The sequence below is a fragment of the Mesorhizobium sp. KACC 23794 genome, assembly GCF_052180275.1.
Classification (GTDB): domain Bacteria; phylum Pseudomonadota; class Alphaproteobacteria; order Rhizobiales; family Rhizobiaceae; genus Kumtagia.
Genome location: NZ_CP197465.1, coordinates 556,385 through 1,007,632, shown reverse-complemented (window position 1 = coordinate 1,007,632; position 451,248 = coordinate 556,385). Strand labels below are relative to the sequence as shown.

The following is a 451,248-nucleotide window of genomic DNA, read 5'->3' as shown; positions in this document are numbered from 1 at the left end:
CCTGCGGTTTGAATCGGGAGGATTGGATGATCAGACGATACAGGACCAGATCGCTGCCGGCGCTGGTTGCGACATGCGCCCTTGCAATGCTGTTGCCAAACGCCGTGCTGGCGGGCGAAGCGCCGATGCTGGCCGAGCAGGTCGCGGCCGGCAAGCTGCCGCCGCTCGATCAGCGCATTCCCGAGAAACCGCTCGTCGTCAGCCCGGTCGACCGGGTGGGCGACTATGGCGGGCACTGGCGCTCGGCCATGGTCGGCGGTTCGGACGACGGCTGGGTGCTGCGCACGGTCTCCTATGAGAACCTGATGCGCTGGTCGCCTGACTGGAAGGAAGTCATTCCCAACATTGCGGAAAAGGTCGAGGTCAGCCCCGACGCCAAGGAATACACCTTCACGCTGAGGAAAGGCATGAAGTGGTCGGACGGCACGCCGTTCACCGCCGAGGACATCAAGTTCTGGTTCGAGGACCTATTCCTCGACAAGCAATTCACGCCCTCGCCGCAGGAGCCTTTCATCAATTCGGACGGATCGACCTGCGGCTTCGAGATGATCGACGAGACCACCGCCAAATTCACCTTCAAGAACCCCAAGGGCCTGTTCCTGCAGTATCTTGCCACCGCGCGCCCGCTCGACAACGCCGCGGTGCGCTATCCCAGGCACTATCTCCAGAAATTCCACCCCAAATACAATCCGGACGTGCAAGCCGAGATCAAGGCCGCCGGCCAGACCGACTGGGTGGGCCTGATGGTCAACAAGTCGAATTTCTGGGCCAATACCGAAGTGCCGACGATCAACCCGTGGGTGTTCACGCAGGGTTACGGCTCGGGCTCGGCAACCCGCGCCGTGGCCGAGCGCAATCCGTACTACTGGAAAGTCGACACCGAGGGTAACCAGCTTCCCTATATCGACGTGCGCGACTTCGACGTGCTGTCGGACCCGCAGGTGCTGGTCACCAAGACGCTGGCCGGCGAGATCGATTTCCAGGACCGCAGCCTGGCGACCACCGCCAACAAGCCGGTGCTGTTCGAAGGGCAGGCGGCCGGCGGCTACGAGTTCTTCGAGGAGACGCCTGTCAGCCCCAACTACATCGTCATGATGCTCAACCTGAACCACAAGGATCCTGCGACCCGCGCGCTCTTCCAGAACAAGGATTTCCGCATCGGGCTTTCCTACGCCATGGACCGGCAGGAGGTTCTGGACGTGATCTGGCTCGGCCAAGGCGAGGTGGCGCAGACCTCGCCGCTGCCAGGTTCGGTCTATTACAACGAGAAGCTCGCCAGGCAGTACACGGAGTACGATGTCGCCAAGGCGAACGAATATCTCGACAAGGTGCTGCCCAACAAGGACGCGAACGGCGTGCGGCTCAAGCCCGACGGCAGCCGGTTCGTGCTGAGTTACGCCTACAGCGCCGCCAACCCGGTCTTCGGCGATGCGCTGGAGCTGGTCGCGGCGCAGTGGGCCAAGGTCGGCATCAACATGGTGCCCACGCCGCTCGACCGCACCCTGATCCAGACCCGCCAGGATGCGGGTGAACTCGAAGGCGTGGCCTGGGAGCGCGGCGGCGGCGACGGCGCCGAGGTGGTCCTCGACCCGCGCTGGTGGTTTCCCGCCAACAACGACAGCTACTACTGGGCGCCGACCTGGACAGCCTACTATCTCGGCGTCAACCCCGACACCTCTCAGGTAAAGCCGGAGGAGCCGCCGGCGGCCGCGAAGAAGCAGATGGAGCTCTACGGCCAGTTGCAGGCGAGCCCCGACGCCGCGGAGCAGGCGAAGATCATGAACCAGATCCTCGACATCGCCGCCGACGAGTTCTGGACCATGGGGGTCGCATGGCCGGGCAGCGGATATGGCGTGAAGAAGAAGAACTTCCTCAACGTGCCGAAGTCGATGCCCGCTTCATGGATTTATCCCACGCCGGCCCCGACCAATCCCGAGCAATATTTCATCGCGAAGCAATGAGTTCGCCCCGCTTCGCCCGGCCTTGGCCGGCGAAGTTCCTCCCGGGCAGCGGGCGGACCACGGCCATCGCAGGCCGCGCGTCCGCCCGTCCCGCCAACCCTGATATGAACCGGAGGCGAAGATGACCGAGCGCGTCGTGATGGTTGACACCGAAGTGCCGTTCAAGGGGGCGCATTGGGAGCGGCTGGTCGATGCGATCAAGCCCGACCGGCTCGTTGCCGTCTCGTCCAAGGACGGGGCCGCGGTCGCCGCAGGACTTGAAGAGGCCGAGATCGCCATCCTTGCCGGCGACCTCGACGAGCGGCATGTCCAGGCACCCAGGCTCAAATGGGTGCATTGCGACCATGCGGGGCTTACCAAGTCGGCGCGCGCCGATGTTTTCACGCGCAGGTTGGTCGTCACCGGCTCTGCCGGACGCTCCGGGCCAGCCCTGGCCGAGCATGTGCTGATGTTCAGCCTGATGTTGTGCTCCCGCTACCCCGATTTCTACGAAGCCCAGAAGCGGCACGAATGGCGCCGTTCGCCGGAAATGAACGATTTGCGTGCGCTCTACGGTCGCACCATCGGCATCCTTGGCATGGGCCATACCGGCGTCGAGCTTGCGAGCCGCGCCAAGGCTTTCAACATGCGCGTGCTCGGCTACCGCCGCCGCGACCTGCCCAACCCGCCGGGCGTCGACCGCATGTATTCGGCCGACAAGGGCGAGACGATCGATGCGATCCTCGACGAGGCCGACATCCTGGCGCTGGTACTCAACCTTTCGGACGCCACGCACCATCTGATCGATGACCGCGCCATCAGTCGCATGAAGAAGAGCGCCATCATCGTGAACCTCAGCCGCGGCGGGGTGATCGACCAGGCCGCGCTGATCGCCGCGCTCAGGGAGGGCCGGCTCGCCGGTGCTGGTCTCGACGTCACCGATCCCGAGCCGCCGGCAAAGGACGACCCGATCTGGGATGCGCCGAACCTTCTCATCACGCCGCATTTCACCGCGGCGGTGCCCGACAAGATCGACCGTTCGCTCGATGTCATCACGGAGAACTTCCGGCGCTATCGCGCGGGCGAGCCGATGCTCAACCGCATGACCGAGGAAGACCTCTGGACAAAAGGCGCCAGCCGCTAGGCGGGACGGCGAAAATGCTCGGCTATATCCTCAAGCGCATCCTGTTCATGATCCCGACGTTGTTCGCGATCTCGGTGGTGTCGTTTATCCTGATCCAATTGCCGCCCGGCGATTTCGTCACCACGCTCGCCGCCCAGATGTCGCAACAGGGCGACACCATCGATCCGGCGACGCTGGCGCAGTTGCGCGCCGCCTACGGGCTCGATCAGCCGGTCTGGGTGCAATACTGGATATGGATCACCAAGATCCTGTTCGCGGGTGATTTCGGCCGTTCCTTCGACTGGGATGCGCCGGTGTCCGACCTCTTGTGGAACAGGCTCGGGCTGACTTTCGTGCTCTCCTTCACCGCGCTGATCGTCACCTGGATGATCGCGCTGCCGGTCGGCATCTATTCGGCGGTCAAAAAATATACGATCGGCGACTATGCCGCGACCTTCTTCGCCTTCGTCGGGCTCGCCGTGCCGAACTTCCTGCTGGCGCTGATCCTGATGTACCTCGCGCTGCGGTTCTGGGGCGTCAGCGTCGACGGACTGTTCTCGGCGCAATATGTGGATGCGCCGTGGAGTTGGGAGAAGGCAGCCGATCTCGCACAGCATCTCATCGTGCCGGTCTTCGTGCTCGCCGCCTCGCATATCGCGTCGCTGGTCCGCATCATGCGGGCAAATCTGCTTGACGAACTGTTCAAGCCCTTCGTCGTGACGGCACGGGCCAAGGGCCTGTCCGAATGGCGGCTGATCTTCAAATACCCTGTCCGGGCGGCGCTCAACCCGTTCGTCTCGACCATCGGCTGGACGTTGCCCGAACTGGTTTCCGGCGCGACCGTGACCGCGATCGTGCTCAACCTGCCGACCACCGGGCCGCTGCTGCTCAGGGCCCTTGTCTCGCAGGATGTCTATCTCGCCGGCGCGATGATCCTAATGCTCTCGGTGCTGACCGTCATCGGCACGCTCATCTCCGACCTGCTGCTCGCGTGGCTCGACCCGCGCATTCGCTACAGATGAGGGCGGGCCGATGAGCATCAACGACAACGATCTGACGCTGAACACGCCGCCGGCGCCTGAAACCGGCGTGACGGAGGCCGCTCCGGTTGGAACGGCGAAGTTCCAGCGCGCCGGCCAATGGCAGCTCGCCTGGTGGAAGTTCAAGCGGCACAGGCTGGCGGTCGTCGGCGGCCTGGTGGTGATCCTGATCTACCTCGTCGCGATCTTCGCCGAGTTCCTCGCCCCGCAAGACGCCGGCGCCTATTCGGCGCGCTACACCTATGCGCCGCCGCAGCAGTTGCATTTCTGGGACGACAGCGGATTCGGGCTGTTCGTCCACGGCTACAAGGTGCAGGTCAACAAGGAGAGTTTTGCGCGGGAATTCGTCATCGACCCCGAGGCCAGGATACCGGTCGGCCTGTTCGTCAAGGGCGCGCCTTATCGGCTCTGGGGCCTGATCCCCTCCGACATCCGCCTGATCGGGCCGCTCGATCCCAAGCAACCTATGTATCTGTGGGGCGCCGACCGGCTCGGCCGCGACATGCTGAGCCGCGTCATCCACGGCACGCGCATCTCCATGACGATCGGCCTCGTTGGCGTCAGCCTGAGCCTCTTCTTCGGCATCCTGCTCGGCGGATTGTCCGGCTACTACGGCGGGCAGGTCGACAACGTCATCCAGCGCGCCATCGAGTTCCTGCTGGCGATCCCGACCATCCCGCTGTGGATGGGGCTGGCGGCGGCGATCCCGCCCTCGATGTCGCCGCTGCAGGTCTATTTCATCATCACGATCATCCTGTCGCTGGTCGGCTGGACCGGGCTGGCTCGCGTCATCCGTGGCCGCTTCCTTGCGATCAAGAACGAGGATTTTGTCGTCGCTGCGCGGCTCGACGGCACCAGCGAACTCGGCATCATCCTGCGCCACATGGCGCCGAGCTTTGCCAGCCACATCATCGCCTCAGTGACGCTTGCCATTCCCGTCATGGTGCTCTCCGAGACGGCGCTGAGCTTCCTCGGCATCGGGCTGCGTCCTCCCGTCGTCTCCTGGGGCGTCCTGCTCCAGGAGGCGCAGAACATCCGCTCCGTGGCGACCGCGCCCTGGCTGCTTTCGCCCGGCATCGCGGTGATCGTTACCGTGCTTGCCCTCAACTTCTTCGGCGACGGCCTGCGCGACGCAGCCGATCCTTATTCGGAATAGAGGGCGGCTGATGGAAACCGCGGCCCAACCGAACGACGTCGTGCTGACCGTCAACGATTTGTCGCTCGAATTCGACAACCGCAAGACCGTCTTCCACGCCGTGAAGAATGTCAGTTTCCAGATGACGCGCGGCAAGACGCTTTGCCTTGTCGGCGAAAGCGGCTCCGGCAAGTCGGTTACCGCCCGCTCGCTGATGCGCATCGTCGACCGGCCGGGCAAGATCACGTCCGGACGCATCGTGCTTCATGTCGACGGCAGGTCGATCGACGTCACCGCGCTCGATCCGAAGGGCAAGGAGGTGCGGCGGCTGCGCGGCGCGAAGATCGGGCTGATCTTTCAGGAGCCGATGAGCTCGCTCTCGCCGTTCCACACCATCGGCAACCAGATCGACGAGGTGACGGAACTCCATCTCGGGCTCGACAGGAAAGCCGCGCGGGCGCGCACCATCGAGTTGCTCCGGCAGGTCGAGATCGCCAATCCCGAGGCGATGGCCGAGCGTTATTCGTTCGAATATTCGGGCGGCATGCGCCAGCGCGTCTGCATCGCCATGGCGCTGGCCTGCAACCCGGACATCCTGATTGCCGACGAGCCGACGACGGCGCTCGACGTCACCACGCAGGCAGAGATTCTCGACCTGATCAAGCGGCTGCAGATCGAGCGCGGCATGGCGATGCTTTTAATCACGCACGACATGGGCGTCGTCGCCGAGGTCGCGGACGAAGTGGCTGTCATGCGCCAAGGCGAGATCGTCGAGACCGGGCCGGTCGACGACATCTTTCACGCGCCGGGGCACCCCTACACAAGGCAGCTTCTCGCCTCGACGCTGAAGCTCGAACACAAGTCCGAACGCCGGATCGCCATGGAAGCGGCTATGCCGGTGGCGAAAGGGCCGATTCTCTCGGTCCGCGGGCTCACCAAGCGTTATGGCGACGTCAAAGGCTTATTCGGCTACGGCGCCGCCGAGGGCATGAAGGCGGTCGATCGTGTCGACCTCGACCTCTATCCCGGCGAGAATCTCGGCATCGTCGGCGAGAGCGGCTCGGGCAAGACCACCGTCGGCCGGCTGATCCTGCGCATCACCGAGCCGACCGCCGGCACCGTGCTTTACCGCGCCAAGGATGGCACGCAGGTCGATGTCGCGGCGATGACGAAGTCCGAACTCAGGAAATTCCACTCGGAAGTGCGGCTGATCTTTCAGGACCCCTTCGCCTCGCTCAACCCGCGCATGACGGTCAAGCAGATCGTCGGCGACCCGCTCTATGTGAACAGGCTGGCCCGCGGTTCCGAACTCGACGACCGTGTGGCGGAATTGCTGCGGATCGTCGGTCTCGACCCGGCGATGATGGACCGCTATCCGCACGCTTTCTCCGGAGGGCAGCGGCAGCGCATCGGCATCGCCCGCGCGCTGGCGCTCGATCCGCGCATCATCATCGCCGACGAGGCGACGTCCGCGCTCGACGTTTCGATCCGCTCCCAGATCCTCGACCTGTTGCTCGGCATCCAGGCGCGGCTCGGCCTGTCCTTCATCTTCATTTCGCACGACATCTCGGTCGTGCGCTATTTCTGCGACCGCGTCGCGGTGATGCACAAGGGGCGCGTGGTCGAGATCGGCGACGCCGACAAGATCTGCACGGACCCGGACGAGCCCTACACCAGGGCGCTGATTTCCGCGGTCCCCAATCCCGACCCGCGCAACAAGCGCATGCTGCACCGGCACCGTTTCGACGCTACCGCGGCTCAAGCCTGACCATTTTCGGAGATCGAGACCATGAACGAGGCCACGACAAACGGCGCCGACGCGCGGCAATGGTGGCAAAAGCCGTTCCGCATGGTGCAGACCAATCTCAGGATGACCGACGCCGCGCTCGACCCCGAAAGCCTGGCGCAGCAGACCGTCGAACTCGGCTGCGACGTGCTGCTGTTTAACATTGGCGGCATCTTCGCCTTCTATCCGACCGAACTGGAACTGCACGCCCGCAATCCTCTCCTCGATCGCGACCTGCTCGGCGACATGATCGAAGCCGCGCATGCGAAAGGCCTGAAACTCGTCGGTCGCTTCGACATGTCGAAGGCGACGCGCATCGCCTATGAGCGTCATCCCGATTGGTTCGTGCACAACCGCGAGGGCAAGCCGCTCGAATACAACGGCACGTATCAGGCCTGCGTGAACGGCGGCTGGTATCAGGACCATGCGCCGAAAATCATCGCCGAGGCGCTGGGCAGATACCCGGTCGACGGCATCTTCTTCAACATGTTCGGCTACCGCAGCACCGACTATTCGGGGCGCTATTTCGGCATCTGCGTCTGCGGCAATTGCCGGCGCCGGTTCGGGGAGATGTATGGCAAGGATCTGCCGCTCAAGGAGGATTTCTCCGATCCCTCTTACCGCGACTATCTCGAATTCATGGACGTCACCACGCTCGAACTTGGCGACAAGATGTATGCGGCGATCAAGGCCGCACGGCCGCAGACCGCGGTGATGGGGCAGCGGACCCGGAACGACCTGATCCGCATGGAGGTGCAGCGGGCGGTCGACCGGCCCGCCCCGGAATGGCCGCATCAGTCGGGCGAACAGGCGCGCTGGGCCGCGGCCTATGGCAAAGGCAAGATATACGGATCGACATCCGCCAACTTCATCGACTTCGCATGGCGCTTTGTCGCCGAGACGGGCGCCTGCCACACGCTTCGTTTTGCGCAGCAGATCGCCAACGGAGCGGTGCTCGACTATTACCTGCTCGGCGTCATCGATCAGGACGACAAAAAGCCGATGCGGGCGGTCCGCGACCTCTTCCGCTGGTACGGGAACAATTCCGAACACTATGCCGGACTGCGGTCGGTGGCGCGGACGGGCCTCTATCAATCCCGGAAGACCGGCGTCTACGGCCGGGCCGCGGCGTCCGCCAAATATTTGCAGGGTTCGTTTCGCGGCATGTATCGCGCGCTGCTCGATAGCCGCGTCCCATTTGACTACGTGATCGACGAGCAGGCGGGCGAGGCGGGTTTTGCCGAGACCCTGCGCCGCTACGATACGATCTATCTGCCGAGCGTCGCCTGCATCAGCGACGTGGAGGCGGCCGCGCTCGACCGGTTCGTCGAAGAGGGCGGTACGCTGGTCGCGACCGGCGAGACCGGATTTTACGACGAGCAGGGCCGGCCACGCACGGTCAATGCACTGAGGTCGCTGCCGGTCGCCACGATTGCATTGCTGCGGCCCGATATGCGCGGCGGCTATTTCCGCATGGGCGAAGGCGAGAACGGGCATGCACCGGATTCGGACCTCATGTACCTGGACGGCCCATACTTGACGCCGCATCTGAGCGATGGAACGACGACCACGATGACGTTGTTGCCGCCGCAGCGGTTCGGGCCGCCTGAACTCTGCTACCCCGAGGTCGAGTCCGACCTGCCGGGCGTGGTCAGCCGATCCTTCGGCAAGGGCCGCGCGGTCTATCTGCCCTGGCTGCCGGACTGGCTCTACCAGCGCGACAGCATTCCCGATTTCCGCGACCTGCTGGTGTCGCTTGGCCGTGGCCAGGCGCCGGTCAAGCTCGTGGGGAAGGGCCGGGTCGAACTGACGATCAGCCGGGCGGGCGCCGATGGGCACTTCATGGTGCATGTCGTCAACTACTCAGGCCAGAGCAACAACTTCTATGAAGACCCGTCAGACATACACGGGCTGAGACTGGGCATCCGCGGTGCCGGCATGCGCGCGCGGGCGCTGGTCGCGGGAAAGGCCCTGACGGTCTCCGGGCCTGACGCCGACGGCTACGCCTGGGTGGAAATCCCGCCGGTCGGCGCCTTCGAGGCCATCCGGTTCGACGCATAAAGGGCGGTTGCCTGACGCAAGCTGTCGGCGATCGACTGGTTGATGGACCAGCTTGCATCCGCACTCGATGCGTTGGGGAAACAGCCCTCCTAGCGCCGCGGGGTGCTGCACGCCGCCTTTGGCGATGCAAAGAGCTGCGCCGGAGCGGTCCACTCCGCCTTCGCCTCGCCGCGTTCGCCGGTGATCAAGGTCCGCATCTGCGACAGGTAGGTCTCGACGAAGAAGGCGGTCTGGGATTCGAGCGGCGTATAAGGCCCCGGCCGATATGCCCTCGACGCGATGCCGTCTGCATTGTCCTCGGTAATCTTCTTGTCCTGCACGGTGGTGACGTCCCACATCCAGGCGATCTTCTCGGCATCGACGTCGACGTCCGCGTCCTTGTCGACCAGCCACGTCAGGATCACGTCGGTCTCGTTGGCGCTGCGCGGGACCATCTGGAACATCGTCAGATAGTCGTTGGGGGCGCTGAGGAAGGACAGGCGCCCGATCCGGAACCCGCTCTCTCCGCCGTCATAAGCCTTGCGGCCACCCATCAGGGAAGACACCGGCCTGCCGTCGTCGGAAAGCGTCAGGCGGCCGGAGCCGATCGGTTTGCGGTGCATGGCGAACGGCATCGTATCGAGGTCGCCAGCTTCCCAGGCGCCCTTGTTGAATTCCGCGTCGCCGATCACGCTGTGCCACTGGTCGATCTCCTCCTGCCATTCGACCGCCTTGTCGGCGTCACGCATGGCGGTGACCTTCACATGGCCGTTGACCCTGAAATATTCGGGATGCGCCGGCCGGCAGTGGTAGCATTCGAGAAAATTCTCGAGCACCAGCTTCCAGTTGGCTTTGGTCAGATAGTTCTTGCGGGCGACGATGCGGGCACTGGCCACGCCATGTTCGCGCAGGCCCTCGATCAGTCCTTCCGCGGCAGGCTCGATATCCGGCAGGCTCTCGGCGGCCAGCCCGCACAGGACGAGCCCGCCGACGACCTTCATCGGGACCTTGTGCAGCCCGAGCGCCTCGGGGTCGACGCCCTCCGGCAGATCCCGCGTTGTCTGCAATTCGCCGGTCAGCCGGAACGACCAGGCATGATAGGGACAGACCAGCAGCCGTCCACGACCGTCCCGGGTGCAAAGCCGCGACCCGCGATGGGTGCAGACGTTATAGTAGGCTGCGATGTCGTCCTCGCCGTCACCGAACCGCACGACGATGATCTCCTCGTCGAACAGCTGACGGAGGATGTAGCGGCCCTTCTCCGGTATCTCGCTGGCGTGGGCCACGATCACCCATTGCCGCGGAAACCATAGTTCGCGCTCCAGGGCGAAGATGCCCGGATCCAGATAAAAAGCCTGCTGCAACGACCAGTCGGGACGGTGTTCGTCGATCAGGCGGACGACGGCATTGCGGTCTATCGGCGACCTCAGGTCTTTGCTCGCTTGCATGGATGTCTCCGGCGGCTGGCTTGAGAATGACTTTTCGATGGAACGAAATGCGCTATTTCCTGGCGGTGGATCATCTCATCCCGCCCTGGTTCGCGGCTTTGCCGAATCGCGCACGCTCGTTGGCGCGCGCACTCCAGGCGGGCATGGCCGCCTCGACCTCAGCGTCGGTGCCAAAGGCGCCGCGCGCAAAACGCTCCGCCCGAAACCGGGCCGCATCGACGAATTGCGGCGCGTCAAGCAGGAGTTCCGACGCAAGCCTGCCGAGGCCCGGCCCATGGGTGACGCCGGTTTCGTTGTCGCCCCCCACCACTACGACATTGGTACAACCCGGCACATGGTCGACGAACAGGCCGACATCGGGAGTATAACAGGGAATGCCCTGCGCCCAGCTCGCGACCTTCGAGCGGCGCAGCGGAGGGAATACCGTCTGGAGTTCGGCGAGTTCCTGATCGATCATCGCCTGCATCAATCCGGGATTATGCGGCTGACCGGGCTCGACATGTCCATCTTCCAGCCTGTGCAGGGGCGTATAGTGGCGGCCGCTGCCCCACATCACCGCGCCAAAACTTTCGCGAAGCCAGAGCCGCAGTTCCCGGCACTGAACGGTCGGTATGCTGGACGGGAGCCCGCGATCGTCGGTGACGACGCGCGTCGCGAGAACCCGGAGCAGCGGCAGGTGCCAGCCGAGGCCTGCGAGGATTTCGTTGTTCCATGCGCCGGCAGCCACGACGACGCCATCGGCCTCCACATCGCCGCCGGTCGTTTCGATTTTCACCTGGGAGCCGGTATCATGGATCGCGGTGACCCGCGTGCCGCCCCGGACAATCCCGCCGAGTTTCCTGATCTCGTCAACCAGCACACCCAGCGCCATTTTGGTGTCGACCTGGATGCCATGCGGATTATAGGCGCCGGAATGGATGCGGGCCGGATCGACCAGGCCCCTCATTTTTACGCCGATCTGCGCGGCGGTCAGGTCCTGCATTTCCCTGGGCGCATGGGGCGACGTCAGCACTGGCTGGACGAAGTCCTCGCGTCCCTGCTCGGTAAGCGCCATCATCAGGGTCCCGTTCGGCCGGTAGCCGATCTCGGTCCCGAGCTCATGCAGCATCCGGTAAAAGTCGAGCCCGTATTGCTGGAGCTTCAGCCCCTCCTCGCCGAGCGGAACCATGCCTGCCGACCAATGGGAGACGAAACCCGCGCCGGCTCCGGTGGTCGCGGCGCCCGGCTCGTTGGCCTCGACGATCGTCACATTGCGGACCCCTGCTTGCAGGAGGTGGAACGCAGCCGCACAGCCGATGATGCCGCCCCCGACGACAACGACCGTCTTGCCGCCAGTCGCTGCCCCGCCTTGTTCCGCCGTCGAAGCCATTGGCTCTCCCAATCTCGGCGCCCCTGCGAGACACGCCAATACCCATACGTCACTTCTCTCCCGCTGCGGCACGTGGCGGTAAACTCGCTCCTTTGGCGCCGCGCGGCGAGAACCGACAGACGGATACTGTACCGACAGATTGCTGCCTGTCTAGACACATGTGTACATTTCAAGAAATCTCTGCCAGTCTGAGGCTCCGTCCGTGTCGTCGATCCATCCCGTCGACAAGGCCACGGACCGGCAAACGATGGATCAGGGCGCTGGCGATTGCCGGTTTGCTTGACCGTCGTTTGCGGCGAAATGTACACCTTTGTCCAGATATCGATGACAAGCGAGAAAAGCATGAGCGTCAGCACCAAGGCACAGTCCCTTCTCGACAGCGAAGTCATCTGGGACGCGCATTCGGGCTTCATGCCGGACCCCGCCGCGGACCTTCGCAATCTTCAGATATGGCGCGATGCCGGCGTGAACTATCTCTCGGTCGATGTCGGCTTCGATCTGCTGCCCTGGGAAAAAACGGTCGCGACGCTCGCCTATTTCCGCCACTGGATACTCGAACACCCGGCGGAATACGCATTGGTGTCGTCGGTCGATGAAATCCTCGCAGCGAAGGCCGAGGGCAAGCTGGCGATCACCTTCGACATCGAAGGCATGAACGCGCTGAACGGACGCATCGAGATGGTGGAGTTCTATCACCGGCTCGGCGTCCGGCAGATCCTCTTTGCCTACAATCGCAACAATCTTGCCGGCGGCGGCTGCCATGACGCTGATACGGGGCTCACCGCGTTCGGCCGCCAGGTCATCGACGAGATGAACCGCCTGGGACTGTTCGTCGATGTCACCCATACCGGCTACCGCACCAGCATGGAGGCGATGGAGTATACGGACAGGCCGACCATCTTCTCGCATTCGAACCCGAAGGCGCTGTGCGGTCACGGCCGCAACATCACGGACGAGCAGATCAAGGCATGCGCCCGCACCGGCGGCATCATCGCGATCGTCGGGCTCAACCGCTTCCTGGGAGAAGGCCGGACGGATTCCGAAAGGCTCGCCGACCACATCGAATATCTCGTCGACCTGGTCGGTCCGCGTCATGTCGGCATCGGACTGGACTACGCCTTTCCGGTCGATGTCGCGGGCATAGACCGCATCATCACCGACAACCCGCAGTTCTGGCCCAAGAACGAGTATCCGGAGGGAGCGACGACCTATTCGACCCCTGCCCAGATGCCGGAACTGATCGATGTCCTGCTTCGCCGCGGGCAACCGGAGCGCGCGGTGCGCGACATCATGGGCGGCAATTTCATGCGCCTGGCCCGCGAAATATGGAAATAGTGGCCGGCGACGGCGTATGGTGCCGATGCCTTTCGATGGGCCGGGCAAGGCTCCTTGCACGCATGGCCGGTGACGGTTTTTTCACTGGACATGTGTGTCCGGAATGCGCAGGCTAGGTCTATGAAGCGGTTCCGGCCTGGGGCGCACGGCCGCCAAACAAAGTGCGCAAGCACATAAAACAGAGAGGGTGAACATGACCAGATTTGCCAACACGACCGTTTCGCGGCGTACGGTGCTCGCAGGCGCCGGGGCGTTGAGCTTAGCCTCGCTGATCTACCCACAGAGATCGCAGGCACAGGCCTCGATCCTGAAGGTGCGCTCCTACGCCGACATTCAAGTCCTCGATCCGGCGTTCCGGCTGGCCGCGCCCGAAGCCGACATCACGAACATCATCTTCGCCGGTCTCGTCGTGGCGACGTCCGGCGACACCTGGGGATGGAAGCCGATGGCGGTGGAGACCATCGACCAGCTCGACCCGCTGACCATCGCCTTCAAGCTGCGCGACAACATCGGCTTCACCGATGGGTTCGGCCAGATGACGGCGGAAGACGTCAAGTTCTCCATCGAACGCCTCGCCGATCCTGCAATGGCGTCGCCCTATGCCGGCGACTGGGCTACGTTGAAGGAAGTGGAGGTCAAGGACAAGCTCTCCGGCCTGATCCATCTCAGCCAGGCGTTCGCCCCGCTATGGACGTCGACGCTGCCTACGCCTTCGGGAACGATCCTCTCGAAGCGCGCCGTCACCGAAGCCGGCGGCAAGATCGGCGTGAAGCCGGTCGCCCAGTCAGGCCCCTACCTCCTGAAGGAGTGGCTGCCGAAGCAGCGCACGGTGCTCGTGCGCAATCCGGACTGGAAGTACGAGCCGGGCTTCTACGAGGAGGTCCATATCCATCCCATCGAGGACGAGAAGACCGCCGAACTCGGCTACGAGGCCGGCGACCTGGACTACACCTGGACCTCGGTCTCTTCGGTCACGCGGCTGAAGCAGACGCCGCCGGCCAACACGACGGTCGTCGAGAAGCCTTCGCTGGCCTTCGTCTGGTTCGGCATGAACAAGGCCGTCGCGCCCTTCGACAATCCGGACGTGCGCCGCGCCATCCAATATGCGGTCGACCGCAAGGCCGTCGTCGATGCTGCCTATTTTGGTGCCGCGGCACCTTCGACCGGCATCATCGCGCCGGGCTTGCCCGGTCATCGCGACGCGAACCTCTACAACTACGATCCCGAGCGCGCGAAGCAGATGATCGAAGCGGCCGGGCTGAGCGGCGCCACGGTGACGCTCGACATCCTCAACAAGACCGAGCGGCTGAGCGCGGCGCAGGTCATTCAGGCGAACCTCCAGGAGGTCGGCCTGAACGTCGAGATCAAGCAGAACGACAGCGGCACATTCTGGACGCTCGGCTCCAAGGAGAACGAATACTCCAAGAAGCTGCAGATGATCGTCCAGCGCTTCTCGATGCAGCCCGATCCGAGCTGGGCGACGGAGTGGTTCACCCGCAGCCAGATCGGCGTCTGGAACTGGGAGAGCTTCGACAGCGAGGAGTTCGACAAGCTCGTCGTCGAAGGCAAGGTCGAACTCGACCCGGCCAAGCGCGATACGATGTACAAGAAGATGCAGGACCTGATGGAGGAAAGTGGCTGCTACGTCTTCCTCACGCACGAGGTGACCGGCGTCATGCATCGCAACAGCACCGTCGCGGGCTTGCGGCCGAACGGAGAACCCAACTTCGCGGATTTCAAGCCGGCGTGACCTGATGCCCAGCAAGGTCGTCGCTTGCCGGAGCAGCCTGGACAGGGTCTGAAATGCTCCGCTATGCACTCAACCGACTGGGGCTGGGCATCATCATCGTCAGCGTCGCGATGATGATGATCTTTGCCATGGTCTATCTGATCCCCGGAGACCCGGCGTCCGTTGCGCTGGGTCCCCGGGCGACGCCCGAGATGATCGAGGCGCTCAGGGTCCGCATGGGCCTCGACCAGCCTGTCTGGCTGCAGTTCGTGAAGTTCTACCTGTCGATATTCCGCGGCGATCTGGGAACCGAGGTGCTGTCCAACCGGCCGGTGCTGACCGTGGTCCTGGAGCAGTTACCCTTTACGCTGGCGCTGATCGTCGGCGGCATCTCGTGGTCGGTGTTGCTCGGCGTGCCGCTGGGCTGCATAGCGGCGGTGAAGCGCGGCGGGTTCGTCGATCAGGTCATCGGCGTGCTTTCGGTCGCGGTCATCGCGGTCCCCTCCTTCGTCATAGCGATCTATTCCCTGCTGGTGTTCGCCGTGGCCCTCCAGTGGTTGCCGGCCATCGGCGCCGGCGAGCCCGGAAATCCGCTCAGCCAGTTGCGGCATCTGATATTGCCGTCGCTAGCGGTGGGCGTCGGCTGGGTCGGCTACATCGCACGCATGGTGCGCGCCTCGATGCTGGAGACGCTCGAGGCCAGTCATATCCGGACTGCCCGCGCCTTCGGGCTGACCGAGCGGCGCATTACTTACACCTACGCCCTGCGCATCGCGATCCTGCCGACGATCACGCTGCTTGGCGTCGGCATCGGCCACATGCTTTCCTCCTCGGTTTTCGCGGAGATCGTCTTTGCCCGTCCGGGCATCGGCAAGCTCGTCTACGAGGCGATCTCGGTGCGCAATTATCCGATCGTCACCGGCGCGGTGCTGGTGACCACGGTCTTCTTCGTCGTCGTCAACGTAGCGGCCGACATTCTGGTCGGCGCCCTGGATCCCCGTGTCAGATCAAGCTTTGATTGACCGGCCCCGCAGGGACCGGTTGGCGGGGGCGAAGCGCCTCGTCAGGCGCATCCTGCGCGAGCCGCTGGGCGCGATCGGGCTGACCTTGGTCGTGCTGGTCGTGCTTTCGGCGCTGCTGGCAAATGTGCTGACCGGCTACTCTCCAACCAAGCTCGTCCCGGCCGACCGTTTCGCGCCCGCCAGCTTTCAACATCTGCTGGGGACCGATCACCTTGGGCGGGATCTTTTTTCGCGCGTGCTGCACGGCGGACGCATCGCCCTGGCGATCGCACTTGGGGCGACGGGCGTCTCCCTCGTCATCGGCATCGTCCTCGGGCTCATAGCGGGCTATGGTCCGCGCTGGCTCGACAGTCTGCTGCTGCTGATGTTCGATGCGGTGAAGAGCTTTCCGACCGTCATGCTGGCGCTGACGCTGGTCACCATCACCGGTCCTTCGCTGCTTGCGGTCGTGGTGGTCGTCGTACTGGTCAGCATCCCCGGCTACGCCCGCATCATCCGCACGCAAACGCTCGTGCTGAAATCGGCCGAGCATGTGATGGCTGCGCGCTCGATGGGAGCCGGGACGGGGCGCATCCTCTTCGTCCACATCCTTCCCAACGTGGTCGGCCCGATCCTCATCCTGGCCTCGATGGACATCCCCGTGGTGATCGCGATCGAGGCGGGGCTGAGTTTCCTCGGCCTCGGCGTTCGCCCGCCGACGCCGAGCTGGGGCTCGATCCTCAACGACGGCTTTGTCAACATCCGCGATTCCTACTGGATCGTGATCGCCGGCGGCCTGCCGATCGTGCTGACGACCCTGGGATTCACCTTCCTCGGCGAGACGCTGCGCGACGTGTTCGACCCGAGATTGAAGGCGCGCGCATGACGGTTCTCGACATCAAGGACCTCTGCGTCGATTTCCGCACCGAAGGTGGACGGATCGAGGCGCTGAAACAGGTGAGCCTCAGCGTGCCGGCCAACCGCATCGTCGGCGTGGTGGGCGAATCCGGTTGCGGAAAGTCGACGCTGATCAACGCCATCCTGGGCCTGCTGGCAGACAATGGCGAGGTGTCGTCCGGCAGAATCCTCTTCGAGGACGGCCAGGATCTGGCCCAGCTCGACAGGCCGGGGATGCGCGGCCTGCGCGGCCTAAAGATCGCCACCGTGTTCCAGGATCCGATGGGCGCGCTGAACCCGGTCCTGTCGGTCGGCCGGCAAATGCGCGACATCCAGTACCGCTCCGGCCTATCGCGGCGGGAAAAGGATGCCCGCTCCCTCGCCATGCTGCGCAAGGTCCGCATTCCCGACCCGGAACGGCGGCTGGCGCAATTTCCGCACGAATTGTCGGGCGGCATGAAGCAGCGCATCGCGATTGCCATGGCGCTGATGATGGAACCCTCGCTGCTGATCGCCGACGAGCCGACGACCGCCCTCGACGCAACGCTGGAGGTGGTGATCATCGAGCTTCTGAAGGAGTTGCAGGGACAGATCGGCTGCTCCGTCCTCTTCATCTCGCATCACCTGGGCGTGATCGCCGAACTCTGTGACGAGATGATCGTCATGTACGCCGGAGAGGTCGTCGAGAGCGGCTCGACGCGGGACATTTTCCACAATGCCCGTCATCCCTACACGCGCAAGCTGATGGCATGCGATCCAGCGCGATTGTCGCGCCGCGAGCCGCGGCTGCCGACAATTCCAGGCACCCTTCCCGACCTTCGCCGGCGGCCGACCGGCTGTGTGTTCAAGCCGCGCTGCGAACGCGCCGACGCGGTCTGCGACACCACGCCGCCCGATGCCGTCATCGGCGGTGGCCACATCGCCCGATGCTGGCATGCCGATGCGCCGCATTCCATGGAAACCCGGCCGTGACGAAGGACGCCCTGCTCTCGGTCAGCGACCTGCGCGTGCGTTTTCGCATCGGTGGCTTCATGGCGTCGCTGGCGGGGCGCGCCGACGAGATCGAGGCCGTATCCGGCGTCAGCTTCACGCTGGAGCGGGGCCGCACCTTTGCGCTGGTGGGTGAATCCGGCTCGGGCAAGACCACGCTGGCGCGCGCCCTAAACGGCCTTCAGGCAACTGCGGCAGGCTCGATCCATTTCGAAGGCCGCGCGTTGCGCGACCTCTCCAGCTCCGACTGGAAACCCATCCGTCGACGGATGTCGATGATGTTTCAGGATCCGGTCGGATCGCTGTCGCCGAGGTTGAGCGTACGCTCGATGCTTGCCGAGCCGTTCGTGATCCATGGCCTTTCGCAGCGCGACCTGAATGCGGAAGTCGCGCGCTTGCTGGCGCTGGTCGGGCTGCCGCTCGACTTCGCCGACCGCTACCCGCATCAGCTCTCGGGCGGTCAGGCGCGCCGCGTCGGCGTTGCGCGGGCCGTCGCACTCGACCCTGTCCTGATCATCGCCGACGAGCCGACGGCAGGACTGGACGTCTCCGTCCAGGGCGAGGTGCTCAACCTGCTCAACGACCTGCGCGACCGCATGGGCCTGTCGATGCTGATCATCACGCACAATCTGCATGTGGTGCGGCAGATCGCCGACCGCATGGCGGTCATGTATCTCGGCCGCTTCGTCGAGGAAGGCGAGACCGAGGCGATCTTCAACGCGCCGGGGCACCCCTACACGGCCGCGCTTCTGTCGGCCAATCCCGAACCCGATCCCGACAAGGTCCACAACCGGATCGCGCTGCCCGCGGAAGTGCCGTCGCTGCTGGCGCGTCCTTCCGGCTGCGAATTCCATACGCGCTGCCCCTTCGTGCGCGAGCTTTGCGAGACCACTGCGCCGCCGCCTCTCATGGTCGGCGCCAGCAGGCTCACCTGCCACTTCCCGTTGAATGACGGGTTGCCTGCCGCACTCTGAATGCCGCCGAACTGAAGGATTGCATGATGAAGGATATCCGCGTGGTCACCGATTTCCCACGCAAGGTGCGCGAGATCGAGAACCTGTGGATTCCGATGCCGGACGGCATCAGGCTGGCCGCGCGGATATGGCTGCCCGAGGATTCCGAGGCTGATCCAGTACCGGCCATCCTCGAATACCTGCCCTATCGCAAGCGGGACGGAACGGTGGAACGTGATGCGCTGACGCATCCCTACTTCGCCGGCCATGGCTATGCAGGTGTCCGTGTCGACATGCGCGGCACCGGCGACAGCGAGGGCATCTGCAAGGGCGAATATCTGAAGCAGGAACAGGACGACTGCCTGACTGTCATCGAATGGCTGGCCGGGCAATCCTGGTGTTCGGGCACGGTTGGCATGATCGGCATCAGCTGGGGCGGCTTCAACGGACTGCAGGTCGCGGCGCGCCGCCCGCCGGCGCTGAAGGCCGTCGTCTCGCTGTGCTCCACCGACGATCGCTACAATGACGACGTCCATTACCTCGGCGGCGCGCAGATGTGCGACAATCTCATGTGGGGGACCACCGCCTGGGCGATCGCCATGACGCCTCCCGATCCGCAACTCGTCGGCGAGCGCTGGCGCGAGATGTGGGAAGGGCGCCTCAACGGCAATGGCATCTGGATGCAGGACTGGTTCGAGCACCAGCGCCGCGACGATTTCTACAAGCACGGCTCGGTGTGCGAGCATTATTCGGACATCGAGATCCCCGTCTACGCGGTCGGCGGCTGGGCGGACGGTTATCCCAATCCGATTTTCCGCCTGCTCGAGAACCTGCCTGGGCCGCGCAAGGGGCTGATCGGCCCTTGGGGCCACAAATATCCGCATTTCGCGATGCCCGCACCGCGCATGGGTTTCCTGAAGGAATGCCTGCGCTGGTGGGACCAGCATCTGAAAGGCATCGACACCGGCATCGCCGACGAGCCGATGCTGCGCGCCTGGATGCAGGACCCAGCTCCGCCAGCGGCGATCTATGACGAGCGCCCTGGCCGCTGGGTGGCCGAGCCTGCATGGCCGGCGCCTGGCATGGGCTCGCTGGCGCTCAATCTCGCCCCCAATCGCCTCGCCCCTGATATCGGCAGCGACGACGTCCTGACCATATGTTCGCCATCCACGGCGGGTGTCTCCTCCGGTGCCTGGTGTGGCTACGGCGTGTTGCCGACCTTGCCGGTCGACCAGCGCATGGAAGCCGGCAACGCGCTCGTCTTCGAAACCGAGCCGCTCACTGAGCCAATCGAAATCCTCGGTTTTCCCGAGTTCGAGGTGACGCTCGCCTCGGACAAGCCGGTGGCTATCCTTTCGGCAACCCTCTCGCTGGTGTTGGAGGACGGCAGCGCGGCCCGCGTAAGCTACGGCGTACTCAATCTCACACACCGGCATGGCGACCTCGAACTCGCCCCAATGACGCCGGGCAAGCCGGAAGCGATCCGCCTGAAACTCCGCTGCTGCGGCCAGCGCTTCGAGAAGGGCCAGCGCATCCGGCTGGCCGTCGCCACCGCCCACTGGCCGATCGTGTTCCCCGGACCGGAGAAGGCGACGCTGTCGATCCATTGCGGCGGAAGCCGGCTGATCCTTCCCGTGCGCGCGCCGCGGCCCCAGGATGCGCAACTCCCCACCTTCGACGAACCGGAAAGCGCGCAGCCCGTGGCCCAGGAAGTGCTCAAGCCGGCCGAGCCCTTCCGGCGCGACGTGGTGACGAACCAGATCACCGGTCAAACCAGCTACATCGTCGTCAACGATAGCGGCACGGTGCTGCATCCGCATACCGGCATGATCATCGCGGCCAGGCACACCGACACCTTCACCGTGCATCCCGACGATCCCAACTCGGCAGTGGGCACGTGCACATGGCAGAAATCCTACGCGCGGGGCGACTGGAACGCCCGCATCGCGGTGTCGGCAACGGTGCGCGCGCTGCGCCACGTCTGGCGGATGGAGACCCATCTCGTGGCGCATGCCGGCGGCGAACTGGTGCTCGACCGCGAGGAGACCAGGGAGTTTCCGCGCGACCTCAACTGAACCGGCATTTTTCGGCCCTTGAGAACGGAGGAAGCGTCGTGTGGGAAATAGCCGCTGCCCGGCACACGATGAGCCGCTACCGGAGCGCGTTCTACGAACGACTCGTCGCCGACTGGCAGAATTTTGGAAACTGGACCCAGTCGGGAGCTCGAACCGCGACCGAGCGCGCCGTGGATGTCTGGAAGCGGCGGCTGTCGGAATTCCAGGCTCCGGCATCTGCCGCCGCGACCGCGGACATCCTCGACCAAATTGCCCGGCGAACCGCCGAGGGCGGCGGACACCGTCAGGCTGCCTTACCGTTGCCTGAGGTCGTTTGCATGACGAAGTCCGCGAACGCTTCCATTTCGCCCTCGCGGGGTTCCTGGCCGGTGAAACTCCTGAGATAGGCGGGGACAAGCGAGAGCCGGCTGCTCATGGGCTCGACGATCTCCAGCGAGTAGTAGCCGATCTGCATGAAATAGAGCACGCGCGCCCGCACGAACGCATCCTCTTCGGAGTAGTCGTGGCGCCTGAACATGTCGCGTATGCCGTCGATGCGCTCATTGTCGGCTTCGTCGACGACCCTGTGAACGGCAGCGGACTGCCTCGACCAGGCGCGGATGGCGAAGTCCAGCCGGGGGTTGAACAGCGATTCGTCCACCCAGCACTCGAAGACGTTGAGAACCGACTGCGTTATCGACGCGGCGGGGCGCTTTGCGCGTTCGACGATGAAGCGGGTGTTCTTGTTGCGCCAATAGTCCAGCAGTTGATCCAGCAGATCCTGGCGGCTCTTGAAATACCAGTAGAAGCTCGAGCGGGACACATCCAGCCGCTGCCCCAGGGTCAGGATACGGACACCTTCCACCCCGTCGGAGATCAGGGTTTCCAGCGCAAGGTTCAACCAGTCGTCGCGGGTCACCTTGACGTTGCCCGTCGGGCCGGAGCGCTGCGCTCCCTCTTCGAGAATAGGGTCCGACAACATGCTGAAACCTGACCAGGCCAAAGACAAAACAGGAATAAGCCCGAAGTCCAGGCTGTTCCATCGAAGATAGCCGTTCAAGCCACCTCAGGATATCCGAACGCGGTTGCGACGGATATTTCCATCCTCGCGCCAACGCAACGGCTTTACATGCGTCATGATGGTCAGACGCGCAATTTCCTGCCCTCGGGGTCGTATGGCGAGGCGGCGATCACCCGCGCGCTTCGCTCGGCTCCCACGATGTGCGTCTTGAGTTCCGTTCCGGCCAGGGCTGCGTCGCGGTCGACGAGCGCCATGGCGAGGCTTTTGCCGATCGTGTGGCCATAGCCGCCCGACGTGATAAAACCCGACAACTCGCCTTTCCGCCAGACCGGTTCATAGCCGCTGGCGTCGGCATCCCCGGCATCGATCTCCAGCGTCACCAGCGCGCGCGCCGCGCCACCGGTCTCACGTTGCCTGAGCGCCACGTCGCGGCCGATGAAATCCTGCTTGTCGAAAGCGATCCAGCGATCCATGTCGGTTTCCGCCGCCGTATAGTCCTGCTTGAACTCGCGCGACCAGATGCCAAAACTCTTCTCCAGCCGCAGCGCATTGAGCGCGGCAAAACCGAACTCGGCTATCTCCAGGTCGCGCCCGGCGTCCATCAGGACGCGTCGCAGCACCGCATGCTCGTTCGCCCGGCAATGAATTTCGTAGCCGAGTTCGCCGGTGACCGACAGCCGCCCCACCCGCGCACGGACAAGACCAACGTCGAGGCTCTTGCAGGCCAGGAAACCGAACTCCTGATTCGAGACGTCCTGATGCGTCACGCGCTCCAGCAGCTTGCGCGAATTGGGCCCAGCCAGGGCAAAACCGACGATGTCGTCGGAGATGTCGCGCACTGCCACGCCCTCGGACATATGTCCCTCGAACCAGCGCATGTGCCATTGGCGGAGGTAATAGGACCCCATCAGCCACCAGGTGCCGTCGCCCCAGTTGAATACGGTGAGATCGCCCTTGAGCTTGCCGTTTTCGCCCAGCATCGGCGCCAGTCTGGCTCTGCCAGGCTTCGGCAGCGCACAGGCGAGCATCCGGTCAAGCCATTTCGCGGCGCCAGGCCCGGTAATCTCGTAACGCGAGAAGGCGGTGATATCGAGCAGTCCGACGCTCTCGCGTACGCTACGCGCTTCCGCCCCGACGATGTCGAAGGCGTTGGAACGCTTGAGCGTCGGCTTTTCCACAAATCCTTCCGGCGCGAAGTAGAGAGGCACTTCCATGCCCCACGACACGCCCCAGCGGGCGCCGGCCGCATTCATCGCGTCATGGGCGCCGGCCGTCTTCAGCGGACGGCCCGCCGGCAGTTGCTCGTTGGGATAGCTCATGACGAAACGGCGCGAATAGAATTGGCCTGTCGTCTGCTTGATGTATTCGCGATTGGAGGCGAAATCGCCGTAACGGGCAATATCCATCCCGTAGACGTCGGCCGCCGGCTCGCCGTGGATCATCCATTCGGCAAGCGACTTGCCGACGCCGCCGCCTTGCAGGAAACCGGCCATGACACCACAGGCGACCCAATAGTTGGGCACCCCGCGTACCGGCCCCACCAGCGGATTACCGTCCGGCGAGAAGGTAAACGCGCCGTTCACCCATCGCCTGACGCCCACGCGCTCCAGGCATGGATAGCGGCGGAAGCCGAGCGCGAGTTCGTTGGCGATCCGGTCGGTATCCTCCTGGATCAGCTCGATGCCGTAATCCCACGGCGCACCGTCCATGTTCCAGTGCTTGTGGTCGACTTCGTAGATGCCGAGCAGCAGCCTCTTCTGCTCCTGGCGCATGTAGGTGAAGCCCTCGAGATCGACGATCAGCGGCAATTCATGATCGAGCGCCTGGATTTCCGGGATCGTCTCCGTTACCAGATAGTGATGCTCCATCGGCGAGACGGGAAGGTCGATCCCTGCCATGCGCCCGACCTGCTTCGCCCACAGGCCAGCGGCGTTCACCACATGCTCGGCAACGACCGTGCCTTGCTGGGTGACGACGTTCCAGTGCCCGTCCGGTCGGCGCTGGAGTTCGAGCACGCGATTGTGCTCGACGATCTCGGCGCCGCGCACCCGCGCCGCCTTCGCATAGGCGTGGACGACGCCGGACGGGTCGATATGCCCTTCACGCGCGGCATACAGCCCGCCGAGCAGACCGTCGGTATTGAGGATCGGGCAGCGCACCTTGATCTCGTCGGCACCGATCAGGTGTACGTCGTCGATGCCCATGGTCTGGAATATCCGATACGACGCCTGCAGCCATTCCCAGCGCTCGGGCGCGGAGGCGACGGATATGCCGCCGGTCATATGCATGCCGACGCTCTGGCCCGATTCCGTCTCCAGTTCCGACAGGAGATCGATCGTATAGGCCTGCAACGCGGCGATGTTGGGATCGGCGTTGAGCGCGTGGAAGCCGCCCGCCGCATGCCAACTGGAGCCTGCGGTCAGCACCTCGCGCTCGATCAGCACGACGTCTGTCCAGCCGAACTTCGCCAGGTGATAGAGCACCGAGGCGCCGACCACGCCACCGCCGATCACCACCGCCCGATAGTGAGATTTCATCGCTTCCCCCGCTCGAAGGCGTCCAGCGTAGACCCAATGGACACTTGTGTCCATTGGGTCTGAGCCACGAGCGACGCATCACGACGAGTTGGGGTGATTCCTCGTGAAAGGGTGGCCGGGATGGCACGAGGTATAATACTGGCCGTGGAGCCTCCGAAGCAAAGCTTCAAGGCAACGCAAGCAGGAGACCGCTTCTGCCCGAGCGGCATCGACATGGCGAACGACGATGAGGCGCTGTAGTTGGACGCGCCGGTTGCGGTCGCCGGGTCTTTCGTCCGAAAGTCTGGGGAATGCGGCACAGAGGCCGCGTTCAGTCGCGCTTCAAGCGGCGAGCGCGGTTTCGATGGCCCGCACGACCGTCTCGTCCTCGGGCTTGGTGTCCGGCGCGAAACGGGCGACCACCGCGCCGTCACGGCCGACCAGGAACTTCTCAAAATTCCAATGGATGCCACCCGGGTCAGCCGTCCGCGGCGGCTGCTTGAGGAGCCTGCTGTCCGGGTTGAATTCGGCCTCTGGGTGCGCCGCGATCAAAGCCTTGTAGAGCGGATGCTTGTCGGGCCCGGTCACCGCGATCTTGGCGAACATCGGGAATTCGACCCCGTAGACGGAGCGGCAGAATTCGCCGATCTCGGCTTCCGTCCCGGGTTCCTGCCCGCCAAAGTCGTTGGCCGGAAAACCGAGCACGACAAGGCCGCGGTCCTGGTAGGTGCGGTAGAGCGATTCCAGCCCCTCATATTGCGGCGTCAGGCCGCATTTGGAGGCGACATTAACGACCAGCAGCACCTTGCCGGCATGGTCGGCAAGCGATGACGGCGTGCCGTCGAGGCGTGCCAGCGGGATATCGTAGAGGGATACGGTCATTTTGCGGCTCTTCTTTCGAAGCGGATGGCGGAGGCTGATTCTTCAGGCAGACAGCGCATATTCGGGCAGGCCAAGCGAGGACGCAATCCTGTGCAACCGCGCCGGATCGGCATCTTCGCCCGCCTCGATCGCGCTGATCTCGTCGATCGCCAGCCCGCAGGTCACCGCCAGATCCTCGATGCTGTAACCCATCGATTCCCGCAACGCCCTCACGATGTTGGTTCCCGCGGCGACCGACGCCGCCACGGCGTCTGGAAGCGTATAGTCTTTTCCTGCATTCGACATGGGTATCTCCGTCATACTGGTAGTCTCAAGGCGAAATCCGAACGCCAGCCTCCAACGAAATGAACTCCTGCTTCCGTGATCGGCTTCAGGTCAGCCGGCTGCGGCCAGAACCCGCCGTCCTCCGGCTTCGATCCCTGCCGCGGCGGCAATGAGTTCGAACGAACGAAGCCGCAAGGCATGGTCATACACGTCGGACACGACGATCAGTTCATCGGCGCCGGTTTCTTCGACCAGCGCCTCCATGCCGGCGCGGACCGTGTCGGGCGAGCCGATGATCGAACGCTCGAGCATCCGCGTCGCCTGCATCTTCTCCATCGGCGACCAGTAGGTCTCGATGTCATCGATCGGCGGCTGGCTCAAGCCCCGTTCGCCGCGAAAGATGCTGGCGAAGGACATCTGCTGCGTCGTCGCCAGCCGGCGCGCGGCGGCGTCGGTCTCGGCGGCGATGATGTTCACGCCGACCATCGCATAAGGTCGCTCAAGCTGTTCGGACGGCTTGAAGCGGGCGCGGTAGATCTGCAGCGCCGGGAGGAGCAGTTCCGGCGCGAAATGCGAGGCGAAGGCATAGGGCAACCCAAGCTCGCCGGCCAGCATCGCCCCGAAATTGCTCGATCCGAGAATCCACAACGGCACCTCGGTCCCTGCCGCGGGCACCGCCTGGATGCGCTGGTTCGGACCTGCGGGCGCCAGGAAGGCCTGAAGTTCCAGCACGTCCTGCGGGAAATTGTCGGCATTTTCGGGTGCGCGGCGCAAAGCACGCAGCGTCATCTGGTCGGTGCCCGGCGCACGGCCGAGCCCAAGGTCGATCCGGCCCGGGAACAGCCGTGCCAGCGTGCCGAACTGCTCCGCGATCACATAGGGCGCGTGGTTGGGCAGCATGATGCCGCCGGCGCCAACACGGATCGTTTTCGTTCCCGCTGCGATATGGGCAAGCACGATCGATGTCGCGGCGCTGGCGATGCCCGGCATGTTGTGATGCTCCGCCACCCAGATGCGGCGATAACCCAGGCCTTCCGCATGCGCGGCAAGGTCGCGGGCATTGTCGAGCGCACCGCGCGCATCGGTTTCCTCGGTGACGCGGACGAGTTCCAGGATGGACAACGGCGTCATGAAAGTGACTCCCGGATGGGCCGGCAACCTACGGGCTGATGTCGCGCGACGAGGTTTTGGGCCGTTGATCGCCGAGAAACCGGAGGCCATCTCCATTTCTCTTGACGCTATATGGAGGCTGCCTCCATATTGTGTCAATCCAAAGCGGCAGGCAGATCGCCATGACCACCGACGTCCTGAGCGAAGAGCGACCCGAATTGCGGGCGGATGCGCGGCGCAATCGCGAAAAGGTGCTGCATGTCGCGATGCGCCACTTCGCCTCGCACGGCATCTCCGCGTCGCTTGAGGAAATCGCCAGGGAAGCCGGGGTCGGGGCCGGCACGCTCTACCGTCATTTCCCCTCCCGCGAGGCTCTGCTTGCGGCCGCGCTGCGGGACCGGCAGGCTGAACTGCTCAAGCAGGCGCATTCGGCTCGCGCGATCGTGAATTCCGGCGCGGCGCTCGGTGCATGGCTGGAGGCGCTGCAGGACTATCTGCGGACCTTCAACGGATTGCCGGCGCCAGTGCTTGCCGCGGTCAAGGAGCGGGCCTCGCCGCTCGCGCTCTCTTGCCAGACGCTCGTCTCGATAACGGCCGAATTCCTGGAACAGGCCCAGCGTGAAGGCCATGCCCGCAGGCAAGTAACCGCCAACGACCTGTTTCTGGCCGCGATCGGCATAGCCTGGGTGCTCAATCGGGCTGAGGCCTGCGGCACAAGCCCCTCGGCGCTGAACGAGATCTTTGCGCAAGGCTATCTGGAGAAGAATTCGGATCGCCCGCCGCCAAGACACCGCGAGGTGGGCACGATCCCGACAACGGAGGACGCTATCGATGGCTGAACCGCGTTTCCGGGTGGGTATCGTGGGCCTGCAGCCGGGAAGGAGCTGGGCGGCGCGCGCCCATGTTCCGGCACTCCGCGCATTGCCGGACGACTTCGAGATCGCCGGCATTGCCAACACCAGCCGTGCCAGCGCCGAGACCGCCGCCGCGGCGACGGGCATCCCGCGGGCCTTCGACGGCGTGGCCGACCTCGTCGCCTCGCCCGACGTCGACATCGTCGCCGTCACGGTGAAGGTGCCGCATCATCTGAATCTGGTGAAGGCCGCCATCGATGCCGGCAAGCACGTCTATTGCGAATGGCCGCTCGGCAACGGCCTTGCCGAGGCTGAAGAAATGGCTGCCCTAGCGAAGGCGAGAGGCGTCGTCGGGGTGGTGGGAACGCAGGCGCGTGTCGCCCCGGAGATAGGCTATCTCAGCGAACTGATCGCGGAGGGTTTCGTCGGCGAGGTGCTGTCGACGACGCTGACGGCGAGAGGACGCGGCTGGGGCGCGGCGATCGACAGCAAGGCAATCGGCGCCTACCTGCTCGACCGGGCCAACGGCGCCACCATGCTGAGCATCCCGCTCGGCCACACGCTTGCGGCGTTGCGCGAGGTGCTGGGCGACGTCGCGGACCTGTCGGCGGTGCTGGCCACGCGCCGCCGCCGGGTCTTCGCGAGCGACACCGGCGAGACGCTGCCGATGACCGCGCCCGACCAGGTGCTGGTGAGCGGCGTGCTCGCGGGCGGCGCACCGGTCTCGATTCATTATCGCGGCGGGCAGGCACGCGGTGTCGGTCTCGTCTGGGAGATCAACGGCACCGAGGGCGACATCCGCATCACCGGCCCGTCCGGCCACGCACAGATGGTGCCGCTTTCGATCGAGGGCGCCAGGGGCGACGAAAAGGAACTGCGTCCGCTGCAAGTGCCCGCCTCCTACCGCTCCGGCTTGTCGGACGATCCCGTGGTCGGCAACGTGGCCCGCGTCTATGCCAAGATGGCCGCGGACCTGCGCACCGGCACCCGGACGGCGCCAAGCTTCGATGACGCGGTGGAGGTGCATCGTATCATCGCGGCCGTGGAATCGTCGGCCGCCAGCGGACGCCGCACCTCGCCGCAACCCAACGATTGAACAAGGTGACGTTGTCCGTCCGGCCCTGGTAGTGAAAGCGCCGGAATTCCTAAAATTCGATGTAGCAGCCACCTGCTACCATTTGCCTGAATTTCGGTGCTACCTGCTACCAATGGCGGACCGCGCGGAGAGGGTGTAGGGTCCGTGCAACGAAAAGAAGAAAGGGGCTGCGCCGATGGCGGAGCCCAGCGAATCTGGGAGGATTCATGGTCGAGATCATTTCCAAGCGTGATGGTCCGCGCCGCGAGGACGCTCAGGTCAAGCATTTGATCGAGCAGAACCGCCCGACCATCGAGCGTATCGCCGACCAGATCAGCGGCGGCGGCTATTCCGCCATGCGGAAGCCGCGCCAGCAACCGAAGGCCGAGGGATTGATCATCCATGTCGGCGGCGGTTCGCCGGTCGCCGCCGAGGCCGATCCGTCGATCCGCGTCACCATGAACGGCCGGGTGATTTCGGTCGACCGCAACACCAGCCGTCAACTCCATCATATCGGCGACATCCGCCACAGGGACGGCGAGCAGGTGTTCGTGCTCGCCACGAAGCAGAACGGCTTCTTTGCGCCGGTCGCGGATAGCGTGGCCGAGGCGCTCATCGAACTGGACGGTGCGCGCCTCGACGGTGGCCGCACGGAAGAGCAGCTTGCCGCCGAGATCGGCGAAAAACTCGGCATTGCCTGACGGATCTCGCGAGAAGCGTCATTCGAGAGAGATCCGGCTCACGACAGCATACAGCACTGACATGCCTCGAAGGTTGCAGAATGACTGAATGAAACGCGAGATCGGCACACGCCCCATGAAGATCGACAGCCATTCCGTCAGCGCCCCGCTGGCTGCGGCATCTGTTCTTGACCTCATCGACTATGACGAACGCGCCACCATGCGCGCGTGGGAGAGTTTTCTCGCCGACGAACCGAAATGCGCCCGCGATCCGGTCCATGTTCGCTCGCTGATCCACGATTCGTGGTATCGCAGTGCCTCCGGCGGCATCAACGCGCAAGGCATAGAAGCTCCCCTCAACAGCGACCGCGACGAGATCGAATATCTGACGCGCGCCAACGCCGAACTGCTCGCGGCGGCGCGGCGGTCCTTCGCCTCGCTCGGCCAGTTGCTGGATGGCACCGGCGCGATGCTGGTGCTGGCCGACAGCGACGGCGTGCTGATCGACGCCATCGGCGACAAGAAGACCTTGCATGACGGCATGGACATTCACCTCGCCATCGGCGGCAAGTGGAACGAGGATTCGGTCGGAACCAACGGCATCGGCACCGCGCTGTGGACCGGCGAGCCGATCTTCGTGCATGCGGCCGAGCATTTCTGCGCCGGCATCAAGTCGTGGACCTGCGCCGGCGCGCCGATCCGCGACCCGCTGGATGGCAAGATCATCGGCGTCGTCGACCTTTCGGGCTACTCGCCGATCTTCCGGCCGCACAACACGGCGCTCGTTGCCGCCACCGCCCGGCAGATCGAGAAGGCGCTGGCCGAGCAGCAGCAGGAGCGGCGCACCCGCCTGCTTGAGGCTTTCATCGCGTCAGCGCCCAACTACCGCCGCAAGGACGGGCTGGTGATCGTCGACCACCGCGGCCGGGCGATCTTCTGCAACAACGTGCCCGACGGCGAATCGACCGACATGACGGATGGTCCGATAGAACCGGGCCGTGGGCGCTGGCTGCTCAACCTTCCATCGTCAGGCTCAGATGCAGACCTCGCCAAGGCGCTGCCGCCGCATCTTCGGTCCTGCCATATCACGCCGCTCAAGCTCGATGGCAGCCTCGGCGGCGCGGCCCTGGTCTTCCCCTCCGCGCCGATCATCACGGCCACGACCGGCCGCCAGGACGACAAGCCGCTCCGCGACGCCGCGGCGATGATCGTCGGCGAAAGCGAGGCGCTGTTGTCGGCCGTCGATGCCGCCTGCCGCGTCGCCTGCTCCAACGGCGTGACCTCCCTGCTGATCGAGGGCGAGACGGGTGTCGGCAAGGAGCTTTTCGCAAGGCTGGTGCATGCCGGCAGCCGGCGCACGGCCAACGATCCGTTCGTCGCCATGAACTGCGGCGCGATCACCCGGGAATTGTTCGGCAGCGAATTGTTCGGCCATGTGGCGGGCGCCTTCACCGGCGCCTCGCGCGAAGGCAAGCCCGGGGTCTTCGAACAGGCCAGCGGCGGCGTCCTCAGCCTCGACGAGGTCGGCGAGATGCCGTTGGAAATACAGCCTTTTCTGCTGCGGGTGCTGGAAGAGCGCGTCGTCCACCGGATCGGCGACAGCCGGGGCCGGGCGGTCGACGTCCGCCTGGTCGCCTCCACCAATCGCGACCTGAAGCAGGAAGTCGCCGCGGGGCGTTTCCGCAGCGACCTCTACTACAGGATCGGCGCGGTCTCGATCAAAGTCCCGCCGCTGCGCGAGCGCGGCGACGACGTTGCGCTCCTGGCCGAGCACTTCAACCGGCGGATCGCAGCGCTGACCGGCGGTGAGCCGCTGGTCTTTTCCAACGACGCGCTCGATGCGCTGCTTGCCTATCACTGGCCGGGAAATGTCCGCGAATTGAAGAACCTGGTCGAACGGCTGCATGTGCTGGCCCATGGCCGCGACGTCGGACTGCGCGACCTGCCCGCAGAACTGACTGCATCGGGTTCCAGGCAGGAAGCCGCGCCGAACTACTGGGGCGACGTCACCGCCGAAAGGCTCGAAGGCACCCTGGTCGACGCCGAACGCCAGATGATGAAGAACGCGCTCGCAGCGGAGGGCGGCAACCTCAGCAGGGTCGCGCGGCGGCTCGGCATCTCCCGGCCGACGCTCTACCGCAAGCTCGACCAATACGGCATCCGTCGCGGGTTTGTCTGATACCGACGACGTTTAACGTTGACCGCCATTTGAATCGGAACACCAACGCCGCTACCGCCAAGCGCACCAGGCGGATGGCGTTCGAATCCTCAACACGTCAAACCGGGCGTGCCGTCCATCGGTCACGACGTATCGATCCGCCACGCCCTGCCGAAACCCATTGCGCGCCGCGCCCTCATTGCGTGATCCTGCCACGCCATCGCCGATCCGCTTTGCACAAGACGCCGGTTCGGCCCGCCGCGAAACAGCCGCAGCCAGGCGAAAAAACCCTGCAAGCCGCCGAAGACGACGGCCAGCGCGCGGAAGCAGCGGGCGAGCCACAAAGCCTCGGCGCAGCCATCGGCATCGCCGACCGCAGCCGGGGGCAAGGCAAGCGCGCCGCCAGCCCGCTCGATAGCAAACGCCCGCGCAACGGCCTCGGCCGGCCGCAAGAGCGCCAGCACCGGAACGCGAATCCAGAGCGGCAGAACGCAAAGGAACTCGGCCAGAACGGCCAGCTTGAGCAGCACCGCTGCGATGCCCTTCAGCGTCTCCTGCTCATTTTCGCGTTCCGCGCGGTCCATTCCAGCCTCCGTTCGGAAAGCACAATAGCAGAGAGGCGGAAAAGAACAAGGATTATTTTCCTATATCTCGTCGACGCCAGTGGGCATAAGCTTTGACCGCAGAAGCACAACGGCCGGAGATTGGAACCGTTGGTATAACGGTTCCCACAGCAAAAAACCTCGCCGCATCAGGCCACGGGGTGGGGGGAAGCTGGTCGCTTGAAGTCGCTTCGGGCGGAGCCTGTCAGGCATGGTCAGCTCTTTACGACGGCGCCAGTCACTTTCTCGGAGACATAGCCGAGGATGTTGCCGACGATCAGCGAAATCACCACGGCGGCCGCAACCTTGATGATACCGCTGGCACCCTCGCCATAGGTGGCCGCGCCAAGCAGGAAAAGCGCGGCGGTCGTTGCGTAGCCATAGACCCCGGACGGAATGGCGCTCAGCAACGGGAGCTTGGCGGCGAGAATGAGCACTATGATTGAAATGCCGACGCAGATGCCGGCAGCGAGTGCCGTAACGCCGATGGATGTCAGGGCTATCAACGCGACGGCGGCGCAGATCGCGCCCCAGAGGTTCGCAACCGCCGAATTCCTGAGCCCGGCTTCCTTGCCGCCGCAGTGATAAAAACTCCCCCAGCCGACAAATACCGCCCAGATCAGCAGATACGGACTGCCGATGGTAATCGCCGCCCATGTCGCGATGCCGCCCATGATGCCGATGACGATGGCCAAGCCTGTAACAAGATCCATGTTGCCCTCCCGTTTTCCAGACTGCGAAGCAAAGAACTCGTTTTGGGATCGCGCTTCGTCAGACGTCCCGACACGCAACAACCAAGGCTTGGCGGCGACGTGGCACCTCCACCACGCCGCAACCGAGGCAAATGCTTCAGGGAACGATGACCCCACGCCCCGTAAAACGCCGGTTCTTGAAATCGTCGAGCGCGGTGTTGATGCTGGCGAGGTTGTATTCGGTGTAGTGCATCTTCACCTTGCCGTCGGCATTGAGTTCCATCAGTTCGACCAGCTCGGTGAAATTGCCGACCAGGCTGCCGCCTATGTTGATCTCCTCGATGACCAGATGCGCGGTCGGCACGTTGACCTGGCCGCCATAGCCGACGACGAAGAGCTGGCCGCCCTTGCGCACCATCTTCCAGCAGATGTTCTCGACACCCAGTTCGCCGACGAAGTCGATGACCACATGCGCGCCGCCGCCGGTGATCTGCTTGACCTCCTCGATGACGTTCGGCCCGCCGTCGAGCACGAAGTCGGCTCCCAGATCCTTGGCCAGCAATTGTGCAGCCGGTTCGCGATCGACGGCGATGATGCGGCAGCCCGAGATCGCATGCAGCGACTGCAGCGCGATGTGGCCGAGGCCGCCGATCCCAAGCAGGACGCAATAGCTTCCCGGCCTGAGCATCTTGGCGGCGCGTTTGGCGGCGCGGTAGGCGGTGATCCCAGCGTCGGCCAGCGGCGCGACCTCGATCGGCGTGATGTTGGCGTTGAGTTTTATCAGCGAGCGCTCGCTGGTGATGAAATATTCGGCGAAGCCGCCGTCCATGCCGAGGCCGGGGAACATGCCGTTGTCGCAGTACATGTCCTCACCATGACGGCAGTTGAGGCAGATGCCGCAGGAACGGAACGGATGGCAGATCACGGCGTCGCCGCGCTTCACCGATTTCACGCCGCTGCCGACCTCCTCGACCCAGCCGGCGTTCTCGTGGCCCATGATGTAGGGCAGCAGCGTGCCGCCCGGATCCATGGTCGGCTTCCACACGCCCTCGATGATGTGGAGATCGGTGCGGCAGAGGCCGGCTGCCCCCACCCGGACGATAACCTCGTCCGGCGCCGTGATGGTGGGCGCCTTCACCTCCTCGATCCTGAGCTGGACGTTCATCTTCGGGTCGTATTCGTAAAGTCTGGCAGCTTTCATCGTGGCATCCTCTCAATGTCGGAATCGGTCCGGTGGAAATGGCGGCTCAGGCGCGGCCGAGTTTTTCGGAGCCGCCGCCGCGCGCCGGGCCGGCAGTCGGGTCCTCCTCGTCCTCGGCAAGGTCGCCGATCAGCGTCTCGGTGGTGAGGATCAGCGTCGCCACCGAAGCGGCGTTGGCCAGCGCGGTGTAGGTGACGCGCACCGGGTCGACGATGCCGGCCTCGAACATGTTCTGGTAGCTGCCGGTCGACGCATTGTAGCCATAGCCGCCATTGACGCGGGTGACTTCCGCGACGACAGCCTCCGCATCGGCGCCGGCATTGGTTGCGATGCGCCGCAGCGGCCGCGACAGAACCGACCTGACCAGGCGTACGCCTTCCGCCACGTCGCCGTCGACGCCTGCCGCCACCTGGTCGAGCCGCGGCGCGATCTGCGCCAGCGCCGAGCCGCCGCCGGCGACCACGCCCTCTTCGGAAGCGGCGCGCACGGCATTCAGCGAATCCTCGATCAACTGGATGGTGCGCTTCTGCTCGACCGGCGTGACCCCGCCGGCATAGAGGATCGCGGTGCCGCCCGACAGCTTTGCCAGCCGCTCGCGCAGCTTGTCCTGCTCGATGTTGGGCGGGGCGTTCTCGTATTGCCGCTGCACCTGCGCCCGGCGCGACGCGATCGCCGCATGGTCGCCGCCGCCGCGGATGATCGAGGTATGCGACGCACTGGTCTTCACCCGGTCGGCGGAGCCGAGATCGCCTGCGGTAATGTCTTCCAGCCGCCCGCCGAGATCGCGGGCAATGACCCGGCCGCCGGTGATGATCGCAAGATCCTCCATCATCGCCTTGCGCCAGTGGCCATATTCCGGCGGATGGATGACCAGATATCGCCCCGGCCCCTGCTTGCCGAGCAGCGTCACCACGACTTCCGGCGACATCTCCTCCGAGACGATCAGCAGCGGCCGCCCGGCTTCATCGGCGATGCGGCGGGCCGCGTCGAGCGCCTCGGGTTCCCGGATCTTCAGATCGGTCATCAGGATCAGCGGCCGCTCCAGCACGGCCTCCATCTTCTCCTGGTCGGTCACCATGTGGTGGGAAAGATAACCGCGCTCGAACGACATGCCCTCGACCACGTCGAGCGTGGTCTCGGTGGTGACGCTGAAATCGGTGGTGATGACGCCGTCGGCGCCGACCCGTTCATGGGCCTCCGCCACCAGCGCGCCGAGTTTGGCGTTGGTCGCCGCGATGTTGGCGACCGAAGCGAGGATGCCGTTGCCCTTGGCCGGCTTGGCCGATGCCTTGAGCGCTGCGACGACCGCCGCGACGGCCAGATCTATGCCCTTGCACAGATCGACGGATTTCGCGCCGCGCTCGTTGGCCTCTATCCCTGCCTGGATGAGCGCGTTGGCGAGCACGATCGCCGTGGTCGTGCCGTCGCCGGCAACCTCGTTGGTCTGCATCGAGACTTCGCGCACCACCTGCGCGCCCATGTTCTCGAAGCGGTCGTGCAGCTCGATTTCCGAGGCGATGCTGACGCCGTCACGCGTCACCATCGGCGTGCCGATCGGCCGGTCGATCATGGCGTTCATGCCCTTGGGGCCGAGCGTCGGCTCGACCGCGGCGGCCAGCCGGCCAACACCGCGCGCCAGCGCCCGGCGGGCTTCCGAATTGTGGAGCATTATCTTGGGCATGGTTCCTCCTTCCGCCTTACGGGCGGCTTGTTGGTTAGGGGCCTCATGCAAGGGGAGGCCGTTGTATTCAGATCTGCTTCAGGCGCTGGGCGCGGCCTGGGCCGGCACGCGGTCCATGATGAAATCGACGAGCGTCGGCTCGCCGTCGACCATGTCCACTTCCTTGTACCTGGTATGCTTGAGCCCCCGGCAGAGCGCGCCGTTGAACTCCATGTTGATGCGCACGCCGCGCAACTCGGCCAGATAGGCGCCGAGCGCCCCGGGCGGTATCTCTGCGCCGTCCCAGGTGACAAAGACGGGATCGTCGGCGCGGCGGGCCGCAAAACGCTCCAGCAGGGCAGCCCGGTATCTCGGCTTCTGCTTGTCCGCCTCGCCCGCTTCGAACCGTACGACATCCAGTGCAATCAGATCCATGTCGACGATCTCGCGATCCGTAAGCCCCTGCTTGCGCAGGCCGACCAGCACCGCTTCCTGCCGCCGCTTGAAGGCCTTCATCCGGAAAGTCTCGCGCAGCGCGCCGATGTCCTGGTCGGCGGCCAGTCCGGAAAAAATCTCGCCGAACGCCTTGCCCGCCTCGATGCCGCGATTGACCTCTTCGGCGAACATGTGGTCGTGCAGTTTCACCCGATAGGCCGGCTGCCACGACAGCGCGTCGAGCGCCTTGCGCACGCCGTCCAGCATCAGGAAGGCGAAGTTGGGCGAGCACCAGTAGGTCGGCAGGCGGAAATCGACCTCCACGCTGCCGTCGTCCGTCACCTCGGCACGCTCGACGAAACCCATCTCGGTGACAGGCTCGTCAAGCTCCGGATCGTTTACCCCGGCAAGGCGCCGCCAGACTTCTGCCTGGCGGCTGCTGGGGATGGATAGTCCGGCGGCGCCCATCGCGGCTACTCCGCCGCGATGCTGAAAGGCGATCCCGCGAGCGCCTTCTTCTTGGCTGCGATGTCGATGTTGTAGAGGCGCGCGGCATTGAGGCCGAGGATCTTCTCCTTGATCTCGTCGGTCAGCTGCACGCCGCGTTCGGCGGCGATGTCCTCCGGGATCTGGTAGGCCCAGAATTTCTCGACCAGCCAGCGCGGCGTCCAGATCGCGTAGTCCGACCCGAACAGGATCTTCTCCGACCCGATCCAGAACAGCAGTTCGGCGATGACCTCGCCGAAATAGCGTGGACGCGCATGGATGAAGGGCAGCGCCACCGCCAGGCCGCCATAGACGTTGGTCTCCTGCGTGGCGATCCAGCAGAAGTCGTCGAGGCGCGGCAGGCCGCAATGCTCGATGATCCAGTTCAGCCCCTGGAAGTCGGTCGCGGCATGGTCGACGTCATGCACGTCGAACGCATCCTTGCTGAGCGGGATGATCGTCGGGCCCTTGTGGACGTGGATATTTTTGATGCCGAGCTTGTCGCACAGCTCGAAGCACTTGTAGGCATCGGGGTCGGTCAGTTTCCAGCCCTTGGAAGCGCCGTTCCACTCGGCCGTGTACATCTTCACGCCCTTGACGTCGTAGGTCTCCTTGAGGAAGTGGATGTATTCCAGCGCCTTCTCGCCGTCGCGCGGGTCGAAGGCGCCGTTGACGATGAAGCGCTCCGGATAGCGCTTGGCCACCTCGGCGTTGCGCTCGATCGTGTTGAAGCCTTCCTTGTAGAAGTCCTTGAGATAGGTCGACTGGACGATCGCCACGTCGTCAGGCCCGTCGATGAACAGGTCGCTATAGAGGTCGTCGGCGCTGTATTTCTCGAACTTCGACTTCTCCCACAACTGCTCCTTGGGGCTCAGCCCCGTGTGGTAGGCGTAGAAGCACTCGATGAACTGCTTGCCATGGATGTTCTTCTGGTTCTCGGGGCTGCCGTCCCAGAAATGGGTGTGGCCGTCGACCACGAAGATTTCCTTGCCTTCCGGTGTGATGAACATGTTTTCCTCCGTCTAACCGGGTTGCCTTGGTAGTCACAGGTCAGGTGGTGATCGCCACCTTGAGGACGCCGTCGCGCTGGTTTGCGAACAACTCGTAGGCCTCCTCGATCTGATCGAGTTTGAAGCGGTGCGTGACCAGGCCGCCGAGATCGACGCGGCCCGCCGAGATGACCTCCAGCATCCGCCGCATCCGCTCCTTGCCGCCGGGGCAAAGCGAGGTGCGGATGGATTTATCGCCCAGCCCCGCTGCAAATGCGTCGAGCGGAATCCTGAGATCGGACGAATAGACGCCGAGGCTGGACAGCACACCGCCGGGACGCAGGACGCGCAGGGCGGATTCGAAGGTGGCCTGCGTGCCGAGGGCCTCGATGGCCACGTCGACGCCGCGCCCGTCGGTCAGCCGCATGATTGCGTCAACGGGATTCTCCTTCTTGAAATCGACGACGATGTCGGCGCCCATGCGTTTTGCCATCTCCAGCCGCGCCGGCACCGTGTCGACGGCGATGATGGTGGTGGCGCCCATCAGCTTCGCGCCGGCGGTCGCGCACAGCCCGATCGGCCCTTGCGCGAAAACCGCCACCGTGTCGCCGATTCTTATGCCGCCGGTTTCCGCTCCCGCGAATCCCGTCGACATGATGTCGGGGCACATCAGCACCTGCTCGTCCGTGACGCCGTCGTCGACGGGCGCAAGATTGGCCAGCGCGTCCGGCACGCGGACATATTCCGCCTGGCAGCCGTCGATGGTGTTGCCGAATTTCCAGCCGCCGATGGCCTGCCAGCCGTGCTTGGTCCCTGCCCCGTCCTGCGAGCCGCAGCCGCAAAGGCACGCATGGCTCCAGCCGGACGGTGTGATGGCGCCGGCGATGACGCGCTGGCCTTCCTTGAAGCCGCTCACGCCGGAGCCGAGCTTCTCGATGACACCGACCGGTTCGTGGCCGATGGTCAGCCCCTTGGCGACCGGATATTCGCCCTTCAGGATGTGGACGTCGGTTCCGCAGATCGTCGTGGTGGTGACGCGGATGAGCGCATCCTGCGGTCCGATGTTGGGGATCGGCTTGTCCTCGAGGACGATGCGGCCCTTCTCGACAAACACGGCCGCCTTCATTTTCGATGCCATAAGCATTTACTCCGTTTCGGCGATCCTGCGCCGCACAGCCTTGGTGGCGGCGGAAAGGCGGCTGCCTTTCCGCCGTTGGTGGGAAACGGCTCAGATGTATTCGAAGACCTCGTCCATGTTGCCGAACAGGATCACCTCGTTGTCGTCGATGCGGACCATGCGGCCGTAATGGGTGGAGGTGTTGACCTCGAAGGTTTCGGCCGTCATCTCGCGGCCGAGATATTCGCCGATCTCGTCCATCTTGAAGATCAGCTTGCCGCTGCCGTCGATGCGGATCAGCGCCGGTTGGTAGGTGATGGTGACGCCGTCCTTCTTGCCCATGAATTCGGCGATGGCCCGGGCCTCGACCGAGTCGTTCATGGTGACGCCGCACTGGTGCGAGATCGTCTGCTCGAAGGTGATGTCCTTCATCGCCTTGAAGATGTTGTCATGCGAGGAATCGCGTGCTGCCAATGACATGATGATGTCTCCCTGAATTAACGCTTGAGGCCGAGTTCGCCGAGAATCTGCCCGATCCGCTCCTCGGAGCGGGCGCGGACGTCCGCGAACGACACCGGCTTGGAATGCGGCATCGACCAGATCGGCTGAAGGCCGGCGGCCGCCTTGTCGGCAAGCGCGCCGTGCTTCTTGATCCAGCCCTGGAACAGTTTCTTGTTCGCAGCCCCGTGCTGCTCGTCATTGGCGAGCAGCCAGATCAGGTCGATGGTGTTGGCGAGGTTGCGCTCGTAGTCGGCTTCCGCCGCCGAGATGACCGCGGGCGTGATGAAGTCGTGGTTGGCCGCCGCCACCTGCATCAGGAAGCCGGAGCGGAACAGTTCGCCGACCAGCGGCTCGAACACGATGTTGATGGCGAAATACTGCTCCAGATAGTCGGAAGCGCCCATGATCGACTCGACCGCCTCGCGCGTGCCCTGCCAGTTGGGGTCCTCCATCCAGGCCTTCTTGCCGGCCTCGTCGTCCCAGCCGGGAAGGTCCAGGCCGATCTCGGCGAGGTAGAGCGTGATGTCCTGGGCGAGCCGCAGCTTGTAGGACGAGTTGGTCAGCGTCGCGTTGTTGATCATCTGGGTGTAGCCGTAGCGCTGCGCCTGCATCAGCGAGGTGCCCAGCCCGAACTCGGCGTGTTTCCAGGCGCCGAGCTGCGCCTGGAGGATCTTGACCCAGGTCTTGTCGAAGGTTTTCGGCGCGCCGCCCTTGCGGGCATTGTTGATGACGCTCTGCACCATCGTCTCGATCTTCGACTGGCGCTGGTAGTGGGTGCGCTCCCACTCCTGGTCGGGGGCGCGGAACAGGTGCCAGTTGGAACTCTTGGCGGAGGTGTTCTCCTTGACGTACGCGCCCTTGCCGTCGGCAAACGAGATGATCCAGTTCTGGATCAGGTAGCGCTCGGGATCGGGCTGGACGTCGACCGTCATGTCCTCGTAGTGGGTCGCGCGCTGGCCTTTCGGTTCGAAATACCGGTATTTCCGGCTGTCGGAGTCGGCGAAGATCGCCGCGCCGGCGGCTCCCGATCCAACTGAACTCGACGTTGCTGGCATAGTCTTCACTCCCTGTTGCAGTTGTGGTTGCAGTTGCGCGGCCGCCCTCAATGGGCCGGGGTTGCCCCTGCCGATGTGGTGAACTTGTCGAAGAAGATGCGTTCCGTTTCGAAGCCGTTCATGAACAGGACCGGCTGCAAGGCGTCGATCATCGGCGGCGGCCCGCAGGCATGAACGTCGCCCTGCCCGTCGATGCCCAGTTCCTTGAGCTTGGCGTCGACGCTCTGGTGCACGAAGCCGCGCTCGCCCTGCCAGTCGTCATCGCCATCCGCGTGCGACAGCACGGGAATGAAGTTGACGTCCGAATGCCGGCCGACGAGTTCGGCGATGCGGTCGAGATAGAACAGGTCGTTGCGGGTCCTGGCCCCGTAGAAGAAATAGACCGGACGTTTTTCGCCGCTCTTCAGGTGGTCGTGCAGGATCGACCAGATCGGCGACATGCCCGACCCCGCGCCGACCAGGATCAGCGGTCCTTGCCGGTCCTCGCGGCGGAATCCGGTTCCGTAGGGTCCGACGATGGACACTTCGGCTCCGACGGCGATCCCTCCGGCATCGAGTTCGCCGGAGAATTTTCCGTCAGGGTATTTCTTGATGATGAAGGCAAGTTTTTCGGTTTGGTCCGGCGTATTTGCCATGGAGAACGAGCGCGTAATCGTCTCCCCTTTTTGCGTGGTGACCGTGATGTCGACATATTGCCCCGCCCAGAACTTTATCGGGGAGCCGAGTTCGATTTCGATGCTGCGGATGTCGTGGGTCAGCTGCTCGATGCGAGCTATCCGCCCCTTGTACGTCTTCACCGCTATCGACTTCGATAGGATCTCCTCGTCGTAGTTGAGGAGCTCGACTTCCAGGTCGGAGTAGGCAATGCAGCGGCACAACAAAACGTGCCCCGTATCCTTCTCCATGTCGTTCAGGGCAAAGGTCGAATATTTGAGCATGTCGACCTCGCCTTCGAGCAGCACGCTCTTGCAGGCGGAGCATTGCCCTTCCTTGCAGCCATGCGGCAGCGCGATGCCCTGGCGGAACGCGGCGTTGAGCACCGTCTCGCCATTTTCAACCTCGAACTCGACGTTGACCGGGCTGAGCCTGACCATGTGGGTTTCCGACATGCGGACCTCCAGAAAATGCAGCCATGTCGGGGGCGGGCGAACCCGCCCCCTGGGTGGCCTGGTCAGTTGCAGGGGTTGATCGTGAAGCCGGCGCGGTATTCCGCGAGATGCTTCTCGCGGTCGGCCGGCGACATGGCGCGCAGCGCGTTCAGCGGCGAGCCCAGCGTGTTGCCGCGCACGTCGTCGAGCGTCCACATCTCCTTGTCGTCGAAGCGCAGATGCGGCTGCGGCACCAGCGTCTTGCCGTCGGAGCGCACGAAGTTCAGGTCGACGATGGCGTCGGCCAGATCCCAGCCGTCATACAGCGTCTCCCACTCGCGCTTGCCGCTGAAGCGGCCCATGGCGGGCGTCGCACGGCCCTCATACTCGTCGTTGAAGGCGACCATCGTGGTCCAGCGGTCGAGTTCGTGGGCGAAGGTGTAGAGTTCTCCGTTGATCTCGCCGACCACCATGTCCTCGCGGATCAGGCAGGGCACCAGGCACGACCAGCAGCGGTGCGGGTAGACGTAGCCGACGTCGCTGTTGAACAGCAGCACCTTCTCGCCCTTGTGGCTGAGTTTTGCGTACCATTTCCAGAAATCGCCGAACTCGGCATACCAGCCCGGGTACTTGTGCTCGAACCACTCGAAGTCCTTGTCGGTCTGGGCTTCGATGCGCCAGAAATTGACCGGCCAGCCGACCGCGAAGAACTGGCCGACCTTGTGGACGTAGTTCTTCTTGGTGATGCGCTCCCAGGCCGCCTGGACGTCGTCGTGATGGACCTTGATGCCGTATTTCTCGAGCGGCAGCATGTAGGTGCGGTAGTAGTCTTCGTAGATCCAGCGGTGCCACATCTCCGCGTAGGATTCCTTGTTCTTATCGCGGTTGGTGGTGCCGTATTCGATGAAAGTGCCGATTGCCGCATCGACGATGGCGTGGTTCTGCCAGAAGGCGTAGCGCAGGTCGCGCTCGAGCAGCAGGTGGTTCTCCGGCTCCTTCAGCGCCGCCATCAGCAGCGAGTGGCCGTTGCCGATATGGCGGCTTTCATCCGACTGCACCGACAGGAAGACGGTCGGCAGCGCGTAGTCGCCGTTGCGGGCGGCTTCCGACGGCATGGCGACGAACAGCGTGTTGGTGAAAGCGGTCTCGGCTACCACAGTCAGGTACATGCAGGCGGCGGTCATGGTGTCGCCGGTGATGAACCCCTCCGCGAACTGACGGCCGATGGTCGTGGCGTAGCACTTTCCGAAGGCTTCCTCGGTGATGTCGAAGCCGGCCGGGTCGATGTAGTTCTCCATGTACCATTTCTTCAGGTTCATCTGGATCGTCGAGTGCCGGAACTCGTCGATCATCTGCATGGTGAAGCCGGTGCGCAGTTCCTCGCCGGGCGCGATGCGGGCGACCATGGCCATCGAGCGGGCGGCGGAGATTTCAGGGAACGGGATGATCGCCAGGAACAGCTTCATCCACTCGACCCAGCGCGGCTCGACATTGCGGAACATGTCGCCACGAAGCGCTGCGTCGAGCGCGCCGTAGACGCGGTTGTCCTTCTCTTCCTGCATCGGGAAATAGGACCGCAGGACCTGCTTCATCGGGTCGCGCGGTGCCTTGTTGATCTTGTAGTCCGTCGGAAACGTCATCGCTTCCTGGACGTAGGACGGGTTCCAGCCGAGATCGGCAATCTTCTTGGTCGCCTCGCCGACGGAGATTCCGCGCTGCGAGGTAATCTTGTTGAGCGTCAAAGACGTCATAGTCATAAGCCTCCACCAGGTTTGACCGCGGACCCATTGGCCCCGGCAGAAGGCGGCACGACGCCGCCAGTGAGAATGCGAGCGGCACGGCAAAAGGCACGCGCTTCCAGGCGCGACCCGTCGTCCGGCCATTCAAAGTGGATCACGGCAAAGGTGTTCGAGGCGTCTTGGCAGGATGTCCGCGGCACGCCGACCGCTTTCGCGACAGGCGTAACGAAGCGGGCAATGTCCCTGCTTCCTCCGTTCCTTCGTTCTTCTGGCACCGCGCCAAACGCGATGGGCTTCTTGTGCCAACAGCGATGCAAAGGCCGTGCCAATTCGAAAACAGCGTGGCGCCAGCTGTATTGCCGTCGGTTCAGAGCGATTTCGCGTACAGCCAGGCAGCACACTGTAACGTTCTTTTACAACTGTAACTTACGCCTGTAATATTTACACATATCTCGCATCTGCAGCATCTTTATTTTGCATTGCAATATAAATGAAAAAATACCCACTATTCAATCGAACTGCCTTGTGCACTATTTAAGACTAGGCCTGCCAGCGGGCGAAGTGCGAGCGGATCATGACGAACGGGAAAAAGGGCAGGCAGCCACAAGCGCCACTCTCCAGCCAGGCTGACGGGGTGACAGGCGACCTCGTCCGGCTGATGCAGCGCGACCTCGTCTTCGTCATGCGTTTCATGGGCGAGAGCCAGTACCGGCTGCAGAGCCATTTCCAGGATTTCATCCGGGCCGAACTGGCGGCAGGCGGCGTGACCGGCGAGACGCATCCGATGATCCACCTGTTCATCGAGAGCCACGCCATCCTGCTGCGCGACTTCGTGTTCTCCGGCGTGTCGCTGTCGCGCCAGTTCCGCGTCGAGGAGATCGAGCGGCTGACAGGCGACCCGATGATCCGCGTCGATATCTGGGACCAGTTGAAGAGCCACATCGAGACCGCCGAAAAGCAGTTCCAGTCGCAGGCGGGCGGACTGCCGGGACTGCTGACAGCGTTCGAACGCCCGGCGGAACCGCCGGGCAGGAAAGCCGCAGGAGGACCAGATGAAGAATGAAGCCGCCGAACGCGAAACGCTGCTCGTCCGGCGGCTGGCGCTGGTCGCCACCGTCTCGTCGCTGACTGCGGAGATGCAGCGCTTCAACCAGACGCTCGCCGGCATCGAGATGGACGTCCTGCGCCTCGAACTCGAGATCGGCCGCAACGGCTCCAGCGAGCAACTGGTGCGGGACTTGCATGAGGCGGAACAGGCAGCGGAGGCAACGATGTCGCAGCGCGCCGCCTGCGAGCAACGCATCGAGGCCGCCGAGGGCGATATCGAGGAGGTCGATCTCGCGCTGGCTGCGGCGAAAGGCAACTGACGGAGGAACGACCGTGAACCAGCAGGCGATACGCAACCTCACCCTGTTCGACCTTCTGGCGCGAAGCTGGCAGCGCCCGTCGGCGGTCGTCGGCCTGCGCTTCAGCGCCGACGGCTCGTCGGTCGCCTTCGTCGGCGCGGACGGGACTGTCGCGATCGCCGCGGTCGCGGACCAGGAGCCGCCGGAATCGCGGATCAGGGTGAGCGGCGATCTCGGCCAGACCACCATCCGCCCGCGCGACAAGCCGCCGGTGCCGCTGACCGCCACCGCCGCACTGGCGGATACGGCCGTCCCGCTCGCCATCCATCCGGACTCCGGCTTCCTCATAGGGACGGCGGAGGGCGAGGTTCTGCATCTGGCTGCGAGCGGCGAGATAACCGGCACATTGCTGAAACTCGACCGGCCGGTGACCGCCGTCGACCATCACGCCGAGGCGGATACCCTGGCCGTCGGCAGCGAAGATGGCGTCTTCCTGTTGCATGGCGGCGAGCTGGCCAGGTCGGGCCATGGCGGACCGGCAGGCATTTTGGCCTTTTCGCCGGACGGAAGGCGTCTCGCCTCCGTCGCGGGCGACCGGCTGTCGATCCTGGACACGGATGCCCCGCACGAGATCTCGTTTCCGGCACGGGCCGTGTCGGCCGCCTGGAGCGGCGACGGCGCCTGGCTGGCCTGCGGCCTCGAAGCCGGGGGACTTGCGCTGGTCCGCACGGCCGATGGCCGGACCGGTATCGTCCCCGGGTTTCCCTCGCCGGTCCGCACCCTATGCTGGAGCCGGCCGGCCGACGCGCTTCTCGCCTCCGGAGCGTTCCGCATCGCCGGCTGGTCGATGACCGCACCGCCGCTCGACGGCGACACCGTCGGCGCCCTGGAAACCGGGCGCACCGGGCTGGTTCCCGTCGAAGCCGTCGCGGCGCACCCGTCGAAGCCGCTCGTCGCCGCCGGCTACGCCAACGGACGCATCACCGTCGCGCAGATCGGCACACGCGACGAACTTGTCGTCCGGTCGCTGGGCGGCGCGGTCACCACGCTCGCCTGGTCCGGTGACGGACGGCATCTGGCGGTCGGCGTGGCCGACGGGACGGCGGCGATCATCACCTTCCCCGCCCAGATGTTCAAATGATGCAGGCAAGTCCCGCATGAAAAAGGAGGATCAAATGCCAAGCGAACTCACCCCCGAGGACCGGAGCAAGGACGAATTCTTCGTCCGCCTTTCGCAATTGTCGGAGGAAATGGTGGCCAGGCACGGCAAGGAATTCAGCATGGGCGCGCTTGTGCTCGCCGCCCGCTGGATCGCCGAGAACCGGACGGGCCAATTGAAGACCAACTGACGCGTGCCATCCGATCGGCCTCATTGTGCCGGTGACATCAGCCGTGGCGGCGCTCTCGATCATTCGAGCGCTCGCGGGACCAACCTTGCCGCAATCCGGAAACCTGCGTTGACCCAGGTTCCGGGGGCCGGAGGGCAATCGCTTGAAGGAAGAACCCCCACCCCTAACCCCTCCCCACAAGGGGGAGGGGGACTTTGCGGCCGCTTTACAGAGCAAAATCATCGACGATTGGCGTTTGCCGGAGACGCAAGCCGGTTCCCCTCCCACTTGTGGGGAGGGGTATCTTCATATGCGATGCCCTGTCCAGACACTGGACGCACAATTGACTCTTGTGCCGAACCGCGTAAAGAGACGCCCCGGGCGAACAGCCGGCGGTTTTCGATTTGCGGATTCCGCGACCAGGGTGGACCATGCGCGGCCTGTTGATGGCGCTTTTTGCATTCGACTTTCCCGGCCACGGCGCCGGGCGCGAACGCGTGTCTTCACCTTCGACCAAAACCACGGCCAAAACGACCGTTACCAAAACGGTCTGATTTCCCTGGCCATCTCGCCCTCACCCGGGTCCGGCCCGGGAACGAGACCCGCGCCGGCCAGCGGGTTTTTCCAAGCCAAGCGGTGAGGACAGGAGCAGGTAACATGGCATTCAAGGTAGCGATTGCGGGCGCCACGGGAAATGTGGGCCGCGAGATGCTGAACATTCTGGAAGAGCGCGGCTTCCCGGTCGGCGAGGTCGTGGCGCTGGCGTCGCGGCGCAGCCAGGGCACCGAGGTGTCCTACGGCGACCGCACGCTGAAGGTGAAGACGCTCGACCAGTATGATTTTTCCGACACAGACATCTGCCTGATGTCGGCCGGCGGCAACGTCTCCAAGGAATGGTCGCCGAGGATCGGCAAGCAGGGCTGCGTCGTCATCGACAACTCGTCGGCATGGCGCTACGACCAGGACGTGCCGCTGATCGTGCCGGAAGTGAACCCGGACGCCGTCTCGCTGTTTTCCCGCAAGAACATCATCGCCAATCCGAACTGCTCGACGGCGCAGCTCGTCGTCGCGCTGAAGCCGCTGCACGACTTCGCCAAGATCAAGCGTGTCGTGGTCGCCACCTATCAGTCGGTCTCCGGCGCCGGCAAGGAAGGCATGGACGAGCTTTTCACCCAGACCCGCGCCGTCTTCGTCGCCGATACGGTCGAGAACAAGAAGTTCACCAAGCGCATCGCCTTCAACGTCATCCCGCACATCGATGTCTTCCTCGACGACGGCTCGACCAAGGAAGAGTGGAAGATGGTGGCCGAGACCAAGAAGATCCTCGACCCGAAGATCAAGCTGACCGCGACCTGCGTGCGCGTGCCGGTGTTCATCGGCCATTCCGAGGCGGTCAACATCGAGTTCGAGAACCCGATCACCGCCGACGAGGCGCGCGAAATCCTGCGCGAGGCGCCGGGCTGCCAGGTGATCGACAAGCGCGAGAACGGCGGCTACATCACCCCGCTGGAATCGGCCGGCGAAGACGCCACCTTCATCAGCCGCATCCGCGAGGACTCGACCCTGGAGAACGGCCTGAACCTGTGGGTGGTGTCCGACAATCTGCGCAAGGGCGCGGCGCTGAACGCCATCCAGATCGCCGAGCTGCTGGTCGAGCGCGGCCTGATCCAGCCGAAGAAGAAGGCGGCCTGATCGGCGCCGTGCATCATGTCGTCCTGCGCCGGGCAATCCCGGCCGACGCGGCCGGCATAGCGCGCATCATGCGGGTGGCGCTGGCATCCTTCGACTGGATGCCGGTGCTGCACACCCCAGACGAGGACCTTGCCTTCATCGGCACCCATGTCCTTCCCAACCAGATCGTTACCCTGGCGGAAGCCGGCGAAGACATCGTCGGCTTCATTGCCGTCAAGGGCGACTGGGTGGATCAGCTCTATCTCGATCCAACCTTTACCGGCGCGGGTATCGGCAGCCGGCTGCTCATGCAGGCGGTCGAGACCATGCCGGTGGCAAGGCTGCATTGCTTCCAGGCAAATTCCGGAGCCCGCCGCTTCTATGAGCGGCACGGTTTTCAAGCCGAGGCTTTTGGCGACGGCAGCGGCAATGAGGAGGGCCTGCCGGACATCCTTTACGTTCGTCGGCGCTGAGTCCGGCTCTTCGCCATTTCCCGCAGGATCGCCATCGCCTCTTCCGCCCTGTCGGCCGGCACGAACAGGTGATCGTGATGGAAGGCCGACACCGGATTGACCCCCATGCCGGCGGCCGCCAATCGCGCGGTTATCGCCGCCAGGAATCCGACCGCCTCAAGCGAGGAGTGGATTTCCAGCGTGATCATGCGGCAGCGGAACGACGATTCAAGCCCCGCCTGCCGCGCCCCCTCCTCCCGCAGGATCAGCGAGGTCCCTTCGGCCTCGCGAAAGGTCATCACCGGGTCGAGCCCAGCGGGAACGGCGCTGCCCGGTGGCAGCGTGCAGAAGACGTGAACGCCGTCTTGAAGAACCGGCCGCATGCCGGCGATCAGCGCGTCGAGATCGGTTTCCCCTGCCATCCGTCTTCCTCATCCAGCCCAATGCCGATAGGACCTTGCCGCATGGCCCGTCAACGGTCGTGGCACCCCCGCCTAAGCGGATTGTGTCGACAGGAACATCAGCACGGTTGAAGCATTGCCCGTACGGCGTATAATCGAATTGGGGAGACAAAACGATGGCAGGACGGGCGGTCAGCCGGAGGGAGTTGCAGAAGGCTGAGATCCGCGCCGAACTGATCGAGGCCGCGCACACACTGGTCAAGGAGGGTGGCTACGAGGACCTGACCATCCGCAAGCTGGCGGCGCGCGTCGGCTATGCGCCGATGTCGGTCTATTCCTATTTTCCGGACAAGCACGCCATATTGTTCGCCCTGGCGCAGGATGCCTTCGCGGTGCTGGCCCGCCGCATGGAACGCGACGCGCCAGCCGATCCTCTGGAGGCGCTCATCAAGCTGATGCGCGAATACGCCGCTTTCGGCTTCGACAACCCGAACGAATACCGCACCGTGTTCATGACCCGCGATCCGGCAGCGCTGCCGGATATGGAGATGAAGGGCATCGAGAAGGACAATCCGGCGCTGCAGCTTCTGCTGGCGCGGGTGCAAGCCTGCGTGGATGCCGGCGTGCTTTCAGGCGATGTCTTCGCCATCGCAACCCTGATCTGGACCTTCGGCCACGGCACGGTGTCGCTTTTGATCAGCTTTCCAAACTATCCGTTCGGCGACCGCGACGCCTATGTCGAACGCGCGATCGATATCTGCCTAGCCGGCATCCGTAGCGGATCGGTTTCCCCATTGGGCGATCCCCGGCGCTGCTAGAGTCGGCAGTCCATCCCCTCATAGTGCCGGCCTTAACGGATCGATAAGAATTTCGTACGCGTACGAAGTTTCGCTTGTCCGTGTCCTGATTTCCGTATATGTACGCATTGGCATACACGTACGAAACAGGAAAAATCCATGAAACAGTTTGCCCTCGCGCTGGCCGTTCTCCTGGCCGCTTCCAGCCCGCTGATCGCCAAGGAATGCGTAAAGAAGCCCAAGGCCCCACCCGCCGCCACGACGCAAGTGGTCAAGCCGGCGCAGCGGCCCGTGCTCGACCAATTCAAGACCCAGTCGATCGCTCCCGCATCGAACGAGGCTGCCGGCACCGCGTCAGCGCCGCGCAGGGAGCGCTCCGGCATCGAGATCAACCCTTGGGTCGTGCCGAACTTCTTGTAGAGGAGTCTCGCCGCCGCCTTGCGGCGGAGCCTCGGGTGACCCAGCGGATGCCGGCGTCTTGGCTGGCATGGCAAACCGTCCCATCCACTCTGCCAGGTTACGAAACCGCTGGTCCAGGATTGGCGGAGGGTGGTTGCCGCCCTATCTTGTGCGATGCAGCAAGACGGTCTGGAGGGCATCGCATGCGTTACAATCCGCTTGGACGGACGGGCCTGTTCGTCTCCGAAATATGCCTTGGCACCATGACGTTCGGTGCGGCCAACGGCGCGGCCCAGTGGAACAAGATCGCCGGCGTCGAGCAGGAAGCGGCCGACGCGATCATGCAGCGCGCGCTCGCCGGGGGCGTCAACTTCTTCGACACCGCCGACGTCTACTCGCGCGGCGATTCCGAGCGCATTCTCGGCCAGTCGCTGAAGAATCTCGGCGTGAAGCGCAAGGACGTCATCATCGCCACCAAATTCCTGGGGGCCATGGGCGAAGGACCCAACGACCGGGGCGGCTCGCGCGGCCACATCATGGACGCGGTCGAGGCCAGTCTCGAGCGTTTGCAGACCGACCACATCGACCTCTACCAGATCCACGGCACCGATCCCGTCACGCCGATCGACCAGACGCTACGGGCGCTGGACGATCTCGTGTCGCGCGGGCTGGTGCGTTACATCGGTTTATCCAACTGGCAGGCTTGGCGCATCGCCAAGGCGCTCGGCATTTCGGAACATCGCGGTTACGCCCGTTTCGAAACGGTGCAGTCCTATTATTCGATTGCCGGCCGCGACCTCGAGCGTGAGATCGTACCCCTGCTGAAGGAGGAAGGTCTTGGCCTGATGGTGTGGTCGCCGCTGGCCGGCGGCCTGCTTTCGGGCAAATACGGGCCGGGAGCGCCGGGCAACGGCGAAGGACGCCGGGCCGATTTCGACTTCCCGCCGGTCGACAAGGACCGGGCGTGGGAGGTGGTCGCCGTCATGCGCGACATCGCCGCCAAGCATGAGGTGAGCGTCGCCACGGTGGCGCTGGCCTTCGTGCTGTCGCGGCCGTTCGTCATGAGCGTGCTGATCGGCGCGACGCGCCTGGAGCAACTCGAGCAGAATCTGGCGGCGACGACCCTGTCGCTCGATACGGAAGACATAGCGAGGCTGGAAGCGGTCAGCGCGCTGAAGCCGGAATATCCGGGCTGGATGGTCGAGCGCCAGACCGCGGCGCGCTTGCCGCCGCCCTTTGCACCCAAGGGCTGAGCGCCGGGAAGCCTCCGCACCCCCCTGCTGGATAAGAACGCCTGCGAGGCGTATCGTCTGATTCGGCCATGGCGAGGATTCGCTGGCAGGCAGCGACCATGGCCCACGCAGGAGGAACCATGGAAAACGCAGCGGTCGAAGGCTCAAGCCTACTCTCGTCCATCATAATCTGGATCATCGTCGGCGGCATCGCCGGCTGGCTTGCCGGCCTGGTCGTCAAAGGCATGGGTTTTGGCCTCGTCGGCAACATCGTGCTCGGCATCGTCGGCGCGGTCGTCGCCGGGTGGTTGCTTCCGAAGATCGGCATTTCGTTGGGCAGCGGCATGATTGGCTCCATCATCGCTGCGGCGATTGGCGCGATCATCGTCCTGGTCATCGTCGGGTTGATCAAGCGGGCGTGAGCCCGGTGGCCGCAGCGGAGGGGGACCGGAGCGGCGATTTTTCAGCGGGGCGCGACAGCCGCCCCGCTACTTAAGTTTTTTCGACGGCAGAGCCAGTCTTCAGTGCAGCACGATCTCGCCGTCGACCTTTCGCCATTCGTTGGGCGCGATCAGCCGCCGATGCGTGTAGGCGACGGAATGCAGCGGCCCTTCGAGCTTTTCCTGCCAGAAGTCGAGGAACTTGAACAGCACCGGGAATTTCGGCGCGAGGTCGAAATCCTGCCAGACGAAGGTCTGCAAAAGGTGCGGATGATCCGGATAATGATAGAGGATCTTCGCGGTGGTGAGCCCGTAGCCCTGGAGCATCAGTTCCAGTTCGGAAGCGGTTCGCATGGCAGTCCTCGTCTCGAGCGCCGAACAATCCTCCCAAGCAAATTGTGCGACGCAACGGTTACCTGTCGATTAACAAATTTGCTCCCGGCGCGTCGGTTCTGTCAAGAATTTCAGTGACTTGGCAGCGAAGCCGGCTGAGTGCTAACAGGTCTGGCGGCATCTGAATCAGGGCCGATGCGGCATCCCGCCGCGCGCCCCCAACGTCTAATATTGTCGTTTCCGGCGAATTGATAATAATGCCGGCGAAAATCACGGACCGGCTGGCGCCGGGGCCTCGACGCATGGCAGATGGGTCGCGGCGCAAGGGAGGAAAAAGAATGTCGGAAGTGCATGTCCACAAGGTCCAGCCGGCCTGGAAGAAGCGGGCGCTGATCGACAACGACACCTACCTGAAATGGTACGGCGACTCGATCAAGAACCCGGACAAGTTCTGGGCCAAGCACGGCCAGCGCATCGACTGGTTCAAGCCCTATACCAAGGTCAAGAACACCTCCTACAACGGCAAGGTCTCGATCAAATGGTTCGAGGACGGCCAGACCAACGTCTCCTACAACTGCATCGACCGGCATCTGAAGAAGCGCGGCGACCAGGTGGCGATCATCTGGGAAGGCGACAATCCCTATGACGACAAGAAGATCACCTACAAGGAGCTCTACGGCCACGTCTGCCGCCTCGCCAACGTGCTGAAGAAGCACGGCGTCAAGAAGGGCGACCGCGTCACCATCTACATGCCGATGATTCCGGAAGCTGCCTATGCGATGCTGGCCTGCACGCGCATCGGCGCCATCCATTCCATCGTCTTCGGCGGCTTCTCGCCGGATTCGCTGGCCGGCCGCATCGTCGACTGCGAATCGACTTTCGTCATCACCGCCGACGAGGGCCTGCGCGGCGGCAAGACGATCCCGCTCAAGGAAAACACCGACAAGGCGATCGACATCGCGGCGCGCCAGCATGTCATGGTCAAGAACGTGCTGGTGGTTCGCCGCACCGGCGGCAAGGTCGGCTGGGCGCCGGGCCGCGACGTCTGGTATCATGACGAGGTCGCCTCGGTGGAGGCGCAATGCAAAACGGAGAAGATGAAAGCGGAGGACCCGCTGTTCATCCTCTACACCTCCGGCTCCACGGGCAAGCCGAAGGGCGTTCTGCACACGACAGGCGGCTATCTCGTCTGGGTTTCGATGACCCACCAATATGTCTTCGACTACCATGACGGCGACATCTACTGGTGCACCGCCGATGTCGGGTGGGTCACCGGGCACAGCTACATCGTCTACGGGCCGCTGGCCAATGGCGCGACCACGCTGATGTTCGAGGGCGTGCCGAACTATCCGTCGCAGTCGCGCTTCTGGGAGGTGATCGACAAGCACCAGGTCAACATCTTCTACACCGCGCCAACGGCGCTGCGCGCGCTGATGGGCGCCGGCGACGCTTTTGTCACAAAAACCTCGCGCCAGAGCCTGCGGGTGCTGGGCTCGGTCGGCGAGCCGATCAACCCGGAAGCCTGGGAGTGGTATTTCAACATCGTCGGCAACGGAAAAGTGCCGATCGTCGACACATGGTGGCAGACCGAGACCGGCGGCATCCTGATCACGCCGCTGCCCGGCGCCACCGACCTGAAGGCCGGCTCGGCCACCCGCCCGTTCTTCGGCATCAAGCCGGAACTGGTCGACGGCGACGGCAAGCTGCTGGAGGGCGCCGTCAGCGGCAATCTCTGCATCGCCGATAGCTGGCCCGGCCAGATGCGCACCGTCTATGGCGACCACGAACGTTTCGTGCAGACCTATTTCTCGACCTACAAGGGCAAATATTTCACCGGCGACGGCTGCCGCCGCGACGAGGACGGTTATTACTGGATCACCGGCCGCGTTGACGACGTCATCAACGTCTCGGGCCACCGCATGGGCACGGCCGAGGTCGAATCCGCGCTGGTCAGCCACCCGAAAGTGTCGGAGGCGGCGGTCGTCGGGTATCCGCACGACATCAAGGGCCAGGGCATCTACTGCTACGTGACGCTGATGGCCGGCGAGCCGGGCTCGGAGGAATTGCGCAAGGAACTGGTCGCGCATGTGCGCCAGGAGATCGGCGCCATCGCCTCGCCCGACAAGCTGCAATTCGCGCCCGGCCTGCCGAAGACGCGCTCCGGCAAGATCATGCGGCGCATTTTGCGGAAAATCGCCGAGGACGATTTTGGCGCGCTGGGCGATACCTCGACGCTGGCCGATCCGGCGGTGGTGGATGATTTGATTGCCAACCGGCAGAACAAGAAGGGGTAGAGTCGCGGCGGTATTGCGCGGTCGCCGGAACGGCGACCGATCCCTTTCTTTTGTACCGACCCCGGCTCGACAACAACTTGCCCAGAAAGCATCAACGAAGGGACTGTTGGGCCGTGGGGACGTTGGAGGTGGATGAAGTCCTTGGCCGATCGCAGCAAGGTATAACCCGGCCCTTCATTTGCCGTTGCAGCGACGGGCACCTCTATTTCGTAAAGGGAAGGGGCGCCGGCTATATGTCCTTGGCGAAAGAATGGATCGCTGGACGGCTGGCACAACGTTTCGGTCTTCCCATCCCCCGATTTTCGGTTCTGTCCGTTCCTCGTGAACTCATCGAGGGAAGCGTGAATGCGAACCTGAGCGAACTTGGTCATGGCCTCGTCTTCGGTTCACGAGCCGTCGAGAACGTCGACGAGATATCCGTCACCAACGTCCAGAACATGTCCCGAGATATCATGCGAGACATCGTTGCGTTCGACTGGTTTGTCATGAATGGCGACCGCACCTTGTCTGCCGACGGCGGCAATCCGAACATTCTCTGGTCCCTGTCCGAAAACCAGCCATATGTGATCGACCACAACCTCGCTTTCGACGAAAGCGTGACGCTGAACTCTCTCGAGGCCAGCCATATCTTCGGATTCATGTTGCGGGAGATTGCAGACTCCTCCCGCTTGCAACGGGAGTGTGAGGCGCGCTTTGCAGCGTCTCTCGCCGGCTGGGAAGGAATCTGCCTAAGCATGCCCGAGCGATGGAATTATATCGACGACCGACAGACGCTTTCGACGAACTTTTCGGTTGACCATGCAAGGACAATCGTCGGACGGTTTGAAAAGCACGACATATGGATACGGAGATGAAAAGGCAGGCAATCCGTTATGCTATCATCCGATTTCAGCCCCACATCGACACGCAGGAGTTCGCGAATGTCGGCGTGGTGCTCGTCGCGCCAAATTTCTTCGACTTTCGCATCGAGACGAAGCAGCTTGCGCGGATTACCCGTTTTTTTGGCACTATCGATCCAAGCCTGCTGAAACAGGCTCTTGCGAATTGCAATGCCGAACTCGTCAGGCTGAAAAGCCGGGTGGCCAGCGAAGCGAATTCAAACGCGGAGCACTTGTTTGCCGCCCTGACGAAGGATCGCGAAGGAGTGATAAGGTTCAGCGACGTTCGGACCGCGATGCACGACGATCCGGCTCGGAAGCTTGATGAACTCTTCGAACATTATATTCGACGCTCTTCCACCGCTCGCGCCGATAACGGAGGACAGCGGAACGACGCGGCCTGATCCTTTCCGCCCATCGCATTCCTCAAACCGCTGCTGACAAATATGTAGAGTGAGATGAGATTGGATCATTCTGCCGGCGGCGCTTGATGCCACCAGCCTATCGGTAAAGATCCGCTCGCGTCGGCGGCAACACGCTCAGGCCCTTGCCGCGCTTGACCGCTACCGTCTGGAATATCTGCGTCGAGCCGCGCTGGAAGGTGATCGAGCAGCCGGTGAGATAGAGCAGCCACAGCCGCGCCTTGGCTTCGCCGACCTCGGCCACGGCCTCGTCGAAGCGGCTTTGCAGCCTCTCGGCCCACAATCGGCAGGTGCGGGCATAGTGCTCCCGCAAATTCTCCACATCATAGACGAGAAAACCGTGCGCCTCGAGGTTGCCGGTGGTCATGCCGATCGTGTCGAGCTCGCCGCCTGGAAAAATGTACTTGATGATCGCCCGATATTCGGCGCCCTTCTTCAGCGTCCTGCGCATTGTGCCTTTCGAGCGCCTTGTGATCGCATGATGCAGGTAGATGCCGTCCTGTTTCAGCAGGCGCCGCACGCTGGCGAAATAGGTGGCGTGGTTGGCGATGCCGAGATGCTCGAACATGCCGATGGAGCAGATCTTGTCGAAGCTGCCGGTCAGTTCCGTATAGGACTTGATCTCGATCGTGATGCGATCCTCCAGCCCTTCCGCGCGGATGCGCTCGCGCGCAAGCTCGGTCTGCCGCTCCGACAGCGAGACGCCGTGACCGATGACGCCATGGTGCTTGGCCGCATGGATCAGCATCGCGCCCCAGCCGCAACCGATGTCGAGCAGACGCTCGCCCGGCTTCAGCCGCAGTTTTCTGCAGATATGCTCCAGCTTGTCGGCCTGCGCCTGGTCGATGCTGTTGGCGAAATCGGTGAAGTAGCCGCAGCTATAGACCATGCGCTCGTCGAGGAAGAGCTGGTAGAAGGCGTTGGATATGTCGTAGTGGTGGCGGATCGCCTCCGCGTTGGAGCCGCTGACGAACGGGTCGCGCCCCGCGAGTTCAGCGGTCTTGCGCGTCGGGTTTCCCGCAAACAGGATGACCGGCAGGTCGCGCAGCAGGCCGAGCTTCGGCAAGGTCTTGAGTTTGGCCCTGAGCTTGCCGTCCGAGCGGCGCTCGAAAATGTCGAACAGCGTCCCGCCCTCGATGTCGACCGCCTTCGACACCCACATCTCTATGAGCGTATCGAGTTTGGGGTAGCGAAGCAGGCGCCAGACGATGGCCTGGTCGTTGACGACCAAGGTCGGCCCATCGGGCGGACCGAGGCGCTCGCCGGTCCACAATTTCACCGAGAAGCCGGGATTGAGCGTCTCCACAACGGCCCGGATGATGCGGATCGCCCTGTCGCCTGCGTCCATGTGCGCCCCCTATCCGCGCAATCCTGACAGCAGATCGGCCGGCGGACAAGAAGCAGCGGCGCTTCTCCGGTCGGATCTCGTTTCCGCCTCGCCGCGCCGGGTTGCAGCAGCCCTTGCCAAACCGGCGACGAGACCCCATCATATGGACGTGTTCAACCAATCGAAAGGAGGTGATCCGATGTCGAGTGTATTCGTTTCCCAGCGTGTGGTCTCGGCGGATTGCCTTTTCGGGGAGCAGTCTTCCCGCTGAAGCGCGATCACGTGCGGCAGGTGACCTTGGGTCGCCGCTGACGGCCGCGCTGGACGAAAGACACGGAAAGGCCTCTGTCTCGGCAAGAGACAGAGGCCTTTTTCTTTGGCGGGCACCCCGGTGAAGGCGGCTATTTGGTCAGCGTCAAACGCTCGGTGTTTCTTATGATCTCCGAAAAGGCCGCATCGAGTTCCGCGCCGGTCGACGCTTCGAAATAGTGCTTGATCGACGAGATATCGGGTGTCGAGCAGTTCTTGAGGACGGCTTTCGCGTTGGCCTCCGTCAGCTGGAATCCGACCGTGTACACTTCGATGCCGTCCTTCTTCATCGCCGAGCAAATGGATTCGGCATTTGTCCGCGCCCGCGTGCCCTGCTTCATTATCGGCTCGTCGCCCTGCTTCACACCGGCGAACGCCGTGTTGAATTCGCCGTCGGTCATCAGGATGGCCACCTTGGCGTTCTTGTTCTTGTTGATGTCCGCCGGCCCGCTGCCGAGCTTGGCGTCTAGAATGGTCGTCCGCCATTTTGGCGAGAGCATATAGTACGCCCATTGCACACCGATGCCGCCCGCGGTCTCGCCGTCAGCCGCGAAAGCCTCGATCGTCGCCAGCAGTTTTTCCGAATCGGCGGTCAGAGGGACCACTGCCGCCTGCGGGCACTTGGTCATGCGGTCATCCCGGTTGACCTTTGCCCGGTATTTCTTGCCCTGGCTGTTAACCCTTAGCGCCGTGGGTTCATCATCGCTCGTATCCGGCTGTCCGTTTGGCGTCTTGCGTTCTGTGGAGCAATTGTCCGGTCGAGAGCCGTCGCTTCCGGGAGCGGCCACTGACCGTTGTCATTCGGGTCCACTTTCGCCAAAATCACCGCGTCTTCGGCGGGAGGCAGGTTGGACCCGCCCGGCTTTTCGACAAATACCACGTCGTCGGCCAACGCGCCGGCATTCACAGCCTGGGCATAGGGTACGATTGCGACCCGGACGCGCGGATTTTTCGGATCCCTGTTCTGCTTCATCGCGAGGTCGACCGCATTCTTCGCCGCCGTTTGCAGGTCGCCGATCTTGTCGGTCTTTTTCTTGCGATCCGCCTTCATCGATCCGGTGATGTCGAGCATCATGGCGATCTCGACCTTCTTGTCGGAATAGAGCGCGGCGGAGGTAACCGAGACCTTCGGATCTTTGCCGAACAGCGGGAACGCCGAATCCACATAGGCATAAGCGGTACCTTCCAGTGTCTTCGCGGCGTCGTCGGTCACCAGTGTGTCGAGAACGAATTCACCCTTGTCGGCAAACCTGCCGGCGGCGTTGCCCAGAAGGAATTTCTCCACGGCCTTGCGCGCATCCTCCTTCTTGATCGCGCCTGTCGTGATGTTGCGCGCCGTCGAGGTCATCGCGGAATCCAACGCCGCCTGAAGACTGGATTTCACCTGATAGGCCTGGGCGAGGTTTACGCAGAAGCCGACGGCAAGCACGATCGGCAGCATCGAGACGCCGGTGAGCACCGCGAAATTGCCGCTTCGATCCCCTGCGAAACGGCTTGCGGCTTGACTGGCCCTGACCCCGAACAAACCCATCGCAATGCCTCCATGACGACGGTCCGCACACCGTCCGCAAGACGCATTGCAGGATTCCGGCCTGTATCGGCTGACGCCGGCCGCAAGCCGAGATCGAACGATAAGCCATTGAAATGGTTTGGTTCGGCCTGCCGATATGGTTAAGATTTCGTTATTGCCTCAAGCGCCGCCATCCAAATCGTTGACGAGCCTTAACCATAACTTTCTGTGGATCGATGTATTGTGCCAGATCGGGACGGCGAAGCTGTGCCGGGGCGGATCAGCGGCACCAGCTCTTCCTCTTGCCGCCGCCATATGGCCTGACCAGCCCCTCGTCGAGCAGGATGCGCGCAACCTCGTCACCCTCCGGCGTAAAGACGTCGGCGAGCACGCGGCCGTAATATTTTGCGCCGCCGATGTTGGATATGGCGACGAACTCTTCGCCGAGCAGCCGTGAAAGCAGGTCTCGCGCCGCCTCCGCAGCCCGGCGCTCGGCGGGGCAACGGCTCTTCATCTCCGGTGCGTCGACACCCCTGATCCGCACGTTGACGCGCACGAACTGCCCCGGCCAGACATGCGCTTCAGCGACGAACGTATCGCCGTCGAGCACCGATAGCACCCGCGCTTCCACCTGCCCCTTGAAGCGCGCGGCGGCGGAACCCGCATCGCACGCAAGAAGGATCGCGACTGCCGCCGCCAGCAGGGCCGGAATGCGAGTGCAAGGAAAGCGAAAACGATTCATGGGAAAGGAATTTATTCCTTTCCCATGAATCGCACAATAGTCAGTTTAACGGAACAGGTTGCATAAAGGCAAAAAATCATCCTATGAGAGCAAGTGGGTCCCGATCATGCGATCGACGCCCCGCATGGGTGGCTGCGTAGAGGCCGTTTCCTGCTCGTAGGTCCACACCTTGAAGGTCGATAGCGAGTGAGGCCCGAATGTATGCAGCAGCGGCACGTCGGTCGCGTCGCGGCCGCGCGCGATCACCACACGGCCGATGCGCTGTGTGTTGTGGCGAGGGTCGAACGTATACCATCTCCCGTCGAGATAAGCCTCGATCCAGGCGCTGAAATCCATCGGCGCAGGGTCGGCCGGCACGCCGATATCGCCGAGATAGCCGTTCACGTAGCGTGCCGGAATGTTCATGCAGCGGCAGAGCGTGATCGCCAGATGCGCGAAATCGCGGCAGACGCCGACGCGCTCCTCATGCGCCTGCGCGGCGGTCCGGGTCGATCGCGCGTAGCCATAGCCGAAAGACAGCCGTGCGTGGACGTAGTCGACGATCGCCTGCACGCGGGCCCAGCCCGGCGGCAGGTGGCCGAAGAGCTGCCACGCCAACCCCATCAGATGGTCCGTCTCGCAGTAGCGGCTCCCCACCATGAAGCCCATCACGTCGTCCGGCAGATCCTCGACGGGAGCCTCCTGCGCCAGCGTGTTCGCCGCATCCGGCTCGCCACTGTCCTCGACGACCGCGTCATAGAGGAGCCGCACGCCGCCGGCCGGCGCGGTGAACCGGCGGCAGACATTGCCGAACAGGTCGGTGTAGACATGGGTCTGTACCGACGGAGAGGTCAGCACGCGCGTCTGACGTTTTATGTCTGGCTGCCGGCTGTTGTGGATCTCGAGAAGCGAGATCACCGGCGTCGGCTGGGAGCAACTGATCGCGATTTCATAGCCGAGCCGAATGAGCATTGGTGCCTCCCCGCATCTGGAACAGAAGTCGTCCAGAACGCCACGGGAGCCGGATTTGTTCCTGCATGAGCAGTGTTTGCACCGACCTGTGTGTCCATGCAAAAGCGCGAGAAGTGTCAAAAATCGCTGGCGATGCCCTTGATCTCCCAGTCGCCGTAGCGCACCGGTTCCTCGCCGCCGCGGCCGCCGAATTCGCGCGGCATTGCGGCGACGCGCGCCTCGATCGCAGCGCGCCGGGCGGCGGCTTCCTCGAGCGCCCGCCGCGCGGCAGGCGCCAACGACTTCCGCGGCTGCGGGTTCGCGTCATTCATGTCGGCCATGTCGGCGCCGTGCGTCTCGCCGGCCGGTCCGGTCCTTGCGTCTTGGTCGGAAATCATTGAAACAACCTCGTCTCTTCCCCATCATATAGCAGTAAATTCGATGGGATCGACCCGTCAGGAGTGATCGATGAATGTGATGCGGACCGCTATGCTTCTGGCGCTGATGACAGCGCTGTTCATGGGGGTCGGCTATCTGATCGGCGGCTCCGGCGGCATGATGATCGCCTTCCTCATCGCCGCCGGCATGAACCTCTTCAGCTACTGGAACGCCGACAAGATGGTGCTGCGCATGCACCATGCGGTCGAGGTCGACGAGCGCAACGCTCCCGAATATTACGGCATCGTGCGCGACCTCGTGGCGCGTGCCGGCCTGCCGATGCCGAAGATCTATCTGATCGACAACCCGCAACCCAACGCCTTCGCCACCGGGCGAAACCCGCAGAACGCGGCGGTGGCGGCCACCACCGGCCTGCTCAACCGCCTGTCCTACGAGGAAGTCGCCGGCGTGATGGCGCACGAACTGGCGCATGTGCAGCACCGCGACACGCTGACCATGACGATCACCGCAACCCTTGCCGGCGCGATCTCCATGCTCGGCAACTTCGCCTTCTTCTTCGGCGGCAACCGCGAGAACAACAACAATCCGCTGGGCATCGTCGGCGTGCTGGTCGCCATGATCGTCGCCCCGCTCGCCGCCGCGATCGTGCAGATGGCGGTCAGCCGCACCCGTGAATACGCCGCCGACCGGCGCGGCGCCGAGATCTGCGGCCACCCGCTGTGGCTGGCGTCCGCCCTCGGCAAGATCGCCCGCAATGTGGAGCGCATCCACAATGACGACGCCGAGCGCAATCCCGCCACGGCGCATCTGTTCATCATCAATCCGCTGTCTGGCGAACGCATGGACAATCTTTTCTCCACGCACCCGAACACGGAGAACCGCATCGCCGCGCTGGAAGCGATGGCGCAGGAAGCAGGCGGCCGGCCGGTTGGCCAGTCGCGCCCCGCCGGTGAGCCGCGCCCGCAACCGCGCGCCAGCACTTCCGCAGGCCCGCCGCGCGCACAGGCTCCGGCATCGCCGCCGGCCAGCGGCCCGTGGGGAAATGCCCCTGCGACACCGGCCGAGGCTGAGAAGCCGGAACCGCCAAAAGCCAATCCGTGGGGTCGCAATCCGACAGGTCCGAAGAGCGGAAAAGGTCGCTGGTCGTGAGCGGCCCGGCAGCGCCGGCGCGCGGCAAAAGTCGCGGCAAGCCGCCGGCCTCCCAGCGCGAGACGGATGCCCTGCCCCCGACGCCCGGACTGGCGGTCCGCATGGCAGCGGCGCGGCTGCTGGCGGCGGTCGTCGATGCGAAGACGCCGCTCGACGGCCTGACCGACCAGGATCACGGCCACCCTCAATTCAAGGCGCTCGACGCCCGCGACCGCGGGCTGGTCCGCGCCATCCTCGTCACCGCGCTGCGCTATCGCCGCAGCATCGAGGCGCTGATATCGGCGCGGCTGCGCTCGCCGCTGCCGGGCAACGCGACGACCTTGTCCCACATCCTGCATGTCGGAGCCGCGCAGATCCTGTTTCTCGACGTGCCGGACAGCGCCGCCGTCGACCTCGCCGTGACCCATGCGAAGGGCGATCCACGCACCGCGCGCTTTGCCGCGCTGGTCAACGCCGTGCTGCGGGGGATTGCGCGAGACAAGGCAGCCGATCTGCCGCAAATGCTCGCCACGGTGACGGACGCGCCGGACTGGTTCGTCGCCCGCCTGCGTGCCGCATACGGCGCTGAACGCGCGGCCGAAATCCTCGCATCGCATCGGCTGGAATCGCCGACCGATTTCACTGTCAAGTCGGACCCGCAGCGCTGGGCCGAAACCTTCGGCGGCATCGTTCTGCCGACCGGCTCGGTCAGGGTAGGCAGGCTCCCTGCGCCCGTCGCCGACCTTCCGGGTTATGCCGAAGGCGAGTGGTGGGTCCAGGATGCCGCGGCCGCGCTCCCGGCCCGGCTGCTGGGCGATGTGAGCGGGCTGCGTGTCGCCGACCTCTGCGCGGCGCCCGGCGGCAAGACGGCGCAGCTTGCTTCGGCCGGCGCCATCGTCACCGCAGTCGACAGTTCGCGCAGCCGGCTCAATCGCCTGCAGGCCAATCTCGACCGGCTCGGGCTGAAAGCCGAGATCGTTCAGGCCGATGCGATCGACTGGACGCCAGCGGAAAGATTCGACGCGGTGCTGCTCGACGCGCCGTGCTCGTCGACCGGCACCGTGCGCCGCCATCCGGATGTGCCGTGGACGAAATCGCCGGCCGACATCGACAAACTCGCCGGTTTGCAGCGCCGTCTTCTCGACCATGCCGTCCAGATGCTGAAGCCGGGCGCCCGAATCGTCTTCTCCAACTGCTCGCTCGATCCGCGCGAAGGCGAGGACATGGTCCGGCAGTTCCTGTCGCAGAACCCGGCTTTCGCCATCGATCCGATCGCGCAGGGCGAGTTTGCCGGCGTCGACGGCTTCGTCACGCCGGAAGGCTGGCTGCGGACCACGCCGGCCGATATGCGCATGGCGGATGCGGCGCTTTCCGGCATGGACGGGTTTTTCGCCGCGCGCCTGCGCCGCCAGGATTGAACCTGTTCTGGGGAACCCGCGCGTTTCGCCTTCGCAGCATTGGCTGAATCATCTACAAGGCGCGAATTCGCGGATCTCGCAGGGGGAATGATTTTTTGGCGGCTGCCAGCACAAGGCGTCTTTGGACGCTGGTCGCCAGGGAATATTGGCGAAGGGCTCGCCGTCGCCTGCGCACCGGCCCGCTCTACCGTTGGCGCTACAGCGGCCGGACGCCCGAGCGCGTCCTCATCGCCCCGCCCGATCTGCGCCTTGCCGACCCGCAGATCGCGGTGGAGATCTATCACGGCCGGTTTCCGCTCAGCGGCCACATGGTCGAGGCCGGCGGGCAGTCGCCGTTCCTGCTGGATGTAACCGACCGCGGCTGGCTGAAGTCGCTGCACGGCTTTCGCTGGCTGCGCCATATGCGGGCCGCAGGCACCGAGCTTGCAGCGGCCAATGCGCGCGCGCTGGTCGCCGACTGGATCGCGGCGCATGGCTCGCACATCGCAGGCGTCGCATGGGAGCCGGCGACGACGGCCAAGCGGCTGATCGCATGGCTGCAGCATTCCTCGGTCGTGCTGCAAGGCGCGGAGTTCGCCTTCTATCGCTCGTTCCTCAAATCGCTGGCGATGCAGATCCGCTATCTGCGCTCGGTGGTGCGGGAAATGCCGGAGGGCGAGGGAAAGCTGCGCGCCCGCATCGCGCTGGCCTATGCCGCGCTGTCCCTGCCGGCGCCGGCCTCGGCGCTGCGCAATGCGACGCGCAACCTGGCGGACGAACTGGAGCGCCAGATCCTCCCCGATGGCGGCCACATCTCGCGCAATCCGATGGCGATCATGGAACTGCTGGCCGACCTGCTGCCGCTGCGCCAGACCTATGCCAACCAGGCGGAGTCGCCGCCGCAGGCGCTGTTCGGCGCGGTCGAGCGCATGCTGCCGGCCTTGCGTTTCTTCCGACACGCCGACGGCAGCCTGGCGCATTTCAACGGCATGGGCGTCACCATCCACGAGCGCGTGGCGGCCATCCTGCGCCATGACGACACCGCCGGCGCGCCGCTGCTGCACGCGCCGCATTCCGGCTACGAGCGGCTTGCCATGGGCGGGACCGTCGTCGTCGCCGACACCGGCATGCCGCCGCCCCTGGAAGTTTCGGAGGCCGCCCATGCCGGCTGCCTGTCCTTCGAATTGTCGTCCGGCAGGAACCTGTTCATCGTCAATGCCGGGGTCGACACCTATGGCGCGGAAGAATTCCGGCCGCTCGGCCGCGCCACCGCCGCCCACTCGACCGCCTCGCTCAACGACACGTCGCTTGCGCGCTTCAATCATCCGGAACGCATCAGCGGCATCATCGGCTCGCCGCTGGTCGATGGACCGCACGAGGTGCGCTGCGACCGGCTCGACCAGCCGGGCGCGCAAGGGTTCGTCGCCGGCCATGATGGCTATGTCAGGCGTTTCGGCATTTTCCACGAACGCCGGCTGACATTGTCCGCCGAAGGCGACAGCCTTGCGGGCGTCGACCGGTTCATCCCGCAGGGTGGATCGTCGCATGCGGAGGATTCGGTGGTCGTCCGTTTCCACCTGCACCCAGACGTGGAACTCTTCCGGGACAGCAAGGGGCGGCTGGTGCTTGCGCCGCCGCAGGCCGACCGCTGGTTCTTTTCCTGCAACGTGACGCCGCGCGTCGAGGAATCGATCTTCTTCGCAGCACTCGGCGGCCCGCGCCGCAGCCGCCAGATCGTGCTGGCGTTCAGCGCTTCCGAGGTGCCCGAGGCGCAGTGGCAGTTCCAGAAGAAACGCCGCGATCTGGCGATGCCGCAGGTGTGACCGATCCCGGGTGGCGCGGTGATTCCATCAGCGCCACCAACTGGAACGCATCCGAGCTTCAGGCAGATCGATAGCGGGACGCCGGCGTGCCGGTCTGCGTCGATGCGAACAGATTTGTCCGGGCCGCATCATAGGCCTCCCACAGGGCGAGGTTGTGCACCGACGGCATCGTAACGGTCTCGCCCTTGTCGAACCCAGCAAGGGCGGCGTCGACCAGGTCTTCCGCGCTCATGATGATGGCCGGGTCGAACGCCGAGAGCGACACGCCGGAATGGTCGTAGAATTCGGTGGCCGTTCCCGCCGGAAGCACGACCTGCACCCTGACGCCTGTCCCCGCAAGTTCCTGCTGAAGCCCACGGCTGAAGTTGAGCACGAAGGCTTTTGTGCCGCTGTAGAGCGAAGCCATCGGCAAGGCGTGCACAGCCAGGACCGACGCGACATTGATGATGGCGCCCGCGTTGCGCGAAAGCAGCGCCGGCAGAACCGCCTTCGTCAGCCGTGTCAGCGCGGTGACGTTGAGCGCGATCGTCGCTGCTGCATCCTCGGAGGACATGTCCACCGTCGCGCCGATCTTGCCGTTTCCGGCATTGTTCACCAGCAGGGACACCAGCGGGTTCGTTGCCAGGACCTCTTCGATCCGGCCGATATCGTCATCGCTGGTCAGGTCCGCCGGAAGGATGTCGACCTTGGCGCCGAAGTCGCGCGACAGCCTGGCCGCAAGCGCCTTCAGGCGGTCGGCACGCCGGGCGACGAGAACGAGGTCGAAGCCGCGCGACGCAAGCCGTTCGGCATAGACGGCGCCGATGCCGGAGGATGCGCCGGTGACGACGGCGACGGGTTTCGGAAAAATGTCGGACATGATTCTTCTTTAAATAAGTTGAGTACTCAAGCAATAGGAAAAACGATACGGCGTTGTCAATGCTATGGCGCTCAACTATTTTCGACGCATGGGAAAACGCTCTGAATCGGCACCGTCCGGCGAAGCGCCGGACGACGGCATCGGCTCCGACGAGATGCATGCCGGGCTTGCCTGCACGCACACCTCGCTGCGCCGTGCGGCGCGGCGGCTCGGCCAGCTCTACGACGATGCCCTGGCGCCGGTGGGACTGACCTCGCCGCAGGCCCTGCTTCTGTCGCAGATCGAGACGCTGACCGCCGCCGATGGCCTGGGGCCGACCTTGCAGGTCCTTGCCGGCCGCCTGGCGATCCAGATTTCCGCCCTCACCCATGCGTTGCGGCCGCTTGTCCGGGACGGCCTGGTCGAAGTCCGCCCGGACACCCGCGACCGCCGCTCCAAGCACGCGGTGCTGACCGCTTCCGGCACGCTTCGGCTGCAGGAGATGTACGAACGATGGAGCGAGGCCAACCGCCGGTTCGAGGCGATCCTGGGCAGCGAGGCGGCCAGAATGCTCAGGACCTTGTCCGACAGGATCGCGTCGCCGGAGTTTCTGGATGCCTACACCGACAAGGCGCGCGAGACCGGCAAGCCTTCTTGATTTCCCGCCAGCCCGTGTTAGGTCGCACCCAACGCCCCGTAGCGAAAGACCCTCCCATGGCCGTTGCCTCGAAAAACATCCCCGCGCCCGACCTCGTCATGATCCGCCGCGCGCTGCTTTCGGTGTCGGACAAGACCGGCCTGATCGAATTCGCGCGGGCGCTGACCAGCCTCGGCATCGAGTTGGTCTCGACGGGCGGAACGGCCAAGGCGATCGCCGCCGCCGGGCTGGCGGTACGTGACGTGTCGGACCTGACCGGCTTCCCGGAAATCATGGACGGGCGGGTGAAGACACTGCACCCGGCGGTGCATGGCGCGCTGCTCGGCGTGCGCGACGATCCCGAGCACGCCGAGGCGATGCGGCGGAACCGCATCGAGCCGATCGACCTGGTCGTGGTCAATCTCTACCCGTTCGAGGAGGTGCGCTGCTCCGGCGCCGACTATGCCTCGGTCGTGGAAAACGTCGACATCGGCGGGCCGGCGATGGTGCGAGCCTCGGCCAAGAACCATGCCTATGTGGCTGTCGTCACCGAGCAGGAGGACTATGCGTCCGTCCTCAACGCGCTGGACCTCAACACCGGCAGCCTGACGCTGGAGTTCCGCAAGAAGCTGGCGGCCAAGGCCTTTGCCCGGACTGCCGCTTATGACGCCGCCATCTCGCAATGGTTTGCGCAGACCCTCGAGGTCGAGCACCCCGCCTGGCGCGCCTTTGGCGGAAAACTGGAAACGGTCATGCGCTACGGCGAGAACCCACACCAGTCGGCGGGTTTCTACATCACCGGCGACAGCAGGCCGGGTGTCGCCACGGCAAGGCAGCTACAGGGCAAGCAGCTTTCCTACAACAACATCAACGATACCGACGCCGCCTTCGAACTGGTCGGCGAATTCGACCCGGCGCGTTCCGCAGCAGTCGCCATCATCAAGCACGCCAATCCATGCGGCGTCGGCATCGGTGGCACGCTGCGCGAGGCCTACGCCAAGGCGCTGGCCTGCGACCCGGTCTCGGCATTCGGCGGCATTGTCGCGGTCAACCGGCTGCTCGACGCCGAGGCGGCGGAAGAGATCGTGAAAACCTTCACCGAGGTGATCATCGCGCCGGAAGCCAGCGAGGAAGCGCAGGCGATCATCGCGGCGAAGAAGAACCTTCGCCTGCTGGTGGCCGGCGGCCTGCCCGACCCAGCCACGGCGGGCGTCACCGTCAAGTCCGTGTCAGGCGGCTTGCTGGTCCAGTCGCGCGACAACGCCGTGGTCGATGCCCTGGACCTGAAGGTGGTGACCAAACGCGCCCCGAACGAGGCCGAGCTCGCCGATCTGCGTTTCGCCTTCCGCATAGCGAAACACGTGAAATCCAACGCCATCGTCTACGCCAGGGACGGCGCAACGGTCGGCATCGGCGCCGGACAGATGAGCCGCGTCGATTCCTCGCGCATTGCCGCCCGCAAGGCGCTGGATGCGGCCGAGGCCGCCGGCCTTGTGGAGCCGCTGACCAAGGGTTCGGTCGTCGCCTCCGACGCCTTCTTCCCCTTCGCCGACGGGCTGATGGCCGCCGTCGAGGCCGGCGCGACGGCGGTCATCCAGCCGGGCGGCTCGATGCGCGACGACGACGTGATCGCCGCCGCCGACGCCCACGGCATCGCCATGGTGTTCACCGGCGTCCGGCATTTCCGGCATTGATCCCCACGACCGCAAAAGCTTTCACGCCAGGCGAGAATGTCAGCCGCTACGGCCTGACCGGCCGGTCCGCCGGATAGGGCGTGCGGATAAGGATCAGAAGGCCGCCGGCCAGGAACAACAGGATCATCGCCATGCCGAGCCGCGGCGAGCCGGCGAGCGTGGTGACCGTGGCGACGAGGAAGGGTGCCAGGAAGCTCGTGGCGCGCCCGGCAAGGGCATAAATCCCGAAATAGCGCCCCGCTTCCTCCGCCGACACGCTGCGCGCCATATAGGAACGGGAAGAAGCCTGCACGGGGCCGAAGGCGACGCCAATAAAGAGGCCATAGACAATGTAGGCTTTCTCGGCGGCCGTGCCGAACATGCCGCCGCTGTCGGCCGTACCGAGGGGGAGAAGCCCGAACAGCGTAAAGCCCGGACCGGTGGACACGATGCCGACCGTGGCCACAAGAAGAAGGATGAGCGACAGCACCACCACCCATTTCGACCCGAACAGGGTGTCCAGTTTCGCGGCGGCAAAACATCCGAAAATGGCGATGACGTTGAGCACGATGCCGTAGACGCCGAGTTCCGGCACCGACCATTTGAACATTCCGGCGGCGAAGCCGCCACCCAGCCCGATTAGAGCGTTGACGCCATCTTGGTAGATCATGCGCGAAACCAGGAAGCGTGCGATGCCGATCCGCTGGCGCGCCTCTTTCAACGTTTCGCGCAATTCGGCAAGGCCGGTGCGCACGGCGGGGCCGAGGGCCATGCCCTTGGCCGCATCCGGCGTGAACAACATCATCGGCAGGATGAAGACCAGATACCAGACTGCGGAAAACGGTCCGGTAATGCGGGCGTCCTCGCCTTTCGCCGGATCGAGACCGAACAGCGGATCGAGGCCGAAGAGCGTCTTGCCTGTCTCAGGCATAGCCGCAAGCATCGTGATCACGAAGATCAAGGCGATCATGCCGCCGAGATATCCGAGGCCCCAGGCCACGTTGGAAACACTGCCGATCTGCGCCTGCGGTATAAGCCGCGGCATCATGGAATCATTGAAGACGATGGAGAACTCCGCCGCCACGGTCGCGAGGCTGAAGAAGATCAAGGCGATGAACAGGCTCGATCCGGGCACAGCGAACCAGAGCATCGACAGGGATACGATCTGGATGATGGCGAAGAAGCCGATCCACGGTTTCTTGCGGCCGGTCTGGTCGGCGATGGAGCCGAGAACCGGCGACAGGATGGCGATGACGAGGCCAGCGGCGGCGATGCCGTAACCCCATGCCGCCTGGCCGGCGGTGGGATCGCTCGCCATGCGCGAGATGAAATACGGTCCGAAGATAAAAGTTGTGACCAGCGTGAAAAACGGTTGCGCCGCCCAGTCGAACAGCATCCAGCCCCAGATGCCGCGCCGCGGAACGGCGCCGGCGGTGGTTGCGGTCATGAAGGCCCCGTCTGATTCGGTCACTGAATGGCGCGACGTTGAGACGCCATGCTTATACGGTCCGCCAACGGATTTGTAGGGCTAAACCTTAGCGGATACGGACGGTTGTCCGATACCAACAAATAGCATATCTTGGTAAAGGCAGGATGGAGGCTGAATCAATGGCCCGCAACACATCGATTTCGCTTGGCGACCATTTCGCCGACTTCATCGACACGCAAGTTCAGACCGGACGCTATGGCTCCGCCAGCGATGTCGTGCGGGCCGGTTTGCGTCTGCTTGAAGAACACGAAGCGAAGGTGAAAGCCCTGCGGGATGCGCTGATTGCCGGGGAAGAGGCCGGGACCCCTCGGCCTTTCGACAGCGATGCATTCCTGAAGCGGATGCACGCGAAACATGCCCGGTAGTCGGGGCATCTATCGGCTGTCGCCGCTGGCAGAGGCGGACCTTGAGGATATCTGGCTATACACTTTCAAGACGTAGTCGTTGCAGCAGGCGGATCGCTATCACGGCGACATCATGGCCGCAGTCGACGATCTGGCGGCGGGAAGGCGGATCGGGCGGCCCGTGGATGTACGTGAAGGCTATGTCAAATACCCGATCGGATCACATTTCGTATTCTACCGGGAAGCGGATGACGGAATCGACGTTATTCGCATCCTGCACTAGAAGATGGATGTCAGCCGCCACTTGTAGGCAGTAAGGAGACCGGTGGACCGGTCTCCCCTGTGACAAATCTCACAACGCCGTCAGATCGTGCATCAGCCCGGCGGCGACGCTGAGCCGCGACACGGTGATGTCGCCGCCCTCCGTCAGTGCCTGCAGCCGCTCGCGCGTCCGCTGCACCCGCTCGCCGCCGGCCTCCAGCCAGCGCGCCACCGGCTCGCTCTCCTTACCGTGCGCCGTCAGCGCTGCGGCGGCAATACCGCGGCCGGCCGCGCCGATCGTGTCCAGCGCACGTGTCAGCGCCAGCCCCTCATAATAGTCGGAAGGCGATATGGCGCGGGCGGCGTCCTCGATCCGGCCGATGCGAAAAGCCTCGCTGACCGCGAAGAAGGCTTTTGCCGCGTCGACGATGCCGGCGCCGGCATCTCGCGCCACCAGCGCCACGTCCGGCACCATCTGGACCGCGTCGGCGTTGGCGAGTTTTTCCGCCAGCGCCTCCGGCGCGCCGGCGGCGATGAAAGCCAGCCGCCGTTCCTCGAGTTTCGCCCGGGGATAGGTAGGCAACAGGGCCGCAAGCTTCGGCTCCAGCACCTTGCGCGCCTCGCGCAGCTCGGCGATGCGAGCGCCGACCGGCTCGCCTGAATGGTCGTTCTTCAGCATCCAGCCGGTCTCGACGAACAGCAGCCGTCCCAGCCCCTGATAGAGGTCGAGCTGGAACTGGCCGTCGATCTTTGCGTCGAGCGCATCGATCTCGGCATAAAGTGCCGGCAGCGCAAACCCGTCGCGCACCACGACGAAGGCTTTCGCCACGTCGGCGGCGCTGCGGCCGGTCGCGTCCTGCAGACGGCTCAGGAAAGACGGCCCGCCACGGTTGACGAGATCGTTGGCGAGCACGCGCGACACGATCTCGCGGCGCAGCCGGTGCTCGTTGATGTCCCCCTCGTATTTCTTCGCCATCCTATCGGGGAAATAACCGAGCAGGTCGCGTTCGAAATGCGGATCGTCCGGCACGTCGCTGGCCACGAGGTCGGAGAACAGCACGATTTTCGCATAGGCGAGCAGCACGCCGAGTTCGGCCCGCGTCAGCGGCTCACCGCGCGCCTGCCGCTCGGCGAGAGCGGCATCTGACGGCAACGTTTCCACCGCCCGGTCGAGCAGGCCGCGCGATTCCAGTCCGGATATGAAACGCGCCTGATGCGGCAGGTCGGCCAGCCCGCGCTTCCTCTGCAAGGAGAGCGCCAGCGTCTGCTGGTAGTTGTTGGAAAGCACCAGTTCGCCAACTTCCGGCGTCATTTCGGCCAGCAGTTTGTCGCGGGCGGGGCGCGTCAGGGCGCCCTTGCGCATGGCCGAGGCCAGCGCGATCTTGATGTTGACCTCGACGTCCGAGCAGTTGACGCCGGCGGAATTGTCGATGGCGTCGGAATTGCAGGCGCCGCCGTTCAGGCCGAACTCGATGCGGGCGCGCTGGGTGACGCCGAGATTGGCGCCTTCGCCGATGACTTTTGTGCGGACTTCCGAGGCGGTGACGCGGATGGCGTCGTTGGCGCGGTCGCCGACCTCCTGATTGGTCTCGCCCGTGCCCCTGACATACGTGCCGATACCGCCGAACCACAGGAGATCGGCCGGCGCCTGGAGGATGGCCTTCATGATCTCGGCCGGTGAGGCCGTGGTCTTTGCCAGCCCGATCGCAGTGGCCGCCGCCTCCGACAGTGTCACCGATTTCTGGGCGCGCGAGATGATCGCGCCGCCTGCGGAAAGTTTTGTCTTGTCGTAGTCCTGCCAACTCGAACGCGGCAAGTCGAACAGGCGCTGACGCTCGGTAAGCGACGACGCCGCATCGGGCGCGGGGTCGATAAAAATGTCGCGGTGGTCGAAGGCGGCAATCAGCCGGATTTCCGGTGACAGGAGCATGCCGTTGCCGAACACGTCGCCGGACATGTCGCCGACACCGACGACGGTGAACGGCTCCTTCTGGATGTCGCGGTTCATCTCGCGGAAATGCCGCTTCACCGCCTCCCAGGCGCCCTTGGCGGTGATGCCCATCTTCTTGTGGTCGTAGCCGGCCGAGCCGCCCGAGGCGAAGGCGTCGTCCAGCCAGAAATCATGGGCCTGGCTGATGGCGTTGGCGGTGTCGGAAAAAGTCGCCGTGCCCTTGTCGGCGGCGACGACAAAATACGGATCGTCGGCGTCGCGGCGCGTCACGCCTTGCGGCGGCACGATGCCCTTGGCGTCGATATTGTCGGTGACCGAAAGCAGACTGGAGACGAAGTTGATGTAGGCCTGCCGGCCGGCCTCGAACCACAGGTCACGGTTGGACGCCGGCGGCAGGCGTTTCGGATAGAAGCCGCCCTTGGCTCCGACCGGCACGATGACGGCGTTCTTCACCTGCTGCGCCTTGACGAGACCAAGTACCTCGGTACGGTAGTCCTGGGCACGGTCCGACCAGCGCAGGCCGCCGCGCGCCACCGGGCCGAAGCGCAGGTGCACGCCTTCCACTTCGGGACCGTAGACAAAAATCTCGCGCCACGGCCGTGGCTCGGGCAGGCCGACCAGCGACCGCGAATCCAGCTTGATAGCCAGCGAGCGCGGCTTGTCGGTCGCCGGGGCAAAATGGTTGGTGCGCAGCGAGGCTTCGACAAGGTTGAGATAGCGGCGGATGATGGTGTCGTCGTCGAGGTTCGGCACCTCCTCCAGCGCGTCCTTGATCTTGGCCTTTAGATGTTTCGCCGTCACCTCGCCGTCCTTGCCGGCGGGGTCGAACATGGCGACGAACAGCTGGAACAGGCCGCGCGCGATCTCCGGATAGCGGTTCAGCACATTGGCGATGACGTCCTGGCTCTGCGGGATGCCGGCCTGCTGCAGGTAGCGGCCGTAGGCGCGCAGGATGACGATCTCCTTCGACCACAGGCGGGCGGTCTGGGCGAGCGCGTTGTAACCGTCATTGTCGGCGCGGCCGTGCCATACGGAAAGTAGCACGTCCTCCAGCAGCGCTCCGCCATCCGAAAGGTCGATCGGCGCGCCAAAAGCGTTCTTCAGGTCCATGTCGTGGATGAAGACACGCTCGCCATCGGCCCGGTCGATCTCGAAAGTGCGTTCGCTGATAACGCGAAAACCCATGTTTTCCAGCATCGGAACGCGCCGCGACAACGACACAGGCTCGCCGAAATGATGGATTTTCAGCGCCGCATGCCTCTCGGACTGGCCGGCATGGCGGTAATAATCGATGGCGATCGGCTTTTCCGCCGACAGGTTTGAGACGCGCCGTGCATCGGCCAGCGCCTCGGCGGCGCTGAAGCTGCCGCGGTAGCTTTCGGGGAATTTTCCAGCGACCGCCGCCAGTTTCTCGTCCAGCCCGGACGCCGCCGCCTCGTCGCGCAGCGCGTCCTCCCACGTTCGAACGATGTCGCGGATCGCCGCCTCGATCGCCTGCGGCTCGACGTCGGGCGTCTTGCCGCCGGAGCGGCCGATGATGAAATGCACCCGCGCCAGCCCGCCTTCGGGGAAGGCCGGGTAGTAGGCGGAGAGCCGCCCGTCGAAGACGGCCTTCAGATATTGCCCGATCTTCTCACGGACGATGGAATCGTAGCGGTCGCGCGGCACGAAGACGAGGACGGAGACGAAACGGTCGAACTGGTCGACGCGCACCAGCGCGCGGATGCGCGGGCGTTCCACCAGGCCGAGGATCGCTTCGGCGTGTGCCTGGAGGATGTCGTTCGGTATCTGGAAAAGCTCGTCGCGCGGATAGGATTCCAGCACGTTGATGAGCGCCTTGCCCGAATGATCGCCGGGATCGAAGCCGGATTTCTGGATGATGGTTTCGGCCTTGGAACGCAGATAGGGGATCTTCATCACCGAGCGCGTGTAGGCGGTGGAGGTGAACAGGCCGACGATGCGCAACTCGCCCGCAAGCTCGCCCTCCGGCGAATAGGTCTTCACGCCGATATAGTCGAGATAGGCGCGGCGGTGGACGACCGACTTGGCGTTGGCCTTGGTGACGATCAGCGGTTCGGGCCCGTGCAGGAAGGCGCGGATCTCGGGCGTCGTCTGCCCGTCCTCGGTGTTGTCCCGCCGCAGCACGCGCACGTCTGGGTCGGCCAGGATGCCGAGGCCGCGCTTGTCGGAACGCTCCAGCGTGCCAGTCTTCTCGCCGCCCTGATAGTTGAACTCGCGCATGCCGAGGAACGTAAAATTGTCGTCGCGCAGCCATTCGAGGAAGGCGATCGCCTCGGTCAACGCCGCCTTCTCCAGCGGGATCGGCGAATAGCGGAATTCGCTGATGGCGCGGTCGAGACGCGCCAGCATCGGCTTCCAGTCGACGGTTGCCGCGCGGACCTGAACCAGCACCTTGTCCAGCCGCTCCTTGAGCTTGGCCGCATCATCCGCCGGCAGCGGCTTGACGTGGACATGGATGACGCTGAGCCGGTCGGCCGCGACATCGCGCACCGAACCGTCGCCGAGGATTTCCTCGACGCCGCCTTCGCCGTGGCGCACGACAAGCACCGGATGGGTGACAAGCGTCGGCTCCCCAGCCGCTTCCGTTATCTCGCCGAGGACCGAGTCGAACAGGAACGGCATGTTGTCGTTGACGACCGTGATGACGGTCACCGGCAGGCCGTCGCGCAGCACGCCGCCATCGCGCTCGATGGCGACGATGCTTTCGCCCTTGTGGTGGCTGGCAACCGCCTTGCCGGCGAGTTCGGCAGCGCGCGCCAGCATCGCAGGATCGTAGGCGGCGGTATCCTCGGCCGGCGCCCGCGCGAGCAGGTTGTCGGCAAGGCCCCCGATGCGCGCCGCCTTTTCATGCGAGGCCGGCGCCTGCCTGCTGCTTTTCTCGCCGGCTCTGGATTTTGTGTCCGTCACAATGGCGCTCCCATCTTGTTGTTTTGCCGCACCGTATCAGATGGGCGGCGATTTTCGACCCACCGCGCGTCGAACTGCCCAAAAAATGCGCGAACGCCATGACCGGCGCGTGACGGATGGCCAAGCTGAGTACGGGATTGGGCGAAAATTTAGCCGTCTTGCAAAGTTCGCGTGCAGTCCTGGCGTCTCCCGGCGAAGCAAACCCGCGTGTCGTCTGCCGGCGGCTTCTACCGCGCGGCGATCGCCGCCGCCGCGCCTGCCATGGTGGTGGCGCTGATGCGGTTGGCGATGCGCATCGCCCTTGCACTCTTCAGCAAACGGCGTGCCTGCGACGCGGCAATCACCCAGGCAAGGTCGATCGCCACCAGCACCAGCGCCATGGTGACCGTCAGTTCCGCCCAGCCGAGCAGCGTGACCGAGGCGAGGTCGATGATGGTCGGCAGCAGCGCCAGATAGAACATCATGATCTTCGGGTTGCCGAGCGTGACGGCCATGCCGGCGAAGAACAGTTTTTGCGGCGCATCCTCCTTCGGCAGCTCGCCGCCGTCGGTCTTCACCGGAGCCGTCCACATCTTCCAGGCGAGATAGATCAGGTAGGCGACGCCCAGCCATTTCACGACGACGAAGGCGAGATGGAAAGTCTGCGCGACGAAGGCCAGCCCGAACACCGCCAGCGTCAGCCAGATCGCCTCGCCGATCCACATGGCGAGCAGGAACGGGAACACGTCACGAAAGCCCTTGGAGATGACGCGCGCCACCAGCGCCGCAATGCTGGGGCCGGGTGAGCCTGCGGCAACCAGCAGGGCGCCGGCAAAGATCAGCAGGGAAGAGAGTTCCATTTCGAGGCTACTCCGTCAGGAGCCCGCATCATCGGACAGCTCGGGCCGTTTGGCCAGTGCGCAGCTTTTGGCAATGGTTGGCGCAACTGGGCTGCCGGCTCACCGGACCCGAAACGCAACGCTAAACGCCACTCGTCAGCGCCTCACCGCCGCCTCGGCGTGTCCGCGCAAAAGCACCATCAGCCGCTCGGCCTCCGCCGCGGCGCCGGCCTCGTCGCGGTCGAGAATCTTCTGGATCAGCTCGACATGGCGGCCGGCCGATTCCGCCAGTCCGGTCTCGCGCTGGTAGCGGAACCAGAACCGGCGCGAATGCGTCTGCAGCGGCGCGGCGAGCCGCGCGGCGAAGGGATTGTCGGCGGCGAGCGCCATCGCCTCGTCCAGCGCCTTGTCGGCCTCCAGGAAGGCGACCACATCGGACGCCAGCACGGCGCGGTGCATGGCCTGCGCGGCGTCCTGGAAACGCTCCCCGGCGTCGGGCGTGGCGAAGCGGGCGGCGGAGCGCGCCAGCACGATCTCGATGCCGGTGCGGGCGTCCAGCACCCGCAGCCAATCGCCGGCGTGAAGGGGCGCGATGGCCAGGCCGGCGCGCGGCCGGATTTCGAGCAGGCCCTCCCAGGCTAGCCTCTGGATCGCCTCGCGCAGCGGCGTGCGGCCGAAGCCCAGCCGGTCGGTCAGCGCGCCCTCGGTGGTGACGCTTCCCGGGGCCAGATCGAGCGTGACGATCGCCCTCTCGAGCGCCCGGTAGGCGCGGCTGCTGGCTGATTCGGCACTGATATCCAAGCGGTCCAAGCAAAACTCCAGCGTTGATATTTTGTTGATATATCACACTGGAATCACCATTGACACTCCCGCCGCCGATAAGATATATCAGTAATATATCTGAAGGAGAGCAATCATGTGGAGCGGTGTCTTCCCAGCCGTGACGACCAAGTTCACGCAGGACGATAAGTTGGATTTCAAGGAAATGGAGCGCTGTTTCGCCCTCCAGATCGAGGCCGGATGCGACGGCATCATCGTCGCCGGCTCGCTCGGCGAGGGTCCGATGCTGTCGCATGACGAGAAGATCGACGTGCTGAAGACCGCGCAGAAAGTCGCCGCTGGCAGGCCGGTCCTGCTCACCGTCAACGAGGCGTCAACCCGCGACGGCGCGGCAATCGCCAGGCGCGCGGCCGCTGCCGGCGCCGACGGGCTGATGGTGGTGCCGAGCCCGATCTACCACACCAACCCGGAAGAAACCGTCGCCACGCTCAAGGCCGTCGCGTCGGCCGGCGGCCTCCCGGTGATGATCTATTCCAACCGCATCGCCTACCGCGTCGACGTCACCGTCGACGTGATGGAGGAGCTCGCCTCCGATCCGCTCTTCGTCGCCATCAAGGAATCGTCGGACGACATCCGCCGCTCGACCGACATCATCAACCGCTTCGGCGACCGCTTCGACCTGTTCACCGGCGTCGACAATCTTGCCTTCGAGGCGCTGTCGGTCGGCTGCATCGGCTGGGTCGCCGGGCTGGTCACCGCTTTCCCGAACGAGACGGTCGCCATCTACCAGTTGATGAAGCAGGGCCGCCGCGACGAAGCGCTCGAAATCTATCGCTGGTTCCGCCCATTGCTCGACCTCGACGTGTCGAGCTACCTCGTCCAGAACATCAAGCTCGCCGAAGTATTCGCCATCGGCACCAACGATCGCGTGCGCATGCCGCGCCAGCCGCTGTCAGGCGAGCGCCGTGCGGCGGTGGGGAAGATCGTCAAGGATGCGCTGGCGATCAGGCCGGACATCTCGAAGCTGACTTTGGCGAAGGCGGCGTAGCTCTCTTCTCCCCGTTTACGGTGAGAAGATGGCGGCAGCCAGATGAGGAGCGGCACCAGCGTGACAGAAAGTTCCGAACCGGCCAATGAGGGGCACCGCCCCTCATCCGCTCTTCGGGAACCGGCCGGGGACGAGCCACGCGTCTCGTCCCGTCCTTCGGACCCCCGTGAACGGGCAGAAGGAGAAGACATCATCATCGTCGGCGCAGGCATAATCGGCATCTGCGCCGCCGCGTTTCTGGCAGAGGCGGGACGGAACGTCACAGTCATCGACCGCACCGGCATCTGCGAGGAAACCAGTTCCGGCAATGCCGCCGCGCTCGCCTTCTCCGACCCCCTGCCGCTTGCGCACAAGGGCATGCTGAAAAAGCTGCCGCGCTGGCTGATGGATCCACTCGGACCGCTCTCCATCCCTCCGAGCTATTTGACACAGCTCACACCCTGGCTCTGGCGTTTCTTCAAAGCCGGCAACCCGCGCCACTTCGAAGCGAGCCTGAACGCGCAGGCAAGCCTCATGCGGCTGGCGGAAAGCGAATGGGCCGGCCTGGCCGAGCGTGCCGGCGCCTCCAGCATGATCAGCCACAATGGCGCGATCGACCTTTACGAGGGCGAGGGGGAATTCCGCGCCTCAATGCCGGGCTGGGCGGCCCGCGAAAAACTCGGCATCCCCTTCGAGCATGTCACCGGCGCGCGGCTTGCCGAGCTCCAGCCCGGGCTGTCGCCGCGCTTCACCCACGGCACCTTCCAGCCCACCTGGAAGCAGGTGGCCGACCCAAAACTTTTCGGCAAGGCGATCTGGGCCTATGCGGAGCGGAAAGGCGCGCGCTTCGAGCAAGATACAGTGACGGCTATACAGCTTCGGAACGGCAGACCACTTGTCTGGCTGAAAGGAGCCCATCAGCGTTTCCCAAGTCAGGTGGTCGTCGCCGCCGGTGCATGGTCGAACGTCATCACGGCTGCCCGCCTGGAACTGTTCCCCCTCGAAACCGAGCGTGGCTACAACACGACGCTGCCGCCCGGCGCCTTCGACCTGAAGCGTCAACTCACCTTCGTCGGCCATGGCTTCGTCGTCTCGCCGTTGAGCACCGGCGTCCGCATAGGCGGCGCCGTCGAACTTGCCGGCCTGAAGACGCCGCCGAACTACGCCCGCTCGAAAGCCATGCTGGAAAAAGCGAAGCAGTTCCTGCCCGGCCTGAAAGCCGACGGCGGCAGCGAATGGATGGGTTTTCGCCCCTCCCTGCCCGACTCGCTTCCCGTCATCGACAGGGCCAAGTCATCACCGGACATTTTTTACGCCTTCGGTCACGGCCATCTCGGCCTGACACAGGCCGCCGCCACCGGCCGCTTGATCCGCGATCTGGTTATGGGCCAGACTCCGGCCATCGACCTGAAACCTTTCTCCGCACAACGCTTCTGAGGCACCGGCGCCATGGCGCGACATTCCTTCTTCTGCATAGACGGCCATACCTGCGGCAATCCCGTCCGCCTTGTCGCCGGCGGCGGCCCGCTGCTCGACGGCTCGACCATGATGGAGCGCCGCGCCCATTTCCTCGCCGAATACGACTGGATCCGCACCGGGCTGATGTTCGAGCCGCGCGGCCACGACATGATGTCGGGCTCCATCCTCTATCCCCCGACCCGCCCGGATTGCGACATCGCCATCCTGTTCATCGAGACCTCCGGCTGCCTGCCGATGTGCGGCCACGGCACAATCGGCACCGTCACCATGGCGATCGAGCACGGGCTGATCCGGCCGAAGACGCCCGGCGTGCTCAGGCTGGACACACCGGCCGGGCTGGTCATCGCCGAGTACCGGCAGGAGGGCCAGTATGTGGAGGAAGTGCGCATCACCAACGTGCCGTCCTTCCTTTTCGCGGAAGGCCTGACCGTCGAATGCCCCGTTCTCGGCGAGATCGTCGTCGACGTCGCCTATGGCGGCAATTTCTACGCCATCGTCGAGCCGCAGAAGAATTTTCGCGACATGGCCGATTATTCAGCCGGCGAACTGATCGCCTGGAGCCCGGTGGTTCGCCAGCGGCTGAATGAAAAATACGCCTTCGTGCATCCGGAAAATCCCGGCATCGACCGGCTCTCCCACATGCTGTGGACCGGCGCGCCGACAAGGCCCGAATCGCATGCCCGCAACGCCGTGTTCTACGGCGACAAGGCTATCGACCGCTCGCCCTGCGGCACCGGCACCTCGGCGCGCATGGCGCAGCTGCACGCCAAGGGCAAACTCAAGGTCGGCGAGGACTTCGTGCATGAATCGATCATCGGCTCGCTGTTCCATGGCCGCGTCGAGAACGAGGTCGATGTCGCCGGCAAGCCGGCGATCATTCCATCGATCGGCGGCTGGGCCAGGCAGACCGGCCTGAACACCATCAGCATCGACGATCGCGACCCGTTCGCGCATGGATTCGTGGTGAAGTGACGTTTGGGAAACCATCCCAAACAAGATTGGCGGTTGAGGCACAACCCGTTTTCCTGCAATAATTCACGAAAGATTGGAGCACATACGCTGTATTCTTTCGTGGAGGGTGTTGAAATCAGCCGATTCATCAAGGACATTGCGTTATGCCAATGATACGGTCCGCGCTGGTCCAGTTAGCCGACACAAAAATCGGGCAGGCGCGTTGGGGGGTCTGAATTCGATCAGGGCGATGCAAGAATGGCATTGCAATCCGATCTCGAAGACGTAGGACTAGGGGTACAAAGAAAAGGGATGCGTCCGGCCGGACGACGTTCCAGGGGAGCCGCAGACTTATGGAATATTTTATCCAGCAGCTTGTGAACGGGCTGACGCTGGGGTCCATCTATGGGCTGATCGCGATCGGCTACACGATGGTCTACGGCATCATCGGCATGATCAACTTCGCCCATGGCGACATCTTCATGGTCGGGGCCTTCACCGCCCTGATCGTCTACCTCATCCTCGTCGCCTTCTTTGTCTCGGTGCCGGTCGTGGTGGCGCTGCTGATCATGATGATCGTGGCCATGCTGCTCACCAGCCTCTACAACTGGACGATCGAGAAAGTCGCCTACCGTCCGCTGCGCGGCTCCTTCCGGCTGGCCCCGCTGATCACCGCCATCGGCATGTCGATCGTGCTGTCGAACTTCGTGCAGGTCACGCAGGGCCCGCGTAACAAGCCGATCCCCCCGATGGTCAGCCAGGTCTACAACATCGAGGGCATCTCGGTGTCGCTGAAGCAGATCATCATCGTCATCGTCACGGTGCTGCTGCTGGCGTTGTTCTGGTATCTGGTCAACCGCACCTCGCTGGGGCGCGCCCAGCGCGCCTGCGAGCAGGACCGCAAGATGGCCGCGCTCCTCGGCGTCGACGTCGACAAGACGATCTCCATCACCTTCATCATGGGCGCGTCGCTCGCCGCCGTCGCCGGCACGCTGTTCCTGATGTATTACGGCGTCGTCGCTTTCTCGGACGGCTTCGTGCCGGGCGTGAAGGCCTTTACCGCGGCGGTGCTGGGCGGCATCGGCTCGCTGCCGGGCGCGGTGCTGGGCGGGCTGATGATCGGCTTCATCGAGAGCATGTGGTCGGCCTATTTCTCGATCGACTACAAGGACGTCGCGGCCTTCTCCATCCTCGCCATCGTCCTGATCTTCCTGCCCTCCGGCATCCTTGGCCGGCCTGAAGTCGAGAAGGTCTGAGCCATGGCGGTTCTATCCCACACGGGCGCCGCCGTCGGCAATTCCATAGAGCGCGGCATCCGCGAAGCGGTCTATGCCGGCATCATTTCCTTCGGGCTCTTCGTCCTGTTCATCGGGCTGAAGACGGACCAGAACATCAGCAACGAGCTGATCCTGGTGCAACGATGGGGACTGCTGGCCATCATAGTCGCCATGGTGATGGCGGTTCGGTTCGTCTACATCGCCTTCGTCCTGCCGGAACTCGACCGGCGCAAGGCAGCGAAGGCGGCCGCGCCGCCGGTGGTCACCGAGCCCAGCTTCGTCCGCCGGCATTTTTCGATTCTAGCGGTAATCCTTCTGATCCTGTTCCCCGCGATCGCCATCGGGACTAGCGGCCTGCAGGGCTCGCTGAAATGGATCGACAATTTCGGCATCCAGATCCTCATCTACGTCATGCTGGCCTGGGGCCTGAACATCGTCGTCGGCCTCGCCGGCCTGCTCGACCTCGGCTACGTCGCCTTCTACGCCGTCGGCGCCTATGCCTACGCGCTGCTCGGCTCGCATTACGGCCTGTCCTTCTGGATACTCCTGCCCGCCGCCGGCATCATGGCGGCGTTCTGGGGCGTCATCCTCGGCTTTCCGGTGCTGCGCCTGCGCGGCGACTACCTCGCCATCGTCACGCTCGCCTTCGGCGAGATCATCCGCCTCGTTCTGATCAACTGGCGCGAGGTGACCAACGGCTCGGCCGGCATTTCCGGCATTCCCAAGGTCGATTTCTTCGGCTGGTTCACCTTCAACATCGCCGACCCCAACTACATCGGCAAGGTCTTCGATATCCCGAACTCGAGCGTCTACTACAAGATCTTCCTCTACTATCTCATCCTGCTGCTCTGCCTGCTGACGGCCTATGTGACGATGCGCCTGCGCCGCATGCCGGTCGGCCGCGCATGGGAAGCGCTGCGCGAGGACGAGATCGCCTGCCGCTCGCTCGGCATCAACACGACAACCACCAAGCTGACCGCCTTTGCCACAGGCGCGATGTTCGCCGGTTTCGCCGGATCCTTCTTCGCGGCGCGCCAGGGCTTCGTCAGCCCCGAATCTTTCGTCTTCATCGAATCGGCGATCATCCTCGCCATCGTCGTCCTCGGCGGCATGGGCTCGCTGGTCGGCATTGCCTGCGCGGCGCTGGCAATGATCGGCGGCACCGAGATCCTGCGCGAGTTGCAGTTCCTCAAGACCGGACTGACCTGGGGGGATACCACCATCATACCGGGCTTCGGTCCCGACTTCACGCCGGAACTCTACCGCATGCTGCTGTTCGGCATGGCCATGGTCATCGTCATGCTTTGGAAGCCACGCGGCTTCGTCGGCAGCCGGGAGCCGACGGCGTTCCTGAATGAGAGAAAGACGGTCTCGGCCTCCTTCACCAAGGAGGGCCACGGCTGATGAATGCGGCGACCGACATGACCAATCCCATCCTGAAAGTCGAACACCTGTCGATGAAGTTCGGCGGGCTGGTGGCCATCGGCGACTTGAGTTTCGAGGCGAGGCGCGGCGAGATCACCGCGCTGATCGGCCCCAACGGCGCCGGCAAGACCACCGTGTTCAACTGCATCACCGGCTTCTACAAGCCGACCGAAGGCATGATCACGCTGACGCGCCGCGACGGCACCGCCTTCCTGCTCGAGCGCCTGCCGAACCATGAGATCCCGGCGCATGCCAAGGTGGCGCGCACATTCCAGAACATACGCCTGTTCTCCGGCATGACGCTGCTGGAGAACCTGCTCGTCGCCCAGCACAACAAGCTGATGAAGGCGTCGGGTTATACGATCATGGGGCTGCTCGGCATCGGCAGCTATCGCAAGGCGGCCGCGGAATCCGTCGAGCTTGCCAGGCACTGGCTGGAGAAGGCGGATCTCGTCGACCGGGCCGACGACCCGGCGGGCGACCTGCCCTACGGCGCGCAGCGGCGGCTTGAGATCGCCCGCGCCATGTGCACCGGCCCCGAGCTGCTCTGCCTGGATGAGCCGGCCGCCGGGCTCAATCCGCGTGAATCGCTGGCCCTGAACACGCTGCTGAACGACATCAAGGACAACACCGGCACCTCGATCCTGCTCATCGAGCACGACATGTCGGTGGTCATGCAGATTTCCGATCATGTCGTCGTGCTGGAATACGGACGCAAGATCTCTGACGGCGATCCGAGTTCCGTCAAGAACGATCCGCGCGTCATCGCCGCCTATCTCGGCGTCGACGACGAGGAGGTCACCGACGTGCTGGCGGAAGTCGGCGACGAACAGGTCATCGAGCAGCTCGACGCCGAACCGGACCGCGCGCACGGCCCGGGCGATTCATCCTCGATGATGGCGGGTTCGGTGTCCGACACGATCGGCCACAGCGACGAGCAGGGCGAGCGCATCACGGTTTCGCCCGGCGCCTCGAAGGCAAGGCAGGTGGACGAGCGGGAGGCGCGCGCCAAGGCCGCCGCCGAAGCCGGGCAGCCAAAACCGACCGGGGCGAAGCGTGGGGGTAAGAAATAATGGTCGCGCAGCCCTTGCTCGACATAAGGGGTGTCGAGACCTACTACGGCAACATCCGTGCCCTCAACGGCGTCGACGTGTCGGTCAACGAGGGTGAGATCGTTGCCCTGATCGGTGCCAACGGCGCCGGCAAGTCGACGCTGATGATGACGATCTTCGGCAGCCCGCGGGCTCGCGCCGGCAAGATCACCTTTGCCGGGACCGACATAACCAGCATGCCGACGCACGAGATCGCCCGGCTGCGGATCGCCCAGTCGCCCGAAGGGCGGCGCATCTTCCCGCGCATGACGGTGATGGAAAACCTCCAGATGGGGGCGAGCCTCGATAAGCTGAAATATTTCGACGAGGACGTCGAGAAGGTGTTCCAGCTGTTTCCGCGTCTCAAGGAGCGCATCGCCCAGCGCGGCGGCACGCTTTCGGGCGGCGAGCAGCAGATGCTGTCGATCGGCCGGGCGCTGATGGCGCGCCCCAAGCTCCTGTTGCTGGACGAACCGTCGCTCGGCCTGGCGCCACTGATCGTCAAGCAGATTTTCGACGCGATCCGCGAACTGAACCGGTCGCAGGGCCTGACGGTCTTCCTCGTCGAGCAGAACGCTTTCGGCGCCCTGAAGCTGGCGACGCGCGGCTATGTCATGGTCAATGGCAACGTCACTATGAGCGGCACGGGCAAGGAACTTCTTGCCGATCCCGAGGTGCGCGCCGCCTATCTCGAAGGCGGCCGTCATTGAGACTTTGGAGGCTCTAGGCGATGCACGGAATTCTCTACGAAGAACCCTCGATCTGGCAGTTCTTCTTCGTCACCTGCCTTCTCGGCGGCTGGGCGGCCTGGATGACCGGCCGCGCCTGCGCGCAGACATGGCGGCCGATGGCGGCCCTCGTCGTCTACCTGATGCTGCTCGGCATAGCGGTGCGCTTCATCCACCATGCCCTGTTCGACGGCACGATGTTCACGGCCCAGTACTACATCGTCGACACCATCGTCCTGCTGGTCATCGGCATCATCGGCTATCGCTTCACCCGCACCAACCAGATGGTATCCCAATACCACTGGCTTTACGAAAAAACCTCGGCGCTGGGCTGGAAGGCAAAGGGCTGACGTTGACCATCCGCGCCGGAATCGGGACGAAACGGCGTGACAAGTGCCTGAAAATCGGCAAACTGGCCTTTCTGCGAGAAGAGTGGGCATCGCACGAAGGCATCAACCTCACCCACTTTGTAAATGGGAGCGTTTAAATGAAGAAGTCACTTCTGTCCGCTGTTGCACTGACCGCCCTGATGGCGTTCGGCGGCAGCGCATGGGCGGATATTGTCATCGGCGTCGGTGGCCCGATCACGGGACCGAACGCCGCCTTCGGAGCGCAGCTCCAGAAGGGCGCCGAGCAAGCCGCTGCCGACATCAATGCAGCCGGCGGCATCAATGGCGAGCAGGTCAAGATCGTCGTCGGTGACGACGCCTCCGACCCGAAGCAGGGTATCTCCGTCGCCAACAAGTTCTTCTCCGACGGCGTGAAGTTCATCGTCGGCCACTTCAACTCCGGCGTGACCATTCCCGCCATCGAGCAGGTCTATGGCGAGAACGGCATATTCGTCATCACCCCGGCGGCGACGAACCCGAAGGTCACCGAGATGGGCGTGCCCACCGTGTTCCGCACCTGCGGCCGCGATGACCAGCAGGGCTCCGTTGCCGGCGCCTATCTTGCGTCGAAGTTCAAGGACGCCAAGATCGCCGTCGTCCATGACAAGACCCCCTACGGCCAGGGCCTCGCCGACGAGACCAAGAAGGCGATGAATGCCGCCGGCGTGACGGAAGTCATGTATGAAGGCGTCAACATCGGCGACAAGGATTTCTCGGCACTCATCGGCAAGATGAAGGAAGCCGGCGTCTCGATCATCTACTGGGGCGGCCTGCACACCGAGGCCGGCCTGATCATCCGCCAGGCGGCCGACCAGGGCCTCAAGGCGACGCTGGTTTCGGGTGACGGCATCGTCTCCAACGAACTGGCCTCGATCGCCGGCGACGCCGTTGCCGGCACGCTGAACACCTTCGGCCCGGATCCGACGCTGAACCCGGCGAACAAGGAAATCGTCGAGAAGTTCAAGGCTGCCGGCTTCAACCCGGAGGCCTATACGCTCTACTCCTATGCCGCCGTGCAGGTGATCGCCGAGGCCGCCGCCGCCGCCAAGTCGACCGATCCGGTCGAAGTGGCCAAGGCCGCTCATGCCGGAACGTTCAAGACCGTGCTGGGCGAGATGTCCTTCGACGAGAAGGGCGACCCCAAGCTGCCCGGCTACGTCATGTATGAATGGGTCAAGGGCGACGACGGCAAATACACCTACAAGCCGCAGATGTAAGCCTTTCCGTCATAGTCGACTGCAGATGCCCGGCGCTCGCGCGCCGGGCATTTTATTTATATCTCTTGCTTGGCGGCGCTATGTCGAGGACTATCTGGAGGTGATGGCGGCGCATTTGTTGATTGGACTGCCATCGCTACTTCCACTCATGCGTCCGGAGCTCGCCGATGGCACAGGCCTACATGTCCCCCAACGACTTCGTCTATTGGGCCACCGTCGAGGGCTTCGCCACCAAGGGCGGCAATGTCAGGCTGAACAAATACATGTCGGCCAACAACGGCTTCGGCGGCTCCGACACCTCGCAGGGATTGATGGGCCAGCTCAAGGCCGTGATGACGAGGCTGGGCAGCACCCCGCCGTTCAAGAACTATGTCAGAATCTCGATGGGGCAGGGCGACATCGGCGACTTCATGGCCCTCTGGAACTGGATGTACGATCACTTGGACGAGGTGCGCAAGCTCAAGGTCCAGACATACAAGGCCAGCAAGAACGACGACCAGACATACACGAAGATCCCCGGCAAGATCCTCGACCTCGCAACCGTGTTCAGGGAGGGGCGGCTGTTTCCGGAGGCGATGGCCGAGCTCATAGACAATGGCTGCTTCGGCTGGGACTGCATCGGCTTCGTCAGCCAGTATCTGGTCACCATCGGCTATATCGACCAGTACCAGACGTGGGAGCCGGGCCAGTACCTGACGCTGGGCAAGTTCGAGCCGATCAAGTCGCTGGAAGACATCCTGCCGTGCTGTGCCGTGGTCTTCGGCAACTGGCACATCGTGCTGGTGGATGGCGTCGACTGGATCGCCTACGACGACACCACCAAGACGCAGTCGGCCAAGATCTCGATTTCGCAAAGTTATGCGGGCGGCCCGCACACGCGCCGCGACACGATCCTCCGGCAGACCCGCGTCGGCAATGGCTGGGGCGAGATCAACCAGACCGGGATTCTCGACATCGCAGCCAAATGCAAGGTCGGCAGGAATGCCGATATCGAGATCAGGTTTCCCCCTTATTTCACCGAGTAGACTGCGGATCGAGCGGAGCGCCGGTGACGCGCCAGATCACGTCGCCGACATCGTCCGCGACCAGCAGCGAGCCGTCCGGCCCGACGGTTACGCCGACAGGACGCCCGTAGGACGCCTTCTCGTCGGGTGAAAGGAACCCCGTCAGGATGTCGCGCGACGGCCCGGAAGGCCGGCCGTCGACGAACGGCACGAAGATCACCTTGTAGCCGCTCAGCGTGCTGCGGTTCCACGACCCGTGCTGGCCGATGACCATGCCGTCCGGAAAGCCCGGCAGCGTGCCGGCCGGCAGCCAGCACAGGCCGAGCGAGGCCGTATGCCCGCCGAGTGCGAAATCCGGCCGGATCGCCTTCGCCACCATCGCCGGGTCCTGCGGCACGCGGTCGTCGACCGTCTGTCCCCAATAGCAGAAGGGCCAGCCGTAGAAGCCGCCGTCGCGCACCGAGGTCAGGTAGTCCGGCGGCGTCTCGTCGCCCAGCGCGTCACGCTCGTTGACGACGGTCCACAACGCGCCTGTCGTCGGCTCCCACGCCAGGCCGACCGGATTGCGCAGGCCCGACGCGAAGATCCGCGTCGTGGCGCTCGCCACGTCGAACGCGTGGATCGCCGCCCGCCCCTCCTCCGCGGCCATGCCCTCGTCGGCGATGTTGGTGAGCGAGCCGACGCCGACATAGATCGTGCTGCCGTCGGGGCTCGGCAGCAGGCTGCGCGTCCAGTGGCCGGACGGCTTGAAGGAAGCGAGCTTGCTGCCCGGCGCGGTGATGCGCTGCTGTCCGGCCTCATACGGGAACGAGACCAGTGCGTCGGTGTTGCCGACATAAAAACGATCGCCGAGAAGCGCCATGCCGAAGGGCTGGTTGAGGCCATCCATGAACACATGACGGACCTCGGCAACGCCGTCGCCATCGGCGTCCCGCAGCAGGGTGATCCGGTTCGGACTTTCCCCGACGGCGGCGGCGCGCCGCATGGTGCTGACCATCGCATAGTCGAATACCGTCTTGATGCCGCCGGGCACGCTGAGCGCCTCGGCCGCCAGCACGTCTCCGTTCGGCAGGACCTGTATCCAACGAGGATGTTTCAGTCCTGTCGCGAAAGCGTTGACTGCGAGGCCCGGCGCCGCGACCGGCTTCTGGCCGCCACTCCAACCCCTGGCCGTCGGCATCTTGAGCGTCGGGATACCCTGTGCCTTGGCTTTGGGGATGGTAGGTGCGTCGCCGAAGGCCTGATGGACCCGTCCACCGTCCTGGCCGCGCCACAGGATCAGCAACGCCCCGAACCAGGCGATCAACCGAGCGAAAAATGCTGACAAGTCCACTGCCCCCGAACTGTTTCGCACGCACGCTACACGGCTTGGCCCGGCCTTGAAACCGTGTTCGTCGATGGTCGCAAGCCGCTGCGTTCGGTGAATGCCATTTTTGTTTGCAGTGCACAAATTATGCGCTAAGCATTGAAACGTTAGCCTTCCTGTCCTTGGAGCGCCTTCTTGCCGATCACCAAGATCCTCGTCGCCAACCGCTCCGAAATCGCCATCCGCGTCTTCCGCGCGGCCAACGAGCTCGGTCTCAAAACCGTGGCCATCTGGGCGGAGGAGGACAAATATTCGCTGCACCGCTTCAAGGCCGACGAGAGCTACCAGGTTGGGCGCGGCCCGCATCTGGCGCGCGACCTCGGCCCGATCGAAAGCTACCTGTCGATCGAGGAGGTCATCCGCGTTGCAAAGCTGTCGGGCGCCGACGCCATCCATCCCGGCTACGGCCTGCTTTCGGAAAGCCCGGAATTCGTCGATGCCTGCGCCGAGGCCGGCATAATCTTCATCGGCCCCAAGGCCGACACGATGCGCCGGCTGGGCAACAAGGTGGCCGCGCGCAATCTCGCCGTCGAGGTTGGCGTGCCGGTCGTGCCGGCGACCGATCCGCTGCCGGACGATCCGGAGATGATCAAAAAACTTGCCGCCGAAGTCGGCTATCCCGTCATGCTGAAGGCGTCATGGGGCGGCGGCGGGCGCGGCATGCGCGCCATTCGCGGCGAAGCCGACCTGCTGCGCGAGGTCACCGAAGGCAAGCGCGAGGCAAAAGCCGCCTTCGGCAAGGACGAGGTTTATCTCGAAAAGCTGATCGAGCGCGCCCGCCACGTCGAGGTGCAGGTGCTGGGCGACACGCATGGCAACGCGGTGCATCTGTTCGAGCGCGACTGCTCTATCCAGCGCCGCAACCAGAAGGTCGTCGAGCGCGCCCCTGCCCCCTATCTCAGCCAGGAATTGCGCGAGGAACTCTGCGGCTATGCGCTCAAGCTCGCCAGGGACACGGCCTATATCGGCGCCGGCACCGTCGAATTCCTGCAGGACGCAGACACCGGCAAATTCTATTTCATCGAGGTCAATCCGCGCATCCAGGTCGAGCACACTGTCACTGAACAGGTGACCGGCATCGACATCGTCAAGGCCCAGATCCACATCCTCGACGGGTTCGCTATCGGCACGCCGGAATCAGGCGTGCCGGCGCAAAAAGATATCCGCCTCAACGGCCACGCGCTTCAGTGCCGCATCACCACCGAAGACCCGGAGCAGAATTTCATCCCGGACTACGGCCGCATCACCGCCTATCGCGGCGCGACGGGCTTCGGCATCCGCCTCGACGGCGGCACCGCCTATTCCGGTGCCGTCATCACCCGCTATTACGATCCGCTGCTGGAGAAGATCACTGCCTGGTCGCCAAGCGCGCCCGAGACGATCGCCCGCATGAACCGCGCGCTACGTGAGTTCCGCATCCGTGGCGTCGCCACCAACCTGACCTTCCTCGAAGCGATCATCAACCACCCGAGCTTCGCCGACAATTCCTACACGACGAAATTCATCGACACGACGCCGGAACTCTTCGCGCAGGTGAAGCGGCAGGACCGCGCGACGAAACTGCTCAATTATCTCGCCGACGTGACGGTCAACGGCCATCCGGAAACGCGGGGACGGCCGCTGCCCAAGGCCGATGCAGCGGCGCCGAAGGTTCCCTACCTCGAAAAATCGATCGCCGACGGCACCAAGCAGAAACTCGACACGCTTGGTCCGGAAAAGTTCGCGGCCTGGATGCGCGGCCAGAAACAGGTTCTGGTCACCGATACCACCATGCGCGACGGCCACCAGTCGCTGCTCGCCACCCGCATGCGCACGCATGACATAGCGGGCATTGCCGGCACCTATGCCCGCGCCCTGCCGCAGCTTCTCTCGCTGGAATGCTGGGGCGGCGCGACCTTCGACGTCGCCATGCGCTTCCTGACGGAGGACCCGTGGGAGCGCCTGTCGCTGGTGCGCGAAGCGGCTCCCAACCTGTTGCTGCAGATGCTGCTGCGCGGCGCCAACGGTGTCGGCTACACCAACTACCCCGACAATGTCGTGCAGCACTTCGTCAAGCAGGCGGCCGAGGGTGGCATCGACCTCTTCCGCGTCTTCGACTGCCTGAACTGGGTCGAGAACATGCGGGTCGCCATGGACGCCGTCGGCGCGGAGGGGAAACTCTGCGAAGCGGCGATGTGCTACACCGGCGACATCGGCGATCCCGCCCGCGCCAAATACGACCTGAAATATTATGTCGGCCTCGCCAAGGAACTGGAAGCCGCCGGCGCCCATATTCTCGCCGTCAAGGACATGGCCGGCCTGCTGAAACCCGCCGCCGCCCGTGTGCTGTTCAAGGCGTTGCGCGAGGCGACCGACCTGCCCATCCATTTCCACACGCACGACACGTCGGGCCTGTCGGCCGCCACCGTGCTGGCCGCCGTGGACAGCGGCGCGGACGCCATCGACGCGGCGATGGATTCCTTCTCCGGCAATACCTCGCAGCCCTGCCTGGGCTCGATCGTCGAGGCCCTGAAGGGCTCCGACCGCGACCCGGGCCTGGACCCGGAATGGATACGGAAGATCTCCTTCTACTGGGAGGCGGTACGCAACCAGTATTCCGCCTTCGAGAGCGATCTCAAGGGGCCTGCGTCCGAAGTCTACCTGCACGAGATGCCGGGCGGCCAGTTCACCAATTTGAAGGAACAGGCCCGCTCGCTCGGCCTGGAAACCCGCTGGCACGAGGTGGCGCAGGCGTATCACGACGTGAACCTGATGTTCGGCGACATCGTCAAGGTCACGCCGTCGTCCAAGGTCGTTGGCGACATGGCACTGATGATGGTCAGCCAGGATCTGACTGTCGCCGATGTCGAGAATCCTGCCAAGGACATCTCCTTCCCGGATTCGGTGGTCTCCATGCTGCGCGGCGACCTCGGCCAGCCTCCAGGCGGCTGGCCGGAAGCCCTGCAGAAGAAGGCGCTGAAGGGCGAAACGCCGATCACCGCCCGTCCCGGCTCGCTTCTCAAGGCCGCCGACCTGAAGGCCAATCGCAAGGACATCGAGGAAAAGCTCGGCCGCAAGCTTACGGAGCAGGAATTCGCCTCCTGGCTGATGTACCCGAAAGTCTTTTCGGACTTCGCCGCCGCGCAGGACATCTACGGTCCGGTCAGCGTGCTGCCCACGCCGATCTATTTCTACGGCATGAAGGCCGAGGACGAGATCTTCGTCGACATCGAGAAGGGCAAGACGCTGGTGATCCGCTGCCTTGCCATCGGCGAGGTCAACGAGAAGGGCATGGTCACCGTCTTCTTCGAGATCAACGGCCAGCCGCGCCGCGCCAAGGTTCCGGACCGGGCGCACGGCGCCTCCAACGGCAAGGCCCGCCGCAAGGCGGAGCCGGGCAACGACGCCCAGGTCGGCGCCCCGATGCCGGGCGTCATCTCGGCGCTCGCGGTCAATGCCGGGCAGGCCGTGAAGGCGGGCGACGTGCTCCTGTCCATCGAGGCGATGAAGATGGAGACGGCCATGCACGCTGAGCGCGACGGCACCATCGCCGAGGTGCTGGTGAAGACCGGCGACCAGATCGACGCCAAGGACCTGCTCGTCGCCTTCGAGTAGGTTCGGTGATCAAGCGGCCGGCCTGCGGCTCGGCCTGCCGGCCGGGAGGTCGATCGAACGCAAATGCTCGCGACCGACCCGTCGGCATGCGGCGTCTTGGCTGTGAGTAACGGTGGCGGCAATGCGCATCGACGTCAAAGACCCGGCCGACGAGCCCAAACCGGCGAAACGAGATGTCCAGACCGCTCAAAAAGCGCCGTCCGTGAAGCTCAAAAGTCGCACAAACTCCTGACATTTGTGCCAGGCCATTGAAACCGCTGGATTTTCAGGACTTCATCCGTTTTGCTTGGCACCGTCGCAAGCGCTCGCCTGCACGGCTTGGCAACGACGATTGCCCTATCGCCGGGTTCGAATTGTCATGAGCCGCCATTTCCGTTGCGATTCGACCCGACTGCGGCTATATAAATCGTGATTTCCCAAAAAATCGGTGGTTCTGACCACCGCCCGCGCTAGGGACGCGGGCGAACGAGAGGATATTTTCGCGATGGCAAACACCCTGCTCATGCCCAAGGCGACCGCCGTCTGGCTGGTCGACAACACCGCCCTTTCCTTCGACCAGATCGCCCAGTTCTGCTCGCTGCACCCGCTTGAGGTGAAGGCCATCGCCGACGGCGAATCAGCCCAGGGAATCAAGGGCATGGACCCCATCATGACCGGCCAGCTGTCGCGCGACGAGATCGCCAAGGCCGAGAAGGACCAGAACTACCGCCTGCGCTTGTCCGACCCGAAGGTGCGTGTTCCCGAATCGAAGCGCCGTTCGCCGCGCTACACGCCGCTGTCGAAGCGCCAGGATCGCCCCAACGCCATCCTCTGGCTGGTGCGCAACCATCCCGAACTCAAGGACGCGCAGATTTCGCGCCTCGTCGGCACCACCAAGTCGACCATCGAGCAGATCCGCGACCGCAAGCACTGGAACGCCGCCAATCTTCAGCCGATGGACCCGGTAACCCTCGGACTTTGCTCGCAAATCGACCTCGACATCGAGGTGCAGCGCGCCTCCGCCGGCAAGCCGGCGCCGGCGCCCACCGGCGACACGCTGCTGCCGGCCTCGATGACCGAGCGGCTGACGCCCGTGGTCGACAAGCCGAGGAGCGAAGACGACGAACTCGATGCCGATGCGGTGTTCGCAAAGCTCTCGGCGCTCAAGGGCAAGCCGGAAGACGACGAGTAGGCGTCAGTCAAGGTGCGCGGGAGTTAGGATTCCCGCGCCCGCCCGGTCGATCCCATATCGTCGCCGGTACGTTCCATGGTCCGGTAGAAGTCGGCGAGCAGCTTGCCCTTCTCGGGCTTGAACTTGCGCTCGGCGCAAGCGACGCTGGCGATGCGGTCGATGCGGAAAGCGCGGAAATCGCCGCGCATCTCGCACCAGGCAACCAGCGTCCACACCTTGCCCCAGAACCACAAGCCAAGCGGCCGCACGTCGCGCATGGAGCCGCGGCCGCCCTCGTCCTTGTAGTCGAGGGTGAGGACCGTGCGGCTCTCGACCGCGCGTTCGATCAGGTCGATCGCCTGGCGGTCCGCGTCGCTGACCACCCACATCGGCGTATGGATCTCGGTCCGCGCGATGCGGTCCTTCTCGCTGTCGGGCAGCACGGCTCCGATCTTGACCAGCGCCTCCTCGGCCGCCCGCGCCATCGCCGCGCCGCCGAAGGCGCGCACCATGCGCGCGCCCGCCACCAATGCAACGATCTCGTCACGCGTGAACATGAGCGGCGGAAGGTCGAAGCCCTCCCGCATGATGTAGCCGACGCCCGCCTCCCCGTCGATCGGCACACCGGTCGACTGCAGATCGGCGATGTCGCGATAGATGGTCCGCTCCGAGACTTCGAGCCACTGCCCGAGCTTTTGCGCGGTCACCAGGCGGCCGCCACGGAAATGCTGGACGATCTGGAAGAGACGGTCTGCGCGCCGCATGGATCAATCTCCGAGCCCTTCCCGCCGCCGCTGCTCGGCGACGAAGTCCGCGCCGAATGTCAGCCGCTTCGTCGTCGGCGTGCTCGCGTCGAGCACCCGCCAGAACGGCGTGATGTCCTTGAGCGGCATGCCGCGCTGCAATGCCTCGTTGGCCGCTTCCGCGACGGTCCTGAGATGATATCCCATATAGACCGGGCAGGACACCTCGGCGCCGTTTTCGATCGCCAATGCGGTACGCAGGGCGCGCACGTCGACCTTCACGCCCTCCGGAATCGACCGAATGAAATCGTCGACCTGGCGCGCCGTGGGCACCAGCATCGTCTGCCCCTCGATCATGTCGCCGACGGTGCGCGGCGAGGGCTTGACCACCGGCTGTCCGGTATCGAGCCTGTCGGTCCAACTCTTCATCAGGCGTTTCCCGTCGGAACGAAAAGCCCAAAACTGTTACCGTCCGGATCGAGGCAATAGGCGAAGCGCCCGGCCGGGATCTCGATCGCCGGAGAGACCACCTTGCCGCCATTCTCCGTCACCCGCTTCATGCCGTCTTCCAGCGGCGCCGAGACGGCCAGATGGATGGTCGGTCCCGTGCCGGCAGGCGCCGGTTTTCCCGGATAGACGTGCCCGGAGGCGCCGGGCACTGCGGCGGCGAACATCGCGATCGGGTTCGGCCCGGACGCTTCCAGCGACAGCGCGTTCTGCAGTACCGCGCCGTAGAAGCGCTGCGCCGCAACCATGTCCGTTACCGGGATCTCGAACCAGATCGATGCTCTGGGTGGCGTATAGCTGGCCATGACGGCTCTCCTCGAACTGCTGACATTACTCTTGCCATGCTCCTCCTGACAGCATTCTGTCAGGAGGAGAGTCACGACGGTGGCAGGTATTCTCTTGCGTAAAGCCCCTTCGTCTCGGAAAGCTCGGCTTCCCGCTCCGGGTAGAGGGCTGACAGGAACGCGTGGGCGAATGTACCGGGCGCCGATCCCGGCGCGGATATGATCCTGCCATCCGCCACGGCATGAGGGACGTCCACATATCCCTCTTGCCCCGCATAGTCCGGCAGATGGGCGAGGATCCAGTCACGGGCGTTGCTGGTGTGTTTCGCTTGCGCGAACAAACCGGCGCGGGCAAGCGGCAGCGTCCCGGCGCAAATACCTCCGACCACGCCGCCGCGTTCCGCGATTGCATTGAGCAACGGCGCAAGGTCCGGCGCGCCCGGAGTCGGCCAGAGGTCGGAGCCGATGACAGCAAGCGCATCCAGATCGGCATTCTCCGAAACAGCAATGTCGCGGTCGGGTGTCAGCAGAAAGCCGCCTATCGACCGGACGGGTTTTCGGCCTGGCGACAGGGCCACGGCCTTTGCGCCGAACCACTCGACAGCCGAGGCCGAAAGCAGGCCAAACTCCCAATCGGCAAAACCCTGGACGAAAACGAACCCGATCGTGTTTGCTTTCTGCATCACCGTCCTCCAGACCCGTCACGGCGGCAGATATGTCGCCGCCCGTCCTTCATTCCGTGCTCCGCGGCCCTCAGTTGAACACGGCGGGCTTACCGAACCGGTCGGGCCAACCGATGTCCTTGCGGATGTCGGCCGGCAGCGAATTGAGAAACCGCTCGGTGCGGGCTTCATTGCGAAGGGTCTGCATCTTGCCCCTGTACTGGCGGATCGAGCGGACGACGTTCAGCGGATTCATGATGGCTTCTCCTCATTTTTACGAAGCCATCATCGCACACCCCTCCTGACAGCACTCTGTCAGGTGGTTGCCCCTTCGTTCAGGGCGCCGGCACAGGCACCGTGTAGTTGAGGGCGAGCCGTCCGCCATCTGCGTAGAGCGTCTGTCCGGTCACGTAGCTTGCCTCGTCGGAGGCCAGGAAAGCGGCGATCGCCGCGATCTCGTCGGGCTCGCCGATACGCCCCAGCGGCGTGCGCGACAGCAGCCGGTTGCGGGCTCCGGCATCGCTGTTGGTCGCCGAAAGCATGTCGGTGGCGATCGAGCCCGGACCGATTGCATTGACGCGGATGCCATGCGGCGCCAGCGCCAGCGCCATCACACGGGTCAACTGGTTGACGCCGCCTTTCGAGACCGAATAGGCGACCTGGTCGGGGATCGCGACCACTGCGTTGATCGACGACATGTTGACGATCGAGCCAGGGCTGCCGCCTTGCTTGACCTTGTCGACCATATACCGCGCCACCGCTTGTCCCGACAGGAACGAGCCTTTCAGGTTGACGTGCAGCACACGGTCGAAATCCTCATCGCTGAGGTCGAGGAACGCCTGCCCGTGGACGATGCCGGCGTTGTTGACGAGGATGTCGATGTCGCCGAAATGCTCCAGCGTCGCGGCGACGAGGTTATGCACGTCGAGCCGCTTGCCGACATCGGTCTTGCTGAACTGAACCGCCCCGAACCCCGACAGGTCGCGTTCGGCCTTGCCGCCGCGCTCATTGTCGATGTCGGCGATCATCACCTTGCAGCCATCCTGCAGGAACCGCCGGGCGATGGCAAAGCCGATGCCGCCCGCCGCGCCCGTCACGATCGCCACCTTGCCTTGCAACTTCATGGTCGTTCCTCCGGCCGGCTGAACGTGACGGTGCGGCGGCGCCTGGTCAACAGGCGCCATGCGGTCTTGCCGGTATTCCAGGATTGTGCTGGCGTCGAAGCCACGACACACTATCTACAAACGATAGCCGGAGATAAACGTTCGCAATGCCAATATCCCTAGGCAAGTCGGCCGCGGCATTGATGATCGTGGTTGCGACGCTGTTCGGCGGCGGCGAAGGCCATGCAATCACCCTGCAGCAGCGTCAGCAAGACGAACTCCTGCACAAGCGTCTTGGAATACCGCTGCCCATCATCGAACAGCAGCGGCGAAGGCAGGATTTCCAGGTGCAGCAGCGGCGTTTCCGCGAGCAGGATCGCAGGAGGCTTCAGGACGCGAAGCCAAATCTCGCCGTGCCCAGCATGCGGCCCAATTGCCAGCTTCAGATCCAAGGCAACGAATATCTGCGGCGGAACTGCCGCTGACGCGCGGCCATGCCGCGAATACGCGGTGGCGGGCGTGCCGCTCTTGTCTCGCCTGATCGAAGCAGTTGCCGGCGATCTTCGATGATTTCGCAACCGGCATCGCCCCGAAATGCCCCGACCTGACCTGACCTTGCGTCTGTCACTGATCAGCGGCTGAGGTAGTTTCGCGGCATGCATTGCCGGATCGTGCCGGCGGGCGGTTGGCGGCTGCCGGGAAACCGGTATCCCAGCCAGCGGTCAGGCGCGCGGGAGATGGTTCGAGATGGTCGCATGGACCGGCACCGTAGCCAACGAATTCAAGAGCGGCAGCGCCGATGCCGACCAGCTCGACGGCGCCGGCGGCAACGACGTGCTGCACGGCCTTGACGGCGACGACGAACTGCGCGGCGGCGCCGGCGACGACGAGATTTATGGCTGGCAAGGAGCCGACCAGCTCTTCGGCGGTGACGGCAACGACTGGATCGTCATGGGCCGCCCCGATTTCTACGGCACGCCGGGCGGTACCTATGGATCCGACATAGCCGATGGCGGCAACGATGTGGACATGATCGTGATCAGTTGGTGGAACCAGCTGATCAACGGCGTGGCCACTTCGATCACGCTGGATTTTGGCAATGGCACCTTCACCGTTCACGGCGGCGGCTCGGACTGGGAGAAGGCGTCGAATTTCGAGCAGCTTTCTTACTACGGGTCGGAAGGCGGCGACGTCATCACCGGCGGCGACAGCGACGACTTCTTCCAGCTCGGCGGCGGCAACGACATCCTGCGCGCCAAGGCCGGCGACGACTACATCTACGACAATGGCGGCAAGTTCGACATCGACGCCGGCACCGGACTCGACACGCTCCGGCTGGACACGCTGACGCTTCTGACATCGGGCGCGACCTTCAAGCTGACCGGCAGCGGCGTGGCGACGGTCGGCGGGTCGCTGAGCGGCACCGTCAAGAACGTCGACGCCCTCTACATCGAATGGAACAGCGGCACATCCTTCGCCGATTTCTTCACTGGCGGGAACTACGACGACACGATCCACGGCGGCGCCGGAAACGACACGATCGAAGGCGGAGGGGGTAACGACAAGCTCGTCGGCCAGGCCGGCGACGACGTCATCCGTGGCGGCGCCGGCAACGATTCGATCGACGGCGGCGGCTTTCTCGGCGTCAATCCGAACTTTACCGGCTACGACATCCTCTACGGCGACGACGGCAACGATTCGCTCGATGCCGGCTCGGACGGCAGCACCATGCGCGGCGGCAACGGCAATGACAGCCTGGGCGGCAGTGATGAGGTCGACATCCTCTACGGCGATGCGGGCAATGACGGGCTCTACGGCGGCGGGGGCGACGACAAGATCTATGGCGGCGACGGCGATGACGGCATCCGCTGCGACGACGGCGCCGACCGGATCGACGGCGGGGCCGGCAATGACGGCATCACTTTCTACTGGGCCGAGGTCGATCCGGCGACGTTGCGCGAAAACGGCGCGACGGCCGACCTCGAGGACCAGAGCAGGAACAAGGGCCGCGAGGCCGTAGGCGACATCTACATCTCGATCGACAACATCCACGGCACCTACAACGGCGAGGACACGCTGCGGGGAAACGACGCCGACAACATTCTCGATGGCGACGGCAACGCCGACATACTGGAAGGGCGCGGCGGCGCCGATCAGCTTATTGGCGGCCCTGGCGTCGGCATACGCGCACTGGATACCGCCTCATACCTGAGCGCTCCAACCGGGGTTATCGCCAATCTTGCAGCGCCGGCCGGCAACACCGGCGACGCCAAGGGCGACACCTACGTTTCGATCGAAAACCTCGAAGGCTCGGCCTTCGCCGACAAGCTCACCGGCAACACGGTCGCCAATGTGCTGACCGGCCTCGGCGGCAACGACACGCTGGCCGGCGGGGCCGGCGCCGACCGGCTCGACGGCGGAACCGGCGCGGACAAGATGGATGGCGGCGCCGACAGCGACAGCTATGTCGTGGACAACGCGGCCGATATTGTCATCGAGGCGGCGGGCGGCGGCACCGCCGACCGGGTGTCGGCGAGAGTGAGCTATGCGCTTGCGGCCGGCGTCGAGGTCGAGCTTTTGACCACCACCTCGTCCGGCGGAACCGGCGCGATCGACCTCGCCGGCAACGCGCTGAAGCAGGAGATCACCGGCAATGCCGGCGTCAACACGCTGAAGGACGGCGGCGGCGCGGGCGATGTACTACGCGGCATGGGCGGCAACGATACCTATCTGGTCTACAGCGCCGCCACGACGATCGTCGAAGCCGCCTCGCAAGGAACCGCCGACAGGCTCATGGCGGCTGTCGACTACAAGCTCGGTTCGGGCGTCTACGTGGAGCAGCTGACGACCACGAGCGCCGCCGGGACTTCGGCGATCGACCTCACCGGCAATGCACTGAAGCAGGAGATCATCGGCAACGCTGGCGCCAATGTCCTGCATGACGGCGGCGTGGGCGTAGCCGACACACTGAAAGGCCTCGGCGGCAACGACACGTACCTGATCTACAATTCCGGCGATCTCATCGTCGAGGGTTCCTCGCAGGGCACCTTGGACAAGGTCGCCGCTGCGATCGACTACACGCTCGGCGCCGGCGTCCATGTCGAGTCCATGCAGACCACCAGCGCGGCCGGAACCTCGGGCATCGATCTCACCGGCAACGAGATCGCCCAGAAAATCACCGGCAACGCCGGCTCGAACATCCTCGACGGCAAAGGCGGCAACGACACGCTGACGGGTGGCAATGGCAAGGATTTTTTCGTCTTCTCGACCACGCTCGGCGCGTCGAATGTCGACGTTGTCACCGACTTCAGCGTGACGGACGACACGATACGGCTGGAAAACGCCGTCTTCACCACACTGGCAACAACCGGCCCGCTTGACGCCTCGGCCTTCTGGTCGAATGCGACGGGACTAGCGCATGACGCCAGCGACCGCATCATCTACGAGACCGACACCGGCAAGCTCTGGTACGACGCCGACGGCGCTGCTTCGGGCGGCGGTGTCCATTTCGCCACGCTCACCGTCGGCCTCAGCCTCACCAGCGCCGATTTCGTCGTGGTGTAGACGGCGAAGCGCCCGCGTAAGGAAGTCCGCTCCCGCCCCTGTCGGCCGACCTCATTCAGGACGGCGATCCTTCCCATCCCCGCGGGCATCGAGCGATATTGCTGACGGATGTTGTCAAGAAGACATCGCCGCCTGCTTGTTTCATGCCGGGCTCGTTCCTAACTGCACCGCACAAGAAACGTCATCCAGCCTTGCCAGACAACCCGGCACTCGCGTTTGGGTTCGGTGTACCGGGGTCCAACCGCAAGGAAAATACCAGCACTATCCAAGCCATAGCCGGATTGTCATCGCCCCAGGATATGCCGCACTGCAACAGGGCTTGATAAACCATCCCGGCTGGCTCCATAAATCGATTATAGCGCGCAAGCGGCCGATGAGAGGGCGCATATGGATATGACCTGCATTTCCTCCAGACGTTCGACGCCGCGCTCGGGCACGGCAAGACTGCGTGCCCTGATCGCCGGGCTCTCGGCGGCGCTGCTGCTATCGGTGTCGGCAGCTTCGGCCCAGCAGCAGGCGCCTACCGTGACGGTGGCGAAACCCGTGGTGCGCGACATCGTCGAGGACGACGAGTTCGTCGGCCGCTTCGAGGCCGTCGACGAGGTCGCCGTACGCTCCCGCGTCGCCGGCTATCTGCAGGAGGTCCACTTCCGCGACGGCGCCCTGGTCAAGAAGGACGACCTGCTGTTCACGATCGACCAACGCCCATACCAGGCCACCTATGATGCGGCGAAGTCACAAGTCGACGTGACCACCAGCGCCCTCGAGTTCGCGAGGATGCAACTCGAGCGCGCCGAGACGCTGACCAAGTCCGGCAATTTGTCGGTCTCGACCCTGGACGACCGGCGCCGCGAGTTCCTGGGCGCGCAGGCCCTGCAGCAGGGCGCAGAGGCAACTTTGCGTACCGCCAGTCTCAACCTAGAATTCACCGAGATCAAGGCGCCGCTCGCTGGCCGCATCGGCCGCCGGCTGGTGTCTGTGGGCAATCTTGTGCAGCCCGATTCGACGCTGCTCACCACGATCGTCGCCGTCGATCCGATCGATTTCTACTTCGATATCGACGAGCGTTCCTACTTTGCCTACGCCCGCGATGCCCGCACCCGCGGCGGCGTGATGCAGGAGGGCGGTGGCGGGCTCGACGTGGTCGTGCATGTCGCCGACCGCAACGAGGTGGCCTTCAACGGCAAGCTCGACTTCGCCGAGAACCGGCTGGACCAGCAGACCGGCACGATGCGCGTGCGCGCCCGCTTCGACAACAAGGACGGCGTGCTGCAGCCCGGCATGTTCGGCCGCGTCAACGTTCCCGGCTCCCTGCCGCACAAGGGCATTCTCGTGCCTGACGAGGCGATCGGCGCCGACCAGAACCGCCGCATCGTCTATGTCGTCGATGACGCCGGCCTGGTCTCCACCAAACCGGTGCGCACCGGCCCCCGCATCGACGGATACCGGGTGATTCGCGAAGGCCTGACCGGCGACGAGACCGTCGTCGTCAACGGCCTGATGCGCGTGCGCCCCGGTGTCACCGTCAAGCCCGAGATGACCACCTTGCCGCCGAAAGCGACCGAAGGTCAGACGCAATGAGTTTCTCGCATTTTTTCGTCAACCGCCCGATCTTCGCGGCGGTGCTGTCGATCGTGCTCTTGATCGTTGGCTCGATCGCCTACACCCAGCTTCCGGTCGCGCAATATCCGGAAATCGCGCCGCCGACCATCGTGGTCCGCGCGTCCTATCCCGGCGCCGACGCCGAGACCATCGCCGCGACGGTGGCGACGCCGATCGAACAGGAAGTCAACGGTGTGGAGCACATGCTCTACATGTCGTCCTATTCCTCCAACGACGGCGCCATGGCGCTGACCATCACCTTCAAGCTCGGCACCGACCTCGACCAGGCACAGGTGCTGGTGCAGAACCGGGTGTCGATCGCCGAACCGCGTCTTCCCGAGGAGGTGCGGCGGCTCGGCATCACCACGGCCAAGAGTTCGCCGGACCTGATGATGGTCGTCCACATGCTGTCGCCCGACGACACCTACGACCAGCTCTACGTCTCCAATTATGCCCGCACCCGCATCCGCGACGTGCTTTTGCGGCTCGACGGTGTCGGCGACGTGATCATTTTTGGCGAACGCGAATATTCGCTGCGCATCTGGCTCGATCCACAAAAACTGTCGGGCTACGGCATGACCGCCGGCGATGTGGTGGAATCCTTGCGCGAACAGAACGTGCAGGTTTCGGGCGGCTCGATCGGCGCGCCGCCGATCGACGATGGCACGGCCTTCCAGTACACGGTAACAACCCAGGGCCGCTTCGACGACGCCCGCGATTTCCGCTATGTCATCGTCAAGTCCACCGAAGACGGCCGCCTGATCACGCTGCAGGACGTGGCGCGCATCGAACTCGGCGCCAAGGATTACGTCACCAACTCCTATCTGAACGGCAAGCAGGCTGTGGCGCTCGGCATCTTCCAGCGGCCCGGCACCAACGCGCTGGCCTCGGCGGAAGAGATTCAGCGAACCATCAAGGAGCTTTCGGCCGATTTCCCCAAGGGGCTCGCCTACGACATCATCTACAACCCGACCGAGTTCATCGCCGAATCGATCAACGAGGTCTACAAGACCATCATCGAGGCGATCCTGCTGGTCGTCATCGTCATCATCGTCTTCCTGCAAAGCTGGCGCATGGCGATAGTGCCGATCGTCGCGATCCCCGTCTCGCTGATCGGCACCATGGCGGTGCTGCTCGCGCTCGGCTTCTCGCTGAATATGCTGACTTTGTTTGGCCTTGTGCTGGCGGTCGGCATCGTCGTCGACGACGCCATCGTGGTGGTCGAGAATGTCGAGCGCAACATCGCGATGGGGCTCAGTCCGCGCGGAGCCGCGCATCGCACCATGGACGAAGTGGGCACGGCGGTCATCGCCATCTCGCTGGTGCTGATCGCCGTGTTCGTGCCCACCGCCTTCATCCCCGGCATCTCCGGCCAGTTCTATCTGCAATTCGCCATCACCATTGCGGTGTCGACGGCGATCTCGGCCTTCAATTCGCTGACGCTGTCGCCGGCGCTGGCCGGCGTCCTGTTCAAGCCGCATGGCACGCAACACTCCAGCTTCTTCCTCGCCCGCTTCGGCCGCACGCTCGCCAACGGCTTCAACCGCGGTTTCGACGCGATGGCGCATGGCTACGCCAGGCTTGTGCATTTCCTCGTCGGTTCGACGACGATGCTGCTGGTCATGCTGGCGATCTTCGCCGGCCTGATCTACGGCACCTACCACATGCTCCAAATAGTGCCGCGTGGCTTCATTCCGCAGATGGACCAGGGCTACGCGATCGTCGTCATCCAACTCCCTGAGGGCGCATCGCTGGGCAGGACCGACGCGGTGGTGCGGAAGGCATCGGACATCATCCGCGCCACGCCCGGCGTTGCCAACGCGGTCGCCTTCGCCGGTTTCTCCGGTGCCACTTTCACCAACGCCAGCAATGCCGGCGTGGTCTTCGCGCCGTTCAAGAGTTTCGAGGAACGGCTCGAGCACGGCCAGTCGGCCGGTCAGATCATCGGCCAGTTGTTCGGCACCCTGCAGAGCATCCAGGAAGCCTTCATCATCGCCGTGCCGCCTCCATCGGTGCGCGGCATCGGCAATTCCGGCGGCTTCAAGATGATGCTGCAGGAGCGCAACAGCGCCGACATGCGGCCGATCCTGGCGCTCGCCTACCAGATCATGGGCGTCGCCAACCAGACCCCCGGCCTGACCGGCGTGTACACCACCTTCTCGGCGTCCAGCCCGCAATTCTACCTGGAGATCGATCGCGACAAGGCACGCATGCTCAACGTGCCGATCCCCAACATCTTCGAGACGCTGTCGATCAATCTCGGCACGGCCTATGTCAACGACTTCAACGCCTTCGGCCGCGTCTACCAGGTGCGGGCGCAGGCCGACCAGGCGTTCCGCGTCGATCGGGATGACATATTGAGGCTCAAGGTGCGCTCGGCGACGGGCGCACTGGTGCCGCTCGGCACGCTGGTCGAGATCCGCGACGTGACCGGCCCCTCGCTGGTGCAGCGCTACAACATGTACGTGTCGGTGCCGGTGCAAGGCAACGCCGCGCCCGGCGTATCAACCGGCACGGCGCTCGACCTCATGGAAAAGGTCGCGGCCGAGAACCTACCGCAGGGAACCTCCTACGAGTGGACCGAACTGGCGCTGCAGGAAAGGCAGACCGGCAATACGGCGGTCTTCATCTTCGGCCTGTCGGTACTGTTCGTGTTCCTGGCGCTGGCGGCACAGTATGAGAGCTGGGTCATGCCCTTCGCGATCGTGCTGATCGTTCCGCTCGGCGTGCTGGCGGCCTTGCTCGGCGTCGCCTTCCGGGGACTGGACAACGACATCCTGGTGCAGATCGGGTTGATCGTGCTGGTCGGCCTTGCGGCGAAGAACTCGATCCTGATCGTCGAGTTCGCCCGACAAGCGCAGGAACGCGGCGCGACCCCGGTCGAGGCGGCCGTGGAAGCGGCAAGGCTCCGCCTGCGGCCGATCCTGATGACCGCCTTCGCCTTCATCCTCGGCGTCGTGCCGCTGATGATCGCCACCGGCCCCGGCGCCGAGATGCGCCAGTCGCTCGGCACGGCGGTGTTTTCCGGCATGCTCGGCGTGACCATCGTCGGCCTGTTCCTGACGCCGGTGTTCTACGTGACGCTGCGGCGGCTGGTGCCCTACCGCCCGCCGGCCGATACCGAGACGCCGGTGCTCACGCCAGGTGAGTGACTGAAACTCGCGTAAGCGGGCCGCGATGGGGTCGCTCCCGCGATTCAGACTGCCGGACGGTTGGAATTCGGCAAGGAACGGACGGGCCGCCTGGTCGAGCGGCTCATCCGTTTTTCAACGTCGAACTTCGGTGTCAGATGACGCTGAAATCCGCGTTGGTCAAAAGCAGGCCTGTGGTCAGGGTGGCGAAATGAACAGCGGCAGTCGCCCCCGTTCCGTCGGCGTCGTAAAACAGCTTGCCCGTGTCGGTCTCGTAGATGATGCGGTCGGTGCTGTCGCCGGCGGTGCCCGTTGCGTTGACACGGAAGGCGGCTGACGCCAATGTGCCGGTTGCGGTGAGCGCCTTGAAGACGGCGTTCTCCAGTTGAATGGTGTCGTCGGCGACAGAGAAGTCCTTGACGGTGTCGACATTGCTGGTGCTGAGCGTGTTTGCGAACCGGAAAGAATCCAGGCCGCCGCCGCCAGTCAGTGTGTCCGAGCCTGAACCGCCGTTGAGAATATTTTTGCCGGAGTTACCGGTCAGGATATTTGCCAGCGAATTGCCTACGCCGTTGATGGCGCTGCTGCCCGTTAGCGTCAGCCTTTCCACATCACCGAACACCTTTGTCGTATCGGCAAGGCTGAAGGTGATCGACGACTTCACCGTGTCCGTCCCCTCCCCGCCATCGTAACTCTCGTCGACGATATCGCCGGCATTGTCGACGACATAGGTATCGTTGCCCGCGCCGCCGCGCATGTCGTCGGCCCCGCCCTTGCCGTCCAGCAGATCGTCGCCGTCGAGCCCGCGCAGACGATTGGCGGCGCTGCTTCCCACGAGCGTGTCGTCGCTATCAGTGCCGCGGGCCCACTCGATGCTAACAAGGGTATCTTGCCGTCCGAACCCGTCGACGGCCAGGCCGGTGGTCAGGTTGACGGTGACGCTTGCATTGCCGTCGAAACGAGTGTCACGGTCGTAGCGGACCTCGTCAATCCCGCCCTTGCCGTCGATCTTGTCGCGGCCGCCATATCCGATAAACTGCTCGTCCGACGACGATCCGTTTAAAGTGTCCGCGAATTGTGTTCCACGATACTGTTCGAAGCCGGTAAAAGTCTCGCTGTTGCCCCAGGCGTCATTGACGGTGCCGGCCTGCGCATTGAGTACGATGCCGCGCAACGCGGCATCGTCATAGTATGCGAACTGGAAACTCAATGTGTCGAAGCCGGCGCCGCCGTCAAAAGTGTCGTCGCCTTGGCCGCCGTCGACATAGTCGTCGCCTCCGCCGCCTTTGAGCACATCGTTGCCGGCGTGGCCATAGAGCTCGTCATTGCCGGATGACCCGTTAATGGCGTCGTTGCCGTTCATCAGCCATGAATTCATGCTCCAGGCATCATAGCCATTCTCGTAATAACAGGTCTCCGAAACATCGAAGACATCAGTCAAGGGCCGGTTCAGGCCAGTAAGCGTCTGCACGACGGTGGTGCCGTCATCGAGAAAGACCTGCAGTCCGGACATCGTGCCGCCGGTGGGAAAACCGTCGGCGTCGTAAGTGAAGCCCACTCCATTCAGCCGAAGGACAAGGCCGCTCTCCAGCCGGTAGACGATCCGCGTCGCATTCGGCGTTCCTACGATTTCTGCGCCATTGAGGAAAATCAATTCGCCCAGTGACGGATTGTAGTCCCCGAACTCAGGCAGATACTTTCCACCCGGAAATGACATTGTTACTGTCGGCATTTTGTCCACCCCTGAAATAATCACGTTGCTTTAGCCCTGCAACAACAGGGATAGCACAAGTGCTTAAGGGTGCAATTGCCGTTTTAACAAATCTGAAACCATCGTAAACTTCGGTGTAGGGACACAACACAATTTGGTCTCACCGCAGTTTCGCGAACAAACGCCGGCCTTGCGGAACGTCCTCGGTAAAATTCACCCCTCATTGAACGATTGGCCAGGCTTTCGATGCTTCTCATCGCGACACCACCGCACCTTCGCCGCCAATCCCCCTCCCCGCCAGCGCCGCAGCGATCTCGTCCAATATCGCCGGGTCGTCGATCGTCGCCGGCATCGTCCACGGCTCGCGGTCGGCGATCTTCTGCATGGTCGCGCGAAGAATCTTGCCGGAGCGCGTCTTCGGCAGCCGCTTGATCACCACCACGGTCTTCAACGCCGCGACCGCGCCGATGCGGTCTCGCACCAGCGCCACGATCTCGCGCTCGACCTCCACCGCATCGCGGTTCACGCCGGCATTGAGCACGACGAAGCCGCAGGGCACCTGCCCCTTCATCGCGTCGGCGATGCCGATCACCGCGCATTCGGCGACGTTCTGGTGCTCCGCCAGCACTTCCTCCATGCCGCCGGTCGACAGCCGATGCCCGGCGACGTTGATGATGTCGTCGGTGCGAGCCATGATGAAGAGATAGCCGTCGCCGTCGACCAATCCGGCGTCGGCGGTTTTGTAGTAACCGGGGAACTCGGCAAGGTAGGCATCGCGAAAACGCTGGTCGGCGTTCCACAGCGTCGGCAGGCAGCCGGGCGGCAGTGGCAGTTTCAGCACGACATTGCCGAGCGTTCCCCGCACCACCGGATGCCCCGCGTCGTCCAGCACCTGCACGTCGAAGCCAGGCATCGGCACGCCCGGCGAGCCGTGTTTAACCGGCAGCCTGCCGAGCCCGACCGGATTCTGGGTGATCGGGTGGCCGGTCTCTGTCTGCCACCAGTGGTCGATCACCGGCACGCCCAGCATCCGCTCGGCCCATTCGAGCGTCGGCGGGTCGGCGCGCTCGCCGGCCAGAAACAGCGTCCGGAACTTTTTCAGATCATATTTCGGGACGAATGAACCCAGCGGGTCCTGCCCCTTGATGGCGCGGAACGCGGTCGGCGCGGTGAACAGGGCGACCACGCCGTGTTCGGCGATCACCCGCCAGAACGTACCAGCATCCGGCGTGCCGACCGGCTTGCCCTCGAACAGCACCGTCGTGCAGCCATGCAGCAGCGGCGCATAGACGATGTAGGAATGGCCGACCACCCAGCCGACGTCGGAAGCCGCCCAGAACACCTCGCCAGGCTTTATGCCGAACTCATTCTCCATCGACCATTTCAGCGCGACCATGTGGCCGCCATTGTCGCGCACCACGCCCTTCGGCTGGCCGGTCGTCCCCGACGTATAAAGCACGTACAGCGGATCGGTGGCCTTGACCGGCACGCAGTCGACATTGGCCCCCGCCGCCCGCTCGCGCGCCACCTGGTCGGCGAAATCTAGGTCGCGGCCTTCGACCAGATCGCAGCGCTGCTGGTCGCGCTGCAGGATGAGACAGCGCCCGACCTTGTGATGCGCCATGCCGATCGCGCCGTCGAGCAGCGGCTTGTAGGCGACGGTACGCCCCGGCTCCAGGCCGCAGGACGCCGAGATGATCAGTTTTGGCGTCGCGTCGTCGATGCGGGTTGCCAGTTCCCGCGCGGCAAAGCCGCCGAAGACCACGGAATGAATGGCGCCCAGCCGCGCGCAGGCGAGCATGGAAAACACCGCTTCCGGCACCATCGGCATGTAGATGATGACCCGGTCACCTTTTTGCACGCCCTGGTTCTTCAGCACGGACGCCAGCGCCACCACCTCGCGCTTCATCTCGGCATAGGTGAATTTCCTGACCGTGCCTCTCATCGCGCTGTCGTAGATCAGCGCAAGCTGGTCGGCACGCCCGCAGGCGACATGGCGGTCGAGCGCGTTGAAGCACGTGTTGCATTCCGCACCCGCGAACCACCGGCCATAGACGCCCGCCTCCGCGTCGAACACCTTGTCCCACGGCTTTATCCAGTCGATGTCGCGCGCCGCCTCGGCCCAGAATGTTTCCGGGTCGGCTTTCCCTGCCGCATAGACCTCGTGATAGCGCGACGTCATCATTCCTCCCGCTCCGATCCCGCGTGGAGCTTAGCCGCCCGCGCGGTCCCGCGTCCACCTGACTATCGGCGTAGGAAAACGCCGGTTACCGCGCGAAGACCATTGCGGACTGCAGATTGCGCTTTGACAGCGCTACGCGGGCCTGCTCAAAACGTCGCATGTCGAAAGCGCTGTCGCTCGTCATCGTCGCCATGATGATCATCCAGATCATCAAGCCGCTAGGCGTGCCCGGGCTGCGGCAGCGGCGCGATTTCTGGAAGCTGGCGGTGGCGGCGCTGGCCGCGATCTCGCTGACGGTGATTCTGAGCCACGCGACGGTGTGAGATGTTCCCTTCTCCCCGTTTACGGGCAGAAGGTGGCCCGAAGGGCCGGGTGAGGGGCGGCGCCTCCCCTCAAAGCTTCGCACCGCCCCTCATCTGCCTGCCGGCATCTTCTCCCCCGTAGACGGGGAGAAAGAGAGCTTTCACCCCTTCTTCAGCACCTCGATGCCCGGCAGGGGCTTGCCTTCCATCCATTCGAGGAAGGCGCCGCCGGCGGTCGACACATAGGTGAAATCATCCGCCACGCCGGCATGGTTGAGCGCCGCCACCGTGTCGCCGCCGCCGGCGACGGACACCAGCCGCCCCGCCTTGGTCTCGGCCGCGGCTGCCTTGGCGGCGGCAACCGTCGCCTTGTCGAACGGCACGATCTCGAAGGCGCCGAGCGGGCCGTTCCAGACCAGCGTATTGGCGCGGCCGATCCACTCGACGATCTTGTCCACCGTCTTCGGCCCGACATCCAGGATCATGCCATCAGCCGGTATCTTTTCGATCGGCATCACCTCGTTCGCGGCGCCGGCCTTGAACTCCTTCGCCACCACGCCGTCCGACGGCAGGATGATGGCGCATCCGGCAGTCGCCGCGTCGATCATGATCTGCTTGGCGGTGTCGGCGAGATCGTGCTCGCACAGCGATTTTCCGACATTGGTGCCGCGCGCGGCGAGAAAAGTGTTGGCCATGCCGCCGCCGATCACCAGCGCGTCGACCTTCTTCACCAGATTGGTCAAAAGATCGATCTTGGTGGACACTTTTGCGCCGCCAACGATGGCGACGACGGGGCGTTTCGGATTGCCGAGGCCGGCATGCAGCGCGTCCAGTTCGGCCTGCATGGTGCGGCCGGCATGGGCGGGCAGGTGGCGCGCCAGCCCCTCGGTCGAGGAATGGGCGCGATGCGCGGCCGAAAAAGCGTCGTTGACGAAGATGTCGCCGTTCTTCGCCAGCGCCTCGGTGAAGGCCTTGTCATTCTTCTCCTCACCCTTGTGGAAGCGGGTATTCTCCAGAAGCAATATGTCGCCGTCCTTCATCGCCGACACCGCCGCCTCGGCCTTGTCGCCGATGCAGTCGGCGCCGAAGCCAACCTTCCGGCCGATGATGTCGCCGGTGGCGCGGGCGATCGGTTCCAGCGAGAATTCCGGCGTCGGCCCATCCTTCGGCCGGCCGAAATGGGCGAGCAGGATGACTTTCGCGCCCTTGTCGGAAAGCTCCAGGATCGTCGGCGCGACGCGCTCGATACGGGTGGCGTCGGTCACCTTGCCGTCGGCCATCGGCACGTTGAGGTCGACGCGGATGAGAATGCGCTTGCCCTTCACGTCGCCGATATCGTCGAGGGTCTTGAAGGCGGTCATCGGGCATCTCCGTCGTTGAGTCGCGCGGACATTATCGCGCCGCGCCGTCCATGCAAGCTGGTCTTTCAGCCGACCGTGGTGTCTTCCGACGCGGGGGCCGGCCGCGCCGGCGCAGCGGCTTTCTCGAAGCGCCGCCGCAGATAGGCCTTGATCCGGTCGTGGATTTCCGCCGCCCCGAAGAAAGCCGGAATGGCAGGTGGCGGCGTCGGCTCCAGCGCCACGCCGACGCTGATGATGCGGCCCTTCTCGTCAACGTCGCGTACGATCAGTTCGATCGTCCCGAGGTTCACCCGGTCGGCATATTCGGCATGCCCGCCGAGCTTCGCCACCATCAGCGCGTCGATCGTCAGCCCGCGCTCGGCCGGGCCGAGCTTGGCCTCGTAGGCGGCTTCGAGATCGGTGGCCGGACGCCCCGGATCGACGGCGAAGGCGCCGAAGAAATCCTCATCCTCCGGATCGACCTCGGTGCGGCTGGCAAAGAGGCGATCGAGCAGGCGAGGATAGCGGTCGGGCACGAAGATGTAGACGTGGTCACCGGCCACCAGCCGGCCCGCATCCTGGAATTTGATCGAACGCCCCTCGCGCACCACCAGCGATGGCCGTGCCCAGCGCGGGATGCGCTGGCCGCGCAGCACCGGGCTGCCGGCGACGATCGTATAGGCGAGCAGTTCGTGATGCGCCGAGCCGGGAAGCTCCAGCTCGACCTTCTGCAGCGGCCCCAGCCGCGCCGGCACGATCAGGCCGAGCCGCCGCGCCAGCGGCCCCACTGTCCAGCCCTGCACCACCAGCGACACCAGCACGACGATGAAGGCGGTGTTGAAGATCAGCCTGCCATGCTCCAGGCCCCCGAGGATCGGCGTGATGGCGAGCAGGATCGACACCGCGCCGCGCAGGCCGACCCACGAGATGAACGCCGTCTCCTGTCGCGGCATGCTGAAAGGGATGAGGCAGAGCCACACAGCCAGCGGCCGCGCCACGAACATCAGCACCAGGCCGAGCAGGATCGACGCCGGCAGGATCGGCAGGAACTGCGACGGCGTGGCGAACAGGCCGAGCACCAGGAACATGATGATCTGCGCCAGCCACGACATGCCGTCCTGGAAGCGCTTGAGCACGGAGACCGCGCGGATATCCGAATTGCCGGCGACCAGCCCGGCCAGGTAGACGGCGAGGAAACCCGACCCGCCGATGGTGCCCGCCGCCGCGAAGATCATCAGCGACAGGGTCAGCACGAAGATCGGCAAGAGCCCGCTGTCGAGGTTGAGCCGGTCGACCAGTTTCACGATGCCGTAGCCGCCCGCCAGGCCGATCGCCGCGCCGAACAGCATGTGGGTGACGAAGCCGATGACCAGGTCGAACAGGATGACTTCAGCATGCGGCTGCGCCCCCAGCGCGATGACCTCGACCAGCGTGATGGTCAGGAAGATGGCGATGGGATCGTTGGTGCCGGATTCGATCTCCAGCATGGCGCGCACCCGCTCGCGCAGATTGACGTTGCCGGCGCGCAGCAGGAAGAACACTGCCGCCGCGTCGGTCGACGCCACCGCCGCGCCGAGCAGGAAGGATTCCAGCCAGTTGAGTTCGGTCAGATAAAAGGCGGCCGCGCCGAACAGCGCGGTGGTCAGGATCACGCCCACCGTCGCCAGCGACAGTGCAGGGGCGGCGGCCTGCCGGAAGATCTTGATCGGTGTGCCGAAGCCCGAATCGAACAGGATGACGGCAAGCGCCAGCGAGCCGGCAAAATAAGCCAGCTGCGGATTGTCGAACTTGATGCCAAGTCCATCCTCGCCGGTGGCGAGCCCGATGGCGAGGAACAGCAGCAGCAGCGGGGCGCCGAAGCGAAAGGCGATCAGGCTCGAAAACGCGGCGGCAACCACCAGGGCGGCGCTGACCAGCGTTGCGAGGTAAATTGCCTGATCCATTCCGATTCCGCTTCCTCAATCGCAGGATTGTCGATCAGGGCAGAGTGCGGCGAAGACAAGGCGTTAGGCAACCGATTTGCCGCAAACATTCCGGCAAAACGAAAAACGCCCGGACGAGGCCGGGCGCTGCGAATTTGCAAATGGGTATCGGCAGTTAGGCGATGACCTTACCGAAGGCGACGGCGGTGTCGGCCATGCGGTTGGAGAAGCCCCATTCATTGTCGTACCAGGAGAGAACCGAGACGAAATTGCCGTCCATCACCTTGGTCTGGTCGAGCGCCAGCGTCGAGGAATGCGGGTCGTGGTTGAAGTCGATCGAGACGTTCGGATGCGCGGTGACCGCCAGGATGCCCTTGAGCTTACCGTTCGAGGCCGCGATCACCGCGTCGTTGATCTCCTGCACGGTCGTGTTGCGGCTGGCGATGAACTTGAAGTCGACGACCGAGACGTTCGGCGTCGGCACGCGGATCGAGATGCCGTCGAGCTTGCCTTTGAGGGCCGGCAGCACGAGGCCGATCGCCTTGGCGGCGCCCGTCGAGGTCGGGATCTGCGACAGCGCCGCGGCGCGGGCGCGGTAGAGGTCCTTGTGCATGGTGTCGAGCGTCGGCTGGTCGCCGGTGTAGGAATGGATGGTGGTCATCATTCCCTTCTCGATGCCGACCGCGTCATGCAGCACGGCGGCGAGCGGCGCCAGGCAGTTGGTCGTGCACGACGCATTCGAGATGACCAGGTGGTCCTTGGTCAGCTGGTCGTGGTTGATGCCGTAGACGACCGTCAGGTCGGCGCCGTCGGCGGGGGCCGAGACGATGACGCGCTTGGCGCCGGCGGCCAGATGCGCGGCAGCCTTGTCACGGGCCGTGAAGATGCCGGTGCATTCCAGCGCGATGTCGACGCCGAGTTCCTTCCACGGAAGCTGCGCCGGGTCGCGCACCGCCAGCACCTTGAACTTCTCCTTGCCGACATTGATCATGTCGCCTTCGACCTTGACCTCGTGCGGGAATTTCCCGTGCACGCTGTCGAAGCGCAGCAGGTGCGCATTGGTCTCGACCGGGCCGAGATCGTTGACGGCCACGACGTCGATGTCCTTGCGGCCGGACTCATAGATGGCGCGCACGATGTTGCGGCCGATGCGGCCGAATCCGTTGATGGCAACTCTGACGGTCATGAAATTCCTCCTGTCGCGGTAAAGGCGCGGCTACGGTTGGTGCCGCCCGCTTCTTAGCGTCGGGCGGACAAAGAATCCATATGCCGGAAGGGCGAATTTAAATCGATTAGCTGCTGGTACAGCGCATTATTCCGCCCGTGGGGCATGCGACATGGCGGCGCATGATGGGTGCGCCGCCAGACCGCTGATGAAGGACCGTGAAGCGGCTATTTCTTGTGCAGGCGCTTCTCGACCGCGTCCACCGTCGCCCCGGCGGTGATGCCGAAATGCGGATAGAGCTGCTCGATCGTGCCCGACGCGCCAAAACCGTGCATGCCGATGAAGATGCCGTCGAGCCCGATGAAGCGATCCCAGCCAAGGCGGATACCCGCCTCGATCGCAACCTTGACCTTGGCCTTGCCGATCAGCGCCGCCTTGTACTCCTCCGACTGCTCCTCGAACAGTTCGAAGCAGGGCACCGAGACGACGCGCGTCGGGTGGCCGTGCTGCTGCAGCAGCGTGCGGGCGGCTACCGCGATCTCGACCTCGGAACCGCTGGCGAAGATGGTCACAGCCGCCTCGCCGTCGGCGGTGGCGAGTTCGTAGGCGCCAAGCCGGCACGGATTCTCCTCGTTGAATTCCGTGCGCAGCGCCGGCAGGTTCTGGCGGGTCAGCGCCAGCGTCGACGGCGTCTTCGTGCTCTCCAGCGCGACCTGCCAGCACTCGGCCGCTTCGGTGGCGTCGGCCGGCCGCATGACCAGATGGTTGGGGATCGCCCGCAGCGCCGCGAGGTGCTCGACCGGCTGGTGGGTTGGCCCATCCTCTCCGAGGCCGATGGAATCATGCGTCATCACGAAGATGGTGCGGATGCCCATCAGCGAGGCCAGCCGCATCGATGGCCGAGCATAGTCGGAGAAGCACATGAAGGTGCCGCCGTATGGGATGACGCCGCCATGCAGCGTCATGCCGTTCATCGCCGCCGCCATGCCGTGTTCGCGGATGCCGTAGTGGACGTAGCGGTTGCCGTAATTGCCGGCCGAGATCGCGTTGGTCTGGCTGGTCTTGGTGTTGTTTGAGCCGGTCAAGTCGGCCGAGCCGCCGACGGTTTCCGGCACCACCCCGTTGACGACCTCCAGCGCCATCTCGCTCGACTTGCGGGTGGCGACCTTCGGCTTGTCGACGGCCAGCTTCTTCTTGTAGGCGGCGATCGCCTCGTCGAAGCCGACCGGCAGGTCGCCGCGCATGCGGCGCTCGAACTCGGCGCGCGTGTCGGCGCCGGTTCCGGCCAGCCGGGATTCCCAGTCCTTGCGCTTCTTGGCCGAGTTGAGACCCGCCAGCCGCCATGCGTCGAGAATGTCGGACGGGATCTCGAAGGGCGCGAACTCCCAGCCGAGCGCCTTGCGGGTGGCGGCGATCTCGTCCTTGCCGAGCGCCGAGCCGTGCACCGCCTTGGTGCCGGCCTTGGTCGGCGCGCCGAAGCCGATGGTCGTCTTGCAGGCGATCATCGTCGGGCGGTCGGATTTCTTTGCCAGCTCGATGCAGTTGGCGATAGCTTCCGGATCGTGGCCGTCGCAGGCCAGCGTGTTCCAGCCGCTGGCGGCGAAGCGCGCACCCTGGTCGGTGGAGTCGGCCAGCGACACTGCGCCGTCGATCGAGATGTTGTTGTGGTCCCAGAACACGATCAGCTTGTTGAGCTTCAGGTGACCGGCCAGCGCCAGCGCCTCCTGGCTGATGCCCTCCATCAGGCAGCCGTCGCCGGCCAGCGCGTAGGTGTAGTGGTCGACCAGCGCGTCGCCGAACTGCGCGTTGAGGATGCGCTCGGCCAGCGCCATGCCGACGCTGTTGGCGAAACCCTGTCCGAGCGGCCCGGTCGTGGTCTCGATGCCGGCGGCATGGCCGTATTCCGGGTGGCCGGCGGTCTTGGAGCCGAGCTGGCGGAAATTCTTGATCTCGTCGATCGTGATGTCCTCGTAGCCGGTGAGGTACAGCAGCGAATAGAGCAGCATCGAGCCGTGGCCGGCCGACAGCACGAAGCGGTCGCGATCGGGCCAATGGGGGTTCTTCGGATCGTATTTCAGGAAACGCGTGAACAGCACGGTGGCGATGTCGGCGCAGCCCATCGGCAGGCCGGGGTGACCGGAATTCGCCTTCTCGACGGCGTCCATGGACAGGAAGCGGATCGCATTGGCCATGCGGTCGTGCTTTTCGCGGCTCGTCATGCTGGGATCTCCGAGGGTTCTGGCAGGCTGCCCCAAAGGCACGGGACACATAACAGGTGCCAAGCCGCTGTCAACAAATCGCAGCCCTGCCGAGCGTGCTTCAGCCTCGCTGCTCGCGCTTCAGGAAATCGACGAACGCCCGCAGCGGTCCGGGCATGTGACGGCGGCTGTGGTAATAGAGGAAGGGTCCAGAGAAGGGCGGCAGCCAGTCGTCGAGGACGCGCTCAAGGGCGCCTGAGGCCAGTTGGGCGGCAATGAACCCCTCGAAGGTGCAGAGGATGCCCAGCCCGTCGACCGCGGCGGCGATTTCCAGGTCGCCGTTGCTGGAGACCAGCGGCCCATGCGGCACGACCTTGACCACCTCGCCGTCGCGCTCGAATTCCCATGACAGCGCGGCGCCGCTGGCAAAGCGGTGGCGGATGCAGGCATGGTCGAGCAGGTCGCGCGGATGCGCCGGGCGGCCATGCGCCGCGAAATAGGCGGGCGAGGCGGCGGCGGCATAGCGCTGCTGGCGCGGACCGATCGGCACCGCGATCATGTCGCGCTCCAGCCGCTCGTCGTAGCGCACGCCGGCATCGAAGCCCGCCGCCAGCACGTCGATGAACGTATCCTCGGCCATGACTTCCAGCACGATATCCGGATGCTGGCGCAGGAAGCGTGTAACCAGCGCCGGCAGCACGATGCGCGCCACCACCGTCGGCACATTCAACCGCAGCGTACCGATCGGGCTATCGCGAAAACTGTTGACGGCATCGACCGCCGCGCCGACCTCACCCAGAGCTGGCGCAAGCCGCTCCAGCAGCCGGTTGCCGGCCTCGGTCAGCGTCACGCTACGGGTCGTGCGCTGCACGAGGCGCACGCCGAGGCTTGCTTCCAGTCGCCGCAGCGCCTCGCTGAGCGACGAGGCCGATCCACCCCGCGTGATCGCCGCGGCGCGAAACCCGCCGGCCCGCGCCACGGCGGCGAAAGCGTCGAGATCCGCAAGGTCGGGTATCGCCATTGTTCGCCAATCCGCACAAACTGTTCCGCATTGCCCGGATTATCGCACGAAACGGCAGGGCGCATATAGGGCCGACAGCATTTGACACCGAAAGGAAAAACACAATGCAACAGCGTCCATTGGGCAAGACAGGCCCGCTCGTCTCCGCGCTCGGACTCGGCTGCATGGGCATGTCCGATCTCTACGGACCGTCCGACCGCGCCGAGAGCATCGCCACGATCCACGCCGCGCTCGATGTCGGCATCAATCTGCTCGACACCGGCGATTTTTATGGCATGGGCCACAACGAGATGCTGATCGCGGAGGCCCTTGCCGGCGGCCGGCGCGATGGAGCCATCATCAGCGTGAAATTCGGCGGCATGCGCGATCCTGCCGGCAATTTCGTCGGCTTCGACACCCGCCCGGTGGCGATCAGGAATTTCGTCGCCTATTCGCTGAAGCGGCTGAACGTCGACCACATCGACATCTACCGCCCGGCGCGCCTCGATCCGAACGTACCGATCGAGGACACCGTCGGCGCCATCGCCGACCTGATCAAGGCCGGCTATATCAGTCACATCGGCCTCTCCGAAGTCGGCTCCGAGACGACCCGCCGCGCGGCGGCAGTCCATCCCATCGCAGACCTCCAGATCGAATATTCGCTGATCTCGCGCGGCATCGAGACCGGCATTCTGCAGACCTGCCGCGAGCTCGGCATCGGCATCACCGCCTATGGCGTGCTGTCGCGCGGCCTCATCAGCGGTCACTGGAGCAAGGATCGCAAGATCGAGCGCGACTTTCGCGCCCATAGTCCCCGTTTCCAGGGCGACAACCTCGACAGGAACCTCGCCCTCGTAGAAGCGTTGCGCGCGGTTGCCGAGGCGAAAGGCGTCTCGGTCGCCCAGATCACAATCGCCTGGGTGGCTGCGCAAGGCAACGACATCGTCCCGCTGATAGGCGCCCGCCGCCGCGACCGGCTGGCGGAAGCGATTGGTGCGCTGAAGGTCGAACTCACAGCAGCCGATCTTGCCGCGATCGAGCAGGCCATGCCGAAGGGCGCGGCATCCGGCGAGCGCTACGCGTCGGAGCAGATGGCAATGCTCGACAGCGAGAAGGCCTGAACGAAGCAGGCGGGCGCCCTGCCCTCGAGCCTTCTCCGTCCGATCCTCGGGCGTTGCTACGCCGGTTAACGGGGGATAGGCTCTACGGTCTGTTGACTGACAATTGACACGGTGCCTAATCTTTCCCGGGTAAACTGTTATTATCTGTCAATGATTCGGGGATTGGCGGAATTTCGACGGGTGCCATGACCGGGGAAGCAACGCTGCGGGAAGTCATCATCCGCCTGGGCAAGGCGATGGACTCGCTCGAACATGCGGCGGCCGCGCGGCTCGAAAACGAGCAGGATTATTCCGAAGCGGAGGCGGAGGTACAGCGCATGAACGCCGACCGCAGCCGGCTGGCGCAGGAACTCGACCTCTCCGAAGCGCGCGCCGAGCGGTTGGAAGAAGCCAATAAGGAAGTGTCCCGGCGTCTGGTGACCGCGATGGAGACCATCCGCGCGGTTCTCGACAGGTAGGTTCCCATGGCTCAGGTGACGGTCTCGATCGACGGCAAGACCTACCGCATGGCCTGCGACGAAGGCCAGGAGGAGCATCTCCTCGACCTCGCCCAGCGTTTCGACCGCTACGTCTCGCATCTCAAGGATTCCTTCGGCGAGATCGGCGACCAGCGGCTCACCGTCATGTCCGGCATCATGGTGATGGATGAACTCACGGAGCTCCAGAAGCGCGTGAAGGGCATGGAAAGCGAGATCGTCACCTTGCGCAAGACGCGCGACGACGCGCTGATGAAGGCAGACAAGAACGACGCCGCGCTCACCGGCGCCCTTGCCGGCCTCGCCCAGCGCATGGAGACGCTGGCAGGCAGACTCGCCGTCAAGAAGGATTGAGCCGGGTTCCGCACCGCGGAATTCCCCCTCGACGGCATTCCTACATTCTGCAACACTTTGGCGTAGCGGGTGCTGGCGAGCCCGCGCAACGAGCGGAGTGGCATGATGCGGCAACTGCTTCTGCGAATGACGGCGGCGCTGCTGCTGGCGGTGGGGATCGGAATGTCCTCGGCTTGGGCCGAGGACATTCCGATCCCCACGCAAGCCCAGTGGGCAGACGCCAAGAAGACAGTAAAACTCCCCAACGGCCTGACGCTTGCCTATTCCGAGATGGGCAATACCGACGGCGTGCCCACTCTCCTGCTGCATGGCTATACCGACAACAGCCGCTCCTGGTCGCTGATCGCGCCTTTCCTGAAGCACCGGCACCTGTTCGCGATCGACATGCGCGGCCATGGCAAGTCAGACGCGCCGCCCTGCTGTTATGCCTACACCGACCTAGCCAACGATGCCGCGCTGTTCCTCGACGCCATGGGCCTCGCCAAAGCCGACGTGGTCGGCCACTCGCTGGGGTCCCTTACTGGCCAGTTGCTCGCCGCCGAGCATCCCGACAAGGTCGGCAAGCTGGTGCTGGTCTCCTCGACCACGGCGATCGGCAGCGGTCCGGGCTCCTGGCTGTGGGACAACGTCACCCAGCTCAAGGCGCCAATCGACCCCAACAGCCAGTTCATGAAGGACTGGTACGCCAATCCTAACCCGGTCGACGAGGATTTCATCACCCGCGAACGCACCGAAAGCGCCGCGACGCCCATCAACGTCTGGATCGGGGTGCTGTGGGGGGCGGCGACCGGCGACCTCGCGCCGATTGCCTCGCAGGTGAAAGCGCCGGTGCTTGTGCTATGGGGCGAGAAGGACAGCCTGTTCGACCTGCCGCACCAGGAGAAGCTGGAAAAGGCCTATCCGGACGCCCGCTTCGAGGTTTTTGCCGGCGCCGGTCACAACATGTTCTGGGAATTTCCCAAGGACGCCGCCGCTATCATCAAGGATTTTCTGGACCAGAAAGACGAGCCTCCGCTCCCGGACCTGCCAGCGTCCAAGCCGTAGCCGCGCCTATCGGCTGGCGATCAGCGCGCCGGTGCCGATCATGGCACTGCCGGCAACACGGTTCATCCAGCGCAGCCGCGAGCCGGTACGGAACCAGGCAGAGGATTCGCCGGCCAGCACCGAATAGGTGCTCATGGTCAGCACGTTGACGCTGAACACCACCGCCATGATCAGCAGCGCGTCGACCGCCGTCAGCGTCCGCAGGTCGAGGATCAACGGCATCAGGCTGGCGTGGAACAGGATCGCCTTCGGATTGGAGAGCGCCAGCATCAGCCCGAGCAGGAACGGACGCTCGGCGCCGCCGGCCGGCTGCGCCGTGTCCGCCTCGATCGTGCCGGCCGAACGCCACATCATGATGCCCAGCCAGATCAGGTAGGCCGCGCCCACATATTTGGCGACGAGGAAGACGATGGAAAAAGCCTGCGCCAGCGCGATCAGGCCGCACATGGCGATGGTGACGAGGATCATGTCGCCCAGCGCCACGCCGAGCCCGACCATGATGCCGCGCCGCGTGCCGCGCGAGATGCCGGTGGCGATCACCGCCAGCATCGACGGGCCGGGCGTGACGGCGGCGACGAAATGCGCCGCGCAATAGGCGAAAAACACGGTCAGCGTCATGGCGGTCCTTCCTTGTCGGAAGGCGAAATTATCCCGGTCGCGCCATGCCGTCAGCGGCAGCATTGTGACAGGGACAAGAATACGGCCATTCCGCCGTTGGCGATCCGCGGCGTCGAAACACGAACGGCGGGCTTTCGGCCCGCCGTCGGTTCACTATCCGCAGGAGACCGCGGTCAGGAGGCGGCACCCTCGGCCGGCGCGGCGGTGGCGGCGGCGATTGCCGCGGCGGCCTCGTCCTGCGCCTTCTTGATGGCGTCGAGGCGGGCCTGGGCCTTCTTGCCCGGCAGCGCCTTGGTCGGGTTGGAGCGCGCCTCGCGCTTCGACAGGCCGGCCTCATCGAGGAAGCGGGCGACGCGGTCGGTCGGCAGCGCGCCGTTGCCCAGCCAGTGCGTGATGCGCTCGCCGTCGAGCTTCACGCGCTCGCTATCCTTCGGCAGCAGCGGGTTCCAGGCGCCGACCGCCTCGATGAAGCGGCCATCGCGCGGGCTGCGCGCGTCGGCGATGACGATGTGGTAGTAGGGACGCTTCTTCGAGCCCGCGCGGGCCAGCCGTATCTTCAGGGACATTTTCTTACTCCTAAGTTCTGGTTCGGTGGCTGAGGTCAGCCGTTGGTGGAGGCGCCCTCAGCGCCGGGTGCAGTCGCGCCGTTGCTGGCGGCGATCTGTTCGTGGTGGCGGATCACTTCCTTGATGACGAAGTTCAGGAATTTTTCCGCAAAGTCGGGATCGAGCTGGGCGTCCTGCGCCAACTGCCGCAGCCGCGCGATCTGCTGCTGCTCGCGCGCCGGGTCCGCCGGCGGCAGCCCGTGCGTGGCCTTCAGCACGCCGACCGCCTGTGTGCAGCGAAAACGCTCGGCCAGCATGTGGATGAGTGCGGCGTCGATGTTGTCGATCGAAGCGCGAAATCCCTTCAGCGCTTCGTGCGCATCGGTCACGCGCTTGTAGCCGGCGGCAATCGGATCGTAGGCGCTCTGCTCGGTCATCTCCCCCTCACTTCTTCTTGCCGAGGCCGGGCAGTCCACCCGGACCGCCGAGCCCCGGAAGTTTCATGCCGCCCGGCAGGCCGGGAAGCCCGCCACCGCCAAGACCAGGAAAGCCGGGCGGCAGGCTCTTCGGCAGGCCGCCGCCGAGCCCGGACGCCTCTGCCTGCTTCTGCAACGCCTCGAGTTGCTTCGGATCCATCTTGGACAGGTCCGGCATTCCGCCCATGCCCGGCATCATGCCGCCCAGCCCCATCTTGGAGGCCAGCCCGCCCATCATGCCGCGCATCAGGCCGCCGCCTTTGCCCTTGCCGCCCATCGCCTTCATCATGTCAGCCATGCCGCGATGCATCTTCAACAGCTTGTTGATCTCGGCGGCATCGGTGCCGGAGCCGGCGGCGATGCGCTTCTTGCGGCTGTGCTTCAGCATGTCGGGGTTGGCGCGCTCGGCCTTGGTCATCGACGAGATGATGGCGATCTGGCGCCCGAACATCTTGTCGTCAAGGCCGGCCGCCGACATCTGGTCCTTCATCTTGCCCATGCCGGGCATCATGCCCATGATGCCGCCCATGCCGCCGAGCTTCTTCATCTGCTGCAGCTGATCGGCAAGATCGTTCAGGTCGAACTTGCCCGACTGCATCTTTTTCGCCATCGCCGCGGCTTTTTCCGCGTCGATGTTTTCGGCGGCCTTCTCGACAAGGCTGACGATGTCGCCCATGCCGAGGATGCGGTCGGCGATGCGGCGCGGATGGAATTCCTCCAGCGCATCCATCTTCTCGCCGACGCCGATCAGCTTGATCGGTTTTCCCGTGACCGCGCGCATAGAGAGCGCCGCGCCGCCGCGCCCGTCGCCGTCCATGCGGGTGAGCACCAGTCCGGTGATGCCGACGCGCTCGTCGAAGGAGCGGGCGAGGTTGACGGCGTCCTGGCCGGTGAGCGAATCCGCCACCAGCAGGATCTCGTGCGGCGACGAGACGGCCTTGATCTCGGCCATCTCGGCCATCAGCGGCTCGTCGATATGGGTGCGGCCGGCGGTGTCGAGGATGACCACGTCGTGGCCGCCGAGCTTTGCCGCCTGCACCGAGCGTTTTGCGATGTCGACCGGCGACTGGCCGGCGACGATGGGCAGGGTCGCCACCTTGGTCTGCTCGCCGAGCTGGCGCAACTGCTCCTGCGCGGCCGGCCGGCGCGTGTCGAGCGAGGCCATCAGGACCTTCTTGCCCTGCCGCTCCATCAGCCGCTTGGCGATCTTGGCTGATGTCGTGGTCTTGCCCGAGCCCTGCAGGCCGACCATCATGACCACCACCGGGGCCGGCGCGTTGAGGTCGATAGTATGACCTTCCGAGCCAAGCATTTCGACCAGCTCGTCATGGACGATCTTGACGACCATCTGCCCGGGCTTGATCGACTTCAGAACCTCGGCGCCGACGGCCTTGCCGCGCACCTTGTCGACGAAGGAACGCACGACCTCGAGCGCCACGTCGGCCTCGATCAGCGCGCGCCGCACCTCGCGGAGTGCGGCCGAGACATCCGCCTCCGACAGCGCGCCACGGCCGGTCAGGCCGTTGAGAATGGAACCAAGCCGTTCCTGTAGGCTCTCGAACATCCGTCTTCCTTTTCCCGTGCGCCACAATGGTGCCCGAGAGGTAGTGTCTTCTCGCCGAAGTCCCAAGCACCGAACGGCCAAAACCAAAAAGCACCCGGGGGCGCATCGCGCTGCCGGATGTTGGCCTCCGGGATCGGTCCTGATTCAGACGGTCAGGCGTCCCGGTCGGCCGCTCGGAGGATTACTCGTCGCGGAATTTCGTGGGCTTGGACAGGATTTTGGGCCGAAAGTCAAGCCTGACATGTCATTCGACAGCCTCCGCCCGCCGGATCGAGCCACGAAATGCTCCACCAAGGATCGTTCCGCCACAACGATCAGGCCAAGGCCGTTTGGGGCAAATCGCTACCAGCCAAGCGCAAGTATCCATCGGAAAATCGGATCAAATCAGACGGATATCAAGCAAGCTCCTTTTCACATCCACAGTCGAAATCGATCGCCAATGCTGGAACAATGGCATGACGTTAGACCGGTCGAAAGCGCCGCTCGATATTCAGATATTGTTTGCAGATTGCACGCTAGGAGGTCGAGCCGGGATATTTTCTTGATCCCCAACAATAAGCGCGAGGCTCGAAACGCGTCTCGATCGACAGGCAACTTCCTGAAGGAAAAGACATGATCCAGAATACATCTCGTCGCGAACTGCTCAAGCTGGCGGCGGCCGGCGCTGTCACGGCTTCCGCGGTCGCCGCTTCGGCAAGCGCGGCGCAGGCTTACCAGGGCAACATGGAGCGCGCCATTTCGGCGCTCTACGATGCCCTCGGCTCGTTGAAGGAAGCGACGCCGAACAAGGGCGGCCACCGCGAGACGGCGATGCAGCTCGTCGAACAGGCGATTTCGCAAGTCCAGGCGGGTATCCAGTACGCCAACGAACACGGCGGCGGCTGACCCGGCGATCCGGCGCAGCCCGGATTGGTCGTGGCTTCGGTCCATAACCGCCGCTGCGCCGCTTCCGATAAGACGGTCCCGACAACCGCCCGGGCCGGACCGCGGAAACGGGAGACGCCGACGATGCCTGATGCCCGCGCATTGCCACGCACTTCTGGCCCCGGGCGAGGTGCTTCGAACAAAAGGAACGATGAGACATGACCGGGAAAACCACGACGCTGACGACGCTTGCAATGCTCGCCACGATGACCGGCGCGGCGTATGCGACCGAGGCCGGCTACGAGTGTTCGGGCGGCACGCGATTGACCGCGGTCTTCTCCGAACCAGGCGCAACCCCTGGCAGTGTGGTATTGCATCTCGCCGGCCAGTCTGGAGACATCACACTGCCGCAGGCAATGTCTGCCGATGGCGGTCGTTATGCCGACGGCGCGACGGAATTCTGGATCAAAGGCAAGGACGCCAGCTTCACCCACGCGGGGAAAACCGAAACCTGCCACACAAAATAAAAATCCAGCCCGTTGCATCGCCGCCTTGCTGGCGTGATGTTTAGGTGCTTCGAGACGCTGAAACGCACTGGAATGCGGGAAACCATCATGCGCCGATTTGTCCAGGGCGTCTTTTCCCGCCCGCATCCGACAATCCTCGCCTCGTACAGCGTCCTCGCCATGACATTCGGGGCCGATGCGGCATCGTTCAACTGCCAGCAGGCGTCGCTTCCGGCCGATAAAGCGATCTGCGCAAACAGCAATCTTAGCCATCTGGATGAGCAGACGGCCGGCATGTATTTCACCATCGTGGGAAGCGGGGCGCCAGCCGCCACGGTGGCGGACGTCAAGTCCTCGCAGACGAAGTTCGTCCAGACGCGAAACGCCTGCGGCGCCAATTTGGACTGCCTGGTCGATGCCTACACGTCCCAGATGATGTTTTTGAAGAACATCAAGAGCAATCTGGGCCTTTAGGATCAAGGCCCATCTCGCCGTTCAGGCCACAGGCGACAGATCTCCGTAACCGCGCAGTATCCACGGTCACTCCGCCGGTTTGAGCGCCGAACGCGCCGCCTCGCGGATGCGTCTGCGCTCGCGGAACTGGCCCCATTGCTGGTCGACGAGCACGCCGACGAGGATCACCGTGCCCATGACCGCGAAGTTGAGCGATGAGGGGATGCCGAGCAGGTTGACGAGGTTCTGCAGGATCTGCAGCAGGATCGTGCCCAGGATGACGCCCACGATCGAGCCTTCGCCACCGCGCAGCGAAAAACCGCCCAGCACCGCCGCCGCGATGGCGTAGAGTTCATAGAAATTGGCGTGGCCGGAAGGCTGTACCGAGCGCGTGTACATGGCGAAGAAGATCGCAGCGAGCGCCGTCAGGGCGGCGCAGATCACATAGGCCGCGATCACCACGAGGTCGGTGCGGATGCCGGAGAACTTTGCCGCCTCTTCGTTCTTGCCCACCGCAAAGAGGTAGCGGCCGAAGACGGAGCGATGCAGCACGATCCAGGCGATGACCGCGACCACGAGAAGCACATAGACCGAGGTCGGGATGCCGAAGGGCCGCGCCACGAAGAAGTCGAGGCCCGGATAGGTGCTGCCGAACGGAAAACCGGCGGTGGCGTCGGCCGTATAGCCGCGCGCCACGCCGCGATAGATCAAGAGTCCGCACAGCGTCACCACGAAGGGCTGCATGCGCAGCTTTGTGATCAGCAGGCCATGGGCGAGCCCGAGCGCGATGCCGAGCCCCATGACGATGGCCGCGGCGATCGGCCAGGGAATGCCCAAGCGCCCGACCATGTCGACGAACAGCACGCCAAGCAGCGCGATCATCGAGCCGACCGACAGCTCGATGCCGCCGGTGATGATGACGAACCCTTGCCCGATGGCGAACAGACCGAACAGGCCGATGAGATTGGCGGTATTGGCAAGGTTGTTCGAGGAGAGGAACAACGGGTTGCGCAGATAGACGAACAGGCCAACCACCAGGACGAGGACCAGAAGCCCGAGGTCTTTCCTGTTCACGCGCGCGCTCCCGTTTCTTCCACTTCGCGGCCGACGGCCAGCATCAGCACGTTTTCCTCGCTGAACCGGTCGCGCGTCAGCGTGCCGGAGATGCGGCCCTCGTGCATGACGGCGATGCGGTCGGACACGCCGATCACCTCCTCCATGTCGGAGGAGATCATCAGCACCGCGACGCCGGCGTCGGCCAGCCCGCGCATGAGTTTGTAGATCTCGAACTTCGCGCCAATGTCGATGCCCCGCGTGGGTTCGTCGAGGATGATGACCTGCGGGTTCATCGCCAGCCATTTGGCGAGCGCCACCTTCTGCTGGTTGCCGCCCGACAGCGCGCCGGTGCGCACCTTGACGTTAGGTGCCCTTATGTCGAGTTCCGTCTTGCTACGCTCGCCACGCCGGATCTCCGCTGCCGGCGAAACGATGCCGCCGCGCGAATAAGCGCCGAGATTCGGCAGCGTGATGTTCTGGGCGATCGACAGGTCGAGCAGGATGCCGGCGCCCTTCCGGTCCTCCGGCACCAGGAAGATGCCGCGCGCCGTGGCGTCGCCGGTGGTCCTGACGGCGAACGCCTTGCCCGCGAAGGCGACCTCGCCGCCGAAGATGGGATCGATGCCGAAGATAGCGCGGGCAAGCTCGCTGCGGCCGGAGCCGACCAGCCCGGCCAGCCCGAGGATCTCGCCTCGGTGCAGATCGAGCGTCACCGGCTGCCGTGGATAGGCGGCTGTGCGGATGCCGCGCGCCGACAGCGCCACCTCCCCGCGCGGGCGCGACGGCGGCGTGTACACCACCTTGAGCTCACGCCCGATCATCATGCGCACCAGCTTCTGGTAGGTGACCTCCGATCGGTCCAGTTCGCCCGCGAACTCGCCGTCGCGCAGCACGACCACCCGGTCGCAGGCCCGCTCGATTTCGTGCAGGCGGTGCGAGATGAAGATGACGGCGATGCCCTCGGCCTTCAGCCCGCGGATCACCTCCAGCAGTTTTTCGGTCTCGTGCAGGGGCAGGCTCGACGTCGGCTCGTCGAGGATGATCAGCCGCGCGTCATAGCTCAGCGCCTTGGCGATCTCGACGATCTGCTGCTGGGCGAGCGACAGTTTACGGACCGGCGATTGCGGACCGAAATTGGCGCCGAGCCGGCGCAGGATCGGCGCCACGGCAGCGCGCTGCCGCTCGGTGTCGACGATGTTGAGGATGCCGTATTTGCGCGGCTCGCGGCCGATGAAGACATTGGCCGCAACGTCGAGATTGTCGAACAGGTTCAGTTCCTGATGAACGAAGGCGATACCGGCGCGGATCGATTCGGTTACCGTGAAGGACGGGCTGGGCACGCCGTCGACCTCGATCGTGCCGCCGTCGGGAACGACGACGCCGCCAAGAATCTTCATCAGCGTGGATTTGCCGGCCCCATTCTCACCGACGATGCCGATCACCTCGCCGGGACGAACCTCCAGGTCGAAGCCGGCGAGCGCGACGACACCCGGATAGGCCTTGCGCACGCCGGCGAGCCGCAGGAAGGGCTGCTCGGTCGACGACGGGATAATGGGAACTGCTTGGGTGTTCATCGCGCGGGAAGGTCGAACCGGCGCGGCAATTGTCGCCGCGCCGGTTCCTGTTTGATCGATCAGCCGGCGCTGGCGATCTTGGCCTTCAGATCGGCCGAGAACTGATCGACATTGTCCTTGTTGATGACGGCGGTCGGGACGATGATCAGCTTGTCCGCCGGCACCATCGACTTGTCGCCACCGAGATAGGCAGCCATCATCTTCATGCCCTGGTAGCCCCATTCGAAGGGCTGCTGGACGACGGTCGACGCGAAGGAGCCTTCCTTCACGGCGCCGAGCGTCACCGGATCCTCGTCGAAGGCGACGACGGTGATCTGGCCGAGCTTGCCATTGGCCTGCAGCGATTCGTAGATCTTGGGCGGGTTGTAGGAATAGAAGCCGACCATGCAGTTGATCTCGGGATTGCCGACCAGCACGTCGTCCACATTGCTGCGCGCCTTTGCGAAGTCCACGTCGTCGCCGCGGACGTCGACCAGCGTGATGCCCTTGCCTTCGATCGCCTGCTTGAAGCCGGCGATGCGCTCCTTGGCGTTGTCGGCGTCGAGGAAGCCGACGAAGCCCATGCACTTGCCCTCCTTGCCGCCCATCGCCTTGACCATTTCCTCGCCGGCCTGCACGCCAGCCAAGGTGTTGGACGAGCCGAGATAGGCGATGCGGTTGGACTGCGGGGCGTCCGAATCGGTGGTGAACAACGGCACCTGCGCGGCAATCTTGTTGAACGCGTCGATCGAGTTCTTGGGATCGGCCGACGAGATCATGATGGCATCGACACCACCGGCCACGAGGTCGTCCATCAGTGCGTTCTGCAGCGCGGCTGTGCCCTGCGCCGGATAGCGCAACTGCAGCTCGTAGCCGTCGCCAAGCTCGCCCTGCGCCTTCTTGATACCGGCCTCGGCCAGTTTCCAGAAGTCGGAAGATGCGTTGACGACCATGGCGAGTTGCTTCTTCTCCTGCGCGATTGCCGACCCGGCAAGCAGCAGCCCAGCCGCCGCGGTTGCGGCGAGCAGTAGTTTGAATTTCATAGATGTCTCCTCCTATTATGCCCGGCTGTCGCGGACATGCGGTTTACTTCCAAGCCTTCTAAGCCCCTCCCGGGCAATGGCCAGGCCATCAGGGCATATACTGCTCCAGCCTTTTGCCGATTACCAGCCACTTTGAAGAAGGCTGACGAAGCGCCCGGATATTGCTTGCATCCGAAGTATCGCCGCTTCGGTGCGCACCACGCTATCGCGTTGGCGGCGACGCAAAGACCTCGATCGCCTCCTCCACGCCCTTCACCTCGTGCCGCCCGCACGAACGGAATCCTCCTCCGGGAAACCCGTCGACAAATGCTGCGCTCATCAGGATCGGCTCGTCGACCAGCCGTGTCAGCCCCTCGATGCGGAAAGCGATGTTGACCGCGTCGCCGAGCGCGGTGTTGATGCCCTTGCCCATCGAGCCGATCGCCACCGGGCCGAGATGCAGCCCGATGCGGCAATCCATGGCAATGCCGTGCGCGGCCCCGAGAAGCAGGCGCGTCGGCGACGCCGGCGTCTCCTCGACGGTGCGCAGCGCCTGCGCCGCCTTCAGCGCCTGGCTGCGGATGTCCGGCCCGACGCCGTGCCAGTAGGCGAACACGCAATCGCCGATGAACTTGTCGATCGAGGCGCCGTGGCGCTTCAGGATGGCGTCGCAGTCGGCGTACCATTCGCGCAGAAGGTCGGCCACCTGGGCGGGCGACAGCAGCGAGCAGATCGCGGTGAACCCCTTCAGGTCGCCGACCAGAATGGTCATCGGCGCACTTCTCGCCGGCTCGGGCGGCAGGCGCGAAATCTGGGTGCGGTCGCTCAGCACCTCGGTCTTCATCGACGCGGAGCCCGTGTCCTCGAACACCAGGACGGCCTTGCCCACCTGCAGCCGGTCGCCCGGATGCAGCACGCGGGCGGCGTTCAGCGCCGCGCCGTTGACGAAGGTGCCGTTGGCGCTGCCGAGGTCGACTACCCAGAATCTCGACGCCTCGTAGCGCACAGCGGCATGCTGGCGCGAGACGCTGGCGTCCGTCAGCCGGATGGTCGCCGTGTCGCCGCGGCCGATCAGGGATATGTCACCGAGCCGATGGACCTCGCCGCTGATTGCATCCCGCATAACCGCCGACATCCGCCCGCCAACCCACCCCGATTGATCACGACATCTTCGTATCGGGCCACTATGCGACGGTTTGCCGGCAGGGGTCCAGCCCGCAGGTGGGGCGACCGCTTCCCGGCACGCGGGTTTCAGCCAAGCAGGGCCGACGCCACATGGGCCGCCAGCACCACGCAGGCGAACAGGTCGGTGGCCATCGCGATGGTCTCGTTGCGGCTGCGCGCCGGCTCCATGACATGGCGAGCGCCGGCGATGCCGTAGAAAATGCCCGCCGCAATCGCCACCGGCAGCACGAAGCTCGGCGCGAAGATGGAAGCGACGCCGACCACGCCGATCGAGAAATTCGAAACTCCGAGTTCGCGAACCAGCACCAGCGCCTCGTCGCTCTTCATGTCGAAGATTTCACGCGCGGTGAATTGCGGCTGGAAATACTGGCGCAACCCGGCAAGCACCAGCCGCACGCCTGCGGCCCAGAATACGAACCATTTTCCGACCAGCGGCATGATCGCGGCGCCTGCCGGCGACAGGAGGCAATCCGCCACTACCGAGCCGACCGGCAGTACGAGCATCAGGCCAAGGACGACTACGAGATACATTTTTCCCCCGGTAGCCCGCAGCTCAGTCGGCTTGTTCCGGCCCCGATTCCTCGTTCACTGCAAGGGCTTCAGGCCCGCAAAAACCGTCGGCAGGAATTCCGAAATGGTCGGATGGATCGGCACGGAGCGCAACAGCGTATCGACCTTGGCTTTTGCATACATCAGGTCGAGGATGCCATGCACCACCTCGTCGCCGCTGGCGCCGAGGATCGACGCGCCGAGAATCTGGCGGCTGTCGGCATCGACCAGAACCTTCATGAAACCCTCGGTCTCGCCGCGCTCAATGGCGCGGCCGACCCGCGACATCGCGATGCCGCCGATCAGGCAGTTTTTGCCCGACTTGCGCGCTTCCGCCTCGGTCATGCCGACACGGCCTAGCGGCGGGTCTATATAGAGTGCGTAGCACGGGAAACGGTCGGTGACGCGGCGCGGATCATTGTCCAGCAGATTGGCGGCGACGATCTCATAATCGTTGTAGGCGGTGTGGGTGAAGGCGCCGCGGCCGTTGCAGTCGCCCATCGCCCAGACGGTGTCGGCACTGGTCCGCAACTCGTCGTCGACCTTGATGTAGCCACGCTGGTCGGTCTCGATGCCGGCCGCCTCCAGCCCCAAGTCGTCGGTGTTAGGCCGCCTGCCCATCGCCAGCAGCACATGGCTGCCGATGATTTCAGGTGCGCCCTCAGTGCAGTCGACGCCGACGGCGATATCGTCGTCCTGCCGCCGGAATTTGATGCATTCGGCACTCAGCCGGAAGGCGATGCCTTCCTTCGCAAGGATATCGTGGATCGCCTGCGAAACATCCTCGTCCTCGCGGCCGGTCAGCCGCGGACCCTTTTCGATGACGGTCACTTGCGCGCCGAAGCGGCGGAACATCTGCGCGAATTCCAGCCCGATGTAGCTGCCGCCGACCACCACCAGATGGCGCGGCAGCGTGTCGAGTTCGAGGATCGAGCTGTTGGTGAGATAGGAGATGTCGCCGACACCGGGCAGGTCGGGCACCGCTGCACGGCCGCCGACATTGAGGAATATCTTGCCGGCGGAAAGAGCCTCGCCATTGATCTCGATCTCGCCCGGCGCGCGGAAGCGCGCGTGGCCTTCGATGAACGTGATGTTTGGCGTCGTCGCCAGCCAGTCGCGCAGGCCGTTGCGCGAGTCCAGCGTCACCTTCTCCTTGCGCGCCATCACGCGCTGCATATCGATGCCGATATCGCCCAACACCACGCCGTAGTCGGAGCCGCGCCGCGCCATCTGCGCCGCATAGGCGCTGGCCACCATGGTCTTGGTGGGTTTGCAGCCGGTGTTGACGCAGGTGCCGCCCAGGAACTTTCGCTCGATCATGGCGACGCGCTGGCCTGCATTGGCCAAGCGCACCGCCAGCGAGGGGCCGGCCTGCCCGCCGCCTATGACGATCGCGTCGAATTTCCTGGTCATAGTACGACCGAGACCGCCACCAGCCCGAGCACGATTGCAACCACGTCCTCGATGAGCGCGGCCGGCCGGTCCTGCCCGAACATGCCGGCAAGCCGGCCGCGCGCTTCCGCCCCGCCGAGCGTGCCGATGACGGCGCCGACAACGCCTGCGATCAGTCCGCCGATCAGCGACCCTCCGGCCGTGCCGATGACAGCACCGCAGAAGGCGCCGCTGACGATCCGCGCGCCGAACTGCATCGGCACTTTTCGGCTGGGCGTCGACGGCAGTTGATCGGTGACGAACTCGACCAGCGCCAGGATGGAGAAGACCCAGGGCGTGAAGCGAAAGCCCATGAAAGCCGCCCAGCTATCGGACACCGGCAGCCAACCGAGCGCCGCCCCCCAACTGACCGCGGCCGGCGCGGTCATGGCGCGCAGGCCGGCAACGACGCCGATAAGCAACGCGGCAAGATAGATCGACATGATGGTTTGTCCCCGTTTGACGGCACTACATCACTCCGGCCCATCGCCCGCAACCGGCTGGCCGCATCGCGCTGCAATATTCCGTCATCGGTGAAATCGACGTGACAGGGCGAGGCCTGAGCACGGTTTCTACAGGAGCCGACGGAGCCGGAAATCTTCGCAGCTTGTCACCGCTTCATCCGCGCCAACGGAACACGCTTCGGTACGCGGAATATATACCGAGGGGCAGTTCCATCCACGCTTCGAGAGTTCCCCCGAAGGAGCGGGTCGCAGATAAGACTGCCTCCCTCAATCCGGCCTCGCAAGCCATCACGCTCCCGGAATGTCATAGATCGCCCTGACCTCGATGGTGCCCATCTCGGCAAGCGGAATGCCGGCGGCGATATCGAGCGCCTGGTCGAGATTCACAGCCTCGATCATCACGAAGCCGAGCAGCTGCTCCTTGGTCTCGGCGAAAGGACCGTCGGTGACCAGCGTCTTGCCTCTGCGCCGTCGCACGCTCTTCGCGGTTTTCACCGACTGCAGAGCTTCGGCGATAACGAGATGCCCGCTGGCTTCCAGCGACCGGTCGTAGGCGATGGAGGAGGCATCGAGTTTCGCCGACCCCTCTGGCGTCAGATCGCGAAGGTCCTTTTCCGCGCCATAGACCAGGCAGATATATTTCATCGCTCTTCTCCGTTTCGGGTTGAAGTGTAGAACGAGACTAGGGAGTCATCAGCCGCCTCTTTTTGCGCCGCCTGGTCGAGGGCGGCGATCGCGACGGCAATCAGGCCGAACGCCACCAGAAGCCGGGCGACGCCGGAAGGCCTCGGCCGGCCATTCCGTTGGTCGCCGCCGTCGTCAGAACCCTTCCAGCAGGCATTGAAAAGCGTATTCATGCGAAAACTCCTTGCGACCGCTTGCGCGCGGCCACCCGCAGGACGCACGCCGTCTCGGCAGGCCGACATTTCTGCATGCGGATTTTTCGGCGCCGAGCCCGACCCGGAGTGCTTTTCGGAAACGGGCCGCTGGCGCCGTCATGGACGCGCGCTATAGTTCCTGCCGGGAGCCGCCAGGCGCGGCTCGTTCAAACGCAACCTGGGAGACTATCATGGACCGTCACGCCACCGCCGTCTGGAAAGGCACGCTCAAGGAAGGTGCCGGCACGCTCGATACGCAGAGCAGCGCGCTGAAGAGCCTGCCCTACTCGTTCAAGAGCCGCTTCGAAGACGAAACCGGCAAGTCCGGCACCAATCCGGAAGAACTGCTGGCGGCTGCCCATGCCGGGTGCTTCGCCATGCAGCTCTCCCACTTCCTCGCCGAAAACGGCACGCCCGCCGAGAAGCTCGACGCCAAGGCGGTAGTGACACTGATCCCGGGAACCGGCATCACCGGCAGCGCCATCACGCTCGTCGGCACAGTGCCAGGCATCAGCGCGGAAAAATTCAAGGAACTGGCCGACAAGGCCAAGGGTGAATGCCCGGTGTCGCGGGCGCTGGGCGCAATAAACGTCTCGCTCGACGCCAAACTCGGCTGATTGGCCGAACCAACATTGCGGTGCCGGGTTCCGGCGCCGCCACGGTCGACAGATCACAAGCCTACGAGTTCGTCGAGCCGTGCCGACAGTGACGCGACCTGTTCTTCCAGAGCCGCCACGCGGGCTTCGAGATCGGAGCTGGTAGGCGACGTTCGCACCGGCGCGGCGGTCGGAGCGGCCTGCACATCCCCCGCAAGCAGATGGGCAAAGCGGTCCTCGCGCTGGCCGGGCGCGCGGCCGATCTCCTTTATCAGGGGCGGACGGCGGCCGATCAGCAGGTCCAGTTCCTGCTGCACATCGTCGGACGAGCGGAAATTGGCCATGCGCTCGGTGCGCGTGAACAACTCGTTGAACGTCTGCGGTCCGCGCAGCAGCAACATCGCCACCAGCGAACACTGCGGCTGGGTGAGGCTGAACTGCCGTCCGGCCAGGTGCTCGAAACGGTCAACGCGTGACGCGAGCGCGCGCCGCACCAGGCCCTTCTGTTCCAGCGAAGCCAGCGCCCGGTTGACCTCGACCGTCTCCATCGCCATCACCGGCTCGCGCGAAGTCTTCTGGTTGGCCGCAGCCTGCAAGGCGTTCAGCGTCAGCGGATAGACATCCGGCGTCAGCTCCTTCTTTTCCATCAGGCAGCCGAGCACGCGGGCTTCGGCGGGATTGAGGACGGGAAGGTCGGAAGTCTCGGGCATCTCTACCAAATCGCCGATTTCGGAGGCTTGCTGTTTACAGGGTCGCCGTTTCGGTGTCACCTGCCCCGCCACTGGTTGGAGGCATACGATGTTCTTCGGCGTTTCTGGACTTCAAACGTTTCACGTCCTCATCAGCCTGGTCGGCATCGGCACCGGGCTGGTGGTGCTGTTCGGCATGATGGGGGCGAACCGCATGAGCGTGCTCACCGCGGTGTTTCTCGCGACGACGCTGGTCACCACACTCACAGGCTTCATGTTCACCTTCAACGGTTTCACTCCGGCCATCGGAGTGGGCATTGTCTCGACTCTGATCATGATCGTGGCACTGGTGGCGCGATATCTGCGCCGCATGAAAGGGTCATGGCGCGGCATCTACGTGGTCACCGCCGTCGCGTCGCTGTATTTGAACGTGTTCGTGCTGGTGGTCCAATTGTTCCTGAAAGTGCCCCCGCTCCATGCATATGCGCCGACGGGATCGGAGCCGCCTTTCGCCATCGTGCAGGGCGCCGTCCTCCTGCTGTTCATAGCGGCGGGGATTTTGGCCCTCTTTCGATTCCGCCCGACGTCGGTCAGCCAGCCTGCCACCGGGCTGGGAACGAGGTAGAGCGCTGCCGGTATGAGCTTCAGAGACGCATTGGCCGGGACTTGACAATGCGGCCGAGTAAGAAAGGTCGCCGGCTGCGTTTAACCGTCAAGTCGGCCGGCGGAGCGTTTTATCATTTGACGACCAGACCCAGCCGCCGCCGCAACTGCTCGATTCGCCTTGCGAACATGGCATGCCGTTCGGCCGGCGGCGCCGCCGCGAGCACCATCGCCATCAACTGCTCCTTCTCGTGCTCGTCGAGGCGAGTCTTGAGCAACTCCGCGGCCTTGTCGATGACGGTCGGAACATCGGCCACCTGGTCGCTGGCCCATTTGGCATAGACCAAGGCTTCATCGATCTTGTTGTCCGGTTCGCCGATCGCCTCGATCTCGTTGCGGACGCGGCCTTCCAGGGCGGGGGAAACCGGCACATCCTCCGAGGCGATGGCCATGATGACGGTGACGGCGGCCGTCATGGGGTCGTCGATCGCGGTGATGGGAGACAATGCCGCCTTGTTGAGCAGCTTGCCACGCCCGATGCTTCCCTTGACCCGGCCAACAACGTCGGCGACCTCGCCGGCAGCATTCTTCATATATTTCAGGCGATACCACCATATGGCGCCCACGCCCAATACGCCGAGAATCGCCAGGAGAATGTGCATCGCCGCAGCCCCATACGAATACAGGGTTTGAATAACCTATGAATACAGTTTGTGGCTACCGAAAACCGGCTTCGACTTCTTTTCTGTAGAAGGCTTCGGCATTGGCGCGGTCGCGCGCGCGCCGGGCAACATCATTGGCCACCCGCCGCATGTTCATCTCATGATGCCCGTAACGCGCCTCAAGATAGCGGGCTATCGCGCCGGGGATCGGTCCGGTGCCCATTTCGCGCGTTCGGCTCTTGCGGTCGATCAGGTCGCGAATGGCAAGGCCGGTGTCGACGGGAACGTCCATCTGCGACAGGCATTCGGGAAGGCTCATCGGCGGCAGTTTTGCAAAACCATGCTGCTCCATCCAGTCCAGCGCCACCAGCGGCCGGATAAGGTAGAACAGCTTCTTGAGTTTCACCTGGGCGCCGAAGCTGCCGACCCGCATTATGTGCGAACGGGCGAGTCCCAGATAATGGCGTGATACTTTCGCGGGATCGACGATACTCGCGAGCAGCATTCAACGTCGAACGAATTCTCCAGCACTATATGCTTGTGCATAGAGGTCTCTACGAATGCTCAACCGCAATATCGCCAAAACCTGCCCCGATCCTCTGCTTAGCCCATTCGATCAGATTGTCACGTTTTGATGTGAGTTTGTTCTTACTGGAAAGTGGAGAGTGTCGCGCAATCTGGTTTGGCGTCAGCTTTCTAACATCAAATCGCTGTGTCTTTAATTTGCCATCGGAAGGCACGCGCAAATCAACAAACTCTGGCAGCCCCTCTCTGACGAATATGTCTAATTGATTGGGGTGCGATTTATTCATTGTCGTCACACGCCCGGCTAACACCATAAGCCCAACACGCAACACGACTTTGATTTCTTCTTTAGGCATGGAATCAAAATCTTTTAAAAACTCATCGACTATTTCTGTCGACAAAACACCGGCCCCAGCGGGTTTTGTTGACAATATCTGAGAAGTTAAGTCGAAAAGTTTGGTCTTAGTGTACGAGGCTGAGTTGCGTTTGGCCACCATCTGACACCCCAAAAGATCGATTCCGGTGTAAGAGGATAGCACAATGTTGGGGCGACACAAAACATGAACAAAATCGCCGTGGCTCAGGTAAGTGCCTCTAACATGAAAGCCTACACGTGCCTCTCCACCATCATCTTCTTGATCTCGGCGATCGCCTTGGCCGGGTTGAGACCCTTCGGGCAGGTTTGCGCACAGTTCATGATGGTGTGGCAGCGGTAGAGCCGGAACGGGTCTTCCAGATTGTCGAGCCGCTCGCCCTTGGCTTCGTCGCGCGAATCGATCAGCCAACGATAGGCCTGCAGCAGCGTGGCCGGCCCGAGATAGCGCTCGCCGTTCCACCAGTAGCTCGGGCACGAGGTCGAACAGCACGCGCAAAGGATGCATTCATAGAGCCCGTCGAGCTTCTGGCGGTCGTCATGGCTCTGCAGCCATTCCTTGGCCGGCTCCGGCGACACCGTCTTGAGCCACGGCTCGATCGACCGGTGCTGCGCGTAGAAATTGGTGAGGTCCGGCACAAGATCCTTCACCACCGGCATATGCGGCAGCGGATAGACTTTCACCGCGCCCGAAATATCGTCCATGCCCTTGGTGCAGGCCAGCGTGTTCGACCCGTCGATGTTCATGGCGCAGGAGCCGCAGATGCCTTCGCGGCAGGAACGGCGAAGCGTCAGCGTCGGGTCGATCTTGTTCTTGATCCACAGCAGCGCGTCGAGCACCATCGGCCCACAATCGTCCATGTCGACGAAATAGGTGTCGACGCGCGGATTCTCGTCGTCGTCCGGCGACCAGCGGTAGATCTTGTACTCGCGCAGATTGGTCGCGCCTTCCGGCTTCGGCCAGGTCTTGCCCTGCTGGATTTTTGAGTTCTTGGGGAGGGTGAGTTCGACCATGATTGCACTCTCCTCAATACACACGCGCCTTGGGCTCGATCTTGTGCGGATCGATGCCGTCGGCGATCAGGTCGGTATGGACCGGGCGGTAGTCCAGCTTGACGTCGCCCGCCTCGTTCACCCAGGCGAGCGTGTGCTTGCGCCAGTTCTCGTCGTCGCGGCCGCCGAACGGGCCGGACGTATAGTCCTCGCGGGCGTGGGACCCGCGGCTTTCCTTGCGGGCCTCCGCGCCGTAGACGGTGGTGATCGCATTCGCCATCAGGTTTTCGAGCTCCAGCGTCTCGACCAGGTCGGAATTCCAGATCATCGAGCGGTCGGATACTTTTATGTCCTTCAGCTCGCCCCAGATCGCCGAGATGCGCTTGCAGCCGTTTTCCAGCGATTCCTGCGTTCGGAACACGGCGGCGTCCTCCTGCATGGCGCGTTGCATCTTCTCGCGCAGCACGGCGGTCGGCGTCGAGCCGCCGGCGTTGCGCAGCCGGTCGAAGCGATCCATGATCTTGTCCACCGAGGCTTCGTTAATGGCAGGGATCGCCGAATTGCGGTCGATCACCTGGCCGGCGCGGATGGCTGCGGCCCGGCCGAACACGACGAGGTCGATCAGCGAGTTGGAGCCGAGCCGGTTGGCGCCGTGCACCGAGGCGCAGGCCGCCTCGCCCACCGCCATGAGGCCGGGCGAAACGCGGTCCGGATCATCCTGCGTCGGGTTCAGCACCTCGCCCCAATAATTCGTCGGCACGCCGCCCATATTGTAGTGCACGGTCGGCAGGACCGGGATCGGCTCGCGCGTGACGTCGACGCCTGAAAAGATCTTCGCCGATTCCGAAATCCCGGGCAGACGCTCGTGCAGCACCGCCGGGTCGAGATGGTCGAGGTGCAGGAAGATATGGTCCTTGTTCTTGCCCACACCGCGACCTTCGCGGATTTCCAATGTCATGCAGCGCGAAACCACGTCGCGGGAAGCAAGGTCCTTGGCCGACGGCGCGTAGCGCTCCATGAAGCGCTCGCCCTCGGAGTTGACCAGATAGCCGCCCTCGCCGCGCGCACCCTCGGTGATCAGGCAGCCGGCGCCGTAGATGCCGGTCGGGTGGAACTGCACGAACTCCATGTCCTGCAGCGGCAGGCCGGCGCGCGCCACCATGCCGCCGCCGTCGCCCGTGCAGGTGTGCGCCGACGTGGCCGAGAAATAGGCGCGGCCATAGCCGCCGGTGGCCAGCACCACCATCTTGGCCGAGAAGCGGTGGATTGTGCCGTCGTCGAGATTCCAGGCAACCACGCCCGTGCAGCGGCCGTCCGGCTCCATGATCAGGTCGAGTGCGAAATATTCGATGAAGAACTGCGCGCTGTGGCGCAGCGACTGACCGTAAAGCGTGTGCAGGATGGCGTGTCCGGTGCGGTCAGCTGCGGCGCAGGTGCGCTGCACCGGCGGGCCGGCGCCGAAATTCTGCATGTGGCCGCCGAACGGGCGCTGGTAGATCTTGCCTTCCTCGTTGCGCGAGAAGGGCACGCCGTAATGCTCCAACTCGTAGACAGCCTTCGGCGCCTCCATGACCATGTATTGCATGGCATCGACGTCGCCGAGCCAGTCGGAGCCCTTGACGGTGTCGTAGAGGTGCCACTGCCAGCTGTCGGGCGTCATGTTCTGCAGCGAGGCGGCGATGCCGCCCTGCGCTGCGACGGTATGCGAGCGCGTCGGAAAAACCTTGGTGATGCAGGCCGTCTTCAAACCCTGCTCGGCCATGCCCAGCGTGGCGCGCAGGCCGGCGCCGCCGGCGCCCACCACCACCACGTCGAACTTGTGGTCGACGAAATTATAGCCTTTGCCGGCGGCCGCCGATGTTGCCTGTGCCACTGGATCAGCCCCCGAACGCCATTTTGAGCAGCGCGAAGCCGGTAAAGACGCCGACCGCGATGGTGAAGAAGGTGTTGGCGAGCAGCAGCGCGAGCTTCATGCCTTCGCCGTGGATATAGTCCTCAATGATGACCTGCATGCCGAGGCGCATATGGTAGAGGCCGGAGATCACGAAGAGCAGCAGCACCAGAGCCACGAACGGGCTGGCGAGCACGGCGCGCGTCTCGGCGAAGCCTGCGCCGTTCAGCGCCACCAGCAAGCCGACGAAGAACAGCGTCAGCGGGATGTTGGCGATCGCCGTCAGCCGCTGCCGCCAGAAATGCTCGGTGCCTTCGCGGGCCGAACCCAGGCCGCGGACTTTTCCGAGCGCGGTACGCATATCCTTGTTGCCGCCGCTCATGGTCAGGCTCCCCGCGCCAGATAGCCGCCGATCCAGATACCCAGCGTCAGCACGACGGAGGCTGCCAGCGTCGCCCAGGCGATCTTCGACGCCGTGTGCTTCTCCAGCCCGGCGCCGGTGTCCCAGACGAGATGGCGGATACCGCCCATCATGTGGTGCATCAGCGCCCACGTGTAACCGAACAGCACGAGCCGCCCGAGCCAGGAGCCGAAGATGCCATCGACGAAATCGAAATAGCTTTGCGACGTCGAAGCCGCGATCAGCCACCAGGCCACCAGCAGCGTACCGAAATACAGTGCGCCGCCGGTGATGCGATGGATGATCGACATCGTCATGGTGATCGGCGGGCGGTAGATGGTCAGATGCGGCGAAAGCGGCCGGGCGCGCGGGCTTTGGCGGGTGGCTGGTGATTGGCTCATGGCTGCCCCTTGTCGTCGTCGCCCATCCATGTCGCCGGAACGACTTGGACCGTATCCGAAAGCGACTGGACGACGGGTACTTAATGCTCTTTTTGCACCGCGTCAAAGGGCAAAAAACCGTTGCGGCGCGCGGCTTTAGTCACGAAGAATGAGCAATGCGCGCGGGCAGTGCACTTCAATCGTTTGAAGCTGTAGCGGCCAGCAAGAGCCGGCTGTCGGTGGACAGAAATCCACATCTGGCCGGCGATTATGCCGGCATTGGGAAAAAAATGTTTTGATACTTTCTGGAGCCGGCAAACCTGCGTGCCAGTCTATCGGGCGCAGTCCATCGGCTTGCCGCCCTTGACGTAAAGCGCCTGGTTTCCTTCCAGCACCAGCGCATAGCCGGGCAGGCCGTAGCGCGAGCGCTGTTCGGGCGGCGCGGCAGGCAGCGTCACGCTCTCGCCGGTCGTATCGGTAAGCACGACCTCGCTTGCGCGGTTGTCCACCGTGATCGTACCGTCTTCGCAGCGATAGGTGGTGAGCCCTGGCCGGCCCGCCGCCCCCGCCGCGCTGGCCGCGGCATGGGTGGAGCCAGCGTCGCCCTCTCCGACGCAGGCGGCAAGACAGGCGAAGGGAAGGGCGAGGAGGGCAACCCGAGTGGTCCGACGCAACACAACCTCCCTGGGCAATAGCGGGTAAAATTGCATACAGGGTGACACGATCGCCTATCAATGGGGCATCGGCAGGGCAGGCCGTGCTATCCACCGGGTTCGCGCCCCGCGATCATCGTAAATTAACCATACCAAACGATAGGCCGTCTGCCGTCATGCCTCACGCTTAACTTTGGTTAAGAATGGATTAACTTCGCGAATCGAGGAGGCTTTCGCCTCGATCGAAGGAGAGCATGATGCGTCTCGGACTTGGAATTCTCGCAGGCGTCGCGATGAGCGCGGCGCTTGCGATCACCGCTGCCACGCCGGCCGCCGCCTGGGATCGCGACCGGGTCTATGCCGATAGTTTTGGCAACCTCGTCATCGAAAGTTCCGCCGGCTTCAAGCGCATCCTCGTCGGCGAAGGCCACGAGGCGGAGCGCCTGGCCAAATATGTCGGCGCCGGCCAACCCGCGCGCACCGACGAACCGGAGGTGATCTATTCGGATCGGACTGGCGAGGTCGTCATTGGCGAGTGCTATCGGCCGCCGGTGCTGGTGAAGGGCCGCAGCTATATGTACGGCTTCGACCAGGGCGAGATCCCGCTGCAAGGCGGGCCCTGCCAATAAGCACGCGACGACGCGGGGTTGGCGCGGGCTCTAAGATTCGCGGCAAAAGGCTGAGCCACGTCAGGTCGTGGCGCGGCCCTGATTCGGTCATCTTTGTCCGGCCAAGCTCCGCGTGTTCAGGAACGGTTAACCATCGATGAGCCATGCGGCCCAGTCTCGCCGGCTGAAGGACCATATCGCCGGTCTCGAAACCATGACGCGCTTCGTGCTCGCCACGCTGGCGCTGGCGAGCGGCGTCTACACCTATCTCGGCGTGCGCAGCCTGCTCGACGGTTCCGCGACCGTCGTGTTCTTCGCGGCAGTCATCTATTCGGCGTCGGTTTCCGTCGCCATGTACGGCTTCTGGACGTATCTGATCCGCTTCCTGCCTGAGATGCGCGACGGCGGCTCGCGCCTGGCGCTGCTCGGCATCATGGCTGTGGGATCGGCGATGATCATCGCCATGTCGTCCTGGTTGAACGCGGCCGCCCTGGCCGGCTCGGCGGCGGTGGAGCAGCATCTCGCCATCACCATCGAGGAATACACCGCCGACCTCGACCAGGCGCACGGCAACGCGCTCGGCGCGCTGTCGCTGCTGCCCGACATCCAGCGCGCCGGCGAGCGGTTTTCTCGTCTCGCCGCCGACGAACAGACGTCGGGCGCGCTGACCGGTACCTCCGGCTCCGGCAGCGTCGTGCAGTTGCTCAGCCAGATGGCCGCGCAGATGAAGGAACTGGAGACCACGATCCAGTCGTCGCGCGAACCGATCCAGCAGGCTTTCGAGCAGGGACAGAAACATCTGGCGACCATGCGCGGGCTGGTCTCGGCGCCGGGACCGATCGAACAGCGCTCCGACCAGTTCGCCGCCGAATCCGTGGCGTTGTCGGGCGTGATCTCCTCGCTGGAGCAGACCTCGATCGCCGCCTCCGTCACCCGTGCCGCCGCCGACCTTTCGGTCGGCTTCATCGCGCCGGTCGCCGACGGCACCACGCCGGACCTCGCCGGCCGGCAGGACCAGGTCATGACGACGATCCGCGGCTCGGTCGCTGCACAGTCGAAGGCGCTGTCCGACGCCGCCGCCGAAATTCTCAACCAGCCGAAGGTGCCGGAGCGGCGCTACGTGCCGCTGACCTCCGCCGAGGCGGTGCTGCGCTACGCCGGCGACTTCATCCCGAGTTGGGCCGGCGCCATCTCCATCGACCTGCTGCCCGCCGTGCTGGTCGGCATCATGGCCGTGGTGCATGGCATCATGCGGCGCGGCGAGGATGATCTGGAAGAGGCCGACCGCATCACCGCAGGCGACATGCTGCGCTCGCTCAAATACAATGAGCTGCTTCAGGCAAAGCTGCGCGCGCAGCGGGAGGCGGAAAGCGTCGCCGGCATCCCGGCGCCAGCAGCTGTCGTGGCCGAAGCAGCGCCGCCGGCCGAGCCGGAACGGCCGGAGCCACCCGCCCGTCAGGCCACGGCAGAGAACGTGACGGCGCTGGCGCTCTCCGACCGAAAGCGTTTTGATCCATGAGCCTGCCCGTCAACGGTTCGCAAGTTGGGCTGCCGGGCGACGGCAAGCTACAGCGCAACCTGCTCTGGCGTTATCTCTCGCGCTTCGACGATGGCGAGGTTATCCGCTGGGCGTTCCGCGGCCTGCTGATCGGCGCGATCGGCGTGCTGGCGATGGACCTGCGCGATCTGGCCGAAACCAATGGCTGGGCCCTGGCCGGCATCGCCTCGCCGGCCGATCCGGCGCCGGTGCTGCCGCCGGCCGTTGACATCGGCGTGCCGGAAGCGCCGTCCACCGATCCCCGCCCATTCCTCACGACCGATGAGGGCGTGCTCGGCAAACCGATGAGTTTTACGCTCGAACCCGGCGGTCGACTCCGGGCGACCGGCAGCATCCAGCCGGGAACTGCCGACCGTTTCGCGGCCGAAATGAGCGAGCGTGGCGAGTATGTGAAACTCGTCTCGCTCAATTCGCCCGGCGGCGCGCTGGACGACGCCATGGCGATGGCGCGGCTGATCCGCGAACGCGGCCTCGACACCGAGGTGGGCGATGGCGCGCTCTGCGCCTCCTCCTGCCCGCTGCTGATGGCCGGCGGAAGACACCGCGCGGCCGGCGAAAAGGCGGCGATCGGCGTACACCAGTTCTACGCCGCCACGGCAATCGAATCGGCCCCGGCGCAGATCATGGCCGATGCGCAGGCGACGACCGCGCGCATCTCGCGTCACCTCGCCTCCATGGATGTCGATCCGGCGCTGTGGCTGCATGCGCTGGATACGCCGCCCCGCGCCCTCTATTACTTTTCGCGCCAGGAACTGGCGAATTACCGCCTGGTCACCGCGTCGGACACCAAGACCGCCAGAAAAAAATAGAAGAATCAGCCCGTCCGGCCCGCCAGCAGACGCGGCATGACCGCGGCGGTCCGGGAAACCCTTACGCAATCGCGGCCGTCCTTCTTGGCCGCATACAGCGCCTCGTCGGCACGGCGCATCAGTCCTGAGAGGCTTTCGAACGGCAGCAGCTCGGCGACCCCGAAGCTCGCGGTGAAGCGCTTGTCCGCCGGCAGTCCGACGATGGGCAGTGCCGAGAAGGCGCTGCGGGTGCCCTCGGCGAACAGCCGCGCAGCGATCAGGTTCGAGCCGGGCAGGATAATGGCGAACTCCTCGCCGCCCAATCTCGCCGCCACATGCCTGCCGCCCGCCGCACTCTTCAGGAGGCTGGCGAAGGCCTGGATGACGCGGTCGCCGCTGGCGTGGCCGTATGTATCGTTCACCGCCTTGAAATGATCGAGATCGGCGATGACCAGCGTCACCGGCATGCCTTGCCGCGACGCATCCTCCATGGCCTCCCCCGCATGGCGCTCGAAGCCGCCACGATTGTTGAGCCCTGACAGGGTGTCGGTCTCCGACTTGGAGGTGACATCGGCGAGAATGTCGCGGACCATCACGACCAGCATCAGCAGCGCCACGCCGATGGCGAAGATGGTGGACAGCGTCTGCGAGAACAGGGCGTAGTTGGTCTTGAGATAGTCCTGCGCCGTGGCTCCCGTGCCGCCCAGAAACACCATCAGGAACGGTTTCGACAGGAATTGCAGGGCGCTCGCCGCCAGCACGACCAGCAGCACCGTATCGAGCCGGCCACGGGCGCGCGAGAAGCCGACGATCCAGACGCCGATCATCTGCATGACGAAATAGGGAGCCTGATAGGCGAGCATCCGCCAGAACGAGGTGCGCGGCAGATCCTGGATCAAGGTGCAGATGACGACCGACAGGATGAAGGTTATGGCGATGACGGTGCGCGGATTCTGGACGGAATATTTCTGGGCCAGGCCGACATTGAACAGCGCCATGCCGGCCAGCACTATGGTGAAGGAGAACACCACCGCCGGCGTGTTGCTACCCAGCGCATAGATCATGAACTCGACGCCGAAATAGGCCATGCCGAGCATATAGCCGAACGCGAACCAGCGCGCCGCCGTCAACCTGGCGTCATAGAGAGCAACGGTCACGAACGCGGCGGCAAGCAGGCCCGCCACGACGAAATTGATCGCCAGGATAAATCCCGCGCCGCTCATCCGGTCCCTCCGCCGCATCATGCGGGTCATGGAAAGTGAAAGCACATGCGTGCGAAGAAGCCGTTAACCGCGAGGCGCGGCCCGACAGGCAGGTGCAATTTTCAACTGTGCAGCGGTCCTTGCGCGGCCGCCCGACGGTGCGACGCCCGAGCGTGGCTCGCTCAAGCGCCGACGCGCCGCTCCGCTGCACCCGCCCACGCATCCGTATCCGGCTGGAGACACGCATTCATATCCGGCTGGACATAGGTCACGCGGACGCGGTCGCGGCCGGCGCGCTTGGCCTGCATCAGCGCATCGTCGGCGCGCTTGAACAAAGCCTCGAGGCTCTCGTCCCCTATTCGCGTCGCGACGCCGAAGCTGCAGGTGATGCGGCCAAGGTCGGGCGTCACGTCTTCCAGCCCCCCGTCCGCCAGGCCCGTCCGGACGCCCTCGGCAAGCAGTCGGGTCATCGCCAGATCGCAATGCGGCAGGAGGATCGCGAACTCCTCGCCGCCGGTCCTGCCGACGATCGCGCGGCCGCCGGCGACATCGGTCAGCAACCGGGAAAATGATACGATGACGGCGTCGCCGGTCGCGTGTCCATGCAGGTCGTTGACGGCCTTGAAGTGGTCGAGATCCGCCAACACGAGACCGAGCGGCGCGGCGCCGAGTTTGCCCCGGCCGAAATACGGCAAGGCCCTCTCCGCCAGGCCGCGGCGGTTGAGGAGGCCGGAAAGAGCGTCGGTGGCCGATTCCGTTCGGAATTCCTGGATGATATCGGACGCTATCGCCGTGAGCAGCGTCAGTGCGAACAGCAGCGACGCGATGACAACCGAAAGGCTCGTCGTCAGCCAGTAGGCGGAACTGGTGAGGGACATCTGTCCGGCCTGGCCGTCGAAGAGGGCCACCACCGCCGGCCGGACGAAAAAATCGAGGGCACGCAGCGCCGCCAGCCACGTCAGCAGCCGGTCGACAGGCGTCGGGCTCTTCGCCTGCGCCAATGTGAGCACGCCAACCGCGCACATCGCCCCGAGCCCATAATTGACCGCGAAGATGCGGGCGGCGAAATTGGGTGCGACGATCAGGAACCAGGTGAACGCCGACAGGCCGGCAGCCGCAGAGACAAGCAGCGGCCATTTTGGCAGCGGCAGTTTTTGCCGGTCGACAATCGCCGCGATGAACAGGAATACCGCGGCGAAGAACAACACGTTGGACACGAGCTTCGACCCTTCGAAGCCCAGCCCGACCTGAAAACCCTGCAGCACGAAGCCGGCCGCGATCATCCCATAGCAGAGGGAGAGTTGCAGCACGTAGTGCCACTGGCGCCGCATCATCCACAGCACGAAAAACGCCGCCGACAAGACTGCCGACAGCGAAGGATTAAGCAGAGCAATGAAAAGCTCCTGATCCACGCCGCTTCCGATGAGTTTCCGTGAGGGAAGACGATAGGCACGAGCGGCAAAGAAGTGGTTAAGCCTCGGCCGGCCTTCGCCCGTTCGGGAGAAGGCCGCAAACGGTCATCGTCCGTATATCGACTGGTTTTGGCCTGCCCCGCCGGCGCCGCAGCCTTCGGCAGAACCTCGCTCACGCGCCGGTGCGCCACTCCGCCGCATCCGGCCTGAGATGGGTGACGCGGACACGGTCACGCCCGGCGCGCTTGGCCTGCATGAGCGCGTCGTCGGCGCGCTTGAAAAGCGCATCGAGGCTCTCGTCCCCGATCCGCGCCGCGACCCCGAAGCTGCAGGTGACCGGGCCGAGGCGGGGCGTCACCTGTTCCAGCGCTCCCGACGAAAGCGCGGCCCGCACGCCCTCGGCGAAGAGCCGCGCCGCGCCGAGATCGCATTGCGGCATGAAGACCGCGAACTCCTCGCCGCCGGTGCGCCCGATGATCGCCTTGTCGGCGCCCGCCTGCCGGAGCAGTCCGGCAAAGGCGGTGATCACCACGTCGCCGACCGCGTGGCCATGGCGGTCGTTCACGGCCTTGAAGTGATCGAGATCCGCAAGCACGAGGCCGACAGGCACCCTGGGAACCCTCGGATTGGCGAAGAAGGCTGCCGTCCTCTCGTGGAAACCACGGCGGTTGAGCAGGCCAGACAGCGCATCGGTGTGTGATTCCGTGCGCAGCTGATAGATCGCGTCGAGCGCCACGGCGCTGAACAGCATCAGTGCGATCACCAGCATCAGGATCAGCGCCGACAAATTGGTCACCAGCCAATAGGGTGTGGTCATGCCGGCCATGAGGGGATACCCGCCGGCGAACAGGGCCGAAAGCACCGGCCGGATGAAGAAGTCGAGCGCCCCGAGCGCCGCGACCCAGACGATCGCCCGGTCGATCATCATGCGCTTCGGCGCACGATACAATGTGACGGCGAGAACGACGCACATTGCGCCGAGACCGAAATTGACGGCAAAGACCCGCTTCTCGAAATCCGGCAGTCCCACGAGGAACCAGATGAAGGCTGCCATGCCCACAGCCGTGCAAATCGCGAGTGCCCCGTAAGGAGGCCGCTGCCCTGTTCGGGAAACGGCGGCGGATGCGATCAGGAACATGGCGGCGAAGAATAGAAAGTTGGAAAGAAGCCTCGATGCCGCAAAACCCATGCCGAATTCGAAGCCCTGAAGCGCGAAGGCGCCCATGCAGCACAGGTAGCCGGCACACAACAGCAGGGCATGGCGAAGCCAGCGCTGGACGAACCACAGGACGAAAAACGACACCGCCAGCGCCAGCGAAACCGCCGGGTTGAGCAGCGCTATGAAAAGTCCCTGGTTCAACGCCTCATAGCTCGCGGTTGCCCTGATGTCGGACGCTAGAAGAAAGCTGCAAACAAGACGTTAAGCCGCAAGCCACGGTCAGCCCAAAGGGCTGCCCGTGGTTCGACCGAACATCGACATTGAGAAGCAGGTAGGGAGTTCCGCGGCGAGGCTGAAGCTCGCCGCGAAGAAGCGCCGGACGATCAGTTCCAGTCGCGGATGTCGACGAAATGCCCGGCGATGGCCGCCGCCGCCGCCATCGCCGGCGACACCAGATGGGTGCGGCCCTTGAAACCCTGGCGGCCCTCGAAATTGCGGTTCGAGGTCGAGGCGCAGCGCTCATGCGGCTTCAACCGGTCGTCGTTCATGGCGAGGCACATGGAGCAGCCGGGCTCGCGCCAGTCGAAGCCGGCCTCGATGAAGATCTTGTCGAGGCCTTCTGCCTCCGCCTGCTCCTTCACCAGACCGGAACCCGGCACGATCATGGCGTCAACGGTCGGCGCGACCTTCTTGCCGTCGACCACTTTGGCCACGGCGCGCAGATCCTCGATGCGGCCGTTGGTGCAGGAGCCGATGAAGACGCGGTCGAGCGTAACGTCGGTCATCTTGGTGCCGGGCGTCAGGCCCATATAGTCGAGTGCGCGCTGCTTGGAGGTCCGCTTGTTCTCGTCCTCGATCGTCGCCGGGTCCGGCACGATGCCGGTGACCGAGACGACGTCCTCGGGCGACGAGCCCCAGGTGACGATCGGCGGCAGCTTCGCCGCGTCCAGCACGATGACCTTGTCGAAATGCGCGCCTTCGTCGGTCTTCAGCGTCTTCCAGTAGTCCAGCGCCATGTCCCACGCCTCGCCTTTCGGCGCCCGCGGCTTGTCCTTGACGTAGGCGAAAGTCGTCTCGTCGGGCGCGATCAGGCCGGCCCGGGCGCCGCCTTCGATCGACATGTTGCAGATGGTCATGCGGCCTTCCATCGACAGCGCGCGGATGGCCTCGCCAGCGTATTCGATGACGTATCCGGTACCACCCGCCGTGCCGATCTCGCCGATGATGGCGAGGATGATGTCCTTGGCCGTAACGCCCGCCGGCAGTTGCCCGTCGACCCGCACCAGCATGTTCTTGGCCTTGCGCTGGATCAGCGTCTGGGTGGCGAGCACGTGCTCGACCTCCGACGTGCCGATACCGTGCGCCAGCGCGCCAAACGCGCCATGCGTCGAGGTGTGGCTGTCGCCGCAGACGATGGTCATGCCGGGGAGCGTAAAACCCTGCTCGGGGCCGATGATGTGAACGATGCCCTGGCGGATATCGTTCTCCGAATAATATTCGACGCCGAAATCCTTGGCATTGGTCGCAAGTGCTGCGATCTGGATACGGCTTTCCTCGTTGCGGTTGATGCCGAGCTTGCGGTCGGCGGAGGTCGGCACATTGTGGTCGACCACGGCCAGCGTCTTCTCCGGATGACGCACCGTGCGCCCCGTCATGCGCAGGCCCTCGAAAGCCTGCGGGCTGGTCACTTCATGCACCAGGTGGCGGTCGATGTAGAGCAGGCAGGTGCCGTCATCCTGGCGGTCGACGACGTGATCGTCGAATATCTTGTCGTAGAGGGTGCGCGGTGCGCTCATGGTCTTTATCCGTCGATAGGAAAGGGAAGGAGGAAAAGTCCGGCCGCAGCCGGAAGCCCGTCGGCCTCAGCGAAGTCGGGAAAGCAGCGCGCCCGAGATACGCGCAAAGAACCGCGCGGGCAGGCGCTTCTTGTCCTGCAGCACGAAGCCCTTGTAGCTCGGATCTCCGAAAAGCTCTTCCATCGCGCCGCTCATACCAAGCTTTTGACGCGGCGGCAATTGTCGGTCATTTCTGCGATGGTCATAGCAAGAGCTGATCCAGTGTCGTTGCGCACCAGCCTGCCGAGTGACATCGTAGGATATCGTTATCGGGAAAGCTGTTGGTATGGGCGTTGACTACCATGTCGCGGTTCATGCGTCGGATTGGCCGACGCCCGCTGCAATCAACCGATGCCTCGGTGAGTTGCACTATCCGATAGTGATCGCCGTCGTTCCCGGCGCGATGGACAAGCCTTTGACAGAAGCGCCAGGCGTCGGCGGATTCGTCGTTACGTTTGAAGGCAAGCCGGTCGAGCTTGAAGTCAGTGTCACACGACTTGGTCCCGATTCTCCCTATGCGTTTACCATCAACCCCGAACTCTTAAAACAACAGGAAACACATCCAGACGGAACGGGACACTTCATAGCGCGACCCACCGGGATGCAAGACTTCGTACCGAGAAACCTTAATGCCGACCTGAGTGAGTTGGGCGTCTCCACTCCCGACTACGGCGACGGGGATTATGTCATCAACCTAACATTCCGCTCGGACGTACTGCCGTGGCGGGCCGGATGGTTTCTGATGGCGGGCATGATCAAATGCGCGAACGGTTTGGGGTTTGAGTTTGGGGACGGATTCCATGGACGAGCAAAGTACGCGGATTGGCTGGCAAAAAAAGCTGCCGATCCGGACTACTGGAAATAGCGGACGCCGCAAGCACCCGACCATCTTGGAACGTTGAGCGCTCGTTCAGGCCAGCGAGCCCTTAGCCTTTGGCGGGCTTCATCTTCGATAGATCGTTCTCCTTCGCCCGCTTGGCCGACCCGCGTTCCTCCTCCGGCAACTCGAAATCCTCGCCCTGGTTCATATCCATCCGGCTTTCGACGGTGTAGAGCATCACCAGCACGATCAGCGCCAGCAGCGTCGAGAACAGCGCGATCTGCCAGAGGCCGAGACCGCAGGCCACGCCGATGGCGCCGGCCAGCCACATGCCGGCGCCCGTCGTCAGCCCGTGCACCTGCCCGCGCGTAAAAATGACGACGCCGGCGGCGAGGAACGCCACGCCGGCCGTCACCGCCTCGACGATACGGATCGGATCGACCTTCACCGCATCCTTGAGCACGTCGGTGGTGAACATCGGCGCGTGGATGATCTCGATGGTCAGGATGGCGAAGGTCGCCGAGGCCACGCAGACGAGGATATGGGTGCGCAGCCCCGCCGGCCGGTTGCGCCATTCGCGCTCGAAACCGATCGCCGCGCCGAAAATCGTCGCCAGCAGCAAGCGCGCGGCGATCACCGGGAACGACGTGTAGGTCGGATGGCCAAATTCCTCGACGAGCTGTTCCATGGAACTCCCTCAAGCGCTGGCCGCTAACGCGGCGGCATCGGCGAGGTTCCGAACACAAAGCTTCAATCATCATCCCATTCACCGAGATCGAAGAACTTCGAACCCGGACACGTACAATGATCATGCAATTCTGCCGCAGCTCGGCGGGCAGAACTCAGACTTCGGCCAAAAACTTCCGCGCACCCACCGCAATGTGGGCAAGAAATTCGCAAGCTATCCACCGATCCATAGTCGCCATCCAGCTCAATTTCTTCGAACTCTACCTCTATGCGCATTGACGGATTCCTGGGGTCCCTCTCTAGAGTGCGATTTCAACACACCTTGAACACGAACGCCTTCACCACCGCGTCAGGCTCGGCGATCGCATAGCACCGGAACCAGGGGCTTTCCTCGACCGGCCGCCATTTGCCGTTGCGTTCCAGTTCGTCGAACACGGAGCGAAAGCCACCCTTCTCGAAAACCTGGTCGCGCACCGTGAAGATCGCGTGGCCATCCTTTCGCGTGATGCGCACGAGGTCGTGCAGACCCGAGGCCGGCGCATGGCCCATCGTGAACACGCCGGTCGAGAAGAAGGCGCGGAAATGGCCGTCCGGCCACGGCAGTGGGCCACCGAGGGCAGCCTCGCGCAGATCGTTGTAGCTGCCGCGCGAGCCCGCAATCTTCAGCATGTCCGGCGACAGGTCGAGACCGGCCAGGTTGGCGTAGCCAAGCGCCTTGAGCTGGGGACCGGAGAGCCCGGTGCCGCAACCGGCGTCGAGCAAAGGACCTTCGCCCGCAGGCACGTAGCGCGTCACCCAGGCCGGGATGAGGAACGGCAGGAGGTAGCCCAGCGCCGCGGTTTCGCCGTCATACGTCGCTGCCCAGGCCGCATAGGCTTGCGCCAGCGCCTCCGGCGTTCCGGCGGTGTAGACGGTTTCCAACGCGGCCGCCGCCTTGTCCGAAGTGCTCACCCGCCTGCCTCCCCGATCGATGTTTTCGGAAAACTGGCAGGACACGGCCGCCACGGCAAGCGAAACAGGCCGGAAGGTATGAGCGAGACTGTTAAAGGGATGCGTCCGATGCCCGCCAAGGCGAACGCCAGCCGGCCAAACGGTCAGATGCGGCCCATCAGCAGCAGGACCAGCAGGACCAGCAGAACGACGCCGACGATGCCGGAAGGACCATAACCCCAGGCGCGCGAATGCGGCCAGGCCGGCACGGCGCCGATCACGATAAGGATCAGGATGATGATGAGGATGGTCGTCAGCGTCATTGCAGCCCTCCGGGTTGATTAGCCGAATGGCAGGACAATGCGCGGATGAACCTCAAGGTTCCGCAGGCAGACTACCGGGCTGGAGTTACCGGTTGGTCTTCTTGCTGTTGAGTTCAAGATTCTTCTTGTAGTCGATGGCGAACAGGGCCTGATCGAGCTTCACGTCCTGCTTGACGTTGAAGATCATCACGGTCGTGTCCTTGCCCTGCGCGTCGGTGATCGTCCATTCCTTGAGTTCGTAGTTGGCCGGATCGAACTTCATGGTGATCTTGGAATTGCCGAAGGCCGATTTGTCGACCAGTTGGATCACCGTCTGGTCCGGCTCCTCCTTGACGCTGCGCACCTTGTTGCCGGAGAGGTCGATGCGGTCGTCGAGCAGCAGCTTCAGGGGCGTCTTGGACAGCGGATAGAGGTCCATCGTCTTCATCTTCGGGTTTTCCAGGACGACCGAATCGCCGTCGGAGATCACCTTGAAGCCGGCGCTGCCGTCATAGTTGAAGCGGATCTTTCCGGGCCGCTGGATGTAGAATTTCCCGCCCGTTTGCCTGCCGCGCGCGTCGAACTGCACGAACTCGCCGCTCATCGAGCGGATCGAGGCGAAATGGTCGGCGATCTTCTGCGCCGTCGCGGAAGCCTCGGCAGCGGCCGGCGCCGTCATGCCGGTCAGCAGCGACAGGCCGGCAACGGCCGCAAGGCCGAGCGCCATGCCGATCACGCCGCGCCGCGTCTTCGTCGCGCCGGCATTCGTCGTGGGGGCCTTGGTCATTTTTCTCACCCGGGAATCGCGTTCTTCGTTGGCGTCCAACTAGGAATGTAGTTGGGCTTTAGTTTGGCGGTGACAAGGGCCGAGCGTGCGGCGGCCTCACATCTTGTCCTCTTCCGTCGGCACCAGAATCTCGCGTTTCCCCGCATGGTTGGCCGCGCCGACGATGCCTTCCTTCTCCATCTTCTCGATGATCGAGGCGGCCTTGTTGTAGCCCACGCCGAGACGTCGCTGGATGTAGCTGGTCGAGGCTTTTCCGTCGCGCAGCACGATCGCCACGGCCTGGTCGTACGGATCGTCCGAATCCTCGAAGTTGCCGCCTCCGCCGCCGGACCCGCCCTTCGCGGCCGGTTCTTCGTCATCCACCTCGTCATCGGCGGTGATGGCGTCGAGATATTCCGGCGCGCCCTGCAGCTTGAGGTGGTTGACCACCTTCTCGACCTCGTCGTCGGAGACGAACGGTCCGTGGACGCGCTGGATGCGGCCGCCGCCGGCCATGTAGAGCATGTCGCCCATGCCGAGCAGTTGTTCCGCGCCCTGCTCGCCCAGGATCGTGCGGCTGTCGATCTTGGACGTGACCTGGAAGGAGATGCGGGTCGGGAAGTTGGCCTTGATCGTGCCGGTGATGACGTCGACCGACGGCCGCTGCGTCGCCATGATGACGTGGATGCCGGCGGCGCGCGCCATCTGGCCGAGCCGCTGCACCGCGCCCTCGATGTCCTTGCCGGCCACCATCATCAGATCGGCCACCTCGTCGATGATGACGACAATGAAGGGCAGCGGCGCCAGATCCAGCTCTTCCGTCTCGTAGATCGCCTCGCCGGTCTCGCGGTCGAAGCCGGTCTGCACGGTGCGCGAGATTTTTTCGCCCTTTTCCATCGACTGGGCGACGCGGGCGTTGAAACCGTCAATGTTGCGCACGCCGACCTTGGCCATCTTGCGGTAGCGGTCTTCCATCTCCCGCACCGTCCATTTCAGCGCCACCACCGCCTTCTTCGGATCGGTGACGACCGGCGTCAGGAGGTGCGGGATGCCCGAGTAGACGGAGAGTTCGACCATCTTGGGGTCGATCATGATCAGCCGGCATTGCTCCGGCTTCAGCCGGTAGAGCAGCGACAGCACCATGGTGTTGATGGCCACCGACTTGCCGGATCCGGTCGTGCCTGCCACCAGAACGTGCGGCATCTTGGCGATGTCGGTGATAACAGCCTCGCCGTTGATCGTCTTGCCCAGCGCCAGCGCCAGCTTCGCCTTGCTCGTCTCGAAATCCTTGCTGGCCAACAGTTCGCGCAGGTAGACGGTTTCGCGCTTCAGATTGGGCAGTTCGATGCCGATGGCGTTGCGGCCGGGCACCACCGCGACGCGGCAGGCAATCGCGCTCATCGAGCGGGCGATGTCGTCGGCAAGGCCGATGACGCGCGACGATTTGATGCCGGGCGCCGGTTCCAGTTCGTAGAGCGTCACCACCGGACCGGGGCGCACATGGATGATCTCGCCCTTGACGCCGAAATCCTCCAGCACGCCTTCCAGCATGCGGGCGTTCTGCTCCAACGCATCCTTGGAAAGGGTCGCGTCGCGCGCCACGCTCTTCGGTTCGGAGAGGAAGAACAGCGACGGCATCTCGAAATTGTCGGCGCCGATCATCGAGGTCTGCGCCTCGCGCTTCACGCGGGCGCCGGGGACGGGGCGCGGCGCCGGCGCCTCGACGCGGCTGGGCATGGTCGGCGCAACCGGCGCGCCGGACGGATTCGAGCGGAAAGGCTGGACATGCGCCGGCTGCGCGCGTTCCGCCGGGCGGATCGGCTCCAGTTCCTCGTCGTCCTCGAATTCGTCCTCCTCGGCCGCCTGCGCCGGTGGGACGCGGCTGTCGGCGGCGACCATCGCCGCGAAGAATTCCGGCTCGACGCGCGCCCGCCCCGCTGGGCTGACGCGGGCTTCGGCGCGTTCCGCGAATTCGACGCGCTCGGCGGCTTCGCGCCAGCCGCGCGACGGCGCCGGCAGATCGTAGTCGTCGTCGTCCTTGCGGGCCGGGCGGCGGGCCAGCCGGCGGCGCACGAAGGCACGGGCCGACAGCCACCAATGGGTGATCGCGCCGAGCGCCAATATGCCCTCGCTCTCTTCCTCGTCCTCGAAATTGGCGTCGTCGAGTTGCGGCGCCTCCTGCGCCGGCCGCTCGGCCTCGGCCGGCATCGGCCGCCGGAACAGCAGGCCGCAGCCGAATGCAGCAAGGCCGAGCGCCGGCAGCGCAAGCGCGCCGGCCAGGCTCATGGCGACAAGCCCGCTCGGATAATGGCCGATGATGAGCGCCGGGATCTTCAGCACGATGTCGCCGAAGACGCCGCCAAGGCCGGACGGCAGCGGCCAGGTGTCCGGCGGCACGACGCAGCCGGCCACGCCCGCAAACAGCAGCGACGCGCCAAACCAGGCGGCGGCGCGCTTGAGCTTGCGGTCGATGCCATGGGCAGTGAGGAAGAGGATGGCCCACACCACGGCGGGCGCAAGGGCGGCTACCGCCGACAGGCCGTAGAACTGCATGGCAAGGTCGGAGAAGGCCGCCCCGGCATAACCCATGGCGTTGGTGATCGGGTTGTCGGTGGCGTGGCTGAAGCTGGGGTCGGCGACGTTCCATGTGCCAAGGCTCGCCAAGGCGAAAGCGATGCCGGCGAAGATGCCGATACCGATCAGCCGCCCGACCTGGCGGCGCAGGAAAGCGCCGATGCCGGTGCCTGTATCGGAAAGCGCGAGCGGCGCGGCAGCCCCAGAACGCATGCGGAAATCCTCGCGGTCGTTTTCACTACGGCCGGCACGCGTGGAACGCGATGCCGGCAGAATCGACCGTGAGACTAGGCGGCGAGGGTTAAAGGGGCTTTAACCATGTGGCGGCTTGATGCCGTCGCATCAGGTTACCGGCACCTCAAGCAAAAGAAACGCACCGGGTCGAACGATGCGCGATCGATCCGTTCAATGGATCAGATCGACTCAAAACTGGCGGTGGTGAGCGCCGGAACCCCGATCAATACCGCCAGCTTGACCGTAGCTGCCGAACCGGCCCCATCGGAATCGTAAAAAAGCTCGCCGGTGGTGCTGTAGTAGATGAGGCGGTCGTCCGCGTCCTCGGCCAATCCGGTGGAATTGACCCGGAATGCCGACTCTTCAAGCACGCCCTCCGTGAACAGCAGGGGGAAGATCGTAAAGCGGAGCGCCATCGTGTCGCCGTCCGAGGCACTGAAATCCGCGATGGTGTCGAAACTGCCGGATCTGTCATTGAACACGAAAGTATCCGCGCCGCCACGGCCATACAACGTATCACTTCCCTGCAAACCCCATAGAACGTCGTCGCCTCCGCCACCGTCCAGGACATTGGCGGCGCCATTGCCAGTAATCGTCTGCCCGAAATCGCTGCCGGTCAGATTCACAGGGCTTCGAATCCGGGTTAACGGGTTAGGTGGCCGAGGATAGAGGCGAGGTAGTCTGCGTCCCATCCCGCGACCTTGCGGCGGCGCTTGATGGCTCTGTTGTCCTTCATGGCTCTGACGAGGTTGATGGCGAAGTGACGGACAATGGCCATGTTGTGTGCGCCATGGCCCTTGCGCAACCTCGACTGGTCGTCCTTGAAGACGACGTCGAGGGTCCAGTGCAGGGCGTTCTCCACCAACCAGTGGCCACGCACGGCGTGCGCGGCCCGCTCGGCGGAGAGCGTGGCCGAAGAGATATAGTAACGGGTCTCGAAGCGGCACCTGTCCTTGAGTTCGGCGCGCGAACTGACACGAATGATGGTCGTCGCGCCTGGCAGGCGCAGTTCGCCGGGGAAGCGTCTGTCTCCGGAAAGCCAATCGGTCTCGCGTGAGACGGTGACGGAGCGTTCCTCGATGCGGCCGTGGCCTTTGTCGAGGTCGTGGGAGTTGTCGAGCGTTTCATCGGGCGCGTCGTTGAAATAGCGTTCGATGTCGCGGCGCAGCGTTGGCTGGTTGGCCTTGACGGCGAGCAGATAGTCGGCCCCGGCATCGCGGACCGCCGTGGCGATGGTGGCATTGGTGGCGATGGCATCGATCGACACCAGCGCGCCTTTGAGGCCGTCATTTGCTGCCAACCGCTCCAGAAGCACCGGAATGGCGGTGGTTTCGTTCGACTTGTCGCAGACCGCCTCCTGGCCGAGCACCAGGCGCTGCGTGGTGGCGAAGGCGGAGACCAGATGCAGCGGCGCGCGGCCGATGCTGCGGTCGTGGCTGCGGCGCGAGGTCTTGCCGTCGATGGCGATGAAGTCGGGCTTGTCGGGCCAGGTCTCGCGCACCCATGCCGTGAAGCATTCCGAGAACAGGGCCGGATCGATACGGTTCATGAGGATGGTCAGCCAGCGGCCACCCGGCACGCCGTGATGATAGGGCAGGTAGCGACGCAGGAAATCCAGATGCGCCGCACCCCAGTCGGCGATCAGATCGTAGTCCTCGCAGTCGCAGATGGTGCCGCAGACCACAAGAAATAGGACCTCTGGCAGCGGGTGAGCCACGCGCCATGGCTCGCGCGGGTCTTCAATGTCGCCAAAATGATCAAGAAGCGACTTCAGGCGGGATTTTTCGAAACCCTCAAGGATCGCGACGGACATGCGATGCTCCGAATCAAGGAAGCACCCATGGAATCAGTCATTCCGCAACAGAGAAAGCGCGTTAACCCGAGTTCCAAGCCCTGGTCAGATTCAAGGCCTTATTGCCGGAGGCATTCGATGTCTTTATGACCTCGATTTGGACATTCGCGCTTAGCACGACATTTTGGGTCTGGGTTATGATCGTATCAAACCCGTTGCCCGCGGCCTCGATAAAGGTTTCGTTGCCGCGCGCATAATAGGTGTCGTCACCCTTGCCGCCGTCCAGCGTATCGCCGCCGCCATGGCCGTCCAGATGATCGTTTCCAGCGAGGCCGCTCAGCGTATTCTTGCTACTGTTCCCGTCGATACGGTTGTTGAGTTCGTTGCCCGTGCCGTCTATCGCGCCGGTGCCCAGCAGTTCGAGCCGTACGAAGAGACCGCTCCCCGCATCCGGAAGCGCGAACGTAAAGAAGCTGCTCACGCTATTGCCACCCACTGTGTCTTCCAGCACATTGTTGGTCGCCGACTGGATGACATAGTGGTCGTTGCCTTTCCCTCCTTTGGCGATTCCGCCATCGGTTCCCAGGTAAAGAATGTCGTCGCCCTCACCGCCGATCAGGATATCGTCGCCGGCGCCGCCAATCAGGGTGTCGTTGCCTGCTCCACCATCTAGCGTATAGGTCACGCCGGACTGGCCGGCGGTATAACTGAGCGTGTCGTTGCCACCGGAGCCCTTGATCGTCGTGGAATAACGGTTTCCGGTCAGTTCGATACTGTAGCCGATCGCCTGCAAGGTCTCGACCTGTGCGTTGGCGTCCAGAACGTAGGGGCTGACATCGCCCTGCCCGAGTTGGACCGTCACCACGTCATTGCCACCTCCGGCGCCCTCGACGATCGTCGTGCCCGCGTTGGTGACCAGATAATTGTCGTCTCCGCCCAGACCCCTCAGGACATCGGCCGATGAGTTGAAATAGGACGTTGTGGCGTGAAAATAGTTGTCGGTGATACGGGTGTTTCCGGCATTGCCGATGATCGTCTGCGACAGTTCGTTACCGCCGAGGTTGATGGCGGACTTGCTGCTGGAACTGTTGGTCGTCAATTGCTCGACCTCCACGCCCTGCGCCAGGTTGTAGGACACCGCCGCGATGACGCGATCGGTGCCCCCTCCTGCCGTCTCGATCACGACATCGGCGGCATTGTAGACACGATAGGTGTCGTTCCCATCGCGTCCGCGCAGGATATCGCCCTGATTGGAGACGTTCCGGCCGCCGGAACTCAATACATTGTCACCCGCGTTGCCGGTGATCTCCTGAAGCAGCTTGTTGCCTGTCAGATTGATTGCCGCGGTGCCCTTCGAGTTGGTGGTCGTCAGCAGTTCGACCTCGACCCCTTCCGCCAGGACATAGGAGACGCCTGCGGCGATACGGTCGGCGGTGCCCTCGCCCGCCGCCTCGAACACCTGCGTGTCGGAACTATAGATGCTGTAGATGTCGTTGCCGGCGGCGCCCTCGAACATGTCGCCCGCGCCGACAGAGCGGAATGTGTCCGCCGCGGCGGAGCCGAACACCAGGTCGGCAGCCGAGCTGCCGATATAGCTGGCGGCCGTATCAAAGAGTACGATGTTGAATTCGTGCTCGAACGCGCCGCCGCCTATATTGTCGTTGACGAAATAGCTCGCCGCCGTGTTGGCTCCCGGTGTCAGCGTCGCCACGAACTGCAGATCCATCGGCCGGTCAGCGGTCTGATAGAGATAGTCGTTGTAAGTTCCGATCGATGCGCCGATCTCCCCATCCCACAGATAATACCCAAGTTCCTCGTCGTAATAACCGGTCAGCCCATAATAGAGCGTCGCGGTTACTTGATCGCCGCTGCGGACAAGTGAAAACTCGGCGGAAACGCCGGAAACGAACTGGCTGACAAGCATGAAACCCTCCCAGGCTTTTTGCAAAGCTACCAGCCCGTAAGGCGTTCGACAACTATAGCGGGAAAGCAACAGATATAGCAACTTTGCAGAGCTTTTCTGTCAAGGCCGCTGATCATAAGCATCGGGAACGCTGGCGGCTTATCCCAATCGGCCGACGGATTTGATTCAAACCGGCCCGGCGCAATGAAGCCGAGCGGGTGCGACATGCTTTAAAGATCGAGGTCGGTCTTGTGGACGGCGCCTTGCGTTCCGGCCTCCGGATCTAACATCAGTTCTTGCGGTGTTTCGGCTAAAGACAGGCCGACGGCGCTCTCACGCACCAACCGCAAATGCCACCTTGCGGTCCGGGTGACTCGTTTCCCCGACCGACCCCGACGGGCAGCTTTCGGGCGGACAATCTTCGGAAGGCCGGCGGCCAGCCGCCAAACAATCAAGGCCTTCTCGCCATGCTAAGCGACCCGCGACGTGCCCTCGCCATGCGCCTCGGCGTCGTACATCACCGTGCGGTTGCGGCCGGCGCGCTTGGCTGCATAGAGCGCCACGTCCGCCTTGTGCGCGGCGGTGTCGAGGTTTTCGTCGCCGCCGACCAGATGGCCGCCGATGCTGGTGGTGATCCGCAGCTTCGCGCCGTCGGACAGCACAACCGGCTGCGCCCGCAAGGCTTCCATAATGCGCGCCGATAGCTCGGCGAGCGTTTCTGCGGTACAGTCGGCGACCAGCACCACGAACTCGTCGCCGCCCCAGCGGGCGCAGAGGTCCCCCTTGCGCACCACCGCCGTCAGGCGCTTCGCCACCTCGCAGATGACAGCGTCGCCGATGCTGTGGCCGCGCCCGTCGTTGATGGCCTTGAAGCGGTCGACGTCAAGCAGGAGCAGGCCGAGCCGCATCTGCTGCGCCGCGCATTCCGCCGCGCGCGGGCCGAACGCCTCCGCGAAGCCGCGCCGGTTGAGGATGCCGGTCATCGGATCGAGATAGGCGATCTGGCGCAACTGCTCCGTGCGTTCCTGCACCGCCGCTTCCAGCGTCGCCGTGTTGTCGCGCACCGAGGCGGCCATGCGCGTCAGCGCGTTGGCGAGGCGGCCGATCTCGTCCTTGCGGCCCTCGTCGACTTCGGTCGGGAAATCGCCGGCTTCCACCTGCGCCAGCGCCGCTTCCGCCTTGCCGAGCCGATCGAGCACGGCGCGCTTGAACAGCAGCGTCATCAGCCCGGCCGCCACCACCATGACCAGCGCCAGCAGCAGGCCGATCGGCACGAACAGGCTGCGGTCGATGATCTTGTCGACGTCCATGAAGGTGACGTTGTACCAGCCCAGTTGGTCGAGATAGCCGACGCCGACCAGCATCCGCTGCCCCGCCACCTGGACGAAGCGAGCCTCAACCTTGCCGTCGCGCTCGGAGACGCTGCGCAGCATCTCGGCGAGGCTCGCGCGATCGTCGTCGCTGTCGACCATCTGGAACACGGTCTTCTTTTTGCCGGCCTCCTTGGTCAGGCTGTGGAAGTCGATCTTGCTTGCGTCGCGCACGGCCTGAACCGCACCGAAACGGTCGACGAACATTGTCTCGATGCCGGCTTGGTCGGAGTTGACGACCTCGTGGATGAAGGCGGTCAGGTCGATCCCGGTGCCCAGAATCCCCAGGGTCCGGCCGGCCTCGCCGATCACGCAATTGATCCAGACCTTCGTTACCCGGAGATTGTCGTCATGGTCGACGTTGAGCTGGCACCCGTCCCCCAGCGCCGCCGTCTTGTAGTACCAGCCGTCGCGCGGATTGCCGGGATCCAGTCTGTAGCGCGGCTGCGTGCCGTCGAACTCGTCCTGGCGGTCATTGAAATAATAGTTGCCCGAGCCGCCGATGGCCAGGAAGTAGCTGCGGTCGCGGAAGGCGAGACGGAAATGCTCCAGCTCGGCGACGCCGCGCGCCCGCTTCTCCGGATCGTCCTCGTCCGCCGTCCAGGCGAGGACCGCCGGCGAGCGCGACAGTGTCTCGGCCAGCGCCACCTCGCGCATCAGCGCCTCCAGCCCGCGCGAGCGGTCGTAGAGCACCTGCTTTTCGGCAAACAGCGTGCCGAGCTTGACGATGGTGGAATTGACCAGCCAGTTGAACGACAGCGCCGCCGGTATCGCGACCGCCACGAAGGCTGCGAGCACCAGCAGCAGCACGCGCAGACGCAGGCTCCGGGCGAGGCCGACGCGAAAACTGCGCAGTCTGCTGTCCAGCATGGATGGTCGATCCCGCGAAATGCCGCATGGGTGGCCGGCATCGCACAGGAATACCGGCCACTCGTATACGAGGTGTTAAACTATCGTCATGCGTGTGGCCAGTTGCCTCGATCACGAGCGCTGTCCACAGCAAAGAAACGCCGGGCTCAAGGGCCCGGCGTCGCCTATGTTTAGTTTATGAAATCCGGCTGTCAGCGAACCACATAGACGATCTGGCGGGTGGCCGGCTCGACCAGCACCTCCTGCCCGTTCACATTGACGTAGCTGTATTTGTAGTCCGGGATTTCACGGATTTGCACGGTGTCCGGCACCTTGGCGCCCACCACCACCTCACCGTCGAGATAGACCGGCTCCAGCCGGTTGTCGGCCACGTAGGTGCGAACCTGCGCCGGCGGTTCGGCGATCTCGCCGACTGTGCCGCCAATCGTCGTGCCGGCCACACCGCCGATCAGCGCCCCGACCGGTCCGCCGACGATCGCGCCGGCCACGGCTCCGGTGGTGCCGCCAACGATGGCGCCGGCCGTACCGGTGTCGGGTGGCTCGATCACCGCCACGGTGGAATTGGCCGGGCGCTGGCTGAGCACTACGGTCTGTCCGCCGAAATCGCCGGTGAGGTAGTCGGCATAGACCCAGCCTTCATCGACCGAGCACCATTTGCCGTTGGCCAGGCATCCCTTGATCGTCGTGTCCTGGCCGGCAGCCAGCACACCGACCACCGGATATTGGGATCCAGGACCGGCACGCACATTGAGTTCGGTGGTGGCCTGCACGGGTGTCTGCGCCAGGGCGGCTCCACCGAGTGCCAGCGTCGTAGCGGCTGCGGCAAGCATCGTGAGCTTGTTCATGATAATTCTCCATCGTTGAGCTTCCCTCAGGGTCGCAACGATGTGCGTCAGCCACGGGTTCCCGCATCGGCGCGAATGCCCCGATGACGTTTTGTTACCGCCCTCACGCCGCAGCGCAAGAAGCCGGCGCGGGCTGCACGGCCAGGTGTTTGCTTGCCAGCAATTCGTGCACGAAGCGCAGCTTGTCGGCGGTCGGCGGCGAGATCACGAACGGATAGAGGTCGGGCAGGCCCATGCAGCGGTTGATCGAGTTGGAGGCTTCCGACAGCACCAGCCAGCGTTCCAGCACCTTGTCGAAGCTGGCCGTCCCCTGTTCGTCTCCGCCGGCCGCCGGGCCGCCGCCCGTATCGGTCCGGCTGAGTTCGTTGGCATCGACCGTCTCCAGCTGGCCCAGGCGCATGTTGAGCGACTGCACCATCTCCAGCGTGTCGCTGATGTGCAGGTAGTGCGCCCAGGTCTCGGCCCAGTCTTCCCAAGGGTGACTCGCCGCATAGGCGGAGATGTGGCTGGCCTGCCAGTCCGGCGGAGCGCCATTGGCGTAATGCGCTTTCAGCGCCTCCTCGTAGTCGGCGGTCTCGTCGCCGAACAGCGCGCGAAAGGCGTTCAGCCACACCGGATCGTCGCGGACCAGCCGGTCCCAGTAATAATGGCCGAGTTCGTGACGGAAATGCCCGAGCAGCGTGCGATACTGCTCCCGCATCTCGGCGCGCATCTTCTCGCGCTCGGCGGAATCGGCCTCGGCCACGTTCAAGGTGATCAGGCCATTGTCATGGCCGGTCAGGATGCGCTCGCCGCCCGGCCCGCCGCCCGTCGGGTCCGCCAGGAAATCGAAGGCGAGCCCCACTTCGTCCTCCGGGTTGAGTTTCGGCCCGACCGGCAGTCCGAAGGCGAGCAGCGTATAGATCGCGCGCTTCTTCGCCGCCTCCACCCGCGTCCAGCGCCGCCGGTTACCGTCGATCGACAGGTCGGGAATGATCTTGTTGAGCGCGCAAGCGCGGCAGAATGGCTGGTCTGCCTGGCCGATCCAGTTGCAGTCGCATTCGGCGGCATTGACGCACTGGAAGGCATTATCGCCTCCCGCCACCTCGAATTCGGCGCGCTCGGGATTGTAGAGAACCAGCGTGCCACAGGCGAGGCACTGCGCGTTCTCGAAATACAGGCGCTGGCTGCACTGCGGGCAAGTGAAAAGCTTCATGACGGATCTGCTTCGGATCGGGCTGGGGCGGCGCTCAACGCAATGGCCGATGCTTGGTTCCGGCGCCTCATTTCGCCGCGAGATGGGTCACGACCTGCCGTGCCACGGCCTCGCCGGAAAGCCGGGCGCCGCCGCAGGTCTGGATCAGCGGCCCGGCCAGGTGTTCGCCGGCGAAGAAGATGCGCTCCGCCACCGGCTGCATCAGCGTGGCGCGGGCGCCGGATTTGCCCGGGCGGGCGGCGGCATAGGCGCCACGCACGAACCGCTCGCCGCCCCAATTCGTCATGGTCGCCCGGCCGACATGTTTGCGAAGATCGTTTCCGAAGATGCCGCACAGGCGGTCGGTGACGAAATCGACGCCGGCCGCCACGCCGGCTGCCGACATTTCCCAGGCAAAATCGCCCCCTACGAAACCCACCATCAGGTCGGTATCGAAGGGAAAACAGAGGAAGTAGATGTCATGGCGGGCATGCCGCTCGATCAGCAGGTCCTCGAATGGTGCGAGGCCGAGCCGCGTGCCCCTGATCTCGATCGGCAGCTTGGTCAGCATGCCCATCGGCAAGTCGAAGAAGGACTGCATGTGCGCGGCCGGCAGGTGCGGGCTGAATTCGATCTCCTCGAAGGCCAGCACTGCCGGGGAGGCCGTGACGATCACAGCCCTGGCGCGAACCGTTCCCCCGTCGGTGACGCAAGCCACGCCGCCGGGCACATCCCAAAGAATCTTTCGCACCGGCGCAGCAAGCTCGACCGGCACATCTTCGCCGAACCGCGCAACAAGTGCGCCAAACCCTTCAAGACTGTAGTAGTTGGGGTCCAGGTCGGCGGCGGCGCGAAAATCCTCGATCGAGATCTCGTCGAAATCCTTGCCGAAATCCATCGGCCCGGCAAAGGTCGCCGCGGCGCGCGGCGCGTGTCCCGAGGCGAGCAGCGACGACACGCGGTCGTCGGTGCCTGCCCATTGCCCGACCAGGTTCGCCAGTTGCCGGTCGGCCAGCTTCATGTCGGCCTCGTCGGCTTCCGACGCCTTGCTCGCCCCGAAATACAGATGATCGACATTCATGTCGTGGTGATGCAGCGTCCAGCCTGCGGCCTCGGCTTCCACGAAATAGGGGTTCCGGTTGGCGGCATGCAGCCAGGCGCAGCCTATGTCAAAGGGAATGCCGAAATGTTCGGTGGAGGTGAAAGCCCGGCCGCCGATGCGGTCCATCGCCTCGAACACCTTGAAGGTCAAACCGGCGTCGCTAAGAACTTTCGCTGCCGCCAGCCCGGAAGAACCGGCGCCGACCACCACGACGTCCACATCTTCCATGGCCTATTCCACCCCTTGCCACACAATATACTTGATCGTAGGGAAATTCCCCGAAACTGGCCAGCGGCTCGGCCGATATAGGCTAGAAGCTTCGGTGACAGGGCGGCGATTCGCTGGCATTGTCGCCAAACGTGTTTCAGGCAACCAGGAGATGAGGATGGCATTGATTGCCAAGGGACTGAGGCTTGCTATCGCGGCTTGCGCCATGGTCGGCCTTTCGGCCGTGGGCGCGCAGGCGGCGAGCTGCGGCAAGAACGCCGGCGGCTTCGAGGCGTGGAAGGCAGATTTTGCGCAGGAGGCCGCGGCCAACGGCGTAGGCTCCAAGGGTTTGGCCGCGCTCGCCAAGACCTCCTACGCCACCAAGACGATCTCGGTCGACCGGGCGATCCACAAGGCGTTCAGCGGGTCGGTCGATGCGTTCATGAAGCGGCGTGGCGGCGCGACGATCATCTCGAAAGGCCGCCAGCTCAAGAAGCAGAATGCGGCGCTGTTCGCCTCGATCGAGAAGAAGTATGGCGTGCCCGCGGGTCCGCTGCTCGCCATCTGGGGCATGGAAACCGGCTTCGGAGCCGCCATGGGCAACCAGAACACCGTCTCGGCGATCGTCACGCTGGCTTACGACTGCCGCCGTCCGGCCTTCTTCACGCCGCACGCGCTCGCCGCGCTCAAGCTCGTCGATCGCGGTGTGTTGAGCTCGAGTTCCGTCGGCGCGGCGCATGGCGAGATGGGTCATACGCAATTCCTGCCCGGCAACGCGCTGAAGTATGGCGTGGGCAACGGCAACCTGCGCGACAAGGCGACGGCGCTCGCCTCGACGGCGAACTTCCTGCGTGGCCACGGCTACAGCGGCGGGCCGGCTAGCGCCAATCCCGGCGCGATCGCAGGATGGAACTCGGCGTCGGTCTACCAGCAGGCCATCATCATCATGGCAGACGCCATCGACGGGAATTGATCGCCTTCCTCCTTCTCTTCATTCATAGGGAAGGAGGTCGTCAAACGCACCCCGGAGGCCGGCGGGTAGCCGACTTCCGACGAGATTGGCCGGCTAATCACACCATGAATAAGCTTAGGCCGTGGCTCACAAGCGACGACCGGCTATGCGCCACACCCTGAGAGCAACCGCTTCGGGCCTCCAGCCGCACCGGCGTCATTTGCTCAGATGACGTGACGTAAGTTTAGGAGTATCATCTTCCTTGGCGCGTTCTAGATAGGGAAACGGCCAACTCCGAAAGAGCGGGAGCTGTGCTCGTCGCAACGCGCCGGCAAACCTGACGCGAAGGAGGAGGTAATGCGCATCTATTCAAGCCGTGTGTTTATAGCAGCTACCGCCATCGCTTGGGCGTCCGCCGCGCCTGCGGCCGATATGAGCGATGAACAGCTGATCGAGAATGCGATTTCGGCAGCACCTGCGACTGTCGGGAAAAACGCCGCCGTCGTGAATTGGGAGATGAAGTCGCTCAGGAAGGGCACGAACGGGTTCACGTGCATTCCGGACGACCCCGCTACTCCCACCGACGACCCGATGTGCACGGATGAGAACGGGATGGCGTGGATGCACGCTATCATGTCCAAGAGCGAGCCGCCCAAGGGCAAGGTCGCTTTCGCCTATATGTTGAAGGGGGGCAGTGGCGCCAGCAATACCGACCCCTTTGCGACCGAGCCGCCGGCCGGGGCCAAATGGATTGAGGACGGTCCCCACGTAATGGTCATGAATTCCCCGGACATCATGGCCTTGTATCCCCATAAATGGGACCCGACACAGCCTTATGTCATGTTCCCCGACACGCCCTATGCGCACCTGATGATACCGGTCAAGTAGTCCAGGCAAGACCTGCCGCCTTGGCGCAGCGGCAGGTCACCTCGCAAAGAGGATATTTGATTGTTCAAGCTCACGGCCACAGCGTTGGCAGCTGTGCTTGTTGCGGGCGCGGCTCTGGCGCACAAAGAGGCGACCGGGATCATTGCCGAACGCATGTCGGCGATGAAGAACATGGGCAATGAGCTGAAGGCTATCGGAGACATGCTCGTGGGAAATGCGCCATTCGATGCAGCGGCGGTGGCCCAGCATGCAGCTGCGCTTCACGAAAATTGCCACCGGACCTCAACCTTGTTCCCGCCCGGCAGCATCGATCACCACAGCAGAGCCTTGCCGGCAATATGGGAAAAGCCGGACGCATTCAAAGAGGCGATGCAGCGGCTACACGGCGCGACAGAGACTTTTGTCGCGACGGCGACTCTCGGCGACAAAGTCGCGCTAACGGCTTCTTTTGAAAAGATCGGTACGATCTGCAGCGGCTGCCACGAGACGTTCCGGTCGCCCGAGCATTGACGCTCATATTGCTAGGCCGTGTGGACGAATTGCGGCGTGTTGAAGTTTGAGGATTCCTCGGTTGAAGCGGTTGTGATTCATGAGTTTCCGATTGATTCGGAGATCGGAAACCATGTCAACGCGGATGGACGAAGCAGATTGGGATCACACGTTGGAAGTATTTCGGGCCTGCCTGCCGCGGCGTGGACGCACGGCGTCGAACGACCGGCTTTTCCTGGAGGCGATACACTTCTTCACGCTTGAGAACGTGCGCTGGCGGGCGCTGCCGGATCGGTTCGGCCATTGGAACTCGGTGTGGAAACGCTTCGACCGGTTGAGCAAGGCGGGCGTGTTCGAGGCCTTCTTCGACACGCTGGCTTCGATGAGCGCATCGGCGCATCTCATCCAGATGTTCGATTCCACCGTGGTGCGCGCCCATGTCTCGGCGGCCGGCGCAAAGGGGGGCAGGAAGGTCAGGCGCTCGGTCGTTCCAGAGGCGGGTTCACGACGAAAATCCATGCCAAATCAGATGCATCGGGAGCCATGATCGGTTTCGACCTGACCGGAGGCGAGAAGGCTGACGCACCTCATTTTCCGATCCTGCTCGGCATCGGACCGGACATCACGCCGCGCGCCGCCATTGGCGACAAGGGATACTCCAGCAAAGCCAACCGCGCCGCCGCGAGAGCCAGAGGCATAGCCCCGGTCATCCCGCACAAGAGCAACGAGAAGGACAGGCCCGCCTACTTCGCCAAGGTGCTCTACAAGGCCCGAGCCCGTATCGAACAGGGCATCGGCCTCGTCAAACGCTTCAAGCGTGTCGCCCTGCGATGTGAGAAAACCGAACGAAACTATCGATCAATCGTCAGCTTCGCTGCTGGACTATGCTTGATCAAATTCGTCCACACAGCCTAGCCGGCTGGCCTGTTGGGTACGGGTTTTCGGTCCAAATCATGAAAGGATCTACGCAGGCCACTTTGTAGACTTCCCATCAACCTTATCCGAAAGACTGCGTTGAACGATCTCGATGGTTTGCGGTCAGCCCTGGTTGCGATCCATGATCATGATCGTATCGCTGCTGATCGAAATAGACCATGCAGACGTGTTTCCAGACCAGGCACGCACGCGCTCGAACGGCATGAACAGCGCATGGCGATCTTCGTCGTAACCGCGCGATCGTTGAAAATCCTGAGATGCGGGCCGTCAGCGGCATGGTGGCCGCTGCGCAAAGCCGATGGAATCAGCTTTTCCGATTCCGCGCTGCCAGCGTCCTCAGCCGCAGGCCGTTCAGACGGATAAAACCCTCGGCATCCTTCTGGTCGTAGGCGCCGCGGTCGTCCTCGAAGGTCACCAGTGCGTCCGAATAGAGGGACTGCGTCGAGCGCCGGCCGGTGACGATGACGTTGCCCTTGTAGAGCTTCATGCGCACGTCGCCCTCGACCTTGTCCTGGCTCTTGTCGATGAGGGCCTGCAGCATTTCGCGCTCCGGCGAAAACCAGAAGCCGTTGTAGATCAGCTCCGCGTAGCGGGGCATGATCTCGTCCTTCAGATGCGCCGCGCCTCGGTCCAGCGTGATCGATTCGATCGCGCGGTGGGCCTGGAGCAGGATCGTACCGCCGGGTGTCTCGTAGACGCCGCGGCTCTTCATGCCGACGAAGCGGTTCTCGACGAGGTCGAGCCGGCCGATGCCATTGTCGCGGCCGAGATCGTTGAGGGCCGAGAGCAGCGTGGCGGGCGACATCGCCGCGCCGTTCAGCGCGACGGGATCGCCATTCTTGAAGGTCAGCACGATCTCCGTCACGCGGTCCGGCGCGTCCATCGGCGACACGCTGCGCTGGTGAACATATTCCGGCGGCTCGATCCACGGGTCCTCCAGAACCTTTCCCTCGGAGGAGGAGTGCAGCAGGTTGGCGTCCACCGAGAACGGCGCCTCGCCCCTTTTGTCCTTGGCCACCTGGATCTGGTGTTTCTCGGCGAAGTCGAGCAGGTCGGTGCGCGACTTGAACGTCCAGTCGCGCCACGGCGCGATCACCTTGATGTCGGGGTTCAGCGCATAGGCGGAAAGCTCGAAACGCACCTGGTCGTTGCCCTTGCCGGTCGCGCCGTGGGCGACGGCGTCGGCGCCGGTCTCGGCGGCGATCTGCACCAGGTGTTTTGAGATCAGCGGCCGGGCGATGGAGGTGCCGAGCAGGTAAAGCCCCTCATACTCGGCGTTTGCCCGGAACATCGGAAAGACGAAATCGGAGACGAACTCCTCGCGCACGTCGACGATGCGGATGTCCTTGATCCCCATCATCTCGGCCTTCTTGCGGGCCGGCTCGAGTTCGCCGCCCTGCCCCAGATCGGCGGTGAAGGTCACCACCTCCGCGCCAAGCTCGGTCTGCAGCCATTTCAGGATGATCGAGGTGTCGAGCCCTCCCGAATAGGCGAGCACGACCTTCTTGACGTCTTTCCACTTCGACATGATGTCCCCGGATTCTCGGAACGGCCGGCGGCCGGTTTTCGGCCGGCACTATTAGCAGGAATGCCTTGCCGGGCAAGGGTCGGCCTGAAACCGGTATTGCTGCGCCGCTGGACACAGCTTCGCGAGGAAGAAGCCCTTCAATAAACTCTTAATGATTCTCCCCGAACAGTTCCTGCGTGCCGATGACCCTTGAAAAACCTGTTCGCCCTGAAAGCCGGAAGCGCCCGCATGGCCTGCTTGCGGGCGTGCTGCTGGCGGTGTCGCTGGGCCTGCCCGCGCCGGCCTTCGCTTCCGACCGCTGGGAGGAAGCCGGAAGCGGCGCCGTCGCCATCCTGCCGGCCCCGGTGAAGGCGACATCCATCACCGGCGGCTCGCTGGTCTGCGCCGAGCAGCGCTGGACGCTGAGGCTGCGCACGGGAATGCGCGCCGCGTCGGCCGGCCCGGTTCCGGCAAAGCTCACGATCGACGGTGAATCCTTTCCGGTGATCGCCGCGCAGCAACCCGGCCTGATCACGGTCCCGATCGACTACCAGATGATCGAACAGATGAAATCCGGCAGCGGGCTGTCGGTCAGCACAGGCGGCGAGAATGGAGCGCCCGCCGCCGATTTCACCTTGCGCGACTCGCGCAAGGTGCTGGAGGCGATCACGCCGCGCTGCAGCCAGGTCGACATGTCGGCCTTCGAGCAGGTCTCGCTGTCGGAGACCGACCCGGCGGTGGAGCGGGCGCGACCGCTGCTGGCCGAGGAGACGAAACTCTTCCGGGAGGCGACCAGCGCCACGCCGAAGCTCGCCGCCACGCATCTCGATCGCGGCGAAGGCCGCGAAATGCTGTTCGCCACGCTGTGCGGCTCGTCCTGGTATTATGGCCGTACCGGCTGCACGCTGGTCGGCTATCTGCGCCCCACGGCGGCCGACGAATGGCGCCAAGCCTATAACAGCGAAGGCATGGGCCTCTACATCGACCCGGCCGCTTCCAATGGCGGATGGCCAGACCTGGTCACGCTCGACCGCGTCGGCGGCATCGAGCCGATCCACTGGAGGTGGAACGGCTCGTCATACGAATTGCGCGACCCGATGGTGGCGGGCGACGAGCCAACAAGCACCGGAACTGTCACGCCCTGATATCAGGACCCCGGTGGCACGCCTGATCGGCGGCGAAATATTCGCGGAGAACCTTTCCCGACCGCCCGGCATAGCCGCCGTAACTCGAACAAAAAAGCCGGCGACGGCATGACCGGAACCAGCTTCGAAATCTGTCTGGAATTCTCGCTGCCCGGCTTCCTATCAAGGAAGCCGGAGTTGGTTCGATCCGACGCGGGCCCGTGGGCGGGGGGCTTGGGGTTACGAGCCGGTGCCGGACCGAACCGTCTCAGGCAACACAGCTAAGTTCGTCGGACAATGGGGCGTCAGCGCGGATAAAACAAGGCAGGAATGTGGCGAACGTTCACCAAACATTTCTTTCTGAAATTATTTGTTACGTGATTTGATTTGCTCCAGAATGCGGTTTTCATGCGAATCGCCGGCCTTGCAATTTGACCGCGAACGGGCCAGTTTTTCATGTCGTGAAACCGTCATGGAAGGCAGTCGCGAATGACCGATCGCAGCGGAGGGGAGGGTGGGGACGAATCCGCAATATTGATTCCGCTCCACGAGGCAAGGCGTGAGCGGCTCGACATCCCGGTTTCCTTCGACCGGCGCGAACTCGACCAGATCCTGCGGCTCTATGGCCGCATGGTCGCCGCCAACGAGTGGCGGGACTATGCGATCGACCATCGGCTCGACCGCGCCGTCTTCTCGGTCTACCGCCGCGCCCACGATCTGCCGCTGTTCCAGATCGTCAAGGATCCGAAGCTCGCGCGCAAGCAGGGCATGTTCGCGGTCGTAGCCGCCACCGGCGCCGTGCTGAAGCGCGGCCACGAGCTTGCGCGCGTGCTCGGCGTCTTCGACAGCAAGCTCAGGCTGGTCGGAGCTTAAACCTCCGTCCTAAACCGTCGCTCCGGCCATGACTCCGCATCCGGCGCCCGGCTCGCCCCGCCATTCATCGCCAACTGCATGAACACCGTATCCAGCCAGCGGCCATGCTTGTAGCCTGATCCTTCGAGCCTGCCCGAATGCCGGAAGCCGAGCTTTTCGTGCAGCTTCACGGAGGGGCTTTCCGGCCGGCCGTCGCCGATCACCGCGATCATCTGGCGGAAGCCGAGCGTTTCGCAACGGCCGATCAGTTCCTTGAGCAGCAGCGTGCCTACGCCCTGCCCCTTGGCGGCGGGCGCGATGTAGATCGAGTCCTCGACGATGAAACGATAGGCCGGGCGCGGCCGGAACGGCCCGGCATAGGCGTAGCCTGCAATGCCATCCGGCGTCTCCGCAACGATGTAGGGAAAGCCGCCACCTTGCAGCGCTGCAAACCGCGCCCCCATCTCGGCCCGGGTCGGCTGCTCCAATTCGTAAGACGCCGTCCCGGTTGCAACGGCGTCGGCGTAGATTTCCGCAACCCGGTCGAGGTCGTCCTCGACGGCATCCCTCAGTACGATACTGCTCATGATATAGGCACGCTCCGAAAGTGCCTACGGATAGAGCGATGACGCCAAAAAGAAAAGGGCGGCCAAGCGGCCGCCCTTTGGTCCAGTCCAAACCTGAGTGCCGGCGCGATTACTCGCGGTTGCCGAGGAACGACAGCAGGAACGAGAACAGGTTGATGAAGTCGAGATAGAGCGTCAGCGCGCCCATGGTCGCCTTGCGGCCGGCCACCAGCGTATCGTCGCCTTCGAAATACATCTCCTTGATCTTCTGCGTGTCGTAGGCGGTGAGGCCGGCGAACACCAGCACGCCGATGCCGGAGATGGCGAACTGCATGGCAGGCGACTGCAGGAAGATGTTGACCACCATGGCGATGACCAGGCCGATCACGCCCATGAACAGGAACGTGCCCATGCCGGTCAGGTCGCGCTTGGTCGTATAACCGAACAGCGACAGCGCGCCGAAGGCGGCCGCGGTGATGAAGAAGGTCTGCGTGATGCTCTGCGCGGTGTAGACCAGGAAGATCGACGACAGCGACAGGCCCATCAGGCCGGCGAAAACCCAGAACGCGATCTGCGCGCTGGACACGCTCATCGACTGGATGCGAGCGCTCAGGAAGAACACCATGCCGAGCGGAGCGAGCATGACGACCCACTTCAACGGGGACGTGAAGAATGTCACGCCGAAGGAGGTTAGCATCTTGCCGTTGCCGAGCGTGGCGGCGGCCAGCGACGGGTCGTTTGTGGTGGCCAGCATCATGATGCCGAGGGCGGCAAAGCCAGTGATAACGAGGCCCAGCGCCATCAGGTTGTAAACCTTTAGCATATAGGCGCGCAGGCCCTCGTCGATGCCGGCGTCCGCGCGCGAACCCGCATTCGCTACGCGCGCCTGGTAGTTGCGAAGGTCAGCCATAGATTTCCTCTGTTGCTTCTGCCCCGTCGGGTGTCGGGCGGTCACGCCCAGGCGCCGCTGGCAGGGCTCCAGCATGCCTGCCCGGAATATGATGCGTCTCGCGGCGAAGGACAAGAGCCATTACGGACCGAAACCCAACGTGAAGCGACGTTTTTCTACGATCTCATACGAAATTGATCAGAGCGGGCAGTCGGCAATGGGCAGTCGGCAGTAGGGGTTTAGAGTCGGCAATTGTTTCTTAACCTACTGCCGACTGCCCATTGCCGACTGCCTAAAGGTTTCTCAACACCGGCGCCGCCTTGTGCCCCAGCACCCGCCATGTGCCGATGAGGCCTATGCCGACCGTCAGCACCAGCGCGATCCCTATCGTTGAGACCGCCACCGCCGGCGAAAAGCTCGACGGCAGCGTCATGATGCGTGCGACCACGAACCAGGCGGCCACGCCGCCCGCCGCCAGCGCAAACACCGCCGTTGCCAGCCCGATCAGCATGTATTCCAGCGAGAAGGCGGCGATCAACGTGCGCCGCGTGGCGCCCAGCGTCTTCAGCACCACCGCGTCATGGATGCGCGCCCGGTTGCCGGCAGCAAGCGCCCCCGCCAGCACCAGCACCGAGGCGATCAGCGCAACGCTGGCCGCCGCGCGGATCGCGGTGCCGAGCTGCGCCACCAGCCGGTTGACGATGTCCAGCGCGTCCTTGACGCGCACCGTCGTTACCGCCGGATAGGCGCGGGTCACCTGGTTGAGGATGCGCGCCTCTTCCTGCGGCGGCGCGTCGCGGGCGGTCAGCGTCGCCAGCCACGCATGCGGCGCGCCGGCAAAAGTGTTGGGCGAGAACACCATGACGAAGTTTATGCCCATGGATTCCCACTTCACCTCGCGCAGACTGGCGATGCGGGCCGTGACATTGCGGCCGAGCACGTTGACGGTCACCGTGTCGCCGATCTTCAGGCCGATCTGCCGTGCCTCCTCGGCGGAGAAGGAGACCAGCGGCTCGCCGGAATAATCTTCCGGCCACCATGCGCCTTCGCTCAGCGTGGCGTTTTCGGGAATTGTCTCCGAATAGGTCAGGCCACGGTCGCCGCGCAGCACCCAGGCGCCTTCCGGCGGCACTTTTACCTGCTGCACGTCGACGCCGTTCAGTTCCATTATCCGGCCGCGCAGCATCGGCACGCGCAGCAGCTTGCCCTCCGGCGACAGGCTGCCGACGAGGTTGCTGAAGGCGTCCACATCTGCCGCTTGGATGTCGACGAAGAAGATGTTCGGCGCGCGCTCCGGCAGGCTGCCGGAGATCTGCCGGCGCAAATCGCCGTCGATCAGCGCCAGCGTCACCAGCAGAGTCAGGCCGAGCCCGAGCGACAGCACCACCGAGGGCGTCAGCGCGCCGGGGCGATGGATGTTGCCCAGCGCCAGCCTGAGCGCGGTGGAGCGCACGCGCGGCGCGCGGCGCGCCAGTGCCTGCACCGCAAGCCCGACCACACGCAGCACGATGAAGGAGCACACCGCCGCGCCGACGAAGATCGCGGCGATGCGCCTGTCCGTCGCGAACCAGATCGACATCGCCGCCAGAAGCGCTGCGATGCCGAGCGTCGTCGCCAGATAGACCCATCGCGGCAACCCGCGACCGCCGATACCGGCCTCGCGGAACAGCGCGGTCGCCGGCACGTCGCGGGCGCGGCCGAGCGGCAAAATTGCGAAGGCAAGCGTCACCAGCACACCGAACACGGCGGCCAGCGCCAGCGCGCCGGGGTAGATGCCGCCCTCGGTCGGCACCGGGATCAGCGACGAAAGTGCGGCACTCGCCGCGAACGGCATCAGCGCCGCAAGCACCAGCCCGACCGCGATGCCCGCCACCGCGATGATCATGATCTGCGCGAGATAGAGCGTGAACACGAAGCCGCCCGATGCGCCGAGGCTCTTGAAGGTGGCGATGACGCCGCGCTTGCCGTCGAGATAGGCGCTGACCGCATTGGCAACGCCCACGCCTCCCACCACCAGCGCCGTCAGCCCGACCAGCGTCAGGAACTGCGAAAACCGCTCGATGTTGGACGACAGCGCCGGCGCGGCGTTGCTGCGGGTACGGATACTCCACCCAGCCTCGGGGAATTTTTGCGCGGCCTCCGTGCGGATCTCGGCCAACCGCGCCTCGCTTGTGCCGTCGGGCAGGCGGATCTTGTAGGCGTGCTCGACCAGACTGCCCGGCTGTACCAGGCCCGACGCGCGCAATCCGTCCATGGAGAGCAGCAGGCGCGGCGCAAAACCAAAACCGTCGGAGATGGCGTCCGGTTCGCCGGTCAGTTTTGCGCGTAGTTCGAAGGTAGCGTTGCCGAGCTTGATTCGGGCTCCCGGCTGCAAGCCGAGCCGTTCGAACAAAAGATCCGGCGCCGCCGCGCCGAACACGCCGTCTTTCTCGCCGAAAAGGTCCTCCCGCGACAGCGCCGGTTCCGTGAGCAACTGGCCAAAGAGCGGATAGACGCCGTCGACCGCCTTGGCCTCCACCAACGCCTGGTCCGATCCGTCCTCCAGCCGCGCCATCGAGCGCATGTTGGCGCTTACCGCCAGCGTGCCGAGGTCCTTGAGGAAAGCCGCTTCGCTTTCGGTCGCCTCGCGCTGGTTGAGTTCGAACCGTATGTCGCCGCCGAGCAACGCCTGGCCCTCCGACGCCACGCCGGCGGTTATCGCCTGCGCCACCGAATTGACCCCGCCGATCGCCGCCACGCCCAGCGCGATACAGGTGAGGAAGATCAGGAATCCAGAGAGCCCGCCACGCATTTCGCGTAATGCAAAGCGCAGAGCGAGTTTGAGGGAGGACATCATGAGCGGCTCCCCGGGCGTGGCTGCGGAAGTGCTCTCTCCACACGTCGGAGATCAGACCAACGGACGATCCGACATGCTGGTGCGAAATTACCCCCACCCCTAGCCCCTCCCCACAAGGGGGAAGGGGACTTTGCAGCGGCCATGCCGCACAAAACCGCCGACGATTGGCGCCTGACGGAGACGCAAGCCGATCCCCCTCCCCCTTGTGGGGAGGGGCTAGGGGTGGGGGTGAGCGGCCCAACCCGGGACGACAGAGGGCTACACCGTATAGCGCGACTCACCATTCGCTTCCTAAGCCGACACGGCAAGCCGAGGCGCACCCGCCTCGATCCGCCCCGAGCGCATGGAAATCTGCCGCGAGCAGCGCGCCGCAAGCGACGGGTCGTGGGTGACCAGCACCAGCGTCGTGCCGCGCTCGGCCGCCTCGGAAAACAGCAGGTCGGCGATCTGCCGGCCGGTCGCCTGGTCGAGGTTGCCGGTCGGTTCGTCGGCGATCAGGATGCGCGGCGAAGGCGCCAGCGCCCGGGCGATCGCCACGCGCTGCTGCTCGCCGCCGGACAATTCGCCGGGATAATGCGTCAGCCGCTCGCTCAGCCCCACCGCCGCGAGTTCACGCGCCGCCCAGCCGAACGGATCGGCATGGCCGGCAAGCTCCAGCGGCACGGCGACATTTTCAAGTGCGGTCATGTTGGGGATCAGGTGGAAGGACTGGAAGACGATGCCGATGGTGCGGCCGCGAAAGGCCGCCACCTCATCCTCGCTCTTGCCGTTGAGCAGTTTGCCGGCAATCCGCACCGTGCCGCTGTCGACCCCCTCCAGCCCGGCCAGCACCATCAGCAGCGTCGACTTGCCGGACCCCGAAGGACCGACGATGCCGGCGGTCTCGCCGGCCATAACATCGAGGCTGATCGACTTCAGCACGTGGACCGACGAGGCGCCTTCGCCCAGCGTCAACGAAACATCGCGAAGTTCGATGACGGCTTCTGCGGTCACGGAATAGCCCTATATGGAGTGGGAAATCGGCGGCATGTTTCCGTCATATGGGCTTTTGCGCATGGCTTTCAAACGTTTCATGCTTTTTGTCGCGGCGGCTGTCATGGCCTCGGCGCTCAGCTTTGTTCAGGCTCAAGCCGAACCGCGCCAAATCGTCGGTTTCGGCGACAGCCTGATGGCCGGCTACATGCTGGATGCCGGCAAAGGGTTCACGGACAGGCTGCAGGCGGCGCTGAAAGCCGGGGGTCACGATGTCGTGATCTCCAACGCCGGCGTGTCCGGCGACACCTCCAGCGGCGGCCTGGCCCGGCTCGACTGGTCGGTGCCGGACGGTACCGACATCGTCATTCTGGAACTTGGCGCCAACGACATGCTGCGCGGCGTGACCCCCGACATCACCCGCAAGAACCTCGACCAGATGATCTCGCGGCTGAAGCAGCGCAACATCACCGTACTGCTCGCCGGCATGCGCGCCGCCCCCAATCTCGGGGGCGACTATCAGGCGGCGTTCGATGCGATCTATCCGGACCTCGCCGCGAAGTACGGGCTGGCGCTCTATCCGTTCTTCCTCGATGGCGTCGCGGGCAACCGCGATCTGCAACTGGAGGACGGCATGCATCCCAATCCCGCCGGCGTGGACAAGATGGTCGAGAAATTCCTGCCGACAATGGAAAAGGTGCTGGCCGCGCCCAAGGGGTCGACCTGACGGAACTGCGGCCGAACGCCGACGCAACGGCGTCCGGACCGGAACGAAATGATCATGGATCGGCTCACCTCGCTCAAGATTGCGCAACGTAAGGCGATTTGCTGTTGCAATGCACACAAACCGCTTGCCGTCGCGACGGATCGATGATTCGCTTGACCTGTAAGTCGATTCGAGGAAGGGAGGCTCTTCATGCCGCGTCTTTTCACCGCCCTCGAAGTTCCGCGTGACGCAGCCCTTTCCCTCTCTTTGCTGAGAGGCGGCCTGCCGGGCGCCCGCTGGATCGACGTCGAGAACTACCACATCACGCTGCGCTTCTTCGGCGACATCGAAGGCCATGTCGCCGACGAGATCGCAAACGCGCTGGACCGGGTACGCCGCCCGGCCTTCCAGCTTCGCCTCGATGGCGTCGGCGCCTTCGGCGGCAAGAAGCCGCATTCGATCTTCGCGGCCGCCGCGCCCTCGCCCGACTTGATTGCGCTACAGGCCGAGATCGATCGTATCTGCCAGCGCCTCGGCCTCCCGGCCGACCCGCGCAAATTCACGCCGCATGTCACCCTGGCGCGGCTGCGCAACTCCAGCCCGATCGACGTCGCGCATTATCTCTCGGCGCGCGGCAATTTCTCCGCCGCGCCCTTCCGGGTCGGCCGCTTCGTGCTGATGTCGTCGCGCGATTCGGTCGGCGGCGGCCCTTACGTGGTGGAGGAAGTCTGGCCGCTGGCCGGCGCCGACACGCGCCCGAACCTGTCCGCCAATTTCGCTGACGCGGACCGCACCCTGCGGTAGGATTGCTCCTCCCCTCATCTCCCGAGCACGAAAGAGGGTGGCCCATCATCCCGGGTTCGGCTCGGACATGGAAGGCGTAATGGCCAGATCAAAACTCGACGAGGCGGCGATCCGTGCCGGGCTTTCGAAACTCGATGGCTGGACCCTTGCAGGGGACGGCGCTTCGATCCGCCGCCGTTTCGTCTTCGCCGATTTCAGCGAAGCCTTCGCCTTCATGACCCGTTCGGCGCTCGCCGCCGAGCAGCTCGACCATCACCCCGACTGGTCGAATGTCTACGAGACCGTCGAGGTCACCTTGAACACCCATGATGCGGGTGGGCTGACCCGGCTCGATTTCGAGTTGGCGGCCAGGATGAACCGCTTCGCCGGCGCGGCAAGTTCGTGAGCTGATTTCGGTGCCTGCGGCAACGCGGCAGGCCGGAAAAACGGTCTTGGCCCGGTAAAAGACGGCGCCGCGCGAACTCAATTCGCCTTTGTTCGATCAGTGTTCGCGATAACCCGTTGGTTGAAAACAATCTTCCGGACTTCACGCGATGGATTTCGGCCTGAAAACGTGTCGGAATGACCAAAAAGCTGTGCTACACGCTCACATCTGCCTCTCACGTGATTTGCGCGCAATTGTCCCCCATCCACGAAAACTCTTGCAGCAGGGCAGACCCCTCCCCACATTTTTGCCTGAAGGGAGAGAATTGGATGGCCAAGTCGACCAAATCTCAGGATAACGCGCCGGAGCTGGACGTGCGGGAAAAATTCTGGCGCACCGCCAGGAAAGCCGCCGCACAGGTTCCGTTCATGGACGAAGTCGTCGCCGGCTACTATTGCGCGATGGACAAGGGCACCCCGCTCCGAGCCAAGGGTATCCTGCTGGCGGCGCTGGCTTATTTCGTCCTGCCAGCCGACACCATTCCCGACGTTTTCTTCGGCATCGGCTTCACCGACGACATCGCGGTGCTGACCGCCGCACTTGCCGCCGTGCGCGCCCATGTCAAACCATCGCACCGGCTCGCCGCCCGCGAGGCGCTTGACGATATTTCCTGATCGATCCGTTTTGGCCCGATGCTTTCGCACCAGCGCTTAGTCGGTGTCGACAGCGCCGTCGGCTTCCAATATCTTCCGAAGCCTGCCAAAAGCCAGCCTGATCCGCGACTTGACGGTGCCGAGGGGCAGGCCGGTTCGCTCGGCGATCTGGCTATGCGTCAGCCCGACGAAGAAGGCGTATTGCAGGAGCTCCAACTGTTCGCCCGACAGCGCTGCCATGGCGATCCGCACCCGCTCGTCGCGCCGCCGCGCATCCATGCCCTCGTCCGCCGGCTCAGGATCCTCCGGCAGCAGGATCGGGTCGGACGGGTCAAGAAGATGTGACCGGTCGCGGCGCAGCAGGTCTATGCGGCGGTTGCGGGCGATGCGGAACAGCCAGGTTCCCAGCGAAGACTTGGCCGGGTCGAACAGATGCGCCTTGTGCCACAGCACGGCCATCACCTCCTGCGCGAGATCCTCGGCCATCGCCGGCTCCATGCCCAGCCGCTGCAGATAGCCGTTGATGCGCGGCGCAAAATGATCGAACAGCCGCGTGAATGCGGCGCGGTCGCCATCGCGGGCCACCAGGGCGGCAAGCCGTGAAAACTCCTCATCGCGCGAATTGGTCATGATCGGATCATGCCGGAAAGCCGTATCTCCGCCGCGTGGAGGTCATCGCCCCATGGCGGCCTCGCCGGCCGCCTTCATCGCGCCCTCCATTGCATGTCGGCCAAAAAAGTCAAACTGCTGCCGCTTTTCTTGTCTTGATGTGGGCCAAGGGGACGCTGCATCGGGCCACGGAAGGCCTCGGCGCAGGTCTAGTGGTGGTACGGATGGCGGTGCCCTTTTTCGCGGATGTTCACCATTTCGTAACCCTGACTAATTCAAAATTAAACGAACGGGCGTGGGTCCAACCAGGCCTGTTTCGGCAATTCCAGCAAATGAAGCGAGACGATGAAAAACATGCGCGGATTGTTAGCGGCGATTGCGGGCCTGGTTCTCGTTGCGGCTGTGGTGCCGGCGCTTGCCCAGCAGGCGACCAAGATCGGCCAGCACAATGCCTGGGGCACCTACAGCTACCAGTCCGGCAACGGCAAGGTGTGCTACGTGCTGACCGTGCCGACCGACAAGCAGCCGACGACGCTCGACCACGGCGACATCTTCTTCTTCGTCAGCCAACGCCCCGGCCAGCAAGTCACCTACGAGCCGCAATTCATCGCGTCCTATAATTTCCAGGAGAATTCCAAGGTCCAGGTCTCGGTCGGCGACAAGAAATTCTCGATGTTCACCAAGGGCAAGTCGGCCTGGGTCGAGAATGCCGCCGAGGAGCCTCTGCTGATCGCCGCGATGAAGGGTGGCTCGGACATGAAGATCGCCGCCAAATCAGGCCGCGGCAACCCGACGGGCTACACGTTTTCGCTGAAGGGCATTTCGGCAGCGCTTTCGTCGATCGCGAGTTGTAAGTAAGAAACACCAATCAGGTTGGTTCTGTCGCAAAAATAGTCCGATGTAGAACGAAATTCTCAAGCGTTTGAACACGATGCTCAGAGAACCGGTATTGGGCTATTGAAATGCCGAATCGGACGTTGATCTAGTCGCCCAAGCGTGTGAATGAGCCTTTGCCAGGAAATAGTTTTCTACGTCTCGGGATCTCCAAAAAAATTTGCGACAGAACCTTTCTGAGAAGCCCCGCGCGAGCGGTTGCGTGCGAATGCGCGGATCCTCACTGACAGTGAGATTTCGGCTCAGCTCGCGACGAGGTCGCGGCGACGCGGATGGCGCGCGAGATCGGCAACCCGCTGGTCGGCGGCATGATCCTGATGTCGGCCTTCGCGACCACTACCGGGCTCGTCACAACCGAGCAATTGCTTGCGGCGATGCGCAGCCTCGTTCCGCCCTGTCGGGCCAGCATCTGGCGGCAAACGAGCAGGCTATCAGCGCCGGAACTCGTGCCGTCGAGCCATTGAGCCACCGGGTACTGCTCGTGCCAACCGGCAAGAGGCAGGCGGCATCGCGCAGCCTCTGACGGTCCATCCCGCACGTCTTGCGATCAACGCCCAGAATCAGTGCCAAAGCCAGCATCCGCCGCCGACCGAGCGGCCTTCCAGAATGGGCACGCCGGTGCTGATCATTGAATCCTGGTATCAGTTTCGTGTGCTGTCTACGATTGGCGTTCAGGCACGCCCGTCCTCATGCTGTGGCGCGAATCTCACGGAAGCAGGACGTTGGGCTCGACGTTTGACGGCGAGCCTCGAAGGACGCACGATCAATCGGCCAATCCCAGGCGCTGCCGACTTTACTGATCCGTGATGATCTTCACCTTGTCGCCGGCCGACACCGACGCCACCGGCGACAGCGCGTTGAGCAGGCGGAACAGGTCGAGCTTGCGGTCGACGCCGACCATCTTCGCCGACAACGTGCCGGCCGTATCGCCGGCCTTCACGGTGATCACCCGCACATGTAGAGGCTTGAGCGCCGCCTTCTCGCTGGCGCTCAGCGCCTTGAAGCTGCCACCGACGGAACGGGCGATGACGTTGATGGTCGTGTTCGCGACGGGCGCCGCGGTGAGCAGGCGGTAGACTTGGCCGCCGACGCGGATGACCGTGATGTCGAACTGCCAGCCTTCGGCGCGCGCGCTGGCTATCGCCGCCTCGTTGCCGTTGATCGTCTCGGTGCGGACGCTGGCGGCGTCCAGGCCGGTCACCCAGCCGGAACGGATGTAGTCGGGCAGCGTGACCTTGCGGTCGAGCGTGACCCCGTCGAAGCGGATCGCCACGTCGCCCGGTCCGGTGGCCGTCACCGCGGCGGCGCTGTTGTCGATGACAAAATTCGTCGGCACCGAGAACGATATGCCGAGCCCCGGATGCAGGAAGGTGCTGCCGCGCACATAGCCCTCTTCCGGCGTGTCGCCGTAGAGCAGGCCGTCTATGCCGGCGAGGAACGAGTCTCGGTCGGTGGCGCCGGTGCCCGGTTGGCCGAACTGGCGCGCATGCATGCGCGCAAGCTCGATGCGTTGCGGCGCGTTGGGATGGCTGGCAAGAAAATCGAGGCTGGGATCGGTCGCGCCGCTAATCGAGCGGAAATTGCTGTAGTCGGCCATGGATTGCAGGAAGCGTGCCGCCGCATAGGGATCGTAGCCGGCCAGCCCGCTGGTCTTGATGCCGATCGCATCGGCCTCGAGCTCCTGGTTGCGCGAGAATTGGGCCAGCCTGAGCTTGCCTCGGATCAGCGCTACCTTGGCGGTCGGGGTCTCGCCGAGCACTTCGCTCACCACCTTGGTGGCCAAAACCTCCTCGGCTTCCTTCTGCTGGCGCGCCAGCCCGTGATTGGCGGTGACGTGGCCCATCTCGTGGGCGATCACCGCGGCAAGCTCCGCCGAATCATTGGCGAGCGCCAGAAGACCGCGCGTCACGTAGAGATAGCCGCCGGGCAGCGCGAAGGCGTTGACGTTGGGCGAATTGAGGATGGTTATGCGATAAGTCTGCGTCGGGTTGTTCGACACCGTAGTCAGGCTGCCGACCACTTTTGCGACCATGCGCTCCAGCTTGGGATCGGAATATTCGCCGCCATAGGTGGCCAGGATGCGCGGATGCTGAGCTCGCGCCAGTTCCGCCAGCCGGTCGTTGCGGGTGACGGTGTCGACCGTGACCGGCTTGTCCGAAGGCTGGAAATTGGATTCCTCGACGCTCGACGGAAAGCTCTCGCAGCCCGCCAGCAACACCACAAAAGCCAGCGCCGCCAGACGCCGGGCATTCGCACGCAGGAAGGCATACGAAACTTCGCGTCTGTTCACGACGTCCGGCAGGGCAGGTTCCTCTCGTTCTATGGCCGCAGGCGAATCTCGCCTTCCAAACGTTGTGCGGGGCTAGCCATTACGCATTCCGAACACAACGACAGAAAGGTAGCAAGGCCCGTCTGCCTCGCAATTATGTCGGCTTGCGGGCGATTCTCAGCAATTCGTCGGCAGGGCCTGCCTGACCGATATAGCGCCGGAACGCCTCCGGTCCAGTTTTACCAAAAAAATCGGCGGATGACCCTGCCGCAACCACCTCGCCGTCCTCGACGAAAATCATATGGCTGGCCACGCGCCGCGCGTCCTCCGGATGGTGCGTCACCAGCACGACGGTAAGGCCGCGTTCGGCTTGCAACGCGGTGATCAGGTCCATCATGTCATCGCGCAGCGACGGGCCGAGCGCCGCAAACGGTTCGTCCATCAGCAGCACCGGGCGGTTGCGCACCAGCACGCGAGCGATCGCCACTCGCTGCCGCTCGCCGCCGGAAAGTTCGCGCGGCAGCCGTTTTTCCTTGCCGGCAAGGCCTGTACGCTGAAGTGCCTCGGCTATCGCCTGGTGATCCGCCCACGACAGTTTCAGCGATGGCGAACGGCCAAGGCCGACATTCTTCTCCACGCTGAGATGGGCGAAAAGATTGTTCTCCTGGAACACCATGGAGACCGGGCGCCGGTCCGGCGGCAGCGCGGTGACATCCACACCGTCGATCAGCACGCGTCCGGCCTCCGGCGTGCGAAAACCAGCGATCAGGTCGAGCAGGGTTGATTTTCCCGAACCGCTCGGCCCCATCACAGCGGTGATCGACGCCGGCTGGATATCGGCGTCGAACCGCATCTCCATGTCGGGATAGCGGAAGCGCACGCCTTCAACTCGAATGCCGGCCTTAGTGACGGTCATCGGGCGGGCTCCCTGCCGAACCGGTCGGCGATCATCATTAGCGCCAGGCAGAGCAGCCCGAGCAGCAACGCGACGCCCGCGGCATCCGCCGTGCGGTAGCTGCCCATGCGCGCCAGAAGCAGGTAGGGCAGCGTCTGCACCGAATCGCTGCCGAACAAAGCGACCACGCCGAGATCGCCTAGCGAGAGCGCCATGGCGAAGGCGCCGGCCGTGGCGAGCGCGCGCTTCAGCACCGGCCAGTCGATGAGTTTCAGCCGCGTCCAGCCGAAGAGGCCGAGCGCCGCGCAGAGCCGGTCGTGCCGTTCCGCTGCGGCGTCGTGAGCCGGGCGGATGGCGCGGATGGCAAATGGCATCGCCATGACGGCATTGACCGTCACCACCATCACCGGCGCGATGGCAAACACGTCGGCGTGGCGGCGCACCAGCAGGAACCAGCCGGCGCCGATGACGATCGGCGGCACGACGAGCACGAAGCCCGCGCCCGTGTCCATCATCCGTTCCAGCAGCGAGCCGGAACGGCGGGAAGCGGCCAGCGCGCGCCGCGCCGCGACCAGCGACCACGCCAGCGCCACCGACAGGGCGGAGGCCGCCAGCGCCAGCACGACGCTCGTCGCCGTCGCCCTTTGCACGCTTGCCTCGCCCGCCAGCCGCAGAAGATCGGCCTGCAGACCGGAAACCAGCGTCGCCGCCAGCGGCCCGGCGACGAAGAGCAGCGCCGCGCCGAGCAAGAGCGCGTTGACCGCCGTCTCACCCTTGCCGGCGGCAGGCGGGCGAGGCGACGCGACGCTGAGACTGGCCTCGCCGGTGACGTTGGCGCCGAGGCGCGCCAGCACCAGCACCGCCGCGACCGTCAAAGCGATCTGCAACACCGTCAGCGTCACCGCCCGCGCCGGATCGAAATCGAAGCGCAGCGCCTGGTAGATCGCAACCTCCAGCGTCGTAGCGTGGGGACCGCCGCCCAGCGTCAACACCAGCGTGAAGGACGTGATACAGAGCATGAACACCAACCCGGCGACGCCCGGAAGGGCGGCGCGCAGCACGGGCCATTCGATGAAGCGGAAGGATGGAACAGCGCCCATGCCGAGCTGGCTCGCCAGCCGCCATTGGTCGGCACTCACCGTGTTCAGCGCCTCAAGAAACAGTCTTGTGGCCAGCGGCAGGTTGAAGAAGACATGCGCGACGAGGATACCGGAAAGGCCGTAGATACCGGGCCAGTCGCCGCCGGTAAACCAGCCGAGCGGGCCGGCCAGATATCCGGCGCGGCCGAACAGCTCGAGCAGGCCGAGCGCCGCGACGATCGCCGGCAATGCCAGCGGCAGCTCGAACAGCCGCAGGATCAAGGCGCGGCCGGGAAAGGCCGGATGGCGCGACAGGGCGCGGGCAAGCAGGATGGCGGGGATGATCGACAGCAGCGTCGACAAGGCCGCCTGCCAGAGCGTGAACAGCGTTATGCGCAGGAGATAGCCGTCAAAGGCGGCGATAGCGCTCGACCAGTCGCCGAAACCTTCGAGCGCTAGCCCGAGAAACGCCCCGCCGATCAGGATGCAGATTGCGGCAAGGGCGGTAGCGCCGGCCAGTATGCGGCGATCAGACAAGGCGCGCCTCCGGGCGGCCTTGGCCGACCTTGGAAGTCAATGTTCCTTCGCGCCCCCCTCTGTCCTGTCGGACATCTCCCCCACGAGGGGGGAGACTGGCAGCTTCAACTGTGCCGCTCTTTTTGCGACGTTGGTGTTTGGCGAAAGCCAAGCGGCCGGCCAATCTCCCCCCTCGTGGGGGAGATGTCCGACAGGACAGAGGGGGGCGCGAAGGGGCGGACACTTGGACGACTAGCGGCTTCGGCTTACTCGCTCATCGCCGACAGCCACTCATCCACCCAGGCCTTGCGGTTCTTCTCGACCTCTTCGGAACTGTAGATCAGCGTCTTTTCCGGCTTCACCAGCGCGTCGAAGGCGGCGTTCAGCGGCTTGTCGGTCTTCCCCGCCGGGAACATCCAGTTGGTCTCGGGAATGACGTCCTGGAATTTCGGGCCGGTCATGAAAGCAAGAAACTGTTTTGCCAGCGGGTTGGCGGCGCCGACCGTTGTCATGCCCGCCACTTCGACCTGCAGGTAGTGGCCCTCGGAGAACGGCGCTGCCTTGTATTTTTCGGTCCCCTCCGCGACGATGTGGTAGGCCGGCGAGGTTGTGTAGGACAGCACCATCGGCGCCTCGCCCTTGGTGAACAGGCCGTAGGCCTCGCTCCAGCCCGGCGTGACAGTCAGCACACGCTTCCTGAGTTTTGCCCAAGCGGCAGGCGCCTCGTCGCCATATACGGAGCGGACCCACAGAAGCAGGCCGAGCCCGGGCGTTGCGGTGCGCGGGTCCTGAATGACGATTTTTTGGGCTGGGTCGCCATCAACGAGTTCGTGCAAACTCTTCGGCGGGTTGGGCAGTTTTTCGGAATCATAGATGACGGCGAAATAACCGTAGTCGAACGGCACAAAAGTGTCGTCGCTCCAGCCGCCGGGCACATTGACGGCGGACGTGTCGACGCCCGATGGCGCGAACAGGCCGGTCGCCTTGGCGTCGGCGGTCAGGTTGGTGTCGAGGCCGAGCACGATTTCGGCTTTGGTGCCGGCGCCCTCCAGCTTCACGCGGTTGAGCAGGGCGACACCATCTGCCACGCCGACGAATTTGAGGTCGCAGCCGCACTCGGCTTCAAATGCCTTCTCCACCTGCGGACCGGGGCCCCATTCGGCGGTGAAGCTTTCATACGTATAGACGGTGAGGGTCTTTTGCTCAGCGGCCGCCGGCGAAAGGCCGAACGCTAGCAGGGCGGGGAGCAGTATCGTAACAGTCTTGCGCATCGGCGCCTCCATCGTTTGAATTGAAGGGAATGGGCGCCGGACTGTCCGATCGCTTCTAATCCCTCCGCCGGTACGAGCCGGATCAGGTTCAGCGGGTTGGCGTTTCGCCTCTCAGCCGGTCGGTGGTTTCCCACAGCCGGCACCCCGTTAGAGCGGGGCGGACCATAGGCCCGGCGGCGCATGCGCGCAAGCGGCTTTGTCGGCTTCCGTTTTCCGCCGCCGCCGTGATAGAGCCCTGCCGCATGAGCCTTTTCACCATCCTGCTTGGCGGCGATCTTGTCCCCACGCCCGCCGTCGCGCGCCAGGTCGCGGGGTCGCGGGTCATCGCGGCCGACGCCGGGATGAAGCATGCGGCGGCGCTCGAGCTTCTGCCGGAACTGTGGGTCGGCGATTTCGATTCCGAGCCCGACAACCTGCCGGCGCATCTGCGAAGCGTCGATCGGCAGGGATTTCCGCGCGAGAAGAACAAGACGGATGGGGAACTGGCGGCCGATATCGCCATCGCACGCGGCGCCACCTCGCTGCTTATGGTCGGCGCGTTTGGGGGCACACGCAGCGACCACGAATTCCTGCACCTGACGCTCGCGATCCGCCTGTCGGAGCGCGGAATTCCGGTGACGCTGACCAGCGGCAACCAGGAGGGCTTTCCGCTCGGCGGCAGGTCGGAATTTTCCTATCCGAACAATACCTTGTTCAGCGTCATCGCCTTCTCGGAACTTTCCGGCCTGACGGTGACCGGCGCGAAATGGCCGCTGCACGATGTCGAGGTGCCGTTCGGCTCGTCATGGACCATCTCCAACGAGACGGACGGCCTTCTGCAAGTCACCGTCCGCGCAGGCCGCGCCATGCTGATCGTTCATCCGCAACCGGCCGGGCAGGAATAGAAAGACCGACATGGCTCCCCCTCTGCTTGCCCTCGACGGCATCCGCCTGACTTTCGGCGGCACGCCGCTTCTCGACGGCGCCGCCCTTTCGGCCTCCGCCGGCGACCGGATCGCGCTGATCGGCCGCAACGGATCGGGAAAATCGACACTGCTGAAGATCGCCGCCGGGCTGATCGAGCCGCAGGACGGCGAGGTGTTCCGCCAGCCTTCGGCGACGATCCGCTACCTCCCGCAGATCCCCGACATGGAAGGTTTTGCCAGCGTGCGCGCCTATGTCGAAGCCGGGCTCGGACCTGCCGACGATCCGTATCGCGCGACCTATCTGATGGAGAATCTCGGCTTGACCGGCGAGGAGCAGCCCGAAACGCTCTCCGGCGGCGAGGCGAGGCGCGCCGCCCTCGCCCGCGTGCTGGCGCCGCAGCCTGACATCGTGCTGCTCGACGAGCCGACCAACCATCTCGACCTCGAAACCATCGAGTGGCTTGAGGACGAGATCAACCGGTCGAGTTCGGCGATCATCGTCATCTCCCACGACCGCCGTTTCCTCGAACGCGTCAGCCGCGCCACCGTCTGGCTGGATCGCGGCCAGACGCGCCGACTGGACAGGGGTTTTGCGCATTTCGAGGCGTGGCGCGATACGGTGCTGGAGGAAGAGGAACGCGACCAGCACAAACTGGCGCGGCAGATCGTGCGCGAGGAGCACTGGCTGCGTTATGGCGTCACCGCCCGGCGCAAGCGCAACATGCGCCGCCTCGGCGATTTGCAGGACATGCGCCAGAAACTGCGCGGCCATCGCGGTCCGGAGGGTTTGGTCAACCTCGCCGCCAGCGACGCTTCCGAATCCGGAAAGCTCGTCATAGAGGCAAAAAGCATCGGCAAGCGTTATGGCGATCTCACCGTCGTCGACAATTTTTCGACCCGCATCGCGCGCGGCGCACGGATCGGTCTGGTCGGGCCGAACGGGGCGGGAAAAACGACGCTGCTGAAGATGCTGACCGGCGACCTTGCGCCGGACACCGGCTCGATCCGGCTGGGGGCAAATCTGGAGATCGCCACGCTCGACCAGAAGCGCGCGGTCGATCCGGACGAGACGCTCTCGCATTTCCTCACCGACGGGCGCGGCGACAACCTCGTCGTCAACGGCGAGGAAAAGCACGTCGTCTCCTACATGAAGGATTTTTTGTTCAAGCCGGAGCAGGCGCGGACGCCGATCCGCGAGCTTTCCGGCGGCGAGCGGGCACGGCTGATCCTGGCGCGCGTGCTGGCCCGCGCCTCCAACCTGCTGGTGCTGGACGAGCCGACCAACGACCTCGACATGGAAACGCTCGACCTGTTGCAGGAACTGGTGGCGGGCTATGCCGGTACCGTGCTGCTGGTCAGCCACGACCGCGACTTCCTCGACCGCACGGTCACCAGCATCATCGCGCCGGACGGCGGCGGGCGCTGGATCGAATATGCCGGCGGTTACTCGGACATGCTGGCGCAGCGCGGCGGCACGAAGCTGGCGGACCGGCGCAACGAGGCGAAGGCCGATACCGGCGTAGCCGCAAAAGCCGACCCGGCCCAGCCCGCCGCACCAAAAGCGCCTGCGCAAAAACTCTCCTTCAAGCAGAAATTCGCGCTGGAAAACCTGCCGAAGAAGATGGAAGCGGTCGCCGCCTCCATCTCCGCACTGGAGGACCGCATCGCCGACCCCGCCTTCTACACGCGCGATCCCGGCTCGTTCCAGAAAACCATCGCCGCGCTCGACAAGGAGCGCGCGACTCTCAAGGCGCTGGAGGACGAGTGGCTGGAACTCGAAATGCTGCGCGAGGAGATGGAAGGGTAATCCGGTCCGGCTTCGAAGCCGGCTTCCTCAGCCGAACGGCGCGACAGCCGCATAGGCGAGCGCTGCGATCAGCGCGGTGGCCGGGATGGTAACCACCCAGGCGACGACGATGTTGCCGGCCAGGCCCCAGCGGACCGCCGAAGCCCGGCGGGCCGCTCCGACGCCGATGATGGCGCCGGTGATGGTATGCGTCGTCGACACAGGGATGCCGAGCCACGTCGCGGCGAAAAGCGTGATCGCTCCTCCCGTCTCGGCGCAGAAGCCTTGCATCGGGTTGAGGCGGGTGATCTTCGATCCCATTGTGTGCACGATGCGCCAGCCGCCGAACAGCGTGCCGAGCGCCAGCGCCGTCTGGCAGGAGATGACCACCCAGAATGGCACGTAGAACTCGCTGCCGAGATAGCCCTGCGAATAGAGCAGCACCGCGATGATGCCCATCGTCTTCTGGGCGTCGTTGCCGCCATGGCCGAGCGAATAGAGCGACGCCGACACGAACTGCAGCACCCGGAACGTGCTGTCGACGGCGAAAGGCGTGGCGCGCACGAACAGCCAGGAAACCAGCAGGATGAGCAGGAGCGCCAGCACGAAGCCGGTCGCGGGCGAGAGCACGATCGCCGCCGAGGTCTTGAGCAGCCCGCCCCAGACGATCGCGCCGCCGCCCGCCTTGGCGACACCCGCGCCGACCAGGCCGCCGATCAGAGCGTGCGAACTGCTTGACGGAATGCCGAAATACCAGGTCACCAGGTTCCAGACGATGGCGCCGGCCAGCGCGGCGAACACGACGCGCGGATCGACGATCGAGGCGTCGATGATGCCGGTGCCGAGCGTCTGAGCGACATGCAGGCCGAAGAACAGGAAGGCGATGAAATTAAAGAAGGCCGCCCAGAACACCGCATACTGAGGCCTCAGCACGCGGGTCGAGACGATGGTGGCGATAGAGTTGGCGGCGTCGTGCAGGCCGTTCAGGAAATCGAAGAACAGCGCGACGGCGACCAGGCCGACCAGCAGGGGAAAGGCAAGCGTGGCGTCCATCAGTGCTTTTGCCGCTACACGTTTTCGACGACGATGCCGCTGATCTCGTTGGCCACGTCCTCGAGGCGGTCGACGACCTTCTCGAGGTGGCCGTAGATCTCGCTGCCGATGAGGAAGGCCATGCCGTTGGACTGGCCGTGGCGCCGGAACAGGTCCTTGAGGCCCTCCTCATGCAGTTCGTCGGCGCGTCCCTCGACGATGGTTACTTCCCGCGCCAGGGCCTGGAGGCGGGCGGCATTGGCGCTGACCTTCTTGAGCAGCGGGATCGCCTCGGCGGTGAGCCTCGCCGCCTGCACGATGATCGCGCCCATCTCGCGCATGCGCGGCTCGAAGGAACGCTGCTCGAACAGACTGACCGTCTTGACGGTCTTGTGCATCATGTCCACGGCATCATCGAGCGACTGGATCAGGTCCTTGATGTCGCCCCGGTCGAAGGGTGTGATGAAGCTGCGGTGCACGGCTTCCATGACCTGTCGCGTCACCTCGTCCGCCTGGTCCTCAAGCACGACGATCCTGCGGCCGTGTTTTTCGACATCCGCACCGCCTTCAAGGAGCTTTTCCAGCGCGCCGGCCGCCTCGACGACGAGGGCTACATGTTTCTCGAACAGGTCGAAGAACCGGTCCTCGCGAGGAAGCAGCGCACGGAACCATCCAAGCATCGGCCACACCTCCATCCCCACAATTAGCCGGCAACGTGCCGCAGCGGCATTGGTTTCGCCCGGCGGACGGCAACATAACGTGGTTCTCCGGCAGAGTCCTTTGCCGGCGCAAAAATGGCCGAACCATCCCCAACTCAAATTGTCGACTGTCTGTTTTAGACACCGCTCAAGTCTCCACGCGGGCTGTCAGGGAGATGACCGCCAACCGGCCTGCGACCTGCCTGGTTGCGTGAGTGGTGTTCATGCGCATATGCTATGCGCGTTTTCTGGATAGGGAATGCGTCATGCGCGCCGGGGCCCGTTCAGTCGTTCGAAAACCCACGAACCTTACCCTCGACGCCCGTCTCGTCGCCGAGGCGAAGAATCTCGACATCAACATCTCGCGCGTCGCCGAGGAGAGCATCGCCAGGGCGATTGGCGAAGAGAAGGCGCGGCTATGGAAGATCGAGAACCGCGACGTCATTCAGAGTCTCAATGATTACGCGGAGAAGCAGGGCCTGTCCCTGGACGAGCAGCGGCAAGCCTGATGGCGAAATATGACGTCTTTCCCAACCCTTCCGGCGACGGGTTCCTGCTCGAGCTTCAGGCCGATCTGCTGAGTGATCTCAATACACGGGTGGTGGCGCCGCTACTGCCAGCCACTGCGTCGGTGAAGGTCATACGCCGGCTCAATCCGGCCTTTGTGATCGACGGCAAGCCACACGTGATGTTCATGCATCTCATCGCGACCGTCGCTGTGTCGCGCCTGCCGGAGCCGCGAACCAACTTCCTCCGCCATCAGGACGAAATCGTCGCGGCGCTCGACATGCTGTTTCAGGGATTTTGAAGGCGTACAGGAGGCCGCTGTGCCCGTGGCCTTGGTCTGAAATCAGCCGCTGCCCGCCGCCTGCCAGGCCTTCAGCGCCTCGTCGAACACCTTGGCGCCGGGAATACCCTTCTCCATGGTGAACAAGGCGCGCCGGCCTGACTTGTATTGCACCGGCACGTCGATCCACGACTGGCTGCGCAGCAAGCGTGTGTTCGCCTCGATCTCCGGCTTGCTGTCGTTCAGCGCGATCAGGAAGAAGCCGTCGGCGATCTTGGCCGGAATGCCGAGCAGCGGGCTGCCGGCTTCCTGCTCCGAGCCCTTGAGCGACAGGCGCAGCACATTCTCGATGCCGCCGCCTTCGAAACCTTGCGGGGTCAGGAAGATCATCTCGACGATGTGGCTCGCCGGCAGCGTCTGGTCGGCGTTACGGCGGATGGTCATGCGAAGCTGCACATCCTTGCCGGGGATCGTCGCCTCGGCGCGGATCGCCGGTTCGGGCGGCAGGTCGCCGCCAGGTGATTCCTGGACGAGCGACCAAACGATCGAGCCCGGTTCCGCCGACGCCTCGGAGACGTTGGTGCGCTCTTCATAGAAGATCGCCCGCTGGCCCACCGCGAGCGACTGCTCCGGCTGCGCGGCCTGGGCCGGTGCGGCCGGCTGTGCGGCTGGAGCCGCGGGCGGCGTTGCCGGGGTTTCCGCGGCGGCAGGAGGCGTTTCGACGGGCACGGCTGGGGTGGCAGCGGCGTCAGGCGCGGCAGGAGCCTCGGAGGCTGCAGGGGTCTCGCCGGTTGCAGGCGGGACTTCGACTGTGGTCGCGGGCGTTTCGGCCGGCGCTTCCGGCTGCTGTGCGACGGCAGGCGGCTCCGTGGCCGACGGCGCCTGGCCGGACAGCGGCTCCGCCGCCGGCATGGAAGGCTGGGTCACTGCGGCGATCGAGGTGCCTTCGCCGATCTCGGCGGGACCGCCGGCCCGGCCGGCATCGGTCTCGGTTCCGTCGGGGCTGAGGCGCTGGGTGAATTTCTGCGGGCCGGCATCGGCCGGTTCGGGCGCCGCGGCCTCCGGCGCAGGCTCGGCCGGCGTTTCCGGTTCGGGCGTGGCAGCAGGCTGCGCGGCGGCGACATCCGGCGCAGGCGTCTCCGCTGCCGGCTCCGGCGGCGCGTCGGTCGGCGTATTCGAGGACAGGTTCAGGCCGGTTATGCCGACACGCGCCAGCAGTTGCTCGACCTGGTCGCGCTGCAGCCATGCCAGGTATCCGCCGCCCGCAAGGATCGCCAGAACGACCACGGCGACGACGAGCCCATACCCAGTGCGGCGCCGCGGCTCTTCCTCGGCGGCGATGGTCTCGCCGTCGCTCCTGTCGGGCAGAAAGGAAGGGCCGTCATCGTCCTCCGCGAGATTGTCCCGTGCGAATTCGGCGGCGGGCCTGCTGCCGTTCGCCGGCACGGCGCTGGTCGCCGGTGCAGGCGATAGTGGGACCGGCTCCACCCTGGCCGGGGCGGGCGCCGGCTTTGCCGTCGGGATCGGAACCTTTACGGGAGGCGCAGGCGCCGCCGGCGCCTTGGCAACGGGAGCAGCCGGCACTGGGGCCTTCGCGGCGGCAGGAGCCGATGGCGCTATCTCGGTATGGACAGGCGGGGTCTTCTCGGCGACAGGCGCCTTGGCGGCGGCCTCGCGCAAGGCAACGTGCGGCGCCGGATTCTTCAGCGACGCGAAGACGCTTTCGAGTTCGCTCAGCGGGTCGGCCGGCTTGCCGCGGGCATATTCCTTCTCAACCTGGACAATCGCTTCCTCGAGCGCCTGCTTCTGCTTCTCGATGACCCCTTCCGGCAGCGGCGGATTCATGGCCGCCAGCTTTCCGGAAATGGTTATGCGCGCCTTCTCGTACACTTTCTCCCGCATCACCGGGGTTGTGTCGGAGAGACCATCCAGGGTCTTCTTAAGAACCGCTACGAAATCTGCCATTCTACCGTCGGCCTGTGGTCTGGATTGCCCGCGGCGCGCCAGTCGACGGCGGCAGTTCGGGAACCGCTGTAATTAGTCTTGAAACGGGTCGGTCACAAGTATCGTATCGTCCCGCTCCGGACTTGTGGAGAGGAGCGCAACGGGAGCGCCGATGAGTTCCTCGATGTACCGCACGTATTTCACCGCCTGGGCCGGCAATTCAGCCCAGCTTCTCGCCCCGGCTGTCGTTTGCGACCACCCTTCGAGAGTTTCATAGATCGGTTTAACCGCAGCTTGTGCCCGCATTGAGGCAGGAAGATAGTCGATTCTCTGCCCGTCAAGCTCATAGCCGACGCATACCTTGATCTCTTTCAGTCCGTCGAGCACATCCAGCTTGGTCAGCGCGATGCCGGTTATGCCCGAGGTCTTGACCGTCTGGCGCACCAGCACCGCGTCGAACCAGCCGCAGCGGCGTGGACGGCCGGTGTTGACGCCGACCTCGCGGCCGACCGTCGCCAGGTGACGGCCGATCTCGTCGTCGAGCTCGCACGGAAAAGGCCCCTCGCCGACGCGGGTGGTGTAGGCCTTGGTGATGCCGAGCACATAGCCGATTGCCGTCGGACCGAGGCCGGAGCCGGCGGCCGCCTGTCCCGCCACCGTGTTGGACGAGGTGACGAAGGGATAGGTACCGTGGTCGTTGTCGAGCAGGGCACCCTGCGCACCTTCGAACAGGATACGGGCGCCGGCCCGGCGCTTCTCGTCGAGCACGCGCCAGACCTGGTCCATGAAGGGCAGGATCTTGTCGGCGACCGATGTCAGTTCGTCATGGATCGTTTGCGGCTCGATCTCGGCGAGCCCCATGCCGCGCCGCAGCGCGTTGTGATGGGTGAGCAGCCGCTCGATCTTGAGCATCAGCGTCTCGGGCTCGGCGAGGTCGATCAGCCGGATCGAGCGGCGGCCGACCTTGTCCTCGTACGCCGGGCCGATGCCGCGCCGCGTCGTGCCGATCTTGAGGGCGGAACTGGCGTCCTCGCGAAAACCGTCGAGTTCGCGGTGCAGCGACAGGATGAGCGGCGCATTGTCGGCGATGCGCAGCACGTCGGGGTTGATGGTGACGCCCTGCCCGCGCAGCTTCTCCACTTCCTGGACGAAATGGTGCGGGTCGACGACCACGCCATTGCCGATGACCGACAGCTTGCCCTGGACGAGGCCGGAGGGCAGCAAAGCGAGCTTGTAGCTGACGCCGCCGATGACCAGTGTGTGGCCGGCATTGTGACCGCCATGGAAACGTACCACCACGTCGGCGCGATCGGCCAGCCAGTCGACGATCTTGCCCTTGCCTTCGTCGCCCCACTGTGAGCCGACGACCACCACATTGGCCATGCTGTTTCCTCAAATGCAGACAGCCCGGACCGCCGGGCAACGGGTTTCTATAGCGGCAAGGCCTCGCGAGCGCGACTACGGATATCGGCAGAATCGCCACGCGGGCACATTATTTTTGTGGTCGCCGGACGTCCATGCGCCGGCCATCGACATGTCGGGACAATCGTTCGACCCCTGGGATGAGTAACGGGGTATGAAACTCCACATCGCAGATGCTTTCGCGACGGCTGTCCAATCGCCACCGCCGCCAGGCCGCGAAAATCCGCGGCGGCCTTCGATTTTTGCCTGGAACCCCATCCCCGACCTTTCAGGGCGAGCCGCCTGTCTCGCCCTGAAAGGTCAGGGATGGGGGGTAAGACAGCCCGCGCATGAGGACGTGTCGGGGCCGCCACGGCTCGGTCCCTTCCTTCACCCGGACGCGTGCGGCATCGTTGCGCGCCTTCCAGCGGGCGAAGCGTCCTGCCTGTCCCGGCAGGTCGTCCAGCGCGCGGCCGAGCGCCTCCAGCCGCAGCATCAGCCGTGCTGCGCCGATCGGATCGTCCGGTGACGGCGGCGGAGACCGCTCGCTGAAGCCGGGAACAGAGATGCGCGGAACGGCGTGGGCCGGCACATACTTGCGTCGTACGCGGAACGGATTTTCCAGCGCATCGAGCAGCGGCAGGTTTATTGCACGCGGCCTGGCGGCGCGCAGAGCGGCGGCTTTCCTGGCGGTTTCGGCGCGGGCGAAATCCCCACGCGACAGGGTGACGGCGAGGCCGAGGCGGCGCAGCATCGGCGCCGGGTCGATGGGTTTCGGCTTGCGCGGACGAAACGGTGGCAAGGTCACCACGATGCCACGCGCCGCCGCGACGATGAGGCGCCGCGCGGCGGATTCTGCCGGACGCAGCAGCCGCAGGATGGCGCGGTAGAGATGGCGTGGCAGGGTAAAAGCCGTGGACGGCCTGCTTCTTCCCGTCCGCGAAGTTTTTGGAGCAGCCGCGGCTTCCTGGAGAACCGACGACAACGGCCTGCCAAAAGCCATTTCGGCCATGGCGACGAGCATGGTCAGGATGCGCTTAAGCGCTTCCCGATTTGTCTCGACTTGCGGAATATACATCGCCGCCTTCCTTCCAACACAAGCCATCCCGTCATCGCATGGATTGGTGGATAAGTAAATAATCCTAGGAAAACAATCCATGGAGTGCATACAGGCATCATTGTAGAACGATCGCGCAAGGCAAGACTCGGTCCAGCGTCGGGCGGGCGCCCTGCCCAGGAGCGGCAAACTTCAGGCAATAACCCTTTACGGCACGTCATCCCGATTGCGCGGCTTTCAAACTCCGTGGCAATGTCGGCCCGACGGCCAATCCAGACGCCCCGTCCGGCGCCATCGCATCAAGAGGGAGAGCGGCATGAGCAACAGCGAAATGATGGCGCGGATGTCCGGAAGCCCCGGCTTTATCGCCGCGCTCGACCAGAGCGGCGGGTCGACCCCCGGCGCATTGCGTCTCTATGGCGTACCGGAAACCGCCTACAGTGGCGACGCCGAGATGTTCAAGCTGGTCCACGAGATGCGGGTGCGCATCATGAGCGCGCCGGCGTTCACCGGCGACAAGATTTTGGCCGCCATCCTTTTCGAGCGCACGATGGACGGAGTGGCGCAGGGCAAGCCTGTTCCGTTGTTCCTGTGGGAAGACCGCAAGATCATCCCGTTCCTCAAGGTCGACAGCGGGCTCGCGGCCGAGGCGGACGGCGTCAGCCTGATGAAACCGATGCCGGGGCTGGAGCCGCTGCTGGAGCGCGCCGTGAAAGCCGGCATCTTCGGCACAAAAATGCGCTCGGTCATCAACCTGCCGTCGAAGGCGGGTATCGCGGCGGTGGTCGCGCAGCAGTTCGACGTAGCCTCGCAGATCGCCGCGCACGGGCTGATGCCGATCATCGAGCCGGAAGTGTCGATCAAGAGCCCGGACAAGGCCGGTGCAGAAACGATCCTTCGAGAAGAAATCCTGAAAAAGCTGGACGCCCTGCCGCAGGACCGGAAAGTCATGCTCAAGCTGACGATCCCCGATACGCCGGATTTCTACGCGCCGCTGGTCAAGCACCCGCGTATCGCAAGGGTCGTGGCGCTGTCGGGCGGCTACAGCCGCGCGGACGCCTGCAAGCGCCTCGCGCAGAACCATGGAATGATCGCCAGTTTCTCGCGGGCATTGGCCGAAGACCTCCGGCATTCGATGAGCGATGCGCAATTCGACGCGGCGCTGGCGAAATCCATCGACGAGATCTTCGACGCCTCGACCAGGAAAGTCTGAGCCGAGGCGTCGTTAGCCGGCTTCCTACAGTCCGGCCACGTCGAACTTCAGCGGCTTGGCCGAGACGATCTTCGGATCGGCGCGCAGCTCGGCGAGCACAGTCTCGGGGAACGGCGCGTCGAGATAGAGCAGCGCGATGGCGTCGCCGCCCGGCTTGTTGCGTCCGAGCTGGAAGTTGGCGATGTTGACGCCATTCCTGCCGCAGATCGTGCCGAGCAGGCCGATTATGCCCGGCGCGTCGGGGTTGGTCGTGTAGAGCATATGCTGCCCCACCTCGGCGTCGAGGTTGATGCCCTTGATCTGGATGAAGCGCGGCTTGTGGTCGGAAAAGCACGTGCCGGCGATCGAGCGCGTCTGCTTTTCGGTCGTCACCGTCAGCTTGATGTAGCCGTCGAACACGCCTGACTTGTCGCGCTTGACTTCTGACAGCACGATGCCGCGCTCCTTCACCATGATCGGCGCTGACACCATGTTGACGTCGGAGACCTGGGGACGAATCAGGCCGGCAAGGGCGGCGCTGATCAGGGCGCGGGTGTTCATGCCGGCGGTGGCGCCGTCGAACAGCAGTTCCACCTCCTTGATCGGCTCTTCCGTCACCTGGCCGACGAAGGCGCCGAGCACTTCGGCGAGCTTGATGAAAGGCTTCAGCCGCGGCGCCTCCTCGGCCGTGATCGACGGCATGTTGATGGCATTGGAGACGGCGCCCTTGATCAGGTAATCCGACATCTGCTCGGCGACCTGCAGGGCGACATTCTCCTGCGCCTCGCTGGTGGACGCGCCGAGATGCGGCGTAGTCACCACGTTTTCCATGCCAAAAAGCGGATTCTCGGTCGCCGGCTCGGTCTCGAACACGTCGATGCCGGCGCCCGCCACCTTGCCGCTCTTCAGCGCCGCGATCAGGTCGGCCTCGACCACTAGCCCGCCACGGGCGCAATTGATGATGCGCACGCCGTTCTTCATTTTTGCGATCGCCGCCGCATCGATGATGTTGCGCGTCTTGTCGGTCAGAGGCGTGTGCAGCGTGATGAAGTCGGCGCGAGCAAACAGTTCATCCAGTTCAACCTTCTCGACGCCGAGTTCGGTGGCGCGCGTCTCCGACAGGAACGGGTCGTAGGCGATGACATGCATCTTCAGGCCAACGCCGCGCGTCGCCACGATCGAGCCGATGTTGCCGCAGCCGACGACGCCCAGCGTCTTGCCGGTGATCTCGACGCCCATGAAGCGGTTCTTTTCCCATTTTCCCGCATGCGTCGATGCATTGGCTTCCGGGATCTGGCGGGCCAGCGCGAACATCATGGCGACGGCATGCTCGGCGGTGGTGATCGAATTGCCGAACGGCGTGTTCATGACGATGATGCCACGCCGTGAGGCGGCGGGGATGTCGACATTGTCGACGCCGATGCCGGCGCGGCCGATGACCTTCAGGTTGGTCGCGGCGGCGATCAGCTTTTCGGTGACCTTTGTCGCCGAGCGGATGGCGAGGCCATCATACTGCCCGATCACTTCGAGCAGCTTTTCCTTGTCCTTGCCGAGATCGGGCAAATAGTCGACCTCGACGCCGCGATCCTTGAAGATCTGCACGGCGGTGGTGGAGAGTTTGTCGGAAACGAGAACGCGGGGCATGGGAATCCTCTGCGATTGGCCTACCTCCCCCTTGTGGGGAGGTCGGTCGCGAAGCGACCGGGTGGGGGTTCTGATCTGATTGGCGGATGGGGATGCACCCCCACCCCGGACCTTCGGTCCGACCCTCCCCGCAAGGGGGAGGGTGGTTGGCGGCTACGCGGCGGCCTTCAGCGCCGCCTTCTGCTGCGCAAAAGCCCAGTCGAGCCATGGCGTCAGCTTGCGCAGGTCGTCGGCTTCCACGGTCGCGCCGCACCAGATGCGCAGGCCAGGCGGGGCATCGCGGTAGCTGGCGATGTCATAGGCCACCTTTTCCGCCTCAAGCGCGGCCGTGAACGCCTTGACGAAACCCTGCTGGCCGGCGTCGTCGAGGCCGGCGACCGCCGGGTCGACGAAGCGCAGGCAGACCGAGGTGTTGGATCGCGTCTCCGGAACTTCCGCCAGGAAATCCACGGCGGAATTCTCCGCCACCCAATCCGCCAGCACGGTGGCATTGGCGTCGGCGCGCGCGACCAGCCCGTCGAGGCCGCCGACCGATTTTGCCCATTCCAGCGCGTCGATATAGTCCTCGACGCACAACATCGACGGCGTGTTGATGGTCTCGCCCCGAAAAATGCCCTCGATCAGCTTGCCGCCCGAGGTCAGGCGGAAGATTTTCGGCAGGGGCCAGTCGGGCTTGTAGGTCTCCAGCCGCTCGACGGAGCGCGGGCTGAGAATCAGCATGCCATGCGCGCCCTCGCCGCCCAGCACTTTCTGCCAGGAGAAGGTGACGACGTCGAGCTTCGAAAAGTCCAGCCGCTGCGCGAAGGCCGCGGAAGTTGCGTCGCAGATGGTCAAGCCCTTGCGATCGGCAGGAATGAAGTCGGCATTGGCGACGCGCACGCCGGAGGTCGTCCCGTTCCAGGTGAAGACCACGTCACGGTCGAAATCGACTTTCGCAAGATCGGGCAGCGCGCCATAGGGCGCCTCGAACATCCGCGCGTCCTTGAGCTTCAACTGCTTGGCAACGTCGGTCACCCAGCCGGCGCCAAAGCTTTCCCAGGCCAGCATGTCGACGCCGCGCGCACCGAGCAGCGACCACATCGCCATCTCGACAGCGCCGGTGTCGGAGGCCGGCACGATGCCGATGCGGTAGTCGACGGGAACCTCAAGCACCTCGCGAGTCAAGGCGATCGCCTGTTCCAGCTTGGTCTTGCCGATCTTGGCGCGGTGGGAGCGGCCGAGCGCGGCATTCTTCAGCGCCTCGACCGACCAGCCGGGGCGTTTCGCGCAAGGACCTGATGAAAAATTGGGATTTGCCGGACGGAGTCCGGGCTTGGAGACGGTCGTCGTCATCTTGGCTATCCTTCCAGATAGAAAGCCCCTCGTTGGGGAGGGGTGTCCCACTGCGGCGATTACGCGAAGGCGCGGAAAAGCGCAAGTCCTGTCGAAACCTATGATGCTGCTTCTTGCTCGATCTCGCAGAACATCGATGGAACGAGCGGCATCGTGTGGCACAAATCTGGCACACGCGGTTCCTCGTCAGTTCCCCGCTGATTTGCCTGTGGGCGGCGCGACCGGGATGTGCCACCAGAACACCGCCAACATCTCCGAATGCGCGACCTGGTACGCGGCCAACAGCTAGACGTGCGAGCGGCCGGTCATGGTCACCCTGTGCCCAAATGCATGAACCGTCACGTCCCTACCAATCCTGCTGCTCGACTGGAGTAGCAGCGAATGCCTTGCCGCCGCCGGCATCGACCCCGGAAGGGCTGCGCCGGCTACCTGTTTCGGAGGCGCGCCACCAGTCGTTCCGACGGAGCCGGTCCGCAAGAGCTTCGTCATCTATTCCGCCTGACGGTCGCCGATTGGGCGATTGCCAATGCCAATTTTCCAACCAAGCAAGGACATGACCCAGAAGAAGAACATCCATATTATAGGCGGCGCCGGCCTGGTAGGCACCGGAATCGTGCTCGATCTTCTCTCCGATCGCACGATCGTCCCGATCGAGAGGGTCGTCGCCTTCGACGTCTCGCAGAAGGCGCTCGATCGTCTCGCCGCACTGAGGACCTGGGCATTGCCAAGGAGCCGGCTGCGGCGTGATCACGGAACTCTACATTGACGGAGAGTGGCGGGCGCCGGCTGCGGGCGGAACGTTCCCGGTCGTCGATCCGGCGACCGAGGAGGTTATCGCCACCGTTGCGGGATCGGACGAGAGCTGGGGCGGTGGGGCTACGAAGCCTATTTCGAAACCAAGCAGATCACGCGCTACGACAGTGACGAGCCGTGGGGCTGGTATCTGGATGCAGGAGCGAGAAATGCATGAGCGAGAGCCGGATCGGCATCATCCGGATCAGCCTGAAGGGTCAGGGAGATGGCAGGGAACATCCTCGCCGCGGATGACCACTCACAGTTATAGTATGTCGCGCCTTGCGCCGGGCGACGACCTCGTTTCGCGCAGGGTAAAGGAGGCAATGATGCCGCGCGAGCTTGCGGACGTTTCGGATATCGTGGTTCTGTGTCGCCGTCGCACCGCGGGTGCACGAGGTGATCTGCGGTGCGACGGGCTGCGGGCGGCCAGCAAACTTCTTGCGATCGTTACCGATGATGTCGGAAGTCGTTGCGTAAACTGCCCCCATGCCGGGTGAAAAGAGGGACTGAACGATGACGCAGCATGCGGACGTGAAGGCGATCGACGCCGAACTCTTCCGAGCGCTGATGCGACGCATCGCCTCCAGCGTGGCGGTGATCACCACGGCACATGACGGCCATCTTCATGGCATGACAGCAACCGCCCTCGCGAGTGTCTCGGCCGATCCCGCGCGCCTGCTGATCGTCGTCAACCGCTCGACGCGCAGCCATCCGCTGATCTCGGCCAGCCGCAACTTCACCGTCAACATGCTGGCGGAGACGCAGCGGGAGCTTGGCACACGATTCTCTTCAAGAGGCGACGATCAGTTCGAGGGCGTGGACTATGAGATCGCCGGCACCGGTGGCCCGATCCTGAAGGGCGCCGCCGCGCATCTCGAATGCCGGCTCGTCAGCGAAACTGACATGGGCACGCATACGATCTTCGTCGGCGAGATCGTCGGCGGCGCGCTGTCCGCCGCCAATCCGCTGCTCTACCACGACGGTGCCTACAAGCGGCTGACGCCCCGCGTCAGCCAGCATGACATCGCACCGTTCTTCCTCGAGCGCTGGTCGCCGCGTGCCTTCACCGACGAGACGATCGCGGCCGAGCAGTTGATGCCGTTCTTCGAAGCGGCCCGCTGGGCGCCGTCCTCCATGAATGCGCAGCCCTGGCGCTTCATCTACATCCTGCGTGACGGCGAGAACTGGCAGGGCATGCTTGAGGGCCTGTCCAACACCAACCGCTCATGGGCCTTCCGCGCCGCTGCGCTTGTCGTCTTCTTGTCGCAGGACTGGCTGGATTTCGGCGGCGGGCCGGTTCCGTCACCCACCCACAGCTTCGATACCGGCGCGGCCTGGATGTCCTTTGCTCTGCAGGCCTTCCTGTCGGGCTGGCACACGCATGGCATGGCCGGCTTCGATCACGAAAGGCTGCGCGACGTGCTGGGCGTGCCGGAAGGTTTCAGGATCAATGCCGTCGCGGCGATCGGCAGGATCGGCGACAGCGCGATGCTCACCGACAAGCTGCGATCTCGCGAATTCCCGGCCGATCGCGCGCCGCTGGAAGAGCTTGTGTTCCAGGGCAGGATGTAGCCCTCAGTTCCTGCCGCCAGGGCCTTTCGCCATACACGTCGTCGCACTTTTGAAATCCGATATGTTTGATGTGCGCATCGGCGATAGCCTCGGCAGCATTGCGGATATCTTTCCGGACTGGCAGCCGCACGATCGGTTCGGTCTCATCATCGGCAGCCCGCTTGGAGGTCTTGGCGCCACGCATCTGCTGCAGATCGCGATCACCTCTTTCTATGATGTGAAGGAAAGCCGCCGTACAGAGCGGAAGATCTATCCGGAGATATACGCGTTCCACGCCGGCAAGGGTCACGGGACGCACGCGCCCTTCGATTTCTGGCCGCAGCGACGCGAGAAGATTGTCTCCGGGGACCATCGCGACATGCTGGATGCGATCAATGATTGCGGGATCACTCGGCTCGCCGTTCCCGATGGACCGTTGCGCGATCTCGTTCATCGGCCCAAGGAAGAGGACGCTGCGCTCGATCGGATCGTTACCGCGGTGGCCTATGCATCGAGCGGACGCATTGCCCGGCCGGACTTTTCCATCGCCGGGAACGACAGGCGCACGGAGTACAATCCCTCGCGGGTGCTGCGCCCGCTTGTACCTGCTGCCGCGCCAACCAAGCCTTCCAGATCCGGCATCCAGGTCAAGGAGGTCGATCCGACCTACCGCAACTGGCTTTTGGAACGCGAAGGCGACGTCACCGAGCAGGACCGCGTCGACGCCGCGCGAAAACGCGAGGCACTCAAGGACGCGGGTGGCCTTGCGACTGAAACCTACCGGTTCCTACGCGTCGCGGATGCACTCAAGCGACTGTGCTGACCAGCAATCGGCCGATAGCGACGGTCTTGTTTCGAAACCAGCCCCTAAGCCATCTTTTCAATCTGCGGCAGTTCTGCGTCTCGCGTGGCATCGAGCCAATCCTGGCTCTGCATCTCGATCAGACGTGACACGGTCCGGTCGAATTCGAACACCTCGACGCCGGTCTTGCCGGCATACAGTTCGGCTGGCGGGGCAGCGGCGCTGACGACGAGCCGCACATGCCGGTCGTAGAGCGTGTCGATCAACAGAATCAGCCGTTTGGCCTCGTTGCGCCGGCCGTCGGCCAGCACCGGGATGCGGTCGATGAACAGCGTCGAATAGCGTGACGCAACGGCGAGGTAGTCGCGGGCGCCAAGCGGTTTTTCGCAGAGGTCGGCGAAGGAGAAGCGCGCTGCGTCGCCTGCTGCCACCGGGACCGGTATCTCCCGGCCCTTCACCGCGACCATCTCCGGCGCGGCGTGGCGGCCATGCGTCATTGCTGCCCAGGCGTCGTCCATCAGCCGGTCGGCTTCCGGACCCAGCGGCGTGACGTAAACAGGCAAGCGGTTCAGCTTTTCCATCCGGTAGTCGGTGTCGGAATCGAGGCCCAGCACCTCGGCATGGCGCTTCAGTATGTCGATGAAAGGCAGGAACAGCGCGCGGTTGAGGCCGTCGCGGTAAAGATCGTCCGGCGCCACATTGGAAGTGGCGACCAGCACGACGCCGTTGGAGAACAGCGCCGAGAACAGTCTGGACAGGATCATCGCGTCGGCGATGTCGGTGACCGTGAACTCGTCGAAGCAGAGAAGCTGCGCCTGCTCTGCGAGCGCCTTGGCGACGGGCGGGATCGGGTCGTCCTCCTTGACAGTGCCATCCTTGCGCGCCTGCCGATGCTTCTGGATGCGGTCGTGGGCTTCGGCCATGAAATCATTGAAATGGACGCGCCGCTTGCGCCGCATCGGCACCAGTTCGAAGAATATGTCCATCAGCATGGTCTTGCCGCGGCCGACCCCGCCGTGGATGTAGAGGCCCTTGACCATCGAGGCTTCCGGCTTTCTTGCGAACAGCCAGCCCAGCGCGCTGGATTTGCGGGCGAGGCGGCGCGCGGAAAGCGCGTCGAGCAGCTTGTCCAGCGCCCGGACGACGATCTGCTGCGCCGGGTCGCGGCTGATCGCGCCGTTGCTCACCAGATGGTCGTAGCGCTGGCGAACCGTAGCGTGCGGCTCGATGCCGTCGCGAATATGCGGTGCCATGCTGGCGATGGCGCCGGCGATCAGCGGCTGAAGGAGATCGGGACGCCGCTTTCGGTCTGGCCGTCGAACTTTTCCGAGCCCGACGAATAGAGGCGCGCCATCACCCCGCCGTTCTCGTCATAGAGCGAAAGCTGCTTGCCGGCGACGTTCCACGACTTCACGCCGTCGACCGGGGCCGGGCAGCGCAGCGGGCCGGCACGGAAACCGGCGCCGAATTTTGTCTGCGAGGTGGCGATCTTGCAGCTCTGGCCGGAAACCGAGACGTTCCAGACACCGCCGACGGTCGAGGGCGTCAGGTCCGGCGCGTTGGGCGGCGGGCCAGCCGGCGTGGCGGCAGCGACATCGGCGGGATTGGGCGTCGGCGCGGTCGGAAACGCGGCGGGGCTGGCGGGCGGCGGCAGCGAGCCGGAGGTCACCGGACCGGACGGTGCTGCCGGCAAGGGCGCCGGCCTGCTCTCCTCGGCGGCGAAACGCGAGCTCTGGCAACCGCTTACCGCCAGCGCGGCCATCGCCGCGAGCAGTATGCCTGTCCTCGAAAGTGCCATCGCCGACCTCCTGCGGACCGTTGCCGCATCACCCTGACCACATCAGGGTTCTCTGCTGAAACCACAATTAGGCGGAATTTCAACCACTCATGGTTAAGATACGGTTTCCAGAGAGAAACGTTGCAATTATGTCGCGGTTTGTATGCCGCCGCACCGGCATTGCGAGCCCGCAGGATGATGGAGCCATGGGGCGCCAGCGTATCACATTTGTGCCGCCGTGCGCCGGCCCAATGTGCAAATGCCACGTGACTCGACGGCCGTCCGTTGCGGCCGGGACAGGACCGACTCTTGTCGATAATACGTCAGAAACCGCTGTGCTGTTCTCCAGCGGCGGTCCGCACCCTATCTTGCGATTACGAGAAAGCAGGAAGGCAAGGCCGGATGACAGGTGATGGGACGTTGCGAGGCGCCGGTCGTCCCAGAACGAGGAACGCCTATTATGAGGGTCCACCGAGCCGTCATTTTGACGGCAGGATATTCTTCAATCCCGGAGGCTTGCCGCCCGGCACCTTCCGCCAGTTGCTGAAGTGGCAGATGGACGGCAGCCGCACCAAATGGCCGGCCGAGTGGCCGAGCCCATATCCGCAGGCGCTGCCGGAGCCGAGGATCGAGGGCAGCACGCTGCGTCTGGCCATGGTCGGCCACTCGACCCTGCTCGTCCAGGCCGGGGGCCTCAACATCCTCACCGATCCCGTCTGGTCGGAACGTGTTTCACCGCTGTCCTTCGCCGGGCCGAAGCGCGTCAACCCGCCGGGCATCGCCTTCAGTGACCTGCCGCGGATCGATCTCGTTCTGGTCAGCCATAACCACTACGACCATCTCGACCTGACGACGCTGAAGCGGCTGAAGGCTGGGCACGATCCGCTCTTCGTCACGCCGCTCGGCAACGACACGATCATCCGCGCCGCCGTTCCTGACGCGCGGATCAGTGTCCACGACTGGGACGAGGAGGTGCGCATCGATGCCTGCACCACCGTCCACATCGAGCCGGTGCATCATTGGTCGGCGCGCGGCATGCGCGACCGCCGCATGGCGCTGTGGTGCGGTTTTGTCATCGAAGGCCCGGCGGGGAAAATCTTCTTCGCCGGCGATACGGGTTTTCATGGTGGCGCGCCGTACCGTCGACTGGCGCAGCGGCACGGGGCGCTGCGGCTCGCCGTCCTGCCGATTGGCGCCTACGAGCCGCGTTGGTTCATGGAGCCGCAGCACCAGAACCCCGAGGAGGCAGTGCTCGGAATGCAGTTGTGTGGCGCCAGCTTCGCCGTCGGCTGCCACTGGGGCACGTTCCATTTGACCAACGAGCCCGTCGACGAACCTCGACAAAAACTGCTTGCGGCACTCGCGGCGCATGGGGTCGCGCGGGAAAGATTCCGGCCGATGCGGCCAGGCGAGATATGGGACGTGCCCGAGGCTCCCGGAAGTCCATAGCGCCCCCGGCTATCCGCCAGGCATCCGGAACGAAGCACCATCGCACCGCGTTTCAGCGCTCGCGGAGGATATTGTGATGATCAAATGGATTCTCATTCTTCTGGTGATTGCCGCTGCGGCCAGCCTGCTTGGCTTTCCGAGACTGGCCGGCGCGGCCGCGACCGGCGCGCAAGTGCTGATCGCCATCGTGCTGATCCTGTTCCTGCTGGTCATTCTCGGCGTCCTGGCGATCACCTGACGTTCCGTCGTTCCGAAGGTCACTACGTCGCTGCGGACTGGTAATTCCCGCGCCTTTCCGCCATATAGCCTCGCATGAACGCGCGCGCGCCCTTCGCCAAGATGAACGGGCTCGGCAACGAGATCATCGTTGCCGATATGCGTTCGCGCGCCGATAGGGTCGCGCCGGCCGCCGCCCTGGCGCTCGACGCCGATCCGGCGACAAAATTCGACCAGATCATGGCGATCCACGACGCCCGCACGCCAGGTACCAACTGGTTCGTCGACATTTTGAATTCGGACGGCTCCAAGGCGCAGGCCTGCGGCAACGGCATGCGCTGCGTAGTCCGGGCGCTGGCTGCCGAGACCGGCAGGAAGGTATTCACCTTCGAGACCGTCGCCGGCATCCTGAATGCCGAGGAACATGCCGACGGCACGATCTCTGTCGACATGGGCCGGCCGCGCTTCGGCTGGCAGGATATCCCGCTTGCCGAGGAATTTGCCGATACCCGCGCCATCGAGCTGCAGATCGGCCCGATCGACGCGCCGGTGCTGCATTCGCCCTCCGTCCTGTCGATCGGCAACCCGCACGCCGTCTTCTGGGTGGATCGCGACGTCTGGAGTTTCGAACTCGACCGTTTCGGCCCGCTGCTGGAAAACCACCCGATCTTCCCGGAGCGCGCCAACATCACCATCGCTGAAGTGACCGGACGCGACCAATTGACGATCCGCACCTGGGAGCGCGGCGCCGGCCTGACCAAAGCGTGCGGCTCGGCTGCCTGCGCTTCCGCCGTCGCCGCCACAAGGACAGGGCGTACCGGCCGCACCGTTGCGATCATCGCTCCTGGCGGCAGGCTTCAGGTCGAGTGGCGCGCCGATGACCATGTCGTGCTGACCGGCCCGGCCGAGTGGGAGTTTTCCGGCCATTTCGATCCAGCAACCGGGGCCTGGGCGCGCGACACGCAAGAGAGCGCCGCCTGATGGCGCCCGTCTCCAAGATGATCGACATCGTCACCTTCGGCTGCCGCATGAACACCTATGAATCCGAGGTGATGCGGCGCGAGGCGGAGGCCGCAGGGCTCGGCGCGCTGCAAGGCGGCGCCGTCATCTTCAACACCTGCGCCGTCACCGGCGAGGCTGTGCGCCAGGCGCGCCAGGCGATCCGAAAGGCGCGCCGCGACAACCCGCAAGCGCGCATCATCGTCACCGGGTGCGCCGCGCAGACCGAGCCGGAAACCTTCGCCGGCATGGGCGAGGTCGATCTTGTCCTCGGCAACGAGGAAAAACTTCACAGTCACAATTACCGTGCCCTGCCGGATTTCGGCGTCAACGACTTCGAGAAGGCGCGCGTCAACGACATCTTTTCCGTGCGCGAAACGGCCGGGCACATGGTCGACGCCATCGAGGGCCGGGCGCGGGCCTTCGTGCAGGTGCAGAACGGCTGCGACCATCGCTGCACCTTCTGCATCATCCCCTACGGCCGCGGCAATTCGCGCTCGGTGCCGATGGGCGCGGTGGTTGAGCAGGTGAAACGCCTCGTCGGCAACGGCTATGCCGAGGTCGTGCTGACCGGCGTCGACATGACCAGCTTTGGCGCCGACCTGCCCGGCGCGCCGAAGCTGGGACGTCTGGTCAAGACCGTGCTGCGCCAGGTACCGGACCTGAAGCGGCTGCGGTTGTCTTCGATCGACTCCATCGAGGCCGATCCGGAACTGATCGAGGCGATCGGCGGCGAGCGCCGGCTGATGCCGCATCTGCATCTGTCATTGCAGGCCGGCGACGACATGATTTTGAAGCGCATGAAGCGGCGGCATCTGCGCGACGATTCCATCCGCTTCTGCGCCGAAATCCGCGCCATCCGGCCCGACATCGTCTTCGGCGCCGACATCATCGCCGGATTTCCGACCGAAACCGAGGCGATGTTCGACAACTCGCTGACAATCATCGAGGAATGCGGCCTGACGCATCTCCATGTCTTCCCGTTCAGCCCGCGAAAAGGCACGCCGGCGGCGCGTATGCCGCAGGTCGACGGCGCGACGGTCAAGATGCGCGCGGCGCGGCTCAGGGCAGCCGGAGACGCCGCATATCGGCGGCATCTTGCGTCGCTTGCCGGGACACGCCAGTCGATTCTTGTCGAGCGCGAGGGCCTTGGCCGCACCGAGGGGTTCACGCTGGCGGCAATCGGTTTCGGCAGGTCGGGCGAGATCGTCTCGGCTGACATAGCCGGGCATGACGGCGAACGGCTGATTGCGGCGCCCGCCGCCACGGCACAGGCGGCCTGATCACTCTATGGCATTGGGTTTTCTCAAGAAGGTCTTTTCCTTCGGCCGCAAGGAGGTCGAGCAGCGTCCCGCCGAGGATGAGCCGCTCGCGCCGCTCAATTTCGAGGCGCTGAAGGAATTTGCGCGGGAAGCGCCGACGCCTCCCTCCCCCCTTGAGGGGGAGGTGCCTGCGAAGCAGGCGGAGGGGGGCGTCAATGAAGCGCGCGACGCCCTTATACCCGCCGCCCGCGACATCGAAGAAGAAACGCCGAGCACTGCCGAGGCGACCCCCTTTGGTCTTTCGGACCATCTCCCCTCCAAGGGAGGAGAGGGGCCGGCACTCGTCGAACCGACTCCAACTGTACCGGAAGTTCCGGCACCCGAGCCTATCCCTTCCCCCGCGCCCGAACCTGAACCGGAAAAGCCTGCCCCCGAAATTGTGCCTTCCCCGGTTCCGGAGACCGTTCCGGTCCCGCCGGAAATCCCCGCCGAGCCCGCTCGGCCTGAACCGGAAAAACAACCCGCCCCTGAAATCCCGTACGAGCCGGAAGTTCCGCCGCAGCCGGTCGAACAACCACAGCCGGCGCCTATCGAAGTTCCTTCGCCTGGACCCACCAAAGTTCCCGCGCCGCCGATGCCGAGCGCGGTGTCCACCTCCCCCCTTGAGGGGGAGGTGCCTGCGAAGCAGGCGGAGGGGGTCGCCCAAGAAGCGCGCGACTCCTTGGCTCCGGCGGTAGGTGGCGTCGAAGGAAAAGCGTCGAGCACTGCCGCAAACCCCCCCTCTGGTCCTTCGGACCATCTCCCCCTCAAGGGGGGAGAGGAGGCGGCGCGCATCTCCGCCGCCGTCCCCGATCCGAGGCTGCTTCCCGTAGCTCCCGCCGGCAAGGTCACAGTCGGCAAGACGGTGGAGAAGAAGGCCGAAGCTGCGCCTATTCCCGCCGTCCCCGAACCCCGCAAAAGCTGGTTCCAGCGGCTGCGCGACGGGCTGTCGCGCTCGTCGCGCGAACTGACCGGGTCGATCGCCGGCATCTTCACCAAGCGCAAGCTCGACGAAGACACGCTGGAGGAACTGGAGGATGTGCTGATCCGCGCCGATCTCGGCATGGAAACGGCATTGCGTGTCACCGACACGCTAGCCTCCTCCCGCTACGGAAAGGACGTTTCCGACATCGAAGTCCGCGCCATCATGGCGCAGGAAGTCGAAAAAGTGCTGACGCCGGTGGCAAAGGCGCTCGAACTCGACCTTTCCCACAAGCCTCACGTCATCCTCGTGGTCGGCGTCAACGGCACTGGCAAAACCACGACCATCGGCAAGCTTGCGGCAAAGCTCAGGCAGGGCGGGCTCTCCGTCATGCTCGCTGCCGGCGACACTTTTCGCGCCGCGGCGATCGAGCAGTTGAAGATCTGGGGCGAGCGCACTGGCTCGCCGGTCGTTTCATCGAAGCTTGGCGCGGATGCAGCCGGCCTCGCCTGGGACGCCTTCGAGAAGGCGAAAGAAGCCGGCTCCGACGTGCTGATCATCGACACGGCCGGGCGCTTGCAGAACCGGACCGAGCTGATGGCCGAGTTGGAAAAGATCGTTCGCGTGCTTGGCAAGCACGATCCCGAGGCGCCGCATACGGTGCTGCAGACGGTCGACGCCACCACCGGCCAGAACGCGCTCAATCAGGTCGAGATTTTCCGCAACGTCGCCGGCGTCAACGGGCTGGTGATGACCAAGCTCGACGGCACCGCGCGCGGCGGCATCCTTGTCGCCATCGCGGCGAAGCATAAACTGCCGGTCTATTTCATCGGTGTCGGCGAGCAGGTCGACGACCTTGAGCCCTTCTCCGCGAGCGATTTCGCCAAGGCGATCGCGGGGGTGGGGTAGCCCTTATGCGCCGTGCCTTGTATTGCCATCCAAAGCCGGCATCCCGCATCGGAAACAGCCAGCCATGAGCAAGCGCATCCTCGAACGCGACCCGACCGATCCGCGCAGGAAAGAGATCAATCCGCTGCTGAAGCTCGCGCTGGAACTCGGGCCGCTGGTCGTCTTCTTCTTCGCCAACACACGCGGCGAGTGGCTGGCGCAGAAATTTCCGGCGCTCGCAGAGCTGGGCGGGCCGATCTTCATCGCGACTGGGCTGTTCATGGCGGCAACGGCGGTGGCGCTTGCCGCGTCCTGGATGTTGACCCGCACCCTGCCGATCATGCCGCTGGTTTCCGGCGTCGTCGTCTTCATCTTCGGCGCGCTGACGCTCTATCTGCAGGACGACGTGTTCATCAAGATGAAGCCGACCATCGTCAACACGCTGTTCGGCGGCGTCCTGCTCGGCGGGCTTTTGTTCGGCAAGTCGCTGCTCGGCTATGTCTTCGATTCCGCCTTCAAGCTCGATGCCGAGGGCTGGCGCAAGCTCACCTTGCGTTGGGGCCTGTTCTTCCTGTTCCTGGCGATAGCCAACGAGGTCGTCTGGCGGAATTTCTCGACCGACGCCTGGGTCGCCTTCAAGGTCTGGGGCATCATGCCGATCACCTTGTTGTTCACCATCGCGCAGATGCCGTTGATCATGCGGCATTCACTGGAAGAAAATATCGGGAAATAGGGGGGCAGGCCGATGCAGTTCATTTCGACGCACGAGGAGTTGCGCCAGCAGTACAAGCCAGCGCAGGAAGGGGCGCTGCGCAAGGAACTGCGCGCCTTCGACGGCCATTGCCGTACCTTCATCGCCAAGAGCCCGTTCGTGCTGATCGGCACATCGGATCGCGAGGGCAACGCCGACGTCACGCCGAAGGGCGACCGGCCGGGCTTCGTCGCGGTGCTCGACGACCGCACGCTGGCGATCCCGGATCGACCGGGCAACAACCGGCTCGACACGCTGGAGAACATCCTCGTCAACCCGGCGATCGGCCTGCTGTTCCTTATCCCCGGCATGAACGAGACGCTGCGCGTCAACGGCGAGGCGCGCATCACGCTGGACGGCGCGCTGCGCGAGCGGCTGGCCGTCGACGGCAAGGCGCCGCAGAGCGTTATTGTCGTCAAGGCCAAGGCCGTCTACATGCATTGCGCCAAGGCTTTCATGCGCTCCGATCTATGGGCGCCGGAGAAATGGCGGCCCCGTGCCGAAATGCCGACGTTGGGCGAAATCCTCAAGGACCAGCTTGCGCTGGCCGAGACCGCCGAGCAGACCGACCGCTGGCTGGACGACGCCTACAGCAAGTCGATGTGGTAAGCTGAACGGCTGGGCACGCCGTGAATCTGATCGGCCTGTCAGGCAGCCTTCGTACCGCCTCCACCAACACGGGGCTGCTGCGGGCCTTGCAGCGGCAGGCGCCACAGGGTTGCACTCTCGCCCTCTACGACCGGTTGGCCGCCCTGCCGATTTTCAATCCCGACGATGAAGGAGAACGCTTGCCGCCGGAGGCCGCCCGCCTGAACGAGGCCGTCAGTCGTGCCGACGGCGTCGTGATCTGTTGCCCGGAATATGCGCACGGCATTCCGGGCGGCCTGAAGAATGCGCTCGACTGGCTGGTGTCGGGGCCGGCAGCGGTCGGCAAGCCGGTGATGCTTGTCCACGCCTCGCACCGCTCGCAAATCTCGCGGGACGCCTTGCGCGAGGTGCTGAACACCATGTCGTTCAAGGTGTTTCCGGGTCCGGAACTCGAAGTGCCGTTGCTCGGCAAGAAACCGGCCGAGTTCGCGGAGATCCTGGGAGACCCATCATGGCGGCAAAGGCTTCGCGCGACGCTTGCCGATTTCGCCCGCTTCATCGGCGAGCGTTGAAAAGCCGTTAATGCCTTACGTCTGTGTCATGCAGCGAGCGCATTGCTGCAATGCAGCATGGAATATTGCAATGCACGCTGGTAATGCCAATCTATGCAGCGTGAGGGAGGAACAACCCGGTCGCCGCAAGGCGGCTCCATCAAGGGAACCTCGCAATGTTTTCCACGCTGATCAACACCACCCGTGACCGTATGGCCAAGCGTCGCCGCTACAACCAGATGGTCGACGAGATTCTTGGCATGTCGCATCGCGACCTTGCCGACATCAACGGCAACCGCACCGACATGCTGCAGCACGCCTACAAGGAAGTGTACGGCCGCTGAAAGGTCCGCAAGCGGACGCTCGTCCGAGTCCCGCGTAGCATATGTGTAGCTGAACGGCCGCCGGGAGACTGGCGGCCGTTTCGCATTGGCCTATTGACCCGACGCCAGCGCCTTCTCGATCTCCGGCATGACAAGCTTCTGCGCGCTTTCGCCGTCGAGCGGCCCGACATGTTTGTACAGGATCTTGCCGTCGCGCCCGACGACAAACGTCTCCGGCACGCCGTAGACGCCCCAGTCGATCGCCGTGCGGCCCTTCTGGTCGGCGCCCACCAGGGCGAATGGATTGCCGAGGTCGCCGAGGAAACGCCGGGCGTTCTCCGGCTCGTCCTTGTAGTTCAGCCCGGCGATCTGGAACCGCTTGTCCTGCGCCAGGGCCAACAGCACCGGGTGCTCCTGCCGGCATGGCGCGCACCAGGACGCCCAGACGTTCACCAGCGTGACCTTGCCGGCGAAGGCCGCCGAATCGAGACCCGGCAGGCCAAGCTCGTCTATGGGCGGCAGCTTCGTCTCAGGCGCTGGCGCGCCGATCAGCGCCGAAGGCACGGTGCCGATTTCACGTCCGGACAGCAGTTGCGAAAAGAAGATCGCGGCCAGCACCAGGAAGATCGCCAGCGGCAGTAAAACGATCAGTCGGTTTGGGCGCTTCGCCTCAGCCTGCCCTATGCCGGGTGTTTCGGAATGTTCGACGGTCATGAAGCAGCCTTGTCGGAGCGCCGCCTGATGCCGCTGGCCTCAAGCTCGGCGAGTTCGCGCCTCCGTGCCCGGCCATCGAGCAAGATCCAGCCAACCAAGGCGGCAAGAGCAACCGCCGAGGCAGCGTAGGCAGCGGTCACATAGAGCGCGTGGGCGGTCACTGACGATCCTCAACCCGAGAGGCGAGCCCGCCGTGGGCGGGCACCAAAGCATAAGGCTTGCACGTGCGCGCCTCGAAGGACGCACCCTACCGTCTCGACACCACCGCAGCAATTCGCCCAAAGTGCGGCGGATTTACTCGGCATGCCGCAGCGCCGCCGCCGCCGCCACCGGCCCGACCACCGCGAAGAATAGCGTCAGCGCGCACAGGATAAGGAAGGGTTGCAGGAACGGCGCGGGGTTCGTCACCGCGCCATAGGTTGCCGATACGCCGAAGATCAGCACCGGGATCGCCAGCGGCAGCACAAGCACCGAGATCATCAACCCGCCGCGCGGCAGCGCTACCGCGACGGCCGCGCCGGCCGCGCCGATGAAAGTGATAGCGGGCGTGCCGATGAGCAGTGTCAGCGCCGCCGCGCCGAGACCGGCCGGCTCGACGTTCATGAACAGACCGAGCAGTGGTGACGCCACCACCAGCGGCAGCACGCTGGCTGTCCAGTGCGCGAGGCATTTGACCAGAACTGTCAGCGGCAGCAGGTGGCGATCCCCGGAAAGCAGCAGCAGGTCGAGCGAGCCGTCCTCGCGGTCGGCCTGGAACAGCCGGTCGAGGCCCAGCAGCGAGGCGAGCAGCGCGCCGATCCACAGGATCGCCGGGCCTATGCGGGCCAAGAGGTTGAGGTCCGGCCCGATGCCGAAGGGGATCGTCGCCACCAGCGCCAGGAAGAACACGATGCCCGTCAGCGCCCCGCCGCCGGCGCGGATGCCGAGACGCAGGTCGCGGAGGTAGAGCGCTAGCATGAGGCGCCAGCCTCACCCTCCCCCTTGCGGGGAGGATCGACGAGCAATTGAAGCGAAGCGGAAGTTGCGAGTCGTGGCGGGGGTCGGGTCATTGGTTCGAACCCCCACCCCGCTCCGCTTCGCGGATCGACCCTCCCCACAAGGGGGAGGGTAAGCCCATCCGCAATTCCACCGCCCGAGCCAACCCGAGCGGCAGGTGCGTCGCAGCCACCACGATCCCTCCCTCGCGCAGGTGCACCTCCATCAACTCCCCGAACCGCGCCTCGGAGGAGGCGTCCAGCCCGGCGGTCGGCTCGTCGAGCAGCCATACGGGTCGATCCGATACCAGCAGCCGGGCGATGGCGGCACGGCGTTTCTGTCCGGTCGACAGCACAGAAAAGGGCAGGTGGCCGAGCCCGTCCAGCCCGACATGTTCCAGCGCCTCGTCCGGCGTGAAGCGCGGCGTACCCAGGAAGTCGCGCCAGAACAGAAGGTTCTCACCGACCGTCAACGCCGTCTTCATCGCGTTCTGGTGGCTGAGATAGTGGCAGGCGGAAGCCAGCGTCGGAAACGTCTCGCCACCGTCGAAACCGATGCGGCCGGAGGCCGCAGTCAGCAACCCGGCGAGAATGGCAAGCAGCGTCGATTTCCCCGATCCGTTCGGCCCGGTGATGACCAGGGCCTCTCCGTCCTCGAGCGTGAAGGAAACCTCGGAAAACACCGTCTCGCCGCCGCGTTCGCCGCTAAGTTTCTCGGCGATCAGCCGCATCCGTTCCCCTTCGATCGATGCCCGGCGCGACCTCTGTGCGGCGCAGCAAAAATGGCAATTCCGTGTCTAGAACTATTCCACGAATTTCTCTATATGCGAGATACCAACCCCAGCGGTCGGGGAAGGCAACCTTGATATGTGCCGGACCAGCGCTCGTGCCGTTTTCCACGGCCCGCACGCTTGGGAGCGGACAGCGGAAATGGCCGTACCCGCACCTTTGCGCGTGATTGCATGCCCATCGGAGTCCGTTCCCTCGAAGGCTGAACAGACTAGATGGGGTCATCCGTGTCCAAATCTCTCGACAGTTTCAATTGCCGCCGCGCCCTGACCGCGGGCGGGGCGGAATACGTCTACTATAATCTGATCGAGGCCGAGAAGAACGGCCTCACCGGCATTGCGCAGCTTCCTTACTCGATGAAGGTGCTGCTGGAGAATTTGCTGCGCAACGAGGACGGCCGCTCGGTCACCAAGGAGAGCATCCAGGCCGTTGCCAACTGGCTGACGGACAAGGGCACCGCGGGCGTCGAGATCGCCTACCGCCCTGCGCGCGTGCTGATGCAGGATTTTACCGGCGTGCCGGCGGTGGTGGATCTCGCCGCCATGCGCGATGGTCTGGCTTCGCTCGGCGGTGACCCGCAGAAGATCAACCCGCTGGTGCCGGTCGACCTGGTCATCGATCATTCGGTCATTGTCGACGAGTTCGGGACGCCGATGGCGTTTGCCCGCAACGTCGAACTCGAATACGAGCGCAACCAGGAGCGCTACAAGTTCCTGAAATGGGGCCAGCAGGCGTTCCGCAATTTCCGCGTCGTGCCGCCCGGCACCGGCATCTGCCACCAGGTCAACCTCGAATATCTCGGCCAAGTCGTTTGGACGAACACCGAGGACGGCGAAACCACCGCCTATCCCGACACCTGCGTCGGCACCGATTCGCACACCACCATGATCAACGGCCTCGGCGTGCTGGGCTGGGGCGTCGGCGGCATCGAGGCGGAGGCCGCCATGCTCGGCCAGCCGGTCTCGATGCTGCTGCCCGAAGTCATCGGCTTCCGGCTCACCGGCCGGCTCAAGGAAGGCGTCACCGCCACCGACCTGGTGCTGACCGTCACCCAGATGCTGCGCAAGAAGGGCGTCGTCGGAAAATTCGTGGAATTCTTCGGCCCCGGCCTCTCCAACATGACGCTGGCCGACCGCGCCACCATCGGCAACATGGCACCGGAATATGGCGCAACCTGCGGCTTCTTCCCGGTCGATGCCGAGACCATCCGCTACCTCACCATGTCCGGCCGCTCGGAGGCCCGCATCGCGCTGGTCGAGGAATTTTCCAAGGCGCAGGGCATGTGGCGCGACAATGATTCGGCCGATCCGGTGTTTACCGACCTGCTCGAACTCGACATGGGCGAGGTCGTGCCGTCGATGGCCGGGCCGAAGCGTCCCGAGGGCCGCGTGCCGCTGGAAGGCATCGCCGCCGGCTTCGCCGCCGCCATGGAGAAGGACTACAAGAAAACCGTCGACACCTTCAAACGCTACGCCGTCGAGGGCGAGGATTTCGACATCGGCCATGGCGACGTGGTGATCGCGGCGATCACCTCCTGCACCAACACCTCGAACCCGTCGGTGCTGATCGGCGCCGGCCTGCTCGCCCGCAACGCCAACCGGCTCGGTCTCAAGCAGAAGCCGTGGGTGAAGACGTCGCTGGCGCCGGGATCGCAGGTGGTCGCCGAATATCTGGAAAAGTCTGGTCTGCAGAAGGAACTCGACCAGATCGGCTTCAATCTGGTCGGCTTCGGCTGCACCACCTGCATCGGCAATTCCGGCCCGCTGCCGGCGCCGATCTCCAAGACCATCAACGACAAGGGTTTGATCGCCGCCGCGGTCTTGTCCGGCAACCGCAATTTCGAGGGCCGCGTGTCGCCCGACGTGCAGGCCAACTACCTCGCCTCGCCGCCGCTGGTGGTGGCGCATGCGCTGGCCGGAACGGTGACCAAGGATCTGACCACCGAGCCGATCGGCGAGGGCCGCAATGGTGAGCCGATCTACCTGAAGGACATCTGGCCGACCACGGCGGAGATCAACGCCTTCATCGAGGAGAACGTCACCCGCGAACTGTTCGCGCGCAAGTATGCGGACGTGTTCAAGGGCGACGAGAATTGGCAGGAGGTCAAGGTGCCGGAGGGCCAGACCTATGCCTGGGACGATAGCTCGACCTATGTGCAGAACCCGCCCTATTTCGCCGGCATGCACCGCAAGCCCGGCGCCATCGGCACGATCAGGGGCGCGCGCATCCTCGGCCTGTTCGGCGACAAGATCACCACCGACCACATCTCGCCGGCCGGTTCGATCAAGGCGGCGTCGCCGGCCGGCAAATACCTCACCGACCACGGCGTCGGCGTCGCCGACTTCAACCAGTACGGCACGCGGCGCGGCAACCATGAGGTGATGATGCGCGGTACCTTCGCCAACATCCGCATCCGCAACCACATGCTGGGCGAGAATGGGCGCGAGGGCGGCTACACGATCCACTATCCCTCCAAGGAAGAGTTGCCGATCTACGACGCCGCCATGGAATACAAGCGGGAGGGCGTGCCGCTGGTGATCTTCGCCGGGGTCGAATACGGCAACGGCTCGTCACGCGACTGGGCGGCGAAGGGCACCAACCTGCTCGGCGTTCGCGCGGTCATCGCCCAGTCGTTCGAGCGCATCCACCGCTCGAACCTGGTCGGCATGGGCGTCATCCCCTTCACCTTCGAGGAAGGCACGTCCTGGGCCTCGCTCGGGCTGAAGGGTGACGAGACGGTGACCATCGACGGTCTGGAGACCATCCGCCCCCGCCAGAAGATGGTGGCGAAGGTCACCTCGGCCGACGGCACCGTGACGGAGGTGCCGATCCTCTGCCGCATCGATACGGTCGACGAACTCGACTACTTCAAGAACGGCGGCATCCTGCAGTACGTGCTGCGCGACCTGGCTGCCTGAGCGGCAGCTATTTTGGTCAAATCAGGCCGTGGGCGCCAATCGCGCCTGCGGCCTTTGTTTTGCCTGCCCCGGCGCGCCGTACCAGGCCACGGCCGCCAGCAGCACGCCGAGCATCAATCCGTTCAGCACGTGCCAGAGGAAATGCGTGCCCAGCGGGAAGGAGCCGCACACCAGCGGGTCGATCATCCTGAAGGCGACCGAGAAGACGAAGATGCAGGCGGCAACGATGTTGTACCAGCCGGCCGGGCTGCCGCTGCGGATCACGAGCACGCCGAAGAAGATGAGCGCGAGGAACGGCGGCAAATATCCGGTGGAGCCGTTGGTGGCCTGGCGCAGCCAGGCCGGGACGAGCGCGGTGATGGTGCCGACGATGATGTAGAAAACCACGAAAATGGTGAGCGCTTTTGGCCAGGGCATGCCGGCGAAGCGCCGTAGGTTGAACAGCGTGTAGACCAGCGTGAAGCCAGCGATCGGCAATATGTCGAACCAGATGGTGAGCGAGGTGGCGAAGGTGTGGAAGATGGCCGAACCGATGCCGATCGCCACCACCCACCAGGCAAGCACTTCGGCGAAGGTGCCGGCGGCATGACGCCGAACCTCGTAGACGCCCCACAGGCCGGCGGCTACGAAGGTCAGATTGGTCAGCGCGTTGACCGGCTCGGACCAGAATTCCGGCCCCGAGCGTTCGCAATAGAGGTCGATATGCGCCGAGAGTGTCGGACCCATCCGCCTGCCTCTTTTCTCACCGCAACGTGACTTCCCGTTGAAATGGCCATCTGCCTATTGTTTGATGAACAAAAAGATAAGCCGGTGCCACCGGTGAAAGCATCTGGAATCGTCATGAAGCGCGAAAAACTGGGCAAACTGGCGGCGGTCGCGCTGGTTGCGGCGGGGTTTGTCCTTACTGCTGGCATGGCTTCGGCCGAATCGCGCAAACCTCTCGGCGTGGTCGAACTGTTCACCAGCCAAGGCTGCAACTCCTGCCCGCCGGCAGACGCGCTGTTCACCGAACTGGTGCGCAAGGGCGATGTCATCGCGCTCGCCTACCACGTCGACTACTGGGACTATCTCGGCTGGCGCGACACGCTGGCCAAGCCAGAGAACACGCAGCGCCAGCGCGACTACGGGCGCGCCTTCGGTATCCGTTCGGTTTACACGCCGCAGGCGGTCATCAACGGCCGCGTGCATGTCAACGGTGCCAAGAAGTGGGCGGTCAAGGGCACGCTGGAGACGCTGCTGAATTCCGGCAAGGGGATGTCGGTCGATCTCAAGGCCACCTTGCAGGGCGAAAGTATCGTCATCCAGACCGGAACGGGACCGTCGAACAGCAAGGCGCATCTCGTGCTCGTCTATTTCGACAGCGCGAAACCGGTGACGATCGAGCGCGGCGAGAACAGCGGCAACACCATCACCTACTGGAACGCCGTGACCGACGTGCAGACCGCCGGCATGTGGCATGGCGAGGCGGCGCGTTTCGAATTGCCGGCCAGCGAGATTGCCAAGAAGGAAGGTTGCGCCGCCCTGCTGCAGGCGGTCAGCAAGGATGGCATGCCCGGCCCGATCCTTGGCGCCACGATCATCCGCAGCCCGGAATCGCCGTCGACGAAGTAGTTTTGGCCGCGACGGCATTGCCCGTTTTCGCGCTGGACGTTAAGCAGGGCCGCCACCCGGAGGGCCCGCCATGAGCTTCATCCCCGATGTCCCAACCATCGTCCAGTTCGCCGTCGCCACCTTCATCATCGCGATCACGCCGGGGCCGGACATGACGCTGTTCGTCGGACGGGCGCTTTCCGAGGGCCGCGCGGCGGGTTTCGCCTGCATGGCTGGCGCGCTGACCGGCATCATCATCCATACCGCGCTGGTGGCGCTCGGCCTGTCGGCGCTGATCGTCGCTTCGCCGCAGGCGTTTTTCGCGCTGAAGATTTTCGGCGCGGGCTATCTGGTCTGGCTGGCCTGGCAGGCGATCCGCCACGGCTCCGCCTTCTCGCCAGACGCCACGCCGCGCCCTCCGCGCTCGCTGGTCAAGAACTGGGCGACGGGCCTCGGCATCAACCTGATGAACCCGAAGATCATCCTGTTCTTCATGACTTTTTTGCCGCAATTCGTCTCGGCCAGCGATCCGCATGCGCCGGGAAAGCTGTTCTTCCTCGGCATGATGTTTATCGTGCTGTCGATCCCGATCACCGCGCCGATGGTGATCGCCGCCGACCGTTTCGCCGGCCTGCTGCGAAAAAGCCCGCGCGTCACGCGGATCGTCGACTATTTGTTCGCGGGCGTGTTTTCGGCGTTTGCGCTCAAGATTCTCACGGCGCAGGCGAAGTAGGGGACATTCCGTCGTCTTTATTTCGACGCTCTCGCCAGTCCGGGGTCCCTCGCCCTGCCACGGCCAAATAGGCCAAGGCTACCGCACATGCCGCCGTCGATAAGCATCGCAAAGGGCAAACGGGACTCTCGATTGGCAATCTTCCTGCGGGGAGATCAAACCCGCTGCTGAGCGCGACGAGATCGCCAGAATGCAGAAGCATTCCGGCCGCGATGAGGCAGCCGCATAGGTCAGCCAGCCACGCCATCCGAAGAACTCCGAGACGGCAATAATAGCTGCCGATGGCAGTAACGATGCGTAGGTAACCACGACGGCGCCCATGGGGATCATCACGGCTCCTCCGCGGAGGGTTCTGCCGCAAAAATATTCCGGTGTAGAATGAAATTCTCAAGCGTTTGAAAAAGATGCTGCCGAGAGCCTACCTTGGGCTATTGAAATGCCGGATCGGACGCTGATCTGGTCGCGCCAGCGTGTGAATTCGCCTTTGCCAGAAATAGCTTTCTACGTTTCCAGGCCTCCAAAAAAGTTTGAGACAGAACCATCAGGCCACGTCCGAACTCGTAGCCAGAAACGCCTCAATCCTTTCCTCCGCCACGCCCGCCTCACCGGCGATGCGCCGCGCCAGGTCGGCGGCGGCGGGTCGGGGCGAAATGCCTTCCGGTCGGTCGAGCCAGTAGGATACGGGATTGAGCACGCGCCGCTCGTCGACCGGAGCGATGCGCCCCGAGGCAAGCTGGGCGATGGTGAGCGGCGGTCGGGCAAGTGCGATACCCAGGCCGCAAGCGGCGGCGTCCAGCACCAGATTGTAGTCCTCGAAGCGCCGGTCCTCCGGACGCGGACGATAGTCGATGCCATGAGCGCCGAACCAGGCGCGCCAGGCCGATGCGTCGGAATCGTTGATCAGCGGATGGTTGAGCAGGCGTTCCGGCTGCCCTGTCCCGATCCTTGCCGCCAGTCCGGGCGAGCCGACGGGAAAGCAATGTTCCTCGAACAATTGCACGGAGATACGCCCCGGAATGCGACCGCGGCCGCACCGGATCGACAGGTCATGGCCTTCATCCGTGAGATCGGCCTGCCGGTTGTCGACGTCGAGCACGATGCGCAGCTTCGGCGGTCCGCTTTCCAGCATATGCAGTCTCGGCATCAGCCACAGTCCGCTGATCGACGGGATCGAGGTGACGCGCACGACCGCCGCGCCACGCGGCTCCAGCCAGCGGTCGGTGTTGTCGGCAATCAGCGCGAAAGCCTCGCTGGTGCGCAGGAACAGGCGCTGGCCCTCGATGGTCAGCACCACGCCGCGCGCGCCGCGGTCGAACACTTTCAGCCCTAGCCAATGTTCCAGTTTGGCGATCTGCCGGCTGACCGCGCCATGGGTGAGGTTCAGCCGCTCGGCCGCAGCGCTGAAACTGCCTGACTTCGCCGCCGCCTCGAAAGCGCGTAGCGTATCCAGCGGCGGCAGGGAACGGTCCAAGCTGTGATCCATGCTCACAGCTCATCCTCGAATATGTCGTTTGTCAAGAAACTCCTCAAAGTCCACTTGTCCTCCAACGAACTTCCGGAGGAAAAGCCCATGTCTGTCGCCAGCGTAGCGCCTTCGGCCGCGCCTCGGCTCAACCTCGCGACCTTCGCCGCGATCGGCATCACCGTGGTCGGCTGGGCGTCCGCCTTTCCGGCCATCCGCGCCGGCCTTACGGCCTTCGGCCCGCTTGAACTCGGCGCCGTACGCTTCGCCATAGCAGCCATCCCGGCGGCGATTTTCCTTTTGATCGCAAGGCCTTCGTTGCCCTCGCCGGGTGAGGCGTGGCGCTTCGCCACCGGCGGCATCGTCTTCGTCGCGCTCTACACGGTGCTGCTGAACATCGGCGAACAGACCGTCTCGGCCGGCGCCGCCAGCTTCATCATCAATGTCAGCCCCATCCTGACGGCGATCTTCGCCACCATCTTCCTCAGCGAGCGCTTTCCGCTGCTGGCCTGGGGCGGCACGTTCCTGTCGTTCTTCGGCGTGGGCCTGATCGCGCTCGGCGAGGGCGACGGCCTGTCGATCGACACCGGCGCGCTGCTGATCCTTGGCGGCGCCGTCTGCACAACGGTCAACACCATCGTGCAGAAGCCTTTGTTTTCAAGGCACAAACCATTGACGGTCGCCGCCTGGAACATGGTCGTAGGCGGGTTGATCCTGTCGCCCGGCCTGCCCTCGGCGTTCGCCCAGGCGAGCGCAGCCCCGACCGACGCGCTGCTTTCCGCCATCTATCTCGGCATCATCCCGAGCTTTGTCGCCTACGGCGCCTGGGCGGTCACGCTGTCGCGCCTGCCGGCGTCCCGTGCCTCCAACTATCTCTATTGCGTACCGCCGGTCGCCACGCTCATCGGCTTCCTGTGGCTGGGCGAAGTCCCCGGATTGATTGGCATCATCGGCGGTCTCCTGGCGCTCGGTGGCGTGGTCGTGGTCAATCTCAAGCGCTGAGGTCCCCGATTTCCGCTTGGTGATCGGCGAGTTCGCGGGCGGGCCGTGACGCGGCCCGCCCAACATGCTATGGCGCAGCGTTCGCTTTGATTTTTCGGCGGCATCCCCATATAGGCCTGCCATGACGCTCACCCTCGACCTCACCACGCCCGACCGGCGCGACGCCATGCGCGCAAAACCCTTGCTTGCCGAAAAGCCCTCGCTGATCGGCCTGACCCGTGCCGAGATGGCGGCGGCGCTGGTTGCTACCGGCATCGTGCCGGAACGGCAGGCGAAGATGCGGGTGCAGCAATTGTGGCACTGGCTCTATGTGCGCGGCGTCTCCGATTTTTCCGACATGTTCAACATCTCCAAGGACTTGCGTGCCGCCCTCGCGAAGCATTTCGCCATTGCTCGGCCCGAGATCGTCGAGGAGCAGATTTCGAGCGACGGCACGCGCAAATGGCTGTTCCGGTTTCCGCCGCGCGGCGCGGGCAGGCCGGTCGAGATCGAGACCGTTTATATCCCCGAGGAAGGGCGCGGCACGCTGTGCATCTCCAGCCAGGTCGGCTGCACGCTGACCTGTTCCTTCTGCCACACCGGCACGCAGAAGCTGGTTCGCAACCTGACCGCCGAAGAAATCCTCGCACAGCTTCTTACGGCGCGCGACCGGCTCGGCGATTTTCCCGACCGCGACACGCCGGACGGCGCCATCGTCCCGGCCGAAGGGCGAAAAGTCTCCAACATCGTCATGATGGGCATGGGCGAGCCGCTCTACAATTTCGTGTCGGTGAAGAACGCGCTGCTGATTGCGTCGGACGGCGACGGTCTGTCGCTGTCGAAGCGCCGCATCACCCTGTCCACCTCCGGCGTGGTGCCGGAGATTTTCCGCACCGGCGCCGAGATCGGCGTGATGCTGGCGATCTCGCTGCATGCAACAAATGACGACCTGCGCGACCTTTTGGTGCCGATCAACAAAAAATATCCGCTGAAGGAGCTGATCGCCGCCTGCAAGGCCTATCCCGGCCTGTCCAACGCCAAGCGCATCACCTTCGAATATGTGATGCTGAAGGATGTCAACGATTCGCTCGACGACGCCAAGGCGCTGGTCAATCTGCTGAAGGGCGTTCCGGCCAAGATCAACCTGATCCCGTTCAATCCCTGGCCTGGCACCAACTACCAGTGCTCGGATTGGGAAACGATCGAGAAATTCGCCGACTATATCAACAATGCCGGCTACGCCTCGCCGATCCGCACCCCGCGCGGCCGCGACATCCTCGCCGCCTGCGGGCAGCTCAAGTCGGAATCCGAACGGATGAAGAAGGCCGAGCGGCTGGCGCTGGAGGCGATGATGATTGCGGGGCATGGGGACTGACTATGCAGAACCTCTTTGCATAGGGACTTGCGATAGCGAGCGGTGACCTCATGTATGGGTTCTGTCGCAAACTTTTTTGAGGCCCCGAGACGTAGAAAACTATTCCTTGGCAAAGGCTCATTTACACGCTGGCGCGACCAGATCAGTGTCCGATCTGGTATTTTATCTGATCTGGTATTTTAATAGCCCAAGGCCAGTTCTCTGAGTGTCGATTTTCAAACGCTTGAGAATTTCATTACATCGGAATATTTTTGCGACAGAAACGAAATGGGAATGAGGAAACTCGTACTGGCCGTGGCGGCCATCGCGGGGCTGGCAGTCGGCGTCCAGCCGGCCATGGCCGAAACGAACAAGGTGCGGCTGATCAATCTCTACGCGCTGACGCTGCTGCCGCACTACATCGTGCAGGACAAGCAACTCATCGAAAAGCACGCAGCGGGACTCGGGCTGACGGATGTGACGGTGGAGTTCAGCCGCACGCCGAGCGCCGCCACCGCGAACGAGGCGCTTCTGACCGACACGGTCGACATCGTGCATGCCGCCATGGGGCCCCTGCTCACCATCTGGGACAAGACTATCGCGAGGAACAAGGTGAAGGGCATGCTCGGCACCGCCGTCTGCTCGCAGACGCTTTACACGGTCGACCCCCGGATCAAGTCGCTGGACGATTTCCAGGCGAACGACCGCATCGCCATGACGGACGTCAAGACCTCGACGCAAGCCCTCATCCTGCAGATGCAGGCGGCGAAGCAATATGGCTGGGACAATCGCTTCCGTTACGATCCCAACATGATCGCGATGGACAACAATGAGGGCGTGGCGGCGCTTCTTTCCGGCCACACCGAGGTGAAGTCGCAGATGCTCACAGTTCCGTACAGCTACATCGTGGAGCAGGCCGGTGCGCGCAAGATTTTCACCGCCAAGGATCTGTTCGGCGAGATGATCACCGCCACGGTGCTCTACGGCAACCAGAAATTCGTCGACGAGAACCCGGTGCTCTACCAGGCCGTGATCGCAGCCTTCGAGGAGGCCAACGAATTTGTCCGCAACAACAAGGAAGAGGCGGCGAAGATCTATGTGAAGTACGAGCCGCAGAAAGACGGCGCGGACTTCATCGTCAAGCTGCTGCAGCAGGAAGACACGTTCCGCTTCTCCACGACGCCGATCGGCTTCCAGCGCTTCGCCGACTACATGTATGAGAGCGGCCTGATGAAGAACAAGGTCGAGAAGTGGACCGACGTCTTCTTCGACAACGTGGCCGGCAAGCCGGGCAACTGAACGAAACGGCGGCTGGCGGCGCCGGACAGGCTCCGCCGGCAATGAAGGAAACTGTCATGGGACTCTCCAGCGTCAACCCGTACCAGGCGGCCGCAGGCGGCACGCTACCCGCCGCGCTCGACCAGAAGGCGTTCCGCCACTGCCTCGGCAGCTTCGCGACCGGGGTGACGGTGGTGACCGCCGAGACGAACGGCCGGCGCGTCGGCGTCACGGCCAATTCCTTCTCCTCGCTGTCGCTCGACCCGCCGTTGATCCTGTGGTCGCTTCGCCGGCAGTCGAGCAGCCTCGACGCGTTCCTCAAAGCATCGCATTTCTGCGTGAACGTACTGGAAGCCTCGCAGATCGCGCTCGCCACCCGCTTCGCTTCATCGGGCGCCGGGAAGTTCGACCATGTCGACTGGACGCCCGGACGAGGCGGCGCCCCGATCTTGCCTGACGTGGCCGCCGTGATCCAGTGCCGCCTGTACGGGATGCAGGAAGGCGGCGATCACCTGATCTTCCTCGGCGAGGTGGAGGCCTTCTCCTCGACCGCAAGTTCGCCCATGGCCTTCGTGCACGGCAAGTTCGCGCTGGCCGCCGCGCATCCGACCCTGACACCGGCGGTAGTCGGCGATTTCGCACTGGGCTGGGGATAAGGTTGCAGGTATCGCCAAGGCTTCTGGCGCGCAGTCCAGCACAGCGCACCGACCGCAACCCGGGCGCGTTCTTGCCGCGGCCGAGGATGAGTTGGTAAGCGCGCTCCATGGCTGAATCAACGATTGGACGACGGCCCCTGACAACGGCTCTCTATAGTCCAAGAACGACGTCGCCGCGCGGCTTTGCGCAGCAGATGAGCACCTTGCCCTCGGGTGGCATTTCCAGCGGCTCGATTGGATAGTCCACTTGCCCTTCTCTCAGATCGCACATGCAGGTGCTGCAGATTCCCGCCCGGCAGCTAAAGGCCGGGTTGAGCCCTTGCGCCTCGGCAAAATCGAGCAAGCAGTCGAAGCTTTCATCCCACGAAATCGTTACACCCGTGTCCGCGAAACGTATGAGCCGTGCAGCGCTGTCAGAAGACGATCCGCTCTTCTCCGCAGTCTTGGAGGATGCCTTCGTAACGAGAGGTGGCTGGGCGCGAAGCACCGTCGCCGGACCGAAGAACTCATAGCGAATTCGCTCGTCGCGCACGCCAAGTGACAGCAGATGCCCGAAGACGCCTTGCATGAAGCCTGATGGGCCGCAAAGGTAGAATTCGTAGTCGTCCAGCGGCAGCAAGGACTGCAGTAACTCCCGCGTGACGATGCCATGGGTGTCGAAGTCGCGGCCAAGCGCGTCGTCAGCCCTGGGATTGCGATAGCAGAAATGCGTGCTCAGGCCAGTTGTCGCCAACCGCCTGATCTCGTCGCCAAGCGCATGGACCTCGCCGCTTTCGCAAGCATGAATGAACCGCACTTTGCGCTCGCCCTGCCGCGCCAGCGCATGCGCCATCGCAACGAGCGGCGTGAGACCGACGCCGCCGCTCAATAGCACGACCGGCCGGCTGGATTGCAGATCCAACATGAACCGACCTTCCGGTCCGCGCGCCCATAATAGGTCGCCGACATTCACGTCATCATGCAGGTAGTTGGACGAGAGACCGGGACCATACGTCGGAGCCGAGGCAGGCTCACGCTTGACGCTGATACGGTAACGGTCGCTCCAATGAGGACTGCCTGACAGGCTATAGTTGCGCCAGATGGTGCCGCCAGGAGAAACGCCCTCTATGCTAAAGGTCAGGAACTGACCTGGGGAAAACGGCATGAGCGGCTGCCCATCCGCCGGCTCAAGATAGAAGGACGCAATGACCGCGCTCTCGCGCACCTTCCGTGCCACCCTGTAAGGGCGAACAAGCCTTGACGATGTCGAACTATCCATGACGGGTTACGCCGTCGCAGCCATCGGCGCCGGAGTAGTCTCCCTGTCGATCAGCGCCTGCAGCCCCTTGCGGAAACGCAGCGATCCGGCGTCGAGAGCGAGATCCAGATAGGGTGTCGACCGATTGGCCATCCCGGAGTGGACGGCCTCGAGAACAAGACGGTCTTCCTCAAAGGCGTTGCGGGCGCCGGCGGCGATCCGCGCCGTAATTTCCCGGTTGTCCGGATCGGTATTGCGATTCTGCAGCCAGTTGTAGACCGTCCGGTTCTCGTCCACTGGCGTCAGGAAGTGATAGGAGATCATGACGTAGGCATTGTCGGGAAGATTGCTTTCGTCCCCACCGGTGCCCGCGGGCGTGAAGATGGATTTGTTGATGGCGATCGACGGGTAACGCACCTCATAGTGCTGAAGCCGGTCGCACGGCCCCTCGAATGTGACGAGCGGCGCATAATAGGGGGGTACCTCGCGACCACGCATCCAGCGCGAAACGATGACGCCGTCGTCTTTGACCTTTATTTCGAGCGGGGTATCCTCGGTGCCGCCACCAGCAAACGAGGTCACATGCACCCAGGTGACGTGCGAGGGATCAAGGAGATTGTCCGTGAGGTAGAGGTAGTTGCAATTGCAGCTCATCGTGCCGCCTCGGCTTAGACCCCAGGTCGGATTGTCGTAGTTGTCGAGTTGGAAGATGGTGCTTTCGTCGGCCGCCTCGGAATCGCCCATCCATATCCACAGTAGACCCCAACGGTCAGTGACGGGATAGCTGCGGACTGTCGCGGTGGAAGGGACACGTGTCTGGGTCGGCGCGCCGAAGCAGCCCCCACCACGGCCGAACGTCAAACCGTGGTAGCCGCAGATGACGTGATCGCCTTTCAGACTGCCCATCGACAGCGGCAGTTTGCGATGCGGACACGCGTCCTCGAGCGCCACCGGGGTTCCGTCTTCTTGCCGGTAGAGGACGATCTTCTCGCCGAGGATGGTGAGAGGCGTGAGTTGCCTCGCCACATCGCTGCTGCGCGTCGCAACATACCACGTATTTCGAAGATACATAATTCAAGCTCTCCAGATCCCGGCCATTTAAGCCACAGCCAGGACGTTGCAGGGGTGATTTACAATAAACAATTTAAAAATATTCATAAGAATATGAGCTCTATTCATATAGGAAATAACCAAGGTAGGGACTATTTTTCTCTGTTTATGCCCTTCCTTCTTAGAGTTGCGACAAGAATGTCTTGTAGTCTCGCTTTCCGTCTTCGATCGCTGCATCCAGCAGCGTTCGACCATGTTCAGGTCGAGCAAGACGAGAGTCGGAACCCACTCTACCGTCGGGAAAATGGAGCCGATGCTGCCGGGCATCGGCGTGATTGTCGCCTGCATGGTCGCGCAGATATTCAATCGACAGCCTGGGAGGAGCCGCCGCTGGCGCGGCCTTGGGGTGTTCTGGGAAGAGCGCCTGCGTGATCGCTATTTCACTCGGTGTTGCATGCATGCCTTCGCCTTCGCCGTAAAGCTCTCGCCGCAAGGCGTCGGCTGTGGGGTACTCCCACCAACTGCGGAAAAAGAAACGCATGTCCCGCTGGCTTCCGCTTGCGGAGAGGCTCCTCTCAGCCTGCAGATCCTGGCAGGCTGCGCGCACAGGGCCGACATTGCCGCCATGTCCGTTGAGAAAATAGAAGCGCTCAAACCCCTGCGACGCCAATGACTGAACGTAGTCCGTGACGATCGACATCAGCGTCTTGGAACGCATCGAGATGGTACCAGGAAAGCGGAGGTTGAAGGGCGCCACGCCAAAGGCGATCGTCGGGCCGAGCATGACGTCGTCCGACCCCGAAATTCCGCGTGCAATCGCCTCAGCGCACAAGGCGTCGGTGCCGATCAGACCGTTGGGGCCGTGCTGTTCGATCGAACCGAGCGGCACGATGATTCCCTTGCTGCGGTCGAGATAGGCCTCGACTTCATTCCAGGTGGTGAAGACTAGTTCCATGGCTGGCATTCCATCATAGGGACGGTAGGCCCGGCCTACCAAGGCTGAAGACCTATTTCGCTTGCAGCCATTTCTGATCGAGTTGATCGAAGAAGCCCTGCATCTTTTTGACCGTGATCCAGTTGTTCAGATAGTTCAGCCAGATCTGGTCATCCTGCGCGATCATGAAGCTGGCCGGTCGCTTGCTGCGGGCTTTCTCTACCGGAACGATCATCAGTTCGGGATAGCGCTGTACCAAGGCCGCGGCATCGACATTGCTGGTGATGGTCACATCGGCGCGACCGGAAAGAACTTCCTGAAATCCGAGCGCCGGCGCTTCCACCTGCTTAAGCGTCGCCGTCTTGAAATAGGCCTTGGCTTGCGCGTCGAAGACAGTACCCAGTGTCGTCCCGACCGTTACGTCCTGCTTGTCGATATCCGCCCAGCTTTTGAAACGCTCGGCATTCTCCTTCTTCGTCACAGGAACGGTGCCAAATTCGAGGTATGGCTGCGTGAACCCTGCGACTTTGGCACGATCAATAGATAGCGAAACGCCTGACATCACGACATCATACTTGTCGGCGGTGATGCCGTTGATCAATGTCTTCCAGTCTGCCGGTACGAACTCGACCTTCACGCCAAGATCCTTGGCCAGCTCAATGGCCGCGTCAATGTCGTGCCCGACATAACTCTGGGTGGCGGTGTCGCGCGCGCTGATCGGCGGGAAATCGCCCGTAGTTCCAACCCGCACGACGCCGGCTTCCAAGATTTTGTCCAGACGGGACGAGGTCGCGTCCTGTGACTGGGCCGGTGTAAATGCAGCGATGGCAAGGCCTGCAGCGAGCGCGCCAGGCAAGAGTTTATCTAACAATGTCATGAACGCATCTCCTTGTTGTCATGCGGATTTCTGCCAGGCGCTCCGCGCAGCATCTACACGTCCTGCCCGGTGCCGAGGGTGAATGTGCGACGTGAATCGAAAGCATGCACTTCGACCTCCAGCAGGATGTTTGGGTGCCAGAAGTTGGAGCAGCCGATGAACGATAGTGTCGGTCGTGTTCCCAGAACGATCTCAGCATGCGTCTCTCCGGCCTGTTCCCAGTCCCTAGTGTCAAGCATGTAGATGTTGCTGGAAACGATATGCTCGAAGCCCATGTCGGCCTGTGCCAGCGTCTCGCCGATGATCTTCAGGCACTGGCGTGTCTGGCCGCGAATATCACCGGGGAAAAGTACTTCACCGGAAGCGTCCGACGGTGAGGTGAGGCAGGTGCGGAAGAAGGGGCCAACCATGACGGCACGGGAATGCTTCATGCGCTCTTCCCAAGGGCGGCCCGAAGAGAAATATTGGATCATTTCGGTCACTTTCGTTTGTCGTTTCGCGTGTGCGTCGCCGGGTCTGATCCGGCGACGACTTTCCGCGCGGCCCGCCCTACTGTTTGAGGATCAGTCCCCAGTTCTTGTTGACTTGGTCGACGAAGCCCGAAGTCTTCTTCAGATAGACCCAGTTGTTTAGGAAGTGAATCCACTGACTGTCCTCGATACGCACCAGGAAGGTCATCGGCAGCGCATTGCGGGACTGCTCGGTGAGAATCATGACGAGATCATCATGTGTCTGTTGCAACGCGGATGCCTCGATCATCGTCGAGATCGTGTAGTCGACACGCCCCGCGAGTACTTCCTGCCAACCCGAGCCCGGCGCCTCGACACTCTTTACTTGCGCCTGCGGCAGTTCATTCCTGATGAAGTCCTCCATCGTCGTTCCGAGCGTCACGCCGGCTGTGCGCTCGCCATTGTTCAGGTCGTCCCAGGATTTGTACTTGTCGACATTTTCCTTGCGCACGATCGGCACGAAGGCGTTCATGCCCCAGCTATCGATCATCCCGACCGTCTTGGCGCGCGCGATGCTCATCGATGTGCCGCTCATCGCGATGTCGTACTTGTCGGCCTGCAGCCCGTTGATCATCGTCTTCCAGTCGGTGGCGACGAGCTCCAGTTTGACGCCGAGATCTTTGGCCAGTTCGTTCGCGAGATCGACCTGCTGTCCGATGAACTCCTGGGTCTTGGGATCCCTGTAGGTCATCGGCTGGTAGTCACCGGTCATACCGACCCGCAGCACGCCACTGCTTGGCACCTTAAACAGACGCGAGGTTCCGGCGTCCTGAGCCTGGGCGATGGACGATATCCCCAGCATGGATAGCATCAGCAACGAGGCTGAAAGGAAGTACTTGAATACCGACATTTTCGTTTGTTCCCCTGGTTTGATAGTCATTTGCGGGCGCTGTTGAGGTGCCGGCGTGACCCTAGGTTGCGGCATACGCGTGCTCGCCCACAGCCATGCGCCGCTCAAGGCGCCGCACCAGCCAGGAGGCGACCAGGATGAGGGCCAGATATTCGAGAACGAGGAAGCTGTAGATTTCGAGCGGGCGGTATTCCGTGACAATCAGCTCATTTGCCCGCCGCGTCAGTTCCGTGAGCCCGATCACCGACAGCAGCGAAGATGTTTTGAGCATGTAGACAAACTGGTTTCCGAGCGGCGGGAGCACACGCCGTATCGCCTGCGGCATGATGATGTAGCGCATCTTGTCGAACGTATTCAGCCCCAAAGCGCTGGCCGCCTCATGCTGCCCCTTATCGACGGACTGGATACCGGCGCGGAAGATCTCCGCCTCGAATGCGCTGTCGCACAGCGCCAGCGCGATGACCCCGGCAGTGAAGGCGTTCAGGCTGATGCCAAAGACGATGGGAAGTCCGTAATAGGCCCAAAGCACCATGACGAGCATCGGCACGGAGCGCAGAACCTCTATGCAGATCCTGCTGGCTGTCCGCAGGAGCCGGTTCGGCGACAGGGCGGTCAGAGCCATTACCAGACCGAGGATCACCGACAGAAGGATGGCACATAATGCAACGGCCAAAGTGTAGCCAAGGCCGCTCGCCAGAAAAAACAGGTTCTCTCTGCCCTTTTCGAGGCTGGGAGAAATGACATACCAGCCCCACGTATAGCCGCTGCCGCAGCCGCTGAGCAGCATTGTCAGAAGAAGTAGGGCAGCGAATTTTTTCAAGCGTGGGAGCATCGCCGCTGCCTTCAATGGGAGAGAATCTGACTTAGAAAGAGCTTGGCGCGGTCGGTCTTCGGCGCGGCGAAGAAATCGGCCGATGGCGCCGCCTCGACGATCTCGCCATGGTCCATGAACACCATCTTGTCCGCGACCTGACGAGCAAAGCCCATTTCATGCGTGACGCAGATCATGGTCATGCCTTCGCGCGCCAGTTCGGCCATGACATCGAGCACCTCGCTGATCATCTCCGGATCAAGCGCGGAGGTGGGCTCATCAAACAGCAGAATCTTGGGCTTCATGCACAGCGCGCGGGCTATCGCCACGCGTTGCTGCTGGCCGCCGGAAAGCTGTGAAGGATAACGATCGGCCTTTTCCGCGATCCTCACCCGCGTCAGATACTGCATGGCCAGGTCGCGTGCTTCGGCCTTCGACGCCTTCCGTACGCGCATCGGGGCAAGTACCAGATTTTCCAGAACGGTCATGTGCGGAAACAGGTTGAAATGCTGGAAAACCATGCCGACTTCTCTTCGAATGGCGGCGAGATTGCGAACCTCGTCATTGAGCTCCATGCCCTCGACGAGGATTCTCCCGCCATCGTGCTTCTCCAGCCGGTTGATGCAGCGGATCATCGTGGACTTGCCGGACCCCGACGGGCCGCAAACGATCACCTTTTCGCCGCGACCGACCTCGAAGCAGATATTCTTCAGCGCATGAAACGTGCCGAACTGCTTGTCGACATTGCGCAGTTCCACCATCGGCGGCTGCGGAACGGAGCGGCTCATCATACAACCCCCATTTCGGAACGGGCGCCGGCGTGGCTGCGCCGTTCGCCACCCATCCATCCAAATCGCGAGAGCAAAGCAGCGGCATTGTTCGATCGGATGGCCTGCTTTTCGCCCTCGCTGATCGCCGCCCGCTCGATGGCTTCAAGGGCATCCTGTGCCTGAAAGATCGGATAATCGGTGCCGAGCATGATCCGGTCCGCGCCGATCGTCTTTACGGCAACTTCTAAAGCTCGTGGCCCCAGCGAGGCGCAATCGTAGTGGAGCAGACGCAGGCGTTCGCGCTCGAAAGGTTTATCCAGCGAGCGTGAGCGCGTGACCGCTTCGAGCCGCTCAACGACGAAAGGCAAGGTGCCGCCAAGATTGACCAGCTGCACCGCCACGTTGGGATGGTCATCGAGCAATGAGCTGAACAGCAAAGTCATGCCCATCTGCGAAATCGATGCCTGCAACGCTAGGACCGACGTCCGGTAGACCGAAGTGTCGGCAAACGGCTCCGGCGGCATGCCGCCGGGCGCCAGACCGGGATGCACCAGCAGCAGGCCCCCCAGATCGTCGGCGCAGCGGAACAACGGACGCAACTGCTCGGCGCGTTCGATCTCGAGAAAGAAATCACCTGGCAAGATCGCGCCGGGAAGCCCCAAGTCGATGCGAATGCGGCGGAACTCGGCCACCGCTGTCGGCATGTCGTCCAAGGGTAGACCGGCCAGACCGCAGAAGCGGCCGTTTGAATCCCGACAAATGGCCGCCAGATGATCATTAAAATGGCGGATCGGATCCGCCACTTCCGCGCTCGGCATAACGTCGATGCCGAGCGCGCCCGGGAAAGTCATCAGTTGGGTTCCGATGCCTGCCGCGTCGAGATAGGAAATACGCGCTTGCGGCTCGGTGTAGCCGGCCGACATGACTGTGCTCGCAGTCATGGCGTTCAACACATTGCGGCCTTGGGCGTCCAGGGCGACATAAGGTCTTGCGCGCCGTGTCCGCAGACTATCGACTAGCCCGCCGTAATAATGCGAGTGCATGTCGATCGCTGATTTATGCATCGCGAGTTGCCTGGGGTAACTGATGAAGTGCCGCCGTCGTTCGGCCTGCTTCGGCGAGCAGCCACTCACGAAAATTTCGAACCTTGGGAATTTTCAAGGCCTGCGGCGGGCAGACGAAGTAGTAGGCGTAGCCGGTGTCGATCGCAGGGCCGAACGGCTGCACGAGTTTGCCTTCCATCAAATCATCCAGCACCAGCGGCGAGCGACCAAGGCAGATGCCGAACCCGGCGATCGCAGCCTGTATCGAAAGGTTCGACTGGCTGTAGCGCCGCCCCCTCTCCGCCGAGATCTCTCGATACCCGGCAGCGTCCAGCCAGGAACGCCAGCCTGGCACGGTCTGTAGCAACGGCCAGATTTCGTCGTGGATCAGCGTGTGGCTGGCTAGGTCCGCGGGCTCCCTCAGCGGCGCGCGCTGCTTATCGGCATAGCTGGCCGCGCAGACCGGAAACATCTGCTCGCCGAACAGGCGATCGACGTGAAGACCGGGATAGTCGCCCGTACCGTAGCGCAGCGCCACCATGGCCCCGCCAGAGTCGAAATCGGCGAGGTTTGCCGTCGTCATGATGGACAGCTCGACACCGGAGTTCGTCTCATCGAAATGGATCAGCCGGGGGAACAACCACTTAATCGCAAAGCCAGGCAGAATGCTGATCGTCAGAGCGGGTCCGGAATCGTTTCGGCGCACCGCGTTGATCGCGTCGGCGATCCGCGACAGGCCGTCCTGAATCGCCGAACCGAGAACCTCGCCACGCGCCAGCACCACCGTGCCGGTCGTGTCTCGCCGGAACAACACAACACCGAGAGCTTCCTCGACCAGGCGGATGTTATGGCTGACCGCACTCTGTGTCAGCCCTAGTTCGTTGGCTGCCCGGGTGACGCTGCCCAGCCGCGCCACGGCTTCTATGGCGCAGAGCGCGGACAAAGGCGGCAGACGTCTAAATCGCGGTGGCATCATGAGCGAAGTTGATAACTCGTCATAGGGCTACAATGGCAGATAGCTTGTAGTCTCTGAAATTTAGCGGTGTCTAGAATGAACCGCATTGGACCTCATGAAAGATGGTCATGAGCTAATGCGTCAAATTAGTACCCCTGAATTGCGTTTCTGCTGATAACAAGGAATTCACGCGGTTCGTTCGACAACGCGAACAATTCGACGTTCACAATGCGTTGGAAACGTCGACGCAAGAATGCGAACCTGCCAGACGTACATTCTAGAGTACCGAATTCCCATGTCCGCTTCCGGCACCCTTTCTTCCTCAGCCATCATCGAGCAGCCGGCGGACGACCCATTTTCGAAGGATGGCTGGCGTCGCAAAGCGCCAGGCGTCGTTGCTGCGGTAGTTGTGGCCGCGGCGGCCCTCTCACTGAAGCAGGTGCCCGGGTTCGGCGTGTTCAGTCCGGTGATCCTGGCTGTCGTCGTCGGCATCGTCTTCGCCAACGTCGTCGGTGTTTCGACGCGAACCAATGTCGGCATCGCGTTCTGTCAGCGCAGCCTTTTGCGTTTTGCGATCGTCCTGCTTGGCTTCCAGGTCACCATCGCTCAGACCGCATCCGTTGGCTTGACGGGGATTGCCGGCATCGCGCTGGTGGTCCTAGCGACCTTCGGGTTCACACTGGCCGTCGGCAAGATGTTGGGCGTGGAACGCAAATTGATCGAACTGATTGCAGCGGGCACGTCGATCTGCGGTGCTTCAGCGATCGTGGCCACCAACGCCGTGACGCGCGGACGCGACGAGGACGTGGCCTATGCGGTGGCGTCGGTGACGCTGTTCGGCACCGTCGCCATGCTTGCCTATCCTTTCTTGGCGCCGGTTTTCGGGCTCGACGCGCACGCCTATGGCCTGTGGGCCGGCGCCTCGATTCATGAGGTTGCGCAAGTTGTCGGCGCCGGCTTCCAGAATGGCCAGGAATCCGGCGAGATCGCCACCGTCGCAAAGCTTTCGCGGGTTGCCATGCTGGCGCCGGTGGTTCTGGCTCTCGGCCTGCTGGCGCGGCGCACCACCGGCAACAATCATGGATCAGCCCGGCCACCAATGCCGTGGTTCGTGTTCGCCTTCGTCGCCGTCGTCGCTTTCAATGCCGTAATGCCCCTGCCAGCCGAAGCGAAGACACTTCTCGGCACGATAACGACTATGCTGCTGTCGGTCGGCCTGGCCGCCATGGGGCTCAAGACCGACGTCTCCGATATCCGTTCGCGTGGCCTAAAGCCGCTCTGCCTTGCGCTTTCGGCGTTTGTCTTTATCGCCGCCCTTAGCCTGCTGCTGGTGCATCTGGCGGGCTGAGGATCTTTGGATCACATTGGGGCAGTTGCGCATCTTCGTCGCTGTTGCCGAACGCGAGCATGTAACGCGCGCCGCAAAGGATTTAAACCTGACGCAATCGGCAACCGGTGCGGCCGTGGCTGCCCCGGCATGCGACGCAACTTTTTGGGTTCTGTGGCAAAAAACATTCCAGTGTAGAATGAAATTCTCAAGCGTTTGAAAATCGCTGCTCAGAGAACCGACCTTGAGCTATTGAAATACCTGATCGAACGCTGATCTGGTCGCGCCAGCGTGTGAATGAGCCTTTGCCACGAAATAGTTTTCTACGTTTCGGGGTCTACAAAAAAGTTTGCGACAGAGCCGCTGAAACGGCTAAGGAAAATGGAAGCAGACATCAACCCCCGTTGGTGAGGGGTGACCGCTGGCGGACATTTTCGGACGCGCTTTGCCGTCAAGGGCAAAGTTTGCGTCGAATCCGGCGCAGGATGCCGCATCCCGTCCTCAAAACGCAAACGGCGGGCCGAAGCCCGCCGCCGACAATTTCGAGCCACCGAAACGGCGTCGTCACCAGATTTCGTAGCGAAGGCCGACGCGGATTTCGTGCTGCGAAAGATCGCTGTCCTTGCCCTTGATGCTCAGTCCGTCGCTGGCCCAGCTGAACATGTCGCCGTTGTCGATCTGCTTGTACCGGTAGCCGACGTCGACCTTCCAGTTGTTTGTCAGGTCATAGGCCGCGCCAGCCATGAGGGCGTAGGTGAAGCGCCAGTCGCTCTCGCCACCCATGCTGCTGGAGCCGACGAGCGAGTCCGGGCAGGCGGCACCGCCGTCGACACAGTAGTATTTCGACCCGAGGTCCGACCAGCTGACGTAGCTGAAACCGAGGCCGGCGCCGACATAGGGGGTGAAGCCCGCATAGGTGCCGAGGTCGACATAGCCGTTTGCCATGACGCTGATGGCGGACATGTCGGCGCTATCCGACGACCGGCAGCCCGTATCGTCGAACGCCGCGTCGGTGGAACAGGGAGACGCGCTGCTGGTGCTGCCGGAGAAATCGGAGCGGAAGCCGTCGATCGTCGCGTCGGCGCGGAACCATTCGTTGAACTGGTAGCCGACGCCACCGCCGAAGGTAAAATCATTGTCCAGCGATGCGCTGTCGAAGGAGTTGCTGCCGGAGGTCACGCCATTGGAGATGCTGTATGTGTATCGCCCGGTATCCTGCGAGACGATGTAGCCTATATCGCCGCGCAGGTACCATCCCGAGCCCACTTCGACGGGGACGAACTCTTCCGCCGCTTCCACGACCACAGGTGGGTCGTAGTCCGCAGCAGCCGCATGAGACAGTGGGAGCGCGGTTGCCGCGAGCAGCAAGGCGATGCGTCTGGCAAGGATCATGGTCAGGAAACTCCTCATACGACGAAGACGCCGACAGTTCATCCATCGCAGTCGAGAAGTATCATTAACCATAACGGTTAAATCACCGTTAAGGCTAACCGGAGGTTTACGCCGTGCCGCATCCAAATGGCGGAACGAGGCCGATTGGATGCGTCGCGCCTTGAGTTCCGGATTTTCGAAGACGCAAACAAAACCGCCCGGCGCGAGGCCGGGCGGTCGGGATCCTGAACGGGGTCGGGAGGCTACTGCTTGTAGACCGGCGGCGGTTCGTAGGCCACCGGGGCCGGGGCCACGCAGCCGTTGCTGCCGCTGAACTGGTAGCGCAGGCCGGCGCGCACTTCATGCGTGTTGAAGCCGTTGTCGTAGCCCGGGCCTCCACCATTCGCATAGCCGAACATCCTGCCGCCCTCGATACGCGAGAAGCGGTAGCCGACATCGAGCTTGGTCGTATCGGTCAGGCAGTAGGACACGCCGGCCATCGCGGCGTAGGCGAAGCGCCAATTGCCGTCGCCGTCATGCTCGGTTACGTCACCGTCGATGTCATTGGAAAGCTTGTCCCACTTGACGTAGGCGCCGCCGATACCGGCACCGACATAAGGCGTGAATCCGTTATATGTGCCGAGGTCGACATAGGCGTTGGCGAGCAGCAGGAAGGCCTCCACGGAAGAACTGTCTGAGGATGTGCAAGGTAAGTCGCCGCAGAAGCCGCTCGTGCTGCCGTCGAAGTCGGATTCGAAGAAATAGTCGCCAGTCAGGTCGACACGGAAATAATCGTTGACCTGGTAGCCGATACCGGCGCCGAGCGACATCGCACCCTTGAGGTCGCCATCAAGCGTACCGTTATTGCCGGGCGACCCCGTGATATAATCCGCGTCGCGGAAATCCATCCAGTGATAGTCGATGTCGCCACGGATATACCAGCCGCCGACATTCGGCGCGTCATAGACGACCTGCTCGGCCGGCGCCTCGATGACCGGCGGCTCGACATAGTCCGCAGCCAGCGCCGGCAATGCGACGCTGCTTGCGAGGACGGCCGCGAGGCCCGCAATTCCAAGTCTGAACATTTCGATACCCCACGTTCCTCGGGACCAGGCACTCGCCCGAAAGAGGTTGAACTCAACGTGGATAATGAAGGGGAAAGGTTAAAGTGCGCTTAACCCTGTTGCTTAACCATGATGCTGCTTTTGAAACACCGATCCGGCCCGAAAAACGGGCTGGATTAGTTGTATTATCGACATGCAAGGGTCGAGGAGGCGCAGGCCGGAATTGCAGGCATGTTGCGCACCGGAATCGATAATATGCGAAGACGGGATGACGCACGGCGCCATCCTGCCGGGCAGGCTTTTCTGCCTGCCCGCAACGTGCCGCGAAACTTTGCGAAGAGGGCGCGGGGTGGATCGCCCCGCGCGAAAACGGTCAGGCGGCCGAACGCAGGTCGGAGATCACGCCGACCAGATCGTTGACCACGGATTCGACCAGCTTGCGGTCGTCACCCTCGGCCATGACGCGGATCAGCGGTTCGGTGCCGGAAGGGCGGATCACCAGCCGGCCGGCCTTGCCGAGGCGGTCGCGCGCATCCTCGATCGCTGCCTTCACCGCGGTCGCCTCCAGCGGCTTGCCGCCGGAGACGCGGACATTTTTCAGAAGCTGCGGCACCGGCTCGAACTTCCGGCAAAGCTCGCTGACCGGCTTGTTGGAACGCTTGATGCAGGCAAGCACCTGCAGCGCCGAGACCAGCCCGTCGCCGGTGGTGGAGAAGTCGGACAGCACGATGTGTCCCGACTGCTCGCCGCCGACGTTGAAGCCATGCGCCCGCATATGCTCGACCACATAGCGGTCGCCCACCTGCGTGCGAAAAAGCTGGAGGTCGATGCCGGACAGGAAACGCTCGAGCCCGAGATTGGACATGATCGTGGCGACTACGCCGCCGCCGGCCAGCCGGCCGCTCTGCTGCCACGACTCGGCGATCAGCGCGATGATCTGGTCGCCGTCGACAACCGTGCCGTTCTCGTCGACGATGATCATGCGGTCGGCGTCGCCGTCCAGCGCGATGCCAATGTCGGCGCGCACTTCGTGGACCTTCTTGGCGAGGCTGGCCGGATGGGTCGAGCCGCAATCCTCGTTGATGTTGAAGCCGTTGGGCTCGTTGTTGATGGTGAAGACTTCGGCGCCGAGTTCCCAGAGCGCGGCGGGCGCCACCTTGTAGCCGGCGCCATGCGCGCAATCGATGACGATGCGCAGCCCGGCGAGCGACATGGAGCGCGGCAGGGTCCGCTTGGCGAACTCGATGTAGCGGTCATGCACGCCGTCGACACGCTTGGCCCGTCCCAGCCCGTCGGCATCGGCCAGCGCGATGTCGATGTCGCTGTCGAGCAGGCCTTCGATGCGCATCTCGATCTCGTCGGACAGCTTGTAGCCGTCCGGCCCGAACAGCTTTATGCCGTTGTCGTAGTAGGGGTTGTGGGAGGCCGAGATCATCACGCCGATGTCGGCGCGCAGCGAACGCGCCAGCATGGCGACGGCCGGCGTCGGGATAGGTCCGAGAAGGAAGACGTCCATGCCGGCCGCGCAGAAGCCCGCGACCATGGCGTTCTCGATCATATAACCGGACAGCCGCGTATCCTTGCCGAGCACGACACGATGTCGATGCTTGCCGCGCTGGAAGGAAAGGCCGGCGGCCATCCCCACCTTCATCGCGACTTCGGCGGTCATTGGATATTTGTTAGCGCGGCCACGGATCCCGTCCGTTCCGAAATACTTTCTCGTCATTCAGGTTGGTCCCTAAACAAACTCGATGACACAGCCTTGCCATAAATCGGGCAGCCGGACGGCATCACAAAGTGTGAGTATCTGTTACGAATCCCTTAGAAGTCATTTCAACAACTCGAATTCCGACTTCGTCCGACGACCCGCGATGACTTACGGCAGCTTGACGCCGCCCGCCCCTATCGAAAATTCGGCCCGCCGCGAAACTGGATGCAGGGCAGGCCAATAAACTGTTTTTATTTAATCTTTTGACGACACGAGGTTCGAAGCACCCGACCCACCAACTGGCAGGGATCGCGCGGCGGCGCATGCCCTTTCCCATAGAATAGCGATATCGCCCAAATGCCTTTCCCCGCGTGAGGATGGAATTGATCTTAGCACAATGTGGCATGTCCGTGGCAAGCGGCCATGATTCGGCCCCGTTCCACGATCCTGCGCCACGAAACAGCGCAAAACGGGCATACAGCCGTCGCCATTTGTCGGCCAAGCGAGCGGGAATGTTGCCGCCCTGCGCCATGAGTACGTCATATGTTGGCAAAGATCGCATGACAGAATCAGCAGTAACCGTGGCTCGACCGACAGTCACAGCCACGAAATCCACGGCGCGGAACCGCGGTTCGGTCGACTCCCGCGCAATTCACTGGCCCGGCGGGGCGTTGCGCGCTATGGATTGCGGGAGGAATATTATGAGCGATAGCAGGAGACGCGTTATGCTCATCAACCGACTGGCCGCCCTTTCCTGTCTTGCCGTCCTCGCCTGCTTCGTGGCCGGGCCGGCAAGCGCGCTGACCATGGCCGAGTGCAGCGCCAAGTACAACGCTGCCAAAGACGCCGGCACGCTCGGCACGATGAAGTGGAACGATTTCCGCAAGGCGGAATGCGGTAGCGACGCCAGCGCCGTCGCCGAGCCGGAACCTGCGAAGCCCGCGAAAAAGGCGGCTGCGTCGTCGGATGCCACGGACGAGACGGCAAAGGGCCTCACCATGGCCGAGTGCAGCGCCAAATATAATGCCGCGAAGGATGCCGGCACGTTGGGCGGCTTGAAGTGGAACGATTTCCGCAAGGCCGAATGCGGTCCGGGCGCCAGCGCAACGGCAGTGGCTGCGCCTGCGAAAGCGCCCAAGGCGGCGGCTTCCTCCGACGCCACGGACGAGGCGGCAAAGGGCCTGACAATGGCCGAGTGTAGCGCCAAGTATAACGCCGCCAAGGACGCCGGCACGCTCGGCGGCCTGAAGTGGAACGATTTCCGCAAGGCCGAATGCGGCCCCGGTGCCAGCACGACGGCAGCGGCGGCCCCTGCAAAGGCGACCAAGGCGACGGCTTCCTCCGATGCAACGGACGACACGGCGAAGGGCCTCACCATGGCCGAGTGCAGCGCCAAGTATAACGCCGCCAAGGATGCCGGCACGCTCGGCGGCCTGAAGTGGAACGATTTCCGCAAGGCCGAATGCGGCCCCGGCGCGAGCGCGACGGCAGCGGCGGTCCCTGCGAAGGCGGAGAAAGCGACCAAGGTCACTGCCACGGACACGGCCAAGGGCCTGACCATGGCCGAGTGCAGCGCCAAATACCAGGCGGCCAAGGCCGGCGGTTCGCTGAACGGCATGAAGTGGAACGATTTCCGCAAATCGTCCTGCGGGGCGAATGCCTCGGACGACGAGACGGTGCCGGCCGCCGACGAGGCCAGCTATACCAGTGAGCCGGACGCTCCGACCACGGTTGCTCCGCGCGGCCTTAAGTTCCCCACGGCGATGTCCCGCAAGTTTTCCAGCGAGACCCCCGGCAAGGCGCGCATGCACACCTGCCTGGAGCAGTATTACGCCAACAAGGACGCGGACTCGCTCGGCGGCATCCGCTGGATCCAGAAGGGCGGTGGTTATTACAGCCTCTGCAATGCCAAGCTTAAGGCCGCCTCCTGAGGCGGATCGGGCCTAGCCGAAAGAAGAACGCCGGCGAGGCAAAAGCCTCGCCGGCGTTTTTTTCGATACCGGCATTGTACCAGGGGTCATTTTCCTTGACCGTCCGCGCCGCCCCTCACTGTCCTGCTGGACAGCTCTCCCCCGTGAAACGGCTATTGGATACACGCATCTCAACACATCGACAGCAGACGAAGGGGTTGTCCATCCCATTGGCCGTCTCTGGCTTCCGCGATGCAGAGGCATAGATGATATCAAAATCCCGACAGGATGTTCGAAGCACAGGTGCCAGACTGTACGCGGATCGTGGAGCTGAGATGCGCGAATCCAATAGCCGTGAAGAACGGGGAGAGAGGATGCCGGCAGGCGGATGAGGGTGTAGTCTGCTTCCTGGACATCACGCCGGCCTCTGCCTGTTGCACATGCCCGGCTGGGACTTATCGCTGGCATCAACGAAAAACGCTGCGGCAAGCCGCAGCGTTTTCATTCTTGTGAATGCTCCACCGCCTAAGAGGCGGTGGCTTCGGGTTACGGCTCAAAGCCGGATCGGTCCGCCGTCGGCGGACGCGGCATTCACTCACGTCACGTTGAACTCGTCATCGGGCTCGGGTGGCATCTGGTTCTTAATGTACTCCATCCACATCTCGTCCGTGACGTTGCCGCTCGTCGTCACCCAATAGCCCCGCGCCCACAGATGCTGACCCCAGTAGCGCTTGTGCAATATCCCGAACTCACTCAGCAACTTGTGCGAACTGCGCCCTTTCAGGTGCTGCACGGCGCGCGATACAGACAGGCGCGGCGGGATCGACAACAGCATATGCACATGGTCACGGTTGATCGACCCGGCGTGAATGACCATCTCGTGCGCTCGCGCAGTCTCCCGTAGCAATTCTCGGCAGCGGTTGCCGACATCACCGCCAAGCACCGCGTAGCGGTACTTCGTCACCCACACCAGATGATACTTACAGTCCCAAGCTGTGTGGCTGCCACGCTTGTACGCTTCCATAAAGCCAATCTACACAGGATGCGACTCAATCCCAGCCGCCTAAAGGCGTGGGGTTTCCTGATCCCCTATCGGGGACTCTAAAAATGTCCCGCTCATCAAAAAGGTCTGCCCGGCCTTCCGGAATCGATCCGTGGAGGCGATCAGCTCGACGGCTGAGGCTCCATGCCGCCTTCGGGCTCCTCGCCGCCCTTCTTGCGCCTGCCGCCGCCGGTCGCGCCGGCCTTCGGCACGGCCGAGCCGCGGCTGGGCGGCGTGTCGTCGCCAAGGTCGCGCGACGGCTTCTGGCCGGCGATCAACTGCTTGATCTCGTCGCCGGACAGCGTCTCGTATTCGAGCAGGCCCTCGGCGATCGCGATCCACGCCTTCTTCTGCTTGGTGATGACCTGCGTGGCAAATGTGTAGGCCTCGTCGATCAGCCTGCGGACTTCCGCATCGATGATCTGCGCGGTCTCTTCCGAGACGTTCTGCGTGCGAGCGACGGAATGGCCGAGGAAAACCTCTTCCTGATTATCGCCATAGGCAACCCGCCCGAGCTTGTCCGAAAAGCCCCACTGCGTGACCATCGAGCGGGCGAGCTTGGTGGCCTGCTGAATGTCGGAAGATGCGCCGGAAGTGATGTTCTCCTTGCCGAACTTGACCTCTTCTGCCACCCGGCCGCCCATCATGATGGCGAGGCGCGAGACCATCCACTTGTAGCTGACCGAATAGCGGTCGCCTTCCGGCAACTGCATCACCATGCCCAGCGCGCGGCCGCGCGGGATGATCGTCGCCTTGTGCAGCGGATCGGCGGACGGCACATTGAGCGCTAGGATCGCATGGCCGGCCTCGTGATAGGCGGTCTTGGTCTTCTCCTCCTGCGTCATGGCCGAGGAGCGGCGCTCCGCGCCCATCATAATCTTGTCCTTGGCGTCCTCGAATTCGGCCATGGTGACCAGGCGCTTGTTGCGCCGCGCCGCCATCAACGCCGCCTCGTTGACGAGGTTCATCAAATCTGCGCCCGAGAAGCCGGGAGTCCCGCGCGCCACGACCTTGAGGTCGACATTCGGCGCCAGCGGCACGTTGCGCACGTGGACCTTGAGGATCTTCTCGCGGCCGATGATGTCGGGATTCGGCACCACGACCTGACGATCGAAGCGACCCGGACGCAGCAACGCCGGGTCCAGCACGTCAGGACGGTTGGTGGCGGCGATAAGGATGATCGACTCGTTGGATTCGAAGCCGTCCATCTCGACCAGCAACTGGTTCAGCGTCTGTTCGCGCTCGTCATTGCCGCCGCCGAGGCCGGCGCCACGATGACGGCCGACCGCGTCGATTTCGTCGATGAAGATGATGCAGGGCGCGTTCTTCTTGGCCTGATCGAACATGTCGCGGACGCGGCTGGCGCCGACGCCGACGAACATCTCGACGAAGTCCGAACCGGAAATGGTGAAGAACGGCACGTTCGCCTCGCCGGCGACCGAGCGTGCCAGCAAGGTCTTGCCAGTGCCGGGAGGGCCGACCAGCAGCACGCCGCGCGGAATCTTGCCGCCCAGCCGCTGGAATTTCTGCGGATCGCGCAGGAACTCGACGATCTCCTCCAGGTCCTGCTTGGCCTCGTCGACGCCGGCCACGTCCTGGAAGGTGATGCGGCCATGCGCCTCGGTCAGCAGCTTGGCCTTGGACTTGCCGAAGCCCATGGCGCGGCCGGAGCCGGACTGCATCTGGCGCATGAAGAATATCCAGACGCCAAGGATCAGGATCATCGGCAGCCAGTTCAGGAGAGTGCCGATAATGCTGCCAGAGCCGTCGTTCTCAGGACGGGCAGTAATGGTGACGCCCTTTTCCTCCAGCTTCGACACCAGCGTCGGGTCTCCGGGCGAATAGGTTTGGAAGCCGGCAGCATTGTCACTGTAGGAGCCGGTGATGCGGGGGCCGACGATGGTGACGGTCTTGATGCGGCCCGAGGACAGATCCTTCAGGAAGTCCGAATAGGCGACCTCAGAAGTAGCCCCCCGCGCCTGCGGCCCCCCGGTCTGGAAGAGATTGAACAGCGCGATAAGCAGTACAGCGATGATCGCCCACAGCGCGAGGTTGCGATAATTCGGATTCATCAGGCGTCCCGTTCACGCCCGACCTTGGGCATGCGTCCAGAGTGAGATGTGTTCCCGCGTAACATAGGGAGAGCAGGCCATATTGCCAAGCAAAACCCCTCCAAGCGGTTAAGCTTGCCTGACATTGTGACCGCTGCATGGCGGGTCGGAAATTGGAGACGCGCCGACCAGCGCCGAAACCGCGCGCACCAGCTCGATATCGAAGGAAGGGAGGAAGCGCGCATAGGGTCCGGCGACGGGAATGGCGGCCGGGCCGGGAGCGCTCCCGCCCGTCACCACCGGCCGTGCCGCAAGCGCGGCGCGCAGCGCCAGCGCCGGGGCGTTCCGGCTATCCTCGCCTTCGCGTGCAGCTTCATCCCCGGCTGCCGCGATGCTTGCTTCGGCCGATCCATCGGCCACGACACGGAACCGTCCGTCCCAGATCATGCCGCCGCGAACGGATTGCGGCGCGGGCAGGTCGCGCAGTTCGCGCGCCAGCCACACGCCGTCGCGGCGCGCCACCACGAGGCATCGCGACAAAGTGGCGCGGAAAGGCGGATTCGCCAGTTGCGCGAGCAGATGCTCCGTGCGCGCCTCGTCCGGAAGCTGCGCGCTGCCGCCGGCCACCGCCAGCAGCACGCGCAGGGCGATGATCGCGGCGGGCCGGTCATCGGCGGTGGCGAAGGCCGGATCGGCGAAGATCAGCCCAGGTTCGGCCTGCCGCACGAACTGCGAGACCAGCCGTGCCGCCGCGCCTCCGGTGTTCTTCCTGTTCTCCGCGGAAATGCGCGCCAGATCGAGAAGCGCCTCAACGTCCGACGTCGCGCCCTTCGGCCCGGCAAGTCCGGCCCGAACCCGCGCACGCTCGGAACGGCGATCGACATTGCTCGGATCGTCGATCCAGCCGGTCGAATTCGATTTCAGGAAGACGCGCAGCACCTCCCTTCGCGTTTCGAGAAGCGGCCGGACGATCCATGCTTTTCCGTCGAAGAGGGTGGCAGGCGCCATGCCGGCGAGCCCCATGCCGTCGCCGCGCTGCCGGCGCATGAAAACCGTTTCCGCCTGATCGTCGGCGGTATGCGCGGTGAAGACGGTATCGGTGCCTGCGTCGGTCGCGGCCTGCGCCAGCAAACGATACCGCGCCTCGCGCGCTGCGGCGGCAATGCCGGTGGCGGGTTTCGGGCCGCTCCAGCGGAGAGTGCGATGCTCGACGCCGAGCCGCGCGGCCAGTTGCGCGACGGCCTTGGCCTCGTCTGCGGATTCCGATCGCAAGCCGTGGTCGACCGTGACAGCGACGAGGCGCGGGGCGTTTGCCGTTCGCTTGATGAAATCCTTCAGCAGCAGAAGTAGGGCCGTCGAATCGCTGCCGCCCGAGACTGCCGCGACGATGGCCGGGCGATCCGTGGATACGCTTCTGGAAATGACATTGATCAATTCGCCCGGCGGTGTGGCGCCGGATGCATCGGGCTCTAGCACGCGGCGAGCGCCTGCTCCTGCTTAACGCGCTCCTTGAGCGCGGCGGAGATGTTCGGGTACCGCTTTCCAACCTCGCCAAAGGTCGCGCATGCGACCTCGCGCTGGTTCAGGCCGACCAGCGAGATGCCGAGCTTGAGCAGCATGTCGGGCGCCTTCTTGGCTTTCGGGTATTGCTTGCTGGCGCCCAGGAAGGTCTCGGCGGCGTCGCGATATTTCTTCTGGCCGAGCAGCGCCTCGCCCAGCCAGAAATGCGCATCGGCGGTACGCTCGTTCTGCGGGAAGCGCTCGATATGGTCGCGGAAACCGGTCTCGGCGGTCGAGTAGTCGCCGGACAGGATGAATTGGTACGAGTTCCGGTAGAGTTCTTCCGGATCGTCGGTCGGCGGCAGCGCCGCCACGATCGACCCACCGCCCTTCTTGGCAGCGGGCGCGTCGGTGACTCCGGTAGGCGCAGCACCGTTTGCCGGCGCGGGTTCGACAGAGCGAACATTGCCGTTCTTGTCGACCGTGATCGTCCCGAACGTCTTCTGGGGCGCGCCGCGATTGGGATCGGTGGCGTTGGTGGTGTCGTTGGCGATAACGCCCGCGACACTGTCCTCGGCGGGTTTGCCCTCTGCCGCCGGCGTATTGCCGGCGACAGCGCGGTTCGACTTGCCGGAAGCATCCGTCTTCTTCTCGAGTTCCTGGAAGCGGAACTCATTGTCCTCCTGCATCTTCCGGATCTGCTCCTGAAGCTGCAGGATCTGGAAGTTCAACTCTTCCATCGTGCCGTTGAGCGAGCGTATCTGCTCTTCCAGAGCCACCACGCGCGGATCAGAGGCTTGCGCCATCTGGTAGCTGCCGTCGGAGAGCGAGGCATCAAACACGCCGGGCAGGCCAGCGGCCGGGCGCTGCACGGCGACGCCATGATCGGAGGCGGCGACATCGCGCGCCTCGACGGTGGCAACCGAAAGGAACATCGCGGCAAGCGTGCCGCTCAGGATCGATCGAAAATACATGGGCGTCTCATGGCTGATAAAGGCTGCGGGTTCAGCGGGCCGCAGGAACGACGCAAAAACATTTCCGATGCGGCACGCATCGGCCTTTTATCAGGCCGCGAGACTTCGGCCAAATTTTGTTTCGTGCGGAAAGTCGTGACGAATCCGGCCGGAAGCAATCAATGCGCATCGATGGCCGGCAGGTCGAGATGCTGTTCGACCCGGCGCATGCGCGCCTAGAGTTCGGAAATCAGGATGCCGTGGCCGATGACGGAAGTGTGATATTCGACGACGGCGCGGCGCAGCGCGACGATCTGGTCGCCCAGTTCCTTGCGGGTTTTCTTGTCCTCGGCCTGCAAGGTCGCGATGTCGGATGCCCACGTCTGCCCGCAGTGAATGGATATCCGACTTGAGTTCCGATCTCAGTTCCGCGAGATCGCTCTTCGTCGCCATCTCTGAACGCATCTCGCCCATCTCGGCGCGTATGTCGCGCAGGATGCGAAGAATGAGACTGTCGGGTTCGTTGCTCATGTGGCTTTCATACCACACTGCCCGGCAAGCGCAAACGGCGGCCTGAAGGCCGCCGTTGCATATTGCCGGCTATGACCGATAGCGATCAGCTGCCGGCACCGCCCAGCGTGGTGACGGCGCGGCGGTTCTGCGACCAGCAGGAGATGTCGTCGCAGACGGCAACCGGGCGCTCCTTGCCGTAGGAGATGGTCTTGAGGCGGCGGGAAGCGACGCCCTTCGAAGACAGATAGTCGCGCGTTGCGGCGGCGCGGCGGGCGCCCAGCGCCAGATTGTACTCGCGCGTTCCGCGTTCGTCGGCGTGCCCTTCGACGACGATCGCATACTGGCTGTATTTGTTCAGCCACTGCGCCTGCTTAGTCAGCGTCTGCTGGGCATCGGCGCGGATCGCCGACGAATCGGTGTCGAAGAAGATGCGGTCGCCGACATTGACGGTGAAGTCCTGGGGCGAGCCGGGCGTCGCCGCGCCGGCGCCAAGGCCGAGGCCTGCCGCGTTGTCCGGCATCTTCTTCGATGCGCAGCCGGCGATGGCGAGCGTCGCGACCAGCGCGATCATGACTGGGTTCGTGGTGAGCTTTGCGATGCGGAGCATCCCGCCTCTCCTTAATATTCGAGTGAAATCATTGAGCGTTGAGTAACCACGTTTGGGTTAACCGCCGCTCAAGGAACATGGTTAACGCTCTCTTGCACGCCGCCGTCCACGGCATGCCATTCCCCGCCACAAGTCGCGCGCACGCTGGGCGGAAATGCGACGAAAACGCGGCGAGGTCATGAAACTTCGCCGCGACGAGACCAATATCGGTCGTGTTTGAAAGCCTATTCGAGCAGCGGCGACCAGGCAGGATCCGACGCGAAATGCGAGGTGGGAATCGGCTGCTCGTTGCGGCCCGTCAGGTCGATCGACACGAGGCGCGGCCCGCCGGCCCCCGGCGCGTCCCGGAAGAACATGATGTAGCGACCGTTCGGCGCCCAGGTCGGGCCTTCCTGCTGGAACCCGCTGGACAGGATGCGCTCGCCCGAGCCGTCGGTGCGCATCACGCCGATCTGGAACTCGCCGCCCGACTGTTTCGTGAAGGCGATCAGGTCGCCGCGCGGCGACCACACCGGCGTCGAATAGGAGCCGCCACCGAAGGAGATGCGGGTCTGGCCCGAGCCGTCGGCGCCCATCGCATAGATCTGCGGCTGGCCGCCGCGGTCGGAGGTGAAGACGATCTTCGACCCGTCCGGCGAATAGGAGGGCGAGGTGTCGATCGAGTTGGAATTGGTGAGCCGCGTCGTCGTGCGGCTGCGCAGGTCCATTGCGTAGATGTTGGAATTGCCGTCGTCGCGCAGCAGGCTCATGATTACCTTCTGCCCATCGGGCGAGAAGCGCGGCGCAAAGGTCATGCCCGGGAAATTGCCGACAAGTTCACGCTGCCCCGTCTCGATCTGCAAGAGATAGACGCGCGGCTGGCCGCTCTCATACGACATGTAGGTGATTTCCTGCCGCGTCGGCGAGAAACGCGGCGTCAGCGCAATCGACTTTCCATCGGAGAGGTAACGCACATTGGCGCCGTCCTGGTCCATAATGGCCAGCCGCTTCTTGCGGTCGTTCTTGGAGCCGGATTCGTCGATGAAGACGACGCGTGTATCGAAATAACCTTTCTCGCCGGTCAGCCGCTCATAGATCGCGTCGGCGATGATGTGGGCGACGCGGCGCATGTTGGCCTTCGAAGAGAAAAACTGTTCGCCCACCAGTTGCTGGCCGGCGAATGTGTCCCAGAGCCTGAATTCGGCCTTCAGGCGGCCGTCTGCCTCCTCGCTGACGCGGCCGGTGACCAGAGCCTGGGCGTTGATGACCTTCCAATCCTCGAAGCGCGGTGCTGCATCCGGATTGGAGATCTTTTCGATGAAGGCTCCCTTGTCGATCGGTGCGAACAGGCCGGAGCGCTGCAGGTCCGCGGCGACGATCTGTGAGATTTCCGATCCCGTACCGTCGCCCGACAGGAAATCCGTGATCGCTACCGGCAGCGGCTCGACCACGCCCTTGTTGACGTCGATCTCGACGAGCGCCCGCGCCGGCAAGGTCGCCATTGCGGCAAAACCCGCGGCGATCGTGACGACCGTCAGAAATGACGCCAGAAATTTCTTCATTCGATTGAACCTCGTTTGTAAATCCTGGAGACGGTCACTTCATCTCGCTTGGATCGAAGTTGATGGTGATCTCCGCCCACGCGTCGTACTTCTTCGCAGGCAAGGTGAAAGGCGAACACCGCTTCACGGCGCGTATCGCCGATTGGGCGAGGCGACTGTTGCTCTCGCCGGAAACCACCGCCGGATCCCTCCTAAGAGCGCCTGAAGGATCGAGTTCGACCTTGACCGAGACACCCTGGCCTTTTGCGCCCACCGCCTCGGTCGGGATGTTCCAGCATCGCGTCACTTGATCGCGAAACCCGGCCATCTCGCTTTCGGACAATTCGGGCGCCTGTCCCGCCGACGCTGCCGCATTCAAACCCACGACGACAACCGAAGCAGACGCCATCTGTCTGACGAGACAAGGCATCCAAACACAGGTTCTCTCTGTCTGATTGACAAGCATAGTCAAAACATCTCGCTCGGATCGAAATTGACCAGCACCTGGTTCCAGCCACTGCCGCCCGCGTATTTTTCGGAGGGCAGATTGTAAGGGGCGCACCGGAGGACGGCCCGCCGCGCCGCCTCGGCGGCGATGCGCTCGATACCGCTTCCGCCGCCACCGGCAACGATCTCGGGAGCACCTTCGACCTCGCCGGCCTGCGTCAAATTCATCTTGATCGAGATCCTCAGACCACTGGCATCAGCAAGACCTGTCGGCGGGTTCCAGCAGCGCCCGATCTGACCGCGTAGCGCATCCATTTCGCTCTGAGACAACTTTGAGCCGCCTGTCGCTTTCTCACCGCCCAGCGCCGCCGCTGAAGGCGAGCGCTTGGCGCCGCCGCCCTTCACCTTTTCCTTGTCTTGGAGCACACTGCCGACCAGGTCCTCAAGCGACTTCGTATCGTCCGACTGCCGCTTGGACGACGCTTCCTCCACGGGCTTCTCGGACGACTTACGGTCGGGCGCCTTGGCACTCTGAGCCGGTGCCGGGCGGGCCTGCGGCGCCGGGGCGGAATTCGGTAGCTTTACCGCGTCTTCCGCCGGCGCCGGCTGCTCTTCGGCAATCGCCTCGGCAACAGCGTCCGGCTTGACCGGCTCGGCTTCCGCTACCTTCTCCGCCGGCTTTTCGGCCGGCTTGGGTTCCGGCTGCTTCACTGGCTCGGGCTTGGGCTCGGGTTCCTTCACCGGCTCGGGTTCCGGTTGCTTGACCGGTTCCGGCTTCGGCTCGGGCTCCTTTACCGGCTCCGGCTTGACTTCTTCCTTGGGCGCCGGCACCGGCGCGACCTCCGTAGCGGGAACCGGCTTCGGCTCCTCTTTCGGCTTCGGTGTCTCTTCCGGCTTGGGTTTTGCGATCGGCTTCGGTGCAGGAGTGACGGACTCCGCTATCTTCACCGGCTTCGGCTTGCCGTCAGGAGTCGGCGGATTGTCGGTATCGACGTCGTTGTCGCCAACCTTCTGGGCGTCGGGCACGACATCGGGGCGCGTCGTCGGCGTCGGCGCCGCCGTTTCAGCCATCGGCGCCTTCTTGTCGCCCTGCTGGATCTGCGTCAGCTCCGAAAGCGGCACGATGTCCACCGGCAGCGCCTCGACGTCGGAGACCTCGAGCGGCGCAGGCGCCGACAGCGCGAACAGGCCGAAGCCGAGCAGCGCGGCGTGCAGGACAACCGATGTGGTAAGACCGGCCTTCATCCCAGACTCAGGTGCCCTGTTCCGGCAGGCTGACCAGGCCGATGTTCTTGAAGCCCGCCGAGCTGATCACGGCCATGACCTTCATCACCGTGCCATAGTCGGCCATCTTGTCGCCGCGGATGAAGATGCGTTCCTCGTAGCCGGTCTTGGCGATCGCCTGCAGCTTCGGCACCACCTCGTCCATCGGGATCTCCGTCTCCTGAAGGTGTATCTGGCCGGACTGGTTCACCGAAATCGTGATCGGCTGCGTGTCGGCGTTCATCGCCTTGGCCTGCGTCTCCGGCAGGTCTATCGGCACGCCGACGGTGAGCAGCGGGGCTGCCACCATGAAGATGATGAGCAGCACCAGCATCACGTCCACGAAGGGCGTGACGTTGATTTCCGACATCAGGCCGTGATGGCGTCCGCGCCGCCTGTGGCCGCGCCCGCCCCGTCCAGACCCCGCGGAGCCTACCGACATTCCCATCGTTCAGTCCTCAGGCTGCCCGCTGCTGCGGTATTTTTTCATCGATCTGGCGCGAGAGTATGGCCGAGAACTCGTCGGCAAAACCCTCCATGCGAACCGCTATCTTGCCAGCGTCCGACGACAGCTTGTTGTAGGCGATGACGGCGGGAATTGCGGCGAGCAGGCCGATGGCGGTAGCAAGCAGCGCCTCCGCGATGCCGGGCGCAACCACCGCAAGGTTGGTCGACTTGGAGCCGGCGATCGCCTGGAACGAGGTCATGATGCCGACCACCGTGCCGAACAGGCCGATGAACGGCGCCGCCGAACCGATGGTGGCGAGGAAGCCCAGCCGGCCCTCCAGCCGCTCCATCTCGCGGGTCAGCGCCAGATCCATCGCCTTGTCGATGCGGTTCTGCAACCCGATCGGCGACTTCGCGCCCTTCTCGAAACTCTTCTTCCATTCGCGCATGGCAGCGACGAAGATAGAGCCCATGCCGGTCGGCTTGCGTTCCGATAGCGTCCGGTAGAGATCGTCCAGCGACTGCCCGGACCAGAACACCTGCTCGAAGCGGCTGAGCGACCGGCGCATGCGCGCGTAGGCGAGGACCTTGTCGACCACGATCGCCCAGGTCCAGATCGAGGCGCCGAGCAGGCCCAGCATCACCAGCTTCACGACCCAGCCGGCCTGCAGGAAAAGCGCCCAAACTGACAACTGCACGCCCGGCTCGGCGAGAGGTAGGTTTTCCATCGTCAGACAGTCCTTAAAGATATCCGGGCGTCGGCCCCCGGCCAGCCCCTGGCAGCATTCCGTCTCGATAGTGCGGCGCGATAGGCGCGCCCGCCCAGAAATCTGCCGATCCGGCCTTTTCGGGGCAAAGTTTGGTGAAACGAAGGCGTTGGGAGACACCGACGGTTTTCACCAAATCCTTCATGAACGGTTAGGGTTAACGAGAGGTTAGGATCGGACTTGCCCAGTTCGATCCAGCACGACATGGCGGACGGACCGGCGACCGGAGGATGGGTCGATGTCCGGCTGGATCGAAAAATCTGGCCGTCAGCCGCCCACACGCGTCAAGCTTGCAGTATATGCAAATCATGATGACCAAGAAGCTTCGCGCGATTTTCGACGCACTGAACCGTGCCTTGTCCTGGCCGCTGTTCAACCGGATGGGCTCGCGGGGCCGTCTTGTCGCCGGCGAGGCGCGATCCGTGCGGGGCCGGGCATTTGTCACCACCGGCACGGGCAATGTCGTGGAGATCGGCAAGGGCGCCCGCTTTCAGGGCAGCGTCAAATTCATGGGCGACGACAACAAGGTGCTTATCGGCAGGAATTGTTTTTTCAACGGCAGAATCACCCTGAGGGGAAGCGGCCAGACCGTCGTGTTTGGGGATCAATCCGCCGCCCAGGGCGTCTACATCCTTTGCGCCGAGAATTGCGACGTCCACATCGGGAAATGGTGCATGTTCTCCCGGGAGATCGAGATCCGGACCTCGGACGGGCATTCGGTCATCGACCGCGAAACTGGCGAGCGGGTGAATTCGGCGGCTTCGATAGAGATCGGCGACCATGTCTGGGTCGGCATGCGGGCGATCGTCAACAAGGGCGCGGTCGTTCCGTCCGACACCATCGTGGCGGCAACGTCTTTCGTGAATGGCCGGTTCGAGGAACAAGGCGTGATCCTGGCGGGCGCGCCGGCGCGAATCGTCAAGCGCGGGGTGACCTGGAGCAGCGTGCGAAAGCCCGCCTTCGACAGGCGCGAAATGGACCGCTGGAAAGGCTGAGATCCTTCTACCCTGCGGCGCGTTGGCCCTTCGGTAGGAAGGCCGGCAGCCATTCCTTCGGGAAACGCCGGGGCCTGCCGTTCTCGCCGACGATCGCGGCCTCCACCCGCGCCTTCACAAGCACGTCACTGCCGCGCGAAAGGGTCTGCGCCATGAAGATCCGCGCGCCGGAGATATCGTCGGTGCGGGTGTCGACGGTCAAAATGTCGTCGATGCGGGCCGGCGCGACGAAATCGATCTCCATGCGCCGGACCACCCAGGCGATGCGCTCGCCATGCTTGCCGTCGGCCAGCTCGGTATGATGCACGCCGGCCATGCGCAGGAAGTCCGAGCGGCCGCGTTCCAGGAATTCGAGGTAGCGGGCATGGTAGACGACGCCGGAGAAATCCGTGTCCGCATAATAGACGCGCGCCGCCAGCCGGTGGCCGGTGTCGGTAAGCATGCCCGTCAGCCCGGCAGTCAGGGCGGAATCTTCACCATGATCGCCCATCGCTCTTTCCTTTTCCAAGACTTGCTGACACCTATCGCCGCGACGAACCGGATGGCACTTATGGTTGGGATGTTCAAGGCCTGCATGCTGGCGGTGATACTGGCCGCGTCACTGGTATTTCCGGCGGCAGCCGCCAGCTTCTCGGCCAAGCGCGGCATCAACCTCGACATCTGGACCACTTGGCCGCCCGAGGCTCGATGGGGCGAACCAAGCGTCATCCTGCCCTTTCCGGAATGGCGAAAATTCCTCAAGCCGGCCGATCTGGAGGCGCTGAAGGCCGACGGTTTCGACTTCGTGCGCATGCCGGTCGATCCCGTGCCGTTCCTGTCCGACCGATCCGCATCCTTGACCGACGACCTGCTGCTGTCGGTCCGCGACTCGGCGCGTCTGGTCAACGCCGCCGGGTTGAAGGTGGTGGTGGACATGCACATCGTGCCGGCCGGAGGAAACCGCAGCCTCGGCACCGGGGAGGTGCTGACTGACGACGCCATGTTCGACCGCTATGTCGAACTGCTGCGCCGCATGGCCCGCACGCTCGCCACGGAAGACCCGTCGATGGTGGCGCTCGAACTGATGAACGAGCCGACGCTGGGCTGCGAAGGCGCCGAGGCCAAGGCATGGGCCGAGAAGCTGCACCGGCTCTTCGCGGCGGCGCGCGCGTCGGCGACCCGGCTCACCCTGATACTCACCGGCTCCTGCTGGAGCAGCGCCGAAGGCCTCGCCGCGCTCGACCCGAAGGCGTTTCCCGACGACAATCTGATGTGGGGCTTCCACGCCTACGACCCGTTCATCCTGACGCATCAGGGCGCCACGTGGACCGGAGATTTCATAAACTACGTCGCCGGCATCCCCTATCCGCCCGACAGCGTGCCGCGCGAAACGCTTGATGCGACGATCGCCAAGGTGAAGGCGAAGATCGACGCGGAGGCACCCTGGGCGAAACGTTCCGGCATGAAAAGCTACCTCGACGAGTTGATGGGCGAGATCGACACCAAGGAGAAGCTCGCGGCGTTCCTGGACAGGCCGTTCGCCACCGTCGCGGCCTGGGCGAAGAAGAACAGCGTCGCGCCGCAAGATATCCTGTTCGGCGAATTCGGCATGATCCGGCAGGAATACAACAAGTCTTACATCGCGCCGCCTGACCAGCGCGCCGCCTACTATCGCGACATGATCGCCCATGCGGAGGACCATGGTTATGCATGGTCGATCTGGAGCTACGGCGGGGCGTTCGGCGTCGTCGAATCCTTCGAAGGCAGGAAGGCCGAGCCGGAGGTGCTGGATATGGTGCGGGAGCTTCCCTAGGCGGCATTTCCCGCACGCGGTATAGGCCCGCCATGACCCACGCCATCATGTGGCCTCGACGGGCCGGGGTCACCAAGTTCGATCGACAGTATCTCCGGCGGCATACCGAAGCGCACCGGCAGGATGCTGCATCCGAGCCCGCCCGAGACGATGAGGTGACGGCCGTCCTCCTCGATATGGCCGTAGGCGTAGCGGTTGCCGAAGCGCGACGGCACCACCGGCGCGTAGCCGAACAGCCGCACCTGTCCGCCATGGGTGTGGCCCGACAGCGTCAGCGAAATGCGCTGCCGGACTTTTGGAAAAATATCCGGCTCATGCGCCAGCAGGATCGCCGGCGCATGGTCGGTGATCTTTTCCAGCGTGCCCTTCAGATCGTCCAGCCCATGAAAGCCCTTGCGGCCCCAACGCTTGCCGGGGCGGAGCGCGAGCTGGTCGCCGAGCCCGGCAATCCAGAACGGTTTTCCGTCCTTCTCCAGCCGCACGGCATCATTTTCCAGAACCGGAATACCTGCCTTCTCCAGCGCGGCGCGGGCGATCGTCGGCCCCTTCCCGGCTTTCTGCGCAGCAAGATCCTCCCACCAGTCATGGTTGCCCAGCACGGCATGAACGCCGAGCGGCGCCTTCAGGCCGCCCAGCACTGGTGCCCATTCGGTCGCCTTGACCCAGTCGGTCGCCAGGGCCGTACCACTGACATAGTCGCCGAGCAGCACGATGACATCGGGCTCCAGCGCGTTGGCGCGCTCCACCAGTTCTGCGATCCGTTCGGGCGGCATCCATGGCCGGCAGGCATGGATGTCGGCCAGCGCCACAATACGCAATTTCAGATCGCCCGGCCAGCCGGGCGGCTTCAGTGCATAACGCTTCACCCGCGTTAAAAGCTGCGGCTCGACGCCGAAGGCGTAGCCGCCCAGCGCCAGCGTCGCCGCAAGCGAACCGCCGACAAGTTTCAGGAAGCCGCGTCTGGTGATCATGGAATATCCGCATCCGCAGGGAACGTCGCATCGCCAGCGAAGATATGGCGCGTCAATGCGCCCACACGCCGGCCGGATTCAGGAGATTCGGTGCAGGAAGCGATGGCGATTGTTTCGCTAGGCGCGCTTCGGGCTCTTGCCGTCGACGGCCACCTGCCCCTGATGCCTGAAGCAGGAGCAGGAGCAGACAAAAAGTGACCGTATCCAAAATGCAGGCGACGCACGTCTTTTAAGCTGCAGGTCTCTGCCGCAAGACGTCACTGCACGACGAGCAATCACTCTGTGGTTTCTGATGCGACCATCATGCCGCAGTCGGTCCGTCGGGATCGTCGAACCCTCCAGGTGCGATCCGGGCGATTTCTGGTCGCCCGCCTCTGATCAACCGGAGAGCCGGTTTGCGCGGCGTCGCGGTTCCGCTGCGATCGAGAGCCTCCTTTTCCCGCCTCGCCGCCTCCGGCTGATAGAGCACCTGATCCAGGCGAACAGATTCCTCTCTTCCGTCCTGACCCGGGAGCCTGAATTCCTGACCCTCGGATTGGCCGAGCAGGGCAAGTCCACGGAATGTGGTGATTGGCAGGAAAAGGCCGATGGGCGAGGTCATCCGGTCATGCGAGATGATGCGCGTGTCCGGACCGCGTCCATCGACACTGAACACCACCCGGCTGCTCAGTGTTGCGACGTCAGCAGGTACGTCATCGCGGAAGACAACTTGCGCCGTATTGATCTTGCGCCTGAGCAACGGCGCCATAGGATCGTCCATGCCGAGGCAGCGGTCGAGCATAACTTCGAGGATCGTCAAATCCTTGGTGGTAAGGATACAAGCATCATGTGACATCGCAGTTCTCCATCGCTCCGCAAGGGAGCGCTCAGATTGAGACGACAGTGGAGAATCCCCTGGCCGCGGCCGGCGCAGGGGCTGCTATCCCGTGATAAGACAACCTCCGAACAGCGAGAGGCGAGAAAACACTGGAGCGTCGATCATGATGTCCGCAGTTCGCTATCCGCGGCGTGAGGAGTAGAAACGCCTCCCTTGTTTTCGACGCTCTCGACCGTGAGCCGATGTATCCGGCCATCGCGCGCCGCCCAGTCGATGGACTGTCCGGCCGAAAGGCCGATGAGGGCAACGCCGATCGGCGTCAGAACCGATATCTTTCCCTCCGCGATGTCGGCCTGTCCCGGGAATACCAGCGTGACAGTCCTCGCCTCGCCTGCGTCGGTCGTGAACCGCAACGTGGAACCCATCCGAACGACGTCCCACCGCAGTTCGGGCTCCTCCACCACCCGCGCACGATCAAGTTCTGCGAAAAGTTCATCCGCGACTGTCGGGTTCTTTCCAGAGATCGATCCCGCCAGGCGTACAAGCGCGTCGTGATCCGAGCGCGTCATGGCGATCGAAGGCTTACGGTATTTCACGGGGTTGGGAGCCATTTCTGACCTCCTTGTACACTTTGACCGCCTTTTGGCGCGCAGCACGCCCAGCGGATTCATTCATCTGACTTGGAATGGATGTCGCACTTGATGGCGGGAGAACGCTTCAGCGGAAAACCGGCCTATTCCCGCGGCCGGGTGCGACGCAACCGGGCCGGGGACTACTGTCCCGCGATAGGACAGACCCTGTAAACAGTCTCGATGAAGAGCATGGCCCGGTTCATGCTCCATGAAGTGGGAAAATTCCGCCGGAATGTCAAGCAATACTGCAAGTTGCGCGAGCCATTCGATGTTCTGTCACAAATTTCCGGGAGCGTAGAACAATCTACCCGTCTACCTCCGACCCGAATGCAAAAAAGATCGATCCGCAGCGGTGACGCTACGCCACTTGGTGTCATTTTTTATCGCATCAGTGCGTTATTTTTGGGGATATGGAACATTTTCCTACATTTCGGGCCTTCAAAAGAGCCTGCGACAGAACCGAATTGAGAAAGACCCGATTGAACGCCCGGCAAACATCAGGTCCGATAAATACCGCGACCCATCAACTCGCTGACGCCCGCGAGGCGCTCGAGCACGAGGATTGCGATCACCGCCAGCCCCATCAGCATCACCGAGGCTGCGGCGATAGTCAGGTTCAGATCGGCTTTCATGTTGCTAGCCATGGCCACCGGCAGCGTGTAGACGCGCGGGCTGGTGAGAAAGATCGTCACCGAAACGTCGTCCATCGAGAAGGCAAAGGCAAAGATGAAACCGGTGGCGATGCCCGTGCGCGCAAGCGGCAGCAGCACCCGCCGCAGTGCCTGTCCTTCGGTCGCGCCGAGGCTCATCGCGGCATCCATCAGCGTCGGCGGGATCGACGAGATCACTGCCAGGCTGGTGCGTATGGTGTAGGGCAACGTTACCAGCACATGAGCAAGGACGATCCGGGCGAGGTTCGATTCCAGCCCGATCGTCGCGAAGAATACCAGCAGTGAAAAGCCGGTCACGACTCCCGGAACGATGATCGGCGCGAGGAACAGGCCGTTGAGAAAGGCGGCGCCGGGGAAACTCGCGCGGGCAAGGCCGAGAGCGGCCATGGTGCCGAGAAGAGACGAGATCGCGGCGGAGACGACGGCGGCGATCAGGCTGATCCAGAGGGCGGAAAGGAAATATTGGTCGGCGAAGAAGCGGGCGTACCATTGCAGCGAAAGGCCAGGCGGCGGGAACCTGCCGATGGAGCTCCGCGATTCCAGCGACATGACGATGGTGCAGACCAGCGGCAGGACAAGCACGGTGACACCGGCGACGACCAGAAGGCAGACGCAGGCAAAGGTGATCCGGTCTACATACCGCTTCACCGGCCTTGCTCCACGGCAAAGGCCCGGCTGGCGAGGCGCCGCGCGACGAAACCGATGAGGAAAACGATCACCAGCGAGATCACGAGCATGGCGATCGACAGCGCGGCGCCACTTGGAAAATTACCCATGTTGCTGAACCGGTTGTAGATGAGGGTCGTGACGAAGGTGACCTTGCCTCGGCCGAGCAGGAGCGGAATGATGAAGGCGCTCAGCCCCAGTGTGAACACGACGAGGAATGCCGAAAGCACGCCGGGCAGGCAGAGCGGCAGAACGACCTTGAGATGCGCCGAGGTTGCGTTCGCGCCGAGCGACATCGCCGCTTCGAGATAGCGGGGATTGATGTCCTGTATCGATGCGACGAGCATCAGGCAGGAAACCGGGAAGGCGAAGCTGAACAGGCCGAGCATGACCAGAAGCTCGGCCATCTCGCGGCTGCTCATCGGCGCGTTGACGAGAAAGGCAAGCTGACGGCCGAAGCCGATCGGCCCCAGTGCGATCATCAGCGCATAAATCTTGGCGAGACCGCTGAGGAAGAGCAGCAATACGAGCCCGGCGATCGCCATCTTGCGGACAATGTCGGGCTGGCGGCGGGCCAGATGGTGCGCGACAGGATAGCTCAGCGCAACCGTGCCAAACGCAGCGAGGAACGAAAGCCGCAGGGTCTGCCACAGATAGATGAGATAGGCCGGCTCGAAGATCTGGCGATAGTTGTCCCATGTGAACGGCGCGTCGGCAGTGGCGCCGACGCGGCCGGGAACGAAGGTGCGAAGGCTCTCCTGCGCCGTTACGAACAGGGGCAGGAGGAAAATGACCATGTAGAACAGGACCGGCAGGGAAATGATGGCCAGTCGCCATCGGGCACTCAGCATCGAACCGCCTTTTGCCAGACCTGCGGCGAGAACGTGTTGGCTCCCACCGCAGATGCCATTTTGATGATGGAGTTCAAAGGAAAGGCGCGATCTCCTTTTCCCAACGCTGGGTCCATTCGTCGAGATGCTGCCCGACATAGGCCCAGTCCATCGGGAAAACGTATTTGGCGTACTCCTCCTCGGTGAAGGCCAGGTACTTCTGGGCCTCGCTGACCTTGGCCTTGCTGTTGGCCGGTATGCTGCCGACGGCGGTGCAGAAAGCCTCGTTGTTTTCCGGGCTCAGCATGTCGTTGATCCAGGCCTTGCCGACCGCTGCTTTGTCTGTCTGGACGACGATCCAGCCTTCCATCGCGATACCGGTCTTGAAACCGCTGTCCTCCGGCATGCGGGCGAGGCGTTCGACGGGCGTCACGGTCTCCGCGCGCTGGAAGCCGCTGGAGGTCTGGAACGTGACCGCCGTCTCGCCGGTGGTCAGCGAGGTGAAGGTGTCGGCGTCCGACAGCGAGACGCGGCCGATATTGCCCATCTCGGCCAATTGCTTGACAAAGGCCCAGGCCGATTCGAGGTCCTTCTCGCTGCCGCCGAGAGCATAGGCGATCGAGATCATCTGCATGTTGGCGCTGGACTGCGGCGGCTGGAACAGCACGAGGCCCTTCAGCCGCGGGTCGAGCAGGTCACGGATGTTGGTGATCGGAAACGGACAGGTCTCCTTCATGTAACCCCAATGCAGCCCCATGATCGAACGTGGGATTGCCTTGAGGTTGCCGGCCGCATCCTTCATGAACAGTTTGCTCGGAACGTCTTTCGCGTTCGGAATTTCGTCGAGCGTGAACGTCTCGACCCAGCCTTCGGCGATCATCGAGGAAAACACGGCGTCGTAGCCAGCGACGACATCGTAGTCGGATTTCGGCCAGGTCGTCTTGATCTTGGTCAGCGTGGCCGTCGCATCTCCGGCGTGGACGTCGTAGGTCACGTCATAGCCGGCAAGCTTGCCGCTGATCGCCTTGATGTTCTCGATGTAGTTGCCGCCCCAGTCGATGACGGTGACCTCCTTGCCTTGCGCCTGGGCGATGGATGGAAAGCAGTTCGCGAATCCGGCGGCGGCGGAAGAGAGAAGTGCGGTCTTGAGTATCGTGCGTCTGTCGATCGTCATGTGGTTCCCCTTGTTGGCGTTAAGATCGTCATGGCATGCGATGGGACGGCCGGTGGTCAGTCCTCCTCCACGTATCCGATGTCCTGGAGGTCAAAGGTCAGTTCGACCGGGTCACCGGCGGCAAGGCCGGAAGGCGCGCCGCGGTCGAGAGCTGAAAAGGCGTCCAGGCCGTCGACCTCGCAGAGGCATTCCACGTCCTGGCCGAGGAAGATGACCGTCCTGATGCGCGCGGGGATGCTGGCTACTCCCGCGGTCACATCGCCCGGGCGCCGGACACGCACCCTTTCGGGCCGGACAAAGGCCTGGACCTTGCGGCCGCGCGGCAGATGTTCCGGCGCGGCTATCGCAAGTGAAGGCCCGCACCTCAGCACCGGTTTGCCCGCTTCGTCGACGACCTGGCCGGGCAGCCAGTTGCTGCGGCCGACGAACTCCGCCGTGAAGCGGTTGGCGGGCCGGCGATAGATGACCTCCGGCCGGTCGTCCTGCAGGATGCGTCCGCGATTCATCACCATGACGCGGTCAGCGAGGCTCAGCGCCTCCTCCTGATCATGGGTGACGATGATGGTGGTGACGCCGGCCTTCTGGAGGATGAGCTTGAGGTCGGAGCGCAGATGCTCGCGCAGCTTGGCGTCGAGCGCCGAAAGCGGCTCATCGAGCAGCAGGATCTGAGGCTCGGTGGCCAGCGCCCGCGCCAACGCCACCCGCTGCTGCTGGCCGCCGGAAAGATGTGCCGGCAAGCGCTCCGCCATTGCGCCCATACGCACGATGTCGAGGTAGCGGCGCACCCTGGCTTGCGTGTCGCCCGCGGAGACGCCGCGATGACGCGGCCCGAAGGCGACGTTCTGCGCCACGCTCATATGCGGGAAGAGCGCATAGTCCTGGAAGACCACGCCGATATTGCGCTCATAGGGCTTGCTTGCCGAGATTTCAGTATTTTCGATCAGTATCCGCCCGCCATCGGGCCGTACAAAGCCCGCGATCATGCGCAACGTGGTGGTCTTGCCGCAGCCGCTCGGCCCGAGCAATGCAACGATCTCGCCGCGATCCAGCCGGAAGGTGGAACCGTCGACGACCTTGTCGCCGCCGTAGGATTTAGTCAGCCCATCGATCGTCAGCATGGGATGCCGAGGTAGTGGCGACACCCTAGAATTCCTTGAGATTGTCACGGAAGGTCGGTCCGCCATAGGCGGAGCGGACCGCGCCTCGCTTCCGCAGCGCGGGCATCAGGCCGTCGGTGAATTCGGCGACAACCTTGCGGGAATGGCGCAACATGGGCGCGCTGATCAGGAAGCCGTCGCCGCCGACTTCATTCATCACCTTGATCATCTTGTCGGCGACCGTGTCCGGCGAGCCGACGAAGTCGAGGTCGGGATCGCCCGCCTCGTCATATTCGGCCAGCGCCAGTTGCCGAAGCGTCTTGCCCGAGCCCTTCTGCGAGAAACGTTCCAGCGATCCTTGGCCGCCATTGGTAGCGAGGTCGGGCAGCGGCTTGTCGGGATCGAATTGCGACAGGTCGATATTGGTGAAAGCCGACATCGAGGCCAGGGATTGGACGACGGAAGCGGGATCGTCGAGCAACCGCTTGCGCTTCGCCTGCGCCTCGGCATCGGTCTCTGCAACGGTCGGATGGGTGAGGAACAGCACCTTGACGTCATCCGGGTTGCGGCCGGCCTCCGCCGCGAGTTGCCGGATGCGGCCGCGATATCGCTTCATGCCCTCTACACCGCGCGCAAGCCCGATGATCGCCTCGGCATGGGTGGCAGCGAACTTCAGGCCCCGTTCGGAGGCGCCGGCCTGCACGAAGACCGGCCGGCCCTGCGGCGGTCGGGCTGTGTTGAGCGGCCCCCGCGAGCTGTAGAATTTGCCCTTGAAATTGACCGGCCTGACCTTGGTGTGGTCGGCATATACGCCGCCTTCGCGATCCAGCACGACAGCGTCCCTGTCCCAGGATTCCCACAGCCTGCAAGCGAGATCGACGAACTCGTCGGCCATCTCGTAGCGCAGGTCGTGCGGCGGCAGCGCGTCGAGCCCGTAGTTCTGTGCGGCGAGATCCTCGCTGCTGGTAACGATGTTCCAGCCGAAGCGGCCATTGGCGATGTGGTCCGCGGTGGCGCACAGCCGGGCCAGTTGGAACGGATGGTAGCTTAGCGTCGACATGGTCGACACGACGCCGATGCGCGATGTCGACGCCGCCATGATGGTCGCCAGCGGAAAGGGATCGTGCAGCGGTGCGAACATCGAATATTTCAGCGCCGTTTCCGCGCTGCCGCCGTAGACGTCGGAGATCATCAGCGTATCCGCGATCATCACGAAGTCGAAGCAGGCCTGCTCGAACTGGCGCGCCATCTCGACATAGGTCTTGCCGTCCCATGGCGACGTGCTCATGCCGACCGATCCGCGCCAATCGCCGGAGCCGAAGGCCAGGAACCAGGCCATATGGAATTTCGTCACCGCCATGCCCGTCCACGTCCCGTTTCAAGCACTTCGAAGGTCTGGAAGTTCCGGGATTATGATGCGGGGGAAACGACCCCAGCAATGACGCGAACACACTACGCGGGCGGTCGGGAGCACTCGAAATCCGTGCGTGCTCCGGCCTGCCGCTGCATCAGCAGCGCTCCCGATCGGCAAATGGGTCAGGCAGATTGACGGCCTATCGATATCCGCCGCCGGCCACCGTGATCGTCTGGCCGCTTATGTAGCCGCTCTCCTCGGCGGCCAGGAAACACACCGCATTCGCGATATCCTCGCCTGTCGCCAGGCGGCCGGCCGGAATATGCGCGTACAAACGCGCCTGCTCCTCGAATGGCAGGGATCGGAAACGCTGCGTGATGCGGGCATCCTCCCCCGGAAGCGTAAGTCCGGGGCTGACCGCGTTCACCGAAATGCCAAAGCCGCCGAGATCGTTGGAAAGCTGCTGCGTCATGCCGATTACCGCCGTCTTGCAGGTGATATAGGGCAACCTGCCGCGCACCGTGCCGACGGGTCCGAAGACACCATCCTTGAGCGACGACGAGATGTTGACGATGCGCCCGTATCTCTTCTCCTTCATGCCGCCGACGAGGCCACGGCAGAAGCGCATCCCGCTCGACAGGGTGAGCGAAACGACGAAATCCCATTGCTCGTCGGAAATGGTCTCCACATCGTCGCCGGGCTCGGTCCCGCCACCACCGACATTGTTGACCAGGATGGCGGCCGGTCCGAGATCCGCCTGCAGGATTCGGCACGTTTCGGCGACCTGCTGCGATGACGTCGCATCACACTCATAACCGAAAAAGCGCTGGCCGCGCCGCCCCTTGCCCTGCGTGATCCTGACCATGTCGACCGGCTTCAGGTCGACCGCGGCAAGGTCGGCGCCCTTTGCCCACAGCGCCTGGCAGATCGCGGCGCCTATGCCCTCGGCCGCGCCGGTAACAACCGCAACTCTTCCTTCAAATGAGGGCATTGCCAAGACTCCATCGCATGATTGTTTATCGCCCGCCGAGATGGGTCGGGCCCTGGGTCAGATCACGGCCTCGATCAGGAAAGGTCCGCGTTGGGCCAGCGCAGCGGCAAAGGCGCTCCGGAACCCTTCGGGTGTGTCGACACGGAGGCCTTCGACGCCCATGCCCTTTGCCAGGTGCACCCAATCGAGATGAGGGTCGTCCAGTTCGAGCATGCGCCTTGCATTCGGCCCGGCCTTTTCGACGCCGACATTGCGCAGCTCTGCCTCGAGAATGCGATAGGCCCGGTTGGCGAAGATGATAGTGACGACGTCGAGCCGCTCCCGCGCCTGCGTCCACAACCCCTGCAGCGTGTACATGCCGCTGCCATCCGCCTGAAGGCCGATCACTTTGCGATCCGGGCAGGCGACCGCGGCACCCGTCGCCAGGGGAATGCCGATGCCGATCGCACCGCCGGTCAGCGAAAGGTAGTCGTGCGGGGCGGAACCCCGGGACTGGTTGAAGAAGCTGACGGCCGAGGTCAGCGCCTCATCGCAGATGATGGCCCCCTCGGGCATCATGCGGGCGACAAGCGTCGCTATCGCCTCCGACGTCAGCACGCCATTGTCGATCTTCGCCGCATCCTCGTTCGGCCGGGCGATGCCGGCGACCTTGGACGGCGAGGCGCCGAGCTCCGCGGCCAGGCGCTCCAGCGCATCCTCGAGATCCTGGCCCGGATCGGCAAGGCGGACGACGCGGCAAGCGTCAGGCAGCAGAGGCCCCGGCTTGCCGGGATAGGCAAAGAATGCGACCGGCTCCCTGGAGCCCACAAGGATGACGACATCGATATCCCGCAACGCGGCGAGCGCCAGATCGACGGGATAGGGGATGCGGTCGACGGAAACCCGGCCGGCGCCGCGTTCGATACGGGCGTTGGCGGTTTCCGCAAGCAGGCGCGCGTCGCTCCTGGCGGCAATCGAACCGGCTATGGCGAGCGCATCGGCCCGAAGGGCTGGGCCGCCGAGGAGGATTGCAATCCGTCCGCCCGAACGCAGCGCCTCGGCAGCCTCCTTCATTTGATCATCATCCGTCGTCGCCGGTCGATCCAGCGCCGCGGGACGCACCGCCTCGGCCGGCGCGTCGCTCCAGGCGCTGTCGGCGGGCAGGATGAGCGTACTGACGCCAGGCGCCGTCACGGCGTGTCGGTAGGCCGCCTCCGCATCGGCGGCGAGCGTTGCCGCACTGCCGACACGGCCGACCCACTGCGACATGGGTCGCGCCAGACTTTCGATATCGCTGGTGAGCGGCGCGTCCAGCGCGAGGTGATAACTGGCGTGATCGCCCACCACGTTGATCATGGGCGTTCGCGCGCGTCGCGCATTGTGCAGATTCGCAAGCCCGTTCGCCAAGCCCGGCCCCAGATGCAGAAGCGTCGCGGCCGGCCTGTCGGCCATACGACCATAACCATCGGCCGCGCCCGTCACCACGCCTTCGGAGAGACCCAGAACGCAACGCATGCGGGGATTGCGGTCCAGAGCGGCGACGAAGTGCATTTCGGACGTGCCGGGATTGGCAAAACAGACATCCACGCCATTCGCCAGCAGGACTTCACACAGCAGGTCGGCACCGTTCACGACAAACTCTCCAGCGACACCCGCCGCTTTCCCATCGGTTCTGTTCCACCGCTGCCTAGAACAAGGGACGAAGGCAAAAAAGGCGACTACCGCGAGCAGGATAAAATGAGGGCGCTGAGGCGAAAAACCCCGCATGGCCATCCGCGCATCCGCAATTTATCTCTGCCCCGACGGCTCAGGGCCGCCGCCGGCTGCTTGCTGCGATAGCGGCCAATGGCTCCGACCGGCGCATTTTTCCTGGAGGCAGTTTCGTGTCCGATATCGTGAGCAGACCCAACAATCCCCTGTTCGGCGCAAATCGCCTGAAGATCGGAATCTTCGGAACCAATGGGAAAGGCTCCGCCCATACGCTGGTGCCTGAAGCATTCAAGCCAAGCTGGGACAATGTCCTCAACACGGCACGCATCGCCGACGATGCCGGCTATGAGGCGATCGTCGCCTACGCGCGCTGGAAAGGCTATATCCAAGGCCGCGTCTCGCACCCTTCCGGCATCATTCTCGATCCCTTCACCTACGCGGCCGGCGTCGCGCAGGCGACCTCGCATGCGGCGATCTTTGCCACCAGCCACGCACCGACGATCCATCCCATCGCCGCGGCCAAGCAGTGTGCCACGATCGACATCATCTCCAACGGCCGTCTGGTGCTGAATGTGGTCGCAGGCTGGAACAAGCCGGAACTCGAGATGTTCGGGGCGCCGCTCAAGGAGCATACCGAGCGCTACGAGCATCTGGCGGAATGGCTGCAGATCATCGAGCGCCTGTGGAGCGAGAACGAGGAGTTCGACCATGAAGGCAAATTCTTCAAGATCATCAAAGGCATGTCGATGCCGAAGCCGCTCCAGGCTCCGCGCCCACCGATCATGAGTGCCGGCGGTTCGGATACCGGGCGGCGCTTCGCCTGCGAACATGCCGACATCTGCTTCCTGCTCCTGCATTCGGAGGATCCGAAGGAATGGGAGCAGCAGATCTCGGCCTACAAGAAATTCGCGCGCGAGGAATTCGGCCGCTCTGTGCAGGTCTGGACCTATGCGCCGGTTGTCCAGCGGGACACGATGAAGGAAGCGCAGGACTACCTCCACCACTACGCCGTCGAAAACCAGGACAAGGACAGCGTCGACGGCTGGATCGCCGGCAATGCCGCTACGGCGAAGGGCATGTCACCCGAAACCTTGCAGAACCTGAGAACACACTTCGCCGCGGGCGGCGGCGGCAACCAGCTCGTCGGCACTGCCGACCATATCGCCGAAAAGCTGCACCAGCTTTCCGATGCGGGCCTCGATGGCATCCTCTTCACCTGGGTGGATTTCATGGACGGCCTCCAGCGCTTCAACCGCGACATCATGCCCATGCTGGAGATGCGCGGGCTGCGCGCACCGTTCAAAGCCTCGGCCCAACACGCCGCATAAGGAGATTGCAAATGGACGCGAACACGCAAGCGAACGTCCCGGTGTCGCGCGAAAGCGCGTTGCCCGAAAAGAAATACATCGACGTCGGGGGCATTCGCACCGCCTACCACGAATCAGGCTCGGGGCCAGAGACGATCGTGTTCGTCTATGGCGGCAACTTCGGCGGCGCCGAAGCCTCGTCCAGCGCAGCTGTGTGGAACCTGAACTTCGTGCCGTTGTCGCAGAAATACCGTGTCATCGCATTCGACAAGCTCGGCCAGGGCTATACCGGCGTGCCGCTTCGCGACGAGGACTATACGATGTCGGCGGTGGTCGCTCATGCGCGCGACTTCATCAGGGCGCTGAAATTGCCGCCGGTCCATATCGTCGGCCATTCGCGCGGCGGCTTTGCTTCGGCACGGCTGACGCTCGAATGTCCGGAACTCATCCGTTCGCTGTCGATCGTTTCCAGCGGCACGCTGAGCCCCGGCGTCGGCACGAACGAAGTCACCCTGGCAAATCCGCCCTTTCCGCCGTTTACCCGCGAATCGGCGCGCTGGGTCTACGAAAACTACTGCCACAGGCGTGAGGTCGTCACCGAAGAATGGCTCGACGTCGTGATGGATGTGCTGAGCCAGCCCGAATATCGCAAGGGGGTGGCGAAGATGGTCGACGAGAAGCTCGGCGTGCGCCTCTTCCTGCCCGACCTTGCGCGCTACAAGCGCGAGACGCTCGCCTGGATCAATGAAGGCCGACTGCAGCGTCCGACGCAGATCGTCTGGGGTTTCAACGACCGGACCGTGGTCGCGGAACGTGGCGTCGAGATGTTCAACATGGTTTCCGCCCATGAGCGCCGCACCACGCTGAACATCGTCAACGAGGCCGGACATTTCGTCTATCGCGAGAATCCCGAACGCTTCAACGCGCTGCTCGACAGTTTCGTGAACCTCTACCGCGTATAAGGATCCTGGGATGACCAAGCTCACCGAAACATCGGCCACGATCGGCGGCGTCCAGACCCGGATGCTGATCGGCGGCATCAACAGCGGCCCGACGACCATCCTGCTGCATGGCGGCTCGCCCGGCCTGTCGCCCTTCTGCGGCGGTGCGCATCTGTGGGGCGACATTCTTGACCGGCTCGCCCGCGACCGAAGGCTCATCGTACCCGATCTCCTCGGAAGCGGCGGCACCGGCGCCGGCGACGGACCGCTCACCGTCGAGCGCATGGTCGCGCATGTCGCGGAACTCGCCAGGGCGACGGCGAAGGAACCCGTCCATCTTGTTGGCCATGACCTCGGCGGGCTGATCGCGCTGTGGACTGCGATCAACGCGCCGGAGCTGATCGCCGCGCTGACGATCGTCGCCAGTGCGGCAGCATCACCAACGGGCGACGGCGTCGAGAACCTTTCACTGCTCAGCCCGCCGCGGCCGCTGTGGTCGCGCGAATCGCAGGCATGGGCCTATGATCGCCTGTCGTACAGCCATCATCATATCGACAATCAACTGCTTGACCCTTCTGTGGCCGCAGCCGAACTGGCGGGGCACAAGGCCTTTGCAAAGTCCGAAGCGGCAGCGTCCGACAGCGACCTGTTCGTTTCCGTCATGCGGGCCAAGTCGCGATTCTTCCGGGTCGCGCGCGAGGACGGAATCCGGGTCCCCACACAGATCATCTGGGCCAAGAACGATCCGCTCGTATCGGTCGACCACGGCATCTGGCTCTACCGCATCATCGCGGGAAAGCAGCCCGCCGCGCATTTTCACCTGATCAACCGCAGCGGCAGCTTTCCCTTCCGCGAACAGCCTGACGAATTCCTGCGTGTCCTCACCGCGTTCCAGGACGGGCTGATCGCCGAGGCGGCATAGCGAGCTGCGGCAAGCGCTCCCGAACGAAACAGGCGGCCGAGACGGCCGCCTGTTTCGTTGCATTGCGCGCGGCGCAATCCGTGGGATCGACAGTGAAAGTCGTCAGGCTGCGCTGTGCCGCTTCAGCGTCCATTCGGCAATGTCGCATTTACGGGTGAAGTAAACGCCCTCGTGCCCGCTCGCATAGGAAAGCATCTTCTCGATCGTCGGGATCAGCGTCGGCCGGCCGGCCATGTGCGCGTGAAGCGTGATGTCGATCGATTTCGGCCCGCCCTCGCAGGCCTCCGCATAAAGTGCGTCGAACGTATCCTTGAAGCCTTCCCACATCACGCTTGGCGCATTGCGCGACAGCACCCATTGGGTGATGTCGTTGGTGGCGAGGCTCTGGCGCGGCATCATCACGAATGGTCCGGCGCCGCTTTCGACGACGAAGGGCAGGTCGTCGCTGAGATCGTCACCGTTCCAGAGATAACCCTCCTCCCTGAGAATGCGGATCGTGTGATCGGACCCGGTGCTGCCAGGGCTGGTCCACCCGACCGGCCGGACGCCGCCGGAGGCTTCCGTCAGCACCTGCGTGCACCGTCGGATCTCGGCCCGCTCGGCGTCCTCGCCGGCATCCTTCACATAGATATCGTTTGCCCAGCCATGCCCCATGACTTCGTGGCCTTCATCGACGATCGTCCTGACGATGTGCGGGTGACGTTCGGCGGCGAGTCCGTTCGTCGCCATCGAAGCCTTGGCGCCATGGCGGTCGAGCAGGTCGAGCAGGCGCCATATGCCGGCCTTCCATCCGTAGTCGCCGTAGGACAGCGAGAGCAGGTCCTTCTTGCCGGGCGTGGCGATGTAGTTGAACTGGCTCTGATACTGAAACGCCTCGAAGGGAACGCCAATGGTGATGGCGAGCTTCTGGTCACCGGGCCACGACCACGCGCGCGGAAAATATCGTCTTTTACTCATGGGCGGGATTCCTTCTTGCGAATGCGGTGCGAGGCATGGTTCGGAGGCGTGATGCCGCACGAAAGCCCGCCCAATTCCATGCGAACAGTCTAGGCAGTCCGGTTTCGGCTAACAACGCGCGCGGCCTTCGCCGCCTTTGCCATAGTGCACCAGATCTTGCGCGAGACCGAACACGCAGCCGAGGGCCGGAGCCACCCGGGGCAAAAGCGTCGCCTCATGCCCGTATTAATTTCACGAGTCCGAAATCCAGCCTATTGACCGTACACATATGATATGTATTCATATCAATATGAATTTGCAGGACTGAGGGAACCGGCCTGCTGCCAGCGACAACCGCCACAAGAGCGGAAGGCTGCCAAAGCCGGGAGTTCTTTCGGATACCGGACCAATCTGTGGAGCACTGCATGGCTATCAGCACGGTTTACCGACCACTCACCCTGAAACCGCAGCCGAGGCCGGCGCTGGTTCCAATCGCCAATCTGGGCAGCGTGGAACTCGTTACATTGTCGCTGGACAAGTCAAACGCCATCGAGCAACTGACGGAACTGGCGTATACGAGGGCCGACAAGTTCGTCCTAGTCCTGGTCGAAAGCGGCAGCATTTCGGTAACCCAGCGCGGGCGGCAATGTCGCTTGCAGGAAGGCCAGTACGCCCTGTTCGACTGCAGCAGCGCGGTGGGGTTCGCAGGCGTCAGCGACTACAGGGTGCTCGGCATCTTCATCCCCAGCTTCCTGTTGCAGGCCCGGTTACGGAATGTGCCGATGATCCTCGCCAGGCCGCTTTCCTGCACCGGCTCGCCCTGGCGCATAGCCTCGAATCTGGTGCGTATGCTGGCGAGCGAGATCCGGCACATTCCGGCGCCGATGGCCTATGGCTACGCCAGCCAGGTGGTCGAGATGGTCAGCATCGCAGTCGAGGCCGACACACAGATCGCCGGGGATTCCACCGGCCGCAACGCGATCTTCAAGCGTTGCACGGCCTATGTGAAGAGCCACCTCGCCGACTGTTCGCTCGATCCTAACAAGATTGCCGATGTGATGGGTATTTCGGTGCGTTACCTTCACAAGGTGTTCCAGGAGTCCGGCGAATCGGTTTGCGACTATCTTCGCTCGACGCGGCTGGAGACGTCGCGGCTGGAACTCGCCGATCCGCAGAAGGCATCGATCCAGATCCGCGAGATCGCGCATCGCGCGGGTTTCCGGAGCCAGGCGCATTTCGCCGCCGCCTTCAAGCAGCGCTACGGTATTTCCGCGACCGAATGGCGGAAAGCCTCGGCCGAGAAGCGCGCCTCCGATCTGCTTCAGGTGGCCGTCACGGCGCAGGCCGCCTGATCGCAGCCTGCGGCTGGCCAGCATATCGCCCCCCATTGGCTGACACAAAAAGGCGCGCTCAAATCGGGCGCGCCTTTTTCTTTGCCTGCCATCCTATTTCGCGGGGACATGGGTGCGCCGACCAGCCTCGGCCCGGCGCACACGCTCATGCAGCGTTGCGAAGTCCCGCCTTAGCCAGGATCGGCACCACTTTCTCGACGAAGACCGGCAGATCTGCGAGATAGTTGAAGAAGCCGATGCCGGCTCCGGCAAAGCCGGCGTCATGCAGCGCGATCAGCTGATCGGCGATGTCCTGCGGCGTGCCGATCAGCGGAAAATTGGTGTTACCGCCGGCGATCCGAGAACGGAGCTTGTAAAGCGCCTCCGGCAGCATCGCCTTGGTCTGGCGCCCTGCCAGCCAGTAGTCGACGCCGATATTGTCGGCATTATCTTCCGCGTAATAGCGATGGAAGGCTTCAGCCTCTTCGCGCGTGTCCCGGCAGACGACATAGGAGACCGCGATCGGCCTGATCGGCTCGGACCGTCCCGTCGCCTCGGCCTGCGCCGCAAGCGTAGCCAATTCGGTGCGGCCGGCCTCGACATCCTCCATTACCGTCAGCAGATAGTCGGATGTGTCGATCGCGAACTTGCGGCCCGCTGGCGAATAGGCGGCCGAGATCACCAGCGGCCACGGTCGCTGCACGCTTTCGGGCATGGCAGATGCCCGTTCTATCTTTGGAAAATGAGTGCCGTGGTAGTCAAAGGGCGCCTCGGCGCCGGCCGCGAGCCGCGACCAGATGTCGAACCATTCGCGGCCGTGCTGGTAGCGCTCGTCATGCGGCAGTTGCTCGATGCCGAACATGTCGAAATCGTCCTGGTTCCAGCCGCAGACGATGTTGAGGCCAGCGCGACCATGCGAGGCATGGTCGATCGTCGTCATCATCTTGGCGGCGACGCCCGGGTGGATGATCGGGGTATGGACAGTGGAAAACAGCCCGATGCGCTTCGTATGGCCGGCAAGGGCAGCCGCATGGGTCAGCGTCTCGAAGGAATGCGTGCGCTGCGGTATCTCGCCGGGCATGCCTTTCCAGCGCGCATAGGGCAGGAGGAAATCGAGCCCGGCCTCGTCCGCATAGCGTGCCATCGCCACGATGTCGTCCCAGCGCGCCGTCCAGCGTTCGGGAGCCTTGGTGATGGTCACGCCGCCGTCATGGAGATAGCCGAACAGGCCAAGCTTGAAAGCCGAACCGCCCTGCATGAAAGTGCTTTTTTGCATAGCAGACTCCTGGCGCGGAAGCCGCAGGCGATCCACGCTAACTAATTGTATCGGATGATTTATCTGTCTTCCGCTGAAAAGCGGAAACCGGCTTTCGCTGCAGCGAACCAAAAATTGGCCGTCGGCGTATCCGCAGCCGCTAGGTGGCAAAGCCTTCCAGTTTCGCGGCCCAGCGCGCGATGTCGCCCTTGCGCGGAAACCACACACCTTCGTGCTGGCGGGCATAGGCGATGCATTTGCGGACGGTCGGGATCAGCGTCGGGCGGCCCCCCATATGGGCGTGCAGCACGATCTCGACCCATTTCGGACTGCCCTTCTGGCCTTCCGAATAGAGCTCGTCGAACGTGTCCTTGAAGCTTTCCCAGATGACGCTCGGCGGATTGTGCGACTTGGCCCACATGATCAGGTCGTTCTGCGGCATGTTCACACGCGGCAGGATGATCATCGGTCCGTTCCTGGTTTTCCGGCTGTAGGGTAGGTCGTCATCGGCCTGGTCGCCATTCCAGAGGTAACCCTCGCCGGCCAGGAGGTCGAGCGTGTTGTCGGAGCCGGCCGAGCCCGGGCTCGTCCAGCCCACCGGGCGCACGCCGGCAGCGTCGGTAATCGCCTTGGTGACGCGGCGGATCTCGTCGAGTTCCTTGGCCGGATCGCCGTCCTCGTTGAGCACATCGTTCTCCCAGCCATGCGAAACGACCTCGTGTCCTGCATCGGCAACGGCGCGGACGGCTTCGGGATAGAGTTCGGCCGCCTTGCCGTTTGTCGACATCGACGCCTTGATGCCGAGTTCGTCGAGCAGGTCGAGGATGCGCCAGATACCGGCGCGCGCGCCGTATTCCGCGTAGGACAGCGAAAAATGATCGGTCTTGCCGGGACGCGACTCCAGAGTCAGCTGGCTCTTGTGGCGAAACGCTTCAAGCGCGAGATTGACCGAAACGGCGATCTTCGCGTTGTCCGGAAGATGCCAGTTCTTCCTGGTATTGTCCCTGATGCCCATCCGGCTTCTCCGTTCTCGATGTTCTTCGGCGTGTTTCAGACAAAGACCGGGGAAACGGCGGGATAGAACCGTTCCATGTCGACCCGGTAGCGTTCCATGATCTCTGCGTTCAGCGCAGACGGCGGCGATTGGTTAAGTGCGATCAGCGGCGCGTAACGTGTGCCGCCGATCTCCTCGCCGAACGACTTTTCGGTGCGTGCCAGCAACGCGGCATCGGTCAGGTAGTCGATGGCGGTTGCCGCCAGCGCCTTGGCACCGGCGATCCCGCCCCTGTGTGCGATGGAGGTGGCGAGTGCTGCGCCTGCCGACCAGTGATGGAACGGCAGACCGGGTACGTTGGCCGGAAACCAGACGCGGCCCATCGGCACCTTCCACGAGATGTCGCCGCAATCGTTCGAGGCCGCGATCTGCCGGGAGGTGCTGGAAAAAGGCGTCGCGGACGGTCGCAGCCCGTCATCCTTCTTGCCGGCGGCGCGCTGCAATTCGCGCGCGAAAGCCTGTTCGCCGGCGGTCCATGCCGGCATTCCGACCGCGTCGATATTTCGCTGGATGGTCTCGGCCACCGTTCGGTTGAGCCGTACCGGCCACACCGCCGCCCTTATGCTCGTCTCCACGGTGCAGCCTGTCATAAGGGCGGCGCCCTCGGCGATCCGCTTCGCTTGTTCGAACAAAGGGTTAACGCTGTCGGCACCCGGCCCGCGAAGATACCACCAGACCGAGGCACGGGAGGGGATGACGTTCGGCTGTTCGCCGCCATGCGTGACGACGCGGTGCATCGACAGTCCGGGCAGCATGTGCTCGCGGAACTGCGCCATGCCTACATCCATCAGCACCAGCGCGTCGAGAGCGTCGCGGGCGTCCCACGGCGCGACCGCAGCATGGGCGGCGCGGCCATGGAAAACGAAATCGGCCGAGATCGCCGCGCTCTGGATCAGGCCGTGATCCGATCTGAACTCGTCGAGAATGTGCGGATGCAGCGCGATGTCGACATCGTCGAAATAGCCGTCCCGCACGAAGTAAGGGCGGCTGATCAGCTGCTCTTCCGCAGGCGCTCCGAAGATGCGTATCTCGCCTAGCAGGCCATGGGTCGCCATGGTGTAGCGCAACGCCAGTGCCGCCGACACCATGCAGGCCGCATTGACGTTGTGGCCTTCGCAGTGGCCCGGGGCGCCCGGCACGATCTCCGACTGTTCGGCGACGCCCGACTTCTGGGAATTGCCCGGATTGGCATCATATTCGGTGTGGATCGCCACCACCGGCTTTCCCGAGCCGTAGCGCGCGACAAAGCCCGTGTCGAAACCAGAGGGCTTGCGATCGACAGCGAAGCCATGGGTTTCGAGAAGATCGCACATGAGCGCGGCGGAGCAGTGCTCTTGCATGCCGAGTTCGCCGAAATAGAAGATCGCATCGCTGAGTTCGGCGAACGCTTTTGCGTTGCGCTCGATGAAGTCGTGCGCGGTGCTTTTCACGTCCCTGGCGGCGGCCGTCATCGTTGCGCCTCCCGGCCGGTTACGGCATCAATTCGCGCGGAACCGCCGGACGGCAAGGGAAGGAGCTCACGGATCAGGGTATCGGATTGCGTGAGATCGCCTTTCTCTACAGCCTGGATCAGCTTCACGAGTCGGCGCAGCACCGGTGTCGGAACGCCGTTTCGCAGCGCGATCTCGACGACGGGGCCAATCTGGTTACCGATCTCGGTGGCACGACGGTGCACCGCGATGTCGCGCCACATGCCTGAATGAGTTTTCGGGCTGCCGCGCAGCAGGTCGGCCATGGCATTCATGCTGCGGCTCGCCGCCGCCGCCGTGGCGCCAGCGGCAAACGCATCCGGCTCGAAACCGTCGAAGCCTTTCGGCGCAACATTCTCGGATGCCGCCACCGCGACGATCTCGCCGGCAAGGCAGCGCCAGACCGGTTGGAACTCGCTTGCCGAAAACAGCTCCACGAGCGTCGCTGTTCCCAGCGCCGTCCCGTAAAGGAGCGCAATGAAGCCGAGCTTGCCCCAGAGGTAGCCCCAGATATCGGCTGTCACTTCGACATCGGGCTCGAAATCGGTCATCAGCCTGCCCAGTGCCGTGGCGCGATCGCTGATCTGGCCGTCTAATTCACCGACACAGAATTTCGCGCGCTGTCCGAAGCGGATTTCTCCTGGGCCAATCAGGTCCCCCATGAAGCCGACCAAGGCGCCCATGGTGCGCGAGCGGCCCAGGAGCTTTTCGATCACCGTTTCGCACAGCCCATTCTGCAGCGAGAGCACATAGCCATTCTCGGCAAGATGCGGCCGAAGCTGGAGGCAGGCCGCCTCGGTAGGTTGCGCCTTCACCGCAAGTGCAATGAGCGGCCAGCGGCCGTCGACTTGCTGCGGCAGCAAGGCAGGCGCGCGGCACACGAATTCGTCGACAGGCCCAACGATGCGCAGCCCCTCCCGACGGATGGCGGCAACATGGGCTGGCGAGGCGTCGACGAGGGTCACGTCGTGGCCGGCGCGCCACAGATAGGCGCCTACTGTCCCGCCGATAGCGCCGGCGCCCCAGACGAGTATCCGCTCGCCCATGGCTCAGCCGCGCGAAAGGAAGGAGAGAAGACCGCGCTTGCGGCTTGGCTGCCCCTCCCCCTTGTGGGCGATCCGGGCGAGCGGATCGAGGATGAAACGCTCGCCGATGATGACGAAGGCGACGATCCACAGGCAGATGGCGATGATACGGTCGATCTCACCGAGATCTTGCGAAAGCTGCATCAGGTAGCCGATGCCGGAATGCGCGCCGAACAGCTCGGCGATCAGGCTGATCTTCCAGCAGACGCCGTAGGAAATGCGTACCGAGGCCATGATGAAGGGGCTGAGCAAAGGCAGTTCCACGCGCCAGAAGACCGCCCAGCGCCGGCGGCTGAAGGAGCGCCCCATCTCGACTTCCTCGGTGCCGATTGCCTTTGCACCCTCGGCGACATTGACGAGGGCGAAAGGCAGGATGATCAGGACCTGGACGATGAGCACCGCCTGCGACGTCACTCCGAACCAGACCGTGCCGAGAATCGCCCAGGCAATGCCGGGGAACGAGCTGAAGAATGGCACCAGCACGTCGTCGACGATGCCGCCCAGCCAGGGCAGGTAGCGCGGCAGGATGCCGATCAGGCTCCCGAAGAACGTGGCCAGCACGACGGCCGCGAAGATGCGCGCGGCCGTGATGCCGGCATTGGTCCAGAATTCGGCGCTGACGCCGAGCTCGAAGAACGCGCGGGCCACTACTGCGATGTTCGGAAAGACGCCCTCCGGCAGCGAGAGCGACGTCAGCCACCAGGCCACAAGCACGGCGACGATCAGGAGATCGGCCACCAGGCGCTCTTTGGAATAGACGAAGGGAAGCGAAGCGCCGCGCTCAGACATTGTAGGTCTTTCCGATCCGGTGCTGGAGCCGGGCGAAGATCAGCCTGTCGGTGATGAAGACGACGATCAGGATCAGCGCGACGACGGCAAAGATCATATCGGTCCAGTAGCGCTGGCGCGCCACGCTGATGACGGCGCCAAGGCCAGGCGCGCCGCACAGAAGCTCGACGATCAGCACGATCTGCCACGACACGCCGAAGCACAGCCGCAGCGTGGCGAACAGATAGGGAAACATCATCGGCAGCATGACCAGCCCGATGCGGCGGCCCGGCTGGCGGCTGAAGCTGACCGACATCTCGATCGCGTCGCGGTTGAGCTCGCGCAGGCCGGCGCCGATGTTGATGACGGCGAGAGGAAGCATCGCAGCCGCGGAGGAGAAGACAACCGCCTGGCCGTTGATGCCGAACCAGATCAAGGCGAGAAATGCCCAGCCAACCCCGGGAAAGGAATTCAGGAACGGCGCCATGCGCCGATAGACGGCGCCATTGAGCACAGGAAAGAAATAGGCCAGCAGTGCGATCGCCAGCCCGAGACCAAAGGCCAACGTGACCGACAGCAGCACATGCATCAGCGTTGCGCCTGCGTAGGCAAGAAAGCCGGGATCGGACCACATTGTCATGAAGCGTGACGCCACACGCGCCGGACTCGGGATCAGTACCGGCGGCATGAAGCTCGAATAGACCTGCCAAACCGCCAGCACCGCCAGCAGGAAGACAAAGATCGCGATGCCGCGCCCGGTCACGAACCTCGAAACCGGGCTGGCCACAGCAACCGGCTCTTCGGCCGCCGCGCGTTTCTTGTCATTCACGCTGTCTTCCACGATTGCCATTCTATCCTCTGGTTGCCGGCCCCATCGTCCGGCATGGCGATCCGCCAGCCGTCATGGCCAGCGGATGCCGCGGACTGCCGATCGCCTACTCGGAGATCGCGTGTTCCCACATGAACGGCTCGACGTCGGTCGGAGCCTTCTGCAGCACGCCGAGCTTTTCGCCAGACTGCCAGGCCTTCAGATAGACAGCTTTGTCGGTCGGTCCGACGGCGAAGGGCATGCCGGCATAGGTTGTGAACCAGCCCTTCAGGTCGTCCGGCGTCATTTTGTATTGCGGCGCTACATCGGCGAAGACTTCGTCCTGATGGGCCAGGACATACTCCGCCGATGCCCTGAGGAGCTTCGCGGCAGCGACATAGGCTTCCGGCCGCTCTGCAATCTTGTCCTTGTAGCCCATCTCGAGGACGGTCGGCATCGGGCCGCCATACATCTCGTTCAGGTCGGTGGCGCCCTGAAGAACCGAGCGGTATTTTCCCGACTTCTCCATCTTATAGGCAAGCACGTTGGAGAAGGCTACGGCGTCTACCCGGTCGCCCTCCAGCGCCGCTTCGAACTGCGCCGCCGGAATCTCCACCCAGGTGAAGTCGCCGCCGATGGCGGATGCGTTGAAGCCATATTTTTCACTTAGAACGGCCCGCCGCGACACCACGTCCTGCGCCTCGAGCGAAGTCACAGCGATACGCTTGCCCTTCAGGTCCTGAGCGGTCTTGATCGGGCTGTCTGCCTTGACCCAGAGGTCCGTGGTGTGATTGGCCGCGCCCGGAATATGGCGGATCATCGTGCCGATGATCAGCGGATCTATCCCGGCCTCCGCCATCTGCGGAATGGCGAGGACGCCGTTCGGGATGATGTCGTACTGCTTGGTCATCGACGCCTGAATCATGGCGGGGATGGGCATCAGATCGACGGTGATCTCCACGGACGGATCGCTGACCTTTCCGTTCATCACCGCCCACAACGCCGAATGGTAGCCAGGATCCGAAATACCCGCGACGGTTATCTTCTCCGCGGCAAGCGATGCGACGACGCTCCCAAGTCCGATTGCCGCGCCGAGCGCAGCCGTAATTAACAAACGCATGTGATACTCCCTGTTGTTCTTGAGTTCCCGGGTGAAGCTGACGGCTGGCCGCTCATTCGTGCTGCGCAGTTCCGATAAGCTGGCGCAGCTGATCGTGCATGAGCTTGAGCGCCGGGTCCTCCAGGTTGCGCGGACGCGCCTGGGCGACCTCGATGATCGAGCGGACCTTGGTCGGCTTGCCCGACAGGACGACGATCCGGTCGGCAAGCTCGATCGCTTCCTCTACTTCGTGGGTCACGAAAACGATGGTCTTGCCCGTCTTCTTCCAGATCTCCACGATCTCGGCACGCATGCGATGGCGCGTCATGACGTCAAGTGCGGAAAATGGCTCGTCCATGAGGATGATGCGGGGATCGACCGCCAGGGCGCGCGCGATCGAAACGCGCTGGCGCTCGCCACCGGAGAGCATGCCAGGCATTTTCAGGCGATCCTTGCCGAGGCCCACGAGTTCAAGAAGCGACCGCGCCTTGTCGCGCATGTCGTCGCGGGAGACGCTGCTCCCGAACCGGAGCTGCTGTCCGAGCACCACATTGTCCTCGGCATTGCGCCAAGGCAGCAGTCGGGGTGTCTGGAAAACATAGGCGATTTCCTGCCACGCCTCGGCCGCCGGTCGGCTGCCAACGGTGACCTCGCCAGAATCGACCTTGAGCAGGTCGCCGATGACGCGCAGCAAGGTCGACTTGCCACAGCCGCTCTGGCCGACAATGCAGAGGAACTCGCCGTCGCGGATGCTGAAAGACAGCCGATCATAAACCGTCTCGCCGCCAAACGCGATGCTGATCTGCTTGAGTTCGACTATAGCATTCAATTTGTCGCCTCTCTCAAGTGCCGGACAGATATGGAAGGCAATTCGCATTCTTGGCTCTAGCCCGGACGCTAGTTTTGGCCGGGGACCGAGTCACCTGCGAACCGGATGCGACAAAACTTTAGTGCGCTGGGAGTAAAGTCGTAGCCGGCCGGGCCGCGCGACGACGGGTCACGCCGCCTGGATCATCGCCGCCGCCTTTTCCCCGATCATGATCGACGGAGCGTTGGTGTTGCCATTGATCAGGGTCGGCATGATCGAGGCATCGGCGACCCGCAGCCCCCTTACACCGCGCACCCGCAGTTGCGGATCGACCACTGCGGCCGCATCGCTCCCCATGCGGCAGGTTCCGACCGGGTGGAAGGCGCTCCCCGCCATCTTGATCAACTCCGCCTTGACGGTCTTGCGATCGCCGAAGCGGCGGGCGATCTCTTCCGGCCGGGTGATGTAGGGACGCATTTCGGGGCGCTCGAGCAGCGCGCCGACACGTGCGACAGCGGCGAACATGGCTTCCTCGTCCGAGGGCTCGCCAAAATAGTTTGGATCGAGCGAGGGGTGCTGTGCGGGGTCGGAGGACAGAAGCCGGAGCTGCCCGCGGCTTGCCGGACGCCCCTGGTTGATGACGACGCAGAAGCCATGCCCCTTGGGCAGCGGTATCTTGCCCGTCACCTCCTCGATCTCCGGCAGCCGGGCGATCGTGAGGTGCATCTGCGCGTCCGCGACCTTCGCTTGCGAGCTCGTCTTGAAGAAACCGCCTGTCGGCAGAGAAGGCCTTCCCAGTGGCCCGCCGCGCGTCAGCGTGTATTGGATGCCGGCCGCCAGAGCGCGGGCAGGGTTGAGCAGCTTGTAGGCGGTCACCGGAAGCGGGCAGTCGATGTTGATGTGGTGGCCGACATGGTCCTGCAGATCGGCACCTACGCCGGGAACGTCAAGGAGGGCCTCCACGCCAACGGCGCGCAGATGCTCGGCCGGCCCGATGCCCGAAAGCATCAGGATCTGCGGCGACGCGATCGCTCCGCCGCAAAGGATGATTTCGGCATCGGCATTCCAGACGAAGGACTCGCCGTCCGCCGTGACCTCGACGCCGCGGGCGACGCCATTCTCGATCACGAGCTTGCGCACCAGCGCGCCGGTCAGCACAGTCAGGTTCTTGCGGTGTCGTGCCGGAGCGAGAAACGCCGAGGCGGCGCTCCACCGGCGACCCCGGTAGATGGTGTTGTCGAAATGGCCGAAACCTTCCTGGTCGGCCCCGTTGAAGTCGTCGTTGATGCGTTCCTTGGCGCCACGGCAGGCCGCAATGAACGCTTCGCAGACCGGCGTGCCGGGCGTCCCCTTGCGGACCTTCAGCGCCCCGTCTCCGCCGTGATATTTGCTGGCGCCGCCCTCATAACCCTCCGATTTCCGGAAGAATGGCAGAACATCGTCATAGCTCCAGCCCTCGCAGCCGAGTTCTGCCCAGTGGTCGTAGTCCCATCTGTCGCCCCGGACATAGAGCATACCGTTGAGAGAGCTTGATCCGCCGAGGATGCGCCCCATCGGCAGATGAATCCTGCGGTTGCCGAGCGCGGCCTGCGGTTCGGTGAAGTAGTGCCAGGAGAAGTGCGGGCTGACCATGTTCTTGATCTGCGCTGCCGGCACGTGAATGGACATGTTGCTGTCGCGCGGCCCCGCCTCGACGAGGCATACGCGCGCCGTCGGATCTTCGGACAGCCGGCTCGCAAGCGTGCTGCCGGCCGAGCCGGCGCCGACGACGATGTAGTCAAATGACCGTGTTGCGGCGTTCGCCATGGTCCTGGATCTCCGTATTCGTTGCTGGGTCGTTCCAGTCGGCGCGCTCTATCGTGCCCGCCGCCGTGCGCTCAGTCCTACCGCGACGAGGATGACCAGTCCGGTGGTCAGATCCTTGAGGAACGGATCGACATTGAGGATGTTGAAGCCGTTGCCGATCAGGGCAAGCAGCAGCACCCCGGCGAGCGAACGCCAGACCGCACCGGCACCGCCGTAGATGCTGGTTCCGCCAATGATGACCGCGGCGATGGCGTCTAGCTCCATGCCCGCGCCCGCCGTCGGCTGTCCGACGCCGATCCGCGAGACGGCGATCGTACCGGCAAGGCCCGCTGCCAGCCCGGTCAGCGCGAAAGTCGCGATCTTGATCAGGTCCGTACGCACGCCGGACAGGATCGCCGCCTCCTCGTTGCCGCCAACAGCGCGCACGCGCCTGCCAAAGGTCGTCCCGTTGAGGAGAAACATCATCGACGCGCAAAACAGTGCGAGCACGACGATCGCAACATGCACCATTCCGATGCGGCCGCGGCCGAGCCAGTTGAAGACCTCGCTGCGCACCGGAATGAGACCGCCGCCTGCGATCAGGATGGCCAGGCCCCGATAGACGACACCGGTGGCGATCGTCGCCAGGAAGGGATGGACGCTGAAGCCGGTGACGATCAGCCCGTTGGCTACGCCCAGCAAGAGGCCCACAGCCGACCCCGCCACAAGTCCGAGTGCGGGATCGATATTGACGGCGACTGCCGCCGCCGAGACGCTCGCCACCCCAAAGATGGAGCCGGCCGAAAGGTCGAAATTGCCGGCGATGATCGCAAGCGTCAGCGCCGAGGCGATCAGGGCCAGAGGGGCCGCCTGATTGAGGATGTTCAGGATGTTGCGCGGCGTAAGGAACGCATCGCTCGCGGCGGTGAGGATCACGACCAGCACAACACTGAGAATGACGATGCCGTATTTCTGGAGAATGTTACGCATCACGTCTTTCGTGCCGCTCCGCCTTGAGCCGCAACATCGGAGAAATTTTCACCGCGCCTGCCGGGATCGACATCGAAGAGTCGGCGCAGGAGGTCGGCCTCGCTGGTTTCGGCGCAATCCACCTCGTCGATCACGCCGCCGTCGCTCAGCACGTAGCCTCGATGCGACAGTGCCAGGACTTCCTCCAGTTCCGATGAAATCAGAAGCACCGCGACGCCTTTCGAGGCGAGGTCGACGATAAAGTCGTGAATGCGGCGCCGTGCGCCGATGTCGACTCCGCGGCTCGGCTCGTCGAGAATGGCCAGCAGCGGCTGCCTGGCGGTCCATCGCGACAGCAGGACCTTCTGCTGATTGCCGCCGGAATAGACCGCGACATTGCCGTCGGGGTCGTTCGGGGAAATGCCGAACCAGTCGATCAGACGCCGGACGAGCCTGTACTCCGCCTCACGCCGGAGAATGCCGTACCGGCTGGCAAGTCCCGGATGGACGAGAGACATGTTGGGCCGCACCGTTTGCGTGAGGTCCAGGCCTTGCTTGCGCCGATCCTCCGGGACGAAGGCGACACCACGCCTGATCGATTCGTGCGGGCTCGGATTCCGATAGTGCTTGTTGCCGATCCAGACCTCGCCAGCGGTGATCGCATCCGCTCCGTATATGGCGCGGGCAAGCTCGCTTCGGCCGCTGCCCACAAGTCCGATCAGCCCGACGACCTCGCCGGGCCTAACGCTGATCGAGACATCGGAAAGGCCGGTGCGCGTGGAGATGCCGCGCGTTTCCAGAACCGGAAGAACCGCAGTGTCAGGACGAGGCGGCCGCGCTGGAATCATGATGTCGCTCGGCCCGCCGATCATGGCTTCGACGAGCGACGACCGGGTTTCGGCCATGACCCGAGTTGTCCTTACCAGCCTGCCGTCACGCATGATGGTGACTCGGTCGCACAGGGAAAAGACATGGTCGAGCTGATGGGTGATATAGACGACGGATCGGCCGTCGTCCCGCAGCCAGGAAATCACTTTGTGCAGCCGCTCCACCTCGTCGGCGGTGAGCGAGGACGCGGGTTCGTCCATGATGATCAGCCGCGCGTTGCGCGCGATTGCCCGCATGATCTCGACCTTCTGCCGGTCGGCGATGCGCAATCCCCCGACAATCGCGTCCGGATCAAGCCGGAAGCCGCAACGGCGGTCCAACTCCCCAAAACGGGCGCGTTCGGAACCAATGGTAGCGCCGAGCACATTTTCCTCGATGCCCAAGAAGACGTTCTGCGCAACGCTGAGCTGTGGCACCAGTTGCAGTTCCTGGTGGATCATCGCGATACCCTTGCCTAGCGCCGACCTTGGCGTCCACCGCAGGATCGCCTCGCCGTCGACCTCGACCGTTCCGCTGTCAGCGGCATAGTAGCCGCCGACGATCTTGCCGATGGTCGACTTGCCGGCGCCGTTCTCGCCGACAAGCGCGTGAACCTCCCCGGCGGTGAAGTCGAGATCGACCGCCATCAGCACCGTGGCCGGCCCGAAGGACTTGCCGATGCCGCGAAGCCGCACCAACGGAACCGGGTTCCCGGCAATTGACCGGCCCTGGAGGTCTACGCCTCCGTGCTTTGCTTCAGTCGGATGGCCGGAAGCCATGGTCATGCACGCCCGATCGCCAGCAGTCGATCAGCCCTTCCATTCCGGAACGAAATCCGGATGGGCGTCGAGGACCTCCTTGGTGATCAGCGATGGCACGCCGCCAATGGTGAGCGCATCGACCGACGACGGCACGTCCTTGCCCTGAAGGGCATCGACGAGGTTCTTGACGGCGAGGCTGCCTTCGCTTGCGGGAAACTCCGCCAGGTTCGCATCCCACGCGCCGGTGCGAACCCGGTCGACGCCGATGTCGGTTCCACCGCCCGAGACGATGTAGAGCGAAGCAAGGTCAATGCCTGCATCCTCGATAGCGACCTCCGCGCCAAGCGTCTGCTGGTCGGCGATCGACAGCACGACGTCGATCTCGGGATTGGCCTGAAGCGCGTCCTGCACGCCCTTCATCGAGATGCTCGTGTCATAGGCGCCCTCGACCGTCGCGACGACCTTGATGTTGGGGTGCGATGCGAACTCCGACAGGAAGACGTCGTATTTCCGCTTGTCGAACGGGTAGATGAGACGGCTGATGACGATCACGACCCGGCAAGTTGCCTTGTCCTTGCAATGGTCGATTACCGCGCCGGCCTGAATCTTGGCGGCATCGCGCGGCACCGACGCCACCGTGGTGGTCAGCTTGTCGATCTGGGGAGCGATCGTATCGAGATCGGGACCCAGCGGAAACTGGATCGCCGCAACCTTCAACCCAGACTTGATCGCTTCCTCCACGGCGGGCACGATCCCGACGGAATCGTTCGCCAGTATGGCGATCGCGTTGAACTTGCCGCTCGCTACGACATCCTCGACCTGCGAAAATTGCTTCGAAGGGTTGAACTCCCCGTCAAAGATCTCGAGCTCGACGCCCAGTTCCTTCGCCGCATTCTGCATTCCCTCGAATACGGCCTGGTTGAAGATGTTGGGGCGGGAGGCCGCAAGATAGGCGATGCGGTAGGGCTCGGCATTTGCCGGTACGGAGACGAGCGGCGTCAGCCCGGCGATGAGACACGCCGCCGACGCTGCCAGCCGGATCATATGATGACGCATGGTGTTGCCCCTCTTGTTGCGCGTCCGTATCAGCGCTTCGGGCGAACCCGCCCGCTGCTGGATGGCAGTCCATCTCGACCGCTTGTGAGTCGACGTTAACGCCCGGAATGGCGCGCCAAAATAGCGTGGAATCACTATTTTGGCGGTATCGGGGCTGCGGAGAGATGTGCTTCACAGCCATGCGGCGCAGGCATTTGCCAATTCCACGCGGTTGGTGACCTGAAGTTTGGAGCGAATCTTGCGAAGCTGGTTGTCGACGGTATTGGGCGATTTGCCGAGTTGCTTGGCGACTTCCTTGTAGGACATTCCCGCCGCCACCAGGCGTGCGACCGAAATCTCGGTTGTCGTCAACAGGCTGCAGACCCCGTCGACCTGTGGGGCGAGGCTGGTGCTCAAGATAGGTGACAGGAAGCGGCGCGTGAACTCTTCCAGATATTGCCGTTCGGATCGATCCCAGTCGCGATGCTCCTCGCTGGCGTCGACGCAGACCATGCCGAATATCCGGTTCCTGTGTTCGAGCCGGCAGGCCAGCTTGGAGCGAGTCCCCCGTTCGAGCGTCTTGGCCCTCAGGCTGCCGATGATGGGATCGCGCGCGATGTCGAGATAGACGGGTTCCTTCGAGCGCCACACGACCTGTACCGCAGGATGCCGGTTGGGCACCACATGGTTTTCCACTTGACCTGCATCGCCATCGATTTCGACGGTCCCGACCTTGTGGAATTCCTCGTCCGGGGAGCCGAGCCCGATGTCAGTGCGGGCGGCCCGCAGCCTGTAGCGCAGATGGCGCAGGGCGATCCGCTGGACCATAACCGGCTGATCCAGGAAAAGCAGCATGTGCGCACCGCAATCGAGCATCGACGGCGGCGCATCCGCCTGCTGCCCATCGATCAGATCGCGGCGCAGACGAAGCTGAAGCTTATCGCTATTCCACATGAAGCGTGAACACCGAATTCGAGGAACCAACCCGCGGGACGAATGGTGTTGTCGGGAATTTGGCCGGCTCGCCGCCGTGTCGATCCCGATCGACTGGAAAGGGCGTTCTGTCAGTCACCGGTCGAGAATCTCAAGGGCCGGGCAGAATGGAAGAGGCCGGTGCGTCATCAGTTTCCCCTTGTCGAGAATACCATGAAGGTCGCAGCTTGCGCTGCTTACCAATGCTGGCAATTGCGTTCTGTCTCGCCTGCGCGCCGGCTCAAATACGTGTGCGCTTTGACGGAAAGTGCCTCCCCCGTGAGCGCGCGATGAACAACGGATGTGCAATCGCGCTACATTCGGGCGAGCCCCCTGTCGTGTGATCGCATGTGTAAAAAGCCGGGCGCGCTGAGCATAAAAGCCCTCTTGCGTCTCAAAGGCGTTCGCCGTCTTTTTTTCCATTGACGGTATGAGTTGTTGCTGGGGAGTGCACGCCAGCCGTACTTCATTGAAGCGGGCCGACACCGCCTTCATTCTTCCATCCGTGGATGCGGTAGCGCATGCCATTTCCAACCGGAAGGAATGTCCGATGAACTGTCGCGTGAACGCCCCTCTGCCTGACAGTAACACCACCATCGATGACCACCAGTTCCGCTCGATCATGCGATCCATGGTGGCTGGTGTGACCTTGATCACGACCTCGCATGAGGGTCGTGTGCACGGAATGACGGCCACCGCCTTCTCAAGCGTAAGCGCCGATCCGCCGACGATTCTTATCGTGCTAAACCGCTCGACGCGCACCCATCCGCTGGTGTCCGCGAGCAAGCATTTCGTCGTTACCTTGCTGGCCGAGAACCAGATCGAGCTCAGCAAGCGCTTTTCCGGCAAACTCGACAACCAGTTCGACGGCATCGCCTACACTTTGAACGAACATGGCGTGCCGGTGATCGATGGCGCGGTGGCAAGCATGGAATGCGCGACGATCACAGAGATGAATGTCGGCACCCATACGATCTTCATCGCGCGGGTGCTCAAGGGAAACAGGTCGCAGACCTCGCCTCTCGTCTATCATGACGGCAGCTACAAGGTGGTGGCACGCCACGAGGTGGCCTAGCGATGAACTCGGAGATTGTTGCGTGCCTTGCGGTTGTCTATTGATGTCCGGTAGTGGCATGTGTCTTTACGTCGACAAGTGATCGGGGCGCCGAGTCAAGAGAATTCAAGGTTGGCGTCGGGAGGTTTGGGATGCTCGGTCGGAAGCAGGACTACGTTCCGTATGCGAAGTCGCCCAGCGCGGAAAAACGAGGTCTTCTCTTGCACTCCAGCCCTAACTACCTGTTCTGGTGTCTGCACAAGACTTCGATGTCCATCGTCACCGAGGAACTGGACAAGGCGCAAGCCGACATCACGCCGGTCCAGTATGCCGCGCTGACGGCCATCGAGGTCCAGCCTGGCATCGATCAGGCATCTCTGGCGAGCGTCATCGGTTATGACCGTGCCACCATCGGCGGCGTCATCGATCGGCTTGAGAAGAAGGGGCTGCTGACGCGGCAGGTTCACGCCCAGGACCGTCGTGCGCGCGCACTCTACCTCGAGCAGGCGGGCGTCGATCTCGTCGCGAATGTGGAAGACGTCGTCGCCGCCGCCCAGGAACGCATTCTCGCGCCGTTGCCCAAGCAGGACCGCGAGGCATTCCTGCGAATGGTGGCCCTGCTGCTTCGTGACGATCTGCCCCACGACGTGAGTGTCTAAGATGCACCGCCGGCGCATGTTTCGCCGGATTTAGAGCGAGGGACCTGTCGCTTTCGTCAGCGCGCTCTCGTCGGCAATACCGCTTGATTGCTCCTGCGGCCCGGCATCATGTCGCGGCTTCAGCCACTGCCGCTCTCAAGTCGCGGCGCAAGTTCAGGCAGGTCTCAATGTCTCCCAACATCAGGCAGAACGCCATCGTTACCGGTGGCGCACGCGGTATCGGCTTGGCGACGGTGCGATTGCTGGCCGAGGCCGGCCTGCGTGTCGGTTGCCTCGACATCGACGCTGCAGCGGTCGACCGGATCTCGGCGACGTTCCGCGACGAGGAACTCGACGTCGTTCCAATCGTCGCGGATGTCTCCAGCAAGGCGTCGGTCGAGCGCGGCTTCGGCGCCTTTCTCGGCGATCAGCCGCTCTATGCCCTCGTTAACAATGCGGTCTTCATCCGGTTCGAGGCTTTCCCCGCCTTGACCGAAGAGAACATCGACAAGACACTGGCGGTCGGCCTGAAAGGAACCGTGTGGTGCATCCAGGCGGCACTGACGGCGCTTGAAAAGTCGGTAGCCGCGACAGGAGACGCGGCAATCGTCAATGTCTCATCAGGTGCCGCATTCCAGGGATCGGTGGGGTTCTCCGCCTATGCGTCGCTGAAGGCCGGGCTTACCGGCATCACCAGGCAGCTCGCGGTGGAGCTCGGTCCACGCGGGATCAGGACGAACTCCGTTGCGCCCGGTCCCATCCCGACCGAAAGCGCGCTTGCGGAGGCCGGAAAGCCGGGAAACTGGAGCGAAGGCGCCATCAGACGGACGCCGCTCGGGCGCATGGGGAGACCGGAGGAGGTCGCCTCGGTCATCGCTTTCCTGGCATCGAAGGGGAGCAGTTGGGTCAACGGCCAGGTGATCTCCGTCGATGGCGGCAAACTCGTCGCAGCGCACGATCTTCGCTAAAGAGCCCACCTTGCTGCCAAGTGGAGAAGTCGAACATGACCCAGGCTTTTGAACCGGACGGCGCGACCGCGGCGATCGATCCGAAGACATTCTGGAGGCTGCTCGGCTCGCGCCCGGTTGCCGTACCCGTGGTGGCGTCGCGCGACATCGACGGACCCGCCGGGTTGCTGGCTCTTTCCGCCACGCATGTCGCCGCGGCTCCGCCGACAATGCTTGTCAGCATTGGAAAATCCACCAGCGCGCTGAAGACGATCAAGGCTTCCGGCTTCTTTTCGATCAATTATCTACCGGAGGAAGCCTCGGAAACCGCCAATATCTTTGGCGGTAAGCGCGGCCTGTCGGGCGCGGACCGGTTCGCCGCCGGCCTGTGGGACATGCTGATCACGGGTTCCCCCGTCTTCGGCGACGCGGTCGCGGTTTTCGATTGCGCCGTCGATCGCGTCTTCGACTACCATGACACGGAGTTGGTGATCGGCCGCATTGTCGGCTACAAGATCGACGACGTCAGGCGGCCGCTGCTGTCCCAATTCGGCAAATACACCGGTCTGAGGATCGACACGGCGGCATAGGCGGGACTGACGCCCGACTTTGCCGGCCGCCGCGATCGAAGCTCAGATGCCCGCGAAGCCTGCGCGCGCCTTGTAATAGTCCCAGGCGCGGGCAAGCGGCATTTCGCCGAGCAGCATCTTCCCGGCGAGCTCGACTTCGCCCGCGCTCAGATAGGTCGGCTCACCATGCGGAAGGGTGGCCAGCAGCGCCTTGGCATTCTCGGCGAGATAGATCGATACGAAACAAACCGCGGCGAGTCCGTGCGCCGCACAGACGGACCCGTGGCCGCGCAGGATCGCCGTGGTGCCGGCTCCGAGCGCCTTGGCCAGCGAATGCCCCTTTGGCAGGTCATCAACGAGCATATTGGTGTCGCCGAACTCCGCCTGGCTATCCCATTTCGGTACCTCTCGCCCGATGACGGCAGCCATGTGGAACATCGGCTTCAAGGCAATGTCCGTGACCGTAAAGGGCAGGATCGACCGCGCATGATGATGCGCAACGGCATTCACGTCCGGCCGCGCCATGTAGATCGTTCCATGCAGCGCGCGCTCGGCGTAGAGACGCCGGTTCTCCGGCTTCACCGGCTCGCCCTCCAGGGTGAACTCGACGATGTCGTCGACGTTGACGATCTCCGGGCTGCGGGAACGGGAGAGGAAATAGCGCTGCGGATTGTTCGGATGGCGGACGCTGACGTGCCCGAAATCGTCGATCACCCCTTCGCGGGCCAGAATGCGGTTGGCGATGACGAGATCGCGGATGACGTGATCGACTGTCTTGTCTGAGGTCATTTGCTCTTCCTTTCGGCACCGTCGCGGGCCTTCGGAAGAAGCGCTAGATCGATCAACGAATAGTGTCTAATATATATTTTAGCATCGATACATAGCCTATTTCCTGTTTGGAGGTCGCGCTGCGTCTGCTCGGCTCACAACTCACCCTCCACAAGCTGGAGGTCTTCTGCGCGGTGGCCGAGCTGATGAGCATCTCGCGGGCCGCCCATCGCATCGGTATCGCACAGCCTGTCGTCACCGCTCATATCCGCGCCCTGCAAGACAAGCTGGGTGTGCGCCTGACCATCCGCCAGGGCCGCAACATCGTGCTGACGGAGGAAGGCAAGCGCGCCTATCAATGGGCGAAGGATGTCGTGATGCGGACGCGCGAACTCGAGCGCGAATTCCAGGGGGGACCGCAAACCATCCATGGCGCGATTGCCATCGCCGCATCCCTGACCGTCGGCTCCTATGTCCTCCCCGGGCTCTTGGCTGAATTCCGTCGGCTCAATCCACGCTCGGAGATTTCGCTCTCGGTCACGACGCCACGCGAATGCGTCGAGGCGGTGCGGGAGGGTGAATGCGATTTCGGCGTCACGATCCTGGATTCGGGCCAAAACGCCGACGGTCTTGAGATCAGCCGGCTGTGGGAGGAGAAGATGGTGCTGGTCGCGGCGCCGAATTCCGCCCTTGTCGATGCTTCGGTCGCAGCATCTGCGATCGCTGTCCTGCCCTTCGTTGCCGCGCAAGGTGGTACGCCGCGCCGCGACATCGAGGACAATGCGTTGCGGCTGCACGGCATCGTGCGACACCGGATAGAGCTCGAGATAGGCCATGCCGAGGGCATGAAGGAAGCCGTCATCAATGACGCTGGCGTCGCCTTCCTTTTCGAATCTTCCGTTCGCCGCGACGTGCGGCACGGCGCCTTGCGGCTGGTCGCGACGCTTGGCCTGGAAATCACAGCACCCGTCTATCTCATCGCGAGGCGTGGAAAATCCCTGTCGGCGGCGCAACAGGAAATGTTCGACTTCATCACGCAGTCGTTGCGCCATACGACGCCCGCTCCTGCCGATCCCTGCGACACCTGACCTGACATCGCTCTTTCTGGAAGGCCAACAGCCCGGACCGGAGCATGTCGAGCGACCTGATCGAGCTTCGCCACCCTGAACGGTTATTCCAACCAAAAGAGCTCTTGCATTAGTCAGTATTATGCGCATATTACTGCATAAATTGGCACACTCTGGGAGGAACGGGATGCGCCCGATCATCATCGCAGGAGGCGGTATTGGCGGCCTCGCCGCAGCGGTTGGCCTTGCGCGCAAGGGCGTCCGCAGCATCGTGCTGGAACAGGCTGCGGAACTCGGCGAGATTGGCGCCGGCATCCAGATTGCGCCCAACGCCTTTCATTGCTTCGACTCTCTCGGCGTCGGCGACCAGGCGCGCGCCGGCGCAGTTTTCATCGACAAGCTGCGTCTGATGGATGGACTGTCCGCAGAGGAAGTCGTCCACATCCCTCTCGACGAGCCATTCCGGAAGCGCTTCCGAAACCCCTACGCGGTGGTACATCGGGCCGACCTGCACGGCGTCCTGCTTGCCGCGGCAAGGGAGAGCGGCCTTGTTGACCTGCGCACCTCCCACAAGGTCGAGCGCTTCGAGCAGGATGAGTCGGGAGTAACGGTCCACTGCGCCGCGCGGGCGCCGATCGCGGGAGCGGCACTGATCGGCGCGGACGGCCTCCGGTCGCCGATCCGCGCCCAGATCGTCAAGGATGGCGAGCCGAGGGTTTCCGGCCACACGACCTATCGTTCCGTAATTCCCACCGAGCAGATGCCGGAGGATTTGCGCTGGAACGCGGCAACGCTCTGGGCCGGCCCGAAATGCCACATCGTTCACTATCCGCTGAAGGGCTGGAAGGTCTTCAATCTCGTCGTCACCTATCACAACGACGTCAAGGAAGCCGTCGCCGGCGTACCTGTGCCGGTCGAAGAGGTGATGAGCGGCTTCGCGCATATCCACCCCCGCGCGCAAAAAATCATCGAGCACGGCTCGAACTGGAAGCTCTGGGTCCTTTGTGATCGCGAACCGGTCGAGAACTGGGTCGACGGGCGCGTGGCCCTGCTCGGCGACGCGGCGCATCCCATGCTGCAATATTTCGCGCAAGGCGCGGCCATGGCCATGGAGGATGCTGTCTGCCTCAGCCATATGGTCGAGGCTTACCCTCAGGACGTCGAGAAGGCGCTGCGCGCCTACCAGTCGCAACGGATCGTGCGGACTGCGCGCGTGCAGATCGATTCCCGGCTCATCGGTGAATTCATCTACCACCCAGGCGGTGCCAAGGCGATGGTCCGCAACGAGATCATGCGCTCGCTGAGCGCGCAGGATTACTACGACCGGCTGGAGTGGCTCTACGGGGGCACCGGGCTCACCGAGGCCACCTGAGAAGAAGGAGGAGACCGTCATGTCACTGACCGAAAAGCCTGTCGAGACACCGGAGCGGAAAGCATTTTACGAGAAGATCGACAGGAAGAGCCTGACACCGTTGTGGTCGGTTCTGTCGGGCCTGATCACGCCGGAGCCGCGAAGCGCTTGCGTCGCGCACGGCTGGAAGTTCGACGAAATCAAAACCTACATGATCGAGGCCGGCGGGCTGATCACCGCCAAGGAAGCCGAACGGCGCGTGCTGATCCTGGAGAACCCGGGGCTGCGTGGCCAGAGCCGCATCACCACCTCGCTCTATGCCGGGCTGCAGCTTGTCATGCCTGGCGAGGTGGCGCCCGCCCATCGTCACAGCCAGTCTGCCCTGCGTTTCGTGCTCGATGGCGACGGCGCGCATACCGCCGTCGATGGCGAACGCACCATCATGCATTTCGGCGACTTCGTCATCACCCCGCCAGGAGCCTGGCACGATCATGGCAACCACACCAGCGAGCCGATGATCTGGCTCGACGGGCTCGACATCCCGATGATTTCCTTCTTCGACGCTTCCTTCGCCGAAGGTCATCCGAAGGACGAGCAGCCGATCTTCCGCAAGGCCGGCGACTCGCTTGCTCGTTATGGCGCCAACATGCTGCCGGTCGACTTCCAGACCAGGAAGAAGAGCTCGCCGATCTTCAACTACCCCTACGAGCGTTCGCGCGAGGCGCTTGAGCAACTGCGCCGGCAGGCCGAATGGGATCCGTGTCACGGCCTCAAGCTGCGGTATGTCAATCCTGTCGACGGCGACTTCGCCATGCCGACGATCGCAGCCTTCCTGCAGTTGCTGCCGAAGGACGTCTCGACCAGCGCCTACCGCTCGACCGACGCTACCGTGTTCGTCGCGGTCGAAGGCTCCGGCCAGTCGACGATCGACGGCGAGGTCTTCGAATGGGGGCCTAAGGACATCTTCGTCGCGCCGAGCTGGAAATGGATCACCCACACGCCGTCCTCGGACGCGGTGCTCTTCTCATTCTCCGACCGCTCGGCGCAGGAAAAGCTCGGCCTGTGGCGCGAAGACCGCGGTAATCATTGAACGATCGAAGAGGCATCCCATGAATTTCGTATTCCCCCCGCCGGCGACGGCGAGTGTCGCAGTCGCCGGTGAACCCGCACGTTTTCCGGTACGTCGCATCTTCTGCGTGGGCCGCAACTATGCGGCTCACGCCCGCGAGATGGGCAAGGATCCGGAGCGCGAAGCTCCGTTCTTCTTCACCAAACCGGCGGATGCGATCGTCGGCGACGGCGAGACGGTCGCCTATCCCCCGCTGACCAGCAACTTCCATTTCGAGGGCGAACTCGTCGTCGCCATTGGCAAGGCCGGTTCGGACATCGCGAACGACGACGCGCTGGCCCATGTCTACGGCTACGCGGTCGGCAACGACCTGACGCGGCGCGATCTGCAGTTAGAGGCGCGGGACAAGGGCAGGCCCTGGGACTGGGGCAAGGCCTTCGATCGATCCGCCGTCTGTGGTCCGATCCACCGGGTCGGCGAGATCGGTCATATCGGCAAGGGTTTTATCCGGCTTGCGGTCAATGGCGAGCGCAAGCAGGACGCCGACGTCGCCGACCTCATCTGGTCGGTCACCGAGATTATCTCGATCCTGTCGCGGTCGGTGCGGATCGAGCCCGGCGACCTCGTCTTCACCGGCACGCCAGCGGGCGTCGGAGCGCTCGTGCCAGGCGATGTCTGCGTGGTCGAGATCGAGGGCCTAGGCTCGCTGACCACCATCATCGGGGTGCGAAAGCCCGCATGAGTGGCTTCGTCCTGCACAATTATTTCCGCTCGTCGACCTCGACCAGGCTCCGGGCCGCGCTCAACCTGAAGGGGCTCGACTACGAGTATGTCGCCTATCATCTGCGGAAGGGCGAGCAGCGATCGCAGTCCTATCTTGCGATCAATCCGCAAGGTCTGGTTCCGTCCCTTCAACTCGAGGACGGCAGCGTGCTCACGCAGTCCCTGGCGATCATCGAATATCTGGACGAAATCCATCCGGAGCCGCCGCTCCTGCCCGATACCGCCCGGGCGCGAGCCCGCGTGCGAGCGCTCGCCTATGCGATCGCCTGCGAGGTCCATCCGGTCAACAATCTGCGCGTTCTCGCCCATCTGAAGTCGGCGTTCGGCGCAGACGACGCCGCGACCGCCGACTGGTTCAGGCACTGGGTCAGGGAGACCTTCGATCCGCTGGAAGTCATGCTTGCCGGCGATCCGCGGACCGGCCGCTTCTGCCACGGCGACACGCCGGGGCTGGCCGACGTCTGCCTTTATGCGCAGGTGCTCAACAACAGGCGGTTCGGCATCGAAATGGCATCCTATCCGACGATCGCTCGCATCTTCGACGCCTGCGCCGCGCTGGACGCCTTCGCCAGAGCCCTCCCGGAGAGGCAGCCGGACGCCGAATGAACGATCGGCCTGTCCTGCGTCGGGCCCGCGCCCGCATCAATCACCTGAGGACGAGGGAAATCAATCGATGCTGTTTGCACTCATTTGCAAGGACAAGCCCGAGCATCTGCATGTACGGATGGACGTGCGGGCCAATCATGTCGCGTTCCTCAAGACACTGAACGAAGCCGGCAAGCTGAAATTTGCCGGGCCGTTCTTCGACGACGACGGCAAGCCAAATGGCGGTCTGGTGGTGATCGAGGCGGCGGATAGAGCCGAGGCGGCGGCGATAGGCAGCCAGGACCCCTTCGCCAGGGCCGATCTTTTCCAGTCGGTCGACATCAGGCAATGGTCGTGGGCTTTCAACAATCCCGCATAGCCTGATAGGCCTTGAGCGAAGCGGGCAGGGGCGTATTGAGAACCGGAGCGAGATGCAACCAGCGATCAGTGGACAGGAAACGTCATTGCCGGAAGAAGCCGAAGCGGATTTCCTGTCGATGCCCGGTCACCTTCTGCGCCGATGTCAGCAGATTGGCGTTGCAATCTTCCTCGACGAATGCAGGGCCTTCGATCTCACACCCTTGCAGTTCAGCATACTTGCCGCGCTCGACCGGTTTGGAGCGATGGACCAGGCACGCCTTGGTGGCGTGACGGCGCTCGACCGCACCACGATCGTGGTGGTGCTCACCAAGCTGGAGGAGCGCGGCCTGACCACGCGCAGCCAATCCGCGAAGGACAAGCGCTCGAAGATCGTCGACATCACCGATGATGGTCGCGCGACGCTTCGAAAGGTTCTGCCCAGCGTACGGACGGTCCAGGAGCGCATCTTTTCGCCGCTCACGCCACGCGAGCGAACACAATTGATCGCGCTGCTCTCCAAGATCGCCGACGAGAACAACGTGCACAGCCGCGCTCCCCATCGTCTGCCGTAGTTCACGACCCGTCGCTCCTACAGCATGACGTTGATGGTCTTCGCCTCGGTATAGCTGAACATCTCCTCGATGCCTTCCTCGCGGCCGACGCCGCTGTTCTTCATGCCGCCGAACGGCACTCCGAGGAAATGGCTGCTGCATCCGTTGATCCACAGATGTCCGGACCGTACGCGGCGCGCCATGTTCAGGGCGTTCCCTATATCCTTCGTCCAGATGGCCGCCGTCAGCCCGTATTCGGTGCTGTTAGCCTTTTCCACCGCATCTTCGAAGCTGCTCCAGCGCCCGACGGAGAGGATCGGCCCGAAGACCTCCTCCTGCCACAGTCGCATGCCGGGTTTCACGTCGGCATAGACCGTCGGCTCAACCCAGAATCCCTGCTCGAAGCCGCTGCCCGTCGGGCGCCGGCCACCGGTCATGAGCCGTGCCCCTTCCCGTTGCGCCGTATCGACAAAACCGAGCGTCTTCTTCAGTTGCTGGGCGGAGTTGAGCGGTCCCATATTGATCTCGGGATCCATCGGGTCGCCGACCCGCAGGGACGCGACGCGGGCCACGACCCGTTCCAGCACCGCGTCATGGATGTCCTCATGCAACAGCAGCCGGCTGGTTGACCCGCAGGACTGCCCCTGCCAGGTGAAGTTCATGCCGCCAACCGCCGCCCTGGCGATCTCGTCGGGATCGGTATCCGGAAAGACGATCATCGGATTCTTGCCGCCAAGCTCGAGCGTCACGTGCTTGACAGCGACCTCGGCGGCGGCGCGCTGGATCGCCCTGCCGGTCTCGGGCGAGCCGATGAAGGCAATGCGCTTGATCCGCGGGTGACGCACGATGGCGTCGCCGACCGTTCGGCCATGGCCGGTGACGATGTTGAACACGCCCGCCGGCAGCGCTTCCCGGGCGATCTCGGCCAGAACCATCGCGGAGAGCGGGCTGGTCTCGGGCGGCTTGACGATGACCGCGTTGCCCGCGGCCAGCGCGGCGGCCGTGCGCGCCACGGCAAACATCAACGGATGATTGAATGGCGCGATCCGGGCGACCACGCCATAGGGTTCGCGCAAAGTGAGGTGAAGATTGCGCGACGTCGAAGGCAACGTCTCGCCCTTCAGCTCATGTGCAAGACCAGCGTAATAATTCAGGCTCTCCACTGCTATGCGCACGTCGCCGCGCATTGGCGTGATGGTGTTGCCGGTATCGGCGACCTCGACATGCAGGATTTCCTCGGCGCGCTCCGACAGGCGATGCCCGAATTCGCGCATGATCTCGCCGCGCTCGTAGGGCGACTTCGCCGCCCATGCCGGCCACGCGGCCTCGCCAGCCGTCACGGCGCGTTCGACGTCGCCGGCGGTTCCCGCGGGCCAGCGGCCGATCACTTTCTCGTTTGCGGGATTGATGGATTCGTCCCATTCCCCGCTTTCGCTGGCGACCAGTTCGCCGCCGATCAGCATGCGATCGGCTTTCGTGACGTATCCCATCGGAACTCTCCTCAACCTTGACCGCGCAGCGCGCGCGACCTCAATGCATCACCATGCCGCCGTCGACATTGAGCGTCTGGCCCGAAATGAACGCGCTCTGGTACGACAGCAGGAAGGCAACGACCGAGGCGATGTCCTGTGGTCCGCCTTCGCGCTTGAGGCTCTGCATGCCGATCATCTGGTGCTTCTGCTCCTCGGTGACGGTGGCGCGCGGCACTTCGGTGAAGATCGGGCCGGGCGTCACGGAATTGACCCGAATGCCGAAAGCGCCGACTTCACGCGACATCGCCCTGCTGAGGCCGATGACCCCTGCCTTCGACGACACGTAGTGCGCATAGTTCGGCCGCCCGAGATGGACCGTGCTGGACGAGATGTTGACGATGCTGCCGCGGTCGGCGGCGCGCAGTTCGGGCAGGGCCGCCCGCGTCATCTGCCAGACGCCCTTGAGGTTGACGTTGAAAACCTGATCCCATTCGTCTTCCGGAATTTCCCAGAACGGACGCATGGAAAGGGTCGAGAAGATCGATGCGTTGTTGACGATGCCGAAGATGCCGCCGAAGGCGCGGGCCGTCTCCGCTGCCACCCGCTCGCAATCGTCGCGGCTGGCAACGTCGCATTTCACGAAAAGCCGCCGGCCCGCCCCCTCGCACGTTTCCTCGGCGACCGCCGTGCCCTTTTCCTCGTTCCAGTCGGCGATCGTCACGTCGACACCTTCCGATACCAGCGTATGGACGATGCGGCGGCCAATGCCCTGGGCACCCCCGGTGACGATAACGCCACCGGTCGAGGGATAACGGACCATTTGCTCAACTCCAGAATTTGCCGGCGCGGCGCCGGCCTCGATCAGACGACAAGGGTGAAGGTGACGAGAGAAGGTTCGTCTGTTCGGACCACTTCCGATTCGTGCAGGGCGCCGCATGCCCCGCAGACATGCTCCCGGATTTCCAGTTCGGCATGGAGCCGGATATGCGGCCCATAGGCTCCCTCCGCGACGACGCGGCTCCTGGCATGCGCCTTCCAGTCTCCCGACGCCGGACCAAAATCGGCACCGCACGAACATTCGAAGCGATGCCTGCCGTTCACCCGCATATCGGATTTGAGCGGCCCCTTCGCGGTTCCCGGAGCCGCCGCAGGCTTGGCGCCGCCGAGCCGTTCGCAACGCATGTCAAGGCGCCTTGCCTGTGTCGCCGCGGCATCGACCGTGTCGCCTGTAAGCACCACACCGTAGAGCCGTCGCGCCCATTCGCTGGAGACATGACCGTTTCGCACGTCGGCAAGAACACGCTCCGGCTCTCGCCGGATGGGGTCGCCGTAACCGCCTCCGCCCTGAAAGGCATAACCGACCACATCGCCAAGTCCGACCGGCAGATGGCCGGGCTTCGCCCCCAGGTTCTCGATGCCCAGCGCCACGATATCGCCTAGGCGCCCGGCAGATCCAACGATCTCACTGGTCGACCCCGCATTGCGGCGCAGGAAATTGCGGCCGCAGGAGCCCGGTAGCCCACCAAACTGGCCCGCAGAATTCGGCACCTCGACGCCGTGGCCGACCATCATGGCCGAAAGCCCGGCGGTCTCGTAAGGTGTGATGGCCAGCGCCGTGCCTGCGCCGCCGCGCGACCGGCCGGGACCGCCCGTGTCCGGCACGAACGACCGGAAAAGGTAGAGATAGGGGCCTGCCGCCTCGTTCGCCTCGACATTGGCGATGCAAGGCCGCGGCACGACATAGTCGCCCGAACCGTCGAGGCCGTCGTGATCGGCGAAGGCACCGCCTCCGCCGGCCGTCGAGTCGAGCAGGAACGTACCGAAGGGGGCGCCCTCGCGGTCTTTGCCGGCAAGCGTCATGACCATCATGTGACCCTTGGTGACCGCTTGCCCTTCACCGGCAAACTCATCCGAACAAGCGACGAGGCGTGACAGCGCGGCGACCACGACGTTCTGGACGACCCAGGCCGCGGACACCGTTCCGGCCGACGTGGGCGATGGCCATGAGGCGCTGCAGAGCGTTCCCTGCGGCGCCTTGATGGTAACCGGCCGCATCACGCCTTCGTTCCAGCGGATGCCGGGAGCCAGGATCGGCAGAAGACCCGTCAGAACCGCTCCCCGCAGGCCGGACTCGGTGCAGTTGATGAAACCGGGAGCCTGCGGCGAGGTTCCGCTCATGTCGAAGGTGATCTCGTCGCCCCGCTTGTCGACGGTGACGCAGACCTCGTAGAGCGCGTTGGAATGTCCGTCGTGCTCAAGATAGTCGCGTGCGCGGAACGTCCCGTCCGGAAGCTTTGCAAGGGTCTGCCGCAACTGCCGTTCCGACGTGGCGATCTCGGCCTGCATGATCGCCTCGACATCGTCGAGACCGTAGCGCTCGATCAGTTCCGTCAACCGCTTCGCGGCCACGTTGTTGGCGGCGATCATCGCTTTCAGATCGAGACCGAGGACCTCGGGCAGACGGGTCATGCCCATGATCATCTGCCAAAGGTCTTCGCGCAGTTCCCCGCCTTCGACGAGCTTGATGCCCGGCAAAAGCATCGCCTCCTGCTGGATCTCGGTTGCGCCGAAGGCCCAGCTCCCGAAACTCATGCCGCCGACGTCGAGCTGATGCGCACAGGAGCCAGCCCAGGCGATGTGACGCCCCTTCACGAATATCGGCGCGACAATCGACACGTCGGGCTGATGGATCGCACCCCGGTAGGGATCGTTGAGAATGAACATATCGCCAGGCCTGATGCCCGGGTTCTTCGAGTAATCCTTGATGATCGACCGGATCACCGATGACATGGTGCCGGTGTGGAAGATCACCTGCGGCCCCATGGTGACGATCGAGCCGTCGGCCAGATAGAGACCATTGTTGAAATCCGTGGCCTCGGTCACCACCGGTGACCCGGAGACCGATTTCAACGTGATTGCCTGCTCTTCGGTGATCGCCTGCAGCTTGTTGCGCACCACCTCGAAGGTGATGGCGTCAATCCTCTGCCCGGCATCGGCCTTTCTCTCGGCTGCGCTGGTCATTTGCCGTTGCTCCCGGCTTCGATGATGATGTTGCTGTTGGCGTCGAGCCGGGCGACCTGGCTGGCCGCGACGAAGACGGAGGTCTCGGGATGCTCGATCACCGCGGGGCCTTCGATGCTCTGGTCGACGACGAGATCGCGCCAGTTGCAGACAGATGCCTCCATCCAGCGGTTCGCCACCGGTTCGAAGAGCCTCCGCTTCCCCAGCCCGGCATTGCCGGCGGAGAGGGTAACCCTGACGTCTGGCCGTCTTGTCTTGCCGAAGGCCTCGACGCGGGCATTGGTGAGTTCGATGCCCGCGGGCCGGAACGCCGAGCCCTTGCCGTAGACCTGCTCGTAGGTCTCCTCGAAGCGGTCGACGAGGTTTTGCAGCGATGCATCGTTGACGCCGCCGTCCGGCATCGGGATCATCAGATCGTTGGTCTGGCGCCGGTAGCGCAGATCGACGGTGCGTGCCAGGCGGACGTCGCCGTCCGCTATACCGGCCCGCTTCATCGCAGCGAGGCAATCCGCCTCCAGGTCGGCGAAGGCGCGCTCGATCGCCGCCGCGTCGAGCCCGGCCGTCATCGGATGCCCGCCACCGCCGCCGCGCATCAGCAACGAGCGTTCGGTCGAATGCTGGACGTCCGCCGCCAGCGCACCGTAGGCCGAGTGCGCCATGCTGGTGACCGGCACGATGATTTTCTGCACGCCGAGCTCGGCGCCGTAGCCTGCGCAATGCACGGGACCCGCGCCACCATAGGCGAAGAGCACGAAATCGCGCGGGTCGAAGCCCCTTCCGATGGTAACCTCGCGCAATGTGTCGGCCATCTGGGCATCGACGATGCGGCGGATGCCTGCCGCGGCCTCCTCGACCGTAAGGTTCAGCGGCCGGGCGATCTGTTCACCGATCGCGCTCGCGGCTGCTTCGCGATCGAGCTTCATGCGACCGCCGAGAAAGGTCGCGGGATCGATGATGCCAAGCACGACATCCGCATCGGTGACAGTGGCAAGCTTGCCGCCGCGGCCGTAGCAGACGGGGCCCGGCCGCGCCCCCGCGCTGTCAGGGCCGACGCGAAGCAGGCCGTCCTCGACGCGCGCGATCGACCCGCCGCCCGCACCGATGGCGCGGATGTCGATCATCGGCGTGGATATGTGGAAACCGCCGGCCTCGTGGTTGGCCGACAGCAGCGGCTTATCGTCGACGATGATGGCAACGTCGAAGCTCGTGCCACCCATGTCGGTGGTGATGATGTTGCGATAGCCGAGCCCCTTGGCGAGATGCAGCGAACCCATCACTCCACCGGTCGGGCCGCTGGTGACGAGCGTGACGGGACGCCGCGCCGCCTCGGCAACGGGCATCACCCCGCCGGCGCTGTTGAGGATCGAGAATGCTCCCTTTAGGCCGCGTTGGCGCAGCAGTCCTTCGATGTCGTCGAGATAGGAGACGACCTTCGGCGCGAGATAGCTGTTGAGCGCGGCCGTGGCTGTCCGCTCATACTCGCCGATGACCGGGGCAACCTCGCTGGAGATGCTGATATAGGCGCCGGGGCAGACCTCGGAGATGATGTCGGCGGCGCGGCGCTCATGCTTCGGGTTGCGGAAGGACCAGAGGAACGCGACGGCAAATGTCTGGACGCCGGCATCGCGGAGCTCGCGCGCCGCCTGGTGCACATCCTCGTCGTCCATGGCGACCAATATACGCCCTGCATGATCGACCCGCTCGCGAATCTCGCGCACCAACGCCCGTGGCACGATCGGGTCCGGATGGCGGCGTCGGCTGTACCAACCCAGCCGATCAGACGGAACGCCGGCGGTGAAACCCATCAGGCGCTGCAGCGCAAGCGTGTCGCCGAAGCCGCGCGTGGCGAGCAGGCCGGTGCGCGCACCGTCGCGCTCGATCAGCGCATTGGTCGCCTGCGTCGTTCCGTGCCCGAAACTGCTGACGCGCGCCAAAAGCTCTTCGGCCGTCATGCCGCGCTGGGCGGCCGCATCGCTGACAGCGGCGAACACGCCCTTTTCCAGTTCGCCCGGAGTGCTGAGCGCCTTGGTGGTGGTGAGTTCGCCCGTCTCGTCCAGGAGGACGAGGTCGGTGAACGTTCCCCCGATATCAACTCCGAGATACATGTCATTCCTCCCTTGAATTCCGTCCACCCTACCTGGCGAGGCTGCGGACGCGCCGGAGCGCCATCCAGCGTGCCGCGGCAATGGCGATCAGCAGGGCGCCGCCGCTGAAGAACTGCTCGACATAGAAGGCGGCGCCCATCTGCTGCAGCCCGGCGATCCCCGCGGCCAGCGCGTAGACCGCCACGACCGTCCCCCAGGCATTGAAGCGGCCGGGGCCGACCGGTGCGGCGCCGAGGAAGACCGCGGCGAAGGCCGGCAGCAGGAAGTTCACGCCGATGTTGGGATTGGCCGAGCCGAGGATGCTGGCCGAGAGAACACCGGCGAGTGCCGCCAGCAGGCTGCCCAGCACGAAGGCCTGCACCACGATGCCCTTGACGGGCATGCCCATGAGATGCGCGGCGCGGGCGTTTCCACCGATCGCGAAGCAGCGGCGGCCCCAGTCGGTATAGCGGTAGAGCAGCCAAAGCAGCAGCGCCAGAACGAGCACGTAGACGAGCGGCAGCGGGACGCCCGCGACCTGGCCCCGGCCGAAGGCCAGGAAGGCCGGCGGCATGACGCCGAATATCGAGCCGCCGTCCGTATACCATTGAGCGACACCCTGGATGACGATGCCAGTGGCGAGCGTCGTGATGAAGGCATTCAATCCCGCCCACGCCACCAGCAGTCCGTTGACGAGGCCAAGCGCGAGACAGACCGAAAGGGTGATGGCCACCGCCACGGCCGGCGGCAGCCCCTGATAAATGATCAGGCCGGCGCAGAGCGACTGGGCAAGTGCGAGCTGGAAGCCGATCGACAGATCGAACTGCCCGGTCACCAGCGCCGGTATGGCTGCGAGCGCCAGTACCGCCAGAACAGCGTTGGTGGCGGCGATCGTCTGGGCGTTGAGTAGCGTCGGGTAGCTCGAAGGCAAGGCGAGCGAGAAGATCGCGACAACCCCCAGGAACAGCAACTGCAGGCTGTATTTGACCAGGAAGCGAGCCAGCATGTCGTTGTAGGAGGCTGGCGCGGGAGACGTTTCGGAAGTCATCATCGCATGTCTCCATGCATCGCCGAACGCTCGCCTCCGGCAGGGATGTGAGCCGCGCCATGTGCTTCCTTGAACAGACGATCCCAGCCGAGTTCTTCGCCCTCCAGCATCACCGCTTCGCCGTCCGCGCGCATGACCAGCGCCCGGTCGACCGTTCCGGCAATCTCCTCGAAGTCGCTGGAGCCGAGCACAACCGCGGCTCCGGCCTGCGCGGCCGATCGCAGCAATGCATGCAGTTCGCTGCGTGCGCCGATGTCGACGCCCGCCGTCGGATCGATCAGCACGATGACCTTCGGCACCCCGCCCATCGCGCGGGCGAAGATAACCTTCTGCTGATTGCCGCCGCTCAGACCCATCATTGTCGCCTCGCCGGCGCCAGCGGGACGGACGTTGAACCGCGTCAGGACCGAGGCTGCGACTGTCTGTTCATGACGTGGGCCGCGCGCACCACCGCCGCCCAGCGCCGACGGAAACACATTTTCGCGCACGCTAAGGTCCGGAAAGGCGGCCTCGGACCGGTCCCCCAGGATCACTTCGCATCCCGCGTCACGCATGCGCCGCGGCGATCCCGTCTCGACGGAACTCCCGTCTATGCGAATCTCTCCCTGGACGGGCTTCTCGAGGCCGGCCAGCCAGCGGCAGAGCCGTTCATAACCGGACCCACGGCTGCCGGTCACGCCGACGATCTCGCCGGCGCGGACGTCGATGGAAAGCACTCCGTCCACGCCTGTTCCTGCCAGCCCGACCGCTGACAAACGGACGGCGCTGGTGACTGCCGGCCTTGCGGCGCCCCGCCGTCCGCGCGCCACCGATTTCCCGGCGATCCAGCGCACCAGCATGTCCATGTCGACATCGCAGATGCGTGCGGCGGCGACGTTCCTGCCATCGGCGAACACGGTCACGCGCTCGCAGAGGGCGAATATCTCCTCGAGCCTGTGCGAGACGTAAATAAACGCAACGCCGCGCCGACTTGCCGCCCGCACAGCGGCGTGGACCCGCGCGGCGTCAGGACTGGGAAGGCTGGCAGTCACCTCATCAAGTACTATGAGGCGTGCTTCGCCTTGCATGGCCCGCGCCAGCGCCACGATCGCCTTTTCCGCCTGCGGCAGGTCGCCAACCAGCGCCCGAGGGTCCGCGGTCGAGCCGAGGCGAGCAAGTTGCTCACGGACGGTCGCGGCCGTCGCCGTGTCATCGATCAGGCCGAAGCGTTTGCTGAAGCCGGTCTGGAACGCCATGTTCTCGAAGACGGTCATGCCGTCGACGAGGCCGAGATCCTGATGGACGAAGCGGAGTCCCGCCGCTGCCACGTCTCGCGGGCCGAATCCCGCAGGCAGCCTCGTACCATTGACGTCGATGGAACCCGCGTCGGGGCGATGGACACCGGCGAGCACCTTGATGAGCGTCGACTTGCCAGCGCCGTTCTCCCCCAGAAGCGCGTGGATCTCACCAGGCCCGACATCGAGGTCGACATCCGAGAGGGCGCGTACGCCGGCGAAGGACTTCTCCACGCCACGCACCCGGAGAACCGGGTCGTGCGCTGTCACTTTACGCCCCAGAGCGTCTTGAACTGAGCGGCATAGTCGAGATCGCCCAACCAGCCGGCTGTCTGCGGAACATTGTCGCCGTCGATCAGGCGAAACGGAACCGGGACATTGGCGGCCGTGCCGCCGCTGAAGGCGCGGGCCAGTTCGTCGGTCGCCTGCCAGCCCATCCATTCCGCCGGGTTGGCGATGGTCATCGCCTGCCCGCCGGCCCGGATTGCCTCGATGGTCTGCGGATCGCCCTCATAGCCGGTGACCTTGATCGTGTCGGAGCGACCTGCCTGCCGCACGCCTTCGCCGGCAAAGAACGCGTTCGAATCGAAAGGCGCGACCACATAGTCGGCATCTGGATGGCGACTGAGCGCCGCCGCCACGGCGCCCGGCAGGCGCTGCGCCATCGTTCCGATCGTCGACTCCACGGATTCGACGATCTCGCATTTCGCACAGGCCGCGAGCGCTTCGCGGAAGCCGTCCACACGCTGTGCAAGCTCTGGAAACTGCTTATCCTCGATGAGAAGGATCTTCGCATCGCCGCCGCTGTCGGCCGCCACCCAGTTCGCGGCGAGTTCGCCCTGGGCATGGTGGTCCGGCCGCACGTAGGCGAAGATCGAATCTTCGTCGGCTGGCTTCGGATTGAACACCGAGACGACGGCGATCCCTGCATCCTTGGCGCGCTGCAGGGCGTCGCCAACCAGCATCGGCGGCACGGCCGCAAGAACGATGCCGTCGGCCTTTGCCGCGATCGCCGACAGGATCGCGCCATTCCAGGCGCCGGGATCGCCGCGCCCATCGATGACCTGAACCGTCCAGCCGAGAACTTTTCCGGCTTGTTCGACGCCTTGGGCAGCACGCACGCAGCCGATACCCTGGGATGCGCAGGTGACGACGAATACGGTCTTGCCTGATTCCGCCTTCACCGGCGCGTTGGGGCCGGGCCATGCTGTGAGGGCGGCCCGCCAGCGCTCGACGGACATATGGTCGGCACGGGCTGGCATAGCAGCGAGAACAGCGGCGCCGAGCAACGCTGCGGCGGTGTGTTTCAGATATCTCATCCCATCCTCCCAAATGGCTCGATCAAGCAATCGCGGCTTGTTCCTGAAACATCTATAGGCAGGCGTTCTTCGTAAAAAAAATATATAATTTACATACGATCCATAGTAGGATTCTTATGGAAATGGGGGCCACCATGCAGCGCATATTCGCATCCCAGGCGACCCTCCATAAGCTCGAGATCTTCTGCATGGTCTGCCAGATGCAGAGCGTGACGCGCGTCGCCGAGCGCATGGGCGTTGCCCAGCCCGTGGTGACGGCACATCTGCGTTTCCTCGAAGACAAGCTCGGGGTTCGCCTTTTCGTCCGCCAGGGCAGGCGGATTGCCCTCACGGAAGCCGGCGAGCGGGTTCTCAAATGGGCGAACGAGGTGGTGACGCGAACGCGCGAGCTGGAACGCGAACTCTCGGCCGCGACGGACACGGCAGTCGGCAGCGTGGTGGTTGCGGCGTCGATGACGGTCGCCTCCTATGTGCTCCCGCGCCTGTTCGCCCTGTTTCGCGAAAGCAATCCGCACGGCGAGATCGCCCTGCAGATATCCAATCCGAGGGCCGTCACCGATTCGGTGCGCGAAGGCTCGTGCGACTTCGCGCTTTGCATCCTGGATCCGCGGCACGATGTCGACGGGCTGAATGTCGAACGAATCTGGGAGGAACAGCTCGTGCTGGTCGCCGCGCCGGATTCGACGCTGATCGGCGACGCCGCCGACATCCAAACGCTTGCGAATCTTCCCTTCATCACCTCGCCCCGCAACCAGGTGCGGCGCGAGCTCGAGGACGACGCGCTTCGTGCCTACGGTATCGTCCGCAACAGGATCGTGCTCGAGTTCGGCCACCCGGAAGCCATGAAGCAGGCCGTGCGCAATCATGCGGGAGTCGCATTCGTTCTGGAAACGTCGGTGCGCGACGAACTCAAACGGGGGCTGCTGCGCAAGGTCGAGACACCCGATCTCAACCTTCCCGTGCCGATGTTCCTGGTTCATCGCCGCGGCAAGACGTTTTCGGCGCTTCAGGCTCGCCTGCTGAATTTCGTCCGCGACGCTGCCATCGACGGCATCCCGGCATAGGAGCCAAATGTCATCTCCGTTTGCGGATCGGGGAAGGATTGCGCTCCGGCGAAGGCCATGGTGCGCAGCCCTGAAAAGTCGAGCGCTGCTAAATTATCAAAATATGATAATTAATCTCCGTAAGCATTGTCTTTCCCAGAACGGAGCATTCGATGAGCCTCACAGCGGTTCGCGCCGGAGCGTATCTGCATCATCTCGCCTTCGAAAGTTCCGACCCGGAGCGGCTTGCCGGTTTCTATCGTGACGCGATGGATATGGATGCCGAGCGGTACGCAAAGGATGAATGGCGCTGCCAGGGTCCCGACCGGCGCGTGATCGTCAAAAATGGCGCGGACAGGCAACTCGCCTACGCCGGGCTGGCGTGCCGCGACAAGGAAGGGCTTGAGGAACTCAAGGCGCGCGCCGTGGCCGAAGGATTGTCAGTTCTTGAAAGTCCGTCGCCCTATTTTCTCGACGGCGCCTTCGCGGTGCGTGACCCGGACAGCCACCTGATCTGTTTTGGCCTTGCCCGGCCCGACACCGTTAAGCGCAACGGACTGCGCGGTCCGACCCAGCATCTTACCTTCGCATCGTTCGACGTCGAAGCCTTCGCTGCGTTCTACCATGACAAGCTCGGCTTTGCCCTGTCCGACCGTGTCGTCCACGAGGATGGCACGCTCGCGACGTGCTTCGTGCGATCGAACCACGAGCATCACACCATCGCCTGCTTCAAATCGAACCGCCGCGGCGTCGACCACCACTCCTATGAAGCCGGGGAATGGGACACGATCCGCGACTGGTGCGATCGCTTCGGGGAGCGGCGGATTCCCCTGATGTGGGGGCCAGGGCGGCATGGCCCCGGCAACAACCTCTTCATCTTCATCGAGGACCCGGACGGCAACTGGATCGAAGTGTCGGCCGAGATGGAGGTCGTCCACGATCGGCCCGTCAAGGACTGGCCGCAGGAGCCGCGCACGCTCAACCTGTGGGGCAAGGCGATCCTGCGTTCCTGATCCACTCTCCTTCGAAGGACATATCCATGAAACTCGTAAGCTTCACGCGCCGCGGTTCGCCCGGCTTTGGCGCACTCGTCGATGGCGGCCTGGTCGACCTGACTTCGAGGGCCGCGCCTCATGTCACGACGATCCGGCAGGCGCTCCTCGGCGGTCATCTCGATTTTCTGGATCGCTACGCCGAAGACCGGCAAGCGGAGATGACGCTTGCCGATGTCGCCTTGCTGCCGGTGATACCGGACCCCGCCAAGATCCTGTGCGTCGGCCTCAACTACGAGACGCATCGGGCCGAGACCAAGCGCCCGGACGCCAGATATCCCACCATCTTCACACGCTTTGCCGATACACAGATCGCCCATGGCCAGCCGATCCTGAAACCCCGCGTCTCCGACGCCCTCGATTTCGAAGCCGAGCTTGCCGTCGTCATCGGCCGAGGCGGACGCTATGTTTCCGAGGACCAGGCGATGGCCCACGTCGCCGGTTATGCCTGCTACAACGATGCCACCGTTCGCGACTGGCAGCGGCATACCCATCAGTTCATACCGGGCAAGAATTTTCCCGCGACGGGTGCGTTCGGGCCGGCGCTCGTCACGGCGGACGAAATCGACGACTACACCACGCTTTCCATCACCGGCCGGCTCAACGGCGAAGTCATGCAGCAGGCGAGCCTCGCGGATCTGATCTTCCCGATACCCCGCCTCATTGCTTACTGCTCCAGCTTCACGCCGCTGGAGCCTGGCGACGTGATCATCACAGGGACTCCCGGCGGCGTTGGCGACCGCAGGGAGCCGCCGCTGTTCATGAAGGCCGGCGACGTCTTCGAAGTGGATATCCCCGGCATCGGCAGGCTGGTCAACTCCATCGGCGTCGAGGAATAGGCGTCGTGAACCGACGACTGGAACTCGCGAGATGAGCGAGGTGCTCGACGTTTTGATCGTCGGAGCCGGGCCGACCGGCCTGACGCTGGCCAATCTGCTCGGCGGCATGGGCCTGACGATCGCGCTCGTCGAACGGAACACGGCGACCGTCGACGAACCTCGTGCGGTGTCCATCGACGATGAGTCGATGCGCACCATGCAGGCCATCGGCCTTGCGGAAGCATTCGCTGGGATCGCCGCTCGCGGCTACGGTTCGCGCTATCTGTCGCCTGGCGGCCGGCAGTTCGCTTCTGTCGAACCGGCATCGACGGAATACGGTTTCGACAAGCGCACCGGCTTCCAGCAGCCGGAACTCGAGGCGCTGCTGCGCGACGGCCTGTCCCGCTATACGAATGTCAGGCAATATTTTTCCACGACCTTGGCTTCCTTCACACAGGACGACGACCAGGTGATCGCCCGAGTGGATCGTGTTGAAGGTGGCGAGCGCACCATCCGCGCCCGCTATATGGTGGCCTGCGACGGAGGGCGATCCTCGGTACGCAAGGCACTCGGCATCGAAATGGCCGGATCGAGCTTTTCCGAGCGCTGGCTGATCGTCGACCTCGTCCGTACCGCCAACAGGGTCAGGCATACCGAGGTCTACTGCGATCCGAAGCGCCCATGCATCTCGCTGCCGGGGCCGAACGGCATCCGCCGCTACGAATTCATGCTGTTTGACGGCGAAGACGAGGCAAGCTGCACCGATGAGGCTTTCGTCCGCACGCTTCTTGCGGATGTCGGTCCCGACCGCGACGCCGCATTCCGCCGTGTCCGCGTCTATGCATTCCATGCCAGGCTGGCGGAGCGTTGGCGCGAGCGGCGCGTGCTGCTCGCCGGCGACGCCGCCCATCTCACCCCGCCCTTCGCCGGACAGGGCATGAACAGCGGGCTGCGCGATGCGCACAATCTGGCCTGGAAGCTCGCCGAGGTCGTCGCAGGGGCCGACGCCGACACTCTTCTCGACAGCTACGAGATCGAGCGCCGGCCACATGCATGGGCGATGATCGAGTTGGCGCTGCGCATGGGGCGCATCATGATGCCTACCTCCGCGATCAGGGCGGCATTGACGCGCACCGGCTTCCGGCTTCTGAGCCTCTATCCGCCGGCACGGGATTATGTGGCGCAGATGCGTTACAAGCCCAGGCCCCGCTTTGGAGCGGGCCTGATATGGCCCGACAGCCGCGCCCCGGCGGCGGCCATGGTTGGGCGACTGTTGCCGCAGCCCATCGTCGAAGACGAGAACCGGCTTCGCTTTCTGCTCGACGCTGCCTTGCCGGATCGTCCCGTCGTCCTGGTTTATTCGCAGTATCCGGATCGCGCCCTCGACAGTGCCACCGCGAATGGGCTCCGGGAAGCCGGTGCCTCCATCGTCGGCATCACGCCCGAATGGCTCAATCCACAGTCATCATCCTTCCCGGTCTACCGCGACGTGACGAACCTGTTCGGTTCGGGCTTAATGCGGCCCTGCCTCGAACACGCGCTGCTTCTGCGCAGGGATCGCTACACGGCCGCGGTGGTGCCCCTCGCAACGGCGGAGAGACTCTCAGGCATGATCCACAAGATAACCGCGCCGCGGAACGACAAGGCGTGACGACGAACGGAATGGATATGGTGCGGAACGACCGGCCTGCGGCCATCTGGACAAGGCGTGGAACAGTTCGATGTCGGGGATGAAGCGGTATTCCGATGTGCTGCGCCTTTTCAGCGAGACCAGAAGCAGTTGGACGATCGCGGATATCGCATCGGAGCTCGCGATTCCGCAAAGCACCATCTATCGCACAGTCCGCGATCTCAGCGGAGACGGCTTCCTGGAACTCGCGACCGACGGACGTTGCCGGCTGGGACCGTCCTTCATCGAGTTCGACCGTCTCATCCGCATGACGGATCCTCTGCTCAGGGCCGGCGAGCCCTTGCTCGCCGAGTTGGCGGAACAGGCCGGCATCGCCTGTGTGACGGTGCTTGCCCGCCTCTACGGCACCACGGTCATGTGCGTCGCCGACGCTTCGACGCAAGAGAGGTCGGTTCACACGAGCTATGAGCGGGGACGGCCGAGGCCGCTGACGCGAGGCGCGACGTCCAAGGCGATTCTTGCGCAACTACCTGCCCGGCGACTCGTCAGGCTGCTCGACATAGAGATTCGTTCCGGCCATATCCGATCCGATGAGCTGCCCGGACTGCGCGACGAATTGGCGCTGATCAGGAAGCGTGGCTACACCATCACGCGCGCCGAAGTCGACGCCGGACTGGTCGGCATCGCAGTACCGGTCTCGTCTCCGCGCCAGGCTCTGGTCGCTAGCTTGAGCATTGTCGTTGAGAATTCCTCGTTCAGTGATGCGACGAGGACTGCCCTGATTTCGCTTCTTGGAGCCACGGCAAAACGTCTGGGTGAAGACACTTCGTTTCAAGCGGCTTTGGCGCCCACCATCGGATCCTTCGATTAACGGCGAGATCACGGCCGACCAGAATGCAATAGCCGGCTGCAGTTCGACGATCCACCGTCGGGTCGTGCACTTCTCACCGCGGTTGGAGGGGCGCCTCCCCCAAATCACTTTCGACTCATCAAAGCCGGTCAATGCTTTAGAAATAAGCCTCGGCGAGCTTCCTGTCATGCTGCAAGGCCAACAACGAGGCCCTGTCGCCCTCCAGCACTATGGCGCCTTGGCGCATCACATAGCCATAGTCGGCGATCCGCAATCCAAGCGCTGCCACCTGCTCCGTCAGCAGGATCGTGGTGTTCTGCTGGCGGTTCGCCTCGACGATGAACTCGAACGCCTGCTGGACAATGACCGGCGCGAGGCCGAGCGACGGCTCGTCCAGCAGCAGGCAGTCGGGCGAGCGGATCATCGCGCTCGATATGATAAGCATCTGTTGCTGTCCGCCGCTGAGCAGCGCCGATGGAATGTGGCGCTTCTCGCCCAGGATCGGGAAATGGCCGTAGGCAAGGTCGCGCATCGCCGCGAACGGTTCGCGGCGACGGCCGAAGCTCCATGCCACCTGAAGGTTCTCCTCGACGCTGAGATCGCGGAACAGGCGTCGCCCCTCCAGCACGCAGGCGAGTCCGAGGCTCGCGCGGCGATCCGGTGGCAGGCCGGTCAGCTCATGCCCGTTCATCGTGATCGTGCCGGTCGACGGCACCAGCCCGACGATGGCCCGGATAACGGACGATTTGCCGGCGCCGTTGGCGCCGAAGATGGCAGTGATGCGTCCCGGCGAGGCGATGATCGACACCTTGCGGACGGCGTGCACCGCGCCATAGGAGACGCCCAGATCCCGAACCTCAAGCATGGGTGTCCTGAAAGTTCCCCAGATAGCATTCGGCGACGCGGTCGTCCTGGCGCATCCCCTCCATGGTTCCGCGATAGATATCGTTGCCGGAATCGAGGACGACGACGGAACCGGCGAGCGTTGCCAGGAAATCCATGTGGTGATCGACGATAAGCACTGCCACGCCCCGGTCCCGCAGCATCCGGATGATGCTCCCGAGACGGTCGATCTCGACTTCGGAAAGTCCGGCGGCTGGCTCATCGAGGAGCACGACGTCCGGATCGACCATCAGAGCGCGCGCCACCTCCACCAGGCGGCGATAGCCGTAGGGCAGTGTCTCTAGCACGTGCTCGGCCACCCCGGTCAGGTCCATCAACGCGATGACGGCGCGGGCGCGTTCGATCGCTTCGCGCTCGTCACCATTGGTCCTGCCGAGGCCCGTCATTGCTTCGACGACTCCGTATCGGCTTGCGAGATGGCCGCCCAGCAGCACGTTTTCAAGCACGGTGAAGCGGCCGACCAGCCGCGGATCCTGGAATGTCCGGACCATGCCCTGCTTGGCAATCGCATCGCTGGACAGTCCCCCGATGCTACGGCCCTTGAGCATGATGTCTCCGGCAGACGGAGCGTAGACACCCGTCAGCACATTGACCATCGTGCTCTTGCCGGAGCCGTTAGGCCCGACCAGCGCGACCACCTCGCCGCTGCGGAGGTCCATGGAGAAATCCGCTACGGCCGTCAGCCCCGCGAAATCGCGTCGCACGTTGCGCCATGTCAGCACTGTCTCGCCAGGCGTGCGCTCGGCGATGACCGCGCCGGATGCGACCGATGTGCTGCCTTTGATCCGCGCGTCGATGAAGCGCGGCGGCTGCAGCAGCAACCCGGCCAGTCCCTTTGGCATGACGACGAAGATCGCCACCAGCACGACGCCGTAGATGATGAACTTGTAGTCGTTGAAGGCTTCGAGCTGCAGCGGCAGCCAGGTCAGCGCCACGGCTCCCAGAACCTGGCCTGCGAGCGAGCCGAGACCGCCGATCACCGACATGACCAGTATCTCGATTGAGCGATGCAGCTCGAAACTCTCCGGCCCGATATAGCTGACGAGATGGCCGTAAAGCCCGCCCGCGAGGCCCGCCAGTCCGGCGCTCAGCACATAGGCCTGCCGCTTTATCGCTTCGCTGCCGATTCCGATGCTGCGAGCCGCCGGCTCCGATTCGTGCACGGCGAAATAGGCGCGGCCGAAGCGGCTGCGCGTGAAGCGGCTGAGGGCATAGACCGTGGCCGCGCCGATGACGATCAGCAGGCGCAGATAGTCGTCGGTCGTCACCCTTTGGCCGAAGACCTCCAGATTGCGCAGTTGCGGCGAGGGGATGCCCGTCACGCCCATGACGCCGCCGGTGATCCACTCGAACTCCCGGATGATCTCGACGAAGATCATGCCGAACGCCAGCGTCATCATGGCGAGATAGAACTCGCGCACCCGCCCCGCGGGAATGGACAGCAACACGCCAACGCCTGCGGCGAGCACGGTTCCCGCCGGGATGGACAGCCACAGCGGCAGAAGCCCCGCTTTGACGGTCAGCACCGAGGTGTAGGCGGCGATCCCCATGAACGCCGCCTGGCCCAGCGAGATCTGCCCGACCATGCCGGTGAGCAGGTTGATGGATGCCGCCAGCAGCATGTTTACGATGGCGAAGGAGACCATCTGGCGCGCGGCCTCGGACATGTGCGGCGCAGCGATCCACAGGACGACGCAGATCGCGCCCACCGCGTAGGCATTGCAGAAGATCGTGCTGAGCAGTTGCCGGAGCGCATTCATAGCTTCACCAGCTCCGGGCGGCCAAGCAGGCCGTGCGGGCGAAATGCAAGAACGATCATCAGCAGCGCCAGCGAGAGGCCGTGTCCCGCGGCCGCTGAAACGAAGCCGCCGACCAGTTGTTCGATCACGCCGATCAGCAGGCCGCCGACCAGGGCACCCCAATTGCTGCCGAAGCCGCCGATGACGCCCGCGACGAAGCCCGAGATCAGCAGGCTGAAGCCGAAAGCGGGATCGACGGTGCCGATGATCTGCGCCGTCAGGATGCCGGCGATGCCGGCCAGTGCGCCCGACAGCGCGAACGAGATCGTCACGACCCGCGCCACAGGGATGCCAAAGACGCTGGCCAGCTCGCGATCCTGCGCGACGGCGCGCACCACGCTGCCCCATACGGTGCGCTTCAGCAGCAGGTCCAGGGCAATGATCGTGGTGATGGAGAAGGCCAGGATCACCAGGTATTGCGCGCCGATCCGGAGGCCGAAGACGTTGACGAAGGTCGTGGCGCTGAGCACCACGTCGGGAAAGGCGACAGCTTGTGCTCCGAGGTATTTCGAAACGATGCCCTGGATGCAGATGCCGAAGCCGAGCGTCGAGACGGCCCAGCCCATGCTGCCGGATATACGCAGCGCCGGACGCACGCTGATGCGCTCGGCCAGGATCATCGCCATCGCGGATAAGGAGATGCCCAGAAGGCCGGCCAGCCACGGCACGCCCGACTGCGCCAGGAAGGCGGTGCCCATCGTCGACAGCATCAGCACGGCGCCTTGGCCGAAATTGACGGTCTTCGTGGTCCAGAATGTCAGGTTGAGCGTGATCGCGATCAGCGCGTAGATCGAGCCCACGCTGAGGCCCGCGATCACCAGCGTAAGGACGAACGTCACCAACTATACCCTATGGAAAGGAGGGGCGTATGGGCACAGGGCCGCAGCTTTGCGGCCCTGGCGCATCATCGGGTTCGATGTGGTCAGCTCAGGACTTCCAGCCCGATGCCGCCGCCCTTCTTGATGACGCGCAGCATGGAGAGCGCGTCTGGCTGGATGCCATGGTGCTGCTGGGCGGTGAAGGAATAGACGGCGTTAACGCCGGGCAGGTCCTTCAGCCCCTCGATCGCGGCAATCACCTTCGCCGGCTCGGTCGAGGCCGCAGCCTTGATGCCCTCGAACAGGACGTTGGCGCCGTCGAAGGCGGGGATGACGATCAGCGACATCTGCAGCTGCGGACGCTCCGGGTCCGGACCCCAGTAGCGGTCGGTGCCGTATTTCTTCTTGTACTCCTCGATGAAGTGCGTCACCGCTGGGCGTGGGTTGTCCTGCACCAGCACCGAGACCATCGGTGCGATTGTGCCGACTGCGGTCTCGCCCGCGCCTTCGAAGTAGGGCAGCGACAGGCCGCCGGCGCTGGTCACCAGCGGCAGCTCGAGGCCCAGCCGGAGCATCGAGCGGCGGATGTTCACGAGGTCGGTGCCGAGGCCAACGACCAGCAGCGCCTCGACGTCGGCGCGCTGGATGCGCACCAACTGGGCCGTCACATCGGTCGCACGCTGGTTGTAGGCCTCAGCGGTGATCTCGACATCGCCATTGGCTGCCTTGATGACGCTGGAGAGGGTATCGCGGCCCGAGACGCCATAAGCGGTGCTCTCGTGCATCAGCCCGATCTTCTTGTAGGACTTCGCGATGTAGGCGCCGAGCACCTTGGCTTCGACCGGGCTAAGAATGCCGAAGGTGAACACGTTGGCGCGCGGCGGCTTGTCGATGCCGTCGGGATAGGTCGCCGGCGTGGCTTGCGCCAGTGCGTTGACATAGGGCCGCCCGTCGGCGGTCACCATATCGATCACGGCCATCGTCGCACCGCTGCCTGCGGGGCCGAGGATGCCGACGAGCGTGGGGTCGTCGAGCAGGCGGCGCATGTTCTGCGCGGCGCGGTCGGGAACCATCTGGTCGTCGAGCGCCGTGACGATCTCGATCTTCTTGCCGTTGATGCCCCCGGCGGCGTTCCACAGCTCGATCGCGAGGTCGAAGCCGCGTTTGCAGCCTTCGCCGAATTCGTTGTAGGGGCCGGTAAGTGCGGTCGTGAGACCCAGCCGGATGGTGTCGGCGCTTTGCGCCCGGGCCGCCGTGATCCGCCCCGGAAGGAGGGTCGCGAGGCCCGCGGCAGTCGCGGACAGCATAAGGTTGCGGCGTGATACGGTCGTCATTCAGGTCCTCCCACCTTGGTTCGACGTTCCAGTCCGTGTCGACAGGGCGACCTTGTTTCACAGACATTATTACCAATGAGTATTGCAGCATTCTGATGCGTATCGCAAGCTCGAATCCTCGTCTTCTGGGCTTGATCGCACCGCCGGACCAGATAGAATATTTTTGTACCACACGGTAGGAAGCGCCGGATGATGACACTTTCGGCAAATATCGCCCGCTTCGTGGCGAGGCTCGATCACTCCACCATCCCCGCATCCGCCAATGAGAGGTTGCGGGCCTGCGTTGTTAATGGCTTCGGCATCGCGTTGGCCGGACTTGACACGCCCTACTGGAGCGTGGCCGCGAGGGCCGCTTTCGATGTCGAGGGGGAGGTAGAGAAGGGCGCAACGGTTCTCGGGGACGGTCGGCGAACCGCGCTGGTCGGCGCATTATCGGCAAACGGGGCGCTGTTTCATGGCCGTGCGCAGGAGGACACCTGCGGCACCGCGCATGTGGGCGCAGTCGTTATCCCGATGCTGACGTCCCTGGTCGAGATCAAAGGATATCCGATGGACCGCTTCCTGCCGGCGCTTCTTGCGGGCTACGAAATCGCCGGTCTGCTCGATGGTGCCTACGGCTCGACGACAGCGCCGATGGGGCTGCGGGCATCCATTCTCTACGGAACAATTGGCGCGGCGGTCGCCGCCGGCCGACTGATGGGGCTCGACGAGGACCGTATGGCGGCGGCGATCGCCAATGCTGCCTCGTTCACGGGCGGAACGCTGCAATCGTTCAACGACGGGACGGACGAGTGGCGCTATCAGGTCGGCATAGCCGCCGCCACCGGCCTTCGCGCCGCGATGCTCGCGGCGGCCGGTTCCGTATCGGCCCCAAATGCGATCGAGGGCAAGGCTGGCTTCGTGCACGCCTTCGCGCGGCATGGTTGCGATGTCGAGGCACTAGCAAGCTCGCTGGGTCGCCACTGGGCGATCGAAAGGGTGACGTTCAAACCCTATCCCGTCTGCGCCTTCAACCAGACACCCGTCGAGGCGGCACTGGCGATGCGCTCGAAACTTGCCGGCCAGGCGCCGCAATCCGTGACGGTACGGATGAATGCCTATGAGACAGGCTACCCTGGAATGCTCGAATACGGTCCCTTCGCCACCGTTTCGGGTACGTTGATGAGCGTCCCCTTCTGCATCGCCACAACGCTGTTGTACGGGGCGCCAGACATGCGCCGGATGACGACCTACGACGACGAGGCCGTGGCGCTACTGTCGAGCAAGATAGAGGTGGTGACCGATCCATGTGTGGCCAACCTCTCGACCATCATCGAGGTCAAGACAACGTCCGGAGAGACATTGCGGCATGATCAGATCATGACTGCCGCCGACTATGCCTATGGCCGCGATGCTGCCGCCGGAATGGTTCGCCGCCTCGGCGCCGAGCAGGGCCTGCCGTCATCGATCTACGATCGGCTCGAGGCCTTCGCCGACGACCTTCCGAGCGCCGACATCGCCAATGTCATCGATCTCTTCAACCCGCGCACCCGGCATGCTGCAAGCTGACTGAGCCGCATTCGGTCCGGCACGTGACGGCGGAAGGCGGTTTGCCCCGGCAGGTGTCGATCAGCCGCCGCCCTTTACGACCCGGAGCACATAGACGAGCATCTGCTCGCGAATCTGGTCATTGGTCAGGCGGCCGCCTTCCCGATACCAGGCAAACGCGTAGCTGAGCATGCCTGCGATCACCAGGCTGCACATGGACAGGTCATCGAACTCGAACAGGCCGTCCTTTTTGCCCCGGGTCAGGATCTCCTGGAGCTTTTTGTCGATCTGCTTGCGCAGGATGGCGATCCGCTCCGCATCGGCCTGCGGCAGGTGGATCTGCTCGCGGAAATAGATCGCCACGTGGTGGTGCTGGGCCAGCACCACGTCGGTGAACTCCCTGACGAACAGGCAGAGTTGTTCGCTCGCGATGACCTTCTGGGATGCCGCCATTTTTGCCACCGCCAGGGCGTCCTGGTTGGCTCGCTCGCAAATCTCGATGAGGAGATCGATCTTGCTCTTGAAGTGGGAGTAGATAAAGGGTTTGGTCGCGCCCACCCGCTCGGCGATGGCGTCGACCGTTGTCTGCATGTAGCCGCGCTCGAAGAAGAGATCCGCGGCTTCCTTCAGGATGCGTTCTTTCTTGATCCCGGCAAGCTCGTCCCAGAGCGTTTCACCGGCGGCGGCCTTGCGAGCGCGGGCCATGTTCTGTCACCTTTCCAGGAATGCTGTCGGTATCTTTCCACCCGGCGGGCTGCATCTGTCGTTGCATCGACAGGGCTTCACCAAGCTAGGTAACAGATTCTGCTTCAGCAGTATGAAATTATTCTGATGGGTTTCACACCCCTTCCTTGCCTCTGGATGGCAGTCCTCGGCGGGTGGAGCGCCTCTTCCAGGTGCTTTCTGGACCATCCTTCACGGTCGCACAAGAAGACACAGGTCTAGCCGATAAACGAACCGCCGGCCGTACCGCCTATGCGGCGTTTTTCACGACCGGTCGCCGACGATGCAGGACGTCCCGCGCCAGCGAGATCGCCTGGGCGACGAGGGAGCAGGAGATCCGCGGCGACGCAATGTGATCGGCGGGCGCTTGCATAACCCGCGCAGCATGATACTGATTGGTATTATAATGCAACCAGCGCGTTTCTCGATGAGATTGCTCGGTAAGAAACTTGATCTGCAGAAGCGCGGGAAGGCCGATGTCTCGATCGCCGATGCCGCGCGTGCAATGTACGAGAAGATGTTGCGCATTCGTGGCTTCAAACTCCACGTCCAGCAGATGTTCGAGGATCGCACCCTGTGTGGAAGCACCCATTCGGCGGTCGGGCAGGAAGCCATTGCTGCCGGCGCCGCGTTCGACCGTGGCGACGCGGTGTTCAGCCATCATCGCGGTCACGGTCACCTCATCGCGATGGGCAGGTCGCTGAAGCGGATGTTCGCGGAACTGTGCGGACGGTCGGACGGATATTGCGGCTCCGGTGGCTCGATGCACATGGCCGATCCGACGAGGAAGACGTCATGACGACGTTCAACGGAGAGGTCGCCGTCGTCACGGGCGGCGCGAGTGGTATCGGCTTCGGCTGTTCCGATCGCCTGGCGCAAGCCGGCGCAAAGGTCGTCGTCGCCGACTTCGACACTGAGGCCGGCCAGCGCGCGGCCGAGAAGATCGGCGGTGTTTTCATCGAGATCGACGTGACGGACGAAGCCTCGATCGATCGCTGTGCGCGGCAGGCCGAAGCGGAAATCGGGCCTGTCTCGATGCTGGTCACGAGCGCCGGCATTCTGCAGCCGCCCCAGGATCCCTACGCTCTGCCCGTCGAGCTTTGGGATCGCGTCATCAGCACCCATCTGCGTGGTACCTATCTGAGCTGCCGCGCCTTTGCACGTCCGATGATCGAGCGCCGCAATGGGCGAATCGTCACCATCGCGTCGGTCGCCGCGATCCTGTCGACGCCGCTGCACGCATACGGTCCGGCGAAGGCGGCTGTCGTGTCGCTGACCGAATCGCTGGCGACGCGATGGGGGCGCAGCGGCGTGCGGGTCAACGCGATCTCTCCCGGCATCACCAACACGCCGGCGCTCGCGGACGCCGTCAGCCGCAATGAACGAAACGTCTCCGCCTTCGTCGAGGCGACGCCGCTCGGTCGGCTGATCGAGCCCGTAGAGATCGCCAACGCCGCCCTGTTCCTCCTGTCGGACGCCGCCAGCGCCATCACCGGAACCAACCTCGTGGTCGACGGCGGCTGGATCGGCGCCGGCACCTGGCACACCTACGGCGGCATTCCCGATGCGCGCCCTGCCGGATCGGCGCGGGGCGACCGCGATCCCGTCACAAACGTCCAACCAGGCGGATCCAGATCCAGATGACCATCGACACCAAGCCGTCGGCCTCTTCGAGCACTTCACGCTCCTTTGCAACGAACCTGTCGCAGGAACGCATCGTCCTGGGGATCGCGATCTTCCTGTTCGTCGTCTTCGGTATCACCCTGCCTGGGTTCCTCGATCCGCAGAACATCATATCGCTGATCCAGAGCGTATCGATCCTGGGCATCCTCGGAATCGGGATGGCCATCACGATCATCGGACGCAACATCGACCTGACGGTGATCTCCGTCATGGCGATGTCGACGGCCTGGGTACTCTACATGATCGGTAACGGGACGCCGGTCTTGACCGCCCTGCTGCTCGGCTATCTCTTCGTCGTGGCCGTGGGGATCATCATCGGCCTGCTGGTGGCCTATGCCGAGATACCGGCCATCTTCGCCACGCTGGCGATGATCACCGCCGTCTACGGCTTCTCGCGCGTCGCGCTCGTCGATCTCGACCTGGCGTTCCTGCCGGAGAGCGCCTCGTGGATGCGGGGCTTTGGCGGCGGCTATGTTCTGGGTATTCCCGTCCCCGTTCTGGCCTTTGCCGGCGTGGCGCTTATCGTCCATCTTTTCCTGAAATACACCAAGCTCGGAACCTTCGTGCGGATGGGCGGCGACAATCCGCTCAGGGCGCGCATCGCCGGCGTGCCGACCCGCCCGATGATCGTCTTCCAGTACGTGCTCTCGGCCTCGATCGCGTTCTTCGCCGGCCTTCTGCTCGCGACGCTGGTTGCAACCATGAACACCCGCATCGTCAATTCAACGATGGTCTATGACGTAATTCTCGTCGTGGTGCTCGGCGGCGTCGTTCTAAGCGGCGGCCGCGGAGGAGTAACAAATGTAATTGTTGGAACAATATTGATTGGAATACTTCTGAATGGAATGACGATTATGAATGTTTCCTATTCCATTCAGAATTTGATCAAGGGTGTAATGCTACTGACTGCCATTGTTGTAGATACTTATCTCAATCCACGAGACGAACAGACATCTCAGCAGGGCGATATCTAGCCCGACAACAGGAGGAAAACATGAGAGGACTTGCAGCCTGTGCGATCGCCGCGGCGATCGGACTTTCCAGCGCGGCGTTCGCCGAGCCCTACGACGACGGCACGTCCAAGGCGTTCTACGAGTCGTTCGCCGGCAAGAAGGTGGTGATGATCCCCTATTCGATGGGCGAGCCGATCGGAGCGGGAATTGCCACGGGCCTCCAGCGTCTCGCCGACGAGCGGGGCTTTAGCTTCAGCGTCCGCGATCCCAACTGGAGCATCGATCAGGGCGTCCAGGCGATCAGCCAGCTGATCAACGAGAAGCCCGATGTACTGGTGGTCCAGAACATCGACATGCAGGGCTACGCCCGCGCCATCAAGCAGGCTGAGGATGCGGGTATCCGCGTCGTGCAGATCAACGTCAAGTCGATCGCCAAGTCCACCGGCCATATCGGCGTGGACTGGTACTGGAACGCCTACCGCACGGCCGAGGCGATCGTCGCCAAGTGCAGCCCGAAGAACGGCGGCAACGGCAAGATCGCGATCCTTCAGGGCACGCCCAACAACCCGACGAACTTCATCGGCATGAAAGCCTTCAAGGACGTCATGGAGGCCAATCCCGACATGGTCGTGGTGTCGGACCAGGCCGCGGACTGGGACCCAAGCAAGGCCCATTCGGTCGTGGCGACCGTCCTGCGTCAGAACCCCGACCTGTGCGGCTATTTCGGCTTCTGGGACGGCCAGGATTCCGGCCTCGCCGCCGCCGTCCGCGAGGCCGGCCTGACCGGCAAGGTCTTCGTGGCCTCGCAAGGCGGCGCCGAGCGCTCGGCCTGCGACATGGTGGCGAACGGTAGCTATGACTACTACCGCGCATACAACGTCCGCGAGTTGTCGAAGGTCATGAACGCCGGGGTCTCGGTGATCCTGCAGACGCCGGCCGACGAGACCGTGCGCCCGTTCTCGCTCTATTCGGAATCGCGCGCCATCACGAAGGACAACATGACCGGCAGTTCCTGCTGGTCGATGGACGAGATCAAGGCCGGTCTCTGATTTCTTGTGCTTCGCTCCCGGGACCCTGACGAGTCCCGGGAGCCCTGATGGGATTGCGAAATGACCGCTGGCGAAATCTACGCGAAGTATCGGTACAGGCTTCTCCCGGATCACATCCTTGGCGAACTGCTGTCGAAGAACTGGATCGACAACGCGATTCCGGTCTTCATTCTTGCGCTTGTCCTGATCGTGTTCGGCAACACGATCGACGGCTTCTGGAGCCTGGCGTCCTTCGCCACCATGCTGCGCCAGATGGCCGAACTGCTGTTTGTCGTGCTCGGTATGACGGTGGTGATTCTTGGCGGCGGCGTCGACCTGAGCGTCGGCGCGGTCTTCGCGCTCGCCAATTTCGTCGCGCTCTATCTGATCAACTATCTGGGGCTGCCGGTCTATGTCGTCGTCGCGGCAGTGCTGGCGGTGGGGGCCGTCTGCGGCCTCGTCAATGGGATCCTGATCGGCTACCTCAAGCTGCGCGCTTTCCTGACGACGCTCGCGACACTCATCATCCTGGCCTCCGGCGTGCAGATCCTGATATTCAACTACGGGACCGACGCCGTGATGGGCTTGCCGGAATCCCCCGTATGGGATCTGTTCGCGGTGGGCAGCATCGCGGGCATTCCCGCCAACCTGTGCATCGCGCTCGTCGTGTCGCTGGCGCTGCATATATTCCTCACGCGCATGCGCACCGGCTGGCACATCACCGCCGTCGGCGGCTCGCGCCGTTCGGCGCACAATGTCGGCATCGACGTGCGCAGGACCGTCTGCCTGACCTATGTCATCTCGGGCATGTTCGCGGCCTTCGCCGGCATGCTCTACGCCGCGCGGCTGAACAGTGCCGGCGCGGAGGTCGGCACCGGCCTGGAGCTTACAGTCCTCACCGCCGCTTTGCTGGGCGGCAATTCGCTGGGCGGTGGGCGAGGTTCGGTCGCCAAGGCCCTGCTCGGCACGCTCATCGTCGTCATTCTGACGAACAGCCTGCTCAGGTTGCAGATGCCGGGCGGCTTCAGCTCGCTCCTGTTGGCGATAGCCCTGCTGGTCGCGGTTGCGACCGACATTCGCTGGCTAAAGAACCGCCACAAGCTCCTGTCCAAGGTCTATGTATCGCCGACCTACTACGCCCCTCCCGAAGCGGCGTCGACGGACCGCGGCTCCGGCTCGCCCTACGAGATCAACGATCTTCTCGCTGTCGCCGAACCCATCGGCCTGGACCAGGTCGACGGCGCGGAGGATCTGGCCTTCGACGCCGATGACAACATCTATTGCGGCAGCCGCCATGGCGACATCCTCCGCTTCATGGCGCCCGACTACAGTGCACCGGAGCTTTTCGTGCATATCGGCGGGCATCCGCTCGGCCTTCATTTCGACGGCAACGGCCACCTGCATGCCTGCGTCAGCGGCATGGGCCTCTACAAGGTGCTGCCCGACCGCACGGTGGTGAAGCTTGCCGACGAAACCAACCGAAGCCTGTTCTCGATCATCGACGACAGTCGCATGCGGTTCGCCGACGACATGGACTTCGCGCCCGACGGCAAGATCTATTTCAGCGAGGCGACGATCCGTTACGACCAAGCCGACTGGGCGACGGACTCCCTCGAAGGACGCGGCAACGGCCGCATCCTCTGCTACGACCCGAAGACCGGAAAGACACGAACGGTCCTGCCGAAGCGCATGCTGCCCAACGGCATCTGCATGACCGGCGACGGTGAATCGCTGTTCTTCGCCGAGACGTGGGCGTGCCGGGTGTCGCGCTTCTGGTTCGCCGGGCCGAAGAAGGGCACCGTCGTGACCATCATGGATGACATGCCCGGCTATCCGGACAACATCCGGCGCTCGTCCGACGGCCATTTCTGGGTAGCCATGTTCGGCATGCGCACGCCCGCGCTCGACCTTGCGATGCGGATGCCCGGCTTTCGCCGCCGCATGGCGCACCGTGTCGCCTTCGAGGAGTGGATCTACCCGAACCTGAACACCGGTGGCGTGGTGAAGTTCGACATCGACGGCAAGATCCTGCAGTCGCTGTGGGACAGCAACGGCGAGCGGCATCCGATGGTGACGTCGATCCGCGAGCACAAGGGCTATCTCTATCTGGCCGGCGCATTCCACAACCGTATCGGACGGCTGCCGTTGCCCGATGCCGACCAGGCCTTCAACGATCGCACGCTCTATTTCGGAGACCGGTCATGATCTCGGCTCTCAGGCAAGCCTGGCACGGGCTGTGGGGAAGTGGCGAGTTTTCGGTCACGGTGCCGATCATGGACGGCGCTCTGCGGCCCAACAATGCGCTGGATACCGCCGAGACGCTGCTACTTGCTCCAGACGTGGACAATCTCGCCAGCCATGCCGGCAAGCTCTACTTCACGCAGGGGCGGCAGTTGATGTCGCTCGGCGCGGCGAAAGCTGGACAGGCCGTGGTGGAGGAACTGGCTACCGATATCGCGGCGCTGGCGGTCTCCCGGGACGGCGAGGTCGTCGTGGCGCTTGATGACGGAAGCACCCTGACGAGAGGAGCCGTCCATTCGGGAGAATGGACAAGGCTCGACTTCCAGGGAGCGCCCGCTCACGTGACGGCGATGGCGTTCGGCCCGACAGGCGATCTCTACCTCTGCGTAGGATCCCGGGTGCATCGAGCCTCGCAGTGGAAGCACGACCTGATGAGGCTCGGCGCGAGCGGCTCGGTGTGGGTCCTGCGCAAGGGCGATCGCGTCCCGGCAAGGATTGCCGACGGACTGGCGTATCCCTCGGGGATCGGCTTCCTCGCAGACGGACGGCCACTCGTCTCCGAGGCATGGAAGCATCGGCTGGTCGGTCTCGACGACAGTGGGCATCCCGCACCGGTGCTGGCGGATCTGCCCGGCTATCCCGGCCGTATCCTGTCGACGGACGACAGCGCACACTGGCTTTGCCTATTCGCCCCGCGGAGCCAGATGATCGAGTTCGTGCTGCGCGAGCGTGCGTATCGCGAGCGGATGGTCGACACGATCGACGAACGGTTCTGGATGGCGCCGACGCTCAGGGCCGGCAGGAACTTCAAGGAACCGGTCCAGGGCGGAGGCATACGCCATCTGGGCATCCAGAAGCCTTGGGGGCCGACGCGCTCCTCCGGGCTCATCGTCCGGATCGAAGGCCGTAACCGCATCGCGGCGAGCCTTCACAGCCGCTCGGACGGCAATCGCCACGGCATGACGAGCATCGCCGACTGGAACGGCCGGCTTGTCGCATCGAGCCGGGGAGACGGGGCGCTGGTCGTAATGCCCGGCACAGGGAGGAAGCAGTGAACGTCGCACCTGTCGTGGAGATGACCTCCATATCCAAGGAGTATCGGGGCGTGCCAGCGCTCCGCGATGTCGGCATAACCCTCAACCCCGGCGAGATCCACGCCGTTCTCGGCGAGAACGGCGCCGGCAAGTCGACGCTGATGAAGATTATGGCGGGCGTCGTCGCCCGCAGCGCGGGCACGATGCGGCTTGATGGGCGCGAGGTGACGTTCAACAGCCCGGCCGAGGCGCTGGACGGCGGCGTCGTGATGGTCTTCCAGGAGACGAGCCTCGTTCCCTCGATGTCTGTCGCCCAGAACATCTATCTGGGCGACGAGAAGCTCTTCAACCGGCTGCGCGGCCTGTATATCGCCGCGCAGCAGTTCCTGCAGTCGCTCAACTTCAGCGTCGATCCCTGGGCGATGGTCTCCACGCTCGGTGCCGCCAAGAAGCAGATGGTGGAGATCGCGCGCGCCGTCCGTCACAATGCCAAGGTCATCATTTTCGACGAGCCGACGGCGTCGCTGACGCCGGAAGAGAAGGGCCACTTCTTCTCGCTGCTCCAGCGCCTGAAGAAGTCGGGCGTCTCCATCGTCTTCATCTCGCATGCGCTGGAGGAGGCGCTTTCGGTGTCCGACCGGATAACGATCCTCCGGGACGGCGAACTCGTCTCCTCCGGACCCACCTCGTCCTACGACCGCGATTCGATCATCCGTGCGATGGTCGGCCGCGCCCTGTCGAACGAACTCTACTCCAAAGAGCAGAGGACGCTACGGCCGGCGGGCGAACGCATCCTCAGTGTCCAGAACCTGTCGATGGGCGCGATGGTCAGGAACAACAGCTTCTCGATCTACGCCGGCCAGGTGACCGGCGTATTCGGGCTTATCGGATCGGGCCGCACCGAGACGGCGAAGGTCATTGCCGGCGTCCAGAAGCGCAACTACTTCCACGGCGGCGAGGTCAAATACCGCGACGCCTATGTCAGCTACCGTGTGCCCCGCCCGGCCGTACGCGACGGCATCGTCTACGTCACCGAAGACCGGAAGCTAGAGGGTTTCTTCGAAACGATGTCGATTTCGGAGAACATCTATTCGAGCCTGCTGGCCTCGGGTCTCAAGACCTCTTCGATCATCCGCGGGAAGGATGCACGCGAGATCGCCGCCGACTGGACGAGGAAGCTGAACATCCGCGCCATCAATGGCGACACGCGCGTGATCGAGTTGTCCGGCGGCAACCAGCAGAAGGTCGTCATCGCCTCGGGCCTCGTGCAGGAGCCGAAGCTCGTGATCTTCGACGAGCCGACGCGCGGCGTCGATGTCGGCGCCATCGCCGAGATTCACGAGATAATCGGCGGCCTCGCCGACAGCGGCCTCGCCGTGCTGGTCATCTCCTCCTATCTGCCGGAGATCATGAACATCTCGGATCGCATCCTGGTCTCGCGACTGGGCCGCATCGTCGAGGAATTCACGCCCGGCGAGACCACCGAGGAGCAGATCATGTACGCGTCGGTTCACTGAAGAGGCTTGGCCGGTCCGCCGTTGTCTTCGGCACCGAGGCGGGAGGGAAGAGAATGAAGGCGCTTGTCACCACGGCTCACCAGTTGTTCGAGTATGCGGAGGTCCCGGCCCCCGTGTCCGGAGACGGCGAGGTCCTCGTCAGGATCGAGGCGGTCGGGATCTGCGGCACCGACATTCACTCCTACCGCCATGCCGACCCGCGCAAGCAGTTCCCCGCCATATGGGGGCACGAGCCTGCCGGAGTCATCGTCGGCGGCGCGCGCGACGGCCGGCGTGTGGCGATCAATCCGATCCAGTGGTGCGGGACCTGCGAGTCATGCCTGAACGGCCGCAACCAGCTGTGCCGGTCGCGCAAGGTCATGTCCCTCGGGCTGACGCAAGGCGCCTTCGCCGAATATGTGGTCGTGCCGGACCGGAACGCGGTCGACGTTGCGCCAGGCGTCAGCAGCCGCCATGCGGCTCTCAGCGAGCCGATCGCGGTCGGCCACCACGGGGTCGTGCTCGGGGCGCACCTTCTCGACAAGCCGATCGCGGCCGCGCGCTGCCTTGTCCTTGGCGGCGGCGCGATCGGACTTGGCGCTTGCCTGTCGATCCGCATGCAGGCTGCCTGGAGCCTGCTTCTGGTCGAACCATTCAAGGAGCGCCGGCTGCTGATCGCGGACATCGAGCAGATCGAGACCGCTGATCCGGCGAGCCTGTCCGGCCGCAGGGGCGCGGGCTTCGATCTCGTCATCGATGCCGTTGGCTCGGGCGCCTCGCGCAAGGCGGCGCTGGAGAGCGTCGCGATCGGTGGCGTCGTGGTCCATCTCGGGCTGGCGGACGAGGGGCCGGGATACGATTTCCGCGACGCGACCCTGCGCGAGGTGGCACTGCTGGGCGCCTACGGCTACAGGCCGACGGAATTCCGCGAGATCGTCGATGCGATGGGGCAAGGGCGTCTCGGTAGCCTCGCGTGGGCCGAGGCCGAGCCTCTCGCCGAGGGCGCGGAAACCCTTGCCGCGCTCGCGAGCAGTCAGAAATCCAGCCTGCGAACGTTGCTCGTGCCCTAGCACGAGGGTGATCATGGCTTTGGAGTGATGTTTTCGTCGTCAAAGCCCCAAGTGAAGATGGAAGATGAAGATGTGCTTTTGCAGACTTTCGCATGATGGGGCACATGATGAACGGGCTTCGCAATGATCGAGACTGGGAGGTCGCGTTGCCGAGAACATCAGGCGATCCCCCAAAGTCACAGGGCTCCTCACATCGGCAACCGATTACCTAAAAGTCTCCAACAGAACCCCACCGTCCGGCATGGTTCCAGCATCCGGCCATTGGCAGGACTTGACCACAAACCGCAAACCGGCGCATCGTCGGGTGCTTGGCGGCCACGCGCCTTTCATTTTCGTCACATTTTCGCTTAGAGTCCCCGGCATGGAAAATGCGGGCATGGATTCGGGGCGCGAATGTCGTTCTTGAAAAATATCGGCGGTGGCGAGACCGCCGGCGTCTACGATCCGTACAAGCTTTCGAGCCCGCAGGTCTTCCTGCTCTCGATGCTGATCTTCCTGGCCATCGTCGCCTTCATCGCGGCCATCCTCACCCGCCAGATCACCTCCGCCTTCGTCACCAATCCGGGCCTCAACGGGCTCATCGCCGGCGTCCTGCTGGTCGGCGTCCTGCTCGCCTTCGGCCAGGTGACCCGGCTGTTCCGCGAAGTGCGCTGGGTGAATTCGTTCCGTGCCGGCTCCGAGGCCAACGAGCCGGTGCTGCTGGCGCCGATGAAGGCGATGCTCGGCCGCTCCTCGGCCATGGCGCTGTCGACCAACTCCATGCGCACCATGCTGGATTCGATCGCCAACCGCCTCGACGAAAGCCGCGACGTGTCACGCTACCTGGTCGGCCTGCTGGTGTTCCTCGGCCTGCTGGGAACCTTCTGGGGCCTGCTCGCGACGATCGGGTCGATCAGCGAGACCATCCAGTCCCTCGATCCGGGTTCCGGGGACACGTCCGCGGTTCTGGACGCGCTGAAGGCCGGCCTGTCGGCGCCGCTGGCCGGCATGGGCACCGCCTTCTCGTCCTCGCTGTTCGGCCTGTCCGGCTCGCTGGTGCTGGGTTTCCTCGACCTGCAGGCCGGGCGCGCCCAGACCCGCTTCTACACGGAACTGGAGAATTGGCTGTCCTCGGTCACCGACCTCTCCTCCGACGTCGCCGTCCCGTCCGACCTCGCGCGCACCGGCACAGCCGACGAATTGAAAGTACTGGGCGAGCGGATGCGCGCACTGCAGGAGAATGGCGGCTCCAATCCGCGCGTCGCCACCGCCATGGCCAACCTCGCCGACGGCATTTCCGGGCTCGTCAAGAACATGCGCAACGAACAGCAGATCATGCGCGACTGGGTGGAAGCGCAATCGCAGGAGCAGAAAGCGCTGCGCACCACGCTCGACAAGATCGCCGAGGCGCTGAAGAAGCGGGAGACGAACTGACATGGCGCTGGCCCGCGCACGCCGCAACGATCGCCGCATCGACTACTGGCCCGGTTTTGTCGACGCCCTGTCGACGCTGCTGCTCGCCATCATGTTCCTGCTCTCGGTCTTCGTGCTGGCGCAGTTCCTGCTGTCGCGCGAAATCTCCGGCAAGGATGAGGTGCTGACCCGTCTCAACTCGCAGATCAACGAGCTGACCCAGCTTCTGGCGCTCGAGAAATCCAGCACGCAGGACGCCCAGGACCAGTTGATCAATCTCCAGGCCTCGCTGCAATCCGCCGAAACCGAGCGCACCCGCCTCCAGCAGCTTCTCGACCGCGGCGCGGGCGCGGGCGCGGCGGCGGACGAGCGCATCGGCACGCTGTCCGGCGAACTGGATTCGCAGCGCCAGATCAGCCAGCAGGCGCTAAGCCAGGTCGAGCTGCTCAACCAGCAGATTTCGGCGCTGCGCAAGCAGATTGGCGCATTGGAGGACGCACTCAACGTTTCCGAGGCGCGCGATCGCGAATCGAACACCAAGATCGCCGACCTCGGCAAGCGGTTGAACGTGGCGCTGGCCCAGCGTGTGCAGGAGCTCAACCGCTACCGTTCCGACTTCTTCGGCCGGCTGCGCGAAATACTCTCCGACCGCGAAAACATCCGCATCGTCGGCGACCGCTTCGTCTTCCAGTCCGAGGTGCTGTTTCCGGTCGGTTCGGATGAGATCAACGAGGCCGGCCGTGTCGAGATGGCCAAGCTCGCCCAGGCGCTGATCGAATTGCAGAAGGAAATCCCGCCGGAAATCAACTGGGTGCTGCGCGTCGACGGACATACGGACAACCGGCCGCTTTCCGGCACCGGGCGCTATCGCGACAACTGGGAGCTTTCTTCGGCGCGCTCGACTTCGGTGGTGAAATTCCTGATCGCCAACGGCGTGCCCGCCAACCGCCTCGTCGCCGCCGGCTTTGGCGAATACCAGCCGCTCGACCCCGCCGATACGGACGAGGCCCGCAACCGCAACCGCCGCATCGAACTCAAGCTGACCGAACGTTGAGAAACGTCACGTCACCGCTGCTGGCGGCGCGACCCATTCCCGTCAAGGCTGTTGCAAGATTATCATTTTGTAATTTGCGAAGCACCTTCAAGCGGGCGTAAGTTGTCGCTGCGGCTGGGAACTGCCGGCGATGGCCGGACCTCCCGATCGACATGGCCGAGGCCTCCCTTCGGCCATACCGACCCGGACAAGCGTCGCGACGCGACAGGACCGGACAGCCGCTACCGCGGAGAAAACGACGTTTCTTCGCGTTGTCAGAGGAGGAGCATCATGCGTTCCTTCGTCATAAAATCCACCCTCGCAGCCATTCTCGTCTCGACTTCCCTTGCCGGTGCCCACGCCATGTCTGCCGTCGGCAACGGATGGGACCCTCGCGCGCCCAGGATGAACACGCTTCAGGCAGAAGCCTGGGCCGGTCACGACAACCAGCCGGCCGACATCGACAGCATGACCACCGGCTCGACCGCCACGCCGGCCCAGGCGGTGCAGATTGCTCCGAAGGCGGCGCGGGTGGCTGTCCGGCACGAGGAGTTCCGCCCGAGGATCGCGCATATCGATCGTGAACTCGTCTCCGCCAATCATCGGATCGGCGTCGATCGCGAGCGTGGCTATCTGACGGTGGCGGAATATCAGGCGCTGCGCGCCCGCTCCCACAACATCCGTATGGAAGCCCGGCAGATTGCGGAGCGGCATGACGGCGCGCTGCCGACAGCGAGCTACGATGTCCTGCAACACCGCGTCGCCATGCTCGACCGAACGATCCACCACGATGCGATCACCTGATAACAACCAGTCCTCAAACCAGGAACCATCGGCTGCCGGCATGCGCCGGCGGCCGACCCTGCCGTGGATCTGCATTTGTTTCGGTAGGATGAAACCAAAGAGGCCGGCTCCGCCGATATGAGTCATGACCTTGACGGCAAATGCCCGGCCGCCCTTGGCGCACCGCTCAAACTTCCGCGCCGGGTTTGACCTCATGGAATGGTCAGGAATTGCGGATGTTGAGACACTTATGGCCCGTTCTACCCCCGTCAACTCATTTGAAAGATTATCATTTTGTAATTTGCCGATCGTGCCGGCCGGGGCGTAGCGTCCGGTCGTGGCTGGGAACTGCCGGTGACGCCGGACATCCCGATCGACGCGGCCAACGCCTCCCGTTGGCCGCCCGACCCGGAGAGGCGTCGCGACGCGACGGAACCGGACAGCCGTATCGCGCGGGACGAACTTGCCCCGCGTTCTGACAGGAGACGCATCATGCGTTCCTTTACCCTCACGGCGGCTCTCGCCACAGTTCTCGTTTCGACCTCCCTCGCAGGCGCGTTCGCTGCATCGGCGCCCACGGCCACAGGTACGCCATTGCCTGGTTCCGCGCCACAGATGCAGTCCGTTATGCCTGATGCGATGACCACCGGAGCGATCACCGCACCGGCGCAGGCCGCGCCGAAGCCGGCGCACTTCGCCATGCAGCATGAGACGCTTCGCCCGCGGCTCGCCCACATCGATCGGCAGCTTGGCGCGGCCAATCACCGGATGACCGTCGACCACGGACGCGGCTACCTGACCGCCGCCGAATACCGGATGTTGCGCGCCCGTTCGCACGACATCCGCCTGGATGCCCAGCGGACCGCCAGCAACCATCGCGGCGCCCTGCCGAAGGCAAGTTTTGTCGCCTTCCAGAACCGCATCGACAGGCTGAACCGGGAAATCCATCACGCCGTGACGACCTGACCGCCTCGCATCTACTTTCACCCCGGATTCATCGGCCGCTGGCATCCACCGGCGGCCGGTCTGATTCACAGGCCAGCATAGAGGCAGATCAGCGCCAGCACGGCCGGCAAGGCCTGGACATAGAGGATGCGCCGCGACACGGTCGCCGCGCCGAACACCCCGGCGACGATCACGCAGGCGAGGAAGAAGACCTTTATCGCGAAGCCGCCCTCACCGAGCACCAGCCCCCAGACCAGCCCGGCAACGAGAAAGCCGTTGTAGAGACCCTGATTGGCGGCCAGCGCCTTGGACGCCGCAGCGAATTCCGGCGACGTGCCGAAGACTCTTCGCCCCAAGGGCCGGTCCCAGGCGATCATTTCCAGATACATGAAATAAAGGTGGAGCAGCGCCACCACCGCGATCAAAATGCCGGCGAGCATCGTTGCCTCCCGCTCCTGTGCAGGCCTCCATCTTGACGCAAGCAATGGCTTCCGCAAGTCCGGCCGGAGGCAAAGCGAGGGGTTGCGGTCGCTGCCGAGTTCGTGTCCCTTCGCCGGACCAAAGCAGGAGCAAAAATGTCCTTCGCCAAACTCGACGAAACAGGCCGCAAGCTGGAGGCGCTGGAACATGCGCTGGCGATCCTCGGCGCCGACGAGGCGACGCATATGGCCGTTGGCGGCGGCGAGAAGCGCGCCGAGGCGCTTTCCACGCTGGCCGGCATGTACCACCGGCAGGCGACCGCCCCGGAAATCGCCGACTGGCTGGAAGCCGCCGAAGAAGAGTCCTTGAACGAAGAGCAGCTTGCCGCGCTCAGCGAATTCCGGCGGCAATACACCAACATGACCTGCCTGCCTGCCGAGTTCGTCGAACGGCAGACGAAGGCGCGGCTTCGCGCCGAACAATTGTGGCGCGACCTGCGCGCCAAAAACGACTGGAGCGGGTTCCTGCCGGCGCTCACCGGCATCGTCGACCTGGCCCGCGAGGAGGCGGCGCTGCGAGCCGGCGCGCTTGGGCTCGATCCCTACGACGCGCTGATGGAGCAGTACGACCCGGGCAACCGGGCGGCGGAGATCGCCCCGATCTTCGCGGAGCTTAAGACCTTCCTTCGGGATTTCGTACCCGAGGCGCTCGCCGCGCAGGAGGAACGGCTTGGCAAAACGCCGATGCGGCCGCTGTACGGACCCTATGCACAGGAGAAGCAGCGCGAGCTTGGCCTCGCCATGATGACGGCGGTTGGTTTCGACCTGACCCATGGCAGCCTGTCGGTCTCGCACCATCCGTTCTGCGGCGGCGTGCCGAGCGATGTCCGCATCACCACGCGCTACAAGACGTCGGACTTCCTCTCCGCCCTGATGGGCGTCCTGCACGAGACCGGCCATGCGCTCTACGAACAGAACCTGCCGAAGCAGTGGTCGCACTGGCCGCTCGGCAAGGCGCGCGGCATGGCCATGCACGAGAGCCAGAGCCTGTTCGTCGAGATGCAACTGGCCCGCAACCCCGCCTTCTGGCGCTGGGCGCTGCCCATCGTCGAGCGGCATCTCGGCGAAGGCTGGAGCGTGCCCGACATTCTCGCCCATGTCCTGCACGTCGAGCGCGGCCTGATCCGCGTCGAAGCCGACGAGGTCACCTATCCCCTGCATGTGATCCTGCGTTTCGAGCTGGAGCAGGATTTGATCAACGGACGCCTCGAGGCGGCCGACATACCGGAGGCCTGGGACGCCAAGATGCGCGATTATCTCGGCCTCTCGACGATCGACAATTTTCAGGACGGGCCGATGCAGGACGTGCACTGGCCGGGCGGCGCCTTCGGCTATTTCCCGTCCTATACGCTCGGCGCAATGTTCGCGGCCCAGCAGGCGGCAGCACTTCGCCGCGACCACCCAGCCTTCGACGACGACATCGCCGAAGGCAGGTTCGACTCCATCAACGACTGGCGCCGCCAAAAGATCTGGTCACAGGGCTCGCGCTGGTCGACGCCTGAGTTGCTGCAGCGGGCAACGGGCGAAAAGCTGAACGCCGCCCATTTCATCGATCATCTCAAGGCCCGCTACGCCGGCTGACGGGTCCGGCAAACGGCGCTGTTTGGGAAGCCGGCGGAGGAGGCGCGAGGGATGGAGACACCGCCAACGATCTGCGTGTTCGGCGCCGGCAGCATCGGCTGCTACATCGGCGGCCGGCTGGCGGTGACCGGCGCCAAGGTGCGTTTGATCGGCCGCCCGCGTTTCGGCGAGGCGATCGCCAAGGGCGGCCTGCGGCTCGCCGACCATCTTGGCGCGGATTTTTGGCTGGAGCCCGGCTCAGTCGACTATCAGACCGATCCCAAAACCCTTGCCGACGCGGCGCTCGTTCTGGTCACCGTGAAGGCCGGAGACACCACCTCTACGGCTGCCGTCCTGGCCGAGCATGCGCCATCCCAAGCGATCATCATCAGTTTCCAGAACGGCATCGCCAACGAGGAGATCTTGCGCGCCGCGCTGCCCGGGCGAACGGTGCTGGCCGGCATGGTGCCGTTCAACGTCGTGCAACTCGCCGGTCCCACCTTCAAGCAGGCGACGCAGGGCGCGCTCGACATCGAGGCAAGCGCGGCGATCCTCCCCTTCCTGCCAATCTTCGAGAAAGCGGGGCTGCCGCTCACCCAGCATGCGGACTTTCGTCCGGTGCAATGGGGAAAGCTCCTGCTCAACCTCAACAACGCCGTCAGCGGCCTGTCGGGCCTGACCTTGCGAGAGGAACTGTCGCAGCGCGCCTACCGGCAGTGCCTCGCTATGGCGCAGCGCGAGGCTCTGGCGGCAATGAAAGCCGCCGGTATCCGCCCGGCAAAGCTGACTTCACTGCCGCCAGCGCTGGTGCCCTGGCTGCTCGGCCTTCCGGATTGGTTGTTCCTGCGGCTCGCCGGCAGCGTGCTGGAAGTAGATCCAGCCGCACGCTCGTCAATGATCGATGCGCTCGACGCCGGTCGCAGGACTGACGTCGACTGGCTGAATGGCGAAGTCATCCGCCTTGCCGAGAAGAACGGCGTACCCGCGCCGGTCAACCGGAAACTGGTCAAACTGGTACACGAGGCCGAGACCGGCAACCGCCGTCGCTGGAGCGGTCCCGACCTGCTCGCGCAATTGCGTTCCGGCCGCTAGCCGATACAGTCGGCGTTGGTCTTTCGAGATTCAACCTGAAGATTGGCAGGCTCAGGAACGGGAGGAAAAATGGCCGAACAGGCCGATGCCATCGTCGTAGGTGCGGGTCTGGCCGGGCTGGTCGCCGCCGCCGAATTGGTGGATGCCGGCAAGCGTGTCATCGTCCTCGACCAGGAGGGCGAGAATTCGCTCGGCGGACAGGCGTTCTGGTCACTCGGTGGGCTGTTCTTCGTCGACAGTCCCGAGCAGCGGCGCATGCGCATCCGCGACAGCCGCGAACTCGCCATGCAGGACTGGCTGGGATCGGCGCAATTCGACCGCCCCGAGGATCTTTGGCCCCGCCAGGTGGCCGAGGCCTTCATCGACTTCGCCGCCGGCGAGATGCGTCCGTGGCTCCATGCGCAAGGCATGCGCTGGTTTCCGGTCGTCGGCTGGGCCGAGCGCGGCGGCGGCCAGGCGCATGGCCACGGCAACTCCGTCCCGCGCTTCCATCTGACATGGGGCACCGGCCCCGGCGTGCTGGAACCGTTCGTGCGGCGCGTCCGTGAACACGCGGCGAAAGGGCTGATCGCGCTGAAATTCCGCCACCGCGCGAGCCGCATCGTCAAGATCAATGGTGCCGTTACCGGCGTCGCTGGCGAGGTTCTCGAACCCTCGACCGCCGAGCGCGGCCAAAAATCCGGCCGTACGGTCATCCGCGATTTCGAATTCGCTGCCGGCGCGGTGCTGATCACGTCGGGCGGCATCGGCGGCGATTTCGACCTGGTGCGAAAAAACTGGCCGCGCGACCGGCTGGGCGAGCCGCCGCGTTCGATGGTCGCCGGCGTGCCGCCGCATGTCGACGGCCGCATGATCGGCATCGCGCAGGAAGCCGGCGCGGCCGTCATCAACGCCGACCGCATGTGGCACTACACCGAAGGCTTGCGAAACTGGGCGCCGATCTGGCCGAACCACGGCATCCGTATCCTGCCCGGTCCGTCGTCACTGTGGTTCGACGCACTGGGCGAGCGGCTGGCCGCTCCCTGCCTGCCCGGCTTCGACACGCTGGCGACGCTGAAGCGCATTCTTTCGACCGGCTACGACTATTCGTGGTTCGTACTGACCCAAAAGATCATCAAGAAGGAATTCGCGCTCTCCGGCTCGGAGCAGAACCCCGACCTGACCTCGAAAAGCTGGCTCAACGTGCTGCGCAGCCGGCGCGGCGCGGGCGCACCGCCGCCGGTCGAGGCGTTCAAGAAGAACGGCGAGGATTTTGTCGTCGCGCAAAACCTCGGCGACCTCGTCGACGGCATGAACCAGCTGGCCAGCTCCGCCCTTCTCGATCATGACCGGATGAGGACGCAGATCGAGGCACGCGACCGCGAGATCGACAATCCCTTCTCCAAAGACGCGCAGGTGATCGCCATCAATGGCGCCCGCCGCTATCTCGGCGACAAGCTCATCCGCACGGCAAAACCGCATAAAATCCTCGAACCGGCCTATGGCCCGCTGATCGCGGTGCGCCTCAACATTTTGACTCGCAAGACGCTGGGCGGCATCCACACCAATCTTGAGGGGCAAGTGCTGGACGCGGCCGGCGCGCCGATCCCCGGCCTCTATGCCGCCGGCGAGGCAGCCGGCTTCGGTGGCGGCGGCTATCACGGCTACAACGCGCTGGAGGGCACGTTCCTCGGCGGCTGCATTTTTTCGGGACGCAATGCCGGACGGGCGGCCGCTCGCTGACAGGCATTTGACGTAGCGCCGCCAGTCCGGCGGTCATAGTGGCCTGCGGCAAGCGCTGCCGGTTGCGCGGCAATAAGATCAAAGAGCCGGTTCATGGCTCGATACCATGGGAGGGAAATCGATGAACGAATTGCCGAGTTTCGATCTGAAGGGAAAAACCGCTTTGGTCACCGGAGCTGGGCGCGGGCTTGGAGGGGCGATCTGCCTGGCGCTGGCGCAATCCGGCGCCAACATTGCCCTCGGCCTGCGCGACCGCAACAAGGATGGCGGCACCGCCGCCGCGGTCAGGGCGCTCGGCCGCGAGGCGCTGGCCCTGCAGATGGACGTTCTGGACCTGAAGCAGTCCTATGCGGCCGTCGATGAAGCGGCAAAACATTTCGGCAGCGTCGACATTCTCGTCAACAATGCCGGCGGCGGCACCGAGGGGCCGGTCGAGAATTTTTCCGAGGAGGAATTCGACTGGACGGTCGCCTACAACGTCAAGGCAAGCTTCTTCATTTCGCAGCATGTCGCCAAGAAGATGATGGCGCGCGGCAAGGGCGGCGCCATCGTCAACATGAGCTCGCAGGCCGGCTTCATCGCGCTGCCCGGCGAGGCGATCTACTGCCTGACGAAAGCGGCGATCGCCCACATGACCAAATGCATGGCGATCGAATGGGGCAAGCACGGCATCACCGTCAACGCCGTCGCCCCTACTTTCATCGAAACCGACGGCACGTCCGAGGCGCTCGGCAATCCAGAATTCAAGGCCGACGTGATCGAGCGCATCGCCGCCCTTCACAGGATCGGCCGGCCGACGGAAGTCTCGGGCGCGGTCGCCTTCCTGGCCTCGCCCGCTGCGTCGATGATCACCGGCCAGACGCTGATCATCGACGGCGGCTGGACGTCGCGCTAGGCCCGGCACGCTGCCCAACAACGCCCCGACTGGAACAATCATGAACCTCACCAATCGCGACATCGCCGACCTGGTCGCCTTCCGGCGCGAATTGCATCGCTATCCCGAGATATCCAATGAGGAAGAAGCCACGGCGCAGCGCGTGGTCGATTTCCTTGCTGACACCGGCCCGAGCAAGGTGCTCACCGGCCTTGGCGGCCACGGTGTCGCGCTGGTCTACGAGAGCGCCGAACCGGGGCCGACAATTCTCTTCCGCAGCGAACTCGACGCACTGCCGATCGAGGAACTGCCGGATATCCCGCACCGCTCCGCGATACCCGGCAAGTCGCATATGTGCGGCCATGACGGCCACACCACTATCCTTGCCGCGCTCGCCCGCCAGTTCGGCCGCCGTCCGCCGGCGCGCGGGCGCATCGTGCTGATGTTCCAGCCGGCGGAGGAAACCGGCAACGGAGCCGCCGGCGTGGTCGCCGATCCGCGCTACGAAAAGATCCGCCCGGATTTCGCCTTCTCGCTGCACAACCTGCCCGGCACGCCGCTCGGCCATGTCCGGCTGAAGTCCGGCGTCGTCAACTGCGCCTCGCGTGGCATGCGTGTTGTGTTGGACGGCAAGACCGCCCATTCCTCCATGCCGGAGACCGGCATTTCGCCGATGCTCGCCGTCAGCCGGCTTATGCCGGCGCTGGCGAAACTCGGTGGCGGCAGTTTTCATGACGACGATTTTGCCATGGTCACCGTCACGCATGCCTCGATGGGAGAACCGGTCTTCGGCATCGCGCCGGGCCATGCGGAAATCCGCGCCACATTGCGTACCCGCCTCGACGAGCGCATGGCTGACCTCTGCGCGGCAGCCGAAACTCTGGTGCGCGAAGCGGCCGAAAAGGACGGCCTGCGCCACACGATCGACTACCACGAGATCTTCGTCGCCAGCCTCAACGCGCCGGAGGCGGTGGGCTATCTGCGTGCCGCGCTCGACGCGGAAGGCATCTCCCATGACGAGGAGCTGCTTCCGATGCGCGCTTCGGAGGATTTCGGCGTGTTCGGCCACGCGTCGAGATCGGCGATGTTCTTCCTCGGCGCCGGCGTCGAGCGTCCGTCCCTGCACAATCCGGACTACGACTTCCCGGACGACCTGATCGCCATCGGCTCACGCATTTTTATGCGCACGGCGCGCAATCTGCTGGGGTAGACGGTCTCCAACGCGACTATGCGTACGCAATTTGCGTACGTATGCGTATGAGAATAAGATACGCTGAAGAGGTGCGAAAATGAATGCATCAGGCCCGAAGGAACGCGCGACGTTTTCGATAGCCAGCGACGTCAAGCGTCAACTCGAATTGACCGTTCCCAAAACCAAGCGGTCGAGTTTTGTTGAGGACGCAATCGAACGGGCGTTGCGTGACGTCAAAAAGCAGGAAGCGTTGACGGCAATTCGGGATTTCAAGCCCTATCCGCTGAAAGGTCCCGGCGTCGTGGAGACCTTGCAGGAAATCCGGACGCAACGCGATGAGGAACTGGCGTCCCGTCATGGTGACGAATGATCGTTGTAGATGTGTCGGTTTTCGCGAAGTTGTTCCTCGATGAACCGGACCACGACCAAGCCGAGGCGTTGTTTGCCCATGCCTTGGAGGCAGAACTGTCGTTAGTCGCGCCAAGCCTGCTCTTGTATGAGGCCCTGTCGATCGCGCTGCGGCATGGCGTCCCTTTCGACAAGGTCATGGAACTCCTCGGGCGATTACGCATCGCCGGGCTGGAAATCGCCCAGCCGGATGAGAGTGATATTTTGCTGGCGGAGAGCATCACGACGACTGGCACCAAAACTGCAGGCTATCCCGGATTGCAAGACAGCATCTACCACGCCCTGGCGATCCAACGCGGTGGCAAGTTCGTAACCGCCGACGCCCGCCACGTCGCGAAGGCGGGCCAATTCGGCCATGTGATGCTCTTGGCTGACTGGAAGCCTGACTGAGCCGCTACTCCGCCGCCCGAGCGAAACCTGCCGCCTTGCCGTCGGCGAACTGCAATTCCGCCAGCCGTGCATAGAGCCCGCCCTTGGCGACCAGGCTGTCGTGGGTGCCCTCCTCGACGATCCTGCCGTCATCCATCACGAGGATGCGGTCAGCCTTGAGCACCGTGGCGAGGCGGTGGGCGATGACGATCGTCGTGCGTCCCAGCATCAGCCGCTCCAGCGCCGTCTGCACGGCACTCTCGCTCTCGGCGTCGAGCGCCGAGGTCGCCTCGTCGAGCAGCAGGATCGGCGCGTCGCGCAGGATGGCGCGGGCGATCGCGATACGCTGGCGCTGGCCGCCCGACAGGGTCACGCCGCGCTCGCCGACTTCCGCATCGTAGCCGCCCGGCAGCTTGCGGATGAACTCGTCGGCGACAGCATCACGCGCCGCCGCCTCGATCTCCGGCAGCCTGGCGCCCGGCCGGCCAAAGCCGATGTTTTCCGCCGCCGTCGCCGCGAACACCGTGACGTCCTGCGGTACGATAGCGATTCGGGCGCGTAGTTCGGCCGGATCGGCTGTGGCGATGTCGACACCGTCAACCAGCACCGTGCCGGATTGCGGATCGTAGAAACGCAGGATCAGCGAGAAGATGGTGCTCTTGCCGGCGCCCGACGGGCCGACTAGCGCGATGCGCTCGCCCGGTTTAACGAAAAAGCTCATCCCATGCAGCGCCGGCAGGTCGGGCCGGGACGGGTAGGAGAAGGAGACGTCGCGGAATTCGACCGAGCCAACCGGCTTGGCCGGCAGGGGCACAGGATTGACAGGGCTGGCCACGGCTGGCGTCTCGGCCAGCAGTTCGGTCAACCGCTCGGCCGCCCCGGCCGCCTGGCTGAGTTCGCCCCATACCTCCGACAGCGCGCCGAGGGCGCCGGCGGCAAACACCGAGTAGAGCAGGAACTGGCCGAGCGTGCCGGGCGAGATGTTGCCCGCGAGTACGTCGCGGGAGCCGAACCAAAGGACCGCGACGACGGAGGCGAAAATCGTGAAGATTGCGAAGAAGGTGAGCAGCGAGCGCGCCAGCACCGAAGAGCGCGCGGCCTGGAACGCCGCCTCCACCGCGCCGGCGAAGCGCCCGGTCACCAGCCTTTCATTGGTGAACGCCTGCAGCGTGCGGATCGCTCCGATCTGCTCGCTGGCGTAGGCCGACGCCTCGGCCAGCGTGTCCTGCGCCAGACGCGACTTGCGCCGCACCGAGCGCCCGAAGGCGACCAGCGGCAGAACGATCACCGGGATGGCGACGATGACCAGGCCGGACAGTTTCGGACTGGTGACGATCATCATGCCGACCGCGCCGATGCCGAGGATGGCGTTGCGCAACGCCAGCGATGCGGTCGCACCCACCGCCGACTTGATCTGCGTGGTGTCGGCGGTCAGCCGCGACACGATCTCGCCGGACTGCACCGTGTCGAAGAAGCCAGGCGACAGCGTCGTCACATGCGAAAACACGTCGCGGCGGAAGTCCGCGACGACGCGCTCGCCGAGTGTGATGACGAAATAGTAACGCGCCGCCGAGGCTGCGGCGAGCACGGCCGCCAGGACGACGATCATCGAGAAATAGTTGGCGATGAAGGTGGAATCCGCCGACGAGAAGCCGTGGTCGATCATGCGGCGCACGGCTAGCGGCAAGGTGAGGGTCGTTGCGGCGGCCACCACCAGCGAGATAGCCGCACCGATGGCCAGCACCCGATAACGCAGCACATAAGGCAGCAGGCGCCGGAGCGGCTTCAGCGAACGCCTTTTCGGTTCCTCCATCGGCTTCCTTCCCGGGTGCTGCGGCCTTGTGATTCAATTTCGGCTGGTGTATAGGCCCGCCGACCGTTTTTTGCAGCCGTAGCCGTCCAATAGCTGCGGCTTCATTCTTTTTGACAGTGGGCGCATCGCCGCAGGCGTGCCGGCGCGTTCGCGAAAGCCAGGAACAGACCGATGAAAGACAAGATCCATCCCGACTACCACACCATCAAGATCGTGATGACCGATGGTACCGAATATCTCACCCGGTCGACCTGGGGCAAGGAAGGGGACACGATGAACCTCGACATCGACCCGACCACCCATCCGGCCTGGACCGGCGGCCAGCAGACCCTGCTCGACCGCGGCGGCCGTCTCTCCAAGTTCAAGAAGCGCTACGAAGGCCTCGGCATCTAAGGCACGACTTTCCGCTTCCGACAAGAACCCCGCTCCAGCGGGGTTTTTTGTTGGCTGCGCCGCAGCCGATCTCATTCTCGTCGAAGAATTCAAGCGTCATTGTCCCTCGGCCCGTGAACCGGTGCAAAAGGGAGGCAGCCTATGGCTTCGGCATAGCCATCCGCGTTGGATTCGGCACCGCTATCGGCGCGGCGATTGACGACCTTCCGATCGGCATAACCATCGGCATCGCGCTCGGCCCCGGATCGGGCGGAGCGTGGAAGGCCTATCGCAATCGGTAGCGGCAGAGCTCGCCACGTTCGATCTCAGTCTATTTCCTGTCGGAATGCCCGAGATCGCGGCCCGGATCGATCACGTCGCGAACCAGTTGCTTCAGCTTCGCGGCATCGGGAAAGCCGCCGTCGCGCTTGCGGTCCCAGACGAGAGTTTCATTGCAGGCAATCGTGAATATGCCGCCGGTGCCGGGCACCAGCGTGACCTCGCCCAGGTCCGTCCCGAAGGTCGAAAGCAGTTCCTGCGCCATCCAGCCGGCGCGCAACAGCCACTGGCACTGCGTGCAGTAGGTGATGCGAATGACAGGCAGATTCGTCATGTTCGCAGCACGGACGTTCCCGCGATCCGGTCGTAGATCGGGTCGACCTTACGGACAAGTGAGATGACGATCCATAGGGACCAGCCGAATCCGATCAGTCCAATAAGGATCAACGCGGGAAGGAAATAAGGGCCATTGAAAAAAGGCTCGAGTTCCGCCGTGCTGAAAAAACCGCTTAGTGCAATGGGGGCAATGAACCCGGGTGCCAGACCGATCCACATCATGACCTGTCGCCAGAGCGCTTTCCCCGCCGAAATACCAACGCGGTCGGGAGCAGCTGCATCTATCACCTTGATCCCCGTGGCGCGCTTACCCAGAGTTCTTCCCGAACGGATCTCCATGATCACAAGGTAGGCGAGGAGCAACAGCACCGCGGCCCAGGTGACATCAAAAACACCGTCGCTAGGCAGGCCTTTGGCATCCAGCGCGTATGATTGGGAAACGCTGGTCGTGACGTTGCCACTTTGTGTTGTCTTGCTGACAATCAGCACCCGGTTGATGTCGAAGCCTAGAAAAGATGTGCGGCATTCGGCAGCTCCATTGATGCCTTCGGGCGGCGCAGGCTGCAATCCGTCTGGAATTTGGGTAAGGGGCGAGCAGGATGTAATGGTGAAGCCAAAATTGCCCTGTATGACGCCATTGGTGTTTGCATACAAAACCGCCACAACCGCCTGCAGCGGAATCAGTATAATCGTCATGTCGATGATCAGGGCAAGGAAGCGGCGCCAGAATCCGACGCGGGGCAATCCCGAAACCGCACTTTCACTTGCCATGTCCATCCTCCCAATCGGGAGGATTGCTGGTTGAAAGCCGAAAGGATTTCAACCGAAATCGACAGCAAAAGGATGGCGGAAATGCATTATGCCGCGCTCAGCCTGGCCAGCGTCGCCTCGTCGACCTCGAAATTGGCATAGACGTTCTGCACGTCGTCGTCGTCCTCGAGCGTGTTGACCAGTTTCATCAGCGATTGCGCGCGCTCCTCGTCGACCGGCACGTTGTTCTGCGGCTTCCAGATGATCTTCACGCTCTCGGCCTCGCCGAGCGCGGTCTCCAGCGCCTTCGAGACCTCGCCGACGCTTTCGAAGGCGCACAGAATGGTGTGGCCGTCTTCGTCGGACTGAGCATCGTCGGCGCCGGCGTCGATCGCCGCTTCCATCACCTTGTCGGCGTCGGCAGCCTTGGCAGGATAATAGATCTCGCCGACGCGGTCCCACAGGAACGACACGGAACCGGTTTCGCCGAGCGCCCCGCCGGCCTTGGTGAAGGCGGCGCGCACGTTGGAAGCGGTGCGGTTGCGGTTGTCGGTCAGCGCCTCGACGATCAGCGCGATGCCGCCCGGACCATACCCTTCGTAGCGGACCTCGTCATAGTTCTCGGCGTCGCCGCCGGTCGCCTTGTTGATGGCCCGCTGGATGTTGTCCTTCGGCATGGATTCGGCGCGCGCATTCTGAATGGCGAGCCTGAGGCGCGGGTTCATCGCCGGGTCGGGAACGCCCATTTTCGCAGCGACGGTGATCTCGCGCGCCAGCTTGGAGAATATCTTCGACTTGACCGCGTCCTGGCGGCCCTTGCGGTGCATGATGTTCTTGAACTGTGAATGCCCGGCCATGAGGTCCCTGTCTTCGAAAGTACGGCGATTTCCGGAATGGCGGGCTTATAGATAAGTTGCCGTCAAACGTCCAGAAGAAGCGGAAATATGCGGCTTTTGTGAGTTGCGATGCCCTTCCCCACCTGCCGTAGGGCCTCACGCACAGACGGTGACACGGCGCCGACGAAAGATGCTCGCGAAGTTTTGATCCGCCGGCGCGGCGATTGGGCTGGTCGCGACCGGTGCTCTGCTTAACCTTGCGGAACCTCTTCGTGGAGTCCGGTCGGCCATGCCCATGCCGCTTCGCCTCATTGCCGCCCTTTGCTGGCTGCTGTTTGCGCCTGCCGTCGCCTGGGCGCAGGACGACGCGCGGCCACCCAGCAAATGCATGGCGATAGCCCGGGCCCTTCCGAAGGTGACCTATGCGAATTTCACGCCGATCGCGGGCGCCGAAGACGGCGAGGTGGTCATCACTTACGCCGGGCACTCCACCTATCTGATCGACACGCCGGCCGGCGTGCGCATCGCCACCGATTTCAGCGGCGTCTATGGCGGCAATCCGCCACCGCGCGTCGCCACCATGAACAAGGCGCATCGCACCCACTATACGGACACACCGGATCCGGCGATCGAACACGTGCTGCGTGGCTGGAACCCGCAGGGCGGGCCGGTCCGACACGCCGCGGTGGTCGACGACGTCTACATCCGCAACGTCACCACCGACATCCGCGACTGGGATGGCAATCTCGAGCGCGACGGCAATTCGATCTTCATCTTCGAGGTCGCGGACCTGTGCATCGGCCATCTCGGCCACCTGCATACGAGGCTGAGCGATGCCCAGTTCGGGGCGATCGGCCGGCTCGACATATTGATGGTGCCGATCGACGGAGGGCTGACGCAATCGCTCGGCTCGATGAGCGAGATCACGGCGCGTCTGCAGTCCTCGATCGTACTTCCGATGCACCGCCATGCGACGCCGATGGCACAATTCCTTGGCATGATGGGCGACGCCTTCGCGGTCGACTATCGCGACAGCCGCTCGCTGACCGTCTCGCTGCGCAGCCTGCCCAGCCGGCCGACCATCGTCGTGCTCGACGGTGTATGACGGTTCTGGTTCCACCGGATAGGCGGGCAGCGCACGAAACGTCGGTTCAATCCGCTACCCGCACCTGGTCTCGGCCGGCAGACTTCGCGACATAAAGCGCCTGGTCGGCGGCGGCCATCAGGCTTTCGGGGCTGGCCCGGGATGTCCCGTCGTGGACGGCTACCCCGATGCTCACCGATATCCGCGCCGAAACCGACTGCGTCATCTGGATATCGGCTTCACGGACGGCGCCGTGAATGCGTTCGGCTATCGACTTTGCTTCCGCGATGTCCGTGTCCGGCAGCATGACAGCGAACTCCTCGCCGCCGATCCGGCCGAAGGCGTCGCCTTGCCTCAGCTGGCTGCCCACCAGTCGCGCGAGTTCGACCAGCGCCCGGTCCCCGCCGGCGTGTCCATAGCCGTCATTGACGCGCTTGAAATGATCGACGTCCAGCATCAGCAGGGTCGCCGGTTTCCCGGTTCGGATCACGTCGTTCATAAACGTCAGGAATGCGCTTCGCGACAGCGTGCCGGTGAGCGAATCGTGGTTTGCGGCGCGGAACAGCCGGGCCAGGAGTTCGTTGCGGGCCGTATTGATGCTTGCCACCGTCAGCGGCCCAAGCGCGATCAGCGCCACGCCGAGCCGGACCGATGTCGTCGATGCAATGACGTCCGACATCACGGGCAGGAGCAGCAGGCTCGACGACACCGCGATCATCAACCATCCGGAGCGCAGCATGGTGACGACCGCCGTGATGAACATGCTGTAGGAAAGCGCGCACCAGATCAGGCCAGGAACCGGAAACGCCAGCGCGCCGGGCCGCCCACTGGGCGGGTGGCTTCGCCCGGAGGCCGCGTGGTCAGCGGACCTTGCCCTTGCGTCGCCGCGCCAGCATGTTGAGCCCTTCGACCAGGGCGGAAAAACCCATCGCGGCGTAGATGTAGCCCTTCGGCACATGGAAACCCATGCCGTCGGCGATCAGCGTCATACCGATCATCAGCAGGAAACCCAGCGCCAGCATGACGATGGTCGGGTTCTTCTCGATGAACTTGGCGAGCGGCGCGGCCGCCAGCATCATCACCGACACAGCGGCGATGACGGCGATGCACATGATGGCAATCTCGTCGGTCATGCCGACGGCGGTGATGATCGAGTCGATCGAGAAGACAAGGTCGAGCACAAGGATCTGCAAGATCGCCGCGCCGATCGTCAGTTGCACCGCATCGCCGACCATCGAATCCTTGTGGTCGTCCGGGTCGACGGTGTGATGAATTTCCTTCGTCGCTTTCCACACAAGGAACAGGCCGCCGGCGATCAGGATCAGGTCGCGCCACGAAAAGCCGTGGTCGAACAGCGTGAACAGCGGCGCGGTCAGTTGCACGATGAAGGAGATCGTCGCCAGCAGCACCAGCCGCATGACCAGGGCTGCGGAAATGCCGAGGCGGCGGGCGCGGGCGCGCTGCGCTTCCGGCAGCTTGTTGGTCAGGATGGAGATGAAGATCAGATTGTCGATGCCGAGCACGACCTCCAGCACCACCAGTGTCAGCAACGCCACCCAGGCCGTCGGATCGGAAAACCAGTCGAGATGCATCGCAAGGAAGTCGGTCATCGGCTTCTCGTCGGGTCAAAACATGGTGAAGGGACGTAGGTGAAATCGCGACAGAGGTAGGAGAGGTCCCCGCTCACGTCAACGGCCTTGCCAGAAGGACGGAATGGTTTCCTCGAGCCGCGGCCCCAGCCTAAGCGCCGCGATTCGTTCGGTAAGTCCGGTGCGATCGGAGATTTCGACGCCGACGCCGCAAATCGTCGCAGGACCGCCCGCCGCCTCGAAGCGGCCCTTCGGCACCTTCGACAGGAAGCGGTTGAGCGGCTCCTCCTTGTCCATTCCGAGCGAGGAATCGTAGTCCCCGCACATGCCGGCATCGGTCAGGTATCCCGTGCCGCCATTGAGGATCTGGTGATCGGCGGTGGGCTGGTGCGTATGGGTGCCGACGACGAGGCTGGCGCGGCCGTCGACGAAATGAGCGAAGCACATTTTTTCCGATGTGGCTTCGGCGTGGAAATCGATGACCACCGCGTCTGCCTGCTCGCCGAGCGGACAGGCGGCAAGCTCGCGTTCGCCTGCCTGGAACGGATCGTCGAGTTCCGGATGCATGAACACCCGGCCCATGATGTTGGAGACCAGCACGCGCGCGCCGTTGCGGGCGATGTAGACGCCCGAGCCACGCCCGGGCGTGCCCCGTGGAAAATTCGCGGGCCGCAGAAAGCGCTCCTGGCGGGGTGCGAACTCAAGCGCCTCGCGCTGGTCCCAGACGTGGTTGCCGGTGGTCACCACGTCCGCGCCCGCGGCAAGCGTCTCGCGAAATATCTCCTCCGTGATACCGAACCCGCCGGCGGCGTTCTCGCCATTGACGATGACGAAATCCAGCTTGAAGTCGGAGATCAGTCCCGGCAGCCGCTCCCACACCGCCGTGCGGCCGGACCGTCCCACCATGTCGCCCAGAAAGAGAAGTCTCATGCAGACTTCTAGTCAGGTGACGAGCATCGAAGCAAGCCGAAACACCCGGGAATTCCTCGGCAGGCGAACGTTCAGGCTCTTCCGAACCTCTGCCGGGGACGTCCTTTGGCGATATGCGGTGGCGATGCCCCCGGCCTGCCGCCCGCATCCATTGGCTTCCCGCCGGAGTCGGCCGGCCCTTTGCGGCGAGGCCGGACAAGCCAGCCGTAGAAGGCGATAATGCCTGCGGAAAAGCCGAAGATCAGCAGGCCGCCCAACCAGCCCTTGTACTGCGCCGTATCGATGTCCTGCGGCGAGGACGGATCGTAATAGAGCAGGAACTCGTCGCCGGCACTTGCCTTGTAGATGCCGGCGTCCGACAGCTTGCCCTCCCATGTCTGTGCCGTGCCGTCGACGCTGTAGACAAGGGCGCCATACACGCCCTCGACGGTTCTGGGCTTCGTTCCGCCCTCCGGCAGGACGACAGAGCCTGTCTCCTCGCAAGAGCCCAGCGCCGCGACGGCCCGCAGCACGGCGTCGCGTGGCTGGTAGGTGACCTCGCACAGCGTTTCCGACCGCAGCACCACGGCGGTGACCGGTGCCCAGGCGAGCCGATGATGCAGCGTGGTTCCAGCGACATGGGTGACCATGACCAGAATGACCGTCGCCAGCAGGACAAACGGCAGCAGAGCGATTTTCAGCAGCAACATCCCGTCTCTCCGGCGACGCCGCGACGCTAGCCTGTGCTGCTGAAAATTATGTTAGGCGACTGACGCAAACTGGTCGTAAGTGCGGCAAATCGGGGTCGATGGCCTCAGCCGCCGCGGTCGAACCGTCTCAACCCGCTCTCGGTGAGCAGTTCAGGCAGGATCACGTCATGCGGCTCGTCCGGCACCCGGGCGACTTCCTGGCAATCGAAGGCGACGCCGATCAGACGTACCGCTGCCCCCTTATCGTGCAGGCGGGCAATCGCCCGGTCATAGTGCCCGGCGCCATAGCCGATGCGGTGGCCGCGCGCGTCGAAGGCGGCGAGCGGCACCAGCATGATGGTCGGATCGAGCACATCGGCGTCGGGTCCAGGCCCAGACGTGCCGAACCCCATGTCGATCATCGCCCCATCCCGCACCAGTTCGCGGAAAACGATGGTCGTCCTGTCGAGGATCGCCGGCAGGCCGAGCCTCGCGCCGTTTTCGCGAAACGCGAACAGTGTCGGGCGCGTATCAACCTCCGAGCGGATCGGCCAGAAGCCTGTGACGATGTCGGCGGGTCCCGCCTCGATGTTCTGCCGCGCGGTCTCGGCCATGGCCAGCGACGCCTCGATGCGCCAGATCGGGTCGAGAGCGTCGCGTCGCTCCAGCGCTTCGAGACGCAGTTGCTTCTTATGGTCTTTCGGCGTCGTCATCCGGCACACGCAGCTTTGTTGTCTTGCAAACGATATGGCCGGTCTGGATATCGGAAGACCGGTCCAGGCCGCAACAGGCGATAATATCGACTCTGTCCATTCAGACACCGCCTCCTGGCCAACCTGGTGTTCAGCGCAGAGGCAGATGCACGGATATCCTATGGCCGAAGCGTCCGTTCGACGATCTTCACCAGTCCGCGCACCGCCTTGCGTTGCTGGTCGGGATCGGTGAGGCGCGATTTCATGCCCTCGATGCCGTCCAGCAGGAATTGCGCCAGCATTTCGGGCGAGAGTTCGCCGGTCACCAGATCGACGCCGTTGCGCTCCGCTTCCGCCTCGATCGCGTCGCGGATGATGGCGCCGAGATCGCGCTTCCACGACAGCAGCAGGTCGGCGGCAAGCGTGCTCTTGGCGTCCAGAATTTCGGCGCCGTGCGGCGAGGCGGCGATCTCCGAAAAGATCGAGATCAGGCAGGAATCGATTGCCGCATTCATCCGCCCGGCGAACGTGCCTTCGGCTGCCAGCGCCGCGCGCGCCTTGCCGAAGGATTCCGCGATAAGACTTGCGGCTATCGCCTGGTAGATGTCTGCCTTGTTGCGGAAAACAAGATAGAGCGCCGGGCGCGACATCTCCGCCGCCTTGGCGATATCGTCCATGGTGACCCGCGAAAATCCATAGGCGAGGAATACCTTCATCGCCGCCTGCAGGATGCGGGAACGCTTCGCATCCTCCGCTGTTGCCTCGGATGGTGCTGGATTTTCGGCTTGACGCAGGTGTCTTGACATTTTGACGGATTTTGTCAGATTGTTGCGATAAGTCAATTCCCGCCCTTCCTACCCGCTGGCAGAAGGATTTCCCATCCAATGCGCCTGATCGTTGACGGAAAGCCCACGGAAATCAATGCCGACCCGGAAATGCCGTTGCTCTGGGCTTTGCGCGACCTCGCAGGCAAGACCGGCCCGAAATTCGGCTGCGGCATCGCCATGTGTGGCGCCTGCACGGTGCATGTCGGCGGCATGCCGGTGCGTTCCTGCTCGCTGCCGGTGGGCGAGGTGAAGGAAGAGGTCCTGACCATCGAGGGCTTGGCGCAGGATGGAAAACTGCATCCGGTGCAGCAGGCATGGCTGGAGGAACAGGTTGCGCAATGCGGCTACTGCCAGGCCGGCCAGATCATGAGCGCTGTCGCCTTGCTGGACCAGGTACCTGACCCGACCGACGATGACATCGACGCGGCGATGAGCGGCAATCTGTGCCGTTGCGGCACCTATCCGAAGATCCGCGCCGCCGTCAGGAAGGCCGCCGTCCTCAAGACGGCGGGGATCTGACCATGGCCAGCCTCGGAAAGATCACCCGCCGCGCCTTCCTCTTCGGTGCTGCTGCCGTCGCCGGCGGTGCGGCCTTCGGCTACTGGTATGTCGCGACTCCTTACCCCAACCCGCTCGAAGGCAACCTCGGCGAGGGCGAGGCCACCTTCAATCCCTATGTCAAGATCGCCAGCGACAACACGATCACCGTGATCGCGCCGCGCGCCGAGATGGGCCAGGGCATCTCGACGACGCTCGCCGCCATGGTTGCCGAAGAACTCGACGTGCCGCTGGAAGCGCTGAAGGTCGAGCACGGCCCGGCCTCCTGGGCCTATTACAATTCGGCGATGATCGAGGAAGGCGGGCCGTTCGCCTTCTACGACGAGAGCGTCACCGCCGAGATCATGCGGTCGGTCATGGGCGGCGTCAGCAAGATTTTCGGCCTGCAGGGCACCGGCGGCTCGGCCTCGACCCGCGACGGTTTTGTCAAAATGCGTCAGGCAGGCGCTGCCGCGCGGATCATGCTGGTTGCGGCTGCCGCGACACGATTGCAAGTCCCATCCAGCGAATTGAAAACCGCCGCCGGCAACATCGTGCATGCGCCTTCGGGACGCTCGCTGAGCTATGGCGAGGTTGCACTCGACGCCGCGAAACTGGCGCCGCCCATCGACCCGCCGCTCAAGCAAAAATCCGCCTGGACGGTGCTCGGCAAGCCGCAGAAGCGCATCGAAATGCTGGCGAAGGTCACCGGCGCGCCGATCTTCGGCATGGATATGATGCTGCCGGACATGTTGTTCGGCACCGTGAAACTCAGCCCGCGCTTCTGGGCGAAACCGGCCAGGGCCGATCTGTCCAATGCCGAGAAGATGCCGGGCGTCGTTAAGATCGTGCCGCTGGAAACGCACTATGGCCACGGCTTCGGCATCATCGCGGAAAACACCTGGGCGGCGTTCAAGGCAGCGGATGCCATCGAGGCGGAGTGGGCCGCGCCGGAATATCCGCCTGACAGCGTCTCGATCGCCAAGGTGCTCACCGATGCCCTGTCTTCGCCCGACGGTTCCGCCATGCGCGACGATGGCGATGTGGACATCGCCTTTGCCGACGCGCCGGCGGAAAGCCTGGTCGAGGCCGAATACTGGGTGCCTTATCTCGCCCATGCCCCGATGGAGCCGATGAACGCCACGGCGCGGCTGAAGGACGGCGTGCTCGACCTGTGGGCCGGCAACCAGGCGCCGACGATCACGCGTCGGCTGTGCGCCACGGCGCTGCATCTCGACGAAGCCAAGGTCAACATCCACACACCGTCGCTCGGCGGCGGCTTCGGCCGTCGTGTCGAGGCCGATTTCTCGCTGTGCGCGGCGCTGATGGCAAAGGAGACCGGCGGGCGTCCGGTCAAGGTCGTGTGGACCCGCGAGCAGGATATGCGCCAGGACGCCTACCGTCCCGCCGCCGCCGGAAAATTCCAGGCGCGGCTGGGTGGCGACGGCCTGCCCGTCGCGCTCGACATGAAAATCTCCGCGCCGTCGATCATCGCCAGCACCCTGCGGCGGCTGTTTCCTTCGATGTCGCCGCTCGGCCCGGACAAGACCATCGTCGACGGCGCCTACAACCAGCCCTACACCATCCCCAACTACCGGGTCACAGGCGTCGCCGCGCCGGTCACCATCCCGGTCGGGTCGTGGCGCTCTGTCGGCAATTCCTTCAACGGCTTTTTCCACGAAGGCTTTCTGGACGAGATCGCCGTCGCCGGGAAAACCGATCCGGTCGAACTGCGCAAAAAACTGATGGCCGACTATCCCGCAGCCCTGAAGGTGGTCGAGAAGGTCGCCGCCATGGCAAGTTGGGGCGAAGAACTGCCCGCCGGAAAGGCGAAGGGCATTGCCTTCACTCTGTCCTTCGGCAGCTGGGTCGGCGAGGTCGTGCAGGTCGCAGACACCCCGTCGGGCATCCGCATCGAAAAAGTCTGGATCGCGGCGGATGTCGGCACCGCGCTCGATCCCGGCATCATCGAGGCACAACTCATTTCCGGCGCGATCTACGGCCTGTCGGCGGCGATGGGCCAGGAGATCACTTTCGCCGAAGGCATGGTCGAGCAGTCGAATTTTCACGATTTCGACGCAATGCGCATCAATCAGTGCCCGCAGTTCGAGGTCGCCATCCTGGAGAACTTCCACAAGATGGGTGGCGTCGGCGAGATCGGCACGCCGCCGGCAGCGCCCGCGCTGGCCAATGCGATCTTTGCGCTCACGGGAAAACGCATCCGCTCGCTGCCGCTCGGCAAGGAAATATCCTTCGTATGAGCTATGCGACAATATTGCTGACGGCTGCTGCCATCATGCAGCGAGACCGCAACGGCGGCGGATTGCACGTTGATTTGCGGGCAAGGTTGAATTCCGCGCCGCCGTTTTGATCGATTGATAAAAAATTCTTACTTTTGGGTGAGAACGAGATGTTGTACGTGTCCGGCGCTTTCCCGGTGGTCCGCCGACCGGGTGTACAAGTGCTGCCGTGCGTACCCATATGCGGTGCTGCGAATGCGTAGCTGGATCGGCAAACGGAAGCGATCATGTCGAAATTCAGATTCCATAAGGTGGCTGCGGTCGTCGTGCTGGTCGCATTTGCCGGCTGGATGGGAACCGGCAAATTCTCGTCGGTCGGCAGCGCCGCGCAGGAAGCCGACGCCGCGGCTGCGAAAGCCGAGGCCGAGAAGCCTCCGGTCGTGCTGCGCACGGTCGCCGTCATCACGCCGCCCCGCACGGAACATGCGCGGGCGATCCGCATCTCCGGCCGGACCGAAGCCGACAAGCGTGTCACGCTGGCCACCCGTGTCATGGGTGTCATCGAGCGGCTGCCGGTGAAGCAGGGCGAGCGCGTCAATCGCGGAGACCTCGTGCTGCGTCTCGATGCGGCGGACAAGGAGGCGGCCATCCGTATGGCCGAAAGCGTGGTCGTTCAGCGTCAGGCCGAGTACGATGCCGCCGAGAAGCTGGTGAAGGGCGGAAACGCGCCCAAGCTGCAGGCGGATCAGACGCGCGCCGCGCTTGCCACGGCCCAGTCGCAACTCGAAGGCGCCAAGGCCGAACTTGCCCAATACGAGATATACGCCCCGTTCAACGGCCTGATCGATCGCGTCCCTGTCCAGCGCGGCAGCACCATCCTTGCAGGCGCCGAGGTGGCGACGCTGATCAACCTCGACCCGCTGCTTGCCATTGGTGAGGTCAGCGAGCGCGACCTGCCATACCTCAAGCTCGGCGACGAAGCGGATATCCAGTTGGTCGACGGCGCCAGGGTCAAGGGCTCATTGCGCTATATCAGCCGTGATGCCTCCGCGACGACGCGCACCTTCCGCATCGAGGTAGCGATCCCCAACGAGGACAAGCAGTTGCCGGCCGGCATGACCGCGGAGATCACGTTGCGCGGACAGCCGACGGACGCGATCCTGCTGCCGCGCTCGGTGGTGACGCTGAGCGACGCCGGTGACATCGGCATCCGCGCGGTCGACAAGGAGGACAAGGTCGTGTTTTTCCCAATCGACATCGTCGACGACACCCCGACGGGCCTGGTGCTCGCCGGCATACCCGCCGACGCGCGCGTTATCGTCGCCGGACAGGATCTCGTCGCGGAAGGCGCGCATGTGAAGGCCGTGCCGGCCGACGAGGCAATGCTCAAGAAGCTGGTCGGCGACGCCGCCGGCATCAACTAGCGTCGACACGGCGAGGGACGACACGGTATGGATATCGTCAAGCTTGCCATACGCAATGCGCGCCTGACCCTGTCGGTGCTCCTCTTCCTTATCGTTGCCGGGGCGTTCGCCTACAACTCGGTGCCGAAAGAGGCCGAACCGGACGTCGCCATCCCGATCATGTATGTCAGCCTCATCTATCAGGGCATCTCGCCCGAGGATGCCGAGCGGCTGCTGCTGCGGCCGGTGGAGTCGCAGCTCAAGAGCCTCAAGGGGCTCAAGGAGATGAAGTCGAACGCCTTCCAGGGCGGCGCCAACGTCATCGTCGAGTTCGATCCGTCGGTCGACCTGGGCGACGCGCTGATCGATACCCGCAACAAGGTGCAGGACGCCAAGCGCGACCTGCCGGCGGGCGTCGAGGAGCCGACCGTCAACGAGGTCAACCTCTCCGAATTCCCGGTGGTCTTCGTGACGCTCTCCGGCGATATCCCGGAGCGCGTGCTGACCGCGGCGGCAAAGACGCTGCGCGACCGCATCGAGGAGGTGCCGGGCGTTCTGGAAGGTGAAATCCAGGGCTCGCGCGACGAACTGGTCGAGGCCATCATCGATCCGATGCGGCTGGCTTCCTACGGGCTGCAGCTCGACCAGATGATCCAGGGCATCGGCGCCTCCAACAGCCTCGTCGCCGCCGGTGCAATCGAAGGCTCGGAAGGCAAGTATGCGGTCAAGGTGCCGGCGTTGATCGAAACGCCGGAGGATGTCGCCAACCTTCCGGTCGTGGCCGGCCAGGACGCCGTCGTGCGCGTCCGCGACCTCGCCACCGTGCGCTCCACCTTCAAGGATGCCGAGACCATCGCCCGCATCGACGGCAAGAGCGCTATCACCATCGCCGTCAAGAAGCGCATCGGCGCCAATGTGGTCCAGACGATCGAAGGCGCCAAGAAGGTCGCCGAAGAGTTCCGGGACCAGAACAAGCAGACTTTGCCCGACCTGACGGTGACCTATACCCAGGACAAGTCGACCTTCGTCAACCAGTTGCTCAACGATTTGCAGAACCACGTGCTGATCGCGGTCATCCTGGTCTTCATCGTCATTCTCTACGCGCTGTCCGGCCGCGCCTCGCTGCTCATCGGCCTCGCCATCCCGTCGTCGTTCCTGATGGGCATCCTGCTCTTGGCGCTGATGGGCTACACGATCAACATGATCGTGCTGTTCAGCCTGATCCTGGCGGTCGGCATGCTGGTCGACGACGCCATCATCGTCACAGAATACGCCGAGCGGCGGATGGGCGAAGGCATGCCGAAGGCGCAGGCCTTCGAGGAAGCGGCCAAGCGCATGGCCGGTCCTGTCATCGCGGCGACGCTGACGCGCATCGCTGCCTTCTCGCCGCTGCTGTTCTGGCCCGGCATCGTCGGCGATTTCATGAAATATTTGCCAATCACGCTGATCGTCACGCTGGCGGCGTCGATGGCTTACGCGCTGATCTTCGCGCCGGCGATCGGCGCGCTCATTGGCAAGGCGCCGCTGCATGGCGAGCACGATAACCGCGACGGCGCCTACATGGCGGTGGTCAAGACCGCCGTGCATTGGCCGATCACCGCGCTGCTGCTGACCGTCCTGCTGCTCGGCGGCGGCATGTACGCCTATGTCAAATACGGCAATGGGGTGGAGTTCTTCCCGACCGTCGAACCCGACTACGGCCTGCTCTACGTGCATGCGCGTGGCAACCTCTCGCTCGAGGAGATGGATGCGGCGACCCGCATCGCCGAGGACCGCATGCTGGGGTGGCCGGGCATCAAGTCCGTGCTGACCAAGGTCGGCAAGACGCGTGGCGGGGAAGACATCCCCGAGGACGTCGTCGGCGTCATCAACTACGAGTTCATCGACTGGCGCGAGCGCAAGTCGGCGCATCAGATCCTTGACGATCTGCGCGTCGCCATGGCCGGCATTCCCGGCGTCGACGTCGAGGTGCGCGTCCCCGACGCGGGACCGCCGACCGGCAAGGCGATCCAGGTCCAGCTTTCAGCCACCGATCCGACGGGGCTCAACGATTACGCCAAGCAGGTCGCCGGCGCCGTCGCAAAAGTGCCGGGCGTCATCGACCTGTCTGACGGCCTGCCGCCACCCGGCGTCGACTGGGCGCTACAGATCGATCGATCGAAGGCCGCGCAATACGGCATTTCGCCAGTAGCGGTCGGCACGGTCGTGCAGCTCGTCACCACAGGCCTGAAGCTGACCGACTACCGGCCGCCGGGCGCCGACGACGCCGTGGACATCCGGCTGCGGCTCCCCGAAAATCGTCGCACGCTATCGGCTCTCGACGATCTCCGTATCGAGACCGCGCAGGGTTCGGTGCCGATCTCGAACTTCGTCACCCGCAAGCCGGAACCCACGGTTGGCGTCCTCAACCGTATCGACGGCAAGCGCACAATCACCATTCAGGCCAACGTCGCCTCGGGTTTCCAGGTGGCGGAGGTACAGGCAGCGGTCAGCAAGGTCGTCGGCGACATGGCCAAGACCGGCGTCGACTGGAAGCTGGCCGGCTCCAACGAGGACAGCGCCGAGGCGGGCGCCTTCCTGGTCAGCGCCTTCGGCGCTGCGATGTTCCTGATCTTCATCGTGCTGCTCGCGCAGTTCAACAAGTTCACCAGTGTCATCCTTGTCCTGACCTGCGTCGTCATGGCGATCGTCGGCGCCTTGCTTGGCATGCTGCTCACCGGGCAGACCTTCGTCATCGTCATGTCCGGCATCGGCTTCATCGCGCTGGCCGGCGTGGTGGTGAACAACAACATCGTGCTGATCGACACCTACGACCGGCTGCGCGAGGAAGGCTGGGAGAAGGAGGACGCGGTGCTGCAGACCTGCCGCGAGCGCGCCCGACCCGTGGTGCTGACGGCTGTGTCGGCGATCCTCGGCGTGCTGCCGATCGCCTTCGGCCTCGGGCTGGAGATCTTCCACCAGGAGACGACGATCAACGCGCCGTCGACCCAATGGTGGATCGCGCTGTCCTCGGCGATCGTCTTCGGCCTGTCCTTCGCCACGGTGCTGACGCTGATCGTCACCCCGTCCATGCTGATGGTTTTCACGCGCAGCAAGAACAGCAAGGTCTACGGCTTCTTCCGTCGCGTCTTCCGGCGCAACAAGGCCGCTCAAGCCCTCCCTGAGCCGAAGCCGGCCGCGGCTCCAGTACCCTTCCCCAAGGCCGCCGAGTAGCGGCCTTCCACTTCCGGCCCAGTGCCCAGATGCCCTGAGCAACCTGACGACTGACCGGCATCTCGCCGGAGCTTGTACGAGCCGAACCCGCAAGGCATTGGTCCAGCAAGCTCCCGGCGACTGCACCGGTTCTCGCTGGCGCGCGAAGACGCTATGAAATCACCGGAAAATCTGGTTTAGCCGCGGTTGCGAAGGAGGAACCCGCCGGTGACCGACCGCATATCGCCCCTGGCTCCCATGGGGCATCCCGTGTTCCGGGCAATTTGGTTCGCCAGCCTCGCATCCAATCTCGGCGGCCTGATCCAGTCGGTCGGCGCCGCATGGCTGATGACATCCATCTCCGCTTCCGACGACATGGTGGCCCTGGTCCAGGCGTCGACCACGCTGCCGGTCATGATCTTTTCGCTGGCTGCCGGCGCGATCGCCGACAATTTCGATCGCCGCCGGGTGATGCTCACCGCCCAACTGCTGATGCTGGCGGTATCCATCCTGCTGGCGGTCTGCGGTTACCTGAACGTGCTGAACCCCTGGCTGCTGCTGGTCTTCACCTTCTTGATCGGCTGCGGCACGGCGCTCAACAACCCGTCCTGGCAGGCCTCCGTCGGCGATATGGTGCCGCGCCCCCTGCTCTCCGCGGCGGTGGTGCTGAACAGCGTCAATTTCAACCTGACCCGCAGCGTCGGACCGGCAATTGGCGGCATCATCGTCGCTACCGCGGGCGCGGCTGCCGCCTTCGCTGTTAATGTGCTCAGCTATCTCCCGCTGATCTTCGTCATCGCGCGCTGGAAGCGCGACACCATTCCAAGCTCGCTCCCGCCGGAAACGCTCGGCCCGGCCATGACGGCGGGCCTCCGCTACGTCGCCATGTCGCCGCATATCGAAAAAGTGATGCTGCGCGGCTTCGTCTTCGGCTTCAGCGCCATCGTGGTGCTGGCGATGCTGCCGCTGGTGGCGCGTGACCTGCCGCGCGGCGGCCCCCTGCTCTACGGCCTGCTGCTCGGCTGCTACGGCATCGGCGCGATCGGCGGCGCCTTCCTTGGCGGCCGGATGCGCGAGAACTGGTCGAACGAGGCGATCGCGCGCGCCGCCTTCATCGCCTTTGCCGGCAGCGCGACGATCATCGCGCTCGCCCCGAATGCCTGGATCGCCGGGCTGGGCGTCGCCATCGGCGGTGCAAGCTGGGTGTTCGCCCTGTCGATGTTCAACGTCACGGTTCAATTGTCGACGCCGCGCTGGGTGCTCGGCCGGGCGCTGGCGCTGTACCAGACAGCGACTTTCGGCGGCATGGCGATGGGCAGCTGGGTGTGGGGTCTGGTGGCGGAGGAGCATGGCACGGACGTCGCGCTACTGTCGGCCGCCGGGGTCATGCTCTTGGGGGCAGCCATCGGCCTGAAACTGGCGTTGCCGGAAAAGACCTCCGACAATCTCGATCCCCTCAACCGCTTCCGGACGCCCAGCGTCGCGCTCGACCTGCGCGGCCGCAGCGGCCCCGTGGCGATCCTCATTGAATACGTCATCAAGGAACAGGACACGCGCGCCTTCCTGAAGGCCATGCAGGACCGCGAACGCATCCGCCGCCGCGACGGCGCGCGGCAATGGGAACTGCTCCGCGACACTGAAAAACCCGAACAGTGGATCGAGTCCTATCACGTCCCGACCTGGCATGATTATCTGCGCCACAACCAGCGCCGCACCCAGGCCGACGCCGTCGTGGACGACTGCGTTCGCGCCCTCCACAGCGGCGCCGAGCCGCCAAAGGTGCACCGCATGGTCATGCGCCCCACCGACTGGACCGAGCCCGGCCTGCAGGTGAAGCCGCCGGTGGATATATGATCGAGCGGAGCCTCGCGTTGCATGCTTTCCGCTTTCGCGCGGCAAGCGCGCCATTGACAAGTATTGCCGCATCCTCCACCTCATGGGCTGAATTCACCGACCGATGAGGCCAGCCGGCCATGACCGGATACCAACCCTTCCCCTTGCCGCGGAGGCGTTCAGTTGGCGTGAATGTGGGCGGCGTCATGGTGGGTGGCGACGCGCCAGTGGTCGTCCAGTCGATGACCAACACCGACACGGCCGATGTCGACGGCACAGTCGCGCAGGTCGCAGCACTTGCGAAGGCCGGCTCCGAGATCGTGCGCATCACCGTCGACCGCGACGAGAGTGCGGCGGCCGTTCCCGGCATCCGCGAGCGACTCGACCGGTTGGGCATCAATGTGCCACTGGTGGGCGACTTCCATTATATCGGCCACAAGCTGCTGGCCGATCACCCGGCCTGCGCCGAGGCGCTGGCGAAATACCGGATCAACCCGGGCAATGTCGGCTTCAAGGAAAAGAAGGACCGGCAGTTCGGGGCGATCGTCGAGACGGCGATCCGCTACGGCAAGCCGGTGCGCATCGGCGTCAACTGGGGATCGCTCGACCAGGACTTGCTGACGGCCCTGATGGACGAGAACCAGAAGAACGGTGCGCCATTGACCGCCGACGAGGTGACCCGCGAGGCGATCGTTCGCTCCGCGCTGCTCTCCGCGGAGGCGGCGGAAGAAATCGGCCTGCCGCGCGACAAGATTATCTTGTCGGCCAAGGTCAGCCGCGTTCAAGACCTCATCGCCGTCTACACCCAACTCGCCAGCCGATCCGACCATGCGCTGCATCTCGGCCTGACCGAGGCCGGCATGGGCTCGAAGGGCATCGTCGCTTCGTCCGCCGCCATGGGCATTCTGCTGCAGCAGGGCATCGGCGACACCATCCGTATCTCGCTGACGCCGGAGCCGAACGGCGACCGCACCCGCGAGGTGCAGGTCGCGCAGGAACTGTTGCAGACGATGGGGTTCCGGCAGTTCGTGCCGGTGGTCGCCGCCTGCCCCGGCTGCGGCCGGACCACCTCGACTGTGTTCCAGGAACTCGCCCAGAACATCCAGGCGGACCTGCGCAAGAACATGCCGGTCTGGCGTGAAAAGTACCCCGGCGTCGAGGAACTGAAGGTCGCCGTCATGGGCTGCATCGTCAACGGCCCCGGCGAATCGAAGCATGCCGACATCGGCATCTCATTGCCCGGCACCGGCGAGACGCCCACCGCCCCGGTGTTCATCGACGGGCGCAAGGCCGCGACGCTGCGCGGCCCCGACATTGCCGGCGAATTCGAGAAGATGGTCGCCGACTATATCGACGCCCGCTTCGGCCAGTCCGGCAGGCAGGCGGCGGAGTAGGGCGTGTTCAGGCGGGCGGTCCATATCGGGCTGTCGCTTCTGAGGCTTTTCCATGCCAGGTTCTGGTGCTTTTCGCCGTTTGCCCTGGTGTTTGGGCTTTGCCTCGGCGATGGGACGGCCCTCGCCGACCCGCCGAAATCGCGCATCATGACGACGGCGCGCATCTGCGACCTGATCGACATCCATGCCCGCGCCAACGGCCTGCCGCGCGATTTCTTCGCTCGGCTGATCTGGAAGGAAAGCCGTTTCGATCCAGACGCCGTCAGTCCAGCCGGAGCGGAAGGCATAGCACAGTTCATGCCGGGCACGGCGAAGATGCGGAAGCTCAAGAATTCCTTCGACGTCACCCAGGCGCTGCCGGCCTCCGCCCGCTATCTTGCTGAAATGCGCGCCGGCTTCGGCAATCTCGGCCTCACCGCGGCGGCCTACAATGCCGGCGAAACGCGGGTGACGCGCTGGCTTTCGTCGGGCGGCTTCCTCCCGCTGGAAACCGACGAATATGTGCTCGACATCATGGGCGAACCTGCCGACAATTTTTCCGAGCGCACCTATCTCGGCACGATCCGCCCACTCGACCCAAAGCGGCCGTTCCACGAAGCCTGCCGCGAGATGCGCACCATCTATGCGCAGACCATCGCCATGGCGACCATCGCGACAAAGCCCTGGGGCGTGCAAGTCGCCGGCAACTTCCGCCGTGCCGCCGCGATAAAGCAATGGCAGCGCATCGCCGGCCGCTTCAGCAAGATCCTGAAGAATCCCGATCCCGTCGTCAGCCGGGTGCGCACGCCGCGCGGCCGCCGCGGCATCTATGCCGTGCGCATCGGCGCCGACGACCGGGCGACGGCCAACAAGATCTGCGCCACTTTGCGCTCGGCGGGCGGCTCCTGCATCGTGATGCGGAACCGATAAAATCTGGACGCGGAATTTCTACTTCTTACCGGCGCCCGCAAGGGCGTGCCCGGCTACCGGTCCCGCTCGGCGATGAAAGTCGCGACCGATTTCAGGGTGGCGCCGCTCTCGCCATAGGGCCTGAGCAGGTCATGCGCCTGTTCGACCAACCCCCCCAGTTGCCGCCGCGCCCAGCCAGCGCCATGCAGCGCCACCAGCGTCGCCTTGCCGGCGGCGGCGTCCTTGCCCGTCGCCTTGCCCATTGTCTTGGGTGTGGCGGTTACGTCGAGCAGATCGTCGGCCAACTGGAAAGCGAGGCCGATTGCCGAGCCGAATTCCGCCAGCCTCTCGCGGTCCGCCGGACCAGCGTCGGCGACAATCGCGCCCGCCTCGCAAGCGAAGCGGATCAAAGCACCCGTCTTCATCGCCTGCAGCGTGATGATGCCGGCCTCGTCAGGCATGGCCTTCTCGGCAGCAAGGTCGAGCGCCTGCCCTCCCGCCATGCCGCCGACCCCAGCCGCCCGGGCCAACCCGCGCACCAGTTCGAGCCGGCGCCGCGCCGACCCCGCAACCTCGCGCGGTCCGGACGAAGCATCATCGGTCAGGATATCGAAGGCCAGCGTCAGCAGGCTGTCGCCCGCCAGGATGGCGCTTGCCTCGTCGAAGGCGCGATGCACGGTGGGCTGGCCTCGGCGCAGATCGTCGTCGTCCATGGCGGGCAGATCGTCATGGATCAGCGAATAACAATGCACGCATTCCAGCGCCGCCGCGACCGTCAGAGCATCCTGGCCGTCATGGCCGAACAGCGCCGCGCTCTCCAGCACCAGGAACGGCCTGAGCCGCTTTCCGCCATTGAGCACGCCGTGGCGCATGGCGGCGAGCAGCGTCGGCGGCCGCGTGATCTCGCCGTCGCGCGGCTTGTCGTCGAGCAACTTGCGCAGCAGGTCTTCGACCTGGCGCGCGCGCCGGCCGAGACGCTCTTCAAAGTCGGACGGGCTCAGGATCGTCATGCCGCCCCGTTTAGGCGATACGCAGCCATGGTCAAGCCGGTGCTTATACGGTGGCAGCCGTTGCGCTTGCGTCCAGTCACCATTATTCCGGTTGGGGTAGAACGCGAAGGCGGATGGCTTGGGCGAGACCGTGCAATCGGAGACCGGGGAGGTGGCAGCGAAGAGCGGCCGAACCAGCCGGCGCGGCATGCGTTTCTGGCTGCGACGGCTGTTCAAGATCGCCATCGTGCTGGCGCTGATCCCTGTGGTGCTGACGATCCTCTATCTGCCGCCCTTCGTCCGGCCCATCTCGACGCTGATGCTCGCCGACCTCGTGACGCTCAAGGGCTACGACCGGCAATGGGTTTCGATCGACGACGTCTCACCGGTTCTCATCCACTCCGTCATCATGTCGGAGGACGGCCAGTTCTGTAACCACTACGGCGTCGATCTGGGAGAACTCAAGAAAGTCATTCTCGACCCGAGAGGCCCGTCGCGCGGGGCGTCGACCATCACCATGCAGTCGGTGAAGAACCTCTATCTGTGGCCCCGCCCGTTCGGAACCGTTCGAAAGGTCCTTGAACTCCCCTACGCCACCTATGTCGATCTGGTGATGTCGAAACGCCGGATCATGGAGATCTATCTCAACATCGCCGAATGGGGGCCGGGCATATATGGCATCGAGGCCGGCGCGCAGCATCATTTCGGCGTTTCGGCGAAGAACCTCAGCCGCAAGCAGGCCGCGCTGCTGGCGGTGACCCTGCCCAATCCGATCCTGCGCAATCCTGCGAAGCCGTCGCGCGAGATGCGTTTCCTGGCCAACCGTGTGCAGCGCCTCGCCTCCCGGTCGGGCGATTATGTCCAGTGCATCGACTGACGGCTGGGCGCGCGGCTAAAAAATATTGACCAATGCGCTGGCCAAAGGCGGCTCGCGCGTGTATAGGCGCGCTGGATTTCTCATACCGGCCCGGAACGCGCGGCTCCCTTTGCCAGAGCAGCCGGGTCCATTGACCGAAGGAATACGTCCATGGCAGTGCCAAAAAGAAAGACTTCGCCGTCGAAGCGCGGCATGCGCCGCTCCGCCGATGCGCTCAAGGCCCCGACCTATGTCGAGGACAAGAACTCCGGCGAAATGCGCCGTCCCCACCATATCGACCTGAAGACCGGCATGTATCGCGGCCGTCAGGTTCTGGAACCCAAGGAAAGCTGAGCATTCGGCTTTTCGGACTGGTTTGAAGGGACCGGCCTTGCGCCGGTCTTTTTGCGTCCGGGATTCCTCGCCGGGGTGATCGGGCTTGACGTAGCCGGGGGCTGGCTGGAATAGGTCGGGCTCCAATCGCCGAGGTGTGCAAAAAATGCTGGGCATGGTTCCGCTGCTGATCATCCCGTTCTTGCTCTACAATCTCGGTCTCGCCGGCCTGTTCGGCGGAACGGCGGCAGACCCCTTCGCGGCGGAAATCTTTTCGGTGACCATGATGTCGGGCGGCGTCTGGACGATGTCGATCGGCGATCTCCTCATCACCATCGCGCTGGTGCTGCTGTTCGTCGAGATGATGAAGTCGACGCGCTCCTCCAACGCCTCGATCGTCGACCATTTGCTTTCGACCTTCGTCTTCGTCGCCTTCCTCGTCGAATTCCTGCTGGTGCGCGGCGCGGCGCATCCGGTCTTCTTCACGCTGATGGTAATCACGCTGATCGACGTGCTCGCCGGCTTCTCGGTGACCATCCGCACGGCCGGCCGCGACCTGAACGTCGACTGAGCGGCCGGAAGGTCCTGGCGATGGCCGCAGGCGATGATGCCAACCGCCACGTCGCCGGGAGAAGCGGCATAGGCGGTTTCTTCGCCGCGCGCTGGATGGGCGAAATCCCGCTGGGAAGGCTGTTCTGGCGCGACACGATCGTCGTCGGCACGGCGATCAACATCGCCGCGACTTTTGCCTCGCTCGGCCTGCTTGCCGCGAAGACGCCTCTCCTGATCGCGCTCGCCGTCCATTTCGGACCGCTGCCCTACAACCTCTTCCTGACCTTCGCCGTATGGCGCACCGCCGACCGTCGCGGCGGCTTGGCAGGGTTTTTCTACCAGACCCTATCCCTGCTCTGGCTGATCGCCGCGATCGTGATTTGAAGCCTTAACGGCCACTTTTGCCGCTGGCTTTGCCGAGTCAGACCGGTTGCGCGGCCTCGAAATTCAGCGCCACGCCGTTGATGCAGTAGCGCAGATAGGTCGGCGGCGGGCCGTCCTCGAAGACGTGGCCGAGGTGGCTGCCGCAGCGCGAGCAGTGGCACTCGGTGCGCACCATGCCGTAGCTGCGATCGACCGTGTTCTCGACCGCCCCCGGAACCGGGTCGTTGAAGCTCGGCCAGCCGGTGCCGCTCTCGAACTTCAGCTTGGATTCGAAGAGAGGCTGGTCGCAGCCGGCGCATTTGAACGTGCCGGCGCGCTTTTCATGAAGCAGCGCGCAACTGCCCGGCCGCTCGGTGCCGTGGTTGCGCATGACCGCATATTGTTCGGGGCTGAGCAGCGCGCGCCATTCGGCGTCGGTGCGGGTCACGGGATAGCTGTGGCTGTCCATTGCTGTCTCCTGCTCTTCGGTTTCGCCTGATGTAGGTTCCGACCGGCTCTGTTTTCAGGGCTTCTGGTCACCCTTCGGCTCATAATAATAGGGCGACTTCGGGTTGTCGAAACGGTCGGTATCAAACGCAGCTTCGATGTCTGGCGGTAGAGTGTCTCTCAAACGACGATAATAGCTTTCATGGATGACATGCAGCGCACCGCTGTTCTTGTTCCCTATGAACTCGGCAACGTCCTCGTGCGATTGCCAATGCAGCGGCTGGTGGAAAAAGCGGGCGAGTTCACCGAGGGTTTGGAAGGCGTACATCAAATCCCGTAACGGAACTGAAACGACCCGATCTTCCGGGATCGTGTCGAGCCCGTATTCGACCTGCTCCTCGACACTCGTGTAGCGATCCTTCGGCATCTCAATGCCTCCTCGACAGCTCTCTGGTCGCCGCCTCCAGCCCGGCCAGCGTCAGCGGATACATGCGGTCGGAAAATGCCTCGCGGATCAGCCCGATCGAATGTGTGTAGCCCCAGTGCTTGTGCGGCACCGGGTTCAGCCAGATGGCGTTCGGCCATTGCGCGAGCACGCGAGCCAGCCAGACGGCGCCGGCCTCCGGGTTCCAGTGCTCGACGGAGCCGCCTGCCATTGTGACCTCGTAAGGGCTCATCGAAGCATCGCCGACGAAGATCACCTTGTAGTCGTGGCCGTATTTGTGCAGCACGTCCAGCGTCGGGATCACCTCGGCGTGGCGCCGGCGGTTGTCCTTCCACACGCCCTCATAGAGGCAGTTGTGGAAATAGAAATATTCGAGCTGCCGGAACTCGACGCGCGCCGCGGAAAACAGTTCCTCGACGCTCCTGATGTGGTCGTCCATCGAGCCGCCGACATCGAAGAACATCAGGAGCTTCACCGCGTTGCGGCGTTCCGGCCGCGTCTTCACGTCGAGATAGCCATGCTCGGCGGTGGCGTGGATGGTGCCGGGCAGGTCGAGTTCCTCGACCGCCCCATCCCGAACCCACCGCCGCAGGCGCTTCAGCGCGACCTTGATGTTGCGGGTGCCAAGCTCGACGGAATCGTCGAAATTCCTGAACTCGCGCTTGTCCCACACCTTTACCGCGCGCCGGTTGCGGCTTTCGTGCTGGCCGATGCGCACGCCTTCGGGGTTGTAGCCATAGGCGCCGAAGGGCGAAGTGCCGGCCGTGCCGATCCATTTCGAACCGCCCTGGTGCCGGCCCTTCTGCTCCTCCAGCCGCTTCTTCAGCGTCTCCATCAGCTTTTCCCAGCCGCCCAGCGCCTCGACGAGTTTTTTCTCCTCGTCGGAAAGGTGCTTTTCGGCCAGCCGCCGCAGCCACTCCTCCGGAAGCGTCGCGACATCCATCGCCGCCTCGCCGGCCAGCGCCTCGACGCCCCTGAAGACATGGGCGAAAACCTGGTCGAAGCGGTCGATATGCCGCTCGTCCTTCACCAGCGCCGAGCGGGCAAGGTAATAAAATCCCTCGACGTCATAGTCGACGAGCCCCGTTTCCATACCCTCGAGCAAGGTCAGATATTCGCGCAGCGAGACGGGAACTTTCGCGGCTTTCAATTCAAGGAAGAAGGGAAGGAACATGGCTAGGCCTGCCCACCCTTCGCGGCCGGGACGCCGCCTCGTCCTGCAGACACCATTCGCGCAATCCAGAAGCCGGCCAGCATGGCGGGCACGAAGGCCAATGTGCCCGGCTGGCCAAGGCTGAGCGCCGTAAAGGCCGGACCGGGGCAGAAGCCGCCAATGCCCCAGCCGATCCCGAAGATCGCCGCACCGGCCAGCAGCCGGGCATCGACGGTGGTTCTTGTCGGCAGGTGGAAACCATCGGCCATCAGCGGCCGGTCGCGGCGCAGAACCACGCGATAGCCGACGAACGCGACAAGCACCGCGGCCCCCATCACGAAAGCCAGCGACGGATCCCAATTTCCCGCAAGATTCAGAAAATTCAGCACTTTCGCCGGATCCGCCATGCCGGACACAACGAGGCCGACACCGAACAGCAGACCGAGCAGCGCATTGACGACGAAGGACATGGCTCAGGCCCCAACGATGTGGCGGGCGACGAAAACGGTCGCGAAAGCTGTCGCCATAAACGTAACGACCGCCGCCAGCGACCTTGGCGAAAGCCGCGACAGGCCGCAGACGCCATGCCCGCTGGTGCAGCCGTTGCCGAGCACTGTACCGAAACCGACGAGCAGGCCGGCGACCGTCATCAGGGCAAGATTCGAGGACACGGTCTGGACAATCGGTGCGCCCGTCACCGCCGTCACCACGAACGGCGCGGCCACCATGCCCAGGACGAAACCGAACTGGCCGCCCGGCAGGCCGTTGCGGAAAGGCGGCAGGAGCCGCGATGCGATGCCGCTGACCCCGGCGATCCGGCCTTCCGCCAGCATCAGCAGGACGGCGGACAGGCCGATCAGCGCGCCGCCGGCCAGCGACGCCCAGGGTGTGAATTCAGTCATCGGCAAATCCTTCGCTGAACCATGAAATCGGCTGAAGGCGACAGCCTTCTGCGTCGCCTGGAAGTCGTTGGTCGCGACATGTTAACGGTGCCCCTCAATCTTCTCGCGTGCAGCACTTGCCAGAAAGGCCGATCGCGTGAGGCCGCGCCGCCTGGCCTCCTCGTCGATCGCGGCCAGAAGACCGGAATCAAGCGAGAGATTCGCGCGAACGGGACGGCCAGAATCCAAAAGCAGCGGGATTAGAACGGCGGATTCGCCGGCCCCGGTATCGATCTCTCCGCCGGACAGCAATTCCGCGACGTTCCGTGCAACCGGCATGGAATCGCTGGTGCCCAAAAAGGTTTCCGCCCACTCGCGCAACGCCGATGTGGCGTCGTTGATCGCCTCTTCGGGCGTGGAGCCGCCGCCGTGGCAGCCGGGGGCATCCGGGATGCGGACACCCCAGACCTCAGTCGCTCCGTCCAGAATGCCGACATAGTGGGTCATGTCTTTCCTCAAATCCATCCCGCGAGGCGCGCTATCGAACGCGCGACGCCCGGCGACTGCTCCCGATGGCGCGGCAACACGATGATGACACCGGGCCTGCCGGGATGCGTGTATTTGTCATGCTTGCCGCCGCCGACGTTGATCCAGCCATCCCGCAGAAGGAGAGACGCAATCTTTCTCGTGTTCGTCTCGACCTGAGGCAAGTCAACACCTCTTAAGTGCGCAATATATTGCGCAATAAGCGCCGATTCAACCGCGGGCCGTCAAAGCAAATCATACTCGATGAACCCCGTCCTTCTCGCCACGCGGTCGTAGAGTTTTCGCGCGGTGGCGTTGGTCTCGTGGGTCATCCAGTAGACGTTGGTGACGCCCTTTTTCGCCGCCGCCTCGCGGACCGCTGCGATCAGCGCCGCGCCGACGCCCTTGCCGCGGACGTCCGGGTCGGCGAACAGGTCCTGCAGATAGCAATTGTCGGCTTTCGCCCAGCAGGAGCGGTGGAAGAGATAATGCGTCAGTCCGACCGGCTTGCCGTCCAGCAGGGCGAGAAGCCCCTTGGGCTCGAATTCGCCCGCCTCGAACAGGCGGCGCCAGGTCAGCGCATAGACTTCATCGGACAGCGTCGTTTCATAGAAGGTGAGGTACGCTGTCCAGAGGCGGCGCCACTCGGCGTGGTCGGATTGCTGGAGCGGGCGGACGACGATTTCGGGCATTTTACTCGCGACCCTTCGCTGTTTGGGACTCCCGATATCCATACGCCACGGTGCCGGTCCCGGCGATGGCCCAGGCCCGAACTATCGTTGCCGCTGCCGGCGCGTGGGCGGCTTTACCCCTGCCTTCTGGCCATGAACGCCAGCCGCTCGAACAGGTGCACGTCCTGCTCGTTCTTCAGCAGCGCGCCGTGCAGTTTCGGCAGCATGTTCTTCGGGTCGGCGCGCAGATCCTCAGGCGCCACGTCGTCGGCCACCAGCAGCCTGATCCAGTCCAGCGCCTCGGAGGTCGAGGGTTTTTTCTTCAGCCCCGGCACCTCGCGGATCTCGTAGAACTGCGTGAGTGCGGCCCGCACGAGGTTCTGCTTGATGCCGGGATAATGCACGTCGACGATTTTTTGCAGCGTCCCGGCGTCGGGAAAGCGGATGTAGTGAAAGAAGCAGCGGCGCAGGAACGCGTCCGGCAGCTCCTTCTCGTTGTTCGAGGTGATGATGACGATAGGCCGCTGCCTTGCCGAGATCGTCTCGCCGGTCTCGTAGACGAAGAACTCCATGCGGTCGAGTTCCTGTAAAAGGTCGTTGGGGAACTCGATGTCGGCCTTGTCGATCTCGTCGATCAGCAGCACCACCTTGCGGTCGGCGGCGAAGGCCTCCCACAGTTTTCCCCGCTTGATGTAGTTGTGGATGTCGTTGAAGCGCGTGTCGCCGAGCTGGCTGTCGCGCAGCCGGCTCACCGCGTCATATTCGTAAAGGCCCTGCTGCGCCTTGGTGGTGGATTTCACATGCCATTCGATCAGGTCGAGGCCGAGGGCCGACGCCACCTGTCGCGCCAGCTCGGTCTTGCCGGTGCCGGGCTCGCCCTTGACCAGCAGCGGCCGCTCCAGCGCGATCGCCGCGTTGACGGCCACCATCAGATCCTTGTCGGCGACATAAGCCGCCGTTCCTTCGAAGCGCATGCTTGTTCCTTCCAGCCGGCCGTTCCAGACGGTGCATAAGTAGGGACGCGTCGGTGCGCAAGCCGCGCTTTGCCCAAGATCGCACTGGCGGGCGATAGCTAGCCAGCCTATATTCACTCCCGACGGTCTGTGCTTCGCGGCAGGAGAGACATTTTCCCCGGGGCCTTAACGATCCTTAGGGAGCTGTCCCTGGGGGGACCCGTGGGTCCTCTCATACGGCGCCCACCTACTTTGTAGGTCTCCGGGATCGACTTCTCCACCGGTTGTGTGGATCGTCACTCCTCCCGCCAGGGTTACCTCCGAGCCGGACTTGCCATCCGGCCCGCCGGCTGCCAGTAACCGGGCTGCTTCCACCCGGATCCCCCGATGCCGTTTTCCATCGCCACCTGGAACATCAATTCCGTCCGCCTGCGCATGCCGATCGTCGAGCGGCTGCTGACCGAATACGCGCCGGACGTGTTGTGTTTGCAGGAGACAAAATGCCCGGACGACCAGTTCCCGTCCGCCGCCTTCCGCAAGCTGGGTTACGAGCACATCGCGATCAGCGGCCAGAAAGGTTATCACGGCGTGGCGACGGTGGCGCGGCGGCCGATCGAGATCGTCGACCGGCGGCGTTTTTGCGACATGCAGGACTGCCGGCATATCTCCGTGCGTGTTCCGGCCGGCAACAAATCGCTGCTGCTGCATAATTTCTACGTACCGGCCGGCGGCGACGAGCCCGATCCGGCCGTCAACTGGAAGTTCAAGCACAAGCTCGATTTCGTCGCCGAGATGAACGCGGTGCGCGCCGAGGCCGGCGACGCTTCCGGCTCGGTGCTGGTCGGCGACCTCAACATCGCGCCGCTCGAGCATGACGTCTGGTCGCACAAGCAATTGCTCAACGTCGTCAGCCACACGCCGGTCGAGACCGAGAATTTCGAGGCGATGCGCAAGGCCGGCGACTGGATCGACCTGATGCGCCACAACATCCCTTACGAGCAGAAACTCTACACCTGGTGGAGCTATCGGGCCCAGGACTGGGAGGCGTCCGACCGCGGCCGCCGGCTCGACCATGTCTGGTCGTCATCCAACCTCGTGCCGGCCTTCCAGGGCTACGAAATCCTGCGCGCCGCCCGCGGCTGGGACCGGCCGTCCGACCATGTGCCGGTGATGGCGCGGTTCGATCTGGAATAGGCCAATGGCCTCCAGGGATGATCGGTGTTGAGTGCGTCCTTCGAGGCTCGCCCTTCAAAGTCTTCGCCGTATTTGAACGCCTTGCGGGCTCGCACCTTGTATTAGCGAGATTGTGTATTGTTTGGGTGCGAGCGATCCGACGGCCGGCGGTGCGGCCCGGGTGGCCACCCGGGCCGCACCGTCCCCTTCACGGAACACCCAAACAATACACAATCTCGCTAATACAAGGTGCGAGCCCACACGACGCTTGGGATAGGAGCGAAATCGTCAATGGGCGAGCCTCGAAGGACGCACAATCAATCGTTCGAGACATCAACCGGCTTGGCGCGCCCGGGAAAGCGCTTCCCACTCCGGCCGCAGCAGGGACATGATCACCTCGTCCCTGTGGGCGCCGCCGAAATAGGCGCTGCCGCGTGCGATGCCTTCCTGCACGAACCCCACACCCTCATAGGCGCGGTGAGCGCGCAGGTTTTCGGGAAAATGGCCGATCCATACCCTGTATGCATCGGTCTCCTCGAAGACCTTGCCGACGACCGACGCCAGCAGCCGCCTGCCCTGACCTTGTCCGGGCCGCGTTACGGCAAGCCGCCGGATCAGGGTGACGCGTTCAGGCGAGGCCCAATCGCGCAGGATGGCAAATCCGATCGGCTCGCCGTCTTCACGTCCGATGAAATGGGCGTGCGTTCCGTCGACCAAGGCCTGGCGATGGCGTAGCTCTTCCCAGCGTCCGACCACGGCGCCATAACCGTCAAGGCGCTCTGTCGCCATGACGAAGGAGATGTCGGCCTCGGTTGCGCGGGTGACTTCGAACTGCATGGGGCACGGCCCTTCCTGGGATAGCCGCTACCCGGAGAATCGCGGCGCCATTTCCTCGATCTGCTCTATGAGCGCCTGGAAATCCGCGTGGATGCGGCGGTAGAGGATGACAGCCGTGTCCGGATATTCTTCCAGAATGCGCCGGAACGTCCGGCGGCTCAGCCGCAACAGTTCGGAATCCGCGCCGGCCTCTGCGCTTGTCAGCCGGCGCGTGTCGGCGATCAGCGCGAGCTCGCCGATCATCGCCCCCGCCCCGGCACGGCCGATCGGCAGCCGGGCGTCGTCGCCCTCGCGGAACAGGCTGATCGAACCCACCACCACCACATAGGCGGCGTCAGCCTCGTCATCCTCCCGAAACAGTCTCCGGCCATTGGGAAGAGAGACCTGCTCGGCGCCGAAGGCCAGCAGGCGCAATTGTTCGGCCGTGAAGCCCTCGAACAGCCTCACGCCGGACAGGATGCGAATATCGTCATCCAGCGCCATCCAGTCCCCAGTTCCGACGGCCGGCTCTCCCCGAAGCGACCCCCACCGCCTCCACCGGTCAGGGAACCAGCTTGTAACCGCCGCTTTCTGTCACAAGAATTTCGGCATTGGAAGGATCGCGCTCGATCTTCTGGCGCAGGCGGTAGACATGGGTCTCCAGCGTGTGGGTGGTGACGCCCGAATTATAGCCCCACACCTCCTCGAGCAGGATGTCTCTGGTGACGACTTTTTCGCCGGCCCGGTAGAGGTATTTGATGATCGAGGCTTCCTTCTCGGTCAGCCGCACTTTTGCGCCCTTCTGGTCGAGCAGCAGCTTCTGGCTGGGCTTGAAGGTGTAAGGGCCGACGGAGAAGGTGGCGTCCTCGCTCTGCTCGTGCTGGCGAAGCTGCGCGCGGATGCGGGCGAGCAGCACAGCGAAGCGGAAGGGTTTCGTAACATAGTCGTTGGCGCCGGCTTCCAGCCCGAGGATCGTGTCCGAATCGGTGTCGTGGCCGGTCAGCATGATGATCGGCGCCTTGTAGCCGCCCTTGCGCAGCAGCTTCACCGCCTCGCGGCCGTCCATGTCGGGAAGGCCGACATCCATGATCAGAAGGTCGATCATGCCGCCACGCGCCGCGGCGACGCCCTTTGCGGCCGTCGCCTCCTGCAGCACGTCGAATTCCTCATAGAGCGAGAGCTGCTCCACCAGCGTGCTGCGAAGGTCGTCATCATCGTCGACGATCAGGATGGTGCGTGATGTCATGATCCAATCCGTTGTCCTGCAACCACAATTCGGTTGACCGCCGCCCCGTTTATGCGGAACCTCCGCCGACAAACAGCCTGGTCACGGTGATTTGTCGGCGCATGCGATCATACTCCAAAAAACGTGAGCGCAAGCAGTCATTTGGAACAGGTGCGTCGGGCCTGACGCGGCTCGTCGTCCGGCCACGTCCGGGCGTACCGACACAGGGCCTGTTACAGGCCGGCCAAAGCGTCTTTCCCTGCGCCCTGGGGCGCGGCGGCATTTCCGCCGACAAGCGCGAGGGCGACGGCGCGACGCCGCTGGGACCGATGCGGCTGCTCGGCGGCTATTTCCGCAACGACCATATCCGTATCGGCGGCACGCGACTGGTGATGGAGGCGATATCAGCCGATCTCGGCTGGTGCGAGGTGCCGGACGACCGCAACTACAACCGGCCCGTCAAGATGCCCTATGCGGCAAGCCACGAGACGATGCGGCGCTCCGACCCGCTCTACGATTATTGCATCGTGCTCGACTGGAACATCGTTCCGCGCCGCCGCGGACGCGGCAGCGCCATCTTCTTCCACCTCGCCCGGCCAGACTTTTCGCCGACGCAAGGCTGCGTGGCGGTGACGGCACGAGTCATGGCAAGGCTACTGCCGCATCTGTCGCGCGGCACGGTGCTAGAGGTGAGGCGCTGACAGGCAACTCGCTGCCCCGAACCCCCGTTTCGCGAGAATTTTCCGAATCTTCCCGGCAAAAGGCAATCGAAACAGGCCGATAGGTTTTTCGACGCGATGCGGGTGGCTTGCAACCTTCCGGCAGCCCGCTAAAGTCGCGAAAATTCCACCGATCCCGACAAAAGCAGCTTCTCAGGAGCGCGTCATGACCCGTCTGAAATTCGTACTGGCCGCGCTGGCGGCCCTTATGCTGTTTCCGCTCGCAGCCTTCGCCCAGGCGCTACCCGATCTCGGCGGCAAGAAAATCGTGATCGTCACCGAGAACGCCTATTTCCCGCTGCAGTTCGTCGACCCCAAGACGGGCAAGCCGGTCGGCTGGGAATATGATGCGATCGACGCGCTGTCGAAGAAGCTGAATTTCACTGCCGAATACCAGAACACCTCGTGGGACGCGATGATCCAGGCGGTGTCGGACAAGCAGTACGACATGGGCATGACCGGCATCACCATCAAGGACGACCGCAAGGAGAAGGTCGACTTCTCCGATCCCTACATGCTGTCCGAGATCTTCATGCTGGTGCGCGGCGATGAAAGCCGCTTTACCGACGCCAAGGGTTTTGCTGCCGACGAAAAGCTGCTGGTCGGCGCGCAGGCCGGCACCTCGCCCTTCTATGTCGCCGTCTACAACGTGCTCGACGGCAACGAGCAGAACCCGCGCATCAAGCTGATGGACACGTTCGCCTCGACGGTCGCCGCCCTGCAGGCCGGCGACGTCGACCTGGTGCTGACCGACAGTGCCGCCGGCAAGGCGCTGAGCGCCGCTTCCGGCGGCAAGCTTAAACTGATCGGCGAGCCGCTGCAGGCGGAGGAATTCGGCTTCATCTTCCCGAAGGGCTCCGACCTGGTCGCCCCGATCAATGCCGGCATAGCCGCGCTGAAGGCCGACGGCACGTTCGACCGCCTGACGCAAAAATGGTTCGTCGACTACAAGCCGTAAATCCCGCCGTATCGGCCGGATAGATAATCTTGGAGGAAATGCCAGCAGGCGGCATCGCAGCCGACCGGATTCGACCAGGCAGGACCGGAAAGCCGGATTTTCCGTACTGGCTGGTGGCACTCATCCTGATCGCGGTCGCCGCGGCGATCGCCATCGCCTCCAGCGACCTCTACAGCCAGATTTTCAGGACCGTGGCCCAGGGAACCTGGATCACCATCTATGTCACAATTGTGGGTTTCACACTCTCCTCGGCGCTGGGCCTGTGCCTAGCCCTGATGGCGCTGTCGGGCTCCATCTGGCTGAGACAGATCGCCCGTTTCTACACGGAACTCTGCCGGGGCATCCCGTTCCTCGTGCTTTTGTTCTGGATCGCCTTCGCCGGCGTGCCGGCCTTCGTCGCGCTGTGGAACGCCCTGATGACGCCGCTCAGGGAAGCCGGCGTCGTTGGCGAACTCTTGGTGCGCGACGTCTCGCTGCTGTGGCGGGCGATCATTGCGCTGACGATCGGCTACGGCGCCTTCATCGCCGAGGTTTTTCGCGCCGGCATCCAGTCCGTGGACTCCGGCCAGATCGAGGCGGCCAAGGCGCTCGGCCTGTCGCGCACCCAGCGTTTTCGCCTGATCGTCTTCCCGCAGGCCATGCGCACCATCCTGCCACCGCTCGGCAACGATTTTGTCACCATGGTCAAGGACTCGTCCTTCGTCTCGGTGCTGGGCGTCGCCGACATCACCCAGATGGGGAAGATTTACTCGGCCGGCTCGTTCCGCTTCTTCGAGACCTATTCGATCGTCGCCTACATCTACCTGCTGCTGACCGTCAGCCTGTCGCTGCTGCTGCGGGCACTGGAGCAGAGGATGCGGCGGGCGCAGCAACGATAGAGTTTTACGCGAAACAAAAAAGGGTTGCGGCAAACCGCGGATGCGGAAAAACGACGGCGCGACCGGCGTTTTGGCGGCCGAAACGAAGCGATTCACCTCCTTCCGGCGGCTATCGCGCCGTAACGAGTTGAAATCGCTCCATATTACGGACTTCACACAGTGGCGGGCATAACGGCCAGTTTCCAGCGGGCCGAGGCCAAGGCATTGATCTTGAAGCAGTTTTATTCGCCCGCCTTACCATGGTCGAAATCGGCGGTATGCACAAGGCGGCCCATCAGGCAGACGACGACCAGCAGGCCCGAAAGCGCCACGAAGATCATCGAGAAGCCGCCGGTGTGCTCCGCGGTGAAACCGATGGCCGAGGGCGCCAAAAGGATGCCCGAATAGCCCATCGTCGTCACTACGCTCATGCCCGTCGTCGAGGCCATGCCCGGCTGGTTGCCGCCGGCGGAAAAGATGATCGGCACGACGTTTGCGATGCCGATGCCGGACAGCGCAAAGGCGGCAATCACCAGCCACGGTTCCGAGGACAGGCCGGCAATCAGCATGCCGGCCGCCGCGATCAGGCTCGACACCCGCAGCGTGTTGACCGCGCCGAAGCGGTTGCGCACGGCGTCGCCGAGGAACCGCATGAGCGCCATGGCGCCGGCGAACAGGCCGAAGGCAAAGCCGGCGGTGGCGAGGTCGGCGCCGCGCTCCTGCTGGAGATAAAGCGCCGCCCAGTCTAGCACTGCGCCTTCCGGGATCATCGAAAAAAGCGCCATAAGACCAACGAGATAGACGGTCGGTGATTTCGGCAGTGCGAATTTGTGATGCTCGTGGGTGGCCGGCGCCTTGTCGGCGATGACATTGCGGTAACAGATCGCCAGCACCGCAAGGGCGATCAGCGTCACGCCGATGGCGTGGCTGAGATGGCCGTAATTCTGGATGATCAGCCCGCCGGCGCCGCCGCCGAAGAAGCCGCCAAGGCTCCAGAAGGCGTGCGAGGACGACATGATAGCGCGCGACATGTGCCGCTCCACCGCCACCGCGTTGGCGTTCATGGCGACGTCCATGCCGCCGATCAGACCGCCGAACAGGAACATGGCGACGGCTGCTACCGGTACGTTCGGCGCCAGCGCCACGCCCAGCAGACCGAAGGCCGCAACGATGCCGAAGCCGCGCACCACCTTCTGCGACCCATGGTGCGACATCAGGTATCCCGACCACGGCATGGCGGTGACAGCGCCGAGGCCGAACAGCAGGATGAGCAGGCCCAGCGTGAATTCGGTGATGCCAAGTCTTGTCAGGAACACCGGAATCTGCGGCGCCCAGCTGCCGGACAGGAAGCCGTTCATGAAGAAAAGCCCGGCGATCGCCCACCTGTGCCGCTGACCCGTGTGGATCATATTCGAAGCGTCCATGTCGACCCCGTTCGGCCGGTTGCGAAGCGCGCGAACCTAAATCGGTTTAATCGCCTGTCAAGCAGGGCGCTTGCGGAATGACTTGGGCCAACGCCGGCACTCTCTACCGTTACCGTCGCAAAAAAGAACCCGGCCGGAGCCGGGTTCAAGCTAGGGCGGCCCTTGCCGCCCGACGGGATGGAAATTATCCGGCGCGGCGGACCGCGCCGGGAACTCCGCTTAAGAGTGGTAGGCCACTTCGCCGTGCGAGGTGAGGTCGAGACCCTCGCGCTCGGCTTCCGGGGTCGGACGCAGGCCGAAGATGGCGTCGACGATCTTGTAGAGGATCGCCGAGATGATGCCGCTCCAGAGGATCGTGATGACCACGGCGGTGAGCTGGGTCATGAACTGGCTGCCCATCGTGGCCTCTGCGGGGAAACCCGTGCCGCCAAGCGTCGCGGACGTCAGGATGCCGGTGGCCAGCGCGCCGATGATGCCGCCGACGCCATGGACACCGAACACGTCGAGCGAGTCGTCGTAGCCGAGCTTCGACTTCACCGAGGTGACGAAGTAGTAGCAGACCGGCGAGACGACGAGGCCGAGCACGATCGCACCCACCGGGCCGATGGTGCCGCAGGCAGGCGTGATGGCGACGAGGCCGGCGACCATGCCGGAAGCCGCGCCCAGCATCGAGGCCTTGCCGCGGGCAAGCGATTCGACCGCCGACCAGGAGATGACCGCGGCCGCTGTGGCAACGAAGGTGTTCATCATGGCAAGCGCCGCACCCGAGGTTGCCTCAAGGTTGGAACCGGCGTTGAAGCCGAACCAGCCGACCCAGAGCATGGCGGCGCCAACCATGGTCAGCGTCATGGAGTGCGGAGCCATGTTGTCCTTGCCGAAGCCCGTGCGCTTGCCGACCAGGATACAACCGACCAGAGCGGCGATGCCGGCATTGATGTGGACGACGGTGCCGCCGGCGAAGTCGATGGCGCCCATCTTGAAGATGTAGCCATTGGCGTCCCAGACCATGTGGGCGATCGGGAAATAGACGAAGGTGACCCACAGGATGACGAACAGAACCACCGAACGGAAGCGGATGCGCTCGGCGAAGGCGCCTATGATCAGCGCCGGCGTGATCGCCGCGAAGGTCATCTGGAAGCAGATGAACACATATTCAGGCAGGACGACGCCAGCGGTGAAGGTGGCCGCCGTCGTGTCCTTGGTGACACCGGACAGGAAGACCTTTCCGAGGCCGCCCCAGAACGGGCTGGTGCCGCCGCCAAAGGCGATCGAATAGCCCCAGAGCACCCAGACGATCATCACGACGGAAGCAATCATCGTGCACTGCATGAGCACGGAAAGCATGTTCTTGGCACGCACGAGGCCGCCGTAAAACAGGGCGAGACCGGGGATGGTCATGAACAGCACGAGGGCACTGGAGGTCATCATCCAGGCGACGTCGCCCTTGTCGATGACGTCGGCTGGCGCGGCAGGCGCCGCGGCGGCGGCCTCGGCAGCGGCAGGTGCGGCTTCCTGCGCGAAGACGGCGAGCGTGCCCAGCGCGCACAACGCCGCCGCGCTCAAAAGGGTGGTGCGCGCCACCGGCGCTATTTTGTTCAGAAAGGTCATTGATATCTCCATGATGCCTGGTGGCGTGCTTACAGCGCGTCGGTGTCGGTCTCGCCGGTGCGGATGCGCACCGCCTGGTCGATCGCGTAGACGAAGACCTTGCCGTCGCCGATCTGCCCGGTCTTGGCTGCCGCGGAGATGGCCTCGACGGTCTTGTCGACCATGTCCGTGCCGACCGCGACTTCGATCTTGATCTTCGGCAGGAAGCTCACCGCGTATTCCGCGCCACGGTAGATTTCCGTGTGACCCTTTTGACGCCCGTAGCCTTTGACTTCGGTGACGGTCAGGCCCTGTATCCCGACGGCGGTGAGCGCTTCGCGCACCTCGTCAAGCTTGAACGGCTTGATGATAGCCATCACGATTTTCATAAGGTTTCACCCTCTGCTGGTTGCGGGTCCCCCGCGTTTCGTGCCTCGGCCGGCTGCCGCAGGGCATCCGATGAGTGCAAAGGGCAATTCAAGCTCCGTGCCAGTTGCGGCGCGCAGCGTTAACCTGTTGGAAATCAATGGAATCGCCACAGTTCGGACGCAATGCCTTCGCAGGCGCAGCATTGCGTCCGCCTAAATAATAGGCAAAAACCGAAAAATGCCTATTCGGCGGGCGATCATCGCAGGCGGATGAGGCCTTCCTGTGCCACAGAAGCGATCAATCTGCCGCCGCGCGAGTACAGTGCGCCGCGGGTGAAGCCGCGCGCGCCGCCAGCCGAGGGGCTGTCCTGCGTATAAAGCAGCCATCCGTCGAGCGGATCATCGCGGTGGAACCACATGGCGTGGTCGAGGCTCGCCGCCTGCAGGTCGCGGTCGAAGACGGCGCGGCCATGCGCAAAGGTCGAGGTGTCGAGCAGCGTCATGTCGGAGAGGTAGGCGAGGATGGCGGAGCGCACCGCCCGGTCCGCGGGCACGGGACCGGTGGTGCGGATCCAGATGTGCTGCGTCGGCGGCAGCTTTTCCCGGCTGGTATAATGCTCGAGGATGACCGGCCGGATCTCCAGCGGCCGCTCACGCGCCCAGTAGCGCCGCACGCCCTCGGGAACGGCGTCGCCATAGTCGCGAAGAATCTCGGCCGGCGTCTTGAGCGTTTCAGGGCCGGGAACGTCGGCCGGCATCGGAATCTGGTGATCGAGGCCATCTTCGTCGACCTGGAAAGAAGCTTCCAGGGAAAATATCGTCTCGCCATGCTGGATCGCAGCGACGCGCCGCGTCGTGAAGGAGCCGCCGTCGCGGGTCCGCTCGACCTCGTAGACGACAGGTGCTGCGGTGTCGCCTGGGCGGATGAAATAGCCGTGCAGCGAATGGATGTAGCGGTCGGGTTGCACCGTGTGCCGAGCCGCCACCAGCGCCTGCGCAATGGTCTGTCCGCCGAACACGCGCTGCCAGCTCTCCTTGGGGCTGCGACCCCGATAGAGGTTGTGTTCGAGCTTCTCCAGGTCGAGAATGGAGAGAAGCTCTTGCATGGCGGACGACATCGGCGTCTCCGGAACGATTTCCGGACACCGGTTGCACCGGGAGCGGCAGACAAGTCAAGCGGCGATGGATCGCTCCAGCGATCGCGCCGAAAAGGCAAGGAGGCGGCAATGCCTGGCAAGACAACAGACGAAACGCCGGCCCTCGACATTCTTGTGGCGGGCGCGGGTTATGTCGGCCTGGCGGTCGCCGTGTCGATCCGCCAGGCACGGCCGAACCTGTCGGTCGCCGTGGTCGATGCGGCGCCTTCCGGCGCATGGGAACGCGACGGCCGCGCCTCGGCGATTGCCGCCGCTGCCTGCCGCATGCTTGGCCAACTCGGCTGCTGGGACGAGATCGCCGAGAAGGCGCAGCCGATCACCGACATGATTGTCACCGATTCGCGCACCAGCGATCCGGTGCGCCCGGTGTTCCTGACCTTCGGCGGCGACGTTGGCACCGGCGAGCCCTTCGCCCACATGGTCGCCAACAAGGTGCTGAGCGGCAGCCTGCGCCGCCGCGCCGCCGAACTCGGCATCGACATCATCGAAGGCATTGCCGTCGAGGGCTTCGAGACCGGCGGCGGCCGGGCGCTGGTGCATCTGGCCGACGGCGTGACGCTGCGCACCCGCCTGCTCGTCGCCGCAGATGGGGTGAAGTCAAGACTGCGTGACATGGCCGGCATCAAGACCGTGCACTGGGACTATGGCCAGTCCGGCATCGTCTGCACCGTGGCGCATGAAAGGCCGCATGGCGGTCGCGCGGAAGAGCACTTTTTGCCGGCCGGCCCTTTCGCCATCCTGCCGCTGCATCCGGGCGAGGACGGCAGCAACCGTTCTTCCATCGTCTGGACCGAGCGCACCGCAGACGCGGAACGGCTGGTCGCCTCCGACGAACTGCTGTTCGAAACGGAACTGGAACTGCGCTTCGGGCTGAAGCTGGGGGAAATCCGCGTCGAGGGCAAGCCCCGCGCCTGGCCACTCGGGCTGACGCTGGCCCGCGATTTCGTGAAACCGCGCATCGCGCTGGCCGGCGACGCCGCGCACGGCATCCATCCGATAGCCGGCCAGGGCCTCAATCTCGGCTTCAAGGATGCGGCCGCCCTCGCCGAGACGATTGTCGAAGCCGACCGCCTCGGCCAAGATTTCGGCGCACTCGACGTGTTGGAGCGTTACCAGCAGTGGCGGCGCTTCGACACGGTGCAGATGGGCATCACCACCGACGTGCTGAACCGCCTTTTCTCCAACGATTTCGCACCGCTACGCGCGGTGCGCGACATCGGCCTCGGCCTCGTCGACCGCGTGCCGCGCCTGAAGGATTATTTCATCCGCCAGGCATCCGGCCTAACCGGCGGAACGCCAAGGCTGTTGCGCGGCGAGGGAATCTAGAAATCCCAAGGTGAAATGAGGTCGAGGCTGGTGGTTTGGAAGTGTGACACGTTGCGCGTCGCCAGGCGACCGCCGTTCACGCGTGCAATCGCTGCGATCATGCCATCGGGAGCCGACATGCCGGCTCCCCGCCGTGAAGCAGTTCCCATGATCTCCCCATAGGCCATCGCCGCCTCCTCGGTCAGACCGAATATGCGGTCGGCGAACCTCCGTCGCCATTCGGCAAGTCCTTGTTCCAGCCGTGCAGCCCGTTGGTCAGGAACAATCTTCTGAATCCCGAAAGCCACTTCCGCGATCGTCACTGTCGGCAACGCCAGTTCCGCGTCGTGGCGCGTCAGCCATGACATCACCGCAGGGTCGGGCGACCGGCGCAAGGTCTCCGAGAGAACGTTGGTATCGACGAAAATCAAAGGTCGGGGCCTGGGTTGACGCTTCGGGCGGCCTGAATGACGGCTTCCACATCGATATCGGTTCCATAGGCCGCGGACAGGCGCGCGTAAAAGGACGCGGCGGGCTCCCGGCCCGCTTCGCGAACCTCATAAGATTCCAGTGCCCTTTCAACGATGTCGGCGATCGAGCGGTTCTCTCGCCGCGCCAAGCGATGGGCGAGATCGCGCGCCTTTGCGCTACGAACGGAAAGCTGGGGTTCGGCCATGGAAAACCTTCCTCGCTGTCGAAAGGATCATGATAGAGAGCGACTTCCGCGACATCAAGATGGCTTGAGACGGCAAGATGGCCCATTGTCTGGCGTCGGCCTCGTCGATCGTCTGCCGCGATCGATTTTACCTGCCAGGCGTCCGAGCCGACCGGCGGAACGCCAAGGCTGTTGCGCGGCGAGGGGATTTGACCCTCAGCCCTTCGGCTGTTCCAAGTCCGGATCGCCATGGAACGAGATGCCGCGCACCTCGATGAAGCCCGTCTTCGCCAATGGGCTCATGCCGGCCAGTTCGACGGCTTCATCCATGCTCCCGGCTTCGATCAGGATGAAACCGATGAGTTGCTCCTTGGTCTCGGCGAACGGCCCATCCGTGACATGGCGCTTCTTCGCCCGCACCCGCACGGTCCTGGCGCTGTGCGGAAGCTTCAGCGGGCGCGCCATGACGATCTTGCCCTCTTTCTCAAGCCGCTCGTCATAGGCCGCGGCCTCGCGCTGCATCGTCTCGATCTCGGACGCCGACATGCGCTGGAAGACTGTTTCGTCGTGATAGACGAGGCAAATATATTGCATTCTCTTCTCCCTCTCCAAAGGCGCGGGCTCCCGCCGTATTGATAAGGACGCTTCGAAGCCGGAGCGGCCGACGTTTTGCCTCAGGATTATTCTACGCGGCAAACCCTCATCGGCGGATTGTCACGCATCGCCGCAATCGATAAGTCCTGCCGCATGTCACTTGAGTCTGTCCGTGCCTTCTTCGCCGAAAATGCCCCCGACATCGAAATCATCGTCACCGAGCAGAGTTCGGCGACGGTGCAGCTTGCGGCGGAGGCGCACGGCGTGGAGCCGGCGCAGATCGCCAAGACGATCTGCCTGCGGGCCGGCGACAAGGTCATGCTGGTCGTCGCCGGCGGGCTGGCGCGGCTGGACAATCGAAAATTCAAGGACCGGTTCGGCGGCAAGCCGCGCATGCTGGACGCGCAGGAGGTCGTCGCCGCCACCAGCCATCCGGTCGGCGGAGTCTGTCCGTTCGGGCTGCCTTCGCCGCTGCCGGTCTATTGCGACGCGTCGCTGAAAAGTTTCGACAAGGTGGTCCCCGCCGCGGGGGCGACCAACGCGGCGGTCAGGCTTTCGCCGGCCCGCCTTGCGGCGCTTGTCGGCGCGGAATGGGTCGACGTCTGCCAGTAGCCGGCGGCAAAGGCGTAGGTAAAGGCCAAGCGAAGGGGATAAAAACACCCCAGGCCGGAGTGTCAGCTCAGCGAGTCGATCTTGCGCTGCATGGCTGCGATCTGTTCCTTGAGTTCCGACAGGTCGTCGGCCTTGTCGGAGGTCTCCTTCTTCGCCGGCTCCGGCGCGACGGCACCCGGCACGCCGGTCGGGAACGGCGTGAACATCCGCATGGCGTTCTGGAACATCTCCATGTTGCGGCGCGTCTGCTCTTCCAGCGCCTTGATCGGTGTCGCCATCTTCATAACGTCGACCGGCGTCTTGCCCAGCGCCGCCTTCATCTGCTCGCGAAAGCGCTCCTGCTCCTTGGCGAAGGCGCCCATCGACTGTTCAAGGAAGCTCGGCACGATCATCTGCATCTGGTCGCCATAATAGGAGATGAGTTGCCGCAGGAACGGTATCGGCAGCATGTTCTGCCCGTCCTTGTTCTCCAGCTCGAAGATGATCTGCGTCAGCACCGGATGGGTGATGTCGTCGCCGGTCTTTGCGTCCTGCACGGTAAAATCCTCGCCGCGCTTCACCATGCCGGCGAGGTCCTCCAGCGTCACGTACGTGCTTGTGCCTGTATTGTAGAGGCGGCGGTTCGCGTATTTCTTGATGACGACGGGTTCGTCCTTCGCGGCCATCAACATCCTCCCGGGCGCACCGCCGCAGGGTAAGCGGCCGGTAACGATTGCGCGTCCGAGGGAGGATACGCGCAAAACCGTCACAATTCCAAGCGGTTTGTGCGGTGCGGGATTCCGCGGCGGGCCATGCCGGGGAAAAATGCTGCGCAGCAGTTGCGCAACATGAATGCCGGTTCGTGCCGTGCATGGCAGCCCGCCGATTTTCAGGTTTGACTCGTCCGCGCGACAAGGCCACATAAAGTCCAGGCAAACAGGGCGGCAAAGCCGTCACCAAGGTCTGGAGAAGCAAGAATGTCCGATGCCATCGTCGTCGCCAGCGCTGCCCGCACGCCGGTCGGTTCGTTCAACGGCGCCTTCGCCGCCACCCCCGCGCATGACCTCGGCAGCGTCGTGGTCAGGGAAGTGCTGGCGCGCGCCGGCGTCGAGGCCGACGAAGTCGACGAGGTGATCCTCGGCCAGGTGCTCACCGCCGGCCAGGGCCAGAACCCGGCGCGGCAGGCGGCGATAAACGCCGGCGTGCCGAAGGAGGCCACCGCTTGGGGCCTTAACCAGGTCTGCGGCTCCGGCCTGCGCGCCATCGCGCTCGGCATGCAGCAGATCGCCTCGGGCGACGCCAGGATCATCATAGCCGGCGGCCAGGAATCCATGTCGCTTTCGGCCCACTGCCAGCACCTGCGCGCCGGCACCAAGATGGGCGACCTGAAGCTGATCGACACGATGATCAAGGACGGGCTGTGGGACGCCTTCAACGGCTACCACATGGGCAACACCGCCGAAAACGTCGCGAAGCAGTTCCAGATCACCCGCGACGCCCAGGACCAGTTCGCGCTCGCCTCGCAGAACAAGGCCGAGGCCGCCCAGAAGGCCGGAAAGTTCAAGGACGAGATCGTCGCCGTAACCATCAAGGGCCGCAAGGGCGACACCATCGTCGACGCCGACGAATACATTCGCCACGGCGCGACGCTGGACGCCATGCAGAAGCTGAAGCCGGCCTTCGACAAGGACGGCACGGTGACCGCCGCCAACGCTTCCGGGCTGAATGACGGCGCAGCCGCCACGCTGCTGATGACCGAGGCCGAAGCGGCGCGCCGCGGCATCACCCCGCTGGTGCGCATTGTCTCGTGGGCAACCGCCGGCGTCGACCCCTCGGTGATGGGCACCGGCCCGATCCCGGCCTCGCAGAAGGCGCTGGAAAAGGCCGGTTGGACGGTCGGCGACCTCGACCTCGTCGAAGCCAACGAGGCTTTCGCCGCGCAGGCCTGCGCGGTCAACAAGGGCATGGGCTGGAACCCGGACATCGTCAACGTCAACGGCGGCGCGATCGCCATCGGCCACCCGATCGGCGCATCCGGCGCCCGCGTCTTCAACACGCTGGTCTTCGAGATGCGCCGCCGCGGCGCCAAGAAGGGTCTCGCCACGCTGTGCATTGGCGGCGGCATGGGTGTGGCGATGTGTGTCGAGGCGATGAATTGACCCGGGGCGAATGGCGCGCGTAATCCAATTCGCTGAAGCCACGGAGCGATATCGCTGTCGTGTCTGTGGCCTCAACCACTATCCCGACGAGCCTTGGGGAACTGACGGCGATTCCCCGACATATATTATTTGCGATTGCTGCGGCGTTGAGTTCGGCTATGGCGATACCCACCAGTGGAATTGCGCGGCCATTCGAAAGCACTGGGTCGAAGTAGAAAATTGCCGATGGTCGTCGCCGAAATTGTGCCCGCCTGACTGGAGGTCGGCAGACCAGTTGCGTAGAGTTCCGCATGCGTTCAAAGGCGATGAGGATGACCTTTTGATTGCAAGAGCAGAGAAGCTGGCCAGTTAAACGGGAGGAGATGGACGTGGCACGAGTTGCACTGGTAACGGGTGGGTCCCGCGGCATAGGTGCTGCGATTTCAATTGCCCTCAAAAATGCCGGCTATCATGTTGCCGCCAACTACGCCGGCAACGAGGAAGCGGCGGCAAAATTCACCACCGAAACCGGCATAAAAACCTACAAATGGTCGGTCGCCGATTACGACGCCTGCGCCGCCGGCATAAAACAGGTCGAGGCCGATCTCGGTCCGGTCGAGGTGCTGGTCAACAATGCCGGCATCACCCGCGACGCGATGTTCCACAAAATGACGCCGCAGCAGTGGAACGAGGTCATAGGCACCAATCTGAACGGCGCCTTCAACATGACCCATCCGCTGTGGACCGGCATGCGCGACCGAAAATTCGGCCGCGTCATCACCATCTCCTCCATCAACGGCCAGAAGGGCCAGATGGGCCAGGCCAACTATTCCGCCGCCAAGGCCGGCGACATCGGCTTCACCAAGGCGCTTGCTCAAGAGGGGGCTCGCGCGGGCATCACCGTCAACGTGATTGCGCCCGGCTACATTGGCACGGAGATGGTGATGGCCGTGCCGGAAAAGGTGCGCGAATCGATCATCGCGCAGATCCCGGTCGGCCGTCTCGGCGAGCCCGACGAGATCGCCCGCTGCGTCGTCTTCCTCGCCTCCGACGAGGCCGGCTTCATCACCGGCTCGACGCTGACGGCCAATGGCGGGCAGTATATTACGTGAGCGTCAGGCAGATGGATTGATGCGATGGGTGAGCCCGTCGCATCATGGTTCCACGCCACACTCCGTCCAGCACCCCTCATCCGACCTCGCTTCGCTCGGCCACCTTCTCCCACAAGGGGAGAAGGTGGCCGAGCGAAGCGAGGTCGGATGAGGGGTGCCGGACCGAGCGCCGTAGTTCCGCCGAATGCCACAATACAACACGGCGGCGCATTGAACGCCGCCGTCTCGCTCGAAACACGCGCCCGGGCGACAGCCCGAGCGGCCAAAACTACTTCTTCTCGAACAGCGCCGAGTGCACGATGCCGGCCAGCGCGCCGCCGATCAGCGGGGCGACCCAGAACAGCCAGAGCTGCGCCAGCGCCGGGCCTTCCGCGAACAGCGCCACGCCGGTGGAGCGTGCCGGGTTGACCGAGGTGTTGGTCACCGGGATCGTCACCAGATGGATCAGCGTCAGGCACAGGCCGATGGCGATCGGCGCGAAGCCGGCGGGAACGTCGCCGGACGTCACCCGCAGGATGACGAACAGGAAGATGAAGGTCATGACGATCTCGATGATCAGCCCCGAGAGCATCGAGAACTTGCCGGGCGACGCGTCTCCATAGCCGTTGGAGGCGAAGCCGCCGACGCCGGCGAAGTCCGCCTTGCCGCTCACGATCGCATAGAGCACCACCGCCGCGACGATCGCGCCGACGACCTGCGCGACGATGTAAGGAATGACGTCCTTGGCCTCGAAGCGGCCGCCGGTGAACAGGCCGACGGTGACCGCCGGGTTGAAATGGCCGCCGGAAATGCCGCCCACCGCATAGGCCATCGTCAGCACCGTCAGGCCGAAGGCCAGCGCCACTCCGAGAAACCCAATGCCAAAACCGGGAAAGCCGGCGGCAAGCACCGCACTGCCACACCCACCCAACACAAGCCAGAACGTACCGATAAATTCAGCGATCAATCGCTTAGACATGGCAGAATTCCCTCCTTGACCACGGCGCACACTCTATCTCTGCGTGCAGGCAAAAAAAAGCCACAATTGAGAGTCCGCCAACGCCCGCCGGGGAGATTCCCCGGAGTCAAATTTGGATTCAGGATCAACACGATAGCGCGGACGAGGCTCGTCGGGAGCAAGATGGAACAAACCCTGAATCAGGTCGAGTCAGCGATTCGTCGCCGATTCGTTCCAGACTCGTTCCGCGAATCAACCGGCCGGTCCGGAACATAAGGCTTCCGTTTCCCGCCCGAAGTCCCTATTTCTGACGCACAGGGCGGGTTGCCGAAATCCTGGGCGAGGCTATCTGCGGGTGGCGCGCCGAAACCAAGCCGAAGGGCCGATTTCCGATCCGATGAATCTCCACCAGTTCAAGGCCGACCCGCTGATCCTCTCCGGGCGCGACGTGACCGCCGTGCTGGGACCGACCAACACCGGCAAGACCCACCTCGCCATCGAACGCATGGTCGCCCACGAGAGCGGCGTCATCGGCCTGCCGCTCCGCCTCCTGGCGCGCGAGGTCTATGCCCGCGTCTGCGAGAAGGTCGGTGCAAACAAGGTCGCGCTGGTCACCGGCGAGGAGAAGATCACGCCGGCTGGCGCGCGCTATTCAGTCTGCACGGTGGAAGCCATGCCGCGCGAGACGGACGCCGCCTTCGTCGCCATCGACGAGATCCAGCTCGCTGGCGACCTCGAGCGCGGCCACATCTTCACCGACCGCATCCTGCATCTGCGCGGGCGGCAGGAGACGCTGCTGCTCGGCGCCGCCACTATGCGCGGCATCCTTGAAAGATTGCTGCGCGGCATATCGGTGGTGACCCGGCCGCGCCTGTCGCACCTGGCCTATGCCGGATCGAAGAAGCTGACCCGCCTGCCGCGCCGCTCGGCCATCGTCGCGTTCTCCGCCGACGAGGTCTACGCCATCGCCGAACTGATCCGCCGCCAACGCGGCGGCGCCGCCGTCGTGCTCGGCGCGCTATCGCCGCGCACCCGCAATTCGCAGGTCGCGCTCTACCAGTCGGGCGACGTCGACTATCTCGTCGCAACCGACGCCATCGGCATGGGGTTGAACCTCGATGTCGATCATGTCGCCTTCGCCCAGAACCGGAAATTCGACGGATTCCAGTACCGCCCACTGACAGCGGCGGAACTCGGCCAGATCGCCGGCCGCGCCGGCCGGCACCTGCGCGACGGCACTTTTGGGGTCACCGGCCAGGTCGATCCGCTCGACGACGATCTGGTCGAGAAGATCGAGGGGCACGATTTCGAGCCGGTGAAGGTGCTGCAATGGCGCACCGCGCAATTCGACTTCTCCAGCCTCGACGCACTGCGCCACTCGATCGAGACGCCCACACCTGTCGAGGGCCTGACGCGCGCGCTGCCCGCCGTCGACGTCCGCGCCCTGGAACACCTCGCCCGCGATCCGGACATCCGGGACCTGGCGACAAGCAGGCAGCGCGTCGCGCTGCTCTGGGACGTCTGCTCGCTGCCGGACTACCGGCGCATCGCGCCGGCGCAGCATTCGGAGCTGATCGGCTCGATCTATGGCGACATCGCCCGGCGCGCCCATGTCGACGAGAATTACATGGCCGAGCAGGTGCGCCGTTCCGATTCCACCGAGGGCGATATCGACACGCTGTCCGGTCGCATCGCCCAGATCCGCACCTGGACCTATGTGTCGAACCGGCCTGGCTGGCTGGCCGATCCGCTGCACTGGCAGGAAAAAACGCGCGAGATCGAAAACAGATTGTCCGATGCCCTGCATGAGCGGTTGACGAAACGCTTCGTTGATCGCAGGACTTCCGTCCTCATGCGGCGCCTAAGAGAAAATACGATGCTTGAAGCCGAGATAGACCCGTCCGGAACCGTCACAGTCGAAGGCCACCATGTCGGCGACCTGCAAGGGTTCCGCTTCACCGCCGACCAGAGTGCCGGCGGCGAGGATGGCAAGGCGATCCGCGCCGCCGCGCAGAAGGCGCTTGCCGCCGAGTTCGAGGCGCGCGCCGACCGTTTCGCGCTGTCCGGCAATCACGACATCGCGCTGGCGTCGGATGGCATATTGCGCTGGATCGGCGCGCCGATCGGCACGCTTGCCGCGACTGAGGACGCGCTGAAGCCGCGCGTCATCCTGCTCGCCGACGAACAGTTGACCGGGCCTGCCCGCGACAAGGTGGCGGCGCGCGCCGAGCGCTTTGTCGCCTTCCAGATCGAGACTGCGCTGAAGCCGCTGATCGACCTGAAGCAGGCGGACCAGCTGACCGGCATCGCGCGCGGCATCGCCTTCCGGCTGGTCGAGCAGTTCGGACTGATCAACCGCCGCGACATCACCGACGAGGTGAAGTCGCTCGACCAGGAAGGGCGCGCCGCGCTCCGCCGGCTCGGCGTGCGCTTCGGCGCCTACCACATCTTCGTCCCGGCGCTGATCAAGCCCGCGCCGGCCAGCATCATCACCCTGCTGTGGTCGCTGAAGAACGACGGCAAGGACAAGCCCGGTTTCGGCGATGTCGTCCACATGCTGGCGGCCGGCCGCACCTCGGTGCTGGTCAACGCAGTGTTCGACAAGGCGTTCTATGCGCTAGCCGGCTTCCGCATCCTCGGCCGCCGCGCCGTGCGCGTCGATATTCTGGAGCGGCTCGCTGACCTGATCCGGCCCGCTTTGTCGTGGAAGCCCGGCGCGGGCCTTCGCCCCGACGGCGCCTTCGACGGCAGCGCCTTCCTGGTCACGCCGGCGATGATGTCGATCCTCGGCGCCAGTGGCGATGACATCGAGGAGATTCTCAAGGGTCTCGGCTACCGCTCCGAGCCCAAGCCTGCCGCCGACGTCAAGGCGCGCCTCGAACTGCTCGACATCGCCGCCCGCGAGGCCGCTGCCAAGGCAGCCGCCGACCGCGCCGCCGCGCAGGAAGCGGCCGCGGCCGAGAAGGCGGCAAGGGCGGAGGCAGCCAGGGCCGAAGCCGATGCTGTGGCAGCCGAAGCCGCGAGAGGCGATTCTGCAGCCGGCGAAACGGTCGACGGGATTTTGGGGGAGACGGACGAAGGGGCGGGCGACCATTCCGCGGCCGCCATTTCGCCGCTCGGCGAAACCTCCGAGGCTGGTTCGGACGAAGGCGCCACGGGGCAGGCGATTGATCCGGCTGTCTCGGAGACCGGCGACACTGCTGCCGGTGATGAAACCGTCGGTTCCGAAGCCGCGCCACAGCCCGCCGAAGATTCCGTGGTGGCGGCGGCAACCGGAGAGGGAGCCGAGGTCGTCGCGGCGGAGCCAGCTCCGCATGCCGTCGAGGACGAGGCCGTGGAAGAAACGGCCGAGATCGCTGGGCGCGATACCGATCAGGCACCGGCTTCGGAGTCGGAAGCGACTTCGGACGACGTGGCCTCGGCTGCGCCCGATACGGCCGATGAAGCGTCTCCGGAACCCGCAGCCAGCGTTGCGCCCGGCGAGCAGCCCGTCACGGCCGCTGCTGAGAATGATGCGGAAGTCGGCCCCGAAATCGCCGTGCGTCAACCGGAAACGGGCGATATCGCCGGTCCTTCCGTCGAAGCTGTTGAAAACGCAACAGAATCGGATGTTCATTCGGTTTCGGCGCCCGTTCCTGAGGTTCCCTCCGAAGAGCCTAAGCCGTTGCTTTTGTGGCGCCCGGCCCGTTTGGAGCAGCGTCCGCGCCACCGCCACGGCGACCGCAACCGTACGCCGCGCGACGGGCAGTCCCGTCCGGATGGGCAAAAGACCGAGGGCCAGCGCGATGCACGCGGCCCGAGGCGAGGTCGTTCCGAAGGCGCACCCGTGGGAGACCAGCGGCCCGCCGGCGACCAGCGCCCTGCAAACAAGCCGAAATTCGACCGCAGCCGCTACAAGGGCAAGCCGGGCGGCGACCGCCCTCAGGGCGACCACGGCAATCGCCCGCAGGCTGACCATGGCAACCGCCCCGATCGCGGAAGCCGGCCGGAACGCGGCGACCGGCCCGACCATCGCAACAAGGATAGCGGCAAACCCGCCTTCCAGGCCAAGCCCCGCGAAGAACGCCCCGCCCGTTTCGATCCGGATTCGCCCTTCGCAAAGCTCGCGGCCCTGCGTGACCAGCTCAAGAAGTAGATGGCGGAGACGCGGCAGCGCATCGACAAGTGGCTGTTTTTCGCGCGCGTCGTCAAATCCCGCTCGCTGGCCGCCAAGCTTGCGCAGGCGGGGCGGGTGCGGATCAACGGCGAGAAGACGGACAAGGCTTCCGATCTGGTACAAGGCGGCGACACGCTGACCATTACGCTCGACCGCCGCATCCTGGTCTACCGGATCGTCGCGCCCGGCAGCCGGCGCGGGCCGGCGGAAGAGGCTCGCACGCTTTACGAAGACCTTTCGCCACCGCCGGCCAGCGAAAAAGCCCTGCCGGATGCGCTGCCCGCCGTCCGCGACATCGGCAGCGGCCGCCCAACCAAGAAGGAACGCCGCCAGACGGACCGGTTGCGCGATGACACCTGAACCGCGCGGTTGGATGCGGCCGCCCGTCCCTTGCCGGCGACACCAGCCGAAATGCCATTCCATGCTGCGGCCTGGCGGCGCAAAGCTGACCCTTGCCAGCGTGCGGCAAAGGAATTACGTCACGCCCAGACCGATGAGCGGAAAGCCGCCGGAGCCTCGACCATGACTTATGTCGTCACCGACAACTGCATCAAGTGCAAGTACACCGACTGCGTCGAGGTCTGTCCAGTCGACTGCTTCTACGAAGGCGAGAACATGCTCGTCATCCATCCCGACGAGTGCATCGATTGCGGCGTGTGCGAGCCCGAATGTCCTGCCGATGCGATCAAGCCGGACACCGAGCCGGGGCTCGACAAATGGCTGAAGCTCAACACCGAATATTCGGTCAAATGGCCGAACATCACGGTCAAGAAGGACGAGCTTCCGGACGCCAAGGCGTTCGATGGTGTCGAGAACAAGCTTGAGCAGTATTTTTCCGCCGAGCCCGGTGAAGGCGACTGACGAACAGGCACGCGTTCGCGCATTTTTAAGATTTGACTTGAGTGCGGGGACAGGCCTTGCGCTGGCCTCCATCTTCGCGGGTGCAGTAAATTCTTGATTCTTGCCCGTTTTTATGCTACCCGGTAAAAACATGCCGCAGACACATCGTCGTTAAATGGCGAAAAGCCTCTATCACTGAAAGGTGTAATTCCCGTCCGGCCAAGGCAACTTGGGCTGGGTTTGGCCGTTTCCGGCCTAGCCCTGTTCATGCTTTTCCGGAGGGATTTGTGCTGTCTCTGGCGGCTCTCGTTCGGCGAAAAGCCGATCCATTTGTCGGTCGGCACTAAGTGCCGGCGGCGCAACAGGAGTTCAGGGCGTAATGGCAACCACACAAGTGCAGAAGAAGTCCCCAGTTCGTCACGGGTTCAAGAGCGGGGAGTTCATCGTCTATCCGGCTCACGGCGTCGGCCAGATCGTGTCGATCGACGAGCAGGAAGTCGCCGGCCACAAGCTCGAGCTCTTCGTCATCGACTTCGCCAAGGACAAGATGCGCCTGAAGGTACCGGTCGCCAAGGCCACCGCCATCGGCATGCGCAAGCTGTCGGAGACCGACTATGTCGATCGTGCGCTGAAGGTCCTGCAGGGCCGCGCCCGCGTCAAGCGCACCATGTGGTCGCGTCGCGCGCAGGAGTATGACCAGAAGATCAACTCCGGTGACCTGATCTCCATCTCTGAGGTGGTGCGCGACCTTTATCGCGCCGAGAACCAGCCGGAGCAGTCCTATTCCGAACGCCAGCTCTATGAGGCGGCCCTCGACCGCATGGCGCGCGAGATCGCCGCGGTGAACCGCCTGTCGGAGACCGAAGCCGTCCGCATGATCGAGACCAATCTTGCCAAGGGTCCAAAGCGCGGCGCCAAGGCCGACAATGAGGAAGCCGAGCAGGAAGAGGCTGCCTGACGGCGCGTTGTTTCCATTAGATCCCGAAAAACCCGGCCTCGTGCCGGGTTTTTTGCATCCGGCGGCGGCTCGGTCTTCCCCAGCCGCCGAATCATCTTCTGATCTGCGGCGTTTTCCGGCGAACCCGCCTTGGAGGCAGGCGAAGCGACAACGATCAGGCTCGTTCCACGCTGTGGCAGCCGTTCACGAAGTCGTGCGAAGCCGGGCGGAACCATCAAGGAAACCCAGCGTTTTGCGCCAAGTTCGGAGCATTGAAGTCTCCGGGTAGGCGCGTGGAGATGCGGATCACGCTTTCTTCTTCGTTCTGCCTCGTGACCCTTTCGATTGTGCCGGTCTTAGATTTTTCCGGGCGGGGACCCCTCTCAGGGACGACGGTCATGGACGACAAAGCCAGAAGGTCGATGATCAACGCGGCGATGGCTGCTCCCTATCTCGAACGATCCGAGGAACTGGAACTCGCCCAGCGCTGGCGGAACAATCACGATCAGGACGCGATGCACCGCATAACAGTGTCGCACATGCGCCTCGTCATCTCGATGGCTTCGCGCTTCCGGCATTTCGGACTGTCCATGGGCGATCTCATCCAGGAAGGCCATGTCGGGCTGCTTGAGGCGGCGGCACGCTTCGAGCCGGAGCGCGAGGTCCGCTTCTCCACTTACGCCACGTGGTGGATAAGGGCATCGATGCAGGACTACATCCTGCGCAACTGGTCGATCGTGCGCGGCGGCACGAGTTCGGCGCAGAAGGCGCTGTTCTTCAATCTCAGGCGATTGCGGGCGAGGCTGGCGCGTGGCGACGAGGGGCTGACCGGAGCGGCGCTCTACAAGGAAATCTCCTCAGAACTCGGCGTATCCGAAGCCGATGTGGCGCTGATGGATTCGCGGCTCTCCTCTCCCGATTCGTCGCTCAACGTGCCGATGGGAGAGGATGGCGGCGCCGACCGCATGGATTTCCTGATCTCCGACGCTCCGCTGCCGGACGAGGTCGTCGGCGAGACGATCGACGACGAGCGGCGGTCCGGGTGGCTGTACAAGGCCCTGGGTGTTCTCAACCCGCGTGAGCGGCAGATCATCGCCGAGCGGCGGCTTCAGGATGAAGGAGCGACGCTGGAATCGCTCGGCGAGTCCCTCGGTATCTCCAAGGAGCGCGTGCGCCAGATCGAAAGCCGCGCACTGGAAAAGCTGCGCGTCGCGCTGGTCAACGGCAGTTCCGCCTTCATGGCCTGACCGTCAATATACGCCCCACCCCGATCGGTGGCACAGACCGGAAAGCTCCGCTTGGCGATGTCGATCGCCAGAATACGCACGTCTGACATGCTCTCCTCCTTCGACAGCGCCACAACGGCGCTCATTGCATCATTGGATGCCGGGCGAGAGGGGCATCCACCGCATCAGTTCAAGGCGCCGCCCCAGCCCGGTCGTCGGGAACGATCGCCTGCGCGAGTATCGTCGAGAGCGTCAGGCGCGAATACGACGAAAAAGAGTTTCCACGATCACGTGAAACCGTTGCGGGTCATTGAACGCCCGGGCAGCAAGCATGGCTCCATATACGGACGCCATGAAAGCCTGCGCCTCGATATCGGGGGATGCATCGAGATGCACGGACCCCTGCTCTACACCCAGTTCCAACAGCCGTTCCAACCATTTGCCGAGGTCGGCGAAATGACCTTGGACGGAAGCTGCCACCGTTTCGGGCAGACTGGGCAGTTCCGCCGCCAGCACGGCAGCTAGGCAGAAGGGAGCGGACTGATCCTTGATACAGCGTTCCCAATACCCGGTATAAAACCGTAGTTGATCCAGTGCGACCGGCGAGCCTTCGTCCAGCGCAGCGACCTGGGCTTGGATGCCCGCACGCGCTTGTTCGACGACTGCTACGACCAAATCGGCTTTCGAGGGGAAGTGGTAGTGAATGCTGGCCTTGCGGATGCCAAAGCGCTCCGACAGGTCGGCATAGCTGAAACCGTTGTAGCCGACCCGCATGATGAGTTGTGCGGCTCCGCCAACCAGTTTGCCCGCAGTGTCACCTAGCGCCGTGTCCATTATCCGCCTTCTAATAGGTCCATCGGAGTTTTTCCAATCCTCGCAGCTTTAGTCCAAGCCGACGAGGCAAGAGTAAGGCTTTCCGGCAATCCCGTTCGAGAGGAAATGCGCCGTCTCCACGAAGACAGCGCACCACCCGTCAGCGAAAAGGAACGTCAGGAACAGTTCTTTCAAGGGCACCCTAGCTGGCGATCCGCGGTGACTTGCGAAGGATGTCGCTGACCGTCAGCCACACAGCCGACACCAGGAAGTAGAAGGCGCCAAACGCGGCGTATGGCGCGACATTCGTGATGCCGATATCTTCAACACCGCCAGCCATTATCACAAAGAAGATTCCGGCCAACGCCGATTGAGCGCCGCTCAAGATCATCGCCCACTGCGCGCCGATGATCTTCCAGCGCCGCACGGCGGTAATCGGTTGAAACAGGCCAGATAGAACAGCCCAGACGCCATAGACCGCGAGCACCGCGTTCATGCTGTTGGTCAGCGCGATAGCCACCGCCAAAGTGGCAAGCACGCTGACGACAAAGTTCAGCAGCTGCGACTTGTTTCGACTGATCCCGCCCGTGCGCCGGGCATCGACGAAGTTCGCCAGGGCATCCCAGGCAGGATACGCGACCAGCATGATCGCGGCCAACAGCGGCATGGTCTTGGCGATTGTGAAAGCCAGTGCGACCCATACGGCCGAAACGGCGAACCGCATGAAGTAATAGCTTTTGAGCCACGTGTTTGACCCGTCGGCGAGGTTTCCAGTGTTTTGGGCAAGCATGCTGTTTTCCAACATTAACTGATGAGATATCTACCTACTAATAGGTAGTTTCGCTGCAGTCAATAGGCTCATCCGCAGGCCTCGATCCTCTCCTTGCGGCGCCCCGTCCACGCCTCCGACCGGAAACAAAGGGCCGATCGCCATGCTGGAAGCGCTCAACCGTGGCAGCCTTTGGGGCTTGCGCGACCGCGCCATGCGGCTTTCAGGATTTGCCGGCGGCTTGCGTCGATCCGACTGATCGGAGGCGGCCCGGTCGCTCAGCACGAATGCTTCGAACGCGGGAACCGGCTTCTCGTCAAATATTAAGGCTGTGTTCAGCGCCCCATGCCCAATACGGGCAGATCTGTTTCCTTTCGGCGTATGTTTGGACGCATGGCGTAGCACTGGAACAGCAGCACGCCGCAGGACTTATGTTGCGATGCAAATTTCCCCTTCGCAATCGCACAAATCTGTGCAAAACGGCCTGCGGGCGGCTGACGTTGGGGGAGAAGGCGTCATGAGCGCAACAGGACCAGCCAAGGCTCTCACTCCGCCGGATATTTCCGCGCGCAAGGGCAAGACGCCGCTCGTCTGTCTGACGGCCTATACGACCCCGATCGCGCGGCTCGTCGATCCCCATTGCGACGTGGTGCTGGTGGGAGACAGTGTGGGCATGGTTCTCCACGGCCTGCCGTCGACGCTCGGCGTGACGCTGGAGATGATGATCATGCATGGCAAGGCTGTGCGGCGCGGCCTTGAGCAGGCCCTGATGGTCGTCGATATGCCATTCGGCTCCTACGAAGAAGGGCCGGATCAGGCCTTCCGCAATGCCGCCCGCGTGATGACCGAGACCGGCAGCGCGGCCGTCAAGCTCGAAGGCGGCGAGGCGATGGCGGAGACGATCCGCTTTCTCACCGCACGTGGCATCCCGGTGATGGCTCATATTGGGCTGACTCCGCAGGCGGTCAACACATTCGGCGGCTATCGCGTGCAGGGTAGGGGTGAGGACGGCGAACGTATCTGCCGTGACGCGCTTGCGGTGGCGGCGGCTGGAGCCTTCGCGGTGGTGCTGGAAAAGGTGCCTGAACCGCTCGCTCGCCGGATCACCGAGGAAATCGCGATCCCCACCATCGGCATCGGCGCCTCGCCGACCTGCGACGGGCAGGTGCTGGTGGTCGACGACATGCTGGGCCTGTTCGGCGACTTCCGGCCGAAATTCGTCAAGCGCTACGCCGAACTGGGAGACGCCGCCTCGTTCGCGATCGCGACCTATGCGCAAGAGGTCAGGAAACGCCGCTTTCCGGCTGCGGAGCATGTGTTCGGCGACGCGCCGACACCCGTCAAAGGAGGAGAAGCCGCATGAGCATACCGATCGTCCGCACCGTCGCGGAATTGCGCGGGACCATTGCCGCATGGCGCCGCGAAGACCTCAAGATCGCCGTCGTGCCGACGATGGGCGCCCTGCACGAGGGCCATCTGAGCCTCGTGCGCGCGGCGCTTGAGCGCGCCGACCGGGTGATCGTGACGCTGTTCGTAAATCCGAAGCAGTTCAACAGAGCGGCCGATCTCGCCGCCTATCCGCGAACCGAACACGAGGACGCCGCCAGGCTCGCGACGCTGGGCGCGCACATGCTCTACGCGCCGGACGGTGCCGAGATGTATCCGGAAGGCTTCGCCACCACAGTCTCTGTGGCAGGCGTGAGCGAGGGCCTTTGCGGGGCCAACCGCCCTGGCCATTTCGACGGCGTGGCAACGGTGGTGGCCAAGCTGTTTCTCCAGACAGGCGCCGACCTCGCCTTCTTCGGCGAAAAGGATTTCCAGCAGTTGCACGTCGTACGCCGGATGGCACGCGACCTCGACTTGCCCGTAGAGATCGTCGCCTGCACGACAGTGCGGGAGGAAGACGGCCTGGCCATGTCGTCGCGAAATGTCCGCTTGTCGGCCAACGAGCGACAGGCCGCGCCGAGACTTGCCGCAATCCTGTTCGAAGCGGCCGCTCGGCTGACGGCTGAAGCGGACCCCAACAAGGTGCTCGCCGAGGCCAGGCAGGCCATCCTCTTTGCCGGCTACAGCCAGGTCGAATACCTCGAATTGAGGGCCGATGACGATCTTTCGCCACTCGACGCCGCGGAGCGTCCGGCACGTCTGCTGGTGGCCGCCTGGCTCGGCGACGTGCGCCTCATCGACAATGTGAGTGTCCGACCAGGACGCGCTTCCTCCGAAGAATCCAGTCCGGCCAAGGCAGCCTGATGGGTCCCATACCGGCTCGGAGGCTCAGCCGCCGCCGCGCCTGGCATCCGCGTTCCTTTGCTGTGGAAGAAGGGACGTGCCGGTGATCGTGACGCCTGGCGTGGCCTCCTGGCCTCCAGTCGCTTGCGCATCAACCGAAGGGCCACTTGCCTGTCCCGGCAGCTTTGGATCAGGGCATCGATCTTCGCGCAACGGGCTGGCTCATAGGGGAAGGCTGCCGTCGCCGAAGCCGAGTGCGCGTGCCGCCTCGGCAAAAGCCGGATCGCGCGGCGTGGACGGCTTGAGAAAACTCAACATGGCGTCGAGGAAGGCACGGGTCTTGCGCGGCATCAACTGGCGGCTAGGGAAGACCGCCCGCACGGTCGCCGGCCGCATCGTCCAGTCGGGCAGCACGCGCACCAGTTCGCCCGCGGCGGCGTGAGGCGCGGCGAAAAGATCAGGCATCGCGGCAATGCCCGCACCCAGCATGGCCAGCCGGAAAAGCAGTTCGTAGGAATTGGCGGCGACACGGCGCGGTTTAACGTCGGTGGGGATGATCTCGCCGCCCTTTTCCAGTTTCCAGGGGATCGGGGTGCCGCCGCCGAGCAGCACCAATATGTCGTGCTTGGTCAAAGCCCTCGGATCGTCGGGCCTGCCCCGACGCTGGAGATAGGACGGCGCAGCGTAGAGGCCGATCCCGAGATCGATCAGATGCCGCGTAGTCAGACGCTGATCCTGCACCGCGCCGTCGACCCGAATGGCAAGATCGTAGCTCTCGGCGATCACGTCGACATAACGCGGCGACAAGTCGAGCTCGAGCTGGACCTCGGGATAGGCCACGCTGAACGCCGCCAGCATGGGCGCCAGCGAAATCCCGGCAAGATCGGCCGGCACCGAAACCCGCAGTTGGCCGGATGGTATCGCCTGACGGTGCTCGGCAATGGCGACCACGCCGTCGATCTCCTGGGCGATCTGTTCGGCAGGGACGAGAATGCGCTGCCCCATTTCCGTGAGCACCACACGACGGGTGGTGCGCTGCAGCACTTTCTCGCCCAGCAATCCTTCCAGCACAGTGATGCGGCGCGACACCGTGGATCGCGGCAATCCCAGCTGTTCCGCGGCGCCGCCGAAACTGCCCGCATTCACCACGCGGGCGAAGATCACCAGATCGAAAGGGTCGGGGCTCGCCGGCAATACGGTGATCCTATTGTTCCAAATTTGAAACAATCAAACCCAAATCGCCCCGTAGCGCAACCCGGCCTCGTAGGCCTAGGCTTCAAGTCTGTCACGGATTGATGGACCGCAAACCGATGGACGATGCGTCTTGAGCTTTTCCGCCAAAGCCCTTCTGGACAAGTCGCTCGTATGGGAGAGCGCCGTCGGCTGGACGCCGGAATGTCTCGACGAGGGGCCGGGAATGCTGCCGCGCTATGCGGCTGCCGGCTTTTCCTTCCTGTCGCTGACCGTTGGTGCCGATTGGGACAGGCCCGAGCCGACCTTGCGCCATTTCGCGCAACAGCGCCGCTGGTTCGAAGCGCGAGCCAACGACTATATGCTGGTCGAGAGCGTTGCCGACATGCGCGCCGCCAAGCGGTTGGGCAAGCTCGGCATCGGCTTCCATCTGCAGGGCGCCGGGCCTCTCGCCTACGAGCCGGCGCTGATCGACACCTGGTACCGGCTGGGCATCCGCTGGATGATCCTGGCCTACAATACCCGCAACCCGCTGGGCGACGGCTGCCATGAGCCGTCGGATGCAGGCCTGTCGCTGCTCGGGCGCGCCTTTGTCGCCGAGGCGAACCGTGTCGGCATGCTGCTCGACATCAGCCACGCCGGCATCCGTACCTCGCTCGACATCATCGAGCGCTCGGACAAGCCGGTCGTCGCATCGCATTCCAGCGTGCGGGCGCTGAAGAACCACGAACGCAACGTCACTGACGAGCAGATCAAGACATTGGCGGCGCGCGGTGGCGTGGTCGGCATCAATTCGATCGGCGCATTCCTCACCGACGACAACAGCGCCAGCGTCGCGGCGCTCGTGCGCCACATCAACCACATCGCTCAGTTGGTCGGGCCGGAACATGTCGGGCTGGGGCTTGATGTGATCTTCTACCAGCCCTTCATGATCAAGCTCTACGATTCCGGGCCGCTGATGTCGCAGCGCGGTTATCCGCGGCCACCCTGGGCCGACGTCAAGCCCGAAATCCTTCCCGAACTGGTCGAGGCGCTCGACCGTCACGGCTACAGCGAAGCCGCCATACTCGGCGTGCTGGGCGAGAATTTCATTCGGGTCGCCGAACAGAACTGGCGGCCCGTCTCCTCATCTCAAGCATAGGAACATGACATGAACCTCAAATCAGTCCTGCTTGCCGCCGCCTTTTTCGCGGTCAGCCTCGTCGTCGCCCACGCCGAGCCGAAACTCATCTCCATCGCCAGCTTCGGCGAGCATCCCGCCCTCAACCAGGTCGCCGAGGGTTTCAAGACGCGCATGACGGCGCTGGGCTATGTGGAGGGGACCGATGTCACCTATGATTTCCAGCACGCGAATTTCGATCGCTCGCTGATCCCGCAGGTCCTGCAGCAGGTGGAGGCCAAGCACCCGGCGCTGATTCTCGCCATCACCACCGGGCTCAACCAGGCGGCGGTGCGCGGCATCACCGACAAGTCGATCCCGATCGTCTTCGGTGCGGTGGTCGATCCGGTCGTGGCCGGCATCGTCCCGGATTGGCAGCATGGATCCGCCTGGAGCACCGGCGCGTCCATGCTCCCCGACTTCGACGCGACCTTCGTCTATCTCAAGCAGGTGCTGCCGGAAGCGAAGAAGATCGGCACGCTGTTCAATCCCGGCGAAGACAACGACGCCACCAACATGAAGCTGATCCAGGAAGCCGCCGCCAAAGCCGGCATCGAGGTCGTGGGCGTGCCGGTCGACAATGCCAACGACCTGCCGCAGCGCGTCCAGAGCTTTGCCGGACAGGTGGATGGGATCTTCCTGATCCAGTCCAATATCGTGCAGACCGCCGTTCCGGTGGTGGCGCAGGTGGCCCAGCGCATCAAGCTGCCGCTGTTCAACTCCGTGTTCGCGCCGGACCTCGCCGACCAGATGGCCGGCTTCCATGCCATCTCCTACCTCAAGAACGGCGAACACGCCGCCGATATTGCCGACCGCATCCTCAAGGGCGAGAAGCCGGCCGATATCGCGCCCTATGTCCCGCAGCCGGAAGACTTCGATTCCTATGTCAGCCCCAAGGGTCTGGCGGCTGTCGGGCTGACGGTTCCCGACGCACTCAAGGACAGCCCCTGGATCCTGAAGTGACCGGAACGAACCGAAACGGAGAGCGGCCTGTGGCACCGCTCCTCGTCTGCCGCGGCCTGCGCAAGACGTTCAACGCCGGCCTGCCCGGCAGCCGACCGGCGCTCGATCGCGTCGACCTCACCTTGGCGCGCGGCGACTTCGTGGTGATCATCGGCAGCAACGGGGCGGGCAAGTCGACGCTGCTCAACACAATCGCCGGCGCCGTAAGCCCGGATGGCGGCAGCATCGTCCTCGACGGCGCCGACATCACGCGGACGCCGGCTCACCGGCGGGCCGGCGCGATAACGCGGGTCTTCCAGGATCCGATGATTGGCACCGCAGCAGCAATGACCATCGAGGAGAATCTTGCACTGGCGGAACAGCGCGGCAAGGTGCGTGGCCTTGCCTCGCATCTCAACAGCCGCAAGCGGGACGATTATCGGGCCAGGCTTGCCGATCTGAAACTCGGGCTGGAAGGCCGACTGGAGACACCGGTCGCGCAGCTCTCTGGCGGGCAGCGGCAGGCGCTGTCGCTGATCATGGCCGTGCTGTCGAAACCGAAGCTGCTGTTGCTCGACGAGCATACCGCCGCGCTCGACCCCCGCACCGCCGAGATCGTGATGGCCGCGACCCTCATGGTTGTTTCCGCCAACGCCCTGACCGCCCTGATGGTAACCCACAACATGCGCCAGGCGATCGAGACCGGGAATCGTCTGGTCATGATGGATGCAGGCCGCATCCGCGACGATATCGGCGGCGCCGAGAAGACGGCTTTGACCGCCGGCGACCTGGTCGAGAAATTCAAGATCGACAACGACCGTATGCTGCTGGGGAACTGAGCCGTGGAGTTCTTTAGCGCGTTCCTCAACCTTGTGCCCGTTACGCTCGCGCAAAGCCTGATCTATTCCTTCGTGGTGCTGGGCATTATGATCCCGTTCCGGCTGCTCAGCTTTCCCGACCTGACCAGCGAAGGCGCGTTTCCGCTGGGCGGCAGCGTCTGCGCGGCCCTGATCCTCGCCGGCTGCGATCCGTTCCTGGCGACGTTCGTCGCCACGGCCGCCGGCGTGGCGGCGGGCGCGACCACGGCGCTGATTCACCTGCGTTTCCGCATCAACTCGCTGCTCGCCGGCATCCTCGTGTTCACCGCGCTCTACAGCGTCAACATGCGTGTCATGGGCCGCTCCAACGTCGCCATGTTCAGCGCCGACAGCATCTTCCTGCACATCGATCGGGCGATCGTCAGCAATGTATGGCTCCAGATCGCCTGCTTCGGCACGTTCCTGCTCGTAGCGCTGCTGGCGCTGCGCTGGTATCTCGCCACTCAGGCGGGAGCGGCCCTGCGTGTCGTCGGCATCAATCCCGATCTCGCGCCCTCGCTCGGGATCAGCGTCTGCACCTACACCGTCATCGGGCTCGGCATGGCCAGCGGCCTCACCGCATTCGGCGGCGCGCTGGTGGTCCAGCTGCAAGGCTATGCCGATGTCGGCATGGGAATGGGCATCCTGATCAACGGCCTCGCCTCGCTGGTGATCGGCGAGACCGTCACGGGCCGCCATACGGTGACCCGCCAGCTGTTGGCGCCGGTGATCGGAGCTGCGATCTACTATCAGCTCGTGTCGCTGGGCCTGTCGCTGGGCCTGCAGCCGAGCGACCTCAAGCTGGTGACGGCACTGTTCGTGCTGGTCACGCTCGGCCTGCCGAGCCTGCGCGGAAGGGGCGGCGGCCGCGAGACGATGCGGGCCTGAATATGGCTGCCAGGGTTGGACGCTGATTGGCGTGCCTCTAGGGGTGGTCGTGTCTCGCTTTCAATCTTAGTCTGCGCGACCCGGAAGAGATGATGACGGAGCGTGGCATTCGGGCTGGCCATTCCACGCTCCACCGCTGGTCGTCCATTTCACGCCGATGCTGCTAGTGCGGTCGCTGCCTGAGCAATTCGCTGTCCGGCCAATCATTTTCTCACGCTGAGTTTGCGACAGAACCGCTGCGCAGCCCCATCTCGGTTGCCGAGACCAAGCGCGCGTTGTACCGCTGCCAGATGACGACGCCCGAGGAAACCGACCGAATCGTGGTCGACGCCGTTGTCGCGGCGGCCGCCGGCCCCGAATGGTGGGAAGGCGTGGCCGCCTTCGCGGAACGGTGATGGGCCAGCTTTCGCGTGGAGGACTTATGAAGAACAGTACAGCGCGCCGGCAGGTCTTCAGGCTCTCGCGCGAGCGGCGCGTGGCCGACATCATGGCGGCCGCCCGGGCAGTCTTCCGGGAGAAGGGTTACGAGGACGCGCCGATGTCCGACATCGCCGAGCGCGCCAATGTCGTGGAAGGCAGCATCTACCGCTACTTCGAGAACAAGCGCGACCTGCTCGTGAAGGTGATCGAGGACTGGTACAAGTCGATGCTGGCCGACTACGACCTGCACCTGTCCGGCATCCGCGGCACGCGCAACCGGCTGCGGTTCATGGTCTGGCGGCACCTCAAGACCATCCATGAGGAACCGGCGCTGTGCGACCTCATGTTCCAGTTCCTGCGGACCGGACGGGACTACAGTCACACGACAGTGTTCGAGCTCAACCGCCAGTACACGCGCCGCACGCTCGACATCATCAAGGAGGGCATAGCGGCAGGCGAGTTGCGCGACGACGTGGCGCTGCGGCTGGTCCGCGACATGATCTACGGCTGCATCGAGCATCATACCTGGGCCTACCTGCGCGGCGAGGGCCAGTTCGACCCCGACGTCACCGCCGATTCGATCGTCGACCTCGTGCTGAGCGGACTGAAGATACGCGACAAGGAACAGGGACCCGACCTGGCCGGCCGGCTGGAGCAGGCAATCGACAGGCTCGAAAGGATGGCCGGGGCCACAGGCTGACAGCGGCGGGGAGCTGTGCACTTTACCCCGTTCGAGATTTTCCGCGCTCGACAACCGGCAATATCTTGCGCCAGGAGATGGAAGCGGCCGAACGTGGATGCGGCGGGTTACAACGGGTAGCCGACGTAGTCCCCGTCCTCGATGCGCTCGATGTACTCGGTCATGCCGTAACCGACCTGGTCGCCCCAAGTGAAGCGCGTGAAGCCCTCGGCGATGCGCGAGACGAGCACGCCCTCCTCGGTCTTGCGGCGATTGCGAAGCGGCGCCATCCTGACGATCTCGCCGTCGATGCGAACCTTGCGCTTCGCCGTCATCACGCCGAGGCGCACGAAGGCAGGGTCCCTGGCGGCGGTCCAGTCGGTCTGCATCTCGAGATCGAGGACCTCCTCATACTGGCCGTCGACGAGCAGAACGCCTTGCCGGCGCACATTGCCCTTCTGGTCGGTGATCTTGAGCAGCATGAAGCCGTCGCCATTGCGAAAGTTGGCGAGGAACAACCGGTAGAAGTAGATGACCTGCCAGTAGCGCGGGCCCCAGGAATGGTCGCGCCAGCCGCGGCCATCGATCTCCCAGCTCTCGTCGCCGACCCGGATGACGCCCGTGGCGCGGCTGTGCTGGTTGAAATGGCCGAGGGAGAAGTCGCGTCCATACATGCTCTGGATCGTGTCATCGACCGGTTCGCCGCCATGGACGGGCGATTCCGCGATGTGGGTCCAGGATGCATGGCCCGGCAGACGCGGCCCCTTGGCGAAGAGTTCCTGCGGATTGCGCAGGTCCTCCGGATTGTCGACGATGATGAGTTCGCCGTCATAGCTCATGGTCACGCTCTTCAGCGGCTCGTTGACCGTGTAGCGAATGCCGCCGGCCTCGAAGCGGTCGTTGGCGGAGATGGGCGGACGCCGGAACTGGCAGGCGATGCGCCCGTCTGGCAAATAGAGGCATACGGACAGTTCGGCATAGCCCTCGTTGACGCGGTTGCCGAGGCGCATCCATCCGCCGAAGGCCGAGTGGCTGTCGAAGGCGTTGGAATAGACACTCTCATTGAAATTGGGCGACGCATCGGGGGCGTGATTAAACTCGTGCTCCGGCCGCATGATGTACTTGTCGCTCACTGACCTGCCTCCGCCGCATCGTCGCTGCGCACCACGACCTTCATGCGTCCGCTCTGAATGCGTTCGCCGCGCTGGTTGAGAACCTCGAGGCCGTAGGTCGCGAGGGACCGGCCGGGCTTCGAGGTCGGACGAAGTTCCTCCACCGTGACGCGCGAGCGCACCGTGTCGCCGGCCTTGACCGCGCCGGCGAAATCCCAGTTCGGATTGACCATGGCGATAACCCGCTCGCCGAGCAGGCTGGTGAGGGTCGCCATGCCGATGGCCGTCGCCATCGTGTGCGGGCCGTGGGCGATGCGCGTGCCGTGCGGGGAGTTGCGCGCGAAGGTCTCGTCGACGTGGATCGGCGTGAAGTCGCCGACAAGGCCGGCGAAGAGATTGATGTCGCCCTCGCCGATCGTGCGGCCGGAGGTGACGACGGACTGACCTATCCGAAGCGGCGTCATGCTTCCCTCAATGCCGGCGGGCGAGTTCGACGCGCGCGAGCGCCTCGCGATGGACTTCGTCGGGACCGTCGCCGATACGCAGGAACCGAGTCTCCGCGAATGCCTCCGCCAGGAAGAAATCCTGCGACAGGCCGGCTCCCCCATGCACCTGGATGGCGCGGTCGATGACTTTTCCGGCCGTTTCGGGAACGACGGTCTTGGCGATGGCAATCTCGTTGCGGGCCGCCTTGTTGCCGACCGTGTCCATCATCCAGGCAGCTTTCAGCGTGACGAGGCGCGCCTGCTCGATGTCGCAGCGGGACTGGCCGATGGCCTGGCGCACGCCGCCCATCTCGGCCAGCGACGAGCCGAAGGCAACGCGCGTCCTGGCGCGCTCGCACATGATTTCCAATGCCCGCTCCGCCAGGCCGATGAAGCGCATGCAGTGGTGGATGCGGCCAGGCCCGAGCCGACCCTGTGCGATCTCGAACCCCCTGCCCTCGCCCAGCAGCATGTTCTCCGCCGGCACGCGGACGTTCTCGAACAGCACCTCCGCGTGGCCGAGCGGGGCGTGCTCGTAGCCGTAAACGCTGAGCGGGCGAACGACGGTGATGCCGGCTGCGTCCATCGGCACGAGGATCATCGACTGTTGCTGGTGTTTCGGCGCGGAGGGGTCGCTCTTGCCCATGACGATGGCGATCTTGCAGCGTTCGGAGGGCGCGCCGGTCGTCCACCACTTGCGGCCGTTGACGACGTAATCGTCGCCATCGCGAAGGATGGACGTCTCGATGTTGGTCGCATCCGAGGAGGCAACCTGCGGCTCGGTCATGGCAAAGCAGGAGCGTATCTCTCCCGTGAGGAGCCGCTTCAGCCAGCGCTGCTTCTGCGCCTCCGTGCCATAGGTCGCGAGGATCTCCATGTTGCCGACGTCGGGGGCGTTGCAGTTGAAGAGCTCCGGGGCGGCGAGCGAGCGACCGAGGATCTCGCACAACTGCGAATATTCCCAGTTGGACAGGCCCTGCCCTTCCGGGCCGTGGTTGTAGAACAGGTTCCACAACCCGACCGCCCTGGCCTTCTCCATCAGCGCCATGGCGAGGGGACGCGACGCCCATTTCTCCGCCTCGCGCGGCGGCGCCAGAAGCTCCCGCTCGTTCGGATAGACGTGTTCGGCCATGAACGCGACAAGCCTGTCGCGCAGATCCAGCGCCCCGGGTGACAATTCAGCGAACATACCCTTCCTCCGCCGGGCTATTTCTGCCCGACCTTCTCCCGTTTGATCTTGATGCCGGCGGCCTCGCGGTCCCAGGTATCGTCGGTGATGCCGACTTCGCGCAGCTTCACCTTCTCGATCTTGGCCGTGGGGGTGCGCGGCAGGCCCTCGACCACGCGCACGTAGCGCGGGATCATGAAATGGGCGACACGCGGGCGCAGGAACTCGATCAGGTCGACGGGATCGAACGCTACCCCCTCCTTCAAGGCGACGACCGCCATGACCTCGTCCTCGGCGACATCGCTCTTGACCGCGACCGCGGCAGCCTCACGCACCGCGGGATGCTCCAGGACCTCGGATTCGACCTCGAAGGAGGAGATGTTCTCGCCGCGCCTGCGGATCGCGTCCTTCAGCCGGTCGACGAAGTAGAAGTTGCCGGCCTCGTCCTTGCGGAAACCGTCGCCGGTATGGAACCAGCCATTGCGCCACGCCGCGGCGGTCGCCTCGGGATCGCCGGCATAGCCGTGGTTCATCGCCCATGGGCAATCCGTGCGCACCGCCATTTCGCCGACCGTGCCGACCGGCACCTCGCAATCGTTCTCGTCGATCAGGCGTACCTCCACGCCGGGGCGCGGCTTGCCGGCGCTGCCGAGCGCCGTGGGGTTCGGCTCCGACACGACCGGCATCGATATCTCCGTCATGTTGAAATGGGTGTGGATGTCGGTGCCAAAGCGCGCGTGGAACTGCGGGGCGGTGTCGTTGAGCGGAACGTAGGTGCAGGTCCTGAGCGGATGGTCCCTGTCATCCGGCCTCGGCGGTTGCTTGAGTAGGAAACCACCCATGACGCCCAGCAAGATCGATGTGGTGACGCCTCTTTCGCGGACGGTGGACCAGAAGGTGTTGGTGTCGAATGCGTCGACCATCACGATCGAGCCACCATGGATGAGCATGGCGGTGACAGGCATGACGCCGCCGGAGTGGAACATCGGCAGGTTGACCATGTAGCGGTCGTCGCGACCGAGGAAGGGCGCTCCCTTCGCCATGCTGTAGAGATGCATGTAGGAAGACATCACGCCCTTGGACGGACCGGTCGTGCCCGAGGTGAAAACGACGGACTGCATGTCCCACGGCGCCAGTTCGTGGTCGAGCGCGGGCGCCCGAAGGTCGGACGAGCTGAATCGGTCGGCCTGGTGGACCGTCATCCCCGCGACCGGCAACCCCTCGCCACCAAGAACGACGATCTCGTTCAGCGCGCCGCGCTCGATCTCGCCGAGCCGCTGGTGCAGGTCTGCGTGGACGATGCCGAGCCTGGCGCCGGACAGCGACAAGGCGTGCCGGAGAAGGTTACCGCGATAGGCGATGTTGACTGGCACGAAGACCGCGCCGAGATAGTTGAGGCCGAACCAGGCGCGCAGGCAGTCGGCGCCGTTGGGCAGCCAGCACAGCACGCAGTCGCCCTGCCTGACCCCGAGCGCCTTCAGGGCGTTGGCGGTGACGATCGCCTCGCGCAACGCCTCAGCATAGGTCCAGGTCTCCCCGTCCGCGAAGATCGCGAACACCTTGCCGGGCTGTTGGGCGGCCCAACACTCCAGCATGTAGCGCTGCACGCACTGTTCGGCCGGCGGCATCCGCGGATCAAGACGATAGCTCATGGCCTCCTCCCGTCGCCCACGTCGTCATCATGTCTTCGCACCGCCCGCAATCTCGGCGAACAAGGGCTTGCGCGTAATCCTCATCTCGGCCGCCATCTCGTCGTGCAGATGACCGGCCAGGATGGCGGCCGCGCGCGCGAAATCAGCCTCGCCACGGCGAGGCCAGACGATCGCGACGGCGTCGCCGATGGCGGCATCGAGCCGCGCCTTGACGGCAAGCAGGTCCTCGGCGGTCGCCGGCTCGGTGTCCATCGCCGGGATGTCGACGCCCAGGACGAGCGGTGCGATCTCGGCCAGCACGGCGCGTTTTGCTGCCACAAGTCTCGTCAGCGGCGCCTGCGCCCATTCCACCCTGGGCGCTATGTTGTTGAGCAGGTCGATGACACCGACCGCCTGTCCGCGGGCGTAGGAGTCGGTGACATGCGGGATGACGTCGCTGCGCATGGTGGCTATGATGCCGTCGATCAGGCGCTGCAGCGGGATGTTCACGACGCGCGCTCCATGGCCGATTCCACCTGCAGGAGCATGCGGGGGATCTGCGCGCCCATGCCAGCCATCCGCAGATCGTTGAAGCCACGGCGAGCGAAGCAGTCCGTCGCGCCGTAGTGCATGATCGCCAGCTTGAAGGTGCCGAACGCCTCCCAGTAGGCCATATCCGACAGCGAGACCTCATGGCCTGTCAGCGTCGCGTAACGGTCGCGCAACTCTTCCCGTTCGAAGAAGTGGCACATATATGGCGAGCGGCCGCGCCAGGCCTGGAGGCAGATCCAGCCCAGGTCCTCGACGGGGTCGCCCAGGTGGACCAGTTCCCAGTCGAGGATGGCTGTGATCCGGCCATCGACCTCAAGAAAATTGCCGATCCGGTAGTCGCCATGCGTGACCGCGATGCACGAGGCGACCGGAGCACGCTCGCGCAGCCAGGCGGCCGCCAGCTCGAGCATCGGAATCCGGTGGGTGGACCAGCGGGCGAGGTTCGCCATCCAGTTGTCGACCTGCTCCGCCGCCGTGCGGCCGACATCCTTCGTTCCATCGATCGCCGCGACCGGCGTGCCCTCCCAGGGCAATCGATGCAGGGCGGCAAGCGCCTCGACGAATTGCGTTCCCAACAGGACGCGACGCTCGTCGTCGAAGGCGGGGCCGCCGTCATGCGTCCACGGTATGGGCGCCTCGCCGCTGAGAAGATCGCAGACGAAGAAGGGCGCGCCCAGGATCGACGTGTCGTCGCTGTACCAGTAGACGCGGGGCACGGGGACGGCGCTCGCCTCCAGGGCCTGCAGGGTGACGCATTCGGGAGAGGCGCGATAGGGGCCGAAGATGCCCGTCGGAGGCCCCGCACGGAGGATCAGCTCGCGCTCGACGCGCACACCGCCTTCCTGCCAGGCGCCACGGAAGCCGTAGGTGACCCAAGAGAAGCCCACGGTGAACCGACGCAGCGGACCGATCTCGACCGGGCCTCCGACCCGGGTAGCCGCGAAAGCGGAGAGCGCGCCACGGATTGCCTCAACCGCCGTCGGATCGAAGACAGCAGGCCGGTTGATCGAGGCTTCGGCGTTCATGCGTCGGAATGTCCGTTGTGCAACGCTCGTCCCTGTCCGTTCAGACCTTGAAATAGTCGGGCTTGCCGATGGTCCAGGTCTCGCCCCACAACTGCGCGCCGCCAGCGACATTGAGCACCTCGCCGGTGACATATTCGGCTCCTGGGCCGGCCAGGTAGCCGCAGGCCTCGGCGACATCCCAGACGGTGCCGTTGCGCATCATTGGATTGGACTTCGGGTAGGCCTCGAGCGCCCTGGGATCATAGACACGCCAGCCCGGCGTCTCGATGACGCCCGGCGCGATGCAGTTGAGCCTGATGTTGAGCGGCGCCCACTCGACGGCCAGCGCCTGGGTCAGGCCGACGACGCCGGAGCGCGCCGCGATGGTGTGCGCCACGCCATGCAGCCCCTGGCGGGTGACGACGACGATGGTGATGACGCTGCCCGGCCGGCCGGCATCGCGCCAGGCGCGGGCGGCGCCCTGGATCATGTACCAGGTGCCGTTGAGGTTGGTGTTGACGACCGTGTTCCAGCCTTTGACCGAAAAATCGATAGCCGCCTGCGGGAACTGGCCGCCGGCGCTGTTGATGAGGATGTCGAATCCGCCCTCTTCCCCGATCCGGCGATAGAGTTCGGTCACGCTGTCCGGCTCGCGGATGTCGACGACATGCGATGTCACCGACAGCCCTCGTGCGCGCATCGCCTCGACGGCACCGCCGAGTTTGGCCTCGCTGCGCCCGGTCAGGATCAGCTTCGCGCCACATCGGCCGAGCAGCCAGCCGGTCGCCCGGCCGATGCCGCCGGCGCCGCCGGAGATGAGCACCGTCTTGCCGGCAAACGCGGTCGGGCCGTAGACCGTCGAATGGGCCCACAGGGCCTCGTCGTCCAGCCCGAACTCGGGCACTTCGGCAGGTTCAGCCATTGCGGTCCATGCCCTTCAACAGTTCGCCCGCGATGATCATCTTGCGGACCTCCGTGGTTCCGGCGCCGATCTCCATCAGCTTCGTCGACCGGAAGAGGCGGTTGATCTCCGACTCCCAGATGTAGCCCGCACCACCATGCACCTGAACGGCGAGGTCGAGAACCTTGTGGGTCGCCTCGGCGGCGTACATGACGGACGCCGCGGTCAGCTTGTGAATGTCGCCGCGCCCGCCTTCGCCGATATCGAGCGGGGCCGCGGCGGCCAGGACCCGGTAGGTGAAGGAGCGGATCGTCTCGACCTGCACATACATCTCCGCCAGCATGGACTGCACCATCTGGAACGAGCCGATCGGCTGTCCGAACTGCCTGCGTGTCCTGGCGAAGTCGACGGACAGCTCCAGCGCACGCTCGGCGATGCCAAGGCACAATGGCGAAATCATCGCCCGCTCCAGGTCGAGCCCGCTCATCACCACAGCGACGCCACGGTTCTCGCCGCCGACGAGATTCTCGACGGGGACGCGACAGTCCTCGAAGAGGAGTTCGCCTGTCTGGCTGCCGCGATAGCCCATCTTCCGGAGCTTCTGGGCAACCTTGAAGCCCTTCATTTCCTTCTCGATGATGAAGGCGGAGATGCCGTGCGCGCCCTTGTCCCGGTCCGTCTTGGCATAGACCAGCAGGACGTCGGCGACCGGTCCGTTGGTGATGTAGATCTTCGAACCGTTGAGGACGTAGTGGTCGCCGTCGCGACGCGCAGTGGTGCGCATCGAGCCAAGCGCATCGGAGCCGGCACCGGGCTCGGTGAGGCCGAGCGCGCCGATCTTCCTGCCGGCGCACAGGTCCGGAAGATACTTGCGGCGCTGCTCGTCATTGCCGTTGCGATAGATGTTGTTCACGCAGAGATTGTCATGCGCGACCCAGGCGAGCGCGATCGCATGGTTCCAGCGGGCGAGCCCCTGAAGCACGAGGCCGGCCGCCAGCAGGTCAAGCCCCGCGCCGCCATACGCCTCGGGCACTGTAATGCCGAAAAGACCGTTCTCGCCGATCTTCGGGAAAACGTCGTCGGGCCACCATTCCTCGTCGTCCATCCGCGCGGACAGCGCATGGAGTTCATTGCGGGCGAACCGGTCGGCGTTGTCGAGGATCATCTGCTGCTCGGAACCGAGACCGAAGAGCGATGCGTGCCCATTCCGGCTTGTGAATTCCTGCATCTCCAACTCCTCCAGCTGGCACCGGGCCAGGCCACGGTTCCACCGTTAATGAAATCATTTCATCATTTGTGCAAGAGGCGATTTTGTCCCATCGCCTATGAAATATCCGGGTCAAAGCGAGCAGACTGCGAGAGCATGGAAAAGGGTGGATCGACCGTTGACAAGATTGATGAATTAAAATCATTTATGACAATCCGAGGCAGTCGGAACAACGGTGGAGAGCGTGACAGAGCCCGTCCTGATCGAACGCCGCGGCGCAGTGCAGTGGATCTTCATCAATCGCGAGGAGCGTCGAAACGCGCTCAACGAAAAGGTCGCACGCGGCATACAGGCAGGCCTTGACGAGGCTGAAGCGGACAAGTCCGTCCGCTCGATCGTGCTCACCGGCGCGGGCGACAAGGCGTTCTGCGCCGGCGGAGACCTGCAGCTGCAGGCGGACGGAACGCCGTTCACCATCGAGGCGTCGGACCCCCGCCACTACGTTGGCCGGCTGCTGCGCCGGATGGACGCCTGCCGCCTTCCGATCGTCGCCCGCGTCAACGGACCGGCGCTGGCCGGCGGCTTCGGCCTGCTCTGCGCCTGCGACCTTGCGGTGGCGCGCGAGGATGCGAAGCTCGGCGTGACCGAGGTAAAGGTCGGCATCTTCCCGATGATGATCCTGCCCTACCTGCTGCGGGTGGTGTCCTACCGGCGCATGATGGAACTCTGCATCACTGGAGAACTCATCACCGGGCGCGAGGCCGCCGCCGCGGACATCGTCAACTACGCGGTGCCTGCGACGGAACTCGACGCAAAGGTCGATTGGCTGCTGGCGCGGGTGACCGACAAGTCGCCCACGGGCATCAGGCTCGGCAAGCAGGCGCTCGGCAAGATTCGCGAGATGTCGACCGACGCGGCTCTGGAATATGCGCAGTTCATGCTCGCCAACATGACCCGCACGAAGGATGCCCGCGAAGGCATGGTGGCCTTCAACGAGAAGCGTTCCCCACACTGGACCGGGGAATGACGGGCATGGCCAAGATCGTTCGCATCGGCTGCGGGGCGGGCTTCTGGGGCGACAGCCCGGAAGGGCCGGCGCAGCTCGTCCGTTCCGGCGGCATCGACTATCTTGTCATGGACTACCTGGCCGAGATCACCATGTCGATCCTCGCGAGGATGAAGGCCAAGAAGCCGGACCTCGGCTACGCGACCGATTTCATCACCATGGTGATGAAGCCGCTGGCAAAAGATATTGCGGAAAAGAAGATCCGCGTCGTCACCAATGCAGGGGGCGTCAATCCGGACGCCTGCCGCGACGCCCTGCTGGCAGTGTTCAGGGAGACCGGCGTCGACCTCAGGGTGGCAGTGGTGCGCGGTGACGACCTCTCCGCCTTCGCTGGCGCCTATCGCGCCGCCGGAACGATGGAAATGTTCTCGGGCGCGCCCATGCCTGAAAAACTGGCGAGCGTGAACGCCTATCTCGGCGCCTTCCCGATCGCCGCGGCGCTGGACGACGGCGCCGACGTCGTCATCATCGGCCGCGTCGTCGACTCGGCGGTGGTGCTCGGCCCGCTGATCCATGAGTTCGGATGGAAGCCGGGCGACTACGACCTGCTCTCGGCCGGGAGCCTCGCGGGCCATGTGGTCGAATGCGGAACGCAGGTGACGGGCGGCATCTTCACCGACTGGCGCGAGACCGCCGCCGGCTGGAACGACATGGGCTTCCCGATCGCCGAATGCGCCGCGGACGGGTCCTTCATCACAACCAAGCCCACCGGCACCGGTGGACTCGTCTCCACCGCCACGGTGGCTGAACAGATCGTCTACGAGGTGGGCGATCCACGACGCTACGTCCTCCCAGACGTGACCGCCGACTGGAGCGCGGTCCGGCTCGAGCAGATCGGGCCGGACCGCGTGAAGGTCAGCGGAGCGAAGGGCAGGGCGCCGACCGACAGCTACAAGGTGAGCGCCACCTATGCCGACGGCTACGGGGCGCAGGTGACGATGATGATTGTCGGGCGCGAGGCGAAGGCGCGTGCCGAGGCGACCGCCAGGGCGATCCTCGCGCGCTGCGAGCGGCTGATGCGCGCAGCCGGCTTCGACGGGTTCTCCGACACGTCGGTGGAAGTTCTCGGCAGCGAAGCCAGCTACGGCCCACGGGCGCGCACCGGACAGACGCGGGAAGTGGTCCTCAAGATCGCGGTGCGCCATGCCGACAAGGACGCGCTCGGCATCTTCGGCCGCGAGATATTCCCCTCCGCGACCTCCATGACGCAGAGCATCACTGGCTTTGCAGGCGGCAGACCGGAGCCGCAGCCGATTGTGCGGCTGTTCTCCTTCCTGGCGCCCAAGGCCGACCACCAGGTGAGCTATGAAGCTGGTGGCCGGACGCACGCCGTCGCGCCGTACCTGCCCAACGAACCGGAGGCCGACCTGGCGCCGGAGCGGCCGGGCGAGACGGCTCCGGGTGGCGGCTCGCTCGCCACGGTGCCGCTGATCGCGCTGGCGCATGGGCGCAGCGGCGACAAGGGCGACATCGGCAATGTCGGCGTGCTGGCGCGACGGGCCGAATACCTCCCCTGGATCCGCCGTAGCGCGACGCCGGAAGCGGTCGGCTCTTATTTTGCACATTTCGTGAAGGGGCCGGTCGAACGCTTCGAATGGCCGGGGCTGAACGGCCTCAACTTCATGCTCCACCAGGGGCTGGGCGGCGGCGGCATCGCCTCGCTGCGGCACGACCCGCAAGGCAAGGCGCTGGCGCAGATCATGATGGATTTCCCCATAGAAGTGCCCGCCGTGTGGCTTGCCGCAGGCGGCGCGATGGCCGGATGGGACGAGGACGCACACTGATGGGCGGCCCCCTTTTCAGGAAGGTGCTCATCGCCAATCGCGGCGAGATCGCATGCCGCGTGATGCGGACGCTCGCCGAGATGGAAATCGCCTCGGTGGCGATCTACCATCGGGCGGAGGCACGGGCCAGGCATGTTCGCATGGCCGACGAGGCCGTCGAGATCACCGGCGACACGCCGGTGGCGGCGCATCTCGACATAGACCAGATCATCAAGGCCGCACGGGCAACCGGCGCGGACGCTATCCACCCCGGCTACGGCTTCCTGTCGGAGAACGCCCGCTTCGCGGCCGCCGTAGCAGCCGCCGGCATCACCTTTATCGGACCCGACGCGGAGACGATCTCGCTGATGGGCGACAAGATCTCGGCGCGCAACTTCGCCGAAGCCCAAGGCGTGCCCGTCGCGCCCTCGGTCATGCCGACGGGCGACCTCGACGCCTTCATCGCGCAGGCCGAAGCGATCGGCTTCCCGCTGCTGATCAAGGCGACGGCCGGCGGCGGCGGCAAAGGCATGAACATCGTGCGCGGCGCCTCCGAGCTGCGCGAGGCGGCGCGGCTCGCGTCGAGCGAGGCGCAACGCTATTTCGGCGACGGGCGGGTCTACGCCGAAACCTATGTCGAGCGGCCGCGGCATATCGAGGTGCAGGTTCTGGGCGACGGAAAGGGCGGCGCCATTCATCTGTTCGAGCGCGAGTGCTCGGTGCAGCGCCGCTTCCAGAAGATCATCGAGGAAGCGCCGTCGGCCGGCCTGCCGGAAACGCTGCGCGAGGAGATCTGCGCGTCGGCCGTGCGGCTCTCGGCGGCGGCAAACTACAAGAACGCAGGCACGGTAGAATACATACTCGGCGCCGATGGCCGGTTCTTCTTCCTGGAGATGAACACCCGCCTGCAGGTGGAGCATCCGGTGACCGAGATGATCACCGGCCTCGACCTGGTGCGCAGCCAGATCGAGATCGCTGCGGGCAAGGGCCTGCCGCTGAAGCAGGACCAGGTGAAGGCCAACGGCCACGCCATCGAATGCCGTGTCTGTGCAGAGGACCCCGAACACGACTTCATGCCGGAGACCGGGACCGTGCAGTATCTGGGGGTGCCCGAAGAACCCTGGCTGCGATTCGAGAACGCGCTCGACCAGGGCCAGAAGATCACCGCCGACTTCGACCCGATGCTGGCGAAGCTGGTTGTGCATGGCGGCGACCGGGGCGAGGCCGTCGACCGGTCCATCGCGGCGCTGCACGACCTGGCGCTGCTGGGCGTGACGACCAACATCGATTACCTGGCGCGGGTCCTCGACCACGGCGCCTTCCGGTCCGGCGATATTCACACCGACTTCGTGGCGCAGCACAGGGAGGCGCTCGCGGCGCCGGACATCGACCCCGTGGCGCTGGTCCAGGCACTGGCTGCGTCGGCGCTCGGCTTCCGCGACTTCCGGGACCTCGCCCTGGCCACGCCCGAGCCATACGCGGCCATCGGCGGGTGGAGGAACTGACCATGCCGATCGAGCTGAAGCTGAACGGCAAGGTGCACGAAGTGACGATCGCACGGCGCAGGCCCCACCTCGTCCTGGTCATAGACGGGGAGGAGCACGAGGTCGCGCGCCCGCCGGCGATCGGCGACGGACGCAAGCTGATGTCGGTCGGCAGCCACCGGGTCGAGTTCGCGCGGGCAGAGCTGGGCGACAGGCAGATCGTGCGGATCGGGGGACGGACCTACGAGGTGGCGTTCGTCGATCCGTTCTCGCCCGGCGGCGTCGGCGGCGGCGCGGACACGCTGAAGGCGCCGATGCCCGGTGCCGTCGTCTCCGTGCAGAAGAAGGCCGGGGACACCGTCATTCGCGGCGAACCGGTCATCACCATCGAGAGCATGAAGCTGCAGACCGCGCTGCCCGCCCCACGCGACGGAGTGATCGCCGGGATCCTCAAGGGCGAGGGCGAGACGTTCGAGAAGGACGAGGTCATCGCGACGCTCGAGCCCGAGGCCAAGGACTGACGGCAATGCGCAAGATCCAGTCCATGATCAGCACGTCGGCGGCGGATTTCCGCCGCTTCGACGTCCACAACCGCCGCGTCGTGTCGGAGTTCAAGGCAAAGCAGGAGGCGGCGCGGCACCAGCGGCCGCAGCGCGACCTGGACCGCCTCGCCAAGCAGGAGAAGATGCGCCCGCGCGACCGCATCGAGAAGCTACTCGATCCGGGGACGCCGTTTCTCGAACTGTCCTCGCTGGCGGCCAACATGGCCTATGACGGGGAGTCGCCGTCGGCGAGTTCGATCGTCGGCATCGGCGTCGTGTCCGGCCGCGAGGTGATGATCCGCGCCGACGACCCGACGGTGAAGGGCGGCGCATGGTACCCGCTCACCGCGAAGAAGATCGTGCGCGCGCTCGATATCGCGATGGAAAACCGGTTGCCGGTGATCCATCTCTGCGACTCGGCCGGCGGCTTCCTGCAGCTGCAGTCGGAGGTGTTTCCCGACAAGTACATGGCGGGGCGAATCTTCCGGAACCAGTCGATCCTGTCGAAGATGGGGGTCAAGCAGCTATCGCTGGTGTTCGGCCACTGCACGGCCGGTGGCGCGTACATACCGGGTCTGTCCGACTACAGCGTCATCGTCCGCAAGACGGGCGCGATCTTTCTCGGCGGGCCGCCGCTGGTGAAGGCGGCCACCGGCGAGGAGGTGACGGTCGAGGAACTTGGCGGCGCCGACATGCACACGTCGGTGTCCGGCACGGCCGACTACCCGGCCGCCTCCGAGGACGAGGCGATCCACCTCGGCCGCGAGATCGTCGCGCAGTGGGACCGGCCGCGCAAATGGGACTGCCAGCAGGAGACGCCCGAGGATCCCGCCTACGATCCGGAGGAAATCTACGGGATCGTGCCGGACGACATCAAGAAGCAGTTCGACATGCGCGAGATCATCGCCCGCGTCGTCGACGGCAGCCGCTTCCACGAATACCAGCCGAACTACGGCACGACGCTGATCTGCGGCTTCGCCAACATCTGGGGCTACAAGGTCGGCATCCTTGCCAACAACGGCGTGCTGTTCAACGATTCCTCGCTGAAGGGCGGACACTTCATCGAACTCTGCAACCAGAACAACACGCCGCTGGTGTTCCTGCAGAACATCACCGGCTACATGATCGGCCGCGAGTACGAGCGGCGCGGCATCACCAAGGACGGCGCCAAGATGATCATGGCGCAGAGCTGCTCGCGTGTGCCGAAGTTCACGGTCATGTGCAACGGCTCGTTCGGCGCCGGCAATTACGGCATGTGTGGCCGGGCCTTCGACGGGCGCATGCTGTTGACCTGGCCGAACCACCAGATCGGCGTGATGGGCGGCGACCAGGCGGCCAACACACTGGCCGAGGTCAAGCTGAACCAGATGAAGCGCGCCGGCCGTGTGGACCGGGCCGAGATCGACCGCGTCTGGGAGGACACCCGCAAGGCATACCACGAGCAACTCACGGCCTACTATTCCACGTCCGAACTATGGGACGACGGCATCATCGACCCGATCGATACGCGCAACGCGCTCGGCATCGCCATCTCGGCCTCGCTCAACGCGCCGCTGGGCGATCCTGGCTACGGCGTCTTCCGGTTCTGACGATGGCTGTCCTGGTAGCCTCCGAACCGATCCGCTTCTACTTCTACTTCTACTTCTACTTCTACTTCGACTTCGCTTCGCCCTACAGCTACTTCGCGGCACGCGAGATCGACCGGATCGGCGCGGAGTTCGGGCGGGCGGTGGAATGGCGGCCGACCCTGATGTGGGCGGTGCTGAAGGCGCAGGACATCGCCGCGCCGATGGAGGCGCCGGTCAAGCGCGCCTACATGCTGGACGACATGAAGCGCTCGGCGGCGTTCTACGGCGCGCCCTATGCGGACCCTGTGAAACTGCCCTTGTCGTCGCATCTCGCAGCCAGGCTCTACCATGCCGTGAAGGCCGAGGACCCGGACAGGGCATCGGCACTGGCGCATCGTCTGCTGACCGCGCTCTTCGCGGAGCGCCGCGACATCTCGGACGAGGTCACCCTTGCCGGACTGGCGGCCGAGGTGGGTGTCGGCGCCGCCCACGCAACGGAGGGCATGAAGGGAGCGCTCGGACGCGCCCTGCTTGAGGAAACGGTTGCCGAGGCTATCACCGCAGGTGTTGTGGGTTCGCCCCATTTCCTTGTCGACGGCCAGGGGCTGTTTGGTGCAGACAGATTGCCGCAACTACGCTGGCTGCTGTCGGGAGGACGGTCGTGACGGCCTACGAAGACATCTCTCACACCGTCGAGAACGGCCGCGCGCGTATCGCCGTCAACCGGACGGACAAGCTCAACGCCTACCGCAACGAGACGGCCGACCAGCTTCGCGACGCGGTGCTGCGCGCGGGAGCCGACCAGTCGGTTCGCTCGATCCTGATAACCGGCGAAGGACGTGCCTTCGGCGCCGGCTACGACCTCTCGACTGTCAGGCCGGACGAGACGCCGGCGCTGGACGACGTGCTGCAACGCCATTTCAACCCGCTGGTGCTGGCAATGCGCCAGTCGCGCCTGCCGATCGTGGCTGCCGTCAACGGACCCTGCGCGGGCGCCGCCGTCGGCATCGCGCTCGCGGCCGACATCGTCGTTGCCGCGCGCTCGGCCTATTTTTACGAACCCTTCGTCGGCATTGCGCTGGTGCCCGACGCCGGCAACACGCTGTTCCTCACGCGCATGCTGGGACGCATGCGAGCCTCGGGCATGATGCTGCTCGGCGACCGCATCAGCGCGGAGAAGGCGCTGTCATGGGGCCTACTCTGGGACGTGGTGGACGACGCCGAACTGGCGACGGTCGCGGAATCGCTCTGCGCCCGGCTCGGCGGCCTCGACCCCGACGCGCTGGCCGCGACCAAGCGGTTGATCGGCCGGGTTGCGGATAGCGGGGTCGACGAACAGCTTGCACTCGAGCGCGACCTGCAGGGCGTGGCGGGGAGGACGCCTGCGATGAAAACGCGGATCGCGGCCTTCTTCGCCAAGCGGAAAGGCTGACAGGGTGACGGAGGGCACAGACGCCGATCCTGACCTGATCGCCGCGGGATGGAAGCTGTTGCGGCCGAGCGCCTTCATCACGCTGGTCGGCCCCTTCTACAGCCGTACCGTGGAGGGCAAGACGCAGTACTGCTTTCGCGTCGCCACCAAGCACGACAACACGCAGGACCGGCCGCATGGCGGCATGATCATGTCGTTCATGGACGAGGTGCTCGGCCATTCTACGCAGATAGCGCGGCCCAACGACAGCTTCTCTACCATCGGCTTCGACTGCCAGTTCATCGATGGCAGCGCCATCGGCGACCTGGTGGTCGCCGAAACCGAAATCGTTCGCGCGACACGATCGCTGATGTTCATGCGAGGCGAATGCAAGGTCGGAAACCGCGTGATCGCAACCGCCAACGGCATCTGGAAGGTGCTCCTGTCGCGCGGAACGGAGCGGTGACCTGATGCAGGACACACCGGCCCCGACATGCTCTGTCGATGCGGACAGTACAACGGCGCGAGCCTTTGTCGAGGCGCATGCCGGAGACGGCGACGCGGCATCCAAGGCCGTCAATACATGGAATATGTCGACCTCGCCGGCGCGTTCGCCGATATGCCCCTCCAGGGCTTCGCCGAGGCGATACGCACGCATCATGCCCGGCGGCTCGCAGGCATCGAGCAGGACCGCGGCATGGCGCGCGGCCCGACACACTGAAACCAAATCACTGGCAGGACCATGACAGAAACGACCTACATCCTCTCCGGCACACGCACCGCGATCGGCACATTCGGCGGCGCCCTTTCGAACCAGGAGCCGGCATCGCTCGGGGCCGCCGTTTCCGTCGAAGCCATGAAACGGGCCGGCGTCGAGCCGTCCGAGATCGGCCATGTCGTCTTTGGCAACGTCATCCCGACGGGGCCGAGGGACGCCTACCTGGCGCGCGTCGCGGCGATCGATGCCGGCATTCCCAAGGAAACGCCCGCGATGACGCTCAACCGCCTCTGCGGCAGCGGCACGCAGGCGATCATCTCGGCGGCGCAGTCGATCATGCTCGGCGATACGGACCTGGCTGTCGCCGGCGGCGCGGAGGTCATGAGCCGGTCGCCACACTACGTGCAGTCGGCCCGCTTCGGACACAAGATGGGCGATGTGAAGATGATCGACGGGCTGACGGGCGTGCTCACCGACCCGTTCGGCAACGGCATCATGGGCGTGACCGCGGAGAACGTCGCGGAGAAGTTCCAGATCAGGCGCGCCGATCAGGACGCCTTCGCGGTCGAGAGCCAAAGACGCGCGGCGGCGGCGATAGCCGACGGGCACTTCAAGCCGCAGATCCTGCCGCTCGAGATCCAGGCCGGCCGCAAGACGGTGACCTTCGACACCGACGAACATCCAAAGCCGGATACAACGATGGAGACGCTGGCGGCCCTGAAACCCGCCTTCAAGAAGGACGGCGTCGTCACGCCCGGCAATGCGTCGGGCATCAATGACGGCGCGGCCGCGGTCGTTCTGGCGTCCGAAAGCTATGTGAAGCGCACGGACGCGAAGCCGGTCGCGCGGATCGTCGCTTATGCGCATTCGGGTGTCGAGCCTGGCCTGATGGGCCTCGGCCCGATCCCGGCGGTGCGCAGCCTGATCGAGCGGGCGGGGATGAGGCTGACGGATTTCGACGTGATCGAATCCAACGAGGCCTTCGCGGCGCAGGCGCTCGCGGTGAACCGAGAACTCGGTCTCGACCCGGCCAAGGTGAACCCCGACGGCGGCGCGATCGCGCTCGGCCACCCGGTCGGCGCGACAGGCGTCCTCCTCACGGTCAAGGCCATCTACCACCTGCAGCGCACAGGCGGCCGCTACGGGCTCGTCACCATGTGCATCGGCGGCGGCCAAGGCATCGCGCTGGCCATCGAGCGCGTCTAGGGAGAACCGCACGACACTGTACAGGACATATCGGGGCAAAACGACCGACCCCGGCCTGCGCCAGGCCACAGATCGCGGCATGGTGATCGCCGGTTCGCCGCTGATGGCGGCGGCGGCGAAGATGACGATCCCGTTCTATCCGGTGCCGCTGTCGATGCACACTTCGGCGACCTGCCCGACCGGGTTGCTGTGGCTGGACAGCGTAACCGGTTTCGACAAGCCAGTCCTCAAGCTCGGGCTCTACCCGTTCGTGCCTGGTGATCTGGTGAAATCGGTGCTGGCCGCGATGCTGTTCCCGATGCTCTGGTGCGTCGCGCGCTGAGGCCTGGCGGGAGGGCGACCCCTCCCGTACAGCTCACTGGCGGGCGCGTTCCCCGGCGCGGAGCTGGTACTTCATGATCTTGCCGATCGAGGTCTTCGGCAGGCTGGTACGGAACTCGATGAAGCTGGGCACCTTGAACTTCGCAAGATAGGCCGCGCACCACGCCTTGAGATCGTCCTCGCTCGCGGCCGCACCCGGATTGAGCACGACGAAGGCCTTCACGGCCTCGTCCCGCAGCGGGTCGAAGACCCCTATGACCGCCGACTCGGCAACCCCAGCATGCTCGTTGAGCACACGCTCCACCTCGCCGGCCGCGATGTTCTCCCCGGCCCGCTTGATCACGTCCTTTGACCGGTCGAGGAAATGCAGATAGCCGTCCTCGTCGAACCAGCCATTGTCGCCGGTCGCAAACCAGCCGTCACGCATGCAAGCCTCTGTCGCTTCCTCGTTGCGGAAGTAGCCGGAGAACAGCGGCTCGCCGCGCACGACGATGCCGCCGCTCTCGCCGGCCGGCATCTCGTTCCATTCCTCGTCGACCACGCGGACATCGCGCCCGAGAACAGGAAGGCCGATGCAATGGCGCTTGGTGACGCCATGGACGAGCGGATTGGAGGTGCAGATGCCGAGCGTCTCCGACAGGCCGTAACCCTCGATCAGCTTGACGTTGAAGCGCGTCTCGAAGGCGGTCCACTCCTCGGTCGAGGTCGGCAAGGCGTAGAAGGAGAAACGCAGATCGTGCTCGCCGTCGTCGGGCCGCGGCGACTGCGCCAGCATGGTGCGCAGCAGCATCGGCACGATGCTCATGAAGGTGCAGCGGTGCGCCTTGACCTGCGACCAGAACTTGCGCGCGCTGAAGCTCTGCAGCAGCACCACCGTACCGCCCGCCGTCAACGTCGGGATCGTGCCGACATACTGGCCGTTGACGTGGAACAGCGGCAGCACGACGCAGCTGCGCTCGTTCTGCGTCATGCCGAAGAGCATGACCATCGCAATACCCTGGGTGACGGTCGAGCGGTGGCTGATGATCGCGCCCTTGGGCCGCGACGTGGTGCCGGAGGTATAGATGATCTGCGCCGGAGAGGCCGGCGACACCGGGACCTGCCGCCAGGTGTCGTCGCCCGACGCCTCGATGCCGGCGAGCAGATCGAAGCCGGTCTGGGGCTCGGTCGAGCGCGCCAGCACCTTCACATGCACGCTCGGGCAGCCGGCCTCGACGGCGCGATACTGCGGCAGGAAGTTGGGCTCGACGATCAAGCCGGCGCATTCGGCGTTGTTGAGCAGGTAGGCCAGCTCGTCCGCCGAATAGAGGACGTTGATCGGCACCATCACGGCGCCGACCTGATTGATTGCGAACCAGGCCACCAGGAATTCCGGGCAGTTGGCCAGCATGACCGCCATCGTGTCGCCGGGCTTGAGTCCCCTCGCGGCAAGATGGTTGGCCAGCTTGTTCACGCGCGCGGCGAAGGCGCCGTAGGTGAAATCGGAAACGTTGCCGGCATCATCCTCGAAGACGAGGAACTGCTTGTCCGGATTGTTCTCCACCTGGCGCCGAAGCAGCGCGGGTACGGTCTCGTTGCCAGCAACGTCCATGAATATCTCCCAGAAATAGTCGGCTCAGCGCGCCTTCTTGCCACCGTCGACCAGCAGCGCGGCTCCCGTCATGAACGACGACGCGTCCGACAACAGGAACAGGACGACGCTGGCGATCTCCTCGATCGAGCCGAGCCGTCCCATCGGCGTGTCGGCAACAACCTTCGCCATGTCCGCACCGAACAGGCGATCGCTCATCGGGGTGCGGAAGGAGCCGGGGCAGATCGCGTTGACGCGCACATTGCCAGCCGCATGATCCAGCGCCGCCGACTTGGTCAGGCCAACGATGCCGTGCTTGGACGCGGTGTAGGCGGCCATGCCCGCCACGCCGCCGAGCGAGGCGGTCGAACCGACATTGACGATCGAACCGCCGCCGCGCCGCAGCATCACGGGGATCTCGGCCCGCATGCAGTAGAAGACACCGTCGAGATTGACGGACAGGACCCGCCGCCATTCCGCCGGATCATATTCCCCGGCTGGAGCGCGCGCACCTTCGACGCCGGCGTTGTTGACCGCGTAGTCCAGGCCGCCGAACGCATCGACGGCCAGAGCCGCGGCCTGCCCGCCGCCCGCCGGGTCCGACACGTCGCAGACCGTGGTGACAACGTCGCCGCCGGCGTCCCTGATCAGGTCGGCGGTGCCGTCGAGGCCCTTCTCGCCGACGTCGCAGATGGCGACCCGGTCCCCCCGCGCTGCAAGCGCCAGGGCGATTACACGTCCAAGGCCGCTGCCGGCGCCTGTGACAAGGCTGATCTTCGGGCCGTCATTCGCCATCAGTGCACCGCCGCGTACATGATCTTCTGTTCCGTCGCCTCGCGCCGATCCATCTCCTCCACGATCTTGCCCTGGCGGGCAACGAGGATACGGTCCGACAGGTTCATGATCTCGGGCAGGTAGGACGAGATGACGACGACCGCGATGCCCTCGTCCGCCAGGCGGTTGATGAGGCCATGGATCTCGACGATAGCGCCGACGTCGACGCCACGGGTCGGCTCGTCGAAGATGATGAGCTTGGGCTTCTGGATCAGCGCCTTGGCGATGACGACTTTCTGCTGGTTGCCGCCGGATAGCTCGATGATGCGGGCATTGCCGTCGATCGCCTTGACGTCGAGCGTCCTGATCCACTCGGCGGCCATGGAGCGGGCCTCGCGCATCGACACGATCGAGAGCGGATTGGTGCCGGTGGCGAGATGGCCCATGTGGATGTTCTCGGCGATCGACATGGTCTCGAAGAAGCCTTCGATCTTGCGATCCTCGGTGACATAGACGATGCCGTCGCGGACGGCCTGGCGCGGCACGCTATAGCGGACGCGGCGGCCGTCGAAGACCACCTCGCCGCCGAAGAAGGTGTCGCGCTTCAGCGCGCCGGCGATGATCTTCAGGGTCTCCGTGCGCCCGGCGCCGACCAGTCCGAAGAAGCCGGTCACCTGGCCGGCGAAGACCGAGAAGGAGGTGTTGCGCACGATGCGGCCCATCGAGACGTTCTGCACGCTCAGGACGCGCTGCCCCGGCTTTCGCGTGGCGCGATCCTTCTGCGAGGCGACTCCGTAGAGGTCGCCCGACAGGGTGCGGCCGACCATCGCCTGGATGATCTTGTCGCGATCGAACCTGGCGGTGTCGTCGGTGACGACGTGCTGGCCGTCGCGCAGGACCGTGATCCGGTCCGACAGCGCAAGCGCCTCCTCCAGCGCGTGGCTGATGAAGATGATCGAGACGCCCTGCTCCTTCAGCCGGCGCACCAGATTGAAGAAATGGTGCTTCTCCTCCGGCGTCAGCGTCGCGGTCGGCTCGTCGAAGATGATGATGCGCGCCTTGTGGTGGACGGCGCGCGCGATCTCGACCATCTGCTTCTGCGCTGCGCCGAGTTCCGACACCAGGGCCATGGGATCGACGTGGAAGTTCAGCGACTGCAGGAACTGCTGCGCCTGGATGTAGAGGCCGCGCAGACGATTGAGCAGCTTCTCGTCGCCGAGATAGATGTTCTGCGCGACGGTCATCGACGGCACCAGGTTGGTCTCCTGGAAGACCATGGCGATGCCCTTGTGGAGCGCGTCGGCCGGTGTCGCGAGGATGAGCGGCTTGCCGTCCATCAGCATCTCGCCGGAGGTCGGTTGGTGGACGCCGGCAAGGATCTTGCTGAGAGTGGATTTGCCGGCCCCGTTCTCGCCGAGCAGCGCGTGCACCTCGCCGTCACGGAGGGTGAAGTCGATCGACTGGATGGCGGGAACGCCACGGAATTCCTTCGTGACGCCACGCATTTCAAGGATGGCGTTGGTCATGCCAGGTCTCCCGACGCATCGACCGGAACCTGCACGGCAAGCCCAGGACCCTTGGCGCCCGCGACAACCCTGCCGCCAATCTCGCAGATCGAGGTGACCCCATGAACGCTGCCATCGGCGCGGCTGTGACAACTCGCGACCGGATTGCAGGCCGAATCGAGACGCACCACGAGGCCGTAGGACCGCGCCGGTGCCCAAGGCTTCAGGATGCCCATCTGCTTGATGCCGCCGCCTTGCAGCGGTTCCAGGAAGCTCTTGCCGCTGGTGAGATCCGGGCCGACCCAGTAGTCGACGGGAATCTCGGCCATCATCTGCTCGCGATACCTGCGCTCGCGCAGGACGAACTCGATGAGCTGCGTGCGGACGGCGAAGACCGTCATCCAGTAGCCGCCGCCCCTAGCCGCCACCAGCCGCGAAGGATAGCCGGGAAGGTCTTCGATGACCGTGGCGGCCGCGCCGCGACCGGCGGGATCGATCGAGATGACACGGTGACGCCAGGCACAACTGACGAGGACGCGCCCTTCAGGCGTCGAAGCAAGCCCGTAGGGGAAGGCAAGGCCGTCCGCGAGGCGCACGATCTCGGAGGTGGCGAGGTTCACCCGCAGCACGGACCCCGAGGAGCCCAGCGTCATCAGGTCGCGCTTCCATTCGGTCGGGCGAAGCCCGGCCGATCCATTGGCGACGACCAGCGTGTCGGCGTCGAGGAACAGCAGCGCCGTCGGACAGTTGAGCTTGCCGTCGGCGATCTTCTTTCCGTCATGGCGGCCGCCGCGGATGACGATCCCGCCGGCATCCATGCCGAGCGCCAGCGTGCCGTCGGCCGCGGCGGCGATCGCCGTGATCGGGGCGTCGAGACGCGCTATCTCGGCCGGAGCGGCGCTCCCGGCGGTCCAACTTAGCAGTGCGTCGGCCGACGAGCACCAGACCGTCTCGCCGGACCCCGTCAAATTGTCGACCGCGTCCAGGCTGAAAAGGACTGCGGCCTCCTCCAGCAGGCGGTTGGGCTTGAGCGGACCGTCCATCACCGGGACGGTGACGCTGAACTCGCCACGGCGGAAGAAGGAGTCCGCCCAGCGGGAAAGGACACCGAAGCTCATTTCTTCCCCCAGCGGGCGTCGAGCGCGCACCAGTCAGGATCGGCGCCCGGGATCTTGTACTTGCCGATGCGGTTGTTGGAGATGCCGCCGAGATAGAGGTTGCCCTTGTGCTCTCGTATGGAGGTGATCATCGGATGGTTCTGGCCGCCCAGATCCCACAGCGCGTCGAGGATCTCGCCATTCTCGTTGAACTTCAGCACGCAGCCATTGTTGATGTTCGGGAACAGCCATTCGTCGACCGCGATCTGGCGTGCCATGCGGCGTCGGAATCCGGGCATCCTGAGCGCCAGGTCGAGCGACGGCGTGCGCATGCCCATCAGCGTGAACCAGTAGTGGCCGTCCGATGAGCGGTTGATGTTGTCCGGGTAACCGGGCAGGTTGTCGATGACGACCTGCAACGTGCCCTTCTTCGGCCCGTCGAACCAGTAACGGCTCAGTCGGCAGCCCCAGCTCTCGGCGAAGTAGAAGGACTGCTGGTCCTGCGCGATGCAGACGCCGTTGGGGAACACGAGGTTCTTCAGCTCGGTGTGCGTCTTCTTCGTGTTCATGTCGTAGCAGACGATGCGGCCGTTGCCGCGGCTCTCCAGCGCGTCCATCGGCCAGTTGGCGATGTTGTAGCGGATCGTCGCCTCGCTGAAGTAGACGCGTCCGTCATCGGTGATGTCGAGGTCGTCGGCGATCTTCAGCTGCGAATCGTCGATGATCGAGAACGCGCTGCGGTTGGTCTCGTCCGTCAGCTTCACGATCTCGCGGTTCGGCCGGATCATGTAGAGACCCATGCCGCCGACGCAGGTGATTATGTTGTTGTCGCGATCCATCTGGATGCCGAGCGGATGGCCGCCGACATGCGCGAACACCTCGTGGGTCTTGTGGTCGGGACCGTGGAACTTCATCACGTCGCCGTGGCGGGTCCCGCAATAGAGGTTGTCGTCGCGGTCGAGGACGCAGTCCTCAGGTCCTTCCAGGACACCGAGGCCGATCGCCTCCACCTGTCGCAGCTTGTCGTTGACCGCGTAAGGCGAGCCCGACCCCAGCGCCGTCTCGGCCGCCTTCGGCATGACCACGTAGGTCGGCGACATGTAGACGGTGTTGAGGATCCTCTGCTTGTTCTTCATCCAGCGCACGTCGACGAAGACCGCGATGATGAGGACGGCGCCGAGGATCAGAGAGTTCATCGGCCCAGGCACGCCGAGGCGCACGAGGCCGGTGGAAAGCGCGGCGACGCTGATGGTGCCGATCAGCGCCTTGGTGACCGAGCCGCGTCCGCCGCCGAGCGAGATACCGCCAAGCACGGCGGCCGTGAGCGCGGTGATCTCCAGGCCCGCGCCTGTATCCGCGCCGGCGCTGCCGAGGCGTGCGGCATAGAGGAAGCCGGCGAGTGCCGCCAGCGCGCCGGACCAGACATAGGCGGCGCAGACTGTGCGGCGAACATCGATGCCGGCATTGTAGGCCGAGCGGCGCGCCCCGCCGACCGCGGTGATGTGCCAGCCGTGGCGGGCACGCGACAGGATGACGTGGAGGACGAGCGAGATCGCCAGTGTTACGAAGAGCGCGGCGGGGATGCCGTAGAACTTGCCGAAAGCCAGGTAGTCCCAGACCTTCGACTGCGGCATGCCGCTGACGATGCGGGTAGCGAAGTTCAGGAAGACGATCTCGTAGACCGAGCGCAGGATGATCAGCATCACCAGCGTCGTCAGGAAGGCCCGCAGCCGGAAGTAACCAATCAGGATGCCGTTGATGAGGCCGCACAGGATGCCGGTGGCCAGCACCGCGAGCAGCGCCACGCCGACCGGCAGGCCAAGCGCGTTCATGAAGATCAGGGCGGCGAGGACGGCGAGGCCGAAGATCGAGCCGATCGACAGGTCGATGCCGCCCGACAGCATGACGATGGCGAGCGCCAGCGTCAGCAAGCCGAGTTCAGCCACCTGCTGGGAGATGTTCCCCAGGCTGCCGATGGTGAAAAAATTGTTCGTCGCGCTGCCGAAGACGATGAGGATCAGCGCCAGCGTGAGGAAGGGGATAGCGTTATCGATCCAGCGCTTTGACAGGATCTCCCCGATCAGATGGTCGGGGACATACCTGTAGCGCAGACGAGTGAGCGTTTGCGATGCCATGATTCACCGGATCGATGCTGGACGCCTACTTCAGGTCGCCGAGGGACCAGCAATTGTAGTCGTTGGCATTTTCCGCGGTGATCTGCGTCAATGGCGTGAAGAAGGTGGTCTTGCGCGCTCCCGCGGCGTCCGGGCTTTCGAGCAGTTCGGCGACCTTGGCGGCCGTAAGTTCGCCCTGCAGCGGCGCGTTGTAGCTGATCAGCATGTCGAAGAGGCCCTTCTTGAGGTTCTCGCAGGCCGTCTCGTTGCCGCCGCCGCTGGTGACGTTGAAGACCTGGTCGGCCTTGCCGGCTTCCTGAAGAGCCGACCCCGCGCCCGCCTCCTGCGAGTCCCAGATGCCGTAGGAGCCGCAGAGGTCCGGATGCTGCTGGATGATCGTCGCCATGATCGAGCGGGCCTTGGACGGATCGTAGCTGCCCGCCTGCTGCGACACGACCTCGATCTCGGGATGCTGCTCGAGGACGTTCCAGAGGCCGCGCATCTGGTAGACGTCGGCCGCCCCGGTCGGGATGCCCTGGATGATGGCTATCTTGTTGGAGACGCCCTTGCCGGGCGCGCAGCGGTCAACGAGGGCGCGGCCGCCGGTCTCGCCGATCTCGACCCAGTCGGCGCCGATATAGGCGTCGGTCTGCGTCGTGGTCTCCATGTTGAGCTGGATGACCTTGATGCCCGCGGCCTCCGCCTGTTGCAACAGGCGGCCGTATGACTGGATGTCCGGATTATGCGTGACCAGGACGTCGGCGCCTTCGGTTATGATGTCCTGGATGGCGCGCGCGCCGGCGTCGGCATTCCAGTTCGGGTCGCGGATGTCGAAGGTATAGCCAAGCTTTTCGGCCTGCTTGCGCAGGACGGCCGCCCAAGCCTCGGTCAGGTCGAAGCCCATGGACAGCGGCACGAAGACGACGCGCTTGCCCTTGAGCTGATCAAGGTAGGGTCCACGGCGCGGATTGTCGATGCCCTTCTCCTGTGCGAAGGCGCCACCGGCGCCGAGCGTCATGGCGAGGACGAGAAGCCCGCCGGCAATTCTTGAAAGCTTCATGTCAGTTCCTCCCTGGAAACAAAGCCGGTTTTGGAGATCGTCGAACGTTCAGATGTCACCCTGCTGGGATGTCTGCTCGTCGCGGGGGTTGAGCAGAGTATCGATCAGGATCGCCATCAGCAGGATGACGCTCTTGATCAGGTTCTGGTACGTGAGGCTGATGTTCATGATCGTCATGCCGTTGAGCAGGACGCCGACGAGCAGGGTGCCGACGATGACGTTGCGTACGCCGCCGCGCCCGCCGGCCAGGCCGATGCCGCCGAGCACGACAACGAGGAGCACGTCGTAGATCATGGTCGAATTGAAGATGCGGGTGTTCATGCCGGAGACCGACGCGGCCATGACGAGACCGGCGATGTAAGCGATGACGGAACTGATGACATATTGCGTCACCAGCAGAGGGCGGTAGGGGAGACCGGCTATCCGGGCTGCCTGGGGATTGTCGCCGCCGGCGTAGATGAAGCGGCCGAAGCGCGTCTTGCGCAGGAGAAGGTGGAGCAGGCCGGCGACCACGCCGAAGGCGATGATCGCCATGGGGATGCCGAACAGCGTGCCGCGACCGAGAAAGGCGAACCATTCGTTGCCGGCCGGGACGTTCTGGACATCGAGGGTGAAGAACAGGCTGCGGCCGATACCGTAGACGATCGAGCCCATCGCCAGCGTGGTGAAAATGGCGGGCACTTCGGCGTAGGCGACGAGGACGCCGACGACGAGGCCGGTGAGGATGCAGAAGATCAGGCCTGCGACGACGCCGGTCGTGAAGTCATAGCCACTCTGGCCGATGACGATCGCCCACGAGACAGCGACGACCATGACCGCCACCATCGACAGGTCGATGCCGCGGCCGACAATCACCAGGCCCATGCCGAGACCAAGAATGCCCAGAACCGCGACGCTGCGCAGAAGCGTCATCAGGTTCCCCGGCGAGATGAAATCGGTCAGCGTCACGGCGAAGCCCAGGAACAGGACGAGCGCGATGGCGAAAACGACCCCTTCCTGCGTGACTCTCACCTTGCTCATCTTCCCACTCCTCCGCACCAGCATCAAATGAATATCATTCATTGACTCCCATCTACCGCGGCAGATTCCTCCCAAGTTGCTTGCCCGGACCCATCCCCAGGCATTCGCAGGCGGTGCGCTTTCTGATCGGTATCGGTAAACCCAGGCAGCCTTCCGGTCAATGGTTTCTGCACAGTCACGCCTGCACTTCGGACGCGCTGCAGCGCACAGCTGATTTCCTCGGCATTAAGCGGCGGATTATAGATGAACCGGCTTCATGATCTGTCCTCTGCCTGCAGACGACGATAGCGCTCGACCATGTATGCACCGGCCGCAACGGAGCCGCCGTCGACAGGCAGGGTCACGCCCGAAATGTAGGCTGCCTCCGGCGAAACCAGCATCTCGACGGCGTGGGCGATCTCGTTCACCTGCCCCAGCCGGCCGGCCGGAATATGCCGCGCCCGCTCGGCATACGCCTCGGGCGTCCAGGCCTCGCGCAGAAGTTCGGTATCGATAGGCCCCGGGGCGATCGCGTTGGCCGTGATGCCGTGCTCCGCGAGTTCGAGCGCCATGGCCCGTGTCAGGCCGATGACCCCCGCCTTGGATGCGCCGTAAGCGCTGAGATCGATCGGTCCCATGAGGCCGGCGACCGACGCGATCGAGACGATCCGGCCGTAGCCGGCCTTTGCCATCACCCGCCCGGCGGCCTGCGAACAGTGGAAAATGCCGCCGAGATTGATCCTGATGTGATCGTCCCAGTGCTCCCGCGAGGTATCGAGAAATTTCGCACCCCGCGCGATGCCCGCATTGTTGACCAGGATGTCGATGCGGCCGAAAGCGTCGAGCGCTCGGGCCATCATGGCGTCGATCTGCGCGCGGCTACCGGTATCGACCTGAACCGCGATCGCCTCGGCGCCGCCGGTGACCAGCTCCGCCGCAGCACGCTCGATACGCTCGGGCAGCAGGTCGGCCACGACGATCCGGGCACCGCGCGACGCCAGTCGTTCTGCCACGGCCCTGCCGATGCCCCTGCCCGCGCCGGTGACCACGGCGACCTGGCCTTTCAGCATCCCTTCACCCACGTCCGCCATCGTTCTCCTCCCTCGAAACCGATCGGGCCTTGCCGGCCAACGCTATTGCGGCAGCGTCCAGCGGCCCTCGATGACCTTGTCGCCCCGTTGGTTGATGCAGGCGAACGCCACGCCGGCGTCCTTGCCCTCTGCGTCGACCGCCTGCGGCAGCGCCTCGATGCGGATCGTGTCGCCAGGCTGGGACGGGCGCAGATAGCGCAGCGACATGATGCTGCCCGGCGGCAGGGCCGGCGCCCCCGTCAGCTTGCGTATCGCCTGAAAGAGAGGCTCCATGGGAATGCAGCCATGTGCGATCGTCCCGCCGAAAGGCGTCGCCGCGGCCATCACCGGGTCGACGTGGAGCGGGTTGAAATCGCCCGAGAGGCGCGCATACTCGTCGATCATCGCCTGGGTGATGGTGATGGCGGGGATGTCTTTCAGGTCCATGCTCGCCTCAGGGGACAACGGCTGTGAAGGCGACGGTGCAGACGCGCTCGTCGTTCTGGTTGGTCGTCACCATCTCGTATTTGAGGAACTTGCGCTCCTTGCGGACGAAGCGGTCGACGATGGTCAGGACCGTGACGAGCGTGTCCCCGGCGCGCGCCGGCACGCCGTAGACATTCTCGTCGCCCACCCTGATCGCGCCGGGCGGAAAGACGTCCTCCTCCCAGCCGAGCCTCAGGCCATAGGTGAGGCACATCGACGTCGGCGCCATCCCGCCGCCGGGAGCGCCTTCCCCGTAGGCGGGATCATCGTAGCCCATGAGCCGGCAGAAGCTGTCTATGTCCTGTTGGGACACGACGATCCTGCCCTCGCAGACCGGGACGCCGATCTCGGCGCCGTCGAACGTCGCGCTCGGATTGCTCATCGCATCCTCGCCAGCATGGAGTAGGGATTCTCGAGCGCAGTGCGGACCCGGGCGCGGAAGCGGCCGGCGACGGCGCCGTCGATCAGCCTGTGGTCGAAGGTCAGGCTGAACATCATCATCGGGCGGATGACGATCTGCCCGGCGCGCACCACCGGCTCGTCGGTGATCGCGCCAATGCCGAGCAGCGCCGACTGCGGCGCGTTGAGGATGGGCGTCTCGAAGTCGCCGCCATAGGAACCGAAGTTGGAGAGGCTGAAGGTTCCGCCCTCCATGTCGTCGCGCGTCAGCCGGCCGGCCCGGGCACGCCCGGCGAGGTCGATGCGCTCGCGGGCGATCTCGGCGATCGACTTGCGGTCTGCGTTGTGGATGACCGGGACGATCAGGCCATCGTCGAGCGCCACCGCCAGGCCGACATTGACGTCGCCCCAGGTGACGATCTCCTCGCCGACGATCGAAGCGTTGATCTCCGGCATGGCGGCGAGCGCGCCGGCGCAGGCCTTCAGCACGATGTCGGTATAGGAGACGCGCACGCCCAGATCGGCCTCGGCGGCCAGGCAGGCTTGGCGCATCCGAACCGCCTCGCCCATGTCGACACGGCCAAAACCCGTCATCTGCGCGGTCGACTGGAGGCTCTGCATCATCTTCTGCGCGATGGCGCGGCGCATGCCCGCGAGCGGCCGCCTCACCTCGCCCGCCGACACTGACGGGACCGGAGCGGGCACCGGCGAGGCGGCGGGCGCGGCCTTGCGGCGGGCGATCTCGGCGTCGACGTCGCGCCGCAGCACGGCGCCATGGCCTCCTGTCCCTTTCAGCGTCGCCGGGTCGATGCCGGATTCGGCGGCGATGCGCCGCGCGAGCGGCGAGACGCGAGCGCGTCCAGGATTGGGTGCGGGCGCTGCAGCGGATGGTGCGGGCGCTGCAGCGGATGCGGGCGCAGGCGCGGCGGCGGGAACACGATCGGCAGTCGGTGCCGAAGCGGCGACGGAAGCCGCCTCGGCGGCCAGCGCCTCGTCACGGCTCGCAAACAGCCCGCCAATGACGGCGCCAACCTCATGCATGGAATCGACCTCGGCGAAACGGCGCAGGAAGCCTGCCCCATCGGCCTCGACGTCGGTCGTGATCTTGTCGGTCTCGATGGCGTACAGCATCTCGCCCTGCTCGACCTTGTCGCCGTCCTGCTTCGTCCAGCCGACCAGCGTGCAGTCGACCATCGTCAGGCCGAGCTTGGGTATCGCAACGGGATGTGCCATCAGCCGATCCTCACGCCATCAGCTCGCGCACCGCCGTCACGATGGACTCGGTGTTTGGATTCAGGAACGCGTCGAACTGGCGACCGAACGGCGCCGGCGTGAAAGGCGGCGACAGGCGCTTCACCGGCTGGTCGAGGTCGAAGAAGGCGCGCTCCTGAATCTCGGCGGCGACCTCGGATCCGAAGCCGAACTGCTTCACGGCCGAGGTGACGACCAGCGCACGGTTGGTCCTGCGGACCGACTCGAGGATCGTGTCGATGTCGAGGGGGCTGATCGTGCGCGGGTCGATCACCTCGATCTCGATGCCATCCTTCGCGAGCGTCTCCGCAGCCGCCAGAGCGCGGGCAACCATCAGGCCGGAGGCGACGACCGTCACGTCCCGGCCGGCGCGCTTCACATCCGCCTTGCCGAGCGGAATCAGGAGTTCGCCGTCCTCGACCTCCTCCTTGAGGCGGTGCATTGCGATGTGCTCTATGAACACGACCGGATTGTCGTCGCGGATCGCTGACTTGAGCAGGCCCTTGGCGTCTCGCGGGGTCGACGGCATCACCACCTTGAGGCCTGGAATGTGCCCGAGGATGGCCTCCCAGAGCTGCGAGTGATGGGGCCCGATGCCCATCTCCACCGCAGTGCTGGTGCGGATGACCAGCGGCATCTTGAACAGGCCGTCATAGATGTAGTGGGTCTTGGCGGCCTGGTTGGCGATCTGGTCGAGACAGAGGCCGAGGAAATCGATGAACATGATCTCGACGATCGGGCGGCGGCCGGTCATGGCGGCGCCGACACCGAGACCAACGATGATCTCCTCGCTGATCGGCGTGTCGCGGACGCGAAAGGGGCCGAACGTATCGAACAGGCCGCGCGACGCGCCGAAGGCACCGCCCGCGGGGCCGACGTCCTCGCCGATGAGAAACACCTTCTCGTCGCGCTCCATCTCCTCGCGCATCGCGTCGATGATGGCCCAGCAGTAAGTCTTGGTCGCCATGGTCGCTCCTCAGCGGGACATGAATGCGGACGGGGCGGTCACGCCGCAAACACCTTCGACAGCGCCGTCCGCGCCTCGGGCAGCGGGCTCTCGAGCGCGAAGACGATCGCATCGGCGACCTCGCCGGCCACCTCCTTCTCCAGTTCTGCAAGCCGCACCTCGGCGATGCCTCTGTCGTCGCTCAGGACCTTGCGGAAGCGCGCGACGGGGCAGTGCGCCTTCCACTCCGCCTCCTCCTCGCGGGTACGGTACTTACGCGGATCGCCTTCGAAGTGACCGCCCCAGCGATAGGTCTTGAGTTCGAGAAGGGTCGGGCCCTCGCCGGCGCGCGCCCGCGCCACCGCCCTTCCGGCAGCCTCGCGGACGGCAAGCACGTCGTTGCCGTCGACGATCTCGCCGGGCAGCCCGTAGCCGGCGGCGCGCAGCGCGATGTCGGGCTGGCCGACCGTGTCCTTGAAGGGTGTCATCTCGGCGTAGAGATTGTTTTCGCAGACCATGATGAGCGGCAGCTTCCAGGCCGCCGCAACGTTCATCGTCTCGGCGAAGGAGCCGTTGTTGCTCGCCCCCTCGCCGAAAAAGGCGACGGCCACGGCGCCCTTGCCGTCCATCTGCGCCGACAGGGCAGCGCCCGCCGCGATGGGAATGCCGCCGCCGACAATGCCATTGCCGCCCAGGATGCCGATCGACGGGTCAGCCGCGTGCATCTCGCCACCCCGGCCGCCGCAGACGCCGGTCGCCTTGCCCAGCATCTCGGCCATCATCGGCTTCAGCGCCATGCCCTTGGCCAGGTAGTGGCCGCGGCCGCGATGGTTCGACACGATCTGGTCGGTGTCGGTCAGCGCGTCGCATACGCCGACGGCGCAGGCCTCCTGGCCGAGATAGGAGTGGATGTATCCGGGAAACAGGTTCTTGGCGAACAGGTCGTTCAACTGCGCCTCGCACTCCCGGATGAGGAGAAGCCGGCGATAGGTGTCGAGAGGATCCTGGCTCATGGACGCCTCAATAAGACCGCGGCAGGCCGCATCCGACCTGCGCAATGAAGTTGCGGCTCATCTCGTTGGTGATCGGCGCGAAGATGAGCTGGCGGATGTCGCGGTAATAGCGCTGCATGTGGTATTCCATCGTGAAGCCATATCCGGCCAGCACGCGCATGCCGCGGTCCGTGGTGCGAAAGGCGGCCTCGGAGGCATAGTATTTCGCCATCGAGGCAGGCAGGGAGCAGTCCTCGCCGCGATCCTGCATCCACGCGGCCTTGTAGGTCATCAGCCGCGCCATCTCGATTTCGGTAAGGCTGTCCGCCAGGGGATGCTGGATGGCCTGGAACTGACCGATCGCCTTTCCGAAAGCCTTGCGCTCCTGCGCGTAGCGCACCGCGTCGTCGAGCGCCCCCTGCCCAAGCCCGACACAGGTCGCAGCGATGAAGATGCGCTCATTGTTCAGCGTGTCGAGGATCGCATGCCAACCACGGCCCTCGGCGCCGATGATGGCCGACTTGTGCACCCTGACGTCCCTGTACACGACCTCGTAGGAGTGGAGGAAGCGCGAGCCCAGCTTGTCGATCTTGTTCCAGGAGACGCCGGGCGTGTCCTTGTGAACAAGGAAGACGGTCAGTCCGCGCGAGGGCCGGTCGACCTGCCGTGTCGTCCGCGCAACGACGAAAAGCCAGGAGGCAATGTTGATGCCGGTGGTGAAGACCTTGGCGCCATTGATGACGTAGTGATCGCCATCCTGGACGGCGTAGGTCTTCATGGCGCCGAGAATGTCGGTGCCGCCGTCCGGCTCCGTCATGGAGAGCGCGAAATGGACCTGGCCGCTGGCGATCTTCGGCAGGAATTCGCGGCGATGGTCGTCGGTGCCGTGCCTCTCGATCGTCACCGCGCCAAAGGAAACGTCCAGGCCATAGGCAAGCGCGACCGTCGACGAATGGCGCGCAAGTTCCTCGAGGACGATCGTCTCCTCCATGACGCCGCCGCCGGAACCGCCGTACTCCTCGGGGATCGATGCACCCATGAGGCCGATCTGCGCCATCTTGTCGAGCAGGTCGGGCGGAAACTCGCCCTCCTTGTCCCATGCAGCAACCGCCTCCTTCGGCATCTCGCGTTCCACGAACCTGCGGGTCAGCTCCTGCAGTGCCTTCTGGTCTTCAGTGAACTCGAAATCCATTGCGCTCCCTCAATCGCGGCGATCGACGCCGTCGACCTGCGTCTGCGAGACGGTCCGGGCATGCTCGAAGGGAGTGCGAGGTCAGGAGCGCTGCGCCGTCGAGCAGCCGCCATCCCGCCAAGCCGACCTCCCAATGCCCAAAACCCTCCATTACTATGCGGTATCGTGTCTTACTATTTGGTATTCGTACCGGCGAACTGCATGACGGTCAAGACGACCTCGTGGAATTCCAGTCGGAAGAATCTGGAACTCGCATCCTGCCAGACCGCAAAACGGCTTGACGGGGCAACGTCGGATTTATATCAATACCATTTAGTACTTCATAATACCAATTGGTATAGACTGCACCGGGAGGCACCTGCGGCCATTCAAGGCGACGGGTCGGGCGCAAAAGGGAGAGAACCTATGAGCGAAGAGCAATTGCCCGCCTACACGACGCTGGGCCTGTCCTACCATGGGCGCATTGCGCGGATCATGCTGCAGCGCCCCGACAGGCTTAACGCGCTCAACCCGGAGATGCTTGAGGAGCTGCTGGACGCGCTTGGGCGCGTGCGCCGCCGCAAGGGCCTGAATGCGCTGTTCCTACTCGGTTCCGGCAGATTGTTTTCGGCCGGTGTGGACCTCGATACGCCATTCTTCATGGAACATGTCGAGGACGACTCGGTCTTCTCCGGCACGCGGCTGCTAAACTGGCAGCACGACGTGATCACATCGCTCTTCGAACAGGAGATCGTGACGATCGCGGGGATCAACGGCCACGCCTGCGGCGGCGGCGGCCTCGGCCTTGCCATGGCCTGCGATATGCGAATCAGCGTCCGCGCGGCGCGCTTCTGGATGGTGCCGCTGATGCTGGACGTGGTGCAGGACTTCGGCTTGAGCTGGCTGGCGCAGCGGGTCATCGGGCCGTCACGGGCCATGCAGATGGCGGTGCTCGGCCAGAAGATCGACGCCGAGACGGCGCTGAACTGGAGCCTGGTCAACGAACTCGTCGACGACCCGGACGCATTGGCTGTGCGCATGGACACGCTCGCCGCGCAGATCGACGGGATGGGATCGGACGCGCTGCGGATGATGAAGCTGATTCTCCGGAGCGGCGAGCGTAGCGAACTGCGCAACCAACTCGGCATGGAGGCAGTCGCAAACGGCCTGAACTTCCAGTCGGCGGAATTCCGGCAGAAGAAGTCAGCCTATCTCAACCAGCTCAGGGACGCGCGGAAATGAGCCTCGGAACGGGACGGACAATGCGCGCGGCGCGCCTCCACGAGGGACGCGAGGGGCGGGCTGAGTTGCGCTTGGACTTCGACGTTCCGGTGCCTTCGCCCGGCGAGGGCGAAGTCCTCCTCGCAGTGAAGGCTTGCGGCCTCAATCAGGTCGACCTGCTGACGCGAGACGGCCAGACGCCCAAGGAGGTGCCTCTGCCGCACATTTCCGGAACGGAGGTCGCGGGCGACATCGTCGCGCTCGGAGCCGGCGTGTCCGACTGGCGCGTCGGTGAGAGGGTGGTCGTCGATCCCATTATCGCATGCCGGCACTGCGCCTCCTGCATCCAGGGCAGGACAAACATGTGCCTGCAGAGCCGCGTCTTTGGCGTGCAGACTCAAGGCGGCTACGCCGAATATGTTGCAGCACCGGCACGGCAGCTCCTCGCTTTACCGGCCAATCTCGACTACATGTCCGCTGCCGCGATGGCGGTGACCGGCCCCACGGCCTGGCACATGCTCCGCACGCGCGCCAACCTCGTCATCGGCGAGGACGTGCTGGTTGTCGCCGCCGGTTCCGGGATCGGCGTGCTCGGCATGCAGATCGCCGCCGCGGCGGGAGCCCGCGTCATTGCGACGGCCGGCAGCGAAGACAAGATGCGCCGGGCGCTCGACATGGGTGCGGCCCTGGCGGTCAACCATAGCGACCCGTCCTGGCCGGAAAAGGTGCGGAGCTTCACAGGCGGACGCGGCGTCGACGTCGTGTTCGAGCATGTCGGGCAGGCCACCTGGGCGGGTAGCTTGCGGGCGCTCGCAAGGGGCGGGCGGCTGGTCACCTGCGGCGGACACTCCGGCTTCACCGTCGACATGAATCTGTGGCACCTGTTCGTAAAGGAACACACAATCATCGGTTCCTTCGCCGGAACGCGGCAGGACTTCCTCGACGTGATGCACCTAGCCGAACAGGGCACGCTGCGCCAGGTCGTGCAGGAGGTGTTTTCTCTGGGCGACGTTTCCAGGGCGCAGCAGCTCCTGAGCGAACGCAAGGTCTTCGGAAAGCTGATGCTCGATCCAACGCTGCAGTGACCCAGGGCGGTGGCGCTCCTGCTCCGGCGTCTCAAAGTCAGACGATTGTCCGCCGGACGATTGCAGACAGAGCCTCCCTGCCGAGGGCTTGATACCCTCGGCGTTCGTGATACCATCCGGTAAATAATGGAGACCACAGCGTCACATCTCGTCATTCGGGAGTTGGAAGACGCGGACCAAGGGGGAATGGAGGCGTCTCGACGGCCGCGGCCGGGGCCGCCGGATCAAGAAAAGCGCTGCCCGCACTGCTGCAGTCGACGTGAACCGGGCCGCCAGATCGATCGTTTCGATGTCGAAAAAGGGAGGAATGACAATATGATGAAGCGAAACCTGCGCCGTCTCGCGGCGGCCTGCATAGCCGCAACGGCGCTCGGCATTCTGCCGGCCCATGCAAAGGACCTGACGTTCTCGTCCGGTCTGCCGCGGACGCATTTCTGGGTCGGCGACCACATGGACGGGTTCGCCGACGTGATGGAGGAGCGGACAAACGGAGAGATCAAGTTCACCCGCTTCTACGGCGGCGAACTCGTTCGGGTCGGCGGCGAACTCGACGCACTGACCAACGGCACCATCGACGTCGCGGGCCCGCTTCTGGCGCCATATCACGAGGGCAGGTTCCCGCTCTCCGACGTAACCCAGTTGCCGATGAACAACACCAATGCCCGCATGGCGACGGAAGCATTCCAGGAGTTGATGGACTCCAAGGCGGAGGTCAAGCCGGGCTCCACCTTCTACGAGTACGAGATCGGCTCGAAGAATATCGTCGCCTGGCCGATTGGAGCGACGCCCGCCTTCGTCATCTCGACGACGGGCAAGGAACTGAAGACGCCGGCCGACTTCAAGGGTGTGCTGCTGCGCGCCGGCTCCGCGCTCCATACGATGGTGCTGGAGAACCTCGGCGCCACGCCGGTCTATATGCCGGGCACGCAGGCCTATGAGGCCATGTCGCGCGGCACGATCGACGGCATGACCAACAACATCGCCGACTGGTTCGCATACTCGTTCCAGGAAGTCCTGAAATACACGGTCAAGGACGCCAATCTCGGCCATTGGGAAAGCTACCTCGCGGTCTCCAACGCCACCTGGGATTCGTTTACCGACGAGCAGAAGCAGGCGTGGGACAAGGCGGCCCGCGAGAAGGCGCTCACCAACGCGGACTTCTGGGAGAAGAACCGTCTCGAGGTGATCGAGAAGACCACGCCCGCCGGCGCTAAGTACCCGTCGCTGAACGATATGTCCGATGAGACCAAGGCGTTCTTCGCCGAAGCGTCGCTTAAGACGTGGACCACGTGGATCGAGAAAAACGAGACGGCCGGCCATCCCGCGCGCGCCACCGCGAAGCTGTGGGCGGATCTGATGGCGGCCAAGGGCGCGGAACTGCCCACCGGCGTCTCCGAATACCTTAGCCGCTAAGGCAACGACCTGCCCGGCCGCCCTGCGGCCGGGCCTTCTCTCGTCCGGCTTCCCCAGGATGGTGCAATGACGACGGAAACGGTGATCATCCTTGTCGTGTCGTGGTTCACGATCTTCCTGCTGCTCGGCCAGTCGGTCGCAACGGTCATGCTGGGGGCGGGCCTGCTCGGCACGGTTCTTCTGAAGAACACGGCAGTCCTCAACGGCCTCGTCGGTCCGGACGTCTTCTTCACCACCTCGTCCTATACGCTCTCGATCATCCCGCTCTATCTGCTGATGGCGCAGGTGCTCGTGAAGGGGGGCGTCTTCCTCGACCTCTTCAGGGTGGGACACCGTCTGGCCGGCTACCGCCGCTTCCCGCTCGGCGTCGCCACGATCATGACCGGCGGGATGCTCGGCGCCGTGTCCGGCTCGGGCGCGGCGAGCGCCGCGGCGATCTCGACGCTTGCAACCCCCGAGCTCCAGCGCGTGGGCTATTCGCGCGAGTTCGCGGTCGCGGTCGCGGCTGTCGCCGGCTCCTTGTCCGTCGTCATCCCGCCGAGCCTGCTGGTGATGATATACGGCTCCGTGACCGGCGCTCCGATCGGCAAGCTGTTCATGGGCTCGATCGGCCCGAGCGTGCTCTGCATCCTCGTCTACATCCTCTGTCTCTGGCTTTTCGGCGGCAAGCCGCAGGTCACCTCGGCCCAGCTGCGCCAGGACGCCATTGCCGAGCCGATCATCACCAGACGGTCCGTCGTCGCGGCCATCTTCGTCGTCACGCTGATGACGATCGTGTTCGGCACCATCTATGGCGGCGTGGTGACGGTGGGCGAGGCCGGCGCCATCGGCGCCTTCACGGCACTTGTCGGCATGATCGCCATGCGACGCGTGACACTGGCCGACATCGGCCAGGCGCTGGTCGATTCCGTCAAGATCTCGGCCATGCTGACCATGCTCCTGGTCGCGGCGCAGATCTTCTCGCGGTTCCTGTCCTTCTCGCGAATCCCCGCGGAACTGCTGCAGATGGCCGCACCGCTGATCGACCAGCCGGAACTGCTGGTCGTCGTCATCATGCTCGGCTTCTTCATCGCCGGCATGGCGCTCGAGGAGATCACCATCATCGTTCTGTCGGTGCCGCTTCTGCTGCCCATGGTGGAGGCCGCCGGCATCGACCCGATCTGGTTCGGCGTCGTGAGCTGCTACGTCATCTCGCTGGGCCTGCTGACGCCACCAGTCGGCCTGGTCGCATTCTCGGCTGCGACCGCGGCGAGGACACCGGTCGGCCCGGTGTTCAGGATCGCCCTGAACTTCACCATGGTCGCGGTCGTCCTCGTCGTCGGCAGCCTGATGGTCTTCCCGCAGATCGTCACCTGGCTCCCCAGCCACCTGAAGTGAAGGACAGGACCATGCGTATCTGGGACACGATCTGGAAGTTTCAGTGGGGTCTGGCATCGATCGGCGGCGGCATCTGCCTGCTTTTGATGATGCTGATAACCGTGGTCAGCGTCTTCGGCCGCTACGTGCTGCAGATGGACCTCGTGCCCGGCGCCTTCAACATCATCGAGCGTGTGCTGTTCCCGCTGATGGTGTTCTGGGCGCTGCCGATCGCACACCGCGAAGGCATCTTCCCGCAGTTGGAGGCGATCCCCGCCATGCTGAGCCCGTTCTGGCGAGCGGTGGTCGGTCTGGTGGTGCTTGTCGTGGAGATCCTGGTCTACGGGGCAACCCTCTGGTTTCTCTCCCGCTTCAGCTGGGGAGCCTTCGTCGACGGAAGGTCGCTGCAGATCGCCACCTTCTACTGGCCGATGTGGCCGGTGTTGATCATGGCGCCGCTGGCGCTCGTCATGATACTGCTGGAAACCGGCAGGCTCGTCGCGCGCGACGTCGGCATCGTGCTCGGCAAGACCCCTCCGCCATCGGCAGGCTACGGCACGACCGCGCACGCGCCGGACATCATCTAGCGTGCGTCGCGATCTATGAATCGATTGTGGTGTGACGTGTGCGTTTTGTGGTGCTTAGCGCACTGAGACCGGCTTCTTCAGCGTCTTCAGCAGCGCCTTATGCATCACCTCGTTGCCGGCAACGATCGAGCCGTTGTCGAACATGCCTTGCCCGCCGTCGAAGTCCGACACGAAGCCGCCTGCCTCGCGGATGAGCAGTACGCCGGCGGCGATGTCCCACGGATGCAGCGGGTCTTCCCAGAAGCCGTCGAGACGGCCGGCAGCGACATAGGCTAGGTCGAGCGAGGCGGCGCCGAGACGGCGGATGCCAGCCGTTTCACCCATGACGTTGCGCAGTTGGACCAGATAGTTGCCGTGGTGGCCGAGGCCGAGATGTGGCACGCCGGTGCCGATCACGGCGTCCGACAGTTTGGCGCGCGCCGCGACGCGCAGGCGGCGGTCGTTAAGGAAGGCGCCGCCGCCGCGCTCGGCGGTGTAGAGCTCGTCCATCGCCGGATTGTAGATGACGCCGGCAACCAATTGGCCCTGCCGTTCAAGCGCGATCGAGACGGCGAAGATCGGCAGGCCGTGCAGGAAATTGGTAGTGCCGTCGAGCGGGTCGACAATCCAGCGGTGCTGGTCGTCCTCGCCGGCGATCGCGCCGCGCTCCTCCATCAGGAAGCCGTAGCCGGGGCGCGCCTTCGACAATTCGGCGAAGACGATGTCTTCCGCCTTGCGGTCGGCCTGGCTGACATAGTCGCCCGGGCCCTTCAGCGAGACCTGCAGGTTCTGCACCTCGCCGAAGTCGCGCGACAGCGAACGTCCGGCTTTCATAGCGGCCTGGACCATGACGTTTAGAAGGGCTGAACGTGCCATTTATTGCTTCACTGTCCTTGAATTTGGATCTTCCGGGGATCTTACGAGACGCTGGTAGTCCTCCACAATTATTGGACCCATATCGTCCCTCGGAGGGGTCACGTAAAAATAATCATCCATCCGCAATTCCCAGAAGACATCCCCATAGACATGGAAGAAGCCCGTCATCTTATCGCGATTGACCTCAAACAAAGCAAAATCGCCATCCAGAGTGCAGAAAACAACGATGACGTCGAAGCCGTCGTTCATCCACACCTGAAACCATCGATGGTTCTCCAAGATATGAGTCTTCTGCTCCGAGCTTAACGGCACGGGCCCTCCCTAGTCGGCGCGGCGCAGATAGGCGACTTCGTTGGTGTCGACCAAAATGCGCTCGCCGGCTTCGATGAAGGGCGGCACCATGACCCGGATGCCGTTTTCCAGGATGGCCGGCTTGTAGGACGAGGCGGCGGTCTGGCCTCTCACCACGGGGTCGGCCTCGGCGATGGCCAGCACCACCTGGTCGGGCAGCTTGATGCCGATCGGCCGCTCCTGGTAGAGCTGAACCGTCACCATCATGCCGTCCTGCAGGAAGGCGGCTCGGTCGCCGACGAAATCCTTCTGCAATTCGAGCTGCTCGTAGCTCTCGGTGTCCATGAAGATCAGCGCTTCTCCCTGCTCGTAGAGGAACGAAAAATCCTTCAGCTCGAGCTGGACCTGTTCGACCGTCTCAGCCGAGCGGAAACGTTCGTTCAGCTTCGTGCCGTTGATCAGGTTCTTCAGCTCGACCTGGTTGTAGGCGCCACCCTTGCCGGGTTTCACCGTGTTGGTCTTGACCGCGGCCCACAGGCCGCCCTGGTGCTCAATGACGCTGCCCGGACGGATTTCGTTGCCGTTGATCTTGGCCATACTCGGTTTTCCGGAAGGAGGGTTTTCGCCGATGCGGCGAATTTCGTGGCCTCCATGACCATAAAACGGCTGGAGAGGCAAGGGATTGAGGCGATGTCGCCCTATCTCAGCCGGTTCGCCCGCTCCAGCGCCGCCTTGATCTCTTCGTCGGTGAGGCCGTCGAAGAAATCCTCCATCATCGGGTCGACCAGGCCGGCGCGGCGGGCGAGCATGTACCAGGCGGCGGCGGCGGCATTGTCCGGCTCGGTGCCGATGCCTTGCATGTAAAGCTTGGCGACCTCGTTCTGGGCGGCGACATTGCCGCCGCGCGCCGCGCGCAGCAGCCAGGCGAAACCTTCCGTGCGCTTCCTCTCGCCGCCGCGGCCCGCCATCATCCAACGCCCGAGATCGAGTTGCGCCGTATCGAAATTCTGGCGGGCGGCAAGGAACAGAAAGCGGCGGGCCTCGACGTCGTCCTTGCGTTCGCCGCCGGTGCCGTTGGCGTAGACCTGCGACATCGCATATTGCGCATCGGCGAGCCCGGCATCGGCAGCCCGTCGATAATAGGACACCGCCTTCTTCAGGCCGCGCTCGTCCGGCTCGCGTCTCACCAGCATCTGGGCGAAATTGAACTGGGCGAGACGGTTGCCGGCCTCGGCGGCCGCCTGCATCAGCGCGTAGGCCTCCTTCTCGTCCTTCTTGACGAAGCGCCCGTCGAGCAGCAGCAGCGCATACTGGAACTGCGCTTCGGGGACGCCTTGCTCGGAGGCCAGCGCGTACCACCCCGCGGCTTTGGCGTCGTCCCGGCGCATGCCGAGGCCGCGCGACAGGATTTCGGCCACCAGCGTCTGCGCCGCGGGGTCGCCGTTCTCGGCGCGCGGCAGGGCAAGATTGTAGGCGGTGATGTAAAGCCCGCGCTGGAAAGCGCCATAGGCCGGGTCCGGCTGCTTGGCCCCGAACCGTTCCGGATCGACATCGCCGTCGCGCGTCAGACCGCCGGAGAACCGCTTCGGGTCGGCCGGCTTCAACGTGACGGCGTCGTCTTTCGTTTCGACCGCGGGCGGCGGAACCGCGGCGGCCGGCAGAACGGAGACAAGCAGCGCCATCAGCATCCATCTGATCGAAGACACGACCTAGTCCTCGAACGGCGGAGCGACATTGTCGAGGATGTCGTTGGCGCGCGCGATGGCGGAGCGCGGATCGACGCCTTCGCCGAACACCGCGCTGGAGAGCGCCACGAAATCCGCACCGGTGGCCGCGACTGCCTCCACGGAGGCAATATCGGAGCCGCCGAGCACGATGCAGGGGATCTGAACCACGCCGGCCCACCAGGACCCTAGCGACAGGTTGCGGCGGTGCGGCTCCGGTTTGTTGTCGAAACCGAAGCGGCCGAAGAAGATGTAGTCCGGCTGGGTCTCGCCGAGCTCCAGCGCGTCGTCGCGGGTTGTCGCGCCGCCGGCCCCGACGATCAGCTTCCCCTGCCAGCGCTCTGTCGCCTGCCGCAACTCGTCCTTGCGGGTTTCGAGATGGATGCCGTCGGCGCCCACCCGGCCGGCAATGCGTGTGTCGTCTGCGACGATGGCGGCAATCCCCGCGGCCTGGGCAATCCGCACGATCGGCTCGGCAAAATCCTGGAACGACGCTTCGTCGCCGCGTGCGGGTATGATCAGCGATGCGACATCGCCGCCGGCCGCTGCTTCGAGCAGCCGCGGGCCGAAACGCTCGGCGCTTTCGTCGGCCGGTGCGATCAGCACGACACGGCAGCGGTTGAGAGGCGATCTGTCAGTCATGTCGGTGCGGCGGCCGCCCATCTGGAATTCGTGGAGATAATCCGGAAGCGCAGCCATGCCGCGCGATCTTGGTTGGATTTTGGCATAAACGAGGCGGCCGCATTTGAACAGGCGCTATCGCCAAAGCCGGCGCGGCGCGCTATGGCACGCCTTCGTACCAAGGCCTTCCGCATGATCCCTCTCCTGACCGACCCGTGGTTCTACGCCGTCGCAGTCCCGGCCGTGATCCTGGTCGGCCTGTCGAAGGGCGGCTTCGGCGGTTCGGTGGGTTTCGTCGGCGTGCCGTTGATGGCGCTGACGATGTCGCCGGTGCAGGCGGCGGCGATCCTGCTGCCGATCCTGGTGCTGTCCGACATGGTGTCGCTGTGGAGCTGGCGCGGCGTGTTCGACCGCGAAGTGCTACGGTCGATGCTGCCGGGCTCGCTGGTCGGCATCGGTGCCGGCTGGCTGACCGCCGCGCTCGTGACGGCGGACATGGTGCGCCTCATCGTCGGCGCGGTGGCGCTGGTGTTCGTGCTGCGCTGGGCCTTCCAGCAGATCCGCCACGGCGCCGCCCACAAGGCGCAACGCAACCGCGTGCTCGCGGCGTTCTGGGGCACGGTGGCCGGCTTCACCAGCTTTGTCGCCCATGTCGGCGGACCACCCTTCCAGGTCTACGCGCTGCCGCTCAAGCTCGATCCAAAGGTGTTGACCGGCACCGCCGCAATTTTCTTTGCCGTCAGCAATGCGGTCAAGCTGATCCCGTATTTCGCCCTCGGCCAGTTCGATACGGCCAACCTCTCCGCCTCTGCCGTGCTGATGCCGATCGCGCCGCTGGCGACGCTGGCCGGCGCCTGGCTGGTGCGCCGCATGCGACCGGAGATCTTTTATCCGTTCACCTACGCGACGGTGGGACTGATCGCCGTCAAGCTGCTTTGGGACAGCTCGGCGCAGTTGTTCTAGCTGCCCTCTTCCCGGTGGAAGCCGCAGGACACCGGAACCTTTGCGTTCCGCGGCTTCGACCAAGATTCCACGTTGCCACGCTGCCTTTTGGCTCCGGCAATGGAACGCCAGACTTCGGCGATGAAAAAGCATCGGCAATATTATTTCGGTCAATCGCCCAGAGCAGCCCGGAACCTGCCGAGTTCATCCTGCGTGATCTGCGCCACCTCTCCTTCGCCAGGATATCCGCCCGAAGTCACTTCGGCGCGAAAGCCGGAAAGAGCCCTGACCCGCTCGTCGCGAACCTGCTGATGCAGCGAGGCGAGATCGCCCCAGGCACGGGCATGGCGCGGTAGGCGTTGTGCTTCGCCGCATATGTCGGAGGTGAAGAGGAAGATCACGTCGGCGTCGGGGCCGGAGCCGAGCGAAACGGTGACGAGGCCCGTGCGCCGGTTGATCTCGGCCATGACCGCCGCCGGGATGACCTCGCATTCGACGGCGAAGGCGCCGGCGTCCTCCAGCCGGCGGAAACGGTCGAAGAGTTCCATCGCCTCATCGGCCGTCTTGCCGACGGCGCGAACACCGCCGACCCAGGTCGATTTGCGCGGCACGAAACCGAGATGACCCATGACGGGGATCTGCTCGGCCGCAAGCATCTTCACCGTATCCCAGCCGCGCCCGGTGATCACGGCATCCGCGCCGGCGACGATGGCCGAGAAGGCGGTACGCAGGACTTCTTCTGCCGTGATCGCGTCGGCAAAACCGAGTGCTGCGGTGACGAAGACCTTTTTTGAGCCTTCGCGCACCTTCGGCACGTTGACCGCGCGGCAGACCACCATCTCGACGCCTGCCGCTTCCGCCGCCGCCGCTTCGTCGGCGGTCTCGGCGGTCACCTGCGCGGCGCGCCGGCCAGTTCCCTTCAGGGCACGCAGCCCAGCGACGGTGACGCTGCGCTCAACCTCGCGGCCGCCGAAATCGAAAATGCGGGGCATTGTGATGATCCCTCTCGTTTCTTCCAACACCCCTCATCCGACCTCGCTTCGCGAGGTCACCTTCTCCCACAAGGGGAGAAGGGGGAGTTTCGCGCCTACGCCTCAGCAAATCTCCAGCGTTGACGATTGGCAGAGGCGGTGCGGCAGCGCTTTACCTTCTCCCCTTGTGGGAGAAGGTGGCCTCGCGAAGCGAGGTCGGATGAGGGGTGTTCCAGCCT

Annotated in this window: 434 protein-coding genes, 1 other RNA gene, 4 pseudogenes and 1 riboswitch; of the genes and pseudogenes, 204 read left to right on the top strand and 235 right to left on the bottom strand. The window is 64.2% G+C overall.

Going from position 1 to position 451,248, the window contains the following annotated elements:
* Positions 1–26: 26 nt before the first annotated feature.
* The 6 genes from ACSBOB_RS05095 (at position 27) to ACSBOB_RS05070 (ending at position 9,085) form a co-directional block, all read left to right on the top strand.
* On the top strand, positions 27–1,961 hold the full coding sequence (locus ACSBOB_RS05095) for an ABC transporter substrate-binding protein (RefSeq protein ID WP_442581379.1): 1,935 nt from the start codon (positions 27–29) through the stop codon (positions 1,959–1,961).
* Between the two features lie 121 nt (positions 1,962–2,082).
* Positions 2,083–3,084, top strand: a complete 1,002-nt coding sequence (locus tag ACSBOB_RS05090) for a D-2-hydroxyacid dehydrogenase (protein WP_442581378.1) — start codon at positions 2,083–2,085, stop codon at positions 3,082–3,084.
* A 14-nt stretch (positions 3,085–3,098) separates the two neighbouring features.
* Entirely contained in the window at positions 3,099–4,085 is a 987-nt protein-coding gene (locus tag ACSBOB_RS05085; RefSeq protein ID WP_442581377.1) for an ABC transporter permease, read from the top strand.
* A gap of 10 nt (positions 4,086–4,095) precedes the next feature.
* A complete protein-coding gene (locus ACSBOB_RS05080; protein WP_442581376.1) occupies positions 4,096–5,259 on the top strand; it encodes an ABC transporter permease in 1,164 nt (387 codons plus the stop codon).
* 10 nt (positions 5,260–5,269) lie between these two features.
* Entirely contained in the window at positions 5,270–7,006 is a 1,737-nt protein-coding gene (locus ACSBOB_RS05075; protein ID WP_442581375.1) for an ABC transporter ATP-binding protein, read from the top strand.
* Between the two features lie 21 nt (positions 7,007–7,027).
* Entirely contained in the window at positions 7,028–9,085 is a 2,058-nt protein-coding gene (locus ACSBOB_RS05070; protein ID WP_442581374.1) for an alpha-amylase family protein, read from the top strand.
* Positions 9,086–9,174: 89 nt separating this feature from the next.
* On the opposite strand, the gene ACSBOB_RS05065 is transcribed toward ACSBOB_RS05070, so the two are convergent.
* Both ACSBOB_RS05065 and ACSBOB_RS05060 read right to left on the bottom strand, forming a co-directional pair.
* Positions 9,175–10,512, bottom strand: a complete 1,338-nt coding sequence (locus tag ACSBOB_RS05065) for an aromatic ring-hydroxylating oxygenase subunit alpha (RefSeq protein ID WP_442581373.1) — start codon at positions 10,510–10,512, stop codon at positions 9,175–9,177.
* Between the two features lie 70 nt (positions 10,513–10,582).
* Complete coding sequence (locus tag ACSBOB_RS05060) at positions 10,583–11,881, bottom strand: NAD(P)/FAD-dependent oxidoreductase (protein WP_442581372.1); 1,299 nt, start codon at positions 11,879–11,881, stop codon at positions 10,583–10,585.
* A 342-nt stretch (positions 11,882–12,223) separates the two neighbouring features.
* Here ACSBOB_RS05060 and ACSBOB_RS05055 point away from each other — a divergent pair, with 342 nt between their 5' ends.
* From ACSBOB_RS05055 to ACSBOB_RS05020, 8 genes are all read left to right on the top strand, one after another.
* Positions 12,224–13,216 carry a dipeptidase gene (locus ACSBOB_RS05055; RefSeq protein ID WP_442581371.1) on the top strand — a complete coding sequence of 331 codons (993 nt, stop codon included), beginning with the start codon at positions 12,224–12,226 and terminating at the stop codon, positions 13,214–13,216.
* Between the two features lie 193 nt (positions 13,217–13,409).
* A complete protein-coding gene (locus ACSBOB_RS05050) occupies positions 13,410–14,966 on the top strand; it encodes an ABC transporter substrate-binding protein (RefSeq protein WP_442581370.1) in 1,557 nt (518 codons plus the stop codon).
* 53 nt (positions 14,967–15,019) lie between these two features.
* A complete protein-coding gene (locus tag ACSBOB_RS05045; protein ID WP_442581369.1) occupies positions 15,020–15,967 on the top strand; it encodes an ABC transporter permease in 948 nt (315 codons plus the stop codon).
* 19 nt (positions 15,968–15,986) lie between these two features.
* A complete protein-coding gene (locus ACSBOB_RS05040) occupies positions 15,987–16,832 on the top strand; it encodes an ABC transporter permease (RefSeq protein WP_442581368.1) in 846 nt (281 codons plus the stop codon).
* Entirely contained in the window at positions 16,829–17,815 is a 987-nt protein-coding gene (locus ACSBOB_RS05035; protein ID WP_442581367.1) for an ABC transporter ATP-binding protein, read from the top strand. Before ACSBOB_RS05040 ends, ACSBOB_RS05035 begins: the two co-directional genes overlap by 4 nt.
* Entirely contained in the window at positions 17,812–18,807 is a 996-nt protein-coding gene (locus ACSBOB_RS05030) for an ABC transporter ATP-binding protein (protein WP_442581366.1), read from the top strand. The genes ACSBOB_RS05035 and ACSBOB_RS05030 overlap by 4 nt, the downstream gene beginning before the upstream one ends.
* A gap of 23 nt (positions 18,808–18,830) precedes the next feature.
* On the top strand, positions 18,831–20,861 hold the full coding sequence (locus ACSBOB_RS05025) for a CocE/NonD family hydrolase (RefSeq protein WP_442581365.1): 2,031 nt from the start codon (positions 18,831–18,833) through the stop codon (positions 20,859–20,861).
* A 68-nt stretch (positions 20,862–20,929) separates the two neighbouring features.
* Entirely contained in the window at positions 20,930–21,247 is a 318-nt protein-coding gene (locus ACSBOB_RS05020; RefSeq protein ID WP_442583639.1) for a trimethylamine methyltransferase family protein, read from the top strand.
* On the opposite strand, the gene ACSBOB_RS05015 is transcribed toward ACSBOB_RS05020, so the two are convergent.
* From ACSBOB_RS05015 to ACSBOB_RS04995, 5 genes are all read right to left on the bottom strand, one after another.
* Positions 21,145–21,822: a TetR/AcrR family transcriptional regulator gene (locus ACSBOB_RS05015; protein WP_442583638.1), complete on the bottom strand. Its 678-nt coding sequence runs from the start codon at positions 21,820–21,822 to the stop codon at positions 21,145–21,147. The genes ACSBOB_RS05020 and ACSBOB_RS05015 overlap by 103 nt on opposite strands.
* Before the next feature lie 161 nt (positions 21,823–21,983).
* On the bottom strand, positions 21,984–24,398 hold the full coding sequence (locus tag ACSBOB_RS05010; protein WP_442581364.1) for a GcvT family protein: 2,415 nt from the start codon (positions 24,396–24,398) through the stop codon (positions 21,984–21,986).
* A gap of 321 nt (positions 24,399–24,719) precedes the next feature.
* Positions 24,720–25,259, bottom strand: coding sequence for a glutathione peroxidase (locus ACSBOB_RS05005; protein WP_442581363.1), 540 nt, complete (start codon positions 25,257–25,259; stop codon positions 24,720–24,722).
* Positions 25,260–25,301: 42 nt separating this feature from the next.
* Complete coding sequence (locus ACSBOB_RS05000) at positions 25,302–25,544, bottom strand: helix-turn-helix domain-containing protein (RefSeq protein ID WP_442581362.1); 243 nt, start codon at positions 25,542–25,544, stop codon at positions 25,302–25,304.
* Between the two features lie 90 nt (positions 25,545–25,634).
* Positions 25,635–26,654, bottom strand: coding sequence for an LLM class flavin-dependent oxidoreductase (locus tag ACSBOB_RS04995; RefSeq protein ID WP_442581361.1), 1,020 nt, complete (start codon positions 26,652–26,654; stop codon positions 25,635–25,637).
* Between the two features lie 161 nt (positions 26,655–26,815).
* Here ACSBOB_RS04995 and ACSBOB_RS04990 point away from each other — a divergent pair, with 161 nt between their 5' ends.
* The 4 genes from ACSBOB_RS04990 (at position 26,816) to ACSBOB_RS04975 (ending at position 31,421) form a co-directional block, all read left to right on the top strand.
* Positions 26,816–27,472 carry a TetR/AcrR family transcriptional regulator gene (locus tag ACSBOB_RS04990; RefSeq protein WP_442581360.1) on the top strand — a complete coding sequence of 219 codons (657 nt, stop codon included), beginning with the start codon at positions 26,816–26,818 and terminating at the stop codon, positions 27,470–27,472.
* Positions 27,465–28,583: a Gfo/Idh/MocA family protein gene (locus ACSBOB_RS04985; protein ID WP_442581359.1), complete on the top strand. Its 1,119-nt coding sequence runs from the start codon at positions 27,465–27,467 to the stop codon at positions 28,581–28,583. The genes ACSBOB_RS04990 and ACSBOB_RS04985 overlap by 8 nt, the downstream gene beginning before the upstream one ends.
* A 206-nt stretch (positions 28,584–28,789) precedes the next feature.
* Positions 28,790–29,263 (top strand): hypothetical protein, encoded by a 474-nt coding sequence (locus tag ACSBOB_RS04980; protein ID WP_442581358.1) that lies wholly within the window; start codon positions 28,790–28,792, stop codon positions 29,261–29,263.
* 88 nt (positions 29,264–29,351) lie between these two features.
* Entirely contained in the window at positions 29,352–31,421 is a 2,070-nt protein-coding gene (locus ACSBOB_RS04975; RefSeq protein ID WP_442581357.1) for a sigma-54-dependent Fis family transcriptional regulator, read from the top strand.
* A 122-nt stretch (positions 31,422–31,543) separates the two neighbouring features.
* Here the strand turns inward: ACSBOB_RS04975 and ACSBOB_RS04970 are convergent, their stop codons facing one another.
* The 11 genes from ACSBOB_RS04970 to ACSBOB_RS04920 all read right to left on the bottom strand — a co-directional run bounded on the left by ACSBOB_RS04970 (position 31,544) and on the right by ACSBOB_RS04920 (position 42,983).
* Positions 31,544–31,984: a hypothetical protein gene (locus ACSBOB_RS04970; protein WP_442581356.1), complete on the bottom strand. Its 441-nt coding sequence runs from the start codon at positions 31,982–31,984 to the stop codon at positions 31,544–31,546.
* Positions 31,985–32,217: 233 nt separating this feature from the next.
* A complete protein-coding gene (locus ACSBOB_RS04965) occupies positions 32,218–32,715 on the bottom strand; it encodes a DUF1097 domain-containing protein (protein WP_442581355.1) in 498 nt (165 codons plus the stop codon).
* A gap of 136 nt (positions 32,716–32,851) precedes the next feature.
* On the bottom strand, positions 32,852–33,895 hold the full coding sequence (locus ACSBOB_RS04960) for an NAD(P)-dependent alcohol dehydrogenase (protein WP_442581354.1): 1,044 nt from the start codon (positions 33,893–33,895) through the stop codon (positions 32,852–32,854).
* Between the two features lie 46 nt (positions 33,896–33,941).
* Positions 33,942–35,576: a molecular chaperone GroEL gene (locus tag ACSBOB_RS04955; protein WP_442581353.1), complete on the bottom strand. Its 1,635-nt coding sequence runs from the start codon at positions 35,574–35,576 to the stop codon at positions 33,942–33,944.
* Between the two features lie 78 nt (positions 35,577–35,654).
* Positions 35,655–36,458 carry an iron-sulfur cluster assembly protein gene (locus tag ACSBOB_RS04950; RefSeq protein ID WP_442581352.1) on the bottom strand — a complete coding sequence of 268 codons (804 nt, stop codon included), beginning with the start codon at positions 36,456–36,458 and terminating at the stop codon, positions 35,655–35,657.
* A 5-nt stretch (positions 36,459–36,463) separates the two neighbouring features.
* On the bottom strand, positions 36,464–37,486 hold the full coding sequence (locus tag ACSBOB_RS04945) for an amidohydrolase family protein (RefSeq protein ID WP_442581351.1): 1,023 nt from the start codon (positions 37,484–37,486) through the stop codon (positions 36,464–36,466).
* A 40-nt stretch (positions 37,487–37,526) separates the two neighbouring features.
* The gene (locus ACSBOB_RS04940; RefSeq protein ID WP_442581350.1) at positions 37,527–38,603 is read right to left on the bottom strand and encodes an NAD(P)-dependent alcohol dehydrogenase; all 1,077 of its coding nucleotides are present in this window, start codon (positions 38,601–38,603) and stop codon (positions 37,527–37,529) included.
* 90 nt (positions 38,604–38,693) lie between these two features.
* Positions 38,694–39,062 carry an MmoB/DmpM family protein gene (locus ACSBOB_RS04935; RefSeq protein ID WP_442581349.1) on the bottom strand — a complete coding sequence of 123 codons (369 nt, stop codon included), beginning with the start codon at positions 39,060–39,062 and terminating at the stop codon, positions 38,694–38,696.
* A gap of 17 nt (positions 39,063–39,079) precedes the next feature.
* Complete coding sequence (locus ACSBOB_RS04930) at positions 39,080–40,138, bottom strand: aromatic/alkene monooxygenase hydroxylase subunit beta (protein WP_442581348.1); 1,059 nt, start codon at positions 40,136–40,138, stop codon at positions 39,080–39,082.
* A 47-nt stretch (positions 40,139–40,185) separates the two neighbouring features.
* A complete protein-coding gene (locus ACSBOB_RS04925; protein ID WP_442581347.1) occupies positions 40,186–41,247 on the bottom strand; it encodes an NADH:ubiquinone reductase (Na(+)-transporting) subunit F in 1,062 nt (353 codons plus the stop codon).
* A gap of 62 nt (positions 41,248–41,309) precedes the next feature.
* Entirely contained in the window at positions 41,310–42,983 is a 1,674-nt protein-coding gene (locus tag ACSBOB_RS04920) for an aromatic/alkene/methane monooxygenase hydroxylase/oxygenase subunit alpha (protein ID WP_442581346.1), read from the bottom strand.
* A gap of 556 nt (positions 42,984–43,539) precedes the next feature.
* On the opposite strand from ACSBOB_RS04920, the gene ACSBOB_RS04915 reads away from it, so the two are divergent.
* From ACSBOB_RS04915 to ACSBOB_RS04890, 6 genes are all read left to right on the top strand, one after another.
* Entirely contained in the window at positions 43,540–44,028 is a 489-nt protein-coding gene (locus ACSBOB_RS04915; protein ID WP_442581345.1) for a hypothetical protein, read from the top strand.
* A complete protein-coding gene (locus tag ACSBOB_RS04910; protein WP_442581344.1) occupies positions 44,018–44,332 on the top strand; it encodes a hypothetical protein in 315 nt (104 codons plus the stop codon). Before ACSBOB_RS04915 ends, ACSBOB_RS04910 begins: the two co-directional genes overlap by 11 nt.
* Positions 44,333–44,345: 13 nt before the next feature.
* Positions 44,346–45,452: a WD40 repeat domain-containing protein gene (locus ACSBOB_RS04905; RefSeq protein ID WP_442581343.1), complete on the top strand. Its 1,107-nt coding sequence runs from the start codon at positions 44,346–44,348 to the stop codon at positions 45,450–45,452.
* A 34-nt stretch (positions 45,453–45,486) separates the two neighbouring features.
* Positions 45,487–45,660 carry a hypothetical protein gene (locus ACSBOB_RS04900; RefSeq protein WP_442581342.1) on the top strand — a complete coding sequence of 58 codons (174 nt, stop codon included), beginning with the start codon at positions 45,487–45,489 and terminating at the stop codon, positions 45,658–45,660.
* 636 nt (positions 45,661–46,296) lie between these two features.
* Positions 46,297–47,331, top strand: coding sequence for an aspartate-semialdehyde dehydrogenase (locus tag ACSBOB_RS04895; protein WP_442581341.1), 1,035 nt, complete (start codon positions 46,297–46,299; stop codon positions 47,329–47,331).
* An 8-nt stretch (positions 47,332–47,339) separates the two neighbouring features.
* Entirely contained in the window at positions 47,340–47,783 is a 444-nt protein-coding gene (locus ACSBOB_RS04890; RefSeq protein ID WP_442581340.1) for a GNAT family N-acetyltransferase, read from the top strand.
* Here the strand turns inward: ACSBOB_RS04890 and ACSBOB_RS04885 are convergent.
* Positions 47,765–48,184: an ACT domain-containing protein gene (locus tag ACSBOB_RS04885; RefSeq protein ID WP_442581339.1), complete on the bottom strand. Its 420-nt coding sequence runs from the start codon at positions 48,182–48,184 to the stop codon at positions 47,765–47,767. The two genes, ACSBOB_RS04890 and ACSBOB_RS04885, sit on opposite strands and share 19 nt — an antisense overlap.
* Before the next feature lie 155 nt (positions 48,185–48,339).
* Here ACSBOB_RS04885 and ACSBOB_RS04880 point away from each other — a divergent pair, with 155 nt between their 5' ends.
* From ACSBOB_RS04880 to ACSBOB_RS04865, 4 genes are all read left to right on the top strand, one after another.
* A complete protein-coding gene (locus ACSBOB_RS04880; RefSeq protein ID WP_442581338.1) occupies positions 48,340–48,981 on the top strand; it encodes a TetR/AcrR family transcriptional regulator in 642 nt (213 codons plus the stop codon).
* Between the two features lie 138 nt (positions 48,982–49,119).
* Complete coding sequence (locus tag ACSBOB_RS04875) at positions 49,120–49,380, top strand: hypothetical protein (RefSeq protein WP_442581337.1); 261 nt, start codon at positions 49,120–49,122, stop codon at positions 49,378–49,380.
* Between the two features lie 182 nt (positions 49,381–49,562).
* The gene (locus tag ACSBOB_RS04870; RefSeq protein WP_442581336.1) at positions 49,563–50,612 is read left to right on the top strand and encodes an aldo/keto reductase; all 1,050 of its coding nucleotides are present in this window, start codon (positions 49,563–49,565) and stop codon (positions 50,610–50,612) included.
* Between the two features lie 119 nt (positions 50,613–50,731).
* Positions 50,732–51,013: a GlsB/YeaQ/YmgE family stress response membrane protein gene (locus ACSBOB_RS04865; protein ID WP_442581335.1), complete on the top strand. Its 282-nt coding sequence runs from the start codon at positions 50,732–50,734 to the stop codon at positions 51,011–51,013.
* Positions 51,014–51,112: 99 nt separating this feature from the next.
* Here ACSBOB_RS04865 and ACSBOB_RS04860 read toward each other — a convergent pair whose 3' ends face one another.
* Complete coding sequence (locus ACSBOB_RS04860) at positions 51,113–51,385, bottom strand: usg protein (RefSeq protein ID WP_442581334.1); 273 nt, start codon at positions 51,383–51,385, stop codon at positions 51,113–51,115.
* Positions 51,386–51,702: 317 nt separating this feature from the next.
* Here ACSBOB_RS04860 and acs point away from each other — a divergent pair, with 317 nt between their 5' ends.
* The 3 genes from acs (at position 51,703) to ACSBOB_RS04845 (ending at position 54,940) form a co-directional block, all read left to right on the top strand.
* Complete coding sequence (gene acs, locus ACSBOB_RS04855) at positions 51,703–53,658, top strand: acetate--CoA ligase (protein ID WP_442581333.1); 1,956 nt, start codon at positions 51,703–51,705, stop codon at positions 53,656–53,658.
* A 128-nt stretch (positions 53,659–53,786) separates the two neighbouring features.
* Positions 53,787–54,512 carry a HipA family kinase gene (locus ACSBOB_RS04850; RefSeq protein WP_442581332.1) on the top strand — a complete coding sequence of 242 codons (726 nt, stop codon included), beginning with the start codon at positions 53,787–53,789 and terminating at the stop codon, positions 54,510–54,512.
* The gene (locus ACSBOB_RS04845; protein WP_442581331.1) at positions 54,509–54,940 is read left to right on the top strand and encodes a DUF3037 domain-containing protein; all 432 of its coding nucleotides are present in this window, start codon (positions 54,509–54,511) and stop codon (positions 54,938–54,940) included. The genes ACSBOB_RS04850 and ACSBOB_RS04845 overlap by 4 nt, the downstream gene beginning before the upstream one ends.
* Positions 54,941–55,037: 97 nt before the next feature.
* Here ACSBOB_RS04845 and ACSBOB_RS04840 read toward each other — a convergent pair whose 3' ends face one another.
* From ACSBOB_RS04840 to ACSBOB_RS04815, 6 genes are all read right to left on the bottom strand, one after another.
* Positions 55,038–56,306: a class I SAM-dependent methyltransferase gene (locus tag ACSBOB_RS04840; protein ID WP_442581330.1), complete on the bottom strand. Its 1,269-nt coding sequence runs from the start codon at positions 56,304–56,306 to the stop codon at positions 55,038–55,040.
* A gap of 380 nt (positions 56,307–56,686) precedes the next feature.
* Positions 56,687–57,223 carry a hypothetical protein gene (locus ACSBOB_RS04835; RefSeq protein WP_442581329.1) on the bottom strand — a complete coding sequence of 179 codons (537 nt, stop codon included), beginning with the start codon at positions 57,221–57,223 and terminating at the stop codon, positions 56,687–56,689.
* 53 nt (positions 57,224–57,276) lie between these two features.
* Positions 57,277–58,125 carry a TadE/TadG family type IV pilus assembly protein gene (locus tag ACSBOB_RS04830; protein ID WP_442581328.1) on the bottom strand — a complete coding sequence of 283 codons (849 nt, stop codon included), beginning with the start codon at positions 58,123–58,125 and terminating at the stop codon, positions 57,277–57,279.
* A gap of 259 nt (positions 58,126–58,384) precedes the next feature.
* Positions 58,385–58,846, bottom strand: a complete 462-nt coding sequence (locus tag ACSBOB_RS04825; protein ID WP_442581327.1) for a thermonuclease family protein — start codon at positions 58,844–58,846, stop codon at positions 58,385–58,387.
* Between the two features lie 81 nt (positions 58,847–58,927).
* Complete coding sequence (locus ACSBOB_RS04820) at positions 58,928–59,797, bottom strand: transglutaminase-like domain-containing protein (RefSeq protein WP_442581326.1); 870 nt, start codon at positions 59,795–59,797, stop codon at positions 58,928–58,930.
* A gap of 116 nt (positions 59,798–59,913) precedes the next feature.
* Positions 59,914–60,117: a DUF1674 domain-containing protein gene (locus tag ACSBOB_RS04815; RefSeq protein WP_442583637.1), complete on the bottom strand. Its 204-nt coding sequence runs from the start codon at positions 60,115–60,117 to the stop codon at positions 59,914–59,916.
* A 127-nt stretch (positions 60,118–60,244) separates the two neighbouring features.
* Here ACSBOB_RS04815 and htpX point away from each other — a divergent pair, with 127 nt between their 5' ends.
* The 3 genes from htpX to ACSBOB_RS04800 all read left to right on the top strand — a co-directional run bounded on the left by htpX (position 60,245) and on the right by ACSBOB_RS04800 (position 64,523).
* A complete protein-coding gene (gene htpX / locus ACSBOB_RS04810; protein ID WP_442581325.1) occupies positions 60,245–61,324 on the top strand; it encodes a zinc metalloprotease HtpX in 1,080 nt (359 codons plus the stop codon).
* On the top strand, positions 61,315–62,721 hold the full coding sequence (locus ACSBOB_RS04805; protein WP_442583636.1) for an RsmB/NOP family class I SAM-dependent RNA methyltransferase: 1,407 nt from the start codon (positions 61,315–61,317) through the stop codon (positions 62,719–62,721). Before htpX ends, ACSBOB_RS04805 begins: the two co-directional genes overlap by 10 nt.
* 95 nt (positions 62,722–62,816) lie before the next feature.
* Positions 62,817–64,523 carry a heparinase II/III family protein gene (locus ACSBOB_RS04800; RefSeq protein WP_442581324.1) on the top strand — a complete coding sequence of 569 codons (1,707 nt, stop codon included), beginning with the start codon at positions 62,817–62,819 and terminating at the stop codon, positions 64,521–64,523.
* 58 nt (positions 64,524–64,581) lie between these two features.
* Here ACSBOB_RS04800 and ACSBOB_RS04795 read toward each other — a convergent pair whose 3' ends face one another.
* The gene (locus ACSBOB_RS04795; protein WP_442581323.1) at positions 64,582–65,382 is read right to left on the bottom strand and encodes an SDR family NAD(P)-dependent oxidoreductase; all 801 of its coding nucleotides are present in this window, start codon (positions 65,380–65,382) and stop codon (positions 64,582–64,584) included.
* Positions 65,383–65,446: 64 nt separating this feature from the next.
* Between ACSBOB_RS04795 and ACSBOB_RS04790 the strand changes: the two genes are divergently transcribed.
* Positions 65,447–66,019 (top strand): MarR family winged helix-turn-helix transcriptional regulator, encoded by a 573-nt coding sequence (locus ACSBOB_RS04790; protein ID WP_442581322.1) that lies wholly within the window; start codon positions 65,447–65,449, stop codon positions 66,017–66,019.
* A 56-nt stretch (positions 66,020–66,075) separates the two neighbouring features.
* Positions 66,076–67,692, top strand: coding sequence for a bifunctional phosphoribosylaminoimidazolecarboxamide formyltransferase/IMP cyclohydrolase (gene purH, locus ACSBOB_RS04785; protein ID WP_442581321.1), 1,617 nt, complete (start codon positions 66,076–66,078; stop codon positions 67,690–67,692).
* Positions 67,693–67,738: 46 nt separating this feature from the next.
* Here the strand turns inward: purH and ACSBOB_RS04780 are convergent, their stop codons facing one another.
* Positions 67,739–69,118: an MFS transporter gene (locus ACSBOB_RS04780; protein WP_442581320.1), complete on the bottom strand. Its 1,380-nt coding sequence runs from the start codon at positions 69,116–69,118 to the stop codon at positions 67,739–67,741.
* Between the two features lie 161 nt (positions 69,119–69,279).
* Between ACSBOB_RS04780 and ACSBOB_RS04775 the strand changes: the two genes are divergently transcribed.
* Positions 69,280–69,525, top strand: a complete 246-nt coding sequence (locus ACSBOB_RS04775; protein WP_442581319.1) for a type II toxin-antitoxin system ParD family antitoxin — start codon at positions 69,280–69,282, stop codon at positions 69,523–69,525.
* Between the two features lie 79 nt (positions 69,526–69,604).
* A complete protein-coding gene (locus tag ACSBOB_RS04770) occupies positions 69,605–69,787 on the top strand; it encodes a type II toxin-antitoxin system RelE/ParE family toxin (RefSeq protein ID WP_442581318.1) in 183 nt (60 codons plus the stop codon).
* A gap of 69 nt (positions 69,788–69,856) precedes the next feature.
* Here ACSBOB_RS04770 and ACSBOB_RS04765 read toward each other — a convergent pair whose 3' ends face one another.
* The 3 genes from ACSBOB_RS04765 to ACSBOB_RS04755 all read right to left on the bottom strand — a co-directional run bounded on the left by ACSBOB_RS04765 (position 69,857) and on the right by ACSBOB_RS04755 (position 76,263).
* Positions 69,857–74,644 (bottom strand): NAD-glutamate dehydrogenase, encoded by a 4,788-nt coding sequence (locus ACSBOB_RS04765; protein ID WP_442581317.1) that lies wholly within the window; start codon positions 74,642–74,644, stop codon positions 69,857–69,859.
* Between the two features lie 227 nt (positions 74,645–74,871).
* Positions 74,872–75,483, bottom strand: coding sequence for a LysE family translocator (locus tag ACSBOB_RS04760; protein WP_442581316.1), 612 nt, complete (start codon positions 75,481–75,483; stop codon positions 74,872–74,874).
* A 135-nt stretch (positions 75,484–75,618) separates the two neighbouring features.
* Positions 75,619–76,263 carry a GntR family transcriptional regulator gene (locus ACSBOB_RS04755; protein WP_442583635.1) on the bottom strand — a complete coding sequence of 215 codons (645 nt, stop codon included), beginning with the start codon at positions 76,261–76,263 and terminating at the stop codon, positions 75,619–75,621.
* Positions 76,264–76,378: 115 nt separating this feature from the next.
* Here ACSBOB_RS04755 and ACSBOB_RS04750 point away from each other — a divergent pair, with 115 nt between their 5' ends.
* The 10 genes from ACSBOB_RS04750 (at position 76,379) to ACSBOB_RS04705 (ending at position 86,851) form a co-directional block, all read left to right on the top strand.
* The gene (locus ACSBOB_RS04750; RefSeq protein WP_442581315.1) at positions 76,379–77,290 is read left to right on the top strand and encodes a dihydrodipicolinate synthase family protein; all 912 of its coding nucleotides are present in this window, start codon (positions 76,379–76,381) and stop codon (positions 77,288–77,290) included.
* 60 nt (positions 77,291–77,350) lie between these two features.
* The gene (locus tag ACSBOB_RS04745; protein WP_442581314.1) at positions 77,351–78,706 is read left to right on the top strand and encodes an NAD(P)/FAD-dependent oxidoreductase; all 1,356 of its coding nucleotides are present in this window, start codon (positions 77,351–77,353) and stop codon (positions 78,704–78,706) included.
* 12 nt (positions 78,707–78,718) lie between these two features.
* Positions 78,719–79,720 (top strand): 4-hydroxyproline epimerase, encoded by a 1,002-nt coding sequence (locus ACSBOB_RS04740; protein ID WP_442581313.1) that lies wholly within the window; start codon positions 78,719–78,721, stop codon positions 79,718–79,720.
* Positions 79,721–80,052: 332 nt separating this feature from the next.
* Positions 80,053–80,955: a branched-chain amino acid ABC transporter permease gene (locus ACSBOB_RS04735; RefSeq protein ID WP_442581312.1), complete on the top strand. Its 903-nt coding sequence runs from the start codon at positions 80,053–80,055 to the stop codon at positions 80,953–80,955.
* 3 nt (positions 80,956–80,958) lie between these two features.
* Entirely contained in the window at positions 80,959–82,380 is a 1,422-nt protein-coding gene (gene livM, locus ACSBOB_RS04730; RefSeq protein ID WP_442581311.1) for a high-affinity branched-chain amino acid ABC transporter permease LivM, read from the top strand.
* Positions 82,380–83,474 (top strand): ABC transporter ATP-binding protein, encoded by a 1,095-nt coding sequence (locus ACSBOB_RS04725; RefSeq protein ID WP_442581310.1) that lies wholly within the window; start codon positions 82,380–82,382, stop codon positions 83,472–83,474. Before livM ends, ACSBOB_RS04725 begins: the two co-directional genes overlap by 1 nt.
* On the top strand, positions 83,474–84,202 hold the full coding sequence (locus ACSBOB_RS04720) for an ABC transporter ATP-binding protein (protein WP_442581309.1): 729 nt from the start codon (positions 83,474–83,476) through the stop codon (positions 84,200–84,202). Before ACSBOB_RS04725 ends, ACSBOB_RS04720 begins: the two co-directional genes overlap by 1 nt.
* A 20-nt stretch (positions 84,203–84,222) precedes the next feature.
* Positions 84,223–84,570, top strand: a complete 348-nt coding sequence (locus ACSBOB_RS04715; RefSeq protein ID WP_442581308.1) for a DUF6867 family protein — start codon at positions 84,223–84,225, stop codon at positions 84,568–84,570.
* 137 nt (positions 84,571–84,707) lie between these two features.
* Complete coding sequence (locus ACSBOB_RS04710; protein WP_442581307.1) at positions 84,708–85,826, top strand: branched-chain amino acid ABC transporter substrate-binding protein; 1,119 nt, start codon at positions 84,708–84,710, stop codon at positions 85,824–85,826.
* Positions 85,827–85,993: 167 nt separating this feature from the next.
* Positions 85,994–86,851, top strand: coding sequence for a hypothetical protein (locus ACSBOB_RS04705; RefSeq protein ID WP_442581306.1), 858 nt, complete (start codon positions 85,994–85,996; stop codon positions 86,849–86,851).
* Here ACSBOB_RS04705 and ACSBOB_RS04700 read toward each other — a convergent pair.
* Complete coding sequence (locus tag ACSBOB_RS04700; RefSeq protein WP_442581305.1) at positions 86,841–88,163, bottom strand: PQQ-dependent sugar dehydrogenase; 1,323 nt, start codon at positions 88,161–88,163, stop codon at positions 86,841–86,843. The two genes, ACSBOB_RS04705 and ACSBOB_RS04700, sit on opposite strands and share 11 nt — an antisense overlap.
* Positions 88,164–88,331: 168 nt before the next feature.
* On the opposite strand from ACSBOB_RS04700, the gene pyc reads away from it, so the two are divergent.
* Together pyc and ACSBOB_RS04690 are read left to right on the top strand one after the other, a co-directional pair.
* On the top strand, positions 88,332–91,790 hold the full coding sequence (pyc, locus tag ACSBOB_RS04695; protein WP_442581304.1) for a pyruvate carboxylase: 3,459 nt from the start codon (positions 88,332–88,334) through the stop codon (positions 91,788–91,790).
* Positions 91,791–92,274: 484 nt separating this feature from the next.
* The gene (locus ACSBOB_RS04690) at positions 92,275–92,961 is read left to right on the top strand and encodes a DUF1013 domain-containing protein (RefSeq protein WP_442581303.1); all 687 of its coding nucleotides are present in this window, start codon (positions 92,275–92,277) and stop codon (positions 92,959–92,961) included.
* Positions 92,962–92,984: 23 nt separating this feature from the next.
* Here the strand turns inward: ACSBOB_RS04690 and ACSBOB_RS04685 are convergent, their stop codons facing one another.
* The 7 genes from ACSBOB_RS04685 to ACSBOB_RS04655 form a co-directional block, all read right to left on the bottom strand.
* Complete coding sequence (locus ACSBOB_RS04685) at positions 92,985–93,704, bottom strand: helix-turn-helix transcriptional regulator (protein ID WP_442581302.1); 720 nt, start codon at positions 93,702–93,704, stop codon at positions 92,985–92,987.
* A 3-nt stretch (positions 93,705–93,707) separates the two neighbouring features.
* Complete coding sequence (locus tag ACSBOB_RS04680) at positions 93,708–94,112, bottom strand: hypothetical protein (protein WP_442581301.1); 405 nt, start codon at positions 94,110–94,112, stop codon at positions 93,708–93,710.
* Positions 94,112–94,495 (bottom strand): VOC family protein, encoded by a 384-nt coding sequence (locus ACSBOB_RS04675; RefSeq protein WP_442581300.1) that lies wholly within the window; start codon positions 94,493–94,495, stop codon positions 94,112–94,114. Before ACSBOB_RS04675 ends, ACSBOB_RS04680 begins: the two co-directional genes overlap by 1 nt.
* Before the next feature lie 71 nt (positions 94,496–94,566).
* Complete coding sequence (locus ACSBOB_RS04670) at positions 94,567–95,157, bottom strand: DJ-1/PfpI family protein (protein WP_442581299.1); 591 nt, start codon at positions 95,155–95,157, stop codon at positions 94,567–94,569.
* Positions 95,158–95,227: 70 nt separating this feature from the next.
* Positions 95,228–95,392 (bottom strand): hypothetical protein, encoded by a 165-nt coding sequence (locus tag ACSBOB_RS04665; RefSeq protein ID WP_442581298.1) that lies wholly within the window; start codon positions 95,390–95,392, stop codon positions 95,228–95,230.
* 79 nt (positions 95,393–95,471) lie between these two features.
* Positions 95,472–96,260: an SDR family NAD(P)-dependent oxidoreductase gene (locus tag ACSBOB_RS04660; protein ID WP_442581297.1), complete on the bottom strand. Its 789-nt coding sequence runs from the start codon at positions 96,258–96,260 to the stop codon at positions 95,472–95,474.
* A 158-nt stretch (positions 96,261–96,418) separates the two neighbouring features.
* Complete coding sequence (locus tag ACSBOB_RS04655; protein WP_442581296.1) at positions 96,419–96,691, bottom strand: hypothetical protein; 273 nt, start codon at positions 96,689–96,691, stop codon at positions 96,419–96,421.
* Positions 96,692–96,986: 295 nt separating this feature from the next.
* Here ACSBOB_RS04655 and ACSBOB_RS04650 point away from each other — a divergent pair, with 295 nt between their 5' ends.
* The 3 genes from ACSBOB_RS04650 to ACSBOB_RS04640 all read left to right on the top strand — a co-directional run bounded on the left by ACSBOB_RS04650 (position 96,987) and on the right by ACSBOB_RS04640 (position 104,557).
* Positions 96,987–99,803, top strand: a complete 2,817-nt coding sequence (locus ACSBOB_RS04650) for a calcium-binding protein (protein WP_442581295.1) — start codon at positions 96,987–96,989, stop codon at positions 99,801–99,803.
* 393 nt (positions 99,804–100,196) lie between these two features.
* Complete coding sequence (locus ACSBOB_RS04645) at positions 100,197–101,384, top strand: efflux RND transporter periplasmic adaptor subunit (RefSeq protein WP_442583634.1); 1,188 nt, start codon at positions 100,197–100,199, stop codon at positions 101,382–101,384.
* On the top strand, positions 101,381–104,557 hold the full coding sequence (locus ACSBOB_RS04640) for an efflux RND transporter permease subunit (protein ID WP_442581294.1): 3,177 nt from the start codon (positions 101,381–101,383) through the stop codon (positions 104,555–104,557). Before ACSBOB_RS04645 ends, ACSBOB_RS04640 begins: the two co-directional genes overlap by 4 nt.
* A 133-nt stretch (positions 104,558–104,690) precedes the next feature.
* Here ACSBOB_RS04640 and ACSBOB_RS04635 read toward each other — a convergent pair whose 3' ends face one another.
* A complete protein-coding gene (locus ACSBOB_RS04635) occupies positions 104,691–106,268 on the bottom strand; it encodes a calcium-binding protein (protein ID WP_442581293.1) in 1,578 nt (525 codons plus the stop codon).
* Positions 106,269–106,500: 232 nt separating this feature from the next.
* Positions 106,501–108,429 (bottom strand): propionyl-CoA synthetase, encoded by a 1,929-nt coding sequence (locus ACSBOB_RS04630; RefSeq protein ID WP_442583633.1) that lies wholly within the window; start codon positions 108,427–108,429, stop codon positions 106,501–106,503.
* A gap of 158 nt (positions 108,430–108,587) precedes the next feature.
* Between ACSBOB_RS04630 and ACSBOB_RS04625 the strand changes: the two genes are divergently transcribed.
* Entirely contained in the window at positions 108,588–108,752 is a 165-nt protein-coding gene (locus tag ACSBOB_RS04625) for a hypothetical protein (RefSeq protein WP_442581292.1), read from the top strand.
* A 140-nt stretch (positions 108,753–108,892) separates the two neighbouring features.
* Here ACSBOB_RS04625 and ACSBOB_RS04620 read toward each other — a convergent pair whose 3' ends face one another.
* From ACSBOB_RS04620 to ACSBOB_RS04600, 5 genes are all read right to left on the bottom strand, one after another.
* Positions 108,893–110,092: a phosphoglycerate kinase gene (locus ACSBOB_RS04620; protein ID WP_442581291.1), complete on the bottom strand. Its 1,200-nt coding sequence runs from the start codon at positions 110,090–110,092 to the stop codon at positions 108,893–108,895.
* Positions 110,093–110,157: 65 nt separating this feature from the next.
* Positions 110,158–112,014, bottom strand: a complete 1,857-nt coding sequence (locus tag ACSBOB_RS04615; RefSeq protein ID WP_442581290.1) for a potassium/proton antiporter — start codon at positions 112,012–112,014, stop codon at positions 110,158–110,160.
* A gap of 154 nt (positions 112,015–112,168) precedes the next feature.
* The gene (gene gap / locus ACSBOB_RS04610) at positions 112,169–113,179 is read right to left on the bottom strand and encodes a type I glyceraldehyde-3-phosphate dehydrogenase (protein WP_442581289.1); all 1,011 of its coding nucleotides are present in this window, start codon (positions 113,177–113,179) and stop codon (positions 112,169–112,171) included.
* A gap of 206 nt (positions 113,180–113,385) precedes the next feature.
* Positions 113,386–115,377, bottom strand: coding sequence for a transketolase (tkt, locus tag ACSBOB_RS04605; RefSeq protein ID WP_442581288.1), 1,992 nt, complete (start codon positions 115,375–115,377; stop codon positions 113,386–113,388).
* A gap of 100 nt (positions 115,378–115,477) precedes the next feature.
* Positions 115,478–116,377, bottom strand: a complete 900-nt coding sequence (locus tag ACSBOB_RS04600) for a LysR substrate-binding domain-containing protein (RefSeq protein WP_442581287.1) — start codon at positions 116,375–116,377, stop codon at positions 115,478–115,480.
* A 104-nt stretch (positions 116,378–116,481) separates the two neighbouring features.
* Here ACSBOB_RS04600 and ACSBOB_RS04595 point away from each other — a divergent pair, with 104 nt between their 5' ends.
* The 4 genes from ACSBOB_RS04595 to ACSBOB_RS04580 all read left to right on the top strand — a co-directional run bounded on the left by ACSBOB_RS04595 (position 116,482) and on the right by ACSBOB_RS04580 (position 119,351).
* Positions 116,482–117,477: an aldo/keto reductase gene (locus tag ACSBOB_RS04595; protein ID WP_442581286.1), complete on the top strand. Its 996-nt coding sequence runs from the start codon at positions 116,482–116,484 to the stop codon at positions 117,475–117,477.
* A gap of 185 nt (positions 117,478–117,662) precedes the next feature.
* Positions 117,663–117,935 (top strand): DUF4164 domain-containing protein, encoded by a 273-nt coding sequence (locus ACSBOB_RS04590; RefSeq protein ID WP_442581285.1) that lies wholly within the window; start codon positions 117,663–117,665, stop codon positions 117,933–117,935.
* A 6-nt stretch (positions 117,936–117,941) separates the two neighbouring features.
* Entirely contained in the window at positions 117,942–118,307 is a 366-nt protein-coding gene (locus ACSBOB_RS04585) for a cell division protein ZapA (RefSeq protein ID WP_442581284.1), read from the top strand.
* Positions 118,308–118,412: 105 nt separating this feature from the next.
* Complete coding sequence (locus ACSBOB_RS04580) at positions 118,413–119,351, top strand: alpha/beta fold hydrolase (RefSeq protein WP_442581283.1); 939 nt, start codon at positions 118,413–118,415, stop codon at positions 119,349–119,351.
* 6 nt (positions 119,352–119,357) lie between these two features.
* Here ACSBOB_RS04580 and ACSBOB_RS04575 read toward each other — a convergent pair whose 3' ends face one another.
* From ACSBOB_RS04575 to ffh, 4 genes are all read right to left on the bottom strand, one after another.
* Complete coding sequence (locus ACSBOB_RS04575; RefSeq protein WP_442581282.1) at positions 119,358–119,969, bottom strand: LysE family translocator; 612 nt, start codon at positions 119,967–119,969, stop codon at positions 119,358–119,360.
* A gap of 173 nt (positions 119,970–120,142) precedes the next feature.
* Positions 120,143–120,535, bottom strand: coding sequence for a 30S ribosomal protein S16 (gene rpsP / locus ACSBOB_RS04570; RefSeq protein ID WP_442581281.1), 393 nt, complete (start codon positions 120,533–120,535; stop codon positions 120,143–120,145).
* Between the two features lie 35 nt (positions 120,536–120,570).
* A complete protein-coding gene (locus ACSBOB_RS04565; protein ID WP_442581280.1) occupies positions 120,571–120,951 on the bottom strand; it encodes a chorismate mutase in 381 nt (126 codons plus the stop codon).
* A 7-nt stretch (positions 120,952–120,958) separates the two neighbouring features.
* Positions 120,959–122,554: a signal recognition particle protein gene (ffh, locus tag ACSBOB_RS04560; RefSeq protein ID WP_442581279.1), complete on the bottom strand. Its 1,596-nt coding sequence runs from the start codon at positions 122,552–122,554 to the stop codon at positions 120,959–120,961.
* Positions 122,555–123,166: 612 nt separating this feature from the next.
* Here ffh and ACSBOB_RS04555 point away from each other — a divergent pair.
* The 3 genes from ACSBOB_RS04555 (at position 123,167) to ACSBOB_RS04545 (ending at position 124,398) form a co-directional block, all read left to right on the top strand.
* Positions 123,167–123,439, top strand: a complete 273-nt coding sequence (locus tag ACSBOB_RS04555) for a hypothetical protein (RefSeq protein WP_442581278.1) — start codon at positions 123,167–123,169, stop codon at positions 123,437–123,439.
* 197 nt (positions 123,440–123,636) lie between these two features.
* Complete coding sequence (locus ACSBOB_RS04550) at positions 123,637–123,945, top strand: MliC family protein (RefSeq protein ID WP_442581277.1); 309 nt, start codon at positions 123,637–123,639, stop codon at positions 123,943–123,945.
* 12 nt (positions 123,946–123,957) lie between these two features.
* Complete coding sequence (locus ACSBOB_RS04545) at positions 123,958–124,398, top strand: lysozyme inhibitor LprI family protein (protein ID WP_442581276.1); 441 nt, start codon at positions 123,958–123,960, stop codon at positions 124,396–124,398.
* 66 nt (positions 124,399–124,464) lie between these two features.
* On the opposite strand, the gene ACSBOB_RS04540 is transcribed toward ACSBOB_RS04545, so the two are convergent.
* The 9 genes from ACSBOB_RS04540 to ACSBOB_RS04500 form a co-directional block, all read right to left on the bottom strand.
* The gene (locus ACSBOB_RS04540) at positions 124,465–125,451 is read right to left on the bottom strand and encodes an ABC transporter permease (protein WP_442581275.1); all 987 of its coding nucleotides are present in this window, start codon (positions 125,449–125,451) and stop codon (positions 124,465–124,467) included.
* Positions 125,448–127,007, bottom strand: coding sequence for a sugar ABC transporter ATP-binding protein (locus tag ACSBOB_RS04535; RefSeq protein ID WP_442581274.1), 1,560 nt, complete (start codon positions 127,005–127,007; stop codon positions 125,448–125,450). Before ACSBOB_RS04535 ends, ACSBOB_RS04540 begins: the two co-directional genes overlap by 4 nt.
* 59 nt (positions 127,008–127,066) lie before the next feature.
* Positions 127,067–128,029: a sugar-binding protein gene (locus ACSBOB_RS04530; protein WP_442581273.1), complete on the bottom strand. Its 963-nt coding sequence runs from the start codon at positions 128,027–128,029 to the stop codon at positions 127,067–127,069.
* Between the two features lie 202 nt (positions 128,030–128,231).
* Positions 128,232–129,131: an FHA domain-containing protein gene (locus ACSBOB_RS04525; RefSeq protein ID WP_442581272.1), complete on the bottom strand. Its 900-nt coding sequence runs from the start codon at positions 129,129–129,131 to the stop codon at positions 128,232–128,234.
* Between the two features lie 128 nt (positions 129,132–129,259).
* Positions 129,260–129,724: a DUF6790 family protein gene (locus ACSBOB_RS04520; RefSeq protein WP_442581271.1), complete on the bottom strand. Its 465-nt coding sequence runs from the start codon at positions 129,722–129,724 to the stop codon at positions 129,260–129,262.
* Between the two features lie 54 nt (positions 129,725–129,778).
* Positions 129,779–131,155 carry an FAD-containing oxidoreductase gene (locus tag ACSBOB_RS04515; protein ID WP_442581270.1) on the bottom strand — a complete coding sequence of 459 codons (1,377 nt, stop codon included), beginning with the start codon at positions 131,153–131,155 and terminating at the stop codon, positions 129,779–129,781.
* On the bottom strand, positions 131,152–131,616 hold the full coding sequence (locus tag ACSBOB_RS04510; protein ID WP_442581269.1) for a DUF4126 domain-containing protein: 465 nt from the start codon (positions 131,614–131,616) through the stop codon (positions 131,152–131,154). The genes ACSBOB_RS04515 and ACSBOB_RS04510 overlap by 4 nt, the downstream gene beginning before the upstream one ends.
* 309 nt (positions 131,617–131,925) lie before the next feature.
* Positions 131,926–132,282: a YciI family protein gene (locus tag ACSBOB_RS04505; RefSeq protein ID WP_442581268.1), complete on the bottom strand. Its 357-nt coding sequence runs from the start codon at positions 132,280–132,282 to the stop codon at positions 131,926–131,928.
* The gene (locus tag ACSBOB_RS04500) at positions 132,279–132,494 is read right to left on the bottom strand and encodes a hypothetical protein (RefSeq protein WP_442581267.1); all 216 of its coding nucleotides are present in this window, start codon (positions 132,492–132,494) and stop codon (positions 132,279–132,281) included. Before ACSBOB_RS04500 ends, ACSBOB_RS04505 begins: the two co-directional genes overlap by 4 nt.
* Positions 132,495–132,706: 212 nt before the next feature.
* On the opposite strand from ACSBOB_RS04500, the gene ACSBOB_RS04495 reads away from it, so the two are divergent.
* A complete protein-coding gene (locus tag ACSBOB_RS04495; RefSeq protein ID WP_442581266.1) occupies positions 132,707–133,132 on the top strand; it encodes an OsmC family protein in 426 nt (141 codons plus the stop codon).
* A gap of 53 nt (positions 133,133–133,185) precedes the next feature.
* Here the strand turns inward: ACSBOB_RS04495 and ACSBOB_RS04490 are convergent, their stop codons facing one another.
* A complete protein-coding gene (locus tag ACSBOB_RS04490; protein WP_442583632.1) occupies positions 133,186–133,821 on the bottom strand; it encodes a YceH family protein in 636 nt (211 codons plus the stop codon).
* An 88-nt stretch (positions 133,822–133,909) separates the two neighbouring features.
* Between ACSBOB_RS04490 and ACSBOB_RS04485 the strand changes: the two genes are divergently transcribed.
* Complete coding sequence (locus ACSBOB_RS04485) at positions 133,910–134,425, top strand: hypothetical protein (protein ID WP_442581265.1); 516 nt, start codon at positions 133,910–133,912, stop codon at positions 134,423–134,425.
* 112 nt (positions 134,426–134,537) lie between these two features.
* Here ACSBOB_RS04485 and ACSBOB_RS04480 read toward each other — a convergent pair whose 3' ends face one another.
* The 7 genes from ACSBOB_RS04480 to sdhC all read right to left on the bottom strand — a co-directional run bounded on the left by ACSBOB_RS04480 (position 134,538) and on the right by sdhC (position 139,648).
* On the bottom strand, positions 134,538–135,065 hold the full coding sequence (locus ACSBOB_RS04480; protein ID WP_442581264.1) for a hypothetical protein: 528 nt from the start codon (positions 135,063–135,065) through the stop codon (positions 134,538–134,540).
* Between the two features lie 55 nt (positions 135,066–135,120).
* Entirely contained in the window at positions 135,121–135,570 is a 450-nt protein-coding gene (locus ACSBOB_RS04475; protein ID WP_442581263.1) for a DNA polymerase beta superfamily protein, read from the bottom strand.
* Positions 135,571–135,619: 49 nt separating this feature from the next.
* A complete protein-coding gene (locus tag ACSBOB_RS04470) occupies positions 135,620–136,087 on the bottom strand; it encodes a hypothetical protein (RefSeq protein ID WP_442581262.1) in 468 nt (155 codons plus the stop codon).
* 110 nt (positions 136,088–136,197) lie between these two features.
* The gene (locus ACSBOB_RS04465; RefSeq protein ID WP_442581261.1) at positions 136,198–136,977 is read right to left on the bottom strand and encodes a succinate dehydrogenase iron-sulfur subunit; all 780 of its coding nucleotides are present in this window, start codon (positions 136,975–136,977) and stop codon (positions 136,198–136,200) included.
* Between the two features lie 13 nt (positions 136,978–136,990).
* Entirely contained in the window at positions 136,991–138,829 is a 1,839-nt protein-coding gene (gene sdhA / locus ACSBOB_RS04460) for a succinate dehydrogenase flavoprotein subunit (protein ID WP_442581260.1), read from the bottom strand.
* Between the two features lie 4 nt (positions 138,830–138,833).
* The gene (gene sdhD, locus ACSBOB_RS04455) at positions 138,834–139,229 is read right to left on the bottom strand and encodes a succinate dehydrogenase, hydrophobic membrane anchor protein (protein ID WP_442581259.1); all 396 of its coding nucleotides are present in this window, start codon (positions 139,227–139,229) and stop codon (positions 138,834–138,836) included.
* Positions 139,230–139,231: 2 nt separating this feature from the next.
* Positions 139,232–139,648, bottom strand: coding sequence for a succinate dehydrogenase, cytochrome b556 subunit (sdhC, locus tag ACSBOB_RS04450; protein ID WP_442581258.1), 417 nt, complete (start codon positions 139,646–139,648; stop codon positions 139,232–139,234).
* Positions 139,649–139,803: 155 nt separating this feature from the next.
* Here sdhC and ACSBOB_RS04445 point away from each other — a divergent pair, with 155 nt between their 5' ends.
* Positions 139,804–139,926, top strand: coding sequence for a hypothetical protein (locus ACSBOB_RS04445; protein ID WP_442581257.1), 123 nt, complete (start codon positions 139,804–139,806; stop codon positions 139,924–139,926).
* 33 nt (positions 139,927–139,959) lie between these two features.
* On the opposite strand, the gene ACSBOB_RS04440 is transcribed toward ACSBOB_RS04445, so the two are convergent.
* Positions 139,960–140,301, bottom strand: coding sequence for a hypothetical protein (locus ACSBOB_RS04440; RefSeq protein WP_442581256.1), 342 nt, complete (start codon positions 140,299–140,301; stop codon positions 139,960–139,962).
* Between the two features lie 233 nt (positions 140,302–140,534).
* Between ACSBOB_RS04440 and ACSBOB_RS04435 the strand changes: the two genes are divergently transcribed.
* From ACSBOB_RS04435 to ACSBOB_RS04425, 3 genes are all read left to right on the top strand, one after another.
* Complete coding sequence (locus ACSBOB_RS04435; protein WP_442581255.1) at positions 140,535–140,909, top strand: hypothetical protein; 375 nt, start codon at positions 140,535–140,537, stop codon at positions 140,907–140,909.
* A 136-nt stretch (positions 140,910–141,045) separates the two neighbouring features.
* The gene (locus ACSBOB_RS04430; protein ID WP_442581254.1) at positions 141,046–142,407 is read left to right on the top strand and encodes a hypothetical protein; all 1,362 of its coding nucleotides are present in this window, start codon (positions 141,046–141,048) and stop codon (positions 142,405–142,407) included.
* Positions 142,404–143,255 (top strand): hypothetical protein, encoded by an 852-nt coding sequence (locus ACSBOB_RS04425; protein WP_442581253.1) that lies wholly within the window; start codon positions 142,404–142,406, stop codon positions 143,253–143,255. The genes ACSBOB_RS04430 and ACSBOB_RS04425 overlap by 4 nt, the downstream gene beginning before the upstream one ends.
* Positions 143,256–143,260: 5 nt before the next feature.
* On the opposite strand, the gene ACSBOB_RS04420 is transcribed toward ACSBOB_RS04425, so the two are convergent.
* The 5 genes from ACSBOB_RS04420 to ACSBOB_RS04400 all read right to left on the bottom strand — a co-directional run bounded on the left by ACSBOB_RS04420 (position 143,261) and on the right by ACSBOB_RS04400 (position 148,998).
* Entirely contained in the window at positions 143,261–144,457 is a 1,197-nt protein-coding gene (locus ACSBOB_RS04420) for a diguanylate cyclase domain-containing protein (protein ID WP_442581252.1), read from the bottom strand.
* A gap of 161 nt (positions 144,458–144,618) precedes the next feature.
* Positions 144,619–145,848 (bottom strand): diguanylate cyclase, encoded by a 1,230-nt coding sequence (locus ACSBOB_RS04415; RefSeq protein WP_442581251.1) that lies wholly within the window; start codon positions 145,846–145,848, stop codon positions 144,619–144,621.
* A 172-nt stretch (positions 145,849–146,020) separates the two neighbouring features.
* Entirely contained in the window at positions 146,021–147,208 is a 1,188-nt protein-coding gene (locus tag ACSBOB_RS04410) for a diguanylate cyclase (RefSeq protein ID WP_442581250.1), read from the bottom strand.
* A 182-nt stretch (positions 147,209–147,390) separates the two neighbouring features.
* Positions 147,391–148,803, bottom strand: coding sequence for a 3-isopropylmalate dehydratase large subunit (gene leuC / locus ACSBOB_RS04405; RefSeq protein WP_442581249.1), 1,413 nt, complete (start codon positions 148,801–148,803; stop codon positions 147,391–147,393).
* A gap of 66 nt (positions 148,804–148,869) precedes the next feature.
* Entirely contained in the window at positions 148,870–148,998 is a 129-nt protein-coding gene (locus tag ACSBOB_RS04400; protein WP_396644447.1) for a hypothetical protein, read from the bottom strand.
* Positions 148,999–149,128: 130 nt separating this feature from the next.
* Between ACSBOB_RS04400 and ACSBOB_RS04395 the strand changes: the two genes are divergently transcribed.
* Positions 149,129–149,707 carry a hypothetical protein gene (locus tag ACSBOB_RS04395; RefSeq protein WP_442581248.1) on the top strand — a complete coding sequence of 193 codons (579 nt, stop codon included), beginning with the start codon at positions 149,129–149,131 and terminating at the stop codon, positions 149,705–149,707.
* 61 nt (positions 149,708–149,768) lie between these two features.
* On the opposite strand, the gene ACSBOB_RS04390 is transcribed toward ACSBOB_RS04395, so the two are convergent.
* From ACSBOB_RS04390 to ACSBOB_RS04335, 12 genes are all read right to left on the bottom strand, one after another.
* Positions 149,769–150,350, bottom strand: a complete 582-nt coding sequence (locus tag ACSBOB_RS04390) for an MgtC/SapB family protein (RefSeq protein WP_442581247.1) — start codon at positions 150,348–150,350, stop codon at positions 149,769–149,771.
* Positions 150,351–150,661: 311 nt separating this feature from the next.
* The gene (locus ACSBOB_RS04385) at positions 150,662–151,300 is read right to left on the bottom strand and encodes a class I SAM-dependent DNA methyltransferase (RefSeq protein ID WP_442581246.1); all 639 of its coding nucleotides are present in this window, start codon (positions 151,298–151,300) and stop codon (positions 150,662–150,664) included.
* Between the two features lie 143 nt (positions 151,301–151,443).
* On the bottom strand, positions 151,444–151,602 hold the full coding sequence (locus ACSBOB_RS04380) for a DUF3309 family protein (protein ID WP_442581245.1): 159 nt from the start codon (positions 151,600–151,602) through the stop codon (positions 151,444–151,446).
* Positions 151,603–151,687: 85 nt separating this feature from the next.
* Entirely contained in the window at positions 151,688–152,368 is a 681-nt protein-coding gene (locus ACSBOB_RS04375) for an outer-membrane lipoprotein carrier protein LolA (protein WP_442581244.1), read from the bottom strand.
* Between the two features lie 96 nt (positions 152,369–152,464).
* On the bottom strand, positions 152,465–155,134 hold the full coding sequence (locus ACSBOB_RS04370) for a DNA translocase FtsK 4TM domain-containing protein (protein ID WP_442581243.1): 2,670 nt from the start codon (positions 155,132–155,134) through the stop codon (positions 152,465–152,467).
* A 200-nt stretch (positions 155,135–155,334) separates the two neighbouring features.
* A complete protein-coding gene (locus ACSBOB_RS04365) occupies positions 155,335–155,781 on the bottom strand; it encodes a hypothetical protein (RefSeq protein ID WP_442581242.1) in 447 nt (148 codons plus the stop codon).
* 17 nt (positions 155,782–155,798) lie between these two features.
* Complete coding sequence (locus ACSBOB_RS04360) at positions 155,799–156,968, bottom strand: ISAs1 family transposase (protein ID WP_442581241.1); 1,170 nt, start codon at positions 156,966–156,968, stop codon at positions 155,799–155,801.
* A 61-nt stretch (positions 156,969–157,029) separates the two neighbouring features.
* Positions 157,030–158,871 (bottom strand): calcium-binding protein, encoded by a 1,842-nt coding sequence (locus ACSBOB_RS04355; protein WP_442581240.1) that lies wholly within the window; start codon positions 158,869–158,871, stop codon positions 157,030–157,032.
* A 449-nt stretch (positions 158,872–159,320) separates the two neighbouring features.
* Positions 159,321–161,090, bottom strand: coding sequence for a GGDEF domain-containing protein (locus ACSBOB_RS04350; RefSeq protein WP_442581239.1), 1,770 nt, complete (start codon positions 161,088–161,090; stop codon positions 159,321–159,323).
* 191 nt (positions 161,091–161,281) lie between these two features.
* Positions 161,282–161,935: a DUF1236 domain-containing protein gene (locus tag ACSBOB_RS04345; protein ID WP_442581238.1), complete on the bottom strand. Its 654-nt coding sequence runs from the start codon at positions 161,933–161,935 to the stop codon at positions 161,282–161,284.
* 103 nt (positions 161,936–162,038) lie between these two features.
* Entirely contained in the window at positions 162,039–163,130 is a 1,092-nt protein-coding gene (locus ACSBOB_RS04340) for a zinc-binding metallopeptidase family protein (protein ID WP_442581237.1), read from the bottom strand.
* A 67-nt stretch (positions 163,131–163,197) separates the two neighbouring features.
* Positions 163,198–164,439 carry a flavin monoamine oxidase family protein gene (locus ACSBOB_RS04335; protein ID WP_442581236.1) on the bottom strand — a complete coding sequence of 414 codons (1,242 nt, stop codon included), beginning with the start codon at positions 164,437–164,439 and terminating at the stop codon, positions 163,198–163,200.
* A gap of 157 nt (positions 164,440–164,596) precedes the next feature.
* Here ACSBOB_RS04335 and ACSBOB_RS04330 point away from each other — a divergent pair, with 157 nt between their 5' ends.
* The 5 genes and pseudogenes from ACSBOB_RS04330 to ACSBOB_RS04310 all read left to right on the top strand — a co-directional run bounded on the left by ACSBOB_RS04330 (position 164,597) and on the right by ACSBOB_RS04310 (position 167,662).
* On the top strand, positions 164,597–165,391 hold the full coding sequence (locus ACSBOB_RS04330) for a lytic murein transglycosylase (protein ID WP_442581235.1): 795 nt from the start codon (positions 164,597–164,599) through the stop codon (positions 165,389–165,391).
* Between the two features lie 336 nt (positions 165,392–165,727).
* Positions 165,728–166,258, top strand: coding sequence for a hypothetical protein (locus ACSBOB_RS04325; protein WP_442581234.1), 531 nt, complete (start codon positions 165,728–165,730; stop codon positions 166,256–166,258).
* Positions 166,259–166,318: 60 nt separating this feature from the next.
* Positions 166,319–166,768 (top strand): c-type cytochrome, encoded by a 450-nt coding sequence (locus ACSBOB_RS04320; RefSeq protein WP_442581233.1) that lies wholly within the window; start codon positions 166,319–166,321, stop codon positions 166,766–166,768.
* 79 nt (positions 166,769–166,847) lie between these two features.
* Positions 166,848–167,051: pseudogene (locus ACSBOB_RS04315) on the top strand (hypothetical protein); the annotation flags it as partial.
* Between the two features lie 11 nt (positions 167,052–167,062).
* Complete coding sequence (locus tag ACSBOB_RS04310; RefSeq protein ID WP_442581232.1) at positions 167,063–167,662, top strand: IS5 family transposase; 600 nt, start codon at positions 167,063–167,065, stop codon at positions 167,660–167,662.
* A gap of 325 nt (positions 167,663–167,987) precedes the next feature.
* On the opposite strand, the gene ACSBOB_RS04305 is transcribed toward ACSBOB_RS04310, so the two are convergent.
* Complete coding sequence (locus ACSBOB_RS04305; protein ID WP_442581231.1) at positions 167,988–169,211, bottom strand: argininosuccinate synthase; 1,224 nt, start codon at positions 169,209–169,211, stop codon at positions 167,988–167,990.
* Between the two features lie 176 nt (positions 169,212–169,387).
* On the opposite strand from ACSBOB_RS04305, the gene ACSBOB_RS04300 reads away from it, so the two are divergent.
* Together ACSBOB_RS04300 and ACSBOB_RS04295 are read left to right on the top strand one after the other, a co-directional pair.
* Positions 169,388–170,335 (top strand): hypothetical protein, encoded by a 948-nt coding sequence (locus ACSBOB_RS04300; protein WP_442581230.1) that lies wholly within the window; start codon positions 169,388–169,390, stop codon positions 170,333–170,335.
* A 468-nt stretch (positions 170,336–170,803) separates the two neighbouring features.
* Entirely contained in the window at positions 170,804–171,187 is a 384-nt protein-coding gene (locus ACSBOB_RS04295; RefSeq protein ID WP_442581229.1) for a DUF2794 domain-containing protein, read from the top strand.
* On the opposite strand, the gene ACSBOB_RS04290 is transcribed toward ACSBOB_RS04295, so the two are convergent.
* From ACSBOB_RS04290 to ACSBOB_RS04275, 4 genes are all read right to left on the bottom strand, one after another.
* Positions 171,184–171,753 carry a GNAT family N-acetyltransferase gene (locus ACSBOB_RS04290; RefSeq protein ID WP_442581228.1) on the bottom strand — a complete coding sequence of 190 codons (570 nt, stop codon included), beginning with the start codon at positions 171,751–171,753 and terminating at the stop codon, positions 171,184–171,186. The genes ACSBOB_RS04295 and ACSBOB_RS04290 overlap by 4 nt on opposite strands.
* 109 nt (positions 171,754–171,862) lie before the next feature.
* Entirely contained in the window at positions 171,863–172,642 is a 780-nt protein-coding gene (locus ACSBOB_RS04285) for a Bax inhibitor-1/YccA family protein (RefSeq protein WP_442581227.1), read from the bottom strand.
* Positions 172,643–172,913: 271 nt separating this feature from the next.
* Positions 172,914–175,457: an ABC transporter permease gene (locus ACSBOB_RS04280; protein ID WP_442581226.1), complete on the bottom strand. Its 2,544-nt coding sequence runs from the start codon at positions 175,455–175,457 to the stop codon at positions 172,914–172,916.
* A 291-nt stretch (positions 175,458–175,748) separates the two neighbouring features.
* Positions 175,749–176,450 (bottom strand): ABC transporter ATP-binding protein, encoded by a 702-nt coding sequence (locus ACSBOB_RS04275; RefSeq protein WP_442581225.1) that lies wholly within the window; start codon positions 176,448–176,450, stop codon positions 175,749–175,751.
* Positions 176,451–176,511: 61 nt separating this feature from the next.
* Between ACSBOB_RS04275 and ACSBOB_RS04270 the strand changes: the two genes are divergently transcribed.
* From ACSBOB_RS04270 to ACSBOB_RS04255, 4 genes are all read left to right on the top strand, one after another.
* Complete coding sequence (locus tag ACSBOB_RS04270; protein ID WP_442581224.1) at positions 176,512–177,156, top strand: arylesterase; 645 nt, start codon at positions 176,512–176,514, stop codon at positions 177,154–177,156.
* 189 nt (positions 177,157–177,345) lie between these two features.
* Positions 177,346–177,939, top strand: a complete 594-nt coding sequence (gene thpR, locus ACSBOB_RS04265) for an RNA 2',3'-cyclic phosphodiesterase (protein WP_442581223.1) — start codon at positions 177,346–177,348, stop codon at positions 177,937–177,939.
* A gap of 79 nt (positions 177,940–178,018) precedes the next feature.
* A complete protein-coding gene (locus ACSBOB_RS04260; protein WP_442581222.1) occupies positions 178,019–178,324 on the top strand; it encodes a 4a-hydroxytetrahydrobiopterin dehydratase in 306 nt (101 codons plus the stop codon).
* Positions 178,325–178,632: 308 nt separating this feature from the next.
* Positions 178,633–178,977, top strand: coding sequence for a YkvA family protein (locus ACSBOB_RS04255; RefSeq protein WP_442581221.1), 345 nt, complete (start codon positions 178,633–178,635; stop codon positions 178,975–178,977).
* Positions 178,978–179,013: 36 nt separating this feature from the next.
* On the opposite strand, the gene ACSBOB_RS04250 is transcribed toward ACSBOB_RS04255, so the two are convergent.
* On the bottom strand, positions 179,014–179,586 hold the full coding sequence (locus ACSBOB_RS04250; RefSeq protein ID WP_442581220.1) for a sigma-70 family RNA polymerase sigma factor: 573 nt from the start codon (positions 179,584–179,586) through the stop codon (positions 179,014–179,016).
* Between the two features lie 333 nt (positions 179,587–179,919).
* Between ACSBOB_RS04250 and ACSBOB_RS04245 the strand changes: the two genes are divergently transcribed.
* Together ACSBOB_RS04245 and ACSBOB_RS04240 are read left to right on the top strand one after the other, a co-directional pair.
* Positions 179,920–180,423, top strand: coding sequence for an invasion associated locus B family protein (locus ACSBOB_RS04245; RefSeq protein WP_442583631.1), 504 nt, complete (start codon positions 179,920–179,922; stop codon positions 180,421–180,423).
* Positions 180,424–180,731: 308 nt separating this feature from the next.
* Positions 180,732–180,923: a hypothetical protein gene (locus ACSBOB_RS04240; protein WP_442581219.1), complete on the top strand. Its 192-nt coding sequence runs from the start codon at positions 180,732–180,734 to the stop codon at positions 180,921–180,923.
* Between the two features lie 329 nt (positions 180,924–181,252).
* Here the strand turns inward: ACSBOB_RS04240 and ACSBOB_RS04235 are convergent, their stop codons facing one another.
* From ACSBOB_RS04235 to thiB, 4 genes are all read right to left on the bottom strand, one after another.
* Positions 181,253–182,749 (bottom strand): M48 family metalloprotease, encoded by a 1,497-nt coding sequence (locus ACSBOB_RS04235; RefSeq protein ID WP_442581218.1) that lies wholly within the window; start codon positions 182,747–182,749, stop codon positions 181,253–181,255.
* A gap of 133 nt (positions 182,750–182,882) precedes the next feature.
* Positions 182,883–183,644 (bottom strand): thiamine ABC transporter ATP-binding protein, encoded by a 762-nt coding sequence (gene thiQ / locus ACSBOB_RS04230; protein WP_442581217.1) that lies wholly within the window; start codon positions 183,642–183,644, stop codon positions 182,883–182,885.
* Positions 183,641–185,239, bottom strand: a complete 1,599-nt coding sequence (thiP, locus tag ACSBOB_RS04225) for a thiamine/thiamine pyrophosphate ABC transporter permease (protein ID WP_442581216.1) — start codon at positions 185,237–185,239, stop codon at positions 183,641–183,643. Before thiP ends, thiQ begins: the two co-directional genes overlap by 4 nt.
* 245 nt (positions 185,240–185,484) lie before the next feature.
* A complete protein-coding gene (gene thiB, locus ACSBOB_RS04220) occupies positions 185,485–186,489 on the bottom strand; it encodes a thiamine ABC transporter substrate binding subunit (RefSeq protein WP_442581215.1) in 1,005 nt (334 codons plus the stop codon).
* Positions 186,490–186,531: 42 nt separating this feature from the next.
* Positions 186,532–186,646, bottom strand: a riboswitch (TPP riboswitch).
* A gap of 85 nt (positions 186,647–186,731) precedes the next feature.
* Between thiB and ACSBOB_RS04215 the strand changes: the two genes are divergently transcribed.
* Complete coding sequence (locus ACSBOB_RS04215; protein WP_442581214.1) at positions 186,732–187,373, top strand: thiamine diphosphokinase; 642 nt, start codon at positions 186,732–186,734, stop codon at positions 187,371–187,373.
* A 10-nt stretch (positions 187,374–187,383) separates the two neighbouring features.
* Positions 187,384–189,201 carry an ABC-F family ATP-binding cassette domain-containing protein gene (locus ACSBOB_RS04210; protein WP_442581213.1) on the top strand — a complete coding sequence of 606 codons (1,818 nt, stop codon included), beginning with the start codon at positions 187,384–187,386 and terminating at the stop codon, positions 189,199–189,201.
* Between the two features lie 27 nt (positions 189,202–189,228).
* On the opposite strand, the gene ACSBOB_RS04205 is transcribed toward ACSBOB_RS04210, so the two are convergent.
* Together ACSBOB_RS04205 and ACSBOB_RS04200 are read right to left on the bottom strand one after the other, a co-directional pair.
* A complete protein-coding gene (locus tag ACSBOB_RS04205; RefSeq protein ID WP_442581212.1) occupies positions 189,229–190,233 on the bottom strand; it encodes an anion permease in 1,005 nt (334 codons plus the stop codon).
* A gap of 14 nt (positions 190,234–190,247) precedes the next feature.
* A complete protein-coding gene (locus tag ACSBOB_RS04200) occupies positions 190,248–190,892 on the bottom strand; it encodes a DUF47 domain-containing protein (RefSeq protein ID WP_442581211.1) in 645 nt (214 codons plus the stop codon).
* A gap of 284 nt (positions 190,893–191,176) precedes the next feature.
* Between ACSBOB_RS04200 and ACSBOB_RS04195 the strand changes: the two genes are divergently transcribed.
* Both ACSBOB_RS04195 and ACSBOB_RS04190 read left to right on the top strand, forming a co-directional pair.
* Entirely contained in the window at positions 191,177–191,419 is a 243-nt protein-coding gene (locus ACSBOB_RS04195; RefSeq protein ID WP_442581210.1) for a type II toxin-antitoxin system CcdA family antitoxin, read from the top strand.
* Positions 191,419–191,718, top strand: a complete 300-nt coding sequence (locus ACSBOB_RS04190; RefSeq protein ID WP_442581209.1) for a CcdB family protein — start codon at positions 191,419–191,421, stop codon at positions 191,716–191,718. Before ACSBOB_RS04195 ends, ACSBOB_RS04190 begins: the two co-directional genes overlap by 1 nt.
* A 42-nt stretch (positions 191,719–191,760) precedes the next feature.
* Here ACSBOB_RS04190 and ACSBOB_RS04185 read toward each other — a convergent pair whose 3' ends face one another.
* The 3 genes from ACSBOB_RS04185 to ACSBOB_RS04175 form a co-directional block, all read right to left on the bottom strand.
* A complete protein-coding gene (locus tag ACSBOB_RS04185; RefSeq protein WP_442581208.1) occupies positions 191,761–193,662 on the bottom strand; it encodes a hypothetical protein in 1,902 nt (633 codons plus the stop codon).
* 72 nt (positions 193,663–193,734) lie between these two features.
* Complete coding sequence (locus ACSBOB_RS04180; protein WP_442581207.1) at positions 193,735–195,024, bottom strand: adenylosuccinate synthase; 1,290 nt, start codon at positions 195,022–195,024, stop codon at positions 193,735–193,737.
* Between the two features lie 307 nt (positions 195,025–195,331).
* Positions 195,332–196,120: a hypothetical protein gene (locus ACSBOB_RS04175; protein WP_442581206.1), complete on the bottom strand. Its 789-nt coding sequence runs from the start codon at positions 196,118–196,120 to the stop codon at positions 195,332–195,334.
* 295 nt (positions 196,121–196,415) lie between these two features.
* Between ACSBOB_RS04175 and ACSBOB_RS04170 the strand changes: the two genes are divergently transcribed.
* Positions 196,416–197,312 (top strand): fructose bisphosphate aldolase, encoded by an 897-nt coding sequence (locus ACSBOB_RS04170; RefSeq protein WP_442581205.1) that lies wholly within the window; start codon positions 196,416–196,418, stop codon positions 197,310–197,312.
* 24 nt (positions 197,313–197,336) lie between these two features.
* On the opposite strand, the gene serA is transcribed toward ACSBOB_RS04170, so the two are convergent.
* Both serA and ACSBOB_RS04160 read right to left on the bottom strand, forming a co-directional pair.
* On the bottom strand, positions 197,337–198,935 hold the full coding sequence (serA, locus tag ACSBOB_RS04165) for a phosphoglycerate dehydrogenase (protein WP_442581204.1): 1,599 nt from the start codon (positions 198,933–198,935) through the stop codon (positions 197,337–197,339).
* A 153-nt stretch (positions 198,936–199,088) separates the two neighbouring features.
* On the bottom strand, positions 199,089–200,267 hold the full coding sequence (locus tag ACSBOB_RS04160; protein ID WP_442581203.1) for a phosphoserine transaminase: 1,179 nt from the start codon (positions 200,265–200,267) through the stop codon (positions 199,089–199,091).
* 553 nt (positions 200,268–200,820) lie between these two features.
* Here ACSBOB_RS04160 and ACSBOB_RS04155 point away from each other — a divergent pair.
* From ACSBOB_RS04155 to ACSBOB_RS04145, 3 genes are all read left to right on the top strand, one after another.
* Positions 200,821–201,033 carry a hypothetical protein gene (locus tag ACSBOB_RS04155; protein ID WP_442581202.1) on the top strand — a complete coding sequence of 71 codons (213 nt, stop codon included), beginning with the start codon at positions 200,821–200,823 and terminating at the stop codon, positions 201,031–201,033.
* 542 nt (positions 201,034–201,575) lie between these two features.
* Positions 201,576–202,634, top strand: coding sequence for a flavin reductase (locus tag ACSBOB_RS04150; RefSeq protein ID WP_442581201.1), 1,059 nt, complete (start codon positions 201,576–201,578; stop codon positions 202,632–202,634).
* Between the two features lie 61 nt (positions 202,635–202,695).
* On the top strand, positions 202,696–203,436 hold the full coding sequence (locus ACSBOB_RS04145; RefSeq protein WP_442581200.1) for a hypothetical protein: 741 nt from the start codon (positions 202,696–202,698) through the stop codon (positions 203,434–203,436).
* A gap of 44 nt (positions 203,437–203,480) precedes the next feature.
* Here ACSBOB_RS04145 and zapE read toward each other — a convergent pair whose 3' ends face one another.
* Entirely contained in the window at positions 203,481–204,668 is a 1,188-nt protein-coding gene (gene zapE / locus ACSBOB_RS04140; RefSeq protein ID WP_442581199.1) for a cell division protein ZapE, read from the bottom strand.
* 20 nt (positions 204,669–204,688) lie between these two features.
* Complete coding sequence (locus ACSBOB_RS04135) at positions 204,689–205,213, bottom strand: AprI/Inh family metalloprotease inhibitor (protein ID WP_442581198.1); 525 nt, start codon at positions 205,211–205,213, stop codon at positions 204,689–204,691.
* A gap of 381 nt (positions 205,214–205,594) precedes the next feature.
* On the opposite strand from ACSBOB_RS04135, the gene ACSBOB_RS04130 reads away from it, so the two are divergent.
* From ACSBOB_RS04130 to ACSBOB_RS04090, 9 genes are all read left to right on the top strand, one after another.
* A complete protein-coding gene (locus tag ACSBOB_RS04130; protein ID WP_442581197.1) occupies positions 205,595–206,641 on the top strand; it encodes an MBL fold metallo-hydrolase in 1,047 nt (348 codons plus the stop codon).
* 76 nt (positions 206,642–206,717) lie between these two features.
* A complete protein-coding gene (locus tag ACSBOB_RS04125) occupies positions 206,718–206,879 on the top strand; it encodes a DUF1328 family protein (protein WP_396648218.1) in 162 nt (53 codons plus the stop codon).
* Between the two features lie 74 nt (positions 206,880–206,953).
* Entirely contained in the window at positions 206,954–207,838 is an 885-nt protein-coding gene (gene dapF, locus ACSBOB_RS04120; protein ID WP_442581196.1) for a diaminopimelate epimerase, read from the top strand.
* Entirely contained in the window at positions 207,838–209,139 is a 1,302-nt protein-coding gene (mtaB, locus tag ACSBOB_RS04115) for a tRNA (N(6)-L-threonylcarbamoyladenosine(37)-C(2))-methylthiotransferase MtaB (protein ID WP_442581195.1), read from the top strand. Before dapF ends, mtaB begins: the two co-directional genes overlap by 1 nt.
* A gap of 7 nt (positions 209,140–209,146) precedes the next feature.
* Positions 209,147–210,988 (top strand): signal recognition particle-docking protein FtsY, encoded by a 1,842-nt coding sequence (gene ftsY / locus ACSBOB_RS04110; RefSeq protein WP_442581194.1) that lies wholly within the window; start codon positions 209,147–209,149, stop codon positions 210,986–210,988.
* Positions 210,989–211,052: 64 nt separating this feature from the next.
* On the top strand, positions 211,053–211,700 hold the full coding sequence (locus ACSBOB_RS04105) for a septation protein A (RefSeq protein WP_442581193.1): 648 nt from the start codon (positions 211,053–211,055) through the stop codon (positions 211,698–211,700).
* A gap of 12 nt (positions 211,701–211,712) precedes the next feature.
* On the top strand, positions 211,713–212,327 hold the full coding sequence (locus ACSBOB_RS04100) for a pyridoxamine 5'-phosphate oxidase family protein (protein WP_442581192.1): 615 nt from the start codon (positions 211,713–211,715) through the stop codon (positions 212,325–212,327).
* Positions 212,328–212,347: 20 nt separating this feature from the next.
* Positions 212,348–212,878 (top strand): NADPH-dependent FMN reductase, encoded by a 531-nt coding sequence (locus ACSBOB_RS04095; RefSeq protein ID WP_442581191.1) that lies wholly within the window; start codon positions 212,348–212,350, stop codon positions 212,876–212,878.
* 155 nt (positions 212,879–213,033) lie between these two features.
* Positions 213,034–213,201: a hypothetical protein gene (locus ACSBOB_RS04090; protein ID WP_396648211.1), complete on the top strand. Its 168-nt coding sequence runs from the start codon at positions 213,034–213,036 to the stop codon at positions 213,199–213,201.
* A 90-nt stretch (positions 213,202–213,291) separates the two neighbouring features.
* Here ACSBOB_RS04090 and ACSBOB_RS04085 read toward each other — a convergent pair whose 3' ends face one another.
* The 4 genes from ACSBOB_RS04085 to ccmA all read right to left on the bottom strand — a co-directional run bounded on the left by ACSBOB_RS04085 (position 213,292) and on the right by ccmA (position 215,599).
* Complete coding sequence (locus ACSBOB_RS04085) at positions 213,292–213,894, bottom strand: DsbE family thiol:disulfide interchange protein (RefSeq protein WP_442581190.1); 603 nt, start codon at positions 213,892–213,894, stop codon at positions 213,292–213,294.
* The gene (gene ccmD, locus ACSBOB_RS04080) at positions 213,891–214,055 is read right to left on the bottom strand and encodes a heme exporter protein CcmD (RefSeq protein ID WP_442581189.1); all 165 of its coding nucleotides are present in this window, start codon (positions 214,053–214,055) and stop codon (positions 213,891–213,893) included. Before ccmD ends, ACSBOB_RS04085 begins: the two co-directional genes overlap by 4 nt.
* Positions 214,056–214,188: 133 nt before the next feature.
* The gene (gene ccmB / locus ACSBOB_RS04075; protein ID WP_442581188.1) at positions 214,189–214,851 is read right to left on the bottom strand and encodes a heme exporter protein CcmB; all 663 of its coding nucleotides are present in this window, start codon (positions 214,849–214,851) and stop codon (positions 214,189–214,191) included.
* An 88-nt stretch (positions 214,852–214,939) separates the two neighbouring features.
* Complete coding sequence (ccmA, locus tag ACSBOB_RS04070) at positions 214,940–215,599, bottom strand: heme ABC exporter ATP-binding protein CcmA (RefSeq protein ID WP_442581187.1); 660 nt, start codon at positions 215,597–215,599, stop codon at positions 214,940–214,942.
* 285 nt (positions 215,600–215,884) lie between these two features.
* On the opposite strand from ccmA, the gene acnA reads away from it, so the two are divergent.
* The gene (acnA, locus tag ACSBOB_RS04065) at positions 215,885–218,575 is read left to right on the top strand and encodes an aconitate hydratase AcnA (RefSeq protein ID WP_442581186.1); all 2,691 of its coding nucleotides are present in this window, start codon (positions 215,885–215,887) and stop codon (positions 218,573–218,575) included.
* A gap of 21 nt (positions 218,576–218,596) precedes the next feature.
* Here acnA and ACSBOB_RS04060 read toward each other — a convergent pair whose 3' ends face one another.
* Positions 218,597–219,301, bottom strand: coding sequence for a ceramidase domain-containing protein (locus ACSBOB_RS04060; protein ID WP_442581185.1), 705 nt, complete (start codon positions 219,299–219,301; stop codon positions 218,597–218,599).
* 114 nt (positions 219,302–219,415) lie between these two features.
* Here ACSBOB_RS04060 and ACSBOB_RS04055 point away from each other — a divergent pair, with 114 nt between their 5' ends.
* Together ACSBOB_RS04055 and ACSBOB_RS04050 are read left to right on the top strand one after the other, a co-directional pair.
* A complete protein-coding gene (locus ACSBOB_RS04055) occupies positions 219,416–220,186 on the top strand; it encodes a DUF1223 domain-containing protein (protein WP_442581184.1) in 771 nt (256 codons plus the stop codon).
* 70 nt (positions 220,187–220,256) lie between these two features.
* Positions 220,257–220,898 carry a LysE family translocator gene (locus tag ACSBOB_RS04050; protein WP_442581183.1) on the top strand — a complete coding sequence of 214 codons (642 nt, stop codon included), beginning with the start codon at positions 220,257–220,259 and terminating at the stop codon, positions 220,896–220,898.
* A 78-nt stretch (positions 220,899–220,976) separates the two neighbouring features.
* Here ACSBOB_RS04050 and ACSBOB_RS04045 read toward each other — a convergent pair whose 3' ends face one another.
* Complete coding sequence (locus tag ACSBOB_RS04045; protein ID WP_442581182.1) at positions 220,977–221,228, bottom strand: hypothetical protein; 252 nt, start codon at positions 221,226–221,228, stop codon at positions 220,977–220,979.
* Between the two features lie 211 nt (positions 221,229–221,439).
* Entirely contained in the window at positions 221,440–222,381 is a 942-nt protein-coding gene (locus tag ACSBOB_RS04040; protein WP_442581181.1) for a LysR family transcriptional regulator, read from the bottom strand.
* Positions 222,382–222,468: 87 nt separating this feature from the next.
* Between ACSBOB_RS04040 and ACSBOB_RS04035 the strand changes: the two genes are divergently transcribed.
* The 4 genes from ACSBOB_RS04035 (at position 222,469) to ACSBOB_RS04020 (ending at position 226,629) form a co-directional block, all read left to right on the top strand.
* Positions 222,469–223,362, top strand: coding sequence for a DMT family transporter (locus ACSBOB_RS04035; RefSeq protein WP_442581180.1), 894 nt, complete (start codon positions 222,469–222,471; stop codon positions 223,360–223,362).
* Positions 223,363–223,483: 121 nt separating this feature from the next.
* Entirely contained in the window at positions 223,484–224,716 is a 1,233-nt protein-coding gene (gene rlmN, locus ACSBOB_RS04030) for a 23S rRNA (adenine(2503)-C(2))-methyltransferase RlmN (protein WP_442581179.1), read from the top strand.
* A gap of 273 nt (positions 224,717–224,989) precedes the next feature.
* Positions 224,990–225,994 (top strand): ABC transporter substrate-binding protein, encoded by a 1,005-nt coding sequence (locus ACSBOB_RS04025; protein ID WP_442581178.1) that lies wholly within the window; start codon positions 224,990–224,992, stop codon positions 225,992–225,994.
* A gap of 56 nt (positions 225,995–226,050) precedes the next feature.
* Positions 226,051–226,629: a flavin reductase family protein gene (locus ACSBOB_RS04020; RefSeq protein WP_442581177.1), complete on the top strand. Its 579-nt coding sequence runs from the start codon at positions 226,051–226,053 to the stop codon at positions 226,627–226,629.
* A gap of 151 nt (positions 226,630–226,780) precedes the next feature.
* Here the strand turns inward: ACSBOB_RS04020 and ACSBOB_RS04015 are convergent, their stop codons facing one another.
* From ACSBOB_RS04015 to ACSBOB_RS03970, 10 genes are all read right to left on the bottom strand, one after another.
* Positions 226,781–227,833, bottom strand: a complete 1,053-nt coding sequence (locus ACSBOB_RS04015) for a 2Fe-2S iron-sulfur cluster-binding protein (protein WP_442581176.1) — start codon at positions 227,831–227,833, stop codon at positions 226,781–226,783.
* Between the two features lie 60 nt (positions 227,834–227,893).
* Positions 227,894–228,937, bottom strand: coding sequence for an aromatic ring-hydroxylating dioxygenase subunit alpha (locus ACSBOB_RS04010; protein ID WP_442581175.1), 1,044 nt, complete (start codon positions 228,935–228,937; stop codon positions 227,894–227,896).
* A gap of 160 nt (positions 228,938–229,097) precedes the next feature.
* On the bottom strand, positions 229,098–229,871 hold the full coding sequence (locus tag ACSBOB_RS04005; RefSeq protein WP_442581174.1) for a creatininase family protein: 774 nt from the start codon (positions 229,869–229,871) through the stop codon (positions 229,098–229,100).
* Positions 229,872–229,923: 52 nt separating this feature from the next.
* On the bottom strand, positions 229,924–230,727 hold the full coding sequence (locus ACSBOB_RS04000) for a transporter substrate-binding domain-containing protein (RefSeq protein WP_442581173.1): 804 nt from the start codon (positions 230,725–230,727) through the stop codon (positions 229,924–229,926).
* A 53-nt stretch (positions 230,728–230,780) separates the two neighbouring features.
* Entirely contained in the window at positions 230,781–231,200 is a 420-nt protein-coding gene (locus ACSBOB_RS03995) for a Rid family hydrolase (protein ID WP_442583630.1), read from the bottom strand.
* 76 nt (positions 231,201–231,276) lie between these two features.
* On the bottom strand, positions 231,277–232,086 hold the full coding sequence (locus ACSBOB_RS03990) for a transporter substrate-binding domain-containing protein (protein WP_442581172.1): 810 nt from the start codon (positions 232,084–232,086) through the stop codon (positions 231,277–231,279).
* Positions 232,087–232,147: 61 nt separating this feature from the next.
* On the bottom strand, positions 232,148–232,906 hold the full coding sequence (locus ACSBOB_RS03985) for an amino acid ABC transporter permease (RefSeq protein WP_442581171.1): 759 nt from the start codon (positions 232,904–232,906) through the stop codon (positions 232,148–232,150).
* 23 nt (positions 232,907–232,929) lie between these two features.
* A complete protein-coding gene (locus ACSBOB_RS03980; RefSeq protein WP_442581170.1) occupies positions 232,930–233,688 on the bottom strand; it encodes an amino acid ABC transporter ATP-binding protein in 759 nt (252 codons plus the stop codon).
* On the bottom strand, positions 233,685–234,710 hold the full coding sequence (locus ACSBOB_RS03975) for an amidohydrolase family protein (RefSeq protein ID WP_442583629.1): 1,026 nt from the start codon (positions 234,708–234,710) through the stop codon (positions 233,685–233,687). The genes ACSBOB_RS03980 and ACSBOB_RS03975 overlap by 4 nt, the downstream gene beginning before the upstream one ends.
* A gap of 13 nt (positions 234,711–234,723) precedes the next feature.
* Positions 234,724–235,653 carry a LysR substrate-binding domain-containing protein gene (locus ACSBOB_RS03970; RefSeq protein ID WP_442581169.1) on the bottom strand — a complete coding sequence of 310 codons (930 nt, stop codon included), beginning with the start codon at positions 235,651–235,653 and terminating at the stop codon, positions 234,724–234,726.
* Positions 235,654–235,960: 307 nt separating this feature from the next.
* Between ACSBOB_RS03970 and ACSBOB_RS03965 the strand changes: the two genes are divergently transcribed.
* The gene (locus ACSBOB_RS03965; protein ID WP_442581168.1) at positions 235,961–237,013 is read left to right on the top strand and encodes a YeiH family protein; all 1,053 of its coding nucleotides are present in this window, start codon (positions 235,961–235,963) and stop codon (positions 237,011–237,013) included.
* 10 nt (positions 237,014–237,023) lie between these two features.
* Positions 237,024–237,137, top strand: a pseudogene (locus ACSBOB_RS03960) (LysR family transcriptional regulator); the annotation flags it as partial.
* Between the two features lie 419 nt (positions 237,138–237,556).
* On the opposite strand, the gene ACSBOB_RS03955 reads toward ACSBOB_RS03960, so the two are convergent.
* The 3 genes from ACSBOB_RS03955 to glmM form a co-directional block, all read right to left on the bottom strand.
* Positions 237,557–238,384 (bottom strand): outer membrane protein, encoded by an 828-nt coding sequence (locus ACSBOB_RS03955; protein WP_442581167.1) that lies wholly within the window; start codon positions 238,382–238,384, stop codon positions 237,557–237,559.
* A 242-nt stretch (positions 238,385–238,626) separates the two neighbouring features.
* Positions 238,627–239,448, bottom strand: a complete 822-nt coding sequence (locus tag ACSBOB_RS03950; protein ID WP_442581166.1) for an outer membrane protein — start codon at positions 239,446–239,448, stop codon at positions 238,627–238,629.
* Positions 239,449–239,800: 352 nt separating this feature from the next.
* Positions 239,801–241,153, bottom strand: a complete 1,353-nt coding sequence (gene glmM / locus ACSBOB_RS03945; protein ID WP_442581165.1) for a phosphoglucosamine mutase — start codon at positions 241,151–241,153, stop codon at positions 239,801–239,803.
* Between the two features lie 1,169 nt (positions 241,154–242,322).
* Here glmM and ACSBOB_RS03940 point away from each other — a divergent pair.
* Complete coding sequence (locus ACSBOB_RS03940) at positions 242,323–243,066, top strand: hypothetical protein (RefSeq protein WP_442583628.1); 744 nt, start codon at positions 242,323–242,325, stop codon at positions 243,064–243,066.
* Positions 243,067–243,640: 574 nt separating this feature from the next.
* On the opposite strand, the gene tnpA is transcribed toward ACSBOB_RS03940, so the two are convergent.
* The 4 genes from tnpA to ybgF form a co-directional block, all read right to left on the bottom strand.
* A complete protein-coding gene (tnpA, locus tag ACSBOB_RS03935) occupies positions 243,641–244,069 on the bottom strand; it encodes an IS200/IS605 family transposase (protein WP_442577639.1) in 429 nt (142 codons plus the stop codon).
* 140 nt (positions 244,070–244,209) lie between these two features.
* Positions 244,210–246,159, bottom strand: coding sequence for an ATP-dependent zinc metalloprotease FtsH (ftsH, locus tag ACSBOB_RS03930; RefSeq protein WP_442581164.1), 1,950 nt, complete (start codon positions 246,157–246,159; stop codon positions 244,210–244,212).
* Positions 246,160–246,267: 108 nt separating this feature from the next.
* Positions 246,268–247,614 (bottom strand): tRNA lysidine(34) synthetase TilS, encoded by a 1,347-nt coding sequence (tilS, locus tag ACSBOB_RS03925; RefSeq protein ID WP_442581163.1) that lies wholly within the window; start codon positions 247,612–247,614, stop codon positions 246,268–246,270.
* A complete protein-coding gene (gene ybgF, locus ACSBOB_RS03920) occupies positions 247,608–248,612 on the bottom strand; it encodes a tol-pal system protein YbgF (protein WP_442581162.1) in 1,005 nt (334 codons plus the stop codon). Before ybgF ends, tilS begins: the two co-directional genes overlap by 7 nt.
* A gap of 161 nt (positions 248,613–248,773) precedes the next feature.
* On the opposite strand from ybgF, the gene ACSBOB_RS03915 reads away from it, so the two are divergent.
* Positions 248,774–249,004 carry a hypothetical protein gene (locus ACSBOB_RS03915; RefSeq protein ID WP_442581161.1) on the top strand — a complete coding sequence of 77 codons (231 nt, stop codon included), beginning with the start codon at positions 248,774–248,776 and terminating at the stop codon, positions 249,002–249,004.
* A gap of 203 nt (positions 249,005–249,207) precedes the next feature.
* Here ACSBOB_RS03915 and pal read toward each other — a convergent pair whose 3' ends face one another.
* The 6 genes from pal to tolQ form a co-directional block, all read right to left on the bottom strand.
* Complete coding sequence (gene pal / locus ACSBOB_RS03910; RefSeq protein WP_442581160.1) at positions 249,208–249,711, bottom strand: peptidoglycan-associated lipoprotein Pal; 504 nt, start codon at positions 249,709–249,711, stop codon at positions 249,208–249,210.
* Positions 249,712–249,935: 224 nt separating this feature from the next.
* A complete protein-coding gene (gene tolB, locus ACSBOB_RS03905) occupies positions 249,936–251,192 on the bottom strand; it encodes a Tol-Pal system beta propeller repeat protein TolB (protein ID WP_442583627.1) in 1,257 nt (418 codons plus the stop codon).
* 94 nt (positions 251,193–251,286) lie between these two features.
* A complete protein-coding gene (locus ACSBOB_RS03900; protein ID WP_442581159.1) occupies positions 251,287–251,697 on the bottom strand; it encodes a cell envelope integrity protein TolA in 411 nt (136 codons plus the stop codon).
* Between the two features lie 2 nt (positions 251,698–251,699).
* Positions 251,700–252,923, bottom strand: a complete 1,224-nt coding sequence (locus ACSBOB_RS03895) for a hypothetical protein (RefSeq protein WP_442581158.1) — start codon at positions 252,921–252,923, stop codon at positions 251,700–251,702.
* Positions 252,924–252,930: 7 nt separating this feature from the next.
* Positions 252,931–253,389, bottom strand: coding sequence for a protein TolR (gene tolR, locus ACSBOB_RS03890; protein WP_442581157.1), 459 nt, complete (start codon positions 253,387–253,389; stop codon positions 252,931–252,933).
* Between the two features lie 10 nt (positions 253,390–253,399).
* A complete protein-coding gene (gene tolQ / locus ACSBOB_RS03885) occupies positions 253,400–254,116 on the bottom strand; it encodes a protein TolQ (protein WP_442581156.1) in 717 nt (238 codons plus the stop codon).
* A gap of 350 nt (positions 254,117–254,466) precedes the next feature.
* Here tolQ and ACSBOB_RS03880 point away from each other — a divergent pair, with 350 nt between their 5' ends.
* Positions 254,467–255,150, top strand: coding sequence for an acyltransferase (locus tag ACSBOB_RS03880; protein WP_442581155.1), 684 nt, complete (start codon positions 254,467–254,469; stop codon positions 255,148–255,150).
* Positions 255,151–255,157: 7 nt separating this feature from the next.
* On the opposite strand, the gene ybgC is transcribed toward ACSBOB_RS03880, so the two are convergent.
* Positions 255,158–255,640, bottom strand: a complete 483-nt coding sequence (gene ybgC / locus ACSBOB_RS03875) for a tol-pal system-associated acyl-CoA thioesterase (RefSeq protein ID WP_442581154.1) — start codon at positions 255,638–255,640, stop codon at positions 255,158–255,160.
* Between the two features lie 51 nt (positions 255,641–255,691).
* On the opposite strand from ybgC, the gene ACSBOB_RS03870 reads away from it, so the two are divergent.
* Positions 255,692–256,942 (top strand): glycoside hydrolase family 5 protein, encoded by a 1,251-nt coding sequence (locus ACSBOB_RS03870; protein WP_442581153.1) that lies wholly within the window; start codon positions 255,692–255,694, stop codon positions 256,940–256,942.
* 71 nt (positions 256,943–257,013) lie between these two features.
* Here the strand turns inward: ACSBOB_RS03870 and ACSBOB_RS03865 are convergent.
* The 10 genes and pseudogenes from ACSBOB_RS03865 to ACSBOB_RS03820 form a co-directional block, all read right to left on the bottom strand.
* A pseudogene (locus tag ACSBOB_RS03865) lies at positions 257,014–257,913 on the bottom strand (metallophosphoesterase); the annotation flags it as partial.
* A 301-nt stretch (positions 257,914–258,214) separates the two neighbouring features.
* On the bottom strand, positions 258,215–258,748 hold the full coding sequence (locus ACSBOB_RS03860) for a nucleoside-diphosphate kinase (protein ID WP_442581152.1): 534 nt from the start codon (positions 258,746–258,748) through the stop codon (positions 258,215–258,217).
* Between the two features lie 143 nt (positions 258,749–258,891).
* Positions 258,892–259,401 carry a nucleoside diphosphate kinase regulator gene (rnk, locus tag ACSBOB_RS03855; RefSeq protein WP_442581151.1) on the bottom strand — a complete coding sequence of 170 codons (510 nt, stop codon included), beginning with the start codon at positions 259,399–259,401 and terminating at the stop codon, positions 258,892–258,894.
* A gap of 458 nt (positions 259,402–259,859) precedes the next feature.
* The gene (locus ACSBOB_RS03850; protein WP_442581150.1) at positions 259,860–260,681 is read right to left on the bottom strand and encodes an ABC transporter permease; all 822 of its coding nucleotides are present in this window, start codon (positions 260,679–260,681) and stop codon (positions 259,860–259,862) included.
* Entirely contained in the window at positions 260,678–261,550 is an 873-nt protein-coding gene (locus ACSBOB_RS03845) for an ABC transporter permease (protein ID WP_442581149.1), read from the bottom strand. The genes ACSBOB_RS03850 and ACSBOB_RS03845 overlap by 4 nt, the downstream gene beginning before the upstream one ends.
* A 73-nt stretch (positions 261,551–261,623) precedes the next feature.
* Positions 261,624–262,703 carry an ABC transporter substrate-binding protein gene (locus tag ACSBOB_RS03840; RefSeq protein WP_442581148.1) on the bottom strand — a complete coding sequence of 360 codons (1,080 nt, stop codon included), beginning with the start codon at positions 262,701–262,703 and terminating at the stop codon, positions 261,624–261,626.
* 56 nt (positions 262,704–262,759) lie between these two features.
* Positions 262,760–263,845: an ABC transporter ATP-binding protein gene (locus ACSBOB_RS03835; RefSeq protein WP_442581147.1), complete on the bottom strand. Its 1,086-nt coding sequence runs from the start codon at positions 263,843–263,845 to the stop codon at positions 262,760–262,762.
* Position 263,846: 1 nt separating this feature from the next.
* Positions 263,847–265,160 (bottom strand): NtaA/DmoA family FMN-dependent monooxygenase, encoded by a 1,314-nt coding sequence (locus ACSBOB_RS03830; protein WP_442581146.1) that lies wholly within the window; start codon positions 265,158–265,160, stop codon positions 263,847–263,849.
* Between the two features lie 193 nt (positions 265,161–265,353).
* A complete protein-coding gene (locus ACSBOB_RS03825; RefSeq protein ID WP_442581145.1) occupies positions 265,354–266,145 on the bottom strand; it encodes an SDR family NAD(P)-dependent oxidoreductase in 792 nt (263 codons plus the stop codon).
* Between the two features lie 57 nt (positions 266,146–266,202).
* Positions 266,203–267,756 carry an acetolactate synthase large subunit gene (locus ACSBOB_RS03820; protein ID WP_442581144.1) on the bottom strand — a complete coding sequence of 518 codons (1,554 nt, stop codon included), beginning with the start codon at positions 267,754–267,756 and terminating at the stop codon, positions 266,203–266,205.
* A gap of 251 nt (positions 267,757–268,007) precedes the next feature.
* On the opposite strand from ACSBOB_RS03820, the gene ACSBOB_RS03815 reads away from it, so the two are divergent.
* From ACSBOB_RS03815 to ACSBOB_RS03805, 3 genes are read left to right on the top strand one after another with little or no spacing between them, the layout of a single operon-like run.
* Entirely contained in the window at positions 268,008–269,162 is a 1,155-nt protein-coding gene (locus ACSBOB_RS03815; protein WP_442581143.1) for an LLM class flavin-dependent oxidoreductase, read from the top strand.
* An 11-nt stretch (positions 269,163–269,173) separates the two neighbouring features.
* The gene (locus ACSBOB_RS03810) at positions 269,174–270,103 is read left to right on the top strand and encodes an alpha/beta fold hydrolase (RefSeq protein WP_442581142.1); all 930 of its coding nucleotides are present in this window, start codon (positions 269,174–269,176) and stop codon (positions 270,101–270,103) included.
* A 10-nt stretch (positions 270,104–270,113) separates the two neighbouring features.
* Positions 270,114–271,004 carry an alpha/beta fold hydrolase gene (locus ACSBOB_RS03805; RefSeq protein WP_442581141.1) on the top strand — a complete coding sequence of 297 codons (891 nt, stop codon included), beginning with the start codon at positions 270,114–270,116 and terminating at the stop codon, positions 271,002–271,004.
* A gap of 102 nt (positions 271,005–271,106) precedes the next feature.
* Here ACSBOB_RS03805 and ACSBOB_RS03800 read toward each other — a convergent pair whose 3' ends face one another.
* Positions 271,107–271,961, bottom strand: a complete 855-nt coding sequence (locus ACSBOB_RS03800) for a polysaccharide deacetylase family protein (RefSeq protein WP_442581140.1) — start codon at positions 271,959–271,961, stop codon at positions 271,107–271,109.
* 404 nt (positions 271,962–272,365) lie between these two features.
* On the opposite strand from ACSBOB_RS03800, the gene ACSBOB_RS03795 reads away from it, so the two are divergent.
* Positions 272,366–273,292 (top strand): helix-turn-helix domain-containing protein, encoded by a 927-nt coding sequence (locus ACSBOB_RS03795; protein WP_442581139.1) that lies wholly within the window; start codon positions 272,366–272,368, stop codon positions 273,290–273,292.
* A gap of 145 nt (positions 273,293–273,437) precedes the next feature.
* On the opposite strand, the gene ACSBOB_RS03790 is transcribed toward ACSBOB_RS03795, so the two are convergent.
* From ACSBOB_RS03790 to ACSBOB_RS03730, 13 genes are all read right to left on the bottom strand, one after another.
* A complete protein-coding gene (locus ACSBOB_RS03790; protein WP_442581138.1) occupies positions 273,438–274,547 on the bottom strand; it encodes an LLM class flavin-dependent oxidoreductase in 1,110 nt (369 codons plus the stop codon).
* A gap of 139 nt (positions 274,548–274,686) precedes the next feature.
* Positions 274,687–275,541 carry a polysaccharide deacetylase family protein gene (locus tag ACSBOB_RS03785; RefSeq protein ID WP_442581137.1) on the bottom strand — a complete coding sequence of 285 codons (855 nt, stop codon included), beginning with the start codon at positions 275,539–275,541 and terminating at the stop codon, positions 274,687–274,689.
* Between the two features lie 35 nt (positions 275,542–275,576).
* The gene (locus tag ACSBOB_RS03780; protein WP_442581136.1) at positions 275,577–277,031 is read right to left on the bottom strand and encodes an amidohydrolase; all 1,455 of its coding nucleotides are present in this window, start codon (positions 277,029–277,031) and stop codon (positions 275,577–275,579) included.
* Positions 277,028–278,095, bottom strand: a complete 1,068-nt coding sequence (locus ACSBOB_RS03775; protein WP_442581135.1) for a ketopantoate reductase family protein — start codon at positions 278,093–278,095, stop codon at positions 277,028–277,030. Before ACSBOB_RS03775 ends, ACSBOB_RS03780 begins: the two co-directional genes overlap by 4 nt.
* 3 nt (positions 278,096–278,098) lie before the next feature.
* Entirely contained in the window at positions 278,099–278,923 is an 825-nt protein-coding gene (locus ACSBOB_RS03770; RefSeq protein ID WP_442581134.1) for an ABC transporter permease, read from the bottom strand.
* Entirely contained in the window at positions 278,916–279,752 is an 837-nt protein-coding gene (locus tag ACSBOB_RS03765; RefSeq protein WP_442581133.1) for an ABC transporter permease, read from the bottom strand. The genes ACSBOB_RS03770 and ACSBOB_RS03765 overlap by 8 nt, the downstream gene beginning before the upstream one ends.
* A gap of 85 nt (positions 279,753–279,837) precedes the next feature.
* Positions 279,838–280,830, bottom strand: a complete 993-nt coding sequence (locus tag ACSBOB_RS03760) for an ABC transporter substrate-binding protein (RefSeq protein WP_442581132.1) — start codon at positions 280,828–280,830, stop codon at positions 279,838–279,840.
* A gap of 52 nt (positions 280,831–280,882) precedes the next feature.
* Positions 280,883–281,638: an ABC transporter ATP-binding protein gene (locus ACSBOB_RS03755; RefSeq protein ID WP_442581131.1), complete on the bottom strand. Its 756-nt coding sequence runs from the start codon at positions 281,636–281,638 to the stop codon at positions 280,883–280,885.
* A 168-nt stretch (positions 281,639–281,806) separates the two neighbouring features.
* Positions 281,807–283,423 carry a GMC family oxidoreductase gene (locus ACSBOB_RS03750; RefSeq protein WP_442581130.1) on the bottom strand — a complete coding sequence of 539 codons (1,617 nt, stop codon included), beginning with the start codon at positions 283,421–283,423 and terminating at the stop codon, positions 281,807–281,809.
* A 48-nt stretch (positions 283,424–283,471) separates the two neighbouring features.
* Positions 283,472–284,392: an ABC transporter permease gene (locus ACSBOB_RS03745; protein ID WP_442581129.1), complete on the bottom strand. Its 921-nt coding sequence runs from the start codon at positions 284,390–284,392 to the stop codon at positions 283,472–283,474.
* The gene (locus tag ACSBOB_RS03740) at positions 284,392–286,023 is read right to left on the bottom strand and encodes a sugar ABC transporter ATP-binding protein (RefSeq protein ID WP_442581128.1); all 1,632 of its coding nucleotides are present in this window, start codon (positions 286,021–286,023) and stop codon (positions 284,392–284,394) included. The genes ACSBOB_RS03745 and ACSBOB_RS03740 overlap by 1 nt, the downstream gene beginning before the upstream one ends.
* A gap of 24 nt (positions 286,024–286,047) precedes the next feature.
* Complete coding sequence (locus ACSBOB_RS03735) at positions 286,048–287,055, bottom strand: sugar ABC transporter substrate-binding protein (RefSeq protein WP_442581127.1); 1,008 nt, start codon at positions 287,053–287,055, stop codon at positions 286,048–286,050.
* Positions 287,056–287,226: 171 nt separating this feature from the next.
* Positions 287,227–287,862, bottom strand: coding sequence for a helix-turn-helix transcriptional regulator (locus ACSBOB_RS03730; protein WP_442581126.1), 636 nt, complete (start codon positions 287,860–287,862; stop codon positions 287,227–287,229).
* Here ACSBOB_RS03730 and ACSBOB_RS03725 point away from each other — a divergent pair.
* The 5 genes from ACSBOB_RS03725 (at position 287,836) to ACSBOB_RS03705 (ending at position 291,235) form a co-directional block, all read left to right on the top strand.
* Positions 287,836–287,997, top strand: coding sequence for a hypothetical protein (locus ACSBOB_RS03725; RefSeq protein WP_442581125.1), 162 nt, complete (start codon positions 287,836–287,838; stop codon positions 287,995–287,997). The genes ACSBOB_RS03730 and ACSBOB_RS03725 overlap by 27 nt on opposite strands.
* A gap of 559 nt (positions 287,998–288,556) precedes the next feature.
* A complete protein-coding gene (locus ACSBOB_RS03720; protein ID WP_442581124.1) occupies positions 288,557–289,081 on the top strand; it encodes a flavin reductase family protein in 525 nt (174 codons plus the stop codon).
* Between the two features lie 248 nt (positions 289,082–289,329).
* Entirely contained in the window at positions 289,330–289,719 is a 390-nt protein-coding gene (locus tag ACSBOB_RS03715; protein WP_442581123.1) for a MarR family winged helix-turn-helix transcriptional regulator, read from the top strand.
* 167 nt (positions 289,720–289,886) lie between these two features.
* Positions 289,887–290,666 carry an SDR family NAD(P)-dependent oxidoreductase gene (locus ACSBOB_RS03710; protein ID WP_442581122.1) on the top strand — a complete coding sequence of 260 codons (780 nt, stop codon included), beginning with the start codon at positions 289,887–289,889 and terminating at the stop codon, positions 290,664–290,666.
* A gap of 35 nt (positions 290,667–290,701) precedes the next feature.
* Positions 290,702–291,235 carry a flavin reductase family protein gene (locus ACSBOB_RS03705; protein WP_442581121.1) on the top strand — a complete coding sequence of 178 codons (534 nt, stop codon included), beginning with the start codon at positions 290,702–290,704 and terminating at the stop codon, positions 291,233–291,235.
* A gap of 42 nt (positions 291,236–291,277) precedes the next feature.
* Here the strand turns inward: ACSBOB_RS03705 and ACSBOB_RS03700 are convergent, their stop codons facing one another.
* Positions 291,278–292,003: a class II aldolase/adducin family protein gene (locus ACSBOB_RS03700; protein ID WP_442581120.1), complete on the bottom strand. Its 726-nt coding sequence runs from the start codon at positions 292,001–292,003 to the stop codon at positions 291,278–291,280.
* A 173-nt stretch (positions 292,004–292,176) separates the two neighbouring features.
* Here ACSBOB_RS03700 and ACSBOB_RS03695 point away from each other — a divergent pair, with 173 nt between their 5' ends.
* The 7 genes from ACSBOB_RS03695 to ACSBOB_RS03665 all read left to right on the top strand — a co-directional run bounded on the left by ACSBOB_RS03695 (position 292,177) and on the right by ACSBOB_RS03665 (position 297,769).
* Positions 292,177–293,070: a LysR family transcriptional regulator gene (locus tag ACSBOB_RS03695; RefSeq protein WP_442581119.1), complete on the top strand. Its 894-nt coding sequence runs from the start codon at positions 292,177–292,179 to the stop codon at positions 293,068–293,070.
* A 166-nt stretch (positions 293,071–293,236) separates the two neighbouring features.
* Complete coding sequence (locus tag ACSBOB_RS03690; RefSeq protein WP_442581118.1) at positions 293,237–294,421, top strand: 3-hydroxybenzoate 6-monooxygenase; 1,185 nt, start codon at positions 293,237–293,239, stop codon at positions 294,419–294,421.
* Between the two features lie 19 nt (positions 294,422–294,440).
* Positions 294,441–295,490, top strand: a complete 1,050-nt coding sequence (gtdA, locus tag ACSBOB_RS03685; protein ID WP_442581117.1) for a gentisate 1,2-dioxygenase — start codon at positions 294,441–294,443, stop codon at positions 295,488–295,490.
* Positions 295,491–295,509: 19 nt separating this feature from the next.
* A complete protein-coding gene (locus ACSBOB_RS03680; RefSeq protein WP_442581116.1) occupies positions 295,510–296,211 on the top strand; it encodes a fumarylacetoacetate hydrolase family protein in 702 nt (233 codons plus the stop codon).
* The gene (gene maiA, locus ACSBOB_RS03675) at positions 296,208–296,858 is read left to right on the top strand and encodes a maleylacetoacetate isomerase (RefSeq protein ID WP_442581115.1); all 651 of its coding nucleotides are present in this window, start codon (positions 296,208–296,210) and stop codon (positions 296,856–296,858) included. The genes ACSBOB_RS03680 and maiA overlap by 4 nt, the downstream gene beginning before the upstream one ends.
* Before the next feature lie 67 nt (positions 296,859–296,925).
* Positions 296,926–297,216 carry a YciI-like protein gene (locus ACSBOB_RS03670; RefSeq protein WP_442581114.1) on the top strand — a complete coding sequence of 97 codons (291 nt, stop codon included), beginning with the start codon at positions 296,926–296,928 and terminating at the stop codon, positions 297,214–297,216.
* A gap of 52 nt (positions 297,217–297,268) precedes the next feature.
* Positions 297,269–297,769, top strand: a complete 501-nt coding sequence (locus ACSBOB_RS03665; protein WP_442581113.1) for a MarR family winged helix-turn-helix transcriptional regulator — start codon at positions 297,269–297,271, stop codon at positions 297,767–297,769.
* A 17-nt stretch (positions 297,770–297,786) separates the two neighbouring features.
* Here the strand turns inward: ACSBOB_RS03665 and ACSBOB_RS03660 are convergent, their stop codons facing one another.
* Genes ACSBOB_RS03660 through ACSBOB_RS03630 form a run of 7 tightly spaced genes read right to left on the bottom strand, consistent with a single transcriptional unit; the run spans position 297,787 to position 307,966 of the window.
* Entirely contained in the window at positions 297,787–299,238 is a 1,452-nt protein-coding gene (locus ACSBOB_RS03660; protein WP_442581112.1) for an aldehyde dehydrogenase family protein, read from the bottom strand.
* 40 nt (positions 299,239–299,278) lie between these two features.
* Positions 299,279–300,040: an SDR family NAD(P)-dependent oxidoreductase gene (locus tag ACSBOB_RS03655; RefSeq protein WP_442581111.1), complete on the bottom strand. Its 762-nt coding sequence runs from the start codon at positions 300,038–300,040 to the stop codon at positions 299,279–299,281.
* A gap of 41 nt (positions 300,041–300,081) precedes the next feature.
* Entirely contained in the window at positions 300,082–302,241 is a 2,160-nt protein-coding gene (locus ACSBOB_RS03650) for a hydantoinase B/oxoprolinase family protein (protein WP_442581110.1), read from the bottom strand.
* Complete coding sequence (locus ACSBOB_RS03645; protein WP_442581109.1) at positions 302,238–304,346, bottom strand: hydantoinase/oxoprolinase family protein; 2,109 nt, start codon at positions 304,344–304,346, stop codon at positions 302,238–302,240. Before ACSBOB_RS03645 ends, ACSBOB_RS03650 begins: the two co-directional genes overlap by 4 nt.
* A gap of 28 nt (positions 304,347–304,374) precedes the next feature.
* Positions 304,375–305,376, bottom strand: coding sequence for an ABC transporter permease (locus ACSBOB_RS03640; protein ID WP_442581108.1), 1,002 nt, complete (start codon positions 305,374–305,376; stop codon positions 304,375–304,377).
* On the bottom strand, positions 305,373–306,917 hold the full coding sequence (locus tag ACSBOB_RS03635; protein ID WP_442581107.1) for a sugar ABC transporter ATP-binding protein: 1,545 nt from the start codon (positions 306,915–306,917) through the stop codon (positions 305,373–305,375). The genes ACSBOB_RS03640 and ACSBOB_RS03635 overlap by 4 nt, the downstream gene beginning before the upstream one ends.
* Positions 306,914–307,966: a sugar ABC transporter substrate-binding protein gene (locus ACSBOB_RS03630; protein WP_442581106.1), complete on the bottom strand. Its 1,053-nt coding sequence runs from the start codon at positions 307,964–307,966 to the stop codon at positions 306,914–306,916. Before ACSBOB_RS03630 ends, ACSBOB_RS03635 begins: the two co-directional genes overlap by 4 nt.
* A 134-nt stretch (positions 307,967–308,100) precedes the next feature.
* Between ACSBOB_RS03630 and ACSBOB_RS03625 the strand changes: the two genes are divergently transcribed.
* The 5 genes from ACSBOB_RS03625 (at position 308,101) to ACSBOB_RS03605 (ending at position 313,380) form a co-directional block, all read left to right on the top strand.
* Entirely contained in the window at positions 308,101–309,030 is a 930-nt protein-coding gene (locus ACSBOB_RS03625) for a LysR family transcriptional regulator (RefSeq protein ID WP_442581105.1), read from the top strand.
* A gap of 152 nt (positions 309,031–309,182) precedes the next feature.
* Entirely contained in the window at positions 309,183–310,022 is an 840-nt protein-coding gene (locus ACSBOB_RS03620) for a VOC family protein (RefSeq protein WP_442581104.1), read from the top strand.
* Between the two features lie 26 nt (positions 310,023–310,048).
* Entirely contained in the window at positions 310,049–310,900 is an 852-nt protein-coding gene (locus ACSBOB_RS03615) for a fumarylacetoacetate hydrolase family protein (protein WP_442581103.1), read from the top strand.
* Between the two features lie 31 nt (positions 310,901–310,931).
* Positions 310,932–312,530: a bifunctional 3-(3-hydroxy-phenyl)propionate/3-hydroxycinnamic acid hydroxylase gene (locus tag ACSBOB_RS03610; protein WP_442581102.1), complete on the top strand. Its 1,599-nt coding sequence runs from the start codon at positions 310,932–310,934 to the stop codon at positions 312,528–312,530.
* A gap of 70 nt (positions 312,531–312,600) precedes the next feature.
* Positions 312,601–313,380, top strand: coding sequence for an IclR family transcriptional regulator (locus ACSBOB_RS03605; protein WP_442581101.1), 780 nt, complete (start codon positions 312,601–312,603; stop codon positions 313,378–313,380).
* 136 nt (positions 313,381–313,516) lie between these two features.
* Here the strand turns inward: ACSBOB_RS03605 and ACSBOB_RS03600 are convergent, their stop codons facing one another.
* The 4 genes from ACSBOB_RS03600 to ACSBOB_RS03585 all read right to left on the bottom strand — a co-directional run bounded on the left by ACSBOB_RS03600 (position 313,517) and on the right by ACSBOB_RS03585 (position 318,213).
* The gene (locus ACSBOB_RS03600; protein WP_442581100.1) at positions 313,517–314,224 is read right to left on the bottom strand and encodes an ABC transporter ATP-binding protein; all 708 of its coding nucleotides are present in this window, start codon (positions 314,222–314,224) and stop codon (positions 313,517–313,519) included.
* Positions 314,217–316,022, bottom strand: coding sequence for a branched-chain amino acid ABC transporter ATP-binding protein/permease (locus ACSBOB_RS03595; protein ID WP_442581099.1), 1,806 nt, complete (start codon positions 316,020–316,022; stop codon positions 314,217–314,219). Before ACSBOB_RS03595 ends, ACSBOB_RS03600 begins: the two co-directional genes overlap by 8 nt.
* Positions 316,019–316,900: a branched-chain amino acid ABC transporter permease gene (locus ACSBOB_RS03590; protein WP_442581098.1), complete on the bottom strand. Its 882-nt coding sequence runs from the start codon at positions 316,898–316,900 to the stop codon at positions 316,019–316,021. The genes ACSBOB_RS03595 and ACSBOB_RS03590 overlap by 4 nt, the downstream gene beginning before the upstream one ends.
* A gap of 83 nt (positions 316,901–316,983) precedes the next feature.
* Positions 316,984–318,213, bottom strand: a complete 1,230-nt coding sequence (locus tag ACSBOB_RS03585; protein ID WP_442581097.1) for an ABC transporter substrate-binding protein — start codon at positions 318,211–318,213, stop codon at positions 316,984–316,986.
* Between the two features lie 189 nt (positions 318,214–318,402).
* On the opposite strand from ACSBOB_RS03585, the gene ACSBOB_RS03580 reads away from it, so the two are divergent.
* The gene (locus ACSBOB_RS03580; RefSeq protein ID WP_442581096.1) at positions 318,403–319,761 is read left to right on the top strand and encodes an MmgE/PrpD family protein; all 1,359 of its coding nucleotides are present in this window, start codon (positions 318,403–318,405) and stop codon (positions 319,759–319,761) included.
* Positions 319,762–319,821: 60 nt separating this feature from the next.
* Here the strand turns inward: ACSBOB_RS03580 and ACSBOB_RS03575 are convergent, their stop codons facing one another.
* Positions 319,822–320,445: a TetR/AcrR family transcriptional regulator gene (locus tag ACSBOB_RS03575; RefSeq protein WP_442581095.1), complete on the bottom strand. Its 624-nt coding sequence runs from the start codon at positions 320,443–320,445 to the stop codon at positions 319,822–319,824.
* Positions 320,446–320,746: 301 nt separating this feature from the next.
* Here ACSBOB_RS03575 and ACSBOB_RS03570 point away from each other — a divergent pair, with 301 nt between their 5' ends.
* The 12 genes from ACSBOB_RS03570 to ACSBOB_RS03515 all read left to right on the top strand — a co-directional run bounded on the left by ACSBOB_RS03570 (position 320,747) and on the right by ACSBOB_RS03515 (position 334,142).
* Positions 320,747–321,262, top strand: a complete 516-nt coding sequence (locus ACSBOB_RS03570) for a thiamine pyrophosphate-dependent enzyme (protein WP_442581094.1) — start codon at positions 320,747–320,749, stop codon at positions 321,260–321,262.
* Positions 321,259–322,107, top strand: a complete 849-nt coding sequence (locus tag ACSBOB_RS03565; protein ID WP_442581093.1) for an SDR family NAD(P)-dependent oxidoreductase — start codon at positions 321,259–321,261, stop codon at positions 322,105–322,107. Before ACSBOB_RS03570 ends, ACSBOB_RS03565 begins: the two co-directional genes overlap by 4 nt.
* Positions 322,104–323,120 carry an ABC transporter permease gene (locus ACSBOB_RS03560; protein ID WP_442581092.1) on the top strand — a complete coding sequence of 339 codons (1,017 nt, stop codon included), beginning with the start codon at positions 322,104–322,106 and terminating at the stop codon, positions 323,118–323,120. Before ACSBOB_RS03565 ends, ACSBOB_RS03560 begins: the two co-directional genes overlap by 4 nt.
* A 20-nt stretch (positions 323,121–323,140) precedes the next feature.
* Complete coding sequence (locus ACSBOB_RS03555) at positions 323,141–324,148, top strand: sugar ABC transporter substrate-binding protein (RefSeq protein WP_442581091.1); 1,008 nt, start codon at positions 323,141–323,143, stop codon at positions 324,146–324,148.
* Between the two features lie 60 nt (positions 324,149–324,208).
* Positions 324,209–326,332 (top strand): ABC transporter permease, encoded by a 2,124-nt coding sequence (locus tag ACSBOB_RS03550; protein WP_442581090.1) that lies wholly within the window; start codon positions 324,209–324,211, stop codon positions 326,330–326,332.
* Entirely contained in the window at positions 326,329–327,423 is a 1,095-nt protein-coding gene (locus ACSBOB_RS03545; RefSeq protein WP_442581089.1) for a hypothetical protein, read from the top strand. Before ACSBOB_RS03550 ends, ACSBOB_RS03545 begins: the two co-directional genes overlap by 4 nt.
* A 20-nt stretch (positions 327,424–327,443) precedes the next feature.
* A complete protein-coding gene (locus ACSBOB_RS03540; protein WP_442583626.1) occupies positions 327,444–328,919 on the top strand; it encodes a sugar ABC transporter ATP-binding protein in 1,476 nt (491 codons plus the stop codon).
* A gap of 53 nt (positions 328,920–328,972) precedes the next feature.
* Positions 328,973–329,968: a zinc-dependent alcohol dehydrogenase gene (locus ACSBOB_RS03535; RefSeq protein ID WP_442581088.1), complete on the top strand. Its 996-nt coding sequence runs from the start codon at positions 328,973–328,975 to the stop codon at positions 329,966–329,968.
* Positions 329,969–330,361: 393 nt separating this feature from the next.
* Positions 330,362–331,381 (top strand): MotA/TolQ/ExbB proton channel family protein, encoded by a 1,020-nt coding sequence (locus ACSBOB_RS03530; RefSeq protein ID WP_442581087.1) that lies wholly within the window; start codon positions 330,362–330,364, stop codon positions 331,379–331,381.
* 1 nt (position 331,382) lies between these two features.
* Positions 331,383–332,414 carry a peptidoglycan -binding protein gene (locus ACSBOB_RS03525; RefSeq protein ID WP_442581086.1) on the top strand — a complete coding sequence of 344 codons (1,032 nt, stop codon included), beginning with the start codon at positions 331,383–331,385 and terminating at the stop codon, positions 332,412–332,414.
* A gap of 270 nt (positions 332,415–332,684) precedes the next feature.
* Positions 332,685–333,197 carry a hypothetical protein gene (locus ACSBOB_RS03520; protein ID WP_442581085.1) on the top strand — a complete coding sequence of 171 codons (513 nt, stop codon included), beginning with the start codon at positions 332,685–332,687 and terminating at the stop codon, positions 333,195–333,197.
* Positions 333,198–333,530: 333 nt separating this feature from the next.
* Positions 333,531–334,142, top strand: a complete 612-nt coding sequence (locus ACSBOB_RS03515) for a hypothetical protein (protein ID WP_442581084.1) — start codon at positions 333,531–333,533, stop codon at positions 334,140–334,142.
* A gap of 65 nt (positions 334,143–334,207) precedes the next feature.
* Here ACSBOB_RS03515 and ACSBOB_RS03510 read toward each other — a convergent pair whose 3' ends face one another.
* Positions 334,208–334,561, bottom strand: a complete 354-nt coding sequence (locus ACSBOB_RS03510) for a DUF1304 domain-containing protein (protein ID WP_442581083.1) — start codon at positions 334,559–334,561, stop codon at positions 334,208–334,210.
* Positions 334,562–334,696: 135 nt separating this feature from the next.
* Here ACSBOB_RS03510 and ACSBOB_RS03505 point away from each other — a divergent pair, with 135 nt between their 5' ends.
* From ACSBOB_RS03505 to ACSBOB_RS03475, 7 genes are all read left to right on the top strand, one after another.
* Positions 334,697–336,181: a carboxypeptidase M32 gene (locus tag ACSBOB_RS03505; protein WP_442581082.1), complete on the top strand. Its 1,485-nt coding sequence runs from the start codon at positions 334,697–334,699 to the stop codon at positions 336,179–336,181.
* Positions 336,182–336,232: 51 nt separating this feature from the next.
* Positions 336,233–337,252, top strand: a complete 1,020-nt coding sequence (locus ACSBOB_RS03500) for a 2-dehydropantoate 2-reductase (protein ID WP_442581081.1) — start codon at positions 336,233–336,235, stop codon at positions 337,250–337,252.
* Positions 337,253–337,321: 69 nt separating this feature from the next.
* Positions 337,322–338,974 carry an FAD-binding dehydrogenase gene (locus ACSBOB_RS03495; RefSeq protein ID WP_442581080.1) on the top strand — a complete coding sequence of 551 codons (1,653 nt, stop codon included), beginning with the start codon at positions 337,322–337,324 and terminating at the stop codon, positions 338,972–338,974.
* 121 nt (positions 338,975–339,095) lie between these two features.
* On the top strand, positions 339,096–339,869 hold the full coding sequence (locus ACSBOB_RS03490; RefSeq protein WP_442581079.1) for an SDR family NAD(P)-dependent oxidoreductase: 774 nt from the start codon (positions 339,096–339,098) through the stop codon (positions 339,867–339,869).
* A 40-nt stretch (positions 339,870–339,909) separates the two neighbouring features.
* Entirely contained in the window at positions 339,910–341,058 is a 1,149-nt protein-coding gene (locus ACSBOB_RS03485) for an amidohydrolase (RefSeq protein ID WP_442581078.1), read from the top strand.
* Positions 341,059–341,137: 79 nt separating this feature from the next.
* Positions 341,138–341,410 carry a hypothetical protein gene (locus ACSBOB_RS03480; protein WP_442581077.1) on the top strand — a complete coding sequence of 91 codons (273 nt, stop codon included), beginning with the start codon at positions 341,138–341,140 and terminating at the stop codon, positions 341,408–341,410.
* Positions 341,407–341,838, top strand: a complete 432-nt coding sequence (locus ACSBOB_RS03475) for a type II toxin-antitoxin system VapC family toxin (RefSeq protein ID WP_442581076.1) — start codon at positions 341,407–341,409, stop codon at positions 341,836–341,838. The genes ACSBOB_RS03480 and ACSBOB_RS03475 overlap by 4 nt, the downstream gene beginning before the upstream one ends.
* Positions 341,839–341,842: 4 nt before the next feature.
* Here ACSBOB_RS03475 and ACSBOB_RS03470 read toward each other — a convergent pair whose 3' ends face one another.
* Positions 341,843–343,630 carry an ABC transporter transmembrane domain-containing protein gene (locus ACSBOB_RS03470; protein ID WP_442581075.1) on the bottom strand — a complete coding sequence of 596 codons (1,788 nt, stop codon included), beginning with the start codon at positions 343,628–343,630 and terminating at the stop codon, positions 341,843–341,845.
* A 171-nt stretch (positions 343,631–343,801) separates the two neighbouring features.
* Here ACSBOB_RS03470 and rpmE point away from each other — a divergent pair, with 171 nt between their 5' ends.
* Positions 343,802–344,023, top strand: a complete 222-nt coding sequence (gene rpmE, locus ACSBOB_RS03465) for a 50S ribosomal protein L31 (protein WP_442581074.1) — start codon at positions 343,802–343,804, stop codon at positions 344,021–344,023.
* A 310-nt stretch (positions 344,024–344,333) separates the two neighbouring features.
* Here the strand turns inward: rpmE and ACSBOB_RS03460 are convergent, their stop codons facing one another.
* The 3 genes from ACSBOB_RS03460 to ACSBOB_RS03450 form a co-directional block, all read right to left on the bottom strand.
* Positions 344,334–344,615 (bottom strand): SelT/SelW/SelH family protein, encoded by a 282-nt coding sequence (locus ACSBOB_RS03460; protein WP_442581073.1) that lies wholly within the window; start codon positions 344,613–344,615, stop codon positions 344,334–344,336.
* Positions 344,612–345,388, bottom strand: a complete 777-nt coding sequence (locus tag ACSBOB_RS03455) for an RDD family protein (RefSeq protein WP_442581072.1) — start codon at positions 345,386–345,388, stop codon at positions 344,612–344,614. The genes ACSBOB_RS03460 and ACSBOB_RS03455 overlap by 4 nt, the downstream gene beginning before the upstream one ends.
* 86 nt (positions 345,389–345,474) lie before the next feature.
* Entirely contained in the window at positions 345,475–346,224 is a 750-nt protein-coding gene (locus tag ACSBOB_RS03450) for a YebC/PmpR family DNA-binding transcriptional regulator (protein WP_442581071.1), read from the bottom strand.
* Between the two features lie 274 nt (positions 346,225–346,498).
* On the opposite strand from ACSBOB_RS03450, the gene ACSBOB_RS03445 reads away from it, so the two are divergent.
* Positions 346,499–347,308, top strand: a complete 810-nt coding sequence (locus ACSBOB_RS03445; protein WP_442583625.1) for an MBL fold metallo-hydrolase — start codon at positions 346,499–346,501, stop codon at positions 347,306–347,308.
* Between the two features lie 46 nt (positions 347,309–347,354).
* On the opposite strand, the gene ACSBOB_RS03440 is transcribed toward ACSBOB_RS03445, so the two are convergent.
* From ACSBOB_RS03440 to ACSBOB_RS03415, 6 genes are all read right to left on the bottom strand, one after another.
* Positions 347,355–348,050: a GGDEF domain-containing protein gene (locus tag ACSBOB_RS03440; RefSeq protein ID WP_442581070.1), complete on the bottom strand. Its 696-nt coding sequence runs from the start codon at positions 348,048–348,050 to the stop codon at positions 347,355–347,357.
* A 97-nt stretch (positions 348,051–348,147) separates the two neighbouring features.
* Positions 348,148–348,897: a TerC family protein gene (locus ACSBOB_RS03435; RefSeq protein ID WP_442581069.1), complete on the bottom strand. Its 750-nt coding sequence runs from the start codon at positions 348,895–348,897 to the stop codon at positions 348,148–348,150.
* A gap of 78 nt (positions 348,898–348,975) precedes the next feature.
* Entirely contained in the window at positions 348,976–349,806 is an 831-nt protein-coding gene (locus ACSBOB_RS03430; protein ID WP_442581068.1) for a TIGR00282 family metallophosphoesterase, read from the bottom strand.
* Between the two features lie 71 nt (positions 349,807–349,877).
* Positions 349,878–350,495: a hypothetical protein gene (locus tag ACSBOB_RS03425; protein ID WP_442581067.1), complete on the bottom strand. Its 618-nt coding sequence runs from the start codon at positions 350,493–350,495 to the stop codon at positions 349,878–349,880.
* 104 nt (positions 350,496–350,599) lie between these two features.
* Positions 350,600–351,187: a 5-formyltetrahydrofolate cyclo-ligase gene (locus tag ACSBOB_RS03420; protein ID WP_442581066.1), complete on the bottom strand. Its 588-nt coding sequence runs from the start codon at positions 351,185–351,187 to the stop codon at positions 350,600–350,602.
* Between the two features lie 158 nt (positions 351,188–351,345).
* Positions 351,346–351,882, bottom strand: a complete 537-nt coding sequence (locus ACSBOB_RS03415; protein ID WP_442581065.1) for a TetR/AcrR family transcriptional regulator — start codon at positions 351,880–351,882, stop codon at positions 351,346–351,348.
* Between the two features lie 168 nt (positions 351,883–352,050).
* Here ACSBOB_RS03415 and ACSBOB_RS03410 point away from each other — a divergent pair, with 168 nt between their 5' ends.
* The 7 genes from ACSBOB_RS03410 (at position 352,051) to ACSBOB_RS03380 (ending at position 363,501) form a co-directional block, all read left to right on the top strand.
* The gene (locus tag ACSBOB_RS03410) at positions 352,051–352,512 is read left to right on the top strand and encodes a (2Fe-2S)-binding protein (RefSeq protein WP_442581064.1); all 462 of its coding nucleotides are present in this window, start codon (positions 352,051–352,053) and stop codon (positions 352,510–352,512) included.
* Between the two features lie 2 nt (positions 352,513–352,514).
* Complete coding sequence (locus tag ACSBOB_RS03405; protein ID WP_442581063.1) at positions 352,515–354,791, top strand: molybdopterin cofactor-binding domain-containing protein; 2,277 nt, start codon at positions 352,515–352,517, stop codon at positions 354,789–354,791.
* Positions 354,792–355,057: 266 nt separating this feature from the next.
* A complete protein-coding gene (locus tag ACSBOB_RS03400) occupies positions 355,058–356,194 on the top strand; it encodes an efflux RND transporter periplasmic adaptor subunit (protein WP_442581062.1) in 1,137 nt (378 codons plus the stop codon).
* Positions 356,195–356,221: 27 nt separating this feature from the next.
* Positions 356,222–359,386 (top strand): efflux RND transporter permease subunit, encoded by a 3,165-nt coding sequence (locus ACSBOB_RS03395; protein ID WP_442581061.1) that lies wholly within the window; start codon positions 356,222–356,224, stop codon positions 359,384–359,386.
* A 207-nt stretch (positions 359,387–359,593) separates the two neighbouring features.
* Positions 359,594–361,219 (top strand): MFS transporter, encoded by a 1,626-nt coding sequence (locus tag ACSBOB_RS03390; RefSeq protein ID WP_442581060.1) that lies wholly within the window; start codon positions 359,594–359,596, stop codon positions 361,217–361,219.
* Between the two features lie 119 nt (positions 361,220–361,338).
* Positions 361,339–362,592, top strand: a complete 1,254-nt coding sequence (ispG, locus tag ACSBOB_RS03385; protein WP_442581059.1) for a flavodoxin-dependent (E)-4-hydroxy-3-methylbut-2-enyl-diphosphate synthase — start codon at positions 361,339–361,341, stop codon at positions 362,590–362,592.
* Between the two features lie 84 nt (positions 362,593–362,676).
* Positions 362,677–363,501 (top strand): lytic transglycosylase domain-containing protein, encoded by an 825-nt coding sequence (locus ACSBOB_RS03380; protein ID WP_442583624.1) that lies wholly within the window; start codon positions 362,677–362,679, stop codon positions 363,499–363,501.
* Between the two features lie 53 nt (positions 363,502–363,554).
* Here the strand turns inward: ACSBOB_RS03380 and ACSBOB_RS03375 are convergent, their stop codons facing one another.
* A complete protein-coding gene (locus ACSBOB_RS03375; RefSeq protein WP_442581058.1) occupies positions 363,555–364,490 on the bottom strand; it encodes a polyprenyl synthetase family protein in 936 nt (311 codons plus the stop codon).
* Positions 364,491–364,677: 187 nt separating this feature from the next.
* Here ACSBOB_RS03375 and ACSBOB_RS03370 point away from each other — a divergent pair, with 187 nt between their 5' ends.
* The 4 genes from ACSBOB_RS03370 to ACSBOB_RS03355 all read left to right on the top strand — a co-directional run bounded on the left by ACSBOB_RS03370 (position 364,678) and on the right by ACSBOB_RS03355 (position 366,594).
* The gene (locus tag ACSBOB_RS03370) at positions 364,678–365,346 is read left to right on the top strand and encodes a biosynthetic peptidoglycan transglycosylase (RefSeq protein WP_442583623.1); all 669 of its coding nucleotides are present in this window, start codon (positions 364,678–364,680) and stop codon (positions 365,344–365,346) included.
* Between the two features lie 150 nt (positions 365,347–365,496).
* A complete protein-coding gene (gene rpmF, locus ACSBOB_RS03365; protein ID WP_006203806.1) occupies positions 365,497–365,679 on the top strand; it encodes a 50S ribosomal protein L32 in 183 nt (60 codons plus the stop codon).
* Between the two features lie 145 nt (positions 365,680–365,824).
* Positions 365,825–366,229 (top strand): hypothetical protein, encoded by a 405-nt coding sequence (locus ACSBOB_RS03360; RefSeq protein ID WP_442581057.1) that lies wholly within the window; start codon positions 365,825–365,827, stop codon positions 366,227–366,229.
* 20 nt (positions 366,230–366,249) lie between these two features.
* Positions 366,250–366,594 carry a hypothetical protein gene (locus ACSBOB_RS03355; RefSeq protein ID WP_442581056.1) on the top strand — a complete coding sequence of 115 codons (345 nt, stop codon included), beginning with the start codon at positions 366,250–366,252 and terminating at the stop codon, positions 366,592–366,594.
* 37 nt (positions 366,595–366,631) lie between these two features.
* Here ACSBOB_RS03355 and msrB read toward each other — a convergent pair whose 3' ends face one another.
* From msrB to ACSBOB_RS03310, 9 genes are all read right to left on the bottom strand, one after another.
* The gene (msrB, locus tag ACSBOB_RS03350; protein ID WP_442581055.1) at positions 366,632–367,042 is read right to left on the bottom strand and encodes a peptide-methionine (R)-S-oxide reductase MsrB; all 411 of its coding nucleotides are present in this window, start codon (positions 367,040–367,042) and stop codon (positions 366,632–366,634) included.
* A gap of 54 nt (positions 367,043–367,096) precedes the next feature.
* Entirely contained in the window at positions 367,097–367,447 is a 351-nt protein-coding gene (locus tag ACSBOB_RS03345; protein WP_442581054.1) for a hypothetical protein, read from the bottom strand.
* Between the two features lies 1 nt (position 367,448).
* Entirely contained in the window at positions 367,449–368,639 is a 1,191-nt protein-coding gene (locus ACSBOB_RS03340; RefSeq protein WP_442581053.1) for a vWA domain-containing protein, read from the bottom strand.
* A 2-nt stretch (positions 368,640–368,641) separates the two neighbouring features.
* On the bottom strand, positions 368,642–369,088 hold the full coding sequence (locus ACSBOB_RS03335; protein WP_442581052.1) for a DUF6691 family protein: 447 nt from the start codon (positions 369,086–369,088) through the stop codon (positions 368,642–368,644).
* A 3-nt stretch (positions 369,089–369,091) separates the two neighbouring features.
* Positions 369,092–369,520 (bottom strand): YeeE/YedE family protein, encoded by a 429-nt coding sequence (locus ACSBOB_RS03330; protein ID WP_442581051.1) that lies wholly within the window; start codon positions 369,518–369,520, stop codon positions 369,092–369,094.
* An 81-nt stretch (positions 369,521–369,601) separates the two neighbouring features.
* Complete coding sequence (locus ACSBOB_RS03325; protein WP_442581050.1) at positions 369,602–370,006, bottom strand: type II toxin-antitoxin system HicB family antitoxin; 405 nt, start codon at positions 370,004–370,006, stop codon at positions 369,602–369,604.
* An 8-nt stretch (positions 370,007–370,014) separates the two neighbouring features.
* Positions 370,015–370,209 carry a type II toxin-antitoxin system HicA family toxin gene (locus tag ACSBOB_RS03320; protein WP_442581049.1) on the bottom strand — a complete coding sequence of 65 codons (195 nt, stop codon included), beginning with the start codon at positions 370,207–370,209 and terminating at the stop codon, positions 370,015–370,017.
* 60 nt (positions 370,210–370,269) lie between these two features.
* Positions 370,270–370,716, bottom strand: a complete 447-nt coding sequence (locus ACSBOB_RS03315; RefSeq protein WP_442581048.1) for a GNAT family N-acetyltransferase — start codon at positions 370,714–370,716, stop codon at positions 370,270–370,272.
* Between the two features lie 113 nt (positions 370,717–370,829).
* Positions 370,830–371,669 carry an AAA family ATPase gene (locus tag ACSBOB_RS03310; RefSeq protein WP_442581047.1) on the bottom strand — a complete coding sequence of 280 codons (840 nt, stop codon included), beginning with the start codon at positions 371,667–371,669 and terminating at the stop codon, positions 370,830–370,832.
* Positions 371,670–371,790: 121 nt separating this feature from the next.
* On the opposite strand from ACSBOB_RS03310, the gene ssrS reads away from it, so the two are divergent.
* Positions 371,791–371,947, top strand: a non-coding RNA gene (ssrS, locus tag ACSBOB_RS03305) — 6S RNA.
* Between the two features lie 88 nt (positions 371,948–372,035).
* Positions 372,036–372,842: an exodeoxyribonuclease III gene (locus ACSBOB_RS03300; RefSeq protein WP_442581046.1), complete on the top strand. Its 807-nt coding sequence runs from the start codon at positions 372,036–372,038 to the stop codon at positions 372,840–372,842.
* 312 nt (positions 372,843–373,154) lie between these two features.
* On the opposite strand, the gene ACSBOB_RS03295 is transcribed toward ACSBOB_RS03300, so the two are convergent.
* Genes ACSBOB_RS03295 through ACSBOB_RS03285 form a run of 3 tightly spaced genes read right to left on the bottom strand, consistent with a single transcriptional unit; the run spans position 373,155 to position 374,883 of the window.
* On the bottom strand, positions 373,155–373,658 hold the full coding sequence (locus ACSBOB_RS03295; RefSeq protein ID WP_442581045.1) for a GNAT family N-acetyltransferase: 504 nt from the start codon (positions 373,656–373,658) through the stop codon (positions 373,155–373,157).
* A gap of 27 nt (positions 373,659–373,685) precedes the next feature.
* A complete protein-coding gene (locus ACSBOB_RS03290) occupies positions 373,686–374,141 on the bottom strand; it encodes a cyclic nucleotide-binding domain-containing protein (protein WP_442581044.1) in 456 nt (151 codons plus the stop codon).
* 58 nt (positions 374,142–374,199) lie between these two features.
* The gene (locus tag ACSBOB_RS03285) at positions 374,200–374,883 is read right to left on the bottom strand and encodes a response regulator transcription factor (RefSeq protein ID WP_442581043.1); all 684 of its coding nucleotides are present in this window, start codon (positions 374,881–374,883) and stop codon (positions 374,200–374,202) included.
* A 101-nt stretch (positions 374,884–374,984) separates the two neighbouring features.
* On the opposite strand from ACSBOB_RS03285, the gene ACSBOB_RS03280 reads away from it, so the two are divergent.
* The 3 genes from ACSBOB_RS03280 to ACSBOB_RS03270 all read left to right on the top strand — a co-directional run bounded on the left by ACSBOB_RS03280 (position 374,985) and on the right by ACSBOB_RS03270 (position 377,417).
* Complete coding sequence (locus ACSBOB_RS03280; RefSeq protein ID WP_442581042.1) at positions 374,985–375,563, top strand: L,D-transpeptidase family protein; 579 nt, start codon at positions 374,985–374,987, stop codon at positions 375,561–375,563.
* Positions 375,564–375,747: 184 nt separating this feature from the next.
* Positions 375,748–376,539, top strand: coding sequence for a transporter substrate-binding domain-containing protein (locus tag ACSBOB_RS03275; protein ID WP_442581041.1), 792 nt, complete (start codon positions 375,748–375,750; stop codon positions 376,537–376,539).
* Positions 376,540–376,577: 38 nt separating this feature from the next.
* Positions 376,578–377,417: an amino acid ABC transporter permease gene (locus ACSBOB_RS03270; protein ID WP_442581040.1), complete on the top strand. Its 840-nt coding sequence runs from the start codon at positions 376,578–376,580 to the stop codon at positions 377,415–377,417.
* 221 nt (positions 377,418–377,638) lie between these two features.
* Here the strand turns inward: ACSBOB_RS03270 and ACSBOB_RS03265 are convergent, their stop codons facing one another.
* From ACSBOB_RS03265 to ACSBOB_RS03250, 4 genes are all read right to left on the bottom strand, one after another.
* Entirely contained in the window at positions 377,639–378,820 is a 1,182-nt protein-coding gene (locus ACSBOB_RS03265) for an MFS transporter (RefSeq protein ID WP_442581039.1), read from the bottom strand.
* A 219-nt stretch (positions 378,821–379,039) separates the two neighbouring features.
* On the bottom strand, positions 379,040–380,428 hold the full coding sequence (locus tag ACSBOB_RS03260; RefSeq protein ID WP_442581038.1) for an ammonium transporter: 1,389 nt from the start codon (positions 380,426–380,428) through the stop codon (positions 379,040–379,042).
* A 29-nt stretch (positions 380,429–380,457) separates the two neighbouring features.
* The gene (locus ACSBOB_RS03255; RefSeq protein WP_442581037.1) at positions 380,458–380,796 is read right to left on the bottom strand and encodes a P-II family nitrogen regulator; all 339 of its coding nucleotides are present in this window, start codon (positions 380,794–380,796) and stop codon (positions 380,458–380,460) included.
* A 236-nt stretch (positions 380,797–381,032) separates the two neighbouring features.
* A complete protein-coding gene (locus ACSBOB_RS03250) occupies positions 381,033–381,893 on the bottom strand; it encodes an acyl-CoA thioesterase (RefSeq protein ID WP_442581036.1) in 861 nt (286 codons plus the stop codon).
* 108 nt (positions 381,894–382,001) lie between these two features.
* Between ACSBOB_RS03250 and ACSBOB_RS03245 the strand changes: the two genes are divergently transcribed.
* The gene (locus ACSBOB_RS03245) at positions 382,002–383,258 is read left to right on the top strand and encodes a ubiquinone biosynthesis hydroxylase (protein WP_442581035.1); all 1,257 of its coding nucleotides are present in this window, start codon (positions 382,002–382,004) and stop codon (positions 383,256–383,258) included.
* Here ACSBOB_RS03245 and ACSBOB_RS03240 read toward each other — a convergent pair.
* The 3 genes from ACSBOB_RS03240 to ACSBOB_RS03230 all read right to left on the bottom strand — a co-directional run bounded on the left by ACSBOB_RS03240 (position 383,255) and on the right by ACSBOB_RS03230 (position 384,486).
* Positions 383,255–383,668, bottom strand: coding sequence for a type II toxin-antitoxin system VapC family toxin (locus tag ACSBOB_RS03240; protein WP_442581034.1), 414 nt, complete (start codon positions 383,666–383,668; stop codon positions 383,255–383,257). The genes ACSBOB_RS03245 and ACSBOB_RS03240 overlap by 4 nt on opposite strands.
* A complete protein-coding gene (locus ACSBOB_RS03235; protein ID WP_442581033.1) occupies positions 383,665–383,913 on the bottom strand; it encodes a plasmid stabilization protein in 249 nt (82 codons plus the stop codon). Before ACSBOB_RS03235 ends, ACSBOB_RS03240 begins: the two co-directional genes overlap by 4 nt.
* A 195-nt stretch (positions 383,914–384,108) precedes the next feature.
* Entirely contained in the window at positions 384,109–384,486 is a 378-nt protein-coding gene (locus tag ACSBOB_RS03230; RefSeq protein ID WP_442581032.1) for a YciI family protein, read from the bottom strand.
* Between the two features lie 153 nt (positions 384,487–384,639).
* Between ACSBOB_RS03230 and ACSBOB_RS03225 the strand changes: the two genes are divergently transcribed.
* A complete protein-coding gene (locus ACSBOB_RS03225) occupies positions 384,640–385,098 on the top strand; it encodes a YbaK/EbsC family protein (RefSeq protein WP_442581031.1) in 459 nt (152 codons plus the stop codon).
* A gap of 62 nt (positions 385,099–385,160) precedes the next feature.
* On the opposite strand, the gene phaR is transcribed toward ACSBOB_RS03225, so the two are convergent.
* Positions 385,161–385,763: a polyhydroxyalkanoate synthesis repressor PhaR gene (gene phaR, locus ACSBOB_RS03220; protein ID WP_442581030.1), complete on the bottom strand. Its 603-nt coding sequence runs from the start codon at positions 385,761–385,763 to the stop codon at positions 385,161–385,163.
* Between the two features lie 291 nt (positions 385,764–386,054).
* Between phaR and ACSBOB_RS03215 the strand changes: the two genes are divergently transcribed.
* Together ACSBOB_RS03215 and ACSBOB_RS03210 are read left to right on the top strand one after the other, a co-directional pair.
* A complete protein-coding gene (locus ACSBOB_RS03215) occupies positions 386,055–387,236 on the top strand; it encodes an acetyl-CoA C-acetyltransferase (protein ID WP_442581029.1) in 1,182 nt (393 codons plus the stop codon).
* Between the two features lie 368 nt (positions 387,237–387,604).
* Complete coding sequence (locus ACSBOB_RS03210; RefSeq protein WP_442581028.1) at positions 387,605–388,327, top strand: beta-ketoacyl-ACP reductase; 723 nt, start codon at positions 387,605–387,607, stop codon at positions 388,325–388,327.
* 268 nt (positions 388,328–388,595) lie between these two features.
* On the opposite strand, the gene aqpZ is transcribed toward ACSBOB_RS03210, so the two are convergent.
* A complete protein-coding gene (gene aqpZ, locus ACSBOB_RS03205; RefSeq protein WP_442581027.1) occupies positions 388,596–389,285 on the bottom strand; it encodes an aquaporin Z in 690 nt (229 codons plus the stop codon).
* A 376-nt stretch (positions 389,286–389,661) separates the two neighbouring features.
* Here aqpZ and ACSBOB_RS03200 point away from each other — a divergent pair, with 376 nt between their 5' ends.
* The 5 genes from ACSBOB_RS03200 to ACSBOB_RS03180 all read left to right on the top strand — a co-directional run bounded on the left by ACSBOB_RS03200 (position 389,662) and on the right by ACSBOB_RS03180 (position 396,444).
* The gene (locus ACSBOB_RS03200) at positions 389,662–393,399 is read left to right on the top strand and encodes a helicase-related protein (RefSeq protein ID WP_442581026.1); all 3,738 of its coding nucleotides are present in this window, start codon (positions 389,662–389,664) and stop codon (positions 393,397–393,399) included.
* Positions 393,400–393,780: an RNA-binding S4 domain-containing protein gene (locus tag ACSBOB_RS03195; RefSeq protein ID WP_442581025.1), complete on the top strand. Its 381-nt coding sequence runs from the start codon at positions 393,400–393,402 to the stop codon at positions 393,778–393,780.
* 162 nt (positions 393,781–393,942) lie between these two features.
* Positions 393,943–394,281 carry a ferredoxin FdxA gene (fdxA, locus tag ACSBOB_RS03190; protein WP_442581024.1) on the top strand — a complete coding sequence of 113 codons (339 nt, stop codon included), beginning with the start codon at positions 393,943–393,945 and terminating at the stop codon, positions 394,279–394,281.
* Positions 394,282–394,639: 358 nt separating this feature from the next.
* A complete protein-coding gene (locus ACSBOB_RS03185) occupies positions 394,640–395,218 on the top strand; it encodes a CarD family transcriptional regulator (RefSeq protein ID WP_442581023.1) in 579 nt (192 codons plus the stop codon).
* A gap of 377 nt (positions 395,219–395,595) precedes the next feature.
* Positions 395,596–396,444, top strand: coding sequence for an RNA polymerase factor sigma-32 (locus ACSBOB_RS03180; protein ID WP_442581022.1), 849 nt, complete (start codon positions 395,596–395,598; stop codon positions 396,442–396,444).
* 231 nt (positions 396,445–396,675) lie between these two features.
* Here the strand turns inward: ACSBOB_RS03180 and ACSBOB_RS03175 are convergent, their stop codons facing one another.
* Positions 396,676–397,257: a TetR/AcrR family transcriptional regulator gene (locus ACSBOB_RS03175; RefSeq protein WP_442581021.1), complete on the bottom strand. Its 582-nt coding sequence runs from the start codon at positions 397,255–397,257 to the stop codon at positions 396,676–396,678.
* Positions 397,258–397,438: 181 nt separating this feature from the next.
* Positions 397,439–398,026: a DUF308 domain-containing protein gene (locus tag ACSBOB_RS03170; protein ID WP_442581020.1), complete on the bottom strand. Its 588-nt coding sequence runs from the start codon at positions 398,024–398,026 to the stop codon at positions 397,439–397,441.
* Between the two features lie 496 nt (positions 398,027–398,522).
* Between ACSBOB_RS03170 and panB the strand changes: the two genes are divergently transcribed.
* Both panB and panC read left to right on the top strand, forming a co-directional pair.
* Positions 398,523–399,368 (top strand): 3-methyl-2-oxobutanoate hydroxymethyltransferase, encoded by an 846-nt coding sequence (gene panB, locus ACSBOB_RS03165; RefSeq protein WP_442581019.1) that lies wholly within the window; start codon positions 398,523–398,525, stop codon positions 399,366–399,368.
* Positions 399,365–400,255 carry a pantoate--beta-alanine ligase gene (gene panC, locus ACSBOB_RS03160; protein ID WP_442581018.1) on the top strand — a complete coding sequence of 297 codons (891 nt, stop codon included), beginning with the start codon at positions 399,365–399,367 and terminating at the stop codon, positions 400,253–400,255. The genes panB and panC overlap by 4 nt, the downstream gene beginning before the upstream one ends.
* Positions 400,256–400,456: 201 nt before the next feature.
* On the opposite strand, the gene ACSBOB_RS03155 is transcribed toward panC, so the two are convergent.
* Positions 400,457–401,428 carry a LysR family transcriptional regulator gene (locus ACSBOB_RS03155; protein ID WP_442581017.1) on the bottom strand — a complete coding sequence of 324 codons (972 nt, stop codon included), beginning with the start codon at positions 401,426–401,428 and terminating at the stop codon, positions 400,457–400,459.
* A 130-nt stretch (positions 401,429–401,558) separates the two neighbouring features.
* Here ACSBOB_RS03155 and ACSBOB_RS03150 point away from each other — a divergent pair, with 130 nt between their 5' ends.
* The 6 genes and pseudogenes from ACSBOB_RS03150 to ACSBOB_RS03125 all read left to right on the top strand — a co-directional run bounded on the left by ACSBOB_RS03150 (position 401,559) and on the right by ACSBOB_RS03125 (position 406,391).
* Positions 401,559–402,566 carry a dipeptidase gene (locus ACSBOB_RS03150; protein WP_442581016.1) on the top strand — a complete coding sequence of 336 codons (1,008 nt, stop codon included), beginning with the start codon at positions 401,559–401,561 and terminating at the stop codon, positions 402,564–402,566.
* Positions 402,567–402,575: 9 nt separating this feature from the next.
* A complete protein-coding gene (locus tag ACSBOB_RS03145) occupies positions 402,576–403,547 on the top strand; it encodes an ABC transporter substrate-binding protein (protein ID WP_442581015.1) in 972 nt (323 codons plus the stop codon).
* Positions 403,548–403,576: 29 nt separating this feature from the next.
* Positions 403,577–404,365: an ABC transporter ATP-binding protein gene (locus ACSBOB_RS03140; protein ID WP_442581014.1), complete on the top strand. Its 789-nt coding sequence runs from the start codon at positions 403,577–403,579 to the stop codon at positions 404,363–404,365.
* Between the two features lie 3 nt (positions 404,366–404,368).
* The gene (locus ACSBOB_RS03135) at positions 404,369–405,271 is read left to right on the top strand and encodes an ABC transporter permease (RefSeq protein ID WP_442581013.1); all 903 of its coding nucleotides are present in this window, start codon (positions 404,369–404,371) and stop codon (positions 405,269–405,271) included.
* Between the two features lie 53 nt (positions 405,272–405,324).
* Positions 405,325–405,411: pseudogene (locus ACSBOB_RS03130) on the top strand (IS6 family transposase); the annotation flags it as partial.
* Positions 405,412–405,692: 281 nt separating this feature from the next.
* Entirely contained in the window at positions 405,693–406,391 is a 699-nt protein-coding gene (locus ACSBOB_RS03125; protein ID WP_442581012.1) for a TetR/AcrR family transcriptional regulator, read from the top strand.
* Positions 406,392–406,498: 107 nt separating this feature from the next.
* Here ACSBOB_RS03125 and ACSBOB_RS03120 read toward each other — a convergent pair whose 3' ends face one another.
* Genes ACSBOB_RS03120 through ACSBOB_RS03085 form a run of 8 tightly spaced genes read right to left on the bottom strand, consistent with a single transcriptional unit; the run spans position 406,499 to position 414,451 of the window.
* Positions 406,499–407,503 carry a DUF7064 domain-containing protein gene (locus tag ACSBOB_RS03120; RefSeq protein WP_442581011.1) on the bottom strand — a complete coding sequence of 335 codons (1,005 nt, stop codon included), beginning with the start codon at positions 407,501–407,503 and terminating at the stop codon, positions 406,499–406,501.
* Positions 407,500–407,946 carry a MaoC family dehydratase gene (locus ACSBOB_RS03115; protein ID WP_442581010.1) on the bottom strand — a complete coding sequence of 149 codons (447 nt, stop codon included), beginning with the start codon at positions 407,944–407,946 and terminating at the stop codon, positions 407,500–407,502. Before ACSBOB_RS03115 ends, ACSBOB_RS03120 begins: the two co-directional genes overlap by 4 nt.
* Positions 407,947–407,953: 7 nt before the next feature.
* A complete protein-coding gene (locus ACSBOB_RS03110; RefSeq protein WP_442581009.1) occupies positions 407,954–409,156 on the bottom strand; it encodes an acyl-CoA dehydrogenase family protein in 1,203 nt (400 codons plus the stop codon).
* A 17-nt stretch (positions 409,157–409,173) separates the two neighbouring features.
* A complete protein-coding gene (locus ACSBOB_RS03105) occupies positions 409,174–410,787 on the bottom strand; it encodes an AMP-binding protein (RefSeq protein WP_442581008.1) in 1,614 nt (537 codons plus the stop codon).
* Between the two features lie 27 nt (positions 410,788–410,814).
* The gene (locus tag ACSBOB_RS03100; protein ID WP_442581007.1) at positions 410,815–411,276 is read right to left on the bottom strand and encodes a hypothetical protein; all 462 of its coding nucleotides are present in this window, start codon (positions 411,274–411,276) and stop codon (positions 410,815–410,817) included.
* Entirely contained in the window at positions 411,273–412,343 is a 1,071-nt protein-coding gene (locus ACSBOB_RS03095) for a phosphotransferase family protein (protein ID WP_442581006.1), read from the bottom strand. The genes ACSBOB_RS03100 and ACSBOB_RS03095 overlap by 4 nt, the downstream gene beginning before the upstream one ends.
* 40 nt (positions 412,344–412,383) lie before the next feature.
* Positions 412,384–413,244 (bottom strand): SDR family NAD(P)-dependent oxidoreductase, encoded by an 861-nt coding sequence (locus ACSBOB_RS03090; protein WP_442581005.1) that lies wholly within the window; start codon positions 413,242–413,244, stop codon positions 412,384–412,386.
* Entirely contained in the window at positions 413,237–414,451 is a 1,215-nt protein-coding gene (locus tag ACSBOB_RS03085) for an acyl-CoA dehydrogenase family protein (RefSeq protein WP_442581004.1), read from the bottom strand. Before ACSBOB_RS03085 ends, ACSBOB_RS03090 begins: the two co-directional genes overlap by 8 nt.
* Before the next feature lie 223 nt (positions 414,452–414,674).
* On the opposite strand from ACSBOB_RS03085, the gene ACSBOB_RS03080 reads away from it, so the two are divergent.
* From ACSBOB_RS03080 to ACSBOB_RS03030, 11 genes are all read left to right on the top strand, one after another.
* On the top strand, positions 414,675–415,457 hold the full coding sequence (locus tag ACSBOB_RS03080) for an enoyl-CoA hydratase-related protein (protein ID WP_442581003.1): 783 nt from the start codon (positions 414,675–414,677) through the stop codon (positions 415,455–415,457).
* A gap of 5 nt (positions 415,458–415,462) precedes the next feature.
* A complete protein-coding gene (locus ACSBOB_RS03075) occupies positions 415,463–417,280 on the top strand; it encodes an acyclic terpene utilization AtuA family protein (protein ID WP_442581002.1) in 1,818 nt (605 codons plus the stop codon).
* A complete protein-coding gene (locus ACSBOB_RS03070) occupies positions 417,280–418,764 on the top strand; it encodes an acetyl-CoA carboxylase biotin carboxylase subunit (protein ID WP_442581001.1) in 1,485 nt (494 codons plus the stop codon). The genes ACSBOB_RS03075 and ACSBOB_RS03070 overlap by 1 nt, the downstream gene beginning before the upstream one ends.
* Positions 418,765–418,766: 2 nt before the next feature.
* Positions 418,767–419,264: a biotin/lipoyl-containing protein gene (locus ACSBOB_RS03065; RefSeq protein ID WP_442581000.1), complete on the top strand. Its 498-nt coding sequence runs from the start codon at positions 418,767–418,769 to the stop codon at positions 419,262–419,264.
* Positions 419,265–419,269: 5 nt separating this feature from the next.
* On the top strand, positions 419,270–420,874 hold the full coding sequence (locus tag ACSBOB_RS03060; protein WP_442580999.1) for an acyl-CoA carboxylase subunit beta: 1,605 nt from the start codon (positions 419,270–419,272) through the stop codon (positions 420,872–420,874).
* Positions 420,875–420,876: 2 nt separating this feature from the next.
* Positions 420,877–421,518, top strand: a complete 642-nt coding sequence (locus ACSBOB_RS03055) for a 2-hydroxychromene-2-carboxylate isomerase (RefSeq protein ID WP_442580998.1) — start codon at positions 420,877–420,879, stop codon at positions 421,516–421,518.
* On the top strand, positions 421,515–422,285 hold the full coding sequence (locus ACSBOB_RS03050) for an enoyl-CoA hydratase-related protein (RefSeq protein ID WP_442580997.1): 771 nt from the start codon (positions 421,515–421,517) through the stop codon (positions 422,283–422,285). The genes ACSBOB_RS03055 and ACSBOB_RS03050 overlap by 4 nt, the downstream gene beginning before the upstream one ends.
* Before the next feature lie 4 nt (positions 422,286–422,289).
* Positions 422,290–422,730, top strand: a complete 441-nt coding sequence (locus tag ACSBOB_RS03045; RefSeq protein ID WP_442580996.1) for a PaaI family thioesterase — start codon at positions 422,290–422,292, stop codon at positions 422,728–422,730.
* 117 nt (positions 422,731–422,847) lie between these two features.
* Entirely contained in the window at positions 422,848–422,985 is a 138-nt protein-coding gene (locus ACSBOB_RS03040) for a hypothetical protein (RefSeq protein WP_442580995.1), read from the top strand.
* Between the two features lie 21 nt (positions 422,986–423,006).
* Positions 423,007–424,188: an acetyl-CoA C-acyltransferase family protein gene (locus tag ACSBOB_RS03035; protein ID WP_442580994.1), complete on the top strand. Its 1,182-nt coding sequence runs from the start codon at positions 423,007–423,009 to the stop codon at positions 424,186–424,188.
* A 79-nt stretch (positions 424,189–424,267) separates the two neighbouring features.
* Entirely contained in the window at positions 424,268–424,510 is a 243-nt protein-coding gene (locus tag ACSBOB_RS03030) for a biotin transporter BioY (RefSeq protein ID WP_442580993.1), read from the top strand.
* Between the two features lie 33 nt (positions 424,511–424,543).
* Here the strand turns inward: ACSBOB_RS03030 and ACSBOB_RS03025 are convergent, their stop codons facing one another.
* The 14 genes from ACSBOB_RS03025 to ACSBOB_RS02960 form a co-directional block, all read right to left on the bottom strand.
* On the bottom strand, positions 424,544–426,100 hold the full coding sequence (locus ACSBOB_RS03025; RefSeq protein ID WP_442580992.1) for a class I adenylate-forming enzyme family protein: 1,557 nt from the start codon (positions 426,098–426,100) through the stop codon (positions 424,544–424,546).
* A 24-nt stretch (positions 426,101–426,124) separates the two neighbouring features.
* Positions 426,125–426,874 (bottom strand): SDR family NAD(P)-dependent oxidoreductase, encoded by a 750-nt coding sequence (locus ACSBOB_RS03020; RefSeq protein WP_442580991.1) that lies wholly within the window; start codon positions 426,872–426,874, stop codon positions 426,125–426,127.
* Positions 426,874–428,379 (bottom strand): sugar ABC transporter ATP-binding protein, encoded by a 1,506-nt coding sequence (locus ACSBOB_RS03015; protein ID WP_442580990.1) that lies wholly within the window; start codon positions 428,377–428,379, stop codon positions 426,874–426,876. Before ACSBOB_RS03015 ends, ACSBOB_RS03020 begins: the two co-directional genes overlap by 1 nt.
* On the bottom strand, positions 428,376–429,476 hold the full coding sequence (locus ACSBOB_RS03010; protein ID WP_442580989.1) for a hypothetical protein: 1,101 nt from the start codon (positions 429,474–429,476) through the stop codon (positions 428,376–428,378). Before ACSBOB_RS03010 ends, ACSBOB_RS03015 begins: the two co-directional genes overlap by 4 nt.
* Positions 429,473–431,590: an ABC transporter permease gene (locus tag ACSBOB_RS03005; protein ID WP_442580988.1), complete on the bottom strand. Its 2,118-nt coding sequence runs from the start codon at positions 431,588–431,590 to the stop codon at positions 429,473–429,475. The genes ACSBOB_RS03010 and ACSBOB_RS03005 overlap by 4 nt, the downstream gene beginning before the upstream one ends.
* 25 nt (positions 431,591–431,615) lie before the next feature.
* Positions 431,616–432,629, bottom strand: a complete 1,014-nt coding sequence (locus tag ACSBOB_RS03000; protein ID WP_442580987.1) for a sugar ABC transporter substrate-binding protein — start codon at positions 432,627–432,629, stop codon at positions 431,616–431,618.
* 48 nt (positions 432,630–432,677) lie between these two features.
* Positions 432,678–433,649, bottom strand: coding sequence for an ABC transporter permease (locus ACSBOB_RS02995; RefSeq protein WP_442580986.1), 972 nt, complete (start codon positions 433,647–433,649; stop codon positions 432,678–432,680).
* A gap of 254 nt (positions 433,650–433,903) precedes the next feature.
* A complete protein-coding gene (locus ACSBOB_RS02990; RefSeq protein ID WP_442580985.1) occupies positions 433,904–434,719 on the bottom strand; it encodes an SDR family NAD(P)-dependent oxidoreductase in 816 nt (271 codons plus the stop codon).
* A 42-nt stretch (positions 434,720–434,761) separates the two neighbouring features.
* Positions 434,762–435,145 (bottom strand): MaoC family dehydratase, encoded by a 384-nt coding sequence (locus ACSBOB_RS02985; protein ID WP_442580984.1) that lies wholly within the window; start codon positions 435,143–435,145, stop codon positions 434,762–434,764.
* Positions 435,146–435,152: 7 nt separating this feature from the next.
* A complete protein-coding gene (locus ACSBOB_RS02980; RefSeq protein WP_442580983.1) occupies positions 435,153–435,566 on the bottom strand; it encodes a MaoC family dehydratase in 414 nt (137 codons plus the stop codon).
* A complete protein-coding gene (locus ACSBOB_RS02975; protein ID WP_442580982.1) occupies positions 435,563–436,816 on the bottom strand; it encodes a dihydrolipoamide acetyltransferase family protein in 1,254 nt (417 codons plus the stop codon). Before ACSBOB_RS02975 ends, ACSBOB_RS02980 begins: the two co-directional genes overlap by 4 nt.
* Positions 436,817–436,826: 10 nt before the next feature.
* A complete protein-coding gene (locus ACSBOB_RS02970; protein ID WP_442580981.1) occupies positions 436,827–437,801 on the bottom strand; it encodes an alpha-ketoacid dehydrogenase subunit beta in 975 nt (324 codons plus the stop codon).
* A 38-nt stretch (positions 437,802–437,839) separates the two neighbouring features.
* Complete coding sequence (locus ACSBOB_RS02965; protein ID WP_442580980.1) at positions 437,840–438,793, bottom strand: thiamine pyrophosphate-dependent dehydrogenase E1 component subunit alpha; 954 nt, start codon at positions 438,791–438,793, stop codon at positions 437,840–437,842.
* Between the two features lie 7 nt (positions 438,794–438,800).
* The gene (locus tag ACSBOB_RS02960; RefSeq protein WP_442580979.1) at positions 438,801–439,964 is read right to left on the bottom strand and encodes an acyl-CoA dehydrogenase family protein; all 1,164 of its coding nucleotides are present in this window, start codon (positions 439,962–439,964) and stop codon (positions 438,801–438,803) included.
* A gap of 201 nt (positions 439,965–440,165) precedes the next feature.
* Between ACSBOB_RS02960 and ACSBOB_RS02955 the strand changes: the two genes are divergently transcribed.
* From ACSBOB_RS02955 to ACSBOB_RS02935, 5 genes are all read left to right on the top strand, one after another.
* Positions 440,166–441,185 (top strand): enoyl-CoA hydratase/isomerase family protein, encoded by a 1,020-nt coding sequence (locus ACSBOB_RS02955; RefSeq protein WP_442580978.1) that lies wholly within the window; start codon positions 440,166–440,168, stop codon positions 441,183–441,185.
* A gap of 71 nt (positions 441,186–441,256) precedes the next feature.
* Positions 441,257–442,249, top strand: coding sequence for a zinc-binding dehydrogenase (locus ACSBOB_RS02950; protein WP_442580977.1), 993 nt, complete (start codon positions 441,257–441,259; stop codon positions 442,247–442,249).
* 315 nt (positions 442,250–442,564) lie between these two features.
* Complete coding sequence (dctP, locus tag ACSBOB_RS02945) at positions 442,565–443,662, top strand: TRAP transporter substrate-binding protein DctP (protein WP_442580976.1); 1,098 nt, start codon at positions 442,565–442,567, stop codon at positions 443,660–443,662.
* Positions 443,663–443,728: 66 nt separating this feature from the next.
* On the top strand, positions 443,729–445,039 hold the full coding sequence (locus tag ACSBOB_RS02940; protein WP_442580975.1) for a TRAP transporter large permease: 1,311 nt from the start codon (positions 443,729–443,731) through the stop codon (positions 445,037–445,039).
* Between the two features lie 11 nt (positions 445,040–445,050).
* Positions 445,051–445,605, top strand: a complete 555-nt coding sequence (locus ACSBOB_RS02935) for a TRAP transporter small permease (RefSeq protein WP_442580974.1) — start codon at positions 445,051–445,053, stop codon at positions 445,603–445,605.
* 54 nt (positions 445,606–445,659) lie between these two features.
* Here the strand turns inward: ACSBOB_RS02935 and ACSBOB_RS02930 are convergent, their stop codons facing one another.
* The 4 genes from ACSBOB_RS02930 to ACSBOB_RS02915 form a co-directional block, all read right to left on the bottom strand.
* Entirely contained in the window at positions 445,660–446,460 is an 801-nt protein-coding gene (locus tag ACSBOB_RS02930) for an inositol monophosphatase family protein (RefSeq protein ID WP_442580973.1), read from the bottom strand.
* Between the two features lie 321 nt (positions 446,461–446,781).
* Positions 446,782–447,348, bottom strand: a complete 567-nt coding sequence (gene efp, locus ACSBOB_RS02925; RefSeq protein ID WP_442580972.1) for an elongation factor P — start codon at positions 447,346–447,348, stop codon at positions 446,782–446,784.
* A gap of 101 nt (positions 447,349–447,449) precedes the next feature.
* Positions 447,450–448,457 carry a tetratricopeptide repeat protein gene (locus tag ACSBOB_RS02920; protein WP_442580971.1) on the bottom strand — a complete coding sequence of 336 codons (1,008 nt, stop codon included), beginning with the start codon at positions 448,455–448,457 and terminating at the stop codon, positions 447,450–447,452.
* Positions 448,458–448,460: 3 nt separating this feature from the next.
* Positions 448,461–449,117, bottom strand: a complete 657-nt coding sequence (locus ACSBOB_RS02915; protein WP_442583951.1) for a thiamine phosphate synthase — start codon at positions 449,115–449,117, stop codon at positions 448,461–448,463.
* A gap of 171 nt (positions 449,118–449,288) precedes the next feature.
* On the opposite strand from ACSBOB_RS02915, the gene ACSBOB_RS02910 reads away from it, so the two are divergent.
* The gene (locus ACSBOB_RS02910) at positions 449,289–450,059 is read left to right on the top strand and encodes a sulfite exporter TauE/SafE family protein (protein WP_442583950.1); all 771 of its coding nucleotides are present in this window, start codon (positions 449,289–449,291) and stop codon (positions 450,057–450,059) included.
* 149 nt (positions 450,060–450,208) lie between these two features.
* On the opposite strand, the gene ACSBOB_RS02905 is transcribed toward ACSBOB_RS02910, so the two are convergent.
* Positions 450,209–451,030, bottom strand: coding sequence for a 3-methyl-2-oxobutanoate hydroxymethyltransferase (locus ACSBOB_RS02905; protein WP_442580970.1), 822 nt, complete (start codon positions 451,028–451,030; stop codon positions 450,209–450,211).
* Positions 451,031–451,248 lie beyond the last annotated feature (218 nt).

What these genes read in the sequence shown, in the direction of transcription:
- ACSBOB_RS05095 (WP_442581379.1), top strand. Translation starts at nt 27, where the DNA reads ATGATCAGACGATACAGGACCAGATCGCTGCCGGCGCTGGTTGCGACA.
- ACSBOB_RS05090 (WP_442581378.1), top strand. Translation starts at nt 2,083, where the DNA reads ATGACCGAGCGCGTCGTGATGGTTGACACCGAAGTGCCGTTCAAGGGG.
- ACSBOB_RS05085 (WP_442581377.1), top strand. Translation starts at nt 3,099, where the DNA reads ATGCTCGGCTATATCCTCAAGCGCATCCTGTTCATGATCCCGACGTTG.
- ACSBOB_RS05080 (WP_442581376.1), top strand. Translation starts at nt 4,096, where the DNA reads ATGAGCATCAACGACAACGATCTGACGCTGAACACGCCGCCGGCGCCT.
- ACSBOB_RS05075 (WP_442581375.1), top strand. Translation starts at nt 5,270, where the DNA reads ATGGAAACCGCGGCCCAACCGAACGACGTCGTGCTGACCGTCAACGAT.
- ACSBOB_RS05070 (WP_442581374.1), top strand. Translation starts at nt 7,028, where the DNA reads ATGAACGAGGCCACGACAAACGGCGCCGACGCGCGGCAATGGTGGCAA.
- ACSBOB_RS05065 (WP_442581373.1), bottom strand. Translation starts at nt 10,512, where the DNA reads ATGCAAGCGAGCAAAGACCTGAGGTCGCCGATAGACCGCAATGCCGTC.
- ACSBOB_RS05060 (WP_442581372.1), bottom strand. Translation starts at nt 11,881, where the DNA reads ATGGCTTCGACGGCGGAACAAGGCGGGGCAGCGACTGGCGGCAAGACG.
- ACSBOB_RS05055 (WP_442581371.1), top strand. Translation starts at nt 12,224, where the DNA reads ATGAGCGTCAGCACCAAGGCACAGTCCCTTCTCGACAGCGAAGTCATC.
- ACSBOB_RS05050 (WP_442581370.1), top strand. Translation starts at nt 13,410, where the DNA reads ATGACCAGATTTGCCAACACGACCGTTTCGCGGCGTACGGTGCTCGCA.
- ACSBOB_RS05045 (WP_442581369.1), top strand. Translation starts at nt 15,020, where the DNA reads ATGCTCCGCTATGCACTCAACCGACTGGGGCTGGGCATCATCATCGTC.
- ACSBOB_RS05035 (WP_442581367.1), top strand. Translation starts at nt 16,829, where the DNA reads ATGACGGTTCTCGACATCAAGGACCTCTGCGTCGATTTCCGCACCGAA.
- ACSBOB_RS05025 (WP_442581365.1), top strand. Translation starts at nt 18,831, where the DNA reads ATGATGAAGGATATCCGCGTGGTCACCGATTTCCCACGCAAGGTGCGC.
- ACSBOB_RS05020 (WP_442583639.1), top strand. Translation starts at nt 20,930, where the DNA reads ATGAGCCGCTACCGGAGCGCGTTCTACGAACGACTCGTCGCCGACTGG.
- ACSBOB_RS05015 (WP_442583638.1), bottom strand. Translation starts at nt 21,822, where the DNA reads ATGTTGTCGGACCCTATTCTCGAAGAGGGAGCGCAGCGCTCCGGCCCG.
- ACSBOB_RS05010 (WP_442581364.1), bottom strand. Translation starts at nt 24,398, where the DNA reads ATGAAATCTCACTATCGGGCGGTGGTGATCGGCGGTGGCGTGGTCGGC.
- ACSBOB_RS05005 (WP_442581363.1), bottom strand. Translation starts at nt 25,259, where the DNA reads ATGACCGTATCCCTCTACGATATCCCGCTGGCACGCCTCGACGGCACG.
- ACSBOB_RS05000 (WP_442581362.1), bottom strand. Translation starts at nt 25,544, where the DNA reads ATGTCGAATGCAGGAAAAGACTATACGCTTCCAGACGCCGTGGCGGCG.
- ACSBOB_RS04995 (WP_442581361.1), bottom strand. Translation starts at nt 26,654, where the DNA reads ATGACGCCGTTGTCCATCCTGGAACTCGTCCGCGTCACCGAGGAAACC.
- ACSBOB_RS04990 (WP_442581360.1), top strand. Translation starts at nt 26,816, where the DNA reads ATGACCACCGACGTCCTGAGCGAAGAGCGACCCGAATTGCGGGCGGAT.
- ACSBOB_RS04985 (WP_442581359.1), top strand. Translation starts at nt 27,465, where the DNA reads ATGGCTGAACCGCGTTTCCGGGTGGGTATCGTGGGCCTGCAGCCGGGA.
- ACSBOB_RS04980 (WP_442581358.1), top strand. Translation starts at nt 28,790, where the DNA reads ATGGTCGAGATCATTTCCAAGCGTGATGGTCCGCGCCGCGAGGACGCT.
- ACSBOB_RS04975 (WP_442581357.1), top strand. Translation starts at nt 29,352, where the DNA reads ATGAAACGCGAGATCGGCACACGCCCCATGAAGATCGACAGCCATTCC.
- ACSBOB_RS04970 (WP_442581356.1), bottom strand. Translation starts at nt 31,984, where the DNA reads ATGGACCGCGCGGAACGCGAAAATGAGCAGGAGACGCTGAAGGGCATC.
- ACSBOB_RS04965 (WP_442581355.1), bottom strand. Translation starts at nt 32,715, where the DNA reads ATGGATCTTGTTACAGGCTTGGCCATCGTCATCGGCATCATGGGCGGC.
- ACSBOB_RS04960 (WP_442581354.1), bottom strand. Translation starts at nt 33,895, where the DNA reads ATGAAAGCTGCCAGACTTTACGAATACGACCCGAAGATGAACGTCCAG.
- ACSBOB_RS04955 (WP_442581353.1), bottom strand. Translation starts at nt 35,576, where the DNA reads ATGCCCAAGATAATGCTCCACAATTCGGAAGCCCGCCGGGCGCTGGCG.
- ACSBOB_RS04950 (WP_442581352.1), bottom strand. Translation starts at nt 36,458, where the DNA reads ATGGGCGCCGCCGGACTATCCATCCCCAGCAGCCGCCAGGCAGAAGTC.
- ACSBOB_RS04945 (WP_442581351.1), bottom strand. Translation starts at nt 37,486, where the DNA reads ATGTTCATCACACCGGAAGGCAAGGAAATCTTCGTGGTCGACGGCCAC.
- ACSBOB_RS04940 (WP_442581350.1), bottom strand. Translation starts at nt 38,603, where the DNA reads ATGGCATCGAAAATGAAGGCGGCCGTGTTTGTCGAGAAGGGCCGCATC.
- ACSBOB_RS04935 (WP_442581349.1), bottom strand. Translation starts at nt 39,062, where the DNA reads ATGTCATTGGCAGCACGCGATTCCTCGCATGACAACATCTTCAAGGCG.
- ACSBOB_RS04930 (WP_442581348.1), bottom strand. Translation starts at nt 40,138, where the DNA reads ATGCCAGCAACGTCGAGTTCAGTTGGATCGGGAGCCGCCGGCGCGGCG.
- ACSBOB_RS04925 (WP_442581347.1), bottom strand. Translation starts at nt 41,247, where the DNA reads ATGTCGGAAACCCACATGGTCAGGCTCAGCCCGGTCAACGTCGAGTTC.
- ACSBOB_RS04920 (WP_442581346.1), bottom strand. Translation starts at nt 42,983, where the DNA reads ATGACTATGACGTCTTTGACGCTCAACAAGATTACCTCGCAGCGCGGA.
- ACSBOB_RS04915 (WP_442581345.1), top strand. Translation starts at nt 43,540, where the DNA reads ATGACGAACGGGAAAAAGGGCAGGCAGCCACAAGCGCCACTCTCCAGC.
- ACSBOB_RS04910 (WP_442581344.1), top strand. Translation starts at nt 44,018, where the DNA reads ATGAAGAATGAAGCCGCCGAACGCGAAACGCTGCTCGTCCGGCGGCTG.
- ACSBOB_RS04900 (WP_442581342.1), top strand. Translation starts at nt 45,487, where the DNA reads ATGCCAAGCGAACTCACCCCCGAGGACCGGAGCAAGGACGAATTCTTC.
- ACSBOB_RS04895 (WP_442581341.1), top strand. Translation starts at nt 46,297, where the DNA reads ATGGCATTCAAGGTAGCGATTGCGGGCGCCACGGGAAATGTGGGCCGC.
- ACSBOB_RS04885 (WP_442581339.1), bottom strand. Translation starts at nt 48,184, where the DNA reads ATGGCAGGGGAAACCGATCTCGACGCGCTGATCGCCGGCATGCGGCCG.
- ACSBOB_RS04880 (WP_442581338.1), top strand. Translation starts at nt 48,340, where the DNA reads ATGGCAGGACGGGCGGTCAGCCGGAGGGAGTTGCAGAAGGCTGAGATC.
- ACSBOB_RS04875 (WP_442581337.1), top strand. Translation starts at nt 49,120, where the DNA reads ATGAAACAGTTTGCCCTCGCGCTGGCCGTTCTCCTGGCCGCTTCCAGC.
- ACSBOB_RS04870 (WP_442581336.1), top strand. Translation starts at nt 49,563, where the DNA reads ATGCGTTACAATCCGCTTGGACGGACGGGCCTGTTCGTCTCCGAAATA.
- ACSBOB_RS04865 (WP_442581335.1), top strand. Translation starts at nt 50,732, where the DNA reads ATGGAAAACGCAGCGGTCGAAGGCTCAAGCCTACTCTCGTCCATCATA.
- ACSBOB_RS04860 (WP_442581334.1), bottom strand. Translation starts at nt 51,385, where the DNA reads ATGCGAACCGCTTCCGAACTGGAACTGATGCTCCAGGGCTACGGGCTC.
- acs (WP_442581333.1), top strand. Translation starts at nt 51,703, where the DNA reads ATGTCGGAAGTGCATGTCCACAAGGTCCAGCCGGCCTGGAAGAAGCGG.
- ACSBOB_RS04845 (WP_442581331.1), top strand. Translation starts at nt 54,509, where the DNA reads ATGAAAAGGCAGGCAATCCGTTATGCTATCATCCGATTTCAGCCCCAC.
- ACSBOB_RS04840 (WP_442581330.1), bottom strand. Translation starts at nt 56,306, where the DNA reads ATGGACGCAGGCGACAGGGCGATCCGCATCATCCGGGCCGTTGTGGAG.
- ACSBOB_RS04835 (WP_442581329.1), bottom strand. Translation starts at nt 57,223, where the DNA reads ATGACCAAGTGCCCGCAGGCGGCAGTGGTCCCTCTGACCGCCGATTCG.
- ACSBOB_RS04830 (WP_442581328.1), bottom strand. Translation starts at nt 58,125, where the DNA reads ATGGGTTTGTTCGGGGTCAGGGCCAGTCAAGCCGCAAGCCGTTTCGCA.
- ACSBOB_RS04825 (WP_442581327.1), bottom strand. Translation starts at nt 58,846, where the DNA reads ATGAATCGTTTTCGCTTTCCTTGCACTCGCATTCCGGCCCTGCTGGCG.
- ACSBOB_RS04820 (WP_442581326.1), bottom strand. Translation starts at nt 59,797, where the DNA reads ATGCTCATTCGGCTCGGCTATGAAATCGCGATCAGTTGCTCCCAGCCG.
- ACSBOB_RS04815 (WP_442583637.1), bottom strand. Translation starts at nt 60,117, where the DNA reads ATGGCCGACATGAATGACGCGAACCCGCAGCCGCGGAAGTCGTTGGCG.
- htpX (WP_442581325.1), top strand. Translation starts at nt 60,245, where the DNA reads ATGAATGTGATGCGGACCGCTATGCTTCTGGCGCTGATGACAGCGCTG.
- ACSBOB_RS04795 (WP_442581323.1), bottom strand. Translation starts at nt 65,382, where the DNA reads ATGTCCGACATTTTTCCGAAACCCGTCGCCGTCGTCACCGGCGCATCC.
- ACSBOB_RS04790 (WP_442581322.1), top strand. Translation starts at nt 65,447, where the DNA reads ATGGCGCTCAACTATTTTCGACGCATGGGAAAACGCTCTGAATCGGCA.
- purH (WP_442581321.1), top strand. Translation starts at nt 66,076, where the DNA reads ATGGCCGTTGCCTCGAAAAACATCCCCGCGCCCGACCTCGTCATGATC.
- ACSBOB_RS04780 (WP_442581320.1), bottom strand. Translation starts at nt 69,118, where the DNA reads ATGACCGCAACCACCGCCGGCGCCGTTCCGCGGCGCGGCATCTGGGGC.
- ACSBOB_RS04775 (WP_442581319.1), top strand. Translation starts at nt 69,280, where the DNA reads ATGGCCCGCAACACATCGATTTCGCTTGGCGACCATTTCGCCGACTTC.
- ACSBOB_RS04760 (WP_442581316.1), bottom strand. Translation starts at nt 75,483, where the DNA reads ATGGAACTCTCTTCCCTGCTGATCTTTGCCGGCGCCCTGCTGGTTGCC.
- ACSBOB_RS04750 (WP_442581315.1), top strand. Translation starts at nt 76,379, where the DNA reads ATGTGGAGCGGTGTCTTCCCAGCCGTGACGACCAAGTTCACGCAGGAC.
- ACSBOB_RS04740 (WP_442581313.1), top strand. Translation starts at nt 78,719, where the DNA reads ATGGCGCGACATTCCTTCTTCTGCATAGACGGCCATACCTGCGGCAAT.
- ACSBOB_RS04735 (WP_442581312.1), top strand. Translation starts at nt 80,053, where the DNA reads ATGGAATATTTTATCCAGCAGCTTGTGAACGGGCTGACGCTGGGGTCC.
- livM (WP_442581311.1), top strand. Translation starts at nt 80,959, where the DNA reads ATGGCGGTTCTATCCCACACGGGCGCCGCCGTCGGCAATTCCATAGAG.
- ACSBOB_RS04725 (WP_442581310.1), top strand. Translation starts at nt 82,380, where the DNA reads ATGAATGCGGCGACCGACATGACCAATCCCATCCTGAAAGTCGAACAC.
- ACSBOB_RS04720 (WP_442581309.1), top strand. Translation starts at nt 83,474, where the DNA reads ATGGTCGCGCAGCCCTTGCTCGACATAAGGGGTGTCGAGACCTACTAC.
- ACSBOB_RS04715 (WP_442581308.1), top strand. Translation starts at nt 84,223, where the DNA reads ATGCACGGAATTCTCTACGAAGAACCCTCGATCTGGCAGTTCTTCTTC.
- ACSBOB_RS04710 (WP_442581307.1), top strand. Translation starts at nt 84,708, where the DNA reads ATGAAGAAGTCACTTCTGTCCGCTGTTGCACTGACCGCCCTGATGGCG.
- ACSBOB_RS04705 (WP_442581306.1), top strand. Translation starts at nt 85,994, where the DNA reads ATGGCACAGGCCTACATGTCCCCCAACGACTTCGTCTATTGGGCCACC.
- ACSBOB_RS04690 (WP_442581303.1), top strand. Translation starts at nt 92,275, where the DNA reads ATGGCAAACACCCTGCTCATGCCCAAGGCGACCGCCGTCTGGCTGGTC.
- ACSBOB_RS04685 (WP_442581302.1), bottom strand. Translation starts at nt 93,704, where the DNA reads ATGCGGCGCGCAGACCGTCTCTTCCAGATCGTCCAGCATTTCCGTGGC.
- ACSBOB_RS04680 (WP_442581301.1), bottom strand. Translation starts at nt 94,112, where the DNA reads ATGAAGAGTTGGACCGACAGGCTCGATACCGGACAGCCGGTGGTCAAG.
- ACSBOB_RS04675 (WP_442581300.1), bottom strand. Translation starts at nt 94,495, where the DNA reads ATGGCCAGCTATACGCCACCCAGAGCATCGATCTGGTTCGAGATCCCG.
- ACSBOB_RS04670 (WP_442581299.1), bottom strand. Translation starts at nt 95,157, where the DNA reads ATGCAGAAAGCAAACACGATCGGGTTCGTTTTCGTCCAGGGTTTTGCC.
- ACSBOB_RS04665 (WP_442581298.1), bottom strand. Translation starts at nt 95,392, where the DNA reads ATGAATCCGCTGAACGTCGTCCGCTCGATCCGCCAGTACAGGGGCAAG.
- ACSBOB_RS04660 (WP_442581297.1), bottom strand. Translation starts at nt 96,260, where the DNA reads ATGAAGTTGCAAGGCAAGGTGGCGATCGTGACGGGCGCGGCGGGCGGC.
- ACSBOB_RS04650 (WP_442581295.1), top strand. Translation starts at nt 96,987, where the DNA reads ATGGTCGCATGGACCGGCACCGTAGCCAACGAATTCAAGAGCGGCAGC.
- ACSBOB_RS04645 (WP_442583634.1), top strand. Translation starts at nt 100,197, where the DNA reads ATGACCTGCATTTCCTCCAGACGTTCGACGCCGCGCTCGGGCACGGCA.
- ACSBOB_RS04640 (WP_442581294.1), top strand. Translation starts at nt 101,381, where the DNA reads ATGAGTTTCTCGCATTTTTTCGTCAACCGCCCGATCTTCGCGGCGGTG.
- ACSBOB_RS04635 (WP_442581293.1), bottom strand. Translation starts at nt 106,268, where the DNA reads ATGCCGACAGTAACAATGTCATTTCCGGGTGGAAAGTATCTGCCTGAG.
- ACSBOB_RS04630 (WP_442583633.1), bottom strand. Translation starts at nt 108,429, where the DNA reads ATGACGTCGCGCTATCACGAGGTCTATGCGGCAGGGAAAGCCGACCCG.
- ACSBOB_RS04625 (WP_442581292.1), top strand. Translation starts at nt 108,588, where the DNA reads ATGTCGAAAGCGCTGTCGCTCGTCATCGTCGCCATGATGATCATCCAG.
- ACSBOB_RS04620 (WP_442581291.1), bottom strand. Translation starts at nt 110,092, where the DNA reads ATGACCGCCTTCAAGACCCTCGACGATATCGGCGACGTGAAGGGCAAG.
- ACSBOB_RS04615 (WP_442581290.1), bottom strand. Translation starts at nt 112,014, where the DNA reads ATGGATCAGGCAATTTACCTCGCAACGCTGGTCAGCGCCGCCCTGGTG.
- gap (WP_442581289.1), bottom strand. Translation starts at nt 113,179, where the DNA reads ATGACCGTCAGAGTTGCCATCAACGGATTCGGCCGCATCGGCCGCAAC.
- tkt (WP_442581288.1), bottom strand. Translation starts at nt 115,377, where the DNA reads ATGACGAGCCGCGAAAAGCACGACCGCATGGCCAATGCGATCCGCTTC.
- ACSBOB_RS04600 (WP_442581287.1), bottom strand. Translation starts at nt 116,377, where the DNA reads ATGGCGATACCCGACCTTGCGGATCTCGACGCTTTCGCCGCCGTGGCG.
- ACSBOB_RS04595 (WP_442581286.1), top strand. Translation starts at nt 116,482, where the DNA reads ATGCAACAGCGTCCATTGGGCAAGACAGGCCCGCTCGTCTCCGCGCTC.
- ACSBOB_RS04590 (WP_442581285.1), top strand. Translation starts at nt 117,663, where the DNA reads ATGACCGGGGAAGCAACGCTGCGGGAAGTCATCATCCGCCTGGGCAAG.
- ACSBOB_RS04585 (WP_442581284.1), top strand. Translation starts at nt 117,942, where the DNA reads ATGGCTCAGGTGACGGTCTCGATCGACGGCAAGACCTACCGCATGGCC.
- ACSBOB_RS04580 (WP_442581283.1), top strand. Translation starts at nt 118,413, where the DNA reads ATGCGGCAACTGCTTCTGCGAATGACGGCGGCGCTGCTGCTGGCGGTG.
- ACSBOB_RS04575 (WP_442581282.1), bottom strand. Translation starts at nt 119,969, where the DNA reads ATGACGCTGACCGTGTTTTTCGCCTATTGCGCGGCGCATTTCGTCGCC.
- rpsP (WP_442581281.1), bottom strand. Translation starts at nt 120,535, where the DNA reads ATGTCCCTGAAGATACGGCTGGCCCGCGCGGGCTCGAAGAAGCGTCCC.
- ACSBOB_RS04565 (WP_442581280.1), bottom strand. Translation starts at nt 120,951, where the DNA reads ATGACCGAGCAGAGCGCCTACGATCCGATTGCCGCCGGCTACAAGCGC.
- ffh (WP_442581279.1), bottom strand. Translation starts at nt 122,554, where the DNA reads ATGTTCGAGAGCCTACAGGAACGGCTTGGTTCCATTCTCAACGGCCTG.
- ACSBOB_RS04555 (WP_442581278.1), top strand. Translation starts at nt 123,167, where the DNA reads ATGATCCAGAATACATCTCGTCGCGAACTGCTCAAGCTGGCGGCGGCC.
- ACSBOB_RS04550 (WP_442581277.1), top strand. Translation starts at nt 123,637, where the DNA reads ATGACCGGGAAAACCACGACGCTGACGACGCTTGCAATGCTCGCCACG.
- ACSBOB_RS04535 (WP_442581274.1), bottom strand. Translation starts at nt 127,007, where the DNA reads ATGAACACCCAAGCAGTTCCCATTATCCCGTCGTCGACCGAGCAGCCC.
- ACSBOB_RS04530 (WP_442581273.1), bottom strand. Translation starts at nt 128,029, where the DNA reads ATGAAATTCAAACTACTGCTCGCCGCAACCGCGGCGGCTGGGCTGCTG.
- ACSBOB_RS04525 (WP_442581272.1), bottom strand. Translation starts at nt 129,131, where the DNA reads ATGCGGGATGCAATCAGCGGCGAGGTCCATCGGCTCGGTGACATATCC.
- ACSBOB_RS04520 (WP_442581271.1), bottom strand. Translation starts at nt 129,724, where the DNA reads ATGTATCTCGTAGTCGTCCTTGGCCTGATGCTCGTACTGCCGGTCGGC.
- ACSBOB_RS04515 (WP_442581270.1), bottom strand. Translation starts at nt 131,155, where the DNA reads ATGACCAGGAAATTCGACGCGATCGTCATAGGCGGCGGGCAGGCCGGC.
- ACSBOB_RS04510 (WP_442581269.1), bottom strand. Translation starts at nt 131,616, where the DNA reads ATGTCGATCTATCTTGCCGCGTTGCTTATCGGCGTCGTTGCCGGCCTG.
- ACSBOB_RS04505 (WP_442581268.1), bottom strand. Translation starts at nt 132,282, where the DNA reads ATGAAATATATCTGCCTGGTCTATGGCGCGGAAAAGGACCTTCGCGAT.
- ACSBOB_RS04500 (WP_442581267.1), bottom strand. Translation starts at nt 132,494, where the DNA reads ATGAATACGCTTTTCAATGCCTGCTGGAAGGGTTCTGACGACGGCGGC.
- ACSBOB_RS04495 (WP_442581266.1), top strand. Translation starts at nt 132,707, where the DNA reads ATGGACCGTCACGCCACCGCCGTCTGGAAAGGCACGCTCAAGGAAGGT.
- ACSBOB_RS04490 (WP_442583632.1), bottom strand. Translation starts at nt 133,821, where the DNA reads ATGCCCGAGACTTCCGACCTTCCCGTCCTCAATCCCGCCGAAGCCCGC.
- ACSBOB_RS04485 (WP_442581265.1), top strand. Translation starts at nt 133,910, where the DNA reads ATGTTCTTCGGCGTTTCTGGACTTCAAACGTTTCACGTCCTCATCAGC.
- ACSBOB_RS04480 (WP_442581264.1), bottom strand. Translation starts at nt 135,065, where the DNA reads ATGCACATTCTCCTGGCGATTCTCGGCGTATTGGGCGTGGGCGCCATA.
- ACSBOB_RS04475 (WP_442581263.1), bottom strand. Translation starts at nt 135,570, where the DNA reads ATGCTGCTCGCGAGTATCGTCGATCCCGCGAAAGTATCACGCCATTAT.
- ACSBOB_RS04470 (WP_442581262.1), bottom strand. Translation starts at nt 136,087, where the DNA reads ATGGTGGCCAAACGCAACTCAGCCTCGTACACTAAGACCAAACTTTTC.
- ACSBOB_RS04465 (WP_442581261.1), bottom strand. Translation starts at nt 136,977, where the DNA reads ATGGTCGAACTCACCCTCCCCAAGAACTCAAAAATCCAGCAGGGCAAG.
- sdhD (WP_442581259.1), bottom strand. Translation starts at nt 139,229, where the DNA reads ATGAGCGGCGGCAACAAGGATATGCGTACCGCGCTCGGAAAAGTCCGC.
- sdhC (WP_442581258.1), bottom strand. Translation starts at nt 139,648, where the DNA reads ATGAGCCAATCACCAGCCACCCGCCAAAGCCCGCGCGCCCGGCCGCTT.
- ACSBOB_RS04445 (WP_442581257.1), top strand. Translation starts at nt 139,804, where the DNA reads ATGCGCGCGGGCAGTGCACTTCAATCGTTTGAAGCTGTAGCGGCCAGC.
- ACSBOB_RS04435 (WP_442581255.1), top strand. Translation starts at nt 140,535, where the DNA reads ATGATGCGTCTCGGACTTGGAATTCTCGCAGGCGTCGCGATGAGCGCG.
- ACSBOB_RS04430 (WP_442581254.1), top strand. Translation starts at nt 141,046, where the DNA reads ATGAGCCATGCGGCCCAGTCTCGCCGGCTGAAGGACCATATCGCCGGT.
- ACSBOB_RS04425 (WP_442581253.1), top strand. Translation starts at nt 142,404, where the DNA reads ATGAGCCTGCCCGTCAACGGTTCGCAAGTTGGGCTGCCGGGCGACGGC.
- ACSBOB_RS04420 (WP_442581252.1), bottom strand. Translation starts at nt 144,457, where the DNA reads ATGAGCGGCGCGGGATTTATCCTGGCGATCAATTTCGTCGTGGCGGGC.
- leuC (WP_442581249.1), bottom strand. Translation starts at nt 148,803, where the DNA reads ATGAGCGCACCGCGCACCCTCTACGACAAGATATTCGACGATCACGTC.
- ACSBOB_RS04400 (WP_396644447.1), bottom strand. Translation starts at nt 148,998, where the DNA reads ATGAGCGGCGCGATGGAAGAGCTTTTCGGAGATCCGAGCTACAAGGGC.
- ACSBOB_RS04395 (WP_442581248.1), top strand. Translation starts at nt 149,129, where the DNA reads ATGGGCGTTGACTACCATGTCGCGGTTCATGCGTCGGATTGGCCGACG.
- ACSBOB_RS04390 (WP_442581247.1), bottom strand. Translation starts at nt 150,350, where the DNA reads ATGGAACAGCTCGTCGAGGAATTTGGCCATCCGACCTACACGTCGTTC.
- ACSBOB_RS04380 (WP_442581245.1), bottom strand. Translation starts at nt 151,602, where the DNA reads ATGACGCTGACGACCATCCTCATCATCATCCTGATCCTTATCGTGATC.
- ACSBOB_RS04375 (WP_442581244.1), bottom strand. Translation starts at nt 152,368, where the DNA reads ATGACCAAGGCCCCCACGACGAATGCCGGCGCGACGAAGACGCGGCGC.
- ACSBOB_RS04370 (WP_442581243.1), bottom strand. Translation starts at nt 155,134, where the DNA reads ATGCGTTCTGGGGCTGCCGCGCCGCTCGCGCTTTCCGATACAGGCACC.
- ACSBOB_RS04360 (WP_442581241.1), bottom strand. Translation starts at nt 156,968, where the DNA reads ATGTCCGTCGCGATCCTTGAGGGTTTCGAAAAATCCCGCCTGAAGTCG.
- ACSBOB_RS04355 (WP_442581240.1), bottom strand. Translation starts at nt 158,871, where the DNA reads ATGCTTGTCAGCCAGTTCGTTTCCGGCGTTTCCGCCGAGTTTTCACTT.
- ACSBOB_RS04350 (WP_442581239.1), bottom strand. Translation starts at nt 161,090, where the DNA reads ATGCTGGACAGCAGACTGCGCAGTTTTCGCGTCGGCCTCGCCCGGAGC.
- ACSBOB_RS04345 (WP_442581238.1), bottom strand. Translation starts at nt 161,935, where the DNA reads ATGAACAAGCTCACGATGCTTGCCGCAGCCGCTACGACGCTGGCACTC.
- ACSBOB_RS04340 (WP_442581237.1), bottom strand. Translation starts at nt 163,130, where the DNA reads ATGAAGCTTTTCACTTGCCCGCAGTGCAGCCAGCGCCTGTATTTCGAG.
- ACSBOB_RS04335 (WP_442581236.1), bottom strand. Translation starts at nt 164,439, where the DNA reads ATGGAAGATGTGGACGTCGTGGTGGTCGGCGCCGGTTCTTCCGGGCTG.
- ACSBOB_RS04330 (WP_442581235.1), top strand. Translation starts at nt 164,597, where the DNA reads ATGGCATTGATTGCCAAGGGACTGAGGCTTGCTATCGCGGCTTGCGCC.
- ACSBOB_RS04325 (WP_442581234.1), top strand. Translation starts at nt 165,728, where the DNA reads ATGCGCATCTATTCAAGCCGTGTGTTTATAGCAGCTACCGCCATCGCT.
- ACSBOB_RS04305 (WP_442581231.1), bottom strand. Translation starts at nt 169,211, where the DNA reads ATGTCGAAGTGGAAAGACGTCAAGAAGGTCGTGCTCGCCTATTCGGGA.
- ACSBOB_RS04295 (WP_442581229.1), top strand. Translation starts at nt 170,804, where the DNA reads ATGACCGATCGCAGCGGAGGGGAGGGTGGGGACGAATCCGCAATATTG.
- ACSBOB_RS04290 (WP_442581228.1), bottom strand. Translation starts at nt 171,753, where the DNA reads ATGAGCAGTATCGTACTGAGGGATGCCGTCGAGGACGACCTCGACCGG.
- ACSBOB_RS04285 (WP_442581227.1), bottom strand. Translation starts at nt 172,642, where the DNA reads ATGGCTGACCTTCGCAACTACCAGGCGCGCGTAGCGAATGCGGGTTCG.
- ACSBOB_RS04280 (WP_442581226.1), bottom strand. Translation starts at nt 175,457, where the DNA reads ATGATGTCCTCCCTCAAACTCGCTCTGCGCTTTGCATTACGCGAAATG.
- ACSBOB_RS04270 (WP_442581224.1), top strand. Translation starts at nt 176,512, where the DNA reads ATGGCTTTCAAACGTTTCATGCTTTTTGTCGCGGCGGCTGTCATGGCC.
- thpR (WP_442581223.1), top strand. Translation starts at nt 177,346, where the DNA reads ATGCCGCGTCTTTTCACCGCCCTCGAAGTTCCGCGTGACGCAGCCCTT.
- ACSBOB_RS04260 (WP_442581222.1), top strand. Translation starts at nt 178,019, where the DNA reads ATGGCCAGATCAAAACTCGACGAGGCGGCGATCCGTGCCGGGCTTTCG.
- ACSBOB_RS04255 (WP_442581221.1), top strand. Translation starts at nt 178,633, where the DNA reads ATGGCCAAGTCGACCAAATCTCAGGATAACGCGCCGGAGCTGGACGTG.
- ACSBOB_RS04250 (WP_442581220.1), bottom strand. Translation starts at nt 179,586, where the DNA reads ATGACCAATTCGCGCGATGAGGAGTTTTCACGGCTTGCCGCCCTGGTG.
- ACSBOB_RS04245 (WP_442583631.1), top strand. Translation starts at nt 179,920, where the DNA reads ATGCGCGGATTGTTAGCGGCGATTGCGGGCCTGGTTCTCGTTGCGGCT.
- ACSBOB_RS04240 (WP_442581219.1), top strand. Translation starts at nt 180,732, where the DNA reads ATGGCGCGCGAGATCGGCAACCCGCTGGTCGGCGGCATGATCCTGATG.
- thiQ (WP_442581217.1), bottom strand. Translation starts at nt 183,644, where the DNA reads ATGACCGTCACTAAGGCCGGCATTCGAGTTGAAGGCGTGCGCTTCCGC.
- thiB (WP_442581215.1), bottom strand. Translation starts at nt 186,489, where the DNA reads ATGCGCAAGACTGTTACGATACTGCTCCCCGCCCTGCTAGCGTTCGGC.
- ACSBOB_RS04215 (WP_442581214.1), top strand. Translation starts at nt 186,732, where the DNA reads ATGAGCCTTTTCACCATCCTGCTTGGCGGCGATCTTGTCCCCACGCCC.
- ACSBOB_RS04210 (WP_442581213.1), top strand. Translation starts at nt 187,384, where the DNA reads ATGGCTCCCCCTCTGCTTGCCCTCGACGGCATCCGCCTGACTTTCGGC.
- ACSBOB_RS04205 (WP_442581212.1), bottom strand. Translation starts at nt 190,233, where the DNA reads ATGGACGCCACGCTTGCCTTTCCCCTGCTGGTCGGCCTGGTCGCCGTC.
- ACSBOB_RS04200 (WP_442581211.1), bottom strand. Translation starts at nt 190,892, where the DNA reads ATGCTTGGATGGTTCCGTGCGCTGCTTCCTCGCGAGGACCGGTTCTTC.
- ACSBOB_RS04195 (WP_442581210.1), top strand. Translation starts at nt 191,177, where the DNA reads ATGCGCGCCGGGGCCCGTTCAGTCGTTCGAAAACCCACGAACCTTACC.
- ACSBOB_RS04190 (WP_442581209.1), top strand. Translation starts at nt 191,419, where the DNA reads ATGGCGAAATATGACGTCTTTCCCAACCCTTCCGGCGACGGGTTCCTG.
- ACSBOB_RS04185 (WP_442581208.1), bottom strand. Translation starts at nt 193,662, where the DNA reads ATGGCAGATTTCGTAGCGGTTCTTAAGAAGACCCTGGATGGTCTCTCC.
- ACSBOB_RS04180 (WP_442581207.1), bottom strand. Translation starts at nt 195,024, where the DNA reads ATGGCCAATGTGGTGGTCGTCGGCTCACAGTGGGGCGACGAAGGCAAG.
- ACSBOB_RS04175 (WP_442581206.1), bottom strand. Translation starts at nt 196,120, where the DNA reads ATGTATATTCCGCAAGTCGAGACAAATCGGGAAGCGCTTAAGCGCATC.
- ACSBOB_RS04170 (WP_442581205.1), top strand. Translation starts at nt 196,416, where the DNA reads ATGAGCAACAGCGAAATGATGGCGCGGATGTCCGGAAGCCCCGGCTTT.
- serA (WP_442581204.1), bottom strand. Translation starts at nt 198,935, where the DNA reads ATGCCCCGCGTTCTCGTTTCCGACAAACTCTCCACCACCGCCGTGCAG.
- ACSBOB_RS04160 (WP_442581203.1), bottom strand. Translation starts at nt 200,267, where the DNA reads ATGACGACGACCGTCTCCAAGCCCGGACTCCGTCCGGCAAATCCCAAT.
- ACSBOB_RS04155 (WP_442581202.1), top strand. Translation starts at nt 200,821, where the DNA reads ATGACCCAGAAGAAGAACATCCATATTATAGGCGGCGCCGGCCTGGTA.
- ACSBOB_RS04150 (WP_442581201.1), top strand. Translation starts at nt 201,576, where the DNA reads ATGACGCAGCATGCGGACGTGAAGGCGATCGACGCCGAACTCTTCCGA.
- ACSBOB_RS04145 (WP_442581200.1), top strand. Translation starts at nt 202,696, where the DNA reads ATGTTTGATGTGCGCATCGGCGATAGCCTCGGCAGCATTGCGGATATC.
- zapE (WP_442581199.1), bottom strand. Translation starts at nt 204,668, where the DNA reads ATGGCACCGCATATTCGCGACGGCATCGAGCCGCACGCTACGGTTCGC.
- ACSBOB_RS04135 (WP_442581198.1), bottom strand. Translation starts at nt 205,213, where the DNA reads ATGGCACTTTCGAGGACAGGCATACTGCTCGCGGCGATGGCCGCGCTG.
- ACSBOB_RS04130 (WP_442581197.1), top strand. Translation starts at nt 205,595, where the DNA reads ATGACAGGTGATGGGACGTTGCGAGGCGCCGGTCGTCCCAGAACGAGG.
- ACSBOB_RS04125 (WP_396648218.1), top strand. Translation starts at nt 206,718, where the DNA reads ATGATCAAATGGATTCTCATTCTTCTGGTGATTGCCGCTGCGGCCAGC.
- dapF (WP_442581196.1), top strand. Translation starts at nt 206,954, where the DNA reads ATGAACGCGCGCGCGCCCTTCGCCAAGATGAACGGGCTCGGCAACGAG.
- mtaB (WP_442581195.1), top strand. Translation starts at nt 207,838, where the DNA reads ATGGCGCCCGTCTCCAAGATGATCGACATCGTCACCTTCGGCTGCCGC.
- ftsY (WP_442581194.1), top strand. Translation starts at nt 209,147, where the DNA reads ATGGCATTGGGTTTTCTCAAGAAGGTCTTTTCCTTCGGCCGCAAGGAG.
- ACSBOB_RS04105 (WP_442581193.1), top strand. Translation starts at nt 211,053, where the DNA reads ATGAGCAAGCGCATCCTCGAACGCGACCCGACCGATCCGCGCAGGAAA.
- ACSBOB_RS04100 (WP_442581192.1), top strand. Translation starts at nt 211,713, where the DNA reads ATGCAGTTCATTTCGACGCACGAGGAGTTGCGCCAGCAGTACAAGCCA.
- ACSBOB_RS04090 (WP_396648211.1), top strand. Translation starts at nt 213,034, where the DNA reads ATGTTTTCCACGCTGATCAACACCACCCGTGACCGTATGGCCAAGCGT.
- ACSBOB_RS04085 (WP_442581190.1), bottom strand. Translation starts at nt 213,894, where the DNA reads ATGACCGTCGAACATTCCGAAACACCCGGCATAGGGCAGGCTGAGGCG.
- ccmB (WP_442581188.1), bottom strand. Translation starts at nt 214,851, where the DNA reads ATGCTAGCGCTCTACCTCCGCGACCTGCGTCTCGGCATCCGCGCCGGC.
- ccmA (WP_442581187.1), bottom strand. Translation starts at nt 215,599, where the DNA reads ATGCGGCTGATCGCCGAGAAACTTAGCGGCGAACGCGGCGGCGAGACG.
- ACSBOB_RS04060 (WP_442581185.1), bottom strand. Translation starts at nt 219,301, where the DNA reads ATGGGTCCGACACTCTCGGCGCATATCGACCTCTATTGCGAACGCTCG.
- ACSBOB_RS04055 (WP_442581184.1), top strand. Translation starts at nt 219,416, where the DNA reads ATGAAGCGCGAAAAACTGGGCAAACTGGCGGCGGTCGCGCTGGTTGCG.
- ACSBOB_RS04050 (WP_442581183.1), top strand. Translation starts at nt 220,257, where the DNA reads ATGAGCTTCATCCCCGATGTCCCAACCATCGTCCAGTTCGCCGTCGCC.
- ACSBOB_RS04045 (WP_442581182.1), bottom strand. Translation starts at nt 221,228, where the DNA reads ATGATCCCCATGGGCGCCGTCGTGGTTACCTACGCATCGTTACTGCCA.
- ACSBOB_RS04040 (WP_442581181.1), bottom strand. Translation starts at nt 222,381, where the DNA reads ATGGATCACAGCTTGGACCGTTCCCTGCCGCCGCTGGATACGCTACGC.
- ACSBOB_RS04035 (WP_442581180.1), top strand. Translation starts at nt 222,469, where the DNA reads ATGTCTGTCGCCAGCGTAGCGCCTTCGGCCGCGCCTCGGCTCAACCTC.
- rlmN (WP_442581179.1), top strand. Translation starts at nt 223,484, where the DNA reads ATGACGCTCACCCTCGACCTCACCACGCCCGACCGGCGCGACGCCATG.
- ACSBOB_RS04025 (WP_442581178.1), top strand. Translation starts at nt 224,990, where the DNA reads ATGAGGAAACTCGTACTGGCCGTGGCGGCCATCGCGGGGCTGGCAGTC.
- ACSBOB_RS04020 (WP_442581177.1), top strand. Translation starts at nt 226,051, where the DNA reads ATGGGACTCTCCAGCGTCAACCCGTACCAGGCGGCCGCAGGCGGCACG.
- ACSBOB_RS04010 (WP_442581175.1), bottom strand. Translation starts at nt 228,937, where the DNA reads ATGTATCTTCGAAATACGTGGTATGTTGCGACGCGCAGCAGCGATGTG.
- ACSBOB_RS04005 (WP_442581174.1), bottom strand. Translation starts at nt 229,871, where the DNA reads ATGGAACTAGTCTTCACCACCTGGAATGAAGTCGAGGCCTATCTCGAC.
- ACSBOB_RS04000 (WP_442581173.1), bottom strand. Translation starts at nt 230,727, where the DNA reads ATGACATTGTTAGATAAACTCTTGCCTGGCGCGCTCGCTGCAGGCCTT.
- ACSBOB_RS03995 (WP_442583630.1), bottom strand. Translation starts at nt 231,200, where the DNA reads ATGATCCAATATTTCTCTTCGGGCCGCCCTTGGGAAGAGCGCATGAAG.
- ACSBOB_RS03990 (WP_442581172.1), bottom strand. Translation starts at nt 232,086, where the DNA reads ATGTCGGTATTCAAGTACTTCCTTTCAGCCTCGTTGCTGATGCTATCC.
- ACSBOB_RS03980 (WP_442581170.1), bottom strand. Translation starts at nt 233,688, where the DNA reads ATGATGAGCCGCTCCGTTCCGCAGCCGCCGATGGTGGAACTGCGCAAT.
- ACSBOB_RS03975 (WP_442583629.1), bottom strand. Translation starts at nt 234,710, where the DNA reads ATGCACTCGCATTATTACGGCGGGCTAGTCGATAGTCTGCGGACACGG.
- ACSBOB_RS03965 (WP_442581168.1), top strand. Translation starts at nt 235,961, where the DNA reads ATGTCCGCTTCCGGCACCCTTTCTTCCTCAGCCATCATCGAGCAGCCG.
- ACSBOB_RS03955 (WP_442581167.1), bottom strand. Translation starts at nt 238,384, where the DNA reads ATGATCCTTGCCAGACGCATCGCCTTGCTGCTCGCGGCAACCGCGCTC.
- ACSBOB_RS03950 (WP_442581166.1), bottom strand. Translation starts at nt 239,448, where the DNA reads ATGTTCAGACTTGGAATTGCGGGCCTCGCGGCCGTCCTCGCAAGCAGC.
- glmM (WP_442581165.1), bottom strand. Translation starts at nt 241,153, where the DNA reads ATGACGAGAAAGTATTTCGGAACGGACGGGATCCGTGGCCGCGCTAAC.
- ACSBOB_RS03940 (WP_442583628.1), top strand. Translation starts at nt 242,323, where the DNA reads ATGGCCGAGTGTAGCGCCAAGTATAACGCCGCCAAGGACGCCGGCACG.
- tnpA (WP_442577639.1), bottom strand. Translation starts at nt 244,069, where the DNA reads ATGGAAGCGTACAAGCGTGGCAGCCACACAGCTTGGGACTGTAAGTAT.
- ftsH (WP_442581164.1), bottom strand. Translation starts at nt 246,159, where the DNA reads ATGAATCCGAATTATCGCAACCTCGCGCTGTGGGCGATCATCGCTGTA.
- ybgF (WP_442581162.1), bottom strand. Translation starts at nt 248,612, where the DNA reads ATGTATTTTCGATCGATCCTGAGCGGCACGCTTGCCGCGATGTTCCTT.
- ACSBOB_RS03915 (WP_442581161.1), top strand. Translation starts at nt 248,774, where the DNA reads ATGCGCATCGATGGCCGGCAGGTCGAGATGCTGTTCGACCCGGCGCAT.
- pal (WP_442581160.1), bottom strand. Translation starts at nt 249,711, where the DNA reads ATGCTCCGCATCGCAAAGCTCACCACGAACCCAGTCATGATCGCGCTG.
- tolB (WP_442583627.1), bottom strand. Translation starts at nt 251,192, where the DNA reads ATGGCGACCTTGCCGGCGCGGGCGCTCGTCGAGATCGACGTCAACAAG.
- ACSBOB_RS03900 (WP_442581159.1), bottom strand. Translation starts at nt 251,697, where the DNA reads ATGCTTGTCAATCAGACAGAGAGAACCTGTGTTTGGATGCCTTGTCTC.
- ACSBOB_RS03895 (WP_442581158.1), bottom strand. Translation starts at nt 252,923, where the DNA reads ATGAAGGCCGGTCTTACCACATCGGTTGTCCTGCACGCCGCGCTGCTC.
- tolR (WP_442581157.1), bottom strand. Translation starts at nt 253,389, where the DNA reads ATGGGAATGTCGGTAGGCTCCGCGGGGTCTGGACGGGGCGGGCGCGGC.
- tolQ (WP_442581156.1), bottom strand. Translation starts at nt 254,116, where the DNA reads ATGGAAAACCTACCTCTCGCCGAGCCGGGCGTGCAGTTGTCAGTTTGG.
- ACSBOB_RS03880 (WP_442581155.1), top strand. Translation starts at nt 254,467, where the DNA reads ATGACCAAGAAGCTTCGCGCGATTTTCGACGCACTGAACCGTGCCTTG.
- ybgC (WP_442581154.1), bottom strand. Translation starts at nt 255,640, where the DNA reads ATGGGCGATCATGGTGAAGATTCCGCCCTGACTGCCGGGCTGACGGGC.
- ACSBOB_RS03870 (WP_442581153.1), top strand. Translation starts at nt 255,692, where the DNA reads ATGGCACTTATGGTTGGGATGTTCAAGGCCTGCATGCTGGCGGTGATA.
- ACSBOB_RS03860 (WP_442581152.1), bottom strand. Translation starts at nt 258,748, where the DNA reads ATGTCACATGATGCTTGTATCCTTACCACCAAGGATTTGACGATCCTC.
- rnk (WP_442581151.1), bottom strand. Translation starts at nt 259,401, where the DNA reads ATGAATCCGCTGGGCGTGCTGCGCGCCAAAAGGCGGTCAAAGTGTACA.
- ACSBOB_RS03845 (WP_442581149.1), bottom strand. Translation starts at nt 261,550, where the DNA reads ATGCTGAGTGCCCGATGGCGACTGGCCATCATTTCCCTGCCGGTCCTG.
- ACSBOB_RS03840 (WP_442581148.1), bottom strand. Translation starts at nt 262,703, where the DNA reads ATGACGATCGACAGACGCACGATACTCAAGACCGCACTTCTCTCTTCC.
- ACSBOB_RS03830 (WP_442581146.1), bottom strand. Translation starts at nt 265,160, where the DNA reads ATGGCGGTGACGAAATTCCATATGGCCTGGTTCCTGGCCTTCGGCTCC.
- ACSBOB_RS03825 (WP_442581145.1), bottom strand. Translation starts at nt 266,145, where the DNA reads ATGCCCTCATTTGAAGGAAGAGTTGCGGTTGTTACCGGCGCGGCCGAG.
- ACSBOB_RS03810 (WP_442581142.1), top strand. Translation starts at nt 269,174, where the DNA reads ATGGACGCGAACACGCAAGCGAACGTCCCGGTGTCGCGCGAAAGCGCG.
- ACSBOB_RS03805 (WP_442581141.1), top strand. Translation starts at nt 270,114, where the DNA reads ATGACCAAGCTCACCGAAACATCGGCCACGATCGGCGGCGTCCAGACC.
- ACSBOB_RS03800 (WP_442581140.1), bottom strand. Translation starts at nt 271,961, where the DNA reads ATGAGTAAAAGACGATATTTTCCGCGCGCGTGGTCGTGGCCCGGTGAC.
- ACSBOB_RS03795 (WP_442581139.1), top strand. Translation starts at nt 272,366, where the DNA reads ATGGCTATCAGCACGGTTTACCGACCACTCACCCTGAAACCGCAGCCG.
- ACSBOB_RS03790 (WP_442581138.1), bottom strand. Translation starts at nt 274,547, where the DNA reads ATGCAAAAAAGCACTTTCATGCAGGGCGGTTCGGCTTTCAAGCTTGGC.
- ACSBOB_RS03785 (WP_442581137.1), bottom strand. Translation starts at nt 275,541, where the DNA reads ATGGGCATCAGGGACAATACCAGGAAGAACTGGCATCTTCCGGACAAC.
- ACSBOB_RS03780 (WP_442581136.1), bottom strand. Translation starts at nt 277,031, where the DNA reads ATGACGGCCGCCGCCAGGGACGTGAAAAGCACCGCGCACGACTTCATC.
- ACSBOB_RS03775 (WP_442581135.1), bottom strand. Translation starts at nt 278,095, where the DNA reads ATGGGCGAGCGGATACTCGTCTGGGGCGCCGGCGCTATCGGCGGGACA.
- ACSBOB_RS03770 (WP_442581134.1), bottom strand. Translation starts at nt 278,923, where the DNA reads ATGTCTGAGCGCGGCGCTTCGCTTCCCTTCGTCTATTCCAAAGAGCGC.
- ACSBOB_RS03765 (WP_442581133.1), bottom strand. Translation starts at nt 279,752, where the DNA reads ATGGCAATCGTGGAAGACAGCGTGAATGACAAGAAACGCGCGGCGGCC.
- ACSBOB_RS03760 (WP_442581132.1), bottom strand. Translation starts at nt 280,830, where the DNA reads ATGCGTTTGTTAATTACGGCTGCGCTCGGCGCGGCAATCGGACTTGGG.
- ACSBOB_RS03750 (WP_442581130.1), bottom strand. Translation starts at nt 283,423, where the DNA reads ATGGCGAACGCCGCAACACGGTCATTTGACTACATCGTCGTCGGCGCC.
- ACSBOB_RS03745 (WP_442581129.1), bottom strand. Translation starts at nt 284,392, where the DNA reads ATGCGTAACATTCTCCAGAAATACGGCATCGTCATTCTCAGTGTTGTG.
- ACSBOB_RS03740 (WP_442581128.1), bottom strand. Translation starts at nt 286,023, where the DNA reads ATGACCATGGCTTCCGGCCATCCGACTGAAGCAAAGCACGGAGGCGTA.
- ACSBOB_RS03735 (WP_442581127.1), bottom strand. Translation starts at nt 287,055, where the DNA reads ATGCGTCATCATATGATCCGGCTGGCAGCGTCGGCGGCGTGTCTCATC.
- ACSBOB_RS03725 (WP_442581125.1), top strand. Translation starts at nt 287,836, where the DNA reads ATGGCGCAGGGCGATCCGCTGGACCATAACCGGCTGATCCAGGAAAAG.
- ACSBOB_RS03730 (WP_442581126.1), bottom strand. Translation starts at nt 287,862, where the DNA reads ATGGTCCAGCGGATCGCCCTGCGCCATCTGCGCTACAGGCTGCGGGCC.
- ACSBOB_RS03720 (WP_442581124.1), top strand. Translation starts at nt 288,557, where the DNA reads ATGAACTGTCGCGTGAACGCCCCTCTGCCTGACAGTAACACCACCATC.
- ACSBOB_RS03715 (WP_442581123.1), top strand. Translation starts at nt 289,330, where the DNA reads ATGTCCATCGTCACCGAGGAACTGGACAAGGCGCAAGCCGACATCACG.
- ACSBOB_RS03710 (WP_442581122.1), top strand. Translation starts at nt 289,887, where the DNA reads ATGTCTCCCAACATCAGGCAGAACGCCATCGTTACCGGTGGCGCACGC.
- ACSBOB_RS03705 (WP_442581121.1), top strand. Translation starts at nt 290,702, where the DNA reads ATGACCCAGGCTTTTGAACCGGACGGCGCGACCGCGGCGATCGATCCG.
- ACSBOB_RS03700 (WP_442581120.1), bottom strand. Translation starts at nt 292,003, where the DNA reads ATGACCTCAGACAAGACAGTCGATCACGTCATCCGCGATCTCGTCATC.
- ACSBOB_RS03690 (WP_442581118.1), top strand. Translation starts at nt 293,237, where the DNA reads ATGCGCCCGATCATCATCGCAGGAGGCGGTATTGGCGGCCTCGCCGCA.
- gtdA (WP_442581117.1), top strand. Translation starts at nt 294,441, where the DNA reads ATGTCACTGACCGAAAAGCCTGTCGAGACACCGGAGCGGAAAGCATTT.
- ACSBOB_RS03680 (WP_442581116.1), top strand. Translation starts at nt 295,510, where the DNA reads ATGAATTTCGTATTCCCCCCGCCGGCGACGGCGAGTGTCGCAGTCGCC.
- maiA (WP_442581115.1), top strand. Translation starts at nt 296,208, where the DNA reads ATGAGTGGCTTCGTCCTGCACAATTATTTCCGCTCGTCGACCTCGACC.
- ACSBOB_RS03670 (WP_442581114.1), top strand. Translation starts at nt 296,926, where the DNA reads ATGCTGTTTGCACTCATTTGCAAGGACAAGCCCGAGCATCTGCATGTA.
- ACSBOB_RS03665 (WP_442581113.1), top strand. Translation starts at nt 297,269, where the DNA reads ATGCAACCAGCGATCAGTGGACAGGAAACGTCATTGCCGGAAGAAGCC.
- ACSBOB_RS03660 (WP_442581112.1), bottom strand. Translation starts at nt 299,238, where the DNA reads ATGGGATACGTCACGAAAGCCGATCGCATGCTGATCGGCGGCGAACTG.
- ACSBOB_RS03655 (WP_442581111.1), bottom strand. Translation starts at nt 300,040, where the DNA reads ATGGTCCGTTATCCCTCGACCGGTGGCGTTATCGTCACCGGGGGTGCC.
- ACSBOB_RS03650 (WP_442581110.1), bottom strand. Translation starts at nt 302,241, where the DNA reads ATGACCAGCGCAGCCGAGAGAAAGGCCGATGCCGGGCAGAGGATTGAC.
- ACSBOB_RS03645 (WP_442581109.1), bottom strand. Translation starts at nt 304,346, where the DNA reads ATGTATCTCGGAGTTGATATCGGGGGAACGTTCACCGACCTCGTCCTC.
- ACSBOB_RS03640 (WP_442581108.1), bottom strand. Translation starts at nt 305,376, where the DNA reads ATGATGACTTCCGAAACGTCTCCCGCGCCAGCCTCCTACAACGACATG.
- ACSBOB_RS03630 (WP_442581106.1), bottom strand. Translation starts at nt 307,966, where the DNA reads ATGAGATATCTGAAACACACCGCCGCAGCGTTGCTCGGCGCCGCTGTT.
- ACSBOB_RS03625 (WP_442581105.1), top strand. Translation starts at nt 308,101, where the DNA reads ATGCAGCGCATATTCGCATCCCAGGCGACCCTCCATAAGCTCGAGATC.
- ACSBOB_RS03620 (WP_442581104.1), top strand. Translation starts at nt 309,183, where the DNA reads ATGAGCCTCACAGCGGTTCGCGCCGGAGCGTATCTGCATCATCTCGCC.
- ACSBOB_RS03615 (WP_442581103.1), top strand. Translation starts at nt 310,049, where the DNA reads ATGAAACTCGTAAGCTTCACGCGCCGCGGTTCGCCCGGCTTTGGCGCA.
- ACSBOB_RS03610 (WP_442581102.1), top strand. Translation starts at nt 310,932, where the DNA reads ATGAGCGAGGTGCTCGACGTTTTGATCGTCGGAGCCGGGCCGACCGGC.
- ACSBOB_RS03605 (WP_442581101.1), top strand. Translation starts at nt 312,601, where the DNA reads ATGTCGGGGATGAAGCGGTATTCCGATGTGCTGCGCCTTTTCAGCGAG.
- ACSBOB_RS03600 (WP_442581100.1), bottom strand. Translation starts at nt 314,224, where the DNA reads ATGCTTGAGGTTCGGGATCTGGGCGTCTCCTATGGCGCGGTGCACGCC.
- ACSBOB_RS03595 (WP_442581099.1), bottom strand. Translation starts at nt 316,022, where the DNA reads ATGAATGCGCTCCGGCAACTGCTCAGCACGATCTTCTGCAATGCCTAC.
- ACSBOB_RS03585 (WP_442581097.1), bottom strand. Translation starts at nt 318,213, where the DNA reads ATGACGACCGTATCACGCCGCAACCTTATGCTGTCCGCGACTGCCGCG.
- ACSBOB_RS03580 (WP_442581096.1), top strand. Translation starts at nt 318,403, where the DNA reads ATGATGACACTTTCGGCAAATATCGCCCGCTTCGTGGCGAGGCTCGAT.
- ACSBOB_RS03575 (WP_442581095.1), bottom strand. Translation starts at nt 320,445, where the DNA reads ATGGCCCGCGCTCGCAAGGCCGCCGCCGGTGAAACGCTCTGGGACGAG.
- ACSBOB_RS03570 (WP_442581094.1), top strand. Translation starts at nt 320,747, where the DNA reads ATGCAGGACGTCCCGCGCCAGCGAGATCGCCTGGGCGACGAGGGAGCA.
- ACSBOB_RS03565 (WP_442581093.1), top strand. Translation starts at nt 321,259, where the DNA reads ATGACGACGTTCAACGGAGAGGTCGCCGTCGTCACGGGCGGCGCGAGT.
- ACSBOB_RS03560 (WP_442581092.1), top strand. Translation starts at nt 322,104, where the DNA reads ATGACCATCGACACCAAGCCGTCGGCCTCTTCGAGCACTTCACGCTCC.
- ACSBOB_RS03555 (WP_442581091.1), top strand. Translation starts at nt 323,141, where the DNA reads ATGAGAGGACTTGCAGCCTGTGCGATCGCCGCGGCGATCGGACTTTCC.
- ACSBOB_RS03550 (WP_442581090.1), top strand. Translation starts at nt 324,209, where the DNA reads ATGACCGCTGGCGAAATCTACGCGAAGTATCGGTACAGGCTTCTCCCG.
- ACSBOB_RS03545 (WP_442581089.1), top strand. Translation starts at nt 326,329, where the DNA reads ATGATCTCGGCTCTCAGGCAAGCCTGGCACGGGCTGTGGGGAAGTGGC.
- ACSBOB_RS03540 (WP_442583626.1), top strand. Translation starts at nt 327,444, where the DNA reads ATGACCTCCATATCCAAGGAGTATCGGGGCGTGCCAGCGCTCCGCGAT.
- ACSBOB_RS03535 (WP_442581088.1), top strand. Translation starts at nt 328,973, where the DNA reads ATGAAGGCGCTTGTCACCACGGCTCACCAGTTGTTCGAGTATGCGGAG.
- ACSBOB_RS03530 (WP_442581087.1), top strand. Translation starts at nt 330,362, where the DNA reads ATGTCGTTCTTGAAAAATATCGGCGGTGGCGAGACCGCCGGCGTCTAC.
- ACSBOB_RS03525 (WP_442581086.1), top strand. Translation starts at nt 331,383, where the DNA reads ATGGCGCTGGCCCGCGCACGCCGCAACGATCGCCGCATCGACTACTGG.
- ACSBOB_RS03520 (WP_442581085.1), top strand. Translation starts at nt 332,685, where the DNA reads ATGCGTTCCTTCGTCATAAAATCCACCCTCGCAGCCATTCTCGTCTCG.
- ACSBOB_RS03510 (WP_442581083.1), bottom strand. Translation starts at nt 334,561, where the DNA reads ATGCTCGCCGGCATTTTGATCGCGGTGGTGGCGCTGCTCCACCTTTAT.
- ACSBOB_RS03505 (WP_442581082.1), top strand. Translation starts at nt 334,697, where the DNA reads ATGTCCTTCGCCAAACTCGACGAAACAGGCCGCAAGCTGGAGGCGCTG.
- ACSBOB_RS03500 (WP_442581081.1), top strand. Translation starts at nt 336,233, where the DNA reads ATGGAGACACCGCCAACGATCTGCGTGTTCGGCGCCGGCAGCATCGGC.
- ACSBOB_RS03495 (WP_442581080.1), top strand. Translation starts at nt 337,322, where the DNA reads ATGGCCGAACAGGCCGATGCCATCGTCGTAGGTGCGGGTCTGGCCGGG.
- ACSBOB_RS03490 (WP_442581079.1), top strand. Translation starts at nt 339,096, where the DNA reads ATGAACGAATTGCCGAGTTTCGATCTGAAGGGAAAAACCGCTTTGGTC.
- ACSBOB_RS03485 (WP_442581078.1), top strand. Translation starts at nt 339,910, where the DNA reads ATGAACCTCACCAATCGCGACATCGCCGACCTGGTCGCCTTCCGGCGC.
- ACSBOB_RS03480 (WP_442581077.1), top strand. Translation starts at nt 341,138, where the DNA reads ATGAATGCATCAGGCCCGAAGGAACGCGCGACGTTTTCGATAGCCAGC.
- ACSBOB_RS03475 (WP_442581076.1), top strand. Translation starts at nt 341,407, where the DNA reads ATGATCGTTGTAGATGTGTCGGTTTTCGCGAAGTTGTTCCTCGATGAA.
- ACSBOB_RS03470 (WP_442581075.1), bottom strand. Translation starts at nt 343,630, where the DNA reads ATGGAGGAACCGAAAAGGCGTTCGCTGAAGCCGCTCCGGCGCCTGCTG.
- rpmE (WP_442581074.1), top strand. Translation starts at nt 343,802, where the DNA reads ATGAAAGACAAGATCCATCCCGACTACCACACCATCAAGATCGTGATG.
- ACSBOB_RS03460 (WP_442581073.1), bottom strand. Translation starts at nt 344,615, where the DNA reads ATGACGAATCTGCCTGTCATTCGCATCACCTACTGCACGCAGTGCCAG.
- ACSBOB_RS03455 (WP_442581072.1), bottom strand. Translation starts at nt 345,388, where the DNA reads ATGGCAAGTGAAAGTGCGGTTTCGGGATTGCCCCGCGTCGGATTCTGG.
- ACSBOB_RS03450 (WP_442581071.1), bottom strand. Translation starts at nt 346,224, where the DNA reads ATGGCCGGGCATTCACAGTTCAAGAACATCATGCACCGCAAGGGCCGC.
- ACSBOB_RS03445 (WP_442583625.1), top strand. Translation starts at nt 346,499, where the DNA reads ATGCCGCTTCGCCTCATTGCCGCCCTTTGCTGGCTGCTGTTTGCGCCT.
- ACSBOB_RS03440 (WP_442581070.1), bottom strand. Translation starts at nt 348,050, where the DNA reads ATGTTCATCACGGCGGTCGTCACCATGCTGCGCTCCGGATGGTTGATG.
- ACSBOB_RS03435 (WP_442581069.1), bottom strand. Translation starts at nt 348,897, where the DNA reads ATGACCGACTTCCTTGCGATGCATCTCGACTGGTTTTCCGATCCGACG.
- ACSBOB_RS03430 (WP_442581068.1), bottom strand. Translation starts at nt 349,806, where the DNA reads ATGAGACTTCTCTTTCTGGGCGACATGGTGGGACGGTCCGGCCGCACG.
- ACSBOB_RS03425 (WP_442581067.1), bottom strand. Translation starts at nt 350,495, where the DNA reads ATGTTGCTGCTGAAAATCGCTCTGCTGCCGTTTGTCCTGCTGGCGACG.
- ACSBOB_RS03420 (WP_442581066.1), bottom strand. Translation starts at nt 351,187, where the DNA reads ATGACGACGCCGAAAGACCATAAGAAGCAACTGCGTCTCGAAGCGCTG.
- ACSBOB_RS03415 (WP_442581065.1), bottom strand. Translation starts at nt 351,882, where the DNA reads ATGAAGGTATTCCTCGCCTATGGATTTTCGCGGGTCACCATGGACGAT.
- ACSBOB_RS03410 (WP_442581064.1), top strand. Translation starts at nt 352,051, where the DNA reads ATGCGCCTGATCGTTGACGGAAAGCCCACGGAAATCAATGCCGACCCG.
- ACSBOB_RS03405 (WP_442581063.1), top strand. Translation starts at nt 352,515, where the DNA reads ATGGCCAGCCTCGGAAAGATCACCCGCCGCGCCTTCCTCTTCGGTGCT.
- ACSBOB_RS03400 (WP_442581062.1), top strand. Translation starts at nt 355,058, where the DNA reads ATGTCGAAATTCAGATTCCATAAGGTGGCTGCGGTCGTCGTGCTGGTC.
- ACSBOB_RS03395 (WP_442581061.1), top strand. Translation starts at nt 356,222, where the DNA reads ATGGATATCGTCAAGCTTGCCATACGCAATGCGCGCCTGACCCTGTCG.
- ispG (WP_442581059.1), top strand. Translation starts at nt 361,339, where the DNA reads ATGACCGGATACCAACCCTTCCCCTTGCCGCGGAGGCGTTCAGTTGGC.
- ACSBOB_RS03375 (WP_442581058.1), bottom strand. Translation starts at nt 364,490, where the DNA reads ATGACGATCCTGAGCCCGTCCGACTTTGAAGAGCGTCTCGGCCGGCGC.
- ACSBOB_RS03370 (WP_442583623.1), top strand. Translation starts at nt 364,678, where the DNA reads ATGCGTTTCTGGCTGCGACGGCTGTTCAAGATCGCCATCGTGCTGGCG.
- rpmF (WP_006203806.1), top strand. Translation starts at nt 365,497, where the DNA reads ATGGCAGTGCCAAAAAGAAAGACTTCGCCGTCGAAGCGCGGCATGCGC.
- ACSBOB_RS03360 (WP_442581057.1), top strand. Translation starts at nt 365,825, where the DNA reads ATGCTGGGCATGGTTCCGCTGCTGATCATCCCGTTCTTGCTCTACAAT.
- ACSBOB_RS03355 (WP_442581056.1), top strand. Translation starts at nt 366,250, where the DNA reads ATGGCCGCAGGCGATGATGCCAACCGCCACGTCGCCGGGAGAAGCGGC.
- msrB (WP_442581055.1), bottom strand. Translation starts at nt 367,042, where the DNA reads ATGGACAGCCACAGCTATCCCGTGACCCGCACCGACGCCGAATGGCGC.
- ACSBOB_RS03345 (WP_442581054.1), bottom strand. Translation starts at nt 367,447, where the DNA reads ATGCCGAAGGATCGCTACACGAGTGTCGAGGAGCAGGTCGAATACGGG.
- ACSBOB_RS03340 (WP_442581053.1), bottom strand. Translation starts at nt 368,639, where the DNA reads ATGTTCCTTCCCTTCTTCCTTGAATTGAAAGCCGCGAAAGTTCCCGTC.
- ACSBOB_RS03335 (WP_442581052.1), bottom strand. Translation starts at nt 369,088, where the DNA reads ATGTCCTTCGTCGTCAATGCGCTGCTCGGTCTGCTGTTCGGTGTCGGC.
- ACSBOB_RS03330 (WP_442581051.1), bottom strand. Translation starts at nt 369,520, where the DNA reads ATGACTGAATTCACACCCTGGGCGTCGCTGGCCGGCGGCGCGCTGATC.
- ACSBOB_RS03325 (WP_442581050.1), bottom strand. Translation starts at nt 370,006, where the DNA reads ATGACCCACTATGTCGGCATTCTGGACGGAGCGACTGAGGTCTGGGGT.
- ACSBOB_RS03315 (WP_442581048.1), bottom strand. Translation starts at nt 370,716, where the DNA reads ATGCCCGAAATCGTCGTCCGCCCGCTCCAGCAATCCGACCACGCCGAG.
- ACSBOB_RS03310 (WP_442581047.1), bottom strand. Translation starts at nt 371,669, where the DNA reads ATGCGCTTCGAAGGAACGGCGGCTTATGTCGCCGACAAGGATCTGATG.
- ACSBOB_RS03300 (WP_442581046.1), top strand. Translation starts at nt 372,036, where the DNA reads ATGCCGTTTTCCATCGCCACCTGGAACATCAATTCCGTCCGCCTGCGC.
- ACSBOB_RS03295 (WP_442581045.1), bottom strand. Translation starts at nt 373,658, where the DNA reads ATGCAGTTCGAAGTCACCCGCGCAACCGAGGCCGACATCTCCTTCGTC.
- ACSBOB_RS03290 (WP_442581044.1), bottom strand. Translation starts at nt 374,141, where the DNA reads ATGGCGCTGGATGACGATATTCGCATCCTGTCCGGCGTGAGGCTGTTC.
- ACSBOB_RS03285 (WP_442581043.1), bottom strand. Translation starts at nt 374,883, where the DNA reads ATGACATCACGCACCATCCTGATCGTCGACGATGATGACGACCTTCGC.
- ACSBOB_RS03280 (WP_442581042.1), top strand. Translation starts at nt 374,985, where the DNA reads ATGCGATCATACTCCAAAAAACGTGAGCGCAAGCAGTCATTTGGAACA.
- ACSBOB_RS03275 (WP_442581041.1), top strand. Translation starts at nt 375,748, where the DNA reads ATGACCCGTCTGAAATTCGTACTGGCCGCGCTGGCGGCCCTTATGCTG.
- ACSBOB_RS03270 (WP_442581040.1), top strand. Translation starts at nt 376,578, where the DNA reads ATGCCAGCAGGCGGCATCGCAGCCGACCGGATTCGACCAGGCAGGACC.
- ACSBOB_RS03265 (WP_442581039.1), bottom strand. Translation starts at nt 378,820, where the DNA reads ATGGACGCTTCGAATATGATCCACACGGGTCAGCGGCACAGGTGGGCG.
- ACSBOB_RS03260 (WP_442581038.1), bottom strand. Translation starts at nt 380,428, where the DNA reads ATGACCTTTCTGAACAAAATAGCGCCGGTGGCGCGCACCACCCTTTTG.
- ACSBOB_RS03255 (WP_442581037.1), bottom strand. Translation starts at nt 380,796, where the DNA reads ATGAAAATCGTGATGGCTATCATCAAGCCGTTCAAGCTTGACGAGGTG.
- ACSBOB_RS03250 (WP_442581036.1), bottom strand. Translation starts at nt 381,893, where the DNA reads ATGTCGTCCGCCATGCAAGAGCTTCTCTCCATTCTCGACCTGGAGAAG.
- ACSBOB_RS03245 (WP_442581035.1), top strand. Translation starts at nt 382,002, where the DNA reads ATGCCTGGCAAGACAACAGACGAAACGCCGGCCCTCGACATTCTTGTG.
- ACSBOB_RS03235 (WP_442581033.1), bottom strand. Translation starts at nt 383,913, where the DNA reads ATGGCCGAACCCCAGCTTTCCGTTCGTAGCGCAAAGGCGCGCGATCTC.
- ACSBOB_RS03230 (WP_442581032.1), bottom strand. Translation starts at nt 384,486, where the DNA reads ATGCAATATATTTGCCTCGTCTATCACGACGAAACAGTCTTCCAGCGC.
- ACSBOB_RS03225 (WP_442581031.1), top strand. Translation starts at nt 384,640, where the DNA reads ATGTCACTTGAGTCTGTCCGTGCCTTCTTCGCCGAAAATGCCCCCGAC.
- phaR (WP_442581030.1), bottom strand. Translation starts at nt 385,763, where the DNA reads ATGGCCGCGAAGGACGAACCCGTCGTCATCAAGAAATACGCGAACCGC.
- ACSBOB_RS03215 (WP_442581029.1), top strand. Translation starts at nt 386,055, where the DNA reads ATGTCCGATGCCATCGTCGTCGCCAGCGCTGCCCGCACGCCGGTCGGT.
- aqpZ (WP_442581027.1), bottom strand. Translation starts at nt 389,285, where the DNA reads ATGTCTAAGCGATTGATCGCTGAATTTATCGGTACGTTCTGGCTTGTG.
- ACSBOB_RS03200 (WP_442581026.1), top strand. Translation starts at nt 389,662, where the DNA reads ATGAATCTCCACCAGTTCAAGGCCGACCCGCTGATCCTCTCCGGGCGC.
- ACSBOB_RS03195 (WP_442581025.1), top strand. Translation starts at nt 393,400, where the DNA reads ATGGCGGAGACGCGGCAGCGCATCGACAAGTGGCTGTTTTTCGCGCGC.
- fdxA (WP_442581024.1), top strand. Translation starts at nt 393,943, where the DNA reads ATGACTTATGTCGTCACCGACAACTGCATCAAGTGCAAGTACACCGAC.
- ACSBOB_RS03185 (WP_442581023.1), top strand. Translation starts at nt 394,640, where the DNA reads ATGGCAACCACACAAGTGCAGAAGAAGTCCCCAGTTCGTCACGGGTTC.
- ACSBOB_RS03180 (WP_442581022.1), top strand. Translation starts at nt 395,596, where the DNA reads ATGGACGACAAAGCCAGAAGGTCGATGATCAACGCGGCGATGGCTGCT.
- ACSBOB_RS03175 (WP_442581021.1), bottom strand. Translation starts at nt 397,257, where the DNA reads ATGGACACGGCGCTAGGTGACACTGCGGGCAAACTGGTTGGCGGAGCC.
- ACSBOB_RS03170 (WP_442581020.1), bottom strand. Translation starts at nt 398,026, where the DNA reads ATGCTTGCCCAAAACACTGGAAACCTCGCCGACGGGTCAAACACGTGG.
- panB (WP_442581019.1), top strand. Translation starts at nt 398,523, where the DNA reads ATGAGCGCAACAGGACCAGCCAAGGCTCTCACTCCGCCGGATATTTCC.
- panC (WP_442581018.1), top strand. Translation starts at nt 399,365, where the DNA reads ATGAGCATACCGATCGTCCGCACCGTCGCGGAATTGCGCGGGACCATT.
- ACSBOB_RS03145 (WP_442581015.1), top strand. Translation starts at nt 402,576, where the DNA reads ATGAACCTCAAATCAGTCCTGCTTGCCGCCGCCTTTTTCGCGGTCAGC.
- ACSBOB_RS03125 (WP_442581012.1), top strand. Translation starts at nt 405,693, where the DNA reads ATGAAGAACAGTACAGCGCGCCGGCAGGTCTTCAGGCTCTCGCGCGAG.
- ACSBOB_RS03115 (WP_442581010.1), bottom strand. Translation starts at nt 407,946, where the DNA reads ATGACGCCGCTTCGGATAGGTCAGTCCGTCGTCACCTCCGGCCGCACG.
- ACSBOB_RS03110 (WP_442581009.1), bottom strand. Translation starts at nt 409,156, where the DNA reads ATGTTCGCTGAATTGTCACCCGGGGCGCTGGATCTGCGCGACAGGCTT.
- ACSBOB_RS03105 (WP_442581008.1), bottom strand. Translation starts at nt 410,787, where the DNA reads ATGAGCTATCGTCTTGATCCGCGGATGCCGCCGGCCGAACAGTGCGTG.
- ACSBOB_RS03095 (WP_442581006.1), bottom strand. Translation starts at nt 412,343, where the DNA reads ATGAACGCCGAAGCCTCGATCAACCGGCCTGCTGTCTTCGATCCGACG.
- ACSBOB_RS03090 (WP_442581005.1), bottom strand. Translation starts at nt 413,244, where the DNA reads ATGGCTGAACCTGCCGAAGTGCCCGAGTTCGGGCTGGACGACGAGGCC.
- ACSBOB_RS03085 (WP_442581004.1), bottom strand. Translation starts at nt 414,451, where the DNA reads ATGCAGGAATTCACAAGCCGGAATGGGCACGCATCGCTCTTCGGTCTC.
- ACSBOB_RS03075 (WP_442581002.1), top strand. Translation starts at nt 415,463, where the DNA reads ATGGCCAAGATCGTTCGCATCGGCTGCGGGGCGGGCTTCTGGGGCGAC.
- ACSBOB_RS03070 (WP_442581001.1), top strand. Translation starts at nt 417,280, where the DNA reads ATGGGCGGCCCCCTTTTCAGGAAGGTGCTCATCGCCAATCGCGGCGAG.
- ACSBOB_RS03065 (WP_442581000.1), top strand. Translation starts at nt 418,767, where the DNA reads ATGCCGATCGAGCTGAAGCTGAACGGCAAGGTGCACGAAGTGACGATC.
- ACSBOB_RS03060 (WP_442580999.1), top strand. Translation starts at nt 419,270, where the DNA reads ATGCGCAAGATCCAGTCCATGATCAGCACGTCGGCGGCGGATTTCCGC.
- ACSBOB_RS03055 (WP_442580998.1), top strand. Translation starts at nt 420,877, where the DNA reads ATGGCTGTCCTGGTAGCCTCCGAACCGATCCGCTTCTACTTCTACTTC.
- ACSBOB_RS03040 (WP_442580995.1), top strand. Translation starts at nt 422,848, where the DNA reads ATGGAATATGTCGACCTCGCCGGCGCGTTCGCCGATATGCCCCTCCAG.
- ACSBOB_RS03035 (WP_442580994.1), top strand. Translation starts at nt 423,007, where the DNA reads ATGACAGAAACGACCTACATCCTCTCCGGCACACGCACCGCGATCGGC.
- ACSBOB_RS03030 (WP_442580993.1), top strand. Translation starts at nt 424,268, where the DNA reads ATGGTGATCGCCGGTTCGCCGCTGATGGCGGCGGCGGCGAAGATGACG.
- ACSBOB_RS03025 (WP_442580992.1), bottom strand. Translation starts at nt 426,100, where the DNA reads ATGGACGTTGCTGGCAACGAGACCGTACCCGCGCTGCTTCGGCGCCAG.
- ACSBOB_RS03020 (WP_442580991.1), bottom strand. Translation starts at nt 426,874, where the DNA reads ATGGCGAATGACGGCCCGAAGATCAGCCTTGTCACAGGCGCCGGCAGC.
- ACSBOB_RS03015 (WP_442580990.1), bottom strand. Translation starts at nt 428,379, where the DNA reads ATGACCAACGCCATCCTTGAAATGCGTGGCGTCACGAAGGAATTCCGT.
- ACSBOB_RS03010 (WP_442580989.1), bottom strand. Translation starts at nt 429,476, where the DNA reads ATGAGCTTCGGTGTCCTTTCCCGCTGGGCGGACTCCTTCTTCCGCCGT.
- ACSBOB_RS03005 (WP_442580988.1), bottom strand. Translation starts at nt 431,590, where the DNA reads ATGGCATCGCAAACGCTCACTCGTCTGCGCTACAGGTATGTCCCCGAC.
- ACSBOB_RS03000 (WP_442580987.1), bottom strand. Translation starts at nt 432,629, where the DNA reads ATGAAGCTTTCAAGAATTGCCGGCGGGCTTCTCGTCCTCGCCATGACG.
- ACSBOB_RS02995 (WP_442580986.1), bottom strand. Translation starts at nt 433,649, where the DNA reads ATGAGCAAGGTGAGAGTCACGCAGGAAGGGGTCGTTTTCGCCATCGCG.
- ACSBOB_RS02990 (WP_442580985.1), bottom strand. Translation starts at nt 434,719, where the DNA reads ATGGCGGACGTGGGTGAAGGGATGCTGAAAGGCCAGGTCGCCGTGGTC.
- ACSBOB_RS02985 (WP_442580984.1), bottom strand. Translation starts at nt 435,145, where the DNA reads ATGGACCTGAAAGACATCCCCGCCATCACCATCACCCAGGCGATGATC.
- ACSBOB_RS02980 (WP_442580983.1), bottom strand. Translation starts at nt 435,566, where the DNA reads ATGAGCAATCCGAGCGCGACGTTCGACGGCGCCGAGATCGGCGTCCCG.
- ACSBOB_RS02975 (WP_442580982.1), bottom strand. Translation starts at nt 436,816, where the DNA reads ATGGCACATCCCGTTGCGATACCCAAGCTCGGCCTGACGATGGTCGAC.
- ACSBOB_RS02970 (WP_442580981.1), bottom strand. Translation starts at nt 437,801, where the DNA reads ATGGCGACCAAGACTTACTGCTGGGCCATCATCGACGCGATGCGCGAG.
- ACSBOB_RS02965 (WP_442580980.1), bottom strand. Translation starts at nt 438,793, where the DNA reads ATGAGCCAGGATCCTCTCGACACCTATCGCCGGCTTCTCCTCATCCGG.
- ACSBOB_RS02960 (WP_442580979.1), bottom strand. Translation starts at nt 439,964, where the DNA reads ATGGATTTCGAGTTCACTGAAGACCAGAAGGCACTGCAGGAGCTGACC.
- ACSBOB_RS02955 (WP_442580978.1), top strand. Translation starts at nt 440,166, where the DNA reads ATGACGGTCAAGACGACCTCGTGGAATTCCAGTCGGAAGAATCTGGAA.
- dctP (WP_442580976.1), top strand. Translation starts at nt 442,565, where the DNA reads ATGATGAAGCGAAACCTGCGCCGTCTCGCGGCGGCCTGCATAGCCGCA.
- ACSBOB_RS02940 (WP_442580975.1), top strand. Translation starts at nt 443,729, where the DNA reads ATGACGACGGAAACGGTGATCATCCTTGTCGTGTCGTGGTTCACGATC.
- ACSBOB_RS02935 (WP_442580974.1), top strand. Translation starts at nt 445,051, where the DNA reads ATGCGTATCTGGGACACGATCTGGAAGTTTCAGTGGGGTCTGGCATCG.
- ACSBOB_RS02930 (WP_442580973.1), bottom strand. Translation starts at nt 446,460, where the DNA reads ATGGCACGTTCAGCCCTTCTAAACGTCATGGTCCAGGCCGCTATGAAA.
- efp (WP_442580972.1), bottom strand. Translation starts at nt 447,348, where the DNA reads ATGGCCAAGATCAACGGCAACGAAATCCGTCCGGGCAGCGTCATTGAG.
- ACSBOB_RS02915 (WP_442583951.1), bottom strand. Translation starts at nt 449,117, where the DNA reads ATGACTGACAGATCGCCTCTCAACCGCTGCCGTGTCGTGCTGATCGCA.
- ACSBOB_RS02910 (WP_442583950.1), top strand. Translation starts at nt 449,289, where the DNA reads ATGATCCCTCTCCTGACCGACCCGTGGTTCTACGCCGTCGCAGTCCCG.
- ACSBOB_RS02905 (WP_442580970.1), bottom strand. Translation starts at nt 451,030, where the DNA reads ATGCCCCGCATTTTCGATTTCGGCGGCCGCGAGGTTGAGCGCAGCGTC.